This is a genomic window from Bacillus sp. TSO22, assembly GCF_020223595.1.
Lineage (GTDB): Bacteria > Bacillota > Bacilli > Bacillales > Bacillaceae > Bacillus > Bacillus inaquosorum.
In genome coordinates, this window is record NZ_JAHAWO010000014.1 from 1 (window position 1) to 456066 (window position 456066).

Sequence of the window (456066 nt, forward strand, 5' to 3'; positions counted from 1 at the left end):
TACCCACGTGTTACTCACCCGTCCGCCGCTAACATCAGGGAGCAAGCTCCCATCTGTCCGCTCGACTTGCATGTATTAGGCACGCCGCCAGCGTTCGTCCTGAGCCAGGATCAAACTCTCCGATAAAGTAGTTTGACTGACTACGCACATCACTGTGCGATTCATTTAAAAATGAATTAACAGGTACGTTTTGTCTTGTTTAGTTTTCAAAGATCATTCAATAAATAATGGAGCGGGTGATGAGAATCGAACTCACGACATCAGCTTGGAAGGCTGAGGTTTTACCACTAAACTACACCCGCGTGGTATTTTTATTGGCGCGCCCGAGAGGAGTCGAACCCCTAACCTTTTGATCCGTAGTCAAACGCTCTATCCAATTGAGCTACGGGCGCTTATCAAGCGACTTAACTATCATACTATCATTTGATGTTGAAGTCAAGAAGTTTTTTAAAATGTTTTTTTGAAGTTCGAAGTTTTTTAATTCGACCTTACTTATTATACACATTTTCGAAAACTTGTAAACACCTTAGAAAAACTTTTTTGTTTTTCGTGTTGTTGTGTGCTGTTCATCAGCGACGTTTAATAATATACCATGTGTAATTTCTGTGGTCAACACTTTTTCTATATTTTTTATTGAATTCTTTTACGGGCTTAGATATGCGTATATTTTACCTCCCTTTACAAAGGATATAAGAAATCAATCACTAGAAAAGAAATGAGGCGTGTTATGTATTACTACAAAGAAGAACTGATAAATATCATTAAGCCGGACAAACCAGACCCCGCAGCCGCTAAGGTGCTGCAGGAAATATTAGGCGGACATTACGGTGAAATGCGTACGATGATGCAGTATTTTTTCCAAAGCTCTAATTTCAGAGGAAAACAGAAACAGTACCGCGATCTGCTCCGTGGCATTTTTTTAGAGGAGATTGCCCACGTTGAACTGGTGCAAAACACAATTAATGCTTTATTAGATGAATCAGGCGGTGCAGGTGTCGGCAGTCAAGGTGCAGATCAGGCACCACTTGATGAAGCGATTAAACATGCTAATCCTCATCATTATATTATCGGGGCGCAAAGTTCCCTTCCTGTTGATGCAGGGGGCAATCCGTGGAATGGGTCATGGGTGTATAACCACGGAAACTTAATCACCGACCTGTTGGATAACTTGCTTCTTGAGTCAACAGGAGTGCTGCAAAAAACAAGGATATATGAAATGAGTTCTAATCAGACGTTTCGGGAGACACTTGCTTTTCTGATTGTACGCGACAATGCTCACCAGAATGCATTTGCCAAAGCGCTCGAGACATTGGGCGTTGAGTGGGCTAAGCTCTTGCCTGTGCCAAATTACGACATTAATAAATATCCTGAGTGCAGAAAATATGTCGAATTAGGCTATCACAATGCACAATTTAATTTCAGATTGGATGAGACAAGAATCGGCGAAATCTATCAAGGGACATCTCCGAGCAGAAATGGCGGAGAGTTACAAGTAATAGAGCCTCCGGCAGGGTTCCCTGTACCAATGCTTCCGGAAATACCAAATGAACACAGTCCTGGGTTAGGCGATATGAATGCCTGATTAGAGTATAAAGGTGCTCAAGAAACTTCTTGGGCACCTTCTTAAAGTGTGACAATGCATCGTATTTATTCAACGATAGGCGTTAAAGAATCACCGTTCCATATCTCTCCCTTATTGAGTGTCCAGCGATCATTATATAAAGCTGAAGCACCCTTATTTTCAGCTGGGCTCCACACATCATTCCAAGCCAGAAAGTAAATCGTTTTAGGATATTTTTGTTTTATTGCATTGATCAACAGGCTGTAATCGAAGCTGCCGTTTGCTGTTTGCGGGCCGACTTCTGTAAAGGCAAATGGTTTATTAAGCGCTGTTAGCTGATCGTAACCGTCAATAGAATATGCATCTTGAAAATAAGCATCTAATCCGACAATATCCACGTAAGATGCACCCGGGTAAAAATCGGTTTTAAAATCTCGGTTGGCGTCGGGAGAGTAGACCCAAAGCAAATGATCAAGTCCTCTTGTATCGGTCATATAATGATAGATTTTCTTGTAGAGCTGTTTATATAGAGAGATTCTTTCATTATCCTTTTGATTATATGATGTAAGTCCCCACCAAAACCATTCACCGTTCATTTCATGCAGCGGCCTGAACAGAACAGGCACGCCATGATTCTCCAGCTCTTGAAGTCCGTCAGCAATTTTGCTGAGCATGGCATTCAGCCGCTTCCCTTCTGCTGTTGAAGAATCTAATATGTTTTTATACTGCTCATTAGTAATCGGAGTTTTAAAATGTCCTGACTGAAAAGCCGGATTTGCCAGATGCATACTGATTTGCGGGATTCCTCCGCTTTTCCAATACGAAAGTAAATCGCTGTTGCAGCTTACATCTATTGAATCTTCAATATTTGTCGTTTCAAGCCACCCTCTGGCATAATCACAGCCGTAAATAGCAGGTGATTGTCCGGCAGCGCTTCGGATTCTTTCAGCCTCAGTCATAGAGAATGTGTCATGACTGTACCCTCCAAACGCTCCGGAAAGGACTTTGTTTTCTGTTCGATTCGGCAGATGAGCCAGCCAATTCATCACTGATTTTGTTGTCTGCTGTGCATTTGGATTTACAGGCGACACAGTATGCGCTTCAATCGGTTTTGCCAAAACAGCAGACGCTAGTAAAAAGAAAATGAGCAAAGAGATCGTATGTTTCTTAAACAAATGTCATTCCCCCGTTCATTAAGGATGAGATATCATCAACTCACAAGTTCCTTCTATTGAAAACTCGCCAAAATGCGCAGGCAAAATAAAGTGTGAGCCTTCATTACACTCATACTGAATATCATTATTTACGATTCGTCCTGATCCGTTCAGAACACTCCCCAGCAAATAGGTTTGATGAGAAGGAAAATCTGCTCGGCCGCTAATCTTCCATTTGTACACTGAGAAATAATCCGATTGTACATAAACAGTGATCACCGCGTTATCAACTTCTTTCACTTCCGGTGTATGCACTTTATCGTTATGCGGTATCGTTATGACTTCCATGGCTTTTTCTATATGAAGGGTTCTTTTTTGGCCCTGGTCATTACAGCGGTCATAATCGTATACACGATACGTTGTATCAGAGTTTTGCTGGATTTCAAGGACAAGGGTTCCCTCACATAAAGCATGGAGCGTACCGCTTGGCACATAAAAGAAATCTCCGGGCTTGATTTTGATGCGCCTCAGCAGCCCGTTCCAATCGCCGCTTTCCATTCGCCGTTTAAAATCTTCCTTTGTGCTTGCGTGATGGCCCAAAATCAGTTCTGCGTCTTCTTTGCAATCAATAATATACCAGCACTCCGTTTTCCCAAGATCACCGTATTCGTGCAGCATCGCATAATCATCATCAGGGTGTACTTGCACGGAGAGATCCATATTGGCGTCAAGCAGCTTCACCAGCAGCGGAAACACCTTTCCATCTGGAAAACCAAAAACCTCCGGATGATCCTGCCACACTTGGTCTAGTGTCATTCCTGCCAGTGGGCCGTTTTGAACAGCCGACGAGCCATTGGCATGTGCAGAAACAGCCCAGCACTCACCTGTTTTTTCTGAAGGTATCGCATAGCCGAAGGTATCACGAAGCGCTGTTCCACCCCATATCCTTTCTTTAAAGACAGGCTCCAAAAATAAAGGGTGCTTCATGACCGTACCTCCCCAGATGCTGTTTCTGCTTGTAAGGCCTGATCAGCTAAAATAAGCGTGCCGATGATTCCGGCATTCCTGCCTAAACGGGGAGGAACGATATACGAGCTTATCGATTCTGATAATTCAGAAAAATTCAAGTAGCTGTTCATTATTTTCGGTACGTATTGATAGATATAAGGAAACACTTGTTTCTGATTCATGACGCCGCCGCCAAGAATGATTTTTTTAGGTGCAAGGATCAAAATATACTGAGCCAGCGCTTGGGCAATATAGTACCCTTCCAGTTCCCAAACTTGATTGATATGTGCTAAATCAGCAGCTTTTTTTCCCCAGCGTGCTTCTATGGCAGGACCGGAAGCCAAGCCTTCAAAGCAGTCCTTATGATATGGGCACTTCCCTTGGTATACGTCATCCGGGTGCCGGCGGATATAAATATGGCCCATCTCTGGATGTGACAGTCCCTGAAGAAGCCGGCCCTCTACAATTGCCCCTGCACCAATGCCAGTTCCAATCGTCATATACAGGCAGCTGTCGAGGTCCTTCGCTTCACCGAAAAGGAATTCCCCCAACGCCGCAGCATTGACATCCGTATTAAATCCGACTGGGATTTTCATTTCATTTTTTATGGTTTGCAAAAAGGGATAGTGTCTCCAGCCCGCTTTCGGCGTAGCCGTAATGGTTCCGTATGTTTTATTGGTTTTATCGGTATCTACAGGACCAAAGGAGCCGATGCCGATGGCCTGCAATGAGAATTGGCGAAAATATTGAATCACTTTCTCTATCGTTTCTTCCGGCATCGTTGTAGGAATCTCTACTCGGTCAATGATCGTTCCATCTTCTTTACCGACGGCACAAACAAATTTTGTGCCGCCTGCTTCAATACCGCCAAGCATGCAGATGGCCTCCTTGTTATCTCCACGATCAGCGCCGAATGTTTACCGAGGTGACAACAAATTTGTCATGCCGATGACGTGAAAAGGAATATTCAAATGGAATGCCGTTATCTAAAAAACCCACATGTTCGACCTCCAGAATTGGATCATCCTGTTTGCAGCCCAGATGCTGCTGGTCAATATGATCAGATTTGCAGGCCCTGATTTTCCGATGCGTTCCGGCGATTTTGAGCTGCAGCTCGTTTGTGATGTGGTTGTAGATCGAATCATGAAGGACATCATCATTAATGCCCGGTATTAAATGAGTCGGCATGTAAGTTTTTTCCAATACATATGGTTCTCCCTCTACAATCCGCAGCCGAACGACATAATAAACGGGTGTTTTCTGATCAATAGACAAATGGGCAGCCACTTCCTCTGTGGGAAATTGCACTTCAAACTGAATGACCTTGCTTTTGATTTCCTTATCTTTCAGCAAGTTGGTTAATCCGAGGATTTCATTACTCACCACATGGACATGGTCATCCTGTATCGCTGACTGAATAATAAACGTGCCGTGGCCTCGTTTTCTGAACAGCAGCCCTTCTGCAACTAAATTATCCAAGGCTCTTTTCATCGTCATGCGGCTTGAGTTGAACTCTTTGGCAAGAGAAACTTCATCGGGAATCGGCTGATCGATCGGATAAACGTTATTTTTGATTCTATTTCTCATTTCATTTGCAATGATTTCGTATTTATTCATTGGTATCCTCCGGCAGCGTTAGAGTTTGATATCACATAAGCTTTTACGGATATCATAAGTTCTTTTCCCTATTTCATCAATGTTGCGGCTGTTCGTGATCTCTATTCATCATGATGATTGCCGGAAGACCTGTACATCTAGAAACCGTGTTGCTCAGCAACCTTTTTGAACCAATTTCCGCTCTTTTTGACGGTCCTTTCTCCGTCTTTCTCGAGATTGACTGATACAAACCCATAGCGGTTTTTATAGGCATTTGTCCAAGACCAGTTGTCCATAAACGTCCATAAATGATACCCTTTTACGTTTGAGCCTTCCTGTATGGCACGGTGAATCCATTTGAGGTGCTCTTTGATAAATTCAATCCGGTAATCATCTTGAATAATGCCTTGTTCATCCCTGAAGCGTTCTTCGCCTTCGACTCCCATGCCGTTTTCGGAAATAAAGCACTCGATGTTCCCGTAGTTTTCTTTTAAATTGATCAAAATATCATAAACGCCTTTTTCATAGATCTCCCAGCCGCGATGCGGATTCATTTTGCGGCCCGGCATGACGTAAGGATCAAAATACCTGTCCGGCAAAAAAGGAGCGTCGGGATTTGGAAGATGTTCTTTTGCTTTTACACGTCTCGGCTGGTAATAATTCACGCCCAACAGGTCAACCGTATTGTGTTTGATGACCTCAAGATCTTCTTTCTTATAGTCAGGCACAAAGCCTTCATTCTTCAAAATGGCAACCAGCTCTTTTGGAAATTCACCTTTGACAGATGGGTCTAAAAAGGATCTGTTAAAAAACGCGTCAGCTATTTCCCCTGCTTTCACATCTGCCGGATGGCTGCTTCTCGGGTATGAAGGCGTCAAATTTAAGATGATGCCGATTTTTCCGTCCTGCTTCATCTCCCTGTAAGCCTGAATCGCACGGGCACTTGACAGCATCGTATGAAAACCGACCTGGACGGCCTCTTTAAAATCCACCTTGTTTGGATAATGAAAATCATATAAGTATCCGCCTTCTACAGGCACGATCGGTTCATTATGCGTGAACCATTTTTTCACCCGGCCGCCAAACAAACGGAAACACGTTCTTGCATAGTTTTCATAAGCGGCAACCGTTTCTCTGTTTACCCAGCCGCCGATTTTTTGAAGCTCCATCGGCATATCAAAATGAAACAAATTGACAAAAGGCTCTATTCCGTTAACGATCAACTCATCAATGACGCTATGATAAAACTCCGCGGCTTTGGCATTGAGCTCGCCTGTTCCGTCCGGTATTAAACGCGACCAGGAAATCGACATCCGGAACGAATTGTGGCCAAGCTCCTTCATCAGCCTGATATCTTCTTTATACTTGTCGTAAAATTGAGATGTGGCTGCGGGTCCGACATGATCAAAAAAACGATGCGGCTCTTTTTCAAACCAATAATCCCATATATTCTGCCCTTTTCCGTCTCTATCGGCGGCACCCTCCGTTTGTGTTGCTGAAGCGGATGATCCCCACCAAAAATCTTTCGGAAAACGATATTGTTCTGTTTGTGTCAAGGTCTCTCTCCCCTTATGTCACATTTTAATACTGTTATCATTTTGCTGAGCTGTTTCCTGAACAGCCTGTTCTTTTTCTTTTGCCAGATTTAATTTATCCATTGCTTTTAGGAACGGAAACCATATCACGAAGACAATCAGCAGATTGACAAGCTGCATCACGCCCCCCATGATCGAGTTCGTCGCCATGATGCCATTAATAAATAATGGAACTGTCCATGGCACCGTAACACCAGTCGGAGGCGGAACGAGCCCCGCTGACATGGCCAGATAGGTGACGAGCGTAACAACCATCGGTGCCAACACCCAAGGAACAATAATGATTGGATTCATGACAATCGGAAGCCCAAAGATAATCGGTTCGTTCACGTTAAAAATACCGGGAGCGAGGCCAAGTTTTGATACTTGCTTCATCTGCCTGCTTTTCATGAATATGAGAATGGTAAACACAATCGCAAGTGTCATCCCTGTACCGCCCATCCCTACTGTATAAATCTCCATAAACGGTTTTGAAATAATATGTGGAACTTCTTTTCCCGCTGTGTAAGCAGCAAGGTTTTCTACCTGCAGTGTATTCCAAATCGGGTCCATCACGGAGTTGATAATGATCTGTCCGTGCAGACCGAAAAACCAGAGGATTTGAATAAAAAACACCGCAATCAGCGTCGGAATGATACCGCTTCCAAGTCCGACAAGCGGAGCCTGAATCGCATGATAAATGACATCGTGCATATTTGTTTTAAAAAGCAGCGTCACCAAAACATTAATCAGCAAAAACACGGTCAATGTAATAAATGCCGGAATAAGTGCGGCGAATGATTTTGCTACAGCAGGCGGAACACCTGCAGGCATTTTGATCGTCAGGTTTTTTTGAACGATTCTTCTGTAGATTTCACCAGAAAGAAATGCCGTAATCATGCCAAGAAACATCCCTTTTGCACCGAGACGGTCGACCGGGATAACGCTTGTAATGGCATCCCCTGTTTCCGGCTGAACGACAAATGGCGTTAAGAGCAAAAAGGAAACCAAAGCGATTGCGCCGCCAAATACAGCTTCGACCTGATAGCTTTTTGACAGGTAATAGCCTATCCCGAAGACAACAAAGACAGACATAATGCCCATTGTCGCCGTAGACGCAATGCCGAAATGAGACTGAAACGCCGTAAGCATTGAAGCATTCATGATTTTGTTTAAGAACGGCAGGTTCGTCAACACCACAAAAATGGACCCGAATATCGTAAGCGGGAAAGCCAGCATAAATGCATCACGCAGCACTTGCAAATAGCGGTTATTGTTTAACCTCCCTGCAATTGGAACAAGGAATTGGCTGATTTTCTCGAACACCCTATCCACCCCGATTATTTATAGATTCTTTGTTTTAAAGAGATCAAGCAGCTCTTTCACTAGTTCTTTCATGGTCAATGTTGACATCAAATGATCCTCCGCATGCATGAGCAGTAAGGAGAAAGCGGCTGCTTCTCCGCCGGATTCTTTCTGTATCATTTGAAAGTGAATATCGTGGGCTGCGGATAAATCATGCTCAGCCTTGGCAATGAGGGCATCAGCCTCCTCCTTGTTCCCTTCCTTATAGGTGCGCAGTGATTGTATGATGGCGCTGCGGGCATTGCCGCTGTGCAGGATAAGCTGAAAACTGATTTGTTCGTCAGTTAAATTCGTAATTTTCATCTGTTCCATTATTGATTCTCCATTAAGGACAATGCCTGCTCATATGCTTTTTTGCCATCTGCCATTCCGTAGGCCATCATGTCAATGACTTCAACCTGAATGTTGTATTGATCTGCCTCTTTTTGCAGTTCGCTTTTCAGAAAGCTCATTTGCGGGCCGATCAAAACAGCATCCGCCTTTTTCATGTCTTCTTTCGCCTTATCCTGGCCGACAGCCCAAATCTCTGCTTCTTCTCCGATGGATTGTGCATATTCCTTCATTTTTGTCACCAGTAGACTGGTTGACATTCCAGAGCTGCACGCAAGTAAAATTTTTTTCAACTGCTATCCCCCCTTGTGATTAAAACGCTTACAATTGTTATTATAGTCATTTATTTTTAAATGTCTATACTTTTAGAAAATAAATATAATCATATATTTTCAGAGTTCATCGCTTTGTAAATTTTTCTATGGAAGATTCATTCATAATGTGATACACTCATCAACGGAAACGAATCAATTAAATAGCTATTATCACTTGTATAACCTCAATAATATGGTTTGAGGGTGTCTACCAGGAACCGTAAAATCCTGATTACAAAAATTGTTTATGACATTTTTTGTAATCAGGATTTTTTTTATTTATCAAAACATTTATGTAAAGGAGTTTGTTATGAATTTTAAAGTTTTCCTGCTTGCAGCTTCTACGATCGCAGTCGGATTGGTTGAGTTAATTGTGGGAGGAATTCTTCCTCAGATCGCAAATGATTTAGACATTTCCATTGTCTCAGCCGGGCAGCTGATCAGTGTGTTTGCGCTGGGATATGCAGTGTCAGGGCCGCTGCTTTTGGCATTGACTGCGAAGATTGAGCGAAAGCGTTTATATTTAATTGCCTTATTTGTTTTCTTCCTAAGCAATCTTGTGGCCTATTTCAGCCCTAATTTTGCGACGCTGATGGTGTCAAGGGTATTGGCTGCGATGAGTACGGGGCTGATTGTTGTTCTCTCATTAACGATCGCCCCGAAAATTGTAGCGCCTGAATACAGAGCGCGCGCAATCGGAATTATTTTTATGGGATTCAGTTCTGCTATCGCATTGGGCGTGCCGCTCGGAATCTTAATCAGCGATTCCTTCGGATGGCGCATTTTGTTCCTTGGCATCGGACTTTTGGCGCTAGTCTCCATGCTGATTATTTCAATCTTCTTTGAAAAGATACCGACGGAGAAAATGATTCCTTTCCGGGATCAGCTCAAGACGATTGGCAATCTAAAAATCGCGAGTTCACACCTCGTCACGATGTTTACATTAGCGGGGCACTACACGCTATACGCTTATTTTGCACCGTTTTTAGAAGAAACTCTTCACCTGAGCTCTTTCTGGGTCAGCATTTGTTATTTCCTTTTCGGGATATCTGCTGTATGCGGAGGCCCTTTCGGAGGAGCGCTTTCTGACAGGCTTGGTTCCTTTAAGAGTATTTTGCTGGTGACCGGTTCCTTTGCCATCATTATGTTCTTACTGCCGCTGTCAACATCGTCTATGTTTTTCTTTTTGCCTGTCATGGTGATTTGGGGACTTCTGAGCTGGAGCCTCGCCCCCGCTCAGCAAAGCTATTTAATTGAAATTGCACCAGATTCGTCTGACATTCAGCAAAGCTTTAACACGTCTGCCCTCCAAGTCGGGATTGCCCTTGGCTCAGCGATTGGCGGTGTTGTTTTGGATCAGACGGGTACTGTTGTCTCAACGGCATGGTGCGGCGGTTCAATTGTCATTATTGCTGTCCTGTTTGCCTTAATTTCTTTAACAAGACCTGTTCAGACAGCAAAAAAATCCTCCTTGTAAAAGGAGGATTTTTTTATGATTTAGCTGAAAGCTCGTCTTCTGTGACCCATTTGTGGTTTTTCACTTTTTCACCGCTAGTTGTCGATGTATAGTCAACCATGTATACGGTTGTTTTTTCGGCGGAGTCGATCTCGGCTGTTGCTCCCTTCATGCCTTTCATATGAGAAGCCTCTAAGATCACCTGATCTCCGGGGTTTAATGTTTTATCTCCCGCATCTTTGATCTCTTCTTGGATCACCCATTTGTGATGATCCACGCGCTGTCCTCCGTTTGTCGGAGTGTAAGAGACAACATACGCCGTTGTATCATAGGCGCCTGTCACTGTAGCTTCGGCACCTTTCATGCCTTTCATATGAGATGTATTGATGATCACTTGGCTGCCTACTTTATATTTCGGATTTTTAGATTCCTGTAATCCCTCTGGAACATCAGTTGATCCGGAATGCTCCATTTCTTCATGTGATGAGGAATTTGAATGATTTTCATGAGTGTTTTCTTTCGTGCTATTGTTATTGCCGCATGCTGATAAAACAAAAACAAGAGATAACATCAGAATTCCCAGTGCTTTTTTAGAGACTTTCATGTTCATTCTCCTTTGCTTCATTTTTCACTGTAATTTTCCCTCATACCATAAAACCGCATATCTGCAAGCAAACATGCCCTCTCGATAATACTATACCCCCGAATGGTATGTAAATACGCTGATATTCTCATAAAATGTTCCCGCAGTTTGTCCTATTCCCCTTGCTTTGCATGGCCAAACATGGAAAAAGCCGCTGTTACGCGGCAATTAGTGATGTAACACTTTTATATACACACCTTTTTTCGCTTTTTGATAAGCGGCCTCTCCCATTTTTCTGACGTTTTCCGATACAGCTGAGGCTTTGACCCATTCGTCATGATGAAAAATGGATGGATCGATGAGGCGCATTTTCTTCTTTTGATGGAAATCGTACTGGATGTCATCTTCTTTTACTTGAACGCGGGGATGAATAGGTTTAAGCAAGCTCAGTACTTCTTCATTTTTTGAGGCATGCAGGATGTTGAGTACCTCTTGATCCGTTTTCAGCAAGTCTTCTGCGGATATGACATTGTGCCGCAACGCAGCCTTCAACGTTCGTGCTAAATATTCATATCCAAATACATTCACGGGATGCAAAAAGAAATCAATCACTTCCTTGTAATACACCCCGACAAACCATTCGGCGGCTTCGATACCGTCCGGAAACATCCTACCGTTTCTCACAATAAGATGATCCAAAAAGGTTTGCGCTTCGTGCAGACTAATGTGGCCATATCGGTACATATCGCGCAGCGTATAGTCTATCCGATCGGCACAGAGCTCCGGTGCGGGCTGTTCGAGCAATGTCCATCTCGTATCGTCTGATAGAAGTTCTTCGGCATCATAACCGTGTTTTTTTAGAATTCCCGGAATCTCAGAGTGAACAATGACTTGTTGAAAGATGTTTTCATGATAGTCTTCCGATACATTTTCAAACACAACATCAACCACATGGGAAAAAGCCGTGTGTGACACATCGTGGAGCAGGCCTGCTATCTGTTCCTCTATTGTTCCTCCTAGCTGTTTGATGAGGAGCATCACGCCGATGGAGTGCTCATACCGAGTCACATCCCACTTTCGATTGACTAAAAAACTTGCTCCGCCTTGATAGATTCCTTTTAATCTTTGCACAGGAGCGCTCTTGATAAGCTCTTCCAGCACTCCGTCTATATCGTGCTGTCCGTAAATGTCATCGTTGATTTTCATGCCTTCACCTCTACATCTATTTTCTTATTGTTATTTATTGTATATTGATAGTACACATGCAATCTTTCAATAGAGGAGTGTTACGATGATCATCATCCGAAACAATGAATTACCGAAACAGATGATGGCCGATTTTTTTGCCAAGCATTGGGGTACACCCGAGATGGTGATTTCCAGCGGCATTTTTCGTTGTAATGAATTAGATGGTTATGCCGCTGTAGATGAGAGCGGCGAAATCATCGGTTGTATTACATACGTGATAGACGGGAAAGATTGTGAAATTATTTCATTAGATAGTATCATTGAAAAGAAAGGGTTTGGCACTGCTTTACTGCAGCAGGTTGAAGAGACAGCTAAACATGCACATTGTCATCGAATCAAGCTTATCACAACGAATGATAATGTACATGCAATGGCGTTTTATCAAAAAAGAGGTTATCAATTCGCCGCATTGTTTCCGAACGCAGTTGAAAAAGCGCGACAAATCAAGCCAGAGATCCCTGTGAAAGCTGAAAACGGCATTTTGATACGGGATGAAATCCTTTTCTCAAAGATAATCGCTGAAAACGAATAGGAGTTTTTTATGTCCAGTCATTATAAATACCCTCTCATTTTCACCTCTTCCCTATTATTCGCTTTCTGCTTGATCTTTTTTTCCTATCAGCTGATCCATCATGTGCGATTGGAGTACCCTAAATGGCAGGGAGAAAGCAAAGATCGAAATTGGGAAGCAGTGTTTTCCAAACATGAAGATGCACCGAATGAATATAGCGGCAATCTTTATTGGATCGGAGATACAGATAAAGCAGACAGCACCTATATGGAATCACTGATTGTAAAAAAGGATGATGAGGTTCTGCTGAGCTCTGATACAGAAATCCCCATACGAGATTACTCTGGCGGGACTTTTTGCGATGGAAGCGCAAAAGAGAAGTCCGTTTCTTTTTTAGAGCGATTAGATGAACATGAGCTTGAAGGCCATGAGATTACGATTGAAGTGAAGTGGAAGCAAGGTGATCATTATTCCGCAAGTCAGTTTACGCTTAATGAAAAAACCTTGTTTGACTAAAAGCAACAATAATTTATCAGGAGCGAAATTTAAAAAATACAAATTAAAAGGCATAACATATTTCATATAACTAATAGGTTATGCCTTTCTTCTTTGCAATGACATATCATTCATTCCTAAAGCTATTTTATTTTTTTATTTCCGCCAAAAAGTGGAGCAGTTAGCCTTGTCTCGAATATTAAATTCAATCATTTTTTCAAGTAGCGGGTAATCAACTGGGCCATTCCAAGGGATACGTATCAGCTGCTTGGTATAGTCATATCCGGCCTTTACAATATCATCCTGTACATGCCTTATCGTCACACTTTCAGGGGCGACAGCTAAATGCTTTTTAGATACACTAAAGCCAATAATAAATGTACCATGATCCGTAAACATTGGTTGATTCCATTTTATTTCTGTATATAAATTTGGATATTTATTTTTTATCCAAGTCAACACTTCTTCCGTTCTTTCTCGGTGGAACGGGTCATCAATCCCCGCTACATATTCAGAAAAAACATCCATGTTGTTCCCTCCTCAAATAAAATGATACCGTTCAGAGAAGTTCATTAAAACTCCAAACGGAACCGACCAGACACGTACTTAAACAATCCTATTTCCAAATGTAATACTTAAAAGAATCCTGATTGTTCAAGAAGTAAGCGGGTTGTTTCTATGTGACTATAGCAGTTATCAGTCCGCCTCCCCACAGCCAGTATCTGTTCCTTCAATTTATTTCTTTAGTACTATTGCTCTTTCCTTCTAAAACTTCTCATAAAAGAATAACCATTATTTAAGGGTGTCCGTTAATTATTCTTGTAAATCCAATCTTTAAAATCGATTAATACTAGCTTAACACTTGAAAAATATAATGAGGTTGTCTTTCAGATTTATATATTTCTAGGAGGTTATCCAGTTGAAAAAATTCCCGAAGAAATTACTGCCTATTGCGGTTTTATCATCTATTGCGTTCAGCAGCTTAGCCAGCGGCAGTGTGCCTGAAGCCAGCGCCCAGGAAAAGAAAAAGGGGAATCAAAACGAAATTAAAAATGTGATCGTTCTGATTGGTGATGGTATGGGTGTGTCCTATACGTCTGCTCATCGTTATTTAAAAGATAATAAAAAGACAAAGTTTGTAGAGCCTACCGCTTTTGATCAATACCTTGTCGGCCAGCAAACGACTTACCCTGAAGATCCAGAACAAAACGTAACAGATTCTGCATCTGCAGCAACGGCTATGTCTGCCGGGATCAAAACATATAACAATGCGATTGCGGTGGATAATGACGGTTCCGAAGCCAAAACGGTACTTGAAGCGGCAAAAGAAAAAGGAAAATCAACAGGACTTGTGGCCACTTCAGAAATTACACATGCCACTCCGGCTTCTTTCGGTTCACACGATCACAGCCGAAAAAATATGAACTCGATTGCCGATGATTATTTTGATGAAATGGTCAACGGCAAGCACAAAATTGATGTCCTTCTAGGCGGAGGAAAAAGCAATTTTGACCGCAAGGACCGCAATTTGATCAAGGAATTCAAAAAAGCGGGTTACAGCTATGTGGATAACCGCAAGGACATGCTGAAGAATAAAGACAGCCAAGTTCTCGGACTATTCGCGGACGGCGGCCTGCCTAAAAAGATTGACCGCACGAAGGATATTCCTTCATTAAAAGACATGACAAACACAGCAATTAAAAAATTAAGCAAGGATAAAGACGGTTTCTTCCTCATGGTGGAAGGCAGCCAGATTGACTGGGCGGGCCATGACAATGATATCGTCGGCGCCATGAGCGAAATGGAAGACTTCGAACAAGCTTATAAGGCGGCTCTTGATTTCGCCAAAAAAGACAAGCATACATTGGTTGTCGCAACGGCTGACCACTCAACCGGCGGATATTCCATTGGTGCTGACGGCATCTACAACTGGTTCAGTGAACCCATTAAAGCCGCAAAGCGCACACCTGACTTTATGGCAGAAAAAATCGCTGACGGCGCAAATGTTGAAAAAACATTAAAAACGTATATTGATCAAAAGAAATTAGCTTTAACTGAATCAGAAATTCAATCTGTTGAAAAAGCCGCAAAAACGAAAGAAGTGCTTGAAATCGATAATGCGATCGAGGAAATTTTCAATAAACGCTCCCACACCGGCTGGACGACAGGCGGACATACTGGTGAAGATGTTCCGGTCTATGCGTACGGACCGTCTAGCGAGGACTTTGCAGGCCAAATTGATAATACTGAAATTGCCAAAAATGTTTTCAACGCTTTACAATACAACATTAAGATTAAAGATAAGTAAAAGAATACAAGGTGTCCCGTTGCTTGTATGAAGTAACGGGCTCTCTTATTAATGGAGGAATCATCATGAGAGGAATTCTTTCGATCTTCGTTTTTATCGTCGTGCTCGCGGGCTGCTCATCGAACGCCAATACAGAAAAACAAAGTGCTGGCGGAGAACAAGCGGTAAAAGCCACACCGCAAAGCACATCAACTCAAAAAGACAGCATAGATGAGTATCAGCCTAATTCCCAAGTAACCGATGACCGGTCATTGCTGAAGGCGGGCCAAACGTTTTCTGATGACAAGGGAAAAGCTGTTTTAAAGGATATCAAGCAAGTGAATCAAACATATAAGATTGGCGACGTGGAGTTAACAGTAAAAGAAATGAAGCTGATCCATTTGCGCCCGGACTACAGCATGATTGATTACTTTCATGTGTTAACACACGATGAAGAATTTGATTTCGTTAAGGTCTTTGTTGACATCAAGAACACATCTTCAAAGAAAGTAAATGTTGCGCCGATTGCCTTGATGAAAACAAATACAGGGGAAACTTTTGATTGGAACAAAGATATTTATCTTGAAGAGTTAAATGGCGAATTGGAAGGCGGAGCCGAAAAGTCCGGAAATCTCGGCTTTATTGTGAACGCATCAAGCGGCCATGCTCATGACGAAGATGCTGATGATAAGAAGAAAGCAAAAGAGATCAAGTGGATCGAAATTACAACAAGTGACGTCTTTGACCAAAATCATAAGAAAATCAGTGATGCTCAAAAGATCAAAATCAAGTTTTAAATGATGAACTCCCGTACCTGGTACGGGAGTTCTTTTCTTATCTGTTTTTTTGGCGAATCAATTCATCAATCCGCTCCATCACTTCATCCATGTCCATACACTCTTGGAAGCTTTGATTGATTTTTTTAATGCCTTCCGTATATTGATCATGATGTAAAACCGCCTCTACGCCCTGTTTTAATTTTTGTACATCGACTTCATCTTTAGAGATGACATAGCCTGCATGGAGTTCAGAAAGGCGCTGCGCCACCATCGGCTGATCCTTGTCATGAGGCATTACAACCAGAGGCACGTTGAAATGAATTCCTTCATTTACGCTGTTCATTCCGCCGTGTGTAATGAAGACATCAGCTTGCTCCAGCACTTCCAGCTGAGGGACATACGGGGCGATGATAAAGTTTTCCGGCGCCTGCTTTAATTTGGTCAGATCCGCTTTTTCTCCGGCAGCGATGACGACTTTTCCGTTAAAGCCAGAAAATGCATCAATACAGAGGTTGAAAAATTCCTCCGTATTGTCCAGAACAGTCCCCATTGAAATATAAATAACCTTTTCATCTTTTAACTGTTCAATCGGGAAATCTGTTTTTTCCGCTCTCTTTGGAAAGCTGGGGCCGATAAACAAACATTCATCCCCAAAACGATCGCTTTCAGGCTGAAAATAACGGCTTGTATACACTACATTCAATTCCCCTTTATTGTTCATGAATTGAACCAGATTTTTCGGGGCAACACCGTACGTTTCTTTCATTCTTTCTAAAAGATCTTCGCACTCTTGATCCAATTCAAGCGGCGCTCCAGATTCCGGATGCAGCGGCAGGATTTTCAGATGCTCTTCGCCAAACAGGAAGGACGCTGATGAAGAGACCCCTGGAATATCTAAGAAATCCCTCACCAATTCACCCGCACCGAATTTATCATAATACACAAAATCAAATTGAATGTTCTTTGATAAGTCTTTCACAATATGTAAAATGTCCAGCGAGGTTTTGATATGGATTTTCAAGAAATCAAGAATGCCATTGGGCGAACCGATATGAATAGGTGTTGTTCGCAGCAGATCCTGGTGAAGATGGACAGTTGCTCCCGCCGCTTCTAATCGTTTTTTATATTTTTCAGTGGAAATATAGTGGACATCATATCCCTTATCGGAAAACGCTTTTGTGATGCCTAAGGTAGGATTCACATGGCCTTCCGCAGGAAAATTTAAAATCAATACTGTCTTCATTTTGACAACTCCCTCTCATATCGTATTCTGAAACTTTGTTTGATCAGACTACACTACTAATCGTAAAATGGGGACGTATCGCCATGCAAGGGACAAATGATTGAACAATTCTGCTGCTCTGGACTTAAATCCAAAAAAGACACCGAGCTTTGGTGTCTTTTTTATACCTTTCTGATCGTAAAAAATTTCCGCAGAAGCCACGGGCCTGGCGTGAAGCCCAAGGTTAACTGCCAAGCGCCTATGGCTTGCAACCCGTATTCGCGGACGATCAGCATCTTCTGGCTCATGCTCCTGACATCTTCAAACCATACCTCATGCGTTCGCCCCTGCTGATCTCTGTACCGGAAAAAAGGTGATTGATATTCGGTTGAATATTGTATCGGGCTTTGGTACCTCATCGCTGTTTCGATTGCGTTTTGATTTGAAATGGCTGAAGCAACTGTGCCCGGCTGGTAAGGGATGATCCAGTCGTATCCGTAGAGCGGGACTCCGATAATGATTTTTCTGCTCGGCACCTGCGCAATCGCAAACTCAATGGTTCTCCTGATCTCAGTAATCGGAGCTACAGGGCCCGGCTCACTCCCGGCATGATGCCAATCATAAGCCATGATAAACATATAATTGACAACCGCTCCAATCCCTCCGTAATCGTAGCCTCTCAGCCATGGAATATTATCGCTTGTTTTTGCCGGAACAGCTATCGTCAGCACATAGCCTCCAGCCTGAAGGCGATCTCTCAGCTGACGTAAAAAACCAGTGAAAAGATCCCGATCTGCGGCGCTCACCTGTTCAAAATCGATTGTCACACCCCCATATCCCCTTGTGGAAACTAAGTAATAAATATTGTTGACCAGGTTGGTTCTCGCTGTCGGATTATTCAGGACTTGGTGAACGAGTTCTGTACTGAACCCTGCCGATGTAAGGTTGGTTATGGTGGCCAGCGGTGTCACTCGCCTTTGCCATGTTGTCTCAATAGCGGCCGCATCATCTAACTGGTTTGCAATGTCGCCGTTAGGTGCAATATGGTATTCGAAAATCGAAATCGAAGACGAGTATGGCGCATAATCATTGATTAACGCCCGGTCGAGCTCAGGACTTCGGAGAACATAAAAGCTTAACGTACCCGCAATGTAATTTGAGATAGATGGAATCGTTATTTTCATTCCTGCCTGTAAAGCATTTGGGCTGATGCCCGGGTTTGCGGTCCGCAGCCGCTCTAGTGGAACAAACGCTTTTGCCGCAATGGCGGTCAGCGTGTCTCCCGGCTGAACGGTATATACATAAAGAGGGATAAGGAGAGCCTGCCCCGGCACTATATTCGTTTCATCTAAACCATTCACACCCCGGATTTGATCAACAGAAGCACCGTATCTTCTGCCTATGGAAAACAGAGAATCACCAGGCCCGACGATATGGATAAACATGTTTAACCCCCATTATTCATTAGTCAATCCATCATAAAATCTTATTAATCGGTTTCCTTATATATGTTGGTGAACACATAAAAAATACCAAGGGGTCAGCTCCCCCTTGGTTCCGGATCACGCATATCAATTCTCTTTTCCTTCTTCAAGCACACGCTTCAAATGCTCACAGTCATGATTGAAATGAGCCATCACATACTGTTTGGCTGCTTCTTTGTTTTTCTTTTTCACTTCTTCAAATATCTTGCGGTGTTCACTCAGGATCGTTTCTGCACGGTGGTCACCAGTATAATTAAGGATTCTGCAAAAGTGAATCAGATCATTTACATGCTCAAGCAAATTTTTCAAATGTCTGTTATGGCTAAAATCGACAAGCAGCTCATGAAACCTTTGGTTTAAACTGATGATTTCCGTATCTTCCGTTCCGTTGTGAATGGCTTTTTCTGTTTCTTCAAGCTGTTTTTCAAGTATGGCAAGCTCTTCCTCATTCGCTTCGTCTATGACTAACTCGACTGCCAGCTGCTCCAGCGGGATTCTGATTTTATAAATCTCATCTACATCTTTTGCCGTTAACGACGTGATAGAAAATCCATTTCGGTCATCTGCTTTTAACAACCCGTCTTTCTCAAGCAGCCGCATGGCTTCCCTTATCGGAGAGCGGCTGACGCCAAAGCTTTTCGCCAGCTGTGTTTCGTTTATCCGTTCCCCCGGCTTAAAAGTCCCGTTGAAAATCATTTTTTTCAGCTGGTTATAAAATTGCAGGTAGTAAGGAGTCGGTTTGTCTAATTTAAAATCGTCCATATATAATACCTCTTTTGAATATATTCAGGGGCTTTTCTTCATCAAAATCATATAACAGATGGTAATGGGAAGCAACAAACTGCCTTGTCAGATCTCAGAATTTGAGGTACGATATGTTTGCTGAACGACGGTCGACGGACTACTGGCAACTGTTTTACATCGCCAATAGGACACCATACCTCCGCCAGAATAGCGCACTTATTTTATTTGATCTTTTCAATGGAGGAAAAAATATGCTCATCATTTTTGTTATGTTTCTTCTCGGTATTATTTTAGGCTTTATTGGTGCCGGAGGAGCAGGCTTTGTCATTGCACTTTTAACTCTTCTCTTCCACGTCCCGATTCATACGGCTTTAGGCACTTCCCTCGCCGGGATGGCTTTCACCAGCTTATCAGGGGCGTACAGCCACTATCGTGAAGGGAACATTCAAATGAAAATCGGCTTAACAGTCGGATGCTTTGCTGCGGTCGGCTCATTTTTCGGCGCCAAGCTGACATCTTTCATTCCGGCTGATTTGCTTCATTACTTGACGGCTGGGATGTTATTTTTATCAGCGATTCTCATTTTAATCAGATTGTTTCTTTTAAAAGAGAAGGCACAAGTGAATCAAAGCACTCTTTCAACGTATACGAGAGCGGTCATCTTAGGAATTGTAGCCGGCGTTCTTTCCGGCACATTCGGCATCGGGTCAGCGCCTTTTATTCAGATCGGTTTAATGATTATGCTGAACCTGTCCATCCGCCATTCTGTCGGAACGACGATGCTTGTAATCATCCCTCTCGCGGTAGGAGGAGGCATCGGATATATCACAGAAGGATTTGTTGATTATGTATTGCTGATCAAGGTTCTGGTCGGCACAATGTGCGGTGCCTATGTAGGCGCGAAATTCACCAACCTTATGCCAAAGGTGGTCCTGAAATCGGCCATCTTTTTGACCCCGGCGATTGCGGGCCTGCTGTTGTTATTCTAATAAGACAAAAAAACCTGACATATTGTCAGGTTTTTTATTTATTGGTTCTGCTCTGCTCGTTCTTTCGTTAATCCAAAAAACGCCAGCGAGCCGATGACAGCTGTCACAAACATGATCGCTCCCATCGGGATGGCTGTTGTCTCATTAATGCCCACAAGCGGCGACACGATCGAACCGAGGAGCAGCGGCAGCATTCCTAGCAGCGCACTTGCACTTCCGGCACGATGCCCCTGCTTCTCCATGGCCAGCGTAAACGTGCTGGTCAGAACCATGCCAATTGTAATCATGTAAATGAAAATGGATATGACTAATGTGGCAAGAGGGCCGTGAATCATGGTCATGGTCAAAAGCACAGCAGTCGCAATCATAGCCGTAATGACCGCCATGCGAAGCAAGTTCTTTTCATGAATGATTCCGCCAAAGCGCCCGATAATAAAACTGCCCGATATAATTGCCAGGCCGTTAATGCCGAAAAGAATGCTAAACACCTGCGGAGACACCCCATAGATATCCTGGTATACAAATGGTGTACCGGATACATAAGCAAAGCTTCCCCCGTGAATAAATCCGACAGTTAACGCGTACCCCATAAAGGATCGATCCTTCAGCAGGCTGCCCATCGTTTTAACAGATGTACCGATTGAGCTTGGAATCCGTTTTTCTGGCGGCAGCGTTTCTTTTAATCTCAATGCAATCAGAAGAACAAGTAAAAATCCGATAATCGTTAACACATGAAAAATCGTATGCCACGTTGCAAATGGCAAAAGCAAAATGGCACCGCCTGTCATAGGCGCAACCATTGGCGCAACAGCTGTAATGACCATTAACAGCGAGAAAAATTTAGAAAGCTCTCTGCCTGTAAATACATCGCGAACGATGGCACGAGACAGCACAAGCCCTGCGGAAGCGGTAAACCCCTGTAAAAAACGCGCAGCCACTAATGTTGTAATATTGGGCGATAGCGCACAAAACAGAGAAGATAATGCAAATAAAAATATACAGATTAATAGCGGTTTCCGTCTTCCCTGCGCATCACTGACCGGCCCGACAATCAGCTGGCCGATGGTAAGCCCGACCAGACAGGCTGTTAAACTTAACTGTACAAGTGAAGCACTTGCTGATAAATCATCCGCGATTTCAGGAAAACTCGGCAAATACATATCTATATTAAGCGGGCCCAATATAGCAAGCATGCCGAGCAGAAACGCCAATGCCAAGCGTTCTTTTCCAGTTGGATTGTGCAGCATGTTATCAAACCTTCCCTTCAACCTAGTCCCTTATATAAAATGGATGTCAACTCCAACGATGGATTGAAGCTGTAAAACATTTGTATATTGTATCATAACTTTCAGTCTGTGAAAGCCGCTTAAAGCTTGAACGAAAGACACAAAAAGATCAGGATCTGCTGCCCTGATCTTTTGAGTTCCGTTATAGCTCTGTTCTATGCCCATAACCGCAAACCCGCCATAAGAAGAACACCGCTGATCACAGTAATGGATAAACTTTTCGTTTTCATCGCAATCAAGAGAGTCGGGATCAGGATGACGGCTACAGGCCAATTCAATTGAAGAGAATCATTTGACTGAATCATACAATCCTTTACGACAAGTGCTGTCAATATACACACCGGCACATAGGATAGCCACTTGAGGACGGGCTCCGGCAAAGTGATATTCCGAACAACTAAAAAGGGAATGACGCGGGGAATCATCGTGACCAGCGCACAGCCGATAATCACCATCAAGATGTATGTATTGACACTCATTTATCAGTCACCACCCCGATTGTTGCTACGATGACCGTTGATATGATGACAGCAAGATGAGACGGCATAAAGAAAGAAAAAACAACCATGGCAATCACCATATAGATAATGAGAGATACATAATGTTTAAGCTTCGCCGGCACAACATGTTCCAGTTGAAGAACCAGCAGCGCTAAAAACATAGCCGTCACCGCAAAATCAAGTCCGAACGATTCCGGATCGGTAATCCACTTGCCAAAAACAGCACCTGCCACACAGGAAAGCACCCAGCATGCATACGCAGTAAGATTTAAACCGAACATCCAGCGGTCGTTAATCGGCTCTTTTTTAACAATCTTATTTGAAGCAACACCGAACGATTCATCTGTTACCATCATGCCGATCCCTACATTTTTCGCCAGTGAATACTTTGAAAAATGAGGAGCAAGCGCGGCACTTAGTAGAAAATTCCGCAAATTCACAATAAACGTTGTCAGAATAATGGCTGACATTGGGCTGTTCGCCGCTAACAACGCACACATAATGAACTGGGCGCCGCCTGCAAAAACCAATCCTGACATTAACACAATTTCCATTACGCTTAAATGCGACGCAACCCCCACGATTCCGAGAGCCAAGCCTACACTGATGTAACCGACCAGCGTCGGAACACAATCTTGAAATCCCTGCAGGAATGTTGGCTCGTCAGTTTTTGCATGAGTCATTTCTTTTTCAGATATCATTCTGTTCTCCTCCTCGTCTAACATATTATACACACGTATGTTATAACTGACAATAGAATGTGATAACAGACTTCCATATGTTATAATAAAGCGAATATGGACGTAAGGAGATACATGTATGGATGATATCCAAGCCATTATCGCAATGAATCTAGTCAAACTTAGAAAAAACAGAAACCTGACCCTTGATCAAGTTTCTGAATTAACGGGTGTCAGCAAAGCGATGCTCGGACAAATCGAAAAAGGGAAATCAACCCCGACTGTCACCACGCTATGGAAGATCGCAAACGGGCTTCAAGTATCCTTTTCTGTATTTCTAAAAGAAGACAAACCAAAAGTTAGAAAAATCAACCTGCAGGATATCGAACCTGTTACAGATAATGAAGAAAACTACAGCGTCTACCCTTTTTTTCCCTACAATCCTGAAACAAAGTTTGAAATTTACGTTGTGGATCTGAAACCTGGATGTATACATGAAGCAAAAACACATTTAGGAGAAGAATATATTTTAATTAAAGAAGGCGAATTAACAGTCATTCTGCAGGGTCAGGAGCATATGCTCGCTTCCGGAGACGCCTTGCAGTTTACAGGGTCAACCCCGCACAGCTACATCAATTCATCTGAAGAAACAGCCAGTTTTTTTCTGCTGATGTTTTATCCTGAGCCGCAAGGGTGACAAAAAACCTCTCAGCTTAAATTGCTGGGAGGTTTTTCATATGTGCAAATGGCTTGCAAGATGAAATCATTCGTTGTATATTAATTGACGTGTCAATCATTGATATATCAATTAATAGTTTTGACAAGAAAGAAGGGATGGGTTTTGGCATCATTTTGTTCAGAGGAAGCCGAGATTTTATATCAGCTGCAAGGCGTGAACAAGGTGATTGGCATGAAGTTCGAGGCATGCACGGGCATCAGCCAATCTCGTTTGGAATTGCTGACATTGCTTTATCATGCAGATGAGATCAGTCAAAGCGACCTTCAAAAGAAAGTAAATATAGATAGCGCAGCCGTCACTAGACACCTAAAACAGCTGGAAGCCAAAGGCATGGTATCAAGACGGCGCAAGCCTGAGGACAATCGCATCACCCTTGTTCGGTTAACAGACCAAGGAAGAGAGCGAATCGAGTCTTCTAAGAAAGAAAAGGAGCGTTTCATGAAGGAAATGCTCGCAAATGTAAGTACAGAAGAGCGCCGCCTGCTCATTGATGTGCTGGCGCGCATGCGGAACAACATAGACAATATTGAAGCATAAGAGGAGTGTATCAACATGATCAAAACAAATGATTTTATGGAGATTATGAAAGGACGCCGTTCCATTCGCAACTATGATCCGACAGTAAAAATCACTAAAGAAGAGATGACAGAAATCTTAGAGGAAGCAACAACTGCGCCATCTTCTGTTAACGCGCAGCCATGGCGTTTTCTCGTCATTGACAGCCCGGAAGGAAAAGAAAAGCTCGCACCGCTTGCAAGCTTTAACCAAACACAAGTCACAACATCATCTGCTGTCATTGCTGTATTTGCAGACATGAACAATGCAGACTACTTAGAAGAAATCTATTCAAAAGCTGTGGAACTCGGTTACATGCCGCAGGAGGTCAAAGACAGACAAATCGCTGCGCTGACCGCTCATTTTGAAAAGCTTCCTGCACAGGTGAACCGCGAAACGATCCTGATTGACGGAGGCCTCGTTTCGATGCAGCTAATGCTGACTGCACGCGCACACGGCTACGATACAAACCCGATCGGCGGATACGATAAAGAAAACATCGCGGAAACCTTTGGATTAGATAAAGAACGTTATGTACCGGTTATGCTTCTTTCTATCGGAAAAGCAGCAGACGAAGGCTATGCTTCCTACCGTCTGCCGATTGATACAATTGCAGAATGGAAATAAAACAAAGAGCCCAGGAATATTTTCCGGGCTCTTTGTTTTAAATAAAGCCGCCGTTCACGCGGATCGTCTGGCCTGTGATCCATTGTGATTTTTCACTTACAAGGAACTCGATGACATTTGCAATATCTTCGGGTTCACCAATACGGCCGAGTGCGATGGTCTTTTTCAAACCTTCAATTTGCTGCTCGGTTTTGCCTACAGTAAACAGCTCAGTGTTCACCGGCCCCGGCGCAACTGCGTTAATGGTGATTTGCTTTACTGCTAATTCTTTTGCAAGCTGGCGGGTGAATTGCTCAACCGCACCTTTTGTTCCCGCATACACGCTGTACGTCGGAAACATTTGACCGACGACGGATGTCGAGAAGTTGATGATTCTCCCCTTCTCCTCCATGTATTTCATCGCTTGCTGGCAGGCGAAAAACGTTCCTTTTACATTGAGATTAAACTGCTTATCGAAATCTTCCTCTGTTACTTTTTCGATTGGCTGATAAATATTGACGCCCGCATTATTGATGAGAATATCTACTTTTCCAAAGGCATCGATGGTTTTTGTAAATAACGACTCGACGCCGGCTACCCGGCTGAGATCGGCTTGGATGGCTACAGCTTCTCCGCCCTTTTTCTTGATGCCTTCCACAACCTCTTCCGCTTTTTCCGGGCTGCTTGAATAATTGACTGCTACTTTGATGCCGAGATCAGCCAGCTGTTCGGCAATTGCACGACCGATTCCCCTTGAAGCTCCAGTTACAATCGCTGTTTTTCCTTTTACCGGTTCCATGTATGTCACTCTCCGATTGATTACGATTTTTCCGTGAAAGCTAACAAACCATTTTCAAGCAATGACCAAACACTTTCAAATTCCTCTTCAATCGTATCTTTTTTCCACTCGTACGCATGAGCGGGATGATGAAAACGTTCTGTAGCGTAAAAAATGCCTCGTGCCAGTTCCTCATGATCATTTGATTTCGTGTCACAGTCATTCAAAAGAACACTCAATTGCTTGACCATATGAACAATGCTTTTGTTGACCAACTCAGAGCATTCACCCGTTACTTTCGCATACATGGCAAATAACTCTTCATCTTCTGAAGCATAATACCGCTTTAGATCAAACAATTTCTTGATATAAGCTTTTACATGCGCAGCACCTTTTAGAGAAGAATCCTCATATACAGCGGTAAGAGGCACGCTGATCTTTTCATTCAGCCACATTTCAGTCGCCGCTTCCAGAATCTCTTTTTTGCTTTTGAAATGGCGGTAGATCGTTCCATGGCTTACATGTAATGCTTTCGCTACATCTGTGATTGATGTTTTGGCGACACCAAAACGCCTTAGTGTTTCTTCTGTCGCTATCAGTATTTGTTTTTTGGTTAACACGTCACCATCTGAAGATCTGTTCATAGTGCTGCGGCTTTTCAGGGCCGCATGAGACACCTCCTTGAGGACATCTTAGCAAAACCGTAAACAAATGACAAATATTTATTTTTGTCATTTGTCATAAAAAAAGAGTGATGAACTATTCATCACTCTTCTCTTGGTTATTCTTTTGTTTTCTTCCTGCCGAACGGCCACCAGTTGCCTTCGCCAAAGGTCGCGATGATTGCCGGAATGAAGAGCGGAAGGATGACAAGACCGTAAAGCAAGAGCCCGATAATGATGACACTTGCCACCTGCATCAGCGTATTGACGCCTGAAGGCATCATCGCCGCGAACGTTCCAGCCAAAATAATGGCCGCTGTAATAATGACGGATCCCATTTTGCTCATTGATCTGATAACACCTTGCTCAATGCCCATATGCACCTCTTCCTTAAATCGGTCCAGCAAGAAGATCGAATAATCTACCCCTAACGCGATCAAGATGACAAAGCTGAAGAACGGTACTGCCCAGCTGACGCCGGCGTTTCCTAAGCCGTTTACAAAAATCAATTCTGTTATGGATATCGACGTATAGTACGTGAGCAGCAGTGAGGCGATCATATAGATCGGCATAATCATTGAGCGGAACAAAATGGTTAACACGATAAACAGGCCAATAATCATGATCACCATTGTTCTGGAGAAGTCCGTTGTAGACAGCTCTTTTAAGTCCGCATTCATACTCGTGACCCCGCCGTATACAATCTGTGCATCCTCGAGAGGAGTGCCGTCAACTTCGTTTGCTACAGCTTTTTTGATTTGGTTTATTGTCGTAATGGCTTGTTCTGAATAAGGATTGGAATCCAAGACGACGCTTAATTGCACGCCTTTGCCGTCTGCAAAGGAATATTGGTCAATTGACTTCTTAAAGTCTTTATCTTTCATCACTTGATCAGGAATGAATATCCCTGTATCCCTTACGGCTGAGCTTTTACTCATATCCTCTAACATATCACTGGAAGCTGTTATGCCGTCAGTGATTTTCGTCAGGCCATCATTTGCGCTCTTCACACCTTCGGCAAGCTTCTTCAGGCTTTCCACCAGCGTTCCTGCTTGTGCCTGCTGGCCTGAGAGCTGCTGGTTTGCTTGTTCAAGGCCGATTTGAATCTGACCAAGCTGTCCGCTGATTGCCGTAAGCTGCTGTACGGTCTGTGCGGTATTGCCGGTTTGGGAAATCTGTTTGCCCACTAGCTGCAGCTGCTGATTGATTTTGCCTAAGCCGTCTGCCGCATCGCCCAGTGAACCGCCGGAGCTGCTATTTGAGGCTGAGCCGGTTTGCCCCGCCATTTGATTGAGTCCGTTTTCTATATCCGTTAAACCGCTTTGGACATCGGCAATTCCTTTTACCGTCTTATCGAGCCCGTCTGAAACCGAGCCTAGCTGTTTATCAATATATAAATCTTTGATTTTTTCACCAGTCGGCTGCGTGATGGTCATGACAGAGTCAACATGATCGACTTTCTCAATCGCTTTGCTGATATTTCCGAGATAAGGGATTGTATCAGCTGTTGTGAGATCTTTGTCTCCTTTCACGACAACATTGATCGGGAACGCTTTCCCTTCACCGAATCCGTCCTTGATGGCCTTGAGAGCTTTGATTGATTTATAATCGCTGCTGATTTCCGCAGTCGAATCAAATGAAATCTGGTCATCATAGGTCAGAATGAACGGAAGCGTGATAACTATCGTGATGACAATGAACAGAAACGGACGCACAACGGAATGTCTCCCGAGAAACGCCCATAATTTATTGTCACTGTGAGACAGCACTTTCTTAGAAGGCCAGAATAATTTTTCACCCAGCGTCACCATAAATAATGGCAGCAGTGTGTAGAGGATGATCATTAAGATTCCAACACCGACTGCGACTCCTACTGCGGATTGGAAAATCGCAAACTTCGCAAATCCTAAGGCGGAAAATCCGATCAATACCGCAAATCCGCTGATAAATAAGGTTTTTCCTCCTGTACGGTAAGCGATAAACGCCGCTTCTTTTTTGTCATGCCCGTTTGCCAATTCTTCACGGAATCGGGTAAGAAGCAGAATGCAGTAATCTGTCCCGATACCGAACAGGATGGCGACTAAGAAGGTTTGCGTAAACGTTGAGATAGGAAAATCAACATTGTACACAAGGATCCCCAAAATGGATTGACTGATCAGATAAGAGAAACCGACAATCACAATCGGGATAAAAGGCGTCACAACAGATCGAAACACGATCAGCAGTAAACCGATGATCAAGCAGACGGTGATTACTTCCGTTTTCTTGAGCCCTTCCTCTGAGCTGTGAGCGAAATCCTGATTGATGAGAGAAGCTCCCGTAATATATGCGGTCAAATCATCAGGAACGATTTTATAAATGTCATCCGCGATTTTTTCCGCCTTTTTATCAGAACCTGTAATCGTGACAGGAATGAGGACGGTTTTCTTATCTTTTGAAATTAATTGGTCTTTGACTTCTTTTTCAGCTGTCAAAGGAGACGTTACCTCTTCTACACCGTCGATCTTTTTGATTTTATCGACCATTGTGCGGAGCTGGTCCTCTGTTTCTTTCTTCAAAGCGTGGTCTAATGTAAAGACAACACTGATCGAATTATTGTCTTCTCCCGCTTGTTTTAAAATGGCGTTTGCTCTTTCTGAAACGGCATCAGCGGGAAGCTGGGCCTGCCCCTTTTGATTGGCCAGCTCCGTTAAGTTCGGAGAAAACAAACTCAATGCGACGGTAAGTGCTAATATAACGGCTGCAATTGCCCACTTGAATTTGATGATTGCTCTCATTCGGCAGGATCTCCTCCTTTAAATTTGCTTTTTAGAATGGTGAATATCTCTATGATGGAATTTAAGTGTTCCTCATCTATATCATCGATCAGCCCTTTGAGAGCGTTAAAGATGGCTGAATCTAATTCTTCTAGTATGGTTTCACCGCTGGTTGTGATGTTAATTAGCTTAGAGCGCTTATCACTCTTGGCCGGACAGTCATCCCATTCAACCAATCCCTTATCGAGCAGCTTTTTCAGTCTGTTCGAAATCGCGCTCTTATGTACATTTTGATACATAGCCAGGCTGCCGGGAGAGGTTGGGCCCTTGACTTTTAAAATTTTTAACAGGTCCGCCTGTTCCCTTGAGATATGCTTGAAGACATCCTGATTGATTTCACGATGCACAAACTCTGTCCCTTCAAGTAATACTTCTACAAACAGGTTTATCGCCTGACATAGCTTTTGTTCATTCAACATCTTCCCCTCCTCATTATAGTTTACCCCTGTAAACTTTATGATCAATGTCAATTAGTTTATTCCCCTAAACTATATCTGTCAACATATTTTATTCACGAATCTCCACAAAGAACACCCGTTCGTGTACAATAGAAGTTATAAACGCGAAAGGGGTAAATTAACATGTCAGATTTTTCATTAAAATTGTATGAATATAACGTCTGGGCCAATCAGCAAATATTCAGCCGATTAAAAGAGCTTCCAAAAGAGGTATATCGCCAAGACATGCAAAGTGTGTTTCCGTCGATCTCCCATGTGCTGTCTCATGTTTATCTTTCTGATTTAGGCTGGATTGAAGTGTTTTCCGGCAAAAGCTTGAGTGATGCTATGGCGTTAGCTGAACAGCTTAAAGAACAGACAGAGGCAAAAGAAATGGGGGAAATGGAAGCCCTGTTTCTAACGTTATCTGAGCGCTATACATTATTTTTAAAGCAAAAAGAACAGCTCAATAAGCCCCTCCAGATTCAAAACCCCTCTGGCGGAATCATGAAAACGACTGTTTCTGAACTGGTTCCCCACGTTGTCAATCACGGGACATACCACCGCGGCAATATCACGGCAATGCTGCGGCAGGCAGGATATGCATCAGCTCCGACAGATTACGGGCTCTACCTGTATATGAAAAAAACAGAAATGGCATAAAAAAAGCGGCTCCCTAAATGGAGCCGCTTTTTTTATGAGAAATAGTCCAAATCACATTAAAATTTCTTTTCATATATCCTTTATAGTAAAAAAGATAGAAATTTTAGTGTTATAATAATCATTAAAAACATATTGCTGACTCAATAAACATTTTTTAATGGAGGAACACACAAAGTGACAGACGACATGAGGAAAGACAATATAAATCAGCAAAAATTGGAGAGAGGCTTGAAAAACAGGCACATCCAGCTCATTGCCATCGGCGGGGCCATTGGGACAGGCTTATTTCTCGGCTCTGGAAAATCGATTCATTTTGCTGGACCGTCGATTTTATTTGCTTACATGATCACGGGGATCATTTGCTTTTTAATTATGAGATCTCTGGGTGAACTGTTGTTATCGAATTTGAACTATCACTCTTTTGTTGATTTTGTGCAAGACTATTTAGGCGATATGGCAGCCTTTATCACCGGCTGGACATATTGGTTCTGCTGGATTTCCATTGCGATGGCTGATCTGACAGCCGTCGGGCTTTACACTCAATATTGGCTCCCGGGTGTGCCGCAATGGGTGCCCGGCTTAATCGCTCTGATTATTTTACTGATTATGAACCTGGCAACCGTTAAGCTTTTTGGAGAATTAGAATTTTGGTTTGCTTTAATTAAAGTCATTGCCATTTTGGCCCTGATCGTCATTGGCCTTGTGATGATTTTCAAAGGTTTTTCCACAAGCTCAGGGGTCTCCAGTTTCACAAATCTCTGGAGCCACGGAGGCATGTTCCCGAATGGCATGCACGGGTTTATCCTCTCGTTCCAGATGGTTGTGTTTGCCTTTGTCGGCATTGAGCTGGTCGGACTTACAGCCGGTGAAACAGAAAACCCTGAAAAAGTAATTCCTAAAGCGATCAACAATATCCCTGTCCGGGTGCTGCTTTTCTATATTGGTGCTCTTCTTGTGATTATGAGCATCTATCCTTGGGATGTCGTCAATCCTAGCGAGAGCCCATTCGTACAAGTATTTGTCGCGGTGGGCATCGTCGGGGCAGCAAGCATTATCAACTTTGTTGTATTGACATCCGCTGCTTCAGCATGCAACAGCGCTGTATTCAGTACAAGCCGTATGGTCTATTCCCTGGCGAAAGATAACAATGCGCCTGAATCAATGGCGAAACTGACTCCGCGTAAAGTACCTAGAAATGCATTGTTCTTTTCGGCTATCGTGATTTTAATCGGTGTCACGTTAAACTACATCATGCCAGAAGGCGTATTCACCCTGATCACAAGCATTTCAACCTTATGCTTTATCTATATTTGGGGTATTACGGTCATCTGCCATATGAAATACCGGAAAACAAGACCTGAACTAGCAAAAACAAATAAGTTTAAGCTTCCGCTTTATCCGTTTACAAATTACCTGATTCTTGCGTTTCTGGCGTTTATCCTTGTTGTGCTGGCATTGGCTGAGGATACCAGAGTTTCGCTATTCGTTACACCGGTTTGGTTTATTTTGCTGATTGTGATTTATAAAGTAAGAAAAGCGAAGCATCAATAAGATTCGCAGCTCCTGCCTCAGAAATGAGAGCAGGAGTTTTTTTGATGAAAATGACCTTTGCTTTCAAATTTGAAGGTATGCTATAGTATTTGTAATCAAAACAAGAAGGGATGATGGGTGGACAATGATTAACTAATCTTATTTTTACCGTTTGAAATCAATATTTCAAATCAGAAAAAATAGGATTAGTCTGCCCATTTTCTATATATACGACACTGCTATTTATGCAAAATAGCTTATTTGATCATGCACAGGCGCGGCTAATCCTTCCAACACATTTTGGGAGGATTTTTTTATTCTCCCTTTTAAAGCGAGGGATATGGATGAAAGAGATCGTAACATTAACAAACGTCAGCTATGAAGTGAAGGATCTGACTGTTTTCAAAAACGTAAATGCAAGTGTTCAGCAAGGAGATATCATTGGGATTATCGGCAAAAACGGTGCTGGGAAATCTACGCTGCTGCACCTCATTCACAATGACTTAGCCCCTGCACAGGGACAAATCCTTCGGCAGGATATAAAAATGACGATGGTTGAACAGGAAACCGCGTCGTATTCCTTCGCGGATCAGACGCCTGCCGAAAAGAAATTATTGGAGAAATGGCGTGTGCCTATCCGTGATTTCCAACAGTTAAGTGGCGGTGAAAAACTGAAAGCGCGGCTGGCGAAAGGACTGTCGGAGGATGCAGATCTTTTACTGTTAGATGAACCGACAAACCACCTTGATGAAAGTAGCCTGCAGTTTCTCATTCAACAGCTGAAAAGTTATAGAGGCACTGTGATTCTTGTTTCTCACGATCGATATTTTTTAGACGAAGCTGCCACAAAAATATGGTCGCTTGAAGACCAAACGCTGATCGAATTCAAAGGGAATTACTCTGGATATATGAAGTTCCGTGAAAAGAAGAGACTCACCCAGCAGCGAGAATATGAAAAGCAGCAAAAAATGGTTGAACGGATTGAAGCACAAATGAATGAGCTTGCTTCATGGTCGAAAAAAGCCCATGACCAATCGACGAAAAAGGAAGGGTTTAAAGAATATCACCGTGTAAAAGCGAAGCGTACGGATGCCCAGACTAAATCCAAGCAGAAGCGGCTTGAAAAAGAACTGGAAAAAGCAAAGGCGGAACCCGTTAAGCCGGAATACACTGTACACTTTTCAATTGACACAAGCAAAAAAACAGGAAAACGTTTTTTAGAAGTTCAGAATATAACGAAGGCTTTTGGCGAAAGAACCCTCTTTACAAACGCAAACTTTACGATTCAGCATGGCGAAAAGGTTGCGATCATAGGCCCCAATGGCAGCGGAAAAACGACATTACTGAAAATCATTCTGGGACAGGAAACAGCAGCTGAGGGAAGTGTATGGGTGTCGCCGTCCGCAAATATCGGCTATTTAACGCAGGAAGTGTTTGATTTGCCTTTAGAACAAACACCGGAAGAGTTATTTGATAATGAAACATACAAAGCAAGAGGGCATGTTCAAAGCCTGATGAGGCACTTGGGTTTTACAGCTTCCCAATGGACTGAGCCAATCAAGCATATGAGTATGGGTGAGCGTGTAAAGTGCAAGTTGATGGCATATATTCTTGAGGAAAAAGACGTTCTGATTTTAGATGAGCCGACAAACCATCTCGATCTGCCGTCACGCGAACAGCTGGAAGAAACACTGTCACAATACAGCGGTACATTGCTGGCGGTTTCACATGACCGATACTTTCTCGAAAAAACAACAAACAGTAAACTCGTCATCTCGGACAATGGCATCGAAAAGCAATTGAATGACGTTCCAACAGAAAGAAATGAGCGGGAGGAGCTTCGTTTAAAGCTTGAGACAGAGAGACAAGAAGTACTGGGAAAGCTCAGTTTTATGATGCCAAATGATAAAGGGTACAAGGAGCTGGATCAGGCTTTCAATGAGCTTACGAAACGGATTAAAGAGCTGGATTGAAGCCGTGAGGACCTCTAAAACAATATAGAGCACAAAAAAGCAAATAATTTTGACAAACGAAATAGACACACAGGAGGTTCTAGGCAGCATAAAAGTGGATGTACACCAAACTAAAAATGAAGTGGTGGCTACATTCCGATATTCCCGGGATCGAAAAGAACGTTACGCGGGCAGCTTCCACAGAACCGTGACACTGCCGGCAGCTGTTTCTCACGAAGGCGTAAAAGCAACCTACACGAATGGAGTACTGGTCGTCAGAATGCCTAAGTTAACGCAAGGCAATAAAAATAAAATCGATGTTGATTTTCATTAAAAAGGACAACAGCCGTTGTCCTTTTTTCTTTATATTTTCAAGCCTTCCCATGACCTTAATGTCTCTAATGATGACTTATAATACCCTGCAACTACTTCCAAATAGGCATTTCCTTTAATCGGAGTAAACGGATCCGGTCCAGCCGCCACCATCTCCATAATAATCGGGCCTTTATAACCGATAAAATTGAGCGCTTCGATTTGCTCTTTGAGATTCGCATGGCCGTTTCCTATCGCCTGGCGATTTGAATCGGCCACGTGATAGACTCCGAGTTTCTGTCCTGCCAATTTAATGGCCTTCACAGGATCAGCTTCTTCTATGTTCATATGATACGCATCGAGAAGAACTTCGAGATTGGGGCTATTGACATCACGTATGAATTGTAACGCTTCTTTGCCAGTGACCACTTGATGATTTTCGTACCGGTTTAATACTTCGAATACGACCTGAATCTGTAATTCCTCCGCTTTGGCCATGATTTTTTTAGCGCCTTCGACCAATAAACTCCAATCCCGGGCATCATCACCGCTCCCTCTCACTTTACCGACATCGCCGTGAAGACAGATACGGGGGGCGCCTGCATCCGCAGCCCAATCCAGTAAATCCAAGAAATACTGTACAGCCTTTGACCGAACTTCTTCATTCGCACTTGAAATATCCACATTCCTTGGCGTTACCGATAAAACCTTTACTTGATGAGCAGCCAATGTTTCGGCAATGTCTTTCGGATTCAGCGAAATATCCCCTTCGATCTCAACCCCATCTACTCCGATTTCTGCAGCCAGCCGGCATTTTTGTTCAAACGGAATGCTGCCGAAAGTCCATAAGCATAACCCATATTCTCTTCCCATATTGAAATCCCCCTTTTAGAAAGATGAAGCTGTATTCTTTGACATGATTTCTCCTTCAATCTGTTCCAATGATTTGCCTTTAGTCTCCGGCACATATTGATAAACAAAGAGAAAGGCAAGAACGCCAATGGCGCCGTACATGAGAAATAAAGAACCTGTACCGATCAGATCTAAAAGCAGCGGAAAGGACAGCGACACTGCAATATTTGCCAGCCACAGACAGGTACTAGCAATTCCCAGCGCCGTTCCCCTGACCTGCAACGGAAAAATTTCAGCCAGCACAACCCAAACGACCATTCCCCAGCTCGCTGAATACGCTACCATAAACAAGCATAAGCAGGATAACAGCAGCCACCCGGGTGCATGAAAGAATAGCGTACTGACACCCAAAATACCAAGTGCCAAAGACATTCCGACATTGCCAATCAGCATAAGATTTCTTCGCCCTATCCTATCAATCAGCAGCAAGCCAATGATCGTAAATAAGACATTGATAATGCCGATGCCTATGGTTCCTGCAATGGCACTGGCAGCGCCGAATCCCGCATTTTCTAAGATGGTCGGTGTATAATAAATAATCGTATTCGTGCCTATCACTTGCTGAAAGATGGCGATCCCAATACCGATAAATAAGATCGGCCTGATTGCCGGAGATAATAATGTTGATATTGAAACACGCTCTTCCGTCTTGATCTCCTTCATACTGCGGATCTCAGCATCGATTGTTTTCGGATCTCTCGTCAGAAGCAAAATATGGCGCGCTTCATCCTCACTTCTTTTCTGCAGCACCCACCGCGGGCTTTCAGGCATAAAAAACATGCCGGCCATGAGAATGACGGAGGGAATCACTGCTAATACGAGCATCAAATCCCACCTGCCGGAAGATGAAAAAACAAAGTTTACAATATACGCCATGAGAATCCCGAAAGAATTCATCAATGTATTCAATGAAGCGATTCTGCCTCTGATCGCGGCAGGCGCCATTTCTGACAGATACAAAGGAACAATTGCCGAAGCTCCTCCAACCGCTACACCTAATTCTATTCTGAATAGTAATAATATTCCGATATTATGAGCCAAGCCTGTTCCAATGGCTCCAATTGTAAAAAGCACACCGAGCCAGATGATTGTTTTTTTCCTGCCATAGCGGTCGGAAAATCTTCCACAAAAGGCTGCTCCGGCTAAAGCGCCAATCAGTACTCCGCTGACAACCAATCCTTCTAAAAATGGAGTCAGCTCCATGTCTTCTCTAATAAACAGCAGCGCGCCGGATATTACACCCGTATCGTACCCGAACAGCAAACCTCCTAATGCGCCGAAAAAATAAATAAAACTGATATAGACCTTTTTGGATGTCATCAAGACACCTCCGACTGATTGTATTTAACGTTTAAGTAAGGGAGATCCCTTCGTTTAAGAGAAAGATCCCCCAAAATACCAAAAGGGTCATAACAGTGACGCCGTTGAATCCCGCACTATTAATGAAGGAGACAGCATCACGCGCTGTATCACTTTCTTTTGTTTTGAATTGGCCATGCCGTCCATCAGCAGTTCAATTGCCTTTTCTCCCATTTCTTCAGTCGGCTGTGCGATAGTCGTCAATTGGGGATCACTGATCTTTGCAAGGACGCTGTTGTCAAACCCAATTAGAGAAAGGGATGAAGGAATAGAAATATGAAACTGCCTTGCAGCCTGCAAAACGCCTAAAGCAAGCAGCTCAGTCGTCACAAAGACAGCCGTCGGCCTATGTTTTTGATTAAGCAGCTTTAAACTGATGTCTTTACTGGCTGACAAGTCATATGGACAGTCCAGAATAGCTGATTCATCAATTTGGATTCCTGAAACCTGCAGTCCTTCTTTAAAGCCAATGACACGATTTTTGATTGATGTATTGTTAATCTTTTCTGCTATGACAGCTATATTTGTATGCCCTAATTGGGCTAAATGGACAGCTGCCTCGTATCCCCCTTTAAAATCATCCGCCACTACAGTGTCTACAGGCAGATGCGGTATATCTCTCGACAGCATGACAACCGGCATGTCGCTTTCAATCAGTTCGCGTATCGCCTGACTGTTTTTGAGACCCGTCGCCACAATAATGCCGTCTACATGCTTTTGCTTCAGCATGGTAATATATTCTTCTTCTCTCAGCGAATTATTGTCCGTACTGCATATGATGACACTGAAGTCCTTTTTACGGCCGCTGTCCTCCACAGCTCTGGCCAGTTCGGCCATAAACGGATTGGCGATGTCAGGAATGAGCAGCCCGATGGTCTTCATCATTTTTCTCGCTGAAGTCACAACACTTGGCTGATATTGAAGCTCCTCAATCACTTTCCAAATTCTATTTTTCGTTTTTTCGCTTATATTGCCGGTATTATTAAGAACCTTTGAAACGGTAGAGATTGAAACGTTTGCTTCCTTAGCAACATCATAAATGGTTGTTTTCATTAAGAAGGCCACCTTTATAAAATAGATCCTCTCTAGTATAAACGAATGCTTACCAGAATTTCTTTTTAAAAAGGTGCTTCTTCTATCAAAAACTCAAACCGTTTGCGGCACTCCGTTTTTTAATGTGACAGGCTGCTTCGTTTTGCAAGATTCTATACAAGCTGCGGCAATAGCAAGTGCTGCACGCGCATCTTCGCCTGTAACTAAGGTTGGCTTATGATTTCGAACGGCATCCACAAATGATTGTAACTCATCAACATAAGCATCAAAAAATAAGTCCTGATCGTAGCGAATCGTGTTGTAGCTGACTCCGTCTTTGTTATACCTTGTCATGTTTGTATGGCGGATATCTCCGATGGTCAGCATGCCTTCAGATCCGAACACTTCTCCGCGGACATCATATCCATAAACGGCTTGGAAGTTCGCTTCCGCCGTTGCAATCGCTCCGTTATCAAATTTGATCGTGACAACTGCAGTATCCAAAAATCCTTTGTCTTTAAAATCAGGTCTGACAAGCGCATCAGCCGCGGCATAGACTTCAATCGGCTTCGCATTTGGATTGAGGTAGAGTAACGTATCAAAGTCATGAATCAGCGTCTCTAAGAAGATCGTCCATTGTGGAATTGGTGTCGGATCGCCGAGTGCCGGGTCTCTTGTGATGGAACGCATTAACTGAGGCGTGCCAATTTTTCCTGCACGGATTTCCTCATACGCACTGCGAAAGCCTTTAGCAAAACGTCTGTTAAAACCGATTTGAAGCGGAATAGACTCTTCATTTACTATCCTTATGACTTCATCCGCTTCTTCCAGCGTGACAGCCATCGGTTTCTCACAAAATACAGCTTTCCCCTTCTTTGCCGCTGCAATAATGTTTGCGGCATGCGTCCTTGCCGGCGAAGCAATGATGACCGCATCAATATCAGGATGCTCCAGCATATCTAACGGATCTGTAAACGCTTTAATATTTGAGCCGATTGCTTTTGCAAATGCTTCTGCATTCCCCGGAACCGGATCTGCAACTGCATACAAATCTGCTCCTTTCACACGGAACGCAATACTTTCTCCGTGAAAAGCTCCCATCCGTCCCGCACCTAATAGCCCAACCTGTACATTTCCCATCAGTACCACTCCCATTCTGCGAAAATAAGGAAAGTCTTTCTCTTAAATATCATTACATAATAAAAAATAACCCCTAAAATATTTACAAAACACATTCAATATAGGGAAAGTCTTTCCTAATTGGTTTCAATTGTAACCCCTTACATTATTTAAGGTCAATCTTTTTTTGCTGTGTTTAAAGCAGACCTCTCCTTTAGCCGTCGATCAAGCCTGCAATGACTAAGGGTTCAGGGGCAAAAACATACCAAGGGTGTACGGCCCCGATCGTTCAAATGGAAACTTCTCATATATAGAAGGGAGGTAATGAAGAAAAGAGTGAGGGTGGATCATATGACTGAAGGCTTTTACTGTGATGAAGTATTTAGCGGCAAAACAAAGCAAATAAGGTATTAGAGGCAGATAACGTATTGGCTTCCTATCATACAAACCCTTTTTATCCAGTCCATATTGTCCCGAAGAAACATATCTCCTCATGATCACCCTGGAAGAGCACGATCATGACTTGCTTCTTGAATTAATGGGTGCGAATCAAAAGTCGCTTCCATGGTGATGTAAGAAAAGGGCGCATGCCGTGTGATCACCAACTTAGGGGCTTACCACATTTACATTGGCATATTGTGTTTGGGAAACCGCTTAAGTAAGCAGCTATTATCAGCACAGCTGTTTCCGCATACGTATATTGGTCATGGCATATCCCATCTTCTGATAAAGATAGACGGCTGTCTCGTTATGCGCAAACACATGGAGAGCAAGTCTTTCCGCACCAAGCTCTCTTGCTCTTTCATCCAGACTTTGAAGCGCCAATTGAGCCAGCCCTTTACCGCGAAAGGCTTCATACAATCCAAAGGAATAGATAAACGCTTCCTTTTGCGGATGAAGCGGATCAGCATACAGCCAGAGCCAGCCCATCCTTTCCCCTTGTTCATTTGTGATGTTCCAAAAGAAATGATTGCTGCTGTTTCGTCCATTCGGAATCATGTTCTCATATGCCTGCTCCGATTTCTCAAGCGCCTCTTTTTCCGTCCAAGTTCCCGATTGTATGTTTTGTTTCGCATAATTTTGCACGGACATCCCGCGAAATGCTTCGAACTCCTCCATACTCATGTCTTCCAAAGTTAACGCCATCCTGCATTCCTCCTTTATGAAAAAAAGTCCAGCCGGTGCCGGACGAATAACGTACAAATGAAGATCTATTTCTATTATTCGGTTTATACCTGTTTCTATTATTCGATAAGAGGAGGAGATCTCCTGCAAATTGGTTTGTTAAGTAAATAGCTTACGTGGACTCCCAAATGATTATAATGATAGAAACAATCAAACAGATCATCGCAGGGATCGTCATGAGGACCGATTGGCGTGCTCGAAAAACGTGTGCATGAACTGCTCCCGCCATGAGAACGACAAACAACACACCTGCCCCAAACGCTGCATACCGATTCCAAATTCCCGCTGTCATAGCAAGTGCCCCGGCTATTTCAAGAATGCCAGTAACAGTCAGAAACCATAATGGATATTGATAATGCCGCCAATGCTCAACTTGAAAGGGAGCGCGGAACACCTTTATGATGCCTCCCGCGAGCATAAAAGCTGCCAAACTGGCCTTCATAATAATAGATATCATCTTACGTCACTCCCTTTCGGAAGCATCCCGTATATTAAAAGATTCACAACCTGTGCTGCGAGGCTTGCCGGATCTTTAATTCCGGTTAACAAAAATGAATCGGTTAAATGTTCGATCATGCCGATCAAACACTCAGCGACCGTTTCCATATCCAGGTCAGAACGAAAATAACCATGCCGCTGTTCTGCTTCTAAGTTCTCTTTCAAACCCATCGCCAAGTCTTTTTTCATTTGTTTCGCTTCTGGGTTAAGAAAAAAGCCGATCTTGGTTAAATCCTTGTCCTCAGCCAGAAATTGAAAAACAGTTTCCACAGCAGACAGCACCCGCTTTGATACATCATTCGTATTTAATCCGTTTTCCAGAAGAAGTGACGCTGTCAGCTTTCTTACACGAGAGTAAAAATCGGTGATTAACTCCTTAAAAATGGCTTCTTTGCTTTGAAAGTACAGATAAAAAGAAGGCTGCGTCAATCCGGCTCTTTTCACAATTTCACTTACCTTCGTCTCATGGAATCCCCGAATCGAAAATTCATTAGCAGCAGCTTTTAGTAATCGTTTCCGGCTTTCTTCCCCTTTACTTCCTTTTTTGCTTCTCAATTAGGATCATCCCCTACAAAAAGATACTCACAAGTAATGTTACTTGTGAGTATTATTTCATGCCGTTGGCTTTTATGTCAATGAATTTCAAACTGTCAGGGGTTTTGCACTGCATTATGATGAAGTGAGGAATACTGATATGCTAGTGGGTCAATCATTGATATCCCATGATTGATCCTCATGCTATGATACAGAAAATATTGATCCATTCGCTCCAGCTCAATTTCAGTAAGCTCCTTTGAAAAGTTCATGACCGATACAATCCTTTAATTTGTCTTAACAGGCTATTTCCCTGAGACGCCTTCTCTCTCTTTTTTATTGATATTTTCCTTCATCAAACCGGAGATTTTCTGTTCGCCGGTATGCGGGATCTGATTAAGCTGATTCATCACTAACGTTTGCCGTAGCAGTGAATGATTTTGACTCAGCTTCGCTTTCCCCTCTATTTTGCTGATATTGATTTTGAACCCTTTCACTCCTTTGTTCATGCCCGCCAAAAATGCAGGATCGACATCTTCTAGTTTGTATGAGCTATCCGGGCTTTCATACTTCAATACCAAGTCTTTCATAGAGTCTGCTAATTCTTTTTCATCCTCTAAAAGCTCCACTTCTCCATAAACGTGGACCGTAACGTAATTCCATGTCGGGACGGCTTTATTCGTCTCATACCACGATGGCGAGATATAGCAATGGGGACCATGAAAAACAGCCAAAACGGATTGGCCGACGATGTCCTTCCATTGAGGATTCTGCAAAGCAAAATGACCGTATAAGCAGGCTTTGTCATCACTTATCAGCAACGGCAAATGGGTTGCAAACGGCATGCCTTCATGCATCGAGAACAACGTCGCAAAACCATTTTCCCGGATGACATCATAAGCGTCTGATTCGTTAAGTTTAAATGGGGCAGGAATAAACATAAACCAATCTCCCTTCTGATTAAGCCGATCACTGTCGAACAGGAAACTGTCTCCATGATCAGTTATTTATAAGGTATAATATGATACTAACTGACATTTTCAAAGGTACAGTTTTAAACAAATATGCATGTCAGAGGTGAAAGCAGTGAAAAATATGATTTTTGCTTTTCATCATGAGGGCCCTAAATACAAACAAGTTTACGAGCAGTTTAAATCATTAATTGAACAAGGGCATTTACGGGCGAATGAACAATTACCCTCTATTCGGGAGCTCGCTCATTCCTTGCAGGTGAGCCGCAATACAACTTTGATGGCCTATGATCAGCTGATAGCGGAAGGCTACATTCGGGGAGAAAGAAGAAAAGGCTATTTTGCGAATGAAATCGAGCCTCTTTTATTTCAGGGGAAAGAGGCATCTTCTCAAAACAAGCAAACAGATACAGCGCCGCAAATTCTCATTGATTTTCGCCCCGGGGCTGTAGACCAAACACATTTCCCGCTTAAAATATGGAGAAGGCTGTCGAATCAAATGCTGGCATCAGAGAAGAGCTACCTATACGGTGAAGCATTCGGAGAAAAATGCCTGCGTGAACAAATTGCGGCTTATCTATTAGAATCGCGAGGCGTAAAAGCAGATGCAAATTCGATTATGATTGGCAGCAGCACACAGCAAATGCTTATTTATCTTGGACAGATTTTAAAAAATGATTTTTCCGGCATCATCGTAGAGGATCCTGGATATGTTGGGGCACGAGAAGCTTTTCAGCTGCAAGGTTTTACTCTCGAAACGCTGCCTGTTTATGAGACAGGCGCCGATTTTTCAGCATTACATCAAATGAATGAAAGATTAATCTATGTAACACCCTCTCACCACAGCCCTTATGGGGTAAGCATGTCTATTCAGGAGCGGCAAGCACTGATTCATTGGGCGGCTAAAAAAGACGGGTATATTCTTGAAGATGATTATGACAGTGAATTCCGTTACACACAGCAGCCCTTCCCTGCACTGGCCTCTATTCATTCAGAAAGAGTCATTTATCTGGGGAATTTCTCAAAATCTTTTCTCCCAGGCATTCGCCTCTGCTATATGGTGCTGCCGGAGCCCATTTTACAGCGCTATCAGCATCGATTTCATCAATTCGAAAGCACCGCTTCTTTGCTGAGCCAGCTCACCATGGCAGAGTTTATGAAAGAAGGAGAATGGACCCGTCATATCAAACGAATGCGCGTTGTCTACAAACGCAAAATGCAGCACTTGGCTGCAAGTGTGAAGCATCAGTTCGGACATCATGTATCCGTAATAGGTGAACAGTCCGGGTTATACATATTAGTGAAGGTTCATGAGAATTGTTCAGAAGAATCGCTGATTCAGCGTGCTTTAGAATACGGAGTAAAAGTCTATCCTACCGCGCTCTATTTTGTAAACAACGCTTCTGATCATCCGCTGATTAAATTGGGTTTCGGACATCTTGGCTTTGATGACATAACACATGGCGTCCAGCTTTTAAAACAAGCATGGGGGACGGCATGACGCTTTCCCCTTTCTATGACAAAAAGCCCCTAAAGGGGGCTTTTCATTTGAAAAGTATAAACACTTTATTCATCTTGATATAACTGATAAACCCTTTTCAGCCTTTCTTCGAGCTGTTCAAAATGAACAAAACGGGCTTCTCTCAGAAACTCAGTCCCATCAATGAACAAAAGAAGCACAGGGACAGTGAAGACTGAAAATCTGCCGGCAACCTCCTCTACATCGTCAGCATTGATATGCCCCAATTTGATGTTTGGAAACTGCTCCAATAATATTCTGAGCTGCGGCAGAACAGCATGACATACTGTACAGCCGGGCCTTGAAATGTAGAGAAAACTGAATTGGTGCTGTTTGATAAAATTCTCTATAGAATCCAATGAATGTAATTTTGTCATCTCTTTCATCAAATTCCCCCTTCAAATTGGTCTGCCTTTCATGACCAAGCTCATCGATACGCGTATCATTCACTATACACATTTATATTTATAATATCCGCTTTTTTGCTTTGCAGAGTACCCGCAAGTTATGCTCAAAAATGTCAAAACAAAAGAACAGTTACTGGCGAGCAGTAACTGTTCTTAAATACTTGTATATTAAAAATGCAAAGCATAAGCCCCTGAACCGATGAGTGCAACCCCGATGGAGACTGCAATCAGCACTGCGTTATATTCAAAACCGCCGGCGCCATTTGCAAATCCTTTCGCTCCATGGACTTTTACGATGGCACCTAACATAATAATCGTTATGATAGCAGCTCCAAGCGGGAGAAATACACCTAAAATAAATAGAATTCCGCTTACTAATTCCCCAAGACCTGATAAAGCGGCCGCGACGTTACCTGGTTTAACCCCAATTGACTCGAACCATTGTCCGGTTCCTTTAATCCCGTATCCGCCAAACCAGCCGAATAACTTTTGTGATCCATAAAACAGAAACACCACACCAATCATAATACGAATAAGCAACAGTCCTGCATCTTCCATTTTTATCTCTCCTTATTTTTGATGTAACATGATATGCTGAAAGGCACCAGTCTGATTCTTTGCCGCCAGTACCGTCTTAGCAATCATCTGTTGAATATATACCTCTTTATTTTCTTCATGCGTCAGCATTATTTAAAATCAATCTAACTCTCTCACTTCAAACGGCAGCAGCCCTTGTTCAATTTGTGTTCGATGCGGTTCATACTGCACAGGCAGCATCAATTTTCCACCCATTGTTTCTTGTGATTCATCATGGGCAAATCCCGGTGGATCCGTTGCAATTTCAAACAGGATTTCCCCATGCTCTCTGAAGTAAATCGCATTAAAGTAATTTCTATCCCGAACAGGAGTTACACCATATCCGTGAGAAGCAATATATCTTTGCCATTCTAATTGATCTTGGTCATCGCTAGCTCGCCAAGCAATGTGATGCACCGTGCCGACTCCCATTTGCCCGCGGCCAATAGGCGTTAATTTAAGGTCAATCACATTTCCGATATCACCGGCAGAGCGATAACGAACGAAGTCTCCTTCCTTGCCGACTCGTTCCAGCCCCATAATGTTTTCTAGCAGTTCACCTGTTTTTTCAGGCTGTGCTGATAACAAAGTTGCACCCCCAAAACCTTTAATGGCAACCTCAGGTGTTACATCTCCGAAAGTCCAAGTATTGGCTTCTCCTTCTTCTCTTTCCACGATTTCTAAATGCAGGCCATGCGGATCATCAAATTCTATATACTGTTCTCCAAAACGCTCGATTTTTGTGTATGGAACGCTGAACTTTTCAAGTCTCTTTTCCCAAAATGCCATGGCCCCCTTCGGCACGACATAAGAGGTCACGCCTACTTGACCGTCTCCAATGATGCCTTTGCGGGCTCCTGCCCACGGAAAGAAGGTGATGATTGTTCCAGGCTTTCCGCCTTCATTCCCAAAATAAAGATGATACGTACCTGGATCATCAAAATTGACCGTTTGCTTGACCAATCGAAGCCCCAGCACTCCTGCGTAGAAATCTGTGTTTTCTTGAGGGTGACCGACAATTGCTGTAATATGATGTATTCCCATCGTTTTTTTAGCCATTTTTACCCGCTCCTTTAAACGTTCATTTTATATATATTCAACAAACTCATTCACAGGCTTCCGGTAGCCGCGCGGCATTCTGCTCTCTGTTTTTTCTTTCCCAATTGTAATCATCATGACAATCTCAAATTGGTCATCTATATTCAAAATCTGTTTCACGGCTTCATCATCAAAGCCGATCATAGGGCAGGTGTCCCAGCCTTTTTCCTTAGCGCTCAGCATAAACATCATCGCAGAAAGTGAAGCATTCCTTATCGCCTCGTCTCTCTTAAATGGCTCTCCTCTGTTTTCATAAAACGAAACTGTGTCTTGAACCATGTGATCATACTCTTGTTTATTTAATATCCCCAACATCTTTAATCCTTCATAAATGTCAGCCGCTTGCTGATATGCCTGCTTATCCCCTAATACCAAAAGAACTGCCGATGAGCTCAATACCTTATATTGTCCGTTTGCGGCCTGCTTCAGCTTTTCTTTTACATCCGGGTCAAGTACCGTCACATATTTGGTATGCTGTAAATTAAAAGCCGATGGAGCCAATGCAACCAATTCAAACATCTCATTGAGTTCATCTTTCGTGATTGGATGATCTGGAAGGAAGTTGCTTGCAGATCTTCTTTCATTAACTAACTGTGAAAATTCAGCCATTTATGAACACCCCTTTTATCTTGAATTCGAGATATTATTTTATAAAAAATCGATTGCATATGATGCAAAAGAATGACAATGATTGAGATTGCTCTACATTATTCAGCAACACGCTTTTTTAAATAGTCCTGCATGTTTTTATTCTGAAATCCAAACTAAATATCTTGAATTAATATATCTTGAATATGAGATAATAATAAAATACGAATGTTCTCATGTCAACAGTTTTTTAAAAATAGGTGGAAATTTTTCACTAAAGCTGAATTTAGTTTGTGGATAATCACTGCTTGTTTCCTAAAAACTCCTTTGTTTGCTGTGTGATCTTTAGCCTGGCACCAACTTTTTTTCTGTCACCTTATTTATTAGTAAACAGGAAACAACGTTGCTATAGACCCACTCGAAATTCAATTGGTATGATAAGCAAAGTGATTACACAAGAAAGGATACGGAGAGCGAACAAAGCACTCCTATTTTTTTGTGCAGTTTTATAGGAGGAAAAAATGGCAAGTGAAAGAGAACAAATAAGCAAAAAGGTTGCTTTGATTGCATTGATAGCCAATCTGATCTTAATGGCAGGAAAGGTCTTTTGTGGGCTGATAGGCGATAGTGAAGCTGTTTTTGCAGACGGAATCCATTCTGCAGCGGATGTCGTTGCTTCGATTGCTGTCCTGGCAGTCATCGGCATTTCCAATAAACCGCCTGATCAAGACCATCCTTTTGGACATGGAAAAGCTGAGGTCATTAGTGAGGCGATTGTCGGAATTATCTTAGTGATCGTATCCGTTTACATCCTAATAGAAGCGATTCTGTCCTTTGTTGAAGGGCCAAGCGTTCCGCAATATAGCGCATTGTTTGCAGCTCTGATTTCGTACGTGGCTAAGCAGATCTTATATCGTTATTCCATAAAGCAGGGGGAAAAATGGAACAGCAAAGCAATTATAGCGATTGCATACGATCATAAAGGCGATATCGTTGCCTCTCTCGCCGCTTTTATCGGCGTCCTATTGGCGATTATCGGAAACACCCGCGGATGGTCCTTTCTGTTGTACGCCGATGCAATTGCAAGCGCCATCGTGGCTTACCTCATTTTTAAGATTTCAATGGAATTAATCAGGCCGTCTGTTGATGTTCTCATGGAGAAAAGTGTTGATCCCGAGCTGATAGAGGAATATAAAGCTGTTATTTTGCATTGTCCTCAAGTAAAACGGCTCGATAAAATTCGCGCGAGAGAACATGGCCACTATAAATTGCTTGATGTCCGTTTATCTTTGGATTATGATTTGACGATTAAGCAGGGACACGATATTGCCCGAGAAATCCGAAATGAAATCAAAAGACAGTTTTCAGATGTTGAAGAAGTGCTTATCCATGTGAATCCTTATTTTGAAGAATAGAAAAGCTCCTTTCAAAAAAAAGGGGCTTTTTTCACTGCATTATCCGCCTTCTACCCTCAGCCTCTAACCCCGATTACCTTTAGGGCTCCTTCATCATATATAATGTGGATGTATGTAAAGAATAAATCAAACAAATGTACAGAAAGGTTGTTAGAATGAAGGAATTTTTTTCGATTGGAGAAGTTTCAAAGTTATTCAATGTGAAAATCTCTGCGCTTAGGTATTATGATGAAATCGGTCTTTTGAAACCGGAATATAAAGACGAGCAAACAAACTATAGATATTATTCTACCCAACAGTTTGAGCGGCTGGACACCATCAAGTATTTGAGAGCTTTAGGTCTGCCTATCAATAAACTTCTTGATTTTTACAATTCCCAAAATACAAACACTCTGATTCATTTACTGAAAAGCCAGCAAACTGAAATTGATCGCAAAAAGAGAGAATTGGAACGCATTGAAAAAAAGATCTCCCGCCGGATCATCCAAATAGAAGATGCCGTCAACACGCCGTTACATCACATTACAAAAATCAAACTTCCCGCATTACGTGTGGCTTATTTACAGCATGAGTATATTCTCGGCCATGATATCGAACATTCATTAGCAGCATTGAGAACTCATCTGAATGTGAACGAGGATATATTTATAGGCAAGATAGGTTTATCCATTTCAGCAGCAAATGTAAAAGCAAATCAGTTCGACAAATATTCCAGCATATTCATGATTCTTGAAGATGAAAATGAAAACACTTCATCAGAAATCATTTTTCCTTCAAGAGAATATCTGCAAATTAGGTTTAAAGGGTCACATCCAGAAGCCGAACCCTATTACAAAAAGTTACTGGCATATATGAAAGAACATCATTATGAGGTAGCGGGGGACTCAATCGAAATCACACTCATTGATTATGGGATTACGAATAATCTAGACAATTATGTGACTGAAATCCTGCTGCCCATCAAGTAAACCCCAAGAATATGCTGTCAATATCCCTTGACTCTCTACTAACTAGAGGGTTTATTTTTTATGCAGGAATCATTATTGGAGGAGAAAGCTTATGTTAGGAACTATTTTTAACACAGTTATGATCATTGCAGGAAGTATCATCGGAGGGATATTCAAAAAAGGCATTAAAGATGAATACCAGGATATTCTGATGCAGGCAATGGGATTCGCTGCAGTGGCGTTAGGGATCAATGCCATTACACAGCATTTGCCTGATAGTAAATACCCCATTCTTTTTATCGTAAGTTTAGCCCTTGGAGGATTGATTGGCCAGAGCATCGATCTGGAGTTGCGATTCAACAAGCTGGTGAACAAATTCTCTAAAAGCAATTTAGCGGAAGGTTTATCAACTGCGATCTTATTATTTTGTATAGGTTCGCTGTCAATATTGGGCCCTGTTGAAGCCGCGCTGAATGAAAATTATACGTACCTCCTGACAAACGGTATGTTAGATGGGATTACCTCCATTGTGCTCGCTTCGACTTTTGGATTTGGAATAGCAGCGGCTGCCATTGTGTTATTTGCCTGGCAGGGCTCCATCTATTTATTTGCTAAAGTAATGGAGAGCGCAATCAATACAGACCTTATAAACGAAATCACAATTGTAGGAGGCATACTTATCCTCAGCTCAGGGTTAAGCATTCTGGGAATCAAGAAATGTAAAACGCTGAATCTGCTGCCTTCCCTATTGATACCGCCTGTTGTCATTTTCGTGATTCAGGCATTTGGATTGCCGTTTTAATTATTTTAAATATTAAACAAAAAAGCAGATCATGAAAGATCTGCTTTTTCTACTACACACTGATTTGTTTCTTTTGTTCATGATCTATTTCCGGCTGTATCTCCTTTGTGAGTTGATGCCCTTCTATATCCACATTGGGAATGATCTTGTCTAGCCATTTTGGCAAATACCAGGCTGCATTCCCCATCAGCTTCATCACACTTGGAATCAGTGTCATTCTTACAATAAATGCATCAAAAAGCACACCAAAGGAAAGAGCCAATCCGTTGGCTTTAATAGAAGCTTCACCAGCAAAGATAAATCCTGCAAACACGAATATCATGATAAGACCGGCCGCAGTGACAACAGGCCCGCTGTGTTTTAATCCAGCTTGAATCGCTTGTACTGGATTTTTTGTTTTCACATATTCTTCACGCATTCTGCTTACAAGGAACACTTGATAATCCATCGCTAATCCAAACAGAATCCCAATAGATAAAATCGGCAGGAACGCGAGTATCGGCCCTTTTTCAGGTATTTTGAAAAAGTCGATGAGGTTCCCGTCTTGTAAGACAAATACACAGATTCCGAGAGTGGCCGTCATCGTCAATATGAAACCTGCAACCGCAACAAGCGGCACCAGCAGCGAACGGAATACGATTGTCAGCAACACAAACGCAAAACCAACAATGAGTATAGCAAATACCGGTATCGCATCATTCAGGCGATCAGAAATATCAATATTCACTGCAGTTGATCCAGTAACGAGCAAATCTACCCCGTTTTTATCTGATAAGCTGCGTACATCCTTTACCAAATCCTTCGTTGCTACATCATTTGGACCTGTTGTAGGAACTACCGTAATGATGGCAAAGTTCCCTTCTTTATTAGGCATTGCAGGAGTGACACTCGATACATGGTCTAGTTCCTTTATTTCTTTCACTGCATCTGTGAAGGCTTCCGCCTTATTTTCTGTCACACTTGTGGCATCCGCTACGATTGTTAATTGGCCATTAAATCCTTCTCCAAAACCATCGGCAAGCAAGTCATAAGCCTGGCGATCAGGATTATCCTTCGCTTTCATCCCTGCATCAGGCAAGCCCAGTTCTAAATGCATAGATGGGATACTAATGACGAGCAAAATGAGAATGCTGCATACACTTAGCATGATAGGATTTTTTGTGACAAAGCGTCCCCAGACATTTGTTTCAGAGCTTTGTTTTTCTTTTTTCTTGTTTGGTTTCGGAATCATCCGTTTTCCTGTTATTGATAAGACGGCAGGCACAAGCGTGATTGAAGCGAGAACAGCTAACAATACACTAAGCCCTGCTGTCAGCCCCATTGCAGACATAAACGGAATGTTAACGACAGTCAATCCGCAAAGTGCGACGATAACAGTAAGTCCGGCAAAAACGACTGCACTTCCTGCTGTTCCCGCGGCTCTCGCAATCGATTCATTTTTTTGTATACCTTCACCTAAAAACTGGCGGTGTTTCGTAAAAATAAATAAAGCATAATCAATACCAACCGCAAGGCCAATCATTCCGGCTAATGAAAGGCTGACGGACGCAATATCGAATACTTGTGTCCCAATCAACACCAGTCCAATACTTACACCTAAACCAATTAGTGCTGTTAAAATCGGCAAACCTGCTATTAATAAAGAGCCGAAAGTAATGGCTAACACGACAAAAGCCAAGATAATGCCGACAATTTCAGATACTCCGCCTATCTCCATCTCGGCTCCTGGCACATCTCCGCTAAGTTCCGTCTGTAATCCCTCATCATCAGCTATTTTCAAACTGTCTTTTAAATGTTTGATAGAGTCATCTTTGATATCATCTGCTGAAGATTTATACTTGATATCAGCATAGGCAACTGTGCCGTCTTTCGCGATTGTTCCTGTAACAAAAGGACTCGCAATCGAGTCAACGGAATCATCTTTATTGATTTCCTTGAACGTATTTTCGATTGCTGTTTTCGCTGATTTTGCAGTAAGCTTCTCTCCATCTTCAGCACCGAAAATAACCCGTATGCTCCCTTTATCAGGACCGTGAGGAAATTCTTTATGAATAACATCCAGCGCTTTTTCCGAAGGTGTGTCAGGTATGGACATATCCTCAGAAAAACTTGGTTTTAACGTGATTGCAAGCCCTATCGAAGCAACTAACACAACGATCCACGCACATATTACTTTTATGCGATGGCGAGCAACCCATCCTCCTAATTTATATAACATTCTTGACATGATAATCTCCTTTCAGCACATTGCTTGATCACATTCTTTGCTTTCTCATTGTAGTTGACAATGAAATAAAAAAAACGTACATTCGGGCATGTACGTTTGGGCAAATTTCAAATATATGATGTTATTCATCTAATGTCAGAATGCCTCTTTGCATGGCAATCGTCACTGCCTCAGTTCTTGAATTCGCGCCTAATTTATTGTAAATGGACGTTAATCTAGACTTTACGGTTCGCTCAGAGACGCCCAAATCAAAGGCGATCGCTTTGCTTTTAAGACCTTTCGCAATTGCTTTTAGAACAATGACTTCCTTTTCTGTCAGCTGCGTATCACTGCTCTGCTTCTTCATCCGCTCCCATTGGATTTCTTGCAGACGTTTTAAAATATCAGGCTGCAGCAGCACATTTCCTCCTAGCGCTGCATCCATTGTATGAAATAGGGTTTCTGAACTCGTATCCTTCAGCAGATATCCTTTCGCTCCTAATTCAATTCCTTCGATCATTAAGTGATCTTCATTATACGTAGTCAAAATAATGATGGGGATGTCGTGTTTTTCTTTTATTTGTTTTATGGCTTCTAATCCGCTCATCTCAGGCATATACAAATCCATGAGAATGATATCCGGTTTTAATTCATCTGCAAGGCGGACTGCTGCTTTGCCATTTTCCGCCTCTCCTATGATGGTGTAGTAATCATTCGTTTCAATTAAAAGCTTCAGACCTTCCCTCACGACAAGATGGTCATCAACGATTAAAACCTTATTCATCCTGCATCTCTCCCTGAATTGGTACGTTAATCTCGATGTGTGTTCCTATAGATTTTGTACTCTTTATATTGAATTGGCCATTCATTGCTCTGACGCGTTCTTGTATACCAAGAAGCCCATAATGTCCTCTCTTTTTCTTTCCCTTTTCAACATTAAATCCTTTGCCATTGTCCTTGACAGTTAAATGCAGTCTCCCTTTTTCATCATCCCAAATGGCTACCCAGATCGTTTCTGCTTCGGCATGCTTTGCTGTATTCGTTATGCATTCTCCAATGATGTAATAGCAGTTTTCAGCTGTACGAACGTCTGGCACCTGATGTAACCTGTAGTCTAAAAAACAAGCCGTGCCTGTTGACTCTTGAAAATGATCCATTAATGAGGTAATTCTTTCTTTTAAAAAACCGATTTCTTCAGATTTGCTGCGCAGATCGTCAATCGCTGAACGTGCATCAGCTAATGTGCTTTTGACTCTATTCATAGATTGTTGAACGATTTCTTTTGCTCTCTCTGTGTTGTCTTTGGCGAGATGAACATGAATAGCGTCCAGCTGCATATTTAAACTAACCAGACCTTGAGCAAGCGTATCGTGTAAGTCCCGGGCCATACGCTGTCTCTCGTTTTGCAGTGTCAGCTGTTCTACCTGCTGATGGGCAAGCTCCAGCCTTTCAAGAGTCAGCTGCGCTTTTATTTTTTCATCGACTTGGGCAAAAAATGTAGCGGCATAAGTGATAATCACAATCATAATAGGTACGGCAATGACAAGAAAATGCAAATATTCACCTTTGTGAATCTGATATGGAACATTGATTGACAGCAGAAGCAATAAATAAAGAATGAGGAAAGTCTTTCTTCTGTCTGCCATTCCTATAATCTGTCCAATCAAAAATGCATAAAGGCCAATGATGATCAGCACTAAGAAGCCAGTCATGAGATTAGCAAGTGAAAAAGTGATCAAACCTTGCAGTACAAAATAGAGAATGACCCTTTTCTTCACCCAGCGATATGAGTGCCAATGCAGCAAAGCAAAAATAGCTGTCAATATTGTAAACACATGAAGCAATAAAATGGACCAGCTCCCAGTAATAAATTGCAGCACGATAGAGGCTATGTAGATCATGAGAATAAAAGCTAGTCCTGGAACTCTGAGTGCAAGCATATTTAATGCGCGCCTATCATGTGAGTAGTATTTTTCTTTGAAAGGATTCCTTCTAAACAAACCTCATCCACTTCCTTTAACAGTTTAACTGAACCGTTCCTAATGAAAGCGGCACACCATTTATTTGAACGTGCAACTCATACTTTTATCCAATCATTTTATAGGAAGAGAAGGAACACAACAATACCAAGGTGCATTGAACCATTAGAGGTTCGCAACATGTAATCATTGCCCAAACGTACATAATCGATCTGCCTTTATGTACGTTTTATCTTTCCAAATTTACATTTAAAATAATGAGGAACCCACTATTCATTGAAGGAATGATCATCATGAAATCGATTGATCTCACAATTTTATCATTAAAAAGAAAAGGCATCCGAACTGAAAAAGTGTTAAAAAATCAGTGTCCTGATCGATTAAGCAATGAGAAAGACAAAAATACTCAATCAAAGATCACGTGTAAAGAAAAAGAGGAATGAACATGTATTGGTTTTTAGGTGCTTTATTATATTTTCTTATCGGTACTTGTATATTCATTGGAGTCATTAGAGACAGTCACTCAGGCTCATGGATCCTGCTTGCATTAGCAGCTCCACTCATCATTTTGGGCTATCCCTATTTTTATTCAAAGCAGCTTCTTGCCAAAAGATAGTGAAATATAATGCCATACAAACTGCACATTGGTAAAATGATCAATACCGGGATACAATCTAAGTATCTTAAGGAAAGGAGTCTTGCCTTATGAGTCAAAGAGTGTCCTACTATGATGTTGCACCTGAAGGTATGAAGATGATGATGGATATGGAGAAATATACGAAACAATCCTCAATTAACCGAACCACGAGAGAACTGATCAAAATCAGAGTTTCTCAAATCAACGGCTGTGCTTTTTGCTTAGATATGCATACTTCCGATGCCCGCAAAATGGGCGAAACTGAACAGCGAATTTACTGTTTAAGCGCTTGGAATGAATGTGATTTTTATTCACCTGAAGAGAAAGCGGCTCTCGAACTGTCTGAGCACATCACCCTCATTCCATCTAAAAGGGTTCCTGATGAGCTGTACCATCGAGTGCGGGAGCATTATGATGAAAAACAATATGTTGACCTTGTTCTCATCATCAATCAGATAAACAGTTGGAATCGCATCTCTATTGCAATGGGGAATCAAGCAACTTCAAAATAGTCAAAAGGAGTAAAATCCCAACGAATTTTACTCCTTTTTTCTCATTCCCTAAATACTCAGTTTCAAGTACTTCTCAAATGCGGTTTTCCCGCTTTGTGTAATCTTAATCGCTCTCGTTTTCGGCATACGAACGATCCATTTTTCTTCTAACATGCGTACCAATAGGGCATTTCCTAACGCTCCTGCAAGATGATGCTGCCGCTCACTCCAATCTAAACAGCAGCGGGCAAATGCCCTCCTCTTATTTCGCTGCTGCTCTTCGTTGATGCCAAAATTCGAAAAGAACAAAGAGCCCTCTGACGTCACCTCAAAGTTTAAATCGACTTTTTTTAACATCCCCTGCTCAACAAGTGAATTTGTGATTTGCACGCCCACATAACCTGCCAGATGATCATAACAGGTACGGGCAAAATGCAAGTCACTTTTCTCTTTTGAATCTTTTAAAGACGTGACTTTTTCTTTAGGCGCAATGCTAAGTAATTGTTCGATCACGTTTGCAGCCTCTGAGTTAGACAATCTATAATACCGATGTCTTCCATGCTTCTCTACGCTAATCAGCTTTGCTTCAAGCAATTTATTCAGGTGAAAACTTGCGGTTTGAGGTTTAATGTTAGCGAGATATGCAAGCTCTCCCGCAGGGTGTATCCTTCCATCCATTAGGCTGAGAAGAATGGAAGAACGAGAGGGATCAGATAGCAACGAAGAGATTTTTGCAATATTAGGATTCATGATTTTCCTCCTTACATTCATATTTCGATGATAGTTGAAATGTTAAACCTTTACAATATGTATGTAATGATGACAAGGAGGAATAAGCGTTGGACATTGAACAAGACACTCATTTTAAAGAAATCAAACCAAAAATCATGTATTATGGGTCCTCAACATTTCTTCTTTCCACATTGAATGAGGATGGCACCACTAATATTAGTCCTATGTCTTCTTCTTGGGCTCTTGGAAACTATATTGTCCTTGGAGTAGGCCTGGAGGGAAAAGCCATTGAAAATTTGGAAAGACACAAAGAATGTGTCATAAACTTGCCTGGCCCGGATTTATGGGAACACGTTGAAAGAATTTCGTCTTATAGCGGAAAAAAGAATGTGCCGCCTTTGAAGAAGCAGCTCGGGTTTACATATAAAAAAGAAAAATATGAGGCAGCGGGTTTAACACCTTTGAAATCAAAGACGGTAGCACCAACACGAATTAAAGAATGCCCTATCCACATTGAAGTCGTAGTCAAACATATTCGGATCCCAGAATATGAACCATCATTTGCGATTGTAGAGACACAAGCATTACATTTTCACGCCGAGGAAAGGATCATATTGAACGAAAACCATATAAACCCTTCTAAATGGAGTCCGCTTATCTATAATTTTAGACATTATTTTGGTTTAGGCAGAGAAATAGGAAAGACCTTTCGTTCAGAAACATGACCTTTTTACCTTTTCAAAACCAAGCCATCATCAGGCTTGGTCTCTTTTTTAGTGAACATCCATTTAAGGATATAGAGTTACTTACTTGCTAATTCTTTTATCATCAAACCCAATTCATAAATCCCTTTTTGAAGGTCTTGAAGGGATGCATAAGCATATGATAAGCGTACATAATTCCCCTTCTCCTGAGCATAGATACTGCCGAGATTAAGAAGAATCCCTTTTGATAAGGCTTTCGTATAAAGTAATTTCATTGATATAGTAGGCAATATTTTTATCCAGACAAAGAATCCTCCCTTAGGAACATTCCATGTTGCAACATTCTTCAAATGGGTTTCTAAAGCACTCAAGACCAATTCCCTTCTCACCTTTAATTGCTGTCTAACGATTTCTACATGCCGCTGGTATTGGCCGGATGTAAACCACTCTGCCGCTACTCTCTGGGATAACGAACTGGATCCGTAATCTGTTTGCATTTTAATGTCGGATAAACGTTCAATCACTGGTTCCGGACCGACGATCCATCCAATCCTTAAGCCCGGACTTAATGTTTTCGATAAACTGCCTATGTAAAGCACATGCCCATTTTTATCTATTGTTTTGATAGGAAATGGCGGAATCTCATCGATCCATAGCTCACGATAAATGTCATCTTCAATAATGGGAAGCTGTGTATTCTCACTTGCTGCTAAGATTTCTTCTCGTCGCTTTTTGGACATTAAAATACCGGTCGGATTATGAAAACATGGATTTGTATATAATATAGCCCTTCCCCGTGCCCCTCTAGGCATATGAATATTTTCCGGCAAAAGCCCGTCTCGATCCATAGGAAGGCCAGTCAGTTTCATACCGGCAGATTGAAACACGTGTAATGAATAAAGGTAGGATGGCTGATCAAGATAAACGGTTGATCCTCTTTGCAAAAGGCCCATTGATATCAGCTGTAAGGCTTGCAACGCTCCAGAAACAATCAGAACGGAAGAAGGTGAGGCATTAATTCCAATAGTTCTTAAATAGTTGCTTAATGCCTCTCTCAATGGGAAATAACCTTTTGGTTCCTCATATCCGAATGCTTCCATGTTTTGAGATACCTTGCCCATCATCTCTTTCATAGCAGTCAAAGGAAAAATCTCAGTTGAAAGCTCGCCTTTGCTGAGCTGTATTAGATCCGTATTTGATTCCGATTGGTTTATCTCTTGAACGATTTTTTGGCTAGGCTGCTGGATTCCAGAGGTTACATATTGATCCCAATTAGGAGCAGAATTTTTAGCCAGTAGTGTCCATGTATTATTGATAACAACTGTGCCCTTCCCCATTCTGCCTTCTATTAACCCGTCTGCCATTAATTCCTCTAAGGCTGTAATCACTGTGCTTCGATTTACCTGAAAGTCTTTTGCAAGCGTGCGCTGGCTTGGAATCTTGCTTCCAATCGGCCACTCTCCATTTCCTATTTTCTCCTTTATAAAATGAATGATTTGTATGTACTTAGGAAGTTTTTTCATCTTTTTTCTTCTGGAAAGCTCATGAAAAGCAGTCTCCTTACATCTAAATTGGTTGGATCAAAAACTATTAAACTGGTTGAAGCCATACCATCAAATCTTTATTAGTATAGAAACACATTAAATAACTGGTTGGTTTTTGTAAAGAGGAGGGAGAAATATGCGAAAGAAAACAGTTCAAATGATCATATCTAACAGTCTGATGATCGGTTTGTGGGCATCAGCTTTTCCTGGGATTCGCGCAGGCCTGGAAGATTACACACCAGAACATCTTGCTTTATTTCGTTTATTAGTCGGCTCTCTGGCATTGTTGCTTTTTGCGGTTTTTACACAGATGCGCTTACCTGACATGAAGGACATTCCTGCCATTTTCTTTTTAGGATTTTTAGGTTTTGCACTCTATCACAGCTTGCTGAATATCGGTGAAAAAACAGTGAGTGCCGGAGTTGCAAGCTTACTCGTCACCACGGCACCAATCTTTTCTGCTATGTTATCCTGCCTGTTTTTTAGGGAGCATTTTGGATTTACTAAATGGATAGGCTCTATCATCAGTTTATTCGGTGTGTCATTAATTGCATTTGGGACAGGAGACTATACATATTCATTGAAAGGTATTGTGGTCATTCTGCTGGCAGCTTTTTCAGAAAGCATTTACTTTGTTTTTCAACCCCGTTACATCAAAAAATACGGTTTTATTCCATTCGTTACATTTACAATTTGGGGCGGAACAGTACCTATGCTTGTTTTTTTACCAGGCTTAGGCGGGGAGATGATAAACGCATCCATGAACGCAACATTGTCTATTGTTTATTTAGGTTTATTGCCAACAGTTGTGCCATACTTTGCACTTGCATATGTCACTTCACTCGTCGGTGCTTCTGAAGCAACCCTTTCACTTTATGTAACACCGGCTTTGGCCTTGATCATTTCTTGGGTGTGGATAGGTGAACTACCCGTATTCTTCTCCCTGCTAGGCGGGGTGGTGACAATCGGCGGAGTGTGTTTCACCTACCTAAAAGGAAATAAAATGAAGATTTTAATCCCCCATTTTTCTTCTAAAAGGGGTAACAAACTCTAAAGCAAAAAAGATACCAAACATCGTTTGGTATCTCCTTTATTCGTTACCTGGTAAAAACATATTTTCATTTATAACCTCTTTTTGAAACTGGGCAATAAATGGCTTATGATTGAATACTATTTTATATTTGCCAAATAAGTAGCTGCTGCTTTATTCAGGAAATAAGCGTAACCTGTTTGCAATTGCTCAAGCATATTTCTATGAAACTCATCAGCGATGAAAAATTCTGTCTGATTTAGAAAGTCTTGCGGTGTTGATGGATGCCCCTTTTTTCTCAAAAAGGCTAAGTGTTCTTTTACTCGGTCCAAAACGTTTGGATCGTTTGCCGAGAAGCCTTCTTGCAAGAATCGAACCATATCTTCATTAAATGACTGCGCTTCTATGGCAGAATCGTTCATTGCTTCTACATCAATTGTTTGATTGGATAAATCAAAATCATACTCTTTTTTCAAATGTTCATTTTGGTCTTTTAAGGCTTCTTCCCATTCTTCTTCAGATTCAAAACCTTTAAACATTGTTTCCATATCTAATTCGACTCCTTCTTTGGCACTTTTGATAGAGGAATTGATTGTCTTGACCAGTCCTTTAAATCGTTCGATTTTTTGTTCTAATAAATATTTTTGCTGGATCAGCATATTTTCTCTATCAGTTTCTCCATCTAATAATTGTTGAATTTCTTTGAGAGGAAAATCCAGTTCTTTGTAAAAAAGGATTTGCTGTAATCGTTCGATATCCTTTTTTCCGTATAAACGGTAGCCTGCTTCCGTCGTTTGCTCCGGAATCAAAAGGCCTAATTTGTGATAATAATGTAACGTCTTCACTGTTGTGTGAGCTAACTTTGCAACTTCACGAACGGTATACACTTCAATTCCTCCTTTCCGTGATCTTTATACTAAGGTATCCTCGAAGGTAAGAGTCAACACATTCATTTCACCTTTTATGACTAAAAACAACAAGCCATGTAATGAAAAAAAGAACCTTTTATAGGTTCTTTTTCATTACGATTTTCCGGTTAATGAATAATCATCAGCCAAATGTACAGGCCGACAAGTGTAATAAATAGTGTTGGGATTGTTAGAATGATTCCTGTTTTAAAATACGTGCCCCAGGAAATCTTCACACCTTTTTGTGAAAGGACATGGAGCCATAATAGTGTCGCCAAGGAACCAATCGGTGTTATTTTAGGTCCTAAATCTGAACCGATGACATTTGCATATATGAGCGCTTCTCTCATCATCCCATGTGTATCTGTGCCGGCAATAGCCAGTGCATCAATCATGACAGTCGGCAAGTTATTCATAACGGAAGAAAGAATCGCCGCAATAAAGCCCATTCCAATCGTACCTGCAAACACTCCTTGATCAGCCATGGCTTGAATCACATCTGAAAGGACATCTGTCAATCCAGCATTACGGACACCGTACACAACAACGTACATGCCAATTGAAAAGAACACAATAGCCCACGGCGCTTCTTTCAGCACTTTTTTTGTATGAACGGCTGGACTCTTTTGTGCAGCAATTAAGAAAAAGATTGCAATGATACCCGCTACCACTGATACAGGGATAGATAAGAATTCACTTGCAAAGTATCCAACTAACAGAAGTCCTAAGATATACCATGAAAGCTTGAACATGTATTGATCTTTTATGGCTTCTACAGGTTTTTTCACCTCAGTCAGATCATAACGTTTTGGTATGCTTTTTCTAAAGAAAAGGTACAGTACAATGATACTCGCCAGTAACGAGAACAAGTTCGGGACAATCATTCTGGATGCATAATCGATAAACGTAATATGAAAATAATCTGCTGAAACGATGTTGACCAAATTGCTCACTACTAAAGGGAGCGAGGTCGTATCTGCAATAAACCCGCTGGCAATGATAAAAGGAAAAACCAATTTTTCATTGAAGTTTAAAGCTCTGACCATCGCTAATACAATCGGTGTCAATATAAGAGCTGCACCGTCATTAGCAAATAATGCGGCGACTATAGCCCCTAATATAGATACATAAATGAACATGCGCACACCGTTTCCTTTTGCAGCCTTTGCCATATGTAGCGCTGCCCATTCAAAGAAACCGATGTTATCAAGGATTAAAGATATAATAATGATTGCTACAAAAGCCAATGTCGCATTCCAAACAATCCCTGTCACAGTTAACACATCATGAAAATTTACAACCCCGGCTATTAGAGCCAAAACAGCTCCTCCACAGGCTGACCATCCTATAGACAAGTTTTTCGGCTGCCATATGACTAATACTAAAGTTAATAAAAAGATGAATAACGCCAAAATGACTGAAGTCAATCTAATACCTCCTTACTGGCAAGACGCTTGAGTTTCCTTTTGTTTAATGTGCTTTAACAATTCGTCCTCCTGATCGATTTGATGTAAGAGTAATTGCAGTGTATCAAACTCGGGACATGATTTATTTATTGAATAATAACGCCATTGCCCTCTTCTGTCCTCGTTCACAAATCCCGCGTTTTTTAATTTTCGTAAATGCTGGCTGATAGCAGGCTGACTCATTTCGAACATATCAACCAATTGACAGACACAATATTCTTTTTCAAGAAATATTTTCATCATCATAAGCCTTGTTTGATCACTAAGTGTTTTTAAACAGCGGGTCATCGCAGCAACTCCTATTTTTGAATCAACAGTCATATGAGTCCCTCCTTTAAATCAATATATAATTAAATCATTATATAGGCTAATTGATTATACATTACCCTTTAGCTTGATATATGTTTGAAAGTTTTTGTTTCCTCCGGAAAGATTGTAAACGTCTTTTATTCCCATATTGATCAAAATGTTTTGGGCTGCATTTCCTGTTACCCCGCTATTGCAATAAGTGATTGTGGTGAGATCAGGATCTAGTTTGTTTGCACGTTCCCGAAGTTCTGACAAAGGAATATTCAATGCATCAGGCACGTGTGAGACGCGATACTGTTTTTCAGCCCTTGTGTCGATAATTTGCAAACGTTCTCCATTATCCATCCTTTTCAATAATTCATTTGGCGTGATTAAACGATTTTTGTTTTTGATTGCATTATCAAGAGCCATTCCCGTATACATAACTGGATCTTTGGTGGTGCTGAATGGCGGAGCATATGCCAAATCTAAATGGAATAAGTCCTCTGCTTTCGCTTTAAACGTAATAGCTGTTGCAAACACATCGATACGCTTATCTACGCCTTCTTCCCCAACAATTTGGACACCGAGAATACGCCCCGTGGATTTATCTGCTACAGCCTTTATCACCAATTCTTTGCCGCCTAAATAGTCAGCTCTCGCAGGTTTGAGATTATATAGAACTTCAACGTCATACCCATGCTCTCTTGCCTCTTTTTCGCTTAGCCCGGTTTGCCCTACAGTTAAGGCAAACACTCTCAGGATACCTGTTCCAAGGATGCCGCGATGCTCCAGATCCCCGCCGGTAAGTACATCCCCTGCAATCCGTCCCATCTTATTTGCAGTAGATCCCAACGGGCGATAAACCGGATCACCTGTAATCAAGGAATAACTTTCTGCAACATCACCCACTGCATAGACATCCTTTACGTTCGTTTGCATTTTTGAATTCACTGCAATCGCACCGGTTGAACCAAGGGCAACACCAGCGTCTGCTGCAATTTTCGTATTAGGGCGGACACCGGCAGCTAAAATCACAATATCTGATTCAATGCACTGCCCTGATCTTGTATGAACTGATTTTTCCTCTATGGATGTGGCTTCTTCATTTAATAACAAGTGCACTCCATTTCTTCGAAGTTCTTCTTCAACTCTAAACGCCATATCCTTATCAAGGTGTGGCATAACTTGGTGACTGCGTTGAATCAAGGTTACGTCCAACCCTTTGCGGGTAAGCTGTTCAGCTAACTCCAGTCCTATATAGCCCGCTCCAATAATCGTTGCTCTTTTAGGATTTTCTTTTGTCAAATACTGATCAATTTGAGCAGTATTCTGTATCGTCCTTACTTGAAAGACATGCTCTCTATCAACACCAGGGATATCTGGAGTGATTGGCGATGCGCCTGTAGCGAGAACTAACGAATCGTATGAATCAATCTTTTCAATTCCCGTTTCAAGATCCTTCACCACAACGTTCTTTTGTTCAATATTGATTTGAGTCACTTCGTGGCGGGTGAAGATGTCAACATGATATCGATCTTTAAACCATGCAGCACTTCTTGGAGTCAGGGAACTCAGATTTTCTACTTCCCCGCCTAAAAAGTATGGAATACCGCAAATTGAATATGAAATATCATAATCTGCATTATAAACTGTAATATCGATGTTTTCATTATTTCTTCGTGCTTTTGCCGCAACAGACGTACCAGCTGCAACTGAACCAACTATAATCATCTTCATTGAATAATCCTCCATTATGAGTGATTTCAAGTATTTCAAACACATAAATTGCGATGACAAAATAAACTCCGAAAACAAAATCTGAGTCACGCCCCAAAGCGCCAAAATCATTAGATTTTGTTACACCGCGATTATATAAGTTTTTATTTATATAATCAATCACTTATATTCGAAACATCAAATGAAATTTATTTTCTTAGTGTCAAGTCCCATTATGAGAAGTCTCACTTTATATACCTTTATCCAAAGTCAAAAGCTGCTCCTTATAAATTCGAGTTAAAGAATGCCATTTAAATTTGTTTCTCTGCTGTTTTTGCCCGCACTAAAGATCTTACCCTCTAGGTGCGCGGGATGGCGTGATTCACCGCGAGGTTTATAAACAGGTCCCTCCAAAAGTGGAATACCCTAACTGAGTTTGGCAGAACGTTAGAACGTGTTATCCTGCATATGAATGACTGGGGAGAAAAGTATAGAGACAGAATCAATAAAATTGAAACAACAAGCAGAAGATAAGATTTAAATTGCTTTAAATCAGTAAAATGCAAAAAATACCAAGGGCGCAAAACCCTTGGTATTTCTATGATACGACTGATGATTACATGTCCAATAGATGATGGTGAAAGGTCATTTTTTTCTAATGATGATTAAGTTTTCTAAAATTGCTGCCCTTCACTTCAGCTACGTCATATACGGTAACAAAGGCGGTTTTATCAATATCATTAATAATTTCCTTTAGTTTGGTTTCTTCTAAGCGGTTGATGACACATGTGATTTCTTTAAACTTCTCGTGGGAAAATCCCCCGTAAGCGTCTTTATATGTGGCGCTTCGGCCTAATTGATCACGTATGGTCTCTACCATTAATTCAGGTTCGGCGGTAATAATTTGAAAGGTTTTAGAACCGCTTAAACCTTCCTCAACCACATGAATGACTTTGGATGCAATGTAGTAAGCAATGACTGAAAGCAACGCCCCTTGCAAACCAAATACTGTGGAAACAAAAATAAACACAAATAAGTTTAAGAATAGAATGAGATCGCTCGTTCCAAATGGCAGTTTTCGGGAAAGCAGCACAGCAAGCATATCAATTCCATCTAATGCGCCGCCATTACGCAGCGCTAACCCCATTCCGAATCCAAGGATAATCCCGCCAACAACGGTAATTAACAAGGTATCTCCCTCTATGATAGCCGGGGTATGGTGGAAAAAACTTGTACCCGCAGCAAGTGATACGATTCCGATAATTGATAATAACGCAAAGCTTTTCCCAATTTGCTTATATCCTAACCACACAAACGGAATGTTAATAACAGCAATCAAAATTCCCAGCGGCAAATTGAATAGCTGTGAACCAACGATGCTAAGACCAGTCACCCCTCCATCAGATACACTGTTTGGAATAAGCACTGTTTCTAGTCCATATGCCGCTATAATTCCTCCGATTATAACCATGATGACTTGCAGAATCATTTTCGCCTTAAATTTCTTACGTTTTTTGATTGTATCCATACCATTCCTCATTTCTTAAATATTTCGTTATATTTAACTATACCATAATAGATTTTTTCAGCTAAAAACATGCTTTTAAAAAAGGTTAATCAGGAATTTTTGCAAGAGGATTGCTTCTTATAACATTTTATCCCATATACAAACCGAAGAATATCAAATCTTAAAGATAAGGTAACCCTTTATGACTTAGAACATTCAACGATACAGATGAGATTTAGCAGTCCGTTTAAAATACAAATACCAAGGAACTTACATTCCTCGGTATCCTTCATACAAACGAGATCAAACATGTACGCTTCCAGATCAGAACACCGAAAATCCTGATTCATTCTGATATTATACTTTTAAAAGAGGAGGTTTGATTACATTGAATAGCTTATGCCGCAGCAAACAAGCCCCATTTGAATACACCTTATCTCTTATAGGGGGCAAATGGAAAATGAGAATTCTCTATGAGTTAGGATGTGAAAAAACGATGAGATACGGAGAGCTGAAACGGGCTATGCCCTTAATCACCCATAAAATGTTAAGCGCACAGCTCAAGGAATTACAAACCGACGGCCTTATTCATCGGACAGAGGTTTCTCAAATCCCCCTCAAAGTAGAGTATTCGTTATCAGACAGAGGGCTGTCTTTGTATCCCCTCATAGATGAAATGTGCAAGTGGGGAATAACACAAGGCGCACCTCATGAATAAAAACCACTTACAAAAAAGTGCGTACTTGTCTCCCAATGAGAGGAATTTTATACTAAATAAAAATATTTTATTAGGAGAAAAAGATGACAAAACAAGTCTATATCATTCATGGCTACAGAGCCTCCTCAGCAAACCATTGGTTTCCATGGCTAAAAAAACGCCTGCTCGCAGACGGGATTCAAGCAGAAGTTTTGGACATGCCTAATCCGCTTGAGCCAAGACTTGAAGATTGGCTGGATACACTCTCTTTGTATCAACACCATTTACATGAGAATACGTATTTGGTTGCACACAGCTTAGGGTGCCCTGCCATTTTGAGGTTTTTGGAACGTACTCAATTGCGCGAACAGCTTGGCGGAATCATTCTTGTTTCCGGCTTTGCCAAATCATTGTCCAATTTAAAGATGTTAGATGAATTTACAGAGGGATCATTTGATGATCAAAAAATCATCAGGTCTGCAAAGCACCGTGCTGTCATTGCTTCTAAGAACGATCAAATTGTGCCATTTGCATGGAGCAAGGATCTGGCACAACAAATTGACGCTGCGTTTTATGAAGTCCAACACGGGGGTCATTTTTTAGAAAATGAGGGATTTACTTCTTTACCTATTGTTCATGATATTTTAAACTCCTATTTTTCAAAAGAAACCCGCTAAAACATTCTTAGTATTTGAATAAGCCCGCTTTAGAAAAGCGGGCTTTCTGAGTCATTGCTTAATCAATACCGATAACTCACCTTCAAATACTTTTTCTTCTTTATGATTAAAAGTAGATAACAATACAGTGAGTATTCCCATTTCGTTTCTCTTTGGCTGCTTATCAAGAACCTCAACAATTGTATGCAGTTCATCATCTGGATAAACGGGTTTTATGAATGTAATATGATTCATTTCTGTTCCGGCAATAATATCGTCTCCATAGAACCCTTCTTCAATCCAAAGTTTAAAAGAAATGGCCAGCGTTTGTATGCCAGAAGCGATAATTCCATTAAATCTGCCTTTATTCGCTTTTTCCTCATCTAAATGCATATATTGGGGGTCAAATTCACCAGCAAACCGCATAATATCATCTTTTGTTAATTTTAAAGATTTCGTTTTGAATACCTGACCAATTGTAAACTCATCTAACTTCATGCTTACACCTCTATTTTGTCATTTGTGTACTTGTTTATTGTAGCACTGAGACATCAGCAAATAAAAAATTGCATTTACAGCTTCATCAATTGCCTATGATGCAGAAGGTTCTAATTGGTATTGTAAAAAGGGTACCAATAAAAAAATCATCCAAGACTTATTATGAGCTGGAGACTGAAGGCACCCATATCTTCAGTATTGTCATTCATTGCTGTTGATATTTTTAAAGCCATCATCCCCTAATGATTCCTAAGGTATCTCAACTTGATTTCACTCTTCACACAACTCTTCCCTAGTTATACTAAAGATACTTACGGTGCAAATTATCGATCGTTACTGAGTTTAAGTTGTTAAAACGTAAAACAATAACCATTTGGTTTTTATCATATGAAAACTAGTCGTCTTAACCATTTCGAATATCAAAGCATCTTTATTTTCTAAACGAAGCTGAAAGACCTCTTATATCTTCCAAGCAGCTTTCAGTTTTTTTATGCCTTCTCGTATGTTAAATTCAGAAACCCCTGCAAATCCAAGTGAGACCGTTTTTGTAGGAGGATTGTTTTTATAAGAAAGAGAAACAGGATAAATTTTTACTCCATGCTCCTTTGCCTTCTCAATTAACTCTTTTTCGCTAAATGGCAAATAAACGTCAAGTAAGATACGAAGCCCGGAGTTTTCTCCGCGAATCCTGACATGCTTTCCTAATTCTCTTTGCACAGCCTCTAATAAAATGGCTCTTTTTTTACGGTAAAGCTTTCTCATTCTGTTGATGTGCTTTTGCCACTCTCCATTTTTTATAAATTCAGCTAGCGTCAGCTGACTGTGGCAGGACACCGTTTGCTTATATAATGACGTGATTTCATGGCCTTTTTTTAAAAGAGGCGAAGGAAGAATCATATAGCTGATACGCAGCGAGGGAAGAAGAGACTTAGAAAAAGTGCCCATATAAATGACACGGTTATGCTGGTCAAGCCCTTGCAAGGAAGGAACCGGCTGTCCTGTGTACCTAAATTCCCCATCATAATCATCCTCTATAATAAATGATTGATTTTCAGCCGCCCATTTGAGCAGCTGAATTCTTCTGTTAATCGTCATAATGGTTCCCAGCGTAAATTGGTGAGAAGGCGTAACGTATACAAGGTCTGGCTGCTGTTCTTTGATCTTCTGTATGCAGATGCCTTCATCATCAACTGGTATAGGAAGAATATTCATACGATTGGCTTCAAAAATCTTGCGTGCTCTTGGATAACCGGGATCCTCATATCCTATGGAAATATTCGGCTCAAAAACTTGGCACAAGATTTGCAGAAGAATCGGGTTCCCGGCACCTATGATGACTTGTTCAGGGATACAATGAACACCGCGTGATTGATACAGGTACTCTGCAATGAGTGTTCTCAGCTCAAACTCTCCTAAATCATTTCCCGGCCGATAAAGCTCGTGGCCATATTGGTCTAAACTATTGACCATGCTTTTTCGCCATGCGGAAAAAGGAAAGTAAGAAGAATCTACATTTCCATAGTGAAAATCAATCCATTGTTTATTTTCTTGTGCTTTTTCTTTAATTAGTGATGCGCTTGGCATTTTACGATAGGCAAAATCAGAATCATGATAATCAGCAAACCATCCGCTTCTTGGCTTACTCACGATATAGCCCTCAGCGGCAAGCTGTTCATAGGCACGTTCTACAGTCGTTTGACTGATGGAAAGCTGACTCGCCAGAAGTCTTTTTGAAGGGAGCTTCATTCCTTTTTGAATACGCCCCTGATGCATGTTTTCTTTGAAATACCGATAAAGCTGCTGATAAAGCGGAATATCCAGATTTCTATTCAAAAAAGGCGTGATATCCATTTGCACGTTGTTCTCCTAACTGGTATGCATTTTTTTATGAAAACTGGCTGTTTATAAAAGGCCAATTCCAGTTTATAGTCATTGTAATCCTTAGATACTGGTTTTGTTAAGAAAATCCAGATCATTAAAAAGAACCCTATTTGGAGTGATTGCAATGAACAAAACAACAAATGGCTGGATAAATGGTTTTATAGGCGTACTCATTTTCAGCGGCTCGCTGCCTGCAACCCGCTTGGCTGTGACGGACTTCAACCCATTGTTCCTCACCGTATGCCGCGCTACGATAGCTGGTATATTGGCTGGGGGTCTCCTTCTCATCTTCCGGCAGCAGCATCCTGCTAAAAGAGACATCACCTCGCTGTTGGTGGTAGCGTTCGGCGTGGTGATCGGTTTCCCGTTGCTGACAGCCTTAGCGCTTCAGTATGTCACATCCGCACATGCTATTGTCTTCATTGGGCTTCTTCCGCTTGCGACGGCCATCTTCGGCGTCCTGCGCGGAGGGGAACGTCCCCGCCCAGTCTTCTGGATGTTCTCAGCTGCCGGCAGCTTACTAGTAGCAGGTTTCGCCCTGATCCAGGGAGGAGGATCATCCCCGCTCGGCGACGCATACATGCTGGCTTCTATCGTCGTATGCGGTCTTGGTTATGCAGAAGGGGCTAGGCTTTCACGTCGTCTGGGGAACTGGCAGGTGATCTCTTGGGCACTCGTTCTGTCGCTTCCTCTGATGCTGCCTTTGTCGTTCTTTTTTACACCGGACTCATGGTCGGGCATCGGCGTGCCTGCGCTGCTCAGTCTTGCCTATGTGTCCTTATTCAGCATGCTGATCGGCTTCGTGTTCTGGTATAGAGGTCTCGCCCAAGGCGGAATTGCGGCGGTTGGGCAGCTGCAGCTTCTTCAGCCCTTCTTTGGACTGCTGCTTGCCTCAGTAATTCTGCACGAGAAAGTGGGCTGGGCACTCGTTGCAGTGAATATTGCCGTTATCATGTGCGTGGCAGCTGCTCGGCGATTTGCAAAGTAAAGAAGACGATTTAGGCTGGATGAGTAAACTTCAAAAATAAATGAAGGCATAATAAATACCAAGGGCTGCATCCCTTGGTATCTTGATGCGGCTGAGAGGACTTAGACCTCACAGATTATTTAGCTATTAAAGAGAAAGAGCCTCTACTTGTTAATCACAATCGATAATTTATAATTGACATGCTTGTTTAATTCCACTAAAAATTGATCTAACGCTTCATTAGACGGAAATCTGCATTCAAGAAGATAACAGCCATCCCCGCTGATTTTATAATTATTGATGACATATTTCTCTTGTGTTTTGATAAATGACAGGTATGGCTGATGATGGGTGCTTTTTGTATAGATATTAAGCAAAGCATGTATATAACACCCTAATTTCACTTGGTTCACTTTAATTGTATATCCCTCAATGACACCGTTGTCTTCTAATTTGGCAACCCTTGAGGCTGCTGCTTGACCTGTTAAATGAACTTTCTCACCTAATTCTTTCATCGTAATACGGCTATTTTGAGATAACTCATCTAATATTTGCATGTCTGTGTGATCCAACATGAAATCAAATCCCTTCTAAAATCTTTCTGTTCATCATCTCTCTAAAAGGTGCAGTCCTGCACATTATTTTAACATTCGTTTCATTTAATTAACCTGATTCTGCCTTAATGACAATTTATACAAAATAAATTACATACTTTCAAAAATCAAGTCAATCGACAGAAAGACTTGATTTGTTCCATGTATTTATTCAGCGGCTGCCCGTAAACTATACACATCTAAAAAAAAAGGAGTGTTATACATGAACATTCAACAAATCCGTAATGCCACACTTGTTGTCAAATATGCAGGCAAAACGTTTTTAATAGATCCCATGTTGGCTGAGAAGGGTGCTTATCCGCCATTTCCAAACGCGCCAAGACAGGATCAAAACAACCCTTTAGTTGAATTGCCAGCCTCTGTAGACCATATTATTAACGATATTGATGCTGTTATTGTTACCCATCTACACCTCGACCATTGGGATGAGGCGGCTAAAAAGGTATTGCCAAAAGATATCAAGCTGTTCTCCCAAAATGAAGAAGATGCAACAGAAATACGAAATGCTGGTTTCAAAAACGTCGAGGTTTTAACAAAAGATACAGTCTTTGAAGGCATTCAGTTAATAAAAACAAAAGGCGAACACGGAAGAGGAGAAATTCTAAAACTTGCAGGTCTTGTATGCGGTGTTGTGTTCAAACACCAAAGTGAGAAAACATTATATATCGCCGGAGATACAGTCTGGTATGATGCGGTTCAAGAAGAGATTGATACACATCAGCCGGACATCATTGTAGTGAACGGCGGAGATAATCAATTCTTTGAAGGCGGTTCTCTCGTCATGGGTAAAGAAGATATCTATGAAACGTATAAGGCTGCTGCAAAAGCAAAAATCATCGTGAGCCACATGGAGGCTGTCAACCATTGGGGATTATCAAGAGAAGAATTAAAATCTTTTATTCATGAAAAAGGAATCTCCTCTCGTGTCTTAGTGCCTGATGATGGTGAATCATATTCATTATAAATGTTTATTGAAGGACAGAATGGGCATTGAAAACAATTTTTTTGAAACGGTTGAAAAAGACTTCTGCCCTAATAAACTTTGTATTCTACCAGCAATTAGATAGACTGATTCCTGGTGCAAAGATTTAATAGAATCTGAAAAAATAAACGGGGAAATCCGTTATGTTTTCTCTCATGATTCCTTTGGAGTATTTAAAATTTCCTCTATTGATGAAACTTATGTCAATGGTTTCATCACAATTGAAATAAAAAACTAGTTACTGATTAGTAACTAGTTTTTATCTTAAAAGATTTAAATGTTTGGTTTCACCATATCTTCTGGCTTAACCATCTCATCAAATTGTTCTTCCGTTAATAATTCGAGTTGCACAGCAGCCTCTTTTAACGTCAAGCCTTCTTTATGAGCAAACTTGGCAATTTTTGCTGAATTTTCATATCCGATATAAGGATTCAATGCTGTGACAAGCATCAAAGAGCTGGAAAGATTTTCCTCAATGGTTTTCTTATTAGGTTCAATACCAACCGCACAATGATCATGGAAAGATTTTATTCCATCACTCAGTAACTGTACGGATTGAAGGAAGTTATAGATGATAACTGGTTTAAATACATTGAGTTCAAAGTTGCCCTGACTTGAAGCAAAACCAATAGTTGCATCATTCCCCATAATTTGAGCCGCAATCATGGTAAGGGCTTCACATTGTGTAGGGTTAACTTTACCGGGCATAATGGAGCTGCCGGGCTCATTTTCCGGGATTGAAATTTCCCCGATACCACAGCGGGGACCGCTTGCAAGCCATCTAACATCGTTCGCAATTTTCATTAAGTCAGCAGCTAATGCCTTCATAGCGCCATGTACATATGTTATTTCATCATGACTAGTTAAGGCATGAAACTTATTAGGTGAACTTTTAAAATGTTGGCCTGTAAACTGCGAGATTTCCTCTGAGACAACCTCTCCAAACTGTGGATGTGCGTTAATGCCTGTCCCTACAGCCGTACCCCCGATAGCAAGCTCACGCATTTTTTCAGTTGCTTCCAATATCATTTCTTTCGAACGGTCAATCATATATACCCAACCGCTAATTTCTTGTCCAAGAGTTAAAGGTGTAGCATCTTGAAGATGTGTACGTCCTATTTTTACAATGTCATTGAATTTTTTTGCTTTTTCATCTAATGTGTTCCGAAGTTGATCAAGTGCAGGAACTAATTGTTCATAGATAGCTAATACACCTGCAACATGCATCGCTGTTGGGAAAGTGTCATTCGAACTTTGACTGCGGTTGACATCATCATTTGGATGTATGGTTTGTATAGAGCCTTTCTCTTTTAATAAAGCTGTTGCAAGGTTTGCTATCACTTCGTTAACATTCATATTGCTTTGTGTACCGCTTCCCGTCTGCCAAACAACGAGTGGAAAATTGTCATCATATTTGCCTTCAAGAATTTCATCACAAACTGCTGTAATAACCTCTGTTTTTTCACTATCCAAATTACCTAGACGATTATTAGCAATAGCTGTACTGCGCTTCAATATAGCAAAAGCTTTAACAATACGGTTAGGCATTTTTTCAGAACCTATTTTGAAGTTCTCTTTACTACGTTGTGTTTGCGCCCCCCAAAACTTATCAGCAGGCACCTTTATTTCTCCAAAAGTATCCTTTTCAATTCGATAGCTCATTTAATAGTTCCTCCTTTTGAGCACCCTAATTAATTTAATATTTATATAAAATTTTATTTATTTTGCCGATGAATTTATCATAACACTCATAAATCATGATGTATAATGCATAATAAATATGATTTTAATTCCTTCATGTAATGATTTATAAAAAGAGAGGATTTTTTTAATGGAATGGGAACAATTAGAGTACTTCCAAACTCTTGCTCGTATACAGCATGTAACGAAAGCTGCTGAAACTTTATCAATTACACAGCCAGCACTTTCTCGATCTATTGTTAGATTAGAAAATCATTTAGGTGTTCCGCTTTTTGATAGACAAGGCCGGTCCATTAAATTAAATAAGTATGGGGAAATATTCCTCAAGAGGGTTGATTCCATAATTAAAGAATTTACTGAAGGAAAGGAAGCAATTCAATCTCTTTTAAAACCGGATCAAGGTGAAGTGTCTTTAGGCTTTTTACACACCCTGGGTACAACAATCGTTCCACATTTAATTGGAACATTTAAAAATAATTACCCAAAAGTTCATTTTCAACTAAACCAGTCTCACTCTAATTTGCTTTTAGATAAACTAAAATCAGGTGAACTTGATCTCTGTCTACTTGCTTCTTTTCCAGCCGAATCAAATATAATGTGGAAACCCTTATGGAAGGAGGAGCTCTTTTTATTTTTGCCAAAAAATCATGTGTTAGCTACTCGTGAGGATATTACGTTAAACGAAATTGCTAATGAGCCTTTTGTTTTAATGAAAGAAGGTTTCGCTCTTCGAGTGACAATAGATCATATTTTTGAACAGGTTAATATTACCCCAAACATTGTATTTGAAGGTGAAGAAGCTGCTACAATCGCAGGTTTTGTTGCAGCGGGTCTTGGCGTTTCAATTCTTCCTGATTTTAAAGGCTTAGACCAAACAAATATCGTAAAGGTACGTATTAGTTGGCCAAGGTTTGAGCGTGTAGTCGGTATTTCTTGGATTGAAGGGAAGTATCTATCACCTGTCACTGAAAACTTCAAGCAATATATCATCAATCAGTTTCCTCAAATAGATTCGATATAGTGTTAAGTTACTGTCATTGCTGGAATGTACAGGATACTCTAGAAAAACTCACATAAAAAAGATACCAGTTTTGCATGGTATCTTCTTTCATATATCCTTTCTTTATTGCGCTCCTGTATTTACTGAACATCACGTCATATACGATCTATAGTTTATCCCTACACGCTTTGCTTCTGCTTAAGAATGTTCCACATTTTAATGGATACAACAGAAATCAAAACAAATGATACGATAACTAATACAGTACCCACTAAAGACTCACTGAAGTTGATCACAATAAAGCTAGAAAATATTAATAGAGGGATATTCGTAATAATTACAGTTAAAATGTAAACACGATACTTTAACCCAACGGCTGCTGATAAAAAACACACGACATCTGTTGGGGCTATCGGACAAATCATCCCCAATGCCAAAAACTTATAATTGTAAGTCTCCAATAATTTTTTTAAATCTGGATGTTTACGCTCCAAATTCTTCACCATTTTTCCGCTTGAAAACATTTTCGAAAAAAGATAAACCAAGGTTACGCTTACTACATTACATGGAAAACCTGAAGAAAAAGGGGCAAAAGTTCTTAAGAATTCTTAAGTTTTGGCGAAGCTAACCAAAAATCGTTTCCTCTTTTTAAACAGGTTTCAATCTATTACATGGTAATATTTAGATACACAAACTTTTATATGAAGCTGAACGAGTTAATGGAGAGGAAAGAATGAAGAAACTTAGCAAGATATGTTATTGGAATGCTGCCCTGCTGCTTGCCTTATTGCTTGCTGAGTGTACGGGCAGTAAGAACGAAGAATCAAAACAATCTTCAAATCATGATTCTGCTTTACACTCATATTCATAATAGTATTCACCCGATAACGATCGAAGCAACATATAGCTTATACAGCGAAAAACTCTTTAAATTTTAATTACGTGTGTACTAATAATCTATTTACAATTAATATTGACATCAATCAGGGAAATTTATATAATCATCGGAGATATCGAGCAATCCTCTCAAATGATTTTTTAAGATGTACTTTTAATTGAATAAATTATTTTGAGGAAAGTAGAGAAATAAATAAGTATCGTAATTCTTTCGTCTTAGAAATTGATTATGTTTTTAACATAACAATATCTGAGACGTTTTTTATTATTTTTTATGCAAATCCTATAGAAAAGGAGGTTTTTATAATGAAAAATATTTACAAAGATGTCCTTTTAATTATCATTGGAACATTTCTAATTGCTGCATCTATTGAGTTTTTTGTTATTCCAAATAAATTAGGTGATGGAAGCACAGTTGGTATTGCTTTAGTTTTATATTATCTATTTCATATACCAACAAGTATAAGTACGTTTCTAATAAACCTTGTTTTTATAGCTGCAGCTTATAAATTCTTAACAAAGAAAACGATCCTTTATACCACATTCGGGGCCATTATGACGTCTGTTTTCCTTAAGATTGTAAGCTTTATTCCATTTGCCATCCATGACATCATTTTAGGTATTGTGTTTGGAGCTTTATTGATGGGGGCAGGGCTCGCCATGATTTTTATTGCAGATGGTTCTACCGGAGGAACCACTCTTATGGCTTATTTATTAAATTATACTAAAGGGTATAGTATTTCAAAAAGCTTATTCTATATGGATAGCTTCATTATATTTGCCTCCATATTTGCTGTGGGAATTAATAACACATTATACACGTTTATTTTTGTTTATTTGTGCGTCAAGATCGTCGATATAATGATTGAAGGTTTTCATAATAAGAAAGCTATGACCATTATGTCAGATCAATATGAAAAAATTGCACAGTTCATTACTAGTGAGTTCGGCAGCGCCGCAACTATATTTTATGGATATGGTTATTATGCTAATAAGGATAAACGTATTATCTATGTTGTCATTAAAAAGAACGAGCTGCTAAAAATTAAAAAGAGTGTTCAAGACATTGATCCAAACTCCTTTATCGTTATTCATGAAGTGAAAGAAGCGGTAGGCGGGAAGTTCGGATTGATGAACAATAAGTTAGCTAAAAAGGCAAATTAAATAAACAGATTTTTAATTTATTTGCTGCTATTAACTTTTTGATGGAGAGTGGAGGAGTGCTTATTAAAAAGCTCACTCCTCCCTAAATATTTCAAGCGTTTGAAATCATTCATTACCTCCACTTATAAATAAACCACTGATTATGCACATGTCCTTGGTGCCATGTCTGTTAAAGTAAGCGCCTGTCCATTTCCTTCCGCCATTTCCACAAGGGTATAACTAATAGTTTTACTCTATGAAATACAAATCATTTTTTATAAGATTATTAGCTATATAATTTCCAAAGATAGTTTTTCCGAATTATTCCATAAAAGTTCAAGGTCATGTTGGCTATTTGCATAAAGATATAGTTTTCTTTTCAACTCTTTATTCTTGATATCTATAAATGCGGATTGTCATAGGAGTAATGCTGAACGATGAGCGTTGATGCCGTATCCTTTAATTATATAATCAATGAATGCATGATATGGGACAGAAATAAACATCTTTTTATCCAGAATTTCTGTCTCTTTCAATCTTTAATATCATTTGGAGTTTGAAGCGAAGTTTTTCATTGCAGGCTATGAGTCCCGACAATCTCCAAGTGTTGTATCACCTGAAGTTAAACTCTATTGAAAGGATGCTATAATAAATTGATATTGTAAACTAAGACATATAATAGATAAATATAATGATGAAATAGGGAATGAATGAAATAATGAATAAAACTAAAATACTTATTATTGAAGATGACGAAGCAATAGCTGATCTTCTTTCATACGGACTTACGCAAGAAGGTTTCCACACGTGTACTGAGGCTAACGGAGATTTAGGGATGAAACAACTAGACCAATTCAAACCCGATCTTCTGTTGCTCGATTGGATGCTGCCAGATTGCAGCGGATTGGATATCTGTAAAAAAGTAACCCATCAATATAATATCCCTATACTTATGATCACCGCAAAGTCAGACATCACTGATAAAGTACTTGGGTTGGAATTTGGGGCTGATGATTATATTACAAAGCCATTTGACTTGCGCGAGGTTATCGCCAGAATTCGTACGATACTTAGGCGCCTTGAACAAGCTAACCACGTAAACGACCGAGGAACGTCTAATGAGGATCATATTCAGTTTAAGAATATTGTGATCACCCCAGATGAGAGATTAGTTAAAAAAGACGGGATCATTGTTGATTTGACTCCTAAAGAATTTGATCTGCTTAAGACGTTGATTGACCATCGGGGGAAAATCTTTACACGTTCAGAGCTGCTGGAATTCGTCTGGGGATACGATTTTGCCGGGGATACACGTACGGTAGATACTCATATTCAAAGACTCCGTAAAAAACTGGATGCAAGTGACTTGATTAAGACAGTGTTTGGCATCGGATATAAATTTGAGAAGCAGGAGGAGTAGAGAGTGTTTCGGACCATCAAGGGTAAATTCATTATTGGTTTTTTTCTGATTTTCTCTCTCTCTTTCCTCGTGCTTAATCAAACGGTCAAAAGCGTCATTTGGTCTAGTAATGAAAAAATTGTGACCTCAGATTTAATAGAATTGAAAAAAAACAGTATCGTGTATATCAACCAAGCATTTTTAATCAATCATTATAAAAACAATGAACTTTATTTCGGCGATATGGCCGAAGAAATCGTGGAGAGTTTAACTCATTCAACTGGAAGCAATGTAGGTGTTTATACCGTGGATGGCACATTGTTGTCTTCTTCTAATAAAACGGTGTTTTCGCAAGGCAGTGATGAGGACCTAAAAAAAGCGGTTAACGGAAAGAATGCTTACCATATCACCTATGATCGAAATAAAGCACAGGTGTCTTTCTCTTATCCAGTTATCATTGATGGTGCAAAAGTTGGCATATTACGCTTTTCTAAAGATTTTAATCTGCTTTACAAACAAAGCGGAGAGATTTTAAATATTATTTTTTATATCGCACTTGCTATTTTTGTGGCGGCCTTCCTATTCTCTTATATACTCTCCAGACACATCACAATTCCAATTGTCAAGCTGACAAAGGCCACCTCAGAAGTCAAAAAGGGAAAGCTGGATGTTGATATTCACTTTTCTAGAAAAGATGAAATCGGCCAGCTTACTAGTAATTTCAATGACATGATTACCACCATTAGAGATCAAATTTCAACCATCGAAAAAGATCGGGATCGGTTAAAGGAACTTAACGAACAGGAAAAACGTTTTTTTGACAATATGACGCATGAGCTGAAAACACCTTTGACTTCTATTCAAGGCTACGCCGAGATCATAAAAGAAAAAGGGGAATCGGATCAGAAGTTTTTTGATAAAGGAATGAATCATATTGTTGATGAAAGCCGGCGCCTGCACAATTTGGTCATAAAACTTCTTGAGGTATCTCGAGAAACATCTAAAGATCGTAATTTCGATAGGATTGATGCTGGAACCGTTTTGAAAGATGTATGCGAATCTATGAGAATTCGTGCAGAACGATATAAAAAAAGGATCATCTGTGAAATTGAAGAAGGCCTCTATGTTTATGGTCAAATGAATAGACTGCGCCAGCTTTTTATTAATCTTCTGGATAATGCGATCAAATACAGTTTATCGAATTCAAATATCATAATTAAGGCTAACGTTATTGGAGACCAGGTTCTTTTTATATTCAAGAATCCAAGTGATCCGTATGATGACAACCAATACACAAAAGTGTTTCAGCCTTTTTATTCGGTAAACCAAAAGGTCTCAGAAGAAGGAAGTGTAGGCTTGGGCTTAAGTATAGTTAAAACAATTGTTGAGGAACATGAGGGAACAATCAAAATGTTCTACAAAGAAAACCATACAAATATCACCATTGAACTAGCTTACATGAAGGTTGAGAAATCATCATGAAGAACAAACAGTTTATTATTTTATTAGGCATATTATCGATTTTCTTGATTTTTGTATCCAGTTATAATGTGGGAAAGAAATCGGAAACGATTATTATTCCAAACGAGGAAGAGAATCATATTGATGATAATCAAAAGTCAGGCTCCTTTCAAGTGAAGAAGATATATCGCCTCCCCAAAGCTGACGAGTTGCTTGGATGGTCTTCATCGAACTCTATAGTCGGTTTTTTCAAAGGAGATGACACAACTGAACATGAAACGCATCAGCTTCAGCGTCTTTCCTTCCCTTTTGAAAAACCTGAGACGCTGAAAAGCATTGAAAGCAACACTATCAACTTAAAGATGTCTCCAGATGGAAAGAACATCGTCGGATCAACAATGTCATCGGATAGGACAACATTAAATCTGATGTCATTGACGAACAGAAACAAAAAGGAAATCGCCAGCTTTGCATCTAACAAAAATGCCTTTGTACAGGATGTTTCATGGTCAAATAATAGCAAATCCATTTGTTATCTTGTCATAGATCCTGCGAAAAATGGCCAGACTGCAGTCAATGTATACAATATAGATTCCGGAACGCTCAAAACGTATCCATTGAAGAATGTGGATGAAAAAGAGTCGCTTACAGCAGTTTCTATTTCAGATGATGGACGCAAGGTGCTGCTTACGGCGTTACACGGGCAACAATATCGCATTATGACGGGGAACGTTAGCGATGATGGCATCACTGTTCAGAAAAAGCGCCAGAACAGCTATGCCGAACCTGTTTGGTTAAACAATGACCAGTTTGTATTTTTAAGTACCGGAGAAACCTTGTATGAATACGATCTCAGAAACAGTGAGCTTTCTGTTCTGCTCGAAAATGTAGCGGTTTTCAAAATATCAAATGATCGAAAGAAAATTGCTTACTCTTTATATGACAAGGACAATACGTATGCAGGAAAGCTGCAAGGGAAAAATATCCTGTTCGCAGAGCCAATATACCATGGCACCAATCCAACAGAAATATATTGGAGTCCGGATGGCAGCAATCTGCTCGTATATAACCAAAATCCATATTCCGCTATGGAAAGTTCATCGGCCCGATTTTTTGATGATCACTCTTATATCATAACATTTAAATAATCTGCCGCTTTATGCTTAAAACCTTATTTCTGTTGAAGACGGAAATAAGGTTTTTTATTGCAATCTGCTAGTCTATATGCTGTTTCCTTCTTTTTTGACATTTTGTTTACAAGTTGATCAAACTTCTGCGATATCTTCTCTTTATATTAAAAGAGCATCATTTCTATCAAACTTTGCCCCGGAGTTTAATTGACTTTCTAATCGATGTAACTGGTTTTAAAAAAACTAGTTTTGATATCTACAATTGAGGAGTTGGAAAAAGTGTCAAATTCACCAAGAAGGGACCGTAAATTGAATCAAATAGGCAAAATAGGTTTTGGGATATTGATTATTCTAGGTATAGCTTTATTATGCATTTCTTGGAAAGCACTTGCCGGTCCAAAGCAGGAACCCATAAAAGAAAGTGCTGCTGCTTCTGAGCAGATGCACAAAGAAAAGAACAAAAATGCAGCAGAAAAAAAGGAAGAACAAAAATCATCATCTGAAATCGGAAAGGTGGTCTATTTAACTTTTGATGACGGCCCAAACCCTGCTGCTTCAGAAAAAATTATGGATTTGCTCCATAAATACAATGCAAAAGGAACGTTTTTTATGTTAAAACCTAATCTCGAGCGAAATCCTGATCTTGTGAGAAAAATGGTGGAAAGCGGTCACTCTGTTGGGTCTCATGGCGTGACGCATCAGGTTTCCGAAATCTATAAATCCCCTGAAAGCTTTGCTACAGAAATGAACGACACGCTTGATTTTATCAATGAAACGACCAAAATCAACACACATTTGATAAGAGCACCTTACGGGTCAAAGCCCTACATTACCGGCCCATTTAGAGAAGTTGTTAAGCGCGATCATTTTAATCTATGGGATTGGACAGTAGACTCAGAGGACTGGAAGTACTCTCACGGCGAATTTGTAAAAAATACAATTCAACAAGTAAACAATCTTGTCGGGAAAGAGCCGCTTGTTGTATTAATGCATGAAAAACCGACTACTGCGGCATATCTAGAAGAATTATTAAAATATTTCCGGGAAAGCGGCTACGAAATGAAAGCAATTGATGATTCAATAAAACCGGTACAATTCAGATTCAATTGAAGTAAAAGTCTAACAATAAAATCATGATTAAGGTATCTTATATTAGCTTAAAAATATCACAGAGATGAAGGAATTATTTATGAGGGAACCGTTAACCTTTTTAACACAATTTCATTCCAAAAATATCTGAGATACGAAGCATAAGATACAGTGCATAACAACTTGTATAGGAATCTACCAACTTGTTTAGAAAGGATTATGATAGTGAAAATTGGGAGAAGGAAACTGAAAATGCAAAGTATTATATTGTTTATTCTAGCCCTCTTGTTAACCATTGGAGGCCTGACTTGCTACAGTATTTACCGCAACGTAGCAAAATCAGTCAATCATATGTATGAGCCTCTACATAGAGATTCCAAGCAACAAGATGATGGTATTGGGCATGATCCTATATCCATTCTTTTGCTGGGAGTAGATGAGCGCCCCGGTGATAAGGGGCGCACTGATTCGATGATCGTACTGACTGTAAATCCAGAGACTAAAACATCAACAATGGTAAGCATACCGCGTGATACCAGAGTATTTATGCAATCAAAGAATACCAATATTAAAATAAACGCAGCCTATACTTATGAAGGAATTGAAGGTACCGTTCAAACCGTCGAACAATTTTTAAACATTCCAATCAACTATTATATCAAAGTGAATATGGAAGGTTTTAAAGATATTGTAGATGCTATTGGCGGTATCAAAGTGAATAATGATTTCCCTTTCACCCTTGAAGGCGTACATATACCAAAAGGGGAACAGCACATTGATGGAAAGATCGCTCTTAAATATGCACGGATGAGAAAAGAAGATCCACGCGGTGATTTTGGGCGGCAGCAGCGGCAGCGTGAAATCATTAACGAAATTATTCACGAAGGTGCACAATTAAAATCATTAGCAAATTACCAAGGGATTTTAACCGCATTAGAAGAAAATATTCAAACGAACTTAACACTTGATAAAATGATTGATATTCAACGTTCTTATAAAGAAGCCGTTAACAATATTCATCAGATAGAAATAAAAGGTGATGATAAAAAAATAGATCACTTATGGTACCATGTTGTAACTGATGAAACGAGAAAGGACTTATCGAAAAAACTTCGCCAGCAACTGAATCTAGAATCTTAAAATAAATTCATAACCTATTACTCAGATATAGAGAAGAGTTTTTATCTCTTCTCTCATTTTTTCGTGAATATTTTATATCTCGTTTTATGCCCCAACTGCGTCCCGCTATTTTAACTTCTTTTACAAACGAATCACTTTCTATATGGGCCACCGCTGACAATAGAATCCGACTGATTTTCACCGGTACTCTCCCCTTTTTTAATTGTTCATCTTGCTTTACTGCTTATATACGATTATCCAGAATAGAAAATAGAATATTCGTTTTTTGCCTTAAAGCCTAGTTTAGTTGCTAAAGTGATGGACGAATTGTTATAAACATCACAATCCCAACTAGGAATAATCCCATTTTTCAGACAAAATTCTATAAATTCACTTCCAACACAGTAAGCTAAACCCATGCCTCTATATTCTTCAAGTGTATAGATATCCATTTCTGCATGATTATGCCCTAAAAATATAGAGGTACACTCACTTACAACATGATTGCCATGTACTACAGCAAATCCAAAGCCATTTGCAGAAAAATGTGAGACAGAATCCCAGTACTCCTCATAATAAGCTCTGTTAAACGCTGTGCTGTTAGAAATGATGTCTTCGTCTATTCTTTTCAATATAAGCCCCTTTGGAAGTCGAAAAACCGTTTTTGAAGGTTTTTGCTGAAAAGAAAATGCCATTCTTTTCATTTGGTTCAATTCGTCTTTCAGTATTGTTTTCATTACTCTATCCCATGTATCGCTAGAAGAAAACAAGGTAAATCTTTTTGTTGATTTCGATTGTGCTTCATAAAATCCAGCAATGAAATCGTTAAATTCTTGATTCCCGTGTTCTCCCGCAATATAATAAATTCCTGATTCAGTCCCTATAAAAAACGATTTAGGCAATGTTTGATCATCTACATAAACAATTCCCGGAATCGTTTGATCTAATATTGAATACACAAATGTTGGGCAACATTTGTTTTGAAACAATGTTATCAAGCCGTTATATTTTTCTTTGCTTAACTCTTGCAAACTGACAGCTCCTTTGGATAATTCCGGTAGTTTATACATTAAACAATCCTCTCTAACAATTCCCCCACTTTTTCTGCCATGACACGAGGCGGATAAGGCATTTCGTTTTTTAACCACCATTCCACTACCCCTACGTAAGCATTTGCAACAAATTCAACAATGACATCTTCACTTTGGCCGTGATTTTTTCCTTTCGTTATATCGACATCTTTCTTAAACTCTTCGATATTAAACTTAAGGAATTGACTGCGAAAATATCGCGCTCCTTCACTGGCTAACATCGTTGAAAAGAATAAATAATTACTCTCAAGGTATTCCATGCAGTGTACAGTCGATTCAATCCAATCCATTTCAGTTGCTGACTCGCAAAAATCCCCCATATTGTTTATATGTTCTTCCATAATTTTATTTAATAGATCAAATTTATCTAAGTAATGAAGATAAATGGTTCCTCGATTAACATTTGCTCTGTCAGCAATATCCTTAATTGTAATGTGATCAAAACTTTTTTCAGTCATCAGCTCAATCAGAGCCCTCTTAATCGTTTCTTGGCTTTTTGTTATTCTTCTATCCACTTTGGACATACCTGGTCACCAAACTTTCTTAAGATAATCAACAATTTCGTTTGAAATGTTGAATAATCAACAAATTGCATGAATTTAACCATTGTACACACTATTTTTCTATTTACAATAATAAACAACTGCTGATTCATTAATCAATAATGCTTTTCCTTTTCAAATGGCGTCAATGTCCATTTAAGTTACAAAATCCTATTCTGTTCATCGCAGGTGAAAATGCCAACGCTAGGTACTTCAGCGAAGATGCTTACAAATTGGCGGCAAACTCAATGCAGGGCATGTGGATCTGTACGACAAAAAGCAGTACATCCCGTTTTACAAGCTTGAGTCCTTCTTTGAAGAGAATCTGAAGAAAAAATGAGGTTTTTTTAAAACCTCCTCTCTAAGCTTTTTAAAAAGATTTTTATTAAAGGTTACATTGTGTCAATCATGATCATATGAGGTGAAGAATGATTAAAAAACAGTTTACGATCATTAAGGAAACAGGATTTGCGAGACCAGCAACCTTGTTAGTAAGTTTATCTCATCGATTTACATCAGATATTTTTCTTAAATATCGAGGAAAAACTGTTAATCTAAAACACTCACCTAAGTCCATAATGGACATTATGGACTTAGGAATAAAACCTGGAACCCAAATATATATACAGGCTAATGGAGCTGACGAAGCGCAGGCTATACAATTCATTAAAGATTATTTAATAAAAAGAGATTATGTACAGGAAACTTGATGTCCGCCCATCAAAGGTGGACCGGATATATATACCCTAAAAAAATGTAAACCTGTAGCCTAATTATTAAATACTGAAGTTAGGAGTTGCTTGTTTGACCAAACGAAATAATTTATTAATATTTATATTGACCGTTGGAACTTTTGGCATTATAAACACCGAAATGGGAGTTATCGGGATATTACCTTTCATTGCTGATTATTTTCATATTAGTGTATCTAAGGCAGGATGGCTGGTGAGCCTCTTTGCACTTACTGTTGCAATATGCGGGCCAACTATGCCGTTATTATTTTCGGGGATAAACCGCAAGAAGGCAATGTTGCTTGTACTTGGTATTTTTGTTCTGGGTAACATAGTCTCTCTATTTGCAACAAACTTTACGATCGCAATAATTGCTCGCGTGATTCCAGCCATTTTTCATCCCATTTATTTTTCAGCGGCTTTTACAATAGCTGCTCACTCAGTTCCCAAGGAAGAATCACCAAAGGCTGTTGCTAAGGTAATTATGGGAGTGTCTGCAGGTATGGTGCTTGGTGTGCCAATCGCAAGTTTTCTTGCTAGTACGCTTTCGCTTCAAATGGCCATGTCATTCTTTGCTATCGTGAATGCTCTAACATTCATTGCTACATTCGTATTTTTCCCTTCTATGCCTGTTAAAGAAAGACTTTCTTATGGAGCACAGGTAAGCGTATTAAAAAAAACAGTTACTTGGCTTTCCATTACTGCTGTTATTTTAATAAACTCAGCAATATTTGGGGTGTATAGTTATCTTGCTGAGTTTCTGAAAACAGTTACGGAAATGTCTCCAAATACAATTAGTTTAATATTAGTCATCTTCGGCGGGGCAAATATGATTGGAAACATTGCGGCAGGTAAGTTACTCACTAAAAATCCCATCAAATCTGTCATTTTTTATCCATTCATATTAGGATTCGTGTACATCATATTATTTTTAATAGGGCAGTTTACTTTACCTATGGCTATCATTACTTTAGTTTGGGGAATAGTAGCTGGGATCGGAAATAATATCAATCAATATTGGATTACATCTGCAGCTCCAGAAGCTCCTGATTTCGCTAATGGATTATTTTTAACATCAGCTAACTTAGGAACAACCATTGGCACAGCTGCAGGCGGATTATTTATATCAGTATTTGGTATCCAATACGTCGTATTAGTGGGATTTTTATCCGCTGTATTAAGCTTGATATCGATTTTACTAAGAACTTCTATGTATAGTCCCGAGAAACAATTTTTCAGATAAACTGTACACCCGCAATAAAATGGTAGGTGAAATTTAAAAACATACCAATATCATTTGGTATGTTTCTTGTTTAGGCAGACCTTCAGCATTGTGAACAAGTTCCATGTATGTTCTCATCGATCACACTAATCCTTTAATCCCTTTCCATTGAGGATTTTCTCCATATATTTTTCAATCCTTGACTCTCGTGTTTTGGATTGTTTGGCTTGAGAAAAATAAAGAATGTATGCTCTTTGCCGCCCCGGGGTTAATGCTTCAAAAGCAGCTTTCAAGGCAGGGATTTCATCGAATTTACTTTGAAGTTCTTCAGGAATTTTATATTCAGTATCCTTTTTAAAATCCACTTCCAAACCGGCTTTTTCAACCTCAATGGCTTCATGAATATAGGCTTTCAAGATGGTTTCCATTTCAACTATTTCCTGAACATTGGTGAACCGAATCTGACGTGCCGCCTGTACATTCTCCGTTTGTTGGATGAGAATCCCATGGTCATCCTTTATCAAGGCACCTTTGTGAAACAGAAGCGCACAATATTCTTTAAATCCATGTATTAAAACGATGTTTTTACTATTAAACGTGTAACAAGGATGCTTCCACTTAAATTCTTCGGTCAGCTCAAAGTCAAGACAGATATTTCTTAACTTCTCGTATTCTTCCTTCCACTTTGTAGCTTTACTTAAAAATTCATCAACCTTAGGATTCGTTCTGCTATTTGACATCATGATCCCCCTCTTTCCGGAGCAGTTCGGTTTATTCCTTTGCGTTATTCCACTAACAATTTTTTAGGCTCTTCCCGATTCTACATAGATATCACGCTCTGTTTTTCTTCATCCCCTCCCCCTGCCCTGTCAATTTTATTTTTGACATCATGGTATTTGTTTTATTCTCCTATCATCCATTGTATAGGTTCAAACTATATGATTTATTCAATAGATTAAGCTTACGGTGAAGATTATGCAACCATAAAAAAAGGCTTGGACAAGAAACTTCTGACCGTTTAGAGGACTTACTTTGAGCTAAATAGGAAATTTGCGGGCTGTTGCATTTCACGTCGAAATACATCTCCTGATTTATAATAAACGTTATCAATGCAGGAAATCTTATAAGATATGCCCCGGTACACTTTGCTATTCAAGTGCTACACCCAAATCATCAAGGGCTATATCCATGTCCACAACACAAAAAAAGAGAAGGCCTCTTTCCTCGAAATTAGGGATAAAGCCTTCTAACCTTGTTTTATTATTTCACTGTCAACTTGGCAAGGGTGTTCATTAAATGTAACGATTATTAGTATTTAACTTCTTTATTCCTACCAATTAATAAGGTTACTACAACACTAGTTATACTAACTAAAGTTCCTGCAATAGAAAGAAGAATTGTCAAAAAACCATTGGGAATAAGAAATCCAATTGGAATGAGCCCCATAAAAATTAAAACGATAAAACATTGATATACTCCAGATATTATTCTTACAACCCAGTTACCAAAAAAGGACATGGCTAATGGAGGGATGAATAAAAATACAACGATCCCAATTGATATCATTAAGATAATAGGCTCATCAAATGAAATGACATTATCTCCAGGGGAATTTTTAGCAGCCACAAGTACAACAATTATAGACATAATTAGCGTAAGAAAAACCAGAGAAAACCTTTTTAACAACGTTATGACTCCTTTTTTTTAAACGTACTAAAAACGGGTATCCTGCTTTTTTCCAATTTCCATAACCACTTTATGTTATTCAATGAAAAAATATGAATGCAGTTCTATTTTTCATTAATTCTTCTAGTGAATTCTGATAAAGCTCTTGCAATATCAATTCGTTGACGTTGACCTCCTGAAAACTTCACTCCTTTTTCGCCAATACTGTAATGTAACCTTTATCTAATAACATAACAAATTCATGGAAATTAGACGATTCAAAACCTACAGCGCTTCAAAAAAGAAATTTCAAAACAAACCACCGAATAATTGTTGTAGTATGCATATGTCTTTATAGAATGTTTTAAGAAACCAACTTTTTTAAAATACCTGTACAAATACAGGTGAATAACATACTTTATTACATATAAGTTATCCTGCAAAACTGTGCACGGAATGTCGGGTAGATACTTTTCACTCCTGTTATTCTTTTGTAAAGGAGGTCAAATAAATGGATTCGCTTAAAAGGATGAATAGAGCATTAACGTATATTGAAGAAAACCTCACTAATGATATTGATTTTAAAGAAGTAGCGAAGCTTGCTTTCTGCTCTGATTATCATTTTAAAAGGATGTTTTCCTTCCTTGCAGGTATTTCATTATCGGAATATATCCGTCGCAGACGTCTTACTCTTGCAGCTTTTGAACTTAAAGACAGCAACGTAAAGGTTATTGACATTGCAATAAAGTACGGTTATAACTCACCAGATTCCTTTGCACGAGCATTTCAAAATTTGCATGGCATAAGACCATCAGAAGCTAGAAATAATGGCCATTCACTTAAAGCTTATCCACGAATGACCTTCCAATTATCAATCAAAGGAGGAAGTGAAATGAACTATCGTATTGAAGAAAAAGAGGCATTTCGCATCGTTGGCATTAAAAAAAGAGTTCCCATTATTTTCAAAGGGGTTAATCCGGAAATTGCGTCTATGTGGGAAAATTTAGATGAAGAAGCAATAAATAAACTTAAAAAGCTTTCTAATGTAGCGCCTTTGGGTCTGATTAGTGCATCCACGAACTTTTCTGAAGGTCGGTTAGAGGAAAAAGGAGAGCTCGATCACTATATTGGCGCAGCCACAACGAAACAGTGTCCACATCATCTCTCACAGCTTGAAGTTCCTGCCTCAACGTGGGCTGTATTCGAAGCAATCGGACCATTCCCGGATGCACTGCAAGAAGTATGGGGACGCATTTATTCCGAATGGTTCCCATCGGCAAATTATGAACAAATAGAAGGCCCAGAAATACTGTGGAACGAGTATAAGGATGTAACATCGCCATCTTTTAAAAGTGAAATTTGGATACCGATTTCAAAAAAGAGAAATAAGAGGAACTAAAGGTTTCTTTAAGGAAGGGGGCTAACCCCTTCCTCTTTCAACGTCAGCAAACATTTCATAAGCTGGGTGAATTATTCTAACACTAGGTCCTCAACATTATAAAACCATATCACTGGTTATGAAAGCATGTTTTCATTACACTCTCTATCTTTCACTCTATATGTTTTTACGTATTATGGTTGAAAATTGGTGATTAAATTTGTGCCCATATAGATCAGCAAACATGTCATTAATGCCAAGTCATGAATTCCTAAAGGAGATTTAATAACTCATTTTTAATGAAAAACTGATTTATATACACGGACCCATTGACATTTCCTTTATTGGAAATCCGACAAGTTCCCTATTGTTTTGATGTTATTTTTGCTTGATCTGATTTTATAAAAAAGTTATTGACAACAAAAAATTAATCATGTTATTATTAAAATTTTGATAATCCACCTCCATATATGGTAATCTTAAGAAGGTTACCATATATGGAGGTGGATGATATGTTTCAAATTGGCGATAACATTGTTTATCCAATGCACGGAGCAGGTATAATTGAAGCCATAGAAGAAAAAGAAATCTTAGGAAAAAAACAACAGTATTATGTCATAAAAATGACTATTAGTAATATGCAAGTTATGATTCCAACGCGTAAAATATTGAGTTCAAGTATACGACCAGTTACTGATATACGTGCATTAAAACACATTATACACATTTTTCAGCATGGAGAATCAGATAGGTTACTGCCGTATAAGCAAAGGTATATAGTAAACACGAACAAAATAAAAACGGGTGAAATACAAGAAGGCGCTGAAGTTGTACGTGATTTAATGCGTATGAAGAAAGAAAAAGCACTTAATGCAAGCGAAAAAAAAATGTTGGATAATGCATATGAATTTTTGATTAGTGAACTGGAAGTAATTAAAGGAATCACTGAAAAACAAATAAAAAGTTTCTGTTAAGATTAATTATAGATCATGTATTGCATAAATACCCTGAATTTTCCGATAATATTATGATGAAAAGTAAATCCATTTCAAAAACGTTCAACTTCTTCAACTTACTTTTAGAACATTAACCTCTTTTGTTATTCCTTCTAATCCATTTTTATTATTTAAATGTCTTCACGAACATTTGAAGTTTTATCAAAAAACTCGATAAAATAGTCACTCGATTTTTGTAATCCTGATTCACACTGGCACGGACAAGGAGCCGTAAGGATGGAAGAGAGGCAGGGCTTTCATTGAGTTAGGTATATCTAAGTGATTATTTCTGGAAGAAAGTACAATCAATCTCACCTCTATCTTTAAGAATTTCTTATATCCATTGCGACAGTGAATAGTAATTGTTTATCTTAAATGTAGGTCTATACGAAAAGAAAAGTAATTAATTTATATACATTCCGCATATTGTCAATCAAGTATGTTATACTGTAAACAAACCTTTGAAGTGTTAAATCTTTTTCTATTACCTTGTAGCATCTCCCTACTCGAACGTTGAGTAGGGTTTTTTATTGAGTATTATACAGCAGAACATAAAAAAACAGGCCCTCTATAAAGAGCCTGTTTGTATACACGATTGAAGATTAAGCAGTTTTTTGAACGTTAGCAGCTTGAGCTCCACGAGCACCTTGCTCAACGTCAAACGTTACTTTTTGACCTTCGTCTAAAGATTTGAATCCGTCACCTTGGATTGCAGAGAAGTGTACGAATACATCGTCTCCATTTTCACGTTCGATAAATCCAAAACCTTTTTCTGCATTAAACCATTTCACTGTACCTTGTTCCATTTTGTTGCCTCCTAGTGCGTTACCACACATTGTTTTACTATCCCTGCCCAAAGTATCATCAAGACGAAAAGTCGATATTCATACTATCCTTTACACCGAACAAAAATAATTCTTCTTTATCTTAACACGAAACGGAAATAACTGCAAATTAATATTATCGTTTTATTCATGGCATTATTTCTTTAAACGTGTGGATATCAGTGCAGAAGCAATAAGCAAAAATAGAAAATGTCAATAATTTCGCATCGCTTCAAGCTTTGTTTCTGCAGATGCTTCCAAACGGTCACTCATGGTATATCCCCATTTGCTAAGATGCTCATAAAAAATAAACTTGCCCATAAATAATCTGCCTTTTTAATTAATGAATAATGGAGTTATCGATGGTACGTCCTCATTAGAAAAAGAAGAGGACACAGAATATTGGTGTGTTGCGATGTCACTACCCCATTAAAAAACCTTCAGGAAATCTCTATACTTTGTCATGATAAAACTCCTTTCAATGTATTAGTAAAAAGAGTTAGTCTCTTAATTGATGGGCGCCTTTAAGGCATTGATCCCTTAGTTAAACGCAATCAAGAATGTTGCGAAGGAGAATCTCGTTGTGCCTGGCCAGAATCCAGTTTAGCTTTTGCACGTACATTACCGACGGCAATTCCACCTAATATGAGGATGACTCCCATCCATCGTACTATGCTCACATGCTCTTCTAACACTAGTGCTGCCATTGAAACAGCTACTGGAAGTTCAGATGCTGTTAATATGGTGCCAAGTCCTGGTCCAACATGTGGCATCCCAATGGTAAATAAAAGAGGCGGAAGGACAACTCCAAAAAAACCAAGAAGCAAACCATAGGGTGCCACGCCCTTTAAAACAGGAAGATCAAATAGATATATAGGGGGAAACAATAGAAATACAACGACTAAACCCCCGGTGGAAAGCAGAGCACTCTTTAGTAAGGGTGGAGTATCTTTCCCAACTGAACCACTAAGAAGGATGAAGGTTGAAAACGTTAAGGAAGCGAGTAGTCCCCAGATTATACCTTGCCAAGACATATTCATTCCCTTCGCTGAAATAATCCCAGCTGCTAGGATAGACCCGACTAGCAGGATAGCTATCGAAATTATTTTCCCTTTTGTAGGCTTTTTCTTATAAAACATCCACTCAAAAAATGTACCAATCCAAACAAATTGGAAAAGTAAAATGATAGCTAGTGATGCATGAAGTGATTGTAACGATTGATAATAAAATCCTCCTGTTAAACCAAAAGGGATGCCGGATAGTAGTAACTTAATAGTTTGACTTCGCGTTACTTTTCGCTTTTTTGTAAACAAAACTAGTATCCAGACCATCAGTGTGCCAAATAAATACTGCCCACCTGTCACCTCAGTGACCGAATAACCAGCTGAATAGGCTAGCTTAACGAATGTAGATAATATCCCGTAACAGCAACCACCTAAAAATACAATTAATCCATAATGCCAACTTTTCAAAAGTTCTCCCTCCTTTTTTTCATAAAAAAAGCCACACTACTATCAATTGACAGTAGTGTGGCGAAAATAGAGTTTCCTCTAGAAAAATCCACGCTCTAAAATAGATTTTATTATTCAAATTTAACAGTATTATAAAATCAAAAAATGTTAATTGTCAATAAAATAATTGATTCTGTTTACAAAACTTATTTTAAATTTGTCCTTATAAAATTTAAATACCGTTTAATGAAAAACTAAACATTAAACACAATGTCTTTTTTTGGAAATACATTCATAACTATGTTATGCACCAACTCGCCTTTTTTTTATTAAACCTAACGGCACAGGCAGTTCATGGGCTTCTCTAGAAAGAGCTTTACTGAAAAAAAGACCCTTATACCGTGTGATTTTTTGACGCACCCAGGCCAAATATGAACAGCAGAATGCTGACCATAAGCAACAATGATATTGGGAGGTTCCAGCTTGCCGTGACGTCATGGAGCAAACCAAACAAGGTCGGTCCTGTTGCAGCCAGCAAATATCCAACAGATTGCGACATACCGGACAAAGAAGCCGCATCGGAGGCATCCTTCGTCCGCAAGCTTAAAAAGATCATAGCCAAACTGAACGCACATCCCCCAGCAATTCCGAGTAAAATTGTCCATAACAAAATAAGTGCATTATCGCCAAAATAAAGGCCACTCAATGAAACAAAAAACAGGACAGTCATTATGACAACCAGTAAACGCTGGTTCTTCATGCGTCCCGCAACGATCGGTACGATGAATGATACGGGAAGCGAAGCGAATTGAAATAGCGATAGCATCCAACCAGCGCTGTCTTCACTTAAGCCCCGGCTTGTCATGATTTCAGGTAACCAAGCGATCAAAACATAGAAAAGCAGAGACTGCAATCCCATAAAAAGTGTAATCATCCATGCCAGCGGTGAACGCCACAGACTTTGCCGCGTCGACGCACCGCTAGTTGTTATCATGGCTGACGCGTGACTCGCCCGCGCTTTAGGAAACCAGAATAGTGCGGCTATCAGAGCGAGCAATCCCCAGATTCCAAGTGCGCCATTCCAGCCAAAACCGAGATTGCGGGCGAGCGGGACACTTACACCGGAGGCTACCGCACCGCATAAATTCATCGACACTGAATACAGCCCTGTCATAAGACCGACATTATGAGAAAAATCCCGTTTAACAAGACTTGGAATTAGCACGTTGCACACCGCTATCGCGAGCCCAAGTAAAACGGTGCCTGCAAACAAAGGAACTGTTGCGGTCAGCGAGCGGACAACAATACCTACCATGAGAAGAACCAATGCATAAAGTATGATCCGTTCCATCCCGAAGCGGCGCGCCAAGATAGGTGCGAAGGGGGAAAGAAGCGAAAAAGCAAGCAACGGCAATGTCGTAAGCAAGCCTGCCGCGGTATGCGATAATCCAAGGGACTCACGAATCGATCCTACCAGTGGGCCTACCGACGTTAGCGGTGACCGCATCGTCAGTGATATAAGGACGATGCCTATGATGATCGGCCAACTCAATGAGAGCGAACGCTTTAACCCAGTTGGCTTCGTACCACTTTGTACGCTCATGGCCGCTCCCCCTCTTCAACGGCGATAACATCCTTCGATTCCTGGATATAGCGATGAACTGCTTCCACGGCACGATCGGCGTCCTGACCGATAATCGCTTCCACCAGCTGTCTGTGCATTTCCAAAAAATCCGCATCGACTTCATAACGAGTCAGGCTTGTAATCGAATCTTGCAACGCTTCAGCGATATGGTTGTATATTTCGATCAATATTTCATTATGCGACGCCTTGACGATGCTTTGATGCAGATGAATATCCGCCGTTACAAAGCCATCAATGTTACCGAGTTCTGCCGCTGCCTCGCAGCGTTCCAGTTGGAGAAGAAGTTCGCGGGCCTCGTCGTCGGTTCTGCGTTGTGCAGCTAGATGGGCTCCCTCACGTTCGAGTGCATACCGGACTTCTAATGTTTGCAACGTATCGGAGCGCAAAATACGTTTTTTCAACACGGCCCCCAAAGCACTTGAAGAGCAGACATAAGTTCCGTCACCTTGTTTCGTCTTTAAGAGTCCCGCATGTATCAATGCCCGAATTGCTTCCCTTAATGTATTGCGGCTAACATTCAGCTCGTTCATCAACTCCGGCTCGGCCGGAATGCGCATCCCGACACCCCACTTGCCTGATTCGATCAAACTTTCCATTTGTAGAGCGACTTGCTCAACCAGCGTCTGCCGGTTTGTTTTCTGAAGCATGTGTATATCCTCCTGTAATGCATTTATCAAACATAGGATGTTTGGTTAATTGGTATTTTATCACGCCTATGAAATTAAGACAACAAAATAAGAAGGTAATTAAAGAGGCAGGGAATGCCGCTGCTCATGGTGATGATATAGAATTTAACAGCAAAATGGCAGAGCCTTTATTTAAATTTACAAGCGAATATTCTGTATGAGTTATGGAGTTAGGAGATAAGCCGATACTCTCGGAACCTTGCATAATATCTAAAGAACGCCCACCACTTTCCTGCATGGTGAGCGCCATAATAATATTCACTTGGTCAAAAACGCCTTCCTGACGGGCGTATTTCTCAAATACCGCCCTACATCGTTCCACTTCCGGTGCAATGCCAACTGTTTCATATTCGCCATCCCCGCCGCCTATAAAATCGTCATGACCACTACGATACATAAAGCAAAAAAGAAGATAAGGAGCCGAGAATACTAAAGAAAGAACTACCTATTTACTCATCATCTTGTTCTTTTATCCCTTCTCAGTCGATCTTCTACTTTTGAAGAAGTGCGTCTTGCTATATCATTTAAAGACACTTGCTCGAATGTATTTACACTTTGTTCAGTTCGTCTAATGGTTTGTGATGAACAATAGGTTGATCCTCTACTTTTGTAGGTTGAGGGCTTTCAAAGCCATGTTGTGGTTCAGATTGACTCATTATGACTTTTTGATCCGAACGTTTGATTTCTGCTGTTTTCTCTTGGGCTACAGGCTCACTCTTTGAAACAGAATCATCTTTCTGGACTTCAAAATCTTGTTGCTGATCTGTTTCAGTATTCAGATTTTGTTCTTCATAGACATACGCTTCCCGATGAGTGCGTTCTGTATCTTTTTCATTCTCTTGTAAGACTGACGCTCGATTAAAAGCAGTTTCTTCTTCATGTTGTAATGAAGCATCGTCAGATTGTCGGTGATGACTTGCAGGATGTTTAAGAATCTGTTCCACACATTCTTTTTGATCTGTTCTAGTTGATTCATCCTTCTTATCCTGTAAAATAGGTGCTCTTTTTGATAATTCCTCATTTCCTTCATTCAAAGCATCTTTCAGCATAGGAGAGTTTATTCCGTCTTTTCTCAATCTGTCTAAATGAGATTGCTGTTTATTTTTTGTTGCATTCGCAAATGCTTCTTTTTGTTGTTTTTTCGATAGAGTTTGAGGATTTCGTTTTAAGTTTCGGCTGTTATGTCTAGCTATTCCGTTTGCAGTCTCTTTTTGCGGGGTTCTTGAAATAAAATGAGCATTGTCATATCCCATAGCAGCCCCACTCGGTGAATTACCGCCACTTTCACTAGTGACACCTTCTGAATTTGAACCATTTTTACCCCTGATAACATTTCATCACTTAACCTTTCTAAAACTTCATCTAATAAGTGGATATTCATATTATTCATGCATTTGTCTATCCTCTTTTTTAAACCGGCTGAATAGAAAGTTTAAATAAATGTTAATTTAATGTTTTTCTGCAAAAAAAGACATCATTTTCATTCTATTAATGCTATTATACTTCCATCCTATTGAATAATAGGAAAATTAAGCAAGGGAGTGTTGTCATATGTTTAAAGCAAAGTTCAAAAAAACGATAGGGATGGGTATCGTTGCAGCAGCCTGTTTGATGACTACTGCATTGCCGGCAAGCGCTGCGCCGGCGAATGTAAACGATGCCAAGTCAAATGATTATACGATTAAGTCATTCCATTATTTATCTGTAGATGGAAAAGATGTGAATTCTCCGGCCCAAGTGAACAACAAATCCAACAACATAAAAGTGACCATGGTTCTGCCTAAACAGAATAAAAACGGCGATTTGTTGGCATATGGATTCACGAGCAAGGTAACTTTAGAGGCATTTATCGCAAAAGATAAACAAAGGCTTCAAAACAAATTCCAGCCGACGGCAAGCGGCTCTTGCTGTACCGATTTCTATGAGTATAAAAATAAAGGCGGGCAGTATATTTATTGGAGAGACGGATTTACAAACTTGTCTTCCGCTTGGAATGACAGAATTTCCTCTTTAAGTACGGCTTCACCTTCTTCAAGCTATTCAACGACGCTCTGGGAGCATACTTCAACTCAAGGGTATGGCAAAGGAGTTATGTTTAGACATTCTGATTGGTATGGAAAAACGGCCAATATGGCTTCAGATTGGGACAACAAGGCTTCGGCAATCCAAATCAAGTAATCTAGGTAAAGAAGTTTCAAAATCACTATTCTCTTAAGAAGAATGAGAATAGTGATTTTTTGTATTGTCATGACAGTTGCCAGTTTGCTGTGCTTATATAATGACTAGTCTAAAATTTTTGATAAATCTGTACATGAAGATATCTTAAAAAGAAATCCATGTGACAACGTTAAACGATTACCTTTAACAAGAAAAAAATGAAGTTTTGGAGACCAGAACAATTCAAAAAATTTATTAGTTTAATACCTCAAGATCAGTTATTGTTTAAAAACTGTTATACCGTTGCACTATTCAGACACCAAGGAGAACCACTTTACATCATTTCTATAATTTTGTATGAATTATGGTTAATAATTGGTGAGCAAAAAACACCCTTACTTCCCCACTTCTCCAAATCTCATTATAAAATGATCTAATTTTCGTTACCTCTCTTAAAACAATTAAAACTACAGAGCCACTATATTTCTTGGTAATTGAACTTACTTTCTTTCAATTTAGTTCTTCAGTTTAAAAAATCTTTTTTATATCGAACGGCTAGATAGATTCCTGAAGCTAATAATGCAAGAGAATATTTAAATAAGAAGAAAACTTGCCACATATATTCTTTCGGGAAAATCAAGTCGCACAAAATTACTCCATATAACATAAAGAGGCCACTTTTTAATGATATTTGATTTGTTCTTTCGTCAGCCTTACCCATTTTTTTAAGAAATACGAATGTCAGAATCAATCCGACTACAAGCAATACAAACCCACTACCAATAAGAATACTCCAATTTCCCGGAGAATGTTCAGCCCAAGACTTTAAAGGGGAAAAAATGGCGTTAGTGATAGTATCTGAGATCGAATTCATTTTCATTTTTGATCATTTCCTTTCTCATAAGTAAAAATCTCGTTTACATCCACATTAAAAAATTCGGCAATTCGAAAAGCTAACAGCAGAGTCGGAACATAATTTCCTTTCTCCATTACAAAGATGGTTTGTTTGGAAACCCCGACTTTCTTTGCTAATTCTTGCTGAGACAATCTGGCAAGTACACGATATTCATAAACCTTATTTGAGATCGAATCACCAAAATCTTTCTTCATGACCATCACCTCTTGAACCAAATTATAAACTGACCTTATACAAAAGTAAAGTAAACTTATACAAAAATATAAAATACCTTTATGTTTACCTAGATTACTTTGATTTAACATGAACCAGAATGCAGAAAGAATCTGACGAAATTCCTGATTCTGTAAGGTTCACATATCGATCTAGTGTAATTTATGGTTTTTGGTTGTACATTTTTTGATATCGAGTGGTGCAAAAACGGTTAGAGTGGTGCAATTGTAATCTATTTGAAAAACAACAGTAAACGGTTTAAGGCGGTGCATACGGAACAAATAAATCTTGGTTATCACTCTGAAGGAGCAGAAATTGTGGAAACAATTGATGTTTACGAATAGCTATATCCAAACAAACAGGAAATGGATGGTTAATTAAATTAGTTGGCTTACTGTAGGTAAGTGGGCAGTCTGAGGGCAGTAGACAATTTTAAAAATAAGTACAAAAAATACCAAAGGTCTACAACCCTTGGTATCATTGATGCGGCCGAGAGGACTTGAACCTCCACGGGTTATTCACCCACTAGGCCCTCAACCTAGCGCGTCTGCCATTCCGCCACGACCGCGTGATCATTAAATTGTTTGTGCTGGTTTATTAGGCTCTTAACCTAGTAAAACCGATTTGCGTGCACTTTGTAAATAAAGTGCGGGTGAAGGGACTCGAACCCCCACGTCGTAAGACACTAGATCCTAAGTCTAGCGCGTCTGCCAATTCCGCCACACCCGCAAAAAGACAAATGGTGAGCCATGAAGGACTCGAACCTTCGACCCTCTGATTAAAAGTCAGATGCTCTACCAACTGAGCTAATGGCTCTTACTATTCAATTTCAAAAATAAAAATGGCTGGGCTAGCTGGATTCGAACCAACGCATGACGGAGTCAAAGTCCGTTGCCTTACCGCTTGGCTATAGCCCAACGAAAATGGAATGACCCGTACGGGATTCGAACCCGTGTTACCGCCGTGAAAGGGCGGTGTCTTAACCGCTTGACCAACGGGCCGATGGTTGAGAACTTATATCGAATTCTTATGGCGGAGAAGGAGGGATTTGAACCCTCGCGCCGCTTACGCGACCTACACCCTTAGCAGGGGCGCCTCTTCAGCCACTTGAGTACTTCTCCAATATGGCTCCACAGGCAGGATTCGAACCTGCGACCGATCGGTTAACAGCCGATAGCTCTACCACTGAGCTACTGTGGAATAATGAGACAAGACTTATTATATCAGCCTCGATTTACAGTGTCAAGAGGTAAATGTTTTTATTTATCTCTCGTGACGACTTTTATAATGTAACATAGGCTTGCCATATTCGTCAACCTTTTTCACGAAAAAATTCTTTTTATTTTTCCGCGGCATTTTCCGCATCTGTATCTGTCAGGGTTCATGGCACGCTTCTTTATATACTGTTGGCCGCAGGCCGTGCAGATATACATATAAGTTTTTTTGCTTTCTGTTTTTTTCTTAAGGGGTGTACAGAACCTTGGCGCGTTGACCTGCTGCAGCAGCACTCGAAAATCTCTGTCTCTGTGCTTGTACCCTTTTCCCTCAAGGTGAAGATGATAATGGCAGAGCTCGTGCTTAATGATGCCGATCAGTTCCTCCCTGCCGTGCTCAATCAAATATTTCCTGTTCAATTCAATGTTATGAGAGGTTAACAGGTACCTTCCGCCCGTGGTCTTGAGCCGGTCATTAAAAAGCGCCTGATGGCGGAACGGCTTTTTAAAATACGTTTCAGAAATATCCTCTGTCAGCTTTTGAAGCTCTTTGTTATCCATGGTGCACCTCACTTAAAAAACATTGAACGGGACAATTCACCGTTCGCATACAATATGGTAATCACCGTCCCTCTTATGATAAAAGCTGAGGAGGAATGAGCCTATGCCAAATTGGCTTAAAAAGCAGATGCAAAAAGCGTTCCTTGAAAAAGATAATTACCAAATTAAACTGCTGAATCAATGCTGGTATTTCTATAGGAAAAAACACTGCTCGTAAGCAGTGCTTTTATTTTACCATAGACAGCGATACTCTGCCTTTTTGTACATCTACGCCGTCAACCCAAACTGTCACGATATCGCCGACAGATACGACATCAAGAGGATGCTTGACGAATTGATTGCTGAGTTTTGAGATATGCACAAGCCCGTCTTGTTTGACTCCGATATCAACAAACGCTCCGAAGTCCACTACATTGCGCACGGTGCCCTGCAGCTCCATTCCCTCTTTCAAATCTTCCAGCTGAAGGACGTCTGTTTTCAGCAAAGGCTTAGGCACCTCATCGCGAGGATCGCGTTCCGGCCTTGTCAGCTGTTCACAAATATCTTTCAGGGTGATTTCTCCGATTCCCAGCTCTTTTGCCGTTTCAGAAAGCGCCAGCTGATTGATTTTGTCCTTCAATTCCGCCGTGCCGATTTGTTCTGTTGAAAGGCCGAGCTTTTTCAATAGCGCTTTTGTTTCTTTGTAGCTTTCCGGGTGGATGCCTGTTCTGTCCAAAGGCTCTGTCCCTTCCTGCACTCTTAAGAAACCGATACACTGCTCATAGGTTTTCGCACCGAGTCTCGGGATGTCCTTCAATTCCTTTCGATTAGAAAACTTCCCGATTTCCTCACGTTTTTTGACAATGTTGCCTGCGACAGACTTTGATAATCCCGCTACATATTGAAGCAGCGCGGCGGATGCTGTGTTGACGTTTACTCCAACCTGGTTAACGACCGTTTCGACGACGAAACGCAGAGATTCATTTAAGCGTTTTTGGCTGACGTCATGCTGATACTGCCCGACACCCACAGACTTTGGATCGATTTTGACGAGTTCCGCGAGCGGGTCTTGAAGTCTTCGCGCAATAGATACGGCACTGCGCTCTTCAACCTGAAGTTCAGGGAATTCTTCTCTGGCAAGCTCAGAAGCCGAATATACGCTTGCTCCCGCTTCATTGACGATCACATAATAAATTTTACGCGGCATGTCCTTCAATACATTGACGATGAATTGCTCCGTTTCTCTGGACGCCGTGCCGTTTCCGATCGCCACCATCTCGACTTGATACTGCTCAAGAATCGCTTTGACTTTTTCATGGGCTTCCTTCGTTTTTTTGACTGGCGCATGGGGGTAGATGACATCAATTTTCAAGACTTTTCCGGTCTCATCCGACACAGCGAGCTTACAGCCAGTTCGGAAGGCCGGGTCAACACCGAGAACGGTTTTGCCTTTCATCGGCGGCTGAAGCAGAAGCTTTCTCAAGTTTTCAGAGAAAATATGAATCGCCTGTTCATCCGCTTTTTCTGACAGCTCTTTTCTGATTTCACGCTCTATTGCCGGCTGGATCAGCCTTTTATAGCTGTCTTCAATCGTCTCCTGCAAAATCTCTTTTACAGATGTTGAGCGGTTCTTGATGATTTGTTTTTCTAAATACTCCTTGATTTGATCCGCAGGCGGTTCGATAGATACCTTTAAAATGTCTTCTTTTTCGCCGCGGTTCATCGCCAGCACCCTGTGCGGAACGACTTTTGCGATTGGCTCTTCATACTCGTAATACATTTCATAAACATTTTTCTCGTCGGTGTCTGCCGACTTACCGGCTGCAGACTTAATGGTTCCTTTTTTAAAGGTTTCCTGGCGAATCCACTTTCTGAAATTCGGTTCGTCAGAGATTTGTTCCGCAATAATGTGCTTGGCGCCTTCAATCGCTTCTTCCCTTGTGAACACTTCTTTTTCTTCACTGATGTATTGGTCTGCGATTTCTGCCAGACGATCATCCTGCGGAAGTGTCAGGATATAGTCGGCAAGCGGCTCGAGGCCTTTACTTTTCGCGACTGTCGCCTTTGTTTTGCGTTTTTGTTTATACGGGCGGTAAAGGTCTTCCACTTCCTGAAGCTTCACCGATTGCTCAATTTTTCGTTTTAAGTCATCTGTCAGTTTATCCTGCTCTGCAATGAGCCTGATGACTTCTTCTTTTCGCTGATTCAAGTTTTGTATGTATTGCCAGCGTTCAGAAATCGTCTGAATCTGAACCTCATCCATTGAACCCGTCTGCTCTTTTCGGTACCGGGCGATAAACGGGACTGTGTTGCCGTCCTCTAGCAGGCGGATGACACTTTCAACGTGTTTTTGTGATAAACCTATTTCTTTCGCAATTTGCTGTTTTAAAAGGGCTGACGTTTCCATGTAACCATAGCCTCCAATTTTGTCGTTCTTTCTCTAGTGTATCAAAAACCGAAAAAAACACATAAAAAAAGACAGCTGGCGCTGCCCGTGTTTACTCATTTTTTATGATTCCTGCAGGTCGCTTAGAATGTTTTCAAACACACATCGTAATTCTAATCCTCACCGCAAAAAAAGAAGCCGGATGTCCAGCTTCTTTTTCTGATTTATTAGGACAGCTGTCCAAGAATATAGGTCAAATCATCTTTTCTTGATGTCGTATACATTTTCAGCGAATTCGATATTTCTTCTACCGATTGGCCTTTTTTCAAATGGGAGCGGATGTCGGGCACGTTGAGTCCATCTGTATGTATAATGAACTTTGAACCCTTTTCATAAGTGGCGGTGTGCGTTTTGTATTTTTGCGGCTTGCCTGATAAATAGCCTGAAATCGGCAGAGGATAAAAGCTTTCACCAGACGGGGAATGCAGAATAAACCGTACGTTTCCGACAGAGCAGTACGTAAACTGCCTTTGTTCAAAATTGATTTTCAGGATAGATGCTGTTGCGCCTCTTTTGTTTTTCATCGCCTGATTACAGCGTTCGATAATGCTTTGTACGTCTTCATTCGCATAGTTTTCCACTAAGGCTTTGATGGCTGCAGAGGATTCGTTGGCAAGCGATCCGCTTCCAAGTCCGTCAGCTACCGCACAAATTAACTCCTTATCATCAGCCTTCATAAAAAAGCTGTCGCCGCAAATCGATTTTCCTTCTTTATTCAGTTGGTATACAAGAGTTTGAATATGCTCGTTTTCTTCAACCTGGATCATTACATTAACTCCATCGAGGGATCTTCAATCAAGGCCTCTCTGAGCTTCTTCACAGCTTTGCGCTGCAGACGCGAGACGTGCATTTGAGATATACCGAGAATGTCCCCAGTTTCTTTTTGGCTTTTGTTTTGGATATACGTAAGGTCTATGATTTGTTTTTCACGGTCTGAAAGGACATGAAGCACGCTTTGCAGCATCATTTGCTGGTTGACCCGCTCATATCCGTCCTCCTGTGATCCGACGATATCAAGAATCGTGACGGTGCTTCCGTCCGCATCCGCTTCAATGCTGTGGTCAACGGATAAGGCTTGATAGCTTTTGCCCATTTCCATCGTTTCAAGAACCTCTTCTTCTGAAACATCAAGGAATTCGGCAATCTCTTCTACTTTCGGCGACCTTTGTGTTTCAGTCGTCAGCTGATCAACCGCCATTTTGATTCTTGGTCCCAGTTCTTTAATCCGTCTCGGCACGTGAACGCTCCACGTTTTATCTCTGAGGAAACGTTTAATTTCACCGATGATTGTAGGAATTGCAAAAGCTTCAAACGATTTGCCGACGACGGGATCATATCGCTTAATCGCGCCGAGCAGCCCAATCATGCCGACCTGGCGGAGATCCTCGTGAAAGCTTTTGCCTTTTGAATATTTTTTCGCAAGCATATCAACCAGATTTGTATACACCTGCACAAGCGTTTCTTGCGCCTGTTCATCTTGATTTGTTTGGTAATCGCTTATGAGCCGATCGACTTCATCCTTAGTTAGTTTCGTAGTTTTTGATGGTTGTGTCATGATCAACTCGCTCCCCATTTAAATACTTTGTCATCGCTACGGTGACGCCGGAGTTGTTTTGCACTCTGACTTCATCCATGAGCGTTTCCATTAAATATAGACCGAGCCCTCCTTCTGATAATTGATCGACTGTGTGTGAAGGTGTGTACGGCCCAAGATCCTGCTGTTTTTCATCAAAATCAAAGCTGTCGCCTTCATCCGCCACAATGACCTCTAAACGATCCTCGAACACACCGAATCGTATTGACACTTCCCCATTTTTATCTTCTTTGTAAGCGTGCTGAACCGCATTTGTACACGCTTCACTGACTGCGATTTTCAGATCTTCAATTTCATCGTACGTATAGCCCATTCTGCTCGCGACGCCTGACAGTGTCAGCCTTATAATCCCTACATATTCAGGCTGGGCCGGCACTTTCATTTCGATGTAATCTGCGTTATTCTTCATTGCACTCCACCTTCTGACTTTGCAGAAATATCAATGATGTCCTTAAGACCAGTAATTTCGAATAGACGGATCAGCCGGTCAGACAGATTTTCAAGCTTGAGGGAACCGCCTTGTTTTTTCACTGTTTTAAAAACCCCTACAAAGACGCCAAGTCCGGTACTGTCCATGTAGCTGACATCCTTCAGGCAAATCCTTAAGTCAGCGCCTTGTTCTGCTAGAGGAACAAGCTTCTCTCTGAGCACCGGAGCTGAATACACATCGATTTCTCCTGCAATGTTTACTTGTATATCATCCACATTCTGTTTCACATCAACATTTATATTCATTCGTATCACCTCAAATTATCCTTCAAATCTTTAATTGTTGTATACCCTCGGCTCGCAAACGCTAAACCTTTCTTCTTAAAACAATTAACGTAAAATCATCGTGAAGCTGAAAATCCTGCAATTTGAGGAGGCTGTCATAAATGTTTTTGACCATTTCCTGCGCAGAGCCACACATATGTTCCTCAATGAGCTTCTGTATATCATGACGCTCCAAGAAGCCGTTTTCCGTCCTGCATTCTGTGACGCCGTCAGAAAAGAGAACAATCATATCTCCCTTTTCCAGATGCTGATCAAATTGTTTGTAGTCATAATCCTGCGAGATACCAAGAACGAGCCCTTTGGCCTCTAAATCGTAAAACGTGTTGTCTTTCTGAGAATAATAGAATCCCGGTTCATGTCCTGCTGAAGCGTATGTAAATCGATGCTTGTCCATATTGTAATTTGCATAAAACATCGTAATAAACATACTTGCGTCAACGTTTTGTTCAACAACCCGATTTAAATTTTTCAGCACCTGAGAAGGGTGTATGCCCGTTTCCGGCAAAGAGTCCATCGCGTATTTAATCATGGACATGCAAAGTGCCGCCGGAATCCCTTTCCCGATCACGTCCGCGATTGCAATATTAATTGATTCCTTGTCTTTGACAAAGTGGTAGTAATCACCGCTCATCTGTTTAGCGGGCACACTGATGGCGCCGATATCCAGTGCTTCTTCCTGCGGAATTTTTGTTCCGAGCAGCGTCTGCTGGACATTTGCCGCAATTTCAATTTCTGATTTGATTTCCTGCTGTATCCCCCTGAGGGTTTGATGCTCCTGATAAGCCATTCCATATCCAATCATGACTTCTATTAAAAAATCCAGCGAATGAAAAACATCTTCCGGGAGACTCGGATACAGCTCCTTCAGCACTTTGCGATGAATGCTGATGATTTCTTCCGGAGGAATTTGATGCTCGATTGTTTTTCGGCTGAATTTTTGGGCTTGATATAAAGATGTTTCTGTTAATTCGGCTATATATCGACTAAGCAGCTGATGATACCGCTGCTCAATAACCTCCCTAAAATCCACGTTCTTACCTCCTACCGAAGCCATTTAATGGCTTGTATCTCTGTTCCTTCCCCCGATACGGAATTTAAACTGAATTCATCCATCAGCCTTTTCACGCCGGGAAGTCCCGCTCCGAGTCCGCCAGACGTTGAAAACCCGTCTTCCATGACTTTGCGGATATCAGGAATTCCCGGCCCTTGGTCTTCCGCTATGATTTTCAGGCCCTTTTTTCCTCTGTCTGCGACCTGTTCAATTCCAATCTGGCCTTTACCGGCGTATAAATAAATGTTCCTGGCTAATTCTGAAATAGCCGTTGTAATTCTAGCTTGGTCTACAGTGCCGAAACCCAGTTCTTTTGCAACGTTTCGTCCCAGTTGTCTGGCGGCCACAATATCCCATTCTGTCATGATTTTTACACAGGATTGGTCGTTCATTCGCTATTCCCCCAATTCCCGCTTCAATGTCTCAAGCCCCTGCTCTAAGTCGAGCGCGGTTTCGATTTCCTCAAGTGCGATTCCAAGTTCAATCAGCGTAACTGCCACAGCAGGCTGAATTCCCGTCAAGACCACTTTTGCGCCCATTAGTTTAGACATCGTGATCACGTCGCCCAGCACTTTAGCGATAAAGGAATCAATCATGTCCACAGATGTCAGGTCAATGACGACCCCGTTTGCACCTGTTTCGTATATTTTATTTAATAAGTCTTCTTGAAAGGTTAATGCGGTTTGGTCATCAAGTTCCCATTGAATGGACACTAATAAGCAATTATACAGTTTCAAGATCGGGATTTTCGGATGTCTCAAAATGTTATTCCCCCAATGAAACAATTTTTCGATCTGTCATTTCCAATGCTGTTTGAATTCCTTTTTGCAGGGTATTCTTAGTAATAACTTGGGATAAATCTATCCCCAGGTTGACGATCGTCTGTGCAATTTCCGGACGGATTCCGGCTAGCAGGCATTTCGCTCCGACAAGCCTTACCGCCTCAGACGCCTGAATAATATGATGGGCAACCATCGTGTCGACGACAGGAACACCCGTAATGTCAATCAACACGACTTGTGATCTGTGCTTGACGACGCCGTTAAGAAGATTTTCCATAATTCGTTTTGCGCGTTCGGTATCAATTGTTCCGACCAGCGGCATCACGGTGATATTTTCAAACACCGGGATGAGCGGCGCAGATAGCTCCTGCAGCGCGATTTTTTGCAGGGATACTGTTTTCTCCCATGAGATTGAGTATTGGTTAAAGATTTCTGTATTAATCGGGCTGAAAAAGCGATCGATCTGCCAGATTAATTCCGTACTCTCTTGATCTGGCAATCTCTTATCATTCATTTTCGTGTAGAGACGCTTCCAGAATTCAGCTAGCGCCGTGGCCAGAAACTTCAAAGAAAGTCCAATTTGGACGGCTCTCAGCGCCAGTTCGCTAATTTGGCTTTCAGCAGCACTGTCATCCTTAACAGATGAAAGAAGAATGTCGATATACTCTTTAGATATATTTTCATACACTTGGTCAGTCAGCTGATATGATTCTTGCTCGCTTAATTCTTTTAGTGTGTCAGTCCACAGTTGGAGCAGTTCATTTTGATTCTCGGCAATGAACTGGTATACAGTCTGATTCGACATCAAATTCGCTTACCTCCCGATAAAAAACAACATATTTTTTTCGTTATTTCACTATTATATCGTTTATGTTTTTTGAAAACAAAAAAAGTTGCTCTATTTGAGCAACCTGTACATATGTCTAAAAATCAATGAGTGCCAAACTGATTTGTAAGGCTTCATCAACCTTATCCATCATTTCATCATCCAGATGAGTAATCTTATCCGTTAATCTTTGCTTGTCAATCGTCCGAATTTGCTCCAGCAAAATAACGGAATCTCTTTCAAAACCGTAGCGTTTTGCATCGATTTCGACGTGGGTTGGTAATTTCGCTTTCTGTATTTGTGCTGTTATGGCTGCAACAATAGCAGTTGGGCTGAAGCGATTTCCGATGTCATTTTGGATCACTAAAACCGGGCGCACCCCGCCTTGCTCTGAGCCAACAACAGGAGATAAATCAGCAAAATAAACATCGCCGCGTTTCACAATCAAATGATTATCCTCCGCTGACTAAGCGCTCAACTGTCGTTTCAGCCTCGCACTCCGCAAAGTGAGCCTCAGAAGAAATATTCAGGTTGATTTTCGCCATTTCCATATAGCCGCGTCTCATCAAATCACGGTTGTGACGAGTTGTTCGTTCGCTGACATACGCTCTCACTGCTTGTGATATCAGTTCGTTTCTGCTTCGTTTCTCCCGCATCGCTACACCATCCAATTCAGCTACTAGGTTTTCGGGCAAGCTGATTTTCATTTCGGTTCTTGCGCTGGATTCAGACAAAAAACATACACCTCCACCAAACTTACGGATACGACTCTTTTATCCATCCAGTGATAATGATACCATTATTCACTCTTCAAGCAAAGCTGTTTTATGAATTCTCATTATGAGATGCTATTTGCTTGCATTTTCCTGCAATAAAGGATTTCTTACTTCCATTATACTCCCATTTTCCAAAAACATACGGGGAACCCGGGAACTTATTGTACAAGACACCTCGTAGTTAATGGTCTCGAGCCTGCCTGCAATCTCATCCATGGAAATATATTCATCCCCCTGCCGGCCAATTAATGTGACTTTTGTGCCTGGCGGATATTCCTGATCCAGCTCTACCATAAATTGGTCCATGCAAATTCGGCCGGCGATTTTCAGCCGTTTTCCCTTCACAAGAATTTCGGTTCCTTTCAATTTTCGAAGCCATCCGTCCGCATAGCCTACAGGCACCGTCCCGATCCATGTGTCTTTTTCGGCTGTGTATTCCGCTCCGTAGCTGACGCTCTCGCCTTTTCTGATCAATTTGACATGCGACAGCGTCGAATGCAGGGTGAATGCGGGACGCAGCTGAAACGGTATTTCGTCCGTAATGTCGGCTGACGGACGGAGACCGTACATGCCGATGCCGAATCTGACCGCGTTGAAAAAGCCTTTTTTCAGCCGGAGGCCTGCGGCGCTGTTGGCGCAGTGCACCATCATTTTTTTTAGCGGCAGCGGAGCAATCAGTTCTTTAAAGCGCTCAAACTGCATGAAGAAATAGTCTCTTTCTTTTTCATCCGCTGTCGCAAAATGCGTAAATACCCCTCTGCATTTGAAACGGGGGTTGCGGTCAAGAATCGCCATCACGTGATGAACTTCTTCTTCCGTTTTTACACCAAGCCTGTTCATCCCCGTATCGACCTTCAAATGAAAATGAAGGGAACCTTTTTTCAAGTGGCGGGCTGCTTCCTGAAGCCATTCAACAGAATAACCTGTTAATGTCACGTCATATTCCGCCGCGATTGCCACATACTCCGGGGGAACCGCGCCAAGCACCAATATAGGCACCTTCAGGCCCTTCTCGCGCAGTGAGATCGCTTCATCCAGAATGGCCACGGCCAAGCATGAAGCACCTGCGTCAAGAGCAGCCTTTGCTACTTCTGCATCACCATGTCCGTAGGCGTTCGCTTTTACAACTGCCATCAGATGGACATGTTCGCCGATGTGTTCTTTCATATTGCTGACATTTTCCTTTATCGCGGACAAGTCGATTTCCGCCCACGTATCTCTGTAAAAAGGTTTTGTGCTCATAATGACACTTCCTAGCTTTTATTCAATATCATTTACATATCATACTAAAATTATAGTCCAAAGGGAAACGATGCCTGACGAAAAAAAGGCCAAATTATGTTTGGCCTTTGGCAATTATTTAGATGATTGTCCCTGCATGCTTTTCGCGACTGTCACCATTTCCTCTTTAGAAAGATCTTTTGATGAGAGAAGGTAATCTACGCCGTCATATGTCCATGATAATGAGGCATCCGACAAGGCGCCGATGGTGTAGCCGAGATTTACCGGTTCGCCGTTCAGCGTAACTGAGGAGGAAGCCTTGGCAATCTGGGCTTTTTCTTGAATTAAGGTAAATGATTTTTCTCCTCCGTAGGTCATGATGATCCGCTTCCCGTCTTCAGTTGAAATATCTTTTTCTTCAAGCAGCTTTACGCCAAGCGGCAGTTCAAGCGGCGTTTTGACCGCGAATGTATCGGATGGTTTCGCGCTTGTGGCAACATCCATTTGAGAAAGGGTCATATTTTTCTTTTCGTCAAATGATTCTTTGTCGAATTGTTTATTAAATTCGAAGCTGCTGAATTCTACTTTCACCATCACTTTTCGGTCAGTATCCATGACTTTAACAGATGACGGGCTCATATCTTTTTTGTTAAACGTGATTTCTTGCGTTGGGAGCATTTTGTTATGCTGATAGTTCGTTTTTGTTTCAAATACGTATTTCTTTTCTTTCGCAGTGAAGACTGCATCTGAATCGTTTTGAACATCCTTTACGAGCGATTCAAACAGATAGACCTGGCTGCTGTTGTTCGGCCAGTCGCTTTGAAATCTGAAGCTCTTATTTAAAGACGGCGTGAGAACAAATACTCCGTTTTCATTTCGTAAAATGACTTGGTTTTGGTCCTTTTTCGGATTTTCTAGATAAACCCTGTACAGAGACGGCTTTTTGTGCCAGATTTCCACATTGTATACTTGAGGCTCACTCCCTGTCTCGATGGTCATTTTCGCTTTTGCTTTGTACGAGGTGTATTCTTTCGCCTTTTCATCTAACCCGGTCACAATATCTTGCTGCGTTTTTTCCCCGCAGGCAGAAAGAATAAGGACAGCAAGCAGTCCCGTTAAAAGCAAAACAAAGCTTTTTCTCACCTTTTTCAACCCCTTTTTCTCAATTGATGTAAAAGGAAGAAATCGCTTGTTTGACTTTAACGGTACGCTCGGTACACGTTAGGCAGAACGGATGCGTACCATAAAAGCCTCAAACAACTTGTCTCCCTTAATGCATTATCAAATATATGAGTGGGGTTTCGCTAATATGCAGACTAGCTTGACAACCTTTCAATCACAACCTGTGCGGCCGCGTATTCCTTTGTATGAGTGATTGATACGTGAACGGCGGCCTGGCTCAGCTTCGCGCAAATGATATAGGGCTTGCCATTTTGATCTTTCTTAATTTCAATGTCCTGAAAACTGAGCTGTTTTCCTATACCGGTGCCGAACGCTTTCGAGAAAGCTTCTTTTGCTGCAAACCTCCCCGCAAGAAATTCTATTTTTCTTTTCTCTGAAAGCTCATGATATTGGTCAAGCTCGCTTCGCGTCAAAATCCGCTCAGCAAACCTTTTCTGGCGGCCGGCCATAGAAGCGACCCGTTTAAGCTCGGTGATGTCTAGTCCAATGCCGTAAATCATGTGTGATAACCTCCTTTGCGTACGTACTATTTGAATGGTTTGTCTCATAAACGTGTTACTATAGAAATACCAAAATGAAGAAAAGGGGCTCGGAATGTTTATACGGACTGAAAATTTCCAAACGTTTATCAGGCTTTATCCCGTTGTCACCTTTATATTGGCCTTGCAAGCTGTTCTCTGGCTGTTTTTTTCACTTCCTGTCCATTCAGTCGTATTATGGAGAGATGCCGTCACAGGCTATAATTTAGGCGTCGCTAACGGTGAATGGTGGCGGCTGATCACACCGGTTTTGCTGCACGCCGGTTTTACCCATCTGCTGTTTAATTCCATGTCCATCTTTTTATTTGCCCCTGCTTTGGAACGCATGCTGGGAAAAGCGCGTTTCCTGCTTGTGTACGCTGGCTCCGGCATCATCGGCAATATCGGCACATATGTTACAGAGCCGCTTGATTACGTGCATGTCGGGGCTTCAGGAGCGATTTTCGGGCTGTTCGGCGTGTATCTGTTTATGGTTCTTTTTCACAAAGAACTGATCGGGCAGGAGCATTCCAAAATGATTCTCACACTGCTCGCATTTGCCGTTCTCATGTCGTTTATCAACTCCAATATTAACATGATGGCCCATCTGTTTGGACTTTGCGGCGGGTTTCTTCTCTCGTTTTTATGTGTGCAAAAAAAAGAGCGGCGGTATTAACCGTCCGCTTTTTCATATGAGTACCAGTTTAAAATGAAGTCTGCATCCTCTTCACCTACATCCCTCACCGATAATTCTTCCATAAGGCTCGATGATTTTACCGAGGTAGAAATGGTATATAAACGGCCCTTCTTTTGAAAATACGATTGGCTGAGCTTGCAAACCTGCATTCGTCTTTTTAACACAATTCCCGTTGTTCTGCTGATAAATCTGGACGTCAATTGAAGACGATCTCCGTTGATCGTCCATCCTGCATCCTTATATGCGAGGTAGCCGAAGATCAATTCAATCGGCAGCAGGATGATCGACAGATAGCCCCATGGCTGAAAGAAGATACATAATGGAATGATCAAAAAGATTGAAAAAATGACGGAACGGAATAAATAGCGTTTCAACGCGTGCCGCGGCAGACTGCGGAAGTTTTCTTCCAGCGTGTATTCCGGCGTAAATGTCCGCAGCATGTGCGGAAGCTTTTTTTTATGAATCATCGGGAAGAGAATGGTCAAAGCGCCTTCTTCTTTTTCCCGGTCGCCGCCGCCCGCGCTGACGATGGACACCGTTACAAAGCCGAAAAGCTGGCGGATGATGTTTTCCTTTATTTTAATGGCTTGTATTTTTCGGAGCGGAATCGTGACTTGATGTTTTTCAATAATCCCTCTTGAAATCACCAGTTCCTGTTCTTTTTTAATGATTTGAAAGTTCGCGTATTTAAACATCATACCGGCAATGCTGAAAATCCAGGCGATAAATAAACCGATAAAAATGAGTACCGCGTAAATGCCGATGCTGGCGTGCTGAAGAAAGGAAAATTTATCGAAAAACCAATCCATCGGCAGCACTTCATCAAGCTGAGAAATAAGAGCAAATACAGCGGAGATAATCACTCCGATTCCGCCGGATGTAGAGGCGGCCATGAGCAATTCTTTCATGTTCATCCGATAGTGCTCTTGCGGCTCAACCGCCGGAATCAGCTCCTGCTCAGCTTCAAGCCATTCTTTATCGTGTTCGCTTTCGTGTCTTTGTGCTTTTTTCTTAAAGACGGCGTCCTTGATCCGTTCGGCTTCTTCAACAGAAATAGCAGAAAGAACAGCTTCCGCCTCCTTGCCTCCGCCTGCCGTTTCAATTTGCAGCTTCACAAGCTTAAAGATTTGCTGGATCACGCCCGCGCTCGTATTCATCGTTTGAATCCGATCAATCGATATGTATCGCTTTTTCGTGACAAACAAGCCTTCTTCAATTCTAAATTCGTCATCTTCGATTCGATAGGTAAACCTTCTCCATTTGATGATGCTTGCGGCTACAAGCCAGATGAACAGCACACCGAGCGCAATGGCTCCGTAAAAACGGACAGTATTGTTCGAATTGACGATATACACAAAAAAGAATGGCAGAATGATATTTTTTATCGTTTGAATAATGGTATGGCATAAATTCAAAATAACTGCCGCCGGGTGCAGGCGTTTCGGTTCAGACATCATCGTCAGTCACCCTTGCCAGACGGGAAATGGAGTCTCTCAGCCGATCCGCTTCCTCCATCTCTAAAGCGGGGATCGAATGAACGGTCGCGGCCGTGGAAATTTTTACGGTTGCCAGGTTGTACTTTTTCAATAACGGCCCTTGTGACGTATCGACGTGCTGAACCCTGACCATCGGGACAATCACACGCGTTACCACAAAAATACCTGACTGAATATCTATTTCATGTTCATGGACTTCATAGCGCCATACTTTATGACGGATCTTTGGAATGATAAAGACCGTCACAACCGAACCCAGCAGCCAAACCGCGCCGAGCACGCCGCTGATCCAGTACGGCCAATGAAAATAATAGCTTAACACTGCAACTGCTATGACAATAAGCAAGCAGACAGCAGATACGATGATCTCTTGAAGTCGCCAAACCTTTAATCCGTCTGGACTGATTTGGTTTTTTGGCTGCTCTCTCAAAATACCTACCTCCCGTTTTTTCGTCGTTACTTATACGTCTCTTATACAGAAAGGTTTCATTCTTAAGCATACATAGAAAAATGGCATCCGTCAGCTGAAAGTTTGCTGAATAACAAATCATGAACATAAAAAAGCCCAAAACGTTATGTTTTGGGCTCTTAATCGATAGAATTAGTAAGATTTTTTCTGGCGTCTGTCACCTGAAGAACGGCGATCGTTTGAACGCTTTTTGTCGTAGGAAGAACGGTTATTGCTTTTCCCTTTTCCGCCGCGGTAGCCGCCGCCTTGTCCGTCTCTGCGTTTAGAAGAGCGCTGGTTCTTGTAGCGTTTGCTGACCATCGGCGCTTCGTCAGTTAAGCGAACCGGTGTGTTGTCCGGCTCTTTTGTAGCCATTTTGATAGCCGCCGCAACCACTGTTACTGCATCATGATCTTCAAGCAGCTCAGCTGCCGCTGTCATGTAGAAGTTCAGGTTGTTTTCACTGATTGTCGTGCGAAGACGTTCAACAGTAACCTGCTGCTGGCCTTCTAACGCTTCATCAAGTGTAGGCTCCTTCATGCGGTCCATTTTGCGTTTTGTTGTTTGTTCAATTGCGCGAAGCATGCTTTTCTCACGCGGTGTAATGAACGTCATCGCCATACCTGTTTTTCCTGCACGGCCTGTTCTTCCGATACGGTGAACGTAGCTTTCAGGATCTTGAGGCACGTCGAAGTTGTACACGTGTGTTACGCCTGAGATATCAAGTCCGCGAGCGGCAACATCAGTTGCGACAAGAACTTCGATTGCACCTTCTTTAAATTTACGAAGCGCAACCATACGTTTCGCCTGCGTTAAGTCACCATGAATTCCTTCAGCCGCATATCCGCGTAGGTTCAGGGCTTCAGCCAGCTCATCGACACGGCGTTTTGTGCGTCCGAATACGATCGCAAGCTCAGGAGACTGAATGTCAAGAAGACGAGTCAGTGTATCGAATTTTTTGCGTTCTTGCACTTCTAAATAGAACTGCTGAATGTTAGAAACCGTCATTTCTTTTGCTTTTACTTTTACGTGTTCCGGCTCAGTCATAAAGCGCTCTGCAATGCGTTTGATCGGTGCTGGCATTGTCGCAGAGAACAGAAGTGTCTGATGCTCGCTCGGCACGTTTGAAAGAATAGATTCAATGTCGTCAATGAATCCCATGTTCAGCATTTCATCCGCTTCATCCATTACTACAGTGTTTACATTGTTTAAACGAATTGTGCGGCGGTTGATGTGGTCAAGAAGACGTCCAGGTGTTCCGACAATGATATGCGGATTTTTCTTTAACGCCCGGATTTGCCGTCCAATATCCTGTCCGCCGTAAATAGGAAGAACCTTCGCACGCTTATCTTGTCCGATTTTATATAATTCTTCAGATACTTGAATGGCTAATTCACGGGTTGGCGCGATTACGATTGCTTGAATATTAGGAGACTCGGGGTTAATTTTTTCAACAAGGGGTATACCAAACGCAGCTGTTTTACCTGTACCTGTTTGCGCTTGTCCAATGACGTCTTTATTTGAAAGTCCGAGCGGTATCGTTTGTGCCTGAATCGGTGTTGCTTCTTCAAATCCCATACGATTAATTGCTTTCATGAGATCAGAACTTAAATTAAAATCTTGAAACGTTATAGTCAAATTATTCAAACTCCTTCTAATTGCTGTTTCAGTAATGTCGTGATTTACCACTTATAAAACTGCCCTTTAGACAAAAAGGACAGGATCCATCCGTATACAAAGCCCGAATTACTTTAAGTTTTATCTTACCATTACACTATTTGTTTTTCAATAAGATGAGAAGCAGATCGGCTTCTCGAATATGCCGGCTGCTGCTCCATCCGCTCCCATGTGTCCGGCGGAGAACTTCGGGTCGGCGGATGAAACGCCGGACGAATATGTTCGTATCGCGAAATAACCTGTATTTATTGTATCATAGCCGCAGCCGGCCAGATATACATAATTTCTGGCCGGCATAGATTAGTGTTTGCACATCATGTTATTTTATGATGCAATATGCGGTTTTTCCGCAAGATTTTTTTACGAAAGCGGGCTCTCTATTAAATCTTTAACGATTTCTTCAAGCTTCATACCTCTGGACGCTTTGAATAAAATCAAATCTCCTTTTGACGCCTTTTCCTTCACAGCTTGAAGGAGATCTTTTTTCTCGGTGAAGTGGCTGACGCGTTCTTTCTCAAAGTGTTTCAGTGCGCCTTCCGCGATAAATGCTCCCAGTTTTCCGTACGTATAGACGCGGTCGATTTTTTCAGGGCTGATCACAGCGCCGCACTCTTTATGGAACGTTTCTTCAAGATCGCCGAGTTCAAGCATATCGCCGAGCACGAGCATTTTTTTCCCGTAGCCTTCAAGGCTTTCTGTCAATTGAATGGCAGCCTTCATGGATGTCGGACTCGCATTATAAGCGTCATTGATAATCGAAATGCCGCTGTCTGTTTTGATGAGTTCAAGTCTCATGCCGGTTACCTTTAGTCCGCTCAGTCCTTTTGCCGCATCCTCAGTCGTGATGCCAAAATAAGCCCCCGCAGCGATCGCAGCCATGGCGTTCATGACATTGTGCTTACCGAGTATCGGAATAAAAAACGTTTTTTCCATCCCTTTGATTGTAAAATGAGTTCCTGCTTCACTCTGGCTGACATCCTGAAGCTGATAATCATTTTGAGCTCCCGTTCCGTACGTTTTCGTTTGGCAGCTGTATGCTTTTTGAAGGAGCGGTTCGTCCCCGATATAAATCAGCACTCCGTCTTCTTTAAGCCCGTTAATGATTTCAAGCTTCGCCTCCGCGATGCCTTCTCTTGAGCCAAGGTCTTGCATGTGGGATTCGCCGATATTCGTAATCACTGCCGCATCCGGGTTTGCCAGGCGGGACAGGAGATCAATTTCTCCTTTGGCGCTCATTCCCATCTCCAATACAGCGATCTCCGTATCTTCAGGCATAGCTAAAACCGTCAGCGGCAGACCGATGTGATTGTTGAAGTTTCCTCCTGTTTTGTGGACACGGTACCGGGTTCCCAGGACGGCGTGAATCATATCTTTCGTTGTCGTTTTGCCATTGCTTCCGGTTACCCCGATGACACGGGTGCCAAGCTCCTGCAAATAAGCTTTTGCAAGCTGCTGAAGAGCGGAAAGGGTGTCGTCCACTAAGATGACGGCTTGATTCTCGGGCGGATTTGGTTCTGACCGATCCCAAAGAACGGCCGCAACACCTGCATCAAAAGCCTGCGGCACAAAAGTGTGGCCGTTAAAATGTTCCCCTTTCAGCGGGATGAAAAGCTGATGCTGTTCGAGTTTTCTTGTATCAGTTGCCACTCCATGAATGACTGTTTGTTCATATTGCGGATTTGTCAGTGTGCCTTTGACCATCTCGGCAATGTTCTTTACTGTTCGCTTAATCAAGTGAGGTCCCTCTCTTTCTTTTGTATATACGGGAAAAGACACTGCCCTCTTACCGGCAGTGTCCATCTTCATTAGAATGTATGCTTAATTAATTGTTTCTCAGCGTGGCGTTCTTTTGCAAGCTCTACAAGCTGTTCAATCAGATCAGCGTATTCCACTCCGGCCTCTTTCCAGAGCAGCGGGAACATGCTGAAAGGTGTAAAGCCAGGCATTGTGTTGACTTCATTGATCAGAACTTCGCCGTCAGCTGTCAGGAAAAAGTCCGCTCTGACAAGTCCTGAACCGTCGATCGCTTTAAACGCTTTGATCGCCATATCACTGATTTTTGTGTATTCCTCATCGGACACATTCGCCGGGATCATCAGATCAGTGTCTCCATCTTCATATTTCGCTTTGTAATCGTAGAAATCTGTCTTTGGTGCGATCTCTCCCACAACAGAGCATTTAGGATCGTCATTTCCAAGAACGCCGATTTCGATTTCTCGGCCGTTAATTCCTTCTTCAACGACGACTTTGCGGTCATATTGGAATGCAAGCTCAAACGCTTTTTGCAGTTCTTCACGGTTTCGGCATTTGCTGATTCCGACACTTGATCCAAGATTTGCCGGTTTTACGAAGCAAGGGTAGCCTAATTCCTCTTCTACCTGCTTACAGCTTTCTTCCGGAGAACGAGTCCAATCTTTCTTAAGGAAAGCTGCGTATTTAGCCTGAGCAAGTCCTGCCTGCGCGAATAAATGTTTCATAACGACTTTATCCATGCCTGCTGAGGAAGCAAGCACACCGTTGCCGACATAAGGAATATTCAACAGTTCGAGCATTCCTTGGATCGTACCGTCTTCTCCGTTCGGTCCGTGGAGGAGCGGGAATACGACGTCGATGGCTTCATTTTGCTCTGGCGCTTCCTGCGGAAACATTTCCTGGTTCAGGGCAGCTGGAGAAAAAGCACTGCCTCCTTGCTCAAATTGAAGCATTTTCACGTTTGAAACAGGCTCAGATAAACGGGCGCCTCTTACCCATTCGCCTTTTTCAGTTATATAAATCGGATGTATATCAAACTTCTCAGTATTTAGCGCTTTGATTACAGCCAGAGCTGTCTGCAGTGATACATTATGTTCTGCTGACTTTCCTCCGTACACTAATCCTAGACTTGTTTTCAATGGATACTCCCCCCACTACAAATTCATCTTTACTATCTTATCACTTTCACGAGAAAATGATCTAATTATTTTTGGGCATGCTGATGCTGAATGCATTTGTATGTAATTCCTTTTTATTTTATATTAAAATGGCATTGAAAAGGAGATGTGACATATGAAAAAAATCACGACAAACGAACAATTTAATGAACTGATTCAATCCGATAAAGAAATTATCGTAAAGTTTTATGCTGATTGGTGCCCAGACTGCACACGCATGAATATGTTCATCGGCGATATTTTGGAAGAGTACAATCAAAACGATTGGTATGAGCTGAATAAGGACGAGCTTCCTGAATTGGCTGAAAAATACCAAGTAATGGGTATTCCTAGCTTGCTTATCTTCAAAAACGGTGAAAAAACAGCTCATCTTCACAGCGCCAATGCCAAAACGCCTGAAGAAGTGACTGAATTTTTATCTGAACATATAAGCTAATTCGTTTAACAGCCTTATTTTATGTCGTCGGGCTCTACATGAACATGAACATGAGTGACATCGTGTTCATGTTTTATTTTATCCTCTACTTCATCCGCCACTCCATGGCCTTCTTCTACTGTAAGCTTTGGATCAACCGTAATAACCATCTCAATATGAACTGTGCTGCCTAAATACCGGGCTTTCACATCCTTTAGACGATGTACACTTTCAATCCTGCCGACGGTCTGTTTGTAAGGCTCAAGATCTTTTAAGTGAAAGCCGTCTGTTAAAGAATGTGAAGCATCTTTAAAGATGTCCCATGCCGTTTTGCAAATGATGATGCCGATGATAAAAGCTGTTACCGGATCGATCCACGGCAGCTGAAGCTGGGATGACATCACACCGATAAACGCTCCGGCACTTACAAAAGCGTCTGATCTGCTGTCCTTTGCCGCTGCCATCAGGGCAGAGCTTTTAATCGATGCCGCCAGCCTTTTGTTATATAAGTAGATGCCATACATAAACAAGGCACTGCCTAACGCCGTCCATGCCGCTATAAGACTTGGCGTTTCCGTAGTTCCGCCCGCAATCGCTTTTCCTCCGCCGATTAACACTTCAATGCCGACAACCATCATAATAAAAGACGCAACAAGAGACGAAATTGTTTCAGCCCGATAATGGCCATATGGATGATCGCTGTCAGCCGGCCTTTGGGAAATACGCAATCCAATCAGCACCGCCACTGACGCAACAATATCTGTTCCATTATTTAATCCGTCTGCTCTCAGCGCTTCGGAATGATAGAGGATCCCAATGACAAGCTTCACAACAGCAAGGATGACATAAGCAAAAATATTGAGGAGCGCCCCTTTTTCTCCCTTTTTCAGATTTTCTGTCCGCTCCATTGAATACCAGCCTCCATTCTATTACATAGTATGGTTCAAAACATGAAAAATAGCAGCGGCAGCATTCAATGAAGAGGGACATTTCGACAGCAAATTATTCCCCGGGAAACTTTTTGTCGATCTTTTGAATGTTTGCATATTTGGGAAAGAATAGGACTGTTTTCACCTTTACAGGCTATTGCGGACATTGTATACTGAAGTTAATTGATAATGATTATCAATATCGTTTGATTGGAGGTTGGTGACATAATGACACCTCAGTCTGCAGAAACCAGAAAAAAACAGCTCATTCATCTGTTAATACAGAATGGTATATACAAAAAGTCAAAGCGTCATTTGTATGAATTGTCGCTGACGGAGTTAGAAAGTGAATACAAACATGTCAGGAGGGCGCCGGAGCATGCCGAAGCGTAAAGTAAAAACCTACCAGCAGCTAATCCAGGAAAACAAAGAGGCGATTATGGGCAATCCAAAGCTGATGAACGTCATTTATGACAGGATCGACCGCAAGCATCAAAAGAATCTCCAAGAGCAAAACAATACATAAAAAGAGCCGAAAGGCTCTTTTTTTCATGACTCAAACGCTTCTGCGGCCAGCTTTTGGATCACCGCATCATCCATCGGCGGGTTATGGAGACCGGCGCGCACATCACGATAATAGCGCTGAAGCGGGTTGGTTCGTTCAAGACTTTTGGCCCCGACAATTCTCATCGCTTTATCGACAACAGACAGCGCAGCATTTGTGACGATATGTTTCGCCGCACCAAGCTCGCTTTTCAAGTGAGGGCGGCGCTCCGGATTGTCATACAATTGAGCGATATGGAAAAGAAAATGTCTGGCATTGAGCAGTTCAAGCTCCATTTCGCCTGTTCTTTGCTGTACGGCTGGGACATCCTTGATCGGTCCCTTCAAACTGTTTGGAGAATACTCAGATGCAAATTGCACCGCATAGTCTCGTGCTGCTTGAGCAATGCCAAGATAAATCGCCGGAATATGAAGCAGCCAGCCATTCGGCTTAGCTCCCCGAGGTCCTTGAAGCAATTCCACCAGTTTCTCCTCATCAAGCATTACCTCATTCAGTACAAGGTCATGGCTTCCAGTCGCCCGCATCGCCATCATATCCCACGTTTCTTTAATCGACAAACCGGGATCATCTTTATGAATGAGAAACACGCCTGTTGTTTGTTTTTCTTCAATCCATGCTGTCACTAAAAAATAATCCAGTGCCTGTGACATCGTCGTAAAGGTTTTTCTACCGTTTACTGCCCATTTACCATCCTTTTTGACGGCGTTTGTACCGGGACGCCCTCCTCTTGTCGGGCTTCCGGTTTGCGCTTCTGTCGCCGCCCTGTTGATGACGGCTCCGTTTTGGACTTCCTTTGCAACAAATGCAAACACGTCTTTATCCCAGCTGTTGCCTTCTCCGAGCTCCCCGATTACGCTCAAATGCCAGCCGATGCTGAGCGCTGCAGGAGCGTCTCCCCGTGCAAGCCGTTCTTGAAACAGGAGCATGTCGTAAACAGAAATGCCCCCTCCTCCATGGGATGCTGGCAATGTTAACGCCGTATACCCGGCATCACGCAGTTTTTGTATTTTTTCTAAAGGAAAACGTCCCAGTTCGTCATCTTCAGCGGCTGTTTGCTGAAATTCATCCGCAAGCCGTCCGATTTTCTCCATCCATTGCCGTTGTTGATCGTTTTGTATAAATAATGACATCCGGCAGCCCCCCAAGGTTTTAATTCCGATAAATTTAATATGTATTATAGATTTCCTGCCGCCATTCCGCAACTGTTAACCTTTTTGTCCGGTATAAAAAAAACACGCCGTTCCCCCAGGGAACAGCGCGATTACACAGGATTTGCATCCCGGTCTTGTTTCATGCCGAGATAAATCAGCATATATGTCAGGTAACCCATTGTCATCACCAAGCCGCCAAAGAAAAAGCTCGAGAAAATCGGCTCTTCAAAAGCGGTTACTGCAGCAAGCACAATCCAGCTGGCATACAGATAGATGATAAAATAACGGATGCCCGTCTTCATTTTATATATCATGTACAGCCCCGCGAGAGAGAACAACCCAAGCGCGAGTCTGAAATAAACAAGATGTTCAAACTGAAACATGAATGACACAAATGAGAATCCAAGCAGTAATACGATCGGTAAAGCGGTAATAAAGTTCCTCAATCGAGACACCTCCGTCAGTACCTATAGTATAAACCAAAATATCAAATGATATTGATTCACGTGAGCTTTTTCACAAAAATGTCATTCCTTGCCTTTACACCCGGACATCCCGTTTACAGAAGCACCACCAGCCAACGGCGATGAAGAATATGGCATGTATGATGATAATCCCCGCTGAAAACAATGGCGTCATGCCTGAAAATAACGCTGTCTCCCCGCTGCTGTATTGGGTAAAGTCAGTGTTCGCGAAAAGCAAAAAGCTGCCCCATTTGTTTTCAAATAGCTTCATGAGCTGAACAAGTGTACTCGCTCCATATAAAACGACAAATGAAACGACGACTGCTACCGCACTGTTCCGGAACAGCGAAGAACAAAGCAGCCCGAATAATCCCATCATTACGGCTTCAAGCCAATTTGACCCGATCAGCTCCAGAGTGTTGATCAGCAATGTCTTTGATTCCGCGGTTACCGACGTGCCAAAAAAGACGAGACCGAATAATAATGCCAAAATGTAGTATGCCAGATACAAATAAAAGCTGACCATCACGACTGTGATTAATTTTGACCAAAAAATCTTTTGGCGTTTAACCGGGCGAATGAGCAGAAATTTGATCGTCTTTTTATCAAATTCCATCGAAACAATTGTCGCTGCAATCACGATTGTTAAAGCCTGCAGCAGGATGTTCAGGCTCGGTGTATACGATAAATAGCCGATGAAGTTTTCATCTGTTCCGGCACTGATGACAATCCGTTTAATGATCAAAGCCATGAAAAATTGAAAGACCGCCATCAGGATAAGAGAAACCAACGTGACCTTCCGATTAAAAAGTTTCATATGTTCATTCCAAATTAATTTAGACAAGCTCTTCTCCCTCCTCTTGATGAGCAGTTGTCGCTTTTATGAATTCGTCTTCCAGTGATTGCGTGTAAGACGTAATGGAAAATACATTCAGGTCTTGTCCGACAAGTGAGCGGTTCAGCTCCGGAATGTTTTCTTTTGCTACCTCAACAACTATCGCCCCGCCTTGCCGCTCAGCTTGATATTGATTGCCTGTCAGCCAATTGAGGGCTTTTTCTTCCGGCTGCACTTCAATGATCGCTTTTTCTGTTTTTTGATTTGTTCCATGTAGGCTGACTTCCGCTTTGATCTCACCTTTTTGAATAATGATGACACGGTCGCACAGATCTTCAACTTCTCGCAATAAATGAGTGGCGAACAGGACTGCCGTTCCTTCCTTTTCTGCGAGCTCCTTAATATGATCGCGAAAATCCTTCATACCCGCAGGATCGAGACCGTTTGTCGGTTCATCTAAAATAAGAAGCTTCGGACGGTGAAGAATCGCCTGTGCAATACCAAGACGCTGGCGCATGCCGAGAGAATAGGTTTTCACCTTATCATGAATCGCTGACGTCAGCCCGACACGTTCGACCACTTCATCAAGCCGTTCTTCGTCTATTTTTTTGTGCATATTCGCAAAGTGCTTGAGGTTTTCCCAGCCTGTCAGGTACGGATAGAACTCGGGATTTTCGACGATCGCTCCAACAGCTTCCATTGCTTTTTCAAACTCTGTATCATGCTGGAATCCGCTGATTGTCACGCTTCCGCTGTTTTGTTTTAACAGTCCGACGATGATACGGATGAGTGTTGTTTTTCCGGAACCATTCGGACCGAGCAGGCCGATGATTTCTCCCTCCATGACGTCCATGCTGATTTGTTTTAGTATCTGTTTAGACCCAATCTTTTTATCGAGGCCTTCAATATGTAAAATCGGCTCAGCCATAAAGCCTTCCTCCTTTTTCAACAAAAAATAAACAGTGCCTAAAATTAGGCACTGTTTGTATTATAGCATTTGTTGCTTCCAAATGTTTGGTTAAACCGATAGAGTCGGGGTTTGCTCAGGCTGTTTGTTCTTTTCGGTTTCTGTAATGATGACGGCGCAGGCCGCGTCTCCTGTTGTGTTCACCACTGTGCGGAGCATATCAAGCAGGCGGTCAATTCCGAGTATTAATCCAATGCCCTCAACAGGGAGTCCGACAGATTGGAGCACCATGGCAAGCATAATCAAGCCAACACCCGGTACACCCGCGGTGCCGATACTTGCTAGCACAGCCGTCAGTATCACCATCAGCAGCTGCGTAAATGTCAGATCATGCCCGAACACCTGCGCAATGAAGACGGTGGCTACCCCTTGCATGATGGCTGTTCCGTCCATATTAATTGTCGCGCCGAGCGGCTGGACGAAGCTGCTGATCGGCTCAGGCACTTTTAATTTTTTCTGCGCCACATCCATTGATACAGGCAGGGTCGCATTGCTGCTGGAGGTACTGAACGCGACGACCATAACCTCTGAGAAATCTTTAAAGAACGTAAACGGATTTCGTTTTGCCAAAAGAGCAACCGTTGAACCGTACGTCACGACTGCATGAATGATCAGTGACAGCGTAACAACAATCATATAAAGTCCCATCGCCTTAATCGCGCTGAAGCCCTGGCTGCCGATAGCAGTCGCAATCAGACCGAACGTTCCGTATGGCGCAAACTTCATGACTAGGTTGACGAGATACATCATCAATTCATTTCCCTGTTCAACGACTTTCAGAAGCATATCCGCTTTTTTTCCGAGCATCGTGATTCCGAGCCCTACAAAAATAGAAAATACGATGATTTGCAGCATATTTCCTTCTGTCATCGCTTGAACCGGATTCGCAGGAATAATGTTCAGAAGAGTGTCGGCAATACTTGGGGCTTCCTCAGCATTAAACTTGGCAGATGAAACATCATAAGTCCCAAACTCACCAGGTCTAATCACAAGAGCAAGAATAAGCCCGATCGTGATTGCCACTGCTGTCGTGATGAGAAAATAAGAAATTGTCTTCACGCCGATTCTGCCAAGCTTCTTTGGATCACCCAGCCCGGCTACTCCCAGTGTCAGTGAGAAAAAGACAATCGGCACGACAAGCATTTTAATGAGGTTTAAAAAGATGGTGCCAAGCGGACCAAATACAAACTTATTCAAATTTTCAAATAATTCAGGTGATGTAAGGTTGAGGACCAATCCAGTCACCGCGCCAAGAACCAATGCAATAATGATTTTTTTTGCCAGCTTCATCCGCATTCCTCCCTTTTTTGAAAAAAAGCCCGCGAGAGACTCCCGCAGGCTTTGGATGTATCATCAAACCACAGGACTCTCTCTTCACGCTGATGAGGTTAGCTGACGGGTTCGGACGAAGAGATGTCCGTTTTTCAGATGAAAAATTAACCCCAAAAGATTGGGTCCCCCACTCCTTATCAAAGGATTAAGCGTGTGGCTTACTATTGTATGATTTAGTTTATTTATACAGAAAAGATCCAATTTTGTAAACTATTTTTTGTTACTTTTCTCTCGGAATCTTTTGGGTCCATCTTCCTTGTTGGTGACATCAAGAATATCAAGGAGAAACACAAAAATCGGAATCCCGATAATTAAACCCCAAATGCCGAAAAAGTGCTCAGAGAAAATGAGTACTGTAAAGGTGAAAAAGATCGGCAGCTCTGTTTTCGCAGACATCAGCTTCGGATTTAAGAAATAGGTTTCGATCGCATGAATAGCGAATATGACAAGCACAATATAGAGCACATACATTCCGCCGCCAGTGCTGTAAGCGATAATACTGAGTGGGATCAGAGAAATGACGACGCCTGCTACAGGGATCAATCCAAGGAAGAACACCATAATAGAAAGCCCAAACAGCTGCGGGAAATGCATAATCCAAAGCGCGATAAACGTCAGAATACAGTTGACGAGCGCAATGATAAATTGAGCCTCAAGCACCTTGCCGAACGTTCTTGCAAATTTGCTTCCGAAAAAAGCAATTTCCTCATAAAAGACCGCCAGTTTGCTCGTTTTAAATTTCGCCATGAATTCAGAAAGCCGCTTTTTCTCAAATAAGAAAAACATGCTGAGAATGAGCGCCATTACGATCTGCAAGCCGAACGTGCTGATATCGGCCAGATACGTATACACCACATTGAAACCCTCTTTGACATATGAACTGATATTAATATCACCGAAAACACTGGTGATCTCATCAAAGAAAGGAATGCTGTCCGGGTGATACGCAATATGTTTAATCTGCTTAACCAGCTGCTGAATCTGCGCCGCGACGACCGGATAAAATACAAATCCACCGACTGTAAGGAGCACAGCCAGCAACATGTACAGAAACGTAATGACAATCCGCTGGCTCACGCGGAAGAAGCGGCTGACAAACTGCCGTACGACAAGCTCCAAACGATCCATGAGAAATGTGAAAATGAAGGTAAGCAATATTAAGTTGATCATGCTCTTAAATAGATATAACACACCAGTTAACACGACAAAGACGGAGAAACGCCTTACTCCCGGGTGCTGAAAAAATTTAACTAAAGCGGCCATTTATACACTCCTGTTAGGACAAACGTCCTTCATTCAATATAGTATCCATTTGTAAATTATATAACAAAAAAATGCTGAGGTCTCTGTCCTTACCTTAATAATTCTTAAACAATTAAAAAAACGGCCCACTGATGGGCCGCTCTTTTTTCAGACTGCTGTTTTCATTTTTTTCATGCCTTCAACAGCCTCTATGCTTTTCGCTTCATCGAATTCATTTTCACTTTTTGCAACAATGATCGTGGCGATTCCGTTTCCGATCAGATTCACAATCGCCCTTCCTTCACTCATGAAACGGTCAACCCCAAGCAGGAGTGCAAGGCCCTCCAGCGGAATGACCTGAAGCGCTGACAGCGTTGAGGCCAGGACGATAAATCCGCTTCCCGTCACACCGGCCGCTCCCTTCGATGTCAGCATCAGAACGAGGATAATTGTAATTTGCTGGCCGATGCTGAGGTCTACTCCAAACACCTGTGCCAGAAAGACAGTCGCCATTGATAAATAAATGGAAGTGCCGTCGAGGTTAAACGAATAGCCCGTCGGAATGACAAGCCCGACAACGGATTTCGAACAGCCGTAGCGCTCCATTTTATCCATCATTCGCGGAAGCACTGATTCTGAAGAGCTTGTGCCAAGCACGATCAGCAGCTCATCTTTAATGAAGCGAAGGTAATTCCACAGGCTGAATCCGTAAAGCTTGCAGATGATATTTAAAGCAACAAATACGAACAGGAACATCGTAATATAAACTGACATCATTAAGCTTGCCAGCGGCTTGATGGAATCGAGACCGAAGTGCCCGATCGTATACGCCATCGCCCCGAATGCCCCGATTGGCGCCGCACGCATGATGTAGCCGATAATTTTGAAAAAGACGTGAGAAATCTTGTCGAAGAAATCAATGACGCTTTTCCCTTTTTCACCTAATGCCGCGAGACCGACTCCGAAAAGAATTGAAAAGAATAAGACCTGCAAAATGTCCCCTTTTGCGAAGGCATCAACCATGTTGGATGGAACAATGTGTGTGACAAATTCAATCCAGTCGATTCCCTGACCGCCATTTTGCGTGTATTGTGATACATCTCCCTTTTCAAGCTTGCTGTAATCAAGGCCTGCTCCCGGCTTCATGATATTGACGACAAACAAACCGATAATGAGTGCGAGGGTGGTGACAACCTCGAAATAAATGAACGCTTTCCCCCCTACTTTTCCAACCTTCTTCATATCGCCCATTTTTGCAATCCCGAGAACGATTGTGAAGAAAATGATTGGAGCGATCACCATCTTAACAGCGTTGATAAATGTATCGCCAAGCGGTTTCATCTCTTTGCCGACATCCGGCCAGACCAGCCCGACAATGACCCCGATGATGACCGCGGTTATGACCTGAACTGTTAAATTTTTAAACAGTTTCATATCCTTCATCCCCCTGTCCTATTCGCCTTTGTGTCTTTCTTACTAGAATGATAGCGTTTTCATACGGTCTGGGGAAGTTTATGATCATAACGGACATTTTGGTCTTTTTGGTCTCAGGTTTATCCTTTAAACACGTAGCGGTTGACGGGCCGGCCGACTCCGCCGTATTGAACGTCCAGCTTAATCATTCCGTTTTTTTCAAGATAATCAAGGTATCGTCTGGCTGTCACTCTGGCGATGCCGAGCGCCTTGGCGACCTCTTCTGCAGAAAGCGATGCGGTTTGCTGTTTCAAAAAAGCAGTGACTTCATTCATCGTGAAGTGATTCAATCCTTTCGGCAGATCCTGTACGGCCTGCTGCGGGATATTCAAGATCGCATCGAGCTGCTCCTGGGACAGCGTATCATTTGCTTCGATTTTTTGTTTATATTGCTTGTACTTTTCAAGGGCCTGTCTCATTCGCTCAAGCTTAAACGGTTTTAAGATATAGTCAGCCGCTCCATTTTGCAGCATAAGAGAGATCGTTTCTTTGTCTTTTGCGGCGGAGACGACAATGACATCGACTTCAAGCTTTTGCTTTCTGATCTCCTGTAACGTTTTGATTCCGTCTTTTTTCGGCATGTATATATCGAGTATAACGAGGTCGGGCTGTTTTACTTTAATCAGCTTGATGCCTTCTTCTCCGTTTCCCGCTGTTGCACAGACAGTAAAACCTTTGACAGTTGTGATGAAATCCTTGTTTACCTCTTGAACCATCGGATCGTCTTCAATGAGCAGAACCTTCCATTCCTTATGAGCCATGCTGTGCTTCCTCCCCCTTCATTGGAAAAACGATAGAAAAAGATGTTCCCTGTCCCGCGTGTGAATCAACTTCTATCGTACCCGATCCTTTATCTGTGATTTGTTTCACTAAATACAGGCCATAGCCTGTGCCTCCTGTTTTATTAACCGTAAATCCTTTGTCGTAAAGGTGCGGCATATGTGCCGGTTCAATCCCGCAGCCGTTATCTTCTATTAAAATGGCAAGGACATCATCCGTTTGCTCGATGCTGATGTCAATTCGTTTGTCATCAGATTGAACCGTTTCAAATGAACCGAAGGCATTTTCAATCAGGTTGCCGAGAAGGACGACGATATCATGCTGATCAACATGCTCGGGAAATTGCTGGAGGCTGCTGTTTTCATCAATATGAACTGCAATGCCGAGCTCTCTTCCTCTTCTGATTTTACTTAATAGAAGGCCCGCCGCCGCGTCATTTTGAATCGAGCGGTGCAGAAATTCAGTCACATTTTCCTGCTCAGTTGATGCCTGAAATGCAAGCTGCAAGGCTTTTTCAGATTTACCCAGCTGGATGAGGCCGGCGATCGTATGCAGCTTATTCATATGCTCATGATTCTGGACGCGGAGCGCCTCCACAAAGTTTTTGACGCCAGTCAATTCCTCTGCCATCTTGGCCGCTTCCGTTCTGTCCTGAAAAATCGCGACGGCGCCGATGACTTTTTTCTTCATGACGATCGGAATTCTGCTGCTCATGATCACCTTTCCGCTGACGCGAATTTCTTCATTATAAACTGCTTTGTTTCGCTCTACGATTTCGGGCAGGCGCGAATCCTTGAGAACCTCCCAGATCACCTTTCCGACCAGATCCCCCTGCACTTCAAAAATCTGTTTCGCTTTTTCATTGAAAATCGTGATGATCAGCCGATTGTCAATGGCAATCACGCCTTCATTCATCGAGTGAAACGTCGCTGTCCGTTCTTCATACATTCGGACAATCTCATGGGGCTCAAGCTGAAACATTTGTTTTTTGATATGGCGTGCCAGCAGAAAGGAGCCTGCAAGGCCGAAGCCGAGTGTCAGCACAACGATGAATGCGATATCACGCTTTAAATGAAGGAGGATGTCGGCGATCCCCGGCAGTGTTTTCCCGACAAGCACCACGCCGATCTGATTCAGATCGTGATCCTTCACCGGATAAAAAGCGCGGACCGCCGTGCCGATCTCGCCCTTTGCTTCTGAGAAATAAATGTGCTCCGCAAACGCCGCCTCTTCGTCTGCCCCCTCAGATTTTTTGCCGATGCTCGTACTGACAGGATGCGTGTAGCGGATATGATTCATATCCATGACGACAATATAGTCTGCTTCATTAATCATCCTGATTTCTTCAACCGCATGGCGAACAGCTTCTGTTTGTTTATTCCGCGCCAAAGCCTCTTTCACTTCAGTCATCTCCGACACTGTCCGGGCCGTATTCATCAGGCGTTTTTTCAGCTCCCGCTCCTCTGTATGCTGGATATTGCCGATAAGCACAATGCCCCCGATCAAAAAGGAGAAAATGACGAGTATATAGGATAAGATCGTGATTTTCCAACGGATTGAGAGCTTCTTTTTGTTCATCAGCTTCTCCTTTCAGGTCTTTACGAATGGCATGGCCCCGATTATCCTAAACATAGGGGAGGGCTTTTCATGAAGAGTTTGCTTGCATGTCTCGCACTGATGATCGCCGGAATTGCAACCTCTTTATTTATTGGATTCCATGATCGTTCCGGCAGTGAAGAGATTGTTTATGATGACGATCAGGAAGGCTTACAGGATCAAATCGTGTTTAAATTCAGCCATGTGGTTGCCGAAAATACGCCGAAAGGGCTTGCTGCCAATAAGTTTGCAGAGCTGGTGAACGAAAAATCAGGCGGGAAAATGAAAATTGAAGTGTTCCCGAATGGAAGCCTGTATTCGGACATTGAAGAAATTGAAGCATTGCAAAACGGCGAAGTTCAATTTATCGCCCCCTCCACATCGAAGCTCGGCATGCTCTCGCCCGAATGGGGAGTGCTCGATCTGCCGTATGCATTTACAAATTACGATGCCGTCAAAAAAGGGCTGAACGGAAGCATCGGCACGCAGCTGTTTGATTCTCTAAAGAAAAACCAATTAAAAGGACTCGCCTATTGGACAAACGGCTTTAAACAAATCACGACGAATCAAGGACCGGTCAAAACCCCGGATGATTTAAAAGGACAGGATCTCCGCATTATGCAAAGTGATGTGATAGAGGATCAGTTCAAGCTGCTTGGCGCAACACCTCATCAGGAATCCTTCAATTCTACCTTTCAGCTGTTAGAAAAAAATGTAGTTGATGGCGAAGAAAATACAATCTCAAACATCTATTCTAAAAAATTTTATAATGTTCAGGACTATTTGACAATAAGCAGCCACGGTTATCTCGGCTATGCTGTCATGACTGATGAGCATTTCTGGAACACACAAACACCGGAAACACGGCGCATTTTGACTGAAGCAATGAAGGAAACGACCGAGTGGAATGAAACGTATGCCGAACAAATGAACAAGGAGCAGTTGGAAGAAATCAAAAAGAATTCTTCTATTAACATCTACGAGCTGTCGGATAAAGAGAAAAAAGAATGGATGAAGCGCCTTGATCCTGTTTACCGGCAGTATGAGCCAATCTTCGGCCAGAAGCTGATTCAGGAGCTTTTAGAGCTGCGAGAGGATTCGTATTCGTAGTCCCCATCTCGATACGCTGCTTTTCGTTTATCTTTCAATCGATCGGAAATATAGAAAGAGAGAAACGAAAAAAGGAGATGGGTACATGTTTAAGCACACAAAAATGCTGCAGCATCCTGCTAAACCAGATCGTCCAGATCCATTATTCGCTAAAAAAATGCAAGAAATTTTAGGCGGGCAATTCGGAGAAATTTCTGTTGCCATGCAGTACTTATTTCAAGGGTGGAATACAAGAGGAAATGAAAAATACAAGGATTTGCTGATGGATACGGCAACTGAGGAAATCGGGCACGTTGAAATGATCGCCACAATGATCGCCAGACTTCTTGAGGATGCCCCGCTCGATCAGCAGGAAAAAGCCGCTGAAGATCCGGTCATCGGCTCTATCCTGGGCGGCATGAACCCTCACCATGCAATTGTGTCAGGACTTGGCGCCATGCCGGAAAGCAGTACAGGCGTCCCTTGGAGCGGCGGCTATATCGTTGCAAGCGGAAACCTGCTGGCAGACTTCCGTGCCAATCTGAATGCGGAATCACAGGGCCGTCTGCAGGTCGCACGCCTATTTGAAATGACGGATGACAAAGGCGTCAAAGATATGCTCAGCTTCCTGCTGGCACGTGACACGATGCACCAAAATCAATGGCTCGCCGCCATTAAAGAATTAGAAGCACAGGAAGGCCCGGTTGTGCCGGGAACATTCCCGAAAGCACTCGAAAAACAAGAATTCTCGCATCAGCTGATCAATTTCTCTGAAGGCGAAGAAAGCACCGGGCAAACCTGGCTGAACGAAAAAGCGCCGGATGGAGAAGCCTTTGAATATGTGAAAGAAGCAAAAGCGTTTGGAGAAAAACCGGAGTTAAACCCAGCACCGCCTTTTGTTCATAATACGCTTCCTGGACGCGAGTAAAAACACAAGCCCAAAACATAATGTTTTGGGCTTTGTTTATGCCTTCAGAACTGTCCAGTCTGGTTCGTACCGGATGTCAGGGTTATGTAACAGATCGTGAATGAACGGTTCATCCTCTTCATACAGCGTCACATCTATCAAAAGAATTACAGCCTTCTGTTCGTTTTCTTCGTAAATGCTGTCATGTTCATTCTCCATAAAATGATCATAGGCAGCTCTGTTTTCCCAAACGCTGATGATTTCTGCGGTGAACAGCCCATCTGCAGTTTTCCGCCAGCCGCCGGCCTGTTTGATGAAGCCATTTACATGTGACAATGCTCCCCACTGTGACTGCGCTTTTGAAAATGCTTCAGCGTTTGCTGCGTCTACTTCACATACAATCTTTTTGATCAGCATGGTGATTCTTCCAGGATAACTGTTTCCGCGTGCTTATGCTCGACACAGAGATTCACGGTTCTGACGTAAGAGCGCGTGCGGTGAACCGTTCCTTTCGGGATCAGCAGGCTGTCATTTGCTTTGAGTACCGCGGTTTCTTTGTCCTTAAAATCGATCAGCAGCTCACCTTCAAGAACAATGAATAATTCATCTGAGCCAGGATGATGGTGCCAGTCATATTCTCCTGTAAACACTGCGAGGCGCACGCAGTGGTCGTTGACCTCTGAGATTGAAAAATTGGCGTGTTTTTCTTTGACTTCATTGGCGATGGCGAGCAAGTTTTGCATCTCGGACATTAGCAAAAACCCCTTTCTTTTTCACTTATTGTATCGCAATACCAGTGTAGATTGAGAAATTTCCAAAATAAAAAGCGATCCAGCTGATGCGCCGGATCGCTTTTTATCTACAGGTTGTCTGCCTTTATGCTTATGATTAGTCGTTGTTGCGGGCGTTTCCGCCTTTTGAGCCAATTTCTTGATAGAATTCTTTATCATGATTTTTGCTTGTTGCCTCTCCGCCTTTACGGCCGATTTCTTGATAGAATTCTTTGTCATGATTTTCGCTAGTGGCTTCTCCGCCTTTTTCACCGATTTCTTGATAGAACTCTTTGTCATGGTTTCGGCTAGTGGCTTCTCCGCCTTTTTCACCGATTTCTTGATAGAATTCTTTGTCATGGTTTTCGCTAGTGGCTTCTCCGCCTTTTTTGCCAATCTCTTGATAGAATTCTTTATCATGGTTTTTGCTTGTTGTTTCTCCGCCTTTTCTACCTGCTTCTTCTCTGCTCATTTTGTTATCGTCTGCCATTTTGAATTCCTCCTTTAATTGGTGTTGGTTGTTGTATTCCCGCTATCAATTCTTTTAAACAAACAAAACACATTAGGTGTGTTTCCACTAAAAAAAGCAGGCGGTTCGTGGTGTCCGTCTGCTTTCTGCTATTCCATCCCTTGTTCTGTTTCTTTCAGCCGCGCAAGAATGCGCCGCTTTTTATACAGCATCATGCCCGTTTCGGTAATGTCGTTTAATGTTGAGCGATTGGCTGCCGCGCCAAAGACCATTCCTGCGACCGGCACCAGCTGAAAAAGCTTTTTCCAGCCAAACGTGTCGCGATAGCCTAAAACGACTTCACGCCAGCCCTGGATTTCAGAAGCGACATTCTTATATGTACGATCTTGATCATAGTCTTTTAATCCTTGCAAAATCGATTTTTTGCCGACAACATCAGCCGATGTCAGCTGCAAACATTTTACGATGAAGACACGCTCTTTTTTCTCCTTTGGGTCATAGCCGTAAGCAACCGCAATATCCTGTAACGTTTTTAACGACAGGCCAAGCACGGCCGGAATGTCTGCCGCCAGGGTAAACACGCCGCCCACACCCGTTGTCGCGCCTTGAACAGTTGCGGCGTTAATTCTGTTTTTGCCCATTCCTTCCGCAATTTCATCCATGACAGAAAGAGGCGCTTTTTGTACGTCTTCGAGTGATTCGAAGATCTCCTCCGGCAGTTTCTTTTGAAACATATTGATAATCTGTTTTTGAGATGTCAGGTACTGTCCTCCTGTTTGAACAAAGCTGCCGACCTCATCCAAGAGCTTGCCGATTTTTTTCTGAATGAATTCCGGCGTCAGCTTGTCCAGCAGCTGAAACGGGAGACGGCTGAGCTTTTCCCAAAACCAGACTTTTTGCTGATCTTTTTCCCATTTCTCTATTTCTTTTAATTGCTGATGTAAGTCTTCTTTTCGTTCTGTTGTCACCCAACTCGCACTTCCCTTCCGTTTTTCTACTATATAGTATACCTTCATTTTCTCGGAAACGTTTTTATTTTTCACCTGCGGGTACCATTTTTATAAAAGGAAAAGGAGTGATGGACATGCCTTGGTCGATGAAGGATTATCCCGCTTCATTGAAAAATCTTGAGAAACCGGTGAAGAAAAAAGCCATTGACATTGCGAATGCGATGATTGATGAAGGCTATGAGGATGGACGCGCAATTCCGATTGCGACAAGCAAAGCAAAGGAATGGGCGGAAAACGCCTCTAAAGAAGAAATTGATGATTTCCTCAAGCATGATGATGAGACAGAGCGAGATGAAGATTCAAACAGCGGCGGAGACCCTGAGCTCATGGATAAAGCAGAGCATGTCATCAAGCATAAAAACGGCTGGGCGGTCAAAGCCGAAGGTGCCAAACGTGTGTCTGAGATCAAGGATACAAAGAAAGAAGCGATTGAACGGGCAAAGGAAATCGCAGCGCATAAAGGCACTGAGGTCATTGTTCATTTGGCTGACGGAAGCATGCAGCGAAAAATCAAAACAGTTTCATAACGCGATATGCTTTTCAATGTTTCGGGTTTGGTATAAGCGGTTATTGATTGATAAATCATTTATGAGAGGTGAGTATGATGATTAGCTTTTTGGTTTCATTAGTCGTTGCTATCGTTATTGGATTAATCGGAAGCGCCATCGTAGGAAATCGGATGCCGGGAGGAATTTTCGGCTCTATGATTGCCGGGCTGATCGGCGCTTGGATCGGACACGGACTCCTTGGCACTTGGGGACCGAGCCTCGCCGGCTTTGCTATTTTCCCGGCTATCATCGGGGCCGCCATCTTCGTGTTCTTGCTGAGCCTCGTGTTCCGCGGGCTGCGGAAGGAAGCCTAAATTCATTTGATATAGGAGGCATCGTTTCGAACTGAAACGATGTCTTTTTATATGGGACCTTATCCGAATCCCTACATATCATGTTACATAACAGGGAAAAATTTGAGAGTGTATTTTAAACATCTTCGGTTGACAAGAAACCGGGATGGTCATATGATGTAGATAAAATAATTTGGTTTAAGGAAACTCTTTGTTGTATGGCAAAAACAATCAGAATTCAGGTGAGACATGATGAACAAGGACATCACAGCACAATCTCCCCGTTCCAAAGCAGTCCAAGATGCGCTTGACGGGAAAATCAGAGGATTCAGAGGGCTGCTCCCTTTTCTGGGTCCTGCGTTTATAGCAGCCATCGCCTATATTGATCCCGGCAACTTCGCAACGAATATATCGGCAGGTTCTAAATACGGATATATGCTGCTATGGGTGATTTTATTTTCTAATATCATGGCGCTTTTAATCCAATCATTATCCGCCAAACTCGGTATTGCGACAGGCAAAAACCTGCCTGAGGTTGCCCGCGAAGAATTCCCAAAGCCTGTCTCCATCGGTTTATGGATTCAGGGCGAGCTGGTCATTATTGCAACTGATCTGGCGGAATTTATCGGAGCGGCTCTGGGACTGTATTTGCTGTTCGGCATCCCGATGCTTGAAGCGTCTATTATAGCGGCGATCGGCTCTTTCGCGATATTGGAGCTTCAGCGCCGCGGTTATCGCTCACTTGAAGCCGGCATTGCCGGTATGCTGTTTGTAGTGGTAATCGCCTTTGCACTGCAGACCTTTTTCGCAAAGCCTGATGCCGCGTCAGTGATGAAGGGCCTATTTGTCCCGGCGTTTCACGGCACTGACAGTGTGCTTCTTGCAGCAGGTATTCTCGGTGCAACCGTTATGCCGCACGCGATTTATTTACACTCAGCCCTTACACAGCGGCGGGTGATCGGCAAAACGGATGCGGAACGGAAAAAAATCTTCAGATTCGAATTTATTGATATTTTAATAGCGATGCTGATTGCAGGTGCTATTAATGCGAGTATGCTGATTGTGGCCGCCGCACTATTCTTCAAAAACGGGCTGTTTGTCGAGGATCTTGATGTCGCATTTCAACAATTCGGACATCTTGTCAGCCCTGTGTCAGCGGCTTTATTCGGGATCGGGCTGCTCGTTGCGGGACTATCCAGTTCGTCTGTCGGCACACTTTCAGGCGACGTGATCATGCAAGGATTTATCAACTACCGCATTCCGCTGTATGTACGGCGTTTTATCACGATCATTCCGCCGATCCTGATCATCGCGTCAGGCGTCAATCCGACGACCGCTCTCGTTCTGAGCCAGGTTGTGCTCTCCTTCGGCATCGCCTTTGCCTTAATCCCGCTTATTATGTTTACAAGCAATAAACGGATTATGGGATCACTGATCAACGCTAAATGGGTCACAGTGGTTTCTTGGCTGATAGCTGTATTGATCGTTGCTTTGAATGTATTTTTAATTGTCGATACGTTTCGTTAGAAAAAACCGGCTGCTAAGCCGGTTTTTGATTTTGCGGAAAAGCTCATTGATATCCTTTTTGACAGAAATTTGTTATGATAGAAGAAAAAATCGGAGTTTTGATGATGTCAGTATTTATTTTGTTTTATTTGTGGATTGTTCCTATTGTAATCGGAATTTTATGTTCTGTTGTTGCCTATAAATCCAAAGGAAAAATGAGAGTCGCGCCTGGCATTGCCATGATCGTGCTCAGTATTATCTCCTTGATCACCGCGTTTACGGCCGGACACACGAATTTCCACGTGTTTATCGGCGGCATGTTTTTATTCGGCACCTTCTTGGTCGGATCTGCTTTTCCTTTCTTTTTCGGGCTGAAGAAAAAAGAGAAATAAGCTTATGAAGACATGAACCCTGTAAGATTTGATAAGAATAAACATATGAAACACACAAGGACAAATGCGCTGATCTTTTTGCTTTGAAAGAAGATGCATTTGTCCTTGTGTCCGTTTTGAGCATGGCGAACATCATGACAGGCTGCATAAATCATTCCTGCGGATCCTAATAAGTACACCGATAATTTTATGAATTCAAACATGGTTTCCTCCTAACAGGCAATATAATGCTATGATAACCAAAAATACATTTGTTTCCATCACAAAAAAACAGGGGCCTGAAAAGGCCCCTGTTTTTTAGAATAACCGCTTTAAACTTTTCTTCAGTGATGGCATTTCGATTTTTTGGTTTTCGAAGAAATTTTTCAACATGTACTTGCTGAAGCCTTTTGCCTGCCCGTAGGTGATTTTGCCAGGGAGCGGCGGTTCATTTCCGATCATGACGTCCACAACGGTCGGTTGGTCAGCGTGTAACGCCTCATGGAAAGCAGGTGCAAGCTCTTCCGCTCTGGTCACCTTAATGCCCTTTGCTCCGCAGCTTTCTGCAAATGCGGCATAGTCGACATTTTGAAGTTTTGTCACATAGTCGATATTGCCTTTGACCTGCTGCTCATACTCGATCATGCCGAGGTTTTCATTGTTTAAAATGACGACGGTGATTGGGAGCTTGTATTTGACGGCGGTCGGAAGATCCTGCATGACCATGGAAAAGCCCCCGTCCCCGCAGACAGCGATCGCCTGACGCTCCGGTTCGGCTAAGCTTGACGCAATCGCTCCCGGCAGGCCGCAGCCCATTGTCGCAAGCCAGCTGGAAACGATGAAATCCTGGTTCGCGTTCATCTTGAAATGCCGCGCCATCCAGACTGTCACAGTGCCGACATCTACAGAGAGCACCGCATCATCGGCTGCCGCTTCCTGAAGACGTGCCACGACCTGCTGGGGTTTAAGCGGTGTTGCCGCCTCTGTCTCATCTTTTTCAATTTCGTTCCACCAATGCTGCATATGTTCCGTGCAGGCATTCAGGAATCTTCTGTCTTCCTTCCGTTCAATATACTCCGTCAATTCGCGCAGGCCGAGAGCTGAATCGCAGACAAGGCCCGCTGTCACCGGATAGCGTTTTCCGATTTTCGCCGGATCTGAATCGAGCTGGATCGCCGGCGTGTCATCAGGCAAATAATCGCGGTACGGAAATGAAGTCCCGAGCATGATTAATAAATCGCATTCCTCCATTGCCTCGTAAGCCGGTTTTGTGCCGATCTGCCCGAGGTTGCCGAGAAAATGCGGGTGCTTATCGGGAACAACGCCTTTTGCCGGAAGCGTGACAACGATCGGAGCGGCGGCTTTGTCCGCAAACGCCAAGAGCTCCCGCTTCGCCTTTTTCATTCCCTGCCCCGCCAAGATAATCGGCTTCTTGGCGTTATTAATATATTGTGCGCAAGTGACGAGCTGTTCTTTTTTCGGTTCAAGATTCCCTTCAATATACACTGGTGAAGTGTACACGGGCTCGCGTTTGATCTTCTCTGCAAACAAATCATCTGACACGCTCAATACCGCGACGCCTTTTTTGCTGTAGGCGGTGCGGATAGCCTGATTCAAGAGATCCGGCAGCGTTTCCGCGCTATGTACCTCTCTGTTGAACACAGCCACGTCCTCAAACATTTGCTCAAGCTTGATCTCCTGAAAATAATCCCGTCCAACTTCGCCTGATGAGACCTGTCCGGCAATCGCCAGCACAGGGGCGCCGTCCGCTTTTGCATCATATAAACCATTTAATAAGTGAACCGCCCCCGGCCCTGCGATCGACAGGCAGACGCCGATCTTGCCGGTGAGTTTTGCCTCAGCCGCGGCTGCCAGCGCTGCCACCTCTTCATGGCGGGTTTGAATGAATTTCAATTGATTTCTTTCGTGTCTTAATTCTTCAATAAACTCATTTATACTGTCTCCGGGGATGCCATAAACATGATCAACTCCCCATTGTTCTAGCAGTTCTGTCATTGCTTGTCCTGCAGTTTTGTGTGCCATGCCGTATCCTCCTTTTTCCTTTTTTCAATACCACAGGAGAAAGGCTTTAAAACCCGGAGACCTTTATCACTTGCCCAGTCTTCTTTTGAACAGGTCAATCGCCGCAAGCATGCCGCTGTCCTTGAGGGTGATGTTTGCATCTAGAGCGCCATTCATGAAATCTTTGATTTGCCTTTTTCGGTTCGGCACCATAAAAAACGGCAAACGCTGCGGAGAAAACCACTTCAAACCCGCTGTCTCCATGCCGTTCGCTATCGCTCGTCCGCCTGTTATGTTTCCGGCAAACACATGCTGTTCATCTTGAAACTTTGGCCTTTGATAGACACCTATTTTCGCAGAAAGCGCTGCTGTGTATCCCGTCTCTTCCAATACCTCCCTGACTGCCGCTGCCTCAGCCGTTTCCCCGGCATCGACCCTGCCGCCCGGCAGATCCCATAAAGGAACGTCTTTTCGTTTAACCAGCAGAATCTGCTGATTTTCGTTCAATACAATGACTAATGCGCCTTGCGTATACATTGCATGTCTCCTTTTCCCGCCAAAAAAAGACCAAGGTGGGTTCCCTTGGTCCTAGAGCTTTATTTTTTAAAATGATACGGCAGTGTGGCAACGATTATGTCCTTTTTCCAGAACAGCCGGACTCTTAGGAGGAAGGCTGATTGATTGTGAAGGATGGTGTGCCAGCGTTTTTTCGTAATAAATTGCGGAAACAGCACCATGACGGAAAACTGCTCCTTCTTCGCTTTTGCTTCTACTGTTTCTAAAAACTTATCAAACGGATGGACAAGGCTTCTGTACGAGGAGTGAAGCGTAACGAGCCGCACTCCGTTATTGAGCTCTTCCCAGCGTTTTTCGACTTTCTTTTCCTGTTCTCTGTCAAATGACACGTGAACGGCAATCACCTGATCGGACAGTGATTTCGCGTATTGAATCGATTTTTGCACGACGGTGGTGACACCGGCTACAGGCACAATCACGACCGTGCCTTTGATTTCTTCAGGCTGTTTATCTACGATGCGAAGCTGTTCGCCGACAGCTGTATAGTGATTTTTAATTACGTAAAACAACAGAACGACGATAGGCATAAAGATTAAAACCGGCCATACGACATTAAACTTCGTCACGAACAGGATCGACAGAACCATAAATGAAATCAAAGCGCCGCAGGAGTTGATCAGCATTTTTCCGATCCAGCCTTTTGGTTTTTGCTTGATCCATTTGATGCACATGCCGGTTTGCGAAAGCGTAAATGGAATAAATACGCCGACAGCATATAACGGGATTAAGTGCTCTGTCTGTCCTCTGAATAACAAGATGAGCACAATGGAAGCAACGCCTAAAAAGATAATTCCATTTGAGAAGCCTAAGCGGTCGCCTCTGACTGTAAACATACGCGGCATATACTGGTCTCTCGCCAGGTTGAAGGCAAGCTGCGGGAAAGCTGAAAATCCCGTGTTTGCCGCAAGAACCAAAATAAGCGATGTGACACCTTGGATGACATAGTAGAACACATTCCGCCCGAAGGTTTCAGATGCAATTTGTGAAACCACCGTTTCATCGGGCTTCGGCGCTGTTCCATATCCGTATGCGAGCACCGTAATGCCGGCGAACAGAATCGCCAGCAAAATCCCCATCATTGCAAGCGTTCTTGCTGCGTTTCGCGCAGGCGGGTTTTTGAAAGCCGGAATTGCGTTAGAAATGGCCTCAACCCCGGTCAGCGCTGAGCAGCCGGAAGAAAAAGCCTTAAGCAGTAAAAACAGCGTAATACCGGCTACCGGTGTGCCGAGCGGTGTATGATGGACTGGCTGATCAATTTGCCCCGTCATGAGTTTAAACAACCCGACTGCAATCAGAACCAAAAGCGCCACCACAAACAGATAAACCGGATAGGCAAGAATCGATGCCGATTCCGAAAGCCCGCGCAGGTTCAAAATCATAATGACTAACACCAGAAAAACAGCGATCGGCACATGATAATCATGCAATGCAGGAAAGGCCGACGTGATGGCATCCGTACCTGCGGAGATACTTACCGCTACTGTTAAAATATAATCGACAAGCAGTGAGCCGCCTGCGATCAATCCCGGCTTTTCACCGAGGTTTTCTTTAGAAACGACATACGCCCCGCCGCCCTGCGGGTAAGCGTAAATAATCTGCCTGTATGAAAGAATCAGTGCGAGCAGCAATATAAGAACGCCAACCGCAATCGGTATGGAGTACCAAAATGCAGCAGCACTGATTGTTGCCAAAATGATTAGAATTTGTTCTGTCCCGTATGCAACAGATGACAGCGCATCTGAGGAAAGCATTGCCAAGGCTTTTAATTTCGTCAGTTTTTGCTCTCCAGCTGCTTGAGATTTTAGTGGTTTCCCAATCAAAAAACGTTTGATTGAATGATACATCGATGTCTTCCCCTTTTAATTTCTCATTTTTCAATTAAAACAATAAAACATCAGCATCTTGCTCTCACATTTTGTAATAGTCCTTTCTGCTATGATGTCTCTGTATGCGATTTACATTCTAAAAAAATGAACGGCAAAAAACACAGAGGCAAACGGATGCCCCTGTGCCATTACATCGAACACAGGTTTCATTCATCTCCTCTCACGAACGCTTACGAGGTTAGCTGACGGATTCGGGCATATGAGAGTTAGCCCTACCTAAAAAGGATTCACCCCAACGGCAAAAAGCCGTTCTATTGGGTCCCCCGCTCTGATTTCAGATTAAGCGATTTGTTTTATAAAAGAGATCATACTCCCGTTCACGCGCGTTGTAAAGGGGCTTTCGGCTGGACGAGAAAAAATAAAATGACAGGTTCCACAAATGGAATTTACATACCAAAAATAAAAAAACAGAGGCTAAATTGCCTCTGTTTTATTCTGTATCAGTCTTTCTTTTTCTGCGTCTTACGGCAATCCAAATGAACACTGCCGCAATCACCATAATGAGTGCCAGCACACCAATATACAGCCATTTCTGGCTATGATCCTGCGATGGCTGTTCTGCGCTGGAACGGTTTGTTTCCGTTTTAAGCTGCTGATGGTTTGTAAACACCTGATGGCTGTTTGTTTCATTAACGACGGTTGCCGAGTCATCGGTGCTGTTCAGATAACTGATGATCTCTTTTGTGACGGCCTTGCCATTTCCTTTTGACGGTGCAAAGATAGCCATCGTGTAGCCTGAATCCCAAAGAGAGGCTTGGGTAAATGCCACTTGTTTTGTAGTCTCATTCAGCATCTCAAAACCTGATACATCAAACGAACCGTTTTTTGCTTGCGGCACAAGCAGATCTGATGATCTCTCCTTCAGAAGAGAAAATTGATTGATGCCCCCTAAGAAAATGAGGTTCCGTCCTTTGGCATCATTTGCTGTTACGTCAGATGATTTTTTTATCGTATATGAATGCTGCGCTTCGCTGCCAAAGGACTCCGTTACAAGAGAAAGCTCCTCAAGCTTTGATTGGCTTACCGTGTCAGGAAGCACGATTAGCGTTGTCTGTTCCTGATTTCCGGCGTAAGGAAGCGGCCACTCTTGAAAATCCGCTGACGGAGACATGCCTTTGATGGCGTATGACAATGTACTGCTTTTATCGATAAAGACCCACTTTTCTTCATCAGTGGTGTTGCAAGGATTGTTTTCCTTTAGCCCAGTTGTGACAAACTGAATATCAATGTAGCGGTTTTTCTGCAGCAGCTTAGGGTCCACTTTTACCGTGACATGATAGAACCCGTTTTTATCTTCTTTTCCTAATTCATCAAGCCCGACCGAGTGCGGCTGGCCGTTGATCATGACTTTCAGTTCTGCTGCCTGAGAAGCCGATCCGTTTTCGGCCGTTGAGGCTTGAATCGTTTCGGACTTTTTCAGCTTAAGCGACAGCTTTGCTGATTGATTTTGATCTAAAACCGCTGATGCAGGATAAAAGTAATGGGCTGAAGATGTTTTGTCAGCTCCAATTGTGATATCATCCGCTCCAAAATTCTCGAGGGTCAGCTTATTGCTTTCCTTTTTTTCAGCCTGCTGAAGCTTGCTGATCGAAAGTGTATCGCCGCTGAGCTGGCCTGTGTAAGTCTGATCCGTGATGACGCTGATTTTTTCAGTGAGCACGTCAGCGGATGCCGCTTGTGCGAATAGAACCGGCTGCTGCTTGCCCTCTGCTTTCAGCACCCGCTCCGCAAGCAGGAGTTTTTCTCCTTTTGCCTGTAAGCCGGCTTGTTTCATCAGCTTTTTCACCTTGCCGTTCCAATGCTTGTCCACTCCGATGAAAATCGTCGGCTTGTCGATTTTCTTCAGTTCAGATTCCGTGACATACGAAATGCTGATACTGCTGTCCACCGTTTTCAAATAGCCTTCTGTTTTCACTGCAGCTTCAATTTCCGCCGAACTTGGGTCATCCGGAATGACGATGGCGGTTTTCTCCGCTGTATTTCCCGATTGGGCGAAAGGATACGGATAATGGTCCAGCGACGTTCCCTTCGCTTCACTGCTGTCCGCCAGCGTCAGGCGGCTGTCAGGATAAATTTTGATCCAGTTGCCGGACGTATCCTGTCTGACGCAGACGCCCTCTTTCATCACGCCGTAAAATTTCAGCGATACGTTGTGATAGCCTTGGGCAGACTGGCTTTTATTCAGGTTCAGCTTCACTGTTTTCCGTTTGGAATCACCATCAAGCTTTAACGTTTTGACCGGTTCATCGTCAATGACAGCCGTTAACGATGATGGAGAAATTAAAAGATTTGATGCCTCGTATTCAATCACCAATTGCTGGCTGCCGGAAGAGGCGCCTGCCGGGATCTGATACGTCAGCTCAGCGCTGTCTTTTGATCCGTACAGTGTAATCAGGTCGCTTGTCAGCACCTGCTGTTTGACTTGTTCTTGGCTGCTTTTTCCGAGGAACGAACCGCTGACCTCCACCTCCTTGGCAAAAGCCGCTTGTCCAGTCATCGCCAGCAGCATGAGGCTAGTGAGAAAAATCATTATTTGTTTCAAAAAGGTCACCCGCTTTTATGTTGATTGTATCGTTCTGTTTTGTACCATTTGACCTCCTGCTTGAATAAACGGTGCTTGATTTCTACGAATAAAGAATAGATGACCAGCACAATCCATGCCTGCGAGTATGTAAAGTACATGAGAAAAACGATAAAAAAGTTTTGCCTGTTCATTTCTGTTTTTTCAATGCTTAGCGTAATCATGACCTCTGTCATAAATAAGAAAAATGCCAAGATCCAGAGAATCATTGCCAAGAACCCGACCGACAAATGCAAATCATAAAACAGATTGACAACAAATATCGTATTTGACATGATCACGCCAAAGAAAAACAAGAAGTACGTAAAGAAAAAATAAAACAAGTCAAAGATAATCCGTTTTCGTTTCAGCTTGAAAAACTGCGCCAAAAATTTCAGCACGACATATTGATTGCCACGCGCCCATCTGGTGCGCTGGCGCCACCAGACCTTCCACGTTTCCGGCTCCTGCTCCCAAGTAATGGCGGCAGGGAAAAAGCGGATGTGATAGCCGAGATTATACACCCGGATCGTCAGCTCGGTATCCTCAGCGAGCGCTTTGTCATCCCAGCCTCCGAGCTTTTCGATAATGCTTCTGCGGATCGCAAAGTTGGTGCCTGGGATGGTGGCGATTTTGAACCACTTCCATCTGCCTCCCTGGGCCATCCACTGAAAACAGATCGTTTCGATATTAATAAACTTCGTCAAGAGCGTTTTTGCCGCATTGATGACGCGGAATTTCCCTACTACGGCGCCTGCCTTTTCGTCATTCATCAGGCCGAGCACAAGGTAATACACGGCCATTTTCTCAGGCGTGTTGTCGGCGTCATATACACAGATCACATCGCCGTTCGATTCGGCAAAACCAGAGTTAAGTGCAGAGGATTTGCCTTTTCCTGCGTTTGGCGGCTTCGTAATCACCATTTTGATGAAATCGTATTTCTCGGAAAATTCATTGACGATATCACCCGTCCGGTCTGATGAATTGTCATTAACGACGATAATCTCCAGCCGGTCCTTCGGATAATAAAGGTTGACCATCGCCTTCAGCGTCTGCCGAATCACAACTTCCTCGTTATGTGCCGGGATGAGAACACTGACCTTTGGCAGCTCCTTCATGTTTTCTCTCCACTTCGGGATGTTCCGTTCGAAGGTCATATAGTGGCGGAACCCGCCCTGCATGAGAAACATGTGGTAGAGAAGCATGACCCATATTAAACTTAGCGAGATAAAGAACAGCGTATTACCCAAGGCTTCTTCTCTCCTTAAAAATTCGTTTTTTCAATGTGGCTCTCAAATAAAACGTATAACTGACAAACATGACGACAAATAAGAGCACGACCGCGGAGAGAATCCATAACGCCTTTTCCAGAGGGGTTTGCCGATGATGATCGAAAAACTCGTCAATGGCGCTTACGCCGTTTTTCACCTGAATCGTTCCGTCACCGCTTGTATGAATTTCCACTTTGTCTGTTTTGACGGTTTGTTTCGTTTTCTTTAAATCAAGCCATTCACTGTCCGGAATGCGTTCCATCTCATCAACCAGCTCCGGCAGATATTTCATCCCGAGATACGGATGATAAAACCCTCCGGCTACTCCGCCTTCAAAATCAATCATCTGGGAGATGTGCTCCTCCATATCGCCGAGCGGGTTTTGCTTTGATGTATCGACAAAGCCGATCGTTTCCGGATACAGCGTCATGCCGTGCAGCATCGAAGGAGCGGTCACATACGGAGATGCACCTGATGTTTTCCACGTTGTGCCGCTGAGCTGGACCTGGCCAAAAATGCTTGTAAAATACTGCGAAGCAATTTGATAGCCATATTCGGACATCGTATAATGCGGCGCTTCAAATGCGAGCGGGTAGAGACCCGATGATGTCAAATCCTCAATGGCGCGCGTCAGTTTTTGCTTTGTATACGTTTCTTCCTTTTCCCGAAATTGTTTTAGATAGCTGTTATAGGCTTGTTCGTTCGGAAAATCCTGTTCTTTTTCCAAAATGGATGGGGGGTCTTCGGCATTTTCGGATGTAATCGGCTGATCGGCCTTTGCATCCCAAAATTCAAAGCCCTCTCCTGTTTCACTGTAGCGATAGGCGTGTGTATAGCCGTGAACAATGATACTGCCTCCCATGCTTTGCAGCTTTTTCAGCACCTTGACCATCTTCGGTTTATCAGACAAATACACTTTGTCGCCTGTTTCCGGATTCAAGTAAACCGGTATCACTGCCAGGATAAAAGGAACATGCCTCTTATGCAGATATGTACCGGCTTGAAGCAGCAATGTTTCATCAGACATCGGGCTGATATCCTCAAGACGCAAATACAATAGCGTCGTCCCCGCCTTCTCTTCGAAAGCTTCTCTGAGCTGTTTCGCCACGATCAAATTGTCATTTAACAAATTTGTTAATCCAATGTACACATTCGCTTTTTTTGTTTTCCATATAAAAGAATGCGTTTTGCCGTCATCGGCTTTGAAGGTATAAAGCGCCTTTCCTTTGAGGCCTGATACGCTCAGCACGTTAAGCCCGCTCTCTAGAGCCACATCGGTCTTTTCCGACCTGCTGTGGACCTGAAACACATTTTCTTTCCTGGCTAATAAAAGCCCGGAAAATTGGCTGATTTGGCCTGCGTTATAGCCTATGGCGACAACAGGTTTTTTTACACTGCTGATAAGAGACACCAGTTTTTTGCTAAGCTTTCTTTTCGTTTGGCCGTAATAAATCACATGGTCTTTGCCTTTGAAATCAGAGGCTTCAACATCCAAATCATTTTTGGCTGTCACATGTGATGTAAAGTGGCCCGCAAGCAAATCAAGCATTTTGACTTGAGAAGACTCCTTGCCGTCCAAGGTTGAATAAATGATGAGAATGCCGGCATCCCGCTCTTTTGCTTGTGCCGAAACGGGAAAAGCCGCAATGGCTGAAAACAGAAGCATTGTGACGCAGAGCAGCGTGATTCCTTTATAATTCATTCATCATCATCTCGTTTTCCAGTTCTTCTAAAAATTGATCAGCTGTTTTGATATCTTTGCGGTAAGGCAAATAACAGACGTGGAACGTGAGCGACACATACTTTCCATTTTCCAGCTGATACGTATCCAATTGTTTTTTCAGCTTTGTCAGGACGGCCGGCATATGTTCAGCGGGCGTGTGCGTCAAAACGATCCCGATACGCTCGTCAGAAGGGCGGAATTTCTTATCCGTTTCCCTGACGCTTGACCTGATTTGCTGACTGACATATTGGAAGAGGCGGTCGGTTTCTTTTTCACCGTACAAAGACTTAAACTCTTTGAAATAATGCATATGCAGCAGCAAAAACACGAAAGAATTGCCGTAGCGCTCCGCCCGCTTGATTTCTTCTGAAAGCTCCAGCTTCATCCTCTGCTTGTTATCAAAGCCGGTCACTCTGTCCACAGCGACAAAGCTTTTGATTTCGGATTGAAGCCGTGTAACTGAACGCCGAAGCTCTGCTGCAATATCGTGGATTCTTCCAGCTATAAAAGAAAACAGCAAAAGCGCGATTCCCCACATGACAAGCATTCGCAGCCCTTCTTCAGCCGGAAATAGCGCAGCCTGTCCAGTCTGGAAAAACATCATTAAAGTGCCGAGGGCAAAGAGTACGATTAAGGTCACTGCGAGCGCGTAAATTGGGCCGAACCATATGCCTGCGGCGATGACGACAAACGTGATGCAAAGGATCAGAGCACCTTCCGATTGCTGGGCTGACACATAATAAATAAACAGAGACAGGGCTGCAATCAGCCCTGAAAAATAAGCAAATAATTTTTTTGATTCATTGAATGATATTTTCATTAAAAAGCTTCCTTTCGGCTAACAGCGGCAGCAGATTGTCAAAAGAATGCGTCTGAGTGCCGCTCATATAGCCTCCATAATACGATTTCACCGGATCAAGAATTTCAAAGTCATTCATCCTGTCATATATGGCTTTGATGACAGAGCTGTTTTCATGCTGTTCCGTTAAAAATAATACGGCTAATGCGTATACGGATGGCGACTCATATTGGACGGCAGGTTCCTTCGTATCCGCCGAATATCGTCCGTACAGCTTTCCGTTTGTCTGAAATTCCTGCTTGATCCAGTCCGCTAAAACAGCGGCTTTTTTATCCCCTTCCGGCAAATGCCAAGCAGCGTACAGCTGATCAATGAGGTTGATTTCACTGTCATATGTGTATTCCTTCGTGTCTGAGCTGTAGGTCTTCGGCAGAAAGCCATTTTTTAAAGGAGCTGAATAGAGAACATTGGCATTCCGCTGTTCCGTTTCTTCGTCTATGATTCCATTCTTCTTTAAGACAGCTAATGCATCGGGCATGACGTATGAAATCGCCACATCCTTTGAAGCGGCCTGTGAGTCGTAAAAATCTGTAAATAACCCGTTATTCATATTGTATGTCTTCAAAGCTGTGCCGATATTCCGGGCCGTTTGCGCGTAGTCGCTGCGGCCCCATTTTGCGGCGGCTTGGTCAAGAGACAGCATAATTCTCATATCATCTATCAGCGCATTCGTCCCGCTCGCTTGGCCGTTTTGAATCTTCCACGTTACCAAGTGATTGCTAAGCAGAAATGAATCAGTCAGATGCTGATATTGCTCCTGAAAATGCGGGGCGTCATTTTTGCTGACCAAAAACTCCATCCACAGGCCGAGAGATTCTGATAAATACGAAGTCTGGTCTGAAAAATCAGTTTTGATCTGCCCTTGGTCATTCATTAGATTGTGATAGATGAAATACTCTGCCGGCTGAAGCGGACTGGCGTTCGTTTCTGCCGCAGACTGATATTGGGTCTTGTTTCCAGCCTCAACACACCCTGCGGAAAGTCCGATAGATAAGAAGAATAAGATGACAGCGATCAACACATGCCTCACAGGCAAATCCCCCTTTGTCGCCTGAAGCGAATCAGACGCTCACAAATATATGTAGACGAAAATATGACTGCCATGTTACAAATTACATTTACTATAAAAGAAAAAAATGCAGATTGCTAGCTTTTTTTCCCCTTTTTAAACATTCAAATAATGGGACCTAAGTCCAATAAAAAACCTGTGCGATATGCACAGGTTTTTCTGTTATTTATCCAAACCGAGTTTCTTCAGCTGTTCTGCCAGCGCGTTGTTAATCGGCTCATCTTTATTATTTTGTTTTTTCATATAAGAGGAAACGTCCCGTTTGGAAGCGCGCCCTTTGTCTTTGTTTTTTCGTTTTTCAAATACGGAAAGCTTTTCACGGTGCCCGCAGACACACGCGAAGGTTTGGCCTTCCCCTTGGCCGCGAAGCTCCATTCTTTTATGGCAGTTCGGGCAGCGCGCGTTTGTTTTTCGGGCAATCGTTTTTCTGCTTCCGCATTCACGGTCTTGGCACACGAGCATCGTGCCGCGTTTGCCGTTTACCTTCAGCATCATTTTGCCGCATTCCGGACATGCCGTTCCCGTGATGTTATCGTGTCTGAACGTTTGGCTGCTGTTTTTGATTTCTTTTACCGTTTGGTTAGCGTAAGCCTTCATGTCTTTAATAAAGACAGCCGATTTCAGTTTTCCGGCGGCGATCGCAGACAGCTTTTGCTCCCATTCTGCCGTTAAGGCCGGTGATTTCAAATCCTCCGGAACAAGCTGCAGGAGCTGTTTTCCTTTAGATGTGATAAAAATATCTTTGTCCTTTTTCTCTATTAAAAAGCTGTTGAACAGTTTTTCAATAATGTCGGCACGCGTTGCCACCGTGCCGAGGCCGCCTGTTTCTCCAAGCGTTTTGACGAGGCCTTTTTCTTCTCCCTGCATAAAGGCGCTTGGGTTTTCCATCGCTGATAGCAGGGTTCCTTCGTTAAAGCGGGCAGGCGGCTTCGTTTGTCCGCTTGTTTCAGTCAACGTGCGGACGGCAAGAGTGTCGCCTTTTTGAAGGGCCGGGAGTGTCTGATCTCTGTCATCCTCCTGCTCATCATCCTCATCCGCCATGTCATAAACGGCTTTCCATCCTTGTGACTGCACGGTTTTGCCTTTCGCCGTAAAGGTTTCTCCGCCGATTTCTGCGATGACCTTTGTTTCCTCATATTCGAATGCAGGCATTAATACAGCAAGGAAACGTTTCGCAATCAGGTCATACAGCTTTCGTTCTTTGTCACTCAGACTGCTGAGAACGAGCGGCTCTTCGGTCGGGATAATCGCGTGGTGGTCTGACACCTTCGTGTCATTGACGTAGCCTTTATGGGATTTAATGCCGCGTTTTTTAATTTGGCTGACATATTGGGCATACGGTTTTACTTCCATACCTTCCAGACGGTCTTTTAACGTCGGGACGATATCACTGGATAAAAATCTTGAGTCCGTCCGCGGATATGTGACGAGCTTATGCTGTTCATACAGCTTCTGCAGCACAGAAAGCGTTTCTTTAGCAGAAAATCCGAAGCGCTTGTGGGCGTCACGCTGAAGCTCCGTTAAATCATAAAGGGCAGGTGCAAAGCTTTTTTTCGCTGTTTTTTTCAGCTCAGCAATGACCGCTTGCTTTCCATCGAGGTCTTTTACCAGACGGCTTGTTACGTCTTGATTGAACGTTCTCGTCTGCTTTGATTTTTTATCCTGCCACGTCAGCGTCATGCCATCGACCGCCGCGCGGATGCCGTAGTATGGAACCGGTGTAAACGCTTGAATGTCCGCCTCGCGCTTTGCAATCATGGCAAGCGTCGGTGTCTGCACACGGCCGCATGAGAGCTGGGCATTGAATTTTGTGGTGAGTGCACGGGTCGCATTAATTCCCACAATCCAATCCGCTTCCGCTCTGGCGACGGCAGAATGATACAGGTTTTCATATTCTTTGCCGCTGCGCAGCTTTTGAAAGCCTTCCTTGATTGCTTTATCCGTCACAGATGAAATCCACAGCCGCTTGATCGGCTTGCGGACATTCGCTTTTTCAATGATCCAGCGCGCAACAAGCTCCCCTTCCCGGCCTGCATCAGTCGCGATGACAATCTGATTGACGTCTTTACGGGTAAGCTGGGATTTGACCGCATTGAACTGTTTTCCGGTTTTCTTGATCACAACAAGCTTTAATGGTTCTGGGATAATCGGCAGATCCTCGAGCCGCCATGATTGAAATTCTTTTCCGTAGCCTTCCGGATCAGCAAGTGTTACCAAATGGCCCAAAGCCCATGTAACAATATATTGATCGCCTTCGAGATAACCGTTTCCTTTTTTATGGCACTTCAGCACCCGGGCCAAATCCCGGCCGACTGAAGGTTTTTCAGCTAGTACAACTGTTTTTGACATGCTTGATCACTTCTCTTTCTTTCACGCTCATCCTTTTATTATAACAGACTTGAACAAGCACTCTCTAACTGCGTCCGTTTTTCGTGTCAATTTCTGAGAAAATAACGTGAGTGACGGTTTGCGCGTATGGCGATGTTTTGTTAATGAAATCTTCTACCGCCTCGAGGCTTTCAGCATTGATTTTCAGCATATAACAGGCTGCGCCCGCAATCCGGTAGCAAAATTCGATATTCGGCAATGTTTGAATATAGCTTTTAAACCGCTCGTAATCCGCGTTTTTGACGGTTGCTTCCACAATGCAGGAAACGGGAAGCCCCAGCTTTTTCTGATCGACCTCCAGCGTGTATTGCTTGATGATGCCGAACGATTCAAGCTGCCTCACCCGTTCTGTCACAGAAGGCGGCGACAGCTTAATTTTCCTGCCTAATTCCCTCATCGACAAACGGCTGTCCTTCTTCAGCTCCTCAATAATATTCAGATCAATCTGGTCAAGTTTCATTTCAACATCCTTCTTTTATGATTTTGTACACATTATCTCGGGTATTTTTGTAAATGACAAGTACAGTTCCCGAGAAAAAGCAATTAAAAATGAATGTTTTCCGAACATTTTCTAAAAGCTATCATATGCGCCCTCCGGATTGTTTATAGTATAGATGAAAACGTGTCCACAAGGAGGGCGATTTATGCTGCAAACGCCGATCGGAAGACTTCGCACGATGGGTTTTATTGAAGGAATGTCACTCTTAATCCTGCTGTTCATCGCCATGCCGCTAAAATATTGGGCGGGCCTTCCGCTTGCAGTGACAATTGTCGGTTCGGTTCACGGCGGATTGTTCATTTTGTATTTGCTTGTCTTGGCGTATGCGACCCTCTCTGTCAAATGGTCGCTGAAATGGTCAGCCGCCGGCTTCATCGCCGCTTTTGTCCCATTCGGAAACTTTTTTTACGACCGCGGATTAAGGAAATATAAATAAGTAAGTGCGAAAAAGGCTGGATCTTTATGATCCAGCCTTTCTTATTAAAACCACTTTGTCAGCCACGCGATATAGTAGGCGCCCGGAATAAACATCAGCTGGGCGAGGAGTGTGCCCGCCACCCTTGATGTGACCATCGTTACAGAGGTCCATTTTAAATACGTATAGCTTCGTTTTCCTTTTGCCACATCGTCGGCAAGAACGGATACCTTAGGATCAACAAAAATGGCCAGCAGCATCGTCGCAATCCCGTTGATTAAGCCCGATGCCATGACCGCTGTCGTGCTGCGCTCAGGCGCCAAAAGGCCTGCGTACAAAGCTGAAAGCACGCCGATCGTATAAATGGATGTGATCAGCATGTTGATCACAAACAAACGCTTAGGAATCAAGCGAATGTGAAATCCTTTTACATACGAAATAGACGGCAGACGCAAATAGGAAAGGGCATTTTTGAATCCTTGTTTTGAGAGTCCCTTTTTGAACACTTGAAAAACGGAGCCGCCGCCGCTCGCCAAGTGAATAATCGCCCGTGAAAAAAGAGCGACGAAAGACGGAAGCAGGATAATGCCCAGGATGGTGCCGACTGTCGATCCGAAAATCAAGAAGCGGAACTGCTCGCCGACAATCGCCAGGGCGTTTTTTCCCGCATCATCAATTAAATGTCCGGTAAAGGGCTGCTGCACCATGTTCGACATTCTGGACACAATAACCATGACATTAAACAGGGAAAGCGCGGAGGCAATAAATCCAACGCGGGCCCCGGAAAGCCTTGTGGCATAAGCTAACGTTTCTATCGAGTGAATCAGTAACAAAAAACAGAAAATAAAAAGTACTTGTGTTGTAATGACATGCACGTTATTCTTCCTCCAATTTCATCCTAGAGATAAGACTGGAAAGAAGCCAAAGAGGTTTCAGTGCGATGTGTTTTTTAACAATAAAAAAACCGCCGGCGTACGCCGAGCGGTTTGTCTTATTCTTTTCTATACGCAAATAAAGATTATATCATCCGCCAAGTCGGGCGGGGTAGATTCATAAAGCATTGTTCCGAAGAATCATTCTGGAAAGTAAACACCATGGAAATTTCTTGAACACAAGACAACGAAAGCCCTACCTCTCAATCGTCACTGCGGCTCCGAAGCCGCGCCGGTGTGAATTGTAAAACAAAAAAGTCTTTTTTCCATCTCATCGTTAGGGGCGATTTGTTATGAAGGAAAAGAATAAGGGCAGCTGGTTATGCTGCTTGGGAAGCGGTAAGCTTCTCTCTCAAAACAGAAAAAAGAAGTTTACTTTCTTTTTTATTTGCTTATTTTTCTTACTAGCTATTCATGATAACATATCGCCCCTGAAAACACAAATTTCTTATAGCTCGAGTGAGACCGGTGTTTTCTCTCCGGCATTCATCAATCTGATATCCTCCGGTTCAATTTCAAGAATCACCAGATTCGGATCATCCTTACCGTCAAACCAGCGCTCTAATTTGGAACTCCATATTTTATCCTTCAGTTCAGCCGAATTGTTGATTTTGGCTTTTCCTTCAACTTCAACATACGCGTCGCCAAAGCCCTCACAATCATAACCTAATAAAATGTGAACATTGGGGTTATTCTCAATTTCTTCGGCTTTATGAGTGTCCTTGCTCGTCGGTGTGTAAATCGTCAGCCCGTCATGGAAAAAAGTCATGTAGCGGGAATGCGGCTTGCCCTTTTCAACCGTTGCGAGCGAGCCTACTTTATGGTGATCTAGAACATCAAGCACTTTTTGTTTAATGTCTTGCTGATTCATCTCGAATCACTCCTTTTTAACTTCTCCGCTGTTACTTTTCCACATCCGGGGAAGATTTAAACAAGAAAATGCGCGCGCTATGTTTTTATCCTTTCCATTCACGCTTTAGCAAGCTGTAATAGACAAGGTCATGATGCCTGCCGTTAACGAATAAGCCGTCCCGTGCCGTTCCTTCTTCTTGAAAGCCGAGCCGCTCCGGGACCGCTCGGCTTTTTTGATTCCCGGCAGCCGCGCAGAGAGCAACGCGATTCAGTCCAAACTCTTCAAAAGCATATGTGATGAGAGTTCGGCAGGCGGCGGTGATGATGCCTTTGCCTTCAAACTCTTTGGCAATCCAATAGCCAATTTCCCCTTTTTGATTGATCTGATCTAGATGATGGAGGCCGATCATGCCGCATAGGGTGCCGTCATAAAGAAGCCCCGCTTCGATGCTGCTTAGGTCGGCATACTCCCGCCGCCAACCTGGAATGATCGTTTCTCTGTACGTTTCAGCGCTGCTTGGATTTTCCGCCCAAAACAGCCACTGGCCGAGCCGCTGCTGATTTTCGATAATGAGTTCGGAAAGCCGCTCCGCATCCTTTGGCTCCAGTAATCGAATGGTGATGTGCTCATTTACCTTGCAGGTAAACATTCCCTCGCCCTCTTTCCTTTTTTACCCATTATAGCGGCGATTTCATTTTTTTCAATACAAAAAAGGATGGGCTGTTACGCCTCATCCTTATATTCTTGGATCTGTAAAGATATCATGTTGATCTGTGCTCGTCGAAGACATTTCCGTCACCACGGCACCTTCTTCCCCGGCCTGGAACCAATGCTTGGTGTTCGGCGGAATCGTATATTGCCCGCCCGGTTCAAGTTCAATTTCGTGCCAGACCGTATAGTGTTCTCTGTCCTCCTGCGGTGGGAGAACCTTTGGAAGCTGCGTTTTTTCTCCTTCTACGTAAAGATACACTTTTCCGTAGCGGCAGCGGAATGTCTCCTGCTTGCCTTCCTGGCCATTAACAGGCGGATGGCGGTGTTCCGGGCAAGTCTGTCCCGGAAACAGCACCAGTTCCTTTGAGCAATAACGGTCTGTATTGACGTAGATGAAGAGCTGGAGCCCGACTTTTCTTTCTTTTCCTAAGCCGTAGTCCATCAGCTGGATTTGGTCTAGTTCCTCATCCGTTAATACAATACCAGCTTTTTGAAAGTAGCTGTTTACTTCCTCTTTCGTGATGCTCATGTGTCTCACTCCCTCTTACGTCGTCACAAAATCTCCGCCGTTGACATGCAGCGTCTGGCCTGTCATGTAAGATGACTCATCTGAAGCCAGCAGCACATAGCAGCCGACGTGCTCAACAGGCTGACCTGGACGGCCCATCGGAGTATTTTGCCCAAATTGAGCGACTTTATCTTCAGAGAACGTAGATGGGATTAATGGTGTCCAGATTGGACCCGGTGCCACTGCGTTTACGCGGATGCCGTCTTTGACAAGCGCCTGCGCCATTGTTCTTGTAAAGGCATTGATCGCGCCTTTTGTCGCTGTATAATCAATCAGCGTCGGGTTCCCGCGATACGGATTGATAGATGTCGTGTTGATGATGGCGCTGCCTGGTTTCAAGTAATCAATTGCTTTTTTAGTCAAATAAAATTGAGAATAAAAGTTTGTTTTGAATGTGCGGTGAAGCTGTTCGCTAGTAATGTCTTTGATGCTTTCCTTCGGGTGCTGTTCACCGGCATTGTTTACAAGGATGTCCAGGCCGCCTAGTTCCTTGACCGTATTTTCAACCGCTTCATTGCAGAATTCCTCTTCGCCTACGTCACCAGCGATCAGCAGGCATTTTACGCCTTCTTGTTCTACACGCTTCTTCGTCTCTTCGGCGTCCCCATGCTCATCCTTATACACAATGGCGATGTCAGCGCCTTCCTTTGCGTAAGCGACGGATACCGCGCGTCCGATCCCGCTGTCGCCGCCTGTAATGAGCGCTACTTTTCCTTTTAATTTGTCCGCTCCCTTATAATTCTCATACTCATACACCGGACTTGGATTCATTTCGCTTTCAATTCCCGGCTGGCGATTTTGGGTTTGGGCCGGCAGTTCTTTTGGATAATTGGCCATGATGATTCTCCTCCTTTGTTTTCATGTCTATTTGTTGTGTACCTCACACGTTCTTTGGATAAACATGGATTGGCACCTTCGCATTGCTTTATCAGAAAAATGTTTCACATGAAACGCAAGGAGGAAATAACTTGCAAAGGGGGTTGCTGAATGATTAACATGCTTTCTAAAAAATTCAGCAAGCCAAAGGGCGTATTCGGCATGATTGCCGGGTACATCATGGCTGCTGAAAATAGAACACTGAATCAGTGGACAATAGATCAGCTGGGGATCACACGCGGGGACAGTATTTTAGAAGTGGGGTTTGGGCCGGGATACTGCATGCAGCAGGTGCTGAAGCGTGAAAAGGACGTTGATCTTCACGGGATTGATGTGTCAGAGGTGATGCTGAAGCTGGCCGCCCGCAGAGTAAAATCGAAGCCTGTGCGCCTGATACAAGGAAGCGTCGAGACATTTCCTCTCACCGACTCGTTTTATAATAAAGTGATTTCCGTTAACAACTACACCATCTGGAATGACCAGACAAAAGGCATGAAACAGATTTATCGGGCGCTAAAGCCCGGCGGCAAAGCAGCGATTACGATGCAGCCAAGGGAAGCGGACGCCAGTCCAGAAAAAACAAAATTATTTGGAAAACAGATGATTGCTGACTTCAAAGCAGCCGGCTTCGAAGACATTGAGTTGCAATTTAAAAACATTAAGCCTGAGCTTTCTGTCTGTGTTACTGCAAAAAAGCCCGCCACATAAGTGACGGGCTTCTTCTTTTACGAATGTACGGCCTGCTTGCGCAAGACGTCTTTTTTTACTTTGCCGAGGTTATTTTTCGGCAGTTCGTTAACAAATTCAACTTCAGGTATTTTGTAAGCGGAAAGGCGTTCCTGGCAAAATGCGATGACGTCCTCTTCCGTTATACGCTGGCCTCCGTTTGTCACGATAAACGCTCTCGGTTTTTCCCCGTACAGCGGGTCTGGTATACCGACCACCGCAGTCTCAAGGATTCCCGGGATCTGCTGGATGACTTCTTCAACCTGATCCGGATAAACGTTATCGCCTCCGTAAATAATGACATCCTTGTAGCGTCCAGTGATGAAAATAAAACCATCTTCATCTACATAGCCTGAATCTCCGGTTTTGAACCAGCCGTTTTGCAGCACTTTTGCTGTCGCTTCAGGGTTGTCCTCATAGCCTTTAAATAAGAATGGCGTGTGAACAACGATTTCGCCGATTTCTCCTTGAGGGAGTTCTTCTCCCGTCTCAGGATCTTCGACTTTGACTTTAACGCCTTCCACAGGTTTCCCCGCAGATGCCGCTTTATCCATTCCCATCTCAGGCAGCCATGTGCTGATTCCCCAAGCCTCAGTGCTTCCATAGCCGTGCGCGAGCGGAATGCCGATATCAAGATAGCGGCGGATCAGGCTGCTCGGCACTTTTGTTCCGCCTGTCATTAAAATCACAAGCGAAGATAAGTCGGTTTGATGCGTTTCCCACGCTTCAAGCAAATACGTGTAAAACACAGGAAGAGCCATCACGGTTTGAATTTTTTCTTCTTCAATGACCTTCAGCATATGAACAGGATCTTGATCCTTTGTAAAAATGAATGTTGTTCCCGCAAAGGTTCCAAGCATGATGCAAATGAGCGCACTCGTATGATAAATCGGGTGGCACGCGAGAAAACGAAGGCCCTTCATGCGTGTTGTTGAGCTGTTGGATCTTGTTACGTATCTGTATATGCCGCCATGTGTGATCATGCATCTTTTCGGGTTTCCTGTCGTCCCAGACGTAAACATCAGAAGCGCTGTATCGTCAGGAGAAACCATTTCAGTTTCCGGCAAATGATCAGGACCGGCAAACAGAGCTTCAAATTCAGCAGATGTTTCGTAAGCTGTTCCTGTTTCCATCGTAATCCGGAGTGTGGACAGTTCAGGAAGAACTTCGTCCAGTGTTTCTTTAAACTCCGCTCCGTAAAACATCGCTTTCGGTTCACTTGCTTTTAAAATGCCTGTCATTTCATATGGTTTCAGCTGCCAGCTGACAGGTACGACAACAGCACCTATTTCAAGCGCGGCGAACATAACAGTTGATGCGGGATGGCCGTTTTTGCAAAGCAATGCAACGCGGTCGCCTTTTTGAATTCCTTTTTGCAGCAGGGCATTCGCCAGCTGGTTAATCCGTTTGCGGTAACCTGCATACGTCAGTGTATGGGCTCCGCTTTTTACAGCCTCTATTTCTTCGCTATCCGGCATGTCATGCAGAATAAGATGCTGTAATGTCTCCATATCGTCATCTCCTATATTCTCTTGAATCTTCAATAATTTGTTAGATTTTCTTCCTTACCTCACCCATTTTAACCCAAAAAAGATCACTTGTAAAACAATTTCATTTTGGAATTATTCTATTACTGAATGATAAAATAGTCCCGCATTTTCTTATCTTGTACCCCATTCACATAAAAACACACGCCAATTTTTTGACGTGTGCCATGTACTGTTATGGTATGTTTTTTTCTTTCATCCAAGTGAAAAATATGCGGTTTAACCGCTGATACAGTTCTTGTTCTCCCTCTTCCTGAAACCCCGCCATGCTTTCGCTGCTCTCGATAATGGCGGAGCTGATCGCGCTTAAAATCTCCGATCCTTCAGCAGATAATGAGCCAGGCGCCATCATCACGAGGATGCGTGTCATGTTGAGGGTATTTCCGTCCATGCCATTCACTTCATAAGAGGTGCTGAGATCATACATTTTGAAAAAAGGCAGGACGATTTCATCATTTTTGAGATGATAGAGCGCCATGTTTGTCCCCGGGATTCCCAACCCCCCTTGTTTCTCCCGCTCCGCCAGGCAAACCGCGGCTTTTTTCGGATCACGGATCAAGCCATCCTCCTTCAGCTGCTGGAAAAGCTCTGACAGGAGCATGCTATGATCGGGTTTCGTTTTGATGTGTGTAAGTGTAAAGTGGCGCAGCACATCTTGGATGACAGCCATATACCGCCCCATGCTTTCCGACGCTGCCAGCATGTCAGGTACATCAGCTTGCTGCGCCTCTTCCTTCGGGCTTCTATTTTTCTCAAGAATGAGCGGAATTTTTCGCTTGATATACTGCTTCACCTGGTTTGCGTCTTCCTCATTTAAAAGCGGACTGACCATAATGTAATCAATGTTTTCGTAAGGAATCGGAACGGTGGAAACAATCATGTCATAGGACTGAACTTCCCTGCCCTTCAGCTCGATCAGGGATGACATGTCAAACGATTCAATCTCCGGCAGCTCTTTCTTCAGTCTGGAAGCTAGCATTTTCGAAGAGCCGATCCCGCTTGAGCAGACGACAAGCGCTTTCACTTTTGCTTCTTCTTTTTTGATTTCAAGGGCCGAGCCGAAGTGAAGGACGATAAAAGCGATCTCATCATCAGAAAAGGACATGCCTGGAAAATACTTTTCCACGCCTTCTTCGATCGCCATATAGAGCAGAAAATAATCGCGTTTGATCTGTTCCTTCATCGGATTGTATATCTCGATATTTTCTTTTATGCGGCTGACGGCCGGCTCCAAATGGGCAATCAGGCCTTCATATAAAGAGTAGTTTTTCGTGAGATCCATTCTGATTTTGTCTGAAATAAAAGCAATGAGCCGCTTTGTTTGCAGAGCTGTTTCCAGTTCGATTTCCTGCGCTTTGTATTCTGTTTTGTATTTCCGATTGGCGCTTCGAAGGTGGATCGTGATATAACCGACCTCCGCCTCCGGAATCGTCACGCTGAAGGCACGTTCAAGCTCGCCCGCGATTTCAAGAGCGGAGCTGTATTCTTTCGCATTCTTCAGTTCCTCAAGCTCATTTTGCTCCATGGTGATGGTTTCCCCAAGCTGGATCCGTTCGATCGCAAACGTCAGATGGACGACGAGCGCTATATAGGAGCTGTCGGACAATGAAAAAGCGATTTTTTCTTTCAGCTGAAACAAGATACGCTCCATTTTTAACAGCTCGCCTTTGCTGACTACGCCGAACATTTTCTCTGAAGAATCTGCTTTTCCTTTGATATTTAATTCAACCGCTTCCAAAAACATTTGGATGTCGAGGCGATTCACAATCAGGTTGCCGACAATTTTACGTTTCGCATTCTCCGGCCCTATAAGCTGGATGCCAAAGCCTCTTTTACGGATCAGTGTCAAACCGAAGGGAGAAATCCATTTTTCGAGCTCGTCTAAGTCGTAGCTGATCGTGGCATTCGTCACCTGCAGATCATGGGCTAGCGTGTACAGCTTGACGGGCTCCTGAGACTCTAATAACGAACAGAGAATGAGCAGTTTTCGTTCGTCCGCGCTATATTCATGCTGTTCATATGATAAATCGGTAAGCAGTTTTTGTTTATCCTCGGGACTTCCCACTGCCTTCAGCCCTTTGCCAGGCTGTTTATCGAGCGTAAGCCCGACGGTTTCCATCAGCGGCTTAATTGATTTGAGCTCCCTGTGGATGGTTCTCGTGCTGACTTCCATCAGCTCAGCAAGCTCAGTTACGGTTACATATCGGCTTTGTAATAATAAGTGCTTTAAAAGCTTTTGTTCTCTGGCAGTCATATACATAAAAAAGGCCTCCTAGACAGTCGTGTTGTGCGGATGAAGTTGCAAGGAGATTCATGAGAGGAAAAAAGAGAGGTTTCTTTATAATATAAAACGCTTTCAAATGAGATTCAATCACTTATAAATGGGAATTTGGCACTAAACGGTGTGACAATATTGAAAAAGCACCAGCTGCTAAGCTGATGCTTTTTGTTATGGAATATCGTGACCTTGTGCGGCTGTGAAAATACGGAACCACTGATCATGGTCAAGCTTGTAGGCCAACGCATTTACTGCGGCGGATATCCGCTCTCGTTTTCCGCTTCCGACAATCGGCATGATGCCGGCCGGATGCGTGAACAGCCATGCATACATCACCTCGTCCAATGAAGCGGCGCCGATTTCCGCCTGAACGGATTCAAGCGCCGTGCGGACACGGCCGTCTTTTTCCGTGTCACCAGTGAAAACTTTGCCGCCTGCCAGCGGTGACCAAGCCATCGGTGAAATCCGTTTTTCCTGGCACAGGTTCAGAGTGCCGTCCAGAACATTTTCTAATTCATATGTGGAAAGCTCAATCTGGTTGGTCACGAGCTTCTCAGGCAAATACGATTCCAGCATGCGATACTGGTGATCTTTAAAATTCGAAACGCCGAAGTACCTGACCTTGCCGGAGCCTTTCAGCGCCTGAAACGCCTCTGCTACTCCCTCCGGATCCATGAGCGGGTCCGGTCTGTGAATCAGCAGTACGTCAATATAATCCGTTCTAAGGTTTAGAAGGGATTGCTCAACGGATGCCAAGATATGTGATTTGCTTGTATTATAATGATGCGACTTGTGAGCGGGACGTTCAGGTGATTCAAGAACGATGCCGCATTTTGTGACCAGCTCTATGTTTTCTCTTAATCCGGGCGAAAGGGCAAGGGCGTTTCCAAACAGCTTTTCGCACGTATAGCCTCCGTAAATATCCGCATGATCAAAGGTCGTGATGCCGTGATCGATACACCATTCAATGAGGCTGAGCAGTTCAGTATCTGAATAGTTCCATTCATTCAGCCGCCAAAGCCCGTGTATGACTCTTGAAAATTGAAGATCCTCCGCCAATTGAATACGCTGCATGCAAAATCCCTCTTTTCCTTGTATAAACCGGGTCTTGCCCCTTACTAGTTCATTCGGCCTCAGATCCCCTTTTTCCTTTCGCTCCCGTCAAAAAGGCATTTTAATTCGATTGAAATAGCTTCTTCGCTTTCTCCACAACATAGTGGCTGCCGCCGCGGTCCTGCACATTTTGAATCATCATGGCGACAAGCAGGTCTTTGTTTTTGTAATCGTAGCCGACGAACCAGCCATTTTCTGCGCCGTCTTTATCATCTTTTGATGTTTTCAGCTCAGCTGTTCCTGTTTTTCCGGCAACAGTGATTCCTTTCACGACAGGCTGATACGCTGATCCGCGCTCGTCTTCCACAACGCCTTTCAGACCTTTTGTAATGTCTGCCGCTCCTTCCTTCGTGACCACTTGCTTGTGCCAGACATCAGCTGTTTGTGAGTCTTTTTTGATCAATGTCGGTTTGACAAGATCCCCGTTGTCAACAAATGGTGTGTAAGAAGCTGCCAAGTGAAGCGGAGACATTTGCATTTGCCCTTGTCCGTACCCTGTATCCGCAAGCAAAATGTCTGAATCGAGCTTGTCATTTGCAATAGACGACTTCTGGGTCGGGAATTCATATGGAATGTCCTCTGAGAAGCCAAACGTGTTCAACCCTTTTGTAAAGTTGTCTGCCCCCATATCAAGCGCGTTCTGTGCAAAATAAATATTGTCTGATGTAATGAGGGCATTTTCCAGATCGACTTGCTGAAGTCTCTCAGACACACGTGTCACTGAATAACCGCCCCAGCTTGAATCCTTTTGCCACTCTTTTCCTTTGATTGTTTTCTTCTCATCTGCTTTAAGGGTGCCATTTTTGATTCCGATGGCAGCTGCAATCGGTTTAATCGTAGAACCCGGTGCGTATGTTTTATTGAATTTCGCTGAAAACGGATTGTTTTTATCTTCGTTTAGTTTTTTCCATTCCTTATCACTCCAGCCGAAAATAAATCCGTTTGGATCGTAAGAAGGCGCGCTGACAAGAGCGAGTGTTTCGCCTGTCTTCGGCTGCAGCGCCACTGCCGTGCCGCTGTCATCCTTCAATTCATCATACAGCTTCGTTTGCGTGTTGATATCAATTGTGAGGTGAAGATCCTCGCCGTCCTTCGCTTTCTTTTCAGCGATGACTTCTCCGGTTTGCGGCACGTAGATTTTCCATCCGGTTGTGCCTCTTAGTTTGTCCTCATACACATTTTCAAGTCCGGCGATGCCGATGTTAGACGTATCACTGTACGTTCCGTCTTTCTTTTTCTTCAATTCTTCTGCAGTAATAGCGCGGACATAGCCTGTTAAATGGGCTGTCTTTTCGCCATACGGATAATAGCGAGAGCTAACATTCGTTCTTGTCACGCCTTGTAATGACGTCGCCTCAGACACTAATTTTTTCTGGTCCGGCTTGACTTTTTTGAGCGGCACAAACGAATCGTCTTTCACCCAGCTTTGATCCAGACTTTTCTTGATGTCATCTTCAGTCAAATCAAGTTTTTTCGCGAGCTCTTTTATGACTTTTTCTTTTTTATCGCCAAGCTCTCCGGGAACAATTCCGATTTGAGGAACATCTGTATTGATGGCTAAGCCTTTCCCGTTTTTATCGTAGATTTGGCCGCGTTTCGGTTCAATACTGGCGATTTGCACTGTTTTATCATCTGCCAGCTGCTTGAAAATAAACGACGGGTCCCAATCTATATTCCATGACTCCTCATCATCTGTTTTTTGTTTTTTCAGCACAGCGGTATTTTTGAAGCTGACCTTGCCCGCATTTGTATCCATGCTGACTTTATATGGGATGTGCTTCATTGTCTCGTTGTCTTTATCGTCCTCATCCACTTCTCCCGCAGTGACTTTCAGATTTTTTACGCCTGCCTGCTCATAGATGGTTTTATACCTGTTGACGAAATCTTTTTTGGAGATTTCTTTTTTAACATCTTTGGTCAGGCTTTGATACATGTCATCGAATTGCTGATCGTTCCATTGTTTCACGAATGCTTCCATGCGATCCTCTGGTGAATCTGTCTTGGAGCATCCGCTTAAACCAATCAATCCGACGCATAGAAATACTAGTAGAATACACTTTTTTAACATGACTTTCCCCTGCCTTCCATTTGTTATTTTCTCTTAAATGAATTGGTGCGTGCAAGATTTTTTTGAAAATGAAGGAAAAGGTTCACCGATTTTGCAGAAATCTCCTGTCGTTTGCTGTAGACTATTTGAAAAGACGGAAAGAAGGGATGGCATGGTCAGAGAGGCAGCAATGCTTCACATTAAAGAAGGGCTTGAACAAGAGTTTGAGGAGGCGTTCCGGCAAGCGGCGCCGATCATTTCCGGCATGAAGGGCTATATTACGCACTCGTTATCTAAATGCATGGAAGAAACGCATAAATATTTGCTGCTTGTGGAGTGGGAAACACTTGAGGACCATACGGAAGGCTTTCGCGGTTCTTCAGAATATCAGGAGTGGAAAGCCTTGCTCCATCGGTTCTATACCCCGTTCCCGACGGTCGAGCATTTTCAGGATGTGTAATAGATTTATATAATATGAAGTGTAAAACCGATGAGAGAGACAGACCATACGAAAACGGCGGTATAAATATTAAAAGCGCCTGAGCCGTCGTTTTCTTTTTTGCGCTCTTCAAGCCCCTGCATAAACATGACTGCGCCAAGAAAGACGAGCATGACCGATTGAATAACAGAGGTATGTTCCGTATAGTTAAAAGCAATAAGCGCCAGTATAATAATGATAACCGCAAAAGACATTTTAAAAATCCGAAACAAAAGGACCATCCTTCCTTATATACGAAATATTGAACGTTATGGCTATATTTGCCTACGTCCTCCATTATTCTAGCGCACTTTGTTTGTCTGTAGAACAGAAGACAGAGAATTTTAAGTTTCTTTTAATATTTCAATCACACATAAAAAACGCGCCCTTCATGAGGCGCGTTTTTTATGAAACTGACAATTCTTTATAGCCTAACTTGTGAACGGCTTCAGCCATCGCTTGATAGCCTTTGCTGTTCGGATGGACACCGTCAAAGGACAGATATTCCTGCTCTTTTCCTTTGAAGATGCTGTAGGCATCCGCGATTTTGACATGGGGTGCTGATGCAAGTGTTTCTAAATGTGAATTAAAAGATGTGATCCATTTGCCAGCGATTTCAATTCCGGGAAACGGATTATATAAGTTGAATACACGGATGGCGTACGGGGACGGATTTTCTCCTTTGATTTCGGCGATTTTGGCAATCATCTTTTCAAAATTCTCATGGCAATGGGCAGATGCATGGCTGAAAATCGTTTCATCCTTAGACGTTTGGTAGGCTAAGACTGAATCGATCAGATCATTTCCGCACCCTGTGATCGTTATCATGTCTGCGCCCTTAATGCACTTTTGCACAAAGGGATATGACAGGAGCCCCAGAATTTCTTCTGTATTTAAACCTGATTTGGCAAAGATGGATATTGCCGTTTCTGTTTGCAAGTCGGCTTCCATCATGTCTCCGAAACGCTGGACGAAGCCGGGAGAAAACAGCCCGGAGCCTCTCCCCGTCGTCAAAGAATCCCCCAGAGCTGTATATTGAAGCACCATGTTCTTTCCTCCACTCCTGAACGTCGATACGTTAATGTACGCAGTAGAGAAAAGATCGGCTACTTATGAATACCCTATTTTTCTGGAAATCTGCAAAGCGGCGTCCTTCACCTTTTCCGTTAAATAAGGCAGCCTGTCTTCTGTAAACCTTGCTTCAAAGCCTGCAATGCTGATGCCGGCTGCGACTTGCCGCTTATGGTTAAAAATCGGGGCACCGATAGCCGCTGTATAGTTTTCGAGCTCTGAATAGCTGACGGTAAAGCCATTTTTCACGGAAGCATCAATCTCCTGCAGCAGTTTTTCGGGATCAGTAATCGTCCCGGACCCAATTGAAATGAGTTCCGTTTGTTTGATGTATGTTTCAATTTCTTCACGGGGAAGAAAGGACAAAATGCTTCTGGCGCACGCTCCCGCATATAGAGGAGAACGCCTGCCGATCGCCGTGTACAGCCGCACAGTCTGCGTCCCTTCTATTTTCTCAACGTATATCGCTTCATTGCCGTCTCTCATGATCAATTGCACGGCCTCATCCACTTCACTGCACAGCTCTTCCATCACCGGTTTCGCTATTTTTCTGATATCCAGCCTGTCAGCGACGAGCTGGCCGAATTCCAAAAACACCAGTCCCAGCGAATAAGCGCCTGACGAATCCCGATTGAGGAATCCCATTTCCTCTAAAGAGCTGACCATACGGTGAACAGAGGTTTTCGGCATTCCTGACAGCGACACCAGTTCACTTAAGGTAAGGCTTGGTTCATGCAAAAACAAATTAAGCAGAGCCAAAGATTTGACTACGGTTTTGTTTTTATTCTGCATCATTCATCCCCTTTGTTATGTCAGCCATTCCATCTTCATTCTCGTTTTCAGTTCTTTTATATGCTGTTCCCGTTCAATCGCAAGTGCTTCCGCTTCCTGGAGGGATACAGGCTCAAACTGGACTTGCTCGCCCGGCATGATTTGCGAGACAATCGGAAGGTCAGCAGATATGATGTGCGCGATCCTCGGATAGCCGCCGGTCGTTTGCCGGTCTGCAAGCAGAATAATCGGGTTGCCATCAGGCGGCACCTGAACCGTTCCAAATGAAACCGCTTCCGACACCATCTCAAGCGGCGCCTTCAGTTCGAGCGGTTCTCCTTTGAGCCTGTAGCCCATACGGTCGGATTGCGGCGTGACACGAAACGTTTCTTCATAAAAACGTGTTTTTGATTCTTCTGTAAAAAAACCGAATTGTTTTCCTTCCAGCACCCGAATGACGGGATTCTTTTTCAATGGCAGAAACCTGCCGCGGCTGACGGACCATTTCGGTACTGCAAATCCTTGCTTTCCAAGCTGAGGGCTTAATCGGGAAAGGATGGTTTGCGAAAGGGGTGACATCTCTCTAATGGACAGTTCATCTTCCTTTTGAAGCGCTCTGCCATGATGTCCGCCGATCCCTGCTCTGACGTACGTGCTTTTGCTTTCCATGACGGCAGGCACATCGAAGCCGCCGGCTGCCGCTAAATAAGCACGGCTGCCAAGTTTGCAGGGGCCAAAACTGACTGTGCTGTTTTCCTTGACGAGCACAGGCTTCCATAAAGGCGCTTCCTCGTCGTTAATACGCAGGGTGAAGTCCGCCCCTGTCACTGCAATCAGCGTCGTTTTTGAAAAATAAAATGACGGTCCGGGCCCCATCAGCGTAATTTCAAGACCGGCTTCATTTTCGCTGTTGCCAATCAGCAGATTTGCAATGCGCAGCGAAACCGTGTCCATGGCGCCGCTTGCCAGAACGCCGTATTTTTGATAACCCGTTCTGCCTATATCCTGAACCGTTGTGAGCAGTCCAGGCTTTAACACTTTCATGCTCAATTGGACTCCTCCTTATAGGCGTGATAGTCTTCTTCTAAGATGCGCACGAATTTCACAGTGTCTCCCGCCCGCAGTAATGTCGGCGGGTTTTCCTGCGGCCGGAAAAGAGCCAGCGGCGTTTTGCCGATCAGCTGCCAGCCGCCCGGCGTCGAAATCGGATAAACGCCTGTCTGCAATCCCGCAATTCCGACTGAACCTGCGGGAATCGACGGTCTTGGTGATGATTTTCTTGGAGCGGCAATGCGTTTGGACATCCCGCCTAAGAAAGGAAAACCTGGAGCAAAGCCAAGCATATACACAACATATTCGCCGCTTGTATGAATGTCAATGACTTCCTCCGGTGACAGCTGATTGATCTTCGCCACCTCTTCTAAATCCGGCCCGAATTCACCGCCATAACAGACAGGAATTTCTACAATACGGCGGCTGTTTTCATAGTCTGCGGCTATTTCCTTCAGCCGCTCTTCGACATCGCACTTGACCTTCTCAAAAGGTGAGCTTATCCCTTGAGGCAAATGCTTGTACACTTCATACATATCATAAAATACCGTCAGACTTGTAAAAGCCGGGATGCATTCAATGAATCCCGGAAATGGCTGTTCTTCTATATAAGCGGCCGCGGCATGGACAAGGCCGTTGACCTGCTCGTTTATCTCTTCTCCGAATCGGATCATCATTGCAGAATCACCGAGCTGTTCGATTTGGCATCGTACAGTCATCTTTCTCACCTCTTTTATTTCTCGTTCATCAGGAGGACGAGAGGTTACAGCACCGCAAGTGACTCGTCTCGAATATCTGTGATGAGCATATGCCCCGGCGCATGTGTGATGACCATTTCAGGTTTTACATTCATAGCCACGGCTTGCGGGGTCACTCCGCATGCCCAAAAAACAGGAACCTCGCCTTCATGAATGGAAACGGCATCTCCAAAATCCGGTTTGTCCAAATCGCGAATCCCGATTGCTCCCGGATTGCCGATATGGATCGGCCCTCCGTGCACAGCCGGAAAACGTGAGGTCACCTGAGCGGCGCGTACAGCCTGCCGTTCTGGAACAGGTCTCATACTTACAACCATTTGTCCTTGAAACGCCCCCGCCGGAACACAATCGATATTCGTTTTATACATCGGGACGTTTGTCCCCTCATCAATATGCCGGACAGCTATTCCATTGTTGATCAGCGCCTGTTCAAAGGAGAAACTGCATCCGATCAGAAAGCCGACAAAGTCTTCCTCCCAGTACGGCGTGATATCAGATACTTCTTCCGTCAAGGCACCGTGCCTGTAAATACGGTATTTCGGAAAGTCCGTTCTGATATCAGCATCCGGCGCAACCAGTGACGGCACAGGCGAACCTGCTTCTGTCACATCCAGCACAGGACAGGGCTTTTGATTTCGCTGGCAAAACAGCAGAAAATCAAACGCAAGGTCTTTCTTCAAAATCACAAGGTTCGCTTGGGCATAGCCGCCGGACATGCCTGCGGTCGGCCCGTTTATTTTTCCCTCTCGTATCAGGGCGCGCACATCCTTCGGCGCCATTTTGTTTAATTGATCCACCTTCATCAGCTCCACAATTGAGGAAGTTGTGTAAATAACGTGTAGACTCCCATAACAGCCATTACGATAACAACAAGTGCACCTGAAACGGTCAGCCAAAGCGGATGCTTATAATCACCGATAATGTTTTTCTTATATGCGGCAATAAGCAGCGTTCCGAGTGCAATCGGCAAAATCAAGCCGTTCAGAGATCCGACAAGCACGAGGATTTTCGCAGGCTGTCCGATTGTGACAAAAGCTAACGTAGAAATCACGATAAATCCGATAATAATGCCGCGCGAATTCTTTTCGATTTTTGGAGAAAAGGTTTTGAAAAACGAAACAGATGTATAGGCTGCCCCAATAACAGATGTAATCGCCGCAGACCACATGATCAATCCGAAAATTTTATAACCGACATTTCCAGCAGCCAGCTTGAAGACAGACGCCGCAGGGTTGCTTTCATCGATGTGCAGGCCTTTTGACACAACGCCAAGCACCGCAAGGAAAAGAGCGATACGCATAACAGATGTAATTAAAATGCCGACAACCGAGCTTTTTGTCACCTGCGGGATTGATTCCTTCCCTTTAATTCCTGCATCGAGCAAACGGTGTCCCCCGGCAAATGTGATATATCCGCCGACGGTTCCGCCCACCAGTGTGACAATAGCAAATATGCTGATATGTTCCGGGACGAATGTATTTGTAACAGCCTGTCCAACCGGCGGAGCTGTTGTCGCCGCGACGTAGACCGTTAAAATAATCATGACGAAGCCCGCAATTTGCGTAAAGCGGTCCATCGCTTTTCCTGCTTCTTTAATGACAAAAATCAAAATTGCGATAACGGCGCTGATTAAGGCGCCTGTTTCTGGTGTAATGCCGAACAACACCTGAAGCCCCAGCCCGGCACCTCCGATATTCCCGATATTAAAAGCCAGTCCGCCAAGCACGACGAGAATGGCGATGAAATAGCCCAGTCCGGGAAGCACCATATTCGCAATTTCCTGGCCACGTTTTCCAGACACTGCGATGATGCGCCATACATTGGTTTGGGCAAAAATATCTAAAATAATAGAAATTAAAATAACAAAACCAAAGCTTGCCGCGAGTGTGTTTGTGAATGTAGCGGTCTGTGTCAGGAAACCCGGGCCGATCGCAGATGTCGCCATTAAAAAGGCGGCACCCATCAGCAATGACCAGCTGCCCGCTTTTTTCCCCGCTGTTTTTTTCTGCTGCTCCATCTATTGCTCCTCCTTTATGTTTTACTTCTGTGCTGATATAGCGGTTACATCAATTCCTGCCGCCTTGAGCTCTTTTCTGATTTTTTGCGCAAATGTCAGCGCATGAGCTCCGTCTCCGTGAATGCAAACCGTATCTGCTGTTAAGGACACATCATGCCCTTGCTGAGACTTGACTGCCCCTTCTTTCACCATTTTGATCACCTGGCTGACAGCGGCATCATCGCTTTCAATAAGTGCGTCCGGCTGGGAGCGCGGCGTGAGCGTGCCGTCCGCTTGATACGTTCTGTCGGCGAACACTTCACTCGCTGTTTGCAGTCCGATCCGTTGCCCCGCTTTTACGAGCTCGCTCTCAGCAAGACCGAAAAGAATCAGACCGGGATCAACCTTGCAGACAGCTTTCGCAATGGCGTCCGACAGCTTTTGATCGACTGCCGCCATATTGTACAAAGCACCATGCGGTTTGACGTGCTGCATGTGAAGGCCTTCTGCTTTTAGAAAACCAGAGAGCGCGCCAATCTGATAAACAACAAGGTCATACGCTTCATCAGGGGAGATTGCCATATTGCGGCGACCGAAGCCGAGTAAATCCGGCAAACCCGGATGGGCACCAATTTTTACGCCTTTTTCCGCCGCAAGCGCGACGGTTTTCCTCATGACACCGGGATCTCCTGCATGAAATCCGCATGCGATGTTCGCAGATGTGACATACTCTAAAATATCTTGGTCAAGGCCTATCGTGTAGGCTCCGAAGCTTTCTCCTAAATCACAGTTCAAATCAACTTGAAACACAGAATCCCTCCTGCCAAAGCAAACGATTTGCTTTATGTATTTATTGTTCCGCAATTCGGAATGACTATTCCGAATTTTTGAACTTTGTTTCATTATAATTCAATCATATAAGTTTGTGAAATACTTTTGTTAGAAAACCTACCATGGTCCCAGAAGAAAACCTGCCAAACTAAAAAAGAGAGTCCATCTTAGGACTCCCCTTTTTTTATAGTACCCAATGGCGAATCGCTTTAGCGACACCATCCTCAATATTTGTCTCCGTAACCCAATCAGCAGTTTCTTTCACGATGTCTTGTGCATTGCCCATTGCGACGCCCAGACCCGCTTCTTTGATCATCGCGATGTCATTAAGGCTGTCGCCCATTGCCATCACATTCTCCATCGTAAAGCCGAGTTTTTCAGAAACCTTCGCAAGGGCTGCGGCTTTGTTGATGCCGAGCGCATTGACCTCGATGTTTGTCGGGCTTGAATTTGTGATTTCGAGCTCTTTGTTTTTTCTCAGCTCCTCCAGCACTTCGTTTCGGATGTCGTCATCCTCAATGTCAAAGCCGAATTTGAGCCATTCATGATCCGTAATGTTTTCCGGAAACTCGCCTCTCCATACTTTATTTACTGTAGAAGCCCAGAAATTGGTGTTGTGCTTATTCCGCAAATCCCACATCATTTGAATATGATCCGTATGGAGCAGCTTTCGTTCCACCAAATTAAAATTCGAGTCCCAGATTTCGCTGCCGTTTGCCGTGATTAAAAAGGACGACAGCTCCAGCGATTCCGCCAGCTCCCGGCACGTCATCAGCGTCCGGCCTGTGCTGATCACCACATACACGCCTTTATCCTCTGCTTCACGAATGGCTTTACGGTTTTCATCCGAAATCAGCTGCTCGTCATTAAGCAGCGTTCCATCCATATCAATAGCGATCAGCTTGATATCCACATCTTCTCTTTGAATAGACATATATGTACCTCTCTTTATCTTTTAATTGTGCTTCTTTCTATTCTAATACATTATACCCAGCGGAACAAAAATGCGATTTCGCATGTTTGAGGTGCACTGATAAGAGGAAAACAAACGGTGAGGTGATCAAACATGACAGAAAGAAAACAGAAAAACAAACCAAATGAAAACCCCGAACACAATGACTTAACCGATCCGATTCCGAATGAAGAGCTGAAGGAAAACATGAATGATGAAAAACGCAAACGCCAGCAAAGAGACCACTCACAAAGCGAACGGGATTACGATACGAAATAATAGAACCCCTCACAAATCGTTGTGAAGGGTTTTTTTCATTTTTCAATATAGATGCCGATTTCAGCTTCAGCTACAGGCTGCCCGCCGACTGACGCCTTGGCATGTCCAAACACAAACCCGCGCCGATTGCGCGTGACTTCAAACGTAAGATCAAGCCGGTCACCAGGTATGGCCGCGCCCAGCTTTTCCGCTTTCTTCACGGATGACAATAAGCCCAAGCTGTTCTCATCTGTAATCCCTGTAAAAGCCGCGGTTTGCGCAAGTGCTTCAATCACAAGTGAAAACGGCATTTCTGTTTGCGTTTCAGTGATAAACCAGTCGTTTTCACTGACCAGCTTATAAGCTGCTGCATGTTTGCCGGGCTCGGTTTCCGTCACGCCATCAATAAATAAAAACGGATAGCGGTGAGGCAAAGATAATGAGTTCATTCTATTTCTCCTTTTTTGACCATTATATATCAGCCTCAATCTGAACGATAGGATATAATGGAAAAAACGCAAAAGGAGACCATTATGTCCCAAAAACCGCTCGTCATTCTCGCACACGAAATATACGGTGTAAACAGCCATATGAAAAAAATCGCCCGGCTGATCAAAATGGCTGGATATGAGGTGGTGACACCTAACCTGCTCGGGGATGGTGAAGTCTACAGACTGCAAGAGGAAAAAACCGCATACGAACAGTTTACAAAACTTGAACGGCTGAAAACGGGAGAAACCATCATCCAGAGCTTGATTAGGCAACACGCGGGACGGCGCATCTTTGTGATTGGATTCAGCGCGGGCGCAACGATCGCATGGAAATGCAGCAGTATGCCTGAGGTGAGCGGAGCTGTTTGTTATTACGGTTCCCGGATACGCGATTCCCTTGATCACGTGCCAGTCTGCCCGGTTCTATTGTTTTTCCCTTCATATGAGCCGTCGTTTGATGTTACGGTTCTCATCAAAAAACTGCAGGAAAAACAGCAGCCCGATTTGGAGATTTATCAATTTGATGCTCTTCATGGCTTTGCCAATCCTGATTCGGTTTATTTTGACAGGGCAGTCTTCTTCAAGACGCTTTCCATCATAAAAAACGAGGCAGCAAAACTGCCCCGCCCTGTTTTATGATTGTTTTCTTAAACGCGCACAGATTTCGTCAGTGACCTCAGCCGTTGTGCTTTGTCCGCCAATGTCGCGTGTTTTGATGCCGTCAGCTGTTACCTGTTCCATCACATCGAGGATTTTCGCTCCCAGTTCTTCCTCTCCGAAATGGTCAAGCATCAGCTTCGCTGTCCAAATCTGGCCGATCGGATTAGCTAGGCCTTGTCCGGCAATGTCAGGAGCTGAGCCGTGAACCGGTTCGAACATGGACGGGTATTTGCCGGACGGGTTGATGTTAGCAGACGGCGCAATGCCGATGCTTCCCATCAGGCTTGAGCTGATGTCGGTTAAAATATCACCGAACAGGTTGCTTGCCACAATGACATCAAACGTTTCCGGACGCGTCACAAAAAAAGCGGCCAACGCATCAATATGCTGGGATGACGTTTCAATCCCGCTGTAATCAGCGGCAGTCTGCTGAAAGACTTCATCCCAAAACGGCATCGCGTGATAAATGCCATTAGACTTTGTCGCACTTGTCACATGCCCGCGCCGTTTTTTCGCCAATTCGAAGGCAAAACGCATGACACGCTCTGTCGCTTTTCTCGTAAACACGGCATTCTGGATGGCGATTTCATCGTCACCCCTGTGAATGCGTCCGCCGACTTCACTGTACTCACCTTCACTGTTTTCGCGAATCACCACGAGGTCAAAATCATTTGGATGCAGAAGCGGCGACGTAATGCCCGCCATCTGTTTGGCTGGTCTCATATTAATGGAAAGCTCAAGCTCTCTCCGGATCTTCAGCAGCAGCCCCCACAACGAAATATGATCGGGAACCAGCTTCGGATTTCCGACCGCTCCCAAGAAAACCGCTTCAAATTGAGTAAGCGTATGTATTCCGTCTTCAGGCATCATTTCACCATGTTCCATGTAATAATCACAGCTCCATGGAAAAGACGTAAATGAGAATGACAAACCTCCGTGCACCTCAGCAGCTGTATGAAGCACTTTCTCAGCAGCCGCCACAACCTCTTTTCCTACTCCGTCTCCCGGTATTGCCGCAATCTCGAATTGTTTCATCGTCATTCTCCTCCCCCTGTTATCGTAAGCGTTTTCTATTATACTAGATTGCGAGATGGTAAAAAAAGCCCGTGACATGCTGTCACGGGTCGGTTATTGGTTGAGTTTCTTTAAAACGATGGCATGCAGCGGTTCATGAGACTGAATGCCGCACACCTCTTGAAGCACACCGCTGTATCCTTTTTCTTCGATCAGCGCTTGCAGTTCAACCGCTTCAGGGTCATCGGTGAAATCGAAGCGCAGTGCTGCGGCAATCCCTTCCGCCAATGCATTCGGCTCTTTTATTTTCTTTGCCGGGCCTACGAGTCTATCATTCTCTCCCAACTTTCTGAGAGGTGATCTCGCCACACGGGTCACATCGTCCGTAATGAATGGATTTTCAAAGCGTCCGATGATTTTTTTGATATATTGTTCGTGTTCAGTTTGCTTAAAGCCATACGATTTGACGAGATAGTCACCGGTTTCAAGCAGGGCAGAATGAACGACACGGCGAATTTCGGGATGATCGATTGCTTCTTTGACCGTTTTCAGTCCGCGCTGATAGCCGACATACGCTGTCACCGCGTGTCCGGTATTGACCGTAAACAGCTTCCGTTCGATGTACGGCGTTAAATCATCAACAAACAGCGCTCCGTTTATGGCCGGCGTTTTCCCTTTAAAGCCTGATTCATCAATGACCCATTCAAAAAACGGTTCAACTGATACTTTGAGCGGATCTTCATGATGCTGAATCGGCACGATCCGGTCAACGGCTGAATTCGGAAAACCGACCGTTTCACTGACGGATTCCCGCTCTGCTTCCGTTAAGTGGCTGTATATCTCTTTCTTCAAGAAGCTGCTGCCGCCGATCATATTTTCGCAGGCAATGATATTCAGTGTGTTTGCAGCGTTTCTTCGTCTTAAACCTTCTGCGATAGCTGGAGCAATCAGCTTTAACACGTTCGGGCCGACCGCCGTTGTGATGAGCACCGCCTCATTGATCAGCCGATACAGCTCCTCTTGCTGGCTGCCGCTGTTAATCGCACTGACCGGGCCGATCACCTCTGATGAATGACCCTCTTCAGCGAGCTCCACCGTATATTCCCGTTTTTCATTAAGGAGGCTGACCATCGTATCGTTCACATCCGCAAACACCACATCATAGCCGGAGTGGTGAAGCAGCGCGCCGATAAACCCCCTCCCGATATTTCCCGCACCGAAATGTAAGGCGATCATGTCAGTTCACCTCGTTGAAAATGGCAATCAAATCTTCTTCGCTTTTAGCTGAGATCAGGCGTTCAATGTTTTCTTCTTCTGAGCAGATAATGGCGATGTTAGACAAAATGTCTAAATGCTCATTATTTTTCCCAGCAATCCCGAATACCACTTTTGCCGTGTTGCCTTCACCGTACTCGACACCATCTGGAATTTGTATGATTGAGATTCCAGAGTGAAGCACCTCACGTTTCGCATCTTCTGTGCCGTGAGGAATTGCAATGAAATTCCCCATAAACGTAGAAGACGTTTCTTCCCGTTCAAACATTTTGCCAATGTAATCTTCTGTCACATAGCCGTTGTCAATCAACGTTTGGCCTGCTAATTTGATGGCCTCTTCTTTTGTTGATACCGTTTGATTGAGTTTAATATTTTCCTTTGCGAGTACTTGCATGAATATCACTCTCTTTCTATGAGGTTACTTTTTAAGCTTTTCAATAAGCTCGTCGTATTTCGGGCTGTTTAAGAAGTTATCCACTGATATGTGCGTCGCGTTCGGCAGCTTCGCTTTCGCGCGATCTGTTAAATCTTTATGGGTGATGACAATATCCGCATCGCTTGGCAGATTGTTAATGGCCGTGTTGGTCACCATGATATCAAGCTCCGCTTTTTTCACTTTATTTCTTAAGATGGATGCTCCCATGGCGCTTGATCCCATTCCCGCATCACACGCAAAGATAATATTGTTTACGCTTTCAGGAGACAGCTCAGACGCTTCCTCAGCTTTTGCTTGTTCCGCTTCTAAAGCAGCAGCTGCTTGGCTTTTCTTCCCCTTCATGGACTGCATTTTTTCTGTTGCTGCAGCGAGGTCTTCTTCGCTTGCTTTTGAGGATTTCAGGATCACTGCTGATACGATGAACGAAACAGCTGCAGCGACCAATACACCCGCCAATACGCCGAAGTAGCCTCCTCTTGGCGTCATCGCCATCAATGCGATAATGCTTCCCGGTGACGATGCTGCGACAAGTCCGGCATTAAAGATCGTGAACGTTAAGAGTCCGCTTGCTCCGCCGGCAATGGCCGCCAGAATCAAGGCCGGTTTCATCAAAATGTACGGGAAGTAAATCTCGTGAATCCCGCCGAAGAAATGAATAATCGCCGCGCCGGGAGCCGTTGACTTTGAAGAACCTTTACCAAAGAACATGTACGCCAGCAAAATGCCGAGCCCCGGTCCAGGGTTTGCTTCTACTAAGAACAGAATCGATTTTCCCGTTTGGGCTGCTTGCTCGATTCCGATCGGACTTAAGATTCCATGGTTAATGGCGTTATTTAGGAACAACACTTTCGCCGGTTCCACAAACACGCTGGCTACAGGCAGTAAATTAGCGTGTACAATGACTTCCACACCGGCTGCCAGCAGTTTGTTTAACGTCAGGACAACCGGACCGATGGCGTAAAACGCGAGAATCGTTAAAGCCGCGCCGACAATCCCTGCCGTAAAGTTGTTGATCAGCATTTCAAAGCCTTGTTTGACTTTATCCTTGAACAATTTATCAGTCTGTTTAATGAGGTATCCGCCAAGCGGTCCCATGATCATTGCACCTAAAAACATTGGAATATCCGACCCGACAATCACCCCGATTGCCGCTGTTGCCCCGACGACTCCGCCGCGATGGTCGTAAATCATTTTTCCGCCTGTATACGCTATCAAAAGCGGCAGTAAATACGTGATCATCGGGCTGACAAGTGTATTCAGCTGTTCATTCGGAAACCATCCCGCCGGAATAAACAGCGCGGTAATGATGCCCCACGCGATAAACGCGCCGATATTCGGCATGATCATTCCGCTCAAATAACTGCCGAAGCGCTGCACTTTCACTTTCATGCCGCCTTGCTGCTGTTCTTGCTGCATATATAAACCCTCCCTGTTTTGTTTGTCGCTGTAAGATATAAAAAGATGTTCAGAGAATCATACTTCCCTTTGACTCTATGTTAAAACGCTTACAGTCCCTATACAATTGAAAGTAAAGAGGACTTTGGCACACGGGTGTGACAATTTGTTAAAAATAAAAAGGCACCTGATATCAGGAGCCTTTTCTCTTTCCTCTATAAATAATGTTTCCGTTTTGTATAACGTACTTGGCAATCATCCGCTCACTCACAATAAAAACGGGATAGGCGCACACAAGCGCAAATACAGCCATCGGCACGTGCTGTACGGCCGGTATCATTGAACCTGCCGCATTGCGGAGGAGCAGCAAAAGATAAATGAGCAGCACGATGACTGCTAATGACACCAGCATAATCGGTGCTGATACTTTATATTCATAAAGCCGTTCCCGGCAGTGTCCGCAGCGAAATTGACAAGGTACATTTGACGATCTGACCATGTCGCCTGTCAAAGGTTTGCCGCAGTTCGGGCATACTGTTTCTTTCATAGGGTATTCCTCACTTTCCATTCCATATCTATTATACCAGAGTCCCTTCTGTTTCGTTTTGTTGCTGTTCAACACATTTTCACATTTTTTATCATCAGCTTACTTGTCTCTGTCTCTAAAATCCTCTACGCTTAAATAGATCTTAATGGAGGGGATGTATGAATGCTTCCGATTAATAGACAGCAACACATACTGAAGTGGCTGAATGAAGAAGGCGCGCTCAGAATTTCTGACATCAGCGCACGGTTCGGCGTTTCGGAAATGACGGTATACAGAGATGTCAATCAGCTTGTCCAAGCAAACCAGGTCATCAAAACGGCCGGCGGCATCACGCTCCCAGCCCGAACACCTCAAGCGGATCATATGTGCAGCTATTGCCAGAAGCCGGTCAATCAGGCCCATTCGGTTCAGCTGATTACGGTAAATCAAGACATCGAACAGCTATGCTGCGCACATTGTGCATTTTTGCGTTACGCAGATAAAACGGAAGAGGTTTCACACTTGATTTGCAGAGATTTTCTGTTACACACAACGGTCAGTGCCGGTTCGGCTTATTTCGTCGTCAACGCTGAATTAAACCTGCACTGCTGTCAGCCGCAGGCGATTCCGTTTGCGACACTCGACCATGCCAAACGGTTTCAAAAAGGATTCGGCGGAGCCGTCCGCACCTTCGACCAGGCGCTGGAGGACATGCTTCAAGACAGAAAAAAGCGCTGCACCTGCACCAAGACATAACACAACATATACAGCGGAAGGTGGTGTCTGAGTGATGAAGCAAAACAGATGGTGGATCATCCTTCTGCTTTTTCTTGTTTTCTTGCCGAAAACAAGCTTTGCTCACGCCTATATTGTCAAATCTTCACCTGAGGAAAACAGCGAATTAAAAAGCGCCCCTGCACAGGTGGAAATCGAATTTAATGAACCGGTTGAAGAAGGGTTTCATTACATTAAAGTCTATAATTCAAACGGCGACCGGGTGGATATGGACAAGACTGAAATCAAAAAAGACAACAATCACATCATGACAGTAAAGCTCAAAAAGAAGCTGCCGCATGATGTGTACAGAGCGGAATGGAATGCCGTGTCCGCGGACGGGCATCCCGTTTCCGGCGTCATTCCGTTCAGCATCGGGAAAGCGGACGGCGGATTCAGCAGCCAAAAAGCAGCCGGCTCAGCGCTGAATCCGGCAACAACCGCAGACCGCGCGATACTGTATACAGCTTTATCTCTGTTTATCGGAACGGTTTTCTTCCATCTCTTCTGGTATAAAGGGGATTCAGAACAGCTCACCAAACGGACAAGACGTATCCTGATCGTTTCCATCGCCGCATTGGGTCTGGCGCTTTTGCTTCAGCTTCCGATTCAGACAAAAGCAAACGCGGGCGGCGGCTGGGGCAGCGCCTTCCAGCCGGGCTACATCAGAGAAACACTGTTTGAAACTGCGGGCGGCGCAATTTGGATCATACAGGCCGTGCTGTATGTGCTGCTTGCACTGTCTGTGATCCCTGCGATACGCAAAAACCGCTTTTCGTCCTTCGGCTATTGGACAGCGCCGCTCATTTTCTTTTTCGGTCTCCTGCTTGCCAAAGCGTTTACCGGACATGCTGCTGTCGTTGAAGAAAAAGCGATCGGCATTTTGATGGATTTCCTTCATTTATCTTCCGCTTCCATCTGGGTCGGCGGGGTTGCGGCACTCGTTTTGCTGCTCGCAAAAGAATGGAAACAGCCTGATAAAACGCTCGCATGGGAAACGGTAAGCCGGTTCTCCCCATGGGCGCTTACTGCAGTCGGCGTCATTTTGTTTTCAGGCTTGCTCAATGGATTTTTCATCATTCGTTCCATGGATTCACTGTTCCATACAGCGTACGGCCAAGCTCTTTTAGTGAAAAGCGGACTGTTTGTTTTGATGCTGATCTTAGGCGCGATTCATTTTCTGCTCACCAGAAAACGGCGCCGTGCAGGAATCAGCGGAACACTGAAAGCGGAATGGGCAATCGGCATCGCTGTCTTAATCACAGCGGCCGTGTTTACAAGCCTGCCAAGCCCGCCTGAGCCGGCGCCGGAACCGTTCTATCAAACCAAAGCAATTGAAAACGGGCAAAGCGTGTCTCTCAGCATCAGCCCGAACCAGCCAGGCAAAAACGTATTTGAGCTGCGGGTCACTGACCATAACGGCGACCCGGTGAAAAACATTCAGCAAATCACGTTAACCATTTATAAAACAGGCCTGTCAGGCAGCGAAAACAAAAGCACGTTTCAATTAAAAGAGAAAACAAAAGGCGTCTTCCAGGATGAAAACCTATCCATTAATGAAAAGGGAAACTGGAAAATCAAAGTCCACGGACTGACCGGCGACTTTAACGAAATCAATATCATGTTTACAAAGACAAATTAAAGGAGTGTTTGAGTTGTTGAAAAAAATCGCATTCACACTATGTCCAGCTGTTATCGGCTCTCTTTTATTCTTTACGGCGCCTGCCAGCGCGCACGTGTCTGTAAAACCGACTGAATCCGCCGCAGGATCATGGGAGACCTACACAATGAAGGTTCCTTCCGAAAAAAATCAGCCGACAACAAAGGTTGTTTTAAAAATGCCAAAGAATGTTGAGTTCCAGCAATACGAACCGGTTCCGGGCTGGAAGGTGTCTACTGCCAAACACGACGACAAATCAGTGTCCGTAACGTGGGAAGCAACTGACGGCGGCATTCAGGAAGGACAATTCCAGCAGTTTACCTTTGTTGCCAAAAACCCTGATAAAGCCGAGGAAGCTGCTTGGGACGCCTACCAATATTACAAAGACGGCAGCATTGTTGAGTGGACAGGTGACGAGGATGCGGATACACCTCACTCCATTACAAAAATCACCGCTGCAAAGCAAGTGACAGATGAGCACGGCGCGACGAAAACAGAAGACGATTCCGAAGACTCAGGTTCTTCAGCTCTGGACATCACAGCGATTGTGCTGTCTGCGGCTGCCATTATCTTATCTATAGCGGCACTGGTAAAGAAAAAGCGTGCCTAATCAAAAAAGCGATCCAGATGTCATGTCTGGGTCGCTTTTTTTGATTAACCGCGTCCTGCCTGGAAGGCAGGATATTTCGTCATTCCGCCGTCCGCAAACAACGTGATGCCTGTGACGTAGCTGGATTCCTTCGAAGCAAGCCACACTGCCACTGCGGCGATTTCCTCGGGTTCGCCGATATATCCCATCGGAATCATGCTTTCTACATCTGCTTTCTGTTTAGGGTCAGCAAATTTTTCAGCATTGATTGGCGTGTTGATCGCGCCTGGTCCGATATTGTTGACGCGAATGCCCTTCGGCGCGTATTCCAAAGCCAATGTTTCTGACATCAGCTTAATTCCGCCTTTACTTGCCGCGTAGTGGACAAATAACGGCCATGGAATCCTTTCATGTACGCTGGACATGTTGATGACATTTCCCTTGATATCGTTTTCTACGAAATATTTAATCGCTTCACGGCTTCCTAAAAAGGCGCCTGTTAAGTTCGTGCCGATGACCTTATCCCAATCTTTCAGGGGCATTTCGTGAGACGGCACAGGATTTTCAAGTCCGGCATTATTAATCATAATATCAAGTGTGCCGAACTCTTTAATGGCAGTTTGCACAATATTTTTTACATCTTCCTCTTTCGTGACATCTCCCTGGACGATAACGGCTTCACCGCCCGCCTTGATGACCTCTTCTTTTACCTCGTTCGGATCCTGTTTATCACTATAATAGTTGATGACCACTTTTGCCTGCTCCTTGCCGAAGCGAATGGCCATTGCCTTTCCAAGTCCTGAAGCGGCTCCTGTAATAGCGACGACTTTTCCTTTTAAATCTGGATACATATACATCCTCCTCAATTGTTATGAATTTGTTTTGGCAATTCCTAAAAATACAGCGGCCGCAATAATCAGGGCAATCCCGATGGCAATCGCAATGAGCTGGCGTTTTGTTTTCTTTTCACGCAGGATGAAAATACCGCCGAGCGTAGAAATGACAATTCCCATTTGCGAGAGAGAAAAGCTTGTTGCGACACCGACTCTCGGCTGAGAAATAAACAAAAACATATTTCCGCCTGCCCAGATTAAGCCCGGGAGAATATTTCTGATCGCATACTTGTTAAAGGGTTTATGCTTGTAGGTTAAAGCAACGCCCCCAATCACCATCCCAATCGCCTGCGGCAAAAGAGCTGACCAGCCGGACACATTGAACAATCTGGCGACGACTACATAAACCAAATAACCGAGCGTCGAGACAAGAAGAATCAAGATACCCTTTTTTAAGTTGCTTGGCTCTCCCTCTTTCCTGTCTTTCTTATCTTCCAATGACGTGAGGATGATTCCCACAATGATAAAGATCAGCGCGAGAATGCCAAGCGTAATCGCAATCGGTGTAGACCATTCGCGGAACACGATCACACCGAACAGCGAGGTCGAAACGAGCTGCATTCCGGTGGAAATCGGCATTGTTTTGGACACACCCATCAATTCAATGCTTTTCAGCTGGTTGCTCTGTCCAAGGGACCAAAATAAGCCGGATACGATGCCAACAATAAAAATGCGCAATGACAGAACGGGCTGAACAAAAAAGTAAATCACGATAGAAACAATAAGCGCTCCGATCGTCGTTCCCAGTGTCTGGCTGTACGGCCCGCCGCCTAATTTCACATTGAAGAGAACAATGCTCCCCCAAAACAAAGCCGGGAGAAGAGCCAATAATAAATCCATTGTTGGGGAACCTTCTTTCAAAATGTATTTGCTGTTATTTTGGCTGGAATTATTGTGTTTATTCACCAGAACAACAAAAAGAGCTGCCGGAAGATCCGGCAGCTCTCAGGAGCTTGCATTCTTTTACAAACCGATGGACATATATTTTGTTTCAAGGTACGGCTCGATGCCTTCCGAACCGCCTTCACGGCCTATGCCGCTTTCTTTCATTCCGCCGAATGGGGCTTGAACCGCTGACGGTCCGCCGTCATTCCAGCCGATAATGCCATACTCAAGATTCTCGGAAATATAGATGCCGCGGCGGTAGTTTTCTGTGAAGAAGTAAGCAGCCAAGCCGTACGGTGTATCGTTGGCAAGCTGAATTGCTTCATCGATATCAGAATACGTGACGATCGGTGCAACCGGGCCGAATGTTTCCTCATGCATGATATTCATGGACGTATCGACATCGGTGAGCACTGTCGGATTGACAAAGTAGCAGCCTTTGTCATCGTTTCGGTCATACGTGCCCCCAGCGAGAACTTTCGCTCCTTTTTCAACGGCATCATCAATTTGGCTGATGATTTTTTCAAAGCCTCTTTTGTTGATAATCGGGCCGACATTGACGCCTTCTTCAAGCCCGTTTCCGACTTTAAGCTTAGACACTTGCTCGCTCAGTTTCGCAGCAAATTCATCTTTGATGGATTCATGGACGATTAGGCGGTTAGCACACACGCATGTTTGGCCCGCGTTTCGATATTTGGACACCATCGCTTGTTCAACGGCAAGGTCAATATTGGCATCCTCATCCACGATGAGCGGCGCATGTCCGCCGAGCTCCATAGAGATGTGTTTCACGGTGTCCGCACTGTTTTTCATGAGGATTTTCCCTACTGGCGTTGATCCTGTGAACGTGATTTTACGGATTTTAGGGCTGCTTGTGAACACATTCCCGATTTCTTCTCCGTCGCCAATCACAACCTGAAGAACATCCTTCGGAATACCCGCTTCATATGCGAGGCGCGCAAGCTCATATGCAGACAGCGGCGTGTCCGGTGCCGGCTTGATGATAAACGTACAGCCGGCAGCAAGAGCAGGCGCCGCTTTGCGTGTAATCATCGCATTCGGGAAATTCCAAGGCGTGATGGCGGCAACAGGGCCGACCGGCTGGCGTGTGACGACAATTCGTTTACCTGTTGTCGGAGCAGGAACCGTTCTTCCGTACACGCGCTTCGCTTCCTCTGCGAACCATTCGATATAGCCTGCGCCGTAGAGCACTTCGCCGACTGCTTCTTGGTACGGTTTTCCGTTTTCTTTTGTAATTAAATCTGCAAGTTCTTCTTTATGTTCAACAATCAGCTCATACCATTTTTTCAATAGAGACGCTCTTTCGTTCGCTGATGTTTTAGACCATGTTTTAAACGCTTGATGTGAACGTTCAATGGCTTCTTCTACTTCTTTGGCCGATTGCTGAGGAATCGTTTTGATCTCCTCGCCCGTAGCCGGGTTGTAGACCGTTAATTGATCTGGCATATTGAACATTCCTTTCTTTTCATGATTACTTAAAATGATAGCAGACACAGCCGTTTTCTTTCCAATGATTAAGCTCGCAGGCCTGCCTCCAAGATGCTGAGCCCTTCATTCAGAAGACTGTCCGAGATGACAAGCGGCGTCAGAAAGCGGATGATATTACCGTTAATTCCCGCAGTCAGCAAAAGCAATCCGTTTTGATTCGCATACGCCGCGATCGCTGCCGCTCTCGTTTTATCAGGCTCACGCGTGTCAGGATCCTTGACAATTTCGATTGCCGCCATTGCCCCGAGTCTGCGGATGTCACCGATGAACGGGAATTCTTGTTTCCACTCATAGGCCTTGTCTTCAATGATTTTGCCAATTTCTTCAGATCGCTCATTCAGCCCTTCTTCTTCAATGATATCCAATACAGCCAACGCTGCCGCGCACCCGAGCGGGCTGCCGGCATACGTGCCGCCCAGCTCCCCTGGCGCTGCTGCATCAAGCATTTCCGCGCGGCCGATCACACCGCTTAACGGCAATCCCGCTGCAAGTGATTTAGAGACCGTGATCAAATCAGGCACTACATCAAAGTGCTCAATTGCGAAATAAGTGCCGGTTCTGGCAAATCCGGTTTGAATTTCATCAGCGACAAAGACAATGCCGTGTTCCTTGCAGAATGATGCGACGTGCTGCACAAATCGTTTCGAAGGAATGATAAAGCCGCCTTCTCCCTGCACTGGCTCCATCACGACACAGGCTACCGTTTCAGGCGCGACTGAAGCGATGAAGAAATCATTGAACGCTTGGATGACCATGTCGTCATAGCTTTCATCACTCATGCCGGCCGGCTTCTGATAATAATATGGGAACGGCGCTTGATAAACCTCTGACGCAAAAGGGCCAAAGCCGAATTTATAAGGTTTGACCTTGCTCGTCATGCTCATCGTCATATTCGTGCGCCCATGAAATCCGCGTGTAAACGAGACAACCCCTTGGCGCTTTGTATACTTTCTGGCGATTTTCACAGCATTCTCTACCGCTTCCGCCCCTGAGTTCAGGAAGATCGCTTTTTTCTCATGGCTGCCCGGCGCAATCCCACACAGTTTTTCCGCTAATTCGATATAAGACGGGTACATCATGACATTGAAGCCCGGGTGAATCAGCTCCTCCGCCTGCCGCTTCACAGCCTCAACCACCTTCGGATGCGAGTGTCCGACGTTTAACGTTCCGATGGCGCCTGCAAAATCAATAAATCTCCGGCCGTCCAGATCATACAGCTCAGCCCCTTCTCCTTTTACCGCCAGACTGCGGTTGCCGTTGCTCACACCTTTTGATACGAATTGATCCCGTTTTTGCTGCCACTGGGCAGTCGTAATGTTTGCTGTTGTTTGACTCATGTGAATGTCCCCCTGTCGCTATTTTCTTATCATTCTGACTTCTTTTTGGTATGATGAAAAGTACCAATTATAACTTTTTGATGGTATCAGAAGGAGAAGCCGCATATGGACATCACAATCACACTCGACCGCTCAGAACAAGCCGATTATATTTATCAGCAAATTTATCAAAAGCTGAAAAAAGAAATCCTCAGCCGCAATCTGCTTCCACACTCAAAGGTTCCCTCCAAACGGGAGCTGGCTGAAAAGCTGAAGGTCAGCGTAAACTCAGTGAATTCAGCCTATCAGCAGCTGCTGGCTGAGGGATATTTGTACGCCATTGAGCGAAAGGGTTTTTTCGTTGAGAAGCTGGACATGTTTTCTGCCGAGGAGCACCCCCCATTTGCACTGCCGGATGACCTGAAAGAGGTTCACACAGATCAGAGTGATTGGATTTCGTTTTCACACATGAGTTCTGATACAGACCATTTCCCGATCAAAAGCTGGTTTCGCTGCGAGCAAAAAGCGGCCTCCCGCTCATACCGCACGCTCGGCGATATGTCGCACCCGCAAGGGATATATGAAGTGAGAGCGGCCATCACCAGGCTCATTTCCCTGACGCGGGGCGTAAAATGCAGGCCGGAACAAATCGTCATAGGGGCAGGCACACAGGTGCTCATGCAGCTATTGACTGAGCTTTTGCCAAAGGAAGCAGTGTATGCGATGGAGGAGCCCGGTTACAGGCGCATGTACCAGCTTTTAAAACATGCCGGAAAACAGGTGAAAACGATCACGCTGGATGAAAAAGGCATGTCGATCTCTGAAATCAGCAGACAGCGGCCTGATGTGCTGGTGACGACCCCATCGCATCAATTTCCGGCCGGAACGATTATGCCTGTATCCAGAAGAATTCAGCTGCTGAACTGGGCGGCCGAGGAGCCGCGCCGCTATATTATTGAAGACGATTATGATAGTGAATTTACATATGATGTAGACAGTATTCCGGCGCTTCAAAGCCTCGACCGTTTTCAAAATGTCATCTATATGGGCACCTTTTCAAAGTCCCTTCTCCCCGGCTTGCGGATCAGCTATATGGTTTTGCCGCCTGAGCTATTGAGGACATACAAACAGCGGGGCTACGATCTGCAGACATGCTCGTCTCTGACGCAGCTCACCCTGCAGGAATTTATCGAGTCCGGAGAATATCAGAAGCATATAAAAAAAATGAAGCAGCATTATAAAGAAAAGAGAGAACGCTTGATCACCGCTTTAGAAGCAGAGTTCAGCGGGGAGGTTACCGTAAAAGGGGCAAATGCGGGACTGCATTTTGTCACCGAATTTGATACCAGCCGCACCGAACAAGACATCCTGGCACATGCCGCCGGCCAGCAGCTTGAGATCTTCGGAATGAGCCGATTTGATTTGAAGGAAAACAAGCGGCAAACGGGCAGGCCCGCTCTCATTATCGGCTTCGCCCGGCTGAAGGAAGAAGAGATTCAGGAGGGTGTCGAGAGGCTTTTCCGTGCTGTTTACGGACATAAAAAAATCCCCGGTACAGGGGATTGATTCACCAGCGGTCCTGGTCCACATTCAGCACGGCATCAAGCAGGCCCGGAAACGCCTTTTCAAGATCTTCAGCCCGAAGCGAATAATACCGGCGCTTTCCTTCTATGCGAACTTGAGCGATGCCTGATTCTCTCAATACTTTAAAATGATGTGACAAGGTCGATTTGGCAACCTGTACATCCGCACAGGTGCCGCACGTTTTTTCTTTCGCTTCAGCTAATTGCTTGACGAGCTCTAAACGAAGCGGATCACTCAGTGCGTGAAGAACCTTTGTCAGCTGCAACGTTTCTGTTTCTGGATGGTTTGGAATGTTCATGACACAAATGTATCACACAACAATTAGAATGACAATTTTACTATTTAAGGGTTTTTCCTTTACCTCATTTTAAATACATGTTACAGTTAGTTCGATGAAATTCGAACAATAATCAGTATAACGATGGAGGAGATTGACATGATCGTATTACAAGCTTATATCAAAGTAAAACCAGAAAAACGCGAGGAATTTTTGAGCGAGGCGCAATCGCTTGTTCAGCATTCAAGAGCTGAGGAAGGCAACGCGCAATACGACCTATTTGAAAAAGTAGGCGAAGAAAATACATTTGTGATGCTTGAACAATGGAAAGATGAAGCGGCAATGAAATTCCACAATGAAACTGCACATTTCCAAGGATTTGTAGCAAAAGGAAAAGAACTGCTGAGCGCTCCTCTTGATGTTGTCCGCACAGAGCTTAGCGAGTAAGGAAAGGGTGTCCCATATGAATGAAGTCATCAAATCATTAACAGACCACCGCTCGATTCGCAGCTATACAGATGAGCCTGTAGCTCAGGAACAATTGGACCAAATCATTCAAGCAGTACAATCAGCCCCATCTTCTATCAACGGGCAACAAGTGACTGTAATCACAGTGCAGGATAAAGAGCGCAAAAAGAAAATCTCCGAGCTGGCAGGCGGACAGCCTTGGATTGACCAGGCTCCTGTTTTCCTGCTGTTCTGCGCAGACTTCAACCGGACCAAAATCGCGCTTGAGGATCTGAATGATTTCAAAATGGAAATCACAAACGGCTTAGAATCTGTTCTTGTCGGCGCAGTAGACGCTGGCATCGCCCTAGGCACAGCGACAGCAGCGGCTGAATCACTCGGACTTGGCACGGTTCCGATCGGTGCGGTTCGCGGAAACCCTCAAGAGCTAATCGAACTGCTTGAGCTTCCGAAATACGTGTTCCCTTTATCCGGCCTTGTCATTGGCCATCCTGCCGACCGTTCAGCGAAAAAACCGCGCCTTCCGCAGGAAGCAGTAAATCATCAGGAAACATATTTGAATCAAGATGAGCTGACTTCTCATATTCAGGCATATGATGAGCAGATGTCTGAATACATGAATAAGCGGACAAACGGAAAAGAAACAAGAAACTGGTCACAGAGCATCGCTTCCTATTATGAGCGCCTGTACTATCCGCATATCCGTGAAATGCTTGAGAAACAAGGATTTAAAGTTGAAAAATAAGTCTCACCCGGCCTGTCGGATTTTCCGGCAGGCCTTTCGATTGTCCGGTTAAAATCCATTGACTTCTATTTAGTTTATTTGGTAAAATTTTTTCATTGTTACTCATTGGTTTTCTGTGAACCAATGGGTTTTCTAATGTTCAAGAAAGAAGGAAGCCATGAGATGCTTGATAAAAAAACTGATATCTTGTTAGCTGCGCGAAAGCTTTTTTCGGAAAAGGATTTTACGTCGGTTTCCATGCAGGCGATCGCAGAAGAATGTAAGATGTCAAAAGCTTCGATATATAAGCTGTTTCAATCTAAGGAAGATCTGCTTTTGGAGCTGCTGTCATTTAACCAGAAACAAATGGTGGCCGCGGCCTCAAGACTTCAGGAAAATACCGCGCTGACACCGGAGGAACGTTTGATGCAAAAGGTCAAAATGGAGCTGGAAGGCTTCAGGCGGAATCAGCAGTTTTTCAATATGCTGACCTACGGAAACCCCAAGCTGCATAATGACCGGGTCAAACAGCATATCCATCAGACCAGATCAACGATTATCTGCTGGCACCGCGATTCGCTGATCCAGGCTTACGGAGAAACCATTCTCCCGTTTGTGTGGGATTTGGTCATCATTCTTCACGGCATGATGCGTGAGTTTTTAATGCTGATCAAAATAGAGGAAAAACCGCTTAAGCTTGACCCGATTGCAGAGTTTATCATCAGCACCCTCAATCAGATTGTCAAAAACAAGGAAACCCGGCAGTCTCTTCTTCCGCAAGAAGCCATCGAGCTTTATATTCATTCAGCATCCTCCTACAAACCAAAGGATAAATCAGCCCTATTGTCGGAAAGCCTGAAGGAATTACATAAAGGCATCTCTTCCCTGCCTGCCGCGGACTATGACGTAGATGAACTGACATCAGCAGCCGCCATGCTGGAGGAAGAAGCGAAGAAGGAAGAACCCCGCGCTTTTTTGCTCAAATCACTGATTGGCTATCTGGAACAAACCGGTGTTTTAACACAGCCCGTTTCGATGTTAAAAACACTGTTAATTACTTAGAGAAAAGAAGGGATATGTATTGAACACAAGTATTGAACAAAAACCTTTTAACCGTTCTGTCATTGTCGGCATTTTGTTAGCCGGGGCGTTTGTCGCGATTTTGAATCAGACGCTGTTAATTACTGCACTTCCCCATATCATGAGGGATTTCAATGTCGATGCCAACCAAGCGCAATGGCTGACCACTTCATTTATGTTAACCAACGGAATATTAATTCCGATTACCGCGTTTTTAATTGAGAAATTCACGAGCCGGGCGCTGCTCATTACAGCAATGAGCATTTTTACTGCCGGAACAATCGTCGGAGCGTTCGCGCCGAACTTCCCGGTTCTGCTGACAGCGCGTATTATTCAAGCGGCCGGAGCCGGCATTATGATGCCGCTCATGCAGACCGTATTCCTGACGATCTTTCCGATTGAAAAGCGCGGCCAGGCCATGGGTATGGTCGGATTGGTCATCTCGTTTGCGCCTGCGATCGGACCGACTCTTTCCGGATGGGCAGTCGAAGCTTTCTCTTGGAGATCACTGTTTTATATCATTCTTCCGTTTGCTGTGATTGATTTAATTCTTGCCAGCATCCTGATGAAGAATGTGACGACTTTAAGAAAAACACAGATTGATATTTTATCAGTTATCCTATCGACATTTGGATTCGGCGGCCTTCTGTACGGCTTCTCAAGCGTCGGCTCTTACGGCTGGACCAGTTCAACCGTCATGATTTCACTGCTGGTGGGTGTCATCGCACTGCTCCTGTTTATCACAAGACAAATGAAGCTTGAAAAACCGATGCTGGAATTCCGCGTCTTTACGTTTGGCGTGTTCAGCTTAACAACACTGCTCGGAACACTTGTCTTTGCATTATTGATCGGTACGGAAACCATCCTGCCGCTTTATACACAAAACGTCAGAGACGTCACAGCTTTTGATACAGGGCTCATGCTTCTTCCGGGAGCCGTTGTGATGGGCTTCATGTCACCGATTATCGGCAGAATCTTTGACCGTGTCGGCGGAAGAGGCCTGGCGATTGCAGGTTTCTGCATCATCTTCCTGACATCGCTGCCGTTTATGCAGCTGACTGACCATACGTCACTCGCTTGGATTGTCGTTTTATACACTGTTCGTCTTTTAGGTACCGCCATGATCATGATGCCGGTGACGACAGCCGGAATCAACGCGCTGCCGCGCCACCTGATTCCGCACGGAACAGCGATGAACAATACCATTCGCCAAGTCGGCGGCTCCATCGGAACCGCACTATTGGTTTCCGTCATGAGCAACCAGGCGGCACACGCAGGCACGACAAATGTAAAGCACGCCGCCCTGCACGGCATGAACGCCGCTTTTATCGTGGCAGCCTGCATTGCACTTGTCGGCTTCCTTCTCTCCTTTACATTAAAGAAACCTCAGCGCCCTGCCGAACAGCAGCCGGCACGCTGATCATAAAAAAAGAGCCCCGTTTTTTAGCGGAGGCTCTTTTTGGTTTTACTTCTCTAAACCGTCTTTTACTTCTTTAATCATTTGCGTCATAGACTCAAGTCCGCCTCCTGATAAGTACCAAGTAGCAGAATCAAGGTAAACGACATGATCATTTTTCACTGCGTTTACGTTTTTCACATAATCATTTTCAACGACTTGTTTAGTAGACGATGTTTCTCCGATCGCTGTACCGCGGTCAATAACAAACAGGTAATCAGGGTTTGTTTTTGAAATGTACTCATAAGAAACACTTTGTCCGTGAGTAGACGCTTTGATGTTTTTATCAGCCGGTGTCACGCCGAATACGTCATGGATCAGGCCGTATCTTGATTTAGAACCAAAGGCGCTGATTTTGCCGTCGTTCGCCATAATCACAAGACCGTTTTTGTTCAGCTTTTCAGCTTTTTTCTTAAGATCTGCAATTGAGTTATCAATTGTTGCAAGTTCGTCTTTTACTTCATCTTCTTTATCAAAGATTTTTCCGATTGTTTGTGCATCTGATTTAAATGTTTCCATGTATTTCGCTGTGTCTACGCCAAGATAAATCGTCGGCGCAATTTTAGAGAATTCTTTGTAAGACTCAGATTGTCTGCCTGAGATAATGATCAGGTCAGGGTCTATATCCGCCACTTTTTCGAAGTCTGGCTCTTTTAAGCTTCCGACATCAGCATATTTGTCATCTTTGAATTTAGACAGATAGCTTGGAAGGGCTTGTTTCGGAAGGCCCGCTACTTTATCATCAAGACCGAGTTTATCTAACGTATCTAAGCTGCCAAAATCAAATACGACTACTTTTTTAGGATTTTTCGTCACTTTTGTGCCGTTTTTGTCCAGCTGGTGTTTTACTGTGATTTGCTCTTTCTTTGAATCAGAACCTTTGCTGCTGCTTGTGCTTTGGTTTCCGCATGCAGAAATGACAACTGCCGTCACCAAAGCGATGAATAGTAATGCGAACTTTTTCATGCTCTTCACCTCTTCTATATATTAAGAAAAATAAACACCTATTCTTTGATTATCAATCGTCTGAATCGGAATGGTCATATCGTAGATTTCCTCAAGCACAGAGGTTTCAATAATCTCCTCAGGCGGCCCCTCTTTTACGATTCGGCCGTTTTTCAAGGCAACGATATGATCGGAGTAGACGGATGCGAAGTTAATATCATGAATAACGATCACGATTGTTTTCCCAAGCTCCTCTACCAGCCGTTTCAGCAGTTTCATAATTTCAACTGAATGTTTCATATCCAGATTGTTCAGCGGCTCATCCAGGAAAATATAATCTGTGTCCTGGGCAATGACCATTGCGATAAATGCCCTTTGGCACTGTCCGCCGCTCAGCTGATCCAGGTATTTGTCCTGAATGTCTTCCAGCTTCATATAGCCTAGCGCCTGATTGATATGAACCCAGTCTTCCTCTGTCAGCCGGCCTTGTGAGTACGGAAATCTGCCGAAGCTGACGAGGTCTTTGATGGTGAGCCTGATATTGATTTGGTTCGCCTGCTTCAAAATGCTCATTTTTTTGGCAAGCTCTTTGCTGTCGCAGGCTCCAATCTCTTGTCCGTCTATGAAAATCTCGCCGGAATCCTTTTTGATCAGGCGGCTCATAATAGACAGCAGTGTGCTTTTGCCGGCGCCGTTAGGACCGATAAACGAGGTAATTTTGCCTTTTTGAATCGTGACTGACGTCTCTTCAAGGACAACTTTCCCGCCGTATTGTTTGCTTACATTTTTGACCTCTACCATGATTTATTCTCCTTTAACAGCAAGTAGATAAAATAAATCCCGCCGGCAAAATTAATAATGACGCTCAGCGTCGTTGAGAAGGTAAACACTTTCTCAACCACAAACTGCCCTCCGACCAGCGCAATGATGCTGATGAAGACGGAGCCTGCGATTAAGTATGAATGCTTATATGTTTTCAGGAATTCTCTCGCCAGATTGACGACAAGAAGGCCTAAGAACATAATCGGCCCGACTAGCGCGGTTGAAACAGAAACAAGGATCGCAACCACGACCAGCATCTGCTTCACCACTTTGTCGTAGTCAATGCCCAAGTTCACGGCGTGCTCGCGTCCGAGCGACAACACGTCAAAAAACTTCGTAAAACGCCAGACATAAACGCCTGTCAGCAGGAAGATGATGAACGCGAGCCATAACAAATCCGTATTGATGTTGTTAAAGCTGGCAAACATCTTATCCTGCACAACTTGAAACTCATTCGGATCAATCAGCATCTGCATAAAGGAAGACAGGCTGCTGAACAGCGTGCCAAACACGATTCCGACGAGCAGAAGGAAAAAGATATTTCTCCCCTCTCCCTTGAACATGATCTGATAAAGAACTAGGGAAAACAGTATCATCAGCAGAACAGAGATGATAAAGTTGATGTTTTTATTCATGATGACAATATTCGCAGAACCGAACAAAAAGATAATGCCGGTCTGAATCAGCATGTAGAGAGAATCAAGGCCCAAGATGCTCGGCGTCAGGATGCGGTTATTCGTAATCGTTTGAAAGATCATGGTCGAAAACGCAATCGCTCCCCCCGTCAGCACAATGGCAGCGACCTTTTTGATTCGTCTCGGCAGGGTGTAATCCCAATTGCCTAAGTCATAAAACAGAAACAAGCCGATACATATCAAGGCTAAACCAACGAGCAACGCAATTTTCATCTGGTTACGCATACGCTTTTCTCCTTAACAGCATAAACAGGAAAATGCCGCTGCCGATGATTCCGACCATCAGGCCAATCGAGATTTCGTAAGGGAAGATAATGATTCTGCCCAATATATCGCAAAACAGCACAAAAACCGCTCCCAATAGCGCAGTATGCGGCAGGCTGCTCTTGAGATTGTCTCCTCTGTAAATCGATACAATATTCGGGATGATTAAACCGAGAAACGGCAGCATACCGACAGTCAAAATGACAAGAGACGTGACCAGGGACACGATAATGAGCCCGATGTTCACAACCCGTTTGTACTTCAGGCCGAGGTTGACAGAAAAGCTTTCTCCCATACCGGCCACTGTGAATTTATCCGCATAAATATAGGCAATGATGACGAGCGGAATACTCAGATAAAGAAGCTCGTATCTTCCTTTCACGACTAAAGAGAAGTCTCCTTGAAGCCATGATGACACATTCTGGATCAAGTCATATTTATATGCGATAAATGTCGCGATTGAACTGACAATACTCCCGAGCATTAACCCGACAAGCGGAATAAAGATCGTGTCGTTAAACTTGATTCTTTCAAGGATTTTCATAAACAGAAAATTTCCTGCAAGGGCAAAGACAAATGCAACCAGCATTTTCATTAAAGGACTGGCGGATGTAAACAGCAGCAGGGAAATTAAAATGCCGAGCCTCGCCCAATCCATCGTGCCCGCCGTCGTCGGTGACACGAATTTATTTCTGCTGATCTGCTGCATAATCAAACCGCAGATGCTCATGCTTAAGCCAGCGATGATAATGCTGATCAATCGCGGCAAACGGCTAGCAAACAGCGTTGACGCCTCTTGGTTGCTTAAATCGAAGAGATCAAGCGGCGACAGATCTTCCACGCCGATAAATACAGATGTAACTGCTAATATGATAAGTAGAATAAATAAGTAACGTAGCTTCATGCTGCCTCCTTACATCCTTACAGCAAAAAGAACGCATCTCCTACTCCGCAAGGACTCAAAACAATATGGCCATATAGTAATTGATTATCATTATCATTTACATATTACCATTTTTCTAGTGTTAGTCAATATTCTTTCAAAATATTAACCTAGTCATTTATTCAATTTTACTAATAATTCTAACCATTTTCCATCCCAAATCGTAGATTGTTTACCATAATGAACTTCATATCGCAATTATACGGTCAGCAAACCTAACGCCATTCCTTGTAGAAAATACAAATGTTCGTTCCAGAAAGAAATTTTCCCTTGATTTACAGGACTGAAAGAGAGATAATAAGTACTAAATTTGTGTGAAAATTTTAAACATTAGGAGATGTAAACATGAAGGTCGTTAAATTCGGAGGCAGCTCACTCGCTTCAGGCGCCCAGCTTGAAAAGGTGTTTCACATCGTAACCTCAGACCCGGCACGGAAAGCTGTAGTCGTTTCAGCTCCCGGAAAACGCTATGCCGAGGATACGAAAGTGACTGATCTCTTAATCGCATGTGCAGAACAATATTTGGCAGCAGGCAGCGCCCCTGAGCTGGCGGAAGCTGTGGTGGAACGGTATGCCCTCATCGCTAATGAGCTTCAGCTGGAGCAAAGCATTATCGAAAAAATACGCGATGACCTGTTTACGCTTTTAGAAGGAGATAAAAGCAATCCCAAGCAGTATCTTGACGCCGTCAAAGCCAGCGGAGAGGATAACAACGCCAAGCTGATTGCCGCCTATTTCCGCCATAAGGGTGTGAAAGCAGAATATGTGAACCCGAAGGATGCCGGCCTTTTTGTGACAAATGAACCCGGCAACGCGCAAGTTCTTCCTGAATCCTATCAAAACCTCTATCGTCTTCGGGAACGCGACGGCCTCATCATTTTTCCCGGCTTTTTCGGATTCAGCAAGGATGGCGATGTGATCACTTTCTCACGGAGCGGTTCTGATATTACCGGCTCGATTCTTGCCAACGGACTTCAAGCCGATTTGTACGAAAACTTTACGGACGTGGATGCTGTGTACTCTGTTAATCCGTCTTTTGTTGAGAATCCAAAGGAAATCAGCGAGCTGACTTACAGAGAGATGCGTGAGCTGTCCTACGCGGGTTTTTCGGTGTTTCATGATGAAGCGCTCATTCCGGCATTCAGAGCGGGGATTCCTGTTCAAATCAAAAATACGAACAACCCGTCAGCACAAGGGACTCGCGTCGTCAGCAAACGGGATAACACAAACGGGCCTGTCGTCGGCATTGCCAGCGATACCGGCTTTTGCAGCATTTATATCAGCAAGTATTTAATGAACAGAGAAATCGGATTTGGCCGCAGAGCCCTTCAAATCCTGGAGGAGCACGGTTTGACGTATGAGCATGTTCCATCGGGAATTGATGACATGACCATCATCTTACGGGAGGGGCAAATGGACGCGGCCACTGAGCGCAGCGTCATCAAACGGATCAAAGAGGATCTGCAAGCCGATGAAGTGATTGTCGAGCATCATCTCGCACTGATTATGGTTGTAGGAGAAGCAATGCGCCATAATGTCGGCACAACGGCAAGAGCGGCCAAAGCATTATCAGAGGCAAAAGTAAATATTGAAATGATCAATCAGGGATCTTCTGAGGTAAGCATGATGTTCGGCGTGAAAGAAGCCGAAGAACGAAAAGCCGTTCAAGCGTTATACCAGGAATTTTTCGCGGGCGTGCTGGTCTCTTCATGTACATAAAAAGCGGGCGGCAGCGCCCGCTTTTTTTTATATCACCTCAGTCTAGCCGAATTGTTCAATTTTTTTCTTGTCCACTATTATCCCTGCCAAGCTGATCGTTTCTGCATATCTTATAGTATCCTTCATAGGGAGGTGAAACCTTATGTCAGGATACTCTAACGGCGGCGGTTACGGCAGTTCTTTCGCTTTAATCGTTGTATTGTTTATTCTTTTGATTATCGTAGGGACTGCGTTTTTCGGCAGCTACTAAGCAGCTGACCGTCTCTGCGGGCGCCGTAAGCTCTACCTCTTGCGGCGCTGATTAAAAAAGAAACACCCCTTCTCTTGATGAGAAGGGGCTGGTTCTTACGTCATTCCTCTTTCCGTTACATGAAAGTCGAGTGATTCGGCGTTAGCAGAAACGCCAGCCACTGTAAAAATCGCGGCTGCGGCCAAACAAATAACAAACAACTTAGATTTCAATTTCATACAAACCTTCACTCCTTTGTATTTGTTTTCTTGCCTCTTCAACTTTTAGAAAGTAGGAAGCAGACAGTTTGAACCATTTTTGTTCATAGTAGTATTTTGCTACTTCTAGGGCTAAATCCTCTATATCAGCGTACATATTTTTATTTTTTAAGTAATGGAAACATCGTTCGATTCCTTCTTCATTGGGCTGATCCTGATATAGGGATTGCAAAAACTCGAATTTTACCGCGTAGTCTGCATCGTCTGTTTCTTTAGCATATTCATAGCCCCGCTTGTGATATTCCGAAGCTTTATCATGTTTTCCCCGTTTATAATAAATCAGGGTGATTAAAAAATAGGCTTGCGGCAGCGAATTGATGATTCTGCTGCTTTCAAACGTGGAAACCGATTTTTCAAAGTAGTCAATGGCAGGGTCAAGAAGCTCTTGGTTGTAATAGCATAACCCAAGATTGTAGTATGCTCTTCCAACCAGCTGGGCTTTTTGTTCTGCTTCGGCCATTTCGAGCGCCAATTTGAAATGGCGTGCGGCTTGTTCGAAATTCCTTTCATCCATCAGGTTGACCCCGAATACGAAATGGCATTGAATAATTCTCACATTATAGGTTTCCTGCTCCACATAAATTTCATAGGCGTTTTTTATATTGATCAGTGAAAAGTATGTTTGCTTCATATAATAATAAGCTTCCGCGATTTTAAAATAGAATTCAGCCCGTTCAATATGGTCTGCAACAAAGGAAAGCTTTTTCTCCGCCTGTTTATAATATGTAATGGCAGAAATAAATTCCCGCTTATCAAACTCATACATCCCGCGGAAAAAATTCACATAATAGTCGAGCAGCCCTTTGAGATCTGCCTGGTTGCTGTCGATGTTTCTTGATAATTCAGACAGGCTTGGCTGGTCTTCGATATTTAATTTCTCTAAGGGCTCTAGATAATCAAGCATAAGCTGGTGGCGGAATTCCATTAGTGAATAATAGAGCAGCAAGTTGGAATCGTGCTGCATGTGTTTCAGTTCCTGCTGGATTTCAGCTTTTAACACTTCGGCATCCGGTACGCTGAATGTCCGGATATATTTGTACCATTCGTTAATTTTTTGACCGACCGCTGAAGAAGGAATTACCCCGCTCTTCATTCCTTCACCCTCTCCCATCAAAAACTGTTTATGTCATATTTTATCATGTTTACAGGCCGTCCCGACCCGAAAAACACGCAATCTTTGTTTCGGGAGCACGCAATAAACCGAAGCGATGTGCAAAAAAGGCGGCTGCATTTGACGATGCCGCCGCCCTGTATGTTATTGCTGTTTTGCCGTTAAAGGAAGGCGGATGATGAATTTCGTGCCTTTTCCTTCTTCACTCTTGATTTCTACTGTGCCCTGATGCATTTCAACGAGCTGCTTGACGATGGAGAGACCGAGTCCGTATTCCCCGTATGCCGTATTCGTTCTTGAAATATCAGCCTTGTAGAACCGCTCCCAAATATGCTCAATATCCTCTTTTGAAATGCCGATTCCCGTATCCTCGATTTCGATAATCGTCTCTTTATATCCTTCTATTCCGCGCAGCCAAATATTGCCGTTTTGCGTAAATTGGATGCTGTTTTTCGTAATATTGACGAGAATTTGAATTAACCGGTCATAATCGGCATGGACGATAATGTTATCCTCTACCTGAATCGTCAGCTTGTTTTGCTTTTCTTCCGCCTGCTGTTCCAAGTGCTCTTTCACAATTTCGAAAACCTCGATTAGCGGAACATCGAGCTTGTTCAAGGTAATTTGCTGGGATCTGATTTTTTCATAATCCAGATTCTCTTTTACGAGCCGCAGCATTCGCTTCGTTTCCTCACTGATGAGAGAGAAGCATTTTTCCTTCTTATCCTCAGGAATCGTATGGCTGTTCAGCCCTTCAACCAAACCGTTGATGGTCGTCAGCGGTGTCCTTAATTCATGAGACACGTCAGCGATAAACTGCCTTCTCCGCTTCTCAAGTCGATCGATTTCATCCCTTGATTGCTTTAATTTTTTCGCCATGATATTAAAGTCAGACGCCAGCACGCCGATTTCGTCACCGTAGCTGTTTTCCAAGTGGATATCATAATCGCCGGAAGCCACTTTATCTGTCGCTTCTCTCAGCTTTTCAATCCGTTTCACATGGAATTTGGACAGAAGCCAGCTGACGAGAATGGTAATCACAAGTGTGCTGATCACAGCGTAAAACATGTAGAGATTGACCTGATTGACCATCTGTTCAACACCGCTGATCGGAGAAATCAGCAGAACGGCACCTTTAAATTCGTTCTGAACAAAAATAGGCTGCGCCACAAGGGACACTTCATCATCAAAACGGCCATCAGCTCTGATCATGACAGTCTGCCCTTTTTTCAGCTTATTCCATTCTGATTTCTTCAGCTTTTCCCTTGGCGGAAAACCTTCGGGCATGAAATAAGGACGCTGCTTTTCATCAAAAAGCATAAACTGTGTCTTTCTTGTGCTCAGCAAATCCTGATACGGGTACAGCCTGTGCATGTCAACCTGGCCGCCTTGGAATTCGTTTGCGATCTGTACCGCATATGATGTCAATTCCTCTACTTTGTTTTGATAGGCAAACTCTTTCACAAAGTGGGAAAACAGAGAAATGATAATGACAAACGCTAAAAGCAAAATGCTGATATGGCTCAGCAGCAGCTGATATAAATATTTAATCTTCATCAAATTTATACCCTACTCCCCACACCGTATATAGGAAAGGCTTGTCTTCGCTGGCAAGCTTTTTCCGCAGCCGTTTAATATGAACATCAACCGTTCGCTCATCTCCGTAGAACTGATAGCCCCATACCTGCTCAAGCAGCTGTTCTCTGGAGAACACCTGCCGCGGGTTTTGGACAAGGTAGTACAGCAGATCGAATTCTTTCGGCGTGAGGTTTTCTACAGGCTCTCCGTTTAAAAATACTTCTCTCGTTTTCTTATTAATGGTAAAGCATTCCGACTCGATCAAATCTTCATCAATGACCGCTTTGCCCGTCGCCTGATATCTTCTGATGACGGCTTTAATGCGGGCAACCAATGTCAGCGGACTGAACGGCTTCGTGACATAATCGTCCGCTCCCATCTCAAAACCGATGACCTGATCTGATTCAGTGTCTTTGGCAGTCAGCATGATAATCGGCACCGTGCTTGTCTCTCTTATTTTTCTGCAGATGGTCACGCCGTCCATGGATGGAAGCATAATATCCAAAATGATCAGGTCCCAATTTTCTTCCGTAAAACGCTGGTATCCCTCTAACCCATCATGAACGAATTCCGCTTCAAAACCTTCCTTAAAAAAGAACATCTCCGTCATCGTACATACACTAACATTATCTTCTATCATTAATATTTTCATTGTATCCTCCGGTTGTTTTGATGCTTTTTTATATAATAGCACCATTTTATACAGAAGAATTTGTGTTTCACAATTGTTAGTTTTTATTTAATCAACTAGAAATAGATTGTTCATACTTTTTTCATACCTTTGGACTACTATTAATTTATCAACAAGCGGGCCCGCCCCACAGGCGGTCTTAACAATATAAATACCTATACGGAGGAACATAAATGAACTTTATCAAACGGGCCTTTTGGAATATGAAGGCTAAAAAGGGAAAAACGTTATTGCAATTATTTGTGTTTACAGTCATATGTGTCTTTGTTCTGTCAGGCCTCACAATCCAGTCGGCAGCACAAAAATCAAGCGAACTGGCCAGACAGGAGCTCGGCGGAAGCGTGACGCTCCAGGTTGACCGCCAAAAGCAAATGGAAAAACAGCAGGACAGCGGAGAAAAACGCAGCTTCGAATCAACACCGATCAAAGTATCTGATGCGAATAAGCTTGCAGCACTTGATCATGTGAAGAGCTACAATTACACCACATCAGCTTCAGCCAACGCAGGAAACTTTGATGCGATTGAAAGCTCTAGTTCAAGTGATTCCAGCTCAAGCAGTTCAAGCTCAAATGCTAAAAACAGCCAAGGCGGCGGCCAAGGCGGACCGCAAATGGTTCAAGCCGATCTTTCTATCGAAGGTGTCATCAGCACAGCGTTAGTCGATGACTTCTCTGACGGAGATTCAAAAATCACAGACGGACGCGCGATTACAAAATCAGATGTCGGCAAAAAAGTAACAGTGATCAATGAAACATTAGCGGAAGAAAATGATTTAAGCGTTGGCGATTCGATCACAATTGAATCAGCCACGGATGAAGATACAACGGTAAAGCTGAAGATTGTCGGTATCTATAAAACAACGTCTTCAGGCGATGACCAAGCCCAGAATTTCTCTTTCTTAAATCCTTACAACAAGCTTTACACACCTTACACAGCAACAGCAGCGCTGAAGGGTGACGATTATAAAAATACGATTGACTCAGCCGTTTACTATATGGATGATGCGAAAAATATCGATGCCTTCGTAAAAGCAGCGAAGAAAACATCGATTGACTTTGATACATTCACATTGAATACAAACGATCAGCTTTACCAGCAAATGGTCGGCCCGATTGAAAATGTAGCTTCTTTCTCTAAAAATGTCGTGTATCTTGTGTCTGTGGCAGGCGCTGTCATTCTTGGCCTGATTGTCATGATGTCAATCAGAGAGCGCAAATATGAGATGGGCGTGTTAATGGCGATCGGTGAAAAACGCTGGAAACTGATCGGACAGTTCTTAACTGAAATTCTGATCGTAGCCGTTATCGCGATCTGCATTGCATCATTGACGGGAAATCTAGTTGCAAACCAGCTCGGAAATCAGCTTTTATCCCAGCAGATCAGTTCATCAACTGATTCAACACAAACCGCTAGCGGACAAATGCCCGGCGGCGGTGGCGGCATGGGCGGCGGAATGTTCGGACACAGCTCAGCAAACGTAGATGTCATTGATTCACTGAACGTTGCGGTTTCTATGAACGACATGCTTGTTCTTGGCGGAATCGGCATCTTCATCGCAATCATCGCAACATTGCTGCCGTCAATTTCAGTACTGCGGCTCCATCCGAAAACGATATTGACAAAACAGGAATAGAAAGAGGCGAAATTTATGAGCTTATTAGAATTTCAACAAGTCGGCTACTGGTATAAAGACAAAAGCCAGCCATTGTTTCAGGATATCAACATCAGCTTTCAAAAAGGAAAATTCTATACAATCGTCGGCACATCAGGGACAGGAAAAACCACTTTCCTGTCTCTGGCAGGCGGACTAGACGCGCCAAAAGAAGGAACCATCTTTTACGAGGGAAAAGCTGTTTCCAAAATCGGCTTAACAAATTTCAGAAATCAATGTGTATCAATTGTCTTTCAGGCGTACAACCTGCTTCCATATATGACGGCTCTGCAGAATGTCACAACCGCCATGGAAATCACAGGTTCTAAAGAAAAGGACAAAGAAGCGTATGCGCTGGAAATGCTGCAGAAGGTCGGCATCAGCGAAAAACAAGCCCGGCAAAAAGTGCTGACACTGAGCGGCGGACAGCAGCAGCGGGTATCTATTACAAGAGCTTTCTGCTGTGACACGGATCTCATCGTAGCCGATGAACCGACCGGAAACCTTGATGAAGATACATCAAAAGAAATCGTACGCCTCTTTCAAGATCTGGCGCACAAGGAAAATAAATGCGTCATCATGGTGACGCACGATGAGCAAATTGCAAAAGTATCGGACATCAACATCAGACTTTCAAGAGGAAGCTTTACTGTGAAGGAAAACACCGCAGTCGTATAACAAAAGCGCGCCTCTGCCAGTGCAGACAGGGGCGCAACCTATATCCCCCTTTTATATAGAAGTGAACATAAAAAGAGCGGCGGCTGCATCCCCCCGCTCTTTTTATTGTTTTTTTCTTCCCGATCCATTTGATTTCTCTCTTCGCTTCTTTTTCCAAACGGCAAGAATAAACAGAAAGAGCGGAAACAATACCTGAAAAGGCAAATGAATATACAGCGGCACCACTTTTAGGCCTTCGTTCAAATGCTCTGAAAAGTTAGTCGCGATGGTAATAGAAAGAATTAAGATGCCCAATCCCATTGGATAAGCCAATTGAGAAGGGTTCTTTTCCTTAAAAAGCGTGGACGTGCCCACCACCACTGCGTATAAGTAGAGGCTAACCTTAAAGAAGCCGCCGATGATCAGTGCCAGCATAAAAAAGACATCTAGCCGGTCTAAAAATTCTTCAACCTTGATCGTCTGAATCGTACTTAAAAGCGGGAACTGGGATCTGAGTGTAAGATCAACATCAAGTACGCTGATATTAATCGCCACGGTAAGCGCCACAACCAATCCGCTGATGGCCATGGCGATCATCCCCTTTTTTTTCACATCTTTTCGGTCATTAAGATAAGGGAAAATCATCACGAATAAAACGACTTCACCAAACGGAACGTACATGGTCTGCGTAAAAACAGAGTGAATGACAGGAGGAATGCCATCTACTAAAACCGGTTTTAAATTCTGCGGGTCTATGGAACCTGAAACAACAATTAGCACGAGGCCGATCGCACCCAGTAAATACATGGCTCCGAAAAGAAGCTCCGCCGCGCGGGCGAGCACTTCAATTCCTTTTCTGACGGCATATATGCTAACAATCATTAATAAAGCATTCACAATCAGAATCGGCGTATCATGATAAGCAAACGTCAGCAGCATTTCCCCAAAGTCACGCAGCACCCGGGCGGCAATATAGGCAAAGTACAGGATATACAGAAATGAAAACAGCCAGCTCAGTTTGGTTCCCAGCATATCATCCATATATTCTTTCGGGGAATATTCCGGGTAACATTGATAAATGCCTTGATACAAATAGTAAAGAAACAAACCGACCGCACAGCCCAATAGAACTGCTATCCAAGCATCCCTGCCGGCCATTGATCCAGGTGTAATCAATAAGGCGCTGCCCAGCTCAAAAATGATAATCATGACAAACAGCTGCCTGATGCTGATTTTGGCTTTTTCCATCTGCCATTTCCCCTTTCTCCAGCCCTACTCACCTTTAAGCTGGTGCCTGAGTGGATTGTTTCGCAACCCCGTTCTTCTGATATACGTCTCCGCCTTCACATCGACAGGCAGTTCCGGCAAATACTCTTTGTCCCATGTGTCCTTCATTTTTTCCCACTGCTTCGGATACTTTCTATATATCGTGTCACCAAAACCGATAAAGTCAATTTTGTTCTTTTTGATCTTTTTCACAGCATGGCTGATTTCCTTTTCCAGCTCTTTGTTGAGAGCTTTTTCAATAGAGGCCAGCACCTTTGGATTAGACAATTGGAAAGGGTATTTGACAGCATCTATAATTCCTTCAACTGTCACATGTACGTGGATGTGAGGACGCCCGTTCCGCATCTCAGGTACCAGCTTTGTGGTTTGATGGGTGATTTGTAAGCTGACCGCGTCCTTCGTCTTGCCCCAGTCAGCATTAACAAACGTATGCTGAATCTTATTCATAAGCCAGACAGCTCCAACGCTTTCCTTGTCTTCAATCCAATACTTTAAATGGCCTGATTTATCAAAAACCGCCAAACCGTCTGCCTGAAGAATGGCTTTCGGATCTGTCGCCTGCGTGTTTTCCATGCTGATTCCTTTTTTATCGTCACCAATCATCATATATCCCGGGATAACAGGCGCTTTTGTCGTGATGGCAAGTGTTTTCAGGACGTCCTGAATATTGGTTTTGACCACCCGTCCATATTGCGCCTCCGTGAAGTCGAGTGTTTTATTGACTTTATTTGACGGAATTTTATCAATCGGCGTCAGGATTTTTACGATATTTTCCGCTTTTGTCTTATGGGCAACGACCATTGTCGCTGTTGTCCTAAATTCCGTATCGCGGTCAAGGTTATCTAACACAAAATCCAAGCCTTCCTCTCTCGCCAGCTTTTCACTGATCACGACCAGATTGGTATGGGCAAAGTAAAGCCGCCGGGATACTTTCATGGAGGCTTTTCTGAGTGCTTCCGTCATATTATCGCCTTCAATGGAATAGACCGAGATAGGCGGCCTGTCTCCAGCACCGCCGCCCTGCAGCCCGCCGGCAACATTTCCGGGATTGATAATTTGAAGATGCAGCACGTAGTTGCCTTCGTTCGTCCGATCAATGCCAATCGCTGAGATAATCGCAAGGTCCGTCAGTTCCCGCTTATCCCAGCAGCCGGGCAGCACAATGACGCTCAAAAGCATGAGAACGGCTAATACACGTTTACGTACCATTCTTATCCCCTTCTTCCAAGTCTTTGTTCACCATTCCGCGTGAACCATCAGGCACTGGTCGCTGATCTTCCGCCTGCCGCACCTTATCTTCCTTGCTGATTGATTCCGGCCTTTTTTGATCAGCCCACCATGGAACCCTGAACAGTGTGTCCTTTACCCCTTGAGAAGAAAAGGGAGCAAGCGGCGACATATAAGGAACACCGAAAGAGCGCAGGCTGCATAAATGAACAAACATCATAATGATCCCTAAAATCAGCCCGTAAAACCCCATAATAGAAGATGCAATAATAAAGATAAATCGAATGAGACGGGCTGAAATGGCCATGGCAAATGCGGGTGTCGCGAAGCTGGCAATCGCGGTGATGGCAACGATAATGACCATAGCCGGAGAGACGATGCCTGCTTGTACGGCAGCCTGGCCGATAACAAGCGCACCTACGATCGATACCGCCGAGCCAACAACACGCGGCAGCCTGACGCCGGCTTCCCTCAGAATCTCAAAAGCAACCTCCATCGTGATTGCTTCGACAACAGCCGGAAAAGGGACAATCTCCCGCTGAGCCGCAATAACCACTAACAGCTGAGTCGGAATCATTTCCTGGTGAAACGTCGTGGCTGCCACATAAACAGCCGGGGCGACAAGTGAAATAAAAAAGATTAAAATTCGCAGAACCCGTATGCTTGTCGCAATGTCAAAACGCGAATAATAGTCTTCAACGGACTGAAAAAATTGAATAAATAATGCCGGCGCAATGAGAACAAACGGCGTTCCGTCCACAACAATCGCAAATCTTCCTTCTAACAGATTTCCCGCCACAACATCCGGGCGTTCTGTATGATACAAGGTCGGAAACGTCGTAAATGTTTCATCTTCAATCAGCTGCTCGATATATCCAGACTCTAAAATACTGTCAATATCTATTTTTTTCAGGCGCGAGCGCACTTCTTTCAGCACCTTTTCATCACAAATGCCATGAATGTACATGAGCGCGACATCCGTGTGTGTCACAGATCCGATTTTCATTTTCTCTACCCATACATTCGGATTTTTGATGTATCGGCGGATCATGGAAATATTGGTTTGCAGAGACTCTGTGAACCCTTGGCGCGGACCGCGGAAGGACACCTGGGTGCTCGGCTCTTGGATGGAGCGTTTCTCTCCCCCTTGTGTGCTGCAAATAAGCGCCTCTTCTGAACCGTCTGCGAAAATCAGTGAATTGCCGAGCATTAATTCAGAAAAAAGCTTGTCCCAGCCCTTTTCTGCTTTCACTCCGCCCAGCGGGAGCGTTTTTTCAAGAATCTGCTGGATGGCATGAGAATTTTGGATGGACTCGTCCTGAACCAAGGGCTCGATTAGAGATTCATGAATCGTGTTATTATCGACCAGACCCGCAATATAAATAACAGCGAGGTGGACACGATCCTGTTCCCCGATTTTGATCTCGCGAATGATGACGTCGGAGCTGCTTCCGACTTCCTTTTTCGTTTCAGCTATGTTTTTTGCCAAACTTGGGGAAACGAGAACCGGCCTTTCTTTTTCCTGTTGCTGGTTCTGATTCTTTTCTTCCATATTCTGTTTGTCTTTTGAACCGGTATTGTTCTTTCGCTTAAAAAATAAAGGCATACACAAATACCTTTCCTTGTCGTTTTCTCATATTCTTCCTTTGAGAGTTGAGATTATGCATTCGGATGGCTGCGGTATAACTTCTCTGATAAAGATAGACACTAAAAGCGGAGGGTGATGAAGCATGAAAATATTAGGCGTGACAGGGATCATATTAATTTGTTTATTAACTATTTCTGTTTTCATGGACATGCTTCAAGGTTTCAGTTTGACAAAAGCCATTTATAACAATATGTCCAGCTTTAAAATGACGACGTTTACAGAATGGGTCGTGCTTTTATTTTTTGTTCTGATACTAGTGAGGGAAATATATATGCTCTATAAAGCGAAAAAAAAGAACCCCTAGAGCGGGGCGTTTTTTTTCAGACGATAATATTGCCGTCTGCTGTATCACTAGTATGTTTGTTGATTGTTCCTTTGAAGATGCGATTGCCGATGATTTTGGAATTGGTTGAGGTGTTTGTTTGGATGGCTACCGCCGTGCCTGCGGAGAGGTTATTGATGGTGTTTCCAGAGATGATAGAACCTGCAGAACCGTTGACATAAATGACAATCGGATTCCCGGCCGTTCTGTTGACTGAAATGGTATTATCAAATATCTCATGTACACCGGCGCTGATATAGATGGTGACCAAAAGCGGAGATCTTTCAAAGTGGTTGCTGATAATAGAGGTTTTTGCACTTGTGGAGCAGTAAATCGGGTAATTTTTAAAATTTTTAAATGTATTGTTTTTGATGACGGCGTTAGCATTGTTCGTGACGGAAACGGTATACGATTCCAAGGCTCCTTCGAACGCATCGGGAATCATTGTATTTCCTTCAATCACCGCGTTTCCTTGAGCGATCCAAATTCCCCGGCTGAATTTTCTCAGCACATTATCTTTTATGATCATATCGCCGCCGGTTATGGTCACACCGTCAATGACTTCAATGAGGCAGTTATTCAGAAATGCGCTATCATCTGACAGCACTGCGCGGAGTCCGGTACTGCGCCTTGTTTCAGACAGTCCGTTTTGAATTTGGTTGCCGTCTACCTTTACATCGGAAGACTGATAAACCAATATCCCTGTGTTTTCAAAGTTACTGATTTTGTTGTTCGTGACAAGAACGCTCTTTCCTCTGACATCAATCCCGGTTGAAAACCCGGTAATAAGATTGCCGGCGATCACCGCATCACTGCTCTCTTTTCCTTGTGACACACCGAGTCCGGTAATCCCGACTCTAGGTGCAGCAGCCGCGTCTTCCGCCCGTCTGAGAATATTTCCCTTGATCACCGTTTGAGTTCCATATCCATAGCTGATCGTATTGTCTGAATGGTTTCCTTCTATTGAAATGCCGTACCCGTTAAAATTGGTCACAGAACTTGAAACGTTTCCGCTAAAATGGTTATTGCGAATGGATACATTGATCGGCTCTTCATAGTCAACATCGCCTTCACCGTATCCTTCTATATCAATTCCGAATTTCGGCGCTGTTCCATTTCCCGTCCCGGCATCTTCAATCACGCATTCCTCCACTGTGACCATGTCACACCCAGTTATGGAAATGTTATTTCTTCTCGACCGCCGAACCTCACAGCGGCGGATGGTAATATGCTCTGACGTTCGATAATTATTAGATGTTTTTAAGCCTAACGGACTGACAATAATCCCGTCCCCGGTGAAATCAGAAATTTTGACATCATCAATGACAACATTCGAGCATCCTTCAATGCAAATGCCGAAGCCCCATTCATGGGTTGACCTTATCCCCGCGGACGCATACGTATGTTTATCCCGCTCGCCGATAATTTGTCCCCCGGAAATGGTTATATTCTCTTGCCTGCCTACATAAAATGCGGAATACCCCCACGAACTGTTCGGAATGACTTTGATGATGCACTCTGGGTCCATCATAATCTCAAGGTTGCCGGGAACAATAATTCCGGCGTTTCGAAACTTTTGATTGGAATCTCCTCCAAGTGTCCCGTCTATTAAATATGTCCCTTTTGGGAACCAGACAGTATGATATCCTTTCGAAACAGCCGTACTGAGGCACTGATTAATCAATTCTGTTGAATCCGTTTTACCATCTCCTGAAATACCAAAATCCGCCGCATTTAATATGAATTCAGCCAATTGCGAGCCTCCTTCTCCATGATTAGTATCATGATACTCACAAAGGCCCGATCCGCTTGTACATTTCTCTAAAATTTTATTAAAAAAATATAAAGGAATAGTTTTGTAAGAAAACCTCACGAAAAAAGTCCTAAAAACCAGTATAAATTCACTATTTTCATACGTTTATATTTTTTCTATTCTGGAACTTCTTGAAATGAGTATAAATTATATTGACACAAGTATTATATAAGAATATGATTTTTATAATACACTTTTTTAAGAAAGGGTTTGGCTGACATGGCTTCGATTGATAACGAAAGTATCATTAAAAGCGTCCCGCAAAAAGGGTTCTTTGGTCACCCGCGAGGACTATTTACGCTATTTTTCACCGAATTTTGGGAGCGTTTCTCTTACTATGGAATGAGAGCAATCTTGCTTTACTATTTGTATACAGAGACAGTAAACGGAGGGCTCGGCTTTGACAAAGGCACAGCGGTTGCCATTATGTCAATTTACGGATCTCTCGTATACATGTCCAGTATTATCGGCGGATGGCTCGCTGACCGGGTATTCGGTACCGCAAACACCGTATTTTACGGCGGCATATTCATTATGTTCGGCCACATTGCACTCGCCTATCCGGGCAGCGCGACAGCATTCTATATCAGCATGGCGCTTATTATTATCGGAACAGGCTTATTAAAACCAAACGTTTCCAGCGTGGTTGGAGATCTTTATACGAAAGAAGACACACGCCGCGACTCAGGTTTCAGTATTTTCTACATGGGGATCAACCTCGGTGGTTTACTCGCGCCGTTAATTGTCGGAACACTCGGACAGAAGTACAACTACCATCTCGGCTTCGGAGCTGCCGCAGTCGGAATGCTTCTCGGACTTATCGTATTTGCTCTGACAAGAAAGAAAAACCTCGGGATTGCAGGTTCAAATGTGCCGAACCCGCTGTCTAAAAAATCAGCGATCGGCACCGGAATCGGGGTTATCATTGTAGCGATCGCGGCGATTATTGCTGTACGAACAGGCGTGCTGACGATCAATCGGTTCATCGACCTTGTAAGTATTCTCGGTATTTTGATTCCTATTGTTTATTTCATTATCATGTTTACAAGCAAAAAAGCGGACAAAACAGAAAAATCTCGTCTTGCCGCTTACGTTCCTTTGTTTATCGCCGCTGTCATGTTCTGGGCCATTCAGGAACAGGGAGCAACCATTCTTGCGGTATACGCTGATGAACGCACAAGGCTTTCATTGGGTGGATTTGAACTTCAGTCATCTTGGTTCCAATCATTAAACCCATTGTTTATCGTCATTTTTGCGCCAATTTTTGCGTGGCTATGGATGAAGCTTGGCAAACGCCAGCCGTCCACACCAGTTAAATTCTCAATCGGAATTATTCTAGCTGGCTTGTCATTTATCATTATGGTATTCCCTGCAATGCAAGGAAAAGAAGCACTCGTAAGCCCGCTTTGGCTCGTCCTCAGCTTCCTGCTTGTCGTGCTTGGAGAGCTGTGCCTGTCTCCAGTCGGTTTATCCGTAACAACGAAACTGGCGCCAGCTGCATTCTCTGCACAGACAATGAGTATGTGGTTTCTGACTAACGCAGCAGCCCAAGCGATCAATGCCCAAGTAGCCGGATTGTTTGATAAAATTCCTGAAACAATGTACTTCGGCACCATCGGTTTGATATCAATCGTACTTGGCGGCATTCTCCTGCTGCTATCGCCGATTATCAAACGCGCGATGAAAGGGGTCTTATAATAAGAAACAGCCCGCGGATTTTGATCGCGGGCTGTTTTTTATTTGTCCATCCATTTGCTGAAGCTTTGATCAAAGGCTTGCGGTTCTTCCAGCATCGGCTGATGGCCGCTCTTCTCAAAAATAACCTTCTCCACATGGGGATATGACCCCTCAACAGCATCCCACAGCGTAACAGGCGCAACCAGATAATCATATCTGCCTAAGCCGATATACACCGGCACTTGAACGTCAGCTAACCGCTCAATAAGATCAAGCTGGGCAAATGTATGTCCCCATAATTCATCAATGATCGGCATATTCGTGAAAACACCGTCCCATAAAGCAGCAGCATGCGGACGCTCTTGATAAAAGCTTTTCGCTTCAGCGCGAATACACATGTGCACGAAGCGTCTTTCGGGATCAATCTCTATGTCCCGCGGCAAATTCGCAATGTCTTTTTCAAAGCGTTTCTTTCTCTCGAGACTGGCGGTCTCCATGAAAAACGTTTCGCTTTTTCGCTGTCTTTCTTCACTGTTATCAGGTGCAGTATTGAAAAGCGCAACCTTCCGAACATGTTCAGGATATGTCCTGGCATATTCTAAAGCCATAAAAGCGTGCCCAGAATGGCCCAAGATGACGACATCTTCAAGCTGAAGAGACGTTCTCATCCTTTCAATATCGGCCAAGACGGCATCAAGACTCAAATCTTCTGCCCGCAGTTCCCTCTTGATTTTAGCAAATCCCCTATGATCGACAAATATCCATTGATATTTCTGTTTGATGTGTTCGGAAAAAAGACGCGGGTAGTAAACCGCACTCCCGATCACAAGAATGGGTGCGCCCTCTCCCTCGATTCGATATGATAAATCAAAACCGTCTGAGTGACAGATCCCCGTACGTTCCATTTCTCTCGCCTCCTTTGTTTTCATTATATAAAAATAAAAGCCTGACGCATGGCGTCAGACTTTCGATATTATTGCTTCAATTCCTCAAGCGTCTTATCCCATCTATTCAGCACCTCTTCAGGGCTGTGAAGCTGGATATGGACACCAGAAGTCAAATCAGCATATTTCGCAACGTCCTCCTTCACCGAAACGATGCGGCAGGCAAAACGGTCTCTGTCATATTCAGCTTCTTTCATAGTCGGCAAAGGCTCGCATTGCAGCTTCACATAATGAGCGGCTCCCTCCCACCATGCCGTAAACTGCGCTTTCCCTGTGCGAAGGATGTTGGCGGCAGTCGCTGTGTTTTTCCAAAGCGCGATTCTTATATCCGTTCGGCTCAGAGCAATGATTTCTCCCGCGCTGATCATGGCGGCGTGCGGCCAGCCGTCCTCCGATACCGTTTGGAGAACGAAAGCCTCATGCTGCTTCTCCTCCAGGCGTTTCCCGTCAAGCAGCTCAAAGAGACGGTCTGATATACAATTCACGCTGATCAGGCCTTTCGTTCAGGCACAGCCGGAACTTCAATTGCTGTTTCTGTTTCCTTCGGATCGATTTTAAACGCCGGGTTGTATTTCGCCGGATTTGTAATGCTTTCCGGCTCACAGGATCTCCATGTAAAAAAGCATGTTTGGCACTGATAAACTTCCCATGCGCCTTCTACAGGCGATTTGCTCATGACTTCTCCCTTTTTTGAGTCGCATCGAGGACATGTATGCATATCGAATCATCCTTTCGTTATTTATTCATTAAGTCCATTAGTTTTTGTTCCCATTCTTTCGTTGTTAATGGGGAATCAAGCGGCTGTGAATAATGGCCTCTTGTTTCCGGTGCAACTGGTGTCGTAGCGTCAAGAATCATTTTGTGAGTGATTCCTGATGGGTTAGATCCCGGGTCAAGCGGCAGGACAGATAAATCCGGAATGATAACCGCATCGTGCTTCGGATGCATTTTGGTCGAAAGCGCCCACATGACCTGCGGCAGGTTGAATGGATCGACATCCTCGTCAACGACAATGACCATTTTGCAGTAGCCGAGTCCGTGCGGTGTTGTGAGTGCGCGCATGCCGACCGCTTTTGCAAATCCGCCATAGCGTGTTTTTGTGGAAACGATCGCGATCAAACCGTGTGTGTACATGGCGTTTACTGCCACAATTTCATTCGGATATGCTTCTTTTAACTGCTGATAAAGCGGCACACAAGTATTGATGCCGATCATGTAATCACATTCTGTCCAAGGCATGCCTAAGTATAAATGTTCGAAAATTGGATTGTTTCTGTGATACACGCGTTTAATTTTGATGATCGGCATGCTGCGTCCGCCAGAATAATGGCCTGTGAATTCACCGAACGGGCCTTCATATTCACGCTCTCCGGCAATGATTTCACCTTCAAGTACAACTTCAGCGCCCCATGGAACATCAAGATCAGACAGCTTTGATTTAACGATGCGATATGGTTCGCCTTGAATTGCGCCTGCCATTTCGTATTCTGATTGATCATAAAGAAGGGGAGTCGATGCCGCCGTTGTAATGACCGGCTCACAGCCGAGCGCAATGGTGACCGGAAGATTGATGCCGCGTTCTTCGGCTTGGCGCAGATGGATCGCAATATCGTGCTGCGGCACAGGCTGAATGCCGAGGCGGTCTTTTCCTTTGACCTGCATTCTGTAAATGCCGACGTTTTGTTTGCCGAAGTTGTCAGGGTCTTCAAGATCGCGGGAAATGACACATGCTTTGTCTAAATAGTAACCGCCGTCTCCTTGGTTAATTCTGAAAAGAGGCAGTATATCGAACAAATTGATATCTTCTGTGATTTCATTTTCATGAAACGGCGCTGTTTCCTCACGTTTGACCGGCATCGGAAACTGGTCATAACGCTTCGCGAATTCAAAAAACTGTTCTTTTACCGGCGTGTCTTTTGGCATGCCCAGCATCATTGCATGGTTCGGCCAAGAGCCGATCACATTCATCGCAATTTGTGCGTTGTGATAGCCGTAAATGTTGTTAAATAAGAGCGCGGGGCTTTTATCGCCAAGATTGCTGGCTGCGCCTGCTGCGGCTCCTAAATCCGGCTCCGGCTTTACCTCTTCATTCACTGTTAGCAGCTGTCCTTCTTTTTCAAGGGCAGCGAGAAATCCTCTGAAATCTTGATAAGCCATGATCAAGCTCCTCCTTTTTGTTTTTCAATCCCATTCCAGCGTTTCGCTTCAGGAAGGCGAATGCCAAATTGGTCCAATGTTCTGAATACAATATGGTCGACCATTTCCTCTAAGCTGCTCGGTTGATTATAAAATGCCGGCATCGGAGGAAGAATGATGGTGCCCATTTTCGTAAGCGCTAGCATATTTTCGAGATGAATCTGGTTCAAAGGCGTTTCTCTCGTTAAGAGGACGAGTTTTTTTCTCTCCTTGAGCATGACATCCGCCGCACGTGTCAGCAGATTATCAGCCATCCCGGTGCGAATGCTTGCGAGTGATTTCATGCTGCACGGCGCAACAATCATTCCATCGGTATCAAACGAACCGCTTGAAATGGCTGCCGCCTGATCTTTATGCGAATATGTGTATGTGGCTAGTTGTTCTACTTCTTTTAAGGTATAGCCTGTTTCGTGTTTGATCGTGACGTTAGCCCAAGGAGACACAACGAGATGGGTTTCCACTCCGGCGGCCTTCAGCCACTCCAGCAGCCTGACCCCGAAAATGGCCCCTGTTGCCCCTGTCATTCCGACAACGAGTTTCACTTTGCCCCCTCCTTTACACTTGAATTCTGCTTTCATTTCCATCATACTCCTGATATATCCATATGAAAAATATCTGTTAAATCTATATTTAATACCTAAAAGGTATAGTGAGGAGGCGCTTTCTTTTGGACATTCGCCAGCTTCGATATTTCATTACCATAGCCCAAGAACAGAAAATCACGTCCGCCGCCAAAAAGCTCCACATGGCGCAGCCGCCTTTAAGCAGGCAGCTGAAACAGCTGGAGGACGAGCTTGGTGTCGTTTTGTTTGACCGGAATAAGAAAAAGCAAATGACGCTTACATATGAAGGAACTGTTTTTCTGAAAAGAGCTAAGGAGATTCTACATAGGTTTGAGGATGCCGTCATCGAGGTACAAGAGCTGAAGGAGGAGGTGGCAGGCACACTGGCCGTGGGTTCAACGATTTATTGTGCCGCTCTGATGCTTGAAAAAGTAACACAGATCAAAGAGAGATACCCGCACCTCACCTTTAATATTTGGGAGAATGAGCCTGCGACGCTGTTAGAGCTGCTGGAAAGCCGTCAAATCGATGCGGCGGTCACGACGACATTGATCAAAAGCGACACAGTCCAATTTAAACAGCTTGACGACATTCCATGTGTGCTCGTGCTTTCAGAAGAGGCCGGATATCCGTGCGGTGACACCATTAAAATGGAGGACATTCCTTCCTTTCCGCTGATTCTGCTGCGGCCTGTCAACGGGAAAGGCGTCTATAATCAGGTCATGAATGAATTTCATCGTTTGAATCTGGAGCCGCGTATTGTTTGTGAATGCCACGATTCCGCAACTTTGCTCAGTCTCGTTTCTTCCGGATTTGGCGCGTCCATTCTGCCCGTCACGATGATTCCCGTTCATATGAGAAACCACGTTCACACTGTGCATATCGAAAACAATCCCTTCATTATGACACCGGCTGTCATGTGGAGAACGGACAGTTATTTGCCAAAACCGGTACAGCAATTTTTGGATTTATTTTAAAAGATTTTGCCTTATGAAAACCAATTACTTGACTCATACTAAAAAAAAGTTATCCTTTAGATTTGTAAGCTATTTTTTTATTTCAATAAAATCAACCAGAAAAGTGGGGAATAAGATGAAAAAAGCATTATTGGCTTTATTCATGGTCGTAAGCATTGCAGTTCTCGCAGCTTGCGGAGCAGGAAATGACAATCAGTCAAAAGATACCGCCAAAGACGGCGATCTTTGGGCTTCAATTAAGAAAAAAGGTGTCCTGACAGTCGGTACGGAAGGAACATATGAACCGTTCACTTACCACGACAAAGACACTGACAAGCTGACTGGCTATGATGTGGAAGTCATCACAGAAGTCGCAAAACGGCTAGGACTGAAAGCCGATTTTAAAGAAACTCAATGGGACAGCATGTTTGCCGGCCTGAATTCCAAACGGTTTGACGTCATTGCCAACCAAGTCGGAAAAACAGATCGTGAAGACAAATATGATTTCTCAGATAAATACACAACATCAAGAGCCGTTGTCGTTACGAAAAAAGACAACAACGATATTAAGTCAGAAGCAGATGTAAAAGGAAAAACATCAGCTCAATCACTGACAAGCAACTACAACAAATTAGCTACAGATGCGGGCGCGAAAGTTGAAGGCGTTGAAGGCTTGGCACAATCCCTTCAATTGATCCAGCAAGGCCGCGTCGATATGACATACAACGATAAACTTGCCGTATTGAACTACTTAAAAACATCAGGCAACAAAAACGTGAAAATCGCGTTTGAAACAGGCGATCCGCAATCAACATATTTCACGTTCCGCAAAGGAAGCGGCGAGGTTGTTGATCAAGTCAACAAAGCATTAAAAGAAATGAAAGAGGACGGGACTCTTTCTAAAATTTCTAAAAAATGGTTCGGCGAAGATGTTTCTAAATAATCTGCCGGCATTGACGCTTGGCACGGCGATCCCGTGGGATCTGGTGCAGCAGTCATTCTGGCCGATACTTTCAGGGGGAATCTACTATACGATTCCCCTTACCATTCTTTCCTTTATATTTGGAATGATCATCGCGCTGCTTACAGCGCTCGCCAGAATGTCGAAAGTGAGACCTTTGAGATGGGTGTTCAGCGTATACGTATCCGCGATACGGGGCACTCCTCTTCTCGTTCAATTGTTCATCATTTTCTATCTGTTCCCGGCCTTTAACGTCACATTAGATCCATTTCCAAGCGCAGTTATCGCCTTTTCATTAAACGTCGGCGCCTATGCATCTGAAATCATTCGGGCATCTATTTTATCCGTGCCGAAAGGGCAATGGGAAGCCGGCTATACAATCGGCATGACGCATCAGAAAACGCTGTTCCGCGTGATTTTGCCGCAGGCGTTTCGTGTGTCGATCCCGCCATTATCCAATACCTTTATCAGCCTGATCAAAGATACATCCCTCGCCTCTCAGATTTTGGTCGCTGAGCTGTTCAGAAAAGCTCAGGAAATCGGCGCGCGGAATCTTGATCAGATTTTAGTGATCTATATTGAAGCAGCCTTTATTTATTGGATTATCTGCTTCCTGCTTTCACTCGTCCAGCATGTCATCGAACGGCGTCTTGACCGCTACGTGGCCAAATAAGGAGGTTCCGAGTATGCTTACCGTTAAAGGATTAAACAAATCATTCGGTGAAAATGAAATTTTAAAAAAGATAGATATGAAGATTGAAAAAGGGAAAGTCATCGCCATACTTGGGCCTTCAGGTTCAGGGAAAACGACGCTGCTCCGATGCCTGAACGCGCTGGAGATTCCGAATCGCGGGGAGCTTGCATTTGATGATTTCTCCATCGATTTCTCCAAAAAGGTGAAGCAGGCGGATATCCTAAAGCTTCGCCGGAAATCCGGCATGGTGTTTCAGGCGTATCACCTGTTCCCGCACCGCACAGCGCTTGAAAATGTGATGGAAGGCCCTGTTCAGGTGCAAAAACGGAACAAAGAGGAAGTCAGAAAAGAAGCCATTCAGCTTCTTGATAAGGTCGGATTGAAGGACAAAATGGATTTATATCCGTTCCAGCTTTCCGGCGGACAGCAGCAGCGCGTCGGCATCGCCCGTGCATTGGCGATTCAGCCTGAGCTCATGCTGTTTGACGAACCGACCTCAGCGCTTGATCCCGAGCTTGTCGGAGATGTGCTGAAGGTTATCAAGGATTTGGCCAACGAAGGCTGGACCATGGTCGTCGTGACCCACGAAATCAAATTCGCCCAGGATGTGGCGGACGAAGTCGTCTTCATCGACGGCGGCGTCATCGTGGAACAGGGACCGCCGGAGCAAATTTTCTCCGCACCAAAAGAAGAACGGACACAGCGGTTCTTAAACCGGATTTTGAACCCGTTGTAAAAAGAAAAACAGGGCGTCAGCGCCCTGTTTCAGATTGTTGACAAAATCCTAAAACGATTTTCGTTTTAGGATTTTGTCATTTTCAGCGTGATTGAAAACCTTTGAAGTCTAGGAAGGGCGAGCATTGGAGCACAGCGAATGTTAAATTCGTGAGCACCGAAGCGCAGGCCTGACAACGAATGCAAGGGTTTGCCAACACGCTGAAACAGGGCGCCTGCGGCGGCCCTGTTTTTTTGTTGAGCCCCTTTCGCCTATTCCGCCCTTTTGTCAGATGTGCTACAATGACAATCGACTGATTTTTACGAAAGAAGGGACCTCACGTGAAGCAAGAACTTGTTCTGCGCTGGACATTTTATTTTGCCGGTTTGATCATTTTGGCTTTTGGTGTATCCCTGACGATAGAAGGAAAAGCACTCGGCATTAGTCCGTGGGATGCATTTCATTACAGCCTGTTTCAGCACTTCGGGCTTACCGTCGGCCAGTGGTCCATCATTATTGGAGCGCTCATCGTCGGATTAACATCATTGTTTACGAGGGCTTGGCCAAAAATTGGCGCAATCCTGAACATGGTGCTCATAGGTGTTTTCATAGATTTTTTCAATTTTCTTCTGCCTGCCCCCTCCACCTACACGGGATCCGTCATCGTCTTCTCGCTCGGTGTGCTGCTGATCGGCTACGGCGTCGGTGTTTATGTATCAGCAGGCCTTGGCGCGGGGCCGCGTGATTCGCTGATGATGCTGATATCAGAAAAAACCGGCTGGAATGTGCAATGGGTGCGGAACGGCATTGAAATAACGATTTTGTTTGCTGCATGGGGCATGGGCGGTCCGATCGGTTTAGGTACTATTTTGACTGCTATCCTCACCGGACTCATATTGCGCTTTTCATTGCCGCAGTCAATCCAGCTGCTGAATTATGCTGTGGCAAGGCGGACAGCCGCTGTGAAAGCAACTCCGCCACTTCACTAAGCTCTTATCAAAGAAAAACGGACCAGTTCAATGGCCCGTTTTTTTGTTTTCATTCATGTTCTGCAGGCTTGTCTCATAGATTGATACTATCTCATGAAAGAGAAATACTAGGGACGGAAGGTATCATGAATGGAAGCTCTCCAACAATTTGCAAGACGCTCCTTCAGCATATTGCTCTTTTTCTTTTTACTGTATTGTTTTATTCTGCTTGAACCTAATAAGCTTTCTTTTCATATTCCGGAGTCACTGCTAAATGTGAATACCATTTTCCTGAGTATTTTGCTTGAATCCATTCCATTTATCATGCTCGGCATCTTTTTTTCTTCTTGCATTGAAATTTTTGTCTCTGATGAATGGATGACCAAATGGATCGTCAAGAATCCGTATGGCGCCATAGGATCCGCTGTCGTCATCAGTATTCTTTCCCCTGTATGTGAGTGTGCTGTGATTCCGGTGGTGCGCCGACTCATTCAAAAAGGGCTTCCTCTGCATGTCGGCTCGGTGATCTTAGTCGGAGCCCCCATATTAAATCCGATTGTCATCCTCTCCACCTACTATGCCTTCAGCAAGCATTTGGAGCTTGTGTACGCGAGGATTGGACTCGCCATCGTCATCTGTATCATAACCGGGCTTATGACATATTGGATATTCGGAAACAAGAACATGCTAAAACCGCATAAAACAGATGCTTTACCGGAACACAGTCTCAAGCAGCAGAATGGAAAACGCTTGAAGCCTATCATCACCCATGCTGTTGAAGAATTTTTCGATATGGGCCGCTATTTGATAATGGGCGCATTTATCGCCAGCCTGTTTCAAACGTTTTTAAACCGCGGAGCTCTCGCTGAGCTGGGTACAAGTGACCTGTCTGGTTCCGCCGTCATGATGGGACTGGCATTTGTCTTGTCACTTTGCTCACATGCGGATGCATTTGTAGCATCTACGTTTTCGGGCACCTATTCTCACGCTTCCCTTCTCTCCTTCATGCTGTACGGCCCGATGTTAGATTTAAAAAATACGTTTGTGTATGCTTCATTTTTCAAAAAGCGCTTTGTGTTTGTATTTTCTATTATCATTTCGGCTTCAGTTCTTGCAATCGCTTGGCTATATGGTTTGATTACCGCATAAAGGATGAGTGAGTTGAAAGAAAATAAAACGTATTCTTTTGATGCTGTTGTACGGGGGCTTCTATTAATCGGCTTTGCATTGATGGCATTAAAACTTTATTTGACAGGGCACATTTTGCATTTCATTTCTCCACGTATGCTTTTGTTTACGAAGTTCTTTATTGTGGCTGCTTTTGCGCTTGGCATACTGTCATTTATATGGAGAAAACAAGACAGTCCGCACGGCTGCTGCGCATGTGCAAGCAGTCAAACATCTTCTGCATCTCACCCATGGCTGTACAGCTTTTTTCTGATTCCTATCGTTTCCGGTTTCCTTTTCCCTAACCACGTGCTGACAAAAGAAGTGGCACAGAACAGAATCTTCTCAGCAAACAGCACCAAGAGCCCAGAAGAGAAGAAATCTGATACTCAAACGCAATCCTCTGATGAAGCAGGAGCGGCTGCGGTACTGCCAAGCGGTTATGAAAAAGACCTGGCCCGAGAGCTGGAGCGAAAGAATGTCATTCCGATTTCAGACAAGTATTATGTTCCAATCATCAATCTCCTGCTGGAGAATGCAGGAGATTATGCAGAAAAAGAGATCGACATGAAAGGATTTGTCTATTTTGATGAACAGCTGGATCACTATATCGTTGGACGTTTTGGCATATCCTGCTGTATTGCAGATGCTACGGTTTACGGACTACCGGCCGCATTTACAGAAAAAACGGGTGTAAAGGAAGGCGAATGGGTTCACATTACGGGAAGGCTTGCTGTATTCCAGAAGAATGGTGAACAGCTTCCAATCGTATCTGTCACCCACACGAAAAAAATCAATACGCCAAAAAGCCCCTATGTATATGAGATCATCGAGGATCTTACTCCGAAGTAAAACAAAATATGATAGGATGGTTTTGACAATCTTTTGCAGACGGAGGATCTAGAATGAAGATTTACGGAATTTATATGGACCGCCCGCTTTCACAGGAAGAGACTGAACGGTTCATGTCTTTCATATCGCCTGAAAAACGAGAGAAATGCCGGAGATTTTACCATAAAGAAGATGCTCACCGCACCCTGCTGGGAGATGTACTCGTTCGCTCAGTCATCAGCGGGCAGTATCAGCTGGACAAAGCTGATATCCGCTTCAGCACGCAGGAATACGGGAAGCCCTGCATCCCTGATCTTCCTGACGCCCATTTCAACATTTCGCACTCCGGCCGCTGGGTCATTTGCGCGTTTGATTCACAGCCGATCGGCATCGATATTGAAAAAACGAAACCGATCAGCCTTGAGATCGCCAAACGTTTCTTTTCAAAAACAGAGTACAGCGATCTTTTAGCCAAAAACAAAGACGAGCAGACAGACTATTTTTATCATCTATGGTCAATGAAAGAAAGCTTTATCAAACAGGAAGGCAAAGGCTTATCGCTTCCGCTTGACTCCTTTTCAGTGCGCCTGCATCAGGACGGACAAGTATCTATTGAGCTTCCTGACAGCCATACACCATGCTATATCAAAACCTATGAGGTGGACCCCGGCTACAAAATGGCCGTATGCGCCGCGCACCCTGATTTCCCCGAGGATATCACAATGGTTTCGTACGAAGCGCTTTTATAAGTGGCTCAGCAGCAGCTTGACGCCGTGTTCAATATCTTCCGTTTTCACATTGGAAATATTGATTTTTAATAGATTTTCTTTCGGATAATCTGATAAATAATGACGGTCTATCGCCTCAAGGAGAACCCCTTTTTTTTTCAGCCTTTGAATCACCCTTGAGGCCGGCAGATCCTGAGGAAGCACCAGATGGGTGTGCATGCAGGGTGCCTGCCCGCTGGAAAACGTGAAGCGGCCGCGCCCCAGCTGCCTATGTGTTTGGATGGCTTGATGAAGCCTTAGTGACCGTTCCTTATAGGAAGCACGGATCTTCTCCTTATGCCTGCCGTACATGCCGCTTTTCAGATAAATTTCCAACGCCGCTTGAGAAATCATCGAGCAGTCGATGTCGTTCAGCTTTTTGTACGTGTGAAACGTGTCAATCAGCGCATCCGGCAAAACAGCAGCCCCCACGCGAAGGCCAGGGAACATCATTTTCGAGAAGCTTTTCAGATAGATGACATGCGAGGACAGATCATATGCGTACAGCGGATCTGCCTTTTTATTTTCCTCCAGATCACCGAGATAATCATCCTCAACGAGATAGACATCATACGTTTCTGCCAGTCTCACAAGCTCTTGTTTATTACGCTCTGATAAAGAACAGCCTAGCGGGTTATGGAAGCGCGGCATCGTATAAAAAAATTTGATTGATTCTGTCTGAAACAGCCGCTCAATCTCGGCTATATCAAGCCCCTCCTCCGTTCTTTTCACTCCAATGGCGGGTATCCCAAGCGTTTCAAGCTGTTCAATCATCAAATGATAGCCCGGCTGTTCAATCGCAATCTTCTCTTTCCCATTTGGAAACGGCATGGCACAAAGCAGGGATAACGCCTGCTGGACACCTGATGTAATGAAAATATGCCGTTCATCCGCAAATACCTGCTGATTGGCGAGCAGCTTTCGGAGTACACGGATGAGTGATGGAAGCCCCTTTGGCGTCCCATAAATAAACAAATCGTTTTTGTATGTATCAATCGCTTTGTTGATGCAGTGCTGAAAATCAAGATACGGAAATACATCGGGATCCGGCGCAGATGTGGCAAAGTCAATGGGGCCTTGCTGTCCGCTTTTTGCTTTTCCCGTCTTTTTCACAATATAATAGCCGCTTTTCGGAACGGAGTAGATAAGGTGACGCTTTTCCAGCTCCTGCAGCGCGCGGATCACTGTGCTTTTGCTGACTTGATAACGGACGGACAGCTGACGGATGGACGGAAGCCTGTCACCTTCTTGATAGGCGCTGCTTTGCATCATCTCCTCTATTCTCGTCAATAGGCTCATATACTTCTCCATGCTTTCTCCCCCTGTTTTGTACCGGTACAGTTCATTGTTTTTCTCATTGTACCGCTCTGGTCACAGCCATACAATAAAATAAAGCGACCGGCGCTGCAATTCAGGTAAAGGAGCACCACCCATTATGTTAAAAAAACAGCAAGCCTCCGCTTATATGGCGGCTATCTTATATTCGTTCATTATCGGTTTATCCTTTCTATTCGTAAAAATCGCACTGCAAACAGCCGAACCGTTTGATATTCTGGCGTATCGGTTCACCATTGCGTTTGCTGCGGCCACTGTACCCGTCTTATTCGGCTGGGTAAAGCTATCAATCCGTGTAAAGGACGTCATTGCCATTTTGCCGCTCGCCCTGCTGTATCCGGCGTTGTTTTTCAGCTTTCAGGCATTCGGCCTTGTATACTCGTCCTCTTCTGAAGCGGGAATTATTCAGGCAGCCATTCCGATTTTCACGATGGTCTTCGCCTCTTATGTTTTAAAGGAACGCTCGACGTGGACGCAGAAGGGTTTCACGGTTTTATCCGTTGCCGGCGTCATGTTTATTTTTGTGATGAAGGGCGTTGACGTGGAATCTGCCAGCTTAAAAGGATCTTTGCTGATCCTGCTGTCCGCCTTGTCCTCCGCGATGTACAATACCGCTGCCAGAAAAATGACACAGCGGTTCAAGCTGACCGAGCTCACCTACATCATGTCAGCGATCGGCTTTGTCGCCTTCAACGCCATCGCCCTTGTGCGCCACGGCACGGCTGGAACTGCCGGCACTTATTTTCAGCCATTCCGGGAACCCGGCTTTGTTCTCGCCATTGTGTATTTGGGTGTGCTGTCTTCACTCGTCACTTCATTTCTGTCCAACTATACGCTGTCTCGGATTGAGGCGTTTAAAATGAGCGCTTTTAATCATGTCTCCACCATCGTGACGATGATTGCAGGAGTCGTGATTCTAAACGAAAGCCTGGCCTGGTATCATCTTGCCGGTGCCGTTTGTATTATTATTGGCGTGCTGGGGAGCAATATTAATCTGCAGAAAAAGAAGAAACATCAAAAAGGAACCATTTCTATGAACAAATGAAAATTTATGTTAGGGTTGAAGGAAAATATATTTGAGGTGCATTGTAAGAATGATTCAACATAGCGTCTTCCTAGAGGGAGCCATTTCATTACGAGATATGAGATATTACTTTATATACCGGCAAAGAAAAGCGGCGGTGATTTGTTATATTTATATTTTTCTCCTATCTGCATTGGTGTATTCCGTATATGGATTTCCGTTTACCGTTTATAACAACGAAACATTAGAATTGATTTATAATGGTATTTTCATAGCAGTTGTATCTCTGATCTTCACACTGATCTTCACTGCCTTTTTATATCTGCGGCTGCGTACCGGCTATAAGAACAGTGAGCGGTTAAAACGCAAAAGGACATATACCATTAATCGGCAAGGCATTCAAATTCAATCCAAAAACTATGATACCTTGTTTGAATGGAATGAAATAAAGGGAGCGGCAGAATATAGACACTTATTCTCCATAAAAACCTCCAGTCACCAGCTGATTTTGATACCTCAACGTTTTTTCAAATTCGAAAATGAGCGGCACTCGTTCAGACAGCTTGTGAAAGAACATGTGCCCGCCAAAAAAGTAAAGTTGCAATCTTAAAAAGAGGGGTGTCCCCTCTTTTTTTATTAAATGTCAATTCTCTCTTTGTGTTGAAAATGAATGTTTTTGAATGGCACCAGCTCCAATAAAGCTGATAAACCGACAAGCACCACACAAACCACAACAATCAGCAGATAATTATGAGTCATGTCATAAAACAAACCGCCCGCATACACACTGAGAGCACCGGCGATCTGATGGATAAAGAAATTGATGCCTAACAGCGAGCCGATTAATCCTGTTTGATAGCTTTCTGAAATAGACGCCGCGGTCAGCGGGATCACGCCTGTGTAACTGAGTCCGAATAACAGGATAAAACCGAAGTACCAAAGTTCGCTGTGATGGATTCCGAGAATGGGAATGAGCAGGCAAATCAGACTGAGCAGCCGAATGAAAAATAAGATGGATAGCATCACGCTTCTGCTGCCGAGGAGATCTGACAGCCAGCCCGCCAATAATCCGCCAATGATGATAAACGCCCCGAACGCGGCCATCATTCCGTTGACATGAGAGACATGCGCATCCTTCAGCATCGGAACGAGATGAGCATCAATGATCCCCATTGTAAATCCGCATGTAAACACGCCAAAGTACAGGATATGAATGAGGCGGGACTGCTTTATCACGTTCCAAAATCCCCGCCAGTCATAAGACTTTTTTACAGACTGCGCTTGCGCTTGCGGCGGGTGCTTCATCCCGAAGACGAGGAGCGGCAGCAGAACAGCCGCCATAACGATGCCCAATATCGTATAGGTGTTTTGCCAGCCGGCATGATACGGAGCCGCGGCCCAAATGGGCGAGAGCAGCAGCAGGCCCGCTGAGTTGGCATTGGTCAAAATAGCGAGCGCCAGGCCTTTGTGCGTGTCGAACCAGCGGCTAATGAAATACTGGGTCGTCACGCCGACCGCACAGGAATAGCCGATTCCGCCGAGCACGCCGTAAATGGCAGAAAACACATGAACATTCGGTGAATACGGAAGCACCAAATAGCTTGCGCTGATACAAACAGCTCCAAGCGCCATAATCTTTCTGACGCTGAACCGGTCAATAAAAAAACCGACAAAAAACTGAACGATACCCGTTGTAATCATAAAAATGCTGACAGAAACCGAGATCAGCGACCTGTCGGCATGGAAGGTATCCGCCATTGGCAGCATAAAAAATTGAAAGGAATTTCTGAATGAGTTCAATCCGATGGCAAAAACAAACGTAAACAGCAATACAAACCATTTCATCATAGGAGACGCGCGCATGTTTCGACCTGCCTTTGTTTGAGTATTGCGACTATTATATCATGTAAAAATTGCCACTCAACAAAAAAGCGGAACAGCAGGCGCTGTCCGCTTTTGATCACGATTGAATGATTGGATGCTGATTCAATATCGCAAAAATCCGTTCTGCCACTTCTTCCGTATGTGACAGCAAAAACATGTGTCCGCCGGCAAATTCATGGAATGTGATGTCTTTCGCCCACTTCTTCCAGCCTTCCGCATCCCGAATGCATTTTTCATCATCAAGCCCGTTAAAGACATGAACAGGCGATTGGATCGGGGTCACATCGTGAAGCTCAAATTGTTCAAGAGCCCGGTAATCTGATCTGAAGGAAGGCAGGAAAAAGGACATGACCTCCTTATTTTCAACGAGCTCCGCGGGCATTCCGCCTAATTGAATAATATGATCGAGAAACTGATCATCAGGCAGATGAGACACTTTCTTCCGCTGAATATGCGGCGGCTGTATCGCAGAAATGATAACTGCCTGCGGAATGATACCTTCACGCTCCAGCTTTTGCGCCAGCCTGAAGGTGATCATTCCGCCCATACTGTGTCCGAACAGCACAAACGGCCGATCAGGACGAAGGTTCAATTCTTGCTTGTACAAATCGGTCAGCTCTTCGAGATCCTCAATGGCTGACGTTTGATTCGTGCCGTGTCCCGGCGGCTCGGCAGCGAGCATCTCACACTCCCCCTGCAAAAAAGCATGGAGAGGGCGAAACGACGCTGAGTATCCGCCCGCAAACGGAAAACAGATGAGCTGCGTTTTTTCCGACGCATCAAATGATTTGAAGAGTTGGCTCATGGCCGTCTCCTCCTTTCATCACTTCATTTAAGAAACCGTTACGATTTGTGTATTAAGAAATTCGAGCAAAATCCCAGCATTCCTATCTAGCGTTTCGCCCTGCAGCATTTCAGCGTGTGTTCCGAAGCCTCTTTTCACACGGTAAGCACCTGTTGTTGCCTCTTCCCACGATGCAAGCCATTCCGGCATGTCAAAATCAACGCCAGAAGTCAGCAGATCAATATCCGCTTTCACCTGGCCTGTGCTGATCAGGTTGACGTAGTATGAATAGAAAGCGTGTGTTTTTTGCTTGAGGCCTTGTTTGACGGCTTCGCTGTTGAGCGCTTCATTGTCCCGGTTGACATTCATCAACGCTTCAACATCACTCTCAACCGTGCGTCCGTCCAGATCACTGACACCTTGTTTTTTATAGGAATCCACCATGATGATCCGCTGAACAATGCGTCCTTGTTCCTCAAGCTTTTTGGCAGCTTCAAACGCCAGGCTGCACCCCGCTGAATACCCGAACAGTGTCAAAGACCCTTCCGGCTGAAGCTTCTGAATCAAATCCGCATAGCAGTCAAGCCGGTTTTCCTCCTCAATGAAATCAAAGGCGCACAGCTTGTATGTCGGCAGGCGGCTGGCCAGGTTTTGGTACATGAGGCCATAGCCCAAGACCGGCGGGAATGCGAAAATGATCTGATCCTGATCGGGATTCATTATCGTTACATCCTGCAATCCATCTGAGCCCCCGTTTTTCAGATACGCTGAAATGCCGGCGATCGTCGGCGCTTCAAACAAAAGTTTTACCGGGAGATCAATCGCGAGCTCTTTCTTGATGCGGGAAGCGGCGGTCATTGCCTTTAAGGAGTGCCCGCCAAGCGCAAAGAAATCGTCATGAATGCCGACTTGCTGTCTGCCGAGAATCTCGGACCAGATTTGTGCGATCATTTCTTCCGTCTCGTCGCGGGGCCCGATCCATTCTTCCGCCAGCTGATCCTGATCCGGTTTTGGCAGCAGCCGTTTATTGACCTTCCCGTTTGTCGTTAAAGGAAGCTCGTCCATGAAAGTAAAGGTTTGCGGCACCATGTAAGCAGGAAGCTGTTTTTTCAGGTGTGTCTTTATGTCTGCAGCTGAAAGCTGCGTCCTGTTCACGAGGTAGGCGTTGATTGATGCATCGCCAGACTCATGGCGGTCTGCAACAACAACCGCATCTTTCACACCCGGATATTCCTGCAGCTGCTTTTCGATTTCTTCAAGCTCAATCCGGTGTCCGCGTATTTTGACCTGGTCGTCAATACGGCCGGCGTATTCAATTGTTCCATCCGGCAGCCAGCGTGCTAAATCCCCTGTACGGTAAAGCATTTTTCCCGGCTTGAACGGGTTCGTAATAAACTTTTGCTTCGTCAGGTCATGGCGGTTTACATACCCTTTTGACACACCCATTCCGCTGATGCACAGTTCACCGACCGCTCCGAATGGCTGGAGCTGGTTTTGCTCGTTGAGAATATAAACACTGGCATTACTAATCGGCTTTCCAATCGGCAATGAGGAGATGGAATCCGGAATATCATGTACGACGTGAGCTGTGGCAAACACCGTTCCCTCAGTCGGCCCGTAGCAGTTAATCAGCTTGCCCGGCCCCATGATTCGCAGCGCTTTTCTGACGTGAGGCACAGACGCGCGCTCTCCGCCGAATAACACGCAGCGAAGCCCCTTCATCCAATCCTCTCCCGCATCTGTGAGAAGATTAAATAGTGCAGTTGTCGCAAACATGACATTGACATTCTCTTGATGAATCAGATCGGTTAGACGTTCTGTATCAAGCAGCGTATGTTCATCTGCGATAATGAGCCGTGCCGCATTCAGTATTGAAGCGTAGAAATCAAAGGTAAATGCGTCAAAGGCGTAATTCGAAACAGATAAGAACGTATCTTTTTCGCAAAATGCCATGTAGTCTACATGCTTGACCAATCCTTGAATATTGGCATGAGTGGTGATATTGCCTTTCGGCTTTCCGGTTGTACCGGACGTGTACATGATATATGCCGGATCGTCGGGTTCAATCGCGACTGCAGGATCGCTTGCCTGTTCTGCAAACCGTGTTTGATCATCGATGAAGAGCGTTGTTCCTGTATACGGCAGCTGAGCCGCTTTTTCTTTCATCTCCTGATGTGTCAGCAGACAGGCTGCGGCGCTGTCAGTCAGCATATACGAGATTCGTTCCTCCGGCAGCTTCGGATCAATCGGCAGATAGGCCGCTCCCGCTTTTAATACACCGAGAATGCCGATCACCAGTTCAAGCGAACGCTTCGTGTACAAAGCTACAACGGAGCCTTTGCCCGCGCCATGCTTTTGCAAACGGCGTGCAAGGCGGTTCGCTTCCTCATCTAATTCGCGATAGGAAAGAGTCTGTCCGGAATACTTGAGCGCCGGTGCATCAGGATTAACGTTCACCGCTTCCTTGAACCATTCCGTCAGAGGCTTTGCCTCATGAGTTTGAGCCGGCGGGTTTAAGCCGGTAAGCAAAAACTCTCTCTCCTTGTCGTCAACGAGGTTGATTGTGTTTACAGGGTGATCCGGCTTCTCAATGAGCTGCTGAATCGCTGTGAGAAGCTGAGATTTCAAGCGCAGGATAAACGCTTCATCAAACACATTCTCATTATAGGCAAGCTTAATCAGCATCTCATCCCCTGGGGAAGCCATTAGATTGAGATCATAATTCGACTTCTCAAAAACATGTACATCCTCCATATCAAAGCCGTTTTCACTGTTTTCTTCATTTTTTGCATCCTGAAGCGGATAATTCTCAAAGACAATGATGTGGTCAATCAGTTTCGGCTGATCGGCTTGGCTTTGGATGTCATAGAGCGGCACATATTGATGCGGCTCAGACTGAAGCGATTGCTCCTGCAGCTGCTTGAGCAAACCGTTAAATGTGATATCCTCAGACAGTTTCACCCGTCTTGGGACAACGTTGATAAACAGCCCGACCATATGTTCAACGTTTTTGATTTCCGCAGGACGCCCGGAAACGACTGTCCCGAAGGTCAAATCGCCAGACTGCTGATAGCGGCTGATCAATACGCTCCAGACTGCCTGGAGCGCCGTACTCAAAGTGGTATGCTGCGATTTTGCAAGCTCGGTAAAGGCCTTTGTTTCCGCCTTCGGCAGTGAGAAGAGCAGCTCTTTCGGCTCGTATTGGCCCTTCTGTTTCTTTCTTTGCTCCGCAAACGTCGTCTGTCCTTCAAAATCCTCTAAGTACTCGCGCCAATAACGCAGTGATGCTTGTTTATCCTGCTTTTCAAGCCACTTGATGTAGTCTTTATACGGTTTGACAGGGGGCAGACTGTACGGCTTTTGTTCGCGCAGGGCATTGTATACTTTAAACAGATCCTGCACGACGATGCCAAAGCACCATCCGTCCAAAATAATGTGGTGGTAGCTCCACACCCATTCAAAGCTTTCATCAGCTTTTTTGAAAATGACTGCCCGCATTGGGATATCCCGCGTCAAATCAAATCCCTTGATCTTATCTTGTTCTTTGTATTCATTGATTTTGGCTGTTTGCTCGCTGCCCGTTAAGTGTGTCAGATCGATTTCTTCTATATGAAACTGCCTTTTTTTCAATACGACTTGGACAGGTCTTTTTACTTTTTCGTGAATGAACACGGTACGAAATACATCGTACCGGTCCATGATCACATTCATGCTTTCTTCAAGGCATTTGATATTCAAGCTGCCTTTTACTTTCATCGTGATTTGTTCAAGGTAAAAGCTCTGGCCGGGATTCAGGATGGTATGAAACATCATCCCTTCCTGCATCGGCGATAGGTAATACATATCTTGAACCTGATCCTTGCTAAATTGACTCATATGCTTCGCTCCCGCCTTCTGTAATTCCCTTGCGTTTTATTTTAAATTCTCCTCAAGCATGTCAAAGATATCGCCCATCTCGTCCATTTCAAGGTCTTCGGCGCTGAAGTCGCTCGGCGTGAATTCCTTGTCCTCTTTTTCCGTACAATGGCGGATCAGCATCAGGAGGTTTTCTTTAAACCGTTCCATTTGCTCCTCGACCGTAGCTCTTTCAAACTCCTTCTCATTGTAGGAGCAGGAAAGCACAAATCGGCCGTTCCTGATCATGCCGCTGAAGCTTAAAGCGTACAGCGCTTCTGATTCCTCGCTTACTTGGCGCCCCATATCGAAAGCGGACGGCTCAAAGAAGTCGGTTTTTACTTCACTGTCGAATTGGCCCAAATAGTTAAAGCTGATTTCTGGCGTGAAGCCCTTTGTATCCGCTGTTTCTGTGACATAACGGAGAATGCCGTAGCCAACACCTTTATCCGGAATGCGGCGCAGATTTTCTTTGACTGATTTGATCACGGCTGAGGCATCTGCTTCAGACATGTCGAGCACAACAGGATATTGTGCCGTAAACCAGCCGACCGTTCTGGAGATATTCACATTCGGAATGATGTCCTCCCGTCCGTGTCCCTCCAGATTAATGCCGATTTTGGTACCGTCTGTCCATTCTTTCATTGTTAGACCGAGCGCGCTGAGAAGAATATCATTGATTTCAGTTCCATATGGCTGATGAACATCCGTTAAGAGATGTTTGGTGTCTTCTTCCGTTAATTCACAGAGGACAGATGATGTATGTTTGACCATCCGCTGCACTGTTTCATAATCCTTCGGCACAGGAGAAACCTGTTCAGCGTCAATTTGCGCCCAGTATTCAGCCTGCTGTAAAAGATGCGCTGATTGACTGAATGCCGCCAGTTCTTCCGCCCAATCCTTGAAGGAATTTGTTTTTTGCGGGAAGACAATGTTCCCTTCTTTCTCAGCCTGCATGTAGCCTGAAGCAAAATCTTCAAGCAAAATCCGCCATGACACGCCGTCGACCACGAGATGGTGTACAGCGATGAGCAGGTGGTCGCCAGCTTCCGTACGGTATTGCTCCGCCTTGAGAAGCGGTCCGTTTTGCAGATCGAGACTGCTTTGCAGCCTGTTCGCGAGAATCTTGATCTGGCTTTTCAGCATGTTTTCATCGGAGCCATACAGATCCACGATTTCGAAGCTGACTTTGCTTTCGCTGATAGATTTATACGCTTGAAGGATGTTTCCGTTTTCCTCGCGATAGACCATACGGAGTGCATCATGGTGCTCGATCAGCGCCTGCAACGTTTTCTCCACCCGTTCAGGATCAAATCCTTTTTTGGCGTGAAGCATCACTGATTGGTTCCAATGGTGCTTGTTCGTGAAGTTCTTTTCAAAGAACCAGCGCTGAATCGGTGTCAGGATGACTTCGCCCTCCACTGGGCCTTGGTCCGCCTGTTTGCCTTCGGCACGCTCCACGTATTGGGTGAGCTCTTCGATCGTCGGGTGCTGGAAGAGGTCTTTCATTTCCAGCTTCCAGCCGTGCTGGTTCAAGCGGCTCGCCATTTGGATTCCTTTGATGGAATCTCCGCCAAGCGAGAAGAAATTGTCACTGACACCGATCTCCGGAATGCCGAGCACATCCTGCCAGATGCCTGCAAGCAGCTCTTCCATATCCGTTGCCGGCGCTTTGTATTCTCCGCTTCCCGCTTCGATGTCCGGCTCCGGCAACGCTTTGCGGTCAACCTTTCCGTTTGCCGTAACTGGAAGCTCGTTCAGCGTCACCCAGAACGCCGGGATCATGTAGTCCGGCAGGGTTTCTTTAAGCGAAGACTTTAATGCTTCTATGTCAGCTGTTTCCGGTGTCACATACGCCGCGATCGCTGTATTGCCGCCTTTATCTTTGACAGCTGTCACCGCCGCATCCTGTACCTCAGAAAGCTGGGCGAGCTGGACTTCGATTTCTGAGAGCTCGATCCGGTAGCCGCGGACCTTGACCTGCTGGTCGATCCGGCCGATGTATTCGATGCCACCGTTCACCCATTTCACCAAATCGCCGGTGCGGTACATGCGTTCACCCGGGACAAACGGATCAGCGACAAACCGCTTCGCGGTTTCATCTTCTCGATTCAGATAGCCGCGCGCCAGGCCGCGTCCCGCCACGCAAAGCTCTCCGGCTACGCCTTCCGGCTGCACCTGATTGCCCTCGCCGAGAATGTACACTCTCGTATTGGCGATCGCCTGCCCGATGGAAAGCGAGCCTTCCTCCGGATTGATTTCTGTGCTTGTGGCAACGACTGTGTTTTCTGTCGGCCCGTAGTTGTTGACGAGCGTGTACGGCTGTTTGACCGCACGCTTCAGCTTGTCTCCTCCAGTCAAGAGGACACGTAGTGATGTGTTCTCAAGCTCCATGAACTGTTCCGCCAGCTGCGTCGGCAGGAAGGTAATCGTCACGCCGTGCGTTTCGAAATAGTCGTTCAGGCGGACGATATCGAGGCGGATTTCTTCATCAATGACGTGAAGCTCGGCGCCGATTGTCCAGGTCGGGAACATCTCCCAAATGGAGGCATCGAATCCAAAGCCCGCGTATTTCGCACTGCGGTCCTCCTCTGTCATGCTGAACGCGTCGTGGTGCCAGAAGCACAGGTTCACAAGCGCATGGTGCTCAACCATGACACCCTTCGGCTGTCCGGTCGTTCCAGACGTGTAAATCATGTACGCGAGGTTCTCCGCGTTTGTATCCGCCTCTGGATTTCCCTCATCATTTTCATCAAGCGGCAGGCTTAGAATCGTGCGATCCCCGTCGAGAAGAATGACGTCTCCTGAGAAGCTATCCGGAACTGAAATACCTTCCTGTTTCAAGAGAAGCTTCGCGCCGCTGTCTTGTAAAATATAGTCAATCCTCTGATCCGGATAGTCAGGATCAATCGGCACAAACGCCGCCCCCGCCTTTAAGACGCCGAGCACCGCAGCGGACATTTCAAGCGACGGCTTCGTGAGGACGCCGACGCGCTCATCCGCGCTGATGCCGCAGTCGATCAGAATCCGCGCAAGACGGTTTGCCTTCGCATTCAGCTCCCCGTACGTCCATGATTGTCCGTTGAATGTGACAGCCGGGCGGTCTTTGTGGCGCTGAGCGGTCTCTTCGAATAGCTGATGAACGGTTTTGTCTGTCGGCACAGGGAGCGTTTTGCCCTTCCATGCATCGAGAAGCGTTTGTTTTTCTGTTTCCGTGACGATTGACAGGCTGGCAAGCGGCTGGTTCGGATTTTCCGCAACAGCCTTTAGTAAACGGAGAACGTATTCGCTCCATTTCTCAGCCGTCTCTCTTGAGAACAGATCAGTAGCATATTCAAGCTGCAGGCCGATGCCGTTTTCATCAGTGAATCCGCCTAATGTCAGATCAAACTTAGACGTTCCCTGATGGGCCTCATAAGGTGAAATGCTTAGGTTCTGCAATGTAAGCTGTTCTTTATCAGGATTTTCTGTCGTCACCATTACGTTAAACAATGGATTTCGGCTCATATCCCGAGGAAGATCAAGCTGATTGACCAAGTCCTCAAACGGATATTCCTGATGTTCAAGCGCTGACAGGTTCGTCTGCTTCGCTTTCTCCAGAAGCTCTGCAAAGGTTTGCTGTTCTTCCGCTTCCATTCTTAAGGCAAGCGTATTGACAAACATCCCCGGCATGTCTTGGACATCGGCATTCATCCGGCCGGCAGTGACGGAGCCGATGATGATATCCCGCTGTCCGGAAATTTTGCTTAAAAAGATGTGGAAAACAGCGTGAAGCACCATGTGCAAGGTCGTTCCGGTTTCTGCAAGCAGTTTCTCTACCGCCTTTGCCGTCTCGCTTCCCGTACGGAAACGGACCGTGTCTCCTTTAAAGCTTTGCACAGGCGGACGGGCGTAATCGAGCGGAAGATCAAGCTCCGGCAGCTCGCCTGAAAGAACCGAGAGCCAGTACGCCTCATGCTCCTTCATCCGTTCCTTTTGCGCAGCTTCATTTTGCCAAACGGCGAAATCCTTATAATGAAGCGCCGGCTCCGGAAGCTGTTCTCCTTTGTAAAGCAGCGCCAATTCTTTTACAAAAATGCCTCTTGATACGCCGTCAGCGATGATGTGATGCATATCCAAAAGCAGCAAGTGTTTCTTCGCTTCTATTCGAAGCAAAGCCGCACGAATGAGCGGCGCATTGTTTAGGTCGAATGGCCGGATAAATTCCTTGATCTTTTGTTCCGCTTCGTCTTCTTCCGCTTCAAACACATGAAGATCAATCACCGCCTCCTCAATAATGCGCTGAACAGGCTCACCATTGGCTTCTATAAATGATGTGCGCAATGACTCGTGCCGGTTCACAAGCTGATTCAGTGAGCCGCGCAGACGTGAAATATCAAGCTCGCCTTCCATCAGAAGGACAGATGGCATGTTGTAGCTGATCGTCTGCCGGTCAAGCTGATTCAGTACATACATCCGTTTCTGCGCGGATGACAATGGGTACATATCCTGTTTGTCAGCCGGTTTGAGCACATGATGGCCGCCTGAAACTGCCGATGCCTCCATATAAGCCGCAAGCTGGCGAACAGTCGGCTTCTCGAACAGTGCTTTAAGCGGTACGGTTTTCTCCAATTCGGCCTGAATGTTGGCGATGAGCATCATTCCTTTTAATGAATGGCCGCCTAAATCGAAGAAATTGTCGTCGATGCCGATCGCTTCTATGCCAAGCGTTTTCTGCCAAATGCGGCATAGGCTCTCTTCAAGCGCTGTTTCCGGTGCGGCTGAGGCCTTGCGTCCGGATTGTGCCGCGTTCGGCTTCGGCAATGCGTTTCTGTCGGTTTTCCCGTTTGCCGTCAGCGGAATCGCGTCCACCTGCACAAAGAAAGCAGGAATCATATGAGACGGCAGTGTTTGTGAAAGCTGGTTCCGGAGCGTTGCTTTTTCAATGTCTTGATCCGCCGTATAATACGCGCAAAGCTCTTGAAGTCCGCCCTCGGAAACCGCTAGCACAACCGCTTCATGAATTTCGCTGAGGCTGAGCATAACCGTTTCAATTTCTTTCGGCTCAATGCGGTAGCCGCGGATTTTCACCTGATCATCAGCCCGGCCGATAAATTCAAGCGTACCGTCAGAAAGTCTTCGTACGACATCTCCGGTTTTGTACATGAGGCTGCCCGGTGAATATGGATTTTCTACAAATCTCTCGGCTGTCAGCTGAGGCCTGTTGAGATATCCTCTCGCAAGCCCCTGCCCCGTGATATAGAGCTGGCCGCTCGCTCCTTGAGGCACAAGCTTTAACGCCTCATTTAAGACAAGCGCGCCGGCATTCGCAATCGGCTGTCCGATTGTCGGGCGTTTCGCGAATGCGCCCGGTTCAGACAGATTAACCCGTCCGGCGATGGCGCCGATCGTTGTTTCAGTCGGGCCGTAGTGATTGATAAATTCGGTATGCCCATACACCTTGCGGAAGGCGAGAACATCCGCCGGGATGATTTTTTCTCCTCCCAAGACAATCAAGCGCAAGGATTCAAAGTTTGGCTCTTTTGTAAAGCTGGCCGTGTTCACCATCGTATGGAACAGAGACGGTGTCAGTTTGATATATGTGATCCCGTGTTCCTTGATATAACGGCCAATTTCATCCGGTGCCGTATAGGTTTCCTTCGGCACGAGGTGGAGCTCGCCCCCTGCCAGAAGAACAGGGAACATGCTCGTATAGCCCAGGTCGAATGCGTAAGACGAAAGCAAAACAGACTTATCGGTTTCCGTCAGGCCCGCCTCATGATTAAACCAAGAAACATAGTTTGTCAGATTGCGATGCTCGATCTGCACCCCCTTCGGCTTCCCGGTCGTACCCGACGTATAAATGACGTATGCAAGATTACGAGATCCGGAAATCGGTGATGGGCGCTCCTTGCTTTCATTTCTCCATGCTGCGTCATCAAGGTTGACGATTGTTCCTTCATATTGCCCAATGGCCGTCATATTTCTTTCGTTCACGACCGTAATTCTCGCTCGGCTGTCCTCTAATGAATAGCGGATTCGTTCTTCAGGCGTATCAGGATCAATCGGAAGGAAAGCCGCACCCGACTTCATGACACCGAGAATCGATACCATAACCTCAGCTGACCGATCCATGACAATCGCGACGATGTCTTCACTTCCTGCCCCTTGCGCACGAAGATGATGCGCCAGCTGGTTCGCCTGTTCATCAAGCTCGCGATAGGTCAGCAGATTTCCGCCAGATATCACTGCAGGATGATCAGGTGTTTGCTGGGCCTGTTTTTCGAAAAGTGCTGCAAAGGTTGCTTCAGTAATTTGAGTTATATGTCTTTCTTCAAGCAAAGCAGCCGTTTCTGCTGGTGAAAGCAAGTCTACATCAGACAGCCGAACGTTCGGATTAGCCGCGGCCGCTTTGATGATATTGACAAAGTGGCTGCTCCAGCGGCGGATGGTTTCGTCCTTAAACAGAGCAGTCGCATAGTCAAAGCTTAGGCCGATATCCTCTTCACGCTCGACCGCTTCCAAGGAGAGATCGAATTTCGCCACGTGATGAAGCATGGAATACGAAGAAATCTTCAAATCTCCTAATCTCAATGAAGGAATCTCCATGTTCTGCATGTTGAACATCACGCTGAACAGCGGACTTCGGCTTGTGTCCCTTGTAAGCGGAAGCTTTTCAATCAGCTCCTCAAGCGGATAGCTCTGGTGCTCGAATGCTTGAAGGCTGGCTGTTTTGACCTCTTCCAGGAATTGCGCAAAGGTTTTATCTCCCGCAGGAGCCGTTCTTAGTGCCATCGTGTTGACAAACATGCCCGGCACACCTTGCAGATCAGGATGTGTTCTTCCCGCTGTCGGCGAGCCGACAATGATATCATCCTGTGACGCGTACTTAGAAAGGAGTACATTGAATGCTGCCAGCAAAAACATGTACATTGTCGTATCCGTTTCTGCCAAGAGTGATTTGATTTGAGCCGTGCTTTGCTTATCGAGCCCGAACATTACGCGCTCTCCCGCAAAGCTCCGTTCAGCAGGCCGTTCGAAATCCGCCGGTAGATCAAGAATCGGCAGCTCGCCTTTAAAGGTTTCGAGCCAGTATGCTTCATCTTTTTGATGATCAGCATGTTCTTTGTGCCAAACAGCGTAATCTTTATAGTGAATCTGCGGCAGCTCAAGATCAGCGCCTTGATATATTTTGGCGAGATCACCGATCAGAATGCCTGTTGAACTGCCGTCAGTGATGATATGGTGCATATCAATGAGCAGCAGGTGGCGTTCTTCCTCAAGCTGGACAAGCTTCGAACGGACGAGCGGCGCGCGGTTTAGTTCAAACGGCTGAATGAACGCTTTGATCATTTCCTCCGCGTCTTCTTCCCATCCCTTGGCAGCCTCCAGCTGGAACGATACGTTTTTATGAACGGTTTGTACAACTTCTCCATCGATCATGTCAAACGATGTCCGGAGGATTTCGTGCCGGTTGATTAATTGCTGAATCGCATTTTCAAGCCGGTCTCTATCTACTTCTCCCTCCAGCAAAAGTACAGCGGGGACGTTGTAGCTTGTGTTTGCTTGTCCAAGCTGATTGAGGATATACATTCTCCGCTGGGCCGGGGATACAGGATAATGCTGCTGATAAGGTGCTTGCTTGATCGGTTCAAACGTCTGCTCCTCCTTGCTTTCGTTCTCTTCCAAATACAGCGCCAGTTCTTGAATGGTCGGCTTTTCAAAAAGCACTTTAATCGGTACTTCCTTATGAAAATGCTCCTGGATTTTCGCCGTCATCATCATCGCTTTCAAAGAATGACCGCCGATCATAAAGAAGTTATCGGTAACGCCTGCTTTGACGCCGAGTATCCCTTCCCAGATCTCCGCTAATTTCTTTTCACTCTCTGTTTCTGGTGCTGCGTACTCCGGCTGCGCGGTTTCTGATTGAGGCGCAGGCAGTTCTTTTTTGTTGATTTTTCCGTTTGGCGTGAGCGGCAGGCTGTCCATCTGAATCAAATGTGCAGGAACCATATAGTCAGGCAAAGATTGAGACAGTGTTTTTCTCAGCCCGCTCACAGACACTTCACGGTCCGCCGTAAAGTATGCACAAATTTCATTTTCGTCTGCTTTGTTCTTGCGGATGATCACGGCAGCCTCTGTCACATGCTCTGCCATGTTCAGTTTTGTTTCAATTTCGCCAAGCTCAATTCGGAAGCCGCGCACCTTCACTTGATTGTCGATTCTTCCTAAAAACTCGATATTGCCGTCCGGCAGCCATCTTGCCAAGTCGCCAGTGCGATAAATCCTTTCACCCGCTCTGAACGGATCTTCGAGAAATTGCTTCTCCGTCAGCTCAGGGAGATTGACATATCCTCGCGCTACACCGATTCCGCCGACGCACAGCTCGCCGGGCGCGCCAATTGGCTGCAGGCGCTGCTGCTCATCCATGATGTAGGCAGTCGAATTTCCGATAGGTTTCCCGATTGGAATAGAGCCGCTATACTCACGGTCGATCAGAAAACTTGTTGAAAACGTCGTGTTTTCAGTCGGGCCGTATCCGTTCCACAATGAAAGCGACGGCGATGCCTGTTTCACTTTGCTGACAATATGCGGCACGAGGGCGTCTCCGCCGATAATTAAATGTCGCAGTGTGCCGAACATGCCGGCATCCTTTGCGGCAAGCTGGTTGAATAAAGGTGATGTCAGCCACATGGCCGTGATTCTCTGTTCGCGCAGGAATGCTGCAAATTGTTTCGCATCAAGCAGCGTCTCTTTTTTGACAGGGTAAAGCGCTGCGCCATTCAGCAGTGCGCCGAATACTTCAAAGGTTCCGGCATCAAAGCTGACAGCTCCCGTTTGCGCCATGCAGTCCTCTTCATGGACAGGAACATACCCGCCATTTTTGACGAGACGAAGAATGCTTTTATGTTCAATCATGACGCCTTTCGGTTTGCCCGTCGAACCAGATGTGTACATAATGTACGCCAAATCAGTCGGTGCGGATGGCAGATTGAGATTGTCAGCCGCTTCGCTCTCTTCAAAACCGCTGTCCAGTGTAAGTACCGGCACTTGCAGCTGATGTGCCTGCTCTGTATAAGACTTTCCGGCCAATACCATCCGAATGGAACTGTCCTCTGCCATGAAACGAAGACGATCCTCAGGAAGCGCTGGATCAAGCGGCACATAGGCGGCGCCTGCTTTTAACACAGCCAGCATGCCGACAACGGTTTCTGCCGATCGGTCGTTCATTATCGCGGCTGTTTCCCCTTTTTGAAGACCTTGTTCGACAAGCTTTCTAGCCAGACGGTTAGCCGCTCTATTCAGCTCACGGTACGTCAGCTCGACTCCTTCATATACGACGGCAGTGCTCGCCGGCGTCCGTTGCGCTTGCTCTTCAAACACTTGATGAACCCCCATTCCTTCAGGGAGTTCGGCTTTCGTGCTGTTAAACACCTCGACAATTTGCCGCTGCTCTTCGTCTCCCACAAGCCCGTACTCACGCACAAAAGCGGCCGGCTGATCGACAGCTGCTTCCATCATGCGGGTAAGGTGCTCCGCTGTCCGTTCGATAAAAGCGGAATCAAAGGCGGCTCCGTTATATTTAATTTTGACGGTCCACGTTTTGCCCGGATACACAATCAGGTTGAAATCGAAGCTCGTTTGTTCAAATGCGCTTTCTACCTTGATCGAAAACCCGAGGCGATCTTCCATGCTGCCGTTTTCAAGCTCTTGATCAAGCGGATAATTTTCAAACGCGACCAGATGGTTCAAGAGATTGCTGTCGAGCGCTGAGCGTTTTTGAATCTCATAGAGCGGCACGTAATCGTAACGCTCCGCCTCTACTGCATGCTGCTGAACAGCTGAGAAAATATCAGCGAAAGCAGCATCTTGATCTACTTTTACCCGCACTGGAATGGTGTTGATAAACAGCCCCGCCATCGTTTCAATCCCGTTGATTTCAGACGGCCGTCCCGATACGACCGTGCCGAAGACAACGTCCTTCGTAAAGTTGTATTTACTGAGAACAATGCCCCAAACAGCCTGAAACAGGTTAGGCCCCGTCACTTGATGGCGGTTTGCGGTTTGCTGAATGCGGGCAACCAGTGTTTCGTCCCATGTAAATGAATATTCTTTATTGACGTATTCATCTTTGTTCTCAGGCAGACGGCCCGGGAGCACGCTCGGCTGTTCAAAACCCGCCAAGCGTTCGCTCCAGTAGCTCTCTGCTTCTTCATTGTCCTGTTTTCCAAGCCACTTGATGTAGTCGGAATAAGGCTTGCCCTGACCGTTTGCCGGTGTCCGGCCTGCTCTGAGCGCTTCATAGTTTTGGAACAGGCTTTTCATGAGTACGCCCATGCTCCAGCCGTCCATCATAATATGATGATTGCTCCAGACAAGATACAGCTGATCTGCATCAAGACGGAAAACCGCCACCTTAAACAAAATGTCTTTTGCCAGGTTAAAACCTTGGCGCTGCACGTCTTGTTTATAACGCTCGATGTGCTCTTTTTGGCGGTCTCGGTCCGCATGACTGATATCTTCATAGTGCACCTTTGTTTTGCGTTCCGCCAATACAACCTGACGCGGTTTTTGCAGCTGCTGGTGCACAAATACCGTACGGAGAATATCGTATGACCGAATCAGTTCATTGACGCTTTTCTCAAAGATTTCAAGATCAAAAGCACCGTGAATCCCAAGCTCTAATTGTGTGAAGTACGAGGAAGAATGCGGATCAAGCATCGCATGATACAGCATTCCCTCCTGCATCGGTGTCAGCGCGTACACCTTTTGAATCGATTTTTTGCTCATATGCCACCTCTATTAGAAAATTTCCATTAATTTATCCAGCTCATCCAGCGTCAAATCATCATCGCCAAGGTCACTCGGCGTCAGTTCCGTTCCATCTTGAGATAAGCAATGTTCAATGATTCTGACAAGATGGGCTTTAAAGCTGTCGCTGAATGTCTTTATCGTTTTTTCATGAAATTCAAGAGAATGATAGGCCAGTGTCATCGTCAGTTTTCCGTTTTCGATGTATCCGACAACATCGAGCGCGTTCGGTTTTTCTGTTTCCGGGCTTAACGACTGTCCTGACGGCAGCTCTGATCTCGTGAACAAGCCTGCATCCGACATTTCATCGAACTGTCCTAAATAGTTGAAGCTGACATCCGGCTGAATCGAGAACGCCACATCTTCTTTATGTTCCGGCGCCGTCAGATAGCGCAGAATGCCGTATCCGACTCCCTTATTCGGCACATGTCTGATATCTTCTTTCATTTGCTTCAGCTGGTAGCCCAGATCATCCGCATGCTTCATATCGAGCACCATCGGGTACATACTCGTAAACCAGCCGACTGTGCGGGAAATGGTCAGGTCTTCTATGATTTCTTCACGTCCATGCCCCTCTAAATGAACACTTACTTGATCCTGACCTGTCCACTCCTTCATCGCCAACCCGAATGCCGTCAGCAAAATATCATTCATTTCTGTGTGATATGCCTCATGCACCTTTGTGGTAAGCTGTTCTGTCTCTTCAGCAGTCAGCGAAAATTCGATTGTCTTTGTATGTTTCATTCGCTGATCACCAGATTCACGATCTTTCGGAAGCTTTGCCGCGACAGTCTGTTCTTCAAGCTGTCTCCAATACTCTTTTTCTTTCAGAAAAGCCTTGGAGTTCGCAAAGTCTTGCACTCTCTCTGCATACTCCGCAAATGAATGTGTTTTCTGCGGGAGAACCGGTTCATTGCCTTGCTCAAGCTGTGTATAAACCGCGGCGAAATCCTCCAGTAAAATCCGCCATGACACACCGTCAACCACTAAGTGGTGAATGGCAAGGAGCAAGTGGTCTCCGTCTTCTGCTTGGAACAATCCAGCTTTTAACAAGCCGCCTTCCTGCAAGTCGATGCTGCTTTGCAGCCGTTCCGCTTCTCTCTCTATGCGGTCTTCATAATCTTTCGCTTGGCCTTCAATCTGAATGATCTCTAATTGAGCTGAAGCAGCTTCAAGTCCTCTGTTGTATTGAACGACGTCTTTCGGCTCCTCACGGTAGACCATACGGAGTGCATCATGGTGCTCAACCAGCGCCTGCAACGTTTTCTCCACACGTTCAGGATCAAAGCCCTTCTTGGCATGAAGCATCACCGATTGGTTCCAGTGGTGCTTGTTCGTGAAGTTCTTCTCGAAGAACCAGCGCTGAATCGGTGTCAGGATGACTTCGCCCTCCACTGGGCCTTGGTCCGCCTGTTTGCCTTCGGCACGTTCCACGTATTGGGTGAGCTCTTCGATCGTCGGGTGCTGGAAGAGATCTTTCATTTCCAGCTTCCAGCCGTGCTGGTTCAAGCGGCTCGCCATTTGGATTCCTTTGATGGAATCTCCGCCGAGCGAGAAGAAATTGTCACTGACACCGATCTCCGAAATGCCGAGCACATCCTGCCAGATGCCTGCAAGCAGCTCTTCCATATCCGTTGTCGGCGCTTTGTATTCTCCGCTTCCCGCTTCGATGTCCGGCTCCGGCAACGCTTTGCGGTCAACCTTTCCGTTTGCGGTAACTGGAAGCTCGTTCAGCGTCACCCAGAACGCCGGGATCATATAGTCCGGCAGGGTTTCTTTCAACGAAGACTTTAATGCTTCTATGTCAGCTGTTTCCGGTGTGACATACGCCGCGATCGCTGTATGGCCGCCTTTATCTTTGACAGCTGTCACCGCCGCATCCTGCACCTCAGAAAGCTGGGCGAGCTGGACTTCGATTTCTGAGAGCTCGATCCGATAGCCGCGGACCTTGACCTGCTGGTCGATCCGGCCGATGTATTCAATGCCGCCGCCCGTCCATTTCACCAAATCGCCGGTGCGGTACATGCGTTCTCCCGGCACAAACGGATCAGCGACAAACCGCTTCGCGGTTTCGTCTTCTCGATTCAAATAGCCGCGCGCCAGGCCGCGTCCCGCCACGCAAAGCTCTCCGGCTACGCCTTCCGGCTGCACCTGATTGCCATCGCCGAGAATGTACACTCTCGTATTGGCGATCGCCTGCCCGATGGAAAGCGAGCCTTCCTCCGGATTGATTTCTGTGCTCGTGGCAACGACCGTATTTTCTGTCGGCCCGTAGTTGTTGACGAGCGTGTACGGCTGTTTGACCGCGCGTTTCAGCTTGTCTCCTCCAGTCAAGAGGACACGGAGTGATGTGTTCTCAAGCTCCATGAACTGTTCTGCCAGCTGTGTCGGCAGGAACGTGATCGTTACGCCGTGCGTTTCGAAATAGTCGTTCAAGCGGACGATATCGAGGCGGATCGATTCATCAATGACGTGAAGCTCGGCGCCGATTGTCCAGGTCGGGAACATCTCCCAAATGGAGGCGTCAAATCCGAAGCCCGCGTACTTCGCACTGCGGTCCTCCTCTGTCATACTGAACGCGTCGTGGTGCCAGAAGCACAGGTTCACAAGCGCATGATGCTCGACCATGACACCTTTCGGCTGTCCGGTCGTTCCAGACGTGTAAATCATGTACGCGAGGTTCTCTGCGTTTGTATCCACCTCTGGATTTTCTTCATCGTTTTCATCTAGCGGCAGGCTTAGAATCGTACGATCCCCGTCGAGAAGAATGACGTCTCCTGAGAAGCTATCCGGAACTGAAATACCTTCCTGTTTCAAGAGAAGCTTCGCGCCGCTGTCTTGTAAAATATAGTCAATCCGCTGATCCGGATAGTCAGGATCAATCGGCACAAACGCCGCCCCCGCCTTTAAGACGCCGAGCACCGCAGCGGACATTTCAAGCGACGGCTTCGTGAGAACGCCGACGCGCTCATCCGCGCTGATGCCGCAGTCGATCAGAATCCGGGCAAGACGGTTTGCCTTCGCATTCAGCTCGTCGTACGTCCATGACTGTCCGTTGAATGTGACAGCCTGGCGGTCTTTGTGGCGCTGAGCGGTCTCTTCGAATAGCTGATGAACGGTTTTGTCTGTCGGCACAGGCAATGTTTTGCCTTTCCATGCCTCCAGAAGCGTTTGTTTTTCTGTTTCCGTGACAAGTGACAGGCTGGAAAGCAGCTGATTCGGATTGCCTGTGACAGCATCTAGAAGCTGCATCCAGTATTGCTTCCATCGTTCAATCGTTTCCGGCTTAAACAGCGCTGTATTGTATTCGAGTACGAACGTAAGCCCTCCATCGGTTTCGTCAGCGGTCAGTGTAATGTCAAACTTGGCCGTTTTCCGTTCAAACGGATGCGGCTCCAGCTGAATCCCTTTCATCGTTAGATCCTTGATGTTCGCATTTTGCATTGAAAACACTGCATCGAATAACGGATTTCTGCTCGTGTCACGCTGAACCTGTACGTTCCCGATCAAGTCCTCAAGCGGGTAATCTTGCGCATCAAAAGCGCTGAGTGCCGTTTCTTTCACTTCGCTAAGATAGTCAGCAAACGTCTTTTCACCTTTAGGATACGTGCGCAGCGCCAATGTATTGACGAACATTCCGATGACGCGGCTGACGTCCGCTTGAGATCGTCCGGCTACAGGTGAACCGACGATGATATCGTCTTGCCCGCTCAGTTTTGATAAAAACGCACTGTATGAAGCGAGAAGAACCATGTACATTGTGGAATCCGTTTCTTTTGCAAGTCTGCGCAGGGCATCAACTTTGCCCGCTTCTAATGAAAATGCAATGCGGTCTCCCTCAAATGTTTGAACGGCAGGCCGGCTATAGTCAGTCGGAAGCGTCAGCACAGGCAGCTCTCCTTTCAGCTCCTTCAGCCAATGCTCCTCTTGCTTCTTGTAAAGCTCAGATTGAATGAACTGCTGCTGCCACACGGCATAATCCTTATATTGAATGCGGAGCGGCTCAAGGGTTTCTCCATCGTACAGCTTTGAAAGCTCCTCAATGAGCACGCCGACAGACGCCCCATCAGAAATAATATGATGCATATCGAACAGCAGCACATGCTCAGTGTCTGAATGCTTGATCAGCCCCATTCTGAACAGCGGAAGCCGATCGATTTTGAAAGGCTTGATAAACTCGGAAACGATCCGCTCTGTCTCTTCTTCTGCGGCTTCGAAATATGCCAACTCACATTCAGCTTCTTCCCAGATTCGCTGCACCGTTTCTCCATCTTTTATTTCAAACGTGGTTCTAAAGGCTTCATGACGCTTCATCAACTGCTTCATCACGCTGTTGAGCCTTTCAACATCAAGCTCACCTGTAAGGCGCAGAACCGCCGGCATGTTATAGCTCGTTTCCGCTCCTTCAAGCTGCTGAAGCACGTACATCCGTTTTTGCGGTGAAGAAACAGGATACGTATCTTGTTTCTTTGCCGGGCTGATGCTGATGACTGTCCCTTTTTCAGCAGAGTCAATCACCTGTGCCAAGCCCTCAACCGTCGGTGACTGGAAGAGATCTTTGAGTGACAGCTCAACGCCCAGTTCCTGATGAACCAAGGCAAGCATCTTCATACCTGCTAATGAATGTCCGCCGATGTCAAAGAATTGGTCATAAACGCCGACTTGTTCAGCCTGAAGCACATGCGCCCAAATGTCTGCGACTTTTTGTTCCGTTTCATTGCGAGGCGCAACATATGAAACACCTCTTGAGACGTTGGCATCAGGAAGCGGCAGCGCTCTCCGGTCGATTTTTCCGTTCCCGGTCAGCGGCAGCTCGTCCATCTGGATAAAAACCGCAGGAACCATATAAGCCGGCAGATCCTTCGCCGCATGCTCTCTCAGCTCATGAGATGAGATTTCTCCCTCTCCGACAAAGTACGCGCAGAGCAGTTTGTCTCCCGCGCCTTGGTCAACTGCAAGCACAACACTCTCTTGCACGCGGTCGTGGGTTTGCATCTGATGTTCGATTTCTCCAAGCTCGATGCGCTGTCCGCGGATTTTCACCTGGTGGTCGATCCGCCCGATAAATTCGATATCGCCATTCGGCAGCCATCTGGCAAGGTCACCCGTTTTATACATGCGTTCGCCTGATGCAAACGGATGCGGAACGAATTTCTCCTCAGTCAGTTCAGGACGGTTGTAATAGCCTTTCACGAGCCCTTCGCCGCTGACGCATAGCTCCCCGGCGATCCCGGCAGGCTGCACGTGTCCCGCCCGGTCAAGGATGTATACTTCCGTATTGCTGACCGGTTTTCCAATCGGAACAGACAGCGTGTGCTCCTCCAATTCATCAACCGGATGATACGTCGCGAAAACCGTGCTTTCAGACGGCCCGTACATGTGAAGGAGCTTGCCTTTTCCGACAATTTGCAAAGCTTTTCTTACATGCTCAACTGAAGCCCGCTCCCCGCCAAACATAATCTTGCGCAGCGTTGACAAGCACGCCGGATTCAAGTCCACAAGCAGGTGGAACAAAGCGGTTGTAATCATAAGAATGCTGATGTTCTCCCGCTCAATAACGCGAGACAGGCGAGCCATATCCAAAACTGTTTCTTTCGGTATCAGCACAAGCTTGGCACCGTTTAACAAAGAACCGAACATATCAAACATAAACGCGTCAAATACGTAATTGGAAAGTCCAAGAATCGTATCCTGTTCTGTAATGCTGAGATAATTCGTTTCCTTCACCGTGCGCAGAATATTAGCATGTGTCACGATATTTCCCTTCGGTGTTCCTGTCGTTCCGGAAGTATACGTCAGGTTGGCCATCGCCGCAGAATCAAGAGGCAGTGCAAGATTTTGCACATCGGCATGATAGCTTTCTTCCTCATCTGCAAGCACGATAACGCCGCTAAATTCCGCTTCTTCTGCTAAAGCCTTTAATTTTTTCTGAGTGAGAAGCACCTTCGCTCCGCTGTCGCGGAAGAAATGCTGCATCCGCTGAATCGGGTGCTCCGGATCAATCGGAACATAAGCCGAACCTGTCTTTAATACCGCGAGGATCGACACAATCATGTCCATTGACCGCTCGCATAAGACAGCCGCTGTTCTGCCTTCGCCTGCCCCAAGAGAAAGAATGCCGCGCGCTAACCGATTGGCCCGTTCATTCAGCTCACGATAGGTAAGTGATTCGCCTTCATATTGAAGTGCCGGCTGGTCTGGCGTTTTCGCCGCTTGCTCTTCAAACAGCTGAACAATTGTCTTGTCTTTCGGATAAGGTGTTCTTTCCGGGTTGAACTGCTGAATTTGCGAAGCAGTCTCCTCTTCGGAAAGAAGTTTGTACTCAGAAATCTGTTTCTCAGGCTCAGCAGCAGCATCTTCAAGCAAACGCGCAAAATGCGTAAGCAGCCTGTCTGCCGTGCTTTGTTTAAACAGCTTCGTGCTGTAGTCTAAATCAAGCTCAATGCCCTCATCGGTTTCTCTCGCCTGCATCGTCAAATCAAATTTTGCAATCTTGAAGTTAGTCTCATGAACAGACAAAGACAGATCGCCGACAGCCGGAATGCCCTCTGTCGCATTTTGAAGACTGAACATCGTGTCAAACAGCGGATGTCTGCTTACATCACGCGGAATGTTCAAATCTTCAACAAGCCACTCAAACGGATAATCCTGATGAGAAAAAGCATCCAGCACCTGTGTGCGGACACGCGTGATCAAATCGGTAAACGTCTCATCCTGCTTCACTTCGCTGCGAATCGCGAGCGTATTGACGAACATCCCGACAATGCCCTCTGTATCGGAGTGGTTTCTGCCCGCTGACGGCGTGCCGACAATGATGTCATCCTGTCCTGTATACTTTGACAAAAGCGTATAGTAAGCGGACAGCATCACCATATAAAGCGTGGCGCCGTTTTGTTCAGCCAAACGATTTAAGCGATCCTTTAAGCCCGCATCCAGCTTGATTGACACCCGGTCTCCTTCAAAGCTTTGAACAGGCGGTCTCGGGTAATCGGACAGAAGCTGAAGCACCGGAAGCTCGCCCGCAAAGGCTTCCTTCCAATACGCCCGGTCATTCTGGTACCCTTCAGCAGCCTGTCCGCTTTGCCACACGGCGTAATCCTTATACTGAAGACGAAGCTCAGGAAGCTGTTCGCCTTTATATAACCGTGCTAACTCCTCCAAAATAATGCCGATGGACACACCGTCAGAAATCAAATGGTGCATGTCAAACAGCAGCATATGACGGTTCTCTTCTAACTTCATCAAGCCGATTCTAAACAGCGGCGCTTTCTCCAAATCAAATTTCCGGACGAATGAAGTCATAATTTCCTCATCGGAGCGGCCGCCTCTTTCCATCAACTCGACTTTGAAATCGACGCTTTCATGAATGTTCTGTCTCGGCGTGTTGTTTTCAAGAATAAATGACGTTCTCAGAGACTCGTGGCGGCGGATTAACCCTTGAAATGCCCGCTCCAGCTTTTGAATCTCTAAAGGTCCTTCCAAAATCGCTGCCGCCGGCATGTTGTATCCGACTCCCGCATCCTCAAACTGGCTGACGATATATGTTCGCTGCTGTGCCAATGAAAGCGGGTAATGCTCCTGTTTTTCAGCAGGTTCAATTGCTGCAAATGCCCGGCTTTCTCTGTGATCGGCTTCCTCTGCAAGAGCGGCAATCGTCGGATGCTCAAACAAATATTGAAGCGGAATCTCAGCGCCTGTTTCCTTATGAATCCTTGTTAAAAGCGTCATTGCCTTCAATGAATGCCCGCCCGTTTCAAAGAAATTGTCAAAGATCCCCGCTTTTTCAGCATTGAGCACATCCTGCCAAATGGCTGCGATTGCTTTTTCCGTCTCATTTCGCGGCGCCGTATAGGCCGTTCCGCTGACCGCCTTCACCTCTAGTGCAAACAGCTTGCGGCGGTCGACTTTGCCGCTTGGCGTGAGCGGAATTTCTGTGATTTCCGTAAAGTAAGCCGGCACCATGTAGTCAGGAAGCTGTCTGGCCGCGTGTGCCCGCAGGCTGGCTGGAGCAAATTCGCTTCCAGGCTTCTGCACAACATATGCGCTGACCTCGAGATTTCCCTGTTCGTCAGGACGTGCCAAAACAACGGCTTTCGCAACGTCAGACGCCTGCTGAATAACGGCTTCAATTTCCCCGAGCTCAATCCGGTATCCGCGGACTTTGACCTGGTCATCCTCTCTTCCTAAATATTCGATTGTTCCATCTGGAAGCCAGCGCACCACGTCTCCGGTCCGGTACATCCGATCGCCTGGTACGAATGGATCTTGTAAAAACTTCTCAGCCGTCAATTCAGGCAGATGTAAATAACCTCGGCCAACACCATCGCCCGCGATATAAAGCTCGCCCGCCACGCCTTCCGGCTGCAGCCGGCCTTTTTGATCCAAAATATATAAGCGGTTGTTCCCCAGCGCTTTCCCGATCGGCACATACGCTGATTGAACAGCATTCTCCGGGATAACCGGATGAACAGATGCGTCCACACACGTTTCGGTCGGCCCGTACACATTGGTCAAACGCGGCGCTATGCCGGCTTCTTTAAACAGCTTCAGCAGCTTGTCCGCAACGACAGACGATAAACCCTCTCCTCCAATCAGCAGGTGCTTCAGCTTTAAGCCTTCAAAATCGCCAGCTGCTATCAGCATTTGCAGATGGGCCGGTGTTCCGTCCGTTGCCTCAATGCAGTGCCTGCGATAATACGCAGCTAGGGCAGATCCGTTCGTCACTGTTTTCTTCGGTACAATATAAAGGGTTTGTCCCAAAAGAAGCGACGCGAAAATCTGCTTCACTGACGCATCGAAGTGGAATGGCGCAAGCAATGCCATCCGCAGTGTTTGGCTGCCGCTTTGGTAAATCGTCTGCTGCAAAGATTCAACCAAATGATGAACCTGGCGATGCTCGATCATAACGCCTTTCGGACGTCCGGTTGTTCCCGATGTGTAAATAATGTAGGCAAGGTTCCGTGCGTTTACATCTGCATTCAGGCTTTCGCCAGCACCTTCCGCAATCGCCTGATCAAAATCAATCAATTCAGCATCGGCCGCAGGAGCTTCAATCTGCGATTCAGTCAGGATGAAGTCCGCCCCGCAGTCCTCCAAAATATATTGAATGCGCTCCGCAGGAAAAGCGGGATCAATCGGCACATAGGCTCCGCCGGCTTTTAAAATCCCCATGATAGACGTAATCATCCGTTCAGAGCGTTCAAGCAGAACCGCAACAGGTCTGTCAGGGCCAACGCCTTTCTGTTTCAGCACATTGGCGATGCGTGCAGATTGCTCATGTAACGTTCGATAGGACAATGTGCGATCTTCAAATACAACCGCTGGATGATCAGAAAGCTGCTCAGCCTGTTCTTGGAACAGCTCTGGAATCGTCATATCCTTACGATAGCTGACAGATTCACCGCCGGCCCTCACAAGCAGCTTCTCTTTCTCCGCTGCAGAAATCAGCGTTAATTCATCAATGGTATGATCTGGATGCAATAATGCATTCTCCAGCATCGTAATCATGCGTTCACAAACAATTTTGATTTCTTCACGTGAAAATAAATCAGTGCGGTAATCAAAATCAATGGTGAGTTTCCCAGTATCCCATCGATCCTTTACATGAATTGATACATCATTTAATCCGCTGCCGCTGAAAATCGGCTCAGTCAAAAAGGCCAGATTCTCTTCTTTCTGCCACTGCATCACCTGATATTCAAGAGAAACCGTAAACAGCTTCGTCAGAGAGCTCTTTGTTTCACGCAAATCGTTGATCAGGAGATTATACGGGTACTTTTGGTGACGAAGTGTTTTCATGAGATCCTTCATCCGGTCTTTGACAAAATCTAAGAACGCCTGCCCGCCGTCAATGTTCGTCCGCAGCGGAACCGTTGATACAAACATGCCAAGCATCTGCTTCTCTTTCGCATTTGTCCGGTTGCCCATAAAGGTTCCCGTCACGACATCATTCTGGCCGCTGATTCTGTACAAATAGGCGGCGAGCACCGATTGAAACACCGAAAGAACGCTGACCTTGTTTGCCTCACAAAACGATAGAAGCTGCTGATGAAGCGCCTCAGGCACATCTTTAGAAAACCGCTCAGCCTCTAAACTTCCTCCTGCAGAGACATTCCGTTTCAGGGAAACAAGTTCAGGCACCGTTTCGAATTGCTTGTTCCAAAACGCCTTGTCCTTTTCAAACCGTTTTGATTGAGCATAGTCCTGTTCAGATAAAACATGATCGATAAATGAATGCGAAATGCCCTCTTTTGTATCTGAGCCGCCGGCTAATTCTAAATAAATGTGCATAATCGCATTTCCGAGAATATTCATGGAAATTCCATCAGAAATCACGTGATGAACATTTGCGTAAAACCATACTTCATTTTCCTTTATGGTGAACAAGGAAAAACGGAACAAGTCACAATCGTACAGCGGCAGAGGTTTTTTCGTTTCCTCCCGGCCCCATTGTGAAATAGACTCTATCGCATTCGGATCTCCAGTGGTGTCAGTATGTTTTATATCAACAGGCCGATACTCGCTAATATATTGAACGGGCTCTCCGTTTTCATTGAGACGCAAACGAAGTCGCATGGCGTCATTTCTGCGGATAAACGCTTGAATCGCCTGCTCCACAAGCTTCCAATCAATTTTTTCAGTTGAAACCAGCTTACCAATCCCCGCAAGATTTGAAATACTCGTGTCAGGATAAAATTTTTCTGTATACCAAATTCGTTTTTGTGCATCCGTTAAAGGGTAAAAAGTTATTTCCATATTGTCATACCTCCCCTAATCTTCAATAACCAGTGAACATGTGCAGCATATTTTCCCTTTCTTATCCATAAAAGCTTTTAATCCTTATGAACTAACAGCCGAAAAAGCCCAAAGTACTACGTTTAAAAAGCAGTGCATCCTAACAAAAAAACAGATTGCTGCTGTCAAAACAACTGCCATCAATCATCATTGCGGGGTTTAACACAAGCAAATAAAGACCGCAAGATCCCTCATCCAAACACGATACAATTTTGGCTAATTATTCATTGTTTTCAATATTTTTTACCTTACTACCGTTCACTTTAAATGAAAAAAATGTTTTTATCACCGAAAAATGGGTGAAAAGTTTCATGCGGGATACCGAAAGATTCCAGTTTATTTACTGGGATATTTTTGCGGGATGCCGCAATAATTTCCACTAAACATTATTTACAGAAAAATAAAAATTTTTAAAATGATCCTTTCCGCTTCATCCTATTTATTGTTGAAAGCCATTTACAATCTTTACATCCCATATGTTTACCGCGCAAAAACCGAAAAACAGGCAAAAAAAAGACACCCTTATTCAAGAGCGCCTTACAATGATTCCTTTATGACATTTTTATCGATGTCAATCAGCTCCATATAGCCTTTCCCCCACTCATACATGGCATCAAGAATAGGCATCAGGCTTTCTCCTTGCGGGGTCAAGGAGTATTCAACCTTCGGCGGGACAACCGGATACACTTCCCTGTGAACAATCATATCCTGCTCAAGCTCTCTCAGCTGATTCACGAGGATCTTCTGCGTAATATCAGGAATCAAAGCTTTTAATTCATTGAACCGTTTCGTGCCTTCTTTTCCTAAATGCCACAAAATGAGCATTTTCCATTTACCGCCGATCACCGCAAGCGTTAATTCCTTCTCACAATTAAACCTTTTGTCGTCCATCCGGCTCAAAAGAAATCCCCCCTTAGTATATTTTTTGTATGTTAGATACGTATCATCACTTACTTACTTTTTTGCAGACTCCTTTTTATTATACTCACTCCTAAAACCAAGCGAAAGAAATCTGATTGCCTCTACTCACAGTATCCTCCAAGTAACTAGTTGACTTCAAAGTGCCTACTTCTCAGCAAAAGAGTGAACCTATAGAATGAAAAATAATTCGAAAAAGGGAGTGGATCAACAATGGAATTACAGCTGGCATTAGACCTCGTCAACATCCCGGAAGCCATCGAACTCGTCAAAGAAGTGGAACAATACATCGACGTGGTTGAGATCGGAACACCGGTTGTCATTAATGAGGGCCTTAGAGCCGTTAAAGAAATAAAAGAAGCATTTCCGCAATTGAAGGTTTTAGCAGACCTGAAAATCATGGATGCCGGCGGATATGAAATCATGAAAGCATCTGAAGCAGGCGCTGACATTATCACCGTTTTAGGGGCTACAGACGATGCAACGATTAAAGGCGCAGTAGAAGAAGCCAAAAAACAGAAGAAGAAAATCTTGGTAGACATGATTAACGTGAAAGATATTGAATCCCGTGCGAAAGAAATTGACGCACTCGGTGTTGACTACATCTGCGTTCACACTGGATATGATCTTCAAGCAGAGGGCAAAAACTCTTTCGAAGAATTAACGACAATCAAAAATACCGTTAAAAACGCAAAAACCGCAATTGCGGGCGGGATCAAACTTGATACACTGCCAGAAGTGATCAAACAAAATCCTGACCTTGTCATTGTTGGGGGCGGAATTACAAGCGCAGCCGATAAAGCGGAAACAGCTTCAAAAATGAAACAGCTTATTGCCCAAGGATAAATCATATGAAAACGACTGAATTCGTAACGGAAATTCTAAACGAGTTACACCGTTCAGCGGCTTATATTTCTAATGAAGAAGCTGATCAGCTCGCCGATCACATTCTTTCGTCCCATCAAATTTTCACTGCAGGGGCGGGGCGGTCTGGCCTGATGGCAAAATCCTTCGCGATGAGATTGATGCACATGGGCTTCAACGCCCATATTGCCGGTGAGATTCTCACTCCGCCGCTCCGCGAGGGAGATCTCGTCATTATCGGCTCAGGATCCGGCGAGACAAAGAGCTTAATCCATACAGCTGCAAAAGCAAAAAGCTTACACGGGATCGTTGCCGCTTTAACCATCAATCCGGAATCAAGCATCGGAAAACAAGCGGATCTCATCGTCAAAATGCCCGGGTCCCCTAAAGACCGGTCAAACGGAAGCTATAAAACCATTCAGCCAATGGGTTCCTTATTTGAGCAAACATTGCTGCTATTCTATGATGCAGTGATTTTAAAACTCATGGAGAAAAAAGGACTCGATTCTGAAACCATGTTCACCCACCACGCAAACCTTGAATAGCGTCACACAACCGGCCTGTAGATCAGGCCGGTTTTATTATTTTCTAAATAAAGCTTTAAACCCAAAAACCCGATAAGTAATATGACCTACAAATCACAAAAAGGAGGAATTATGTTGATAAAACAACTAAAGCTTAAGCTAGGAACAAAAATTCTCTGCATGGTTTTCGTGATTATTCTTTTGTTTTCGGTATCAGTCGGTACTGTAATGCTTAAGGAAATTACAGAAAGCATGAAACAAATGGCGACTGAAAAAGCGAAAGGCGATCTCGCTTTAAGCAGCGCTTATATTGATGATGTCATTTCAGGGGACTGGCAGGTAAAAAACAATAAGCTGTATAAAGGCCAGACACAAATCAACGGAAATGAAGATATTGTTGATCTGCTTGGTGAAAAAACAGGTGATACGGTTACCATTTTCCAAGGAGATACTCGTGTTGCAACCAATGTCATGAAGAACGGAGAAAGAGCTGTCGGCACTCAGGCTTCTTCTGAAGTTATTGACGCTGTTTTAAAGAGCGGAAAACGATTCTACGGACAAGCAGACGTGGCAGGCTCCTCTTATCAGACGGCATACATGCCTTTAAAAGATCAAAACGGGGACATCATCGGCATGCTGTATACCGGAGCCAACCAAAGCATATTAGCATCGCTTACCAAGTCACTCTTCACTCAATTCGCTATCGTTCTTGCTATCGTCATTATTGTATCAGTCATCCTTGTCCTGATTTTCACCAGAAGAATCAATAAGCGGCTCAACGCTTTAAAATGCGCCTTTGAAAGTGCTGGAAACGGAGATATGACAATAGAGGTATCAGACAAATCCGGTGACGAGCTATCAGAACTCAGCGTCTATTACAATAAGATGAGAATGAAACTGAACAATACCATTCAAACCGTGCAGCAATCAGCCCTTCAGCTTGCGTCAGCCTCCCAGCAGCTCTCAGCCGGAGCAGAGGAAACAAATCAAGCTTCAGAAAAGATCACAGAAGCTGTACAGCACATTGCAAATGGAGCCCAGCATCAGATCACCCGAATCGAAAACAGTGAAAGCTCGCTGAAACAAGCTTCAGCAGACATACGAGATATTTCTTCAAATACTGCTGCTATTGCTGACAAAGGACAGCTTGCGCAATCAAAAGCCGACATCGGGCAAAAGGAAATTGCAGATGTACAGGCACAAATGGATGCGATACACCATTCGATTCAGAAAAGCGGAGAGATCATACAGCAGCTGGACGGCCGCTCTAAACAAATTGAACAAATTTTATCCGTCATCACCCAAATTGCAGATCAGACAAACCTGCTTGCGCTGAATGCAGCGATTGAAGCTGCCAGAGCCGGTGAACATGGCAAAGGCTTTGCTGTTGTTGCCGATGAAGTACGTAAATTAGCGGAAGAGTCTCAACAGTCTGCAGGACAAATTTCAACATTAATTACAGAGATACAAAAAGATATGAACCAATCTGCAAGGTCAGTTGAGCATGTAAAAACAGAGGCTGCCGAAGGTGTTACCATGATCCAGCGCACAAAAGATGCATTTAAGGAAATTGCAGCCGCAACAGGTGAAATCAGTGCCGAGATCAGTGATTTATCAGCATCTGTATCAAACATTTCAGCCAGTGCGCATCAAATAAACGATTCCTTCGCAGCCAATACGGCTGACATTAAAGAATCTACAGAAAATACCCGGCAGGCCGCTGCATTAACAGAAGAGCAATTTGCTGCGATGGAAGAGATTACTGCAGCTTCTGAAACGCTATCTCAATTAGCTGAGGAGCTTACCGGTATCATAAGCCAATTTAAAATGATTGATCAACCTGAAAACGGCCGATGACTTACTATCATTATTGTAAATTGGCAACGGTATTTTACTGAAAACAAATATTTCGACCAGCTAAAATTACGATTTCTGCAATAAACTGAGTGTAAAACATAAAATTTTAACCTTTACACTAAACGCTTTCTGGATTACTCTTGGATCAGTTTTTAAAGTTGCTAATTGCGGGAGGTGAACATCACGATGGACATCATAAAAACGATACTTCTCGTCATCGTCGTCATAGCAGCTGCAGCTGTCAGCCTGATAAAGGGAGACTTTTTCTCAGCTGATCAAAAAACGTCTCAAACGAAACAATATGACGAAACAATCGCCTTCCCTTCTGACCGTTATCCCGAAACGGCAAAACATATAAAGGATGCGATAAATGAGGGGCACTCAGATGTGTGTACCATCGACAGGGACGGAGCTGAGGAACGCCGTGAGCAATCATTAAAAGACGTACCGCCTAAAACGGGGTATGACAGAGATGAATGGCCAATGGCCATGTGCAAAGAAGGCGGTGAGGGAGCTTCTGTAGAATATATTTCTCCCGCTGACAACCGCGGTGCAGGTTCTTGGGTCGGGCATCAGCTTACCGATTACCCTGACGGCACAAAGGTTTTATTCACGATTCAGTAAACAGTTAAAAGAGGAGGAACAGCACATTGATCAAGTCATGGAAGCCGCAAGAACTGTCGATTTCATATCATCAATTTACTGTATTTCAAAAGGATTCCGCACCTCCTGTCATGGATTGGACTGACGAAGCGATTGAAAAAGGATATGCTGCGGCGGACGGAGCAATTTCCTTTGAGGCTCAGAGAAATACAAAGGCATTTATTCTTTTGCGCCTTAACAGTTCAGAAACTGTAAACTCCTACGAAAAAAAAGTGACTGTTCCTTTTCATGTCACAGAAAACGGAATTGAGATTGAAAGCATTATGTCTAAAAGGCTGTCCTTTGATCTTCCTAAAGGGGACTATCAATTGACATGCTGGACTGTGCCGGCTGAGAAGTCAGATCTGCACGCCGACACTTATATTATTGATGCTGTTTCTGTGTAATGAAAAAGCCCTGAGAGAGTGACTCTCAGGGACTCTTTATAAACTTTCTCCATTCGTCTTGATTACATCCTGATACCAATAAAAGCTTTTTTTCTTCAAACGTTTTAAATCATGTGTATTTTCTTCATCGCGATTGACATATACAAATCCGTATCTTTTTTGGTAGCCATTCAGCCAGCTTAACAGATCAGTAAACGACCAGCTGCAATAGCCTATCAAATCGACACCGTCGCTGATGGCTTGTCTGCATTGCTCAAGATGCGAACGCAAATATTCAATTCGATAATCATCCTGTACAGTGCCGTCTTCAACCTTATCAAACTCACCCAAACCGTTTTCTGTGATAAACACTGGAAGCTGATAGCGGCTTGTAATTCGTCGAAGGCCGATACGCAATCCAATTGGGTCAATTGTCCAATCCCAGTTGCTCGTTGTCAGATGCGGATTTTTTTTCGTTTTAAATACTCCGGGTATCCCTGTTTCCTGGTTGGTCCCCTTTTGTCCTGTTGTATTCATTTTTCCTTCTGACACACCATCAAGCGGATTTCGTTCGTAGGTGATGGTCTGATAATAATTGACACCTACAAAATCAGGCTTCCCTTTGGCAAGCAGCTCCATATCTCCCGCTTTGATTGTCGGCGCCCAGCCCTGTTTTTCTAAATAGCGGAAAGGAATTTGCGGGTAGGTTCCCCAGCAATACATGTCAAGCCACCAATTGTTCATAAACTCTTCAGCATTTTCAAAAGCCAGTATGTCTTCTGGATGGCTAGATAAAGGATATGCCGGAGAATAAGCAAAACTTGGACCTATTTTGCCTTCAGGCACATATTCCCTAAAAGATTCAATGGCCTTCGCATTAGCCAGGAACGCTATATGGTTTGCTTCGTAAAATCGTTTTCTGTCTTTCACTCCAGGCGGATGCATGGCTGTAATAAATCCGTGATTAAAATTGTAGTTTTGTTCGTTTAACGTAACCCAATATTTTACTCTGTCTCCAAAACGTTTATAAAGAGTAATACAATAGTTATTAAAATCCTCGATGATATTTCTTGATTCAAAGCCGCCATACTCGTCCATAAGCGCCTGAGGCAAATCCCAGTGATATAAAGTCAGAACCGGCTCGATGTTATGAGAAAGCAACTCATCAATCAGGTTATCGTAAAACGCTAGGCCTGCTTCATTGACCTCTCCTTTTCCTTTTGGAAAAATCCGCGGCCAGCTGACGGAAAATCGATACGCTTTTAAGCCCATTTCAGCCATTAAAGCGACATCTTCTTTATAACGGTGATAATGGTCAACCGCAATATCGCCATTAGTTCCTTTGAACGTTTTGCCCGGTATTTTCGTAAACACGTCCCATACAGAAGGGCCTTTGCCATCTTCGTTCCAAGCGCCTTCAATCTGGTACGCTGCCGAAGCAGAGCCCCACAAAAAATGTTTCGGAAAAGATTCTGGATGCTGGTGGATCATAGTGTTTATCACTCCTGAACTATTGATAAACCTATCATAGGCTATGAAACGCGTTTCAGATCAACTCGATATTAGTCGCGGAACAGCTCAGCCAATATTTTCATTTGCAAAAAACTCAAAAGCACCCAATTCCCATTGGATGCTTACCGTCTTAATGCCTTTTTTCAAATTTATGCGCATGAGGATGGGGCTTTGGAACAAAGCCGTTTTGTTTCATCATTTCAAAGTGTTTGTCCATGTGATTTTTGATGTGTTCTCCTCTTTCTTTAGGCAGGACGCCGTATTGCACATATTTTGAGATTACGTCTTTGCGCTTTTTTAGTATGTCTGCTTCCAGCTGTTCAATTTCTTTCTTTTGCTGATCTGTCAGTGAAACATTTGCGGGAGGCTGCTGCTGTTTTTCAGCGGCTTCAGCTGTGCCGGTCAGAGAAATGACAGCCGCGGCTATAAACATTGTGATGATATTGATTTTTATTCGTTTCATCCAATTTATTCCTCCAATCCTATTTTTCATATGTTTTGCTGCATTTCATTTTTTATGCATACAAAATAAAAAGAGCGAACCATTATTCGCTCTTTCTGATCTGTTCGTCATTATCAAGTTCTTCTTCACCCGGTGACGCGTAAGTGACATACGTTCCCGCGATTAAATCATGCAGTGTCCGTTTGTCTTCTCGCACGCCGATGAGAATCAGGCTGGCGATCAAGCCGAGTCCGAAGGTGATGCCGTAAACCAGGCCGGCAACAATAACCCGCAAAAACATCGTTAACAGGCTGACCTGTGATCCGTCTTTTTTTACGATTCTGATTCCGCAGATTCTTTTTCCGATAAGGTAGCCGTTCCAAAACACCGGCAGCAAAATTGAGTACAGCAGAACAATCAAACTGATGAACATGCTGTCATTCGGGTCTTTTCCTGTAATCAGCCAATAGATCAGCAAAAGAGGCACCGAGACAATAATGTAATCCAGCAATGAAGCTCCCAGTCTGATCCAGAATCCGGCTGGTTTGTAAATATTCATTTGACTCCCCCATTATGTTTTCAATATAGCTTTGATGGTTTCTATTTTCTTCTTATCGAATATATCATATGCCTTAGGGACATCAGCAAGACTTAAATTATGCAGAAGATCAACTACATGCTTCTTCACCATTTCATACAGTATTGGCTAATTTCGGGGCCTGCTACTTCCTTCACTTTCACATGCTCTTTCCCTTGATGTGTCAGTGCTTTCATCCTTAGACAACTCCTTTTTTATCACTCCTTCCCTTCATAGCCGCTTTTAAACGCTCACACGCTTTTGTACACACAATTCGAACTTTTTGAAAACGTCATCAACATATTGCAACCCCTTATGTTCAATGCTATCTTTTTAGTTGATTAACAGATTGGGGGAAACAAAGGTGAAATCATTCATGCAATCCAAAGCCGTTATATTCAGTTTTACAATGGCTTTCTTTCTTATATTGGCAGCCTGTTCCGGCAAAAATGAAGCCGGTTCCAAGGATACAGGCTGGGAACAGATCAAAGACAAAGGGAAAATCGTTGTCGCTACATCCGGCACGCTTTATCCTACTTCTTACCACGATACCGATTCTGGTTCCGATAAGCTGACAGGCTACGAGGTTGAAGTCGTTCGTGAAGCGGCAAAACGCCTGGGGCTGAAGGTTGAGTTCAAGGAGATGGGCATTGACGGGATGCTGACAGCGGTGAACAGCGGCCAGGTTGACGCAGCCGCAAATGACATCGATGTGACAAAGGACCGCGAGAAGAAGTTCGCATTTTCCACTCCATATAAATATTCATACGGCACAGCAATTGTCCGAAAAGACGATTTATCAGGGATTAAAACGCTAAAGGATTTAAAAGGGAAGAAAGCAGCTGGCGCGGCAACGACAGTCTACATGGATGTAGCGAGAAAATACGGCGCCAAAGAAGTGATTTATGATAATGCGACCAACGAGCAGTATTTAAAAGATGTCGCCAACGGACGCACTGATGTCATTTTAAACGACTATTACCTGCAGACACTTGCGCTCGCAGCATTCCCGGATCTCAACATTACGATCCACCCTGACATCAAGTACATGCCGAACAAACAGGCACTTGTTATGAAAAAAAGCAATGCAGCACTTCAGAAAAAGATGAACGAAACATTGAAAGAAATGAGCAAGGATGGCACTTTGACTAAGCTGTCGAAACAATTCTTCAATAAAGCAGATGTATCAAAAAAACTGGATGTCGACGTTCAGGACGTTGATTTGTAATCGGACGCCATGATTAATAGCATTCAGTGGGAATATATTTTTAACACGAAGCTGGCAATTGAATCGTTTCCTTATGTCATAAGAGGCATTGGGTATACGCTGCTCATCTCTTTTGTGAGCATGTTTGCGGGAACGGTGATCGGCCTGTTCATATCACTTGCCAGAATGTCTCAATTTGCCTTGTTAAGATGGCCGGCGAAGCTCTATATCTCATTTATGCGGGGCGTTCCGATTTTGGTGATCTTGTTTATCCTTTATTTCGGATTTCCTTATATCGGCATTGAATTTTCCGCTGTCACGGCCGCTTTAATTGGCTTTAGCCTTAACAGCGCCGCCTACATTGCGGAAATTAACCGTTCAGCCATTTCATCTGTTGAAAAAGGACAGTGGGAAGCCGCATCCTCTCTCGGACTTTCCTATTGGCAGACGATGAGAGGCATCATTTTGCCGCAGTCGATCCGTATTGCGCTGCCTCCGCTTGCCAATGTATTGCTCGACTTAATCAAAGCGTCCTCTCTCGCTGCGATGATTACAGTGCCGGAATTGCTCCAGCATGCGAAAATCATCGGCGGCAGAGAGTTTGATTACATGACCATGTATATTCTGACCGCTCTCATTTATTGGGCCATTTGCTCAATTGCCGCGGCTTTTCAGAATATCCTTGAGAAAAAATACGCTCACTATGTTTAAACAAACGTTTCATTAAAAAAAGCCGCTCCGCAGGAGACGGCTTTTTTTCTATTGATTCAGCTTCCACTTGAACGGGTCCTCAAACAGCGACCAGTCGGAATCAAATTCATACTCAGTCAGCAGGCATTGATCAAGCTCTTTCGTGATTGCTTCTTCATCCAAGTCTGTTCCGATAAACACCAGCTGTGTCAGGCGGTCGCCGAATTCTGGATCCCAGTCCTCCAAAATTTCGGGTTCCTGCTGTTTGACTTGCTCCTGCTCAAGCTTAGGCAGCGCCGCCACCCAATAGGATACAGGCTCAATCGTAACCGATGGCCCGGCTTGCGACATCAGCAAAGCGAGGTTGTTATGAGATGCGCACCAGACGATTCCTTTTGCGCGAACCACGGTCTTTGGCATTTGATCCATCCAGCGATAAAACCGCGTAGAATGAAACGGCAAACGTCTCTTATACACAAATGATGAGATGCCGTATTCTTCTGTTTCCGGGGTGTGTTCCGCATGTCCTGCCGTCAGCTCTTGAATCCAGCCGGCAGATCCACTCGCTTCCTCGAAGTTAAATAACCCTGTATGTAAAATCTCCTGGGGTTTTACATTTCCTTTGACCGAACGAATGAATTTGGCCCTTGGCTGCAGTGTGCGAAGCACTTTTTCAAGCTGTTCGAGCTCTTGCTCGCTGACCAAATCACATTTATTTAAGATCAGAACATCGCAAAACTCGATTTGATCGATCAAGAGGTCGGCAATTTCTCTTTCATCCCCTTCCCCCAGTGCTTCTTTGCGGTCCAGAAGGCTATCGCCTGACTGATAATCATGCCAAAAACGGTTGGCATCAACCACTGTCACCATCGTATCCAGCTGACAGAATTTTGTAAGGTCGATTCCCATCTCTTCATCGATATAAGAAAAAGTCTGGGCCACCGGAATCGGTTCACTGATTCCCGTTGATTCGATTACGATATAATCAAACCGCCCTTCTTTTGCCAGCTTCTCGACTTCAATTAATAAATCTTCACGAAGCGTGCAGCAAATACAGCCGTTTGACATTTCCACAAGTTTTTCATCTGTTCTGGAAAGGCCTCCTTCCTGCTTAACCAAGCCCGCGTCAATGTTCACCTCGCTCATATCGTTGACGATGACTGCTATTTTCAAGCCTTCGCGATTTTGCAAAATGCTGTTCAGCAATGTTGTTTTTCCCGCGCCAAGATAACCGCTCAGTACGGTAACCGGAATTTTTTTCATGGTAATGTCCTCCTTATAAAATAGAATGATTACGATTTAAAATGTATGCTTCGCCGTATGTGCAATGGTGTAAGCAGCTTTTCGCGCTCCGGAAATATTTCTCGCTGTCGGCCCGATTTCTAATTCAGCAAAGGCTCCCATTACGTATAATCCTTTTCCCCATTGCAAATCCTGGCCGACAATCGGAAAACCGCAGCCTGCATAAGGCAGTTGCTCGGCTTGCGCCGCTCTCTGCACCCACTCGAACCGGCTGATGTCCGAGGTAAAACCTGTTGCCAGTGCGATACGCTCATATTCGTATGGCGATTCGCTGTTCTTACCATGTATCTGTATCTTGCCGTCATCTGTTTTTTGGCAAGAATCAATGTCATCCTGAATAACTTTTACTCTGCCCTCTTCCCTATAGACAGCAAGCGTTCTTGAAATGTCCTTTGGAAAAGAGCCGCGATGTCTCGCGCTTGTGATCCATTGCCTTCTCTTTTGATAGTCTGTCGTTTTACTGAATGCTTTCATATATTTCGGACCAAGCCAGCCCGGATCACTGTCAAAGTCATAGATTCGGAACGGATGCCTCACTAGCATCGTGACATCATGGCCGTCATCTGCGAGTTTTATGGCGTAATGAGCCGCCGTTATCCCCCCGCCTACAACTGCCATTTGCACACTTTCATTCCTTACATCGTCCACATCTCTATCAAACACATGATAGATGCCGTCATTCTGAAATGGTTTTGCCCACTCCGGCCATGAAGGCTGATGAGAAAAACTCATGGCTAAAACCACTCGTTCACCCGTAATTGTTCCGGCGGCATCTGTCTCCGCTTCCCACAACCCGTTTGTCCTTCTCAAATCTGTCACTGTGCCTGTTTTCCATGCTTGCTCAATATGTATCTCATCCAGCACAGTCTCGCAGTGCTGATTGAAGAGCGACAGCGAGGGCCTCTTATACCTTCCAAAGAACACTTCCGGCCATTGGCTTTTATCCGCATACATTTGCAGACTGAACGGCTCTGTGTCCACGTGATGAACCGATGGAGAGCGCAAGTATTTCATATGAATGCGGCCTGTGTTTCGTTTCCAGCATTCAAGAGGCCGTTCATGGGGATCAATGACAGCAAGATCCTTAATCGATGCCTTTCCGCTTTTCACCAGATGCACAGCCAAGGTAGTGCCTTGGATGCCGCCGCCAATGATCAGCCATTTATACATGGGAGAATCTCCTCTCTACAAAACGTAATTGTTACGATTTAAATCGTATGTTCTTTTTTCCTTTTTGTCAACCGCTTTTAATTCAGCTGATCACAACTTTTGTATGTTCGGGGATGTTTTCATATATCCATTTCGCATCTGGAATGGTCAGCCTGATACATCCGTGAGATGCCTTCCCCCCAAGTTTTTGTGCCTCTTTTTCGATGACTTTTTTATCCTTTGTCATCGGCACACTATGAAATAAAAATTCGCCATGGTTTTTCCATGAGACCCAATATTCCGCGCCTTCCTGATATCCTTCAGAGAAAAACCATTCTCCCCGTTCAGGCTCTATATGAAAGGTGCCCTTTGGCGTAGCATCATCCTTTGTTTGATCAAGTCCTGACGAGACAATCATTGTATAGATGGTTTTGCTTCCTTCTTTGATGTAAGCCTTCTGTTCCTTCACGTCCACATCAATCCAGACATGCTTCTGCTTGATATCCGGGTATTCACCGCCTGAAGGCTTTGTCCAATCAATGCTTGTTTTTTCTGGTTTTCGGGCAGCCGTTATGTGCTCGTCCGTTTTCTTCGTATTTAAACTTGCGTGTTCTTCCGTATGATAAGAACACGCTGACAGCAGGCTGGCCGGCACAAGAACTGCAACAATTAATAATGAGCGTTTCATATTCTATCCACCTGTTTCGAAAAACGCAGCTTCGCGTAGGCATCGTGGAGATGAATCGATTCTTCATTGCGGCATTCAATCTCAAAGGCTGACACCCATTCAAGCTCATACAAATCCGCGGCAATCAGCCGGGCGAGATCCTCAACAAATCTCGGGTTTTCATATGCTGTTTCCGTCACGGCTTTTTCATCAGGGCGCTTCAGCACCGGATGCAGTTTCGCAGAGGCATTTGATTCTGCGGCGTGAAGCAAATCGGCTTTAAAATCGCTTGGCAGCGATGCGGCCGGATGAATATCAGCCCAAATGCTGACCGTTCCCCTCTGATTATGGGCACTGTATTCACTGATTTCCTTGGAGCAAGGGCACAGCGTCGTTACTTTCGCTGAAATGCCTGCACGCTGTTCAAACGGCTGATCTTCGCGATAGGTGACAGACATCAATATGTCAGCATGCATCAGACCCGCTTTCTCAAGCTTCGGGCTTTTCCGTTCGAAAAACCATGGAAACCGCACTTCGACTGAAGCAGAGGACTGGCCCATGTTTTCCGCAAGCTCTTTCGTAAATTGCTGAAGTGAGGAAAATGAGAGAATCCAGCCGTTTTGATGATAGACATGCAGAAGCTCTGTTAACCGGCTCATGTTAATCCCCTTCTGATTTCTCCGCAAATCACAAGTCATTGTAAATTTTGCAGCCGTTGTTTGCTCAGCAGGCGTCATAGCAGAAGTGATTGTGACCGGATGGAATACATTAGCGACACCTACATGCTGAATGTCAAAAAAATAATCCTTCCTGATATTTTGCAGATCCTTCATTTTCTCTTTTTCTACAGGTTTCTCGCCTTTTATCGGACTGACCGACCCAAAGTATTGAAGACGTTCCGGTTTTCCCGGAAGCGGCGTATGTTGATTCAATCAGAAAACTCCTCTCATTAACAAATCGTAATAATTACTATTTATTTTGATGGGTTCACTGATTAAAATCAAGAGAAAATAAAAAAGACACGCACAAATGCGTGTCCGTCAAAGCCTAAATATCAGCGGGGCTGCTTTCCGTGCTCCAGCTTTTTCTCCAGTAATAGCCTGCGGCAAGCACGAGCGCAAACGCCAGCAGCGCGATACAGGAAAACGTGATAAAACCGATAGCATATGTGCCTGTCATCTGTTTTAGCGATCCTAAGATGTTCGGCAGAAAAAATCCTCCTATGCCGCCGGCCGCGCCGACAATTCCGGTCACCATGCCGATTTCTTTGCGGAAGCGCTGCGGTACGAGCTGGAATACGGCTCCGTTCCCCATTCCGAGCCCCATCATTCCGACAAACAAAAGAACGATGACCATTGAAAGAGACGGCAGGCTGCTGACCCCGGCCATACACAGGGCCACGATGACAAACAATACAGAAAGAACTTTCGTGCCGCCGACACGATCCGAAATCCAGCCCCCGACAGGCCGGAAAAAGCTCCCCGCCGCCACACATAATGTAACGAAATCACCAGCGTGAATTTTTGAGAGCTGGTATTGATCGACAAAGAAAATAGATAAAAAGCTTGATAGCCCGACAAATCCTCCGAATGTGACGCTGTACAGCAGGCAGAAAAACCATGTTTCCTTTTGCCTGAACACATGGAGATAGTTTTTGAGCGGCTGCGGCGCCGGCTGTGCAGGAGAATCCTTTGCCATGGATACAAAAAGAACAAAGACGATCAATAAAGGAATAAGCGCAATTCCCATGACAATATGCCAGCCGAACTGCTCTGCAAGACGCGGGCCAAACAGGGTTGCAAACAAAGTGCCGCTGTTCCCTGCGCCGGCGATCCCCATCGCAAGCCCCTGCAGATGTGGCGGATACCAACGGCTTGCCATAGGAAGCGCAACGGCAAAGCTTGCCCCCGCCACGCCAAGCAGAATTCCGATGGCATACAGCTCAGGCAGCGACCGGCCGCCAAATGTCCCCCAAAGCAGCGGAACCATTGTCACCACCATACCGATCACTGCCGTTTTTTTCGGTCCAATTCTGTCCGTTAATATTCCTAAAATGATACGAAACACAGATCCTGATAAAATCGGCACAGCCACGATAAGCCCTTTCTCAAAAGGAGACAGGCCAAAATCCTGAGAAATATAAACACCCAGCGCCCCAAGCATAACCCATATCATAAAACTCACATCAAAGTATAAAAAGGAACAGAGCAAAGTGAGTGGATGACCGCTAGTTTTCAGTTCCGACAGCTTCATAAGTTTCCCCTTTCTTGACCCTTGATTATTTTAAATTTTCTGAATTAAGGATATATGACCATTTTTTTCTGGAAAAGACATGTGTAAGTTTTTGTGACACGTTTAATGCGTTAACAATGCGTTGTGACATAATTTTTAATAGGAGAATCAAAGGAGGTCTGGCACATGAAGAAACAAAGATTGGTGTTAGCAGGAAACGGAATGGCCGGAATCCGCTGTATTGAAGAAGTATTGAAGCTGAATCGCGAAATGTTCGAGATTGTCATTTTCGGAAGCGAACCGCATCCCAACTATAATCGCATTCTCTTATCCTCTGTATTGCAGGGTGAGGCGTCACTCGATGACATTACATTAAACAGCAAGGATTGGTACGCCAAGCATGGGATTACCCTTTACACGGGCGAAACGGTTGTCCAAATTGATACAGATCAGCAGAGGGTCATCACGGATCGGAAGCGCACGCTGTCTTATGACAAATTAATTGTGGCAACAGGCTCCTCCCCTCATATTCTCCCCATCCCCGGGGCAGACAAAGAAGGCGTATATGGGTTTCGAACAATAGAAGACTGCCAGGCGTTGATGACCATGGCCGAACACTATCAAAAGGCAGCGGTGATCGGAGCCGGCTTATTAGGACTGGAAGCTGCTGTCGGTTTACAGCATCTCGGCATGGATGTCAACGTCATTCACCACTCCGCCGGCATCATGCAAAAACAGCTCGATCAAACGGCGTCGCGGCTGCTACAGACGGAGCTGGAACGAAAAGGCTTAACCTTTCTTTTAGAGAAAGACACCGTATCCATTTCTGGCACCTCGCGGGCAGACGGAATCCGTTTTAAAGACGGATCTTCACTGAAAGCAGACTTGATTGTGATGGCAGCTGGCGTGAGGCCGAATATTGAATTGGCTGTATCAGCCGGAATTGCAGTAAACCGCGGGATCATCGTGAATGACTACATGCAGACGAGCGAACCGAATGTGTATGCCGTCGGGGAATGCGCCGAGCATAACGGAACGGTATATGGTTTGGCAGCCCCGCTTTATGAGCAGGGAAAAGTTCTCGCCAAACATATTTGCGGCGTTCCATGTAAGGGATATCAAGGCTCAGCACCATCTGCAGCTTTAAAAATAGCTGGAATTGATGTGTGGTCAGCCGGAAAGATTCACGAAGATGAACGCACGACGAGCATCAACATCTACGATGAGCAAGCCGGTATTTATAAAAAAGCACTCTTTGAGGATGACAAACTGGCCGGCGTTATTTTATTCGGAGACACACGTGACAAGAAACGATTTCTCGACAGCCTGCTTAAACAAAGAGACATCTCCATTGTCAAAAAGCAGATCATCGAACCGGAGAAAACCGGCACATTATTTGAATCCATGCCCTCTAGTGAAACAATTTGCCAATGCAACTCAGTGACTAAAGGCGGGATTGAAGAAGCGGTGCACACGAAAGGCTTAACAACTGTTGAGGAAGTCAAGCACTGCACCAAAGCATCCGGCTCCTGCGGAGGATGTAAGCCGCTCGTTGAAGATCTTTTGAAGCACATGACCAGCGGCGAATATACAGAGCCCGCCGGCACACCTGCGTTTTGCGGCTGCACCGATTTTACGGAAGACGACATCATTGCTGAGCTTCAGCGCAGACCATGCACTGATCCGGCAGAAGCGATGAGCCAGCTTGGCTGGAAAACGAAAAACGGATGCAGCAAGTGTGTCCCGGCGATTCAATACTACCTGGAAATGCTGCACCCTGGTTTTGTTCAGCCTGAATCAGCCGCCGAAGATACATACACCTTGGTTCCGCAAATGTACGGCGGGCTGACGAACGCGGAGCAGCTAAGAAATATCGCTGACATCATCGAGGCATACAGCATCCCTGGCGCATCCATCACTCACGGCCAAAGACTGAAGCTTTCCGGGATCAAACCTGCGGATCTCCCGAACATCAAAAAAGACCTGAAAGTGCCCGTTCGCTCCAACGAACACCGCCGCGCACTGCAAAGTGTCAAAGCATGTACATGCGGACAAAACCGATCGATTCAGCAGCTGGCAGCCCAGATCGAGAGACATCTTGAGATGCTTTCCATGCCCGCTTACATTTCTATCAGCTTATCATGTGAAACAGACTGCACCGATGCCGCCATACAAGATGTCGGCGCGATTCGGACAAAAGCTGGCTGGGACATTTACATCGGCGGTGTCCGGGGAACTCATGCCCGTACCGGAGCCCTGTTTTGCGTGACAGACAACGCAGACAGCACTGCCGGCATGATCAAAGGACTGATCCAGTATTATCGTGAAACGGCTCATTACGAGGAAGCCGTACATCAGTGGATGGACCGTCTCGGGATCGTGCATATCAGAGAAGTGCTATTTGAAGAGGATCTAAGGACACAGCTGCTGGAAAGCCTCCAAACAGACCTGTCACTGATTCAAAACCCGCCCATAGAGGCAGGCGCACATAAGAAAGGATGAGGCATTTTGACTGAACGACTGCTTAGATATTTCCGCGAGAAACAGCAAGACATCCAATCAGAAAAAACGTATGACACCCAATGCCCGTTTTGCAGCATGCAGTGCAAAATGCAGCTCGTGGAACAAACCATCGTTACACGGAAAAAGTACACAGCGATCGGGATTGATAATCCTACGACACAGGGCAGGTTATGCATGAAGGGCATGAACGCCCACCAGCATGCCCTGAACTCCTCCCGCATCACCCGGCCGCTGCTGAAGAAAAACGGCGAGTTTATGCCTGTTTCCTGGGAAGAAGCACTGAATCATATCAAAGACCAAGTGACAATGATCCAAACTGAACACGGCCATAACGCCATGGCTGTATACGGAAGCGCCTCGATTACAAATGAAGAGGCGTACTTGTTAGGGAAGTTCGCGCGGGTGGGCTTACAGACAAAATACATCGACTATAACGGGAGACTTTGTATGTCCGCCGCAGCAACCGCAGCCAACCAAACATTCGGCGCGGACAGAGGCTTAACGAATCCATTATCAGACATCCCCCACACCCGTGTGATCATACTGGCCGGCACCAATATTGCGGAATGCCAGCCTACGATTATGCCGTATTTTGAAAAAGCGATAGAAAACGGAGCTTACATCATTGCCATTGATCCCCGTGAAACCGCGACAACGAAAATCGCCGATCTTCATCTGAAAATCAAACCCGGCACAGACGCCGCTCTTGCCAACGGTCTCGTCAAAATCATCATCGACGAACAGCTCATTAACGAGGATTTCATTCGATCACGAACAAGTGGGTTCGAGGAGCTGAAGCAGCATACTGACGCGCTGAGCCTGAATGATATCGCCGAACAGACGAGTGTCCCGCTGGCGCACATGCGAAAAGCGGCCGTGAAGTTTGCCAAGGAAACGTCCGGCATGCTGTTTACAGCCCGCGGGATCGAACAGCAAACCGATGGAACAGCGGCTGTGAAAGGCTTCTTAAACATGGTGCTGATCACAGGAAAAATCGGTAAACCTTACTCGGGCTACGGGGCGATCACCGGACAAGGCAACGGGCAAGGCGCCAGAGAGCATGGCCAAAAAGCCGATCAGCTTCCAGGCTACCGTTCTATCGAAAATGAAGAACACCGGGCGCATATTGCGAAAGTGTGGGGAATCCATCAGGATGAACTCCCGCGAAAAGGTGTCTCAGCCTATGAAATAATGGAAAAAATCAATGACGGCGACATCAAAGGACTGTTCCTCATGTGCTCTAACCCTGCTGTTTCCAGTCCAAATGCAAATCTCGTGAAAAAAGCTTTAAGAAAACTGACTTTCTTTGTCGCAATCGATTTGTTTATTTCTGAAACTGCAACATACGCAGATGTGATTTTGCCCGCCTCCTCTTACTTAGAAGATGAGGGCACCATGACAAATGTCGAAGGCCGCGTGACATTAAGAGAAGCAAGCCGGCCGTGTCCCGGAGAAGCAAAGCATGATTGGCAGATCATTTGTAAGATCGCATCCGCTCTCGGAAAAGGCCGTTACTTTTCTTACACGTCAGCAGAGGATATTTTTAATGAATTAAGAGAGGCAAGCCGAGGCGGAATTGCCGATTATTCAGGCATCACATACGACAGGCTCAGACGTGAAGGCGGCATTCACTGGCCGTGTCCGGAACCTGATCACCCCGGAACCGGGCGCTTGTTTGCGGACTCATTTGCACATCCGGACCAAAAAGCGGCATTAAGTGTGATTCCAAACGAACCGGCTGTTCCAAAAGAGAAGCCTACAGCCGATTATCCGCTGTATTTAACGACAGGCAGGGTCATGTCTCACTACTTAACAGGCGTCCAAACGAGAAAAAGCGCCGCCCTTGCCGCGAGACATTTTGAATCATTTATGGAAATCCATCCGCAAACAGCGGCGTCCTTCCATATTGAAGACCGTGTTCTCGTAAAAATAGAATCCCCGCGGGGAAGCATCACTGTCCGCAGCAAATTATCGGAACAAATCAGAAAAGATACCGTCTTTGTTCCCATCCATTGGGCGGATGCTCAAAACGTGAATGATTTAATCGGAGAAGCCTTAGATCCAGCCTGTAAAATGCCCGGTTTTAAGATATGCGCGGTCCGAATCAAACCTATTTAATTTTTCATAAAATTTTTAGAACTTTTCGTATATTTTGTTACATTTTATAACATGTATCTTAAATATTCCTTTTTGCTGTGCTACGCTGGAAAAAACATTGATAAGGAGCGGATCATCTGATGGGAAAAAAACAGCTAGTCCTTGTTGGAAATGGAATGGCCGGGGTAAGGGCCATTGAAGAGATATTGAGTGTTGCAAAAGATGAATTTCAGATCACAATTTTCGGTTCCGAACCGCATCCCAACTACAACCGAATCCTATTGTCAAAAGTGCTTCAAGGCGATACCGACATCAAAGATATTACGTTAAATGATTGGGACTGGTACGAAGAAAACAATATTCAATTGTATACAAATGAAACAGTCATCAAAGTGGACACAGAAAACAAAACGGTCATCACAGACGCGGACCGAATCCAGCCTTACGACGAATTGATCCTGGCGACAGGCTCTGTCCCTTTTATCCTTCCGATTCCGGGCGCAGACAAAAAAGGCGTCACGGCTTTCCGGGACATCAAAGATACAGACACGATGCTCGCCGCGTCAAAACAATATAAAAAAGCAGCCGTCATCGGCGGAGGCTTGCTCGGTTTGGAAGCCGCTCGCGGATTGCTGAATCTCGGCATGGACGTGTCCGTCATCCACCTCGCACCATTCCTGATGGAACGCCAGCTTGATGCAACGGCAGGACGCCTGCTGCAAAACGAGTTAGAAAAACAAGGAATGACCTTTTTACTTGAAAAGCAAACCGAAGCAATTGTCGGTGATGACCGTGTCGAAGGCGTCCGATTCAAAGACGGCACAAGCATTGAAGCTGATTTAGTCGTCATGGCTGTCGGCATCCGCCCGAATACAGTACTTGGAGCCGAAAGCGGCATTCCGGTTAACCGCGGAATCATTGTCAACGATTATATGCAAACTGAAATCCCGCACATTTATGCAGTCGGTGAATGTGCTGAGCACCGGGGAATCGTATACGGGCTCGTGGCGCCGCTCTATGAACAGGCCAAAGTGCTGGCGAAGCATATGTGCGGCATCGAAACAAAACCGTATGAAGGCTCCGTTCTCTCCACTCAGTTAAAGGTATCAGGCGTCGAGGTCTTCTCTGCCGGTGACTTTGATGAATCAGAGGACAAAAAAGCGATTAAAGTATTCGATGAACAGGACGGCATTTATAAAAAAATCGTTCTGAGAGGCAACCAAATTGTCGGTGCTGTTTTATTCGGCGACAGCAGCGAGGGCAACCGCCTGTTTTCTATGATTCAAAAAGAAGCCGATATCTCTGAAACCTCTAAAATATCAATCTTACAGCCTCTCAACCAAGAAGCAGGCACAAGCATCACCGCAGCGATGAGCGACGATGAAATCATCTGCGGCTGCAACGGCGTGTCAAAAGGTGACATTATTCAAGCCATACAGGAAAAGGGCTGCTCGTCAACAGACGAGATCAAAGCATGCACCGGTGCATCCCGCTCATGCGGAGGCTGTAAGCCGCTCGTAGAAGAAATCCTCCAGCATACGCTCGGATCAGACTTTGATGCGTCAGCGCAAAAAGAAGCGATTTGCGGCTGCACCACATTGTCGAGAGATGAAGTCGTAGAAGAAATCAAAGCCAAAGGGCTGTCACATACCAGAGAAATCATGAATGTGCTCGGCTGGAAAACACCAGAAGGCTGTTCCAAATGCCGGCCTGCTCTGAACTACTACTTAGGCATGATCAATCCAACCAAATACGAGGATGAACGGACATCCCGCTTTGTTAATGAACGAATGCACGCCAACATTCAAAAAGACGGAACATACTCAGTCGTTCCCCGGATGTACGGAGGCGTGACCAACTCCACAGATTTGCGCAAGATCGCAGATGTCGTCGACAAATATGAGATCCCGCTCGTGAAAATGACCGGCGGCCAGCGCATTGATCTCATCGGCGTGAAAAAAGAAGACCTTCCAAAGGTATGGGAAGATCTTGATATGCCGTCAGGCTACGCGTACGGAAAGACACTCCGCACAGTAAAAACGTGCGTAGGTGAGCAATTCTGCCGTTTCGGCACGCAAGACTCCATGGCACTGGGCATTGCGCTTGAGAAAAAATTCGAAGGGCTGAACACGCCTCATAAAGTCAAAATGGCCGTGTCTGCCTGCCCGCGGAACTGTGCGGAATCCGGCATTAAGGACCTTGGCGTTGTCGGCATTGACGGAGGCTGGGAGCTTTACGTCGGCGGGAACGGCGGAACCCATTTGCGCGCCGGTGATTTGCTGATGAAGGTGAAAACAAATGAAGAAGTCTTAGAATACGCAGGCGCTTACCTGCAATATTACCGGGAAACCGCAAACTATCTGGAGCGTACTTCCGCATGGCTTGAGCGCGTCGGTTTATCCCATGTCCAATCCGTGTTAAACGATCCGGAAAAACGGCAGGAGCTGAACGACCGAATGAATGAAACACTCTCTGTCCACAAGGATCCGTGGAAGAATTTCCTGGAAAACAAACAAACCTCTAAAGAATTATTTGAAAATGTCGTGACGACATCATAATGACAAAAAAACATTGAGGAGGAACGGACATGGTGAACAAAGACGTAACAAAAGTATGTATCGGAAAAATTGGAGAATTGCCTGAACAATTAGGCAAAACAGTGTATATTGAAGATAAGGAGCTTGCAGTCTTCAAGCTTTCAAATGGAAGCATCCGCGCCATCGAAAACCGCTGTCCGCATAAGGGCGGAGTTCTGGCAGAAGGCATCGTCAGCGGCGAATATGTTTTCTGCCCGATGCACGACTGGAAAATCTCCTTAGAAGACGGAATTGTTCAAGAACCTGATCACGGATGCGTTAAAACATACGAAACGCTGATCGAAGGAGAACATGTTTATCTCGTATATTGATCAAAAGACCGGATCACTTTTCAAGTGATCCCTTCATTTTTTACAGTGACGGAAGGATGACATGACCATGAAGAACGGAATCGTATATTTCGTGGGAGCTGGCCCCGGCGATCCAGGGCTGCTCACCATTAAAGGAAAACAGGCGCTGGAGGAAGCAGATGTCATTTTATATGACCGGCTCGCCAACCCGAAGCTGCTCGAATTTGCATCACCGGACTGCGAGTTTATTTATTGCGGAAAACTGCCAGACCGCCATTTTATGAAACAAAGAGAAATTAACGCCCTGCTGGTTGAAAAAGCATTAAAGGGGTTAACCGTCGTCCGTTTAAAAGGCGGAGATCCGAGCGTATTCGGCAGAGTCGGCGAGGAAGCAGATGCTCTCCATGAGCACGGCATCCGCTATGAAATGGTGCCGGGAATCACCTCTGGAATTGCAGCGCCGCTATATGCGGGCATCCCTGTCACGCATCGGGATTTCGCATCGTCTTTTGCCATGATTACAGCGCATGATAAATCATTAAAAGGCACGCCGAATCTTGACTGGGAAGGGCTTGCCCGGAGCGTTCAAACCCTTGTCTTTTACATGGGTGTCAAGAATTTGTCTTATATTTGCCAGCAGCTCATCGCGTACGGAAAATCTCCTTCCGTCCCTGTCATTGTGGTCCAATGGGGAACGTGGGGCCGACAGCGGAGTGTGAAAGGATCGCTTGAAAACATTCAGCAAAAAGTTCAGGAACACCAGATCACAAACCCTGCGATTATCGTCATCGGAGATATCGTCAACTTTCAAACACACAGCTGGTTTGAAAGCAAACCACTCATCGGCCAGCACATGATGGTTGTCACTCATGGCGAAGATGAAGAGCCGCTTGCAGACAAGCTGCGCGATTCCGGTGCCGATGTCATCGAATGGCCGAAATGGCGGACTGAGAACATGCCTGTCAATGAAGAGATTCTTCAAAAGATCGGCACCTTTGAAGACATTTTTTTCACATCGCGCCGTGCGGTTTGTGAATTTTTCCAAACAATTGCTTCCAAGAAAATCGACATCCGCCAGCTGACAGCCGGACTGAGTGCGGCATCTGAACATGCAGAGACAGAGCTTGAAAAACGAGGTTTTCGCGTCTCCGCCAGTCAGCCTGAATCTGAAAAACGTCTTGTTGTCGGGAGCCGCCATGCAGTGGAAAACATGCAGACGCAGAAGCTCTGTTCGTTTTATGTCACCCATGAAAATGTTATAGATGACCGGTTCACCCACATGATTCAGCGAACCATCAGTGAATCTCCGTTGCACATGATCATTTGTCCGAGCAAACCGTCCGTTCAGCAATTGATCAGCGCAGGCGAACAAATTGGCATCTCGCCGGAACCGTCAGCAAGCCGACCTCCCATCGTCTGCATAGGCGATGACTCAGCTGCCGGTGCTTATGGATTCACAACTGTCCAAGAACAGAAGGAATTGTTTGCTCTCATTCAGAATCAACAGGCGAAAAAAAAGCTCCTTCACAGCTGATTGCAAGCAGCCCTTTTCTCAAGGGCTGTTTTATTTATGCACCAATTTTTTGTGATGAGTTGAATACATCGCCATATTCTCGGCCTTAGGGTCCAAATAAGCCTTCGCGCTGTTGACCGCTGTCGGGCCTTCCGTAAAGCCGCCGGCAATCAATCTCAGCTTGCTTTCATAAAAAGCCGCATCACCCGCTACAAACACGCCCGGAAGATTCGTCCGCATATGTCTGTCAGCTTTCACCCTGCCTTCTTCAATCTCCAGCCCCCACTCCTTCATCGGCCCGAGATCAATTTTGAACCCATGATTAATGATCAGCTCATCAACCTCTACGTCTTCCCTCTGGCCAGACGCAGTATGACAAATCGTCACGCTTTGGATTCGCTCATCATTGCCGCTCAGCTGCTCCAGCCTATAAGGAGTAAGCACCCGCACTGATGATTGCTTCATTTTCGTCACGCTGCTTTCCAATCCGCCGAATTCCTCGCGCCGGTGAACGACAGTCACAGACGCCGCAATCGGTTCCAGCTCATTGGCCCAATCGACCGCAGTATCTCCGCCGCCTGATATTACGACCCGCTTGCCTTTAAACGCATCAAGCTTCTCAACCCCGTAATGAAGATTTTTGCCCGCGTACCGGGTCGCATCCTCACTGTCAAACTCATTGACCTCAAGTGTCCCCATGCCACAAGCCAAAATCACCGTTTTTGTATAGTGCTTTTCGCCTTCAGAACCTGTCAGCACAATGGTGCCGTCATTCAGGCGTTCAAAGCCGCTCACACGCTGATTCAGCACGATATCAGGGTCAAACGTCGCCGCCTGCTCCTTCAGCTGTTCGATCAGCTGCTTTCCCGCAATCCCCGGTATTCCGCCGATATCGCGAATAATTTTCTCAGGAAAGAATAAAGACACCTTCCCTCCGAGCCGCGGCAAAAATTCGATCACTTTCGTTTTCAGCTCCCGCATCCCGCAGTAAAAAGCCGTAAACAGCCCGATCGGCCCTCCGCCTATAATCGTAACGTCATATACCTCTTGATTCTCAGCCATCCGTCCTGCCTCCCGTACACATCTATATCAAATCATTTTAATTGAGAATGAATATCAATACAAAGTATATCATATTTTACGTGCCTTTGTTTATTCATTTCTTCTTCTTGTGGTAAATTGTTGAAAACCCTATAATAGGCAAAAAACAAATGGGAGAAACAGATGAAAAGACGAGTCAGAACGATCACTTTCGAAGGACTTACACTAGAATATTCTGTGACAGGCAAGGGAGCCCCCATTATGGTCATGCATGGCGGGCATTCAAATTGCTACGAGGAATTCGGGTACACGTCGCTGGTCGAGCATGGGTACTCCATCATCACGCCTTCAAGGCCCGGCTACGGACGAACGTCAAAAGAGATTGGAAAAAGTCTTGCCGACGCCTGCCGTTTCTATGTGAAGCTGTTAGATCATTTACAAATCGACAGCGTCCATGTGATTGCCATCTCAGCAGGCGGCCCGAGCGGCATATGCTTTGCCTCACATCATCCAGAAAGGACAAACACTCTGACCCTGCAATCCGCGATCACCAAAGAATGGCTCACCCCTCAAGACACGGAATACAAAGTTGGGAGAATCCTCTTCCGCCCTCCGGTGGAAAAGTGGCTGTGGAAGCTGGCTTCTTCTCTGAATAACGCCTTCCCGCGTTTGATGTTTCGAGTTATGAGTCCGCAATTCAGCACGCTTTCGTTTCAGCGAATCAAGTCCATGATGGATGAAAAAGACATAGAAGCATTTCGAAAAATGAACAGCAGGCAGCGCTCAGGTGAAGGATTTCTGCTCGACTTGCCACAAACCGCCGCTGTCTCTTCAAAAGAGCTGCAGGCCATCACATGCCCCGTACTGATTATGCAAAGCGTTTACGATGGATTTGTCGACTTGTCACATGCACATCATGCAAAAGAACACATTCCTGACGCTGCTCTCTGTTTGATTCACTCATGGGGGCACTTGATTTGGCTTGGGAAAGAAGCTGCTGAAACAGACAGAATCATACTCGAATTTTTGGAATCCTAAACAAGGTGAAACAATCCTTTCCCCTCCTCCGTCAAACAAGCAGTGCCTTTTTTCTGGTAACATAAGAGGCAGCTTAACATGAGCGGAGGTTTTATTGTGACAGCACAATCATCTTTTCTTCAGCTGAATTCTATTTTTATCAGCATTTTAATAGAAGCCATTCCGTTTATTCTGATTGGCGTCATACTTTCCGGAATCATTCAAATGTTTGTTTCTGAAGAAATGATTGCGAGGATCATGCCGAAAAACCGCTTTCTCGCCGTTTTATTCGGTGCGCTGGCCGGGGTTTTATTTCCTGCCTGCGAATGCGGTATCATCCCGATTACGAGGCGGCTTCTGTTAAAGGGGGTTCCTCTGCATGCGGGCGTCGCTTTCATGCTGACCGCGCCTATCATTAACCCTATCGTTTTATTTTCCACTTATATTGCGTTTGGGAATAGATGGAGCGTTGTCTTTTACCGGGGTGGACTGGCGCTCGCCGTTTCGGTGATCATTGGGATCATCTTATCCTATCAATTTAAGGATAATCAGCTTTTAAAGCCTGATGAACCCGGGCATCACCATCATCACCACCACACCCTGCTTCAAAAGCTGGGAGGGACCTTGCGTCACGCCATTGATGAATTTTTCTCCGTGGGAAAATATTTAATCATCGGCGCCTTTATCGCTGCTGCTATGCAGACGTATGTCAAAACATCCACTCTGCTTGCGATCGGGCAGAATGATGTATCCTCTTCCCTCGTGATGATGGGACTGGCGTTTGTCTTGTCGCTTTGTTCAGAGGTCGATGCGTTCATCGCGTCTTCCTTCAGCAGCACATTTTCATTAGGATCGTTAATCGCCTTTCTCGTCTTTGGCGCGATGGTGGATATTAAGAATCTATTGATGATGCTTGCGGCCTTCAAAAAACGATTTGTTTTCCTGCTGATTACGTACATTGTCGTGATTGTCTTAGCGGGATCACTACTGGTAAAGGGGTGATTGGATGTTTCGTCTATTGGTGCTGATGGGATTTACGTTTTTCTTTTATCATCTGCATGCCTCAGGAAATCTAACAAAATATATCAATATGAAATATGCCTATCTTTCCTTTATTGCGATCTTCCTGCTGGCTATTCTGACAGTCGTTCAAGCATATGTATTTATCAAGTCGCCTGAAAAAGGCGGGCATCACCATGATCATGATTGCGGGTGCGGCCATGATCACGAACATGAACAAAACAAGCCATTTTATCAGCGTTATTTGATTTATCTTGTTTTTATTTTCCCTTTAGTGTCAGGCATCTTCTTCCCGATTGCGACGCTTGACTCATCCATTGTTAAAACAAAAGGGTTCTCGTTTAAGGCGATGGAGAGCGGGGATCATTACTCCCAAACACAGTATTTGCGGCCAGATGCCAGCCTTTATTATGCGCAAGACAGCTATGACAAACAGATGAAACAGCTGTTTAATAAGTATTCCAGCAAGAAAGAGATTTCTCTGACTGATGATGATTTTCTAAAAGGAATGGAAACGATATATAACTATCCGGGTGAATTTCTCGGGCGGACGATTGAATTTCATGGATTTGCGTACAAAGGAAACGCGATTAACAAAAATCAGCTTTTCGTATTGAGGTTTGGCATCATTCACTGTATCGCTGATTCCGGCGTGTACGGGATGCTTGTGGAGTTTCCTAAGGACATCAACATCAAGGATGATGAATGGATTCAAATTAAGGGCACGCTGGCCTCAGAATATTATCAGCCATTCAAATCAACGCTCCCTGTTGTGAAAGTGACTGACTGGAACACCATTAAAAAGCCTGATGATCCGTACGTTTACAGAGGATTTTAAGTGAAGACGAAACCAGTACAAGTACTGGTTTCTTTTTTTATTTCTTTTTCATCAGCATCAAATCCAGATAGAGCTGGCATCGCGTTCTGAAATCGCTTAAATCAATCGACGTCATTTCAGTAATCTGTTTGATGCGGTAATTCAATGTATTTTGGTGAATAAACAGCTGTTCTGCTGCTGGTTTTGTTTTGCAGTTGTTGAGGAGATAGACTTCCAGCGTTTTCAGGAGCTCGGTGCTGCTTTCTTGGTCCTTTGCTTTTAATAAAGCCAAATCCTTATTCTCGTATTCTAAAAACTCATTTTTCTGTTCAATGCTTTCTAAATAGCGGTAAATGCCGAGTTTGGCATATTCATATGGAATGTTTTCCTGGTTGCCGGTGATTTCTGCGGCTTTGATGACTTCAAGTGCTTCTGTGTAGCTCTTGCCTAGTTTTAAAAGGTGATCATATTCGTTTCCGATACCGATATAAATAGGGGTAGGTATTTTTTGAAAGTGAAAATGTGTTAACAGCTTGTTAATAAATTCTGAAGCTGCCGAGGAGACGGAGCTTTTTTGGGAAAAACTCGCTACGACGATGACAATATTTGATTCGATCGTTAAGACATGACTGACTTTATCCCGCAAATTCAGGTACGACCTGATATTTTCCTTTAAATCCTCAACCGCTTCCCCATCCCCATTCGCGGCGTGCAGGATGACAACTGAAAACATCGAAGGCAGCACGGTGTTGATTCTTTCAGCTTCCCGTCTAAGTTCCTTCTCAGAGATAAATTGCTGATAGATGGCCCGTTTGATGAGATCCTCTGCTTTTTCTTCCTTTTCCTGTTTCAGCTTGTTCGTTTTATAAATGATTTTCCCGACATGAAAAGAGGTCTCATACAAAAAGTCGAGCTCTTCGTCCGTCAGATTTTGGTCCAGCTCCTGAACCCAGATGTAGCCCATAACTTCCCCTTTGTGCTTCGCACTCACGACCACCCTCTGGTTTAACCCAATGCTTTCAATTTTATTGACGCGAAAAGGCTCAGGTTCTGTTTTCAGTTTTTCAATGATTCCGTCCTTCAGAAACCTCTCAAAAATCTGAACCGGACATTTTTTTGAAAAAATAGTCTGCTGGTTGGCAGAATCAAAATGGTTAATATAGTAAGAATTATAGGCTAACAAAAAGAAATCCGCGCTTTCCAGTATGACTGGTTTCTGCAGTTCATAACTGATAAAATCAATCAGCTTATCAACATCTGAAAATGAAAAAACTCTCTCTAAAAGCTCTTCCATACCTTTTTCTCCTATACTTTTTTTACTTTAATCATATCCATACGGGGGCTTTTTGTATAGAAAAAAATACGTTTGTTTCCAAAAGAAAAAACGTCCGCTTAAAAGGAGAAAAGAGGAAAAAGGGACAACCCCTTCCTCCTCCTTTCGATCTTTATTGAGACATTGTATCGTGGTAGTCGTTGAACTGGTCTGTGACAGCTTGTGACGGAGCCTGCGTCAATACACTGACGACAAAAACAGATAATAGACTCGCAGCAAAACCAGGTATCATTTCATACAGAAAGTCCGAAAGACCGGCATTCGCCCAAATGATTACAGTTGCTGCTCCCACAATCATGCCGGCGAGTGCCCCCCATTTGGTCATTCGTTTCCAAAACAGACTGAGCAGTACAACCGGCCCGAATGATGCACCGAAGCCCGCCCACGCGTAGCTGACCAATCCAAGGATCGTATTGTTTTTCTCCCAAGCCAGCAGTAACGCGATGATTGAAACAGCCAGAACAGCCAAACGGCCCAAAAACACAAGCTCTTTATCAGAAGCTGAGCGTCTGAACATCGACTTATACAAGTCTTCTACCAGAGAGCTTGATGTCACAAGCAGCTGGGAAGAAATTGTACTCATAATTGCAGCCAAAATAGCTGAAATCAGAAAACCTGTGATAAGCGGATGGAACAAAATATTCCCTAATTGAATAAAAATCGTCTCTGGGTCCTTCAGTGTCATGCCGCGCTGATGGTAATAAGCGATTCCGCCCAAACCGGTCAGCACTGCGCCGACTGCGGACAAGATCATCCAGCCCATTCCGATTCTGCGCGCTCTTTTGATCTCTTTGACAGACGTTATCGCCATAAAACGGACAATGATATGCGGCTGGCCAAAGTAGCCCAAACCCCAAGCAAACAAAGAAATAATGCCAAGGACACTTGTTCCTTTGAAAATATTAAACATATCTGGATCCACAGAGCGGATTTCAGCAACTGTATCACCTGCTCCTCCCGTGTGGAAAAACGTAACGATCGGAACAAGAATGAGTGCGGCAAACATAATGATCCCCTGAACAAAATCTGTCCAGCTGACTGCCAAAAAGCCGCCAAACAGGGTATATGCCACAACAACACCAGTCACAATCCACAATCCGGTGTGATAATCCATCCCCAAAATACTGTTGAATAAGACGCCGCCGGATACCATTCCGGACGATACATAAAACGTAAAAAAGACTAAAATCACAATTCCTGAAAACAGTCTGAGAAGCTTTGTTTGATCTCCAAAGCGATTTTCAAGGAATCCTGGAATTGTAATGGAATTCCCCGCTTTTTCAGTATAGGTTCTCAGCCGCGGCGCAACATAGAGCCAGTTCGCCCATGCCCCAAGGCAAAGTCCGAACACAATCCAAACCCCGCTCAGACCTGTTGAAAACATGGCGCCCGGGAGCCCCATCAGCAGCCAGCCGCTCATATCGGCAGCGCCCGCACTGAGAGCGGTTACAGCAGGACCTAAGGAACGTCCTCCCAGCATGTAATCCGTCAGATTCGACGTGCGCTTGTAAGCAAAGTAGCCGATCAGCAGCATCCCCGCCATATAAATACAAATCGAGATAATCAGCTGTGTGTTTTCTATGGCACTTCCTCCTCTTTTTTATAGTATATGGATGAAATGGACATCCCCGCAGGGAGGATGCCCATTTAGTCCCGCTTTAGAACATTTCACTGATTGTTTTTGCCTGCATGTGCAGTGCCAAGTAATCCGGCCCGCCTGCTTTTGAATCCGTTCCGGACATTTTGAAGCCGCCAAACGGATGATAGCCGACGATAGCGCCTGTACAGTTGCGGTTGAAGTACAGGTTTCCGACATGGAATTCCTGTTTCGCACGCTCGATGTGCTTGCGGTTGTTTGTGATAACCGCGCCTGTCAAACCGTATTCAGTATTGTTTGCCACTTCTAAAGCTTCATCAAAGTTTGACACTTTAGAAAATGCAACGACAGGTCCGAAAATTTCTTCCTGCATGAGTCTTGCTTTCGGATCAAGGTCAGCGAAGATCGTCGGTTTGATGAAGTATCCTTTCGAATCGTCACCAGTACCGCCGCTTACTAAACGCCCTTCCTGTTTTCCGATCTCAATATAGCTCATAATTTTATCATAAGAACCTTGGTCAATGACAGGTCCCATATAAACATCCGCACTGTCAGGTTTTGCTGTTACTTTTGATTCCGTAATTTCAATGACACGCTCTAACACTTGATCATACACTTTTTCATGGACAACTGCACGTGAACCTGCAGAACATTTTTGTCCCGCAAAGCCGAACGCTGATGTAAAGATGGATTGAGCCGCCAATTCAATATCCGCATCCTCATCGACAACAACCGTATCCTTACCGCCCATTTCAGCGATGACACGCTTTAAGTGCTGCTGGCCTGGCTGAACTTTCGCCGCGCGTTCGAAAATTCTCGTACCCACTTCTCTTGATCCCGTAAATGTGATAAGGCTTGTTTTCGGATGGTCAACAAGGTAGTCGCCGACTTCCGCTCCGCTGCCGGGAACAAAGTTGACTACGCCTTTCGGCAATCCGGACTCTTCAAGCACCTCAACGAATTTCGCAGCGATGACAGGTGTTGCGCTGGCAGGTTTTAGAACGACTGTGTTTCCAGTAACGATCGGCGCCACTGTTGTTCCTGCCATGATCGCGAACAAGAAGTTCCAAGGAGGGATGACGACTGTTACACCAGTTGGCGTGTAGACATATTGGTTTTTCTCGCCTTCACGGCTGTTGACCGGTTTGCCTTTTGCCAGTTCGATCATTTGGCGCGCATAATACTCCATGAAGTCAATCGCTTCAGCCGTATCAGCATCCGCCTCGTTCCACGGCTTTCCTGCTTCTTTTACAAGCAAAGCGGAGAATTCATGTTTTCTTCTGCGGACTTTGGCAGCAGCGCGGAACAGGACAGCCGCTCTTTCTTCCGGAGATGTGTATCTCCACTCTTCGAATGCTTTCGCAGCCGCTTCAATCGCTTGCTCAGCGTGTTCTTGGGAAGCTTTTGACACTCTGCCGACGACTTCTTCTTTATCAGCCGGGTTGATAGAAACGATTTTCGCTTCTGTTTCCACTCTCTCGCCGTTAATGACAAGCGGATAGTCTTTTCCTAAATATTCGCTTACTGTCGCAAGCGCTTTTTTAAACGCTTCCACGTTGTTTTGATCTTGGAAATTTGTGAATGGCTCGTGTTTGTAAGGTGTTGTCATGATAATCTCTCCTTTTTTTACTTCTTTGTCATTCCTTTGAAAGCAAATGCAATGTTTGACGGACGTTCTGCAAGGCGTCTCATAAAGTAGCCGTACCAATCTTCGCCGTAAGGCAGGTAGACTCTCATGTTATAACCTTCTTTTACGAGGCTGAGCTGGGTTTGCGACCGCATGCCGTACAGCATCTGAAATTCAAACTTGTCATTGGCAATGCCATTTTCCTTGGCAAGCTGCTTTGTGTAGTCGATCATTTTGTCGTCATGTGTGGCAATCGCTGTATAGTGACCGTTTAAGAGCTGCTTCCGGATGATTTTTTTGTAATTTTCATCGACATCGCTTTTCTCCGGGTAAGCTACTTTTTCTGATTCTTTATAAGCTCCTTTTACAAGGCGAAGGAACGGGTTTAAAGAATCCAAATCGTCAATGTCTTTTTCCGTCCGGTACAGATAGGCTTGCAGCACTGTGCTCACATGCTCGTATTTCTTTCTGAAATCTTTGAAAATATCAAGCGTTTTCTGGCATCTGACTTCATCTTCCATGTCAATGGTGACCATGATTTTATGCTTCTCGGCCGTCTGGAGGATTTTCGTCATATTTTCATATACCAAATCCATATCTATATCGAGACCTAGAGACGTCATTTTTAAAGAAACGTGTGAGTTCAGCTGCTGATCCGCAATCGTCGCAATGGTTTGAATGCACTCTTCCGTACGCTCCCGTGCGACCTCGGCACTGTTCACAAACTCGCCTAAATGATCGACAGTAACTGACAAGCCTTGACTGTTAAGCTGTCGAATGGTCGGGATTGAACTGTTAAAATCATTCCCGCCGATAATTTTACCCGCTGCTACCCGGCTTCCCCAGTTCTTTGCCATTTTATTGAGAAAGCCGCTTTTGGATAAAAATAAGAAAAAATCTCTTGTGATCACTTCCAACCTCAACACCCCGCAATCTAAGAAGTATTTGTATGAGTTTATTGTAAATGGACAAAACCGCGGTTCACAATATTCTCAAAATACAAAGATTCTGATAATTTTTGTGGGTTTGCCACAATCAGATAGTTAGAAAGTCGGGGGACATTCTGTCGAATAAAGGAGAAAAGGAAGCGACAAAAAACATCAGCTTCCTCCATCCTTCCACACTTCTTCAACCGTATTCAAAAGCAAACGATTCAATTCAGGTGTCATATCCTTTTTTTCTGCTTTCAGCGATTTTGCTGCTTCCATGATTCTTTCAATTTCCGTTTCAATGAATTGGTGAATGACATGAATTCTCGCTTCGAGATCAAGCTCTTCGCCTCTTTTTTTCCGTTCAAGCAAGGTTTCCATCTCTGCCTTCAGTTCGGGCTCAGTAACAAGTTCATCCATCAAAACCGTAAAATCCATTGGCGGAATGGTTCCGTGCTTTTCAATCCATTTGCAAGCCAAAATAGGCCGAAGCACGTAGAAATATTTTTTGATTTTGACCTCTTGCCCTTGAAGGTAATCCTTGACGTTCCTTCTCGCCATATTGATATAGTGATACACGCTTGCTTCAGGCTTAAATGCCTCCATCCGCAGTTTTCTTAACCGCTCTGCGGTCGTAAATGCTTCATAATACACAATGTCTGAGGACAGCCATTCAAGGAGCGGCGGGTTTGATTTTTTGAAGAGGCGCAGCGTCTTTCTCAGCTCCCAGCCGCTGATATCCAGCAAATCGTGAATCGGTTCCTCAATCACATCCCGCTCCTGCTCAATTGAAAAATACCACTCCTTTTTCGGCACATAAATAAAGCGGACATCATAATCACTGTCCTGCGACGGGAATCCCCATGCGCGGCTTCCTGACTCAACGGCATATACGATTTTGACTCCGTATGACTGCTCGATTCGTTTTAATTCATCAATGATCCTTTGTTTCATATCTATTCGTCTCCAGTCTGTTCTCATTCCGGCAGTTTGCAGAAAAAAACCGCCTGATGATACGCGGCGGCTTTTCCCGTTTAATCAGCCTTTAAGGTGCTGCTTAAAGAAAGCAAGTTTTTCCGTTTGAAAGGCAGGGATATACTCATGCCCGAAGTAGCGGTACACCTTTAGCTCTTTCTCTGTCTCCAAGTGGTTGTATGCGGCAAACACGGTGGACGGCGGCGTGACCTTGTCAATCAGACCGATCGACATCAAAACAGGCACCTTCACTCGGTCAGCGAGATTCATAATATCGAAATATGAAAGTGTCTTCATCGCCTGTTCTTCCGTTTCCGGGCTGCCATTTCTTCTGAAGAAGGAATTAATTTCAAGGTACGGCTGTTCAAGTGCCACATCAATGGCCCGTTCAAAGTTGCTTAAGTAAGGATAATCAGCAACCGCGGCTTTCGGAATGTCTGATAGAGCCGCTGCGGCAATGGTCAAGCCTCCGCCTTGGCTTCCGCCTGTCACACCGATTCTTGTTTCGTCAACTTCGTCAAAGCTGCTGATCACTTCAAGTGCCCGGACGGCGTCCAAATAAACGCCCCGGTAATAGTATGTATCTTTATCAAGAATTCCTTTCGTCATCCAGCCCAAAGCGTGACCGTGCGGAGAAATACTCGTATCCTCGCTGCTCTGCTGGCCGCGGACAAGCATGCCGAATGCGGCGTATCCGTGGAGCGCCCAGTTCACCATTTCATGAATCTCACCGTCATAGCTTGCGTTGTAGCCGTGATATTTAACGATCGCCGGATGCGGGCCTTCCTTGTCAGGCACCGCGTACCATCCGGCAATGCGGGCATTTCCAAAGCTTTTATATGTGAGGCGGTACACCTTTACTCCATCAGCAGGATAATCAACCGGCTGTAAATCAGGTGCTGCTTGGACTTTCGCAAGTTCATCCAAAGACGATTTCCAAAACTCAGAAAAATCTTTCGGTGCTGTTTGTTCAGGCTTATATGTTTGCAATTGGTCGAGCGGCATATCGAATAGTTGCATTTCCGATTATTCTCCTTTGTTTTATAAGATTTAGTTTGTATTCCTATACTACCACGTTCAGAACCTGTTTTCTAAATATTTTCACTTTTGTTTCCCAGACTGCCTTCATCAAACGTTTGTTTAAGACTTTCCCGGCTCAGTTCCATAAAGGCCTGAGCTGTCAAGCTGACGTAGCGGTTCTTTAAAAATACAAAGACTAGGGTTCGTGATGGCGCGGATTGAATAGATAAATAGATCACACCAGGATCTTTATCCCTTCTGACCATATTCGGCGCCATTGTCACACCTAAACCATTGGCCACAAGGGATTGGGCGGTTTCAATATGGCTCGTCTTAAAAGCTGTATTCGGCTTAAAGCCGCTTTCCGCACAGAGATCGAGAACTGTCCTGCGAAAACCGAAGCCTTCTTTTAACAGAATAAAAGGCACGTGCCTCACCATTTCAAGCGGCACGCACGGCTTGCGGCCCTCCTCTCCCTCCAGCGCTTTCTCAATCAGCGCGATCATTTCCGGCGGCATCCACCTTTGTTTTTCCTTCGGCACTGCGAGAACAATCGGTTCCGTGAGCAACGGTGTAATGGCGAGCCGTTCATCCTCGATCGGCAAGGATAAAACAGAAAGGTCAACCTCTCCCTTTGCCGTCATCTCCTCTAAAGATACCGGATCTTTTTCAACAAGCTGAACCTCCACATGAGGATAACGGGCCAAAAACTGCTTCAGCAGAGGCGGAAAGATATATCTCCCCGTTACAGCAGGAATCCCAATGGAAAGCTTGTGTCCGAGCCCCTGCGACCGCTCCTGCATCTCCCGGAGCAAATCATCTCTGGAACGAATAATGTCCTCGGCTTTTTCAATGAAACGCCGGCCGTGGGGTGTCAGTGTAACAGAGCCGTGGGATCTGTGAAAAAGGGTAAGCCCCAGCTCAGTCTCAAGCTTTTTGATTTGCTGGCTGAGAGATGGCTGAGCGATATGAAGATGATCTGCTGCCTTTGTAAAGCTTTGGCGCCGGGCGATTTCCGCTGCGTATTCCATCACTTTAATATCCATTTCAGCCTCCATAGGTTGATCCTATCGTTTTTATCATTTTTATATCTTGGACGAATCATAACAGAAATTGCTAACATAATCCATATCATCATTTACAAAAAAAGGGGCTGGTTCACATGACAAATGAAACACCGTTTTCTATTAACGCCGAGATGTATCGGGATGAGAAGGTATTTGCTGAAGGCGAAGATTTGGGGTTGATGATCAAAACGGCGGAATGCCGGGCAGAGCAGCGGATGCTGGATATCGGAGCGGGTGCTGGCCATACGGCGCTGGCATTTTCTCCATATGTGCAGGAATGCATCGGTGTTGATGCGACGAAAGAGATGGTTGAGGTTGCGTCCTCCTTTGCGCAAGAAAAAGGAGCGGGAAACGTACGCTTTCAGCAAGGAATGGCCGAGTCACTCCCCTTCCCCGACGATTCATTTGATATCATCACCTGCCGATACGCGGCCCACCATTTTTCAGATGTCCGCAAAGCCGTCAGCGAAGTTGCACGCGTCCTGAAAAAGAACGGACGTTTTCTCTTGGTCGATCATTACGCGCCTGAAGATCCCGTTCTTGATGAGTTTGTCAATCATTTGAACCAGCTCCGAGATCCTTCCCATGTTCGGGAAGGCTCATTATCAGAATGGCAGTCAATGTTCACCGCCAATCAGCTGAGCTATCAAGACATCCAAAAGTGGAATTTGCCGATTCAATACGAAAGCTGGATCAAACGTGGCGGAACCCCCGCCGATCGGGAAAAACAGATTATCAGCCATTTACATCAGGCATCAGAAGAAGCACGTGATACGTTCTCCATCAAATTGAAACAAAACGGACAGCCCGACTCCTTTTGCTTAAAAGCCATTTTGATACAAGGCGTAAAATGATAAATAAAGCCGTGCGCACCGCACGGCTTTTTACATTGGCTGATAAAGATCCCAGCCGATTTTTAATGTCTCTACAATATAATCGGCGACCTCCTCAGGAGAAAGGTTGTCTGTTGCCACTTTTGAATTGTGTTTGTCGTAAATGACTTTTCTTTCGTTAAACAGTTGTTCCATTTCATCCATTGAACGGTTATGCAGCACAGGGCGGCTCTCGATCAATAAGTCCGCGCGCTGCTTCCAGTTCTCCCATGACAGGTCCAGATGAAGCACGAGACAGTTTTCCAGACAGCACTTTCTGATTTCCTCTTGTTTAAAAGACCCGCCGCCCAGAGATACGATTTTGAATCGTTTATGATGGCAGATGTCTAAAATATATTCCTTCTCCGTTTTCCGGAAAAAGTCTTCTCCCTTTTCCTCAAACATCTCAGGAATTGTCATCTTGAAATCCTTTTCGATCTCTTGGTCAATATCGATAAAATCTCTATATAATTTCTTAGCGACCAATTGGCCGATTGTCGTTTTTCCTACACCCATGAATCCGATCAGGACGATATTTCTTTCTCTTACTGGGATGGCTCGTTTAGCGTTCATCTTCGGCGAAATCCTCCTAAGGAATGAAATTTTATATTCATTATATGCTTATTTTGCGAATATTTATATAGATACCGGCTTGCCCGTCCTTTTCCGTTCAAACGTTTTTGCCTGAATGACATTCATTGTACAACATTTCCACAGATATTTTAATACTTCGACGCAAAAAAGCATTAAAACCTTTCAAGCTCACTGCTTTTATTGTTTTTCCTGCTGACTCTTCGTTCGAAGGGTCTTTTTTTGTATCATAAGTGAGAAGGGAGAAATGGAGATGATCATTTGGATAAACGGGGCTTTCGGTTCCGGAAAAACACAAACAGCCTTCGAACTGCACAGAAGGCTGAAACCGTCGTACGTGTATGATCCTGAAAAAATGGGATTTGCGATGCGCTCCATGATACCTCCGGAGGTCGCGGAGGACGATTTTCAAAGCTATCCCTTATGGCGGGCATTCAATTACAGCTTGCTTGCCTCCCTGACCGATACATACCGCGGCATCATCATTGTGCCTATGACGATTGTACACCCTGAATACTTTAATGAGATCATCGGCAGGCTCAGACATGACGGCCAGACGGTTCACCACTTTACACTAATGGCTTCAAAGGAAACCTTGTTAAAACGGCTGCGCACAAGAGCAGAAGGAAAAAACTCATGGGCCGCCAAACAAATCGACCGTTGCATTGAAGGATTGTCATCACCAGTCTTTGCGGATCACCTCCAAACAGACAACATGTCGATTCAGGATGCGGCAGAAACCATTGCCGCGAGAGCCAAGCTTACATTAGACCCTGATACGAGAGGCAGCCTCCGAAGGTTCACCGACAGATTGATGGTAAAGCTGAATCATATCCGCATCAAATAAAGATCCTGCACATGACAAAAGCCCGCTCCGAGAGCGGGCTTTCTTCATTTTATTTCCACCAGTCATCAAACATAGACGCCGGAACCTGACGTTTATGCTCAGTTATGCTGTAGCGTTTTTCCAGCGCTTCTGACACTTTCGCTGATACTTCTTTTCCTTCGAGATAATCGTCAATCTCCTCATAGGAAATGCCAAGCTCTGTCTCATCCGCCTGCTGCGGTTTTTCGTCGAGCAGATCGGCAGTTGGTTCTTTTAGATATAAGCGTTCCGGTGCACCCAGCTCTTTCAGCAGGCTTCTTCCCTGACGCTTCGTCAATCCAGTCAGCGGCAGGAGGTCGGCTCCGCCGTCACCGTACTTCGTAAAGAAACCAGTGACAGCCTCAGCTGCGTGGTCAGTGCCAATGACAAGAAGGCCTTCTTGTCCGCCGATCGCGTATTGAGCGATCATTCTTGTTCTTGCTTTTACGTTCCCTTTATTAAAGTCAGTCAGCTGATCGCCCGTTTCCTGCTGATATTGATCAGAAAAAGCGCTGACGGTCGATTTAATGTCGAACTTCCATGATTTATCCGGCTTAATAAACTTCAAAGCAAGCTGTGCATCGTCTTCATCCTGCTGTGTGCCATGCGGAAGACGGACCGCGATAAATTGAGCGTCTCCGCCCTCCTCGCGAATGCTTTCCACCGCCAGCTGGGCAAGGCGCCCCGCAAGAGTTGAATCCTGTCCGCCGCTGATTCCCAATACAAAGCCTTTAGCGCCGGTTTTCTTTACATATTGTTTTAAAAAATGGATTCGGTCCTCAATTTCTTGCTTTGGATCAATTGAGGGCTTCACATGTAATTCACGCATAATCTTTTCCTGCATGCTCATCCCAATCATTCCTCCTGTACAGTTTCGCTGTTTCTTATTTGATCATTTCCCCAAATTGATGAAAATGAATCATGACAGTTATGTATCCCCTTAAATATAGCACAGGTCTTCATTCACAGTGAACAAGAGAGATCAGCTGACTTCCACCCGTATTGACGTTACACTATCGCCATTGCACTTACCTTTTTCTATCGGGCAGGAAGAAAACGCGACAACCAAATCCATTTCCGCCCGCAGCCTTACATAATCCCCGGCATTTGAAAGGGGCGTTTCCACAGACAGGTTCCCTTTCTCATCAAGGACAGTATTCATAAAAATTGCAAACGGGTAATGCATGTGGGGCTTCGGCACGCCAAACTGCTCAAGCGCACGGTTCATATTGTCATAGCACGTATCCTGAAACTCATCCTTTTGCTTGCCGTATAAGAGCCTGTTCATATCAGGACGGCAGGCGGGGAGCAGCAGATCATGCTTGCCGACCGTATCCTCAATCAGCGTCAGCATCGGTTTGTACAGATTGGAATAGAGATGGTCGTTGACCTTCACATGAATGGAATGATTGGCATCAATCGTCGCTCCCTGATCAAGGTGTTCATAAAAATCCTTGGCATGGTACGCGACAAAATCAGCAACCTGCTGGCCCTCAACATCAACCACCTTCAAAATCTGCCCCTTTTTCAGCTTCAGCCCAAGCCCTTTCTTCGGCTCTACGATATATCGCTGTGTCATCGGCTCGCTCCTTTTTTCCATTAGTATGAGCGTTCGCCGCCTTCTCCATGTAAAAAGAGGCAAAAATCCGATGTATATAAGCTTCGGGCGGGTCGCAATCTAACCTTAGATAAAAGGGGTTGAAATGATTATGAGTCAAACAAAACAAGATCAGCAAAAAGGAAATTTAGCTTGGTGGCAGCTGTCATTAATCGGGATCGGATGCACAATCGGAACTGGGTTTTTTCTCGGTTCCAGCATCGCAATAGTGAAAAGCGGTTTTTCCGTTCTGCTTTCATTTCTAATTGGAGCGATCGGTACGTATTTTGTATTCGAACAGCTTGCCAAGCTGTCTGCAAAACATCCTGAAAAAGGCTCGTTTTGTTCGTATGCGAGGAAAGCATTCGGAAGATGGGCCGGCTTCAGTAACGGCTGGGTGTACTGGACATCAGAAATGCTGATTACCGGAAGCCAGTTGACAGCCATTTCACTATTTACGAAGCATTGGTTTCCTCAGGTGCCGTTATGGGTGTTTGCTTCAATCTATGCGGTACTTGGGCTTCTCATTATTTTCACCGGACTGTCTGTTTTTGAGAAGACTGAAAATGTACTGGCAGTCATCAAAACAGCCGCTATTTTTATGTTTATTGTCATTGCCATCCTGGCATTATGCGGCATCCTATCCGGCGGAAGGCCTGATGTACAGGTTCCAAATAAGACGAGTGAGTTTTTCCCTTTCGGCGCCATGGGGCTGTGGACAGGCTTAATCTACGCGTTTTACGCCTTTGGCGGAATTGAGGTCATGGGGCTGATGGCGGTTCACTTAAAGAAACCAGAGGAAGCGTCTAAATCAGGAAAACTGATGCTGGCGACGCTTGCGATTATTTATATTATTTCAATCGGGCTGGCTTTGCTTTTGGTTCCGTTACACAAGTTTACAGAACAGGACAGCCCGTTCATTACATCGTTAAAAGGATACAACCTTGAGATCATTCTCGATATTTTTAACGGGATTTTCATTATCGCCGGGTTCTCGACCCTCGTCGCTTCGCTATTTGCGGTTACGACATTGCTTTGTACGATGGCTGATGACGGCGACGCGCCGAAATGCTTTACCTTAAAGGAAGGCAAAAAAATATGCTGGCCGGCACTGGGGCTGACGTTTGCGGGGCTTGTCTTATCCATTATTCTGTCCTTGGTGCTGCCCAAAAACATTTATGAGCACATGACGACAGCAGCGGGGCTTATGCTTTTATACACTTGGCTGTTTATCCTGTTCTCCAGCAAAAAGCTGACTGATCCTGAGGGAATGGGGAAAACGCAAATTTATTTAGCGATGATTCTGATTGCTGCGGCTGTGTCAGGTACATTGTTTGAAAAATCAAGCCGGCCCGGTTTTTTTGTGAGCATAGGTTTTCTCGCGATTATTGCCGTCGTTACCATGATCTATCAAAAAAAGCAGGGACATAAAGACCGCCCTGCCAGCTCGTGATTTATTTCATTTTGTTGAACATGTTCTTTAAATAAGAAAACGGGCACCTCGATACCTGTTTTTCGTCGTCACGGAGGAAATACTGTTTCCATTCGCGATTATCCTTTCCTCCGTACCAGCCTAATTGCGGGTGAATCGGAGCTTGATCGTAGGCCTTTAAACGGGATCGGATCAGCCTGCTCATGTTCCGGCCGGATACAGTTGAACCATTTAGGTCATCAAACACCCACCTTGGCTGAAACGCGATCATAAAATAGGGAAAGCTCCGGCTTCTTCTCGCCTCGTGCCCCGGTGTAGCGCACAGAATAAAGTATGGCTCACCGTCAAAACAAAACTCCCATTTATAATGCTCGGGATCGGCCGGAATGTCTTCCGGCCACTCTTTTTCATCTTGATGACTCAGTCTATTTAAAAAGCTCCAAAACAGCTCTTCATACGCTTCAATCGAATAGTGCTCAGCCAAATCTTCCGGTGTATCAAACAACACAACGAGAGATGCATACTTTCCAGTGTCCCGCGATATCTTTCCGTACTCCGCAAGCAATGGAGCCAGTTCCTCCGCCGTTCGGTTTTCCCGCGGATCTCCGGCAAAAGCAATGCGAAGCTGATCATTCAGAAATGACTGGCGTCCGGGAATGCATGGAAACGTATCCGCGTCATCCGCCACAGTTTCTGCCAGCAGCTCAAAAGCGATTCTTTGCCATTCAGGAAGCTCTTCTTGATTACGTTCCAGAAAACTTTTGGTGTAAATCCCATTCACCATTGATCCACCTCCAGTATCATCTGGATACTATATTAAAACTGGAGGCGGCAGGTGACTGTCCTTCATGAATCAGCCCAGTAACTGTTTGATGCCCTGATAACCGAAGTAAAAGCCAAATACAAGGAGGGATACACCAGCGATTCCGGTCAATCCTCTCAATAGCTTTTCATGAAGCAGATTTCTGAACATGCTGGCTGTGATAGCCATGCAAAAATCCCAGATTAAAATGCCGATCATGATGCCGGAGCTATAGATAAGAAGCTGATTCATATTGTAGGCCTCTGCTGTTTTCGCAAGTATGCTCCCGTAAATCCCAAGCCAAAAAAGGATGCTCAATGGATTTGACAGTGAAATGAGAAAACCCGAAGCGAACGTTTTCCTGTATGACGCTTTTCCCCGTGAGCTGCGCACATCCATCGGTTCTCTGACATTTTTCAGTGTTTCAATTCCGGTATAGGTCAGAACAAAAAAGCCGAAGAGCCACAAAAACGTTTTCACAAACGGAGCAGTCAAAAACTGCGACAGCCCGAAATAGATAAAAAGCATGTACAGTCCGTCCGCTGTCATGGCGCCTAAACCAAAAATCCATGCATGCCAAAAACCGTTTTTAATTCCTTTGTCTATTTGCGCCGCATTTACTGGTCCCACAGGCGCTGACAAGGACAGTCCCAGCACAATATAGCTCAAAAAAATGTTCACCAGCCTGTACTCCCTTCTCTTACGTAACTTGTACAATTTATTCGGGAACGGGCCAAGCTATGCACAATTTCGCTTACTGTTTCAGACGTTCAAGCTCTTCCTCCATGATATCGGCAGCTTTGCCTACGAAGCTGAAAATGAGTTCCAGTTCCTCTTCCGTATACTCGCGGCACAAATCCATCGTCGACTCTGACAGAGAGCGGAACAAATCCTTTACATGTTTTTTCGAAGCGGTCAAAGGGACGATCATGACTCTTCTGCGGTCGTTCGGGTCCTTTTCACGAGCCACATACCCCGCTTTTTCTAACCGATCTACAAGCGCTGTGACAGAACCTGTGCTGAGGCCTGTCTTTTTCCCCAGCTCTCCGGCCGTCATCGGTCCCGCTTCATTTAAGATGTCAGCTGATTTCAAATCGGTGGGAAACAGACCGAGAGCCTGAGCGGCTGCCTGATGAAACAGAACCGTTCTTGTGCCCAATTTCCGAAAAAGCTGAACGGCAGTCTTTTCCAACTCACTTCTGGAATTTCTTGTTGACAACTGACAGTCCTCCCTATAGAATCGAATTTATCTTGATAATCGAGATATTCAATGATCAAACTATTATCATGATATCAGAACTTACATAGAAAAGTAAGAGGAGGTAGAACAAATGGACACAACATCAGCAAAACAGGCTTCCACCAAATTTGTGGTCCTCGGTCTCCTGCTGGGCATCTTGATGTCTGCAATGGACAATACGATTGTTGCCACCGCAATGGGCAGCATCGTAGCCGATCTTGGGAGCTTTGATAAATTTGCTTGGGTAACGGCATCCTATATGGTGGCGGTCATGGCTGGAATGCCGATTTACGGCAAGCTTTCCGATATGTACGGCCGAAAACGTTTTTTCCTGTTTGGACTTATTTTTTTCTTAATCGGGTCGGCTTTATGCGGAATTGCACAGACGATGAATCAGCTGATCATCTACCGGGCCATTCAAGGGATTGGAGGCGGCGCGCTCCTGCCGATTGCCTTTACCATTATCTTTGATTTGTTTCCGCCGGAAAAACGCGGAAAAATGTCCGGCATGTTCGGTGCTGTATTCGGATTATCCAGTGTTCTTGGGCCGCTGTTAGGCGCGATCATTACAGATTCGATCAGCTGGCACTGGGTGTTTTACATCAATGTGCCGATCGGCGCATTGTCATTGTTTTTCATTATTCGCTACTACAAAGAATCTCTGGAGCACAGAAAGCAGAAAATTGACTGGGGCGGCGCGGTTACCTTAGTCGTATCCATTGTATGCCTGATGTTCGCACTTGAGCTTGGCGGCAAAACATACGATTGGAATTCCATTCAGATCATTGGCCTGCTTATTGTATTCGCTGTTTTCTTCATTGCCTTTTTTATTGTGGAGAGAAAAGCGGAAGAGCCGATTATTTCTTTCTGGATGTTTAAAAACCGTTTGTTTGCCACAGCACAGATTCTCGCTTTCCTGTATGGCGGAACATTCATTATTTTAGCGGTATTTATTCCGATTTTCGTTCAGGCGGTATACGGCAGCTCAGCGACAAGCGCGGGCTTTATTCTGACGCCGATGATGATTGGATCAGTCATCGGAAGCATGATCGGCGGGATCTTCCAAACGAAGGTCAGCTTCCGCAATTTGATGCTGATATCTGTTATCGCTTTCTTTATCGGCATGCTGCTTCTTTCCAATATGACGCCTGACACAGCACGGGTATGGCTGACCGTCTTTATGATGATTTCAGGATTTGGTGTAGGCTTTAACTTCTCCCTGCTGCCGGCGGCTTCTATGAATGATCTTGAGCCTCGTTTTCGGGGAACGGCCAACTCTACAAATTCATTTTTGCGGTCATTCGGCATGACCTTGGGCGTCACCATTTTCGGAACGGTGCAAACAAACGTATTCACAAACGAGCTGAGCGACGGCTTCAGCGGCATGAAAGGCTCAGCAGGCTCAGGCGCCGCGCAAAATATCGGCGACCCGCAGGAGATTTTTCAAGCAGGAACACGTTCCCAGATTCCTGAGGCGATCCTGAATCGCATTATTGACGCGATGTCATCAAGCATCACATATGTCTTTTTGCTCGCTTTGATTCCAATTGTCCTCGCGGCGGTTACCGTTTTGTTTATGGGAAAAGCCAGAGTGAAAACAACAGCGGAAATGGCGAAGAAAGCAAATTAACAAAAAAGCAGTACATGGCTGACATGTACTGCTTTTTTCGATTACAACCCTAATCTTGCAAGAATAAACGTCCATATACAAATGATCAATAACAGAATCAGACTGTACGCCACTGTCCGTTTAAACAGTTTAGATTCCTTGCCAGTCTGTCCGACCGCTGCGGCGGCGATGGCGATAGACTGAGGAGAAACGAGTTTCGCCATCACCCCGCCCGCCGTATTTGCAGCTAACAGCAAATCAGAACCCGCACCGATCTGCGCTCCGGTGACAACCTGCAAATGTCCGAACAAAGCGTTATTGCTGACAACAGAACCGGTAATGAACACGCCGATCCAGCCGAGAACAGGACTGACAAACGGGAACAAATCTCCTGTTTTCGCCAGTGCCAACCCAATTGAAGAGCTGAGCCCTGCGAAGTTGGCCAGATTGGCAAACCCCATTACGAAGCAGATCGTGATAATCGGCACCCACAGCTCTTTTCCTGTCTCCTTCAAGGAAGCAAAGGCATCCCGATAAGAGAAATTTTTGCTGAACAGCCCTGTCACGATGACTGCCGCTAAAATCGCTGTACCAGTCGCTGACAGCAGATCGACTTTAAAGACTGCATCTAACGGCATGGCCGATGGCGCAATCGGCGGCATTTTCATAATTTGCTGATGCAGAAAAGGCATTTTCAATAATAGTGTTGTCTGATATAACAGCCCGCCTTCTTGGAATAGCGCTTTGAAGGCAGGAAGGCTCCAGATTGTGATCGCGGCAGTTAAAATGTAGAAAGGAGACCATGCTTTCGCAATGTCAGCGGCACTGTATGCCTTTTTCTCACCAGTCTCGCCGGCTCCTTCCTCCCGGTAAATCTCTTTCGGCTGCCATTTGCGGAGGAAGAGCGCAAGACCGCCCATGCTGAATAAAGCCGCCAAAATGTTTGCTAATTCCGGTCCAAGCACCGCCATTGTCAGTGTCTGAACCGCTGTATACACACCGCTCACAACCAACAGGGCAGGCCATGTCTGTTTGATTCCCTTCATTCGATCTAATAGGAATACAAGCAGAAACGGAATCAAAAATGAGATCATCGGCAGTGTCCACATCAATGTCCGTGACAGCTCAAGAGCAGACAAATCACCAATCTGTGCCCCTGTGATTACAGGAATTCCAATCGCACCAAAGGCTCCAGAGGCTGCGTTCGCAATCAAACAGAGCGCCGCCGCTTTTAACGGTTTAAAACCAAGTTCGACGAGCAACGCCGCACTAATCGCAATCGGAACACCAAAACCGGCCGCGCCTTCCAAAAACGCGTTAAAACAAAAACCAATTAATAATAGCTGTATTCTTTGGTCAGGCGAAATGCCGGCTATGCTGGAACGAATAATGGTAAATTTCCCGGTTTTCACTGCAATTTTATACAGCCACACCGCCATCAGAACGATGTAGCCAATCGGCCACAAACCGCTCCCGATTCCTAGTAAAACAGAAGAAATTGCTTTTTCAACCGGCATATGAAATGCCAAAACGGAGACGAAGAAACTGACGGCTAGGGTAAGAAATGCCGCAAGAATGCCTTTCATTTTAAAAACAGTTAAAGCCAAGAGAAAAAAGAGAATCGGAGTGAGCGCCACAAGTGCGCTCACATACTCGTTTCCAAACGGATCATACAACTGCTCCCACATTGACAATCAGCCCTTTACTCTATAGTTGCGATTAGTTGATCTTTTGTTCTGCAAAATGCGGTTTTAAGATGTTTTTAAGGACGCCGGCGCTGTGAAGGAACTGTTCTTTTTCTTTCTCATTTAAGTTCAGCTCAGTGATGCCTGCAACTCCTCCGCGGTTTACGACAACCGGAACGCCAATGTACACGTCATCTGCGCCGTATTGTCCGTCCAAATATGTGCTGACAGTTAAAATGCTGTTTTCATTATGAAGAATGGCTTTTGTAATGCGGGCGAGGCTCATCGCAACGCCGTAATAAGTTGCACCTTTTTTCTCAATGATATGGTAAGCAGCGTTTTTCACGTCATCTACGATCTGGTCAAGCTCCTCTTGTTTGTACGCATCGTTTTTCTCAACGAGTTCACTGACCGGCACTCCGCCGACATTCGCGTGGCTCCAGACAGGAAGCTCTGTGTCGCCGTGCTCTCCGATAATATGCGCGTGCACGTTTTGAGGAGCTGCGCCAAAGTATTCGCTCAGCATGTAACGGAATCTCGCAGAATCTAGTGTTGTACCGCTTCCGATCACCCGCTCTTTTGGCAGGCCGCTGAATTTCCATGTAGCGTAAGTCAGAATATCAACCGGATTTGTCGCGATTAAGAAAATGCCGTCAAATCCGCTCGCCATGACTTCACTGACGATGCCTTTGAAAATCTTTAAGTTCTTTTCTACTAATTCTAGGCGCGTCTCACCAGGTTTTTGGTTTGCTCCGGCGCAGATGCAGACAATATCAACATCCTTGCAGTCTTCATATGTTCCGTAAGATGTTTTGACCGGTTGCGGCGCAAACGCCTTTCCGTGGTTTAAATCCATTACATCGCCCATTGCTTTTTCTTTATTTAAATCAATGACCACAAGCTCATCTGTGATCGCTTGGTTAATTAACGCAAATGCATAACTGCTACCAACAAAACCCGCTCCGATTAAAGCTACTTTATTTACATGTTTATTCATCATTAATCATCCTTCCAGGGTATGTTTTTCTTTGATGTCTGTTTGTGAAGTATTTCACATTTATATTGTGCAACATTTCACAAACTATTGCAAGAGAAAAGTTTTGTCTGATTTATGAACAAAAAAAGAAACCATCTAGGATGGTTTCTTGGGAATTTTCCCTCTGATCGCTTGCCCTCAATGAGGCAGAGAACCGCTTAAGCCAGAGTCGTTATATAAACCATTTTGCACGTAATCAAAGCCAGGCTGGTTCTGTCCAGGCACTTGGGCGCTGCCATTATTAAAAATCACTTTGGCGTTGGTTGTATCCGTATCCGCCGGCAGCGTCAGCATGTAAATTCCATCTGCATTCTTAGTCATTGCTTTTCCCGGCCAAGATCCGGTCAATTCTATCGCTCGGCCTCCATCATGTTTATAGATATAAGCATTTACTTGGCCCCAATGATTCGGATTTTGATAGCCAATTGTTTTGGCCGCAGACGGGTCTCTTTTTACAAAGCTGTACTCTTGGGCCCTCGTTACACCATCACTGTTCGTTCCTGTTAACGTGATGTCGTATGTTGTGCCAAATGGATCTCCTTTTCCGATCGTTAATTGGTCTCCATCCTTAAACGCTGTCTCTTGCCCATTATTGATTTGATACACGGCTTTTGCTGTATTCGCATCTGCACGCAGGGTGATCGTCAATTGATCATTGAAAGAATGGGTTACTCCTGTTTTGACATTCTCAAGGAAGACATGAGGTGCATTTTCAATATTGTCAGGATAAAGAACAACCACTGATCTGGCATTGATCGTGCCTGTCAGTTTACCGTCCGTTACTTGAAATGAACCATCCCCAGCTTTATTAGCATAGCTGCCATCAGGTAATTTCGTTAAAGCATTGATGGTGACAGAAGATGAACCTGCATTTGCCAACACAACGCCATGTGAGCCGCGCTGATTCATGAATATCTGGTTATTTCCATTCGGATTCGAGAGTTCCTCAGGCTGTCCAGCCATTACATTGTGAAATGTATTGACCGCAGCGATAGCCTGATCTTCAAATAAAGCACTTCCGCGGTCGCCTATTTGGCTTTTCCCTGGGAATCTCACACCATTTCCGCCGCCCTCAGGTCTGGAAAAGAAGAGAGGCGTACTGCCTGAGCGAGAAGCAATGACTGCCCAGCCTAAACGAATATCGTCATCACTCATCCATGTAGACTCTTGATCATCATTGGCATACGTATCATGCGATTCCACCCATGTGACTAACTTGTCCGCAGCCACATCAGATGCATAATGGGAGATATTCGACACGCTAAGATTACGATTCTTTAAAGCGGACCTTATGGAATGTCCATAGTTAGATGCTGTCACATTCATATAATTCGCATATGCGGCATCTCTGGAGGCACTATCTTGCAGTATTTCTCCGTATTGGAACTCCGCAGATGTATTTGTGATATTCGGCCAAAATTGACTGCCGTAATTCCCATCATCGGGAAGTTCTATATGTTTGGCGGCATCAAATCGAAATCCGTCTGCCCCATCATTCAATGCTCTTTCTAAGAAACGTTTCAGATAGGACTGTACTTGTGTATTCTGTGTATTCCAATCATACAGCCCGAGCAATGAATTCTGCGTGACATCCCATCGATCTGACCAGTTTTTAATTTGTGTGTTTCCATGGGTCCAGTTTGGAATACTCTTAATCTCATTGGAAATCGCAGCATAGTCACTGGTGGTATGATTGATGACCGCGTCAACAATGACCTTTACGCCATATTCTTCAGCTGCTGCACACATTTCTTTAAATTCTTGTTCAGTACCTAAGTAACGGTTGCCAATTTGGTACGATGTCGGCTGATACAGCCAGTACCAGTTTGACATGCTTTTATCTCCTTGATTCCCTTCCTTTACTTGGTTAATCGGAGACGTCTGAATGGCTGTATATCCTGCATCATGAATATCCTTCATATTATGTTTTAGCGTATTGAACGACCAATTCCATGCATGAAGAATGGTTCCGCTTTTGATCGACGGTGCTGTAAGCTCATTCGATTTGTTCGCCGTTTCAGCACTCGCAGCCGCCGGTCCTGCCAGAACCAAATGAAACAGCAATAAAAATCCAGCGAATAACGGCAGTAAAGAGGTTTTGAATCGTTTTTCAAACATTCTTGACACTCCTTATTTAGTTTTTGAAGACTTACTGCGGAGTCAAAAATCCCTCTTACTTCATCCTTCCGCTTCCTCCTTTCAAACGAATGTGAAGACTGGAGAATTTTGTTAACGCTTACATTTCAAATTATCACATTCACCCTATCAAAACAACTTGATAGAGAGAATTCAAATCTATATTCCTATCCTAATAAAAACGCTGCCCCGAACTGTGAGCCGTTTCCCTCACTTTACAAACAAAAAAAGAAACCATCTCACTACGATGATTTCTTTTCTACTTCTTCTTTTATCGCTCTTCTGTAAGCCAGCTTCACAATCACGTATCGAAGCAGAAACAAAGTGCCGCCGCAGACGATAAAAAGAAGGACCATTTTCAGCCAAGCGAAGAATGTATGGGGAATCCCCCTGTCGTACATCGTAAGCACCACTACCGCAAAGGCGACCGCAATTGACTCTATTCGCTGCTGCTTCACCCGTTTTTGCAGTTCTTCTTCGGTGTCTATTCTCGGCATGAGCATCCCAGATGCTGCTGCTCTGATGCAGTAATATAAGACGATGATGAACAAAAACACAAGGCTTGCAGCCCATTCTTTAAACGGAAATTCAAACATAATGCCGCGGATGATCACATCAAGAAGCGCAAAAGCACCCGCTATTATCCCAATCTCCGACCAGATTTTTTGTTCATTTTCTTTTACTCTCTTATTTTTCCCATTCACGCCTGAAAGTCTATTACGCAGATTATTCATGACCTTCCTCCCGCACTTTTACGAATGGCTTATGGCTTACATGTTACAATAACAGCCTGCGCTTCTGCAATGATTAACTCAAAAGCCCGCCGTACAAGCCGGCGGGCAGCAATCGTTAAAACGGCCCCCAATTGATCATGACGCCGATCACAATAAAGACAAGCCCGATCAAAAACCAAATCAAAGCAAGCGGCACCATAAACCGCAGCCACTTGATATACGGAATGCCGCTGGCGGCAAGCACCGCCATAAGGACGCCGGATGTCGGATTCACACAGTTGACGACTCCTTCTCCAAGCATAACCGCCTCCACTGCAACCTGTCTCGTAATTCCCATCAAATCAGCGAGCGGCGCCAGAATTGGAATAAATACAACGGCCTCTCCAGACCCTGAAGAGATGAGAAAGTGAAGAAGCGCACTGGCGATATACATGCCGATCGCGCCGGCAATTGGGCTGAATCCGTCCAAAAGCGAAGCCAAGGCATTGACGACTGTATCGAGGAGCTTGCCGTTTTCAAGAATGACGGAAATACTTCGTGCCATCCCGACAATCAGCGCCCCGTATACAAGGCTTTGGCAGCCCGTAATAAAGGTTTTGGCAATATCGTTTGCCGCAAGCCCGCCTATTAAACCGGCAAGGACAGAAATAAAAATAAACGTCGCAGCCATTTGTGAATCAGACCAGCCCAGCTTTAAAGCGCCGTACAAAAATCCGATCAGCGACAGTCCCGCCACAGCCAAAATCAGCTTATGGCGAACGGTAAACGGCACTGACTGATCTTCTTCTTTACCCGCTTCACCCATTCCTGCCGCCGGGAACCAATTTGTTCCTAACACACTGGCATCCTTTGATTTTTTTAATTTTCTCGTATACAGATAGATATAAATAATAGAAGAAAGCAAAAAGCATATGTATATCACAATACGCAGGCCGATCCCCGAAAAGAGCGGCAGCTCCGCGATTGATTGCGATAAACCGAGCGGGGACGGTGATAAAATAGTAGAGTTAAATCCAGCGTAGCAGCCGATGTAAATAACAGCGGCGCCCGCAACAGCGTCCCATTTTAAGGATCGTGCGACTATGAGGCCGATGGGGATAAATCCGATAACTGAATTTACGACAATTCCGGTTGTTCCGAGAATGGAGAACAACGCGCCGACAATACAAATAAATAATAATTGCTTTGTGCGGAATTTGCTGATGACATTGTAAATCAGGCCGTTGATGGCGCCCGTTTTTTCTAAAATGGCAATGGTACCGCCTGTGAACAAAATCAGAAAGATGATTGGTGCTGATCCGACCATTCCATCCTGAAGAGAAGTAAAAAAGCTGATCAGGCTGACCGGAGACTGTTCAATTGAATGATAGCTTCCCGGAACAGCAGTCGTGACATCTCCCTTTGTCACGCGGTCAAATTCTCCCGCCGGCACAATATACGAAGCAATAGCGCAAATGAAAGCAATCATAAATAAGAGGACATAGGCGTCAGGCATTTTAAATGTCGTTCGTTTTTTCTTAGGCTGTGTTTCGGCCGCTGGCATACTCATATTTCGATTCATCCCCTCTGTTTGAAAATATTCATTATTCTGAAAAGTAGCAATATGTGCTATATTATATACAGCCTATCTTCCTGTTTCAATATAAATAAAGTAAAGAAGGTAAAATTCATTTTGATAGAAGGAGGTACTTCTTCCCATGCAAAAGCTTTCCGAAGACATGAAACAAACCGTTATGGATATCTTCGAGCATCTGCACGCGAACCCTGAAGTCAGCTGGAAGGAATATGAGACAACTGCATTTCTCAAACAAAAGCTTGAGGATTTGGGATGCCGGACGCGCACTTTTTCAGACTGCACCGGGGTTGTTGGCGAGATCGGTTCGGGCTCGCCGGTTGTAGCTGTTCGCGCTGACATTGATGCGCTATGGCAGGAGGTCAACGGCACATTCCGCGCCAACCATTCCTGCGGCCACGATTCACATATGACAATGGCGCTGGGCACGTTAATGCTGCTGAAAAAACAGCCCGAGCTTCCGAAGGGCACGATCCGTTTTATCTTTCAGCCGGCTGAGGAAAAAGGCGGCGGCGCCTTGAAAATGATAGAAGAAGGCGTGCTTGATGATGTCGACTATTTGTACGGCGTTCACGTCCGTCCGATTCAGGAAACACAGAACGGGCGCTGTGCCCCTTCCATCCTGCATGGGTCAAGCCAGCATATTGAGGGAACGATTATCGGAGAGGAGGCCCATGGCGCCCGCCCGCATCTCGGGAAAAACAGCATTGAAATTGCGGCATTTCTCGTACATAAGCTCGGACTCATTCATATTGACCCGAAAATTCCGCATACCGTTAAAATGACAAAACTTCAAGCCGGCGGTGAAAGCTCTAACATCATTCCAGGAAAAGCGTCGTTCAGCCTTGATTTGCGCGCTCAGACCAATGAAGCCATGGAGACGTTAATCGCCGAAACAGAAAGAGCCTGCGAAGCGGCCGCCGCTGCATTCGGCGCGAAGATCGAGCTGCAAAAGGAACACAGCCTTCCTGCAGCAACACAAAACAAAGAAGCTGAAGCGATCATGGCAGAAGCAATTACAGATATCATCGGGGCTGAGCAGCTTGATGAACCGCTTGTCACAACCGGCGGTGAGGATTTCCATTTTTATGCGGTGAAAGTGCCGAACCTGAAAACAACCATGCTCGGACTCGGCTGCGGACTTCAGCCGGGACTCCATCATCCCCATATGACCTTTGACCGAAACGCGATGTTCAACGGCATTCATATTTTAGCGAATGCCGTACTCAAAACGTTTCAGAAGGCGGAATCACCCGCTGCCGCTAACGCTTCTTAACAAATAAAAAAAGCAGCCTGGCTACAGGCTGCTTTCTTCATTATTTCTTCAAATCTTCAATTGAGTTGACGTTTTTCATATATTGAGGCACAACAAGACCCATCTTCACGCCAGTCATACTGGTGCCTATATCGTCATATTTGCCTTTGTATTTAGCGGCGTATGCTTTATGGGTATTCGGCAGCCATGCGGAAAGGGATGCGTCGGCGCTTCCCGTCGCAACCGCGGTCCACATTGGACCGGCCTCTACCTGAGTAAGCGTTACGTCATAGCCCAAGTCTTCTAAGACTTTGCCAACCACGTTTGTACTTGCAATCTCACTGTCCCACGCCACATAGGCAAGGTTGATTTTGTCTCCCTTCACCTTTTGAACGCCTTTTGTCCACTCCGCAATCTGATCTTTGTGTTTCTTCACATACTCAGCTGCGGCTTTGGCAGGTTTTTCGCCTTCTTCCACCTTGATCATGACTTCGCCCATGTCGTCTTGCGACCATTTAAACTGGCTCAGTAGCTTTACGGCATTCGGCTGTTCTTTGCTGAAGCCTTTGCGCGTGACCGTATGGATTTCCTCTGCGCTGCCATAAGATTGTTTCGGATCATCGAGATATTTCAGCTTATATCTGGAGAACATCCAGTGCGGTGTCCATCCTGTAATGATGATCGGTTTCTTACGGTCGTATGACTTTTTAAGCGTTGCAGTCATCGCGGCGCTTGACGCCGAAATCAATGTCCAGTCATTCAGGTCATAATCCTTCATCGCTTTATCGGTCAGGGCCATAATCCCTGAACCGGGGTCAATCCCGATGATGGTCTTATTCACCTGTTCAGCCGCGGTTGCATTTTCATCGCTTTCCGCCCCGCAAGCCGCAAGTGAGAGCGCCAGCATGGCGGAAACGCCGATACCGATGATTTTTTTAAGCATCAGGCATTCCCCCTGCTTTTCTTCTTCACTTTAATATTTTGAGTAATGCGGTCCAGCGTAATGGCAACGATAACGATGGCGATACCGGCCTCTACGCCGACCCCGGTTTTCAGCTGTGTAACGGCACTGTATACTTCAGAACCAAGTCCAGGCGCACCGACCATTGCGGCGATAACAACCATTGATAACGCAAGCATGATGCTTTGGTTGATTCCGGCCAAAATGGTTTTTGTCGCAAGCGGAAGCTGAACTTTAAACAAACGCTGAGCTGTTGTAGAACCGAACGCCTCAGTCGCTTCAATCAGATCCGCCGGCACTTGTTTAATACCCAGAACAGTCATGCGGATTGTCGGCGGCATCGCGAAGATAACAGATGCAACAACACCCGGCACAACACCGATGTTGAAGAAGAAAATCGCCGGCAATAGATATACGAAAGCAGGCATTGTCTGCATTAAATCAAGAATAGGCGTTACAATACGGCGAACTGTTTCTTTCTGGGACGCCCAAATTCCGATCGGAACCCCGACCACAATCGAAATAATCACAGATGTCAAAACAAGCGCCAATGTTTGCAGCATTGGGTCCCAATATCCTAAATAATCAATCAGGAGGAATCCAATCAATGTAAATAACGCAATTCCCCTCGTACTGATCCACCACGCAAGTGCGGCGAAAATAATCGTTAACAAAATAGATGGGATAAATCCGAGTCCGCTGACAATTCCATTTACAAAAGCGGCCAATCCGTTTGCGATTCCGTCGAAGAATCCGCCAAACGTCATCGTAATCCAGTCAACAAAACGGTCAATGATATCTGCTAAAGGTATTCTAGGCAGTCTATCCATCTTACTTCACCTCCTGTACAGAAGGATCTTGTGTTTGTTCGTCAGTGCCTTCAGCATTGATATACTCGTTATTACCGGCAAGCGCGCCAATCAGTGCGCCTTTTACGACAATCCCTTTCATTCTTTGCTTCTCATCTACAACCGCAATTGGAATATTCGCGTCAGAAACAACGTCAAAAATCTCTGTCAAATACGTATCCTCTGGTACAGTCGTAAATTCTGTATTCAAGATATCTTGAAGTGACAAATCAGATTCAGCCGCTTTTTTCGCATCAGACGCATAGATAACACCTAACAATTTCTTTTGTTTATCCACTGCGTAAATTGAAGAAATTCCAAGGTTTTTCATCAGTGTCAATGCCACGCGAGGCCCTTTATCAATCCGCACTGTTTCAGCACGTTTCATAATGTGGCCTGCTGTGAGGACTTTAGATAAATCAACATCCTCGACGAATTTCTCAACATATTCGTTAGATGGATTCATCAGGATTTCTTCAGGCGTGCCGATTTGAACGATGTTACCGTCCTTCATCAAAACAATTCTGTCGCCGATCCGCAACGCTTCGTCCAAGTCGTGCGTAATAAAGATAATCGTTTTTCCGACATTATCGTGAAGATCAAGAAGTTCATCCTGCATATCTTTACGAATCAATGGATCGAGCGCACTGAAAGCTTCATCCATCAGAAGAATGTCCGGATCATTTGTCAACGCGCGGGCAAGGCCGACACGCTGCTGCATCCCGCCGGAAAGCTGGTCAGGATATTGGTGTTCAAACCCTTCAAGTCCGACGAGCTTTAAGGACTCAAGCGCTTTTTGCTGACGCTCTTGTTTGTCTACACCTTGAAGTTCCAGTCCGTATTCTGTATTTTCAAGTATCGTTCTATGCGGGAACAGAGCGAACTTTTGGAAGACCATGCTGATTTTCTTCCGGCGGACTTCCCGGAGCTGGTCTTTAGACATATTTGTTATCATGTCACCATCAATGTAAATATTTCCGGCAGTCGGTTCAATAAGCCGGTTTAACATCCGTACTAAAGTTGATTTACCGCTCCCTGATAGACCCATGATGACAAATATCTCACCATCATATACATCAAAATCTGCCTGGTTTACCCCAACGGTTGATCCGGTCGCTTTCAGGATCTCTTTTTTCGTCTTTCCGTTGGCAAGCATTTGAACTGCTTTCTTTGTTTGTTTCCCAAAAATTTTAGAGACTTTCTCGACTTTTATCTTAATTGGTTTCTCATCTACACTCATATTTTCCCTCCATATTAAGCAATCTTTATTACCGTAACATTTATGTAACATCCCACACAAACAGCATATTCTCTTTTATTCTGTACCATTTCTTTATAAACATCCATGTAACGGCATGACCTTATTTATGCTTCTAAATGCTCTGTAATCCTCCTTTATGATTGTATTTTACGGGTGATATTTCGCCCATCTTTAGTTGAAAACGCTTTTACTGCATCTGAATTCCTCCTTCCTTTTATGACTTCCTGCTCCTTTACTGGAAAAATAAGTTGCTTTTCCAACCCCGATTTTGTATTATAGTTTCATGACTATGAAACAAACAGATGATCAAATCAGAGCCCAAATTTTTAAAGCCCTGTCTGATGAATCGAGGCTTGCCATTATTCGTACGCTTTATTACAGCGGAAAAGAACTCAGCTGCGGTGAAGTAGGTGAAAAATGCAATATTGTCAAAACCACAGCATCTTATCATTTTAAAACGCTGCGTGAAGCGGGGTTGACGGCAACCCGGAAAGATTCGCGGACAAAATATGTCAGCCTGCGTGAAGACACATTTCAAACATACCTCCCAGGCTTTTTGGAAACCCTCTAAAACAGGGTTTTCTCTATACATATCTGTTTCATAGTTTCAAACTTATAAAACTATAGGAGTGACAAAATTTGAAACATATTTGGCTTTTTTTCAGTGTGATGTTTGTCATTGGCACGGATACCTTTTTGCTTTCGCCGCTTCTCCCGCTTTTACAGGAACAGTTTCATGTCTCTACCGATTTGTCAGGCTGGATGGTCAGTGCTTATGCGCTCGGTTATGCGCTGTTCGCTTTGGTTGCGGGCCCGATCTCAGACCGGCTTAACAGGAAAACAGTCATGCTGTGGGGACTTGCAGGCTTTATCGTATCCACGTTTTTATGCGGCATCGCTCCCTCTTTTGCCGCCATGTGCCTGTTCCGTTTTGCCGCAGGCGTTAGTGCTGCGTTTGTGACGCCTCAAATTTGGGCGTCCATCCCTGTCATCGTCCCGCCTTCTCAGATCATAAAAAGCATGGGGATTGCGACAGCAGGATTGGCCGCTTCACAAATGCTGGGACTTCCCATCGGAGGGTTTTTCGCTTCCTTTACATGGCATACGCCATTTTTCGTTCTGTCAGCTTGCTCGCTTGTTCTTCTATTGATTCTGGCGGCGGCCATGCCTGATATTCGTCCTTCTTCACCCCGTCCGTCAATATTGAATCCATATCGGGAGCTGTTTTCACTGCCGAAAACAACGGTCATCCTGCTTGCCTATTTTCTCTTTCAAACCGGAAATTTCGCTTCGTTCAGCTTTCTAGGCACTTGGCTTTCTGCGGATTATCATTTAACCGTTTCGCAAATTGGCGCTGCTATGCTTGTACTCGGACTGGGGAATATGCTCGGAAGTCTTATCGGCAGCCGAATTTCAGCAAAGCTGGGCATGTTTCAGACATTGATCGGCGGCATGCTGCTGATGGGGGCTCTCTATTTCTGTCTCCCTTTCTTTCCTCACTTATTTTTAGTGGAAACGAGCTTTTTTCTCACTTTCTTTACAGCTGGCATTATCTTTCCGTTAATGATGGGTGTCTTTCAATCCATTTCACCAAACGCTCGAGGAACCATTGCTTCCCTTTCCAATGCCGCTATGTATGCAGGAACCACTGTCGGCACATGTGTTGCAGGTTTTTTGTATCAAAGCACACAGCATTTCGGAGCCGTCACAGGATTTACTGCCATTCTTTTCATATTGTCTATGGCGCTCTACCAGACAATCAGAAAAATCGGAAAACGCCAAACTGAAGCCCGAGTGCAAATGTAAAAAAGCACCTCATTCAAGAGGTGCTCTTCCTATTCAAGCTCCGTTTGTTTCGTTTCTTTTCCCATAATCAAAATACAAACAACCGCGAGTAAGATTGCAATGCAAAAGATTGAAAAGATGACTGAAAATGAAATATGACGGGCTGCGAGCGTTCCGACGAGCAGAGGCCCGAAGATGCCGCCGATTCTTCCAAACGCCGCTGTCGTTCCCGAACCTGTTGCGCGAATCGCTGTCGGGTATTGCTCCGGTGTATAGGCATATAGCACGCCCCACGCCCCAAGATTGAAAAACGATAACAGCATTCCAGCTGTAAGCAGAAGGCCTAAGGAATCCGCCGTTCCAAAGAAATAGGCGCTACCTGCTGTACCAATCAGGTAAATGACAAGTATCCACTTCCGGCCCGCTTTTTCGATCAGCCAGGCGGCAGAAAAATAGCCCGGAAGCTGAGCAAGCGTCATCAGCAGGACATATTCAAAGCTTTGAATCATGCTGAAGCCTTTTAGCAGCATGACACTCGGGAGCCACAGGAACATGCCGTAATAAGAAAACACCACGCAGAACCAAACGATCGACAGCATCACTGTCGCCCGTATATACTGTCTTGCCCAGACGCTTTTTACATTCTCCCACACCGATTTCTTTTTGGCAGAAAGCGACTCATATTTCGGTGAATCAGGCAGACTCGTCCGCAAGTACAGAGCATAAAAAGCAGTCAGCGCGGTTAACAGCAAGGCAGCCTGCCAGCCGAAGCTCGGGATCACAAAGTAAGAAATCAGTGCGGCTACGAGCCAGCCAACAGCCCAAAAGCTTTCCAGAAGCACAATCACTCTGCCCCTCTTTTCAGGCACAACCGCTTCCGAAACGAGTGTTGAAGCGACTGGAAGCTCGCCGCCAAGCCCCATTCCGATCACGAAACGAAGAATAAGAAATGCCGATAAGCTCGTCACAAAAGCTGAAATGCCGCTTCCGATCGAAAAACACAAAAGGGTAATGATAAACACTTTTTTCCGGCCGATTCGATCAGCCAGCAGACCAAACAAAAACGCACCCGCAGCCATGCCGATGGAATTGACGCTTCCGATCCATTTCATTTCTTCGGGCGACAGATTCCACTCCACATGGAGCGCGGCGATAATAAACGATAATATTCCGACATCCATTGCATCAAACAGCCACCCCAAGCCGGCGACGCCCAGCAGTTTACGCTGGGATATAGGCTGTTGTTTTCCCATTGCCAACACCTCTGATATGCAAAATAATTACCGTTTAAGTTTACACCTGTCTTTACACATTGTCATTAACTAAATGATGTAAATGAAAAACCCCGCTTATGTTTCACAAGCGGGGGGTTTTTTATTGCTGCAATGCTGCTTTTTTAATATTATCCTGCAGCTGGGCAATACGTCTTGCGCCGTCTTCGCGAAGGCGTTTGTTTTCTTCTTCGATTTGTTTTGTTTCCTGCATGCCGCTGACGATCGTGTTCCAAGACGATTCGATCGTTTCAATATCTATGCTCGGTCTGCCGGCCATTCTGGCAATTTCAACACTTTGGCTCGAGATGTTTTCAGCATTTCGTCTCAGCATCTCGTTTGTCCGGCGGTCAAGCTCGCTCATGGAGTCAGCCACAAGCTTTTGGCGTTTCACGGTAACGGCCTGAATAATGCCGTTTTTGAAAATCGGAATGGTGATGATGAACGCGGAGTTGATCTTCCCGATCAGCTTTGCATTTCCGCGCTGCAGGAGACGGATTTGAGGTGCCGTTTGAAGAGCCACCATCCGTGCCATATCCAGATCATACACCCGTTCCTCAAGCGCCTGAATGCCGTTTCGCAGTGTATCGAGCTGCATTTGCGCCAGCTGATTTCCGCTTGCCGCTTTTTCTTCATATGAAGGAAGGATCGACTGCATCTCTTCCAGCTTCATTTGTCCGGCAACGACGTATTTTTCAAGCTCCATATAGTATTTGATATTGTTTTCATACATTTCATCGAGCGTGTAGTTCGTCTTCGTCATCTCATCTTTATATTTCGAAATCTCAACGTTGATTTTTTCAATCTCTCCGCCAAGCGTCTGGTACTTTTTAAAGATTTTTTCAATCATGCTGCCGCCGCGTTTGAAAATTTTCGCCATCAATCCCTTTGGCTCATCAAAATCATTTTTGTCGAAGCGGTCCATGATTTTCCCAAGCTGAGTCAGCATTGTGCCGGAGTCTGTCACGCTTGTTGTTTTCATCATCCCTAAGATGCGGTCAGAGAACTTGGAAATTTCAACGGCCGGCTCCTTCCCGTACTCAAGCAGTTCCATTTGGTTTTTGACGTCAATTTGCTGTACAAGCCGCTTCACCTCTGGTTCTTGACGGAGCTGGAGACGGATATCGTCAGCTTTCTGCTGGGAAATTTCTTCGTTTTTATCGAGAACAAGCGGGTTTTGATTTTCTGTTGTCATGCTTTTCTTCTCTCCTTACTTTTGGGTAATCGTTCTGAACAGCCTTCTCACAAGCGAAGGCTCTTTATAGTCCTGCTGAAACACCATGTCGTCCAGCCAGTGGATATCATACTGATCCTCTTCAATAAACGGCTCAATGTCTTGATGGCCGGGTGGGTTATAAATGATGATATCGATTCCGATTTCATTCAGGAACAGCAGGGCTGCAGCATCTGAACGCGTGAGTCCGCCGCTCATTTCCGTATGATATAAAACGAGTTTCGGAACGGTTTGCGCATAATCGAACATTTGAATCAATTTCAGCAGTTTAGCAGGCAGGTTTGTTGTTTGTTTAAACAAGTAAATTTGAACATCCTTGACTTGCTCCTGATGCAAAGCCTTAAGCCTCGGGTGCCTGCACATTCTCGAAATCGTTTTGGCAATGGCAGTCTGAACGCCCGCCGGAAGCTGCTTGTACTGCCATACATTGCTTGCCATCAGCTTGTCAGGGTCAATGTTCCCCTCATGGTCAAGCGCGTGGCTGTAATGAAATTGATAGTTTGACTTTATTTCTTCTGTAAACGGAAAGCTTCTTACCATTTCTGTTTCCTGATAATCTGCTAATGTATGAAGCCTGTTCCAATATTCTTTATTGTCTTTCGACACACCCATTACCTTAGCAAATACATTCGGAATCTCGATGGAGTGTTTATCAGCTTTGAAATTCGGCCGAATAAAGGCGCGCTCTTTCGTGATTAAAAACAGTTCATCATAGGTCGTTTTCAGCGTAACAGACATCGGCGTGTGATCTCTAAATTGCCATGGCTTGTACAGCATGGATTCCTCGTGATTCAGCACATGTTCAATTTCCTTTGTTGAGCGGTAGGCCACTGTTGATTTCCGGTCCGGTTTTTCTTTCGGAAACGGCTGAAGCTCCGAAACATCCGGGAGTTTTTCCGTAAAACTGAGCTCCTGCATCGGTTCGACAAGCGCCAGCTGATCGGTTCCCGCCGGATGGAACAGCAGAACATCGCAGCCGACTAACATCAGATAATATAAGAAATAGAGCTGGCTTTTCGTCGCATCTCCGTACCAAACAACCTTTGGCATCTCCCGCTCTATATCGGTTTTTTCCAGCCAAGGATTCAGGTGATTCAAAGAAAACTTCGAGACATCAAGCAGCACTCTGCGAAAATCAGGATGATTTAGCCCCTGCTCATGACTGTCTGCAAAGGTATGTAAAAGCGTCATCAGCGCTTTTCTTAAATGGCGGTGCATCAAGGGATTCGAGTGCTTCGCAATCAGCCTTTCCCCGTCCAGAAAGGCAACAAAGCGGCTGACCGACAGCCCTTTTTCCTGCTGGTTGATGGAATGAATATGCTGGAGCTTTTGAAATGTTTCCGGCTCGATGGTTTTATCAAGCGTTTCACTCAGAATGGTAATGCGATCGTTTACAGACAGCTCATACAGCTCGTTATAGTAGTCCGTCTCATCAATAGGCGTACCCAATATCTGCCCGGCAAGACGAGAAAAAGAAAGGCCTTGTTCTGTTTCATAGTGATCCCGCTCGGGCAATGGCTGAAACAGCAGGCTTTTCCAATCCCCATCAGCCGGGACCGCTTTATGAATGGTTAATTCTTCTTGTCTCATCATATCCTCCTTTCCGGTTTGTCATCGGACGATATTTCTGTAACAAAAAAGGAAGGATATTGAACCTCCCTCCTTGTTTTGTTTTATTCTTCTTTTGAAGCGGCTGTTTGTTCACGCACCTGCTTTTGTTTGTTGATGTAGTGAATGATAAAGGTTACCGCAAATGCAGCGATAATGATAATGAAGAATACAGAGTGCGGCATTTCGTAATGGAAAGCACTTGCCGCCATTTTCAGCGCGATAATTCCGATTAACACGAATGCTGTGTTTTCGAGCTCAGGAATTTTATCAATCAGGACAAGGAATACTTTTGCCACTGTACGCATCATTAGAATACCAAGCATACCGCCGATCAGAAGCACCCATACTTTTTCTGACACCGCAAATGCGGCCAGGATGCTGTCCACAGAGAAGGCAAGGTCCATCAATTCAACTGAAATAACAGTTGCCCAGAAGATACCGAATGTGCGGACCATCCAAGAATTTTTCTTAATGCCGTCCGCTTCCTCTTCTTTTTCGCCGATCCAGAAGTGCTTAATGACGAGCCAAGCGAGATAAAGCGCGCCAAGCACCTTGATCCACCAGAATTTAATGAGGAGCATACCGAGCCCGATGAAAATAAACCTGAAAATATAAGCTCCAAACAAACCATACGTTAACGCTTTTTTCCGCTGTTTTTCCGGCAGGTGTTTGACCATCACCGCAAGAACAAGCGCGTTATCGGCCGATAAAAGGCCTTCCAGAACAACAAGGGAACCGATCAGACCCCAGGAAACAGGATCAGACAATACCTCTCCCCACATTTTCCAATCGAAAAATGAAGCATACGTAGACATGATATGATGTAAAAAGTCCAAGTTTTTTCCTCCTATTAATTTAAAACGGTGACTTCTCTATTTGTCACTCGCTTACACTTGCAAACCGTAGTTCCGGCACAATGCAGCCAGTCCGCCGGAAAAACCGCTGCCGATCGCATTGAATTTCCACTCGCCGCCGTGTCTGTAAAGCTCACAAACGACAACAGCTGTTTCAATGGAGAAGTCTTCTCCCAAGTCGAAGCGAAGAAGCTCATTCTGCGTCTCTTCGTCCACAACGCGCACAAACGCATTGGAAACTTGTCCAAAATTTTGGCTGCGTGCTTCTGCGTCGTGAATGGTCACTGTGATGCCGATTTTCTCAATGTGAGCAGGGATTTTCGAAAAATCAACGATAATCTGCTCATCATCTCCGTCGCCCTCACCCGTGCGGTTGTCACCCGTATGGATGACACCGCCGCTCGGATGTTCAAGGTTATTATAGAAGACGAAATCGAGATCATTCACGCAGTTATCATGCGCATCAACTAAAAAGGCTGAAGCATCCAGGTCAAAATCGTGCCCGCCGGAGTACTTGTTTGTATCCCAGCCTAAGCCGATCACTGCTTTTGTGAGTCCTGGATTTGTTTTCGTTAAATCAATGCGCTGTCCTTTTGATAATTGAATGGCCATACTGCCTCTCTCCTTTCTGCTCTTCGTAATTGGTCTTAACCGACTTGCAAACCGTAGTCTGTTGCGATGCGGGCAAGACCGCCTTGGTAGCCTGAGCCGATAGCGGAGAATTTCCACTCGCCGTTATGTCTGTAAAGCTCCCCTGCAATGATTGCCGTTTCAATAGAGAAATCTTCCGCAAGGTCATAACGGATGAGCTCTTCATTTGTTTCTTCATTTACGATGCGAACGAACGCGTTTGATACTTGTCCAAAGTTTTGGCTGCGTGCTTCCGCTTCGTGAATTGTGATAACAAATGAGATTTTATCAATGTTAGCCGGCACAGCGCTGAGATTCACCTTTACATTCTCATCGTCGCCTTCGCCTAAGCCTGTCAGGTTATCGCCTGAGTGGACGACTGAACCGTTGCCGCCTTCAAGCTGATTGTAGAAAATAAAATCGTTTGGAGACGCGCATTTCCCTGCTGCATCTAACAGAAATACACTTGAGTCAAGGTCAAAGTCGTGCCCGCCGTCATACTTATTCGTATCCCAGCCTAAACCGACAACAACCTTTGAAAGACCCGGATTTGTTTTTGTCAAATCTACTTTTTGTCCTTTTGCCAATGAAATTGCCATGTTTCATCCACTCCTTTTTTTCTTTTACGCGTATCGGCTGATAATATCTTCTAATCTCGTATCATTTGTGCCTTCACCGATCGCCGCAAACTTCCACTCGCTGCCGCTGCGGTAGATTTCTGCTGTAATCAAGCTTGTTCTGCCGGCATAATTGTCTCTCAAATTGTATTTGAGCATTTCTTCATGATTCGATTGATCAACCACACGGATAAACGCATTTTGAATCATGCCGAAATCTTGTTTTCTTCTGACACAATCATAAATATTAACAACAAATACAAGCTTATCGATGTTTGCAGGCACTTTTTCCAAATCTATCATAATTTGCTCGTCATCGCCCGCACCGTCGCCTGTCAGGTTGTCGCCTGTGTGCTTTACACTGCCGCAGCGGCTTTTCAGATTGCCGAAATAAATGACATTCTTTTTATCGGTGAATTTTCCGTTTTCCAGCATCAGCACTGAAGCGTCACAGTCGATATTCGCACCGCCTCCGCCAAGCAGTTTGCTGAAAAACCCCCCGCCTGAAGAAACCGGGTCCCAGCCGAGACCGACCATCAATTTTGACAGACCGGCTTTTCCTTTTGTTAAATCAATTCGCTGACCTTTTTCTAAAGAAATTGCCACACGATTCACTCCTACTCATCGAAATGTGAAGATAGTCACATTTATTTTTACGCTCACATGGAAAATAAGCCGTAAATTATTAATATATACGTTTGTTATTATATCAAAGTTTCGTTAAAGTTAAGAATAATTGACGAAAATCCTCGAAAAAAACCTTCCATATTTGCTATATGTTTTGCAAATGCTATGAAGTACAAATCTTAAACAAACCATTTGACGTGAGCGAGTCATTTTGCCTATTCTTGTGTCACATTCTAAAAACAGACAGAAAGGAAGCGGCCTTTTGATTCATTTAAGCATACTTGATCAGGCACCTGTTTCTAAAGGAAAAAGCCCTGTGACGACTCTTCAGCATTCGGTTGAGCTAGCCCAATTAAGCGAACAGTGGGGCTATAAACGTTATTGGTTTGCCGAACATCACAGCACGAAAGGACTGGCAAGCACAGCGCCTGAAATCATGATCGCCCGCATCGCAGCACAGACAAGCACGATTCGTGTCGGGTCAGGCGGGGTGCTGCTGCCCCAGTACAGCCCATTTAAGGTGGCCGAAACCTTTCGCCAGCTTGAGGCACTGTATCCAAACCGGATTGACCTTGGCGTCGGGCGTTCCCCCGGCGGCACGACAAAAACCCGTCTTGCCTTAACGGACGGGGTGAAAAAAAGCTTAACCGATTTTAACAGACAGCTGCAGGATGTCTCTTATTTTCTCACGGATTCGCTTCCTGCCGGGCATCCGTATGCCGGAATCAAAGCGGCGCCCCTTATTGACACTGCACCGGAGCTGTGGGTGCTCGGTCTCGGTGAAAACAGCGCAAGACGCGCGGCGCACCAGGGCATTGGGTATGTGTTTGGGCATTTCATTAACCCCGAACGAGGAGAAAATGCGTTTCGCGTCTACAGGGAAAGCTTTCAGCCATCAGCCCATTTCTCGTCCCCGTCCGCCTTGTTTACGATTTTTGTCATTTGCGCAAAAACAGATGAAGAGGCAGAAGAGCTCACATTAAGCCAGGATTTATGGCTTCTTCGCGTCGGAAAAGGCTTGGATAGCCGCGTGCCGACCATCGAGGAAGCAAAAGCGCATCCCTACACAGAGTCCGATAAAAAACTTATAGAGGAAAACAGAAAGCGGATGGTGATCGGTTCTCCAAACACTGTCAAACAGCAGCTTTTAGAGCTCACAGACCGCTATGAAACAAATGAAATTATGGTTCTATGCAATGTGTTTGATTTTGAGGCGAAAAAAGAATCTTATGAACGTCTTGCTGAATTGTTTCTATAAAAAAAGCAGTTTTCCCTAGGGAAAACTGCTTTTCATGTTACTGACGCCCTTTTTTACGCTGGGCTTCTTTTTTGATAAACATCCAAACTCCCTGAACCACAAATCCGATCAGCAGGAGAACGATCAAAAGCAGGGTAATGGACGGCCCTGGCGGCGTTCCGAGCTGATAAGATGATGTCAGTCCCATAAATACGCTAAATAACGAAATGAGTATGGCTGTGATAAATACCATGTTAAAGCCCTTAGCAATTCTGATGGCGAATGCTGCCGGCAATACGAGCAGGGCTGATACAAGAAGAACCCCGATGATCGGAATAATGACCGAGATCGCAAGGCCTGTGACGATACTGAATGACATCGACAGAACGTTTGTGTTTATTCCGGATGTTTTTGCTGTTGCTTCATCAAACGTCAGCAGGTAGAGCGGTCTTTTCAGTACGATAAAGTAAAGCAAAATCAGCAACGTAATGATGCCGATAATATACACCTGCTGCTGGTTTACTGTCACGAGCGAACCAAATAGATATTGATCGATGCTCATATTGGCGGTGCCTTTTGAAAGGCTGATTAAAAACATCGCGAAGGACAAACCAGCCGCCATTAAGATGGCAATGGATACTTCTGAATACGTCCGATATGCCCGCCGCATGTATTCAATCCCGATAGCGCCGATGGTCACGACGACTATGCTCGCCGCGGTAATATTGGTGCTGAGGAAAAAGCCGATGGCAACACCCGACAATGAAATATGCGAAAGTGTGTCAGCCATTAAGGCCTGTCTTCTGAGAACGAGATACACCCCTAAAATCGGGGCCATGATGGCAATCATGCCGCCTGCTAGAAAAGCTCGTCGCATGAATTCCAAGTCAAACATTTCCATCCGCCTTTTTCTCCTCTCTCTAATCGAATCACTTTATCTAAAAATTGCTGTACTTCATTTTGTTCGTGAGTAACCATCACAACTGTGCGGTTGTGATTTTTCACGAGATGGTGCATAAATTCGTAAAATCCTTTTCTGCTGTCATAGTCAACGGCTGTTGTCGGTTCGTCCAGCATTAAGAGGTCCGGATTGCTGGCAAGCATTCTGGCGATACAGATTTTCTGCTTCTGTCCGCCAGATAAGTCGCCGATTTTCCGGTGGCGAAGCTCCCACATTTCCACCATTTTCAGCGCTTTTTCCACTTCGATATGATCTTCTTCATTTAAACGTTTAAACCATTTCCCTTTTGTATAGCGGCCTGACTGAACAAGCTCCAGCACCGTACTCGGAAAGCCAGCGTTAAATGAAGAAATTTGCTGCGGGACGTACCCTATTGTCAGGCGTTTTCCTTCTGTATTCCTTTTACTGATCGTCACCGTGCCTTCCCACGGTTTCAGCATGCCAAGCATCACCTTCATGAGCGTTGATTTAGAGGCGCCGTTTGGTCCCGTGATGCCGACAAACTCACCGCTTTCAATATCAAGTGATACTTTATCCAAAACAGGCGTGTGGGAATAGCCGAAAACGATATCTTTCAATGAGACGAGATTCATGTCAATCTTCCTTTCTCACAAAGAAATAGTGTGCACCCTCCGGCGCACACTATCTTATGATTTAACCAATAGTGAATCTTTCAGGGCATCGAGGTTTTGTTTCATAATGTCGATATACCCTAAACCTTTATCCTGTTCTTCTTTGCTTAAGCCTTCCAGTGTATTAAGCACTTCTGTCTTCGCGCCGATTTCACTGGCGAGCGTATCTGCGACCTTTGAGGATGCAATTTCTTCAAAGTAAATAACTTTTACGTTATGTTCTTTGGCATATGTTTTCAGCTTTGCCAAGTCGGCTGCGCTCGGTTCTTGGTCGGGCGAAATCCCTGCAATCGGAACCTGCGTCAAACCGTATTCTTTTGCCAGATAGCCAAAAGCTGTATGCTGCGTAATGAATTCTTTCTTCTCCGCTTTTTTTACGGTTGTACGATATAGTTTATCAAGATCCTGCAGTTTTGCAATATATTCTTTACTATTTTTCTCATAGTATTCTTTGTTATCCGGGTCCTGCTTTACGATTTGCGCCGTAATATTTTTAACTTCTTTCTGCGCCAGAACAGGACTGAGCCATACGTGAGGGTCCATTGCATGGCTGTGCTCATGCTCCCCATGTTCATGTTCCTCGTGCTCTCCGTGCTCTTCATGTTCTTCTTCAGAGCCTTCCATTAAATCAATGCCTTTGCTCGCATTAACGAAAACGGCATGGCCTTGGCCCATGCTTTTTTCAGTTGACGGCACCCACGTCTCCATGTACTCACTATTATAAACGAACAAATCGGCATCTTGAATGTTGGCAATGTCTTTCGGCGTCGGTTCCCAATCATGAGGCTCGACGGAAGATGGAATTAACAGATCCACATCTCCTTTGTCTTTTACAATTTGTTTCGTAAATTCATACATCGGGTAGAACGTTGTGACAATGTGCAGTTTATCACTCTTCGAATCCGCTGACCCTTTTGTTGATGAGTTGCCGCATGCTGCCACTAATAAAAAGCACGCTGCAATCACAAACAAACCGCTCCATTTTTTAAACATATTGTATATCCCCTCTTTTTCATAGTGACTTAAATCAAAATGATAACGATTTTGTAATCCTATATCATAATAAACCGAAGTCATTACGTTTTGCAAGATTAATTTTCATTTTGATTTTATTCTTCCCGTCTGCAGCATGAATATATGTACTTGAAAAAACCCGGCTGAAAATGCCGGGCTGAGTCATTTGACTGTTTTGTCGAAAAGATACACTCTGCTCTCGTAAGGCTGAAATACCATTTCATCAGCAAGATCACCGTTGTTTTTATAATTGCTGAGAAGCAGGGATGATTGCTCCTTGCCGCAGTGCTTAGGCCATCGGAAAACAGCTTGGTCTTTTGAAAAGTTATTGACCGACAAAAGCTGCTGTTTGCCGTTTTCTCTCATGTATACAAACAGCTGCGGATCATCCGGAAGCAAAAGGTCATAGCTCCCTTTGATAAGGTCAGCATACTGCTTTCTCAGGCTGATCAGCTTTTTGTAATAGGTTAAGATCGAATCAGGGTCTGTCTGAGCTTCCTCCACATTGATGGACGAGAAGTTCGGGTTGACCTTCAGCCAGGGCGTGCCGTCAGTAAATCCTGCATTCTTGCCGCTGCTCCACTGCATCGGTGTCCGGGCGTGATCCCTGCTTTTGGCTAAGATCGATCTCATCACATCTTCTGGATCATAGCCTTTTTCAAACACCCGTTTATGATACATATTGATCGTTTGGATATCTTTGTAGTCCTCAATCCGGGTAAACGGCGCGTTTGTCATCCCGATTTCTTCTCCCTGATAAATATACGGCGTGCCCTTCATAAGATAAAGAACGGTGGCCAGCATTTTCGCAGATGCTTTGCGGTATTCCCCATCGTCTCCGAACCTGGACACAATCCGGGGCTGGTCGTGGTTGCACCAATACAATGTATTCCAGCCTTGATGTTCAAGCTTCTTTTGCCATGTTGTCAAAACCGATTTTAAATCAGAAAGCTCAAGGGGTTTCAGATCCCAATGTTCTTTTCCGGGCTGCTGGTCAAGCTCCATATGCTGAAAATGAAAAATCATATTTAGTTCATGCTTATCAGTTCCCGTATACTTCAGCCCTTCCTCCGGTGTGACACTGCCAACCTCTCCGACAGACATGACATCGTACCGGGAAAATACTTCATCTGTCATTTCTTTTAAATAGTCATGAATTCGTTCGCCATTTGGCTGGAAAGGCTTCGGCTCTGCCTGCTGATTGATATAGTCCTCATACGAAGGAAGATATTCTTTCTTAGAGATGAGGTGGAGCTGGTCAATGCGCAAGCCGTCCACCCCTTTGTCGAGCCAAAATCTCATCATGTCAAATACCGCTTCGCGCACCTCAGGATGCTCCCAATTTAAATCAGCTTGTTTGACAGCATTCATGTGGAGATAATATTCCCCCGTATGCTCCTCGTATTGCCAAACCGGGCATCCATAGTCAGACACCCAGTCCGTCGGCGGGCCGTTCTTTGTGCCGGGGCGCCAAAAGTAATAGCTGCGGTATTTGCTGTTTTTGTCCAGCTCCGCTTTTTTAAACCACGGATGCTCGACCGAGGTATGATTTAACACAAAGTCCATCACCAGCTTTAACCCTCGCTGGTGCACCTGGTCAAGCAGCTCGTGAAAATCATCCATCGTTCCGTATGAATCCATAACCGTCTTATGGTCCGTCACATCATAACCGTAATCAACATTCGGAGAAGGATAAATCGGGCAAATCCAAATCACATCTGCCCCGAGCTCCTTTATGTAGTCAAGACGGGAAATGATCCCCCGCAAGTCTCCAATTCCATCTCCATTGCTGTCCTGAAAGCTCCTTGGATAAATTTGATACACCACCGCATCCTTCCACCACTCTGTTTTCATCCCGCAGTCCCCCTGTTTTGTGTTCTATTCAAGCTGAGACGGATAAAGTGTCATTCCGCCATCGACGAAGAGTGTTGTGCCGGTCACATAGCTTGCTTCCTCAGATACGAGCCAAGCAGCTGCTGCCGCCACCTCTTCCGGTTTTCCGAAGGCTTTCATCGGGATTTTTTTCAGTTGTTTTTGCCTGCTCTCTTCCTTTTTCGTATCAACATTTGATTCTGTGGCAATGGTGCCGGGTGCTATCGCGTTGACGCGGATTCCTTTATCCGCATAGTTGAGCGCAAGCGTTTCTGTCATCATCTTGATACCGCCTTTGGACGTGGAATACTGAACGTTGACGGGGCGCGGGATCTGCTGGTGAACACTCGAGATATTCAGCACATTGCCTTTGATATTGTTTTTCATCATGTGGCTAAGCGCTGCTTTTGCTCCCATAAAGGTTCCGGTGACGTTGACATCAATGACTCTCTGCCAATCTTCAAGGCTCATCTCATGCGGCATGGCCTCCGCGCCGTTAAAGCCGGAGTTGTTCACCATCACATCAAGTGTGCCAAAATGCTCTAAAGCGGCGTCCAAGAGCGCCTGAATCCCTTCTTCTTTTGACACGTCCGCCTCAACTGCGACGGCCTGCCCTCCGTTATTCTTAATGATGTCCACAGTTTCATCGGCTCCCGACGGATCGCTGTGATAGTTCACGACAACATTCATTTTCTCGTGTCCGAACCGTTCCGCAATGGCTCTCCCGATTCCTTTTGAAGAGCCTGTCACAATCGCTGTTTTTCCGGTTAAGTCTTTATACATAAACGATATCCTCCTCTGAATTTTCATTATGCAGTGGAAAATACCCTATTTTTCCGGGTTGGAAACAGCATAAAAAAGCAGAGAACCTGTATGTTCTCTGCCATCTTCTATTGAAAACGCTGCTCGGCAAGCGTTTTTTTTATGTTCATCAGCCTGCGGTAAAAGAATGCGGCGGACTCGTAGCGTTCTTGCTGATTGAAGCGTTCCGCTGTATCATGCAGCAGTTCTTCAGCATCGGCAAGAAGCTGGCGGGATTCCAGCAGGTCAAAGCATTCTTCAAGCACGCTCCGGTCGCCGTCGCCAAGATACAGCTCATGAATGAGGCGGAATTTCGTTAAGTACATGTCATCTTCCCATTCAGCCGCGCTCTTTATCCCGCGGTCATACATCTCTCCCGCTTTGTCGTATTTTCCCTGTTTACAGTAGATATGGGTCAGTGAAAAAACAGCTTGAACGGCCTGCTGAAAGTTGTGCTCCTCAAAAATGGCGGCGGCTCTTTTGAAATAGCCCTCCGCTTCACTGAAATCACCCAGACTGTACTTGCAGTGTCCGACATTATAATGGGCAGCGGCGATCATATACGCTTCCTCAAGCTGCCTTGCATGATCTAAGGCGCTGCACAAGTGTGTCAGCGCTTTTTCATGATGATAGACATCGGTCAAATTTCCGGCGATGATAAATTCACACTGCACACGGCGGCGCCCGTACAGTTCATATTTCGTATAGATATCTAGCGCCTGGCTCGCATAATTCATGGAAAAATATGTTTGTTTGATGTGATAATACACTTCGGCAACCTTAAAAAGAAACTCAGCTTTTTCGATCTCATCCTCGACATACTCGAGCTTTTCCTCGGCATGTTTATAATGGTCAATCGCTAATATAAAATTTTTCTGCTTAAATTCGTACATTCCTCTGAAATAATAAAAGTAGTATTCCAATAAGCCTGTGAGTTTTTGCTGATTGCTTTCAATTTCTTTCAGCATATCAGAGAACGGAGGCTTGGTGTCGCTGTCTTTCACCGGCATCAGCTTATCGAGCATGATTCGATGCCGGAATTCCATCAAAGAAAAATATAAAAGCAAGTCCTGATTTTCTTCCATGTCTTCTAAATCGTATTCAATCTCCTGCTTTAACGCTTCTGCTTGATCTGCTTCAAATGCGCGAATGAACTTGTACCATTCGTTTAGCTTTACTGCTACTTCTTCAGATGGAATCTTTGCTCTCATCGGTCTGCCTCCTTCCTCCTGCTACTATTTATGTTATATTTTATCATAGCTGTTCTCTTTTAGAGAGAGTCAATCTCTTAAAAGCGTTAACATTCAACACATCATGAGAAAGTGAGACCGATATGAAATTATCCGCAAAAACATCCGTTATCTTATGTATTCTGTTTCTTCTTGATCTGTGTTTTAGTTATATACGGCACGAATGGCATTCTCAAAACGCCCTGCAGAATATGCCTGTTCCTTCGGCTCTTCATCCGATTGTGAAGCAGAATGCCGACGCTCTAAAGGCCGCAGCAGCGAATAAAGGCATTAGCGTTGTCATTACAGAAGGATTCAGGTCCTTTAAGGAACAAGACGAATTATATAAACAGGGACGAACAAAAAAAGGGAATATTGTCACCTATGCAAGAGGAGGGGAATCGTATCATAACTATGGTTTAGCTATTGATTTCGCCCTTCAAAAAAAGGATGGCAGCATCATATGGGATATGGAATATGACGGCAATCAAAACGGAAAATCAGATTGGCTGGAGGTTGTCGAGATTGCTAAGAAACTCGGTTTTAAGTGGGGCGGGGACTGGAAACGATTCAAGGATTACCCCCACCTGGAGATGATTCCTGACTAGACACCCTCACAGCCTTTTCTTTTTCCTTATGTGCGCATCAATATAGGAAGGATAAACCGGCTTATATACAAGTTTGTAATGCTGATCGCTGCCTGCTGTAAAATCAGGCTGCCATTCCAGCTTCACATCAAAAGCGGCTAAAAACGTTTCTCTCGCTTCTTCAGCTGAAACATCCGGCCTGTGATTTATTGTTTCTAATTGTTCAGGGTCAATATCCGGTGCCATAAAAGCGTCAATCTTTCCGGTTTCCGGATTGACAATGATGCGGGCAGCGCCGAATCGCAACGGCACTTCTTTATACCAGACAGAAAAATGATTGCGGACTCTCCCTCTTTCATCAATTCGGACGGGATTCACTCTGAAAAACTCAGCCGCTCTTGGATAGAGGGCATACAAAAATTGAAGCGCTGTCTCCTGGCATTCTTCCGTTGAGCATTGGCGGGTGTTCCGCTGGTCCATAAAAGAGATCGCCGCTTTTAATTTTCCTGTTCTTTTATCAGTCTTCATTTTGATTGTGTTTTTATTTCTCGTTTCAAAATAGCTTCCTATGCTTAAATCCTTCCGCTCCGGCGCAGTGCCTTTGCGCCACGTGCTTCCCATTTCTTCTCCAAAGTCCTTTTCACTGACTTTCTGCATATCAGAGGTGAGGCCCAGCATGGCATATATATCGATTTCGTCCGTGTTCTGAAGCGGCGGCAGGGGCGCCCCGTTTTCTATTCTTTCATCTGCAATATGCTGGTCGGGCACGATTTCGTCTACATCCGCGGGATAGCTGTATCCCGGCAGAATCGGTTCATACACAAGCCTGGGTGACTGTTCGCCATCAATGACATCGTACATCAGCTGCAAAGACATTGTATTTAAGTAATGAGACACTACCTTCTCTTTTGCTACAAATTCCTTTGGAACTTCGGCTTTATGCTCTTCTCCGTAATATAAAAAATGGACAATCTGTCCGCTGCGTGTCATATCAATTAAAAAGCCTGAATTGGGAAGCGGAAGCCCCAGTTCCATTTTGGTATAGACAAAACGGACGTGCTGCCCCCGTTCTTCCTTGCCTTGAAAATGAAACTTCATAAATGTGCCGGGATGGTTGGCAGCAGCAAACTGAAGAGCCGTCAGCTTCAGCTCGGCATCTGGAAGTTTTTTGTCTGCCTCAGAGCGCACGGTTGTTGAAAAGGTGAGTAAAGCACCATCATTTCCGAGTTCAACTATAATGTGCTTTTCCGGATCTTCAGGGTCCTTCCAGATGAAATATGCCTGCCCCTTCTTCTTTTGCTTCTGGTCGTAATCTTCTATCTCAAGCTCATAATGAGGCGGTACATTCCCGATCTCTTGCGCCTTCTTTTTCAGCTGTTTAGTAACCAATGAAGTCATCCTTTCAAAGAGTCTACGACAAAGAGAATCCTGTTTATTATATAAAAAGACCTTTCTTCATTTAAAGTGAAGAAAGGTCCTTTTCTATTATTGTCATTGTTTTTCAATATCCTTTCTGCTACTTTCATCACATATCACCTTTTACACCTGCGGCATTTGTGTGACTTTTGACTGTTTTACCATGAACTGATAACGGGCTCTCCTGTATGGGCTTCAATAAAACGCGGATACACCGGTTTGTAGACGAGCCGGTAGGTGTGTTCTTCATCATCGCGGTATTCTCTCTCCCAGCCCAGCTCAACTCTAAAATGCTGCCAAAAAATAGACTTGGCTTGTTCTGCAGAAATGGCCGGAACGGGATGAATGGTTTCCAGCTCCTTTGGGTCAATATCCGGTCCCATATAAACGGTAATGTGCCCTGTCTGGCGGCTGACGCAGATTCTGATCTGCCCAAACCGGAGCGGGACCCCGTGACAGTGCGCTTCAAATGTAAAACCAGCGACTGCGTTTTCTTCTTCATCCGGCTCATCGTACCTGATCTTAAAATATTGATCGGCATTCGGAAATAAAGCAAACAGGAAGCGAAGCGCAATTTTTTCGCACTCTGCCTCAGTTACTGTCAACGGCCCCTTTTTCTCCATAAATGACATGACGCCTTCGAGTTTTCCGGTTTCTTTGTTATGGATGGTTTTCAGCACTTGATGAGTCCGCCCTTTCAACCAGCTGTCCATGCTTTTATCAGCCGGTTGATACACAGGATCATCCGGATTCCGCCAAACGGTCTTGATTCTCCCGTCTCCCAAATCCGCTTCCCGCTCTTTGACAAAACCTTTTTCGATGCCGATCATGTTGCCAGGATCAGCCTTTTCGTGAATGCCCTCGAATAAAGGGAGAGGAAAGCTTTCCCGCTCCCTGTCATCGTCTTCATCAAATTCTTTTTCTTCTTGAACCAAATCTGCAGGTACGGTAATGGCCCTGCATTCAGGCTCATACACCAAATGCGGCTGATCGTCCCCGTTTTTGTAAACAGAACGATGGAGAACCTCAAACAAAAGGTCGAACTCCACGTCCTTCTTGATGAAGGCAAGCGCCTCTTCATAATCCGCGACCCGCTTTGGCTTGATGATGCTGCCCGCTTTGCCATAATAGCGGAAGTAAATGATATCACCTGATAAGGAAACTTCAGCCATAAATCCGCTCATGGGAAGAGGAAGCTCGTCTTCTATTTGAACATATGAAAATCTCACTTTATCGTCGTATGTACGGTCATTTTCTTCACGGACAAAGGCAGAGAGCGCGCTAGGATAATGAGTCTCGACAAATTGGCGCATGATATCCTCTAATTGCTGCTCAGACAGCCTTTCTTCGCTTTCAGGCTCAATATCACGGGAAAGGGATTCCGGCTGCCCGTCCGTCCCAAGTTCCACGATAATGCCGATGTGTTCATCCTGAGGATCTACCCAACAAAAATGTGCTCTTTTCTCATCATCGCCATAATCTTCAATTTCCAGTTTTAAGTGTGTCGGCACCCGGCCGATTTCCAGTGCTTTTTGTTTCAGTTCCTCTTTTTTCACCAAGACGGCCCCTTTCATTATTCTTATGTCCCCTTCAACTAATCAAAAAGTAGTAGTCTAAAATACACAAATTTCTGAGTTTACCAGTTTTACCAGAACATTTTTCACCAAAAATAGTATGATGAACCTATTCAATATAAAAGCTAATAATCTTAAAATTAATTCCGTTGTAACTTTTTATAGGTCCATTCATGACAAAGAAGGGCGGAGTTTCCAGAAAATCCGGTGAAAACCGTGAGAAAAGAACTGATTTTTTTGGTTATATGATGCTAATCCATTCAAAAAGATCCATTTCTTAAAGACAAAAGACTCCCTTCCCTAAACCATTTGAGGAGGAAAAATGAATGTTTCAGAAAAAAACGTACGCTATTTTCCTAATTCTTCTGCTGATGATGTTTACAGCTGCTTGTTCCGGAAGCAAAACAAGCGCGGAGAAGAAAAATTCAGAAACAGAAAAAAGCTCAGATATAGCTCAAGTCAAAATCAAAGATGTCTCTTATACACTTCCGTCTCAGTATGATAAGTCCACTTCAGATGACCAGCTTGTGTTAAAAGTCAATGTCGCTGTGAAAAACACAGGAAAAGAACCGCTTAATGTAGACAGTATGGATTTCACTTTGTATCAAGGTGATACCAAAATGTCTGACACAGATCCTGAAGACTATAACGAAAAGCTTCAAGGCAGCACGATTAACGCTGACAAATCGGTTGAAGGAAACCTTTTCTTCGTTGTAGATAAAGGCGAGAAATACGAGCTTAACTATACACCGGAATCTTACGGTGATAAAAAGCCGAAATCAGTTACTTTCAAAATTGACGGAAAAGACAAAAAAATCCTTGCGACAGCAGACCAGCTCCAAGACTCTGCAAAAGCGTTATCAGCTTATGTTGATGTCCTTCTTTTCGGTAAAGACAACGCTGATTTCGAAAAAATCACCGGTGCCAACAAAAATGAAATTGTAAATGATTTCAACGAGTCCGCCAAAGACGGCTATCTCTCAGCTTCCGGCCTTTCCAGCACATATGCGGACAGCAAAGCGCTTGATAATATCGTGAACGGCATTAAAGCGGGATTAAGCAAAAACTCTTCCATTCAGGCGAAAACAACTTCGATCTCCAAAGACGAAGCGATTGTTGAAGCCACAATTAAACCAGTAGATGCATCTTCACTCTCAGACCGCATCGAAGACAGAGTGAAAGACTACTACAGCAAAAATGCTGGCGCAAGCTATGAAGAAGCTGTGAAATACGCGCTTCAAGTATATCCTGAGGAATTCAAAAAGCTCGGGCCGGCTTCATCTGAAAAAACGGTTGAAGTGAAAATGAAGAAAAATGACATCGACCAATGGCAGCTTGATATGGACGATTACAGAGCAGCAGAATTAGTCGAAGCATTCATTAAAGAATAAAACCCCAAAAGGAAATAGCCTCCAAGGCTATTTCCTTTTTTATGTGAAAATCTCACTGATGAAATTCGACTCATCTTCGGTCAGTTCTATGTTCAAGGTTTTCAGGTTATCCTTCAGCTGTTCCGGACGCTTAGCACCTGGAATGATGGCGTCTATCGCCGGTCTCGTTAACAGCCACGCCAAGGCGACATGTGCCGTCTCCGCTTGTTTTTCCTCCGCTACCGCTTTCAGCTTGTCTACTTTTTTGAGATTGTGAATAAACGTTTCTCCCTGAAATTGCGGCTTGTCCTTTCTAAAGTCTTCGAAGACCGTGTCTTTCGTGAATTTTCCTGTCAGCAGTCCGGACGCGAGCGGAAAATAAGGAATAAAGGAAATGCCGTGTTTTTCACAGTACGGAAGCAGCTCTTTTTCGGCATCACGCTGAATAAGCGAGTATTCTGCCTGAAAGACCTCCAAATAGCCGTCTGCATTACATTCCTGCAATTGCTGATAGTCGAGGTTCGAAGCGCCGATCGCTTTGATTTTCCCCTCATCCTTCAGCTCCTTCAGCGTGCCTGCCACTTCAGCGAGAGGCGTTTTGCCATCCGGGAAATGAACATAATACAAATCAATGTAATCTGTTTTCAGCCGCTTCAGGCTCTTTTCCACCTCGCCGCGAAGAAATTCACGGCTGTTGTCTAGTTCAATGCTGCCGTTCACTTCTTTATGGGCCCCTTTGGTAGCAATAATGAGATCATTCCGCACGCCGCGTTCCCGCACGACCTCGCCGATTAGTTCTTCGGAACGCCCCAGTCCATATATAAAGGCGGTGTCGATAAAGTTCACGCCGCCATCCAATGCCGTGCGCACCAAATCTTTCCCTGTTTCATCATTCAGGTTCGGAAATAGATTATGCCCGCCGACCGCATTCGCACCGAATCCGATCCGCTTCACCTGCAGCTTCGTCTTGCCAAGTGTACGTGTTTGATCCATTGTTCCTTCTCCTTTGAAACCAATTTTGATGAAAAATAGTGCAGGGTCACTTTCTGTATTAGATATCCTTTTTCTATTTTCCTTCTTTTTTCAGGATATACAAAAAGGAGAAAGTGTATTTCTCCTTTTGCAAGTTTATTTTGGCAGAACCCATTTATCTTTCAAGAAACAGGCTCTGGCCAGTAAATAGAAAATGGCGATAAGCACGGCAATGGTTCCTGACGTGCACAAAATGGCAACCGGGCCAACCATCCCGAATAAAAGCTGTTTGAATAACGCATGCAGGTTCAGAAACGGGATGACAAAGTACGATAAATCAAATTGGTTCGGTGCCTTGCTGAAGATGAAAAACATCGGGAACATAGGCAGAAAGACGACGAGAGACATATAGCTTTGCGCTTCTTTTACCGAGCTGGAAATGATGCTGATGAAAAGCTCCATCGCAGAGATCAGCAATGCAGAAAGCACGATGATTAAAGCTGAAGCGCCGATTACAGCCCACATATGATCTCCAAGCTGGAAGGCCGTCTTTAAATTTTCGGTAAATAACACGGTGGACAAAATCAAAAACACCAAAGCCAATACACCTGAGGCAACTCCAAAAGTAGAAACCGCAAGCCACTTGCCGACCAGCACTTTGTTTCTGCTGACTGGCGTCAACAGCAGCGCCTCGATTGATTTCCGGTCCTTTTCCCCGGCCATGATATCAAGAGCAATCGGCATTGCGCCGGAAACAATGGATGTTAGGATCAGCATGGGCAGAATCGCAGAAATCATAATAGCGGAAGCCCCTTTCTCCTCGTCCGCTTCCTTTTGCTGAATCGTAAACGGCTGGATCACCGATTGATCAATATGTTTATCGGTTAAACGTTCCTGCACAATTTCATTTTTGTATTGATCTAAGGCAGACTGCACAAGCTGCATGGCATTTGACGACCCTTGATCGATTGAATTGCCATACACATCAACCTCAAAAGGCGTCATGCTGTTGACATATGAGTTGAACTCTTTCGGGACGTTCAGATAGGCATCTGCTTTTCCATCATCAACCGCTTCTTTAGGCTTTGCAAATGTTTTTACGCTGATCTCGTCAATCGCATTGAGCTTGTTTTCCAGTGCGGGCGACAGAGAATGGCCGACAGCCAGTGTGTATTGCTCCCCTTTGTCGGACAGCATGCTTTCATAAAAGAAGACAAGCCCGAGCATTGTAATCATCGGAACTAAGATCGTGAGTAAAATCGTTTTTCTGTCACGCAAAGCGTCGATCATTTCTTTTTTATAAATATGGCTCAGCATTTAAGAAATCCCCCTGACAAGCTTAGACATAAAGATGTAATTCAAATCCTCACTGCGCTCGCTCTCGTATAATGATTCAAGCGCTCCCCGGTAAATCACCTCTCCGCTGTGAATCATGATGACACTGTCACAGAGCGCCTGCACTTCCTCCATAATGTGGCTGGAGAAAAGAATGGTTTTTTGTTCTCTTTTCAGCTGCTGGATGAATTCGCGGAAGATGTTGCTGGATGTAATATCAAGCCCTGTTGTCGGCTCATCAAATAAAATGATGTCAGGATCGTGAATCAGCGCTCTGGCTATCGCGACCTTCTGCCTCATGCCTTTCGAAAACCCGCCCACTCTGCGGTTCATATAATCGCGCATGCCGAACCGTTTCGATAAATCTTCTATTCTGGCTTTGATCTCGTGACGGTTTAGCCCATACAGCCGGCCGAAATATTGCAGATTTTCTTTAGCGGTCATCCTGTCGTAAAGTCCGGTTTCTCCTCCGAATAAGACGCCGATTCTTTTTTTGACCTCGGCCGGCTGCTTGACCGTGTCAAAGCCGGCTACTGTGATTGCACCCTGTGACGGTTCAAGCAAGGCAGCAATCATTCTCAGCATCGTCGTTTTGCCGGCACCGTTTTCTCCGAGAATGCCGACGACTTCTCCTTTTTGAATTGTTAGGCTTACATCTCGCACCGCTTTGACTACTTTTTTCTTATCATGAAACCTGCGGCTGCAATCGGTCAGTGTAATCATGTCACAATCTCCCTTTTCGTTATTTCTAGTAATGACTATATACGAAATGCTGGATTTGTTGGATAAAGTTGTCGCGAAGAGTTCTTTTTATGTCGCGAAATGGGATAGAATAAAGATGATTCTATGTAACTAGGGGAATGATAATGGTAAAAGTCGGACTTGTCGATGACTATCGAGTAGATTTAGAGAAACTGGAAGCGATTGTATCCAGAATGCAGGATGTCGAAATTGTCTTTTCCACCGATTCAGCGGAGGAAGCCTACAGCCGGGTGAAGACCGGAGACATTGATCTGCTGCTTGCCGATATCGAGATGCCTCATATGTCTGGCTATGAGCTTGCTGATTTGATCAGATCCCATTCGCTTGATGTGGATGTGATTTTCGTCACCGGCAACGGCGGCTATGCCGTTCACGCCTTTGACCTGAATGTCCATGATTATATTATGAAGCCGTACCATGCCGACCGGCTGAACGCTTCCTTCGAACGTTATTTGAAAAAGAAAACGGAAACGAGTTTGAATGGGCGGATATTGATTAAGCAAAAATCTGAAATGCACGTTCTGCAAAAAAAGGATATCATTTTCGCAGAACGGACGGGACGTTCGACGACGATTGTGACAACCGCCGAAGAAGTGCAGACGTATCAAACATTAAATGATATTAAAGGCGATCTGCCGGAGAAGGATTTTCTCCGTTCGCACCGATCCTTTATTATCAACATTCATTACATAAAACATTTTTCCGCTTATACAAAGCATTCGTTTACGGTTTCCTTTGAGGGAACGCCTAAAAAAGCGATGATCACCAAGCAGCAGCTTGATTATTTTCAAAACTATTATTTTTGAGGAGTTCAGGATGTGATTACCCTTTTTCAATGTCTTTATCTGTTTTTATTTAGTTTCATATTTTATCAGGGGGCTGCTGCTCTTTCGCACAGTACAGCCCTCTCTTGGCTCACCGCTGCTTTAGGCGCAGCGGCAGCAGGATTGTACCTATGGAAAACGAAGCGGGTGTGGGACCGCTGTTCCTTCCAGCTTTGTGCGTGGATTGCTGTGATCCAATTGATGTCAGCGGCGGCTGTGCTGAATGGCGCGACTATATTACCGGCATTGTTTGTGATCGTGATATTTGCAGCATGTGAAGGGCTCCGTATCGGACAGTCTGCTTCGCTGGCTAGGTTTTCTGACAAAATTGTTCAGCTGACTCAAGCGGAACAGCATGCCAATCGAATGCTGATGGACGTCAGAAGCCGGAATCACGACACAATGAAGCATATAACAGCGATCCGTTCAGCGCAGTCCAAGGCAGATACACAAGCATATATTCAAAACTGGGCGGATCAGTACAGTCAATATGACCGTTTTTTGAAGGGAGAGAATGCGTACGTTGCAGGAGTGCTTTATGATTTTCTTGAAAAAGCACGTGTTTCAGGTATCACGGTTTCACTGCATATGCATACACCGCTTTCTTCACTTCCGTTTTCACCAGCTGATCAGGTCAGCTTGGTCGGCAACATATTGGAAAATGCGCTCGACAGCGCGGCGGAGACCCAAGAAAAAGCGGAGATTAAGCTGGAAACCTCGCTGCGAAGCGGGCTTTATGTGCTGATTTGTGAAAACAGCACGCCTGGCATGGACCCAAAAGTGCTCGATACACTGTATCAATCGTTTGGCCGTTCCACGAAAAGCGGCCCTCATGAAGGCATGGGCACGTATATCATTCAAAAACTGGTGAAGAGCGCTTTTGGCAGGCTGGATTTTACCTACCGCCACCCCGTCTTCCGGTTAGAAATCAAAATTCCGTTTCAGAAATAAAAAAACCTTGAAAAGCCCGGCTTTTCAAGGTTTTTTTCATTATGAGGATAACGCTTGTGCAAAACGGTCCGCTTCATCCTGCAGTGTGCTTTCAATTTCTTTGTAACGGCTGGAAATCGTTGATGCGCTGACGCCGTATTTTTTCGCCAGTTTGGCTTGAGAAACGGACGCGCCGTTAAGAGAAATTGCATTCACATAATATTCAACTGCAGCCGCAAAAGCTTCCGGTTTTCTGATGACAGGTGATTTTTTCTCGCAGAATGTTTTCCAGATATCAATGACAGCCGGAATCAATTCAGTCGGATACTCATCTCCGCTCAAGCCTTCTTCGATAGCCGCAGCTGTTTCTTTCTCCATGTCGTTTGCCCACTCAACACTGCTTTCTTCCGCTGCTGTCTCTGCTTGCGGCTCTTCATCTTTCTCCGCTAACAGCGCGAACAGAACATTGTTGAATTCCTGCTTCATGAACTCCTCCGGCGTTTTGCCGTTCTTCACAGCGGCATCCGCATATTTCTTCACCTTGCTGATCAGTGCTTCTGTTCTCTTCACCGGGAAGATCGTGAACTGCATGAAGAATTCCGCTTTTTCCGCTTCGTGGATTGGATATCCGAGAATCAGGCTTCCCACTGGCGGGAGGTCTTGGTTATGGGCGTCCATTTCCACTTCGAATTGTTTTTTCGTAATGACATCTTCAAAGTGAATGACACCTTCTTTCAGGTCTTGCAACAGCAATAAAGCAGGCGTCATGCTCTTCCATGATTCAACGATCTCACGCGTTTTCGGACGAGTGATCGAATCGCCTTTTTTCTGAAGGTACTCTTCGAAGATTGTCTTTTCACCAGCAAGCTGATGGAAGAAGATTCCCCAGATTCCTAAATTAAATACGCTGATGTCTTTCGTCTGTCTGTCCATAGCAGAAAGAAAATCATGCTGGTTGATAAAGCCTGAAATGCTTTCTCTATGTACTGTGAAGGCATACTCCACTAAGTCTTCCTGAATTTGTTTCGCTTCTTTTGCCGCTAGTTCTGTCGGGAAGTCGACAACTTTACTTCCGCAGCATTTTTTATATTTCTTGCCGCTGCCGCATGGGCAAGGGGCATTTCGTTTCACTTTTCCCACAATAAACCCTCCGAATTCTGTTGTAACTTTTCTATTTTAACAAAAATAACTTCTGAGGGCTTGGTTTCGGGCTAAAAAAGAATTTGGTAATATGATAAGTTGGCTGATGATGTCAATTTACCTATGACTTTTACACCAACTTTTGTGATTTAAGACTTATAACCTATTCCCACTTTAGGCCCTCTTTTTTACAATGGTTAGGTATTTATGTAAAATTTTAAGGAGTGTTTATGTTGGAACCAGCTGGTTTTATGCTGCGCGCCTGCGCTCTTTTACTTGATGTGATCATTGCCGCAGCAGTGATTTTGGCAGCCGGATTTACGTTTGGCGACGGGTCCGCCGGCGTCATTATTATCGCCATATTGATGCTGCTTGTGTATCCTTTGCTGATGCCGCTGACAAATTGGAGGGGTACACTGGGCAAAAAAATCATCGGGCTGCAAATCGTGCGAGACGAAACATATGAAAAAATATCCGTCCCACAGGCGATTGTCCGTTACCTGATAGCGTGGGTGCATGTGTTCTCCCGCCTGATCTATTTGACAGCCGCATTTACGAAGAAAAAACAAGCCGTTCATGATATGGCTGCGAAAACAATTGTGCAGAAAGCAGAATAACCTTGAAGAATAGCATTCTTCAAGGTTATGTATCTCGTTAGTTCGTATTTTGGCCTCCGCCGTTCAGTCCTTCTTTAATCAAGCTGTTGACTTGGCTGTTCATCAATAAACCGATGTGCCCAACACCATGAATTTGAACGTTTTTAGCACCGTCTAATCTTGATAAATAATTCATGACAATCATATCGGCACTGCTGTAAATGGATGTGTATAAAATCTTTTGATTCGGATCTGTTCCTGGGAGCGCCTTGTTTGTCACCAAACGGTTCGCTCCGCCAAGCGTTACGACGTTTTCAATTTTATTTCCGCCGTCCAGATTTTTTATGTAGTAAAGTGTGTTCGCGCCCCCCATGCTGTGAGCGACAATATCCACCTTTTTCGCACCCGTTTCATCCAAAACCTTTTGCACAAATCGTGATAATACCGGGCCATTGTTATAATTCGTGCCTGTCTTGTCCCAAAAATCAACTGCATACAGCTTGTCCCGCGACCAGCCTTGAGACGCCAAATAACTCTTAATTCCCGCAAAATTGAATGACGCTCCTCCAATACCGTGAACCATCACGACTGGATTGTGTTCAGCGGCTTTTGCTGACGGCTGCATCGCAAACAGCGATGTGACGGACAGCATCAAAATTGTTACAAGTGCAATGAACTTACTTTTTACAAATTTCATAATATCCTCCTTTTTTTGTAACAAATTCTTCAATTATATTACTTTGACAAATTAATTAAGTAAAGGGTAATTTTTACTTAATTTTAATGAGATTTTAAGGTTCAGAGGAAATTTTGCTGTTTTTTGATCCTGAAATGCCCAAAAAAAGAAGGCCTTTTCGCCTTCTTTTCTTTAATACTCATTGAAATAAGCTTGGATCTTGTGTGGATCGTCTGTTTTGGTGAGCGCCAGCATCAGCAATATCCGTGCTTTTTGCGGGTTTAAAGAGTTCGATGCCAGCAGGTCTTTTTCCGCATAGTCTTGGTTTGGTGTCACGGCACCATTTCCCGTACGGGTTGAGCGCACCACAGTGACGCCTTTTTTGACTGCGCTGACCGCTCCTTTTTCGGCTGCGTCAGATAAAGACCCGTTCCCAGAACCAGCATAGACAATCCCTTTTGCTCCGGCTTTCACAGCCGCGTCAAACAGGTAGCTTCCGTCATTTTGGTATCCGTACATAATATCTACTTGCGGCAGCTGATCAAGATTAGAAACTGAGAAATCGGTATCCTTCGTATGCCTGCGGGTGATTTCATTATTAAAATAGATATCATCAGCTATCGTTCCGACGTATCCCATTTCTTCTGATTTAAATGTATCCGTTGCGGTTGTGTTTGTTTTGGTCACATAGCGGGCTGAGGCAATGCGGTCGTTAAGAACGACGAGCGCCCCTTTTCCTTTTGCCTCAGGTGTGCCTGCCACTTTAACTGCATTGTACAGGTTAGACGGCCCGTCGGCGCTGATGGCTGTGGACGGTCTCATAGAACCGACAATAACAACCGGTTTATCGCTTTTCACAGTGAGGTTCAAAAAATAAGCTGTTTCTTCCAATGTATCCGTTCCATGGGTCACGACGATTCCATCTACATCATCTGAAGCGAGCAATTTGTTAATGCGTTTCGCCAGCTTCAGCAATATTTTATTATCAATGTTTGTGCTGCCGACGTTAACAATCTGCTCGCCGCTAACGTTCGCAATGTCCTTCATTTCCGGAACCGCCTCGATCAGTGATTCAACGCCGACGACACCTGATTTATATTCAGTGGTCGAGGTTTTCGATTTATCGGCCCCTGCAATCGTGCCTCCTGTCGCTAAAATTTTAATGTTTGGCCGGTCCTTTTTTCCAGAGGCGGAAGCCGAAGAGACTTTTTGCGTCTGCGGTTTTTCTTTCGGGGATTCTTTTGTTTCAGGAGATTGTGAGCATCCGGTAAAAGCCAGCAATAGTGCGGTAAAAAGAGTGAGTATGAGCAATCGTTGTTTTTTCATCTGTTTCTCTCCTTACGTCCTTATGATGTTTAATGATTGAATATTTTATTTATTCAGTCAAAAAACGTGTCAGCTTTTCTCTCTGCTTTTTTCAAGTTGTCATATACTTCTTTTTTTGTTTTTTCATACAAAGAATTTTTCTTGACAACTGATGGTTGAATCAAGATAATAGACCAGTCACTATATTTTTGATTGCAATTCAGTAAGGTGGGAATGTTATGGGTTATGGAGATTCCCGTGAAAAAATCCTTTCGGCAGCTACCCGGCTTTTTCAGCTGCAAGGGTATTACGGCACGGGGCTGAACCAGATTATAAAGGAAAGCGGAGCGCCTAAAGGTTCTCTTTACTACCATTTTCCGGGCGGTAAAGAGCAGCTGGCGATCGAAGCAGTGAATGAGATGAAGGAATATATCCGCCAGAAAATCGCGGACTGCATGGAAGCCTACAACGATCCAGCGGAAGGCATTCAAGCCTTTTTGAAGGAGCTCTCCTGCCAATTTTCATGCACGGAAGACATTGAGGGCTTGCCTGTCGGCTTGCTTGCGGCTGAAACGTCATTGAAAAGCGAACCGTTGCGGGAAGCTTGCCATGAAGCCTACAAAGAGTGGGCCCTAGTGTATGAGGAAAAACTGCGGAAGACAGGCTACAGCGAGAGCCATGCTAAGGAAGCCGGCACCGTAATTAACGCGATGATTGAAGGCGGTATTCTTTTATCTTTGACGGCAAAAAACAGCACACCGCTCCTTCAAATCTCCAACCGCATTCCTGGTCTGCTGAAGAGATAAAAATGACATACTTATACAAGCTGAATGAATACATTCAGCTGACAGAGAGGGGTAATAATTTTGGAAACAGCAGCTAAAGCATCTCAGCAATACAAAGTGATGCCGATTATGATTTCCTTGCTGTTGGCCGGTTTTATCGGCATGTTCAGTGAAACGGCCCTGAACATTGCGTTAACCGATCTTATGAAGGAATTGAACATTACAGCGGCAACCGTTCAATGGTTAACCACAGGCTACCTGCTTGTACTCGGTATCCTCGTTCCTGTATCAGGATTGCTATTGCAGTGGTTCACAACAAGACAGCTTTTTATCGTATCGCTTATCTTTTCTATCATAGGCACGTTGATCGCGGCGCTTGCGCCAAGCTTCTCGTTTTTATTAGCGGCGAGGATCGTTCAGGCACTCGGAACCGGGCTTTTACTGCCGCTGATGTTTAACACGATCTTGGTGATTTTCCCGCCTCATAAACGGGGCGCGGCGATGGGAACGATCGGACTTGTCATTATGTTCGCGCCCGCCATCGGCCCGACTTTCTCCGGATTGGTTCTGGAGCATCTCAACTGGCACTGGATTTTCTGGATCTCTCTTCCGTTCCTGGTGCTGGCGCTTGTTTTCGGTATTGCATACATGCAAAATGTATCTGACATTACAAAACCGAAAATTGATGTTTTGTCTATCATTCTGTCGACGATTGGTTTCGGCGGCATTGTGTTTGGATTCAGCAACGCGGGTGAAGGTTCCGGCGGATGGTCCAGCCCGACTGTGATCGTCTCACTGATTGTCGGCGTTGTCGGTCTTATCCTATTTTCAATCCGCCAGCTGACGATGAAGCAGCCGATGATGAACCTCCGTGCATTCAAATACCCGATGTTTATTTTGGGTGTTATTATGGTGTTCATTTGCATGATGGTCATCCTTTCGTCTATGCTGCTTCTGCCGATGTATCTGCAAGGCGGCTTAGTCCTGACGGCATTTGCTTCTGGTCTTATTCTCTTGCCGGGCGGCATTTTAAACGGATTTATTTCCCCCGTTACAGGCCGTTTGTTCGACAAATACGGACCGAAATGGCTTGTCATTCCCGGATTTGTGATTGTTACTGTTGTCCTTTGGTTCTTCTCAAACATCACGACCACTTCAACGGCTGCGTTGATTATCATCCTGCACACTTGCTTGATGATCGGGATCTCTATGATCATGATGCCTGCGCAGACAAACGGTTTAAACCAGCTGCCGCGCGAGTTTTATCCAGACGGCACCGCTATCATGAACACGCTGCAGCAAATGGCGGGCGCTATCGGAACAGCGGTTGCGGTCAGCATTATGGCTGCAGGCCAGCATGATTATATGAGCACAGTCAAAAACCCTGCCGATCCGGCAGTCATCCCGCAGGCTTTGACAGCGGGCGTGCAGCACGCGTTTGTGTTTGCAATGATTGTTGCGATTATCGGTTTAATTGGCGCTTTCTTCTTAAAGCGGGTTAAAGTCGATCATTAATATGAAAAGCCCCTGACCTTGTGTTCAGGGGCTTTTTTATGTTTACATGTGGAGCGCGATTTCCGCGATTTCATCAATCGCATGACGCAATTCATCCTTAGTGTTATAAAAGTGAGGAGCGAGACGGATGACAGTGTCCCGCGGCGCGCAAATCACTTTTTTCTTCCTCAGCAGCGCCGCCGTTTCTGATGCCCGCTCATCCCGAATCGCAACCATGCCCGGCTGCTCTCCCGCTGATGCTATCGCTAGCTCCAGGCCTTTTTCAGCAGCATATTGAACTGCATCGGCACAGATCGTTTTTACATGTTCCCGGATATGAGAAACCCCGATATGATTCAGCAGTGATAAAGCCGCTGCCGCTGCGTATACGCTGATAAAAGCAGGGGTGCCTGTCTGAAAACGCCGCGCGCCTTTCGCATAAGAGGCGCCATCCCCGTTTTCCCGCCCGAACCAAGCAGATGCTTTTGGCTTCAGTGCATCCGCCAGCTCCTTTCTCACATAAAGAAATGCCATGCCCGGTATGCCGAGCAAATACTTTCGGGCGCCTGCCGCCAGCATATCAACGCCCCACGCCTTCACGTCAATGGGAATGTGCCCCGCTGATTGATAAGCATCCACAAATAACAAAGAACCCTTTCTCTTAGCAATGGCGGCGATGGCCTTTACATCCTGAATGCTGCCGTCACGGTAATGAACGTGCGGAACACATGTCAGCACTGTCTCATCCGTAATATGCGTTTCATATTGTTCGAGCGGCAGCTCACCGTCTATTGAAGGGATCACAGATACGTTATAATCGGATTGTGCCTGCAAAATATGAGACACAGCCGGAAAATCCATCTCTGTATACACAACATGCTTCTTTCTGAAAACAGACAAGGATGATACTGCAGAAACCAGCGCATCAGAAACTGACGGCACAATCGCAATTTCATCCGGTTCAGCCCCTATCAGCTTTGCAAACTCGATTCTGGCACTCTCTGTTTTTTCGATCGCTTCATTCCAGTTCGTCCCCATGTACAGCAGGCTGTCATGATAGTCTTTGATCGCCCTTGATACAGGCTCTGCCAACGCGCTCTGTGAGCAGCTGGCAAGCATGGTATGTGTCTGCACGATTGGGAACAGCTGACGATACTCCTGCGGCAAATGCTCCATTGTGATTCACTCCTTTTCATTATTTTGTGAAAAACCCATAAATAAACAATAGAATAAAAGGAAAAAAGGAGATGGGAAGATGAGAAAAAAAGTGCTGATCACAGGCTTCGACCCTTTTGACAAAGAAACCGTCAATCCATCATGGGAAGCGGCGAAACGGCTGAATGGCTTCGAGACGGATGAAGCAATCATCACAGCAGAACAAATTCCGACTGTTTTTAGAACCGCTCTGGACACTCTGCGCCAAGCCATTCAGAAGCATCAGCCGGATATCGTGATTTGTGTCGGCCAAGCCGGAGGGCGAATGCAGGTCACGCCGGAACGGGTGGCGGTCAACCTTGCAGACGCGCGCATCCCTGATAATGAAGGACAGCAGCCGATTGATGAAGAGATTTCTCCTGAAGGGCCCGCCGCTTACTGGACAGGACTTCCCGTTAAACGAATGACTGAAAAAATGAAGGAAAACGGCATTCCAGCCGCGGTTTCCTACACAGCGGGCACATTTGTATGCAACTATTTGTTCTACGGGTTAATGGATCACATTAGCCGTACATCCCCGCACCTTCGCGGCGGGTTTATTCATATCCCTTACATTCCTGAGCAAACCATCGACAAAACAGCGCCGAGCCTCAGCTTAGACACGATTGTCCGGGCATTGAGGATCGCCGCTGTTACGGCTGCACAATATGATGAGGATGTGAAATCACCAGGCGGTACGCTACATTAAGCGGCCGCCGTTTCGCTCGTCAGCCTTTTTTTGTAGACAAACGCCGATAGGGTGACACTTACTTCAAACAGGACAAGCAGCGGGATCATCACAAGAAAATCAGAAATAAAATCAGGCGGTGTAATCAATATGGATACGACGATCAGCAGAAAATAGGATAGCTTTCTTGCTTTGGCCAGCCTGTAGGGATTTAAGATACCCAATCTTGTTAAGAACATCACCACCAAAGGCATTTCAAACAGAAAGCCGAACGGCAGGCTCAAATTCACCATAAACCTGAAATAGCGGTCAGCCGTAAACATCGTTTCAAAATGGCCGGAAGACAAATGAGTCAAAAAGCTGAGCACGATCGGAAACAAGACGAAGTATCCAAAGGAGATGCCCGCCAAAAACAATGCAAACAACCCGGGTATGTACATGAGCGTCACCCTGCGCTCTGTTTTCGTGAGCGCCGGCGCAACGAAACGCCACAGCTGGTACGCGGCAACAGGGATGGAAGCCGCAATGGCACAAATGCCGGCAAGCATCATATACACCCAGAGGATTTCACTCGGGCCAAGCACAGCCAGCTTTCCGTCCAAATCTCTGATCAGCCAGTCATAAATGTCCTGCACAAACAAAAAAGCCGTGATGAGAAATAGAAGAAATGCCGCGAGGGTTACAATAATCCGGCGGCGAAGCTCTTCTAAATGCCCGATCAAATGGGTTTCTTTTTTATCCATTCAAAAAAGCCCTCCCTTTCATAAAAAAAGAGGCAGACCCGGTGTCTGCCTCATCAGCACTCAGCCCGCGTTTTTGTCCTGCTTTACCGCTGTCAGCTCAGCTGATTTTTCTTCTTTTTCATCACCAGACACAAGTGATTTTGTGGCGCTTTTAAATTCCAGCAGTGTCCGTCCGGCGGCACGCCCGATTTCCGGCAGCTTGGAAGGGCCAAAAATAATGAGGGCGATGACAAAGATCAGAATCAAGCCCGGTAAACCAATGTTTGAAAACATGTTTTTTCACTCCTTAATTCGTGATTTTTGCCCGTTTCTTAATCATTTGTTTTTCGTGGGCTTTGTTGTGAGCAAAGAAACGATCCTCCTCGACCTCATCGGATTGCTTCACCCCGCCTTGGATCGTTGTGGATGATACCTTTCTCAACCCGGTTTGGTCTTTCTGATAAACGAATGAAGCACGTGTTGAAATGGCTGCGCCCGGCTCTGTCACAAACGGTATCACCCGGTAATCAGCTTTCCACTGGTGAGGCGTCACTGTACAGCGGACATATCCGCGATAATCGTTAAAGAACTTGATATGCGGATTTTCCTTTAAAATTTGATCAGTATCCGCCCGCTTATCCGCTCCGTTTCCTCCGGATGTGATTGAGGTTCCGACAAATTCAGCCCCGAAAATTTTTGAGCTTGTTTTATTAAAATCGACATGCAGATTCGATGCCCAGCTTGCGTGTACATCTCCTGTCAGCACGACAACGTTATTTAGATTTTTGCTATTAATGAAATTGACGACCCGTTCGCGCTGAGCCGGGTAGCCGTCCCACGAATCCATGCTGTAGATCGGGCTTGCACTTGTCCCGAAATTCCACTTCGCAAAGAAAATCTGCTGCGCCAGCACATTCCAGTAGGCAGTCGAGCTGCTCAAATTGTTGAAGAGCCACTGCTCCTGTTCTTTTCCTAACAGAGTCCGATTCGGATTGAGTGATTCATCAGAAGGCGGCTTATTGCCGTCGTTATTGGCTTGGTCATCCCTGTACTGGCGGGTATCAAGGACATTGAAGGACGCCAGGTTTCCGTAGTTAAAGTGCCGGTACAGCTGCATATCCGGGCCATTCGGCAGAGAGGAGATGCGGAGCGGCATATGTTCATAGTACGCCTGATACGCAGCCGCACGGCGGAGCACGAATGCTTCAACCGACTGTCCTTTTTCCGGTATTTTATTGGCGTAGTTGTTTTCCACTTCATGGTCATCCCACGTCACAACCCAAGGGAACGCTGCATGAGCAGCTTTTAAATTGGCGTCAGAACGATATTGGGCATGGCGGTTCCGATAGTCTTGCAGCGTAATGATTTCCGCGCTGCTGTGCGTGCGGACATTGCCTGTTTTTGATACATATTCATTTGGACCGTATTCATATATGTAATCACCGAGATGGAAGACAAGATCAAGTTTTTCCTTCGCCATATGCTTGTAGGCTGTATAATATCCATGCTCATATTGCTGGCAGGAAGCAAACGCAAAGGTCATTTTCTCCACATTGGCGCCAGGGGCAGGAAGCGTTTTTGTTTTTCCGACAGGGCTTAGTTCATGACCGGTTTTGAAACGGTAATAGTACACTTTGTTTGGTTCAAGCCCGTCCGCTTCCACGTGAATGGAGTGGGCGAGACTTGGTTTGGCCATTTCAGTGCCCTTTCTCACGATCTTGCGGAAATGCTCATCCTTTGCGACCTCCCATTTGACTGGGACCGCCTGATTCGGCATTCCCCCGCCGTTCAGCGGATCTGGCGCCAGGCGCGTCCAAAGCACGACACTGTCAGAAAGCGGATCTCCAGACGCGACCCCTAACGTAAACGGATAGCTCGAGAACTTAGGCGCAGCATTTACTTCAAATGCACCAACTGACTGAGCAATGGTTAATCCAAGAGAAAGTCCTGCAATCTTCCCCGCTCCTTGAATAAATTTGCGGCGGTCAAACGTACTGTTTTGAAAGCTTTCCTCTTTTAGTTTTTGTACCCATTCATCAAAACGACTGTCGTATGCCATTCAAGATCCCCTCTCTTCTCATTGATCGCCTCCATTATAGGGAATCATTGTTAAATGGCTGTGAAGAAGTGTGAACCGATTGTAAGCGCTGAACTACAGAAACAGGTCTTCACTCACAAACCTGCCGCTGAAACATGCCGAAAGCTGGCTAAACGGCGCGTTTTCTGCATATTCTGTCGTTTGCAAGCCGCCCATTCGGACTATTTTTCTTCACATGATCTTAAAAAAACAAAAACACCGAGCCATTTCGCAAAATGACTCAGTGCCGTATCTGTTATTTCGAAAACAATCGGCTGAAAAAGCCCTTCTTTTTCGGCTTTTCAGCAGGAGGTTCTTGATCTCTTATAATTCCTTTTTCCTTCGCTTCTTTCAGCCAAAATGGAAATTCAGTAAGCAGAGCGTCGTAAAGCTCTTCATCAGAAATGGAGTCAATTTCTTCGATATGCAGGAAGTTTGTGTTGTCAACTGCACGCCCTTCTAACGTATCCAATGTATTGAGAAAATCGAAGTTTCCGTTTCCGATGCCGACAAACTGCCAAAACACCGGTTTATCAGAGGAAGCTTCAATGATCGGTTTGATCGACTTTTTACAGCCTCCGTCATTGATAAAAACGATGAAAGCGGGATATGAACTCGGTTCCTCCGCAACATATTTGCGCAGCACGTCTTTCATGACCGGCGGCTCATCATTTCTGCCGAATTTATGCAGACGGTCATTATTCAAAATTTCACGATCAACATAGCCCGAAAAATCTTTTTCAGAGACTGGCTTTAATCGGGAGAATTCATTATCATACACCCATACATCCAGCAAGCCGTTATCATCAAACTGATCAGCCACTGCCAAAATCCGTTCCACCACGTTTTGAACCGTCCCGTTTTTGTAGAGTGTTCTCATTGAACCCGTAATATCAAGCACCAGTCCGACACGAGCCGTCACCTTCGTTAATTGCTTTTTCTCCAGTACGATCTTTACGCTTTTCTTTTGCAGGTCGATTGTTGCCATTCTGTCATCTCCGTCAGCTCTTTTTTCTCCATTGTATATCTTTTCAAAGAAAAACACCGCTCAATTTGAACGGCGTCCTGTCTCTAAAATGTGTTATATACATTTTCACACGTTTCCGCTGTCGGCTGATAAAAGCAGTGTGACTTAAATCTGGCCACAAACGGCTGGTTATACCACTGGGATGGACAGTTTCCCTCCGGCCTGAAGTACCACAAACTAAATTTTGCAGGCCAGCGTCTTTCACCGTTTATTGACCGGCGTGCCAGGCTCCGCTCGCTTTCCCGTGCTCTTTGATAAAAATATCCATGAGTTACAGCCTCAAACGCGTGCGGCTGAAAAATCATCTGCCTGATGGTCCGGAGGCCTTTAAAATCTGAGCAATTTGCCCGCAACCGATTGATTCCCACGTTGCCGACAAGCAGCATCCCCTGCTTGCCTTCACCTTCCGCTTCTGCTCTGAGCAGCCTTGCCAGCAAATCGACATCCGCACTCGTTGCTTTCACGACCGCCATCACGTCACCTCCCCTTGATCTCCCTTCATCATATTTCATTACTTCAAAAGTGATGACGGAGGGACAAGAGAAGTTTTTAAATTTATTCATTCGGATTTGCGACAAAGCCTAAAAACAACAGGCATTTTGTTTGTTCATCTGTGATGACAAAGAAAAATGGGCGATCCGCCGTCAAGGTAACATCTGGCGTGAGTGCGGACTCAACAATTTCAGCTGACGAGGCAGCCGCAGCCTCGGTTCCTGCTTCATCCACCTTGATAAATGTATGGTGATTCACATCATCGATCGAAACACCGCGGCCTTCAGTAAACATGCTGGAAAAGTCTGCATCAGAAAAGACGGATTTCATCCCCATATCGCGAAGAGCATGTTTTACGTTATACTTTCCTTTCAGCGTAAAACGGGGCAGGCTCAGCTCTACTGTTTTTGGCTGAAATGCGCTGTCCCATGCTTTTATGTTTTGATACGTGAAGAGAGACAAGAAAGAAGCCAGCTTTTTCTTCGGCAGAAATAAAGTGAAAGAAAGATGTTGATCTTCATATGGAAGCTTGACTGCTTGGAACAGTTCACTTTCTAGGTATTCGTGGCGTGCAGTCTGCTTCATCATCAGCAGTTTTTTGGCCGATCCGTCAGGCAGAAAAAAATGCTCCTCAGCGGTCACATGCTGGTCAAACGGCAGCGCCCACTTTTCTTGAAAGTAAACGGCGTTTACCAAAAGAGAAACAGCTTCCGGCGAAAGATGATCCACTATGTCGTCAATATGCCCTTTTGTTTGGTGAGCCGTCCACTGATTGATCGAGTCCTCCGCGGTCTGAATATTGTCATCCATTTTAAAGATACTGCCGGAGAAGAATTGTTTAATCGTTTGTTTAAAGTCTGGCTTGGCTTCAAGCCTTGTCCATACAGCATTGGCCGTCAGCAGATCACCTTCAGGCAATGACTCAAACCTTTTCATGAGTGCCAACGATGACTTATTTATGCTGCTGTCATGAAGGCCTGATAAATATAAAGCAGCTTTGATTTCTTTTAATGTATCTCCCTCCGCTCCATTTGCAGCCATCAGCAGCACTTGCTGCAAGCTGTATGGGGAGATCAGCAGATTGTCAGTGAATCCGTCTTTATCTGACATGTTTTGAAACAACTCGGTTCCGAATATACGCTCCGCTTCAATAAAACCCTCATGAATGTCGTAAGCTTTGTTTTTTGCAGCATCAGATGAAGCAGGTGATTGAGCAGATGATGCCGGTTCTTCAGCAGGTGGTTTGCATCCGCCCCCGAAAAGCATAAACATCAGCAGCACTGTGAACATCTTTCCTTTCATACAAGCGATTCACTTCCTTTACATGGACTGTAAAAACACAATCTAAGGTTTAACTTTCTGCATTTGAGGAATCATACATAACAAATCGAATCACAGAAGGAGGTACTTTGGAATGACACATGTGAAAGCGCTCGCGATTAAAGGTATTATGACGATTATTGTGTTGTATCTAGTGCTTGGTTTGGGCTTTGGTTTCACATTTGGTGATACGCTCTTAATGACGATTGTGTTAGGGGTTGTTTCTTATTTGCTGGGCGATCTTTATGTATTGCCGAGATGGAATAATATGATTGCGACGTTAGCTGATTTCGGTCTGGCCTTTCTCGTCATTTGGCTGATGGGCATGCCGCTTTCTATGGGGATGACTGGCGGTGAAGTTGCATTGGCGGCTTTATTCGGCGCGATCGCCATGGCAATCGGTGAATATTGCTTCCACTTCTATATGATGAGCAAAGAAATTGGCAAGAAGCATTATCTTGAAACAAGAACAGATTCATAGTAGATAGGCCGGTGCTGGCAGCATCGGCCTTTTATGAATATTGGGCGCCTTTGTTTACGCATCCTGCTTGTCTGCGTTCCTGATCGCCATGTAGGAAAAAACCAAACCAAAAGCCGCTAAAGATAATGGGATATAAACAACAGACGAAATGGAGAAACCCGGGCTTGTTGAACTGATGAGCATAACAATCACTACAGACGAAATGATGGTTGCCGGAACCGAGTGTTTACGCATCCCAAAAAAGATGGGAACTAAACTGGTTCCAGCGGCGCCAAAAGCGAAAACCGCCATTTTTATGGCCTGCTGAGAAATGATCTCGGAAGTAAGCTCTCCCGGTATGAAATGGTAGATCGAGTTCAGCCAAAAGAAGCCGGCGGCAATGAGTATGTTCGAAAGTAAAATCGTGATAAACGTCAGTCCGCCCGCAATCATGAGCTTAGCAGTGAGCAGTTTCTTACGGCTGATCGGGTACGTAAACATCACAAGAATGGTTTTGTTTTTATATTCCGAAATCACCAATTTTGCGATCAGCACTGCGCCAAAAACGATAAATACCGCTCTGACAAAAGTGCCGATGATGAGAAACGCTTCCTCCATGCTTTGGAACGAAACCCCGCCCTCGGCTTTTTCTGAATAACTGATCAGCCACAAAAAGCCCATGATGATCAGGTTGGCAATGAGAACACCTCTGACATACCAGCCCACCTTCATTTTTCTTAATTCAATTTTGATCAAATTCATCAACGTGTCTCTCCTCCTTTACGCACTGATGCTATTGCCGTTGATCAAGTTGATAAAATAATCCTCCAGCGACGTATACTTTTTGTTCATTGATTCAATGTCTACATCATTTAAAATCAACGCTTTGGATATGGCAGCCTGAGAGGCTTCAGTCTCGTAAATTCGAATCGTTTTCTCATTTAACATTTTAAAGTTAGTTAAATGCAGCTCTTTCTCCAGCACAAAGCAGGCCTTTGTCTGATTCGGCGTGACAAGCTCGATATATTCAGTGTTCTGGCCTCTGACATCTTCCATTGACACCTCTTCAAGCAGCCTGCCGTCCCGAATGACGCCGATCGTGTCCGCAATTTGTTCGATTTCACTCAGCAAGTGGCTTGAGATCAGCAGCGTCATACCGTACTCTTTGCTCAGCACTTGAAACAGTTGCCTGATCTTTTTAATGCCGATAGGGTCAAGACCATTCACCGGCTCATCCAAAATGAGCAGATCCGGCTTCGTGAGGATGGCACGCGCAATTCCAAGGCGCTGCTTCATACCGAGCGAAAATGTTTTGACGGGCTTCTTGTCGATTTGTTTTAAATTCACCATATCCAGCACTTCTTGAATGGCTTTTTTATTGTGGTACCCCATGTATTCACAATGCAGATCTAAATTTTCTGCAGCTGACAGGTTTTCATAAAAAATCGGATATTCAATCATGCTGCCGATGTTCCCCAGCACCTCGTATGACGTGTGGATGAGCTTATTTCCTAGAATGCTGATTTCACCGCTTGTCGGCTTGACAAGGCTCGTCAGCATTTTCATAATGGTTGTTTTCCCCGCGCCGTTTGGGCCGAGAAAGCCATAGATTTCGCCTTTTTTAATATGCATGCTGACATTGGAGACGACTTCTTTGCCCTCATACGTTTTGGTCAGTCCGTTTGTTTGTACGATATAAGTCAACTTTGTTTCTCCTTCCCTCTCTTTTCCTGTTTTCTATTGTAGAGGCGGGCCCTGTCATTTTTATTTCTCAAATCTTAAGAAATTCTTACGTTTGTTAATATGTCATGCGTTTCAATGTGATCGTAAATGCAGTCCGTTCGTACGGCTTGCTTTGAACGGATATGGCGCCTCCCATTTTTTCTGTAAGCCGTTTCGTGATGGTTAAACCGAGACCGCTTCCTTGAAATGCTTTATTTCTTGATTCTTCAAGTGTGTACAGCCTCTCAAACACACGCTGCTGATCGGTTTCACTGATCCCTTTTCCCCGATCCCATACGGTGACGGCGATGTTCGTTTCATCATACGACAGCGTCATGCCGATAAACTTACCGGCCGCGCCATATTGAATCGCATTGGATAATAGGTTTTGCAGGATTCTGTCCAATGCCTCTTCATTCGCCTGCGCATACACCGGCGTATCCGGGATTTCGATGGCTGCTTGAAAGCCTTTTGACTGAACAGCGTCATAATAGTGCAGGATATTTCGTTTGCATATGTCGTTCATATGTATTTTGGTGATCGGGATGTCTTTATCTTCAGATTCTAATTTGGCTAAATCAAAAAAGGAGTTGATCTTCTGAATGAGTTCATTTGTTTTCTGGCGGAGCTTCCCCAGCAATCTTTCCCGCTCTTCGTCCGGCATGTCCGGGTCACTTTGAATCGTTTCGATATAGCCAAGAATGACCGTTAACGGCGTTTTAAGATCGTGCGACATGTTGGTCAGCATCCGCTTCATGGAGTGCTCTGTTTTGGCAAACCGGGCGCTGATCTGCTGACGATTCTCAACGAAAAGGTTGATGTTAACAAGCAGGTCTTTGAGTGCCTGATCGTCTGTATGAAGCAAAATTTGCCCTGCCGAATCCCGGTTGAGCATGGCGCCAAGCTGTTCTGCCATGTACGCCAGATTCTCGTCCCGTTTCTTTTTCATCATGAATTGAATCACATTCAGACACGCCAGAACGATGACAGCGGCCATCCATAACACTGTCATTCTAAAACTCTCCTAATTTATAACCGATGCCCCATAACGTTTTAATGTATTGTGGAGAAGAGGGGTCATCTTCAATCTTTTCTCTGAGCCGCCGCATATGTACGTTAATGATATTTTGATCGTCAAAGTACTCGTTATTCCAGACGGAACGGTAGATCTGTTCTTTCGTAAACACTTTTTTAGGATTTGCCGCAAATAGGCACAGCAGCTGCCATTCTGTTGACGTCAGCTGAAGCGGCTTCCCATTTTTCATAACTGAGACATTGTCTATATCTATCGTAAGCTGGTGAATCCGGATCACCTTATTCTCAGCCGGTTCCTCCGCCGAATATTGCGTCGCCCGCCGTATCGCGGCTTTTACTCTGGCTGTCAGCTCAATCATCGAAAACGGTTTGGCGATATAATCATCCGCCCCAAATCCCAGTCCCAATGCCTTGTCCACATCTCCGTCTTTTGCCGAAATCATTAAAACCGGAACGTTGCTTTTTTCCCGGATGATTTTCAGAAAATCCATGCCGTTCAGCTTCGGGAGCATGATATCAAGCAAAATCAAATCGTATGAATCCTGCTGAAACAGCCGGATGCCTTCTTCACCGTCGAAAGCATGTACCATCTCAAAGCCTTCTTTTGTTAAATAATGATCCACCATTTCACTGATTGAATGGTCGTCTTCTACTAGCAATATGCGCTGCATCTTCTCACCTAACCTTTGCAAAATCAAAAAACACACACGTGATTACACTTATTGTAATTGAAAAACGTGTGTGTTTTACAAAAATTATTCATTTTTACCTGTTTTCAGTTTTCTATATTCCATGCCCGTTATAACAATAAATACGGCTGCGCATCCAATCGTTTGAGTAAGCTGGAGCCGCTCACCGAGAAATAAGGCTCCAAATAAAATTGTCAGGACAGGCCCTGCCATTGAAATAGTGGCAGCTCGAAGTGCCCCGATTCGTTTTATGCCCTCAAGCATCAGCACAAATGGAATCACAGTGGAGACGACTGCGATGAACACAAACAATCCGTACACAGCAAGCGGATATGCTGTCATTGGCGTATTCATGCCGATCGCCGCCTTTATGCCTGTGTAAAGCATCATGGCCGCTCCGGCTGCTGTCATCCCGTAAGCATTGAGTCGGATGCCGCCGATTTGATGGACGAGACGCCCGGAAAGGACAAGATAACCTGCATAAACGGCCGAGGATAACAAAATGAATACAGATCCAATCATATTCGCCTGAAAAAGCTCAGCATTCCAGCCGCCGAGCGCAAAGAAAAAACCGATCATGACCATCAGCGCTGCGAAAAGGTCTTGGATGGAAACCATTTTCCGATCACGACACGCGTTGAATCCGATCATAAACACCGGATAGCTCATCAGCAAAATACGCTCAACCATTGCGGATACATAGTTCAGCCCGATAAAATCAAACAAGGGAGACAGAAAAAAACAAAACACTCCCGCGACACACGCCCTCCATAGATCCCCTTTTTTCATACCGTCTGGGATTGGCGGACGGTATAACAAAAAAATCAGCCAAAACAGCGGAACAGCAAACAGCTGCCTGTATAACAATACCGCGTCTGGCTCAGCACCCATTTCATATGCGCATTTAATCCAAATCGACTTAGATGCAAAACAAACCGTTCCGATCAGCAAAAAAACCGTCCCTGCCGATGCCTTGCGAATCTCACTCTGCTCTTCTAATCTCATCTCAGCTCAGCTTTTCTCCTTTACTTGTTCAAATGCTTTTGTATAAAATCCAGAAGCGTATTTCCTTGAGCCGTCAGAATGACACCCTTCCCGCCGCAAGCTGGACATGGGCTGCCTTCGATTTCTCCTGCTCTTTCACACTCAGGGCATGCGACCTCAAGATCATCAGTTGCAATGACCATTTGACATCCTCCTTTCCTATTTTCTGTTATGCACCACCAGCCATCATCCATTGGCCGTCACCTCCTTTAAGACACAAAAAACCCCCGTCCTATGCAAAGGACGAGGGTCTCGCGGTACCACCTTTATTAACAGCTATACGCCGTTCACTCTCAGTACAGAAAACATCCGTTTCGATACTCCTCTCTTGGTAACGGGGAGAGAATCCCGGCATCGCCTACTATCCGTTCAGCAAAGCAATTCAGAAGCCCATTCGGCATCAGGGGAGGGTCGGTTCACACCTGCCACCGACTCTCTGAACCTCCACACTGATACGTACTTACTCTTCCTCACGATTGTTGATCCGTTCTTTTGTTAGTAAAATTTATAATACTCGGTTAATTTAAAGAAGTCAATTCTTAATCCGATTTTACGCCGAGTGCTTCCAGCGCCATATTGATGTGCTCCTCCTGCTGTGTCTGCAGAGCAAACTTGGCAACTTCCAGCGGATATGCCGCCTGCATCTCTGCGATGTGTTCCTGCATTTTTGCCCATATGCGGCCGCCTGCTTGATGATAGTATTCAAGCAAACGGGCGGTTTCCTCTTCCCCAAACAGCATTTGATAAAAGATAAAATCTTTTGCCGGATCGGCGACTTTGGCTTCTGTCCAATCCAGAAGGCCTGTGACATGTTCGTTTTGGCCAATCAAAATATGCGCCGGGTGGAGATCGCCGTGTATCAGTGCGGAAAATCCCGGCCAATATGCATCATCATTTATCCACGTTTGCCATCTTTGCCAAAGCTGTTCAGACACTCCAAGCTTGTTCTTTACGTCATCCATAGAATCAACTGTGTTTCGCCTGACTTCTTCCGGACTCATCACTTTTATACCGGATTGGCAAGCGTCTGCTGGGTTCACTCCATGTAATTCAGCCAGTATCCCGGCAAGTGTCCGTATAAAATGGTCTGACGGCGGCTGATGATTCATATTCCATACATACTGTTTCTGTTCCAAATCAATCCCAGCAGCTGGCGTTCCTTTTAACATTGGGTAAGCAATCAATTCAGGTGTATGAATTTTCCAATCTGGCACATCAGCTGTAAGAACCGTGCGGAGAAAGGCAAGCGTTCTGCCTTCTGAAGCTGCTCTTTCAACAACATCACTTCGCCGCGGTTTTCGCAGCACCCATGGCATACCTGTATCGTCCTCGACGAATACAACTTGAAAATCCATTCCAGTTTCATTTAATTTCGCGTTTTCAGAGTGAACCGCCAAACCTTGATTGCGTGCAAGCGCGACAGTCTCTGTGATCAGCTGCATGTCGTTCTGGTTTGTCATCTCTTTTCCCCTTTCTCATGCTCCGCCTGTCGTTAGAGAGAAGGGATGTTTTGAAGGCACAAAAAAGAGGGCAGCATTGCCACCCTCTTTTTATTACGATATAAGGGCTTATACATAGGCAGATCCATCCCGATTCTCCGCATTCAGGCGAGAGTCGTTCACTATTGAATTCGTGTCAATCGGAATCTAATGAATGCCATGCTGTAACCCCTCCGTTCTTTGTACGTCGATTTCCATTTTACATCATATTCCAAATTTGATCTACTAGAACAATGAATCAAGTCACTGGAGCAGGATTAAACAAGCACAAATCATTATGAAGGCCCCAACGGTCCGCCCACGTTTGTTTGCGGCCGCTTGCCACATCCAGAATCGTCCTGAAGATCTCCCAGCCTATGTCTTCAATACTGGCCTCCCCTGTCGTGATTCGCCCGGCATTGATATCGATTAAATCCGCCCAATGCTCTGATAATGAATGCCGTGTTGAAACTTTCAGCACCGGTGCAGCGGCCAAGCCGTACGGTGTTCCCCTTCCTGTCGTAAAAACCTGCAGATTCATGCCCGCCGCCAGCTGCAGGGTTCCGCACACAAAATCGCTTGCCGGTGTCGCCGCGAACAGCAGGCCTTTTTGCTCTGCCTTTTCACCTGGGCCGAGCACGCCGGAGATGGGGCTTGTGCCTGATTTCGCTACCGAGCCTAACGCTTTTTCCACCACATTGGATAATCCGCCTTTTTTATTGCCTGGCGATGGGTTCGCGCTTCGGTCTGCTTCCCCCCGCCGGAGATAGCTGTCATACCACTTCATCTCTTCGATCAGCGAAAGTCCGACCTCTTCACTGACAGCCCGCGGCGTTAATAAATGAATCGCATCCCGCACCTCTGTCACTTCAGAAAACAAAACCGTTGCCCCTGCGCGAACCAATAAATCAGCCGCATACCCCACCGCAGGATTCGCCGTCACGCCGGAAAACGCATCACTGCCGCCGCATTGCAGGCCGATGACCAGATCAGAAGCAGGGCAGGTCACACGGGTTCTGCTGTTTAGCCTGATTAGCCGTTCCTCCGCCATTTCCAAAATGGATTGAATCATCGCTGCAAAACCTTTGTAATCTTGGAGTGATAGGATATCATCATGATTCTGAGGCGCAATTCTTGCCGGGAGGAGCTTTTCACATCCCAATCCGATCACCATCACTTCCCCGCCGAAGTTCGGGTGTTTCGCCAGATTTTGAATCGTGCGAATCGGAATGACAGCGTCCGGCGCATTGATGGCCACACCGCATCCGTATTGATGATGCAGCGGCACGACATCATCGACATTTGGATATTTCGGCAGCAGCTCTTCTTTTATCCGTTTGACCGCATAATCCAAAACGCCAACGACACATTGAACACTTGTGGTGATACCGAGTATATTTTTCGTCCCGGCACTGCCGTCCGCATTCCGATACCCTTCAAACGTGTATCCTTCAAGAGGCGGCAGCGGTTTTGGCACTCTGTTTGCGAGAGGAAGATCGTCTAAAGCCGGAGGAGCAGGCATTCTTACCAGGGCTTCCCGAATCCAGCTCCCGCGTTTGATCGTCTCATCAGCAAATCCGATCACCTCTCCGTAACGCACAATCTCATCCCCTTGATTGAGATCGGTTAAGGCGACCTTATGGCCTTGAGGGACATCCTCTTCAAGTACGAGCCCGCATGAAAACACAGTGCCTTTTGGCAGCCCTCCATCATTGACAATAATCGCCGTGTTATCTGTTTCATTCACTTTGATGTAAAGGGGCGCTTGGTTCTGCCTGAGGTTCATCGCCATAAGAAAATCACTCCTCATATCATCATAGTAAGCGTTTTCTAAATCGGTTCAAAAAAAGCCGCAGATCTTACGTTTCAACTGCGGCTGTCTCAACAATTATTGATCATCCATGCCCATCAGAATTTTGTCACGGACAAATTTCAGATGCTCATACATGTGGTAATGCGCTTTGTAAGGGTCTCTTTTGGCAAGAGCGTCGTAGATTTTTTTATGATATTCAACCGTTACATCCCTCTCCCTGTACGGAATCTGGCTGTCAATTTTCGCATGTGTGATCAGCAGGGATTGAATCATCCCTTCGACAACGGGATTATTGGCACTTAATGCTATAATTCGATGGAATTCTTTATCTGCTTCACCATAAAGATTGTCAGTGCTGTTGGCGATGTCGTCGATTGTCTTCTGCAAACGCTGAAGCTCATCCTCATTGATTTTTTCCGCGGCAATCGTCACGAGTCCGAGTTCTAACGCCATCCGCGCTTCAATGATCGCCGGAAGATTATCAGTCGCCAAGGCAAGCATGACGGAAAATGGCTGCATGCCGATTTTATCGTTGAAATACGTGCCGCCGCGGGTTTTTCTCGTAATCACACCAAGTGTTTCTAGTGAACTCAACGCCTCCCGAAGCACGGGCCTGCTGACATGCAAAATGTCCATCAGTTCCATTTCTGTCGGCAATTTGTCTCCCGCCTTTAACTGTCCGCTCGACAATAAATGGACAATCCGTTCAATGACTTGCTTGGCTAATGTTTTCCGATTGACTGTATCGACTTTCAGATCTTCTAAACCTTCGTACACGAACAACTCTCCCTTCAGTTGTTCAATTGTAAGACAAAATAGCCGGTATGACAATATTTACAATCAAACTTATCGCACAAGACACGGGCGTTTCCGGTCGAACTCCCAGTTGCTGATCAGAAACTGCATAGGGATCGCGTCATTCCGCGCGCCTAAATTCATTTTTCGATAGAGGCCATGCGCTTTTTCGACTTGTTCCATATCAATGTCGACGCCAAGACCGGGCTTATTTGGCACCTTGACACAGCCATCAGCAATCTCAAAAGGCTGTTTCGTTAAACGCTGCCCGTCCTGCCAGATCCAATGGGTATCAATCGCCGTGATGCGCCCCGGAGCCGCTGCTGCTACATGGGTAAACATCGCAAGGGAGATATCTAAGTGGTTGTTGGAGTGGGAGCCCCATGTCAAACCCCAATCATGGCACATTTGCGCAACCCGCACCGAACCCTGCATCGTCCAGAAATGAGGATCAGCCAGCGGGATATCCACCGCATGAAGCTGAATCGCGTGACCCATTTCCCGCCAGTCGGTCGCAATCATATTTGTCGCGGTCGGGAGCCCTGTCGCGCGGCGGAATTCAGCCATCACTTCACGGGCGGAGTAACCATTCTCATCTCCGCACGGGTCTTCCGCATACGCGAGCACATCATGCTTTCCTTTGCATAATGCAATGGCTTCCTCTAATGACCACGCCCCGTTCGGATCAAGGGTGATCCTTGCCTCTGGAAAACGTTTTGATAATGCGGTGACAGCTTCAATTTCATCCTCTCCTGACAGCACCCCGCCTTTCAGCTTGAAATCCTGAAAGCCGTAGCGCTCCTGAGCGGATTCGGCAAGACGTACTATTGCCTCCGGCGTCAGCGCTTCCTCATGGCGGAGACGGAACCACGCACAATCTGACTGCTCATCACTTTGATACGGCAAGGTCGTTCGCTTTCGGTCGCCAATGTAAAAGAGGTAGCCGAGCATTTTTACTTCATCACGCTGCTTCCCTTCGCCCAGCAAGGCCGCGACCGGTTCCTGAAGAAACTTTCCAAGCAAATCTAACAAAGCCGCTTCCAGTGCCGTAACGGCATGGACCGTGGTGCGCAAATCAAACGTCTGGATTCCGCGTCCTCCCCTGTCCTGATCGGCAAACTGCTTTCTGACCGTTTGCAATATCGACTGGTACGCGCCAATGGATTTTCCGATAACAAGCGGCTCTGCCAGCTCCAATGTGCGGCGGATGTGTTCTCCGCCAGGTACCTCGCCGACTCCCTGATTTCCGCTGCTGTCGGTTAAGATCACGATATTCCGGGTGAAAAACGGGCTGTGTGCGCCGCTCAGATTCAGCAGCATGCTGTCATGTCCCGCAACAGGGATCACCTTCATCTCACGAATTGAAGGAATATTCGATCTCTTTTCCTTTTGAACCTGCTCTTGTATTGGTGAACTCATGTTTTCTCCTCCTTATATAAAGCGCTTTCATAAATATTAGACAGGCAATGATTGATCGGGGTCTTGCTCTTGTTTCTTTAACACGACCCGTTTGATCGGCCCGACCAGCAGCAAGTAGCTGAGGATCGCCGCAATCGCGTTAGCACCTACAAACACGAGCGCGCCATTAAAAGATCCTGTGGCATTCACAATGTAGCCGATAATAATCGGTGTGGTAATCGAGGCAATATTTCCGAAAGTGTTGAACAAACCGCCGCTTAATCCTGCACACTCTTTCGGAGACGTGTCCGACACGACAGCCCATCCCAGTGCGCCGAAGCCTTTTCCGAAAAACGCGAGTGACATAATAACAACGACGAGCCACGCTGAATCCGTGTAGTTGCAGACAATCATACTGCAAGACAGCAGCATGCCGATAATGATCGGCACTTTTCTAGCAAAGGTGAGCGAACGGCCTTTTTTGAGTAAGATGTCTGACACGATGCCCCCAAGCACACCGCCGGCAAATCCGCATAGCGCCGGCAGGGAAGCGACAAACCCTGCTTCAAGGATGGACATGCCGCGGGCTTGAACCAAATATACCGGAAACCATGTGAGAAAGAAATAGGTGAGAGTTGTAATGCAATATTGCGCGATGTACACGCCAATCAACATGCGGTTCGTTAACAGCTGTTTGATATAAGGCCATTTCGATTCTGTTTCTTGCTTGCTTTTGCTGTCATCCATGGAAATCAGCCCGCCGCCCTGTTCGATATAAGCAAGCTCAGCTTCGTTGACCTTCGGATGTTTTTTCGGTTCATACACCGTTTTTAGCCAGATGACAGCCAGAAGAATGCCAGCGGCACCCATGACAACGAAGACGGAATGCCAGCCGAAAGAGTGGGTGAGCCAGCCCATTAAAGGAGAAAAAATGACGATTGCGAAGTATTGAGCTGAATTAAAAAAGGCTGAAGCTGTCCCGCGCTCGGAGCTTGGGAACCATGAGGCAACAACTCTGCCGTTTCCAGGAAATGAAGGCGCTTCGGACAAGCCTACCAGAAAACGCAGTGCAAACAGCAGGATAATCGCTGTGCCGGCGGAGAAAAAACCAATCGCCCCTTGCAGCAGCGTAAAAAACGACCAGAAAAAGATGCTTAATGCAATAACAGTCTTTGAACCAAAACGGTCCAGCAGCCAGCCGCCCGGAAGCTGCCCGATGACATAGGCCCAGCCAAAAGCAGAAAAGACATAGCCCATAGCGACCGAGTCCAATCCCAGATCATGCTGGACGGAATCTCCGGTGATGGAAAGCGTAGCCCGATCCGCGTAGTTAATAGAGGTCACAAGAAACAGCATAAAAACGATGAACCAGCGTACAGACGTTTTTTTGCCCGCCGGTGAAACATTCGCATAGTCTTTTTTCATAGTATCTTCTCCTTTTCAAAGTAGAGAATCATATGCTGGCTGTGATAAAGCTGGGAAAGAGACGTCCGCCTCTTTCCAGCACCATTACGGCTTCACAAAAACGGTTTTGATCGCAGTGAAAAAGTCCTTCGCCGCCTCACCCTGTTCGCGGGAGTGGGAGCTCGACTGCTTCATGCCGCCAAAAGGCGCCTGAAGCTCAACACCCGCGCTTTCCGCGTTAATCCGGACTAGCCCGGCGTCAATTTCATCAACGAATGAAAGCATTCGGCCGATGTTTTGCGTGAAAATGGATGCGCTTAAGCCGAACTTCACATCATTGGCGATGTCCAGCGCCTCCTCCATCGTGTCCACCTTGATCAAGGCGATCACCGGGCCGAAAATCTCCTCTTGGGCAATCGTCATCTCAGATGTCACATTGTCAAAGATGGCAGGCTGAACATAATAGCCGTTTTGATACTTTCCATCCTCAAGCTTTTCTCCTCCGATCAAAAGGGAAGCGCCCTCCTGTTTGCCTTTCTCAATGTACGACAGGCAATTATCAAGCTGATTCTTGCTGGCGATCGGTCCCATCCAGACATCCTCTTTTAAGCTGTCTCCGATCGTAATATCCTTTGTACGCTGGAGCAGTTTTTCTTTAAAGCGCTCGTAAATTCCGCTTTGCACGATGACGCGGCTTGTCGCGGTGCACTTCTGGCCGGTTGAACGGAAGGCACCCGTAATGACAGCTTCGGCCGCAGCTTCAAGGTCAGCGTCATCGGCTACTATGACCGGGTTTTTCCCGCCCATTTCAAGCTGGTATTTGGCTCCTCTCGCTAAAGCGGCCTGCCCGATGATTTTTCCGACTTGATTTGAACCGGTAAACGTAACAGCGTTTACCCCATCATGCTCAGCAAGCCCCTGCCCGACAACAGAACCTGGGCCTGTCACCAAATTGATGACTCCTGCCGGGAGCCCCGCTTCTTCAAAGCAAGCAATGATTTTCGTGCATGTCACAGCTGTTTCTGTCGCCGGTTTGATGACAACGGTATTGCCATACACCAATGCCGGGGCCATTTTCCAAATCGGAATCGCCACCGGGAAGTTCCACGGAGAAATCACGCCGACCACACCGAGCGGAACACGGGTGGTAAACATGAGCGCGTCTTTGTCAGTAGACGGAATAACGTCACCCGTTTTGCGCATGCCTTCTCCGGCGTAATAGCGAAGAATGGCAATCCCGCGGGCTGTTTCCCCTTTCGCTTCCGGCAGTGTTTTTCCCATCTCACGTGTTGCGCAGGCGGCGATGTCTTCCAAGCGCTGCTCCATAATATCCGCTGTTTTGTATAAAAATTGGCCCCGCTCGGCCCCCGTCAGCTTTCTCCAAGCCGTTTTGGCTTCATTGGCGGCGGCGACAGCCCGTTCCACATCTTCAGCTGTTGAATTCTGTACATAGCCGACAATATCGTTTACATCCGCAGGGTTTACAACCTTGACCATATCGCCTGATTGAGACTTAACCCACTCTCCGTTAATAAAGTTGAGATACGTGTTTTGTTCCGTGATCACAGACATGCCCATTGCCCCTTTCATATTTTTTCTGTTCATCAAACCGTCGCGGCTTTTTTCGGAAAACGATCCGCCGCCTGCTTCAGAATCGCTTCTAATTGCTGATAGTGATCTTTTTCAACCGGACCGACAGGCGGTCTGGCTGTGTTTCTCACATTCAATCCCATGATCTCCATGCCCGCTTTAATCAAAGATACGGCATATCCTTTTCGTTGTTTGCGAATGTCGTTGATCGGGAGAATCACATGCTGATAGAGCTCCTTCACAAGCTCGTCGTTTCCATTTTTCAATGCATCATAGAACATCCGGGAAATATGCGGAATATAATTTGAAATCGCTGAGGAATAGGAGTGAAACCCGATCGGCAGGTAAGCTGGCATCGTCACTTCAGCCATCGGCATTCCGTTGAGCCATCCTAAGCGGTCGCCGAGCGTATAGACGAGGTTAATATTCAAATCCATGTTCCCCACCCCGTCCTTCACACCGACAAGCTGTTCACATTCGGTCAGCCGCTTGATCTGTTCAAGAGAGAGAACCGCGTTATCGCGCTGATAAAGAATCGCATTCAAATCGGTGCTTTCAATAATCGTTTTCGCATACTGATACAGCCCCTCCTGTTCGCCATGCACCAAATACGGAGGCAGGATCAAGTACCCGTCGGCACCTTTTTTCTCCGACAGCTGCGCCCAGTCCAGCGCTGTGCTGAGGTTGCCGCCCACCCCCGTGTAAACCGGCACTTTTCCTCCGGCTGCCGAGACTGCGACTTCCACCATTTGCTCGTATTCTTTTTGGCTGAGAGATTGAAATTCACCAGACCCGCAAGCGATAAAAATCGCTTCCAAGCCTTCTTCCAGCAAAAATTCAATGTTTTGAAAAAGAGCTTCTTCCTCCAGTTTTCCTTGTGTATTAAAAGGTGCAACCGGAAAACCTAAAATTCCAGCGGGTGCTTTTCTGATACGGCTCATCAACATAACCTCCTGTTATTTGGATATACAGCCCCTGACTGAAAGCGCTTTTATTATTTTTTCTTTCATATCCGCTCCTTCCTTATATCCTTTTGTTTTATTGTAAGACAAATAAACAATAAGTCAATATCTTTATTTTCTGATATTTTTCAGACCCCAGGAAAAACGCTGTCTAGCCGGGGTTCTGCACAGCAAAAAAACAGCCGGTACTGCCGGCTGTTTTGGTTTACATGCTTCTTTGTTTCATCGTCTCGTGCAAAAGCTTCGCTTCCAAAAAGAATACATGGATGAATTTTTTCATATTCACTCTTGCAGGTGCGAGAGGTTTTGCATCCTTTGATTGAAGTTCTTTCATTTTCTGGCTGACAACCGGAAAATCAAAGAATTTCGATGCATAGGTTTCAAATTTCGGATTGGAAAAATCCGTTGTGCCTAATGAAGCAAAATGGTGCAGCGAATGGATAATTGCTCTGCGGATGCGCTGCTCCGAGGCTTTCATTTCGCGATTGACTTCCGTTTGGGATGCTCCTGCGCCCAGCTTCCGTTCCGCTACTTGGATGAAGATCTGTTTTAGCGAAGGGATATGTTTTTCGTACGGCTCAGATTGCTCATGTTCTGCTAAATACTGCAGCACCGCCATGAGATCATGAGCGCCGCCTTCCCCCATCATGCCAAGCTCGGACAACAGGAATGTTCCTGCTTCTTTTAAGCCGCTGTCACTCTTCTGCTGAGGACGCGCTTTCCGTTCAGTCCGGTTGACAAGCCGGCTTAGAGAGTGCTGAATATCCCCAATCGAGTGCTCAAGCTCGATCCGTTCCTTCACCTTTTGGAGAACCGTGACAATTTCAATGCGGTTAATTGGCTTATGGATAAAATATTCGATGCCGAGCGAGTATGCTTCTCCGACCATTTCCTTCGCTTCCACTTGAGAGATCATCACGATCTTTCCGGAGTACGTATCCTGAAGCTGGCGAATCGTTTCAATGCCGTCCCGTCCGGGCATTAACAGATCGATTAATAAAATATCAATCTGCTTAAATTGCAGCATATGACCTTCCACCTGGCTTCCGTCTTCTGCTTCACCAGCAGCTTCCCCCAGATCCTCATCCTCAATGATCTGTCTTAAAATCGACCGTACCGCACGGTCATCATCAGCGATAAAAAAACGCATAGCTTTCGGTTCACCCTTTCTGAATCAAATGCCGGACAGGCAGCCTGATGGCAAACACCACTCCCCGCTGCTGATTATCGAACCTGATATCTCCTTCTAGCTCTGTCACGATTTCCTTCACGTAGGAAAGTCCGATTCCGGTAGAAGGCGTGCCAAATTCGTCATATTTTGAAGTAAAGCCCGGGTCAAACACAATGTCTCCGATTTTCTCAGAAATGCCGGGGCCATTGTCTTCCACCTGGAATTCTACCATACTCTCATTTGGCTTACGGAGCCTCAGGCTGATCATTCCCTCTTCCCCCATTGCCTCTACCGCATTTGCCGTTAGATTATTAATGATCGAAAGCACGATAAATACGTGATAATCGTCATGCTCCCCTTCTATCGAGCAGTGAAAATCAATCTGCTTTCCAAGTGCTTCAGCGTACTTTTCATTCATTCGAATCACAAGCTGCAGCAAATCAGAAGCCCTCATATAATCTCGCAAGCTCTCATTCGAAATCAGTTTTGAAAGCCCTGCAAATATCCGCTGGTTGTCCTTTTTCACTTCATGAATCTCCCCGGCCAGCCTCAGGATTCTGCCGCTGAGCTGTTCATCCTTGCCCTTCACTTCCCGATAGAGCTGATACGAATCATTCGTCACTTGCTCTGTCGTCTTCAATGTCTTTTTTAAATGCACCGTTTCTTCATATAAATTCGAAACGATCATTAGCATGTGCTCATGCTGCCGCCTTGTCTGTTTTTCTCTCGATTGCGTTTCATACAGCTTCAGCACACTGTAAAAGCTCATGACGATAAATGTGTGAGAAATTGCGATCACCGCAATGTCTGTGATTTTCTCAGGCGTCACAACCGTATGAAAAATGAGAAACTGCACGACCAGCTCGACACAATCTGACACAATTTCAATCATAAACCCGATGAAACCGAGCATAACCGGCCGTTCCCGAAAACGATTAGCCTTCAATACGTAAAACAGACAGGCGTAAGTCATATAAAAGAAAAAGCCAGACGCTTGGTCATACAGAATTGGAGCCAGTCCATCATGTCCCCCGCCCCATAATCCCAGAATGACGCGAAAGATGAAAACTGCCGCTCCAGTCAAAAAACCCGGCAGCACAGCGGGCACTTGCCGCAGCAGCGATAAGAAGAAGAAAAAAACCGGTGCGCCAAAGCTGATCCGGAACTCTTCATTAAGGGGATAAAATTTCAGTTCACCGGCCAGCGGCACTGTAATCAGCATGAGAGCCAGTATATATCCATCTTTTTCAAAAAAACGTTCCAGTTTTATGATGATCACATCCTCGCTTCTATTTTGGGGAAACAGCAGAAAACCTGCAAATTTCTTTTGACCCAGAACATGAGCTTTTTATAAATCTTACGGCTTATTTTCAAAATATTTTTGTCGTATTTTGTATGATTCTGTAGTCGTCATTATACAGTAAATATACCTTCCGCTTTTATGAAAGCGTTTAATGCCCCTTCAGCCTTCGTTTTGATAAACCTCAGTCCTTAAAGAAGAAAAACAGTGAGGAGGAATTCGATGAAAGAATTGATAAAAGAGCCCCAAATAGAAATAGACCCGGCGTCACAGCTGCATCATTGGGTTGAGCACTATCGCCCCTTTGCCGCCAATGGACAAAGTGCAAACTATATCCCCGCTTTAGGAAAAGTCAATGACTCACAGCTCGGCATTTGTATATTGGAGCCTGACGGAACAATGATACATGCCGGCGATTGGAACGTCCCTTTTACCCTGCAAAGCATTTCAAAAGTGATCAGCTTTATCGCCGCCTGCATGAGCCGCGGCATTCCCTATGTGCTCGACCGCGTAGATGTCGAACCGACAGGTGATGCCTTTAATTCAATCATTCGGCTCGAAATCAACAAGCCGGGAAAACCGTTTAATCCTATGATCAACGCGGGTGCCCTTACCATCGCCTCGCTTCTTCCGGGTGACTCGGCACACGATAAGCTCGAGTTTCTTTACTCGGTGATGGAAACCTTAATAGGAAAGCGGCCGAGAATTCATGAGGAAGTGTTCCAGTCAGAATGGGAAACCGCCCACCGCAACAGAGCGCTGGCCTACTATTTAAAAGAAACAAACTTTTTAGAAGCAGATGTAGAAGAAACGCTTGAGGTTTACTTGAAGCAATGCGCCATGGAGAGCACCACAGAAGACATTGCATTGATCGGCCTGATCCTTGCCCATGACGGCTATCATCCGATTCGCCGCCAGCAAGTGATTCCAAAGGACGTGGCAAAGTTGGCCAAGGCGTTAATGCTGACGTGCGGCATGTACAACGCTTCAGGCAAATATGCGGCGTTTGTCGGCGTGCCGGCCAAAAGCGGCGTCTCCGGCGGCATCATGGCTCTCGTTCCTCCAAGTGCCAGAAGAGAACAGCCTTTTCAATCTGGATGCGGCATCGGCATTTACGGGCCTGCTATTGACGAATACGGCAACAGCCTTACTGGCGGTATGCTGCTGAAACATATGGCGCAGGAGTGGGAGCTCAGCATTTTTTAAACATTAAAAAAGAGGTGATTGTATGCAGCAAATCCTGGAACATATCGTCGGTATCGCAAATGATCTTTTATGGTCAAAGCTATTAATTGTATTGCTCCTTTCTCTGGGAATCTATTTTACGTTCAGGCTTAAGTTTTTGCAGGTTCGCATGCTGAAAGAAATGGTGAGAGTGTTAAGAGAAGGAGCTACTTCCCGGTCGAAAAACAGCATTTCTCCGTTTCAAGCCTTTTGCATTAGCATGGCAGCCCGTGTCGGTACGGGAAATATTACGGGCATTGCCATCGCTATTGCGCTCGGCGGGCCCGGTGCAATCTTCTGGATGTGGATTATCGCCATTATCGGATCAGCATCAAGCTTTGTGGAAAGCACACTGGCTCAGATTTATAAAGTAAAAGATGTAAACGGCTTCCGCGGCGGGCCGGCTTATTACATGGAAAAAGGGCTGAACAAAAGGTGGATGGGCGCGCTGTTTGCCGTATTAATCACCTTATCGTTCGGTATCGTCTTTAACTCGGTTCAATCAAATACAGTCAGCCTCGCCTTCGAAAACGCGTTCGGCACAAACCGCCTGACTTTGGGACTCATTTTAATTGCTGTGTTCGGCACGATTATTTTCGGCGGTGTAAAACGCATTGCGAAGCTGGCTGAATCCATTGTTGTCGTATTGGCTGTCCTGTATATCGGAGTTGCGTTTTTCGTGATTGTCACCAACATTACACAGCTGCCAGACGTGCTTGCGCTAATCGTGAAAAACGCATTTGGTTTTGACCAGGCCGCTGGCGGCGCCTTGGGAGCAGCGTTAATGCAAGGCGTCAGACGGGGAATCTTTTCAAACGAAGCGGGAATGGGAAGCGCACCGAATGCCGCTGCCACCGCAACAACAAGCCATCCTGTCAAACAGGGGCTGATTCAAGCTTTTGGTGTGCTTACTGATACGCTGGTCATTTGTACAAGCACCGCCTTTATCATTCTGTTTTCAGATGCCTACCATACTCCGGGACTGAGCGGAATCGCGCTAACTCAAGCCTCTCTCAGCGCCCATGTCGGATCGTGGGCATCAGGCTTTCTCGCCATTCTGATTTTGTTATTCGGATTCTGTGCTTTAATCGGAAACTATTATTATGGCGAAACCAATATCGGCTTTTTGAATAAAAGCAAAAAACTGATTTTTATCTACCGTATCGGCGTGCTGGCGATGATTGTGTTTGGCTGTGTTGCCAAAGTCCAACTCGTCTGGGATCTGGCTGATTTGTTCATGGGCTTGATGGTCGTCGTGAATTTAATCGCGATTTTCTTATTATCAAAGGTCGTTTTTACGGCGCTGAAAGACTATACACGCCAGAAAAAAGCAGGCAAAGATCCGGTCTTTTATAAAGATGTACTCAAAAACCATAATGGCATTGAGTGCTGGCCGCTTTCTGACACAAAGGCTGACACACACAACAAACAAATATCATAAAAAAAGGTGTTCAGACATACGGGCTGAACACCTTTCTCTTGTTCGTTTATTGACAAACATGTAAGCGTCCATTACGATTTTCATATCTTTTTCAAAAAAATCTGAAAGAAGGCATCGGTACATTCTATGAATCCTATCCAACACATTCTTGATACATACCCGCTCATCGTATTAGACGGCGCAATGGCAACCGAGCTTGAACGCAAGGGCTGTGATTTGAACGACAGTCTCTGGTCGGCAAAAATTCTGCTGGAAGAGCCGAACCTGATTAAACAAGTTCATACTGATTATTTCGCGGCAGGCGCTGACTGTGCGATTACCGCCAGCTATCAGTCTACGTTTGAGGGCTTTGCCGCACGCGGGCTGAGCGAAGCGGAAGCACGCCGGCTCATCGAGATGTCCGTCACCATCGCAGCTGAAGCACGTGATGAATTTTGGGCGGTTGGAGAGAACCGTCTGAATCGGCCAAAACCGATTATTGCGGCTTCTGTAGGCCCTTATGGCGCTTATCTTGCGGACGGCTCTGAGTATCGCGGCAACTACGGAATCTCAGAGGATGAACTGGTTGAATTTCATCGCCCCCGCATGAAAGCGCTGATCGAAGCCGGAGCTGATGTTTTGGCATGCGAAACGATTCCGTGTCTGACCGAAGCAAAAGCGATTGTGCGGGTGCTCAAGGAGTTCCCTGAAACATATACGTGGATCAGCTTCAGTGCAAAAGACGGTCTGCACATCAGTGACGGAACACCTGCCGCTGACTGTGCGTCATGGCTTGATGAGCACCGCCAAATTGCAGCGCTCGGCATTAACTGCACGCCGCTTCAGCATATCCCTTCCTTGATAGAGGAGTTAAAAAAGCACACATCAAAACCGATCATCGTCTACCCGAATTCAGGCGAGCAGTATGATCCGGAAACAAAAACGTGGAACGGCGCAGCATGCGCAGAGCCTTACGGAACAAGCGCCCGCACTTGGCATGAAAAAGGAGCGAAGCTGATTGGCGGTTGCTGCCGGACAAAACCCGAAGATATTCAAGAAATTGCGGCTTGGGCGCGCTCATTAAAAACAACTTGACTTATCGGAATTGTTTGTATATTCTATCTAAAAGCCGGTACGCCGGAGTCTCGTGTCACTCGCTGACATGAGATTTTTTATTAGGAAGGAAATAAATCGCCGATAGAAAGTTGGAAAAAGATGAAATCAGCTCACAACAAGAATGAGACAAACTTTCAGAGAAGTATGAAAAGTCGGCACCTCTTTATGCTTTCCTTAGGAGGTGTCATCGGAACCGGGCTGTTTTTAAGCTCCGGCTACACCATTCAGCAGGCAGGCCCGGCAGGAACGATACTCGCCTACCTAGTCGGGGCCGGAATCGTCTATTTGGTCATGCTGTGCCTCGGTGAGCTGTCAGTGGCCATGCCTGTAACAGGCGCCTTTCACACCTATGCAGCCAAATACATAGGGCCGGGCACCGGATTTACTGTCGCTTGGCTGTACTGGCTGACATGGACCGTGGCATTGGGATCAGAATTCACTGCAGCCGGCCTGTTAATGCAGCGCTGGTTCCCCCATACGTCCGTTTGGATGTGGAGCGCCGTCTTTGCGCTGTTCATTTTTTTGCTTAATGCATTTTCGGTCAAGTTTTTCGCTGAATCAGAATTTTGGTTTTCCAGCATCAAAGTGTTAGCCATTGTGTTGTTTATTCTTTTAGGCGGCTCTGCCATGTTCGGCATCATCCCGATCAAAGGCGGAGAAGTCGCTCCGATGCTGTCCAATTTCACAGCGGAAGGCGGGCTCTTTCCAAATGGATTTGTCCCGATTTTGATGACGATGCTGTCTGTCAATTTTGCCTTTTCAGGTACTGAGCTGATCGGAATTGCCGCAGGAGAAAGCGTTGATCCCGACAAGACGATACCAAAAGCGATTAAAACAACGGTCTGGCGTCTCTCCCTCTTTTTTATCGGAACGATTTTTGTGCTGTCAGGGCTGATTCCGATTCAAGAAGCTGGCGTCATCAAAAGTCCGTTTGTCGCTGTCTTTGACAGAGTCGGTGTCCCGTACGCAGCCGACATCATGAACTTTGTCATCCTGACAGCGATCCTGTCAGCGGCTAATTCCGGACTCTACGCTTCTTCCCGGATGCTGTGGTCTTTATCAAAAGAAAAAACGCTTCACCCGACATTTGCAAAGCTGACGTCAAAAGGAACCCCGTTTAACGCGCTGGTGTTCAGCATGATCGGCGGCATTCTGTCATTGCTGTCCAGCGTATTTGCGCCAGACACTGTATACGTTGTGCTCGTATCGATTTCCGGTTTTGCGGTCGTAGTCGTATGGATGGGAATCGCCGCTTCTCAATTCATGTTCAGAAAACGTTATGTCGAAGCGGGAAACAAGGTTGCCGATCTGAAATACCGGACCCCTTGGTATCCGTTCGTGCCGATTGCCGCGTTCCTGTTATGCCTGGCTTCCGTCATCGGCATAGCCTTTGATCCGAATCAAAGAATCGCACTGTATTGCGGCATTCCGTTTATGGCCATCTGCTATGCAGTATATTATGCGAAAAACCGCAAAAGCCGGCCGACTGCTGATATGACTCATTCAAAATAAAAAGAACCTGCCTCCGGGCAGGTTCTTTTTCATCTTCAAACTTCCACGGTCCAGCTGAACGGCCCTTTTACTTTGCCAAGCTGAATATCTGTTATCGTTTCATACAGCTTTTTAGAGATGTCCCCGATTTGTCCGTCGCCTACAATCACCGTTTTCCCATGAATATTGAGTTCACCGACAGGCGTAACGACCGCTGCCGTGCCCGTTCCGAATACCTCTGTCAATTCCCCGCGTACAGAAGCCGAATAAATCTCATCAATCGAAATTTTCTCCTCACGAACCGGAATGCCCCAGCTGCGAATCAGTTCAATCGCAGACGCACGTGTTACTCCGCTTAAAATACTTCCGCTTAAAGCCGGTGTGACAGCTTCCCCGTTAATGACGAAAAAAATGTTCATGCTCCCTACTTCTTCCGCGTATTTCTTTTCAATGGCGTCCAGCCACAGCACCTGGTCATAGCCCAGCTCATTCGCTTTCCGCTGCGCCTGAAGGCTGGCCGCGTAATTTCCGGATGTTTTTGCACTGCCGACTCCGCCGTTCACCGCCCGAACGTACTCATCTTCGACGTAGATTCTAACCGGCTTCATCTGATCGCCATAATAGGAGCCGACAGGAGAAAGCACGATCATAAATGTATAGCTTTTGGATGCCTTCACACCGAGACTCGGTTCTGTGGCAATGACAAACGGACGAATATACAGTGACGTACCCTTTTCCTTTGGAACCCAATCTTTCTCCAGCTCAACTAATTGCGTCAATGCCTCAAGCACCAGCTCTTCGTCTAAAGGAGGCATACTCATGCGCTCACACGATCTGTTCAGCCGCTTGATATTTTGATCCGGCCGGAACAGCAGCACCCTGCCATCTTCCGTTCTGTACGCTTTTAACCCCTCAAAGACAGCCTGACCGTAATGAAAAACAGATGCAGACGGATCAAGCGTAAGCGGCGCGTACGGGGCAATTCTCGGATGATGCCAGCCTATTCCCTCTTCATAATCCATCACAAACATATAATCTGTAAAATATTTTCCGAATCCTAAGGATGACGGGTCGGGCTTTTCCTTATGAAATGCAATTTTTTCTCGTTCGATAAGCTTATTCAATTTGATCAGCACACCTTTCACACCATAATTGTTTAAATATTCAGTCTTTTTAAAGCTGCAAAAAGTATACAGCCTCTACTTTTATCATACGCCGCTTCAAACCTATAAATTTCAGAATATTCTTTAGGATCATCAGCTATTATACACCACATTCTTTGTCAAATGAAGATGAAATAAAAGAAAAACAGCCAGATTCATTCCGGCTGTCTGATTTAGATTGCTAAATACAGGACGACAATATGGCAAATCAGCAAAATATACACCGCAATCACAAATTGCCAATTGATCTTCTGCGCCCATGCAAACACCACCATCAAAACAGGAAGTATCACTATTCCTACCAGCTTGTTAACCGTCATATCCGGACTGTTCGTTCCATCATAATGAATCGGCATTTCCGCCGGCAGAAACGGGTAAAACACGATTGAAAGGATGAAAGCCGCAATGACAGCCCCCCACAGCACTTTTCCATTCGTCAATAAAAACATAGAACACCATTCCCTTCTTAAAACGCATTGCTTTATGAATGATATGACTGTTCTACGGTGAATTTCGTTCGGTCTCCCCGCGTAATAATTTGCGCATATTCCACCACATCTTCATTTTTATCATAGGTGAGAGATTCTGATAAAAACGCAGGCGCTCCGACATTGGTTAACAAGTGGCCGCTGATCGTTTCATCCGTTAAAATCGGCTCGATCGATTCCGTGCCCCTGCTGATTTCAATATTGTATTTTGTTCTTAACAGTTCAAACAGCGAGCCGGTGCACTCTTCCTGCGCCAGACCCGGTGCCGCTTTCCAAGGAATATATGAGGTGTGATACTGCAAAGGCTCCCCCTCGGCGTATCTGACTCTGACAAGCTTGTTGACAGGTTCATTCTCTTTCATTTTCAAAAGCTCGGCAATGGAGTGATCAGCAGGGATCACCACGAGTTCAAGCACTTTTGATTCAGAACGCAGGCCTCTCATTTGTTCTGCAAAGCTCGTAATCTTGTGCGGAATCGGCGTTTGTATTTTTGCCGCTGATACAAATGTTCCTTTTCCTTGAATCCGTTTAATATATCCCTCAAGCTCAAGCTGCTGCAGGGCCAGTCTCACAGTTGTTCTGCTGACATCATATTGCTCGCAAAACTCGCTCTCCGTCGGCAGCTGATCATTCGCCTGATATTTGCCCGACTTAATTAATTCAATGATTTTAAACTTGATAACAGAATATAAAGCTGTCATTTCATTCTCCCCATTCTGTATGCAACCGTTCTTTTTGATTGAGACCATAATATCACTTGCCTTCCGATTATGAAAGATTTGTATCCTTCTTTTATAACAAATTTTCAGACATTAATATTGACAGTTCGATAACGGCGGTGCTAAATTCGTAATGACAACTATCATAAATTGATCATAACAAATATGATGCTTGTCTATCTCTTTGAGGGGGTGTCACATGAAGATTCTTATCGCCAATCACTATGAAGAACTCTGTAAGTTAAGCGCTAACATTATTAAAGAACACGTACAGGCTAAGAAAGATGCCGTACTCGGCCTGGCAACAGGAAGCACGCCGGTCGGCTTGTACAAGCAGCTGATTTCAGACTATCAAGCAGGCGAAATCGACTTTTCAAAGATTACTACATTTAATTTGGATGAATACGCAGGTCTCTCTCCATCTCATCCGCAAAGTTATAACCATTTTATGCATCAGCATCTTTTTCAGCATATCAATATGCAGCCTGATCATATCCATATCCCGCAAGGAGACAATCCGCAGCTTGAGGCTGAATGCATGGTATACGAGGATCTCATCCGTCAGGCGGGAGGCATTGATGTTCAAATCCTCGGCATCGGCGCCAATGGCCATATCGGTTTTAATGAACCTGGATCTGATTTTGAGGATCTGACACGAATCGTTAGGCTGTCAGAAAGCACAATACAGGCAAATGCCAGATTCTTCGGCGGCGATCCTGTACTGGTGCCGAGACTTGCGATTTCAATGGGCATTAAAACCATCATGGAATTCAGTAAACAAATTGTGCTTTTAGCGAGCGGCGAGGAAAAAGCAGACGCCATTCAAAAGATGGCTGAAGGCCCTGTCACGACAGATGTGCCGGCCTCAATTCTTCAAAAACACAATCATGTAACCGTTATCGCCGATCAAAAAGCAGCTCAAAAACTAAAGAAAGCATCATACTTATAAAGGAGACTGTCATGTTTAAAAAGGCATTTCAAATTCTGCAGCAGCTTGGCCGCGCGTTGATGACTCCGGTTGCCGTCCTCCCGGCAGCCGGTCTTTTGCTCCGTTTCGGTGACAAGGATTTACTGAACATCCCTATTATAAAGGATGCGGGCGGCGTTGTATTCGACAACCTGCCGCTGATTTTCGCCGTGGGGGTCGCGATCGGGTTAGCCGGCGGCGAAGGTGTAGCCGGACTTGCCGCTGTTATCGGATATTTAATTTTAACCGTCACCCTCGACAACATGGGAAAATTGCTCGGCCTTCAGCCTCCGTATGAAGGAGCCGAGCACCTGATTGATATGGGGGTATTCGGAGGAATCATCATCGGGCTTCTTGCCGCATATTTATATAAGCGTTTTTCATCAATCGAGCTGCATCCGGTCCTTGGATTTTTCTCAGGAAAACGGTTTGTCCCGATTATTACTTCCATCAGTTCATTGGTAATCGGCGTGATTTTCTCATTCGTTTGGCCGCTGATCCAAAACGGAATTAACGCAGCCAGCAGTTTAATTGCCGATTCAACGATCGGCCTGTTCTTTTATGCAACGATCTATCGTTTGCTGATTCCTTTTGGCCTGCATCATATTTTTTATACACCTTTCTACTTTATGATGGGAGAATACACAGACCCGTCAACAGGCAATACCGTAACCGGCGACCTGACAAGGTTTTTCGCGGGAGACCCGACAGCTGGGCGCTTTATGATGGGGGATTTCCCTTACATGATTTTCTGTCTGCCGGCAGTTGCTCTTGCCATTATTCATACAGCGCGTCCGGAAAAGAAAAAAATGATCTCCGGCGTTATGATTTCTGCGGCGCTCACATCTTTGCTGACAGGCATTACAGAGCCGGTTGAGTTTTCTTTCTTGTTCGTTGCGCCCGTGCTCTATTTGATTAACTCTATTCTCGCCGGCGTCATCTTTGTCGTTTGTGATTTATTCCATGTTCGCCACGGCTATACATTCTCAGGCGGCGGAATTGACTACGTCTTGAACTACGGACTGTCGACAAACGGCTGGGTTGTCATTCCTGTCGGGATCGTGTTTGCATTCATTTATTATTATTTGTTCCGATTTGCGATTTTGAAATGGAACTTGAAAACACCCGGCCGTGAAACAGATGAAGCCGATCAGACTGAGGCAAAAGCTCCTGTCGCAAAAGACCAGCTTGCCTTTCATGTGCTGAAGGCCTTGGGCGGACAGCACAATATTGCCAACCTGGATGCGTGTATTACAAGGCTTCGCGTGACCGTTCATCAGCCGAGCCAAGTCAGCAAGGACGAATTAAAACGGCTTGGCGCCGTAGGTGTGCTGGAAGTCAATAACAACTTCCAGGCGATATTCGGAACAAAATCCGACGCTTTAAAAGACGACATCAAAACGATCATGGCCGGAGGCGTCCCGGACACTGCCGCCGCACTGGATACAGAGACTGACAAGCAGCAGAAGCCCGCTTCCGAAGAGACTTTTATTTATCCGGTTAAAGGAGAAACGGTCTCTCTGACAGATGTTCCTGATCAAGTCTTTTCAGAAAAAATGATGGGCGAGGGCTTTGCGATTGATCCATCAGAAGGAAAAGTCGTTGCCCCTGCGGATGGCGAAGTCGTCTCCATTTTTCCAACAAAGCACGCCATCGGCTTTATGAGCGTCGGCGGCACCGAAATCCTGATTCATGTCGGCATTGATACCGTCAAATTGAATGGGGAAGGCTTTGAAGCTCACGTCACGAGCGGACAAGCCGTCAAACAAGGCGAACTGCTTCTCACATTTGATCTCGATTACATTAAGCAGCATGCCGCTTCGGCTGTAACACCGGTCATCTTCACAAATGCATCTGAAGAAGAGATGAAGCACATCCACATGAAGTAAAAAAGTCCCCCCTGCTGCGGGGGACTTTTTCGCCAACATAATGAAAGCGCTATCAAAATAAAATAATTTGAAAAAAGGTGTTTGCATTTGATTCACGAATGATATGAATATGCCTAAATCTTATCATTCTAAAGGGGGATTCATTTGAAAAAATTTATCGCGTTTCAAATTTTAATCGCTTTGGCAATCGGCGCAGTGATCGGCCACTTTTTTCCTGATTTCGGGATGGCACTGAGACCTGTCGGAGACGGATTTATCCGCTTAATTAAAATGATTGTCGTGCCGATTGTATTCTCTACCATTGTCATCGGAGCGGCAGGAAGCGGAAGCATGAAAAAAATGGGCAGTCTCGGCATCAAGACGATCATTTGGTTTGAAGTGATTACCACGTTGGTATTGGCGCTCGGACTCCTATTAGCGAATGTCTTAAAACCGGGTGTCGGACTTGACCTCTCCCATTTGGCGAAAAAAGATATCAATGAACTTTCCGGCTACACAGACAAAGTTGTTGATTTCAAACAAATGATCCTCGATATTATCCCTACAAACATTATTGATGTCATGGCCAGAAATGATTTGCTTGCCGTTATATTCTTTGCTATTTTGTTCGGTGTTGCAGCGGCTGGCATTGGCAAAGCCTCTGAACCAGTGATGAATTTCTTTGAATCTGTCGCTCAAATTATGTTCAAACTCACGCAAATCGTCATGGTGACTGCTCCTATCGGTGTGCTTGCCCTGATGGCAGCCTCTGTAGGCCAATATGGCATTGAACTTCTCCTCCCTATGTTTAAGCTGGTCGGCACGGTATTCCTTGGTCTGTTCCTGATCCTCTTTGTCCTCTTTCCGCTTGTCGGTCTCATCTTTCAGATTAAGTATTTCGAAGTATTAAAAATGATATGGGATCTGTTTTTAATTGCATTTTCCACCACCAGCACCGAAACCATTCTTCCTCAGCTGATGGACAGAATGGAGAAATACGGCTGCCCGAAACGAGTGGTATCATTTGTCGTCCCCTCCGGCTTGTCACTGAACTGTGACGGCTCCAGCTTATACTTATCGGTTTCCTGTATTTTTCTGGCGCAGGCCTTTCATGTAGACATGACATTGTCCCAGCAGCTGCTCATGATGCTTGTGCTTGTGATGACCAGTAAAGGCATTGCAGCTGTTCCGTCAGGCTCGCTTGTTGTTCTTCTGGCGACTGCCAATGCTGTAGGGCTGCCGGCAGAAGGCGTTGCCATTATAGCGGGCGTTGACCGCGTCATGGACATGGCGAGAACTGGCGTGAACGTACCGGGACATGCGGTGGCCTGCATCGTGGTGTCGAAATGGGAGAAGTCCTTCCGCCAAAAAGAATGGGTATCCGCAAACGGAAAAACCGAAAGCGTGTAGAAAAAAAGAACACCTCATTCCCGAGGTGTTCTTTCTATTATTCAGCAGCAGCGTGATCTTCTTTTTCAATCACTGCCAGTCTTGCGTTTACTTCTTCTTCTGTCATATTATGCTCTTGAACATACAGGTTTCTTGGGTTCGTGCGGCATTCGTGGCTGCAGCTGCGCATATATTTATACTCATTTTCCGGTGTGCATATCATTTTCTTGTTGCAAGATGGATTTGCGCAGTTCACATAACGCTCACACGGTTCACCTGTAAAGTAGTCTTTTCCGACAATCACATGCTCGACACGGTTGACAGGCACGCTGATTCTTTCATCGAAAACGTAGCACTGGCCGTCCCAAAGCTTGCCTTGCACCTCAGGATCTTTTCCGTATGTTACGATTCCGCCGTCAAGCTGTGATACATCTTCAAAGCCTTGCTTCATCAGCCATCCTGAAAATTTTTCACAGCGCACGCCGCCCGTGCAGTACGTTAAAATCTGTTTGCCTTCAAGCATGTCTTTGTTTTCCTCAATCCACTCAGGCAATTCACGAAAGGCTTCAATGTCAGGACGGACAGCGCCTCTGAAATGGCCAAGATCATACTCGTAATCGTTACGTGCGTCGAGCACAATTGTGTTTGGATCCTGCATTTTCTCATAAAATTCTGCAGGCTTCAAATGCTGCCCTGTTGTTTCATTCGGATCCACATCATCTTCAAGACGAAGCGTCACAAGCTCTTTTTTATGACGAACGAAGATTTTTTTGAACGCATGCTCTTCTTCTTCATCAATTTTAAATACCATGTCCGCAAAACGAGGGTCAGCTTTCATTGTTTGCATATATTTTTCAGTCTGCTCAACCGTACCTGATACCGTACCGTTAATTCCTTCAGAAGAAACAAGGATACGGCCTAACAAACCAAGCTCCTTACAAAAAGCCAGATGCTGCTCTCTAAACGCCTCTGGATCTTCAATCGGAACATATTTATAGTAAAGTAATACTCTGTATTGTTTTTCCATGATTTAAACACCCTGTTCAATTATAGTTAGTTGCTATGCACACTCTTACTATATCATACAGGAAAATGCCGCAAAGATGAACATATCCGCACAGACTGATAAAAATATCCAAGCTCTTACAAACCCACGCGGCACAAGGGTTTATTAATACCAAATAGTATTTTCCATTAACTTACTAATAAAAGTAGTTGTCTGAAAACTATTTTTGTAGTTCCTCTTCAAAAGATAAATTTACCGGTTCATCTAAAAGTTCTCCCGGCATTTCAAGGTTTGTTGAAGGAACGCTCTCATCTACCTCTTCAAAAACAACATGATCCATCCACACCTGACCCGGCCCAGATAATTGAACGCCAAAAGATATCACAGCGCTATTTTCAGGGACATCTAAAACGATAGCATAATGATTCCAATTGGTTGTTCCGGTAATAGGTCTGTTGCTCATATTATCAAATTGGAGAACGTCATCAGCAGCACTGTCAACCCGCATCCAAAGTGAGGCAAAATGCTGCACTCCTTTTGTTTTGATAAAACTTGATAGACGAAGCCTTTTTCCTAGATAGCGATCTGCTTTGAATTGCTGCATCATCGTCGCAAATTCACCGATATCCTGCACCATCGTTGACTTTAAATATCCTGAAGCTTTTCCCTGATGTACATTTTCCCGGTCAACTCCCATTTCGAATTGGAACGGATGGCTCCCGCTCAATACCCAACCCTTCATTTTTTTCTCCATGTAAGATTCCTCCTTTTTTGAAGTGAAACGCTTCATAAATGTTCGATATGCGCCTGGCGGCATGTGATACAGCTTTTTGAACGTCCTCGTAAATGCTTCTTGAGATTCAAACTGATAATACAAAGCAATATCAATAATACGAAGATCTGTATAAAGCAAAGTTGCCGCTGCATTCGCAAGACGTCTTAACCGAATATAAGAAGCAACTGACATGCCGACTTCTTTTTGAAAAATCCGATGAAAATGGAATTTTGAAAAGTCTGAAACGTTTACCTCATTTGATATTTGCTCATGTAAATGTGATTCAATCCAATCGATCGTTTTCTGGACAGCTTTTTCATAATACATTGCACGCTTCAATCTCCTTTCTGTTTTACAATAATGGATCACAACTTATATGTTTTGATTATTTTTGCGATATGTAAAAACCCCCTGTTATACCACAGGGGGACACTGCTCACTTGATAATGGCAGATGGCGTGATATGCTCCAGCCAAATGACACCGTCATATTGTTCCTTCAGGATCATCTGCTCTTCTTTGTCCCCCCAATAGAGTGCTGTCCGGGGGGTGTACATCCACGAAGTGCCTTTCTTGTTTGTTGTATGGAGAAAATCAACAAAGACAGCTGGATGGTTCGCAGCTTTCAGCAAGGCTTCGAGACTTCCAGATGGCGGCGGGCTTGTGACCGGCATAACGGTCTTATTATCTGAACTATCCAGACTCGCACCTGAGTAAGCATAAATGCCAATCGTATATGTTTGTTTTTTCAGCCGCTCCGGCAAATAATCACCCATGTTAGGGCCGTTTAGCTGTACCCAGTCCTTTAACATCTTGGTATTCTGTTTGCGAAGATGGTAATTGTGACCCCAGACAATGATTTTCTTTTTCGGATAAAGGGTTTCCGCTACCCACTGAAATTGTTCAGCCATCATGCGGTCTCTCATAAAGAATGAAAAATCCTCAATATTCTCCGGATAATCCTCTAGTTTTTCTTTCATTTCTTCCAGCATATACGTTTCCATTACGTTAATTCTCAGCTGAAGGGAATGTATAAACATCTCATAAGCTTTCGGCTCTTTCGGAAGGTGGGCTTTTAGCTCTGAAGCATGTGTTTCAGCGAACTTAATCAGCTCCTGATAGTTTTTCACAAGCTTTTCCTTCTTTTGCGTAAATTCATCAAACGTGTTGCTGTCTGTCACCAATTTAGAAAAGTCATTTTCTGATTGGGAGAGCAGCTCTGCTTTTTCAGGGTCCACCGCTTTTACCCATTGGTTTGCAGCATCATTGAATGAATTCTTCATGCTTTGAATATCAAATCCCGTAAGGATAAGCGGATCGCCTTTCTCTTTTTGCTCTTTCATGTAATCAAACAGTTCAACGACATCTTCTGTGTGCCAAACAGCGTAAATGGAGTTTTTCATCGTGTTTTTAGAGGTTAGTTGGTCCATATTAAGGTAGGATGCATTTGTATCGGGAAAGCCAGACTCAAAGGCCAATACATCGTATGCCAGTTCTTCGTGGAGGTATTTGATCATGCGGACCTTTGTTGCATTGATTTCGCCAGCGCCATGTGTGGTTTCTCCTAACTGAACGATTCGTTTTCCTTTCAGCACCTTCTTGAGAAAGCGAAGGTCTTTGTTTGAGGCATCGGAAGAATCCAGTGGATGTGCATGTCGTTCAATCCAGCGTTCCCAATGTTTTTCTTCAGAAGCAGCACGGGCTGAGGCTGAAAAAGAAGAAAACACAAAACAGACAATCAGCAGCGGCAGCGTCATTTTCACTATCATTCGTTTCATTCTATCTCTCCTTTTCTTCTGGCTTCTCTAGTAGTTACGAGATAGATATAGAAAAAGTTTCCTTATCGGCCAACAAAAAAAAGCTTCTCTACTGAAAGAAGCTTTATCTGGATCCTCTCATCACTTGATGAAAGTAAAACCGGTACGTATTTCGTAAGAATGTCTCAACCGGAAGCTGCACATCCGCTTGGTATTTGCTGATGATGAACGGAAACCGCTCGATTCCTTTCTCACGCAAATCACTCGCTTGCTCTTCATCTGTTGCCTTCTCTTGCAGAACCGCTTCAACGATTGGCCAGCACGCTTCCCGCAGTTGTCTCAGGACGGATTCGTCTCCGGTTTTCTGATAATCTGTGATCCAGCTGATGATTTGTTTCTCCATGAGTTTCACCTTTCTTCAAAAAAAGAGGCGCTGCGTTTATGCGAGCTCCTCTTTTTACTCTTCGTAACCTATCAGTTCTCCGACTTGGACTTCTTGGCCTTCTGTTAAATTGGCGGAAGGCTGGAACGCGTCTTTTTCAAAAATCAAAATGACGGTTGAGCCGAATGAAAAGTATCCCAGCTCCTCGCCGATCTCCAGCTCGTCCCGTGTACTCGTCTGCACGATAGAATTAATATTCATCGCACCGACAGGAATCATCAGGACACTTCGGCCGCCGCCATTCAGCTCGTACACAAACCGGTAATTTTTCGACAAGACATCTTTTCCGTATTTCAGCCCTAATTGATTGACCGGGTATGAGCGATTTCCAAGCTCGGCCAGCTTTTGATACCTGCAGCTGATCGGGGAATGGAAACGGTGATAATGCCGCGGGCTTAAATACAGAACGACAAAGTACCCGCCGTTGTATTGATGGTCTGCGCTTTTACAGCCGGTCAGCTCAGCGAATGAGTAATCTTTTCCCTTTACCGTAAAGGTTTGATTCGGGTTGATTTTTCCTACTGTCTGAACCACCCCGTCAACAGGGCTGACTACCGCATGAGCCTCTTTTGACACCGGGCGCCGCTCCAGATTAATATGTCGAATGAACAATTCGGACAGCGAACTGTAATCAGCGGCCGTACCATTTACATCATCCCAATTTAGCCGAAAATGTTTTGAGAAAAGCGGAATGACCGGTTTGCTGATTTTAGACTCGCAAAATCCTTTAATCAGATAGGATGACAGACGATGATTCGTCAGCTCTATCAATGATCGGTACAGAATCTTTACAGCCGTATTAAACATGAATAATCCCTATAACCCTTCCGATTGTAATAAAAATAAAGCACCATAAAAAGGCGCCGATTGCCGCAAACACAATATACGTTTTCAGCTCCATTTTGCCGATTCCCGAAAAGTAGCATGTCACATGTCTGACGCCGGGAATAAAATAACCTAAAATAAGAGAATATGGACCGTATTTCTTCATCCATTTTTCCACTTTCATCATTCTCTTTTCCTTCAATCCAACCCACTTGCCGTACTTGTCGATAAACGGGCGCCCGGCTTTTCTGCCAATCATGTAGCTGATCAGCATACCTAACAAAGCCCCGAAAAAGCTGATCAATATTGAAAGCTCATAATTCAGCACGTCAGTATGTGTGAAGTAACCGACGACGGTCATCATCACTTCATCTGGAATCGGCAACCCAACGATCCCCAAAACCAGCATCAAAAAAATAGCGAGATAACCGTAATCCGCTATGAGCTGCTGAACTAATTCCATCTCTCGGACTCCAGGTTTTCTGCCGCATGTTTTTTAAAGTGAGGAAATTTGATTTTACTCACCATTAAATATGAAAGTCCGCAAGTCCCGATTGCCAGCAGGATCGGGTTATAGACGAAGCTTAGAATAACGAGACACATACCCGCAAATGGAATCGGCATTCCGATAAAGGTCGGAAGCTTGCTTTGCTCAGTGTTAAATTTAGAGAGGCGAAGCATTCCGCAAATGCTGTACGTCAATGCGCATAAGATCCCGATAAATGGAAGGGCGTACAATGCGACACTGTAAGCAAGCATAGAAGGAGCCACGCCAAACGTAACGAGATCTGCAAATGAATCCAGTTCTTTTCCCATATCAGAAACGGCATTCAGCTTACGTGCAGCCATTCCGTCAAAGAAATCAAGAAACATGCCGGTAAAAATGAAAAGTACTGCTGAGTGAATGTTGTGATATAACAAGGAATGAATCGCCAGCAGTCCGCAAGTAAAATTTCCTATTGTAATCATACAGGGGATATAATTCACAGTGTAACCAAACCTCCAATTGTAAAACCATCTATATCATTCGACGATATGGATCGAATAGCGTTACAGGAAAAATTTTCTCTATTAAGCATAATAACATAGAATGCCCCCAAAAAAGCAGCACTCAAATTCTATTATTATACAACATTTGTTACCTTTTGAACAATGAATGCCATTCTTTTCATGTTTCTGACAATTTTATTCCTCGCTTAAAAAGGACAAGACACGTTGATTGACGTACTCTGTCTGCTCCAGAGATAACAGATGTCCGGCGTTCTTCACAATTTCTGCCTGAATTCCCGGCACTAATACCGAAGCCCGTTCTAAAGCCATTTGCTGATGGTACATGACCTCGTGCTCCCCGAACATCAGCAATATCGGGACCGCAATCGATTTCAACTCCCGGTCTGTGAACACGTATGGAAAGCCATTTTCTGTCGGCTTCAGGCTTCTTTGTTCATCTTGCCAATCCACACCCGCCACAATTTGTTTTTGCAGCAGAGGATGCAGATCATAACGGCTATCCGTGATCCACTTGATATATGCCTCAGCCCCCCTTGCCCCTGTAAGCCCCGCAGCGTATTTATAGACATCCGGATGAAATGATATAAACGCTTCAGCAGGACTCATAACAACTGCCCGCTCTACTCTTTCAGGCGCTTGAAGCAAGAAATTCACGATATGGGACCCGCCAAGCGAAAGGCCGGCCAGATGTGCCGTCTGAAGTCCGAGCGAATCAAGAACGTCTTTCAGCCAGACTGCGCAATCAACTCTGTTATCCAAAGGAGCTGATGGTATACTTTTATTTTTGTCTCCTATTATATCGACCGCATATGTACGATAATGACTGCTCCACGCCGCAATATTCGGATACCACATAGCAGAGCTGAAGAGCCCTCCGTGAAGCAAAACGAGCGACGGTGCGTCCTTTGGCCCACTTGCAATGATATGTGTTTTTCCAAAACGAGTAGAAACATAGAATGCTTCCGACCCAATCGGCCACAAAGAAAGGCTTTGATCATATGCCTGGTAAAAGCGAAGGCCGCTTTCTGCCGCGGCAAGCTGCATCGAATCTTGTGTCATCTTCTTCTTTTTCCTCCGGGTTTGATTGATATAAAATAAAGGATAATGCCCCTTTTGTCTCGTAAGAAAAAATGCCTATTTCTCATTATCTCATATTATAAATTTCCAGTATATAGCTTGGCTTCCTGTGAAAATAAAAAAAGGCAATTTCCCTTAAAATCAGGAAAACCGCCTATTCTTTGAAAACTAAAGGAATAACCTTATCTTTTTTATCCTCTGTTAATGAGATGTGATGGGTTACTGATTTTTCACCCTTCGTCAATGCGACGGAGTAGTCACCCTTTTTGCCGGTGTCCCATTTGATGTCTCCGTTTTTGTCTGTTTTACCGAGTATCTCGCCAATCTCTGTACTCGGCTCCTGGTCTGAGGCCGGCGCTTTAACGATCGTCACTTGAACCCCTTCGACCGGCAGCCCCTTGGCATCCTCCACATGAAGTGTGACAGGAATAGCCGTTTCTTTCGGAGCAGAATGCGTCTGTGAACTGCATCCGCATAAAAACAAAATAGATATGAAAATGGCTAGTTTGCTGTATTTATTGATTTGCCCAATATTGAATATTGTTGAATACATCGTTCGTCACCCTTGTTCCCAAGTTATATGACGATCCCCCGTTCGTGTGAATCGCAATAGCTGTCTGCCCTGTATCACTGTAGTTTCGATAAACTGGCGAGCCGCTTTGGCAGCCGTACGTATCAGTTGTATAGGTCAGCTTATACGTTTCAGCGGAACGAATCGGCTTTGTATCAGACCACATCGTGCCAAATGTCTTGTCACACGGGAACCCTGTCACTGACGAGGAAAGGCCCACGGGACTGCTGCTGTTTGTTGTCCGATAGCCGTACCAGCCAACCGTGTTTCCAGGAGAACCGTTTAATTTAACAGCTCCGTAATCATAATTGGTGTTTTTGCTTTCCGTCCATCCTTTGACGGAGTAAAACATCGTGCCAGAATAAGTTCCGTATGGATATGACGAATCATTGCGTCCCGGCGCGGCGGTTATCGACGAAGCCCATCCGTGATCCTGGCTGTACACACAATGTCCAGCCGTTACGACTGTATTCGGATTGACTAAAAATCCGGTACATCCATAAGTGCTTGAGGTGTTGGGATACTTGATTGACAGTTGAACAGTTGCTCTGTAAGGAAAAGACGTAGTGCTGGAGATTCTAGTGCGTTCATCGGTTCCGATGATACTTGAAGGCTGTAAGGTTTTAATGTTTTTTTCCAATTGCGTTTGGCCGTATACCGATTTACTTGTTTTCCCGGTTCCCTCATAAGGGGCGGAAACCTGTTCTGCTTTTGACGTTTGGTTTTTCTTGACATCAGCTTCTTTACCGGTGTTGGAAACAGAAGTTTGCGGGTTCTCTGCCGCTTTTGCCGGTACTCCGATAGATACCGCAGCTGCCAAAGCCAAGCACAAAACCGTTAAGTAAGCGAACCATTTTTTTCTGAATGTTGAAACTAATTTCATTTTGTCATCTCCCTCCTTTTGTGTCAACCACCCTTATTGATGGAAGACTTTTACATTATAATCAGGTTTCTGATTCTTATGATAAAACTTTTATGGAGGATGAAAAAAAAACAGGCCTTGTCCAAGACAAGACCCGCTCAAATTCTATTTTATAGATAGCTGATCCAATGCCTTCTTTGCGTTCTCTCTCGCTGTTTCAGCTGTATCAGCCGCAGAAAGCGCAACCGCCATACGGCGTCCGGTTTTCGTTATCGGCTTACCAAATACGCGAACTTGTGTCTTCGGAACTGCCAGTGCGTTTTCCAGTCCTTCAACAGTGTAATCCACTGATTCTTCCGGTGCTTTGAGGGGCCGGCTGGCGCCAGGAGAAAGCTGTGTAATTTCTGTAATCGGAAAGCCGAGAATCGCCCGGACATGCAGCGCAAATTCTGACAAATTTTGCGTCACCAGCGTGACTAGGCCCGTATCATGCGGACGAGGTGATACCTCACTGAAATACACCTTATCTTTCGCAAGGAACAGCTCAACGCCAAACAGGCCGTATCCGCCAAGCTCATCTGTAATGGCTTTCGCAATATGCTTCGCTTCTTCCATTTGCTGCTCTGTCATATGATGAGGCTGCCATGATTCGAAATAATCTCCGTCCTTTTGCACATGACCGATCGGCTCGCAAAATGTCGTGCCGTTTACCGCACGTACGGTTAAGAGCGTAATTTCTGATTCGAATGGAATAAACTCCTCAACGATCACGCGGCCGTTTTTCACCCGTCCGCCTTCCATCGCCGTCTCCCAGCAACTCTCTAAATCTGCTTCAGAGCGGCACACACTTTGCCCTTTTCCAGAAGAACTCATCAATGGTTTAACGACACAAGGGAAGCCGATCTGAGCTGCCGCTTGTACAAATTCCTCATATGTATTCGCGAATTCATAGCCAGCGGTCGCAAGTCCGAGCGTTTCCGCCGCTAGCCGTCTGATGCCTTCACGGTCCATCGTCAGCTTCGCCGCACGCGCATTCGGGATGACGTGAAACCCTTCCTCTTCAAGCTTCAGCAATTCATCCGTCGCAATGGCCTCAACCTCAGGCACAATCAAATCCGGCTTTTCTTTCTCAATAATGGTTCTGATCTGTTCGCGGTCCAGCATATCAACGACATAGCTGTTATGCGCGACCTGCATCGCCGGAGCATGCTCGTAACTGTCAACCGCCACCGTCTGTACCCCAAGACGCTGGGCTTCAATCACTACCTCTTTTCCTAACTCACCTGAACCTAACAATAAAACCTTCTTTGATTGATACATCTTTGCCCCTCCTATCTGTTTCCCAACCATTATAACTGAAATATTTGAAAAATAAATTTTTATTAAAAAGACAAAATAATAACGGCCTTAATTTGTATCTTGAGCAAAAAATATTCACAAGTGTTGTGCAGATAAAGTTATTATTGAAGAATAAAAATCTTTGCATTCTTAATCGAAAGCAGACCAATAACGGGTCTGCTTTCTCTATTCCAAACAGCAACATCATACAAGAAATCCCCAAAAATCATGCTACACTTAATCCAAGACCACCACACCGACAGGAGGCATCCCATGCAAAACGAAACCCGAACACTGCAACTTGACCCGCATCTTCATATAGAAGCCTACCGCTTCAAGGGGATTATGCAAAAATTCCCGAACCACTTCCACGATTATTATGTGATTGGCTTTATTGAAAAAGGACAGCGGTATCTGGCCTGCCAAGATCAAGAATATATCATCAATCCAGGTGATCTTCTCCTCTTTAACCCCCGTGACACGCATAGCTGTGAGCAGATTGACGGACGGACGCTTGATTATCGGTGTATCAATGTGATGCCGGATGTCATGGAGAAGGCGGTTGAAGAGATTACTGGCGCCGGGCATCTCCCTTATTTCTCCCAGCATGTGTTATTCCGCCACGAGCTGACATCCAGCCTGCAGGAATTGCACATTCTGATTTCCGAGGAAAAGCAGGCTTTGCGCAAGGAGGAGCTGTTTCTTCATTTGCTGGAAGAGCTGATCCGCCGTTATTCAGACGTCACGTTCCTCAACAGCATTCCGGAACCATCCGACGAAGTCAAAATGGTTTGCGGATTTCTAGAAAAACATTACGCTGAGAACGTTACGCTCAATGATTTGAGTGAATTAACAGGCTGGAGCAAATATCATTTATTGCGTTCATTTACAAAACAAAAAGGAATTACGCCTAATAGCTACCTGGAGACAATCCGGATTAATCAAGCGAAAAAACTCCTTGAACAAGGGGTAAGACCGATCGATGCGGCATTTCAGACAGGATTCAGCGATCAAAGCCATATGACGAAATTTTTCAAACGGCAGGTAGGGCTGACGCCGAAGCAATACATGAAGATTTTTGAAAAGGAGCTTCAAAGATGAGCACACAAAGGGAAACGGCCGGGCATATTGCAGCCATTGTGACCATTCTGATTTGGGGGACGACCTTTATTTCGACAAAGGTGCTGCTGGCTGATTTTACGCCAATGGAAATATTATTTTACCGGTTTTTGATGGGCTTTATTGCTCTTATTCTCGTACGTCCCAAAATGATTCCATTCAAAAACTGGCGGCATGAGCTGTTATTTGCCGGGGCAGGTTTATTTGGCGTAACACTTTACTTTTTATTAGAAAATATAGCCCTTACGTATACATACGCTTCAAATGTCGGCATGATTGTGTCCATTATCCCGATGATTACTGCTGTACTGGCTCACTTTCTGCTTGAAGGCGAAAAATTGCGGCTGACTTTTTTCATTGGATTTGGGGCAGCACTGATCGGGCTTTTATTGATTACGTTCAACGGCAATGTCGTACTGCGTCTGAATCCGTTCGGAGACATCATGGCAGTCGGTGCCGCTCTCGTGTTTGGAGGCTACTCGATTTTCATGAAAAAATTAAGCGCGTACGATTATCACATCATCGAGCTGACACAGAGAGTGTTTTTGTACGGTTTGTTGTTTATGGTTCCCGCTTTATTTTTGTTCGACTTCCATTTTGACCTGAGCCGATTTTCATCCGCTTCAAATGTACTCAATATGCTCTTCCTCGGCATCGGTGCTTCCGCCCTGTGTTTCGCCACATGGAATTACTCAGTCGGCGTGCTCGGCGCCGTCAAATCCAGCGCGTATATTTACATGGTCCCGGTCATCACAATCGCCGCTTCCATCCTGTTCCTGCACGAAAACATGACATGGATCGCTCTTCTGGGAGGTGCGCTTACACTTTTAGGCCTCTACATTTCAGAGCTGAAACCGAAGACGAAGCTGATGGAGAACGGATGTAAAATGGATGCTTAACGGCATCCATTTTTTATTTTGTCCTACGTTTGCCACCTATAAATGAACGGGATCTAAAGAAGGAGGAATCGAAATGGATGAAATGGTTTTAATCACACAGCAGTGGCTGAACGAAACGTACAGCGGCAAACATGGGTATAACCCAGTAGAAGAGAGCGGGAAAACTGGGTGGGATACAATCTACGGTCTGACTCGGGCGCTTCAAATTGAACTGGGTATCTCGGAGCCAGCTGATAACTTTGGGCCGACAACACAGCGCTTATTTAAGCCCCTTAAACGCCAAGCTCCAGATTCAGAACCAAGCAACATGAATTTTATTTTACAGGGCGCTTTATGGTGCAAAGGCTTTAACCCTGGCGGTTTTACAGGCGTCTTTTACGAAAAAACAGAAAATGCGGTGAAAGAATTTCAGAAAGCTGCAGGACTGACAACACAGGATGGGATTGTCACCACGTTGATCATGAAAGCCTTATTGGACATGAGCGCTTTTAAGCTAGTGTCTGGGGGCGATTCAAGAATCCGCCAGATTCAACAAAACTTAAACCGGGACTACAATGACTACATCGGTTTAATGCCTTGTGACGGACTGTATGCCCGCGATACCAACAAGGCCCTTATTTATGCTTTGCAAAAAGAAGAAGGCATGAGCACAAGTGTCGCCAATGGATTTTTTGGAAACGGCACAACAAGTTTATGCCCTACTTTAACTCCCGGCGATTCAAGAACTGGCTTTGTTTTAATTGTTCAGTACGCTCTTTATTGCAACGGAAAATCATTCGACCCTGGTGAATTTGACGGCAAATATGGTGTCGGTGTTGTTTCAGCCGTTAAAGCATTTCAAGAGTTCATGTGCCTGCCTCAAACAGGTTATGCAGATATGCCGACCATTAAAGCTTTATTATCAAGCTCAGGAGACACAACACGCACCGCTTCTGCTTGTGACACTGCTACAATAATAACAGCAGAGAAAGCTCAGACACTGCGGAATAACGGTTATAAAACAGTTGGAAGATATTTGACCGGAAATGTGCGGACAAGCAATGGCCTTACTTCGAAGGCCCTGACGTCTGAAGAACTTTCAGTTATTGTTGATGCCGGATTAAAGGTTTTTCCGATTTATCAAGACGGTGGCTATGAATCTTCTTATTTTGTAAAAGACCAAGGCACAAGAGATGCATACAGCGCTGCTTCAGCGGCTCGAAGATTAGGTTTCCCGTCAGGCACGACCATTTATTTTGCCGTCGACTTTGATGCATACGATTATGAAGTGACCGATAAAATCATCCCTTATTTTCAAGAGATTAAGTCAGCATTTACAAAAATGCAGACATTTTCAACCGCACCTAAATATGAAATTGGGGTTTACGGACCCAGAAACATTTGTATCCGCACATCGGAAGCAGGACTGACAAAATATAGTTTTGTGGCAAATATGTCAACTGGATTTAGCGGCAATCTCGGTTATCCGATGCCAAATAACTGGGCCTTTGATCAATTTTATGAAGGAACAATCGGAAGCGGCTCTGGAAGTATCGGGATTGATAAAGACGGATTTTCAGGAAGAGACTCAGGTGCAAGCAATGTAAATCCGCCGTCTGATCCGGTATATGATGCAAGACTGCGTACACTAACAGACATTGTATCTACTATTCCAGCTTTAGAAAATCTAACAAGTCTGGCAAACGCGATGTTTGAATTTGATACGACAGAAACCATTTTTACATCACCGGAGTTGGATATCATTCTATCCACTTCACTTCTGGCAACCATACCAAGTGAAGGATCACCAAACACAATTACCATTACAAATGGTAAACCAGGTGCCTATATCACGGGTTTATTGGGTGACACCCAAACGTCTCTCACTGCGTCACAAATTGACTCTTATCAGAGCCTTTTAAACAGTCTCAGCTTATCAGTTCGGAATGGTTATCTGGAGGTTTATGTAAATCCAACCGCTCAATCGTTAAATATTCAATTTAAAATCTATACCCCTGATATTCCAGTAGGTGACAGTGCTACAACTGGACTTACAACTACAATTACGTTTAAAATAAAACAGAAGCACTTTGCTTTACCAGATACTGAGGAAATATACTCTCCAGATTGGGAATCTACTCTTACTGATATTTCTTTTGGAGTGGCTGCTGTATTAGGAGTTGTTGTCTTGATAACAGCTATACCTGAATCCTTAGCAGTAGGAGGAGCCGTAGCTTTTATTAGTGCGTTTTTAGCTTTATTCCCTTCTGCGAATAAATAATATACCAGCACTACATGGGTTATTTATATCACATCTCATGTAGTGCTTTACTTTTAAGGAGGATACTGGATGACTCTAAATCAACAAACATTTAAAGAGACCGTAAAAACAGCCGAAACAATTACACAGTACAAGGAAAATGATAAAGAAATCCTGGCTTTTCTAACCAAACAGGATTCTATCATGCTGAATCAGCTAAAAGTATTCTTTAGCGAGCCCCAGCTGACTCTTATACATAGTATAAAAACAGTAATCTACGGCACATTAGTTACTCTATTTTTATATTTTACAACGAATGAATTACCCCATGCAGGGAGTTTACTTGCTAGATTATTTTTTGTTGTTGTCGGGTTTATCTGGCTTGCCTCTTGTTTTAAAAACGCAAAAGCCATTCAAATCTCCCAAAACTTCAAACAAAAATCCGAAAACACCCGCATTGTCGGAATGATTGACTTCGTATTAGAACAAAAATACAAAAAAAGCATCTCTGAATAATCCCAACATCAGAGATGCTCCTTCTTCCTCTCTTCACACCTTCTCCACCACAGCCGCACTGTCACGTGTGACCGACGCGGGCTCCCTCAGCATCGCATTCATCACGCTCGCCAGCACGAGCATCCCAATCGACAAATAAAAAGCCAGTGTATACTCACCCGTTACAGTATAGATGACGCCGGGCACATATGCGCCGAGTGCCGAGCCGATTTGATGGGCGAGTGACAGCCAGCCGATCATGAGGCCGATCGAGTAGTTTTGAAAGTACTGGGTGGCGAGCATCTGAGTCGGTGCTACCGTTGCGAAGTCCACTAATCCAAACAAAATGGCAAAGGCTAACAGCAAGTAGGGCTCGTGGCTGTAAATCAGAATCACGATCGACAGCGCGCGCACCGCATATAAAAAGCACAGGATTTTCCGGCTGCTCCACCGATCAGCAACAATTCCGGACAGTAAGATTCCAGCGATATTAAAGCCGGCGAGCAGACTGACAGCTGCACTTGTGACTGTCGTTGAAAAGCCGTGATCATGAGAGAACGGAATCAAATGGGTATCCATCAGCCCAACGGTCGTAAATCCGCAAATCAAAAACGGCAAAATCAAAAACCAGAATTGTCTCATGCGAAACATCCCGGTCACTGAAAGAGCTGTTGTTTTGGGTGCTGTTTCTTTTTCCGCTTCAGCCAGCCCGCCTATTGGCTCTGCATTCTTTTCTGAAGGATTGTTCCGCAGCATCAGCAGTGCAGCCGGAAAGACAATCACCATTAACAACAACCCCAATACCACAACCGTCAGCTTCCAGCTAAACCAATGGATCAGCATGAGTGAGCCGGGAACAAGAAGCATCTGCCCCGCGCCAAAGCCTGCTTCCATGATCCCAAAGGCTAGTCCCCGCTTTTTGCTGAACCAATTGACGACTAATACACTTGCGGCCACATTCGACGCTCCGCCAACGCCAAGCGAGACACCCAGCCCATAAAGCAGAAACAGCTGCCAAGGCGAAGTGACAAAGTATGTTAAGAAAATGCTGACTCCTGTCAGTAACGCACTCCATGCCAAAACTGCCCGAGCACCCCATTTGTCCACAAGCCGCCCGATCACAGGCTGTGATATGCCATAAACAATAAAACTCAGCGTAGAAATCAGCGAGATGGTGCCTCTATCCATTGAAAACTGCCGTTCCCATGGCTCCACAAATGCACCAAACGACAGACGCACGCCCTGAACGGCCAATAAGATCAAAAAGGTGACGGACACGATGATCCAAGCATAGTGCAGTCTTTTCATGACAGCTCCAGATCCCACCGTTCTTCTGTCAGACGCTGTCCCCATAATGGCGCTTCTTTTTTCACTTCACTTACCCTGAATCCAAATTTTTCGTAGAGCGGACGAGCCTCAGCCATGGTGCTCACCGTCCAAAGGAAAATGCGTTCAAACTTCATGTCTCGGCAGTATGCAAGTAGATGCTCCATCAATTGAGTGCCGAGCCCTCTGCCTCGAAAAGCGGCATCAACCAGGAACCATCTGAGCTGCACTGTCTTTTCATCATGTTTGACCAACCCGACACAGCCGGCAAATTTCCCGCCGCTTTCCGCGATCCATATGTTTTCGATTTCCGCATCAAATGTCTCATGAAGATAAGCTAAAAACGTGTCGTCCCAGCCATGAGCCTCCGCATAAAAGTGTCTCTGTTTTTCGATGAGAAGCTGAAGATCATCCGAAAGAAAATAATCTCTAATCGATATGTCTGGCGTTCTGGAAGAAAGCGACTGTGAAAGGATCGCTTCAATCTCTGCCATCGCTTCCGCAAGCTTGTGCTGGTCTTTTTGGTCAATTTCATTCAGCATCAGTTCCACTTGTTCGTTGGCTTTCTCCTCCAGCTTTTTATAAATCGTTTTCCCCGTTTCCGTGACATAAATATAATGGTGGCGGGCGTCATCTTTGCTCCTTTGTTTATAGATCAAATCTTCTTTTTCAAACTGTTTCAAAATCCTGCTGACATATCCCCGGTCAAGCCCAAGCTTATCCTGAAGGGCTTTTGCGGTACAATGAGGCGTATTATAAATTTCAAATAAAATCCTTGTTTCTGTTAAGGAAAACGGGCTGTCGTAAATGTGCTCATTAAGGAAGCCAAAAACATTTGTGTAGAATCGATTGAACTTTCTGAATTTTAATCCGACAGTTGATTCGCTGGTTTTCAAACTCATCCCCACTTTCTTATATCGTTGATTAAGTCAATTATAATCAAATATAGTTGCCATAGTCAACGATATGTTAGAAAGTGGGGCATTTTCATTTTCCTGAAGCTTTTCTTTTCCTGATCACAATCAATGTGATATAGGATAAAGCCAGCGAAACCAAGCTATAGACAACAACCCACCCTAAAAATGATTCGTTAAAAATGGTAAAAGTGAGCACTAACGAAATGAGCAGACTAAGCATTGGCATGAGATACACGTTTTTACAAACACAAGTCCCGGCAACCGATATCAATATAATCCCTAACGGTAAAATACCGAATGCAATATCTAATTCATCCACCTGCAACAGCCTCCCTCCAAATTTTTATGCTGCCTGCAAAAAAACATAACCGCAATAAGTAAGAAGAATTTTAAAATCAAATTTGAAAATTACCCGTTTACATTCACTCCGGACTATGATAATTTAAGAAAGCGCTATCACGATAAGTTAATAGCTTGGATGGAGATGAGGAGAGCCAGGAATCAATCCCCTTTTTAACAAGGGGTGTTTTCTGGCTCTTTTTATTTTTCAGAAAGGAGGCACGCCACACATCCAGCACATACAGCAAAGGGGGATGATTTTGATGTTTCATATATTTAAACCGGCTCCTCATATTGAGAGACTGGATGATTCAAAGACGGATGCGGCTTATAAAAGACTAAGGCTGCAAGTATTCATTGGTATTTTCATCGGCTACGCAGGCTACTACCTGCTGCGGAAAAACTTTGCCTTTGCCATTCCTTATCTGCAGGAACAGGGGTTTTCAAAAACAGAACTGGGCTTAGTGCTGGCCGCTGTGTCGATTGCGTACGGTTTCAGCAAATTTATTATGGGCATGGTGTCTGATCGCTGTAACCCAAGGTATTTTCTTGCGACAGGCTTATTTTTATCAGCAATTGTTAATATCCTTTTCGTTTCAATGCCTTGGGTGACTTCGAGCGTCACCATCATGTTTATCTTTATGTTTATCAACGGATGGTTTCAAGGAATGGGCTGGCCGCCATGCGGAAGGACGATGGCCCATTGGTTTTCCATTAGTGAACGCGGCACCAAAATGTCGATCTGGAATGTCGCCCATAACATAGGCGGCGGAATTCTCGCACCGCTTGTCACTCTTGGCATCGCGATGTTCGTGACTTGGAAAAGCGTGTTTTTCTTCCCTGCCATCATTGCCATTATCATTTCATTTTTGATTGTTTTATTGGTGCGCGATACGCCTCAATCTTGCGGACTTCCGCCAATTGAAGAGTATCGGAATGACTATCCAAAACACGCTTTTAAAAATCAGGAAAAAGAATTAACAACAAAAGAAATTCTTTTTCAATATGTACTGAACAATAAATTTCTTTGGTACATCGCGTTTGCCAATGTATTTGTTTATTTCGTGCGGTACGGCGTGGTTGACTGGGCGCCTACTTACTTAACAGAAGCCAAAGGCTTTTCTCCTGAAGACTCGCGCTGGTCGTATTTTCTTTACGAATACGCAGGCATACCGGGAACAATCTTGTGCGGATGGATCAGTGACCGATTCTTCAAAAGCCGACGGGCACCGGCAGGCGTTTTGTTTATGGCGGGCGTTTTCATTGCCGTATTGGTGTACTGGCTGAATCCGGCCGGCAATCCGCTGGTAGACAACATCGCCCTGATCAGCATTGGCTTCTTAATCTACGGACCTGTTATGCTGATCGGCCTGCAAGCGATTGATCTCGCGCCCAAAAAAGCAGCCGGAACTGCAGCCGGTTTGACCGGATTTTTTGGATACATCGGCGGATCTGCTTTCGCAAACGCCATTATGGGCTTTGTCGTTGACCGGTTTGATTGGAACGGCGGCTTTATTATGCTAATCTCTTCCTGCATTCTTGCTATCGTCTTTTTAGCTATGACGTGGAATACAGGAAAACGGGCTGAGCACGTTTAAGAAAGAAACATAAAAGATTAATAGTTTTCCAACACGCCGTTTACATCTGTTTTTTAATATGAAAGACAGGTACTGCCTATCTATAAGGAGGAGAAATCATGCGAAAAAATAGAATACTGGCCCTGGTTCTTCTGTCGCTGGGCTTACTCTCATTTATGGTAACACCAGTGTCGGCAGCGTCAAAAGGAAACCTGCTGTCACCTGACCGTATCCTGACGGTTGCACACAGAGGGGCTTCCGGATATGTGCCTGAGCACACGATCCTGTCTTACGAAACCGCTCAGAAAATGAAAGCAGACTATATTGAACTGGATCTGCAAATGACAAAAGACGGCAAATTGATTGTCATGCATGATGAAAAACTGGACCGCACCACAAACGGAACGGGCTGGGTGAAAGACCATACGCTTGCAGACATTAAGAAACTTGATGCCGGTTCTTGGTTTAATAAAGCCTATCCGGAAAAAGCAAAGCCGAAATACGCCGGCCTTAAAGTTCCTACATTAGATGAAGTATTAAACCGTTTCGGAAAACACGCGAACTACTACATTGAAACAAAATCGCCTGACACCTACCCAGGCATGGAAGAAAAACTGATCGCTTCTTTACAGAAACATAAATTACTAGGCAAACATGCTAAGCCCGGCCAAGTAATCATTCAATCGTTCAGCAAAGAAAGTCTGGTAAAAATCCATCAATTACAGCCAAACCTGCCAACTGTTCAATTGCTGGAAGCCAAACAAATGGCGTCAATGACAGATGCTGACCTGGACGAAATCAAAACATACGCTGTCGGTGCGGGTCCGGATTACAAAGCACTGAATGCTGAAAACGTCAGCATGATCCGCAGCCACGGCCTACTGCTTCACCCTTACACAGTCAATACAGAAGCAGATATGCGCCGCCTGCTTGACTGGGGAGTGACAGGAGTGTTCACAAATTACCCTGATGTCTTCCAGCACGTTAAAAAAGACTACAAAAAAGCTTAGAATCCTAGGATTCTAAGCTTTTTCTTATTGATTTTCACCAATAACCGCTTCAGCAATATTCACCGCATGATCTCCGATACGCTCCAGGTTGCTGATCATATCAACAAAGACGATGCCTGCTTGTCCAGTGCACAGCCCTTCATTCAGACGGATAATATGCTTTTTGCGAAGCTTCCGTTCCATTTTGTCAATATCATCTTCTTTTTCAATGACTTGTTCAGCTATCTTCACATCATTGTGGTGCAATGCTTCCATAGACGCCTTCACAGTAGAAATCGTCAAATCCATCATTTCCGTTAAATCCGCCATGGCAGATTCAGTGATAACCACACGATGCGCCTGCTGATATTCAATCAGTTCAATCACATTTTCGAAGTGGTCGCCGATTCTTTCAATGTCTCTGACGGTGTCCATCAGCATATGGTGCTCCTCAGACTCGTGCTCTGAGAGAGAACTTGAAGAAAGCTCGATCAAATAATCGGTAATTTTCCGGTCAAGATTGTTAACCGCATCCTCTATCTGATAAGCATTCGCCGCGTATTTTGTCTGTTTTGTCACTAAAAACTGTTTTGTAACCTCCAGCCCCTGCACCGCAAAGTTCCCCATTTGCAGCACTTCTTCTTTTGCTTGTCCGAGAGCAATAGATGGAGATTGCTCGATAAAAATCGGATCAAGGTGTGACTTGTATTCCACCATTGAATCCTTGCCCGGAATCAGCTTTGTTACGATCAAAGCCAATAACCCGACAAAAGGAAGCTGTATAATCGTATTGGTTGTATTAAAGATTCCGTGTGCGAAAGCAATCGTCATTTTCGGATCAAGCCCCATCGAAGTCTGAAGCGATAAGATTAGTGCGGTAAACGGTTTAAGCAAAATCAGGAAAATCGCTGTTCCGATAAGGTTAAACAGCACATGAGTAGCCGCGGCACGTCTCGCTGCAACAGATGCGCCAAGAGACGCAAGCACCGCTGTGATCGTCGTCCCGATATTATCCCCGAATAACACCGGCAGCGCGCCGTTAATATCAATCAGCCCATCTGAAAATAAACCTTGCAGGATACCAATCGTGGCACTGGAACTTTGCACGAGAACCGTAAACAAAGTCCCAATGACAACACCCAGAACCGGATTGGTGCTCATACTAACAGTTAAATCATGAAAGGCCTCAAGTGAACGGAGCGGTTTCATGCCGCCGCTCATTAGCTCCAGCCCATAAAACAATGCCCCGAACCCAAACACAATCTGGCCCGCATTCTGCACATTTTTATGCTTAAAGAAAAACAGTAAAAATCCGCCGACAGCAATAATCGGCAATGCATAGGCCCCTATGTCAATTCCGATAATAAACGCAGTAACCGTTGTTCCAATATTGGCTCCCATAATGACGCCGATGGCCTGGCGAAGCGTCATAAAGCCTGCACTGACAAGCCCTACAGTGATAACCGTTGTTCCGGAACTGCTCTGAATCAAAACCGTCACAATGATCCCTGCCAATACGCCCATCAGTGGATTGCTTGTAAAACGGTCTAAAATATTTCTTAATCTATCTCCAGCCGATTTCTGAAGTCCGTCTCCCATGAACTTAATCCCAATCAGGAAAATACCAAGACCCCCGAGAAACTCAAACAGTAATGTTTGTACATCAATCGCCAACGCTTTCACCTCTGTCTCGACATATTCAGCAAAACTCCCTACGATTATGTTTCAAGTTCATATGATTGTAAATGAATCCCCGGACAAATTTACACTAACTTAACAATCGGCCTTTTAAGTCCAAATCACATTTACATTGGTGTAACATTTTGCACCTGACAATGACCAAATCGGCACAAAAAAACCTTGCGCTGTCGGCGCAAGGTTTTTTCATTTATTCTTTTCCAGCAGCAGCTTCTGACTGTCCGTTAAACAGCTGAGAATTAATCTCTTTCGCATCCTTTAAGTATTCTGTCTGATAGCCGCTCTTCAGCGCCCACACATAGAATACAAGTGATACAACCGCAATCAGAACCATATCCCAGCCGTAATGAATGACATTCAGGCCGCCGAATTTATCACTGCCCAAATAAGATATAATCATCATGACCAGCAGATAAAACACCATCCAGACGCCGGCCTTAAAGTTTTGGCCAAACCCTTTCCATTTCGCCTTCGCCTGATAATAGAAATAAATTGGAAGACCGATCAGGATAATAAACAGAACCTGTCCTGTTAACGGCCAGCGTGCCCAATACAGCACCAGCGACGCAAAGATAAACCCAAGCGGCGCAATCACGCTTAAGCCTTTTAAACGAAGAGGCCTGTACAGGTCTTTCCCCGTCCGTCTCAAAGTCATTACTGTAATCGGGCCGGTGATATACGAAATTAACGTGGCGACAGAAATAATTTCCGCTAACACGCCCCACCCTCTGAACAGGAACAAAAAGATGAACGAAACAATCAAGTTAAAAAACATCGCTTGGCGCGGAACGCCGTAAATCGGATGAAGTTTCCCGAATATACTCGGCATGTATTTGTTTTTCTCCATTCCGTAAATCATGCGGGACGTTGTCGCTGTATACGTAATCCCTGTGCCAGACGGTGACACAAACGCATCCGCATACAACACAATGACAAGCCAGTTAATATTCAGCGCAATCGCCAAATCAGCAAAAGGAGAATTAAAATTCAGATGGCTCCAGCCGTGAGCGATATCAGAAGGATTCACCGCTCCGATGAAGGCTACTTGCAGCAATACATAAATCACTGTCGCAACGATTAGGGAGCCAACAACCGCAATCGGAATCGATCTTCCCGGATTTTTCGCTTCACCCGCCATATTGATCGGACTTTGGAAACCGTTAAATGCAAAGACGATACCGGAAGTTGCAACAGCCGTCAGCACACTCGCCCAGCCATTCGGCGCAATACTTTGACCGGCCGTAAAGTTTTCTCCGTGAAACCCGACAAACAGCAAAGCTCCAATCGTCAGGCCCGGAATAATAATTTTAAAAATCGTAATGAATGAATTCGCTTTGGAAAATAGATTGACTGTCCAGTAGTTCAGCAGAAAATAAATGAGAAGCAATACAGAGGCAAATGCGAGTCCTTCCCCAGTCAGCGTTCCATTCTTCACTAAACCGCTTGTCCATTTCGCCCATTCCCAAGGCCACGAGCTCATATATTGAACAGAGGCCACCGCTTCAACCGGAATAACGGACACAATCGCAATCCAGTTGGCCCAGCCTGCGATAAATCCAATAAACGAACCGTGTGAATATTGCGTATATTTTACCATTCCCCCAGCTTCAGGGAACATAGAACCTAACTCACTGTAAGAAAGAGCAATAAATAAAATAACGACCATTCCAATAATCCATGAAATAATAGCAGCTGGCCCTGCTATTTGGGCCGCACGCCAAGCCCCAAACAGCCAGCCTGAACCGATCATCGATCCGAGCCCGACCATCATGAGGGAAAACGTTCCCATTCTTCGATGCAATTGATTCATATCGTAAACACCTTTCATGTATGATGACATTATCTTGCTAATTATATTATTATTCTGATTACTTCACTTTGTCAATATTTATCGAATTGTGGCTAATAATGATAATAAGTCAATGTATATTACCTTCCAATACAGGAATGAAGTCACTAGTTTCTTTCTAAATGGAATTTACTTCAAATATTAATAATAAAAACACAATAGGTTTAGCCATAAGCAAAACGGGAATGATACAGGAAACACTACTCTTACAATAGAAAGGAGTATTACCATGAAACAAAAGCTGTTACTTTCAGGTCTCGCTGTTTCAACCGTCGGCATCACTTCTTATCTATTAAAAGACCCGTCAAATCGCCAAAAGGCAAGAGAATTCATTCACAGCATGAAAATGAAAATGACCAAACAGCCAGACATGGACACGTTCCCAGTCGATAAAGCTGGACACCCGCACCCGGAAGATATCGAAGACAACAAAATGGTATCAGAAGGCTCCATGTATCCCGTCCAATACTATGATGAAAAAAAGAAGTAAACAAAAAAGCTCTCTTCATAAAGAAGGGAGCTTTTTTGATTTAACTCTTCCGTCTAATGCCGCTCATCACAAAGCCGCTTTCAGGCAATGACGGCATTCTGGCGAGACTGTAATGCAGCGATTGTTCCGGCACGTCGTATTCAATCTGATTGACGAGAAAATCCAGGCTCGCTTTCATGACTTCAATTGTAATGCCTTCCCCTGGACAGCGATGGCCTTTCTCGGCGTGCCCCCCGCCTTGAGGAATCAAATCAAACGGATTTTCCTCCCGCTCCGCAAATCGCTCCGGCCGAAATTCTTCAGGATGATCCCATAACCGAGGATCGTGATTCGTTCCATAAACATCAAGCAGTACCGATGTGCCCTTCTTAAACTCACAGTTATTCCATTCAAAGTCCTTTTTGACAAGCGCCCCTACAAACGGGCCAAACGGATAATATCTGCGGACCTCCTGCACAAACATTTCTCTTTCCCGGCTGCTTCCAGACCGCAGCCATTCCTTATACTTCGGATGTTCATGAAGCGCCAAAGCTGAAAACACAAGAAAGTAAGAAATAGCAACAATAGGCCTCAGTACATTCATCAGCTCAATGGCTGCCATTCGGGAATCCAGCTGGCTTCCATCTTCTTGTGTATGAAAAGCCATCTCATGCAGTGCTGTTCCGGCAGATGTTTTCAGCAAGCCGGCACGAACATCTTCAATCATTCTTTCAATCCACTCTTCCGCACGCGGCCTTGCTCGTCTTCCCTTCCAATGCCGCGGCCCCACAGCACCAAACGCGTCAACCATATCAATGAAGTCATCTGCCCGCTCTTTGACTTCCGTTTCCTTCAGCGGAACACCTGCCCAATAGCACGCAACCCGGCATAGAATTTCTTTTGCTTCTTCAAATAACACAACCTGATCTGCCTTCTCCCATCTCGTGACTGCCGCTTCCCACTCCTCTGTCATCAGCTCAGCCAGCCGCTTTTGATGCGGCGGTGTCATTAATGATAGAAAAAGCATCTTCCGATGGATATGTGCGCTGCCATCCATCGTCTGAATCGCATTTACGCCAAACAGCGTTTTCTGCACCCGCTTAGGCACAGCGTTCTGCCGCTGAAACCGCTCAGTATCATAAAACACCTTCGCGGCCTCAGCACCGGTCATGCATATAAAGGTTTTTCCCATTAAACGAGCCTGAAACAGATCTGATTGATAGCGCTCTGTTCTGTTTTTAATAAACAAATATCCTTCCTGCATCAGCGTCAAGCTGTTGTCGAGACTTTTGTCATGTGGAATCTGCTCATTCATTCGCTTACCCTGCCTTCCTTTTTACCCTCTTTTTACACGTTATCTTACGAGAATAAACCCAATAACAGTATTTGTTTACGGAATCAAATTTAAGCGCTTTTTGAGCACTTTTTAAAGGAAGAAAAGAAGAAATAGAGAAAAGGTAGTTGATCAAAACAAAGGGGAGAACAAAATGAAGAAATGGATATATGTTGTGCTGGTGCTGAGTATTGCAGGGATCGGCGGCTTTTCCGTCCACGCAGCAACGTCTGCCTATGAAAAACACCTGAATGTCAGCCGAATGAATGTCGATGACGAATTCAAGGATACGGATGGAACCTTCATTCTTCACGATGTGCAAAAGGATAAGACCTTTGTCTACAACAGAGAACGGGCAAACAAAAGACAAACCCCGCAGTCCACCTTTAAGGTCGTGAACGCCTTAATCGGTTTGCAGGTAAAAGCTGTTCGGGATGAATACGATGTCAAACGGTGGGACGGGGTCAAGCGCGAATTCGAATCATGGAACCGCGACCATACGCTAGGATCGGCGATGCGTGAATCCGCAATCTGGTATTACCAGGCATTAGCGAGAGATATCGGCGAGGAAAGAATGAAAACATGGCTTCATACGCTGTCATACGGCAACGAAGATATCAGCGGGGGAATCGACCAGTTTTGGCTGCAAAGCTCTCTGACAATATCTCCGTTGGAACAAGAAGCCTTTTTGGAGAAACTTTTTAAAGAGGAGCTTCCATTTGACAAATCGGTGATGAAAACCGTCAAGCGCATGATGATTCAAGAGGAAGGAGATCACTACACACTCTATGGAAAAACCGGAACCCGCCTGACAGACATGGGATTAGGCTGGTTTGTCGGATTCATCAAAACAGAGCATGGCTCTTATATTTTTGTCACCAATGTCGATGATTCCGGCACAAAAGCCAAAAACATCACAGTGGATATCCTGAAAAAGCATGGCCTGATCACATCCTAAATGAAGGAGCCCCGCAAATAGGCAGGGCTCTAAATCTCATGCTCAAAACAATAATGATTCACTAGCTCTTCAATCAAATCATGATCCGGATATTCTCCGTTAAATTCAAATTCGATTTCTTCCACAAATTCTCCGTGATGGTACACATGGATGGCTCCATTTTGACGGACGACGCTAAACTCCGGCTGAAATGTATATCCGCTTCGTTCAATTGCTCCCATTTCTTCCCCGCCTTTCAAAGCAGTAATTCATACACCTCGTTTAATTCCTTGGCTCGTTTTTGATCCTGTTCATTCTGGGCATACTTAATTTCTTTCTCTAATACATGGTTCAAAAAAGACATTTCATTGTCATCTAAGTCTTTTACAAATTCCTCTTCATTCACATACCGCTTCGCCAGCATCTTCTTGCAAATCCGCTGGCAGACTTCATTTTCAAGATGGTTTGAAAGTGATTCGCGCAAATAACCGAGTGTAACATCCATTTTTGAACACCTTTCCTTCTGCTATCTTTACCCTATAGCTTGCTGAAATAGGGAAAATCCATACGCCAAAAATAAAAAAAGAGACATCCGTGAATGTCTCTTTTTTCTATGGTTATTCAGCCGCTTGGCTGCTTTTTGTCAAATTGGCCTGCGCACGTTTGCCAATCCCAAACACATAATAACTCATGACCACAAGCGCTAAGAATATCACGCCTACAATCAGAGAAATACGAGTATCATCATTAAACCACATGCCGACCAGAACCATCAGCAAGAAAGCAATCGTCAAATAGTTTGTGAAAGGTGCAAACGGCATTTTGAATGGATGTTTATCTAATGCAGCGCCCTTCGCTTTTCTGAATCCGATGTGGCTGATCAAAATGATAAACCAAGGAATCATGCCAGGCAGCACGCTTGCGCTGTATACATATACAAAGATCTTCGGCGGCGCAATATAGTTCAGCACAACACCGACAGCCAAACCGATCAGCACTGCAATTGTGCCATACAGCGGCACACCATTGCGTGAAATCTTCTTAAAGAATTTCGGCGCTTGTCCATTGACACCTAATGTATAAAGCATACGGCCCGCACTGAAAATACCGCTGTTACACCCGGACATTGCCGCTGTAATCACGACAAAGTTAATAATGCCGGCGGCTGCCGTAATTCCGATTTTCGCGAACGTAGACACGAACGGGCTTCCAAGTGAATTGAGCTCATCCCAAGGATAAACTGTCACGATCACAAAGATAGCGCCAATATAGAAAATCAAAATACGCCAGATAATACTTTGAATCGCACTTCTTAGCGTGTTTTGCGGGTCCTTCGCTTCACCGGCTGTAATACCGATCAGCTCAACTCCTTGATAGGCCGCAATGACGAGAGACAGTGCAAAGAAGAAACCTGAGAAACCGCCCGCAAAGAAGCCCCCGTGAGACCACAAGTTCGACAATCCGATCGCATCTCCGCCGTTGCCAAACCCGAAGAAAATAATCCCGATTCCCGCAATAATCATCAAGATAATCGTCACAATTTTAATCATCGCAAACCAAAACTCAAATTCGCCAAATGACTTAACAGAAATTAAGTTTGCCGCACCAAGAATCACCATTGCCACGATACCAGGTATCCAAGCTGGCAAATCCGGGAACCAATACTTCATATAAGAACCGACAGCGATAATTTCTGACATGCCGACGATAATCCACTGGAACCAGTTGCTCCAAGCTGTTATATAACCTGCCAGCGGATGAATATATTGATGGCCAAATGTCGCAAAAGAACCCGTGCTCGGCTCGACATAAAGCATTTCACCCATCGCACGCATAATAAAAAAGATAAAAATTCCGCATATTGCATAAGCCAGAAGGACAGACGGGCCAGTCCATGAAATCGTGCTGGCAGAACCCATAAACAACCCAACACCGATCGTACCGCCTAAGGCGATCATCTGAATATGACGCGCGCCAAGGCCCCTCTTTAATTCTTTATTTGCCACTCCTCTTCCTCCTCTTAACCAAAATACTCGAAAATGATAAAACAGCATGCCTGCTTGCCTTCTCATCAATCAGTTATAACAATCAGAAAATTCAAACTTAAAATTGTTATATAATCTCCAAAATTACTTATTTCATCATAATAAATTTCTTTGGAAAATACAATTGTTTTTTTGAGGTAAACACTTTTATTCAGAGTTTTTAATAAGAACTTTGATTAAAATCTTTTATATGAATATAATTAAATTATTTGAATATTAAAATTATATTTCCCTTATTGATTCTCATAAAAAATAAGCTGTTCACAATGAACAGCTTTCTAATAATTCACACCCGTTTGGTGCTTTAATGTCTCAAGCCACCCGGTATCTCCGGTGCCATAGCCCTTGCTTTGCCCCACATCTCTTAAAGATCCATTGCTGTAGTTAATTGATAAGATGAAATCAGGAATCGTATCATACCCGGCTTCCGCAATTTTACCGAGCTCTGAACGGTAGTGAGATATAGCATAAGAAGCCGTTTGTTTTTGCAGAGGATTTTTTTCAAGCTCTTCTTTATATACGTCTAATAAGTCACGTCCATCAGGCGTTACATACCGTCCGTCAATCACTTCTAAATCCTTCAAATGATAGCCTGTGACTTCATACATCTCACGAGCAGCCTGATACTTTTTATATGCCTCTTCGGAAAATTGTGTTGAATCACTGCTTTGACTTTTCATGATATGTAAAAATAGCTCTTTGCTGTTGTCTCCAGATTGCAGCACTTGCTCAATTTGCTCAATCAGTGCCTGATCGTCTGTCCCGCTCACCTGTACCTTATAGTCAATCGGCGTAATCGTAAACGTCAGCTCTGTCCCCTGCGGAATGTGAATATCGTTTCGGTTCAATAGCACTTGTAGCTGTTGGTTAACCTGGCTTCGCTGATACACCTTCCCATTCTCAGCCTCCACGTCTCCATTAAACGTGACATTGCGAAACGCAGCATCCTGCAGGTTATAGTTTTGCGCCTTCCCTTTGAATAACCATTCTGTTTCATTATCGTAAGCGGCCTGTCTTTCTGCAGCTGACAGATCACTTCTGAAATAAGGTGACTTTGAATTTTGGTACTTATCCTTAATATAGCCTAATGGATCAGACTTTGTTTTGTTAATCGCATTCATCCTGCTGTATTTTTCATCTAGTATTTTGATTCTGATATCACTCTCAGATTCATAGGGGTTTTTGGATTGAATCACTGTTTCTTCCCCTGTGTCTGTCACTGTTCGATCATTCGCTGATTGATACACTTTGCTGAAAGTCCCGCCGTTTCCCGCCACACTGGTTTTAGAATAATTGAACTGGTTGATTCCCTCATTTGAAGATCGTGACTCAAGCCTGCTGTATGCCTTTTCCAGCACCGCCGCTGTATTTTCAGACGTATTCTCGCGTTTAGTAGCCGCATTCCTATTCAATATGTTCTGTGCCATCAGCTGGGTGCGGATAAATTGCCGATTCAGACGCATTGGATTCCCTCCTGAACAATTCTCTCTTACCCTTTTTTATCGGCAATCCAATGTATATATTAACCTCAAAAAACATTTATTTACACATGAAACTTTAATATGTATGATGGAAATAAAAGGAGGTTGTTTACATGATGAAAAAATGGCTTATTCCATTCGCTATTATGCTGTCTGTCTTATTCACCTTTACTTATTCGGCATCAGCTGCCGGAGTCACTGCTATTACAGGAAACAATTCATTTGATACCGCAGCACCGATCGGATATTGGAAATATAAGAATATCGATACAACGATACTGGAAGCCGGACAAGATGAAGCCTATTTCACTTTTACAGCTAATAAGGGAGAAAAAGTATACGTGAGAAGTACATATCAGAGCGCGTACACAGGCATGAAAATTGAAATTTACGATAAGAACAGAGTACCTGTTTCACAAGGTACAGAAGTCATTAATCCTAACACTTTTTCTTCATTTATCTATGCCAATGCTGACGCTCAAAACACGACGGATACCTTCTATGTGAAAGTGTCACGCGGCACCTATACCGGGAACATGTATTTCACACTTTCAATTGAAGACCGAATCAAATCCGGCAGCGGAACGTTCCAGTTCAGCGGCGTTGCTGAAAATAAAGGAAACACAAGCCTTAGTCCCTCAGGTTCTGACTCCAGCGTGATCAAGGTTGATTTAACAAATCAATCCGGAATACCGCGCGATGCCATCGTAACCAGAGTACAAACAACCGCCACTCAAACACCAAGCCAGGGAAATACACGCCACTTCATCATGACGAGTGAAAACAACGAATGGCGCCGTGCTCTTGTGAATAGCTCTACTTCAGGGTCTTATGATATATCCTTGTCAGATCAACTCAGTGTAGCAAAGGTATGGAGTTTTAAATATAATACACTAGCAACTGCTAAATCGACGATGAGTAATGTAAAAGCAAAAATAGATTATGAATACGATGTCACAAAGCAGTTTTAACTTATACCGAGCCGGTTATCCGGCTCTTTTTTATTTTTAGCCTAGAAGGCAATTGTTTTGATAAACTATAATCAGTACAACCAAGGGAAGTGCAGACATGGCATTAAAACAGCTAAAAAAGCTCCTTTTTGACCGCCCTCTAAAGGATGGCGTTATCCTGAATCATCAATACAAAATTGAAGAATGCCTCGGCATGGGCGGCTATGGCTTGGTTTATTTGTGCACCGATGTCCATACTCAAACCTCTTATGTCTTAAAACAGCTAAGGCCCACAAAAGCGAAAAAGGAAAAAGAAAGAGTCCGGTTCCAGCAGGAAATGAAACTGCTCAAAAGCATGCACCACCCGCAAATCCCGGCCTTCATAGAAGATTTCATCATTGACGGACAAGCTTATTATGTCATGCAGTTCATTAAGGGAGATAATATAGAAGAATTATTATTTTTTCGAAAACAGCCGTTTACAGAGCTCATGGCGTTACAGCTGATTTCACAGCTCCTTGAGATTGTAGAATACCTGCATGAACGCCTGATATTTCATAGCGACATCAGAACGCCTAATATCATCATCAATGACGGCAGGCTCTGCCTCATCGATTTCGGCCTTGCCAAACAATTGACTCCTGAAGAAACGGAGGAAGTAAAGGTGAGGAAACAGGATGACTTCTTCGATCTTGGAGAAACGCTGTTGTTCCTGCTGTACTCTCAATATAAAGGAAAAAAGAAGAAAAACGGCACCTGGATGGAGGAATTAACGCTCACAAAAGAAGTAACCCTGCTGCTGAAAAAATTATTGGGCATTGATGAAGAGTATCAGCACACCGCTTTCATTCGCGAAGATTTAAACCGAGCCATTCAATCGGTCACATAAAAAAACCCTTGTCCCAAAAGCGGAACAAGAACTTTTTTTGGATTAACTGCTGCTGTAGCTCCGGCGTTTGTAACGATGACTGCCGCCATAACTGTCGTAGTGTCTTCTTTTGCCTGAGCTGCTGCTGTAGCTGCGATAATGTCTGCGCCGGCTGCTGCTGTAATGCCGGTGTCTGCGATATCGGTCACTAGAGCTGCCTGAGAGGTACTTGATCGTTTTGATGATTTTTTTAAACATTGCTGATCACCTCATTTCTTTCTTCCTATTATATATATTTTATAGGAGAAAGAAAAACATCAGCGGGGTCACTCTTTTGAAAACAAGAACCGCGTTCCATTTTCATTTGTCTGCAGCTCATAAGTAATCGCAAGCAGTCTGCATATATCCTCAATAATCTTTAACCCAAGCCCCTCACTGTTCTGGGTCTGATCAAATCCAATACCGTCATCCCGAATAGAAACAGTGCCATGTTCAATCGTAACTTCCATCTTTTCAGCTTTTGAATGCTTTAACGTATTTTGAAAAATATTATCGAACAGCCTTTGCATCCATAACACGTTGCTCATCCATATCACTTCTTGATCTGCTGGCTTATAGTGCAATTCAATCCCATTCATACTGTATAAATAATCCCACTTTTTCACCGCTGTTTCTAATAGCTCGTTTAGGTGCACTTCTTCATTTACGATATAAGAACTTTCTAACGTTTCAGTGGAATATAAATTGAATTCATTGGTTAATTCCGAGATATATTCGATTTGCTGATACAACGATTCGAATACGGCCTGATCATGACATTGGCCTTCCAAATAAAACAACTGCAGCCTGAGAGCGGTTAAAGGTGTATTAATGTCATGACGCAGTTTTTGCAAAAGTTCCTTTTTGATTTCCTCCTGCTGTCTCAGTTCCAGTTCACGGTATGTCGTCCGTTCAATTAACAAATTGACCGATTTGGTCAGTTCCCCGATTTCATCAGCGCGTTTCACTTCTATTTTATCGGGCACCTTTTGATCACTCGCCAGATGCCGAATGGTTTGATTTAATAGGTTGATTTTATGGAGCAGGGAATGAATCGACTTTGAAAATAAAAAAGCTAACAATAAGAGTGATAACAAAAATACAACGAGCATTGCCGGATACGCAAAAGACCTGTGAAAAGGCATACCATGATTCATTGATTTAAACATGCTTTCATAAATCACCGACATCAAAATACTAATCGCCAGCAATAGCACAGGAACACTAATAACGGCCGTACATAATAACAGCTGATATTTTGTCTTTAGCTTCATTTCTTCACAACGGTATTCAGCCGATACCCTTCTCCATATATATTTTCAATAATCTCACCCGCTTGATCATTGATTTTGGCTCTTATTTTTTTAATGTGCACATTGACGATATTCGGGTTTCTGTCTTCGAGCTGCCACAAATATTCAAAGAAATGTTCCTTTGTCAGGGTGCTGTCCCTATTTTCATATAAATAAAAGAAAATTTTCCGCTCAATCGCAGTAAACAATACCTCATCATGCAAGCTTTCATTGAACACTTTTTTGGTTTCCGCATCAATATACAAATGTTTGATTTGCGTAAAGGTGCCATAATGATGCTCAAGCATATTCTTCATTCTTAATAGCAGCTCTCTCGGATCAAAGGGCTTCACCATATAATCCTCGCCGATCTGCAACCCTTGAAGCTTGCTGTCCATGTCATTGCGGGCCGAGAGAAAAATGACCGGAATGCGCAGCCCCAGCTTTTTGATTTTTGCAGACATTTGATATCCGTCTTCACCCGGCAGCATCACATCCATAATGACCAAATCCACCTTCTGAATTACCGAAAGTACATCCGCTCCATCTGTTTTCCATATCACATGATATCCCTCACGCTGCAAAATCTTTTGCAGCAAATCACCAATCATCACATCGTCTTCAACGATTAAAATATGATAACTCTTCATCCTAGCGAACCTTTCTGATAAACTCCATGGAAAGTTTATATATTTGATCAGGCTGATATAAATAAATACTGTGTGTTCCCCTCAGTTCCTTTATATCAGCTGTATTAAATTGAGCCGCAAACGCTTCATAATCTTTTCGGTTTTGTATGGCGTACTTTGAATTTCTATTTTGGTCAGAGACCGCATCTAAAATCAAGACGGGAGTTTCTTTTGGCGCCGGCAGATTCACAGATTTCCTGCCGTTTTGGTAAGACTGTAAAAGCTCATGCTCCATATCTGCATTAAAAAATTGCTTAAAATTAATGGCTTTATAGATTTCTTTTTCTTCATCAGTTAAAAACGACTGCCGAATCACCTCAGGATTATATACTGCGGAAGACATAAACCGATGAAAACCAATCGAAGTTAACAGATGGAACCCTCTCACTTTCAGTCTGTCAATCCCGCTTAATTTATACGTGACATACTGCTGAGGCAATCCAATATCCATCGCAATAATCGCCTTAATTTCCTTAGGATATTTCTGCGCCCAATACATCGCTTCAATCCCGGATATGGAATGAGGCATTAAAATATAAGGAGGCTTATTTCCGCTTTTCATAAGCGCTTTCCTCGTCTGTTCCAGTACCGTGTCAATATCTCTGTCATCATTAGACACATCACTGTATCCATAACCAGCCCGATCAACGACAGCAATCTTGTTTTCTTTTGAAAACTTACTGTACAAACCTTTCATCTCATAAGCAGGCGCAGCAATCCCCGAACCGGACATAAACACAAACGTATCCTTCCCGCTTCCCTCTTCATACACATTCATCTTTTTACCGTCAACATCGACTACTGTTCCTTTACCTTTGAGCAAGGCTGCCTCCTTATTTAGCTGGTAATGGTGATAAATAAAAACGGAGACGGAAACAAGCAAAACCAAAGCAGCCAAGCTGCCAAAAATGATTTTTAGGACTTTCCATAAAGTTTTCATATGATGCTCCTTTCACGTGATACGGAAAGGATACGACATGAAAATAAATTTCTGATAAACCTTATTAAATATTGAATCCTCTACAAAAAGACCACCTCATATGTACGGCGGTCTATACTGATAATTGTATATTAACTAACTATTAAAGTTAGAATTTTCTTCTAAATCTTCCTTAGTCTCTAACACACGATCTTCAACCTCTTTCAAAGCTGCATCATAATTATCCGCACCAGCTATTTCTCTAATTTTTTTCTTATTAGAATCCGATAATGAAAAATCTTCCACTTCAATTACCTTATCGTTATTAATTATATTCCCTTTATCATCAAAGGAAATACTTACGTTAAAATCATCAGAGTCATTTGTAAAACCAGGGTTTAGCTTTTCAGGCACAAACGATGAGCCTGTACCATTCTTCTGTTTTATATAGATGACATAGTATTTATGATCTTGATCAGAGACCATATTAGCTGAATTTGAGCGATCTTGTTTTTGTGTTTTTCCCACTTGGTTTTTAACATTATTTTCATCATCCGGCTTATTCGTTGAGAAGGAATAGACAGCTATAGTTAGACATAATAATGCAAATGCTAAACAAACCATAAGAAACTTTATTTTTCTTTTCAAAAATGTTTACCCCCAATCCATATTATTCATTCTTTATTTAAGACTTGTTTAGTAATATTATATTCTTTCATAATCAATAATATACTTGTTAACACTATGTCTAAAATGGCCAACCCTAAGGCTATTTCACCTAATAACGCAATATTACCAGATACAAAAAAGCTAACCATAAAAGTCAGACTCCAGAAAACCAATACAGAGAGATAGATCAAACTATGCTTCTCAAAAAAGCTATAACCAAATATCCATTGTATTGATAATAGTTTTTTGTTCATTTCTAAGTAATAAACTGCCGAAAAAATTAATAATACAACAGCTAACAAAAGAAATACTCCACAATATATAGTCATTAACTGCAGTGCTTCTTTATCATTGGCTATCTTTAATTCGACATTTGAATAAGCAATAGATACAGGATTCCATATATTGTTTAATTCATATTCTTCTAATGTCCTTTTTATTATTTTGAAAGGATCTTTACCTTCACTAATTTTAGTATAAAAACCATATCCCATAGAAATATTATTAGCCAGTATCAAAGGGTCAAATTTATTATTAACTATTACAGCAATCGGATCTACAATCTTATAGTTACTGTTTTGAGCTGAATTTGTAGAATACGTAAAATAAGATTGGTTATTCTGAACATAGATAATATTTACTTTTACAGGAGCAGCGGTTTTTATATCATAAATACCTTTATAATCTTCAGCTATCGATTTTTCAATATCTTCTTTATACATTTTATATTTTATTGGGACCAACACATTTATTTCACCTTTATTAGAGGGAGGTATTTCCACGTCTTTCCCATAAATATCTTTTATCACATTAACCGATAAATAGTTCTTATTAATTTCTACTTTTCTTCCTTCTTCTCCCCATGGATTTATATCTTGTGAAGAAATTTGCGAATCATTCGAGTAATAGTCCGAAGGATATATATAAAACGCTCCTTGAGATTCTAGTTTTTCATATAAAAGGTGGATTTTTTTCCGCTTTTCTTTATCTTTTTGAAAATTAAGGGTTTCTTGTTTTTGTTCTGGGGAAGCTATCATCCCTAAATAAGAATAATTTTTTAACAAAGACCATTTTTCTTGATTCGAAACCGTGCTTTTTAACACCTGAAATTTGCTAATCCCCTGCTCTAAACCTAATAATAGAAAAACTGCCAATACAAACCGCACAATAATATTTAAATAAAAAAACATTCTTACTGGTTTTTTATTTTTAATCATTTGCGGGATATTGATACTTCCAGTACTAAACCATACTATTAAAAGAATGATTGTGAGTATTATTGATAGCAGAGCAATGTTTTTTGATAAAAAATATAAAAATTCAATGAATTGTTGGTAGTGATTATACCAATATAAATATAATATTAAACCTAAACTTCCAACAAGCAAGGAGCTTATAAGGATAGGAATATATCTTTTTAATAGATATAATCCTATATCGAGTAAATTACATCCGAACATATACCTAACAGCAATTTCTTTATAGTTATTACTTAAATCATATAATATTGTAAGCATTATCAATAAGCATAAAATTAATAATCCTATATACATCATTTCTTGATAAGGATATGATGTACTCACACTTTGCGAATTTTCATTTTTTGATAATTTAATTGAAAAACCATGCTGTAATGCGATTTTCTTAAAATTTTCAGCCTGTTTTTCACCTATAAGAGTATAAGTACCTTTAATATCTTTTCTTTTTTCCGCAGCAATCATTGGCCTAATTTCAATAGGTTCAAAACTATGAAATATCTCTAACTGCCCAATCTGATGCTTATTCTTCGTTTGAACAGTAGATAGAAAATCATTAGAACTACTATTACTTTGTAAAAATTTTCCGGATTTTAGTTTTAGATCTTTAAAATATTCAGATGCATTATAGAGAACAACATAATAAACCATTTTATCCTTATTATTACTATTATTTTCATACGATATGCGTTGTAAATTAACTTTCGCTTCAAACGCTATTTGTTCCAACATCTTGAAATTATCATTTTTACTTATTTTAGTATTCCCTTCATCTATAACAACATTCCATGCATCATCAACATTATCATGATTAAAAGATTGAAATTGTAAAAATTCAAATTGCTTTATCGATAAGAAACTTACAACTATAAAGGTTGTAATTACGAGAAGGAATAATAATTTTTTCACAATCTATTCCCCCTTTATAATTGTAGAGTTCTTGAAAAGATTTTTATTAGTTCTTTATCGTGAGTGACCATAATGATTGTCTTCTCTTGTTTATGTAGTTTTTGAAAAAGAGATATTATAATATCTCGGTTTTCAGCATCCAAAGATCCCGTGGGTTCATCAGCTAAAATCAAAGTAGGATTTTTAAGCAGCAGTCTAGCAATGGCAACGCGTTGTTGTTCTCCACCACTTAATGTATGAACTTTTTCTTTACCATATTTGTCCAAACCAACTTCTTTTAGTACAGAAGACATAGCATTTCTTTTTTGTTGTCTATCCATCTTCTTATGTTTAAGGGCAATTTCTAGATTCTCATTCACAGATGCATTATCAATTAATGCATAGTTTTGGAATATAAATCCTAAGTGATGTCTAAGTAAATATCTTTTATTTTGTTTTCTACTTATATCTCTATCTAATATTTTTATAGAACCACTATCTGCTTTTTCTAACGTACCAATTATATTTAGTAATGTAGTTTTCCCCTTTCCACTCTTTCCTATAATTCCAATAAACTCCCCAGGTTCAATAACCAAATTTAAGTTTTCAAAAATTTTTCTTTCATTAAAAGATTTGTTCATATTTTTTATTTCAATCATATTATCTCCTTATTTATCCTAATACAAAAGGGACTTATATATTATAATATAAATCCCTTTTGAAAAATTTACTTATTGTAAACATGTTTGTGGTAGGTGACTTTATAAGGGCCTGTATAATCGAGCCTTAATTTAGACCAATATCTAGGTTGAGCAATACGCCCCGGATAATTTATACCTTTTTTTGTTATTGACGAATTGTGACGATAAAGCCAATGATAATAATCATTGTAATCCTGCATTTTCTTTTTGTCATAACCATAGTTCCACTTTTCCCCGCTGCCAGCTGATGCTGCGACAGGAATTATCGTGCTTATCGCTACTATTGTTAATAGTAGAAATGCAGCAATCTTTTTCTTCATTTTTATTCCTCCTTTTGAAATTCATAACTTATATAGGTAATAATATCATTTTGTATACCTTTTTTCAACATTTTTTTCAAATATTTTACTTGTTGATCTTTAATCATATAATTATTTTCCGGGATCTAAAGTTTAGGTTTAGGAATTTGTTGGTTATTTTTTTCTCGATACTCGTTAAATTATAATCCTATAAATTAATATTAAAAGCTATCAAAACCATTTTCGAACGCGACATACTATCTTTACGTTAACCTATATATTAGCTTTTTCGATTTTATCCTTTTAATAGATCCATTTATTTAAAATTTAGCTTCTTATATTTGGAATTTATCAGAATAAATATTTCTTTCCCTGAATACGTCCCGGATATTCCTATATAAACAAAAACAAGGCATCACCATACGCCACCTTCTCACAATGACAACTCCCTATCCATGCTGGGCCAAGGAGGCACAATCGGCACTTTTAAATACTCCACCGCAGGTGCACACCTGCTATCAGCCATCATCACCTGCAGCACAGGCAAGAGCGCCCGCGAGTTTGCCAACGAGTACTTATTTAAACCGATCGGCATGAAAGAAATCCCCTATTATGGTATGAAATCATTTGGCTTTGACGATCTATTCGGAAAAAACGTGAAGGGATGGGTAAATGACCCGGACGGCAACTCAACCGGAGGATGGGGACTTACGCTGACTCCACGGGATATGGCTCGGTTTGGTTATCTATATTTGAATCATGGTACTTGGAACAATCAACAGATCATTCGGAGATCATGGATTGACGAATCAACAGAGATAAACCCCAATAACTACGGTTATCTATGGTGGCTGCGTGATGAGGATGGCGTTTTCTCATACTCAGCACTGGGCGATGGCGGGAATGTGATTTGCTGTGTTCCGGAGAAAGACTTGGTTGTAGCAATTGCATCGGAATTGATTATGAATGCTCGTGACAGGTGGAAGCTGATTAAGGAATGTATTGTCCAGTCTGTGAAAGATTAAACTTATTTATGGCAACTAGACAGATAAGAAATAAGCGGTAGCCTCCTCAATATCTTTCTCCTTGAGAAGGCTGCCGATAACCGCCAATAAGAAATTCTCGTCCATTCTTATTTTTACCGAAAATCCCATGAAGGTGTCATCTGCTTAGCGATACAAAACCTCCATATCTACTATCCTACCTTCAATCCTCCTTATCTTTCAGCTGAAAAGCAATCAGCTTTCCTAATGCCTCTTCAGCTGCAAACGGAGCAACTATTCCTGAAGGATGTTCATGCTCGTGTTTCAGGCATTCATACATCTTCGGTTCAATGCAAGCCGGATCGATCCATGCAATACACCAGGATGCCCAAAAGCATGATTGCCCTTCACTTTCTTGAGCGATTTTGATGACAAAGGGCAGACTGGGCTTCCCGATTCTCATGAGTGAAATGGCTGCAGCCATTCGTGTATCTTCGGCATGACTTGTTAATAAACGTGATAGCTCCTCCGCTGCTTCACTCGCATCTTCCCCAAACTCACCTAAAACAGCCGCAGCGATATTACATAAAGAGCCTTCCTCTTTTAAGGCCTCAACCAAAACAGGTATTGCATCTTTTCCTGATCTCTTTAGCTCCCCTATCGCTTGAACAATTGTGATCTCATTTGTATTCGCTAAATTCTGAACAGATAACGACAATTCATCACCATTTGATTTCATAAAAGTGCCCCCTCTCTCGTTTGATAATAAACACTCAGCGTATTCCATAAGGATATACCGGAAAGTGCATTATCTTCCAATTAACATTTAAATACTACAAACATTGTAAATAATCCTGTGAGATCCCATTATAAGAAACTCCGCCGCCTTTTTTAATGTTATCTCGCATCTGCTGAGCACTGACACAAAAGACCCCTTTGGTCAGTTAACCAAAGAGGTCTTATTCATTAAATTCATCTAAACTTATAGAATCAAAAAATTCCTAACGATCTAAAAAGGACGGCTCTACATGGACTGGTAACTATGCAATCTAATATATATTAGGGCAATTGAATTTTAAGAACTAAAACAAAGCAGTGTATTATCGATTGATATCTTTTAGCGCTTGTTTCGGTTGCGAATTGAAAATCAACAATGATGAAATAATGGCAATCATAACCCCTAACGCACCAATCCAGGTAATCGAAGCCAATGATACGTTTTCTACAAAAACGCCCCCTATCCCTGCGCCAACTGCCATAGCGAGTTGCATCATGGACTGATTAATACTGAGCAAAACACCTGACATTTCTGGTTCTATTGTAGCCAGGTGAAATTGCTGTGTCGGACCGGTAGACCATGCGGCAAACGACCATAATATGAGAATCACCAACACACCGATAAAGGAATGAGTGACAAATGATAGCAGAATCAGTGTGATGATATGCAATGTCATCCCGCCAACAAGTGTAAAGGGCACTCCCCATTTATCGGTGCTATATCCCCCAAACTTCGATCCAACCAAACTGGCAATTCCAAATACAAGCAAAACACCGCTAAGCAGCTTGCCGCTTATTCCTGAAATGTTCAAGAGATACGGTGACAGATAGGTATAAGCAACAGAATATCCCCCGAGCCAGAAGAAAGTGATTGATAATCCCATCGCCACTTTCCGTTTTTTGAAAAGAGCAAGCTGTTGAAGCAAAGGTACAGGCTTATCCCCTTCAGTATGCGGAAGAGTAAAGAATATAACGGCCATTGCGATCAATCCTAACAAAGCAATTGCACCAAATACAGACTTCCAGCCTAATGCTACTGCTATCATTCTTCCAAGCGGAACACCAATGATTAAAGAAGCGGTAAATCCCATAACAACAGTAGCGATGGCACTGCCTTGCTTCCCTTCCGATGCAATCTTAGCGGCAATCGTTAATGCGGTGACAACAACCATACCTGCTCCCATCGCCATAATGATCCGAGCAGCAATAAACCATCCATAACCAGGCAGGACAAAGGCCAAGATATTGCCGAACACAAACAAACCGAGAGCATACATCATCAATCTGCGTCTATCCATACTTGCTGTCAATGCCATAAGTACGGGTGTGGAAAGAGCATAGACAAGTGAAAAGATCGTTATAAGCTGGCCCGCGGCAGCCAAAGTTATCCCGAGTGTATGAGCAATGTGATCCAAAATACCCGAAATAATGTACTCTGAAGTTCCGACTAAAAAGCTGACAATGGCTAACATATAAATTTTCCAGGTGTTAGACATAAACGTTCACTCCTTAATTTTATTAGAACAACATATCACGAATTATCGATATGTTAAATTAAAAAATAAACACATCGTAATATGTCGATATGTATGGCGTAAAAATAAACATCTTTTGATGTTTATTTTTATATCTCTGTTTTAAGAAAGTCAGCAAGTTTCCCAATTGCTTCTTCATCTCTTTTGTAATACGTGTACTTTCCGATTCGTTCCGCCTTAATCAGGCCGGCTCTTAAAAGGATGGTGAGATATTGGGAAGCCGTCGATTGCGTCATTTTCAATTTGTCTGTTATTTGACTGACACATACCCCGATTGTGTTCATATCAATCCCTTCATGGGGTGCAAAATGACGATCAGGCTCCTTCAGCCATTGTAAAATTTGCAGCCTTGATTCATTTGATAAGGCTTTGAATACTTCAATTGGTTCCATGACAATTATTATATCGTTATATTCCGATATGTCAATTCGTTTTTTAAAAAATTTTTGATGCTTGACTTCTTTTTATAGATATTCATCCTTGAAGGTTTATTTCTGACTAATTCATGAAATGGAACTGAAGACAGCATAATCAAAAACTCAAGACTTTTTTCCCCGCTTAAATTATTATCAGCCTCATAATCATGTCATTGTACTCTTTGGGGGAAACCCGGCAGTGGCTTTGTTAATTTTGGCGTCCGCTTAGATTGTGAATTAAAACAATGATGGCATAACTCTAAAAAAAGAAGCGGAAGTTGATTATGTTCAATCAGCTTCCAACCTCTTTGACAAACATTTAATTCTTTATATTAAAGATTTTTCTCTAAATCATTACATAATTTAAATACCATCACTCGTTCACCTGTCCGGGAGCTTAAATCAGTATGAAAACTTTTCACTTCTTCTCCAGTTATCGTAAGGATAATATCCTTAAGACCTTCTATACCTGATTCAACTAGCTCTGAACGAGTTTGTTTGATAGATAACATCCCCTCTTTTGATCCACAAACTGCGTATTCAGCTGGTGTTAAAATTCCTTTTAAATTAACGATGATCATATCCCGCAGTATATCAGTTTTAACAGATACAGACCCACGCCCAAGATAATCCTTCTCCCATTGAGTAATGGACTTACTGATCTCTGATTCAATAGAACCTTTCGTTTTTTTCATATACAACACATCTCCTGGCAAAAAAATTGGCATATTCTATTAGTTATTTCGTCTCATTAATATTCTCTTACAACATGTCCTTCATATACACCTTCAATATCCAAATCAGTTTTACCGTTTCTTGAGACCACTATCATTTTGGATAACATATTTTCTTCCATCATAGAGTGGACATGCAAAAATCGAACGCTCCCTAAATGGGTTTCCTCAACCTCTTCATAGGATTTTAAATGATAAAAATCGATTGCTTTTCTAATTACTTTTTTCATACATTCCATATTTTCTCGATCAAACGAGCTCATTTCCTCTATTGTTTTCGTTACAAAATCAGTTAAATTAGCGTTCATACAATCTCCTTAGAACTGCTTCTTTCTCCATAGATGGGTGCGTTTAGAAGCTGAACCTTCATTTCATCATGACAAGCAATGATCAGGTAGGGCTTGACCTGTTTTAACATCAGGCACCTCCACAATTGAGGCTTTTCCATCCTTATGATGAACGAGTAAACCTCTAACTTTAACATATGACGGCACTAGTGGATGCTGACGAATGATATCAACACTTTTTTCAACACTAGTACTATGTTCATTTAGCCATTCATCGACCGTACCACCTAAAAATTCAGGCTTACAATTTTGAAAAAGATAATCTAATGTTTGTATTTTATCCTTCATTGTCTCAAGTTGAGTTAGTACATTACCTGTGGAAGTCCTCTTATCTTTTGTTCCTACAACAACAACCTCCTCAACATCTTCCTGGTAAATCGCAAAAATAACAGACCTCATTATTTCTCCATAAGGATGTGAGATACCGGCACCATAGCTTTGTATAGTCAGCATATTTTCTGCTGGAGTGTTAGTCACTTCTTGTAAAATAGGCTCCAAGCCGTTTTCAATGTCCGTCAAAAATAATACTTTTTTATTTTGATTTCCATTCATATAGCACACCTCTTCTTTATGTTTTTCATTTTTATATTGAGTAACAAATCCATTTGATAATATTTAGATTCATAATTACCAGCTTTCCCAGCATCCCTCTGGATCAATACTAGCCAGTCGGACCCATCCATTTTGAACTTTTTGGAGAAATACTGAGTCATTATTTAATAACCGTTCTACATATTCTCTAGGTGCTTGGATGACAATTAACAAACGAAGAGGAGAATGATAAGCCTCATAATCTGATTGCATGACGGATTGCCAAGGCAGTCCGGCTAACAAGTCACTTGCATTCCCCTGCATAACTCCAAGACCTGCAGTAACGGTTTGAGTTGCTTTATTTCCGCTGCCATAATAATGAGGTGCTACCGTTGATGCGTAATATTGTAAATTAATCCATTGGGCCACAGTTCCAGGTCCTGCAATAATATTTGCTAGGAGTTCACCGCTTTCGTCCTGCTTCCAATCATAATTATGAAGGAAGGCTCTTCCTTCCAAATCACAATCCTGAGTTAGTTCACGTTGGCCGATAATAAAAGCGGCATTACGAGCCAGTCCCCATTCCGGACGTATCTCACTCCAATCTTCCGCAAATCGGTGTGCCTCAGCCTTCGGGTTTTTAAGTTTCGATTGGACATTCGGTAATTGGGCTAGACGTTCTGAATTTACGTTATGTCTCACTTTCGGCATAACAGCTTCGATACGTTCAAATGCTTCCTGTGCAGCTTTTGAAAGCTCTGGTACATAAAGCCAATGTAATTCATCCACCGTTGTATTATGTTCAGCGGCAGCAAAAACCGTATCCTCAGGGATTTTAATTCCTTCAGTTAAAAGAGCTTCTCTTACCTCTGAAAGATTACATAAAGCAGCTAAAACTCTTGCATTGAATCCACCGGCCGCCCCACCGCAGGCACCACAGTCAAGAGCTGCCGCATAAGGGTTATTGATACTTTGGCTGCCATGCCCGCATATCACGACCAATGGTGCGAAATTCTCTGTTAATCCCATCATTTTTAGAGCTTGCCGAGCATGGTTCACTTTTTCTTCTTCAGTAAAACCTACAGGTATTTCTGCCTCTGTGTCATACTCATGATGAAGCGAGAGTTTTGTATCAGGTTTACGTAACCAAGTCTCACGGAGATTACGAATGAAACGATCCGTTTTTCTTGGCACAAAGCTACGTGCTACCATTTGCAGACTAAGCCAAGGCCCGCTTAGCTCAGGCAGAAGCAAGCTCGTAAGTACATTCTGTTTCATCTTTTTAAATGTATGGCTTAATGAATGAACCGCTTGCGTGCGTTGGTTGTATTTTTCGAGTACATCTTCATCTACGAACTCTTTTATTGTATTTTGCGGTTTTTGTATGACCGGCAAGGAGGCATGACTGTGTTGACTGCCAAGTTCACAAGTTGCAATCGGCACCCCGAAGAAACCAGCAATACCAATCGTTTCAAATGGACCTTTTTTTTCTAGTTGACGACGAAAAGGCTCTGATCGTACATCGATGCAGAATGCCAATTGAGCTAATGCAGATTTTTTACCATTGGTTTCACGTTGTTTTGAGATGATCTTCTGACTTAATCGATCAGTGTATGTTTGTTCCCAAGCTTCTAACCAAAGTTTCCTGCGAAGTTTCTCATCAAAGCTGTAGGCAAATGATAAATATTCGTTTTGTTCATCGGCCGACATCTGTGGCCATTCCTCTAATGTAAGGCCCCCCCAATGAATCCAAGCTGCTATAAGGGGAGCAGTTGAAATTTTATTCTCAAATCGTTCATTATGAATAGGTAAATATGGCTTTATAAGAGCCCACTCCATGGATATTCGGACCGCTAAATAATCTGTCAGGAGTGCATGTTCATGGCTCGATTGTTGGGAGCGCCAAAGCATCATCCCTGCCCATCCAGGTAAGGAAAGTAAATGACCTTCAAGATAACGCTGGATTTCTGATTCGGGGATTTCTAGTGCGAATAACGCTTCTTGTAAAGCCAAATGTGCCTCTTGCGGCCAACCTTTTAACCTTTCACGCTGCTTTTTACTAAGTGCTGGATCATACTGAATGAGATGCTGCCAGGCACGATAGAAACCTTCCTCACGATTGGGCATTGTCCAACCCGCTTGAGAGTCATCAAGATATAATTTACACCACTTAATGACATGATGATCTAGGATATTGACTAACCTTTCACCATCTTGATTCTCTATATATGAACTTATTGGTTGCATAAAAACATTCTCGATATGATCCAATCCACTACATTCATTCACCAATTTTTCCAGCTTATGTGATGATAAAAGGTCGGAAGGCAGTGGATCTAGTTTTAATCCAGCATGGCAAAATCGCTCTGCCACGTCCCGCGGGATGTTAAAGGAATGTGAATCAAGCCAGCGCTGCAGCCCCATTTCCACAAAATCTTCATCAATCTCACCTTTATTCTTTGCTGAACGGATCATAGATGCACTAGGGTATATATCAACATCCCGAGTGTTTTTCAACCAACCTGCAACCTGATCAAAAGATTGGTTTTCAAGCCCCATCCACGGATTACGTGCAGCAAATGTGGAAATAGGCCAAAGTGGCGCAATCACTCGGCTGGCGGATGTAATTAAAACGTTAAGATCACTTTGAACATCAATATCTGTATCTTTCTTTTTTACATTTTCTTTCGTTAATACGGATGTAATGCCCATCTCAGATTAGCTCCTTATGATAAATATTGTTTAAGGTAGTCTGGGTGACTCTCTACTGACTTTGGTTTTGCTTCACCTAATCGAACTAACCAAAGATAGATTACCGCGAAGAGCACTGAAGAACGATGACGAGCAACCCACGTACCTAAAGCACTGCCAAATAGTAAGAGACATACAACAATGATGACAGCTGACATTGGAGGTTGAACACTTTGAAAATCGATTGTATGCAGCCACTTATAGAAGAGGTTATGAATGATAAAATAGACGAGGGCTGCTCCTCCTAAACATATTAAGCCAACAATTCGGCCAATTTTCCCCTCTCCAAAAGCTACGAGCTGAGTCCAAGAAACGGACAATGACCACCCTAAGATCAGCGCACTGATGAATTGATACCCCTCTCCAGGAGCAGCGAGCCAAAAAGCAACCCCTATCACTAAGGCTAACGTACGGCCAGCCGCGATCCATAAATAGGATGATCCCTCATTAGCCCGAGTCGATCCTTCATGCCGCTGTACTGCTGAACCAGCCTGTAAAAACAACGTAGCTTTGAATAAACCATGTAAAATAAGATGAATAATGGCTGCTATATAGGCTCCTAATGCACACTGAATGAGCATAAAACCCATTTGTGCAATCGTGGAGCCTACTAGCTGGCGTTTATAGTCAACCTGGACCAAACTAATACCAGTTCCAATCAATACCGAGATGCCAGCAAGCAGAAGTAAAATAATCGATGCTATACCACCATTAAATAGAGGTGAAAATCGAGTTAGTATAATCCCGCCTGCGTTTACTAAACCTGCGTGCATAATCGCAGAAACAGGAGTTGGAGCAACAATAGACTCAATTAACCATCTTTGGAATGGCCATTGAGCCGCAGGAATGATCACTACTAACACAATCAATAAATGAATCCCTGTTCTCTCCCAAATCCCCAGTTGAGCTAAACTTTCATTTGTTAAAACCAATGATAACCGCCATTGACCTGTGACTTGAAAAAGCCAAATCATCGCGAAAAACAAAGAAAACCAACTTAACAAAAATAACCGGCCAGAAACCTTGGCTGCTTCACTAGCCACATGCCAAGCACTGTTTAACCTTATAAGTAAGGTTAAACCGACAAGAGTTGCTCCCCAAAATATAACCATCAAGCGGAGATCACCGCTTAACCATGTAATTGAAGCAGCACCTGTAGTGAAAGTAAAAAGCGTAAAATATTTTCGATATGATCGATCTCCCATTAAGTAACGTACAGAAAAACGCTGAATGACGAAACCAATTGCAAGAACAAAGAAAGTCATTAAACAAGCTAAGGAATCTAAGTGCCAAGGGCCAATATCTCCATTCACACTACTATTGGCAAGAAGCAGGAAGGAAACCAAAAGCGGTAAAGCCAAGATATCAATATGAATGCGAACATAACTTAAGGGTACTCGCGGATGTAAAAACAATAAGCCACTTATCCCGGAAATAATAAGCATAATAAAAAATAATGTTAATAATGATGACAAACTCAGCGAAAACAACATTTCAAATTCTCCCTTAGGTAAAATTCTGTCTGTAATTGAATATACATTTCTTTATCTCTTTGAATAATTACTTATTTTTTCCAATAAAAAAGCCGACAACTTCAAGATTCAATGATTATCTTAGTCATTGAATCTTGAAAATTGTCGGCTTCACTTCAACTAACTTCAGCAAAGTTTTTTGAAGAGCTACCTTATGATTGGTCATTTTACTATATACAATATTTTAAGTTCCGTCTAAAGGAATGGAATATCGTTAATTTAGTACCTTGATTTATAAATTAAATCGACTTATGTTACTCTTTGTTTTTTATTAGGATACTTTTTCACCCTATCAAAATTTAAAATGAAATATTAAAAGAATGCTAAAGGCCTAATTTTAATAACAAACAAAAATAAACATCTGCGCCGATTATTAAGTTAAGTATAAGATATGCTAAATTTTAAACATTGTCAAGATGTTGGAATACGGAGAATGAAGTATCAAATCCTTCTTTCCCTTTAAATATACATCCTGAATCTTTAACCAAGGCCTATGATATCTACCATTCTAATTTTTTTTGTAGAAATACAAGAAAAATTTTATAATCATTTTCTATTTTCTTGTTTAATAAATAACTGAGTTCAATTAGCAACTATAAATGAATACTGGTTCCTACTTTATTTTCAACAGCCTTAACGACCAAAAAATTGAACTAGTTGTTGTGGATATTGTTATAGCTAGAATTCCCCAATTTCTCCGTAGATGTCACTTTCCTTGAAAATACCTTCTTTATATTTTCATATTCTTATGGCAATCTTAAATATCTGTAAAACTAAACATAGCCATCTTTAAAACAAAAAACCCCTTTGGCTAAAACTGTAGCTTTGAAATAAAGGATGATCAAAAATAACACATGAACCTTCAGTTTACGGCAAATTTAAAGAATCCATTTAGAAAAAAAGATAGATCAAAATGGATTCTACAGTTTTGAATACAGATCGAATCTTTATAAAAGAGTTTGATCATTTTAGGTTACGATTTTTTGAACATTAGCACCCGATTGTTGAATAAATCTAAAAATTTTTTGACTTGTTTTCCTTTCTTTTGAAGCGATAAAGAAGCATGTTTTCACATTTTTCATAAATTTTTATAGTAGTTTGAATAACTTTTAGTTTAGGGAATGTTAAATATATAAAAGTTGAAACTGCTAGGCTTATTAATACTCCTGCTAAAACATCAAAAGGATAATGAACCCCAACCCATATACGGGAGACTCCCACAAGAACAGCTAACAATACCCATAAAATTGACCAGCCTCTCTTAAAGAGCCAGAATGAAATACAATATGAGAAGAATAAAATTGTATGGTCACTTGGAAAAGAATTGTCTTTTTCTTTATGTATCAGTTTATTAACCTCTCCCAATTCAACAAAAGGTTGATAATTCGAGTGAAATGCCCCTGCAACCTTCCCTATCGTAAAGGCACAAATGAAAGCGATAGATGCACAAAGAATCATAATTCTATTATCCGTATCTCTTGTAAACCAAATAAAAAGAACACTTAGTGCAAGTAAAAAAACCATATATTCAGCTATAAAACTAAATACAGGATTCAAAAAGGGATGTTCTTTTCCTAAGTCATTAACTAGTCTAAACAGTGATATATTAACTTCTGAAATATCCAAACCCAACACCATCCAATCTCTTTTTAGAACATAGTAAAAGAAAATTAGATGACCTGCCATCGAATCAAATTACATTATTTGAGATTAAAGTTACATTTTTGTAAGATTGGTGTCACATCATTTATGTAAAAAGGGGACCCAAAATCAATTGGAATCCCCTTATAATTTTTAGTAACCTGCCTCTTTTGTTAAAATAGAAAAATACCCTTAGACAAAAATTATCTAAGGGAAAAAGCATCGCAACATTTTTATAAACGTCGTAACTTTATTTTAAACATCACATCTTTTTTACAAAAATCGTGACTTTATTTCAAAGCAACAAAAACAACCAAAGGGGTTAAACAATTTATTCCACAGTAACACTCTTCGCAAGGTTACGAGGTTTATCAACATCACAGCCGCGATGCAGTGCAGCATAGTAAGCGATCAGCTGCAGTGGAACAACAGACACCAACGGAGCAAGCGCTGGGTTTACTTCCGGCAGTACGAATCTGTCATCCGCATCGTCTAGGCCTTTCAGTGAGATGATGCATGTGTTTGCTCCGCGAGCGGCAACTTCCTTGACGTTTCCGCGGATGCTTAGGTTTACGTGCTCTTGTGTTGCCAGTGCGAATACTGGTGTACCTTGTTCGATCAAGGCAATCGTGCCGTGCTTCAGCTCTCCGCCGGCAAAGCCTTCTGCCTGGATGTAAGAAATCTCTTTCAGCTTCAGTGCGCCTTCGACACATACGAAGTAGTCAAGGCCGCGTCCGATGAAGAAAGCGTTTCTGGATACAGTCAGGTATTCACGGGCGATCATTTCCATTTCGTCTTTCTGGTCGCAAAGGGCTTCCATTGCGTTCGCAGCGATACCGAGTTCTTTGACGAGGTCAAATCCGATATCGATGCCGTTTTTGTCAGCAGCCACAGATGCAAGAACCGCAAGAACTGCGATTTGTGCAGTGTATGCTTTCGTTGACGCAACAGCGATTTCAGGACCCGCATGAAGCAGCAATGTGTAGTCAGCTTCACGAGAAAGTGTTGATCCCGGTACGTTTGTGATTGTCAGGGCTTTGTGTCCGAGTGCTTTGACTTGAACAAGTACCGCGCGGCTGTCTGCTGTTTCTCCGCTTTGAGAAAGGAAAATGAAGAGCGGTTTTTTAGACAGAAGCGGCATATTGTAGGAGAATTCACTCGCTACATGCACTTCAACCGGCACGTTTGCCCACATTTCAATATATTGTTTACCGACAAGTCCTGCGTGGTAGCTTGTTCCGCAGCCAATGATATAGATGCGGTCCGCCTCCGCTACAGCGGCAGCGATATCGCCAGGCACAGACAGTTTGCCGTTTTCATCTTGATACGTTTGGATGATTTTGCGCATGACAACAGGCTGCTCATCCGTTTCTTTCAACATGTAGTGAGGGTACGTGCCTTTTTCGATATCACTGGCATCCAGCTCAGCGATATAAGACGCACGTGTAATGACGTCACCATCAAGATTTTTGATGACAACTTGATCATCAGTGACGATGACCATTTCTTTATCCATCAGCTCTACGTATTCGTTGGTTACTTGAAGCATCGCCATCGCATCAGATGCTACGACGTTGAATGTATCTCCAAGACCGACTAATAGAGGGCTTTTGTTTTTCGCTACAAAAATCGTTTCTCTGTTTTCGTTGTCGAATAAAGCAATTGCATAAGAGCCTTTTAACAGTGTAAGTGTTTTACGGAACGCTTCTTCTGTATCAAGTCCTCCGTTGACAAATTGCTCGATTACTTGAACAACTACCTCTGTATCGGTGTCACTTTTGAGCTCTACATCTTGTAAATACTCATGTTTCAGCTGAACATAGTTCTCGATCACGCCGTTATGAACAAGTGTAAAGCGGCCCAGTGCGCTTTGATGCGGGTGAGCGTTTAGATAGCTTGGTTCGCCGTGTGTTGCCCAGCGAGTATGGCCAATTCCGGCTTTCGCTTCTACATTGGCATCCACAACTTCACGAAGATCCGCAATGCGTCCTTTTTCTTTGAACACATGGATTCCCTGTTCGTTGGCAACAGCGATACCAGCAGAGTCATATCCGCGGTACTCAAGCTTTTCTAACCCTTTCAGTAAAATTTCCTTCGCATCAAGCTGACCGATATAACCTACGATTCCACACATATTTTTCTTCCTCCTAAGATTGTAAAAGGAGACGAAGAAAGTCAAATTTCAAGGGGACTTTCAATCGTCCCCTCCTACATGTTTTTTGGAAGATCATGTGATTTCTCTTTGTTCAAGGAGTCACCCCCTTGGTTTGAAGAAATCCTTACGGCTGTGATCTGCATACTCAGCCGGGAGGCATCCGCCGAAAATTCGATAACCTCCATCCTCGTCAACTAAGCCTTTTTCCGGGCGCTTAGTTCGGGCGCTATAATTATAGGTGAAGCAATAATCCCGTCTTTTCTTCCTCAGAGAAAATAAGAACAAGACAAGCTTGATTTTACAGCATGTGCCATGAACGGTCAATTGTTTTTTAAACAACTTTGCCACATGTCTCACAATTATCATATGTAAATCTCGCTTGTCTTGTTCGCTCTCTAATTATAGACTTCGTTACTCCAATCCCATTTCTGACCGGACGACTTCAGCAATGCGATTTACATATTCATCGCACAGCTCTTTCGTCTTCGCTTCAGCCATGACACGGACGAGAGGTTCAGTGCCTGAAGGGCGCACCAAAATCCGGCCGTCGCCGTTCATTTCTTTTTCAACTTCAGAAATAACAGCTTTTACTTTTTCGTTTTCTTCGACTTTATATTTATCGGTTACTCTCACATTGACTAACAGCTGCGGGAACTTCTGCATTTCAGCTGCAAGCTCTGACAGCGGCTTGCCTGTCGCTTTCAAAGTGTTCATCAGCATAATAGCAGACAATAATCCGTCTCCTGTCGTGTTGTAATCAAGGAAAATAAGGTGTCCTGACTGCTCTCCGCCGACATTGTAGCCGTCTTTTTTCATCGCTTCTACTACGTAGCGGTCGCCGACAGCTGTCTGTACGCTTTTGATGCCTTCTTTTTCGAGCGCCTTATAGAAGCCGAGGTTGCTCATCACGGTTGAAACCACTGTATCATCCTTCAAACGGCCCTCTGATTTCAGGTGTTTTGAGCATATGTACATGATTTGGTCGCCGTCAACGATATTTCCTTTTTCATCGACAGCAATCAGGCGGTCGCCGTCACCATCGAACGCAAGACCCAGATCGGCGTTTTTCTCTTTGACAAACGCGCTGAGCGCTTCTGGATGAGTCGATCCGACGCCGTCATTAATATTTAATCCGTTTGGAGAAGTTCCCATTGTTGACACATCTGCATCTAAATCAGCAAACAGGTGTGTCGCCAAGGACGATGTTGCGCCATGAGCACAGTCAAGCGCCACATGAATACCTGTGAAATCTTCATCAGCTGTCTGTTTTAAGAATTGCAGATATTTTTGGCCGCCTTCGAAATAATCATTTACAAGCCCGAGATCAGCTCCGACCGGTCTTGGCAGCTTATCCTCCGGTTCGTCCATCAGGCGCTCAATTTCAGCCTCCTGTTCATCAGAAAGCTTAAATCCGTCTCCCCCGAAAAACTTGATGCCGTTATCCTGCACTGGATTGTGAGAAGCAGAAATCATGACGCCTGCCTCTGCATCCATTGCTTTTGTTAAATAAGAGACACCAGGTGTAGAAATGACACCCAGACGCATGACTTCTGCGCCAATCGATAAAAGTCCGGCGACAAGGGCTCCCTCCAGCATATGGCCGGAGATCCGTGTATCGCGGCCTATCAGCACTTTTGGACGTTGTTTGTCTTTAGTCAGCACATAACCGCCGAAACGTCCGACTTTAAAGGCCAGCTCAGGTGTAAGCTCACTATTGGCGACACCTCTTACACCGTCTGTTCCAAAATACTTGCCCATTTTATAATCGCTCCTTTTTTATTCCGATGAGGATTGTGAATCCGCAGTGGATTCGTCCTCATCCTGATCTTGGTTTTGATCTTTATTTTCGTCTTGTTTTTGATCATTGCTGTCTTTATCAGTGTTCGTTGTATCTTCTTGCTGCTTGTTATCTTGATCATTCGTTTGTTTATTTGTGTCATCCTGGTTTCCTGATGTATTGCCACTGTTATCATTAGTTGATGTATTGCTTTTTTTGGACGTCAGCTTGATTTTGGCGTTTTTCTGCCCTAAGGACCAGGTTACATTCTGAGGCCCATTTACTTCAAGCTTCACGCTATGCTCCCCATCATCTAAATCTGAAACATTCACATATAATTCAATATCAGATTTCTTCAGATTTTTTATATTAGCGGGAGAGCCTTTAGCCGTCACGTCTATCGCCTGCGATTCAGGATCTAGAAACTCAATGTTTTGAGAGCTGCTCAGCCCTATAGTCTTAATAGGAATATTCTCAAATTTTTGATCCGCTTCACTATCAACTTCAATATGCAAAATCACCTTTGACGGCGAGATTTTTTTGACGCCGTCAGGAAGCGGGATGTCTGCCTCGATATCGGAATCCTTGTTAATTTTGCTTAAATCTAAGCTGACGCCGTCAATAAATTCAAGAGAATCCAACACATCCTGAGAGCCGTAAACTGTTACCTCACTGGGGCTGGATTCAATATTCGCTATGCTGACACCGTCAGGAAGGCTTCCTGTCCGTTCAATTTTAAAAGGCACTTTTTTACTCGGGCTTGTCACCGGAACGGTAATCTTGATGACCGAGGGCTCCACGTCGACAGGAAGCGCGTTTCCGTCTTTATCATAAACAGTCACTTTCGCTTCCTTTTCAATCGTTTCATCTGCGTTTTCCAAATTCACTGAAGCTTTCACAAGAGAAATGTTATCAATCACATTTTTAGATCCCGTAATCTGCACATTTTTCGGACTGACAATCGGCTGCTCCGGAGAATAGCCTTTTTTCATCTTGTTTTTATTGTAGTACTCCACTTCTACGGGAAAGCTTTTGGTCGTCCGTTCTTGAATGGTCACTGTCGTAACAGACGGATTGATCGAGATTGTCAGCCCATCCGACACGTTTTTGGCCTTAAGCTCGACCTTATGTGTGCCGGTTTTTAAATTTTCCATGTCGGCATAAATTTCAAAGTTCTTTGTCTGCCTAGCCTTTTTCACGGCGCTTGTCGAGCCTTTTATCGTGACATTAACCGTTTGCGGGACACCTGTCACGACGTAATTTTCATCATCATAATACGCTTTGACCGGTATATCGGTCAGTGTTGCTTCATCAATTGTTGATGTCGGAAAGAAAGATTCACCCGGTTTTTTCGGAGTCGGTGCTTGATTGCTGTTAACCGCCACATAAAGCAAGAGCGCGAAAAGCAGAGCAATGATTTTCACAGCCCAGCGGTTGTTTAAGAATTTATCCATTTTTCTTGCCCCTCCAATACCAGCGGTTAGAAGAAGTGTCTCTGGTGTTTTTCTTAAACTCGGCTTCAAGCATTTCTTTCAGTGCTTCTTCCGTCAGCTCTCTGTGAAGGTCGCCGTTCTTCGCCACACTGACGCCGCCGGTCTCTTCAGACACAATAATCGTCAAACTGTCCGTTACTTCGCTGATGCCGACAGCCGCTCTGTGCCGCGTACCCAGTTCTTTTGAAATAAACGGGCTCTCCGAAAGCGGCAGATAACAAGCGGCAGCGGCAATTTCATTATTCTTCATAATCACCGCACCGTCATGAAGCGGAGTGTTCGGAATAAAAATATTGATCAGCAGCTCAGAGCTGACCTTGGCATTCAATGGTATGCCGGTCTCAATATAATCCCCCATTCCAGTATCCCGCTCAATGGTCAGCAGGGCGCCTATACGGCGTTTCGCCATATAATTGATCGCCTTTGTGATTGCCTCAATCGTTTTCTGCTGCGCTTCCTCTACAGGCGTGCCGCTCCTTGAAAAAAAGCGGCCGCGGCCAAGCTGTTCAAGCGCTCTTCTCAGCTCAGGCTGAAAAATAATAATAATTGCTAAAAATCCCCATGTTATCGCTTGGTCCATCAGCCATTGAAGCGTGCTGAGGCCCAAGTATTGGCTGGCCATACGGACAAGCACGATCACTACAATTCCTTTTAACAGCTGAACCGCTTTCGTGCCGCGTATCACCATAATCAATTTATATATCACATACCAAACAAGGAGAATATCAACGGCATTGCCGAGGTACTGCAAAAAAGGGATATCCTCAAAAGCCATTTCCTCGTCCTCCAAGAATTCAGTCATTTCGTATTTTGTGTTTTACGTGTTACGCATATGTACTTTACATAGCGAGCCCATTATACCACATTTCGATTTAGCAAGTGAAATGTGCCCGCCCTCTCAGCCCGTAAAAAAAGAGCAAAGCGACTGACGCGCTTTACTCTTTTCCATTTGGATCTAATGCATGGAGTACACTTTTCCCCGCAGACTTCATTTTGTACCATGTCCAGTCGAATAATTGATTGATTTCTTCAATCTGACCGGTGACTTGTCCAGCAGAGGCCATATACTTTTCGCCGTTTACGACGGTTACATCCCCGTCAATTTTTCCTTTAATAATCAGCTTGCCGTTTTTAACAGTGACATCACCTTTGACCGTCTCACCTTCAGGCACGATCACAGTGTTGTTATGCACCACAAGATTCGGCTGCTTGGACACGCTGAAATTGTGGTCATTATGCCAGCTGTTTAAAAAACCTCCGCCCATCAAAATGATGAATACCGCAGCAGCTGCGATAACGGGATGGGATCTGAACCATCTTTTCACAGAAGCTCTTTTCTTCTCCTTAGGCAATTTTGCCATGACGTTAGCGGTAAAATTCGCGGGGGCTTCAACATGCGATGTGCTCCGGACGAGCGCTATGGATTTTTCCATCTCATAAAAATGCTTTCTGCATTTCTCGCATGTCTCAAGATGTTCCTTTAATACGTCTTCATCTTTTGGAAGGATATCTCCATCAAGATGCATATGCATAAGCTGCACAATTTGTTCAGGACAGCTCATTTCATCACCCCACTTAAAGATCCCTTAATTGTTTTCTGAGAGCCTCTCTGCCTCTGTGAATCCGCGTTTTTACAGTCCCCACAGGAATGTTCAGAATCTCGCCGATTTCAATTAATGAGAGTTCGTCAATATACTTTAATACGATGACTGTTCTGTATTTGTCAGGAAGCTTTAAAATCTTCTGCTGAATCGTGTTTGAGAGCTCCAGCGACACTACTGCATCTTCAGGCAAAACCCCATCTGCGGCGATTTGTGAATACATGGTCAAGCCTTCCGTACCAGCCACCTCTGCATCGAGGTAATAATCAGGCTTCTTTTTGCGAATGCGGTCAATGGTCAAATTGGTCGCGATTCGATAAAGCCAAGTTGAAAATTTCCGGTTAATATCAAAACTGTCGATATTAACGTACGCTCTGATGAAAGCCTCCTGTGCAATATCCTCCGCCTCATGCACATTGCCAAGCATACGGTAGCAAAGCTGATAAATTTTATCCTTGTAAATATCTACGATGTCCGCAAATGCATTTTGGTCGCCTTTTTTGACTTGCTTAATTCTCTTTTTAATCATCATTTCCATATTTATCTAACCTCTGCCTTCACCGGTCTGTATGTATACGAGCTTCGTTTCAAAAGGTTTCAACTTTTTTATAAAATAAGTTTATCAAATTTTTGGCAGGGTGTAGATGGTAATTCGTGAATAAACTACCTTAACATATTTTTAAAATTACTATACAGACTGAACAGTTAGAAGTTGGAATGGTTTTAAAAATAGAAAAAAGACACCTTTTGGTCAAAGGTGTCTGTGACTGGGCTAGCTGGATTCGAACCAACGCATGACGGAGTCAAAGTCCGTTGCCTTACCGCTTGGCTATAGCCCAATAATGGTGGAGGGGGGCAGATTCGAACTGCCGAACCCTGAGGGAGCGGATTTACAGTCCGCCGCGTTTAGCCACTTCGCTACCCCTCCATATAGATGTAAGAAAAGAGTGCCGGCAAGAGGACTTGAACCCCCAACCTACTGATTACAAGTCAGTTGCTCTACCAATTGAGCTACACCGGCAAGATGGTGGAGGATGACGGGCTCGAACCGCCGACCCTCTGCTTGTAAGGCAGATGCTCTCCCAGCTGAGCTAATCCTCCAAATGGTGACCCGTACGGGATTCGAACCCGTGTTACCGCCGTGAAAGGGCGGTGTCTTAACCGCTTGACCAACGGGCCGTTTGTGTTCTCGTCGAGCTGACAAAAGTTATTATATACAGGTTACCCCCTGTTTGTAAAGAGGAAAATTAAATTTTTTATTTTCAAACTTTTTAACTCCTTTTTTAACTGAAAAAGCCTCCCAACATTTATCATTTCTTTTATGATAGAGACAAACAAATCAAGAGAGGAGAAAACAATATGATTCTAGTCAGTTCTTGCCTTGGCGGCATTGAATGCAGATACAACGGCTCTCATGCCGCATCGGAGAAAATCAGAAAACTCGTCGAAGAAAATAAAGCAGTTATGGCATGCCCCGAGCTTCTCGGCGGCTTCTCAACTCCCCGCGAACCTGCAGAGATCATCGGAGGCAAAGGCGAGGATGTTCTCAATGGAACCGCGAAAATCGTGACAGCTTCAGGAGAAGATGTAACAGAATTATATATGGAAGGCGCCGCTAAAACATTAGCTTACGCAAAAGAAATCAATGCCTCTGCCGTCATATTAAAAGAAAACAGTCCATCGTGCGGAAGCAGTTTTATCTATAACGGCACATTCTCTGGCAAAAAAATCGCCGGCAGCGGAGTGACTGCCGCACTGCTAAAACAAGCGGGCTACCGCGTCATTTCAGAAAACCAGCTAGACGACATATTGTAAGGAGGCCGCCACATGACTCAAGACATTTCTTTATCCTTCTATAAGCCTGAACATTTGCCGGAGCTTCAATCATTCACGCTAAATAACGATGACAAACGCTTTACCTCTCTCCCCAAAGAGGTGCTGACTCAGGCCCTGGGCATACAGGACCGATATCCAGTTGTCATCTTAAAAGACGATCTGCCAGTCGGTTTTTTCATTTTACATACATCAAAAGAAACGCTTGCACCCTATTCTAACAATCCATTTGCTTTACTGCTCAGTTCCCTGTCTTTAAATGCTATGCATCACGGAAAAGGCTATGCCAAAAAAGCAATGCTTCAGCTTCCCTCTTTTGTGAGCGGTTATTTTCCATGGTGCGATGAAATCATCTTGGCCGTCAATCACCTGAACACACGAGCAAAGCATCTTTATATGAAAAGCGGGTTCCTTGATAAAGGACGGCGAAGAATCGGACCGCTCGGGGAACAGCTGATTCTTCATTATTTCTTATAGTCTTGCATGAAATAAAATTTCAAAAATATAAAAACATAGTTGAAATATCATGACAGAGATGAATATACTGAATAATAAGATATATTATTTTTAAACAGGGGGCATCCTCATGTCAGAACCATTAAACCTTCACCGTCTTACAACGGAATCACGTAATAGCCAAACAGCGGAAATCCACAAAGCAAACACGCTCGGCATCCTCAAAATGATTAATAACGAAGATTTGAAAGTTGCTGCCGCCGTTCAGCAGGTTCTCCCCGATATTAAAACAGCTGTCGACTGCGCGTACGACTCGTTTCAAAATGGAGGCCGCCTCATATACACAGGCGCCGGCACAAGCGGCAGACTCGGTGTCATGGATGCTGTTGAATGTCCTCCCACCTACAGCGTAAGCCCAGATCAGGTCATCGGAATCATGGCTGGAGGCCCCAAAGCATTTATGCAGGCAGCAGAGGGCATTGAAGACAGTGAAGAAGCAGGAGCTGAGGATTTAAAAAACATACACCTCACTTCAAACGACACCGTCATTGCCATCGCAGCAAGCGGGCGCACACCCTATGCCTCAGGCGCCCTAACATACGCCCGCAAAGTCGGAGCACACACCATCGCCCTTACCTGTAATGAAAATTCCGCCATCAGCAAGGATGCGGATCACAGCATTGAGGTTGTCGTCGGACCTGAGGCCATTACAGGATCAACACGTATGAAAGCCGCAACCGCTCATAAAATGATTCTAAACATGATATCCACCGCAGTAATGGTCAAAATCGGCAAGGTTTACGAGAACTTGATGGTGGACGTCAACGTCAGCAACAAAAAACTAAAAGAACGTGCCATCAGCATCATCCAAAGCCTCACAAACGCTTCATACGACACAGCCAGAAATACACTGGAACAAGCCGATCATCACGTCAAAACGGCAATCGTCATGCTCAAAACACGTACAGATCAGGAACAAGCTAAGACATTGCTTAATGAAGCAAACGGTTTTATAGACAAAGCAATCGAAAATTACCATTCATGATAAGGAGAGACCAAGAATGGCAGCAGGCGGTTTAGCCATCATCCAATCAATGAAGCACAAGCTCCCTCCATCCGAGCGTAAACTTGCAGATTACATCCTAACTCATCCCCACAAAGCAATAGAAAGCACTGTTAGTGAAATCAGTGCCTTAGCCAATTCAAGTGACGCTGCCGTCATCAGGCTCTGCAAATCACTCGGATTAAAGGGATTTCAAGATTTAAAAATGAGAGTAGCAGGGGATCTGGCAAAGCCTACTTTACAGGGCTACCGGGACATTGCTCCCCACGAACCGCTGCACTCCATTTCTGAAAAGACAGCCGGCAATGCCATTCAGGCCATTCAGGATACTTCAGACCTGATGGACTACAAAGAGCTGGAACGAGCGGTTTCTCTGCTTCTCAAAGCTCACACTGTGCATTTTATCGGCGTCGGGGCTTCCGGCATTGTCGCCAAGGACGCCCAGCAAAAATGGCTTCGCATTCATAAACAAGCTACCGCGTTCTCAGACACTCACCTTGTGGCATCTTTAATTGCAAATGCAGATAAGGATGACATCGTATTCGCCATTTCGTTTTCGGGAGAGACGCAGGAAATCATTGAACTGCTCACCATGGCTAAGGAAAAAGGCATCACAACGATCAGCCTCACACAATTCAGTCAGACATCCGTCTCTGCGCTGGCTGATGTCCCGTTGTACACAGCACATTCCAACGAAGCCCTGATTCGAAGTGCAGCCACTTCCTCCCGCCTCGCTCAGCTTTTTATGATTGATGTTTTGTTTTTAGGCATGGCCGCTGAGCAGTATGAAGAAACAACCGGCTATATCGATAAAACGAGAGCAGCCATACAATCTATGAGAAAAAAATAAGACATCTTGAAGAGGAGGGGTTTTGATGAGCAAAGAAAATAACTACAATCATCTCGCAAAGAAAATCCTTGAGCTATGCGGAGGAAAATCCAATATTTCCTCATATACTCATTGCATGACACGCCTGCGTATTACGCCTTACGATGAAAACAAAACAGATATTCAGGCCTTAAGAGACCTGGACGGCGTATTAGGAGTCGTTGAAGCTGAAACCTTACAAATCATCCTCGGCACCGGAGTCGTCAATCATGTCACAGCCGCTTTCTCAAAGCTCGTGTCAGGAGAAGAAGGTGTCGATGTCAAAGAAGCAGCTGCCAAAAAGAAAGCAGATATAAATCGGAAAAACGCCACTCCTTTTAAACTATTCTTACGTAAAATTGCCAGCATCTTTATCCCTCTTATTCCCGCACTCGTCGCTTCCGGTTTAATCACTGGGATTACCAAAGCAATTATACAAGCCGGATGGCTCTCTGCAGAATCACAAATCGCTGTTATCCTGACAGTCATCGGATCAGGACTGTTCACATATCTCGGCATCCTCGTCGGCATTAACGCATCGAAAGAATTTGGCGGTACACCCGCTCTTGGGGCTTTGGCAGGGATCTTGATTATTAATCCGGAGATCGCAAAGATCAGTTTATTCGGAGAACAGCTTCTTCCGGGCAGGGGAGGTCTGATCGGAGTTCTTTTCGCAGCCATATTCATTGCTTACACCGAACAATTTATCCGCCGTTTTATTCCTCAATCTCTCGATATCATTGTCACCCCAACCGTTTCACTATTAATCACCGGAATCGTCACATATGTCGTATTTATGCCTTTAGGCGGCTTCTTTTCTGATGCCATTACATCTGGCCTTCTGTCCATCCTGGACTTCGGCGGCATCGCTGCAGGCTTTATTCTGGGCGCAACCTTCCTTCCTCTCGTCGTGACCGGACTGCATCAAGGCTTGACGCCTGTGCACATGGAACTGATCAATTCAATCGGCAATGATCCTTTGCTCCCTATTCTGGCTATGGGAGGTGCAGGACAGGTAGGCGCGGCCTTTGCCATCTTTGTGAAAACGAAAAAAACAACATTGAGAAAAGCGATCGCCGGAGGGCTTCCTTCGGGGCTGCTCGGCATTGGTGAACCGCTTATTTTCGGAGTCACGCTGCCGCTCGGCCGTCCGTTTTTAACAGCGTGCCTAGGTGCCGGAATCGGCGGCGCTTTTCAAGCTTATTTTCAGGTAGCCACCTTTGCGATCGGTGTCTCCGGGCTGCCGCTTTCCTTTCTCGTCCTGCCATCACAAATCATCCTATATATCGTCGGGCTCTTTATTTCATACGCGGCCGGCTTTTTATTGACCTACGCATTCGGGTATAAAGATGAAATGGCTTCTCAGTTCGATTAAATTGTTTCTGTTTTTGGGATAGTAACGGGATAGAAGCACGGAAAGGAGCAAGCCTGTGAAAACTAAAACATTGTCCTTACTCAGTGCCATTTTAATCCTATCTATATTGACGCCAAATGAAACCTTCGCGCAAACAGCAGATTACCAAGTTGAGCCGAAAACCATAAATGCAGAAACTGCACAATTCTCGTCGAAGAAACTAAGGAAGGCTGATCAGATGATTGAACGGGATATTGCAGCAGGATTTCCAGGCGCCGTTCTTGTCGTCGTGAAGGATGGCCGCATCATAAAAAAAGAAGCATACGGCTACAGTAAAAAGTACGAAGGATCAGAACTGCTGCGCCGTCCGGTAAAAATGAAAACCCGCACGATGTTTGACTTAGCCTCTAATACGAAAATGTACGCAACTAATTTTGCATTGCAGCGCTTAGTCAGCCAAGGAAAACTCGACGTCTATGAAAAGGTTTCTGCATATTTGCCTGATTTCAAAGATCAGCCGGGAGACCTTATTAAAGGAAAAAACAAGATTCGTGTCATCGATGTTCTCCAGCACCAGTCCGGGCTCCCCTCAAGCTTTTACTTTTACACGCCGGAAAAAGGCGGCATGTACTATTCTCAGGATCGGGACAAAACGATTGAATATTTGACAAAAATCCCGCTCGATTATGAAACAGGGACAAAACACGTATACAGTGACATCGGATATATGCTCCTCGGCTGTATTGTCGAAAAACTCACCGGTAAACCGCTTGATATCTACACGGAGCAAGAACTTTACAAGCCGCTGGGACTGAGACATACCTTGTACAATCCGCTGCAAAAAGGCTTTAAACCAAAGCAGTTCGCAGCTACTGAACGTATGGGCAATACGCGCGACGGCGTTATTCATTTCCCTAACATCCGCACAAACACGCTGCAAGGAGAAGTTCATGACGAAAAAGCGTTTTACTCAATGGGCGGCGTGTCCGGCCATGCCGGATTGTTCTCAAATGCTGATGATATGGCCATTCTGCTGCAAGTCATGTTAAACAAAGGATCACACCGCAGCGTTTCTTTATTTGATCAAAAAACAGCCGACCTATTTACAGCACCTTCAGCAACAGATCCGACATTCGCATTTGGCTGGCGGCGAAACGGAAGTAAAAGCATGGAATGGATGTTTGGCCCTTATGCCAGTGAAAAGGCTTACGGGCATACCGGCTGGACAGGGACAGTTACCGTCATTGATCCAACCTACAATTTAGGCATCGCATTGTTAACAAATAAAAAGCATTCACCAGTAGCTGATCCAGAGGAAAATCCAAACGTGTTTGAGGGTGACCAATTTCCAACAGGCAGTTATGGGAGCGTCATTACCGCGATTTATGAAGCGATGGAATGAATGATTCAACGATAGGAGGAAGTTTCTATGAAACCTGTCTTTCCGCTTATCCTTTCAGCTGTTCTCTTTCTTTCATGTTTTCTCGGCGCCAGTCAGACAAAAGCCACTTCATCCAGTGGCTCAGCCGACGCCAAGCAGATTGTCAATCGCATGACATTAGATGAAAAACTCGGCCAGATGCTGATGCCCGATTTCAGAAATTGGAAAAAGGAGGGCGAGTCCTCTCCGCAAGCCTTTACAGAAATGAATGAGGAAGTCGCCGGCCTCATCAAAAAATATCAATTCGGCGGCGTCATTCTTTTTGCAGAAAATGTAAAAACAACAAAGCAAACTGTACAGCTGACAGACGCTTACCAAAAGGCGAGCCCTAAAATCCCGCTGATCCTGAGTATTGACCAGGAAGGCGGCATCGTAACGAGATTAGGGGAGGGCACTAATTTCCCAGGGAATATGGCGCTGGGCGCAGCCAGAAGCAGAATCAATGCCTATCAGACCGGCACCATTATTGGGAAGGAGCTTTCTGCCTTAGGCATTAATACAGATTTCAGCCCTGTTATGGACATTAATAATAATCCTGATAATCCAGTAATCGGCGTACGGTCATTCAGCTCCAATCGAGAACTGACAGCACGACTCGGTTTATATACGATGAAGGGTTTGCAGCGGCAAGATATCGCCTCTGCCCTCAAACATTTCCCGGGACATGGAGACACGGACGTTGACAGCCATTACGGACTGCCGCTCGTTTCCCATAATCAAGAAAGGCTTCGTGAGGTCGAACTCTATCCTTTTCAAAGAGCAATTGATGCCGGTGCTGATATGGTGATGACAGCTCACGTTCAATTTCCTGCCTTTGACGACACCACATACAAAAGCAAACTCGATGGATCGGACGTTTTGGTTCCGGCTACACTCTCGAAAAAAGTGATGACAGGTCTTCTTCGTCAGGAAATGGGCTTTGATGGCATCATCGTTACCGATGCTCTCAATATGAAAGCAATTGCAGATCACTTTGGCCAGGAAGATGCGGTAGTCATGGCTATAAAAGCCGGCGTCGATATTGCATTAATGCCTGCCTCAGTTACTTCACTGAAAGAAGAACAGAAATTCGCACGTGTTATTCAAGCCTTAAAAGAAGCCGTGAAAAACGGAGACATTCCTGTACATCAAATCAACAAATCGGTAGAACGAATCATTTCCCTGAAAATAAAACGCGGTATGTATCCAGCTCGAAATGACGACAGCCTAAAAGAAAAAATAGCGAAAGCCCAGAAAATCGTAGGAAGCAAGCGTCACCTGAAAGCCGAGAAAAAAATAGCTGAAAAAGCAGTGACCGTATTAAAAAATGAACAGCACACCTTGCCGTTCAAACCTAAAAAAGACAGCCGAATCTTAATTGTCGCGCCTTACGAAGAACAAACTGCTTCGATTGAACAAACCATTCGCGATCTCATCAAGCGAAAGAAAATCAAACCCGTGTCCCTCAGCAAAGTCAATTTTGCCAACCAAGTATTTAATGCCGAGCATGAAAAACAAGTAAAAGAGGCTGATTATATCATTACTGGCTCCTACGTCGTGAAAAATGATCCTGTCGTCAACGACGGTGTCATCGACGACAGCATATCAGATTCAAGCAAATGGGCCACCGTCTTTCCGAGAGCTATGATGAAAGCCGCACTGCAGCACAACAAACAATTTGTCTTAATGAGCCTGCGCAACCCATATGATGCCGCCAATTTTGAAGAAGCTAAGGCACTCATTGCTGTCTATGGCTTTAAAGGATACGCAAACGGGCGTTATCTTCAACCTAATATTCCGGCCGGAGTTATGGCGATATTCGGCCAGGCAAAACCTAAAGGCACACTTCCAGTTGACATTCCATCAGTCACCAAACCGGGAGACATCCTTTACCCATATGGCTACGGGTTAAATATCAAAACGGGAAAACGACTTTAACAAGGAGGGGCACATGCGAAAAACAATATTCGCTTTTCTTACAGGTCTCATGATGTTCGGAACGATAACAGCTGCCTCAGCATCACCCGATTCCAGGAATCAAACGGCTAAAAAACCTAAAGTCCAGACCGGCATAGACACGCTTTTCCCGGATTATAAAAAGCAGCTCAAAGGAAAACGAATTGGATTGATCACCAACCCAACCGGCGTAAACCCATCTCTGAAAAGCAGTGTCGATATTCTTTACGAGAACCCTGATATCAAGCTGACAGCTTTATTCGGTCCTGAGCACGGCGTTCGCGGCGACGCTCAGGCGGGAGACGAAGTAGGCTCTTACATTGACGAAAAAACCGGGATTCCTGTATACAGCCTCTACGGAAAAACGAAGAAACCGACTCCAGAGATGCTGAAAAATGTCGATGTTCTTATGTTTGACATTCAGGATGTCGGGACCCGTTACTACACGTACATTTATACAATGGCATACGCAATGGAGGCCGCTAAAGAAAACGGCATTCCTTTTATGGTGCTGGACCGCCCGAATCCTCAAGGCGGGAAACATATTGAAGGACCGATCTTAGAGCCTGAGTACGCCTCATTTGTCGGACTGTATCCCATTCCGTTAAAGCACGGAATGACCATAGGCGAATTGGCTTTACTATTCAACAAGGAATTTGACATTGATGCAGATCTGACAGTGGTGAAAATGAAACACTGGAAACGAAAAATGGATTTTGACGACACCAGACTGCCTTTCGTCCTCCCTTCACCTAACATGCCGACGGTGGAGAGCACATTTGTTTATCCCGCAACCGGGCTGATTGAAGGAACGAATATATCCGAAGGGCGGGGAACGACAAAGCCATTCGAATTGATTGGGGCTCCCTTTATCAAAAGCACAGAACTTGAAGAAGCATTAAACAGCCTTAATCTGCCGGGCGTGACATTCAGGGCGGCTTCCTTTACGCCGACGTTTTCTAAACATCAAGGAACGCTTTGCCACGGTGTGCAGCTCTATGTGACAGACAGAGAAAAGTTTGAAGCAGTAAAAACAGGTCTGTCACTCATTAAAACAATACACGACCTCTATCCTGAGGATTTTGAGTTCCTATCAACAGATTCATTTGATAAACTGGCAGGCAACGGCTGGATCAGGACAAAAATTAAAAACGGCGCTTCTATTGAAGACATCATTGACAGCTATGAAAAACCACTCCAACAATTCAGCAAAACAAGAAAAAAATATGTCATCTATTAAGACGTAAACATCGTATGTTACACGTGTAACATATTCTTACCGAACAAAAGACCCTTACTTTCACATCTGAGTAAGGGTTTTTTCATGACAAAAAACCACCCGCTTTATATAGGAAAACTTTCATTTATTTGGTACAATCTTATTGAAAATGATTATCAATTGAATGTTTCTGAAAAGGTGGTCTACTCTTGCAAAATACAGTGATTTATCATCCCATACAAATTGAATATCTGAAAAAAACAAGTGATCTCTTCTCAGAACAGCAATTAACCGATTCATACGTGCTGATCTTTCATTTAAAAGGAAACGGCCATATTTCGATCGGAACAAACATCAGTCCTCTGCAAAAAAGGACACTTTATGTTTGTCCGCCTCACGAGACCTTCGGCTTTACGCCCGCAGCCGAAGGACATATAGATGCCTGTCTGATCAGGCTTCAAAGCTACATAAAGGAAACCGGGCAAGATATCTTAATACCATGTACAGAAACGGAATTAGCCAAACTGAAGCTTGTGAATGTTTCACATATCGAAAACCTTACAGCTCGGCTTCAAGAGCTTGCAGCGCTATGGAATGAATCGTCTCAGCTTTCACAGCTAAAATGTGTGATTGAAGTACAAAGCCTGATTTATGACCTCTTCACTGCCAGTTCAGCTGACCAGACGGATACACATTCAGCAATCGAAAAAACAAAACAATACATCGAAACCCATGCCGATACAAAAATTACACTTGCCCAGCTGTCGCAAATGGCAGGAATCAGCGCCAAACACTACAGCGAAACCTTTAAAAAATGGACAGGTCAAAGCGTAACAGAATTTATCACAAAAACGCGAATCACCAGAGCAAAACGGCTCATGGCAAGATCAAATTGCAAATTGAAAGAAATCGCTCATCAAACCGGCTATCAAGATGAATTTTATTTCAGCAGAATCTTTAAAAAACATACAGGCTGTTCACCTACAAGCTATATGAAAAAACGCCAAAAAAAAATTGCCGCATATGGAAGGGGCACAATGGGACATCTCATCCCTCTTCATCACATACCGTTTGCGGCCGCGCTGCATCCAAAATGGACGTCTTACTATTATCAGCATTATTCGACAGATATCCCCGTCCAGCTCAGCGCATATCGGTTTAATGAAAAGTGGAAAGAAAACCTGCACACGTTATCTCAAGCTGAACCAGATGTGATTTTGAGCATGGATTCTATTACCTCTGAAGAACAAAATCGCCTGAATCGCATTGCAGAAGTGATTTATCTTCCTTCAGAAGAGAGTTGGAGAACTCACTTTCTGCAAACAGCTTCATTCTTAAAAGAAGAGACCGAAGCAGAAAAGTGGCTCGCGGCTTATGACCAGCAGACGGCGGCCGCCAAAAGAACACTTCAGCACGCCGAAGGGCTGCGTTTTCTCTTTTTAAGGCTGCATAAGCAAGACTTTTACCTGGCACATAATCGAAGCGTCCGCGAAGTCTTCTTTGGAGATTTAGGATTTCGCTCGGCAAAAACGGCAGACACGCCTTCAGAGCAAGCGATTTCGTTAGAAAATATCGCAAATTGCCAAGCTGACTGCATGATGCTTTTTCTATTTAAAGAGCCTGAAACCATTGCTTATTACCAGCAATTGCAGCAGACAGAAGCGTGGCAAAACCTAAGCGTGGTGCGGAATAACCGTGTTTATCTTCTATCCTTTGACCCGTGGAATGAATACTCAGCTTGCGGGCACGAACGGATCGTTCAGCAAACGATTTCTTTACTATCCGGTGATAGTCCATGATAAATATGGAATTTGTCCATGGTGTTATATCTGTTCATTCTCTATAATTCCAATTGATAATAGTTATCAATTGAACAGGAGGCTCTATAGATGAAAAAGATATCTCTTACCTTATTAATCTTGCTTCTCGCGCTTACGGCGGCAGCTTGCGGCAGCAAAAACGAATCGACTGCCAGCAAGGCAAGCGGCACAGCATCTGAGAAGAAGAAAATTGAATACCTTGATAAAACATATGAAGTAACTGTACCGACAGACAAAATTGCCATTACGGGAAGCGTTGAATCGATGGAAGACGCGAAACTGCTTGACGTTCATCCGCAAGGCGCGATTTCATTCTCCGGCAAATTCCCTGAAATGTTCAAAGACATCACTGATAAAGCCGAAGCAACCGGAGAAAAAATGGAGCCAAACATTGAAAAGATTCTTGAAATGAAGCCAGACGTCATCCTTGCTTCAACAAAATTCCCGGAAAAAACACTGCAAAAAATAAGCACAGCCGGCACGACGATCCCAGTTTCTCACATCTCTTCAAACTGGAAAGAAAACATGATGCTGCTTGCCCAGCTGACTGGAAAAGAGAAAAAGGCGAAAAAAATCATCGCAGACTATGAACAAGATCTAAAAGAAACAAAAACAAAAATCAATGAAAAAGCAAAAGATTCAAAAGCGCTTGTCATCAGAATCAGACAAGGCAACATTTACATTTACCCTGAACAGGTGTACTTCAACTCCACACTTTATGGTGATTTAGGCCTTAAAGCGCCGAATGAAGTAAAAGCTGCAAAAGCGCAAGAGCTGATTTCATTAGAAAAATTAAGTGAAATGAATCCTGACCATATCTTCGTCCAATTTTCTGATGATGAAAATGCAGACAAACCTGAAGCATTAAAAGATTTAGAGAAAAATCCAATCTGGAAAAGCCTTAAAGCAGTCAAAGAAGATCATGTGTACGTCAACTCAGTAGATCCTCTCGCACAAGGCGGCACAGCTTGGAGCAAAGTCCGCTTCCTGAAAGCGGCTTCTGAAAAATTGACACAAAACTAATTCAGAGTAGGTTTTTTTATGTATTCAAAACAGTGGACACGTATCATATTGATTACTTCTCCATTTGCTATTGCACTGTCGCTGATGCTTTCAATCCTATATGGCGCAAAGCATCTTAGCACAGATATTGTTTTTACATCTCTTATTCATTTTGATCCGGGAAACACAGACCATCAAATTATATGGCATTCCCGGATTCCAAGGGCTGCCGGCGCTCTGCTCATAGGGGCAGCCCTTGCTGTTTCTGGAGCGCTTATGCAAGGCATAACGCGCAATTATTTAGCTTCGCCCTCCATTATGGGCGTTTCAGATGGTTCCGCGTTTATCATCACGCTTTGTATGGTTTTGCTCCCGCAATCGTCTTCGTTTGAAATGATCATTTACTCTTTTATCGGCTCAGCGTTAGGAGCTGTGTTAGTATTCAGCCTTGCCGCCATGATGCCTAACGGGTTTACCCCCGTGCAGCTTGCCATCATCGGCACAGTCACAAGCATGCTGCTCAGCAGTTTATCAGCGGCCATGTCGATTTATTTTCAAATCTCACAAGATCTCAGTTTCTGGTACAGCGCCAGACTTCATCAAATGAGTCCTGATTTCCTGAAGCTAGCCGCTCCGTTTTTCCTGATTGGCATCGTAATGGCTATTTCTCTCAGCAAAAAGGTGACCGCTGTATCATTAGGTGACGACATTTCTAAAAGTTTGGGGCAAAAGAAAAAAACCATTAAAATCATGGCGATGCTTTCAGTCATCATTTTAACCGGCAGTGCTGTAGCGCTGGCCGGAAAAATAGCGTTTGTCGGATTGGTTGTTCCACATATCACGAGATTTCTCGTTGGCTCCGATTACAGCAGGCTGATTCCGTGTTCCTGCATTTTGGGCGGAATCTTTTTAACCCTGTGTGATCTCGCAAGCAGATTTATCAATTATCCGTTTGAAACACCGATTGAAGTCGTGACATCCATTATCGGCGTGCCTTTCTTCCTTTATTTGATTAAACGAAAAGGAGGGGAGCAAAATGGCTAAAAAATATGCCGTGTTCATCGCTTTGATTCTCGTTGTCAGCTATTTCAGCTTAACGAGCGGATCATTTTCTGTTCGTCCGGCTGAGCTGCTCTCCACTCTTTTTCAGATCGATCCGAATCCGCAGTATGAAATTTTGCTGTTCGATTTAAGACTGCCGCGGGTCGTCATGGCAGCCATTATCGGGCTCGGTCTTGGCATTGCAGGCGCGGTCATCCAGGCCATCACACGAAACGGACTTGCAGACCCGGGAATTCTCGGAATCAACGCAGGGGCGGGAGCCGGGATTGTTGCATTCATGCTCTTGTTCCAGGGTCAGAAAGAAGTGACATCCATTGCTGCAGCGATGGGAATGCCTTTTTTCGGATTGATAGGCGGACTGATTGCGGCGATCCTGATTTACATATTTGCATGGCACAGAGGCAATTTAGATTCAGGAAGAATTATTTTGGTAGGAATCGCGATCAATTCAGGATTCAGCGCACTGTCTTTGTTTTTATCATTAAAAATGGACCCGCAAGACTATCAAATGGCCATGGTGTGGAAAAACGGAAGCATCTGGTCTGCCAACTGGACGTACATCACAGCCGTTCTCCCATGGATGCTGCTGTTTATACCGATTCTTATCGCCAAGTCCCGCTTGCTCGACACCATTCGTTTTGATGAAGACACAGTCCGAAGCCTCGGTATTTCATCAAATAAAGAAAAAACCATCCTGCTCGTTGCCTGTGTAGCAATCATCAGCGCCTGTGTCTCCGTAGCGGGAAGCATGGCGTTTGTCGGCTTAATTGCTCCCCATATTTCACGGAGACTGGCTGGTGTCGAACACCGCTACATCCTGCCACTGAGCGGTTTAATCGGCATGCTGCTTGTAATAAGCGCAGACTTTGCCGGAAAACTGTTTTTCCAGCCCGCGGAAGTGCCCGCAGGCATCATTTTGGCGATCCTCGGTGTTCCTTATTTCTTATATCTGCTTTTTAAGCAAAAAAAGGGGGAGAATGCTTGAACGGATCCCTTTCAGAGCATAAAGCCGGGAAAAGGAGGTTCACGCTGTACCTCCCTTCTTCCTACAGTCCAGGCAGCAGGGCATTTCCTGCTGTTTACGTACAGGATGGCAGTTCTTTGTTTCAAGACCAAATCGAATTATTAGAAAGCGCATTTCAACAGCGAAGGCTGCCTGAACTCGTGCTGATCGGTATCGATCCCGAAAACCGGCTAAATGAATACACGCCTTGGCCGGCTGCATCACTTAGTGATCGGTTCCCGGACTTCGGCGGAATGGGATATCACTATCTGTCTGATATAACGAACCAGTTCATTCCGCTTATCGAAGAAAACTGGAACGTCACCAGGGAACCGCAGTCAAGAGGAATGATCGGTGCCTCATTAGGCGGCCTCATCTCAATGTTCGCCTTATTAAAGTACCCGTCGGTGTTTGGAAAAATAGGCTCTATCTCAGGTTCATACTGGTACGAGAACGCACCGGAAACCGTTCATTTATCTTCTTTAAAGCCCGGCACTTCACGTATTTTTATGTCTGTCGGCAGTGACGAAGGCCGTGAGAAACAATCCATTCAGCGGAATATGCTGCAGAATACAAAACAAGTGCACCAAAGTTTAAAAGAAAAAGGCTTCACTGAAGAGCAACTGTGTCTTTCAATTGAAAAAGGGGCGGTGCACCACCGCAAGTACTTCTGCAAACAGTTCATCATCGCGCTCAAATGGCTATACGGAAAAAACCGCTCAACCCTATGAGCGGTTTTTTTCATGCTTTCTGCAATACAGGTTTTAATTCAAAGCGATTCAGCATATAGCCAAACAAAGCAGCCAGTATCTGCTGAAACAGCATGCCGATGACAACGGGAACGGCAACCTGAGACGGGAAGAACGTAACGGCAAGAACTGCGCCGGCACTGATATTTCTCATGCCTCCCGTAAAAATGAGAGAGACAATTTCCTCTTGGCGCCTTTTCATCATTTTTCCGATCAGCCAAGCAGCGGCATAGCCTGTTAACGCGATAAAGAAAACCGTCATAGCTATACCTACAAATCTCAAATCAACCGCTTTGAAATAAGGGGCAATCGCTGAACTGTTAATCGCAATCACTGCCATCAGGCAAAGCTTTGAAAAAGGAGACAGCGCACTGCTCACAGATGCCGTTCTTTCTGGAGATGACAGCTGATTAAACAGCATGCCCAGAAAAGAAGGAATCACGACCATCACAATCAGCCCTTTCATCATGCCCCACACATCCATATGAACCTGAGCGCCGGCAAGCAATGAAAGGCTCAGCGGTACGATTAGCGGTGACAGCACAGTATCAACTAAGATAATTGAAAGCGTCAAACCGACATTCCCTTTGTACATCGCTGCCCAAATCAAGCTTGTAATCCCCGTAGGAATCACAACAGCCAATGTTAAACCGGTGATCGTCAAAGGATCGCCTTTAAAAATAAGATGGCCGCTGCCCCAAGCAAAAAGCGGCATAAAAATATGAAGAACAAATAGTGCAAGAATCATAGGTAGAGGATGAGACAATGCGTGTCTCAAAGATTGAAAGTTAGCACTCAAACTGCCTGCAAACGTAATAAAAGCAAAGATCCAAGGCACAGCCCATTCATACCCATTTAAAAACTGAGACAGCAGCACGCCCAGCACCACACTAGTCGGCGTTAAAAGCGGCATCACTCTCCCCAATACACGGTTCAGCTTCTGAAGCATCATATGCAAGTCCCCTATTTAAAATTTCTCTTCTCTCTATTATATCAATGCTGTTCAACCGTATGTTATATAAAAAAGCCCAGATCTCGTTCATCTGGACTTCCCTATTTTATGTCATCTGTTTCATAAGGGCTTTACTCGCATTGTTCAAACCTTTTAACTCAGCTTCAATGCCTTGTTCTTTAAATTTCGCAACAATCTTATCAAGCGCTGCCGCTCCTGAATCATCCCAAACGTGAGATTCAGTTAAGTCAATCACGACCCGTTCAATATCCTCTTGATAAATAAACGCATTCGTAAGATCAGTCACTGACGCAAAAAAGATTTGCCCCTTCACTTGATACGTTCTCAGCTTTTGATCCTCTGCATGTGAAACAATTTTCAGCTTCGAGATTTTTGCCACAAAGAATACGGCACTTAAGAGAACGCCGACGAATACGCCTTTAGATAAGTCATCCGTCACAACAACCGTCATCACAGTCACAACCATGACAATCGAGTCGGTGAGCGGCGCTTTTTTAAGGCCTTTTATAGAAGACCAATCAAATGTGCCGACAGAAACCATCACCATAACAGCCACTAACGCAGCCATCGGGATTTTCACTACAACCTGACTTAACACCGCAATTAAAAACATCAGAAATGCACCGGCAACAAATGCTGACAAGCGTCCTCGTCCGCCCGCTTTCGTATTAATGACAGATTGTCCGATCATAGCGCAGCCAGCCATACCGCCAAAGAACCCGGTCACGATATTCGCAATTCCCTGTCCACGGCTCTCTTTGTTTTTATCACTATCCGTATCCGTCATCTCATCAATAATCTGTGCTGTCAGTAAAGATTCTAGCAACCCGACAAACGCTAAAGCGATGGAATAAGGAAAAATGATTTGCAGTGTTTCAAAGGTAAACGGAACATCCGGGATTAAGAAATGAGGCAATGAACTAGAAATATTCCCCATATCCCCGACCGTCCGCACATCCACATGGAAAGTGACCGCAATAATCGTCATCACAATAATCGCGACAAGCGGAGACGGAACCGCAGTCGTAAATCTCGGCAGCACATAAATAATAACCAACGACCCGGCAAGCATCGCATACATGCTCCAAGAAGCACCTTCAAACTGAGGGAGCTGCGCAGAGAAGATAAGGATCGCCAGCGCATTTACAAACCCGATCATCACAGAACGCGGGATGAATTTCATTAATCTCGCTATTTTACTGATGCCTAAAATCACCTGAATGATTCCTGTCAAAATCGTAGCCGCAAATAAATACTGAAGCCCATGATCAGCAACCAGCGACACCATAACGACCGCCATTGAGCCAGTAGCAGCTGAAATCATGCCTGGTCTGCCACCAAAAATAGAAATAATAATGGCTATACAAAATGAAGCGTAAAGACCGACCATCGGATCAACACCGGCTATAATAGAAAAGCCAATCGCTTCAGGTATTAACGCTAATGCAACTAAAATGCCAGCAAGAATGTCTTTTCGGATATTTCCGAACCATTGCTGCTTTAATGTAAAACTATTATTCAAATATAACGACTCCTTTTTAAAAAATAAATCCGCACCGTATCTGTTGTATTGGGAGCTTTCTTTATTTTACGGGAGAAAATGAAAAGGAAAACGATCGGAGAAAAAGGGGAAACGTTGAGTATATTGTATTGAGGCAAGGAGTTATTATACAAAGAGTATCATATTAAATTTTATTCAAATACGCAAGGTGAATGCTGAAGAAAAATATGGCTCAAACTAAGTTTGAGCCATTTCGCTGCATTATATCATATCCGGATGGGAAACAAGAATCGTTTTAACTGCGGCAATATCTTTTCTCTCATTTGACAACGGATCTATGCCCATCAATTCCTGGATGGCAGCCTCATAGTTCTCAAGCGGGGTTTTCTCCGTAATCAGTTCAGAAAGCTGAGGCATGTCCGCGGCACATGATACCGCATCCTCCATGATTTGTCGAGCCTCTCCGGTTCCAACAATCGTCACGCCATTGGAAAGCAGCTGGAAAGGCCTGATTTTCATCTCATACGTATCATCAAATCCCATGGGCACAAGCCTTCCGCCCTTGTCAATTAACGGATATGCCCAATCAAGCTGATTGCCGATCGCGTCAAAGATCACATCAAATGTTCTTCCTTGGTTTATCCGCCTGACCTCATCTGCCGTTAAATCCTGCGGGTGATAAACATAGTCAGATATCCGGCGTGCCGCTTCTGACCGATACTCTCCGATCTCGGTCGCAACGGTCAGCCTTGATAGTTTTTTCACCATTATTTGAACAAGCAGCCCAATCGGCCCTGACCCTAATACAAGTACAGAATCGTCAGGTTTTATTGCAGCCCGCTCTATCACATTTAATACACAGGAAAGCGGCTCAATTAAAGTGGCTCGTTCCCAATCCATATTGTCCGGGATTTTATACATAAAACGGTCCTCGCCTACGTAATAATCGGCAAAAGTGCCATGCGCCCCTAATCCCAGCTGCCAGTCTTCAAACGTTTCACAATAACAAGTTAAACCTTTCCGGCAATAATAACACTTCCCGCAAAACTGAGTCGGATCAATTACCACGCGATCACCAGGCTTGACGTTTTTAACATCAGGCCCTGTTTCTGTCACCACTCCCACAGATTCGTGGCCTAGGATCATATTGTGAGTCGCATGCATCTTTCCTTTTAGAACATTTAAATCCGTTCCGCAGATGCCTGTCCCGTATATTTTAACTTTCACATCGTTCATTTTTTTGATTTGAGGTTCTTCTACTTCTTGCATTTCAAGCCGATCATTAGGAGTCCAGACCAACGCTTTCATATGTCTCTTCCTTTCTGTCCCAGCGAATTTGATCCAGCAGCTTCTGATGCAGCTCCTTCGTTGATGCAGCGATGCATGACTGCTGGTTATTGTAGCTAAGATCCGTCAGAAGTGTATCATCCAAGGACTTTCCATACGCATCAGTAATCACAACACCTGCTTTTTTCGCCAAAAACACACTTGCGGCAATATCATATGGAAACAGATGCAGGACCTGCCCATTCCCCACATCCTGAAAATCTTTCAGCAGCGCAGGATCATCTTTTAATAAACGATTGCCGATATCCACATAGGCATCCATCTGCCCTGTAATAATCCTGGAGATTGAATAAGAAGCGCTATTGAAAACAAATACGCCGCCATTATTCGCTGACTGATCAATCAAATGACCGTACGCATCAATCATCAGGTGCGCGGGATGCCCATTAAACTCAAGGCTCCAGAACATATGTTTAATGTCTGTCACTTTGCTCAGATTTGGCAGGGTGCCACGATAGCCTTCATAATAAATCCCTTCAGAATAAACATCCGCGTACATATACGCACCTGTTTTCAGCTCAAGCAGAAAAGCAAATTCAATATCCTTAATCTTTGCATCAGGCTTGTATGCAGCTAATGCGATAGAGATACAAGACATTTCAAGTCCTGCAGCTGCCGGGCGGGTGCCGTCAATCGGATCAACGATCAAAATATATTGAGGATTGTCCCCAAATACCTTCAGGCCGCCATCTTCCGTATAAAACGCAACTGACTCCGCTTTGCTTTTCACATATTCCAGCACTGCATTCTCGGCAGCGGCATCAATGTTAAACTGTGCATCTCCGCCTGGGGAATACCCATTAACTAACCGGTTTTTCAGTGTTCCTTTCTGTCCCTTCACTTCTTCATAAACAAATGTTCCAAGCTCTATAATATATTCTTTCACTTGATATCCTCCAATAGCTTACGAAGTTTGAAACAAAGCACCTCAGCCTCACTAAGTGTAATCGTGAGAGGCGGACGGATTTTAAATACATTTCCGAATCCATAACGGGAAGTCCGTAAAATTAACCCATAATCCATAGCCCGTTTCGCAATGTAATTGGTCAGCTCTACATCAGGCTCATTATTCTCTTTTACAATTTCAACACCGATCATCAAACCTACGCCTCTGACGTCAGCAATAAATGTGAATTCTTTCTTCATGTGCTCTAAGGAATCCATAATGTAATTCCCGACAGTTGTTACATTTTCTAAGAAGCCCGGCCGCTGCATGATTTCGATTGTCTTACAAGCAGCTGCCGAGGCCATCACGTTCGATCCATAAGTAAATGAGTGATTGTGGCCGGCTAATCCCATGTATTTTTCTTCTGTGAGGGTGGCGGCAACCTGGAATCCCGTGCCTCCCAATCCTTTTGCAACAGTCATCATATTCGGTTTCACATCAAAGTAATCAGCGGCAAACATCTTGCCTGTCCGACCGAATCCGGTTTGAATTTCATCAAAAATAAGTGCAATATCATGCTCATCACAGAGCTTTCTTAATTGCTTAAAGTACTCCTTAGGCGGAACGATGTTTCCTCCGTTACCGGAAATCGGTTCAATAATCATCGCGGCAATTTTTCCGTTACTCGCATATTCAATAAAATCATTAATTCTTTCTACACAAAGCATTCCGCATGAATCTGGCTTCTGATTGTAAAAACAACGATTGCAATAGGGGTCAGGTACCTGTAAGCCAAAAGAAAACTGAGGGGGGAATGGCTCTCTTCGAAATGAATTTCCGGATAACGCAGACATCATATACGTTTGGCCAAGGTGGCTTCGGAATAAAGAAATGACATCTGTTTTTCCAGAATAGTTTTGAGCCATTTTAATAGCTCCTTCATTCGCAGCAGAGCCGCTGCTAACCTTAGGGTGAACTTTAGTGAGATTGTCGGGGGAGATTTCTACAAGTTTTTCAGCTAGTTTATTAACGGCGTTGGTTTGGTAGGAAGAAGTGACGTGTATCAGCTGGTCAGCCTGTTCTTTGACTGTATCAATAACTTCTTTATTGGTATAACCTAAATTTAAGTTGAAAGTAGCAGAGGCACAATCAATATACTCATTGCCCTCTGAATCGTACAAATAGATGCCTTCACCTCTTTCCATGACAACGTCATCCACTTTGTAATACAAACTGTCTGGATTCGTAATTTCTTTAGTCCCCACTACCAACACCCCTATTCATAAAATATGTAAAACTCGTTAATCATCGTATAAATTCTAGAAATTAATGTCAACTAGATAAATAGTAAAAATTGTTAACTATTTGTTAACGTTTGCATGGGGGGTTTCTATTCAAACTTCATATGTTATGATAGAAATAAATGGGTTTATTGTAAAAAAACTAAATACAAACAGAGTAAAAAGCTTATTTTTACTACCAGTCCTATTATGTAAATCCTAGGTGAGTATTATTTTTATTAAAGGAGATTAATGAATGAAAACTCGTTTACTGTGGATTGGATGTTTATCTTACGGATCAATCGCCTTTACTCTCGTTATCCTTGGTGCTGTCCTGCCGGAGTTGCTTTCCCATTACGCACAAAGCTACAGTAACGGCGGAGTATTAGTATTTTCGCAATTTATGGGGTTTTTAATTGGTGTACTGGGGATGCCTTATGCAGTAAAGAGGTTGGGCCGAAGAAAAGTAGTTGTTATTGGACTTGCCATGATCAGCTGCGAATTGTTTATTTATTTCCTTCCTCCATGGCCTCTGCTTTTTCTTCTTGTCAGTATGGCTGGACTTGGCGCCGGACTCGTAGAATCTTGTGTAGGAACAATTATCCTAACAGCAATTAAAGAAAAACAAGCAATTGCCATGAGTAAGATGGAAGTAGCGTACGGTTTAGGAGCCCTTTTCATGCCGTTGCTGTCTGGTTTCTTAATCAGCAATAATGTATGGGCATTGGCCTTTCTTGTATTGGGGTTAAGTTCATTTCTTTTGATGCTTGTTTGGAGCCGAATGAGTTTTGGCAGTTTAGACGATTTGCTCATCCGTCAAACAAACACTTCGGGCAATGGTAAACAACAAGCACCTATCAGTTTTCGAAAACATGGCTTACTGTTTATTTCTTTAGCAGCTGCTTACTTCTTTTTTTATGGAGGCAGTGAAGTATCGATTGTTCACTTTATCCCTTCCATCTTCGCTGAAAAGTGGGAGATCTCTAACTCCTTAGCAACATTGACGGTAACAATATATTGGATCGGCATGATCATTGGCCGTCTACTGACTGGCCCGGTTTCCGAAAAACTAACCTATCATCGTTATCTAAGGCTGATTAACATCGGCGGCCTCATTTCACTTTGTATTTTAGCAATTAGTAATACGGCTTTTGCAGGGTTTGTTCTGTGTTTCTTTTTAGGGTTATTTATGGCTGGTATGTTTGCCATTGCTTTAATTATCACCAATCAATTCTACCCTGGAAAAACAGAACAAACGACAAGCATGCTGCTCGCTGCCAATGGATTAGGCGGTTCTATCCTTCCAATCGCAGTCGGATGGAGTCTAGATGAGTTCCCCGTACAAACTGCATTTTGGTTATTTACGACTCTCATGTTGATCATGCTGGGGATTGTATTAGTATTAAAAATATTAGAGAACTTGAAAAGCAGAAAGCTCGATAAAATGAATACTGAAGAAAGCAAATCAGTACAGATATAAAACAAAAAACCCAGCTCAATGAGCTGGGTTTTACCTTGCTTGGCGGCGTCCTACTCTCACAGGGGGAAACCCCCGACTACCATCGGCGCTGAAGAGCTTAACTTCCGTGTTCGGTATGGGAACGGGTGTGACCTCTTCGCTATCGCCACCAAACAAATTGAGAGTGTTCTCTCAAAACTAGATAACAGGTGTGACATCATTCAAAATGTGGTTAAGTCCTCGATCGATTAGTATCTGTCAGCTCCATGTGTCGCCACACTTCCACCTCAGACCTATCAACCTGATCATCTTTCAGGGATCTTACTTCCTTGCGGAATGGGAAATCTCATCTTGAG

Annotated in this window: 423 protein-coding genes, 14 tRNA genes, 3 rRNA genes, 10 pseudogenes, 3 riboswitches and 1 other annotated feature; of the genes and pseudogenes, 149 read left to right on the forward strand and 301 right to left on the reverse strand. The window is 44.4% G+C overall.

Going from position 1 to position 456066, the window contains the following annotated elements:
- The 3 genes from KHQ79_RS17240 to KHQ79_RS17250 all read right to left on the reverse strand — a co-directional run.
- Positions 1-126, reverse strand: a 16S ribosomal RNA gene (locus KHQ79_RS17240); the annotation flags it as partial.
- A 102-nt stretch (positions 127-228) separates the two neighbouring features.
- A tRNA-Gly gene (locus KHQ79_RS17245) sits at positions 229-302 on the reverse strand.
- Positions 303-315: 13 nt separating this feature from the next.
- Positions 316-392 (reverse strand) — tRNA-Arg (locus KHQ79_RS17250).
- Positions 393-727: 335 nt separating this feature from the next.
- Between KHQ79_RS17250 and KHQ79_RS17255 the strand changes: the two genes are divergently transcribed.
- Positions 728-1582, forward strand: a complete 855-nt coding sequence (locus KHQ79_RS17255; protein ID WP_003240648.1) for a manganese catalase family protein — start codon at positions 728-730, stop codon at positions 1580-1582.
- A 65-nt stretch (positions 1583-1647) separates the two neighbouring features.
- On the opposite strand, the gene KHQ79_RS17260 is transcribed toward KHQ79_RS17255, so the two are convergent.
- The 8 genes from KHQ79_RS17260 to KHQ79_RS17295 all read right to left on the reverse strand — a co-directional run bounded on the left by KHQ79_RS17260 (position 1648) and on the right by KHQ79_RS17295 (position 8881).
- Positions 1648-2736: a glycoside hydrolase family 26 protein gene (locus KHQ79_RS17260; RefSeq protein WP_003240646.1), complete on the reverse strand. Its 1089-nt coding sequence runs from the start codon at positions 2734-2736 to the stop codon at positions 1648-1650.
- An 18-nt stretch (positions 2737-2754) separates the two neighbouring features.
- Positions 2755-3702, reverse strand: coding sequence for a mannose-6-phosphate isomerase, class I (gene manA, locus KHQ79_RS17265; RefSeq protein WP_225516284.1), 948 nt, complete (start codon positions 3700-3702; stop codon positions 2755-2757).
- Positions 3699-4598: an ROK family protein gene (locus tag KHQ79_RS17270; protein WP_225516286.1), complete on the reverse strand. Its 900-nt coding sequence runs from the start codon at positions 4596-4598 to the stop codon at positions 3699-3701. Before KHQ79_RS17270 ends, manA begins: the two co-directional genes overlap by 4 nt.
- Positions 4599-4626: 28 nt before the next feature.
- Positions 4627-5340: a transcriptional regulator GmuR gene (gene gmuR, locus KHQ79_RS17275; RefSeq protein ID WP_019257632.1), complete on the reverse strand. Its 714-nt coding sequence runs from the start codon at positions 5338-5340 to the stop codon at positions 4627-4629.
- A gap of 137 nt (positions 5341-5477) precedes the next feature.
- Complete coding sequence (gene gmuD / locus KHQ79_RS17280) at positions 5478-6875, reverse strand: 6-phospho-beta-glucosidase GmuD (protein WP_225516288.1); 1398 nt, start codon at positions 6873-6875, stop codon at positions 5478-5480.
- Positions 6876-6893: 18 nt separating this feature from the next.
- Positions 6894-8219 carry a PTS cellobiose transporter subunit IIC gene (gene celB / locus KHQ79_RS17285; RefSeq protein WP_225516290.1) on the reverse strand — a complete coding sequence of 442 codons (1326 nt, stop codon included), beginning with the start codon at positions 8217-8219 and terminating at the stop codon, positions 6894-6896.
- An 18-nt stretch (positions 8220-8237) separates the two neighbouring features.
- The gene (locus tag KHQ79_RS17290) at positions 8238-8570 is read right to left on the reverse strand and encodes a PTS sugar transporter subunit IIA (protein ID WP_003240634.1); all 333 of its coding nucleotides are present in this window, start codon (positions 8568-8570) and stop codon (positions 8238-8240) included.
- On the reverse strand, positions 8570-8881 hold the full coding sequence (locus tag KHQ79_RS17295) for a PTS sugar transporter subunit IIB (protein ID WP_003240632.1): 312 nt from the start codon (positions 8879-8881) through the stop codon (positions 8570-8572). The genes KHQ79_RS17290 and KHQ79_RS17295 overlap by 1 nt, the downstream gene beginning before the upstream one ends.
- 176 nt (positions 8882-9057) lie before the next feature.
- Positions 9058-9157: riboswitch (purine riboswitch) on the forward strand.
- Positions 9158-9212: 55 nt separating this feature from the next.
- On the opposite strand from KHQ79_RS17295, the gene pbuE reads away from it, so the two are divergent.
- A complete protein-coding gene (pbuE, locus tag KHQ79_RS17300; protein ID WP_060399991.1) occupies positions 9213-10379 on the forward strand; it encodes a purine transporter PbuE in 1167 nt (388 codons plus the stop codon).
- A gap of 13 nt (positions 10380-10392) precedes the next feature.
- On the opposite strand, the gene KHQ79_RS17305 is transcribed toward pbuE, so the two are convergent.
- Together KHQ79_RS17305 and KHQ79_RS17310 are read right to left on the reverse strand one after the other, a co-directional pair.
- Positions 10393-10962 (reverse strand): YdhK family protein, encoded by a 570-nt coding sequence (locus KHQ79_RS17305; RefSeq protein ID WP_225516292.1) that lies wholly within the window; start codon positions 10960-10962, stop codon positions 10393-10395.
- A 207-nt stretch (positions 10963-11169) separates the two neighbouring features.
- Positions 11170-12147 (reverse strand): HD domain-containing protein, encoded by a 978-nt coding sequence (locus tag KHQ79_RS17310; RefSeq protein WP_225516294.1) that lies wholly within the window; start codon positions 12145-12147, stop codon positions 11170-11172.
- Between the two features lie 85 nt (positions 12148-12232).
- Between KHQ79_RS17310 and KHQ79_RS17315 the strand changes: the two genes are divergently transcribed.
- On the forward strand, positions 12233-12721 hold the full coding sequence (locus tag KHQ79_RS17315; protein WP_060398038.1) for a GNAT family N-acetyltransferase: 489 nt from the start codon (positions 12233-12235) through the stop codon (positions 12719-12721).
- A 9-nt stretch (positions 12722-12730) separates the two neighbouring features.
- Complete coding sequence (locus tag KHQ79_RS17320) at positions 12731-13216, forward strand: DUF4944 domain-containing protein (RefSeq protein WP_148983354.1); 486 nt, start codon at positions 12731-12733, stop codon at positions 13214-13216.
- A gap of 135 nt (positions 13217-13351) precedes the next feature.
- Here the strand turns inward: KHQ79_RS17320 and KHQ79_RS17325 are convergent, their stop codons facing one another.
- Positions 13352-13723: an iron chaperone gene (locus KHQ79_RS17325; protein ID WP_225516296.1), complete on the reverse strand. Its 372-nt coding sequence runs from the start codon at positions 13721-13723 to the stop codon at positions 13352-13354.
- Positions 13724-14114: 391 nt separating this feature from the next.
- Between KHQ79_RS17325 and phoB the strand changes: the two genes are divergently transcribed.
- Positions 14115-15503, forward strand: a complete 1389-nt coding sequence (gene phoB, locus KHQ79_RS17330; protein WP_100275930.1) for an alkaline phosphatase family protein — start codon at positions 14115-14117, stop codon at positions 15501-15503.
- Between the two features lie 65 nt (positions 15504-15568).
- The gene (locus tag KHQ79_RS17335) at positions 15569-16279 is read left to right on the forward strand and encodes a DUF4352 domain-containing protein (RefSeq protein WP_225516298.1); all 711 of its coding nucleotides are present in this window, start codon (positions 15569-15571) and stop codon (positions 16277-16279) included.
- A gap of 37 nt (positions 16280-16316) precedes the next feature.
- Here KHQ79_RS17335 and KHQ79_RS17340 read toward each other — a convergent pair whose 3' ends face one another.
- The 3 genes from KHQ79_RS17340 to KHQ79_RS17350 all read right to left on the reverse strand — a co-directional run bounded on the left by KHQ79_RS17340 (position 16317) and on the right by KHQ79_RS17350 (position 19729).
- Positions 16317-17504: a glycosyltransferase gene (locus KHQ79_RS17340; protein ID WP_225516300.1), complete on the reverse strand. Its 1188-nt coding sequence runs from the start codon at positions 17502-17504 to the stop codon at positions 16317-16319.
- 161 nt (positions 17505-17665) lie between these two features.
- Entirely contained in the window at positions 17666-18928 is a 1263-nt protein-coding gene (locus KHQ79_RS17345) for a glycoside hydrolase family 18 protein (RefSeq protein WP_100275928.1), read from the reverse strand.
- Between the two features lie 126 nt (positions 18929-19054).
- Positions 19055-19729, reverse strand: coding sequence for a GntR family transcriptional regulator (locus KHQ79_RS17350; RefSeq protein ID WP_003240615.1), 675 nt, complete (start codon positions 19727-19729; stop codon positions 19055-19057).
- A gap of 233 nt (positions 19730-19962) precedes the next feature.
- Between KHQ79_RS17350 and KHQ79_RS17355 the strand changes: the two genes are divergently transcribed.
- A complete protein-coding gene (locus KHQ79_RS17355; RefSeq protein ID WP_019257618.1) occupies positions 19963-20700 on the forward strand; it encodes a sulfite exporter TauE/SafE family protein in 738 nt (245 codons plus the stop codon).
- Positions 20701-20738: 38 nt separating this feature from the next.
- On the opposite strand, the gene KHQ79_RS17360 is transcribed toward KHQ79_RS17355, so the two are convergent.
- The 3 genes from KHQ79_RS17360 to KHQ79_RS17370 form a co-directional block, all read right to left on the reverse strand.
- Positions 20739-21947, reverse strand: coding sequence for a Bcr/CflA family multidrug efflux MFS transporter (locus tag KHQ79_RS17360; protein WP_003240613.1), 1209 nt, complete (start codon positions 21945-21947; stop codon positions 20739-20741).
- A 194-nt stretch (positions 21948-22141) separates the two neighbouring features.
- Entirely contained in the window at positions 22142-22465 is a 324-nt protein-coding gene (locus KHQ79_RS17365) for an AzlD domain-containing protein (protein ID WP_019257616.1), read from the reverse strand.
- Positions 22462-23187 (reverse strand): AzlC family ABC transporter permease, encoded by a 726-nt coding sequence (locus KHQ79_RS17370; RefSeq protein WP_003240610.1) that lies wholly within the window; start codon positions 23185-23187, stop codon positions 22462-22464. Before KHQ79_RS17370 ends, KHQ79_RS17365 begins: the two co-directional genes overlap by 4 nt.
- 118 nt (positions 23188-23305) lie before the next feature.
- Here KHQ79_RS17370 and KHQ79_RS17375 point away from each other — a divergent pair, with 118 nt between their 5' ends.
- From KHQ79_RS17375 to KHQ79_RS17385, 3 genes are all read left to right on the forward strand, one after another.
- Positions 23306-23863: a helix-turn-helix domain-containing protein gene (locus tag KHQ79_RS17375; RefSeq protein WP_003225384.1), complete on the forward strand. Its 558-nt coding sequence runs from the start codon at positions 23306-23308 to the stop codon at positions 23861-23863.
- An 84-nt stretch (positions 23864-23947) separates the two neighbouring features.
- Positions 23948-24442: a MarR family transcriptional regulator gene (locus KHQ79_RS17380; RefSeq protein ID WP_080010747.1), complete on the forward strand. Its 495-nt coding sequence runs from the start codon at positions 23948-23950 to the stop codon at positions 24440-24442.
- 15 nt (positions 24443-24457) lie between these two features.
- Entirely contained in the window at positions 24458-25087 is a 630-nt protein-coding gene (locus KHQ79_RS17385) for a nitroreductase family protein (protein WP_003240607.1), read from the forward strand.
- Between the two features lie 37 nt (positions 25088-25124).
- Here the strand turns inward: KHQ79_RS17385 and KHQ79_RS17390 are convergent, their stop codons facing one another.
- From KHQ79_RS17390 to KHQ79_RS17405, 4 genes are all read right to left on the reverse strand, one after another.
- Positions 25125-25865, reverse strand: coding sequence for an SDR family oxidoreductase (locus KHQ79_RS17390; protein ID WP_225516302.1), 741 nt, complete (start codon positions 25863-25865; stop codon positions 25125-25127).
- A 20-nt stretch (positions 25866-25885) separates the two neighbouring features.
- A complete protein-coding gene (locus KHQ79_RS17395; RefSeq protein ID WP_225516304.1) occupies positions 25886-26488 on the reverse strand; it encodes a TetR/AcrR family transcriptional regulator in 603 nt (200 codons plus the stop codon).
- A gap of 137 nt (positions 26489-26625) precedes the next feature.
- A complete protein-coding gene (locus tag KHQ79_RS17400; RefSeq protein ID WP_225516306.1) occupies positions 26626-29283 on the reverse strand; it encodes an MMPL family transporter in 2658 nt (885 codons plus the stop codon).
- On the reverse strand, positions 29280-29738 hold the full coding sequence (locus KHQ79_RS17405; RefSeq protein WP_029316777.1) for a MarR family transcriptional regulator: 459 nt from the start codon (positions 29736-29738) through the stop codon (positions 29280-29282). The genes KHQ79_RS17400 and KHQ79_RS17405 overlap by 4 nt, the downstream gene beginning before the upstream one ends.
- A 165-nt stretch (positions 29739-29903) precedes the next feature.
- Here KHQ79_RS17405 and dinB point away from each other — a divergent pair, with 165 nt between their 5' ends.
- The 4 genes from dinB (at position 29904) to KHQ79_RS17425 (ending at position 34238) form a co-directional block, all read left to right on the forward strand.
- Positions 29904-30422, forward strand: a complete 519-nt coding sequence (dinB, locus tag KHQ79_RS17410) for a damage-inducible protein DinB (RefSeq protein WP_003240602.1) — start codon at positions 29904-29906, stop codon at positions 30420-30422.
- A 174-nt stretch (positions 30423-30596) separates the two neighbouring features.
- The gene (locus KHQ79_RS17415; protein ID WP_225516308.1) at positions 30597-31973 is read left to right on the forward strand and encodes an amino acid permease; all 1377 of its coding nucleotides are present in this window, start codon (positions 30597-30599) and stop codon (positions 31971-31973) included.
- A gap of 323 nt (positions 31974-32296) precedes the next feature.
- Positions 32297-33925, forward strand: coding sequence for an ABC-F type ribosomal protection protein VmlR (vmlR, locus tag KHQ79_RS17420; RefSeq protein WP_225516310.1), 1629 nt, complete (start codon positions 32297-32299; stop codon positions 33923-33925).
- 94 nt (positions 33926-34019) lie between these two features.
- The gene (locus KHQ79_RS17425; protein ID WP_268277663.1) at positions 34020-34238 is read left to right on the forward strand and encodes an Hsp20/alpha crystallin family protein; all 219 of its coding nucleotides are present in this window, start codon (positions 34020-34022) and stop codon (positions 34236-34238) included.
- Between the two features lie 29 nt (positions 34239-34267).
- Here KHQ79_RS17425 and KHQ79_RS17430 read toward each other — a convergent pair whose 3' ends face one another.
- From KHQ79_RS17430 to KHQ79_RS17445, 4 genes are all read right to left on the reverse strand, one after another.
- A complete protein-coding gene (locus tag KHQ79_RS17430; RefSeq protein WP_003240597.1) occupies positions 34268-35089 on the reverse strand; it encodes a sugar phosphate isomerase/epimerase family protein in 822 nt (273 codons plus the stop codon).
- Between the two features lie 15 nt (positions 35090-35104).
- On the reverse strand, positions 35105-36448 hold the full coding sequence (locus tag KHQ79_RS17435; RefSeq protein ID WP_225516312.1) for a sugar porter family MFS transporter: 1344 nt from the start codon (positions 36446-36448) through the stop codon (positions 35105-35107).
- A gap of 87 nt (positions 36449-36535) precedes the next feature.
- The gene (locus KHQ79_RS17440) at positions 36536-37540 is read right to left on the reverse strand and encodes a LacI family DNA-binding transcriptional regulator (protein WP_225516314.1); all 1005 of its coding nucleotides are present in this window, start codon (positions 37538-37540) and stop codon (positions 36536-36538) included.
- A 93-nt stretch (positions 37541-37633) separates the two neighbouring features.
- On the reverse strand, positions 37634-38659 hold the full coding sequence (locus KHQ79_RS17445) for a Gfo/Idh/MocA family oxidoreductase (RefSeq protein WP_225516316.1): 1026 nt from the start codon (positions 38657-38659) through the stop codon (positions 37634-37636).
- A 330-nt stretch (positions 38660-38989) separates the two neighbouring features.
- Between KHQ79_RS17445 and KHQ79_RS17450 the strand changes: the two are divergent.
- Positions 38990-39300 (forward strand): annotated as a pseudogene (locus KHQ79_RS17450) (HIT domain-containing protein).
- A 10-nt stretch (positions 39301-39310) separates the two neighbouring features.
- Here the strand turns inward: KHQ79_RS17450 and KHQ79_RS17455 are convergent.
- The 4 genes from KHQ79_RS17455 to KHQ79_RS17470 form a co-directional block, all read right to left on the reverse strand.
- Positions 39311-39784 carry a GNAT family N-acetyltransferase gene (locus KHQ79_RS17455; RefSeq protein ID WP_060398022.1) on the reverse strand — a complete coding sequence of 158 codons (474 nt, stop codon included), beginning with the start codon at positions 39782-39784 and terminating at the stop codon, positions 39311-39313.
- Positions 39785-39935: 151 nt separating this feature from the next.
- Positions 39936-40280 carry a DoxX family protein gene (locus KHQ79_RS17460; RefSeq protein WP_003240587.1) on the reverse strand — a complete coding sequence of 115 codons (345 nt, stop codon included), beginning with the start codon at positions 40278-40280 and terminating at the stop codon, positions 39936-39938.
- Positions 40277-40876 (reverse strand): TetR/AcrR family transcriptional regulator, encoded by a 600-nt coding sequence (locus tag KHQ79_RS17465; protein ID WP_225516317.1) that lies wholly within the window; start codon positions 40874-40876, stop codon positions 40277-40279. Before KHQ79_RS17465 ends, KHQ79_RS17460 begins: the two co-directional genes overlap by 4 nt.
- 284 nt (positions 40877-41160) lie before the next feature.
- Positions 41161-41796 (reverse strand): FMN-binding negative transcriptional regulator, encoded by a 636-nt coding sequence (locus tag KHQ79_RS17470; protein WP_003240583.1) that lies wholly within the window; start codon positions 41794-41796, stop codon positions 41161-41163.
- Between the two features lie 145 nt (positions 41797-41941).
- Between KHQ79_RS17470 and pdxR (KHQ79_RS17475) the strand changes: the two genes are divergently transcribed.
- Complete coding sequence (gene pdxR / locus KHQ79_RS17475; protein WP_225516319.1) at positions 41942-43327, forward strand: MocR-like pyridoxine biosynthesis transcription factor PdxR; 1386 nt, start codon at positions 41942-41944, stop codon at positions 43325-43327.
- A 65-nt stretch (positions 43328-43392) separates the two neighbouring features.
- On the opposite strand, the gene KHQ79_RS17480 is transcribed toward pdxR (KHQ79_RS17475), so the two are convergent.
- The 4 genes from KHQ79_RS17480 to KHQ79_RS17495 all read right to left on the reverse strand — a co-directional run bounded on the left by KHQ79_RS17480 (position 43393) and on the right by KHQ79_RS17495 (position 46035).
- Positions 43393-43731 (reverse strand): thioredoxin family protein, encoded by a 339-nt coding sequence (locus KHQ79_RS17480; RefSeq protein WP_019257601.1) that lies wholly within the window; start codon positions 43729-43731, stop codon positions 43393-43395.
- 189 nt (positions 43732-43920) lie between these two features.
- The gene (locus tag KHQ79_RS17485; protein WP_003240578.1) at positions 43921-44310 is read right to left on the reverse strand and encodes a DoxX family protein; all 390 of its coding nucleotides are present in this window, start codon (positions 44308-44310) and stop codon (positions 43921-43923) included.
- Positions 44311-44448: 138 nt separating this feature from the next.
- On the reverse strand, positions 44449-45387 hold the full coding sequence (locus tag KHQ79_RS17490; RefSeq protein ID WP_100275908.1) for a ring-cleaving dioxygenase: 939 nt from the start codon (positions 45385-45387) through the stop codon (positions 44449-44451).
- A gap of 27 nt (positions 45388-45414) precedes the next feature.
- Positions 45415-46035 carry a nitroreductase family protein gene (locus KHQ79_RS17495; RefSeq protein WP_225516321.1) on the reverse strand — a complete coding sequence of 207 codons (621 nt, stop codon included), beginning with the start codon at positions 46033-46035 and terminating at the stop codon, positions 45415-45417.
- A gap of 500 nt (positions 46036-46535) precedes the next feature.
- Between KHQ79_RS17495 and mneP the strand changes: the two genes are divergently transcribed.
- From mneP to KHQ79_RS17510, 3 genes are all read left to right on the forward strand, one after another.
- A complete protein-coding gene (mneP, locus tag KHQ79_RS17500; RefSeq protein WP_003240568.1) occupies positions 46536-47429 on the forward strand; it encodes a manganese transporter MneP in 894 nt (297 codons plus the stop codon).
- Between the two features lie 155 nt (positions 47430-47584).
- Complete coding sequence (locus KHQ79_RS17505; RefSeq protein WP_225516323.1) at positions 47585-48397, forward strand: MerR family transcriptional regulator; 813 nt, start codon at positions 47585-47587, stop codon at positions 48395-48397.
- Positions 48398-48488: 91 nt separating this feature from the next.
- On the forward strand, positions 48489-49178 hold the full coding sequence (locus KHQ79_RS17510) for a DUF554 domain-containing protein (RefSeq protein WP_225516325.1): 690 nt from the start codon (positions 48489-48491) through the stop codon (positions 49176-49178).
- A 52-nt stretch (positions 49179-49230) separates the two neighbouring features.
- On the opposite strand, the gene KHQ79_RS17515 is transcribed toward KHQ79_RS17510, so the two are convergent.
- The 3 genes from KHQ79_RS17515 to ydfH form a co-directional block, all read right to left on the reverse strand.
- Positions 49231-51405 carry an MMPL family transporter gene (locus KHQ79_RS17515; RefSeq protein WP_225516327.1) on the reverse strand — a complete coding sequence of 725 codons (2175 nt, stop codon included), beginning with the start codon at positions 51403-51405 and terminating at the stop codon, positions 49231-49233.
- Positions 51406-51526: 121 nt separating this feature from the next.
- Positions 51527-52168 carry a two-component system response regulator YdfI gene (ydfI, locus tag KHQ79_RS17520; protein WP_060398010.1) on the reverse strand — a complete coding sequence of 214 codons (642 nt, stop codon included), beginning with the start codon at positions 52166-52168 and terminating at the stop codon, positions 51527-51529.
- Positions 52161-53384, reverse strand: a complete 1224-nt coding sequence (gene ydfH / locus KHQ79_RS17525) for a two-component system sensor histidine kinase YdfH (protein ID WP_225516329.1) — start codon at positions 53382-53384, stop codon at positions 52161-52163. Before ydfH ends, ydfI begins: the two co-directional genes overlap by 8 nt.
- Before the next feature lie 272 nt (positions 53385-53656).
- Between ydfH and KHQ79_RS17530 the strand changes: the two genes are divergently transcribed.
- The 3 genes from KHQ79_RS17530 (at position 53657) to KHQ79_RS17540 (ending at position 54512) form a co-directional block, all read left to right on the forward strand.
- A complete protein-coding gene (locus KHQ79_RS17530) occupies positions 53657-53806 on the forward strand; it encodes a hypothetical protein (protein WP_003240557.1) in 150 nt (49 codons plus the stop codon).
- Positions 53803-53979 (forward strand): hypothetical protein, encoded by a 177-nt coding sequence (locus KHQ79_RS17535; RefSeq protein ID WP_080030882.1) that lies wholly within the window; start codon positions 53803-53805, stop codon positions 53977-53979. The genes KHQ79_RS17530 and KHQ79_RS17535 overlap by 4 nt, the downstream gene beginning before the upstream one ends.
- Positions 53980-54068: 89 nt before the next feature.
- Complete coding sequence (locus KHQ79_RS17540) at positions 54069-54512, forward strand: carboxymuconolactone decarboxylase family protein (protein WP_133488290.1); 444 nt, start codon at positions 54069-54071, stop codon at positions 54510-54512.
- Between the two features lie 48 nt (positions 54513-54560).
- Here KHQ79_RS17540 and KHQ79_RS17545 read toward each other — a convergent pair whose 3' ends face one another.
- Positions 54561-55241, reverse strand: coding sequence for an ArsR/SmtB family transcription factor (locus KHQ79_RS17545; RefSeq protein ID WP_225516331.1), 681 nt, complete (start codon positions 55239-55241; stop codon positions 54561-54563).
- An 89-nt stretch (positions 55242-55330) separates the two neighbouring features.
- Here KHQ79_RS17545 and KHQ79_RS17550 point away from each other — a divergent pair, with 89 nt between their 5' ends.
- Positions 55331-55948, forward strand: a complete 618-nt coding sequence (locus KHQ79_RS17550) for a flavin reductase family protein (RefSeq protein WP_225516333.1) — start codon at positions 55331-55333, stop codon at positions 55946-55948.
- Between the two features lie 77 nt (positions 55949-56025).
- Here KHQ79_RS17550 and KHQ79_RS17555 read toward each other — a convergent pair.
- Positions 56026-57473 (reverse strand): annotated as a pseudogene (locus KHQ79_RS17555) (aminotransferase-like domain-containing protein).
- 134 nt (positions 57474-57607) lie between these two features.
- On the opposite strand from KHQ79_RS17555, the gene KHQ79_RS17560 reads away from it, so the two are divergent.
- Positions 57608-58525, forward strand: coding sequence for a DMT family transporter (locus KHQ79_RS17560; protein WP_225516336.1), 918 nt, complete (start codon positions 57608-57610; stop codon positions 58523-58525).
- A gap of 116 nt (positions 58526-58641) precedes the next feature.
- Here KHQ79_RS17560 and KHQ79_RS22330 read toward each other — a convergent pair whose 3' ends face one another.
- The 4 genes from KHQ79_RS22330 to KHQ79_RS17580 form a co-directional block, all read right to left on the reverse strand.
- Positions 58642-59388, reverse strand: a complete 747-nt coding sequence (locus KHQ79_RS22330; protein WP_225516338.1) for a MerR family transcriptional regulator — start codon at positions 59386-59388, stop codon at positions 58642-58644.
- A 149-nt stretch (positions 59389-59537) separates the two neighbouring features.
- The gene (locus tag KHQ79_RS17570) at positions 59538-60836 is read right to left on the reverse strand and encodes an arsenic transporter (protein ID WP_225516340.1); all 1299 of its coding nucleotides are present in this window, start codon (positions 60834-60836) and stop codon (positions 59538-59540) included.
- A 12-nt stretch (positions 60837-60848) separates the two neighbouring features.
- Positions 60849-61196 (reverse strand): metal-responsive transcriptional regulator AseR, encoded by a 348-nt coding sequence (locus KHQ79_RS17575; RefSeq protein ID WP_003240541.1) that lies wholly within the window; start codon positions 61194-61196, stop codon positions 60849-60851.
- A 54-nt stretch (positions 61197-61250) separates the two neighbouring features.
- A complete protein-coding gene (locus tag KHQ79_RS17580; protein WP_225516342.1) occupies positions 61251-62903 on the reverse strand; it encodes an FAD-dependent oxidoreductase in 1653 nt (550 codons plus the stop codon).
- Between the two features lie 347 nt (positions 62904-63250).
- Here KHQ79_RS17580 and KHQ79_RS17585 point away from each other — a divergent pair.
- Positions 63251-63416 (forward strand): annotated as a pseudogene (locus tag KHQ79_RS17585) (winged helix-turn-helix transcriptional regulator); the annotation flags it as partial.
- 121 nt (positions 63417-63537) lie between these two features.
- Here KHQ79_RS17585 and KHQ79_RS17590 read toward each other — a convergent pair.
- The gene (locus tag KHQ79_RS17590) at positions 63538-64410 is read right to left on the reverse strand and encodes a YitT family protein (RefSeq protein ID WP_060397999.1); all 873 of its coding nucleotides are present in this window, start codon (positions 64408-64410) and stop codon (positions 63538-63540) included.
- Positions 64411-64777: 367 nt separating this feature from the next.
- Here KHQ79_RS17590 and KHQ79_RS17595 point away from each other — a divergent pair, with 367 nt between their 5' ends.
- Together KHQ79_RS17595 and KHQ79_RS17600 are read left to right on the forward strand one after the other, a co-directional pair.
- Complete coding sequence (locus KHQ79_RS17595; protein ID WP_060397998.1) at positions 64778-65107, forward strand: winged helix-turn-helix transcriptional regulator; 330 nt, start codon at positions 64778-64780, stop codon at positions 65105-65107.
- Positions 65108-65190: 83 nt separating this feature from the next.
- Positions 65191-65763 carry an alpha/beta hydrolase gene (locus KHQ79_RS17600; protein WP_225516344.1) on the forward strand — a complete coding sequence of 191 codons (573 nt, stop codon included), beginning with the start codon at positions 65191-65193 and terminating at the stop codon, positions 65761-65763.
- Positions 65764-65814: 51 nt separating this feature from the next.
- On the opposite strand, the gene KHQ79_RS17605 is transcribed toward KHQ79_RS17600, so the two are convergent.
- Both KHQ79_RS17605 and pdxR (KHQ79_RS17610) read right to left on the reverse strand, forming a co-directional pair.
- Entirely contained in the window at positions 65815-66240 is a 426-nt protein-coding gene (locus KHQ79_RS17605) for a MaoC family dehydratase (protein WP_003240530.1), read from the reverse strand.
- A 459-nt stretch (positions 66241-66699) separates the two neighbouring features.
- On the reverse strand, positions 66700-68091 hold the full coding sequence (gene pdxR, locus KHQ79_RS17610; RefSeq protein ID WP_225516346.1) for a MocR-like pyridoxine biosynthesis transcription factor PdxR: 1392 nt from the start codon (positions 68089-68091) through the stop codon (positions 66700-66702).
- 154 nt (positions 68092-68245) lie between these two features.
- On the opposite strand from pdxR (KHQ79_RS17610), the gene KHQ79_RS17615 reads away from it, so the two are divergent.
- The gene (locus KHQ79_RS17615; RefSeq protein WP_225516348.1) at positions 68246-69109 is read left to right on the forward strand and encodes a DMT family transporter; all 864 of its coding nucleotides are present in this window, start codon (positions 68246-68248) and stop codon (positions 69107-69109) included.
- 143 nt (positions 69110-69252) lie between these two features.
- On the opposite strand, the gene KHQ79_RS17620 is transcribed toward KHQ79_RS17615, so the two are convergent.
- The gene (locus tag KHQ79_RS17620) at positions 69253-69663 is read right to left on the reverse strand and encodes an Lrp/AsnC family transcriptional regulator (protein WP_225516350.1); all 411 of its coding nucleotides are present in this window, start codon (positions 69661-69663) and stop codon (positions 69253-69255) included.
- 241 nt (positions 69664-69904) lie between these two features.
- Here KHQ79_RS17620 and KHQ79_RS17625 point away from each other — a divergent pair, with 241 nt between their 5' ends.
- Positions 69905-70666, forward strand: a complete 762-nt coding sequence (locus KHQ79_RS17625) for an MBL fold metallo-hydrolase (RefSeq protein WP_003240521.1) — start codon at positions 69905-69907, stop codon at positions 70664-70666.
- 291 nt (positions 70667-70957) lie between these two features.
- On the opposite strand, the gene fumC is transcribed toward KHQ79_RS17625, so the two are convergent.
- Positions 70958-72346: a class II fumarate hydratase gene (fumC, locus tag KHQ79_RS17630; protein ID WP_225516351.1), complete on the reverse strand. Its 1389-nt coding sequence runs from the start codon at positions 72344-72346 to the stop codon at positions 70958-70960.
- A gap of 169 nt (positions 72347-72515) precedes the next feature.
- On the opposite strand from fumC, the gene KHQ79_RS17635 reads away from it, so the two are divergent.
- Positions 72516-73406 (forward strand): LysR family transcriptional regulator, encoded by an 891-nt coding sequence (locus KHQ79_RS17635; RefSeq protein WP_003240517.1) that lies wholly within the window; start codon positions 72516-72518, stop codon positions 73404-73406.
- 158 nt (positions 73407-73564) lie between these two features.
- On the opposite strand, the pseudogene KHQ79_RS22445 reads toward KHQ79_RS17635, so the two are convergent.
- A pseudogene (locus KHQ79_RS22445) lies at positions 73565-73939 on the reverse strand (TVP38/TMEM64 family protein); the annotation flags it as partial.
- A gap of 179 nt (positions 73940-74118) precedes the next feature.
- On the opposite strand from KHQ79_RS22445, the gene KHQ79_RS17640 reads away from it, so the two are divergent.
- The 7 genes from KHQ79_RS17640 to KHQ79_RS17670 all read left to right on the forward strand — a co-directional run bounded on the left by KHQ79_RS17640 (position 74119) and on the right by KHQ79_RS17670 (position 81644).
- A complete protein-coding gene (locus tag KHQ79_RS17640) occupies positions 74119-74256 on the forward strand; it encodes a hypothetical protein (RefSeq protein ID WP_225516353.1) in 138 nt (45 codons plus the stop codon).
- A gap of 332 nt (positions 74257-74588) precedes the next feature.
- Entirely contained in the window at positions 74589-75446 is an 858-nt protein-coding gene (locus KHQ79_RS17645; RefSeq protein WP_003240507.1) for a YitT family protein, read from the forward strand.
- Between the two features lie 697 nt (positions 75447-76143).
- Positions 76144-76845: a response regulator transcription factor gene (locus KHQ79_RS17650; RefSeq protein WP_060397991.1), complete on the forward strand. Its 702-nt coding sequence runs from the start codon at positions 76144-76146 to the stop codon at positions 76843-76845.
- Between the two features lie 3 nt (positions 76846-76848).
- Positions 76849-78306: a sensor histidine kinase gene (locus KHQ79_RS17655; protein ID WP_060397990.1), complete on the forward strand. Its 1458-nt coding sequence runs from the start codon at positions 76849-76851 to the stop codon at positions 78304-78306.
- Positions 78297-79433, forward strand: coding sequence for a TolB-like translocation protein (locus KHQ79_RS17660; RefSeq protein ID WP_225516629.1), 1137 nt, complete (start codon positions 78297-78299; stop codon positions 79431-79433). The genes KHQ79_RS17655 and KHQ79_RS17660 overlap by 10 nt, the downstream gene beginning before the upstream one ends.
- Positions 79434-79694: 261 nt before the next feature.
- On the forward strand, positions 79695-80525 hold the full coding sequence (locus KHQ79_RS17665; RefSeq protein WP_225516355.1) for a polysaccharide deacetylase family protein: 831 nt from the start codon (positions 79695-79697) through the stop codon (positions 80523-80525).
- A 231-nt stretch (positions 80526-80756) separates the two neighbouring features.
- On the forward strand, positions 80757-81644 hold the full coding sequence (locus KHQ79_RS17670; RefSeq protein WP_225516357.1) for an LCP family glycopolymer transferase: 888 nt from the start codon (positions 80757-80759) through the stop codon (positions 81642-81644).
- Between the two features lie 233 nt (positions 81645-81877).
- Here KHQ79_RS17670 and KHQ79_RS17675 read toward each other — a convergent pair whose 3' ends face one another.
- Together KHQ79_RS17675 and KHQ79_RS17680 are read right to left on the reverse strand one after the other, a co-directional pair.
- Positions 81878-82693, reverse strand: coding sequence for a GNAT family N-acetyltransferase (locus KHQ79_RS17675; protein ID WP_225516358.1), 816 nt, complete (start codon positions 82691-82693; stop codon positions 81878-81880).
- Complete coding sequence (locus KHQ79_RS17680) at positions 82693-83238, reverse strand: TetR/AcrR family transcriptional regulator (protein WP_225516359.1); 546 nt, start codon at positions 83236-83238, stop codon at positions 82693-82695. The genes KHQ79_RS17675 and KHQ79_RS17680 overlap by 1 nt, the downstream gene beginning before the upstream one ends.
- A gap of 446 nt (positions 83239-83684) precedes the next feature.
- Here KHQ79_RS17680 and KHQ79_RS17685 point away from each other — a divergent pair, with 446 nt between their 5' ends.
- Positions 83685-83966: an HPr family phosphocarrier protein gene (locus KHQ79_RS17685; protein WP_225516360.1), complete on the forward strand. Its 282-nt coding sequence runs from the start codon at positions 83685-83687 to the stop codon at positions 83964-83966.
- Between the two features lie 94 nt (positions 83967-84060).
- Positions 84061-85230 (forward strand): MFS transporter, encoded by a 1170-nt coding sequence (locus KHQ79_RS17690; protein WP_225516361.1) that lies wholly within the window; start codon positions 84061-84063, stop codon positions 85228-85230.
- Between the two features lie 125 nt (positions 85231-85355).
- Here the strand turns inward: KHQ79_RS17690 and KHQ79_RS17695 are convergent, their stop codons facing one another.
- Together KHQ79_RS17695 and KHQ79_RS17700 are read right to left on the reverse strand one after the other, a co-directional pair.
- On the reverse strand, positions 85356-85949 hold the full coding sequence (locus KHQ79_RS17695) for a YdeI/OmpD-associated family protein (protein ID WP_225516362.1): 594 nt from the start codon (positions 85947-85949) through the stop codon (positions 85356-85358).
- A gap of 568 nt (positions 85950-86517) precedes the next feature.
- A complete protein-coding gene (locus KHQ79_RS17700) occupies positions 86518-86895 on the reverse strand; it encodes a hypothetical protein (RefSeq protein WP_225516363.1) in 378 nt (125 codons plus the stop codon).
- Between the two features lie 490 nt (positions 86896-87385).
- On the opposite strand from KHQ79_RS17700, the gene KHQ79_RS17705 reads away from it, so the two are divergent.
- Both KHQ79_RS17705 and KHQ79_RS17710 read left to right on the forward strand, forming a co-directional pair.
- Positions 87386-88273, forward strand: a complete 888-nt coding sequence (locus KHQ79_RS17705) for an AraC family transcriptional regulator (RefSeq protein WP_225516364.1) — start codon at positions 87386-87388, stop codon at positions 88271-88273.
- A gap of 491 nt (positions 88274-88764) precedes the next feature.
- Positions 88765-89226, forward strand: coding sequence for a CarD family transcriptional regulator (locus KHQ79_RS17710; RefSeq protein ID WP_003240494.1), 462 nt, complete (start codon positions 88765-88767; stop codon positions 89224-89226).
- A gap of 623 nt (positions 89227-89849) precedes the next feature.
- Here the strand turns inward: KHQ79_RS17710 and cspC are convergent.
- From cspC to KHQ79_RS17740, 6 genes and pseudogenes are all read right to left on the reverse strand, one after another.
- The gene (gene cspC / locus KHQ79_RS17715; protein ID WP_003240492.1) at positions 89850-90053 is read right to left on the reverse strand and encodes a cold shock protein CspC; all 204 of its coding nucleotides are present in this window, start codon (positions 90051-90053) and stop codon (positions 89850-89852) included.
- Between the two features lie 572 nt (positions 90054-90625).
- Positions 90626-91543, reverse strand: a complete 918-nt coding sequence (locus KHQ79_RS17720; protein ID WP_103671969.1) for an EamA family transporter — start codon at positions 91541-91543, stop codon at positions 90626-90628.
- A gap of 373 nt (positions 91544-91916) precedes the next feature.
- Positions 91917-93125, reverse strand: a complete 1209-nt coding sequence (locus tag KHQ79_RS17725) for a CynX/NimT family MFS transporter (protein ID WP_225516365.1) — start codon at positions 93123-93125, stop codon at positions 91917-91919.
- Entirely contained in the window at positions 93122-93814 is a 693-nt protein-coding gene (locus KHQ79_RS17730) for a FadR/GntR family transcriptional regulator (RefSeq protein WP_225516366.1), read from the reverse strand. The genes KHQ79_RS17725 and KHQ79_RS17730 overlap by 4 nt, the downstream gene beginning before the upstream one ends.
- A 181-nt stretch (positions 93815-93995) precedes the next feature.
- Positions 93996-94298 (reverse strand): annotated as a pseudogene (locus tag KHQ79_RS17735) (lysozyme family protein); the annotation flags it as partial.
- A gap of 11 nt (positions 94299-94309) precedes the next feature.
- Positions 94310-95172, reverse strand: a pseudogene (locus KHQ79_RS17740) (hypothetical protein); the annotation flags it as partial.
- 232 nt (positions 95173-95404) lie between these two features.
- Here KHQ79_RS17740 and KHQ79_RS17745 point away from each other — a divergent pair.
- The gene (locus KHQ79_RS17745) at positions 95405-96031 is read left to right on the forward strand and encodes a hypothetical protein (RefSeq protein WP_003240468.1); all 627 of its coding nucleotides are present in this window, start codon (positions 95405-95407) and stop codon (positions 96029-96031) included.
- 108 nt (positions 96032-96139) lie between these two features.
- Positions 96140-96318, forward strand: a pseudogene (locus KHQ79_RS17750) (tyrosine-type recombinase/integrase); the annotation flags it as partial.
- Positions 96319-96533: 215 nt separating this feature from the next.
- Here the strand turns inward: KHQ79_RS17750 and KHQ79_RS17755 are convergent.
- The 10 genes from KHQ79_RS17755 to KHQ79_RS17800 all read right to left on the reverse strand — a co-directional run bounded on the left by KHQ79_RS17755 (position 96534) and on the right by KHQ79_RS17800 (position 98914).
- Positions 96534-96890 (reverse strand): DUF2178 domain-containing protein, encoded by a 357-nt coding sequence (locus KHQ79_RS17755; protein ID WP_225516367.1) that lies wholly within the window; start codon positions 96888-96890, stop codon positions 96534-96536.
- Entirely contained in the window at positions 96887-97120 is a 234-nt protein-coding gene (locus KHQ79_RS17760) for a helix-turn-helix transcriptional regulator (RefSeq protein WP_003240464.1), read from the reverse strand. Before KHQ79_RS17760 ends, KHQ79_RS17755 begins: the two co-directional genes overlap by 4 nt.
- A 503-nt stretch (positions 97121-97623) precedes the next feature.
- Positions 97624-97707 (reverse strand) — tRNA-Leu (locus KHQ79_RS17765).
- A gap of 79 nt (positions 97708-97786) precedes the next feature.
- Positions 97787-97868: transfer RNA gene (locus KHQ79_RS17770), tRNA-Leu, on the reverse strand.
- 11 nt (positions 97869-97879) lie between these two features.
- Positions 97880-97955, reverse strand: a tRNA-Lys gene (locus KHQ79_RS17775).
- 26 nt (positions 97956-97981) lie between these two features.
- A tRNA-Gln gene (locus KHQ79_RS17780) sits at positions 97982-98056 on the reverse strand.
- A 12-nt stretch (positions 98057-98068) separates the two neighbouring features.
- Positions 98069-98140 (reverse strand) — tRNA-Glu (locus tag KHQ79_RS17785).
- Between the two features lie 29 nt (positions 98141-98169).
- Positions 98170-98260: transfer RNA gene (locus tag KHQ79_RS17790), tRNA-Ser, on the reverse strand.
- Positions 98261-98264: 4 nt separating this feature from the next.
- Positions 98265-98339 (reverse strand) — tRNA-Asn (locus tag KHQ79_RS17795).
- Positions 98340-98461: 122 nt separating this feature from the next.
- The gene (locus KHQ79_RS17800) at positions 98462-98914 is read right to left on the reverse strand and encodes a SprT family protein (RefSeq protein WP_019257543.1); all 453 of its coding nucleotides are present in this window, start codon (positions 98912-98914) and stop codon (positions 98462-98464) included.
- A gap of 103 nt (positions 98915-99017) precedes the next feature.
- On the opposite strand from KHQ79_RS17800, the gene cmpA reads away from it, so the two are divergent.
- Positions 99018-99131, forward strand: a complete 114-nt coding sequence (gene cmpA / locus KHQ79_RS17805; RefSeq protein WP_003225207.1) for a cortex morphogenetic protein CmpA — start codon at positions 99018-99020, stop codon at positions 99129-99131.
- 9 nt (positions 99132-99140) lie between these two features.
- Here cmpA and KHQ79_RS17810 read toward each other — a convergent pair whose 3' ends face one another.
- The 14 genes from KHQ79_RS17810 to acpS form a co-directional block, all read right to left on the reverse strand.
- Positions 99141-101300 carry a Tex family protein gene (locus KHQ79_RS17810; RefSeq protein WP_225516369.1) on the reverse strand — a complete coding sequence of 720 codons (2160 nt, stop codon included), beginning with the start codon at positions 101298-101300 and terminating at the stop codon, positions 99141-99143.
- 206 nt (positions 101301-101506) lie between these two features.
- Positions 101507-102106 (reverse strand): phosphoserine phosphatase RsbX, encoded by a 600-nt coding sequence (rsbX, locus tag KHQ79_RS17815; RefSeq protein ID WP_119913434.1) that lies wholly within the window; start codon positions 102104-102106, stop codon positions 101507-101509.
- Positions 102106-102894, reverse strand: a complete 789-nt coding sequence (sigB, locus tag KHQ79_RS17820) for an RNA polymerase sigma factor SigB (RefSeq protein WP_003240361.1) — start codon at positions 102892-102894, stop codon at positions 102106-102108. The genes rsbX and sigB overlap by 1 nt, the downstream gene beginning before the upstream one ends.
- The gene (gene rsbW / locus KHQ79_RS17825; protein WP_003240359.1) at positions 102860-103342 is read right to left on the reverse strand and encodes an anti-sigma B factor RsbW; all 483 of its coding nucleotides are present in this window, start codon (positions 103340-103342) and stop codon (positions 102860-102862) included. The genes sigB and rsbW overlap by 35 nt, the downstream gene beginning before the upstream one ends.
- Positions 103339-103668 (reverse strand): anti-sigma factor antagonist RsbV, encoded by a 330-nt coding sequence (gene rsbV / locus KHQ79_RS17830; protein WP_003240357.1) that lies wholly within the window; start codon positions 103666-103668, stop codon positions 103339-103341. Before rsbV ends, rsbW begins: the two co-directional genes overlap by 4 nt.
- A gap of 61 nt (positions 103669-103729) precedes the next feature.
- Positions 103730-104737, reverse strand: coding sequence for a phosphoserine phosphatase RsbU (gene rsbU / locus KHQ79_RS17835; RefSeq protein WP_003240354.1), 1008 nt, complete (start codon positions 104735-104737; stop codon positions 103730-103732).
- An 11-nt stretch (positions 104738-104748) separates the two neighbouring features.
- Entirely contained in the window at positions 104749-105150 is a 402-nt protein-coding gene (gene rsbT, locus KHQ79_RS17840) for a serine/threonine-protein kinase RsbT (RefSeq protein ID WP_003240352.1), read from the reverse strand.
- Positions 105151-105153: 3 nt separating this feature from the next.
- Positions 105154-105519: an RsbT antagonist protein RsbS gene (rsbS, locus tag KHQ79_RS17845; RefSeq protein WP_003225190.1), complete on the reverse strand. Its 366-nt coding sequence runs from the start codon at positions 105517-105519 to the stop codon at positions 105154-105156.
- Positions 105520-105523: 4 nt separating this feature from the next.
- Entirely contained in the window at positions 105524-106348 is an 825-nt protein-coding gene (gene rsbRA / locus KHQ79_RS17850; protein WP_003240350.1) for an RsbT co-antagonist protein RsbRA, read from the reverse strand.
- A 115-nt stretch (positions 106349-106463) separates the two neighbouring features.
- Positions 106464-106814: a type II toxin-antitoxin system endoribonuclease NdoA gene (gene ndoA, locus KHQ79_RS17855; RefSeq protein ID WP_003156187.1), complete on the reverse strand. Its 351-nt coding sequence runs from the start codon at positions 106812-106814 to the stop codon at positions 106464-106466.
- A gap of 4 nt (positions 106815-106818) precedes the next feature.
- Positions 106819-107100, reverse strand: coding sequence for a type II toxin-antitoxin system antitoxin EndoAI (endB, locus tag KHQ79_RS17860; protein WP_003225183.1), 282 nt, complete (start codon positions 107098-107100; stop codon positions 106819-106821).
- Between the two features lie 114 nt (positions 107101-107214).
- The gene (gene alr / locus KHQ79_RS17865) at positions 107215-108384 is read right to left on the reverse strand and encodes an alanine racemase (protein WP_225516371.1); all 1170 of its coding nucleotides are present in this window, start codon (positions 108382-108384) and stop codon (positions 107215-107217) included.
- Between the two features lie 114 nt (positions 108385-108498).
- Positions 108499-109515, reverse strand: coding sequence for a LolA family protein (locus KHQ79_RS17870; protein WP_080010740.1), 1017 nt, complete (start codon positions 109513-109515; stop codon positions 108499-108501).
- Between the two features lie 164 nt (positions 109516-109679).
- Positions 109680-110045 carry a holo-ACP synthase gene (acpS, locus tag KHQ79_RS17875; RefSeq protein WP_019257535.1) on the reverse strand — a complete coding sequence of 122 codons (366 nt, stop codon included), beginning with the start codon at positions 110043-110045 and terminating at the stop codon, positions 109680-109682.
- Positions 110046-110139: 94 nt separating this feature from the next.
- Here acpS and KHQ79_RS17880 point away from each other — a divergent pair, with 94 nt between their 5' ends.
- Positions 110140-110739, forward strand: coding sequence for a rhomboid family intramembrane serine protease (locus KHQ79_RS17880; RefSeq protein WP_225516374.1), 600 nt, complete (start codon positions 110140-110142; stop codon positions 110737-110739).
- On the opposite strand, the gene KHQ79_RS17885 is transcribed toward KHQ79_RS17880, so the two are convergent.
- The 6 genes from KHQ79_RS17885 to KHQ79_RS17910 all read right to left on the reverse strand — a co-directional run bounded on the left by KHQ79_RS17885 (position 110736) and on the right by KHQ79_RS17910 (position 117272).
- Positions 110736-112217 (reverse strand): PH domain-containing protein, encoded by a 1482-nt coding sequence (locus KHQ79_RS17885; protein WP_225516375.1) that lies wholly within the window; start codon positions 112215-112217, stop codon positions 110736-110738. The two genes, KHQ79_RS17880 and KHQ79_RS17885, sit on opposite strands and share 4 nt — an antisense overlap.
- A complete protein-coding gene (locus KHQ79_RS17890; protein WP_003240334.1) occupies positions 112207-112686 on the reverse strand; it encodes a PH domain-containing protein in 480 nt (159 codons plus the stop codon). The genes KHQ79_RS17885 and KHQ79_RS17890 overlap by 11 nt, the downstream gene beginning before the upstream one ends.
- A gap of 171 nt (positions 112687-112857) precedes the next feature.
- On the reverse strand, positions 112858-114342 hold the full coding sequence (gene cshA / locus KHQ79_RS17895; protein ID WP_019257533.1) for a degradosome RNA helicase CshA: 1485 nt from the start codon (positions 114340-114342) through the stop codon (positions 112858-112860).
- A 147-nt stretch (positions 114343-114489) separates the two neighbouring features.
- Positions 114490-114678: a hypothetical protein gene (locus KHQ79_RS17900; protein ID WP_019257532.1), complete on the reverse strand. Its 189-nt coding sequence runs from the start codon at positions 114676-114678 to the stop codon at positions 114490-114492.
- Between the two features lie 63 nt (positions 114679-114741).
- Complete coding sequence (locus KHQ79_RS17905) at positions 114742-116115, reverse strand: UDP-N-acetylmuramoyl-tripeptide--D-alanyl-D-alanine ligase (RefSeq protein WP_225516378.1); 1374 nt, start codon at positions 116113-116115, stop codon at positions 114742-114744.
- A 71-nt stretch (positions 116116-116186) separates the two neighbouring features.
- Positions 116187-117272 (reverse strand): D-alanine--D-alanine ligase, encoded by a 1086-nt coding sequence (locus KHQ79_RS17910; protein ID WP_003240327.1) that lies wholly within the window; start codon positions 117270-117272, stop codon positions 116187-116189.
- A gap of 154 nt (positions 117273-117426) precedes the next feature.
- Here KHQ79_RS17910 and KHQ79_RS17915 point away from each other — a divergent pair, with 154 nt between their 5' ends.
- Positions 117427-117747, forward strand: a complete 321-nt coding sequence (locus KHQ79_RS17915; protein WP_003225161.1) for a thioredoxin family protein — start codon at positions 117427-117429, stop codon at positions 117745-117747.
- 14 nt (positions 117748-117761) lie between these two features.
- Here KHQ79_RS17915 and KHQ79_RS17920 read toward each other — a convergent pair whose 3' ends face one another.
- The gene (locus tag KHQ79_RS17920) at positions 117762-118634 is read right to left on the reverse strand and encodes a cation diffusion facilitator family transporter (protein ID WP_003240325.1); all 873 of its coding nucleotides are present in this window, start codon (positions 118632-118634) and stop codon (positions 117762-117764) included.
- 249 nt (positions 118635-118883) lie between these two features.
- Here KHQ79_RS17920 and KHQ79_RS17925 point away from each other — a divergent pair, with 249 nt between their 5' ends.
- Both KHQ79_RS17925 and fbpB read left to right on the forward strand, forming a co-directional pair.
- Positions 118884-119048 (forward strand): Fur-regulated basic protein FbpA, encoded by a 165-nt coding sequence (locus KHQ79_RS17925; protein ID WP_019257529.1) that lies wholly within the window; start codon positions 118884-118886, stop codon positions 119046-119048.
- Positions 119002-119181: a Fur-regulated basic protein FbpB gene (fbpB, locus tag KHQ79_RS17930; protein ID WP_010886410.1), complete on the forward strand. Its 180-nt coding sequence runs from the start codon at positions 119002-119004 to the stop codon at positions 119179-119181. The genes KHQ79_RS17925 and fbpB overlap by 47 nt, the downstream gene beginning before the upstream one ends.
- A gap of 23 nt (positions 119182-119204) precedes the next feature.
- Here fbpB and KHQ79_RS17935 read toward each other — a convergent pair whose 3' ends face one another.
- From KHQ79_RS17935 to dctS, 9 genes are all read right to left on the reverse strand, one after another.
- Positions 119205-120350, reverse strand: coding sequence for an acyl-CoA dehydrogenase family protein (locus KHQ79_RS17935; protein WP_225516380.1), 1146 nt, complete (start codon positions 120348-120350; stop codon positions 119205-119207).
- Between the two features lie 131 nt (positions 120351-120481).
- Positions 120482-120817 (reverse strand): hypothetical protein, encoded by a 336-nt coding sequence (locus tag KHQ79_RS17940; RefSeq protein ID WP_019257527.1) that lies wholly within the window; start codon positions 120815-120817, stop codon positions 120482-120484.
- Between the two features lie 94 nt (positions 120818-120911).
- Positions 120912-121679 (reverse strand): ABC transporter permease, encoded by a 768-nt coding sequence (locus KHQ79_RS17945; protein WP_003240320.1) that lies wholly within the window; start codon positions 121677-121679, stop codon positions 120912-120914.
- Positions 121672-122598: an ABC transporter ATP-binding protein gene (locus KHQ79_RS17950; RefSeq protein WP_060397961.1), complete on the reverse strand. Its 927-nt coding sequence runs from the start codon at positions 122596-122598 to the stop codon at positions 121672-121674. Before KHQ79_RS17950 ends, KHQ79_RS17945 begins: the two co-directional genes overlap by 8 nt.
- A 90-nt stretch (positions 122599-122688) precedes the next feature.
- Complete coding sequence (locus KHQ79_RS17955) at positions 122689-123927, reverse strand: dicarboxylate/amino acid:cation symporter (RefSeq protein ID WP_019257525.1); 1239 nt, start codon at positions 123925-123927, stop codon at positions 122689-122691.
- 73 nt (positions 123928-124000) lie between these two features.
- Positions 124001-124131: riboswitch (cyclic di-AMP (ydaO/yuaA leader) on the reverse strand.
- A 48-nt stretch (positions 124132-124179) separates the two neighbouring features.
- Positions 124180-125232: an AI-2E family transporter gene (locus KHQ79_RS17960; RefSeq protein ID WP_003240317.1), complete on the reverse strand. Its 1053-nt coding sequence runs from the start codon at positions 125230-125232 to the stop codon at positions 124180-124182.
- A 147-nt stretch (positions 125233-125379) separates the two neighbouring features.
- A complete protein-coding gene (gene dctP / locus KHQ79_RS17965; protein ID WP_133488421.1) occupies positions 125380-126645 on the reverse strand; it encodes a C4-dicarboxylate transporter DctP in 1266 nt (421 codons plus the stop codon).
- A gap of 119 nt (positions 126646-126764) precedes the next feature.
- Entirely contained in the window at positions 126765-127445 is a 681-nt protein-coding gene (gene dctR, locus KHQ79_RS17970; RefSeq protein WP_225516381.1) for a two-component system response regulator DctR, read from the reverse strand.
- The gene (gene dctS, locus KHQ79_RS17975) at positions 127435-129042 is read right to left on the reverse strand and encodes a two-component system sensor histidine kinase DctS (RefSeq protein WP_225516383.1); all 1608 of its coding nucleotides are present in this window, start codon (positions 129040-129042) and stop codon (positions 127435-127437) included. The genes dctR and dctS overlap by 11 nt, the downstream gene beginning before the upstream one ends.
- Positions 129043-129111: 69 nt before the next feature.
- Here dctS and dctB point away from each other — a divergent pair, with 69 nt between their 5' ends.
- On the forward strand, positions 129112-130170 hold the full coding sequence (gene dctB, locus KHQ79_RS17980; RefSeq protein ID WP_225516385.1) for a C4-dicarboxylate TRAP transporter substrate-binding protein DctB: 1059 nt from the start codon (positions 129112-129114) through the stop codon (positions 130168-130170).
- A gap of 85 nt (positions 130171-130255) precedes the next feature.
- Positions 130256-131077, forward strand: a complete 822-nt coding sequence (locus tag KHQ79_RS17985) for a manganese catalase (protein WP_003240308.1) — start codon at positions 130256-130258, stop codon at positions 131075-131077.
- Positions 131078-131113: 36 nt separating this feature from the next.
- On the opposite strand, the gene KHQ79_RS17990 is transcribed toward KHQ79_RS17985, so the two are convergent.
- From KHQ79_RS17990 to KHQ79_RS18005, 4 genes are all read right to left on the reverse strand, one after another.
- Positions 131114-131473, reverse strand: a complete 360-nt coding sequence (locus KHQ79_RS17990; protein WP_225516387.1) for a YdbC family protein — start codon at positions 131471-131473, stop codon at positions 131114-131116.
- Positions 131467-131808, reverse strand: coding sequence for a cupin domain-containing protein (locus tag KHQ79_RS17995; protein ID WP_225516389.1), 342 nt, complete (start codon positions 131806-131808; stop codon positions 131467-131469). The genes KHQ79_RS17990 and KHQ79_RS17995 overlap by 7 nt, the downstream gene beginning before the upstream one ends.
- Before the next feature lie 136 nt (positions 131809-131944).
- A complete protein-coding gene (gene gsiB, locus KHQ79_RS18000; protein WP_003240302.1) occupies positions 131945-132316 on the reverse strand; it encodes a glucose starvation-inducible protein GsiB in 372 nt (123 codons plus the stop codon).
- A 128-nt stretch (positions 132317-132444) separates the two neighbouring features.
- Positions 132445-133263, reverse strand: coding sequence for an EcsC family protein (locus KHQ79_RS18005; protein ID WP_003240300.1), 819 nt, complete (start codon positions 133261-133263; stop codon positions 132445-132447).
- Positions 133264-133379: 116 nt separating this feature from the next.
- On the opposite strand from KHQ79_RS18005, the gene KHQ79_RS18010 reads away from it, so the two are divergent.
- From KHQ79_RS18010 to KHQ79_RS18025, 4 genes are all read left to right on the forward strand, one after another.
- On the forward strand, positions 133380-133832 hold the full coding sequence (locus KHQ79_RS18010) for a DUF2188 domain-containing protein (protein ID WP_225516391.1): 453 nt from the start codon (positions 133380-133382) through the stop codon (positions 133830-133832).
- A 77-nt stretch (positions 133833-133909) separates the two neighbouring features.
- The gene (locus KHQ79_RS18015) at positions 133910-134167 is read left to right on the forward strand and encodes a GlsB/YeaQ/YmgE family stress response membrane protein (protein ID WP_003225121.1); all 258 of its coding nucleotides are present in this window, start codon (positions 133910-133912) and stop codon (positions 134165-134167) included.
- Positions 134168-134395: 228 nt separating this feature from the next.
- Positions 134396-135673, forward strand: coding sequence for an Nramp family divalent metal transporter (locus tag KHQ79_RS18020; protein WP_225516393.1), 1278 nt, complete (start codon positions 134396-134398; stop codon positions 135671-135673).
- Positions 135674-135777: 104 nt separating this feature from the next.
- Positions 135778-136044, forward strand: a complete 267-nt coding sequence (locus KHQ79_RS18025) for a hypothetical protein (protein WP_041521127.1) — start codon at positions 135778-135780, stop codon at positions 136042-136044.
- A 297-nt stretch (positions 136045-136341) separates the two neighbouring features.
- On the opposite strand, the gene KHQ79_RS18030 is transcribed toward KHQ79_RS18025, so the two are convergent.
- The 10 genes from KHQ79_RS18030 to lrpC all read right to left on the reverse strand — a co-directional run bounded on the left by KHQ79_RS18030 (position 136342) and on the right by lrpC (position 150837).
- Positions 136342-138066 carry a pyruvate oxidase gene (locus KHQ79_RS18030; RefSeq protein WP_100275846.1) on the reverse strand — a complete coding sequence of 575 codons (1725 nt, stop codon included), beginning with the start codon at positions 138064-138066 and terminating at the stop codon, positions 136342-136344.
- Positions 138067-138132: 66 nt separating this feature from the next.
- Positions 138133-138582, reverse strand: coding sequence for an NUDIX hydrolase (locus KHQ79_RS18035; RefSeq protein ID WP_225516395.1), 450 nt, complete (start codon positions 138580-138582; stop codon positions 138133-138135).
- Positions 138583-138641: 59 nt separating this feature from the next.
- Positions 138642-140465 (reverse strand): potassium transporter KimA, encoded by a 1824-nt coding sequence (kimA, locus tag KHQ79_RS18040; protein ID WP_003240291.1) that lies wholly within the window; start codon positions 140463-140465, stop codon positions 138642-138644.
- A gap of 194 nt (positions 140466-140659) precedes the next feature.
- Positions 140660-140803, reverse strand: a riboswitch (cyclic di-AMP (ydaO/yuaA leader).
- Positions 140804-140937: 134 nt separating this feature from the next.
- A complete protein-coding gene (locus KHQ79_RS18045) occupies positions 140938-143049 on the reverse strand; it encodes a cellulose biosynthesis cyclic di-GMP-binding regulatory protein BcsB (RefSeq protein WP_003240290.1) in 2112 nt (703 codons plus the stop codon).
- Positions 143050-143054: 5 nt separating this feature from the next.
- Positions 143055-144317 carry a glycosyltransferase family 2 protein gene (locus tag KHQ79_RS18050; protein WP_003240289.1) on the reverse strand — a complete coding sequence of 421 codons (1263 nt, stop codon included), beginning with the start codon at positions 144315-144317 and terminating at the stop codon, positions 143055-143057.
- The gene (locus KHQ79_RS18055) at positions 144310-146019 is read right to left on the reverse strand and encodes a DUF2334 domain-containing protein (RefSeq protein ID WP_225516631.1); all 1710 of its coding nucleotides are present in this window, start codon (positions 146017-146019) and stop codon (positions 144310-144312) included. Before KHQ79_RS18055 ends, KHQ79_RS18050 begins: the two co-directional genes overlap by 8 nt.
- 10 nt (positions 146020-146029) lie before the next feature.
- Positions 146030-146881 (reverse strand): cyclic-di-GMP receptor EpsK, encoded by an 852-nt coding sequence (gene epsK, locus KHQ79_RS18060; protein ID WP_225516397.1) that lies wholly within the window; start codon positions 146879-146881, stop codon positions 146030-146032.
- On the reverse strand, positions 146862-147950 hold the full coding sequence (locus tag KHQ79_RS18065) for a glycosyl hydrolase family 8 (RefSeq protein ID WP_225516399.1): 1089 nt from the start codon (positions 147948-147950) through the stop codon (positions 146862-146864). Before KHQ79_RS18065 ends, epsK begins: the two co-directional genes overlap by 20 nt.
- Before the next feature lie 201 nt (positions 147951-148151).
- On the reverse strand, positions 148152-150338 hold the full coding sequence (locus tag KHQ79_RS18070) for a DNA topoisomerase III (RefSeq protein ID WP_225516401.1): 2187 nt from the start codon (positions 150336-150338) through the stop codon (positions 148152-148154).
- Between the two features lie 64 nt (positions 150339-150402).
- Positions 150403-150837 carry a transcriptional regulator LrpC gene (lrpC, locus tag KHQ79_RS18075; protein WP_003240281.1) on the reverse strand — a complete coding sequence of 145 codons (435 nt, stop codon included), beginning with the start codon at positions 150835-150837 and terminating at the stop codon, positions 150403-150405.
- 184 nt (positions 150838-151021) lie between these two features.
- On the opposite strand from lrpC, the gene KHQ79_RS18080 reads away from it, so the two are divergent.
- Entirely contained in the window at positions 151022-151312 is a 291-nt protein-coding gene (locus KHQ79_RS18080; protein WP_133488446.1) for a DUF3817 domain-containing protein, read from the forward strand.
- A gap of 44 nt (positions 151313-151356) precedes the next feature.
- On the opposite strand, the gene amj is transcribed toward KHQ79_RS18080, so the two are convergent.
- From amj to KHQ79_RS18105, 5 genes are all read right to left on the reverse strand, one after another.
- Positions 151357-152166, reverse strand: a complete 810-nt coding sequence (amj, locus tag KHQ79_RS18085) for a lipid II flippase Amj (protein ID WP_003240277.1) — start codon at positions 152164-152166, stop codon at positions 151357-151359.
- 505 nt (positions 152167-152671) lie between these two features.
- A complete protein-coding gene (locus tag KHQ79_RS18090; RefSeq protein ID WP_003240275.1) occupies positions 152672-153094 on the reverse strand; it encodes a pyridoxamine 5'-phosphate oxidase family protein in 423 nt (140 codons plus the stop codon).
- An 85-nt stretch (positions 153095-153179) separates the two neighbouring features.
- Positions 153180-153725 carry a GNAT family N-acetyltransferase gene (locus tag KHQ79_RS18095; protein WP_060397945.1) on the reverse strand — a complete coding sequence of 182 codons (546 nt, stop codon included), beginning with the start codon at positions 153723-153725 and terminating at the stop codon, positions 153180-153182.
- An 87-nt stretch (positions 153726-153812) separates the two neighbouring features.
- Positions 153813-154316, reverse strand: coding sequence for a D-lyxose ketol-isomerase (gene lyxE, locus KHQ79_RS18100; protein ID WP_119913419.1), 504 nt, complete (start codon positions 154314-154316; stop codon positions 153813-153815).
- Positions 154317-154331: 15 nt separating this feature from the next.
- Positions 154332-155192, reverse strand: coding sequence for an SDR family oxidoreductase (locus KHQ79_RS18105; RefSeq protein ID WP_019257500.1), 861 nt, complete (start codon positions 155190-155192; stop codon positions 154332-154334).
- A 150-nt stretch (positions 155193-155342) separates the two neighbouring features.
- Here KHQ79_RS18105 and KHQ79_RS18110 point away from each other — a divergent pair, with 150 nt between their 5' ends.
- Positions 155343-155939, forward strand: coding sequence for a class I SAM-dependent methyltransferase (locus KHQ79_RS18110; protein ID WP_225516403.1), 597 nt, complete (start codon positions 155343-155345; stop codon positions 155937-155939).
- A gap of 17 nt (positions 155940-155956) precedes the next feature.
- On the opposite strand, the gene KHQ79_RS18115 is transcribed toward KHQ79_RS18110, so the two are convergent.
- From KHQ79_RS18115 to pbpC, 4 genes are all read right to left on the reverse strand, one after another.
- Positions 155957-157468, reverse strand: a complete 1512-nt coding sequence (locus KHQ79_RS18115) for a class I adenylate-forming enzyme family protein (protein ID WP_148982992.1) — start codon at positions 157466-157468, stop codon at positions 155957-155959.
- 211 nt (positions 157469-157679) lie between these two features.
- On the reverse strand, positions 157680-159764 hold the full coding sequence (gene mtlR, locus KHQ79_RS18120; protein ID WP_225516405.1) for a mannitol operon transcriptional activator MtlR: 2085 nt from the start codon (positions 159762-159764) through the stop codon (positions 157680-157682).
- Between the two features lie 189 nt (positions 159765-159953).
- Positions 159954-160856, reverse strand: a complete 903-nt coding sequence (locus KHQ79_RS18125) for an aldo/keto reductase (RefSeq protein WP_225516407.1) — start codon at positions 160854-160856, stop codon at positions 159954-159956.
- Positions 160857-160956: 100 nt separating this feature from the next.
- The gene (pbpC, locus tag KHQ79_RS18130; protein ID WP_225516409.1) at positions 160957-162963 is read right to left on the reverse strand and encodes a penicillin-binding protein 3; all 2007 of its coding nucleotides are present in this window, start codon (positions 162961-162963) and stop codon (positions 160957-160959) included.
- A 151-nt stretch (positions 162964-163114) separates the two neighbouring features.
- Here pbpC and KHQ79_RS18135 point away from each other — a divergent pair, with 151 nt between their 5' ends.
- Positions 163115-163402 carry an antibiotic biosynthesis monooxygenase family protein gene (locus KHQ79_RS18135; RefSeq protein ID WP_019257494.1) on the forward strand — a complete coding sequence of 96 codons (288 nt, stop codon included), beginning with the start codon at positions 163115-163117 and terminating at the stop codon, positions 163400-163402.
- Between the two features lie 5 nt (positions 163403-163407).
- Here the strand turns inward: KHQ79_RS18135 and KHQ79_RS18140 are convergent, their stop codons facing one another.
- The 9 genes from KHQ79_RS18140 to KHQ79_RS18180 all read right to left on the reverse strand — a co-directional run bounded on the left by KHQ79_RS18140 (position 163408) and on the right by KHQ79_RS18180 (position 170831).
- The gene (locus KHQ79_RS18140) at positions 163408-163653 is read right to left on the reverse strand and encodes a YczI family protein (RefSeq protein WP_003240256.1); all 246 of its coding nucleotides are present in this window, start codon (positions 163651-163653) and stop codon (positions 163408-163410) included.
- 172 nt (positions 163654-163825) lie between these two features.
- Positions 163826-164467: a spore germination lipase LipC gene (lipC, locus tag KHQ79_RS18145; protein ID WP_225516411.1), complete on the reverse strand. Its 642-nt coding sequence runs from the start codon at positions 164465-164467 to the stop codon at positions 163826-163828.
- A 63-nt stretch (positions 164468-164530) separates the two neighbouring features.
- Entirely contained in the window at positions 164531-165283 is a 753-nt protein-coding gene (locus tag KHQ79_RS18150) for an IclR family transcriptional regulator (RefSeq protein ID WP_225516413.1), read from the reverse strand.
- Positions 165284-165298: 15 nt separating this feature from the next.
- Entirely contained in the window at positions 165299-166306 is a 1008-nt protein-coding gene (pxpC, locus tag KHQ79_RS18155) for a 5-oxoprolinase subunit PxpC (RefSeq protein WP_080030883.1), read from the reverse strand.
- 2 nt (positions 166307-166308) lie between these two features.
- A complete protein-coding gene (gene pxpB, locus KHQ79_RS18160; RefSeq protein ID WP_225516415.1) occupies positions 166309-167031 on the reverse strand; it encodes a 5-oxoprolinase subunit PxpB in 723 nt (240 codons plus the stop codon).
- 44 nt (positions 167032-167075) lie between these two features.
- Positions 167076-167873 (reverse strand): putative hydro-lyase, encoded by a 798-nt coding sequence (locus KHQ79_RS18165; protein WP_225516417.1) that lies wholly within the window; start codon positions 167871-167873, stop codon positions 167076-167078.
- Positions 167873-169087, reverse strand: coding sequence for an NRAMP family divalent metal transporter (locus tag KHQ79_RS18170; RefSeq protein WP_225516419.1), 1215 nt, complete (start codon positions 169085-169087; stop codon positions 167873-167875). The genes KHQ79_RS18165 and KHQ79_RS18170 overlap by 1 nt, the downstream gene beginning before the upstream one ends.
- A 21-nt stretch (positions 169088-169108) precedes the next feature.
- Positions 169109-169876, reverse strand: coding sequence for a 5-oxoprolinase subunit PxpA (locus KHQ79_RS18175; protein ID WP_225516420.1), 768 nt, complete (start codon positions 169874-169876; stop codon positions 169109-169111).
- A 205-nt stretch (positions 169877-170081) separates the two neighbouring features.
- Entirely contained in the window at positions 170082-170831 is a 750-nt protein-coding gene (locus KHQ79_RS18180; RefSeq protein ID WP_225516422.1) for a Cof-type HAD-IIB family hydrolase, read from the reverse strand.
- A 132-nt stretch (positions 170832-170963) separates the two neighbouring features.
- Between KHQ79_RS18180 and KHQ79_RS18185 the strand changes: the two genes are divergently transcribed.
- Complete coding sequence (locus KHQ79_RS18185) at positions 170964-171128, forward strand: hypothetical protein (protein ID WP_225516424.1); 165 nt, start codon at positions 170964-170966, stop codon at positions 171126-171128.
- 35 nt (positions 171129-171163) lie between these two features.
- Here KHQ79_RS18185 and KHQ79_RS18190 read toward each other — a convergent pair whose 3' ends face one another.
- Positions 171164-171556, reverse strand: coding sequence for a 3-hydroxyacyl-ACP dehydratase FabZ family protein (locus KHQ79_RS18190; RefSeq protein WP_225516426.1), 393 nt, complete (start codon positions 171554-171556; stop codon positions 171164-171166).
- 84 nt (positions 171557-171640) lie between these two features.
- On the opposite strand from KHQ79_RS18190, the gene KHQ79_RS18195 reads away from it, so the two are divergent.
- Positions 171641-172237, forward strand: coding sequence for a dienelactone hydrolase family protein (locus KHQ79_RS18195; RefSeq protein WP_225516427.1), 597 nt, complete (start codon positions 171641-171643; stop codon positions 172235-172237).
- On the opposite strand, the gene KHQ79_RS18200 is transcribed toward KHQ79_RS18195, so the two are convergent.
- From KHQ79_RS18200 to KHQ79_RS18220, 5 genes are all read right to left on the reverse strand, one after another.
- Complete coding sequence (locus KHQ79_RS18200) at positions 172232-173299, reverse strand: tartrate dehydrogenase (RefSeq protein WP_225516428.1); 1068 nt, start codon at positions 173297-173299, stop codon at positions 172232-172234. The two genes, KHQ79_RS18195 and KHQ79_RS18200, sit on opposite strands and share 6 nt — an antisense overlap.
- Positions 173300-173386: 87 nt before the next feature.
- Positions 173387-174508 carry a mannitol-1-phosphate 5-dehydrogenase gene (locus tag KHQ79_RS18205; RefSeq protein WP_225516429.1) on the reverse strand — a complete coding sequence of 374 codons (1122 nt, stop codon included), beginning with the start codon at positions 174506-174508 and terminating at the stop codon, positions 173387-173389.
- Position 174509: 1 nt separating this feature from the next.
- Positions 174510-174941: a PTS mannitol transporter subunit IIA gene (locus KHQ79_RS18210; protein WP_225516430.1), complete on the reverse strand. Its 432-nt coding sequence runs from the start codon at positions 174939-174941 to the stop codon at positions 174510-174512.
- 24 nt (positions 174942-174965) lie between these two features.
- On the reverse strand, positions 174966-176399 hold the full coding sequence (locus KHQ79_RS18215) for a PTS mannitol transporter subunit IIBC (RefSeq protein WP_225516431.1): 1434 nt from the start codon (positions 176397-176399) through the stop codon (positions 174966-174968).
- Positions 176400-176571: 172 nt separating this feature from the next.
- Positions 176572-176925, reverse strand: a complete 354-nt coding sequence (locus KHQ79_RS18220) for a reductase or disulfide isomerase (protein WP_003240226.1) — start codon at positions 176923-176925, stop codon at positions 176572-176574.
- Between the two features lie 162 nt (positions 176926-177087).
- Between KHQ79_RS18220 and cutR the strand changes: the two genes are divergently transcribed.
- The 3 genes from cutR to KHQ79_RS18235 are packed head-to-tail and all read left to right on the forward strand — an operon-like array spanning position 177088 to position 179948.
- A complete protein-coding gene (cutR, locus tag KHQ79_RS18225) occupies positions 177088-177660 on the forward strand; it encodes a copper uptake transcriptional regulator CutR (protein ID WP_225516432.1) in 573 nt (190 codons plus the stop codon).
- Between the two features lie 34 nt (positions 177661-177694).
- A complete protein-coding gene (ycnJ, locus tag KHQ79_RS18230; protein ID WP_225516434.1) occupies positions 177695-179320 on the forward strand; it encodes a copper transporter YcnJ in 1626 nt (541 codons plus the stop codon).
- A 13-nt stretch (positions 179321-179333) separates the two neighbouring features.
- The gene (locus tag KHQ79_RS18235; RefSeq protein WP_225516436.1) at positions 179334-179948 is read left to right on the forward strand and encodes a YcnI family copper-binding membrane protein; all 615 of its coding nucleotides are present in this window, start codon (positions 179334-179336) and stop codon (positions 179946-179948) included.
- Between the two features lie 44 nt (positions 179949-179992).
- Here the strand turns inward: KHQ79_RS18235 and gdh are convergent, their stop codons facing one another.
- From gdh to gabT, 4 genes are all read right to left on the reverse strand, one after another.
- Entirely contained in the window at positions 179993-180778 is a 786-nt protein-coding gene (gene gdh, locus KHQ79_RS18240) for a glucose 1-dehydrogenase (protein WP_003240219.1), read from the reverse strand.
- An 18-nt stretch (positions 180779-180796) separates the two neighbouring features.
- Positions 180797-181660: a glucose uptake protein GlcU gene (gene glcU / locus KHQ79_RS18245; protein WP_003240218.1), complete on the reverse strand. Its 864-nt coding sequence runs from the start codon at positions 181658-181660 to the stop codon at positions 180797-180799.
- Positions 181661-181783: 123 nt separating this feature from the next.
- A complete protein-coding gene (gabD, locus tag KHQ79_RS18250) occupies positions 181784-183172 on the reverse strand; it encodes a succinate-semialdehyde dehydrogenase (RefSeq protein ID WP_225516438.1) in 1389 nt (462 codons plus the stop codon).
- A gap of 68 nt (positions 183173-183240) precedes the next feature.
- Entirely contained in the window at positions 183241-184551 is a 1311-nt protein-coding gene (gabT, locus tag KHQ79_RS18255) for a 4-aminobutyrate--2-oxoglutarate transaminase (RefSeq protein ID WP_225516440.1), read from the reverse strand.
- A gap of 105 nt (positions 184552-184656) precedes the next feature.
- On the opposite strand from gabT, the gene gabR reads away from it, so the two are divergent.
- Positions 184657-186096: a MocR-like transcriptional regulator GabR gene (gabR, locus tag KHQ79_RS18260; RefSeq protein WP_225516442.1), complete on the forward strand. Its 1440-nt coding sequence runs from the start codon at positions 184657-184659 to the stop codon at positions 186094-186096.
- A gap of 1 nt (position 186097) precedes the next feature.
- Here gabR and KHQ79_RS18265 read toward each other — a convergent pair whose 3' ends face one another.
- Positions 186098-186412, reverse strand: coding sequence for an ArsR/SmtB family transcription factor (locus KHQ79_RS18265; RefSeq protein WP_003240210.1), 315 nt, complete (start codon positions 186410-186412; stop codon positions 186098-186100).
- A gap of 138 nt (positions 186413-186550) precedes the next feature.
- Between KHQ79_RS18265 and KHQ79_RS18270 the strand changes: the two genes are divergently transcribed.
- The 4 genes from KHQ79_RS18270 (at position 186551) to KHQ79_RS18285 (ending at position 190083) form a co-directional block, all read left to right on the forward strand.
- Positions 186551-186838 (forward strand): putative quinol monooxygenase, encoded by a 288-nt coding sequence (locus tag KHQ79_RS18270; protein ID WP_003240208.1) that lies wholly within the window; start codon positions 186551-186553, stop codon positions 186836-186838.
- Positions 186839-186854: 16 nt separating this feature from the next.
- Entirely contained in the window at positions 186855-187604 is a 750-nt protein-coding gene (gene nfsA / locus KHQ79_RS18275; protein ID WP_003240207.1) for an oxygen-insensitive NADPH nitroreductase, read from the forward strand.
- A gap of 162 nt (positions 187605-187766) precedes the next feature.
- Complete coding sequence (locus KHQ79_RS18280) at positions 187767-188645, forward strand: TetR/AcrR family transcriptional regulator (RefSeq protein WP_060397925.1); 879 nt, start codon at positions 187767-187769, stop codon at positions 188643-188645.
- Between the two features lie 19 nt (positions 188646-188664).
- A complete protein-coding gene (locus tag KHQ79_RS18285; RefSeq protein WP_225516444.1) occupies positions 188665-190083 on the forward strand; it encodes an MDR family MFS transporter in 1419 nt (472 codons plus the stop codon).
- A 45-nt stretch (positions 190084-190128) separates the two neighbouring features.
- Here the strand turns inward: KHQ79_RS18285 and KHQ79_RS18290 are convergent, their stop codons facing one another.
- The 4 genes from KHQ79_RS18290 to yclN are packed head-to-tail and all read right to left on the reverse strand — an operon-like array spanning position 190129 to position 193749.
- Complete coding sequence (locus KHQ79_RS18290; RefSeq protein WP_003240199.1) at positions 190129-191085, reverse strand: siderophore ABC transporter substrate-binding protein; 957 nt, start codon at positions 191083-191085, stop codon at positions 190129-190131.
- Between the two features lie 21 nt (positions 191086-191106).
- Complete coding sequence (gene yclP, locus KHQ79_RS18295) at positions 191107-191865, reverse strand: petrobactin ABC transporter ATP-binding protein YclP (RefSeq protein WP_003240196.1); 759 nt, start codon at positions 191863-191865, stop codon at positions 191107-191109.
- The gene (yclO, locus tag KHQ79_RS18300) at positions 191859-192806 is read right to left on the reverse strand and encodes a petrobactin ABC transporter permease YclO (RefSeq protein ID WP_003240194.1); all 948 of its coding nucleotides are present in this window, start codon (positions 192804-192806) and stop codon (positions 191859-191861) included. The genes yclP and yclO overlap by 7 nt, the downstream gene beginning before the upstream one ends.
- Positions 192799-193749: a petrobactin ABC transporter permease YclN gene (yclN, locus tag KHQ79_RS18305; protein WP_003240192.1), complete on the reverse strand. Its 951-nt coding sequence runs from the start codon at positions 193747-193749 to the stop codon at positions 192799-192801. The genes yclO and yclN overlap by 8 nt, the downstream gene beginning before the upstream one ends.
- A gap of 384 nt (positions 193750-194133) precedes the next feature.
- On the opposite strand from yclN, the gene KHQ79_RS18310 reads away from it, so the two are divergent.
- Together KHQ79_RS18310 and KHQ79_RS18315 are read left to right on the forward strand one after the other, a co-directional pair.
- Complete coding sequence (locus KHQ79_RS18310) at positions 194134-195507, forward strand: aspartate kinase (RefSeq protein WP_225516446.1); 1374 nt, start codon at positions 194134-194136, stop codon at positions 195505-195507.
- A gap of 142 nt (positions 195508-195649) precedes the next feature.
- Positions 195650-195757 carry a YjcZ family sporulation protein gene (locus tag KHQ79_RS18315; protein ID WP_019257466.1) on the forward strand — a complete coding sequence of 36 codons (108 nt, stop codon included), beginning with the start codon at positions 195650-195652 and terminating at the stop codon, positions 195755-195757.
- Between the two features lie 95 nt (positions 195758-195852).
- On the opposite strand, the gene phrC is transcribed toward KHQ79_RS18315, so the two are convergent.
- The 4 genes from phrC to yclJ form a co-directional block, all read right to left on the reverse strand.
- Entirely contained in the window at positions 195853-195975 is a 123-nt protein-coding gene (gene phrC / locus KHQ79_RS18320) for a phosphatase RapC inhibitor PhrC (protein ID WP_003240188.1), read from the reverse strand.
- Positions 195959-197107, reverse strand: a complete 1149-nt coding sequence (rapC, locus tag KHQ79_RS18325; protein ID WP_019257465.1) for a response regulator aspartate phosphatase RapC — start codon at positions 197105-197107, stop codon at positions 195959-195961. Before rapC ends, phrC begins: the two co-directional genes overlap by 17 nt.
- Positions 197108-197269: 162 nt before the next feature.
- Entirely contained in the window at positions 197270-198685 is a 1416-nt protein-coding gene (yclK, locus tag KHQ79_RS18330) for a two-component system sensor histidine kinase YclK (protein WP_084994560.1), read from the reverse strand.
- A complete protein-coding gene (yclJ, locus tag KHQ79_RS18335) occupies positions 198672-199355 on the reverse strand; it encodes a two-component system response regulator YclJ (protein ID WP_003240180.1) in 684 nt (227 codons plus the stop codon). The genes yclK and yclJ overlap by 14 nt, the downstream gene beginning before the upstream one ends.
- A 212-nt stretch (positions 199356-199567) precedes the next feature.
- On the opposite strand from yclJ, the gene KHQ79_RS18340 reads away from it, so the two are divergent.
- Together KHQ79_RS18340 and KHQ79_RS18345 are read left to right on the forward strand one after the other, a co-directional pair.
- Complete coding sequence (locus tag KHQ79_RS18340) at positions 199568-201028, forward strand: ABC transporter permease (protein ID WP_225516448.1); 1461 nt, start codon at positions 199568-199570, stop codon at positions 201026-201028.
- A gap of 15 nt (positions 201029-201043) precedes the next feature.
- On the forward strand, positions 201044-201724 hold the full coding sequence (locus tag KHQ79_RS18345) for an ABC transporter ATP-binding protein (protein WP_060397919.1): 681 nt from the start codon (positions 201044-201046) through the stop codon (positions 201722-201724).
- 102 nt (positions 201725-201826) lie between these two features.
- Here KHQ79_RS18345 and KHQ79_RS18350 read toward each other — a convergent pair whose 3' ends face one another.
- From KHQ79_RS18350 to gerKA, 3 genes are read right to left on the reverse strand one after another with little or no spacing between them, the layout of a single operon-like run.
- Positions 201827-202951, reverse strand: coding sequence for an endospore germination permease GerKB (locus KHQ79_RS18350; RefSeq protein WP_060397918.1), 1125 nt, complete (start codon positions 202949-202951; stop codon positions 201827-201829).
- A 24-nt stretch (positions 202952-202975) separates the two neighbouring features.
- On the reverse strand, positions 202976-204199 hold the full coding sequence (locus tag KHQ79_RS18355) for a Ger(x)C family spore germination protein (RefSeq protein ID WP_225516450.1): 1224 nt from the start codon (positions 204197-204199) through the stop codon (positions 202976-202978).
- Entirely contained in the window at positions 204189-205823 is a 1635-nt protein-coding gene (gene gerKA, locus KHQ79_RS18360; protein WP_003240170.1) for a spore germination protein GerKA, read from the reverse strand. Before gerKA ends, KHQ79_RS18355 begins: the two co-directional genes overlap by 11 nt.
- A gap of 124 nt (positions 205824-205947) precedes the next feature.
- On the opposite strand from gerKA, the gene KHQ79_RS18365 reads away from it, so the two are divergent.
- Entirely contained in the window at positions 205948-206169 is a 222-nt protein-coding gene (locus KHQ79_RS18365; RefSeq protein ID WP_003240168.1) for a YczF family membrane protein, read from the forward strand.
- A 16-nt stretch (positions 206170-206185) separates the two neighbouring features.
- Here KHQ79_RS18365 and KHQ79_RS18370 read toward each other — a convergent pair whose 3' ends face one another.
- Entirely contained in the window at positions 206186-207940 is a 1755-nt protein-coding gene (locus KHQ79_RS18370) for a right-handed parallel beta-helix repeat-containing protein (protein WP_225516452.1), read from the reverse strand.
- A 279-nt stretch (positions 207941-208219) separates the two neighbouring features.
- Here KHQ79_RS18370 and KHQ79_RS18375 point away from each other — a divergent pair, with 279 nt between their 5' ends.
- The gene (locus tag KHQ79_RS18375) at positions 208220-209698 is read left to right on the forward strand and encodes a peptide MFS transporter (RefSeq protein WP_060397915.1); all 1479 of its coding nucleotides are present in this window, start codon (positions 208220-208222) and stop codon (positions 209696-209698) included.
- A gap of 38 nt (positions 209699-209736) precedes the next feature.
- Here KHQ79_RS18375 and KHQ79_RS18380 read toward each other — a convergent pair whose 3' ends face one another.
- The 5 genes from KHQ79_RS18380 to KHQ79_RS18400 form a co-directional block, all read right to left on the reverse strand.
- Entirely contained in the window at positions 209737-210582 is an 846-nt protein-coding gene (locus KHQ79_RS18380; RefSeq protein WP_225516455.1) for an alpha/beta fold hydrolase, read from the reverse strand.
- 68 nt (positions 210583-210650) lie between these two features.
- Positions 210651-211115, reverse strand: a complete 465-nt coding sequence (locus tag KHQ79_RS18385; protein WP_032732219.1) for a pyridoxamine 5'-phosphate oxidase family protein — start codon at positions 211113-211115, stop codon at positions 210651-210653.
- Positions 211112-211339: a phenolic acid decarboxylase subunit BsdD gene (gene bsdD, locus KHQ79_RS18390; protein ID WP_019257455.1), complete on the reverse strand. Its 228-nt coding sequence runs from the start codon at positions 211337-211339 to the stop codon at positions 211112-211114. The genes KHQ79_RS18385 and bsdD overlap by 4 nt, the downstream gene beginning before the upstream one ends.
- Positions 211340-211356: 17 nt before the next feature.
- Complete coding sequence (bsdC, locus tag KHQ79_RS18395; protein WP_225516457.1) at positions 211357-212778, reverse strand: phenolic acid decarboxylase BsdC; 1422 nt, start codon at positions 212776-212778, stop codon at positions 211357-211359.
- A gap of 2 nt (positions 212779-212780) precedes the next feature.
- Positions 212781-213395, reverse strand: coding sequence for a non-oxidative hydroxyarylic acid decarboxylases subunit B (locus tag KHQ79_RS18400; RefSeq protein ID WP_225516459.1), 615 nt, complete (start codon positions 213393-213395; stop codon positions 212781-212783).
- A gap of 89 nt (positions 213396-213484) precedes the next feature.
- On the opposite strand from KHQ79_RS18400, the gene bsdA reads away from it, so the two are divergent.
- The 8 genes from bsdA (at position 213485) to KHQ79_RS18440 (ending at position 220421) form a co-directional block, all read left to right on the forward strand.
- Complete coding sequence (gene bsdA / locus KHQ79_RS18405) at positions 213485-214357, forward strand: transcriptional regulator BsdA (protein WP_014112633.1); 873 nt, start codon at positions 213485-213487, stop codon at positions 214355-214357.
- A gap of 115 nt (positions 214358-214472) precedes the next feature.
- On the forward strand, positions 214473-215279 hold the full coding sequence (gene tcyA, locus KHQ79_RS18410) for a cystine ABC transporter substrate-binding lipoprotein TcyA (RefSeq protein ID WP_225516461.1): 807 nt from the start codon (positions 214473-214475) through the stop codon (positions 215277-215279).
- Positions 215266-215970 (forward strand): cystine ABC transporter permease TcyB, encoded by a 705-nt coding sequence (gene tcyB / locus KHQ79_RS18415; RefSeq protein WP_003240153.1) that lies wholly within the window; start codon positions 215266-215268, stop codon positions 215968-215970. Before tcyA ends, tcyB begins: the two co-directional genes overlap by 14 nt.
- A 13-nt stretch (positions 215971-215983) precedes the next feature.
- Entirely contained in the window at positions 215984-216727 is a 744-nt protein-coding gene (tcyC, locus tag KHQ79_RS18420; RefSeq protein ID WP_003240152.1) for a cystine ABC transporter ATP-binding protein TcyC, read from the forward strand.
- 320 nt (positions 216728-217047) lie between these two features.
- Positions 217048-217695: a YczE/YyaS/YitT family protein gene (locus tag KHQ79_RS18425; RefSeq protein WP_003240151.1), complete on the forward strand. Its 648-nt coding sequence runs from the start codon at positions 217048-217050 to the stop codon at positions 217693-217695.
- Positions 217696-217824: 129 nt separating this feature from the next.
- A complete protein-coding gene (locus tag KHQ79_RS18430; RefSeq protein ID WP_003240150.1) occupies positions 217825-218823 on the forward strand; it encodes a permease in 999 nt (332 codons plus the stop codon).
- 3 nt (positions 218824-218826) lie between these two features.
- The gene (locus KHQ79_RS18435) at positions 218827-219693 is read left to right on the forward strand and encodes a TIGR03943 family putative permease subunit (RefSeq protein WP_225516463.1); all 867 of its coding nucleotides are present in this window, start codon (positions 218827-218829) and stop codon (positions 219691-219693) included.
- Positions 219694-219746: 53 nt separating this feature from the next.
- Entirely contained in the window at positions 219747-220421 is a 675-nt protein-coding gene (locus KHQ79_RS18440) for a 4'-phosphopantetheinyl transferase (RefSeq protein WP_133488510.1), read from the forward strand.
- Here the strand turns inward: KHQ79_RS18440 and KHQ79_RS18445 are convergent.
- Entirely contained in the window at positions 220416-221750 is a 1335-nt protein-coding gene (locus KHQ79_RS18445; RefSeq protein WP_225516465.1) for an aminotransferase-like domain-containing protein, read from the reverse strand. The genes KHQ79_RS18440 and KHQ79_RS18445 overlap by 6 nt on opposite strands.
- Positions 221751-221874: 124 nt before the next feature.
- On the opposite strand from KHQ79_RS18445, the gene KHQ79_RS18450 reads away from it, so the two are divergent.
- Positions 221875-222819, forward strand: a complete 945-nt coding sequence (locus tag KHQ79_RS18450; RefSeq protein WP_225516467.1) for a DMT family transporter — start codon at positions 221875-221877, stop codon at positions 222817-222819.
- Between the two features lie 49 nt (positions 222820-222868).
- Positions 222869-223408, forward strand: a complete 540-nt coding sequence (locus KHQ79_RS18455; RefSeq protein ID WP_041904700.1) for a YcxB family protein — start codon at positions 222869-222871, stop codon at positions 223406-223408.
- 26 nt (positions 223409-223434) lie between these two features.
- Here KHQ79_RS18455 and KHQ79_RS18460 read toward each other — a convergent pair whose 3' ends face one another.
- From KHQ79_RS18460 to hxlR, 6 genes are all read right to left on the reverse strand, one after another.
- Positions 223435-224661, reverse strand: coding sequence for an MFS transporter (locus tag KHQ79_RS18460; protein WP_225516468.1), 1227 nt, complete (start codon positions 224659-224661; stop codon positions 223435-223437).
- A 97-nt stretch (positions 224662-224758) separates the two neighbouring features.
- Positions 224759-225487, reverse strand: coding sequence for a surfactin biosynthesis thioesterase SrfAD (gene srfAD, locus KHQ79_RS18465; RefSeq protein ID WP_003240143.1), 729 nt, complete (start codon positions 225485-225487; stop codon positions 224759-224761).
- Between the two features lie 27 nt (positions 225488-225514).
- On the reverse strand, positions 225515-229342 hold the full coding sequence (gene srfAC, locus KHQ79_RS18470) for a surfactin non-ribosomal peptide synthetase SrfAC (protein WP_225516470.1): 3828 nt from the start codon (positions 229340-229342) through the stop codon (positions 225515-225517).
- Between the two features lie 36 nt (positions 229343-229378).
- Entirely contained in the window at positions 229379-240130 is a 10752-nt protein-coding gene (gene srfAB, locus KHQ79_RS22470) for a surfactin non-ribosomal peptide synthetase SrfAB (RefSeq protein WP_418656667.1), read from the reverse strand.
- 12 nt (positions 240131-240142) lie between these two features.
- Positions 240143-250906, reverse strand: coding sequence for a surfactin non-ribosomal peptide synthetase SrfAA (gene srfAA, locus KHQ79_RS18495; protein WP_225516472.1), 10764 nt, complete (start codon positions 250904-250906; stop codon positions 240143-240145).
- Between the two features lie 576 nt (positions 250907-251482).
- The gene (gene hxlR, locus KHQ79_RS18500) at positions 251483-251845 is read right to left on the reverse strand and encodes a transcriptional activator HxlR (RefSeq protein ID WP_003241118.1); all 363 of its coding nucleotides are present in this window, start codon (positions 251843-251845) and stop codon (positions 251483-251485) included.
- Positions 251846-252076: 231 nt separating this feature from the next.
- Here hxlR and hxlA point away from each other — a divergent pair, with 231 nt between their 5' ends.
- The 5 genes from hxlA to nin all read left to right on the forward strand — a co-directional run bounded on the left by hxlA (position 252077) and on the right by nin (position 256157).
- Positions 252077-252709 carry a 3-hexulose-6-phosphate synthase gene (hxlA, locus tag KHQ79_RS18505; RefSeq protein WP_060397902.1) on the forward strand — a complete coding sequence of 211 codons (633 nt, stop codon included), beginning with the start codon at positions 252077-252079 and terminating at the stop codon, positions 252707-252709.
- A gap of 5 nt (positions 252710-252714) precedes the next feature.
- Positions 252715-253272 carry a 6-phospho-3-hexuloisomerase gene (hxlB, locus tag KHQ79_RS18510; protein ID WP_225516474.1) on the forward strand — a complete coding sequence of 186 codons (558 nt, stop codon included), beginning with the start codon at positions 252715-252717 and terminating at the stop codon, positions 253270-253272.
- Positions 253273-253383: 111 nt separating this feature from the next.
- Positions 253384-255108, forward strand: a complete 1725-nt coding sequence (gene tlpC, locus KHQ79_RS18515; protein ID WP_225516476.1) for a methyl-accepting chemotaxis protein TlpC — start codon at positions 253384-253386, stop codon at positions 255106-255108.
- Positions 255109-255282: 174 nt separating this feature from the next.
- Complete coding sequence (gene nucA, locus KHQ79_RS18520; RefSeq protein WP_133488530.1) at positions 255283-255732, forward strand: DNA-entry nuclease; 450 nt, start codon at positions 255283-255285, stop codon at positions 255730-255732.
- Between the two features lie 26 nt (positions 255733-255758).
- Positions 255759-256157, forward strand: coding sequence for a DNA-entry nuclease inhibitor (gene nin / locus KHQ79_RS18525; RefSeq protein WP_003241129.1), 399 nt, complete (start codon positions 255759-255761; stop codon positions 256155-256157).
- A gap of 36 nt (positions 256158-256193) precedes the next feature.
- Here the strand turns inward: nin and bglC are convergent, their stop codons facing one another.
- The 3 genes from bglC to KHQ79_RS18540 all read right to left on the reverse strand — a co-directional run bounded on the left by bglC (position 256194) and on the right by KHQ79_RS18540 (position 258649).
- Positions 256194-257627 carry a 6-phospho-beta-glucosidase gene (gene bglC / locus KHQ79_RS18530; protein ID WP_225516478.1) on the reverse strand — a complete coding sequence of 478 codons (1434 nt, stop codon included), beginning with the start codon at positions 257625-257627 and terminating at the stop codon, positions 256194-256196.
- A gap of 151 nt (positions 257628-257778) precedes the next feature.
- Positions 257779-258111, reverse strand: coding sequence for a YckD family protein (locus KHQ79_RS18535; RefSeq protein WP_003241133.1), 333 nt, complete (start codon positions 258109-258111; stop codon positions 257779-257781).
- Positions 258112-258193: 82 nt separating this feature from the next.
- The gene (locus KHQ79_RS18540) at positions 258194-258649 is read right to left on the reverse strand and encodes an RDD family protein (RefSeq protein ID WP_003241134.1); all 456 of its coding nucleotides are present in this window, start codon (positions 258647-258649) and stop codon (positions 258194-258196) included.
- A gap of 382 nt (positions 258650-259031) precedes the next feature.
- On the opposite strand from KHQ79_RS18540, the gene KHQ79_RS18550 reads away from it, so the two are divergent.
- Entirely contained in the window at positions 259032-259895 is an 864-nt protein-coding gene (locus tag KHQ79_RS18550; protein WP_166854331.1) for a transporter substrate-binding domain-containing protein, read from the forward strand.
- A 9-nt stretch (positions 259896-259904) separates the two neighbouring features.
- Positions 259905-260585: an amino acid ABC transporter permease gene (locus KHQ79_RS18555; RefSeq protein WP_225516480.1), complete on the forward strand. Its 681-nt coding sequence runs from the start codon at positions 259905-259907 to the stop codon at positions 260583-260585.
- Between the two features lie 48 nt (positions 260586-260633).
- On the opposite strand, the gene zinU is transcribed toward KHQ79_RS18555, so the two are convergent.
- The 5 genes from zinU to KHQ79_RS18580 all read right to left on the reverse strand — a co-directional run bounded on the left by zinU (position 260634) and on the right by KHQ79_RS18580 (position 265935).
- On the reverse strand, positions 260634-261827 hold the full coding sequence (zinU, locus tag KHQ79_RS18560; RefSeq protein WP_225516482.1) for a zinc metallochaperone ZinU: 1194 nt from the start codon (positions 261825-261827) through the stop codon (positions 260634-260636).
- 36 nt (positions 261828-261863) lie between these two features.
- On the reverse strand, positions 261864-263036 hold the full coding sequence (locus KHQ79_RS18565; RefSeq protein ID WP_225516484.1) for an FAD-dependent oxidoreductase: 1173 nt from the start codon (positions 263034-263036) through the stop codon (positions 261864-261866).
- Between the two features lie 82 nt (positions 263037-263118).
- The gene (locus KHQ79_RS18570) at positions 263119-263703 is read right to left on the reverse strand and encodes a L,D-transpeptidase (protein ID WP_225516486.1); all 585 of its coding nucleotides are present in this window, start codon (positions 263701-263703) and stop codon (positions 263119-263121) included.
- The gene (gene folE2 / locus KHQ79_RS18575) at positions 263700-264614 is read right to left on the reverse strand and encodes a GTP cyclohydrolase FolE2 (protein ID WP_003241149.1); all 915 of its coding nucleotides are present in this window, start codon (positions 264612-264614) and stop codon (positions 263700-263702) included. The genes KHQ79_RS18570 and folE2 overlap by 4 nt, the downstream gene beginning before the upstream one ends.
- A gap of 115 nt (positions 264615-264729) precedes the next feature.
- Complete coding sequence (locus KHQ79_RS18580) at positions 264730-265935, reverse strand: MFS transporter (RefSeq protein WP_225516488.1); 1206 nt, start codon at positions 265933-265935, stop codon at positions 264730-264732.
- A 165-nt stretch (positions 265936-266100) separates the two neighbouring features.
- Here KHQ79_RS18580 and nirB point away from each other — a divergent pair, with 165 nt between their 5' ends.
- The 5 genes from nirB (at position 266101) to cobA (ending at position 274955) form a co-directional block, all read left to right on the forward strand.
- The gene (gene nirB / locus KHQ79_RS18585) at positions 266101-268416 is read left to right on the forward strand and encodes a nitrite reductase large subunit NirB (protein WP_225516490.1); all 2316 of its coding nucleotides are present in this window, start codon (positions 266101-266103) and stop codon (positions 268414-268416) included.
- A 6-nt stretch (positions 268417-268422) separates the two neighbouring features.
- The gene (nasC, locus tag KHQ79_RS18590; protein ID WP_225516492.1) at positions 268423-270555 is read left to right on the forward strand and encodes an assimilatory nitrate reductase catalytic subunit NasC; all 2133 of its coding nucleotides are present in this window, start codon (positions 268423-268425) and stop codon (positions 270553-270555) included.
- 119 nt (positions 270556-270674) lie between these two features.
- Positions 270675-273092: an NADPH-nitrite reductase gene (gene nasD / locus KHQ79_RS18595; RefSeq protein ID WP_225516494.1), complete on the forward strand. Its 2418-nt coding sequence runs from the start codon at positions 270675-270677 to the stop codon at positions 273090-273092.
- Between the two features lie 29 nt (positions 273093-273121).
- Positions 273122-273442: a nitrite reductase small subunit NirD gene (nirD, locus tag KHQ79_RS18600; protein ID WP_014662717.1), complete on the forward strand. Its 321-nt coding sequence runs from the start codon at positions 273122-273124 to the stop codon at positions 273440-273442.
- 61 nt (positions 273443-273503) lie between these two features.
- Positions 273504-274955 (forward strand): uroporphyrinogen-III C-methyltransferase, encoded by a 1452-nt coding sequence (gene cobA, locus KHQ79_RS18605; protein ID WP_225516496.1) that lies wholly within the window; start codon positions 273504-273506, stop codon positions 274953-274955.
- 30 nt (positions 274956-274985) lie between these two features.
- Here cobA and ffoR read toward each other — a convergent pair whose 3' ends face one another.
- Complete coding sequence (gene ffoR, locus KHQ79_RS18610) at positions 274986-275996, reverse strand: ferredoxin--NADP(+) reductase (protein WP_225516498.1); 1011 nt, start codon at positions 275994-275996, stop codon at positions 274986-274988.
- Between the two features lie 162 nt (positions 275997-276158).
- Here ffoR and KHQ79_RS18615 point away from each other — a divergent pair, with 162 nt between their 5' ends.
- The 3 genes from KHQ79_RS18615 (at position 276159) to KHQ79_RS18625 (ending at position 278850) form a co-directional block, all read left to right on the forward strand.
- On the forward strand, positions 276159-277013 hold the full coding sequence (locus KHQ79_RS18615; RefSeq protein ID WP_003241165.1) for an alpha/beta fold hydrolase: 855 nt from the start codon (positions 276159-276161) through the stop codon (positions 277011-277013).
- 96 nt (positions 277014-277109) lie between these two features.
- The gene (locus KHQ79_RS18620) at positions 277110-277994 is read left to right on the forward strand and encodes a permease (RefSeq protein ID WP_080010737.1); all 885 of its coding nucleotides are present in this window, start codon (positions 277110-277112) and stop codon (positions 277992-277994) included.
- Between the two features lie 4 nt (positions 277995-277998).
- A complete protein-coding gene (locus KHQ79_RS18625) occupies positions 277999-278850 on the forward strand; it encodes a TIGR03943 family putative permease subunit (RefSeq protein ID WP_003241171.1) in 852 nt (283 codons plus the stop codon).
- Between the two features lie 37 nt (positions 278851-278887).
- Here KHQ79_RS18625 and putR read toward each other — a convergent pair whose 3' ends face one another.
- From putR to KHQ79_RS18660, 7 genes are all read right to left on the reverse strand, one after another.
- Positions 278888-280123, reverse strand: a complete 1236-nt coding sequence (putR, locus tag KHQ79_RS18630) for a proline utilization transcriptional regulator PutR (protein WP_003241173.1) — start codon at positions 280121-280123, stop codon at positions 278888-278890.
- Positions 280124-280274: 151 nt separating this feature from the next.
- Complete coding sequence (gene putP, locus KHQ79_RS18635; protein ID WP_080428957.1) at positions 280275-281729, reverse strand: sodium/proline symporter PutP; 1455 nt, start codon at positions 281727-281729, stop codon at positions 280275-280277.
- Positions 281730-281820: 91 nt separating this feature from the next.
- A complete protein-coding gene (gene pruA, locus KHQ79_RS18640) occupies positions 281821-283368 on the reverse strand; it encodes an L-glutamate gamma-semialdehyde dehydrogenase (RefSeq protein WP_003241175.1) in 1548 nt (515 codons plus the stop codon).
- Between the two features lie 17 nt (positions 283369-283385).
- Positions 283386-284297, reverse strand: a complete 912-nt coding sequence (gene putB / locus KHQ79_RS18645) for a proline dehydrogenase PutB (RefSeq protein ID WP_080010736.1) — start codon at positions 284295-284297, stop codon at positions 283386-283388.
- 189 nt (positions 284298-284486) lie between these two features.
- A complete protein-coding gene (locus KHQ79_RS18650) occupies positions 284487-285269 on the reverse strand; it encodes a nucleotidyltransferase domain-containing protein (protein WP_003241177.1) in 783 nt (260 codons plus the stop codon).
- 84 nt (positions 285270-285353) lie between these two features.
- A complete protein-coding gene (gene cah / locus KHQ79_RS18655; protein ID WP_003241178.1) occupies positions 285354-286310 on the reverse strand; it encodes a cephalosporin C deacetylase in 957 nt (318 codons plus the stop codon).
- A 71-nt stretch (positions 286311-286381) separates the two neighbouring features.
- Positions 286382-287356 carry a LysR family transcriptional regulator gene (locus KHQ79_RS18660; RefSeq protein ID WP_119913367.1) on the reverse strand — a complete coding sequence of 325 codons (975 nt, stop codon included), beginning with the start codon at positions 287354-287356 and terminating at the stop codon, positions 286382-286384.
- Positions 287357-287472: 116 nt separating this feature from the next.
- Between KHQ79_RS18660 and KHQ79_RS18665 the strand changes: the two genes are divergently transcribed.
- Positions 287473-288231, forward strand: coding sequence for a class I SAM-dependent methyltransferase (locus KHQ79_RS18665; protein ID WP_119913366.1), 759 nt, complete (start codon positions 287473-287475; stop codon positions 288229-288231).
- Between the two features lie 30 nt (positions 288232-288261).
- On the opposite strand, the gene KHQ79_RS18670 is transcribed toward KHQ79_RS18665, so the two are convergent.
- Positions 288262-288822, reverse strand: coding sequence for a shikimate kinase (locus KHQ79_RS18670; protein ID WP_003241185.1), 561 nt, complete (start codon positions 288820-288822; stop codon positions 288262-288264).
- Between the two features lie 271 nt (positions 288823-289093).
- On the opposite strand from KHQ79_RS18670, the gene tmrB reads away from it, so the two are divergent.
- Positions 289094-289687, forward strand: a complete 594-nt coding sequence (gene tmrB, locus KHQ79_RS18675; RefSeq protein WP_225516500.1) for a tunicamycin resistance ATP-binding TmrB — start codon at positions 289094-289096, stop codon at positions 289685-289687.
- Between the two features lie 49 nt (positions 289688-289736).
- Here the strand turns inward: tmrB and nadE are convergent, their stop codons facing one another.
- Both nadE and KHQ79_RS18685 read right to left on the reverse strand, forming a co-directional pair.
- Positions 289737-290555, reverse strand: coding sequence for an ammonia-dependent NAD(+) synthetase (gene nadE / locus KHQ79_RS18680; protein ID WP_003241188.1), 819 nt, complete (start codon positions 290553-290555; stop codon positions 289737-289739).
- Between the two features lie 132 nt (positions 290556-290687).
- The gene (locus KHQ79_RS18685) at positions 290688-291284 is read right to left on the reverse strand and encodes a DUF1989 domain-containing protein (protein ID WP_019257412.1); all 597 of its coding nucleotides are present in this window, start codon (positions 291282-291284) and stop codon (positions 290688-290690) included.
- 130 nt (positions 291285-291414) lie between these two features.
- Here KHQ79_RS18685 and KHQ79_RS18690 point away from each other — a divergent pair, with 130 nt between their 5' ends.
- Complete coding sequence (locus KHQ79_RS18690; RefSeq protein WP_032732283.1) at positions 291415-292755, forward strand: amino acid permease; 1341 nt, start codon at positions 291415-291417, stop codon at positions 292753-292755.
- 1 nt (position 292756) lies between these two features.
- On the opposite strand, the gene KHQ79_RS18695 is transcribed toward KHQ79_RS18690, so the two are convergent.
- The 3 genes from KHQ79_RS18695 to KHQ79_RS18705 all read right to left on the reverse strand — a co-directional run bounded on the left by KHQ79_RS18695 (position 292757) and on the right by KHQ79_RS18705 (position 294755).
- Positions 292757-293518: a YqcI/YcgG family protein gene (locus KHQ79_RS18695; RefSeq protein WP_003241194.1), complete on the reverse strand. Its 762-nt coding sequence runs from the start codon at positions 293516-293518 to the stop codon at positions 292757-292759.
- A gap of 69 nt (positions 293519-293587) precedes the next feature.
- Complete coding sequence (locus KHQ79_RS18700; RefSeq protein ID WP_044453439.1) at positions 293588-294217, reverse strand: LysE family translocator; 630 nt, start codon at positions 294215-294217, stop codon at positions 293588-293590.
- 73 nt (positions 294218-294290) lie between these two features.
- Positions 294291-294755 carry a MarR family transcriptional regulator gene (locus KHQ79_RS18705; RefSeq protein ID WP_003241197.1) on the reverse strand — a complete coding sequence of 155 codons (465 nt, stop codon included), beginning with the start codon at positions 294753-294755 and terminating at the stop codon, positions 294291-294293.
- A gap of 112 nt (positions 294756-294867) precedes the next feature.
- Between KHQ79_RS18705 and bmr3 the strand changes: the two genes are divergently transcribed.
- Positions 294868-296406 carry a multidrug efflux MFS transporter Bmr3 gene (gene bmr3, locus KHQ79_RS18710; protein WP_225516502.1) on the forward strand — a complete coding sequence of 513 codons (1539 nt, stop codon included), beginning with the start codon at positions 294868-294870 and terminating at the stop codon, positions 296404-296406.
- Between the two features lie 41 nt (positions 296407-296447).
- On the opposite strand, the gene KHQ79_RS18715 is transcribed toward bmr3, so the two are convergent.
- From KHQ79_RS18715 to KHQ79_RS18735, 5 genes are all read right to left on the reverse strand, one after another.
- Entirely contained in the window at positions 296448-298073 is a 1626-nt protein-coding gene (locus KHQ79_RS18715) for an L-lactate permease (RefSeq protein ID WP_060397877.1), read from the reverse strand.
- 31 nt (positions 298074-298104) lie between these two features.
- The gene (locus KHQ79_RS18720) at positions 298105-299070 is read right to left on the reverse strand and encodes an L-lactate dehydrogenase (RefSeq protein ID WP_225516504.1); all 966 of its coding nucleotides are present in this window, start codon (positions 299068-299070) and stop codon (positions 298105-298107) included.
- Positions 299071-299244: 174 nt separating this feature from the next.
- Positions 299245-301224: an alpha-amylase gene (gene amyE / locus KHQ79_RS18725; RefSeq protein WP_225516506.1), complete on the reverse strand. Its 1980-nt coding sequence runs from the start codon at positions 301222-301224 to the stop codon at positions 299245-299247.
- Between the two features lie 260 nt (positions 301225-301484).
- Positions 301485-301976: a DUF6773 family protein gene (locus KHQ79_RS18730; RefSeq protein ID WP_225516508.1), complete on the reverse strand. Its 492-nt coding sequence runs from the start codon at positions 301974-301976 to the stop codon at positions 301485-301487.
- Positions 301977-302091: 115 nt separating this feature from the next.
- Positions 302092-303525, reverse strand: a complete 1434-nt coding sequence (locus KHQ79_RS18735) for a YfcC family protein (protein ID WP_225516510.1) — start codon at positions 303523-303525, stop codon at positions 302092-302094.
- A 148-nt stretch (positions 303526-303673) separates the two neighbouring features.
- On the opposite strand from KHQ79_RS18735, the gene KHQ79_RS18740 reads away from it, so the two are divergent.
- Complete coding sequence (locus KHQ79_RS18740; protein ID WP_225516512.1) at positions 303674-304825, forward strand: M20 peptidase aminoacylase family protein; 1152 nt, start codon at positions 303674-303676, stop codon at positions 304823-304825.
- A 40-nt stretch (positions 304826-304865) separates the two neighbouring features.
- Here KHQ79_RS18740 and opuAC read toward each other — a convergent pair whose 3' ends face one another.
- From opuAC to opuAA, 3 genes are read right to left on the reverse strand one after another with little or no spacing between them, the layout of a single operon-like run.
- The gene (gene opuAC / locus KHQ79_RS18745; protein ID WP_225516514.1) at positions 304866-305747 is read right to left on the reverse strand and encodes a glycine betaine ABC transporter substrate-binding protein; all 882 of its coding nucleotides are present in this window, start codon (positions 305745-305747) and stop codon (positions 304866-304868) included.
- A complete protein-coding gene (opuAB, locus tag KHQ79_RS18750; protein WP_003241221.1) occupies positions 305747-306595 on the reverse strand; it encodes a glycine/proline betaine ABC transporter permease subunit OpuAB in 849 nt (282 codons plus the stop codon). Before opuAB ends, opuAC begins: the two co-directional genes overlap by 1 nt.
- A 1-nt stretch (position 306596) precedes the next feature.
- On the reverse strand, positions 306597-307853 hold the full coding sequence (opuAA, locus tag KHQ79_RS18755; protein ID WP_019257400.1) for a glycine/proline betaine ABC transporter ATP-binding protein OpuAA: 1257 nt from the start codon (positions 307851-307853) through the stop codon (positions 306597-306599).
- A 289-nt stretch (positions 307854-308142) separates the two neighbouring features.
- Here opuAA and KHQ79_RS18760 point away from each other — a divergent pair, with 289 nt between their 5' ends.
- Both KHQ79_RS18760 and KHQ79_RS18765 read left to right on the forward strand, forming a co-directional pair.
- Positions 308143-308445, forward strand: a complete 303-nt coding sequence (locus KHQ79_RS18760) for an ArsR/SmtB family transcription factor (protein WP_080010733.1) — start codon at positions 308143-308145, stop codon at positions 308443-308445.
- 68 nt (positions 308446-308513) lie between these two features.
- Positions 308514-309680 carry an MFS transporter gene (locus tag KHQ79_RS18765; RefSeq protein ID WP_225516516.1) on the forward strand — a complete coding sequence of 389 codons (1167 nt, stop codon included), beginning with the start codon at positions 308514-308516 and terminating at the stop codon, positions 309678-309680.
- A gap of 29 nt (positions 309681-309709) precedes the next feature.
- Here the strand turns inward: KHQ79_RS18765 and niaP are convergent, their stop codons facing one another.
- The 7 genes from niaP to KHQ79_RS18800 form a co-directional block, all read right to left on the reverse strand.
- Complete coding sequence (gene niaP / locus KHQ79_RS18770) at positions 309710-310912, reverse strand: niacin permease NiaP (protein ID WP_003241231.1); 1203 nt, start codon at positions 310910-310912, stop codon at positions 309710-309712.
- A gap of 121 nt (positions 310913-311033) precedes the next feature.
- Complete coding sequence (locus tag KHQ79_RS18775; protein WP_003241234.1) at positions 311034-312125, reverse strand: toxic anion resistance protein; 1092 nt, start codon at positions 312123-312125, stop codon at positions 311034-311036.
- 15 nt (positions 312126-312140) lie between these two features.
- A complete protein-coding gene (locus tag KHQ79_RS18780; RefSeq protein ID WP_133488583.1) occupies positions 312141-313754 on the reverse strand; it encodes a YceG family protein in 1614 nt (537 codons plus the stop codon).
- 83 nt (positions 313755-313837) lie between these two features.
- Positions 313838-314611, reverse strand: a complete 774-nt coding sequence (locus KHQ79_RS18785) for a TerC family protein (protein WP_003241239.1) — start codon at positions 314609-314611, stop codon at positions 313838-313840.
- A gap of 51 nt (positions 314612-314662) precedes the next feature.
- Positions 314663-315241: a TerD family protein gene (locus KHQ79_RS18790; RefSeq protein WP_003241242.1), complete on the reverse strand. Its 579-nt coding sequence runs from the start codon at positions 315239-315241 to the stop codon at positions 314663-314665.
- 35 nt (positions 315242-315276) lie between these two features.
- On the reverse strand, positions 315277-315858 hold the full coding sequence (locus KHQ79_RS18795) for a TerD family protein (RefSeq protein ID WP_003241245.1): 582 nt from the start codon (positions 315856-315858) through the stop codon (positions 315277-315279).
- Positions 315859-315882: 24 nt separating this feature from the next.
- Positions 315883-316482: a TerD family protein gene (locus KHQ79_RS18800; protein ID WP_003241247.1), complete on the reverse strand. Its 600-nt coding sequence runs from the start codon at positions 316480-316482 to the stop codon at positions 315883-315885.
- A 283-nt stretch (positions 316483-316765) separates the two neighbouring features.
- Between KHQ79_RS18800 and KHQ79_RS18805 the strand changes: the two genes are divergently transcribed.
- A complete protein-coding gene (locus KHQ79_RS18805) occupies positions 316766-317761 on the forward strand; it encodes an LLM class flavin-dependent oxidoreductase (protein ID WP_003241249.1) in 996 nt (331 codons plus the stop codon).
- A gap of 37 nt (positions 317762-317798) precedes the next feature.
- Here the strand turns inward: KHQ79_RS18805 and znuB are convergent, their stop codons facing one another.
- From znuB to rapJ, 6 genes are all read right to left on the reverse strand, one after another.
- Complete coding sequence (gene znuB / locus KHQ79_RS18810; protein WP_003241251.1) at positions 317799-318641, reverse strand: zinc ABC transporter permease ZnuB; 843 nt, start codon at positions 318639-318641, stop codon at positions 317799-317801.
- Positions 318599-319294, reverse strand: coding sequence for a zinc ABC transporter ATP-binding protein ZnuC (znuC, locus tag KHQ79_RS18815; protein ID WP_003241253.1), 696 nt, complete (start codon positions 319292-319294; stop codon positions 318599-318601). Before znuC ends, znuB begins: the two co-directional genes overlap by 43 nt.
- Before the next feature lie 54 nt (positions 319295-319348).
- Positions 319349-320326, reverse strand: coding sequence for a metal ABC transporter substrate-binding protein (locus KHQ79_RS18820; RefSeq protein ID WP_003241254.1), 978 nt, complete (start codon positions 320324-320326; stop codon positions 319349-319351).
- Positions 320327-320509: 183 nt separating this feature from the next.
- A complete protein-coding gene (locus KHQ79_RS18825; protein ID WP_225516518.1) occupies positions 320510-322201 on the reverse strand; it encodes a glycoside hydrolase family 13 protein in 1692 nt (563 codons plus the stop codon).
- 24 nt (positions 322202-322225) lie between these two features.
- Positions 322226-323002 carry an SDR family oxidoreductase gene (locus tag KHQ79_RS18830; RefSeq protein ID WP_003241260.1) on the reverse strand — a complete coding sequence of 259 codons (777 nt, stop codon included), beginning with the start codon at positions 323000-323002 and terminating at the stop codon, positions 322226-322228.
- 107 nt (positions 323003-323109) lie between these two features.
- A complete protein-coding gene (rapJ, locus tag KHQ79_RS18835) occupies positions 323110-324231 on the reverse strand; it encodes a response regulator aspartate phosphatase (protein ID WP_225516520.1) in 1122 nt (373 codons plus the stop codon).
- A gap of 122 nt (positions 324232-324353) precedes the next feature.
- On the opposite strand from rapJ, the gene cwlK reads away from it, so the two are divergent.
- Positions 324354-324857, forward strand: a complete 504-nt coding sequence (cwlK, locus tag KHQ79_RS18840; protein ID WP_225516522.1) for a peptidoglycan L-alanyl-D-glutamate endopeptidase CwlK — start codon at positions 324354-324356, stop codon at positions 324855-324857.
- 6 nt (positions 324858-324863) lie between these two features.
- Here the strand turns inward: cwlK and KHQ79_RS18845 are convergent, their stop codons facing one another.
- Entirely contained in the window at positions 324864-326225 is a 1362-nt protein-coding gene (locus KHQ79_RS18845; RefSeq protein ID WP_225516524.1) for a YcdB/YcdC domain-containing protein, read from the reverse strand.
- Positions 326226-326410: 185 nt separating this feature from the next.
- A complete protein-coding gene (locus KHQ79_RS18850) occupies positions 326411-327826 on the reverse strand; it encodes a YcdB/YcdC domain-containing protein (protein WP_225516526.1) in 1416 nt (471 codons plus the stop codon).
- A 173-nt stretch (positions 327827-327999) separates the two neighbouring features.
- On the opposite strand from KHQ79_RS18850, the gene KHQ79_RS18855 reads away from it, so the two are divergent.
- Both KHQ79_RS18855 and KHQ79_RS18860 read left to right on the forward strand, forming a co-directional pair.
- The gene (locus KHQ79_RS18855) at positions 328000-328107 is read left to right on the forward strand and encodes a hypothetical protein (RefSeq protein ID WP_119913350.1); all 108 of its coding nucleotides are present in this window, start codon (positions 328000-328002) and stop codon (positions 328105-328107) included.
- Between the two features lie 45 nt (positions 328108-328152).
- Positions 328153-329217: a DUF4352 domain-containing protein gene (locus tag KHQ79_RS18860; protein ID WP_225516528.1), complete on the forward strand. Its 1065-nt coding sequence runs from the start codon at positions 328153-328155 to the stop codon at positions 329215-329217.
- A 39-nt stretch (positions 329218-329256) separates the two neighbouring features.
- Here KHQ79_RS18860 and KHQ79_RS18865 read toward each other — a convergent pair whose 3' ends face one another.
- From KHQ79_RS18865 to natA, 3 genes are all read right to left on the reverse strand, one after another.
- Positions 329257-330189 (reverse strand): aldo/keto reductase, encoded by a 933-nt coding sequence (locus KHQ79_RS18865; protein WP_003241274.1) that lies wholly within the window; start codon positions 330187-330189, stop codon positions 329257-329259.
- 135 nt (positions 330190-330324) lie between these two features.
- Entirely contained in the window at positions 330325-331485 is a 1161-nt protein-coding gene (gene natB / locus KHQ79_RS18870) for a sodium ABC transporter permease NatB (protein WP_225516530.1), read from the reverse strand.
- A complete protein-coding gene (natA, locus tag KHQ79_RS18875; RefSeq protein WP_064815247.1) occupies positions 331486-332226 on the reverse strand; it encodes a sodium ABC transporter ATP-binding protein NatA in 741 nt (246 codons plus the stop codon).
- A gap of 143 nt (positions 332227-332369) precedes the next feature.
- On the opposite strand from natA, the gene natR reads away from it, so the two are divergent.
- Both natR and natK read left to right on the forward strand, forming a co-directional pair.
- Positions 332370-333071, forward strand: a complete 702-nt coding sequence (gene natR / locus KHQ79_RS18880) for a two-component system response regulator NatR (RefSeq protein WP_003241280.1) — start codon at positions 332370-332372, stop codon at positions 333069-333071.
- Positions 333072-333083: 12 nt separating this feature from the next.
- The gene (gene natK / locus KHQ79_RS18885; RefSeq protein WP_119913347.1) at positions 333084-334040 is read left to right on the forward strand and encodes a two-component system sensor histidine kinase NatK; all 957 of its coding nucleotides are present in this window, start codon (positions 333084-333086) and stop codon (positions 334038-334040) included.
- A gap of 39 nt (positions 334041-334079) precedes the next feature.
- Here natK and KHQ79_RS18890 read toward each other — a convergent pair whose 3' ends face one another.
- A complete protein-coding gene (locus KHQ79_RS18890) occupies positions 334080-335159 on the reverse strand; it encodes a helix-turn-helix domain-containing protein (protein ID WP_225516532.1) in 1080 nt (359 codons plus the stop codon).
- A 233-nt stretch (positions 335160-335392) separates the two neighbouring features.
- Between KHQ79_RS18890 and KHQ79_RS18895 the strand changes: the two genes are divergently transcribed.
- A complete protein-coding gene (locus KHQ79_RS18895) occupies positions 335393-335776 on the forward strand; it encodes an RDD family protein (RefSeq protein ID WP_225516534.1) in 384 nt (127 codons plus the stop codon).
- A gap of 37 nt (positions 335777-335813) precedes the next feature.
- On the opposite strand, the gene estA is transcribed toward KHQ79_RS18895, so the two are convergent.
- Entirely contained in the window at positions 335814-336452 is a 639-nt protein-coding gene (gene estA, locus KHQ79_RS18900) for a lipase EstA (RefSeq protein WP_003241287.1), read from the reverse strand.
- Between the two features lie 171 nt (positions 336453-336623).
- Positions 336624-337757 (reverse strand): type II asparaginase, encoded by a 1134-nt coding sequence (locus KHQ79_RS18905; protein ID WP_225516536.1) that lies wholly within the window; start codon positions 337755-337757, stop codon positions 336624-336626.
- 218 nt (positions 337758-337975) lie between these two features.
- Between KHQ79_RS18905 and lmrA the strand changes: the two genes are divergently transcribed.
- The gene (gene lmrA / locus KHQ79_RS18910) at positions 337976-338542 is read left to right on the forward strand and encodes a transcriptional regulator LmrA (protein WP_003241293.1); all 567 of its coding nucleotides are present in this window, start codon (positions 337976-337978) and stop codon (positions 338540-338542) included.
- A gap of 54 nt (positions 338543-338596) precedes the next feature.
- Positions 338597-340036 carry a lincomycin efflux MFS transporter Lmr(B) gene (lmr(B), locus tag KHQ79_RS18915; RefSeq protein ID WP_225516635.1) on the forward strand — a complete coding sequence of 480 codons (1440 nt, stop codon included), beginning with the start codon at positions 338597-338599 and terminating at the stop codon, positions 340034-340036.
- Positions 340037-340078: 42 nt separating this feature from the next.
- Here the strand turns inward: lmr(B) and KHQ79_RS18920 are convergent, their stop codons facing one another.
- Positions 340079-341191: an aminotransferase class V-fold PLP-dependent enzyme gene (locus KHQ79_RS18920; RefSeq protein ID WP_225516538.1), complete on the reverse strand. Its 1113-nt coding sequence runs from the start codon at positions 341189-341191 to the stop codon at positions 340079-340081.
- A 79-nt stretch (positions 341192-341270) separates the two neighbouring features.
- Between KHQ79_RS18920 and pcp the strand changes: the two genes are divergently transcribed.
- The gene (pcp, locus tag KHQ79_RS18925) at positions 341271-341918 is read left to right on the forward strand and encodes a pyroglutamyl-peptidase I (RefSeq protein WP_225516540.1); all 648 of its coding nucleotides are present in this window, start codon (positions 341271-341273) and stop codon (positions 341916-341918) included.
- On the opposite strand, the gene tatC is transcribed toward pcp, so the two are convergent.
- The 7 genes and pseudogenes from tatC to KHQ79_RS18960 all read right to left on the reverse strand — a co-directional run bounded on the left by tatC (position 341915) and on the right by KHQ79_RS18960 (position 347517).
- Positions 341915-342640, reverse strand: a complete 726-nt coding sequence (gene tatC, locus KHQ79_RS18930; protein ID WP_019257374.1) for a twin-arginine translocase subunit TatC — start codon at positions 342638-342640, stop codon at positions 341915-341917. The genes pcp and tatC overlap by 4 nt on opposite strands.
- 60 nt (positions 342641-342700) lie before the next feature.
- Positions 342701-342913, reverse strand: coding sequence for a sec-independent protein translocase protein TatAD (gene tatAD, locus KHQ79_RS18935; protein ID WP_225516542.1), 213 nt, complete (start codon positions 342911-342913; stop codon positions 342701-342703).
- A gap of 13 nt (positions 342914-342926) precedes the next feature.
- On the reverse strand, positions 342927-344678 hold the full coding sequence (gene phoD / locus KHQ79_RS18940) for an alkaline phosphatase PhoD (RefSeq protein WP_003241303.1): 1752 nt from the start codon (positions 344676-344678) through the stop codon (positions 342927-342929).
- An 18-nt stretch (positions 344679-344696) separates the two neighbouring features.
- Positions 344697-344873, reverse strand: a pseudogene (locus tag KHQ79_RS18945) (hypothetical protein).
- 79 nt (positions 344874-344952) lie between these two features.
- Complete coding sequence (locus tag KHQ79_RS18950) at positions 344953-345684, reverse strand: vWA domain-containing protein (RefSeq protein WP_148982910.1); 732 nt, start codon at positions 345682-345684, stop codon at positions 344953-344955.
- A gap of 83 nt (positions 345685-345767) precedes the next feature.
- Positions 345768-346196: a cell wall hydrolase CwlJ gene (gene cwlJ / locus KHQ79_RS18955; RefSeq protein WP_003241308.1), complete on the reverse strand. Its 429-nt coding sequence runs from the start codon at positions 346194-346196 to the stop codon at positions 345768-345770.
- Between the two features lie 82 nt (positions 346197-346278).
- On the reverse strand, positions 346279-347517 hold the full coding sequence (locus KHQ79_RS18960; protein ID WP_225516544.1) for a serpin family protein: 1239 nt from the start codon (positions 347515-347517) through the stop codon (positions 346279-346281).
- 112 nt (positions 347518-347629) lie between these two features.
- Here KHQ79_RS18960 and KHQ79_RS18965 point away from each other — a divergent pair, with 112 nt between their 5' ends.
- Together KHQ79_RS18965 and KHQ79_RS22335 are read left to right on the forward strand one after the other, a co-directional pair.
- Positions 347630-348016, forward strand: coding sequence for a YndM family protein (locus KHQ79_RS18965; protein WP_003241312.1), 387 nt, complete (start codon positions 347630-347632; stop codon positions 348014-348016).
- Positions 347988-348050 (forward strand): annotated as a pseudogene (locus KHQ79_RS22335) (hypothetical protein); the annotation flags it as partial. The gene KHQ79_RS18965 and the pseudogene KHQ79_RS22335, both read left to right, overlap by 29 nt.
- A 20-nt stretch (positions 348051-348070) precedes the next feature.
- On the opposite strand, the gene KHQ79_RS18975 reads toward KHQ79_RS22335, so the two are convergent.
- From KHQ79_RS18975 to glnK, 15 genes are all read right to left on the reverse strand, one after another.
- Positions 348071-348757 (reverse strand): ABC transporter permease, encoded by a 687-nt coding sequence (locus KHQ79_RS18975; RefSeq protein WP_080030904.1) that lies wholly within the window; start codon positions 348755-348757, stop codon positions 348071-348073.
- Positions 348758-348775: 18 nt separating this feature from the next.
- On the reverse strand, positions 348776-349699 hold the full coding sequence (locus tag KHQ79_RS18980; protein ID WP_225516546.1) for an ABC transporter ATP-binding protein: 924 nt from the start codon (positions 349697-349699) through the stop codon (positions 348776-348778).
- A 94-nt stretch (positions 349700-349793) separates the two neighbouring features.
- A complete protein-coding gene (locus KHQ79_RS18985) occupies positions 349794-350729 on the reverse strand; it encodes a HAMP domain-containing histidine kinase (protein ID WP_225516548.1) in 936 nt (311 codons plus the stop codon).
- A gap of 1 nt (position 350730) precedes the next feature.
- Entirely contained in the window at positions 350731-351411 is a 681-nt protein-coding gene (ycbL, locus tag KHQ79_RS18990) for a two-component system response regulator YcbL (protein ID WP_080010731.1), read from the reverse strand.
- A gap of 96 nt (positions 351412-351507) precedes the next feature.
- Positions 351508-352446: a DMT family transporter gene (locus KHQ79_RS18995; protein WP_225516549.1), complete on the reverse strand. Its 939-nt coding sequence runs from the start codon at positions 352444-352446 to the stop codon at positions 351508-351510.
- A gap of 20 nt (positions 352447-352466) precedes the next feature.
- Positions 352467-352628: a hypothetical protein gene (locus KHQ79_RS19000; RefSeq protein WP_003241325.1), complete on the reverse strand. Its 162-nt coding sequence runs from the start codon at positions 352626-352628 to the stop codon at positions 352467-352469.
- A 93-nt stretch (positions 352629-352721) separates the two neighbouring features.
- Positions 352722-352968, reverse strand: a binding site (T-box leader).
- A gap of 56 nt (positions 352969-353024) precedes the next feature.
- Positions 353025-353945 carry a macrolide 2'-phosphotransferase MphK gene (mphK, locus tag KHQ79_RS19005; RefSeq protein WP_225516551.1) on the reverse strand — a complete coding sequence of 307 codons (921 nt, stop codon included), beginning with the start codon at positions 353943-353945 and terminating at the stop codon, positions 353025-353027.
- 277 nt (positions 353946-354222) lie between these two features.
- Entirely contained in the window at positions 354223-355755 is a 1533-nt protein-coding gene (gene garD / locus KHQ79_RS19010) for a galactarate dehydratase (RefSeq protein ID WP_225516553.1), read from the reverse strand.
- Between the two features lie 96 nt (positions 355756-355851).
- Complete coding sequence (locus tag KHQ79_RS19015) at positions 355852-356553, reverse strand: FadR/GntR family transcriptional regulator (protein ID WP_003241331.1); 702 nt, start codon at positions 356551-356553, stop codon at positions 355852-355854.
- A 69-nt stretch (positions 356554-356622) separates the two neighbouring features.
- On the reverse strand, positions 356623-357990 hold the full coding sequence (gene gudD, locus KHQ79_RS19020) for a glucarate dehydratase (RefSeq protein WP_225516555.1): 1368 nt from the start codon (positions 357988-357990) through the stop codon (positions 356623-356625).
- Between the two features lie 36 nt (positions 357991-358026).
- Positions 358027-359394, reverse strand: a complete 1368-nt coding sequence (gene gudP, locus KHQ79_RS19025) for a glucarate transporter GudP (protein WP_003241335.1) — start codon at positions 359392-359394, stop codon at positions 358027-358029.
- An 84-nt stretch (positions 359395-359478) separates the two neighbouring features.
- On the reverse strand, positions 359479-360945 hold the full coding sequence (gene gucD / locus KHQ79_RS19030) for an alpha-ketoglutaric semialdehyde dehydrogenase GucD (RefSeq protein WP_225516557.1): 1467 nt from the start codon (positions 360943-360945) through the stop codon (positions 359479-359481).
- A 32-nt stretch (positions 360946-360977) separates the two neighbouring features.
- Complete coding sequence (kdgD, locus tag KHQ79_RS19035) at positions 360978-361904, reverse strand: 5-dehydro-4-deoxyglucarate dehydratase (protein WP_003241339.1); 927 nt, start codon at positions 361902-361904, stop codon at positions 360978-360980.
- Positions 361905-362130: 226 nt separating this feature from the next.
- Positions 362131-363075 carry a glutamine utilization two-component system response regulator GlnL gene (gene glnL, locus KHQ79_RS19040; RefSeq protein ID WP_060397848.1) on the reverse strand — a complete coding sequence of 315 codons (945 nt, stop codon included), beginning with the start codon at positions 363073-363075 and terminating at the stop codon, positions 362131-362133.
- Positions 363076-363085: 10 nt separating this feature from the next.
- Positions 363086-364318, reverse strand: coding sequence for a two-component system sensor histidine kinase GlnK (gene glnK, locus KHQ79_RS19045; RefSeq protein ID WP_225516636.1), 1233 nt, complete (start codon positions 364316-364318; stop codon positions 363086-363088).
- Positions 364319-364618: 300 nt separating this feature from the next.
- Here glnK and KHQ79_RS19050 point away from each other — a divergent pair, with 300 nt between their 5' ends.
- From KHQ79_RS19050 to mmuP, 4 genes are all read left to right on the forward strand, one after another.
- Entirely contained in the window at positions 364619-365602 is a 984-nt protein-coding gene (locus KHQ79_RS19050; RefSeq protein WP_225516559.1) for a glutaminase, read from the forward strand.
- A 22-nt stretch (positions 365603-365624) separates the two neighbouring features.
- Entirely contained in the window at positions 365625-367061 is a 1437-nt protein-coding gene (locus tag KHQ79_RS19055; protein ID WP_225516561.1) for an alanine/glycine:cation symporter family protein, read from the forward strand.
- A gap of 126 nt (positions 367062-367187) precedes the next feature.
- Positions 367188-368135, forward strand: a complete 948-nt coding sequence (gene mmuM, locus KHQ79_RS19060) for a homocysteine S-methyltransferase (RefSeq protein WP_225516563.1) — start codon at positions 367188-367190, stop codon at positions 368133-368135.
- Positions 368136-368255: 120 nt separating this feature from the next.
- A complete protein-coding gene (mmuP, locus tag KHQ79_RS19065; protein WP_225516565.1) occupies positions 368256-369668 on the forward strand; it encodes an S-methylmethionine permease in 1413 nt (470 codons plus the stop codon).
- Between the two features lie 35 nt (positions 369669-369703).
- Here the strand turns inward: mmuP and KHQ79_RS19070 are convergent, their stop codons facing one another.
- The 3 genes from KHQ79_RS19070 to gamR form a co-directional block, all read right to left on the reverse strand.
- Entirely contained in the window at positions 369704-370771 is a 1068-nt protein-coding gene (locus KHQ79_RS19070) for a branched-chain amino acid aminotransferase (protein WP_225516637.1), read from the reverse strand.
- A 212-nt stretch (positions 370772-370983) separates the two neighbouring features.
- A complete protein-coding gene (locus KHQ79_RS19075; protein WP_225516567.1) occupies positions 370984-371259 on the reverse strand; it encodes a DUF1648 domain-containing protein in 276 nt (91 codons plus the stop codon).
- A 32-nt stretch (positions 371260-371291) separates the two neighbouring features.
- Positions 371292-371999, reverse strand: a complete 708-nt coding sequence (gamR, locus tag KHQ79_RS19080) for a transcriptional regulator GamR (RefSeq protein WP_003241365.1) — start codon at positions 371997-371999, stop codon at positions 371292-371294.
- A 217-nt stretch (positions 372000-372216) separates the two neighbouring features.
- On the opposite strand from gamR, the gene nagB reads away from it, so the two are divergent.
- The 3 genes from nagB (at position 372217) to gltP (ending at position 376262) form a co-directional block, all read left to right on the forward strand.
- Positions 372217-372966, forward strand: a complete 750-nt coding sequence (gene nagB, locus KHQ79_RS19085) for a glucosamine-6-phosphate deaminase (protein WP_225516569.1) — start codon at positions 372217-372219, stop codon at positions 372964-372966.
- Between the two features lie 11 nt (positions 372967-372977).
- Positions 372978-374873 carry a glucose-specific PTS transporter subunit IIBC gene (ptsG, locus tag KHQ79_RS19090; RefSeq protein ID WP_225516571.1) on the forward strand — a complete coding sequence of 632 codons (1896 nt, stop codon included), beginning with the start codon at positions 372978-372980 and terminating at the stop codon, positions 374871-374873.
- 144 nt (positions 374874-375017) lie between these two features.
- The gene (gltP, locus tag KHQ79_RS19095; protein ID WP_003241372.1) at positions 375018-376262 is read left to right on the forward strand and encodes a glutamate-aspartate/proton symporter GltP; all 1245 of its coding nucleotides are present in this window, start codon (positions 375018-375020) and stop codon (positions 376260-376262) included.
- A 37-nt stretch (positions 376263-376299) separates the two neighbouring features.
- Here the strand turns inward: gltP and trhO are convergent, their stop codons facing one another.
- The 11 genes from trhO to purT form a co-directional block, all read right to left on the reverse strand.
- Positions 376300-377268, reverse strand: coding sequence for an oxygen-dependent tRNA uridine(34) hydroxylase TrhO (gene trhO, locus KHQ79_RS19100; protein ID WP_119913330.1), 969 nt, complete (start codon positions 377266-377268; stop codon positions 376300-376302).
- Between the two features lie 199 nt (positions 377269-377467).
- Positions 377468-378349: a helix-turn-helix transcriptional regulator gene (locus tag KHQ79_RS19105; protein ID WP_225516573.1), complete on the reverse strand. Its 882-nt coding sequence runs from the start codon at positions 378347-378349 to the stop codon at positions 377468-377470.
- Positions 378350-378458: 109 nt separating this feature from the next.
- Positions 378459-379799, reverse strand: a complete 1341-nt coding sequence (locus KHQ79_RS19110) for an erythromycin esterase family protein (protein WP_225516575.1) — start codon at positions 379797-379799, stop codon at positions 378459-378461.
- Positions 379800-379902: 103 nt separating this feature from the next.
- Positions 379903-380181 (reverse strand): hypothetical protein, encoded by a 279-nt coding sequence (locus KHQ79_RS19115; RefSeq protein WP_225516577.1) that lies wholly within the window; start codon positions 380179-380181, stop codon positions 379903-379905.
- A 54-nt stretch (positions 380182-380235) separates the two neighbouring features.
- Positions 380236-381027: a phosphatidylserine decarboxylase gene (locus tag KHQ79_RS19120; protein WP_003241382.1), complete on the reverse strand. Its 792-nt coding sequence runs from the start codon at positions 381025-381027 to the stop codon at positions 380236-380238.
- On the reverse strand, positions 381020-381508 hold the full coding sequence (locus KHQ79_RS19125; RefSeq protein ID WP_003241384.1) for a DedA family protein: 489 nt from the start codon (positions 381506-381508) through the stop codon (positions 381020-381022). Before KHQ79_RS19125 ends, KHQ79_RS19120 begins: the two co-directional genes overlap by 8 nt.
- Positions 381499-382032 carry a CDP-diacylglycerol--serine O-phosphatidyltransferase gene (gene pssA / locus KHQ79_RS19130; RefSeq protein WP_019257348.1) on the reverse strand — a complete coding sequence of 178 codons (534 nt, stop codon included), beginning with the start codon at positions 382030-382032 and terminating at the stop codon, positions 381499-381501. Before pssA ends, KHQ79_RS19125 begins: the two co-directional genes overlap by 10 nt.
- 198 nt (positions 382033-382230) lie before the next feature.
- Positions 382231-383115: an enantioselective carboxylesterase CesB gene (gene cesB / locus KHQ79_RS19135; protein WP_225516579.1), complete on the reverse strand. Its 885-nt coding sequence runs from the start codon at positions 383113-383115 to the stop codon at positions 382231-382233.
- Positions 383116-383287: 172 nt separating this feature from the next.
- Entirely contained in the window at positions 383288-383686 is a 399-nt protein-coding gene (locus KHQ79_RS19140) for a YbfJ family protein (RefSeq protein WP_225516581.1), read from the reverse strand.
- Positions 383649-384587 carry an extracellular metalloprotease Mpr gene (gene mpr, locus KHQ79_RS19145; RefSeq protein WP_225516583.1) on the reverse strand — a complete coding sequence of 313 codons (939 nt, stop codon included), beginning with the start codon at positions 384585-384587 and terminating at the stop codon, positions 383649-383651. Before mpr ends, KHQ79_RS19140 begins: the two co-directional genes overlap by 38 nt.
- A 144-nt stretch (positions 384588-384731) precedes the next feature.
- Complete coding sequence (gene purT, locus KHQ79_RS19150) at positions 384732-385886, reverse strand: phosphoribosylglycinamide formyltransferase 2 (protein ID WP_250648358.1); 1155 nt, start codon at positions 385884-385886, stop codon at positions 384732-384734.
- Between the two features lie 291 nt (positions 385887-386177).
- Between purT and KHQ79_RS19155 the strand changes: the two genes are divergently transcribed.
- From KHQ79_RS19155 to KHQ79_RS19170, 4 genes are all read left to right on the forward strand, one after another.
- Complete coding sequence (locus KHQ79_RS19155) at positions 386178-387005, forward strand: AraC family ligand binding domain-containing protein (protein WP_019257343.1); 828 nt, start codon at positions 386178-386180, stop codon at positions 387003-387005.
- A complete protein-coding gene (locus KHQ79_RS19160) occupies positions 387002-387922 on the forward strand; it encodes a DMT family transporter (protein ID WP_225516587.1) in 921 nt (306 codons plus the stop codon). Before KHQ79_RS19155 ends, KHQ79_RS19160 begins: the two co-directional genes overlap by 4 nt.
- A 73-nt stretch (positions 387923-387995) precedes the next feature.
- Positions 387996-390182: a glycoside hydrolase domain-containing protein gene (locus KHQ79_RS19165; protein WP_225516589.1), complete on the forward strand. Its 2187-nt coding sequence runs from the start codon at positions 387996-387998 to the stop codon at positions 390180-390182.
- 69 nt (positions 390183-390251) lie between these two features.
- Positions 390252-390677 (forward strand): hypothetical protein, encoded by a 426-nt coding sequence (locus tag KHQ79_RS19170; protein WP_148982935.1) that lies wholly within the window; start codon positions 390252-390254, stop codon positions 390675-390677.
- Positions 390678-390710: 33 nt separating this feature from the next.
- Here KHQ79_RS19170 and KHQ79_RS19175 read toward each other — a convergent pair whose 3' ends face one another.
- From KHQ79_RS19175 to KHQ79_RS19185, 3 genes are all read right to left on the reverse strand, one after another.
- On the reverse strand, positions 390711-391964 hold the full coding sequence (locus KHQ79_RS19175) for an MFS transporter (RefSeq protein WP_225516638.1): 1254 nt from the start codon (positions 391962-391964) through the stop codon (positions 390711-390713).
- A complete protein-coding gene (locus KHQ79_RS19180; RefSeq protein ID WP_225516590.1) occupies positions 391961-392878 on the reverse strand; it encodes a bifunctional helix-turn-helix transcriptional regulator/GNAT family N-acetyltransferase in 918 nt (305 codons plus the stop codon). The genes KHQ79_RS19175 and KHQ79_RS19180 overlap by 4 nt, the downstream gene beginning before the upstream one ends.
- A 91-nt stretch (positions 392879-392969) precedes the next feature.
- Entirely contained in the window at positions 392970-393218 is a 249-nt protein-coding gene (locus KHQ79_RS19185) for a YbeF family protein (RefSeq protein ID WP_003241403.1), read from the reverse strand.
- Between the two features lie 283 nt (positions 393219-393501).
- Between KHQ79_RS19185 and glpT the strand changes: the two genes are divergently transcribed.
- Both glpT and KHQ79_RS19195 read left to right on the forward strand, forming a co-directional pair.
- Positions 393502-394836: a glycerol-3-phosphate transporter gene (glpT, locus tag KHQ79_RS19190; RefSeq protein WP_003241404.1), complete on the forward strand. Its 1335-nt coding sequence runs from the start codon at positions 393502-393504 to the stop codon at positions 394834-394836.
- A 98-nt stretch (positions 394837-394934) separates the two neighbouring features.
- A complete protein-coding gene (locus KHQ79_RS19195) occupies positions 394935-395825 on the forward strand; it encodes a glycerophosphodiester phosphodiesterase (protein ID WP_225516592.1) in 891 nt (296 codons plus the stop codon).
- 24 nt (positions 395826-395849) lie between these two features.
- Here the strand turns inward: KHQ79_RS19195 and KHQ79_RS19200 are convergent, their stop codons facing one another.
- Entirely contained in the window at positions 395850-397478 is a 1629-nt protein-coding gene (locus KHQ79_RS19200) for a Na/Pi cotransporter family protein (protein ID WP_019257333.1), read from the reverse strand.
- Positions 397479-397692: 214 nt separating this feature from the next.
- Positions 397693-399312: a glutamate/serine transporter AimA gene (locus KHQ79_RS19205; protein ID WP_019257332.1), complete on the reverse strand. Its 1620-nt coding sequence runs from the start codon at positions 399310-399312 to the stop codon at positions 397693-397695.
- A 268-nt stretch (positions 399313-399580) separates the two neighbouring features.
- Between KHQ79_RS19205 and KHQ79_RS19210 the strand changes: the two genes are divergently transcribed.
- Positions 399581-399841, forward strand: a complete 261-nt coding sequence (locus KHQ79_RS19210) for a hypothetical protein (RefSeq protein WP_003241409.1) — start codon at positions 399581-399583, stop codon at positions 399839-399841.
- Positions 399842-399881: 40 nt separating this feature from the next.
- Here KHQ79_RS19210 and cypC read toward each other — a convergent pair whose 3' ends face one another.
- Positions 399882-401135, reverse strand: coding sequence for a CYP152 family fatty-acid peroxygenase CypC (gene cypC / locus KHQ79_RS19215; protein ID WP_148982940.1), 1254 nt, complete (start codon positions 401133-401135; stop codon positions 399882-399884).
- Positions 401136-401307: 172 nt separating this feature from the next.
- Here cypC and blaOXA point away from each other — a divergent pair, with 172 nt between their 5' ends.
- On the forward strand, positions 401308-402111 hold the full coding sequence (blaOXA, locus tag KHQ79_RS19220; RefSeq protein WP_088111628.1) for a class D beta-lactamase: 804 nt from the start codon (positions 401308-401310) through the stop codon (positions 402109-402111).
- 29 nt (positions 402112-402140) lie between these two features.
- On the opposite strand, the gene KHQ79_RS19225 is transcribed toward blaOXA, so the two are convergent.
- The 4 genes from KHQ79_RS19225 to KHQ79_RS19240 all read right to left on the reverse strand — a co-directional run bounded on the left by KHQ79_RS19225 (position 402141) and on the right by KHQ79_RS19240 (position 405598).
- Positions 402141-402332, reverse strand: a complete 192-nt coding sequence (locus KHQ79_RS19225; protein WP_029316749.1) for a DUF5370 family protein — start codon at positions 402330-402332, stop codon at positions 402141-402143.
- A gap of 14 nt (positions 402333-402346) precedes the next feature.
- On the reverse strand, positions 402347-402595 hold the full coding sequence (csgA, locus tag KHQ79_RS19230; protein WP_003241413.1) for a sigma-G-dependent sporulation-specific acid-soluble spore protein CsgA: 249 nt from the start codon (positions 402593-402595) through the stop codon (positions 402347-402349).
- 112 nt (positions 402596-402707) lie between these two features.
- Positions 402708-404096, reverse strand: coding sequence for an amino acid permease (locus KHQ79_RS19235; RefSeq protein WP_019257328.1), 1389 nt, complete (start codon positions 404094-404096; stop codon positions 402708-402710).
- A gap of 317 nt (positions 404097-404413) precedes the next feature.
- Complete coding sequence (locus KHQ79_RS19240) at positions 404414-405598, reverse strand: DUF4885 domain-containing protein (RefSeq protein ID WP_225516594.1); 1185 nt, start codon at positions 405596-405598, stop codon at positions 404414-404416.
- A 131-nt stretch (positions 405599-405729) separates the two neighbouring features.
- Between KHQ79_RS19240 and KHQ79_RS19245 the strand changes: the two genes are divergently transcribed.
- Both KHQ79_RS19245 and KHQ79_RS19250 read left to right on the forward strand, forming a co-directional pair.
- Positions 405730-406587, forward strand: a complete 858-nt coding sequence (locus tag KHQ79_RS19245) for a hypothetical protein (protein ID WP_225516596.1) — start codon at positions 405730-405732, stop codon at positions 406585-406587.
- Positions 406588-406684: 97 nt separating this feature from the next.
- Complete coding sequence (locus KHQ79_RS19250; RefSeq protein ID WP_225516598.1) at positions 406685-407455, forward strand: serine/threonine protein kinase; 771 nt, start codon at positions 406685-406687, stop codon at positions 407453-407455.
- Here KHQ79_RS19250 and KHQ79_RS19255 read toward each other — a convergent pair.
- From KHQ79_RS19255 to KHQ79_RS19290, 8 genes are all read right to left on the reverse strand, one after another.
- The gene (locus KHQ79_RS19255) at positions 407440-407643 is read right to left on the reverse strand and encodes a hypothetical protein (protein ID WP_225516599.1); all 204 of its coding nucleotides are present in this window, start codon (positions 407641-407643) and stop codon (positions 407440-407442) included. The two genes, KHQ79_RS19250 and KHQ79_RS19255, sit on opposite strands and share 16 nt — an antisense overlap.
- 117 nt (positions 407644-407760) lie before the next feature.
- Positions 407761-408747 carry a two-component system sensor histidine kinase YbdK gene (gene ybdK, locus KHQ79_RS19260; RefSeq protein ID WP_225516600.1) on the reverse strand — a complete coding sequence of 329 codons (987 nt, stop codon included), beginning with the start codon at positions 408745-408747 and terminating at the stop codon, positions 407761-407763.
- On the reverse strand, positions 408744-409415 hold the full coding sequence (gene ybdJ, locus KHQ79_RS19265; RefSeq protein WP_225516601.1) for a two-component system response regulator YbdJ: 672 nt from the start codon (positions 409413-409415) through the stop codon (positions 408744-408746). The genes ybdK and ybdJ overlap by 4 nt, the downstream gene beginning before the upstream one ends.
- A 1-nt stretch (position 409416) precedes the next feature.
- Positions 409417-410394, reverse strand: a complete 978-nt coding sequence (locus KHQ79_RS19270) for an alpha/beta fold hydrolase (RefSeq protein ID WP_225516602.1) — start codon at positions 410392-410394, stop codon at positions 409417-409419.
- 135 nt (positions 410395-410529) lie between these two features.
- Positions 410530-411021 carry a hypothetical protein gene (locus tag KHQ79_RS19275; protein WP_225516603.1) on the reverse strand — a complete coding sequence of 164 codons (492 nt, stop codon included), beginning with the start codon at positions 411019-411021 and terminating at the stop codon, positions 410530-410532.
- 26 nt (positions 411022-411047) lie between these two features.
- Positions 411048-413207 (reverse strand): DUF1430 domain-containing protein, encoded by a 2160-nt coding sequence (locus KHQ79_RS22340; protein WP_225516604.1) that lies wholly within the window; start codon positions 413205-413207, stop codon positions 411048-411050.
- A 14-nt stretch (positions 413208-413221) separates the two neighbouring features.
- Entirely contained in the window at positions 413222-413845 is a 624-nt protein-coding gene (locus KHQ79_RS19285; protein ID WP_225516605.1) for an ABC transporter ATP-binding protein, read from the reverse strand.
- 68 nt (positions 413846-413913) lie between these two features.
- Positions 413914-414207, reverse strand: a complete 294-nt coding sequence (locus tag KHQ79_RS19290; RefSeq protein WP_225516606.1) for a lactococcin 972 family bacteriocin — start codon at positions 414205-414207, stop codon at positions 413914-413916.
- 347 nt (positions 414208-414554) lie between these two features.
- On the opposite strand from KHQ79_RS19290, the pseudogene KHQ79_RS19295 reads away from it, so the two are divergent.
- Positions 414555-415211, forward strand: a pseudogene (locus KHQ79_RS19295) (serine hydrolase domain-containing protein); the annotation flags it as partial.
- A gap of 181 nt (positions 415212-415392) precedes the next feature.
- On the opposite strand, the gene skfG reads toward KHQ79_RS19295, so the two are convergent.
- The 20 genes from skfG to KHQ79_RS19395 form a co-directional block, all read right to left on the reverse strand.
- Positions 415393-415908, reverse strand: a complete 516-nt coding sequence (gene skfG / locus KHQ79_RS19300; RefSeq protein WP_225516607.1) for a HEAT repeat domain-containing protein — start codon at positions 415906-415908, stop codon at positions 415393-415395.
- Positions 415909-416269: 361 nt separating this feature from the next.
- Complete coding sequence (locus tag KHQ79_RS19305) at positions 416270-417442, reverse strand: MFS transporter (RefSeq protein ID WP_225516608.1); 1173 nt, start codon at positions 417440-417442, stop codon at positions 416270-416272.
- Between the two features lie 128 nt (positions 417443-417570).
- Entirely contained in the window at positions 417571-417873 is a 303-nt protein-coding gene (locus KHQ79_RS19310; RefSeq protein ID WP_003234907.1) for an ArsR/SmtB family transcription factor, read from the reverse strand.
- 356 nt (positions 417874-418229) lie between these two features.
- Positions 418230-418592, reverse strand: coding sequence for a Na-translocating system protein MpsC family protein (locus tag KHQ79_RS19315; protein ID WP_003241432.1), 363 nt, complete (start codon positions 418590-418592; stop codon positions 418230-418232).
- Between the two features lie 56 nt (positions 418593-418648).
- Positions 418649-418939 carry a DUF6407 family protein gene (locus tag KHQ79_RS19320; protein ID WP_003241434.1) on the reverse strand — a complete coding sequence of 97 codons (291 nt, stop codon included), beginning with the start codon at positions 418937-418939 and terminating at the stop codon, positions 418649-418651.
- A 66-nt stretch (positions 418940-419005) separates the two neighbouring features.
- Entirely contained in the window at positions 419006-419530 is a 525-nt protein-coding gene (locus tag KHQ79_RS19325; RefSeq protein WP_225516609.1) for a carbonic anhydrase, read from the reverse strand.
- A 75-nt stretch (positions 419531-419605) separates the two neighbouring features.
- Positions 419606-422221: a DUF2309 domain-containing protein gene (locus tag KHQ79_RS19330; RefSeq protein WP_225516610.1), complete on the reverse strand. Its 2616-nt coding sequence runs from the start codon at positions 422219-422221 to the stop codon at positions 419606-419608.
- Positions 422222-422235: 14 nt separating this feature from the next.
- Positions 422236-423753: an NADH dehydrogenase subunit 5 gene (locus KHQ79_RS19335; protein WP_225516611.1), complete on the reverse strand. Its 1518-nt coding sequence runs from the start codon at positions 423751-423753 to the stop codon at positions 422236-422238.
- A gap of 1053 nt (positions 423754-424806) precedes the next feature.
- Entirely contained in the window at positions 424807-425430 is a 624-nt protein-coding gene (locus KHQ79_RS19340) for an undecaprenyl-diphosphatase (protein WP_003241444.1), read from the reverse strand.
- A gap of 334 nt (positions 425431-425764) precedes the next feature.
- A complete protein-coding gene (glmS, locus tag KHQ79_RS19345) occupies positions 425765-427567 on the reverse strand; it encodes a glutamine--fructose-6-phosphate transaminase (isomerizing) (RefSeq protein ID WP_225516612.1) in 1803 nt (600 codons plus the stop codon).
- A 432-nt stretch (positions 427568-427999) separates the two neighbouring features.
- Entirely contained in the window at positions 428000-429346 is a 1347-nt protein-coding gene (glmM, locus tag KHQ79_RS19350; protein WP_003241450.1) for a phosphoglucosamine mutase, read from the reverse strand.
- An 18-nt stretch (positions 429347-429364) separates the two neighbouring features.
- On the reverse strand, positions 429365-430819 hold the full coding sequence (cdaR, locus tag KHQ79_RS19355) for a CdaA regulatory protein CdaR (RefSeq protein WP_225516613.1): 1455 nt from the start codon (positions 430817-430819) through the stop codon (positions 429365-429367).
- Positions 430812-431633 carry a diadenylate cyclase CdaA gene (gene cdaA, locus KHQ79_RS19360; protein WP_003223651.1) on the reverse strand — a complete coding sequence of 274 codons (822 nt, stop codon included), beginning with the start codon at positions 431631-431633 and terminating at the stop codon, positions 430812-430814. Before cdaA ends, cdaR begins: the two co-directional genes overlap by 8 nt.
- 160 nt (positions 431634-431793) lie before the next feature.
- On the reverse strand, positions 431794-432420 hold the full coding sequence (rsiW, locus tag KHQ79_RS19365) for an anti-sigma-W factor RsiW (RefSeq protein WP_003241455.1): 627 nt from the start codon (positions 432418-432420) through the stop codon (positions 431794-431796).
- A gap of 13 nt (positions 432421-432433) precedes the next feature.
- Positions 432434-432997: an RNA polymerase sigma factor SigW gene (gene sigW, locus KHQ79_RS19370; protein WP_014478649.1), complete on the reverse strand. Its 564-nt coding sequence runs from the start codon at positions 432995-432997 to the stop codon at positions 432434-432436.
- 229 nt (positions 432998-433226) lie between these two features.
- A tRNA-Gln gene (locus tag KHQ79_RS19375) sits at positions 433227-433298 on the reverse strand.
- Between the two features lie 4 nt (positions 433299-433302).
- A tRNA-Tyr gene (locus KHQ79_RS19380) sits at positions 433303-433387 on the reverse strand.
- A 20-nt stretch (positions 433388-433407) separates the two neighbouring features.
- A tRNA-Thr gene (locus tag KHQ79_RS19385) sits at positions 433408-433480 on the reverse strand.
- 4 nt (positions 433481-433484) lie between these two features.
- Positions 433485-433560, reverse strand: a tRNA-Val gene (locus KHQ79_RS19390).
- A gap of 3 nt (positions 433561-433563) precedes the next feature.
- Positions 433564-433638 (reverse strand) — tRNA-Glu (locus KHQ79_RS19395).
- Positions 433639-433818: 180 nt separating this feature from the next.
- On the opposite strand from KHQ79_RS19395, the gene KHQ79_RS19400 reads away from it, so the two are divergent.
- From KHQ79_RS19400 to KHQ79_RS19460, 13 genes are all read left to right on the forward strand, one after another.
- On the forward strand, positions 433819-434274 hold the full coding sequence (locus KHQ79_RS19400; RefSeq protein WP_003241460.1) for a 2-thiouracil desulfurase family protein: 456 nt from the start codon (positions 433819-433821) through the stop codon (positions 434272-434274).
- Between the two features lie 12 nt (positions 434275-434286).
- Positions 434287-434769 carry a GNAT family N-acetyltransferase gene (locus KHQ79_RS19405; RefSeq protein ID WP_019257306.1) on the forward strand — a complete coding sequence of 161 codons (483 nt, stop codon included), beginning with the start codon at positions 434287-434289 and terminating at the stop codon, positions 434767-434769.
- 109 nt (positions 434770-434878) lie between these two features.
- On the forward strand, positions 434879-435793 hold the full coding sequence (murQ, locus tag KHQ79_RS19410; protein ID WP_225516615.1) for an N-acetylmuramic acid 6-phosphate etherase: 915 nt from the start codon (positions 434879-434881) through the stop codon (positions 435791-435793).
- A 16-nt stretch (positions 435794-435809) separates the two neighbouring features.
- Complete coding sequence (locus KHQ79_RS19415) at positions 435810-436661, forward strand: MurR/RpiR family transcriptional regulator (RefSeq protein ID WP_060397812.1); 852 nt, start codon at positions 435810-435812, stop codon at positions 436659-436661.
- A gap of 25 nt (positions 436662-436686) precedes the next feature.
- Positions 436687-438054, forward strand: coding sequence for a PTS transporter subunit EIIC (locus KHQ79_RS19420; RefSeq protein WP_225516617.1), 1368 nt, complete (start codon positions 436687-436689; stop codon positions 438052-438054).
- A gap of 55 nt (positions 438055-438109) precedes the next feature.
- Positions 438110-439435, forward strand: coding sequence for a penicillin binding protein PBP4B (pbp4b, locus tag KHQ79_RS19425; RefSeq protein WP_225516619.1), 1326 nt, complete (start codon positions 438110-438112; stop codon positions 439433-439435).
- A gap of 27 nt (positions 439436-439462) precedes the next feature.
- On the forward strand, positions 439463-441391 hold the full coding sequence (locus tag KHQ79_RS19430) for a glycoside hydrolase family 3 protein (protein WP_225516621.1): 1929 nt from the start codon (positions 439463-439465) through the stop codon (positions 441389-441391).
- A 13-nt stretch (positions 441392-441404) separates the two neighbouring features.
- Positions 441405-442649: an exo-beta-N-acetylmuramidase NamZ family protein gene (locus KHQ79_RS19435; RefSeq protein WP_225516623.1), complete on the forward strand. Its 1245-nt coding sequence runs from the start codon at positions 441405-441407 to the stop codon at positions 442647-442649.
- Between the two features lie 188 nt (positions 442650-442837).
- Positions 442838-444427: a bacillibactin transport transcriptional regulator Btr gene (gene btr / locus KHQ79_RS19440; RefSeq protein ID WP_225516625.1), complete on the forward strand. Its 1590-nt coding sequence runs from the start codon at positions 442838-442840 to the stop codon at positions 444425-444427.
- 90 nt (positions 444428-444517) lie between these two features.
- Positions 444518-445471 (forward strand): iron ABC transporter substrate-binding protein FeuA, encoded by a 954-nt coding sequence (gene feuA / locus KHQ79_RS19445; protein WP_060397806.1) that lies wholly within the window; start codon positions 444518-444520, stop codon positions 445469-445471.
- Positions 445472-445489: 18 nt separating this feature from the next.
- Positions 445490-446494, forward strand: a complete 1005-nt coding sequence (locus KHQ79_RS19450; RefSeq protein ID WP_060397805.1) for a FecCD family ABC transporter permease — start codon at positions 445490-445492, stop codon at positions 446492-446494.
- Positions 446487-447497 (forward strand): iron ABC transporter permease FeuC, encoded by a 1011-nt coding sequence (gene feuC, locus KHQ79_RS19455; RefSeq protein ID WP_019257297.1) that lies wholly within the window; start codon positions 446487-446489, stop codon positions 447495-447497. Before KHQ79_RS19450 ends, feuC begins: the two co-directional genes overlap by 8 nt.
- Positions 447494-448246, forward strand: coding sequence for an alpha/beta hydrolase (locus tag KHQ79_RS19460; protein WP_225516626.1), 753 nt, complete (start codon positions 447494-447496; stop codon positions 448244-448246). Before feuC ends, KHQ79_RS19460 begins: the two co-directional genes overlap by 4 nt.
- A 10-nt stretch (positions 448247-448256) precedes the next feature.
- On the opposite strand, the gene KHQ79_RS19465 is transcribed toward KHQ79_RS19460, so the two are convergent.
- From KHQ79_RS19465 to KHQ79_RS19485, 5 genes are all read right to left on the reverse strand, one after another.
- Positions 448257-449177, reverse strand: a complete 921-nt coding sequence (locus KHQ79_RS19465) for a bile acid:sodium symporter family protein (RefSeq protein WP_080030901.1) — start codon at positions 449175-449177, stop codon at positions 448257-448259.
- Between the two features lie 145 nt (positions 449178-449322).
- Complete coding sequence (locus tag KHQ79_RS19470; RefSeq protein ID WP_003241487.1) at positions 449323-450759, reverse strand: SulP family inorganic anion transporter; 1437 nt, start codon at positions 450757-450759, stop codon at positions 449323-449325.
- Between the two features lie 240 nt (positions 450760-450999).
- Complete coding sequence (locus KHQ79_RS19475) at positions 451000-452046, reverse strand: zinc-dependent alcohol dehydrogenase (protein ID WP_225516627.1); 1047 nt, start codon at positions 452044-452046, stop codon at positions 451000-451002.
- Positions 452021-452971, reverse strand: a complete 951-nt coding sequence (locus KHQ79_RS19480; protein WP_225516628.1) for an inositol monophosphatase family protein — start codon at positions 452969-452971, stop codon at positions 452021-452023. The genes KHQ79_RS19475 and KHQ79_RS19480 overlap by 26 nt, the downstream gene beginning before the upstream one ends.
- A complete protein-coding gene (locus KHQ79_RS19485) occupies positions 452968-454236 on the reverse strand; it encodes an aspartate aminotransferase family protein (RefSeq protein WP_003241495.1) in 1269 nt (422 codons plus the stop codon). The genes KHQ79_RS19480 and KHQ79_RS19485 overlap by 4 nt, the downstream gene beginning before the upstream one ends.
- 271 nt (positions 454237-454507) lie before the next feature.
- On the opposite strand from KHQ79_RS19485, the gene KHQ79_RS19490 reads away from it, so the two are divergent.
- Complete coding sequence (locus KHQ79_RS19490; protein WP_148982966.1) at positions 454508-455731, forward strand: MFS transporter; 1224 nt, start codon at positions 454508-454510, stop codon at positions 455729-455731.
- 37 nt (positions 455732-455768) lie between these two features.
- Here KHQ79_RS19490 and rrf read toward each other — a convergent pair.
- Together rrf and KHQ79_RS19500 are read right to left on the reverse strand one after the other, a co-directional pair.
- A 5S ribosomal RNA gene (rrf, locus tag KHQ79_RS19495) occupies positions 455769-455884 on the reverse strand.
- A 54-nt stretch (positions 455885-455938) separates the two neighbouring features.
- Positions 455939-456066: ribosomal RNA gene (locus KHQ79_RS19500) — 23S ribosomal RNA — on the reverse strand; the annotation flags it as partial.

Coding starts and splice junctions, on each gene's coding strand:
- KHQ79_RS17255 (WP_003240648.1), top strand. CDS start 728: ATGTATTACTACAAAGAAGAACTGATAAATATCATTAAGCCGGACAAA.
- manA (WP_225516284.1), bottom strand. CDS start 3,702: ATGAAGCACCCTTTATTTTTGGAGCCTGTCTTTAAAGAAAGGATATGG.
- KHQ79_RS17270 (WP_225516286.1), bottom strand. CDS start 4,598: ATGCTTGGCGGTATTGAAGCAGGCGGCACAAAATTTGTTTGTGCCGTC.
- gmuR (WP_019257632.1), bottom strand. CDS start 5,340: ATGAATAAATACGAAATCATTGCAAATGAAATGAGAAATAGAATCAAA.
- KHQ79_RS17290 (WP_003240634.1), bottom strand. CDS start 8,570: ATGGAACAGATGAAAATTACGAATTTAACTGACGAACAAATCAGTTTT.
- pbuE (WP_060399991.1), top strand. CDS start 9,213: ATGAATTTTAAAGTTTTCCTGCTTGCAGCTTCTACGATCGCAGTCGGA.
- KHQ79_RS17305 (WP_225516292.1), bottom strand. CDS start 10,962: ATGAAAGTCTCTAAAAAAGCACTGGGAATTCTGATGTTATCTCTTGTT.
- KHQ79_RS17310 (WP_225516294.1), bottom strand. CDS start 12,147: ATGAAAATCAACGATGACATTTACGGACAGCACGATATAGACGGAGTG.
- KHQ79_RS17315 (WP_060398038.1), top strand. CDS start 12,233: ATGATCATCATCCGAAACAATGAATTACCGAAACAGATGATGGCCGAT.
- KHQ79_RS17320 (WP_148983354.1), top strand. CDS start 12,731: ATGTCCAGTCATTATAAATACCCTCTCATTTTCACCTCTTCCCTATTA.
- KHQ79_RS17325 (WP_225516296.1), bottom strand. CDS start 13,723: ATGGATGTTTTTTCTGAATATGTAGCGGGGATTGATGACCCGTTCCAC.
- KHQ79_RS17335 (WP_225516298.1), top strand. CDS start 15,569: ATGAGAGGAATTCTTTCGATCTTCGTTTTTATCGTCGTGCTCGCGGGC.
- KHQ79_RS17340 (WP_225516300.1), bottom strand. CDS start 17,504: ATGAAGACAGTATTGATTTTAAATTTTCCTGCGGAAGGCCATGTGAAT.
- KHQ79_RS17345 (WP_100275928.1), bottom strand. CDS start 18,928: ATGTTTATCCATATCGTCGGGCCTGGTGATTCTCTGTTTTCCATAGGC.
- KHQ79_RS17350 (WP_003240615.1), bottom strand. CDS start 19,729: ATGGACGATTTTAAATTAGACAAACCGACTCCTTACTACCTGCAATTT.
- KHQ79_RS17355 (WP_019257618.1), top strand. CDS start 19,963: ATGCTCATCATTTTTGTTATGTTTCTTCTCGGTATTATTTTAGGCTTT.
- KHQ79_RS17360 (WP_003240613.1), bottom strand. CDS start 21,947: ATGCTGCACAATCCAACTGGAAAAGAACGCTTGGCATTGGCGTTTCTG.
- KHQ79_RS17365 (WP_019257616.1), bottom strand. CDS start 22,465: ATGAGTGTCAATACATACATCTTGATGGTGATTATCGGCTGTGCGCTG.
- KHQ79_RS17370 (WP_003240610.1), bottom strand. CDS start 23,187: ATGATATCTGAAAAAGAAATGACTCATGCAAAAACTGACGAGCCAACA.
- KHQ79_RS17375 (WP_003225384.1), top strand. CDS start 23,306: ATGGATGATATCCAAGCCATTATCGCAATGAATCTAGTCAAACTTAGA.
- KHQ79_RS17385 (WP_003240607.1), top strand. CDS start 24,458: ATGATCAAAACAAATGATTTTATGGAGATTATGAAAGGACGCCGTTCC.
- KHQ79_RS17390 (WP_225516302.1), bottom strand. CDS start 25,865: ATGGAACCGGTAAAAGGAAAAACAGCGATTGTAACTGGAGCTTCAAGG.
- KHQ79_RS17395 (WP_225516304.1), bottom strand. CDS start 26,488: ATGAACAGATCTTCAGATGGTGACGTGTTAACCAAAAAACAAATACTG.
- KHQ79_RS17400 (WP_225516306.1), bottom strand. CDS start 29,283: ATGAGAGCAATCATCAAATTCAAGTGGGCAATTGCAGCCGTTATATTA.
- dinB (WP_003240602.1), top strand. CDS start 29,904: ATGTCAGATTTTTCATTAAAATTGTATGAATATAACGTCTGGGCCAAT.
- vmlR (WP_225516310.1), top strand. CDS start 32,297: ATGAAAGAGATCGTAACATTAACAAACGTCAGCTATGAAGTGAAGGAT.
- KHQ79_RS17430 (WP_003240597.1), bottom strand. CDS start 35,089: ATGGGAAGAGAATATGGGTTATGCTTATGGACTTTCGGCAGCATTCCG.
- KHQ79_RS17435 (WP_225516312.1), bottom strand. CDS start 36,448: ATGACATCCAAAAAGGTCTATATCAGTTTTATTTATTTTTTCGGCGCA.
- KHQ79_RS17440 (WP_225516314.1), bottom strand. CDS start 37,540: ATGAAAACAACCATTTATGATGTTGCTAAGGAAGCAAACGTTTCAATC.
- KHQ79_RS17445 (WP_225516316.1), bottom strand. CDS start 38,659: ATGGGAAATGTACAGGTTGGGCTATTAGGTGCGGGACGGATGGGAGCT.
- KHQ79_RS17455 (WP_060398022.1), bottom strand. CDS start 39,784: ATGGCGTTAACTTTGGAAGACATGAGTATGGAGGAGTTCGAAGCATTT.
- KHQ79_RS17460 (WP_003240587.1), bottom strand. CDS start 40,280: ATGATATCTATTATTATGAAGGCCAGTTTGGCAGCTTTTATGCTCGCG.
- KHQ79_RS17470 (WP_003240583.1), bottom strand. CDS start 41,796: ATGTTTATTCCTGCCCCATTTAAACTTAACGAATCAGACGCTTATGAT.
- KHQ79_RS17480 (WP_019257601.1), bottom strand. CDS start 43,731: ATGAAAGAGATGACAAAATTACATTCATTGGATTCTATAGAGAATTTT.
- KHQ79_RS17485 (WP_003240578.1), bottom strand. CDS start 44,310: ATGGAAGATGCAGGACTGTTGCTTATTCGTATTATGATTGGTGTGGTG.
- KHQ79_RS17490 (WP_100275908.1), bottom strand. CDS start 45,387: ATGGCTAAAAAAACGATGGGAATACATCATATTACAGCAATTGTCGGT.
- KHQ79_RS17495 (WP_225516321.1), bottom strand. CDS start 46,035: ATGGCTGAATTTTCACAGTTAGTTAATGAAAGAAGATCTGCAAGCAAC.
- mneP (WP_003240568.1), top strand. CDS start 46,536: ATGGCAAGTGAAAGAGAACAAATAAGCAAAAAGGTTGCTTTGATTGCA.
- KHQ79_RS17505 (WP_225516323.1), top strand. CDS start 47,585: ATGAAGGAATTTTTTTCGATTGGAGAAGTTTCAAAGTTATTCAATGTG.
- KHQ79_RS17510 (WP_225516325.1), top strand. CDS start 48,489: ATGTTAGGAACTATTTTTAACACAGTTATGATCATTGCAGGAAGTATC.
- KHQ79_RS17515 (WP_225516327.1), bottom strand. CDS start 51,405: ATGTCAAGAATGTTATATAAATTAGGAGGATGGGTTGCTCGCCATCGC.
- ydfI (WP_060398010.1), bottom strand. CDS start 52,168: ATGAATAAGGTTTTAATCGTTGATGACCATCTTGTCGTGAGGGAAGGT.
- KHQ79_RS17530 (WP_003240557.1), top strand. CDS start 53,657: ATGAAATCGATTGATCTCACAATTTTATCATTAAAAAGAAAAGGCATC.
- KHQ79_RS17535 (WP_080030882.1), top strand. CDS start 53,803: ATGAACATGTATTGGTTTTTAGGTGCTTTATTATATTTTCTTATCGGT.
- KHQ79_RS17540 (WP_133488290.1), top strand. CDS start 54,069: ATGAGTCAAAGAGTGTCCTACTATGATGTTGCACCTGAAGGTATGAAG.
- KHQ79_RS17545 (WP_225516331.1), bottom strand. CDS start 55,241: ATGAATCCTAATATTGCAAAAATCTCTTCGTTGCTATCTGATCCCTCT.
- KHQ79_RS17560 (WP_225516336.1), top strand. CDS start 57,608: ATGCGAAAGAAAACAGTTCAAATGATCATATCTAACAGTCTGATGATC.
- KHQ79_RS17575 (WP_003240541.1), bottom strand. CDS start 61,196: ATGACTGTTGATTCAAAAATAGGAGTTGCTGCGATGACCCGCTGTTTA.
- KHQ79_RS17580 (WP_225516342.1), bottom strand. CDS start 62,903: ATGAAGATGATTATAGTTGGTTCAGTTGCAGCTGGTACGTCTGTTGCG.
- KHQ79_RS17590 (WP_060397999.1), bottom strand. CDS start 64,410: ATGGATACAATCAAAAAACGTAAGAAATTTAAGGCGAAAATGATTCTG.
- KHQ79_RS17600 (WP_225516344.1), top strand. CDS start 65,191: ATGACAAAACAAGTCTATATCATTCATGGCTACAGAGCCTCCTCAGCA.
- KHQ79_RS17605 (WP_003240530.1), bottom strand. CDS start 66,240: ATGAAGTTAGATGAGTTTACAATTGGTCAGGTATTCAAAACGAAATCT.
- pdxR (WP_225516346.1), bottom strand. CDS start 68,091: ATGGATATCACGCCTTTTTTGAATAGAAATCTGGATATTCCGCTTTAT.
- KHQ79_RS17615 (WP_225516348.1), top strand. CDS start 68,246: ATGAACAAAACAACAAATGGCTGGATAAATGGTTTTATAGGCGTACTC.
- KHQ79_RS17620 (WP_225516350.1), bottom strand. CDS start 69,663: ATGTTGGATCACACAGACATGCAAATATTAGATGAGTTATCTCAAAAT.
- KHQ79_RS17625 (WP_003240521.1), top strand. CDS start 69,905: ATGAACATTCAACAAATCCGTAATGCCACACTTGTTGTCAAATATGCA.
- fumC (WP_225516351.1), bottom strand. CDS start 72,346: ATGAGCTATCGAATTGAAAAGGATACTTTTGGAGAAATAAAGGTGCCT.
- KHQ79_RS17635 (WP_003240517.1), top strand. CDS start 72,516: ATGGAATGGGAACAATTAGAGTACTTCCAAACTCTTGCTCGTATACAG.
- KHQ79_RS17640 (WP_225516353.1), top strand. CDS start 74,119: ATGAAGAAACTTAGCAAGATATGTTATTGGAATGCTGCCCTGCTGCTT.
- KHQ79_RS17645 (WP_003240507.1), top strand. CDS start 74,589: ATGAAAAATATTTACAAAGATGTCCTTTTAATTATCATTGGAACATTT.
- KHQ79_RS17650 (WP_060397991.1), top strand. CDS start 76,144: ATGAATAAAACTAAAATACTTATTATTGAAGATGACGAAGCAATAGCT.
- KHQ79_RS17670 (WP_225516357.1), top strand. CDS start 80,757: ATGCAAAGTATTATATTGTTTATTCTAGCCCTCTTGTTAACCATTGGA.
- KHQ79_RS17675 (WP_225516358.1), bottom strand. CDS start 82,693: ATGTATAAACTACCGGAATTATCCAAAGGAGCTGTCAGTTTGCAAGAG.
- KHQ79_RS17680 (WP_225516359.1), bottom strand. CDS start 83,238: ATGTCCAAAGTGGATAGAAGAATAACAAAAAGCCAAGAAACGATTAAG.
- KHQ79_RS17685 (WP_225516360.1), top strand. CDS start 83,685: ATGATTAAAAAACAGTTTACGATCATTAAGGAAACAGGATTTGCGAGA.
- KHQ79_RS17695 (WP_225516362.1), bottom strand. CDS start 85,949: ATGTCAAATAGCAGAACGAATCCTAAGGTTGATGAATTTTTAAGTAAA.
- KHQ79_RS17705 (WP_225516364.1), top strand. CDS start 87,386: ATGGATTCGCTTAAAAGGATGAATAGAGCATTAACGTATATTGAAGAA.
- KHQ79_RS17710 (WP_003240494.1), top strand. CDS start 88,765: ATGTTTCAAATTGGCGATAACATTGTTTATCCAATGCACGGAGCAGGT.
- cspC (WP_003240492.1), bottom strand. CDS start 90,053: ATGGAACAAGGTACAGTGAAATGGTTTAATGCAGAAAAAGGTTTTGGA.
- KHQ79_RS17725 (WP_225516365.1), bottom strand. CDS start 93,125: ATGAGCGTACAAAGTGGTACGAAGCCAACTGGGTTAAAGCGTTCGCTC.
- KHQ79_RS17730 (WP_225516366.1), bottom strand. CDS start 93,814: ATGCTTCAGAAAACAAACCGGCAGACGCTGGTTGAGCAAGTCGCTCTA.
- KHQ79_RS17745 (WP_003240468.1), top strand. CDS start 95,405: ATGTTTAAAGCAAAGTTCAAAAAAACGATAGGGATGGGTATCGTTGCA.
- KHQ79_RS17755 (WP_225516367.1), bottom strand. CDS start 96,890: ATGAAAATGAATTCGATCTCAGATACTATCACTAACGCCATTTTTTCC.
- KHQ79_RS17760 (WP_003240464.1), bottom strand. CDS start 97,120: ATGAAGAAAGATTTTGGTGATTCGATCTCAAATAAGGTTTATGAATAT.
- KHQ79_RS17800 (WP_019257543.1), bottom strand. CDS start 98,914: ATGGATAACAAAGAGCTTCAAAAGCTGACAGAGGATATTTCTGAAACG.
- cmpA (WP_003225207.1), top strand. CDS start 99,018: ATGCCAAATTGGCTTAAAAAGCAGATGCAAAAAGCGTTCCTTGAAAAA.
- KHQ79_RS17810 (WP_225516369.1), bottom strand. CDS start 101,300: ATGGAAACGTCAGCCCTTTTAAAACAGCAAATTGCGAAAGAAATAGGT.
- rsbX (WP_119913434.1), bottom strand. CDS start 102,106: ATGATCCAGGTTGAAGAAAACGAGCATATTCAAACTCTTGTATACCAA.
- sigB (WP_003240361.1), bottom strand. CDS start 102,894: ATGACACAACCATCAAAAACTACGAAACTAACTAAGGATGAAGTCGAT.
- rsbW (WP_003240359.1), bottom strand. CDS start 103,342: ATGAAGAATAACGCAGATTACATCGAAATGAAAGTGCCGGCCCAGCCT.
- rsbV (WP_003240357.1), bottom strand. CDS start 103,668: ATGAATATAAATGTTGATGTGAAACAGAATGTGGATGATATACAAGTA.
- rsbT (WP_003240352.1), bottom strand. CDS start 105,150: ATGAACGACCAATCCTGTGTAAAAATCATGACAGAATGGGATATTGTG.
- alr (WP_225516371.1), bottom strand. CDS start 108,384: ATGAGCACAAAACCTTTTTACAGAGATACGTGGGCGGAAATCGACTTG.
- acpS (WP_019257535.1), bottom strand. CDS start 110,045: ATGATTTACGGCATTGGACTAGACATCACCGAGCTTAAACGGGTCGCT.
- KHQ79_RS17880 (WP_225516374.1), top strand. CDS start 110,140: ATGTTTATACGGACTGAAAATTTCCAAACGTTTATCAGGCTTTATCCC.
- KHQ79_RS17885 (WP_225516375.1), bottom strand. CDS start 112,217: ATGATGTCTGAACCGAAACGCCTGCACCCGGCGGCAGTTATTTTGAAT.
- KHQ79_RS17900 (WP_019257532.1), bottom strand. CDS start 114,678: ATGCCGGCCAGAAATTATGTATATCTGGCCGGCTGCGGCTATGATACA.
- KHQ79_RS17915 (WP_003225161.1), top strand. CDS start 117,427: ATGAAAAAAATCACGACAAACGAACAATTTAATGAACTGATTCAATCC.
- KHQ79_RS17920 (WP_003240325.1), bottom strand. CDS start 118,634: ATGGAGCGGACAGAAAATCTGAAAAAGGGAGAAAAAGGGGCGCTCCTC.
- KHQ79_RS17925 (WP_019257529.1), top strand. CDS start 118,884: ATGACACCTCAGTCTGCAGAAACCAGAAAAAAACAGCTCATTCATCTG.
- KHQ79_RS17935 (WP_225516380.1), bottom strand. CDS start 120,350: ATGTCATTATTTATACAAAACGATCAACAACGGCAATGGATGGAGAAA.
- KHQ79_RS17950 (WP_060397961.1), bottom strand. CDS start 122,598: ATGGCTGAGCCGATTTTACATATTGAAGGCCTCGATAAAAAGATTGGG.
- KHQ79_RS17955 (WP_019257525.1), bottom strand. CDS start 123,927: ATGAAGCTGGCAAAAAAAATCATTATTGCATTGGTTCTTGGCGCGGTG.
- KHQ79_RS17960 (WP_003240317.1), bottom strand. CDS start 125,232: ATGGCCGCTTTAGTTAAATTTTTTCAGCACCCGGGAGTAAGGCGTTTC.
- dctP (WP_133488421.1), bottom strand. CDS start 126,645: ATGAAACTGTTTAAAAATTTAACAGTTCAGGTCATAACCGCGGTCATC.
- dctR (WP_225516381.1), bottom strand. CDS start 127,445: ATGGCTCATAAGGAATGGAAGGTTCTGCTCATTGAAGACGATCCGATG.
- dctS (WP_225516383.1), bottom strand. CDS start 129,042: ATGAACAAAAAGAAGCTCTCAATCCGTTGGAAAATCACGATCTTATCC.
- dctB (WP_225516385.1), top strand. CDS start 129,112: ATGAAGAGTTTGCTTGCATGTCTCGCACTGATGATCGCCGGAATTGCA.
- KHQ79_RS17985 (WP_003240308.1), top strand. CDS start 130,256: ATGTTTAAGCACACAAAAATGCTGCAGCATCCTGCTAAACCAGATCGT.
- KHQ79_RS17990 (WP_225516387.1), bottom strand. CDS start 131,473: ATGCTGATCAAAAAGATTGTATGTGAAGTAGACGCAGCAAACGCTGAA.
- KHQ79_RS17995 (WP_225516389.1), bottom strand. CDS start 131,808: ATGTCCGAGATGCAAAACTTGCTCGCCATCGCCAATGAAGTCAAAGAA.
- gsiB (WP_003240302.1), bottom strand. CDS start 132,316: ATGGCAGACGATAACAAAATGAGCAGAGAAGAAGCAGGTAGAAAAGGC.
- KHQ79_RS18010 (WP_225516391.1), top strand. CDS start 133,380: ATGCCTTGGTCGATGAAGGATTATCCCGCTTCATTGAAAAATCTTGAG.
- KHQ79_RS18015 (WP_003225121.1), top strand. CDS start 133,910: ATGATTAGCTTTTTGGTTTCATTAGTCGTTGCTATCGTTATTGGATTA.
- KHQ79_RS18020 (WP_225516393.1), top strand. CDS start 134,396: ATGATGAACAAGGACATCACAGCACAATCTCCCCGTTCCAAAGCAGTC.
- KHQ79_RS18025 (WP_041521127.1), top strand. CDS start 135,778: ATGTCAGTATTTATTTTGTTTTATTTGTGGATTGTTCCTATTGTAATC.
- KHQ79_RS18030 (WP_100275846.1), bottom strand. CDS start 138,066: ATGGCACACAAAACTGCAGGACAAGCAATGACAGAACTGCTAGAACAA.
- KHQ79_RS18035 (WP_225516395.1), bottom strand. CDS start 138,582: ATGTATACGCAAGGCGCATTAGTCATTGTATTGAACGAAAATCAGCAG.
- kimA (WP_003240291.1), bottom strand. CDS start 140,465: ATGTATCATTCAATCAAACGTTTTTTGATTGGGAAACCACTAAAATCT.
- epsK (WP_225516397.1), bottom strand. CDS start 146,881: ATGAAAATATCATTCAATGAATCAAAAAAATTATTTGCTTATTTTTCA.
- KHQ79_RS18070 (WP_225516401.1), bottom strand. CDS start 150,338: ATGTCAAAAACAGTTGTACTAGCTGAAAAACCTTCAGTCGGCCGGGAT.
- lrpC (WP_003240281.1), bottom strand. CDS start 150,837: ATGAAACTTGACCAGATTGATCTGAATATTATTGAGGAGCTGAAGAAG.
- KHQ79_RS18080 (WP_133488446.1), top strand. CDS start 151,022: ATGCTGCAAACGCCGATCGGAAGACTTCGCACGATGGGTTTTATTGAA.
- KHQ79_RS18090 (WP_003240275.1), bottom strand. CDS start 153,094: ATGAATCAGCAAGACATTAAACAAAAAGTGCTTGATGTTCTAGATCAC.
- KHQ79_RS18095 (WP_060397945.1), bottom strand. CDS start 153,725: ATGTTTACCTGCAAGGTAAATGAGCACATCACCATTCGATTACTGGAG.
- lyxE (WP_119913419.1), bottom strand. CDS start 154,316: ATGAGCATCACGAAAGAGGAAGTAAACAGCTACTTTCAAAAAGCTGGT.
- KHQ79_RS18105 (WP_019257500.1), bottom strand. CDS start 155,192: ATGGCCAATTATCCAAAAGAACTGCCGGCCCAAACCCAAAATCGCCAG.
- KHQ79_RS18110 (WP_225516403.1), top strand. CDS start 155,343: ATGATTAACATGCTTTCTAAAAAATTCAGCAAGCCAAAGGGCGTATTC.
- KHQ79_RS18115 (WP_148982992.1), bottom strand. CDS start 157,468: ATGGAGACATTACAGCATCTTATTCTGCATGACATGCCGGATAGCGAA.
- mtlR (WP_225516405.1), bottom strand. CDS start 159,764: ATGTATATGACTGCCAGAGAACAAAAGCTTTTAAAGCACTTATTATTA.
- KHQ79_RS18125 (WP_225516407.1), bottom strand. CDS start 160,856: ATGCAGCGTATTCAATTGGCGGAGGATCTTCAATTTTCAAGAGTCATA.
- pbpC (WP_225516409.1), bottom strand. CDS start 162,963: ATGTTAAAAAAGTGTATTCTACTAGTATTTCTATGCGTCGGATTGATT.
- KHQ79_RS18135 (WP_019257494.1), top strand. CDS start 163,115: ATGGTCAGAGAGGCAGCAATGCTTCACATTAAAGAAGGGCTTGAACAA.
- lipC (WP_225516411.1), bottom strand. CDS start 164,467: ATGGTGCTTCAATATACAGCTCTGGGGGATTCTTTGACGACGGGGAGA.
- KHQ79_RS18150 (WP_225516413.1), bottom strand. CDS start 165,283: ATGCAGAATAAAAACAAAACCGTAGTCAAATCTTTGGCTCTGCTTAAT.
- pxpC (WP_080030883.1), bottom strand. CDS start 166,306: ATGAAAGTGTTAAAGCCTGGACTGCTCACAACGGTTCAGGATATAGGC.
- pxpB (WP_225516415.1), bottom strand. CDS start 167,031: ATGACTGTACGATGCCAAATCGAACAGCTCGGTGATTCTGCAATGATG.
- KHQ79_RS18165 (WP_225516417.1), bottom strand. CDS start 167,873: ATGAAGGTGGATCAATTAAACAAAATGGCGCCGAAGGATGTGCGCGCC.
- KHQ79_RS18170 (WP_225516419.1), bottom strand. CDS start 169,087: ATGGAGCAGCAGAAAAAAACAGCGGGGAAAAAAGCGGGCAGCTGGTCA.
- KHQ79_RS18180 (WP_225516422.1), bottom strand. CDS start 170,831: ATGTCTATTCAAAGAGAAGATGTGGATATCAAGCTGATCGCTATTGAT.
- KHQ79_RS18185 (WP_225516424.1), top strand. CDS start 170,964: ATGACAGAAAGAAAACAGAAAAACAAACCAAATGAAAACCCCGAACAC.
- KHQ79_RS18190 (WP_225516426.1), bottom strand. CDS start 171,556: ATGAACTCATTATCTTTGCCTCACCGCTATCCGTTTTTATTTATTGAT.
- KHQ79_RS18195 (WP_225516427.1), top strand. CDS start 171,641: ATGTCCCAAAAACCGCTCGTCATTCTCGCACACGAAATATACGGTGTA.
- KHQ79_RS18200 (WP_225516428.1), bottom strand. CDS start 173,299: ATGACGATGAAACAATTCGAGATTGCGGCAATACCGGGAGACGGAGTA.
- KHQ79_RS18205 (WP_225516429.1), bottom strand. CDS start 174,508: ATGATCGCCTTACATTTCGGTGCGGGAAATATCGGGAGGGGGTTTATC.
- KHQ79_RS18210 (WP_225516430.1), bottom strand. CDS start 174,941: ATGCAAGTACTCGCAAAGGAAAATATTAAACTCAATCAAACGGTATCA.
- KHQ79_RS18215 (WP_225516431.1), bottom strand. CDS start 176,399: ATGCAGCAAGAACAGCAGCAAGGCGGCATGAAAGTGAAAGTGCAGCGC.
- KHQ79_RS18220 (WP_003240226.1), bottom strand. CDS start 176,925: ATGAAAGAAACAGTATGCCCGAACTGCGGCAAACCTTTGACAGGCGAC.
- cutR (WP_225516432.1), top strand. CDS start 177,088: ATGCTTCCGATTAATAGACAGCAACACATACTGAAGTGGCTGAATGAA.
- ycnJ (WP_225516434.1), top strand. CDS start 177,695: ATGAAGCAAAACAGATGGTGGATCATCCTTCTGCTTTTTCTTGTTTTC.
- gdh (WP_003240219.1), bottom strand. CDS start 180,778: ATGTATCCAGATTTAAAAGGAAAAGTCGTCGCTATTACAGGAGCCGCT.
- glcU (WP_003240218.1), bottom strand. CDS start 181,660: ATGGATTTATTATTGGCTCTTCTCCCGGCTTTGTTTTGGGGGAGCATT.
- gabD (WP_225516438.1), bottom strand. CDS start 183,172: ATGCCAGATCAATTAACGGTCTACAACCCGGCTACGGGCGAGGAGATC.
- gabT (WP_225516440.1), bottom strand. CDS start 184,551: ATGAGTCAAACAACAGCAAACATTACGACTGCCCAGTGGCAGCAAAAA.
- gabR (WP_225516442.1), top strand. CDS start 184,657: ATGGACATCACAATCACACTCGACCGCTCAGAACAAGCCGATTATATT.
- KHQ79_RS18265 (WP_003240210.1), bottom strand. CDS start 186,412: ATGAACATTCCAAACCATCCAGAAACAGAAACGTTGCAGCTGACAAAG.
- KHQ79_RS18270 (WP_003240208.1), top strand. CDS start 186,551: ATGATCGTATTACAAGCTTATATCAAAGTAAAACCAGAAAAACGCGAG.
- nfsA (WP_003240207.1), top strand. CDS start 186,855: ATGAATGAAGTCATCAAATCATTAACAGACCACCGCTCGATTCGCAGC.
- KHQ79_RS18280 (WP_060397925.1), top strand. CDS start 187,767: ATGCTTGATAAAAAAACTGATATCTTGTTAGCTGCGCGAAAGCTTTTT.
- KHQ79_RS18290 (WP_003240199.1), bottom strand. CDS start 191,085: ATGAAAAAGTTCGCATTACTATTCATCGCTTTGGTGACGGCAGTTGTC.
- yclP (WP_003240196.1), bottom strand. CDS start 191,865: ATGGTAGAGGTCAAAAATGTAAGCAAACAATACGGCGGGAAAGTTGTC.
- yclO (WP_003240194.1), bottom strand. CDS start 192,806: ATGCGTAACCAGATGAAAATTGCGTTGCTCGTTGGTTTAGCCTTGATA.
- yclN (WP_003240192.1), bottom strand. CDS start 193,749: ATGAAGCTACGTTACTTATTTATTCTACTTATCATATTAGCAGTTACA.
- KHQ79_RS18310 (WP_225516446.1), top strand. CDS start 194,134: ATGAAGGTCGTTAAATTCGGAGGCAGCTCACTCGCTTCAGGCGCCCAG.
- KHQ79_RS18315 (WP_019257466.1), top strand. CDS start 195,650: ATGTCAGGATACTCTAACGGCGGCGGTTACGGCAGTTCTTTCGCTTTA.
- phrC (WP_003240188.1), bottom strand. CDS start 195,975: ATGAAATTGAAATCTAAGTTGTTTGTTATTTGTTTGGCCGCAGCCGCG.
- rapC (WP_019257465.1), bottom strand. CDS start 197,107: ATGAAGAGCGGGGTAATTCCTTCTTCAGCGGTCGGTCAAAAAATTAAC.
- yclJ (WP_003240180.1), bottom strand. CDS start 199,355: ATGAAAATATTAATGATAGAAGATAATGTTAGTGTATGTACGATGACG.
- KHQ79_RS18340 (WP_225516448.1), top strand. CDS start 199,568: ATGAACTTTATCAAACGGGCCTTTTGGAATATGAAGGCTAAAAAGGGA.
- KHQ79_RS18345 (WP_060397919.1), top strand. CDS start 201,044: ATGAGCTTATTAGAATTTCAACAAGTCGGCTACTGGTATAAAGACAAA.
- KHQ79_RS18350 (WP_060397918.1), bottom strand. CDS start 202,951: ATGGAAAAAGCCAAAATCAGCATCAGGCAGCTGTTTGTCATGATTATC.
- KHQ79_RS18355 (WP_225516450.1), bottom strand. CDS start 204,199: ATGGTACGTAAACGTGTATTAGCCGTTCTCATGCTTTTGAGCGTCATT.
- gerKA (WP_003240170.1), bottom strand. CDS start 205,823: ATGCCTTTATTTTTTAAGCGAAAGAACAATACCGGTTCAAAAGACAAA.
- KHQ79_RS18365 (WP_003240168.1), top strand. CDS start 205,948: ATGAAAATATTAGGCGTGACAGGGATCATATTAATTTGTTTATTAACT.
- KHQ79_RS18375 (WP_060397915.1), top strand. CDS start 208,220: ATGGCTTCGATTGATAACGAAAGTATCATTAAAAGCGTCCCGCAAAAA.
- KHQ79_RS18380 (WP_225516455.1), bottom strand. CDS start 210,582: ATGGAACGTACGGGGATCTGTCACTCAGACGGTTTTGATTTATCATAT.
- bsdD (WP_019257455.1), bottom strand. CDS start 211,339: ATGCATACATGTCCTCGATGCGACTCAAAAAAGGGAGAAGTCATGAGC.
- bsdC (WP_225516457.1), bottom strand. CDS start 212,778: ATGGCTTATCAAGATTTCAGAGGATTTCTCGCTGCCCTTGAAAAAGAA.
- KHQ79_RS18400 (WP_225516459.1), bottom strand. CDS start 213,395: ATGAAAGCAGAATTCAAGTGTAAAGGAGGGGGCAAAGTGAAACTCGTT.
- tcyA (WP_225516461.1), top strand. CDS start 214,473: ATGAAAAAAGCATTATTGGCTTTATTCATGGTCGTAAGCATTGCAGTT.
- tcyB (WP_003240153.1), top strand. CDS start 215,266: ATGTTTCTAAATAATCTGCCGGCATTGACGCTTGGCACGGCGATCCCG.
- tcyC (WP_003240152.1), top strand. CDS start 215,984: ATGCTTACCGTTAAAGGATTAAACAAATCATTCGGTGAAAATGAAATT.
- KHQ79_RS18430 (WP_003240150.1), top strand. CDS start 217,825: ATGGAAGCTCTCCAACAATTTGCAAGACGCTCCTTCAGCATATTGCTC.
- KHQ79_RS18435 (WP_225516463.1), top strand. CDS start 218,827: ATGAGTGAGTTGAAAGAAAATAAAACGTATTCTTTTGATGCTGTTGTA.
- KHQ79_RS18440 (WP_133488510.1), top strand. CDS start 219,747: ATGAAGATTTACGGAATTTATATGGACCGCCCGCTTTCACAGGAAGAG.
- KHQ79_RS18445 (WP_225516465.1), bottom strand. CDS start 221,750: ATGGAGAAGTATATGAGCCTATTGACGAGAATAGAGGAGATGATGCAA.
- KHQ79_RS18450 (WP_225516467.1), top strand. CDS start 221,875: ATGTTAAAAAAACAGCAAGCCTCCGCTTATATGGCGGCTATCTTATAT.
- KHQ79_RS18455 (WP_041904700.1), top strand. CDS start 222,869: ATGATTCAACATAGCGTCTTCCTAGAGGGAGCCATTTCATTACGAGAT.
- KHQ79_RS18460 (WP_225516468.1), bottom strand. CDS start 224,661: ATGCGCGCGTCTCCTATGATGAAATGGTTTGTATTGCTGTTTACGTTT.
- srfAD (WP_003240143.1), bottom strand. CDS start 225,487: ATGAGCCAACTCTTCAAATCATTTGATGCGTCGGAAAAAACGCAGCTC.
- srfAC (WP_225516470.1), bottom strand. CDS start 229,342: ATGAGTCAATTTAGCAAGGATCAGGTTCAAGATATGTATTACCTATCG.
- srfAB (WP_418656667.1), bottom strand. CDS start 240,130: ATGAGCAAAAAATCGATTCAAAAGGTGTACGCGCTGACACCGATGCAG.
- srfAA (WP_225516472.1), bottom strand. CDS start 250,906: ATGGAAATAACTTTTTACCCTTTAACGGATGCACAAAAACGAATTTGG.
- hxlA (WP_060397902.1), top strand. CDS start 252,077: ATGGAATTACAGCTGGCATTAGACCTCGTCAACATCCCGGAAGCCATC.
- hxlB (WP_225516474.1), top strand. CDS start 252,715: ATGAAAACGACTGAATTCGTAACGGAAATTCTAAACGAGTTACACCGT.
- tlpC (WP_225516476.1), top strand. CDS start 253,384: ATGTTGATAAAACAACTAAAGCTTAAGCTAGGAACAAAAATTCTCTGC.
- bglC (WP_225516478.1), bottom strand. CDS start 257,627: ATGATCCACCAGCATCCAGAATCTTTTCCGAAACATTTTTTGTGGGGC.
- KHQ79_RS18535 (WP_003241133.1), bottom strand. CDS start 258,111: ATGAAACGAATAAAAATCAATATCATCACAATGTTTATAGCCGCGGCT.
- KHQ79_RS18540 (WP_003241134.1), bottom strand. CDS start 258,649: ATGAATATTTACAAACCAGCCGGATTCTGGATCAGACTGGGAGCTTCA.
- KHQ79_RS18555 (WP_225516480.1), top strand. CDS start 259,905: ATGATTAATAGCATTCAGTGGGAATATATTTTTAACACGAAGCTGGCA.
- zinU (WP_225516482.1), bottom strand. CDS start 261,827: ATGAAAAAAATTCCGGTTACCGTACTGAGCGGTTATCTTGGCGCGGGA.
- KHQ79_RS18565 (WP_225516484.1), bottom strand. CDS start 263,036: ATGTATAAATGGCTGATCATTGGCGGCGGCATCCAAGGCACTACCTTG.
- KHQ79_RS18570 (WP_225516486.1), bottom strand. CDS start 263,703: ATGAAACGCTCATTATTAATTGTTGCAGTTCTTGTGCCGGCCAGCCTG.
- KHQ79_RS18580 (WP_225516488.1), bottom strand. CDS start 265,935: ATGAAGCTGTCGGAACTGAAAACTAGCGGTCATCCACTCACTTTGCTC.
- nirB (WP_225516490.1), top strand. CDS start 266,101: ATGAAGAAACAAAGATTGGTGTTAGCAGGAAACGGAATGGCCGGAATC.
- nasD (WP_225516494.1), top strand. CDS start 270,675: ATGGGAAAAAAACAGCTAGTCCTTGTTGGAAATGGAATGGCCGGGGTA.
- nirD (WP_014662717.1), top strand. CDS start 273,122: ATGGTGAACAAAGACGTAACAAAAGTATGTATCGGAAAAATTGGAGAA.
- cobA (WP_225516496.1), top strand. CDS start 273,504: ATGACCATGAAGAACGGAATCGTATATTTCGTGGGAGCTGGCCCCGGC.
- ffoR (WP_225516498.1), bottom strand. CDS start 275,996: ATGGCTGAGAATCAAGAGGTATATGACGTTACGATTATAGGCGGAGGG.
- KHQ79_RS18615 (WP_003241165.1), top strand. CDS start 276,159: ATGAAAAGACGAGTCAGAACGATCACTTTCGAAGGACTTACACTAGAA.
- KHQ79_RS18625 (WP_003241171.1), top strand. CDS start 277,999: ATGTTTCGTCTATTGGTGCTGATGGGATTTACGTTTTTCTTTTATCAT.
- putR (WP_003241173.1), bottom strand. CDS start 280,123: ATGGAAGAGCTTTTAGAGAGAGTTTTTTCATTTTCAGATGTTGATAAG.
- pruA (WP_003241175.1), bottom strand. CDS start 283,368: ATGACAACACCTTACAAACACGAGCCATTCACAAATTTCCAAGATCAA.
- KHQ79_RS18650 (WP_003241177.1), bottom strand. CDS start 285,269: ATGAAACAAAGGATCATTGATGAATTAAAACGAATCGAGCAGTCATAC.
- cah (WP_003241178.1), bottom strand. CDS start 286,310: ATGCAACTATTCGATATGCCGCTCGACCAATTGCAAACATATAAGCCT.
- KHQ79_RS18660 (WP_119913367.1), bottom strand. CDS start 287,356: ATGGATATTAAAGTGATGGAATACGCAGCGGAAATCGCCCGGCGCCAA.
- KHQ79_RS18665 (WP_119913366.1), top strand. CDS start 287,473: ATGACAAATGAAACACCGTTTTCTATTAACGCCGAGATGTATCGGGAT.
- KHQ79_RS18670 (WP_003241185.1), bottom strand. CDS start 288,822: ATGAACGCTAAACGAGCCATCCCAGTAAGAGAAAGAAATATCGTCCTG.
- tmrB (WP_225516500.1), top strand. CDS start 289,094: ATGATCATTTGGATAAACGGGGCTTTCGGTTCCGGAAAAACACAAACA.
- nadE (WP_003241188.1), bottom strand. CDS start 290,555: ATGAGCATGCAGGAAAAGATTATGCGTGAATTACATGTGAAGCCCTCA.
- KHQ79_RS18685 (WP_019257412.1), bottom strand. CDS start 291,284: ATGACACAGCGATATATCGTAGAGCCGAAGAAAGGGCTTGGGCTGAAG.
- KHQ79_RS18690 (WP_032732283.1), top strand. CDS start 291,415: ATGAGTCAAACAAAACAAGATCAGCAAAAAGGAAATTTAGCTTGGTGG.
- KHQ79_RS18695 (WP_003241194.1), bottom strand. CDS start 293,518: ATGGTGAATGGGATTTACACCAAAAGTTTTCTGGAACGTAATCAAGAA.
- bmr3 (WP_225516502.1), top strand. CDS start 294,868: ATGGACACAACATCAGCAAAACAGGCTTCCACCAAATTTGTGGTCCTC.
- KHQ79_RS18715 (WP_060397877.1), bottom strand. CDS start 298,073: ATGTGGGAGCAGTTGTATGATCCGTTTGGAAACGAGTATGTGAGCGCA.
- KHQ79_RS18720 (WP_225516504.1), bottom strand. CDS start 299,070: ATGATGAATAAACATGTAAATAAAGTAGCTTTAATCGGAGCGGGTTTT.
- amyE (WP_225516506.1), bottom strand. CDS start 301,224: ATGTTTGAAAAACGATTCAAAACCTCTTTACTGCCGTTATTCGCTGGA.
- KHQ79_RS18730 (WP_225516508.1), bottom strand. CDS start 301,976: ATGAATAATCTGCGTAATAGACTTTCAGGCGTGAATGGGAAAAATAAG.
- KHQ79_RS18735 (WP_225516510.1), bottom strand. CDS start 303,525: ATGAGTATGCCAGCGGCCGAAACACAGCCTAAGAAAAAACGAACGACA.
- KHQ79_RS18740 (WP_225516512.1), top strand. CDS start 303,674: ATGCAAAAGCTTTCCGAAGACATGAAACAAACCGTTATGGATATCTTC.
- opuAC (WP_225516514.1), bottom strand. CDS start 305,747: ATGCTTAAAAAAATCATCGGTATCGGCGTTTCCGCCATGCTGGCGCTC.
- opuAB (WP_003241221.1), bottom strand. CDS start 306,595: ATGGATAGACTGCCTAGAATACCTTTAGCAGATATCATTGACCGTTTT.
- opuAA (WP_019257400.1), bottom strand. CDS start 307,853: ATGAGTGTAGATGAGAAACCAATTAAGATAAAAGTCGAGAAAGTCTCT.
- niaP (WP_003241231.1), bottom strand. CDS start 310,912: ATGGGAAAACAACAGCCTATATCCCAGCGTAAACTGCTGGGCGTCGCC.
- KHQ79_RS18775 (WP_003241234.1), bottom strand. CDS start 312,125: ATGACAACAGAAAATCAAAACCCGCTTGTTCTCGATAAAAACGAAGAA.
- KHQ79_RS18780 (WP_133488583.1), bottom strand. CDS start 313,754: ATGAGACAAGAAGAATTAACCATTCATAAAGCGGTCCCGGCTGATGGG.
- KHQ79_RS18790 (WP_003241242.1), bottom strand. CDS start 315,241: ATGGCCATTCAATTATCAAAAGGACAGCGCATTGATTTAACGAAAACA.
- KHQ79_RS18795 (WP_003241245.1), bottom strand. CDS start 315,858: ATGGCAATTTCATTGGCAAAAGGACAAAAAGTAGATTTGACAAAAACA.
- znuB (WP_003241251.1), bottom strand. CDS start 318,641: ATGGAAATGTTTGACTTGGAATTCATGCGACGAGCTTTTCTAGCAGGC.
- znuC (WP_003241253.1), bottom strand. CDS start 319,294: ATGAATCTCGTCTCATTGAAAGATATCGTTTTCGGCTATTCCCACACG.
- KHQ79_RS18820 (WP_003241254.1), bottom strand. CDS start 320,326: ATGTTTAAAAAATGGAGCGGTTTGTTTGTGATTGCAGCGTGCTTTTTA.
- KHQ79_RS18825 (WP_225516518.1), bottom strand. CDS start 322,201: ATGAAAACAGAGTGGTGGAAGGATGCGGTGGTGTATCAAATTTATCCA.
- KHQ79_RS18830 (WP_003241260.1), bottom strand. CDS start 323,002: ATGTATAAAGACTTAACCGGAAAAACAGCGATTGTGACAGGCTCTTCA.
- rapJ (WP_225516520.1), bottom strand. CDS start 324,231: ATGAGAGCAAAGATTCCATCTGAAGAAGTAGCAGTAAAGCTAAACGAA.
- cwlK (WP_225516522.1), top strand. CDS start 324,354: ATGAAATTATCCGCAAAAACATCCGTTATCTTATGTATTCTGTTTCTT.
- KHQ79_RS18850 (WP_225516526.1), bottom strand. CDS start 327,826: ATGAAAGGGGCCGTCTTGGTGAAAAAAGAGGAACTGAAACAAAAAGCA.
- KHQ79_RS18855 (WP_119913350.1), top strand. CDS start 328,000: ATGACAAAGAAGGGCGGAGTTTCCAGAAAATCCGGTGAAAACCGTGAG.
- KHQ79_RS18860 (WP_225516528.1), top strand. CDS start 328,153: ATGTTTCAGAAAAAAACGTACGCTATTTTCCTAATTCTTCTGCTGATG.
- KHQ79_RS18865 (WP_003241274.1), bottom strand. CDS start 330,189: ATGGATCAAACACGTACACTTGGCAAGACGAAGCTGCAGGTGAAGCGG.
- natB (WP_225516530.1), bottom strand. CDS start 331,485: ATGCTGAGCCATATTTATAAAAAAGAAATGATCGACGCTTTGCGTGAC.
- natA (WP_064815247.1), bottom strand. CDS start 332,226: ATGATTACACTGACCGATTGCAGCCGCAGGTTTCATGATAAGAAAAAA.
- natR (WP_003241280.1), top strand. CDS start 332,370: ATGGTAAAAGTCGGACTTGTCGATGACTATCGAGTAGATTTAGAGAAA.
- estA (WP_003241287.1), bottom strand. CDS start 336,452: ATGAAATTTGTAAAAAGTAAGTTCATTGCACTTGTAACAATTTTGATG.
- KHQ79_RS18905 (WP_225516536.1), bottom strand. CDS start 337,757: ATGAAAAAACAACGATTGCTCATACTCACTCTTTTTACCGCACTATTG.
- lmrA (WP_003241293.1), top strand. CDS start 337,976: ATGGGTTATGGAGATTCCCGTGAAAAAATCCTTTCGGCAGCTACCCGG.
- KHQ79_RS18920 (WP_225516538.1), bottom strand. CDS start 341,191: ATGGAGCATTTGCCGCAGGAGTATCGTCAGCTGTTCCCAATCGTGCAG.
- pcp (WP_225516540.1), top strand. CDS start 341,271: ATGAGAAAAAAAGTGCTGATCACAGGCTTCGACCCTTTTGACAAAGAA.
- tatC (WP_019257374.1), bottom strand. CDS start 342,640: ATGGATAAAAAAGAAACCCATTTGATCGGGCATTTAGAAGAGCTTCGC.
- tatAD (WP_225516542.1), bottom strand. CDS start 342,913: ATGTTTTCAAACATTGGTTTACCGGGCTTGATTCTGATCTTTGTCATC.
- phoD (WP_003241303.1), bottom strand. CDS start 344,678: ATGGCATACGACAGTCGTTTTGATGAATGGGTACAAAAACTAAAAGAG.
- KHQ79_RS18950 (WP_148982910.1), bottom strand. CDS start 345,684: ATGGCAACAATCGACCTGCAAAAGAAAAGCGTAAAGATCGTACTGGAG.
- cwlJ (WP_003241308.1), bottom strand. CDS start 346,196: ATGGCGGTCGTGAAAGCAACGAGTGCGGATGTCGATTTGCTGGCAAGG.
- KHQ79_RS18960 (WP_225516544.1), bottom strand. CDS start 347,517: ATGAAAGGAAAGATGTTCACAGTGCTGCTGATGTTTATGCTTTTCGGG.
- KHQ79_RS18965 (WP_003241312.1), top strand. CDS start 347,630: ATGACACATGTGAAAGCGCTCGCGATTAAAGGTATTATGACGATTATT.
- KHQ79_RS18975 (WP_080030904.1), bottom strand. CDS start 348,757: ATGAATTTGATCAAAATTGAATTAAGAAAAATGAAGGTGGGCTGGTAT.
- KHQ79_RS18985 (WP_225516548.1), bottom strand. CDS start 350,729: ATGACAGTGTTATGGATGGCCGCTGTCATCGTTCTGGCGTGTCTGAAT.
- KHQ79_RS18995 (WP_225516549.1), bottom strand. CDS start 352,446: ATGAGATTAGAAGAGCAGAGTGAGATTCGCAAGGCATCGGCAGGGACG.
- KHQ79_RS19000 (WP_003241325.1), bottom strand. CDS start 352,628: ATGGTCATTGCAACTGATGATCTTGAGGTCGCATGCCCTGAGTGTGAA.
- mphK (WP_225516551.1), bottom strand. CDS start 353,945: ATGACAAACCAGAACGACATGCAGCTGATCACAGAGACTGTCGCGCTT.
- garD (WP_225516553.1), bottom strand. CDS start 355,755: ATGGCGATGAACCTCAGGCAGAACCAAGCGCCCCTTTACATCAAAGTG.
- gudD (WP_225516555.1), bottom strand. CDS start 357,990: ATGAGTTCACCAATACAAGAGCAGGTTCAAAAGGAAAAGAGATCGAAT.
- gudP (WP_003241335.1), bottom strand. CDS start 359,394: ATGAAAAAAGACTATGCGAATGTTTCACCGGCGGGCAAAAAAACGTCT.
- gucD (WP_225516557.1), bottom strand. CDS start 360,945: ATGTCTGTGATCACGGAACAAAACACGTATCTCAACTTTATTAACGGA.
- kdgD (WP_003241339.1), bottom strand. CDS start 361,904: ATGAGCCGTATCAGAAAAGCACCCGCTGGAATTTTAGGTTTTCCGGTT.
- glnL (WP_060397848.1), bottom strand. CDS start 363,075: ATGCGTTTTTTTATCGCTGATGATGACCGTGCGGTACGGTCGATTTTA.
- glnK (WP_225516636.1), bottom strand. CDS start 364,318: ATGCTGATTACAGTGCCGCTGGCCGGTGAACTGAAATTTTATCCCCTT.
- KHQ79_RS19050 (WP_225516559.1), top strand. CDS start 364,619: ATGAAAGAATTGATAAAAGAGCCCCAAATAGAAATAGACCCGGCGTCA.
- KHQ79_RS19055 (WP_225516561.1), top strand. CDS start 365,625: ATGCAGCAAATCCTGGAACATATCGTCGGTATCGCAAATGATCTTTTA.
- mmuM (WP_225516563.1), top strand. CDS start 367,188: ATGAATCCTATCCAACACATTCTTGATACATACCCGCTCATCGTATTA.
- mmuP (WP_225516565.1), top strand. CDS start 368,256: ATGAAATCAGCTCACAACAAGAATGAGACAAACTTTCAGAGAAGTATG.
- KHQ79_RS19075 (WP_225516567.1), bottom strand. CDS start 371,259: ATGTTTTTATTGACGAATGGAAAAGTGCTGTGGGGGGCTGTCATTGCG.
- gamR (WP_003241365.1), bottom strand. CDS start 371,999: ATGACAGCTTTATATTCTGTTATCAAGTTTAAAATCATTGAATTAATT.
- nagB (WP_225516569.1), top strand. CDS start 372,217: ATGAAGATTCTTATCGCCAATCACTATGAAGAACTCTGTAAGTTAAGC.
- ptsG (WP_225516571.1), top strand. CDS start 372,978: ATGTTTAAAAAGGCATTTCAAATTCTGCAGCAGCTTGGCCGCGCGTTG.
- trhO (WP_119913330.1), bottom strand. CDS start 377,268: ATGGAAAAACAATACAGAGTATTACTTTACTATAAATATGTTCCGATT.
- KHQ79_RS19105 (WP_225516573.1), bottom strand. CDS start 378,349: ATGTATTATGAAAAAGCTGTCCAGAAAACGATCGATTGGATTGAATCA.
- KHQ79_RS19110 (WP_225516575.1), bottom strand. CDS start 379,799: ATGAAACGAATGATAGTGAAAATGACGCTGCCGCTGCTGATTGTCTGT.
- KHQ79_RS19115 (WP_225516577.1), bottom strand. CDS start 380,181: ATGGAGAAACAAATCATCAGCTGGATCACAGATTATCAGAAAACCGGA.
- KHQ79_RS19120 (WP_003241382.1), bottom strand. CDS start 381,027: ATGTTTAATACGGCTGTAAAGATTCTGTACCGATCATTGATAGAGCTG.
- KHQ79_RS19125 (WP_003241384.1), bottom strand. CDS start 381,508: ATGGAATTAGTTCAGCAGCTCATAGCGGATTACGGTTATCTCGCTATT.
- cesB (WP_225516579.1), bottom strand. CDS start 383,115: ATGACACAAGATTCGATGCAGCTTGCCGCGGCAGAAAGCGGCCTTCGC.
- KHQ79_RS19140 (WP_225516581.1), bottom strand. CDS start 383,686: ATGTATTCAACAATATTCAATATTGGGCAAATCAATAAATACAGCAAA.
- mpr (WP_225516583.1), bottom strand. CDS start 384,587: ATGAAATTAGTTTCAACATTCAGAAAAAAATGGTTCGCTTACTTAACG.
- purT (WP_250648358.1), bottom strand. CDS start 385,886: ATGTATCAATCAAAGAAGGTTTTATTGTTAGGTTCAGGTGAGTTAGGA.
- KHQ79_RS19155 (WP_019257343.1), top strand. CDS start 386,178: ATGCAAAACGAAACCCGAACACTGCAACTTGACCCGCATCTTCATATA.
- KHQ79_RS19160 (WP_225516587.1), top strand. CDS start 387,002: ATGAGCACACAAAGGGAAACGGCCGGGCATATTGCAGCCATTGTGACC.
- KHQ79_RS19165 (WP_225516589.1), top strand. CDS start 387,996: ATGGATGAAATGGTTTTAATCACACAGCAGTGGCTGAACGAAACGTAC.
- KHQ79_RS19170 (WP_148982935.1), top strand. CDS start 390,252: ATGACTCTAAATCAACAAACATTTAAAGAGACCGTAAAAACAGCCGAA.
- KHQ79_RS19175 (WP_225516638.1), bottom strand. CDS start 391,964: ATGAAAAGACTGCACTATGCTTGGATCATCGTGTCCGTCACCTTTTTG.
- glpT (WP_003241404.1), top strand. CDS start 393,502: ATGTTTCATATATTTAAACCGGCTCCTCATATTGAGAGACTGGATGAT.
- KHQ79_RS19195 (WP_225516592.1), top strand. CDS start 394,935: ATGCGAAAAAATAGAATACTGGCCCTGGTTCTTCTGTCGCTGGGCTTA.
- KHQ79_RS19205 (WP_019257332.1), bottom strand. CDS start 399,312: ATGAATCAATTGCATCGAAGAATGGGAACGTTTTCCCTCATGATGGTC.
- KHQ79_RS19210 (WP_003241409.1), top strand. CDS start 399,581: ATGAAACAAAAGCTGTTACTTTCAGGTCTCGCTGTTTCAACCGTCGGC.
- cypC (WP_148982940.1), bottom strand. CDS start 401,135: ATGAATGAGCAGATTCCACATGACAAAAGTCTCGACAACAGCTTGACG.
- blaOXA (WP_088111628.1), top strand. CDS start 401,308: ATGAAGAAATGGATATATGTTGTGCTGGTGCTGAGTATTGCAGGGATC.
- KHQ79_RS19225 (WP_029316749.1), bottom strand. CDS start 402,332: ATGGGAGCAATTGAACGAAGCGGATATACATTTCAGCCGGAGTTTAGC.
- csgA (WP_003241413.1), bottom strand. CDS start 402,595: ATGGATGTTACACTCGGTTATTTGCGCGAATCACTTTCAAACCATCTT.
- KHQ79_RS19240 (WP_225516594.1), bottom strand. CDS start 405,598: ATGCGTCTGAATCGGCAATTTATCCGCACCCAGCTGATGGCACAGAAC.
- KHQ79_RS19245 (WP_225516596.1), top strand. CDS start 405,730: ATGATGAAAAAATGGCTTATTCCATTCGCTATTATGCTGTCTGTCTTA.
- KHQ79_RS19250 (WP_225516598.1), top strand. CDS start 406,685: ATGGCATTAAAACAGCTAAAAAAGCTCCTTTTTGACCGCCCTCTAAAG.
- ybdK (WP_225516600.1), bottom strand. CDS start 408,747: ATGAAGCTAAAGACAAAATATCAGCTGTTATTATGTACGGCCGTTATT.
- ybdJ (WP_225516601.1), bottom strand. CDS start 409,415: ATGAAGAGTTATCATATTTTAATCGTTGAAGACGATGTGATGATTGGT.
- KHQ79_RS19270 (WP_225516602.1), bottom strand. CDS start 410,394: ATGAAAACTTTATGGAAAGTCCTAAAAATCATTTTTGGCAGCTTGGCT.
- KHQ79_RS19285 (WP_225516605.1), bottom strand. CDS start 413,845: ATGATTGAAATAAAAAATATGAACAAATCTTTTAATGAAAGAAAAATT.
- KHQ79_RS19290 (WP_225516606.1), bottom strand. CDS start 414,207: ATGAAGAAAAAGATTGCTGCATTTCTACTATTAACAATAGTAGCGATA.
- skfG (WP_225516607.1), bottom strand. CDS start 415,908: ATGAAATCAAATGGTGATGAATTGTCGTTATCTGTTCAGAATTTAGCG.
- KHQ79_RS19305 (WP_225516608.1), bottom strand. CDS start 417,442: ATGTCTAACACCTGGAAAATTTATATGTTAGCCATTGTCAGCTTTTTA.
- KHQ79_RS19310 (WP_003234907.1), bottom strand. CDS start 417,873: ATGGAACCAATTGAAGTATTCAAAGCCTTATCAAATGAATCAAGGCTG.
- KHQ79_RS19315 (WP_003241432.1), bottom strand. CDS start 418,592: ATGAAAAAAACGAAAGGTTCTATTGAATCAGAGATCAGTAAGTCCATT.
- KHQ79_RS19320 (WP_003241434.1), bottom strand. CDS start 418,939: ATGAACGCTAATTTAACTGATTTTGTAACGAAAACAATAGAGGAAATG.
- KHQ79_RS19325 (WP_225516609.1), bottom strand. CDS start 419,530: ATGAATGGAAATCAAAATAAAAAAGTATTATTTTTGACGGACATTGAA.
- KHQ79_RS19330 (WP_225516610.1), bottom strand. CDS start 422,221: ATGGGCATTACATCCGTATTAACGAAAGAAAATGTAAAAAAGAAAGAT.
- KHQ79_RS19335 (WP_225516611.1), bottom strand. CDS start 423,753: ATGTTGTTTTCGCTGAGTTTGTCATCATTATTAACATTATTTTTTATT.
- KHQ79_RS19340 (WP_003241444.1), bottom strand. CDS start 425,430: ATGGTGTTGGGTTTGGATATTTCAGAAGTTAATATATCACTGTTTAGA.
- glmS (WP_225516612.1), bottom strand. CDS start 427,567: ATGTGTGGAATCGTAGGTTATATCGGTCAGCTTGATGCGAAGGAAATT.
- glmM (WP_003241450.1), bottom strand. CDS start 429,346: ATGGGCAAGTATTTTGGAACAGACGGTGTAAGAGGTGTCGCCAATAGT.
- cdaR (WP_225516613.1), bottom strand. CDS start 430,819: ATGGATAAATTCTTAAACAACCGCTGGGCTGTGAAAATCATTGCTCTG.
- cdaA (WP_003223651.1), bottom strand. CDS start 431,633: ATGGCTTTTGAGGATATCCCTTTTTTGCAGTACCTCGGCAATGCCGTT.
- rsiW (WP_003241455.1), bottom strand. CDS start 432,420: ATGAGCTGTCCTGAACAAATTGTGCAGCTTATGCATATGCATCTTGAT.
- sigW (WP_014478649.1), bottom strand. CDS start 432,997: ATGGAAATGATGATTAAAAAGAGAATTAAGCAAGTCAAAAAAGGCGAC.
- KHQ79_RS19400 (WP_003241460.1), top strand. CDS start 433,819: ATGATTCTAGTCAGTTCTTGCCTTGGCGGCATTGAATGCAGATACAAC.
- KHQ79_RS19405 (WP_019257306.1), top strand. CDS start 434,287: ATGACTCAAGACATTTCTTTATCCTTCTATAAGCCTGAACATTTGCCG.
- murQ (WP_225516615.1), top strand. CDS start 434,879: ATGTCAGAACCATTAAACCTTCACCGTCTTACAACGGAATCACGTAAT.
- KHQ79_RS19415 (WP_060397812.1), top strand. CDS start 435,810: ATGGCAGCAGGCGGTTTAGCCATCATCCAATCAATGAAGCACAAGCTC.
- KHQ79_RS19420 (WP_225516617.1), top strand. CDS start 436,687: ATGAGCAAAGAAAATAACTACAATCATCTCGCAAAGAAAATCCTTGAG.
- KHQ79_RS19430 (WP_225516621.1), top strand. CDS start 439,463: ATGAAACCTGTCTTTCCGCTTATCCTTTCAGCTGTTCTCTTTCTTTCA.
- KHQ79_RS19435 (WP_225516623.1), top strand. CDS start 441,405: ATGCGAAAAACAATATTCGCTTTTCTTACAGGTCTCATGATGTTCGGA.
- feuA (WP_060397806.1), top strand. CDS start 444,518: ATGAAAAAGATATCTCTTACCTTATTAATCTTGCTTCTCGCGCTTACG.
- KHQ79_RS19450 (WP_060397805.1), top strand. CDS start 445,490: ATGTATTCAAAACAGTGGACACGTATCATATTGATTACTTCTCCATTT.
- feuC (WP_019257297.1), top strand. CDS start 446,487: ATGGCTAAAAAATATGCCGTGTTCATCGCTTTGATTCTCGTTGTCAGC.
- KHQ79_RS19465 (WP_080030901.1), bottom strand. CDS start 449,177: ATGCCGCTTTTAACGCCGACTAGTGTGGTGCTGGGCGTGCTGCTGTCT.
- KHQ79_RS19475 (WP_225516627.1), bottom strand. CDS start 452,046: ATGAAAGCGTTGGTCTGGACTCCTAATGATCGGCTTGAAATGCAAGAA.
- KHQ79_RS19490 (WP_148982966.1), top strand. CDS start 454,508: ATGAAAACTCGTTTACTGTGGATTGGATGTTTATCTTACGGATCAATC.